The organism is Streptomyces mauvecolor (assembly GCF_039532965.1).
Classification (GTDB): Bacteria; Actinomycetota; Actinomycetes; order Streptomycetales; family Streptomycetaceae; genus Streptomyces; species Streptomyces violascens.
Window position 1 is genome coordinate 57,672 of the sequence record NZ_BAAASQ010000012.1, and the last position, 446,006, is coordinate 503,677.

General features: G+C 71.4%; 408 protein-coding genes, 7 tRNA genes, 4 pseudogenes and 1 riboswitch (1 of these 420 only partly in view). Of the genes and pseudogenes, 267 read left to right on the top strand and 152 right to left on the bottom strand.

The window, feature by feature from the left end; all coding sequences use genetic code 11:
* Positions 1–726, top strand: the 3' portion of a protein-coding gene (gene fxsT, locus ABD346_RS17065) for an FxSxx-COOH system tetratricopeptide repeat protein (RefSeq protein WP_344375699.1). Its footprint begins 3,198 nt before the window's first position; 726 of the gene's 3,924 nt are visible here — the last part of the coding sequence; its start codon lies beyond the left edge, outside the window; its stop codon occupies positions 724–726.
* Between the two features lie 18 nt (positions 727–744).
* On the opposite strand, the gene ABD346_RS17070 is transcribed toward fxsT, so the two are convergent.
* Positions 745–1,611, bottom strand: coding sequence for an alpha/beta fold hydrolase (locus ABD346_RS17070; RefSeq protein WP_344376254.1), 867 nt, complete (start codon positions 1,609–1,611; stop codon positions 745–747).
* Positions 1,612–1,757: 146 nt separating this feature from the next.
* On the opposite strand from ABD346_RS17070, the gene ABD346_RS17075 reads away from it, so the two are divergent.
* Positions 1,758–2,621, top strand: a complete 864-nt coding sequence (locus tag ABD346_RS17075; RefSeq protein ID WP_344376255.1) for a slipin family protein — start codon at positions 1,758–1,760, stop codon at positions 2,619–2,621.
* Positions 2,622–2,841: 220 nt separating this feature from the next.
* On the top strand, positions 2,842–5,463 hold the full coding sequence (gene adhE, locus ABD346_RS17080) for a bifunctional acetaldehyde-CoA/alcohol dehydrogenase (protein ID WP_344375701.1): 2,622 nt from the start codon (positions 2,842–2,844) through the stop codon (positions 5,461–5,463).
* 67 nt (positions 5,464–5,530) lie between these two features.
* On the opposite strand, the gene ABD346_RS17085 is transcribed toward adhE, so the two are convergent.
* Together ABD346_RS17085 and ABD346_RS17090 are read right to left on the bottom strand one after the other, a co-directional pair.
* A complete protein-coding gene (locus tag ABD346_RS17085; protein ID WP_344375703.1) occupies positions 5,531–6,184 on the bottom strand; it encodes an acetate uptake transporter in 654 nt (217 codons plus the stop codon).
* Positions 6,181–7,197, bottom strand: a complete 1,017-nt coding sequence (locus ABD346_RS17090; RefSeq protein ID WP_344375704.1) for an ABC transporter permease — start codon at positions 7,195–7,197, stop codon at positions 6,181–6,183. Before ABD346_RS17090 ends, ABD346_RS17085 begins: the two co-directional genes overlap by 4 nt.
* Positions 7,198–7,373: 176 nt before the next feature.
* Between ABD346_RS17090 and ABD346_RS17095 the strand changes: the two genes are divergently transcribed.
* The 3 genes from ABD346_RS17095 (at position 7,374) to ABD346_RS17105 (ending at position 12,740) form a co-directional block, all read left to right on the top strand.
* Positions 7,374–8,162: a VOC family protein gene (locus tag ABD346_RS17095; RefSeq protein WP_344375706.1), complete on the top strand. Its 789-nt coding sequence runs from the start codon at positions 7,374–7,376 to the stop codon at positions 8,160–8,162.
* Between the two features lie 145 nt (positions 8,163–8,307).
* The gene (locus ABD346_RS17100; RefSeq protein ID WP_344375708.1) at positions 8,308–11,772 is read left to right on the top strand and encodes a DNA polymerase III subunit alpha; all 3,465 of its coding nucleotides are present in this window, start codon (positions 8,308–8,310) and stop codon (positions 11,770–11,772) included.
* A complete protein-coding gene (locus tag ABD346_RS17105; protein WP_344375709.1) occupies positions 11,769–12,740 on the top strand; it encodes a DNA polymerase Y family protein in 972 nt (323 codons plus the stop codon). Before ABD346_RS17100 ends, ABD346_RS17105 begins: the two co-directional genes overlap by 4 nt.
* 102 nt (positions 12,741–12,842) lie before the next feature.
* Here ABD346_RS17105 and ABD346_RS17110 read toward each other — a convergent pair whose 3' ends face one another.
* Both ABD346_RS17110 and ABD346_RS17115 read right to left on the bottom strand, forming a co-directional pair.
* A complete protein-coding gene (locus ABD346_RS17110) occupies positions 12,843–13,523 on the bottom strand; it encodes a hypothetical protein (protein ID WP_344375711.1) in 681 nt (226 codons plus the stop codon).
* Between the two features lie 389 nt (positions 13,524–13,912).
* Positions 13,913–14,713 (bottom strand): SDR family oxidoreductase, encoded by an 801-nt coding sequence (locus ABD346_RS17115; protein ID WP_344375713.1) that lies wholly within the window; start codon positions 14,711–14,713, stop codon positions 13,913–13,915.
* A 104-nt stretch (positions 14,714–14,817) separates the two neighbouring features.
* On the opposite strand from ABD346_RS17115, the gene ABD346_RS17120 reads away from it, so the two are divergent.
* Together ABD346_RS17120 and ABD346_RS17125 are read left to right on the top strand one after the other, a co-directional pair.
* Positions 14,818–15,528 carry a TetR/AcrR family transcriptional regulator gene (locus tag ABD346_RS17120; protein ID WP_344375715.1) on the top strand — a complete coding sequence of 237 codons (711 nt, stop codon included), beginning with the start codon at positions 14,818–14,820 and terminating at the stop codon, positions 15,526–15,528.
* A gap of 241 nt (positions 15,529–15,769) precedes the next feature.
* Positions 15,770–16,630: an esterase/lipase family protein gene (locus ABD346_RS17125; protein WP_344375717.1), complete on the top strand. Its 861-nt coding sequence runs from the start codon at positions 15,770–15,772 to the stop codon at positions 16,628–16,630.
* Between the two features lie 70 nt (positions 16,631–16,700).
* On the opposite strand, the gene ABD346_RS17130 is transcribed toward ABD346_RS17125, so the two are convergent.
* Positions 16,701–17,729 carry a lytic polysaccharide monooxygenase auxiliary activity family 9 protein gene (locus tag ABD346_RS17130; RefSeq protein ID WP_344375718.1) on the bottom strand — a complete coding sequence of 343 codons (1,029 nt, stop codon included), beginning with the start codon at positions 17,727–17,729 and terminating at the stop codon, positions 16,701–16,703.
* 203 nt (positions 17,730–17,932) lie between these two features.
* On the opposite strand from ABD346_RS17130, the gene ABD346_RS17135 reads away from it, so the two are divergent.
* Positions 17,933–18,409, top strand: coding sequence for a GNAT family N-acetyltransferase (locus tag ABD346_RS17135; protein WP_344375719.1), 477 nt, complete (start codon positions 17,933–17,935; stop codon positions 18,407–18,409).
* Positions 18,410–18,450: 41 nt separating this feature from the next.
* Positions 18,451–19,032 (top strand): annotated as a pseudogene (locus ABD346_RS17140) (class I SAM-dependent methyltransferase); the annotation flags it as partial.
* 112 nt (positions 19,033–19,144) lie between these two features.
* Here the strand turns inward: ABD346_RS17140 and ABD346_RS17145 are convergent.
* Positions 19,145–19,645 (bottom strand): ribonuclease FAU-1 family protein, encoded by a 501-nt coding sequence (locus ABD346_RS17145; RefSeq protein WP_344375720.1) that lies wholly within the window; start codon positions 19,643–19,645, stop codon positions 19,145–19,147.
* Between the two features lie 139 nt (positions 19,646–19,784).
* On the opposite strand from ABD346_RS17145, the gene ABD346_RS17150 reads away from it, so the two are divergent.
* Entirely contained in the window at positions 19,785–20,159 is a 375-nt protein-coding gene (locus ABD346_RS17150; RefSeq protein ID WP_344375721.1) for a GntR family transcriptional regulator, read from the top strand.
* Positions 20,160–20,332: 173 nt separating this feature from the next.
* On the opposite strand, the gene ABD346_RS17155 is transcribed toward ABD346_RS17150, so the two are convergent.
* Positions 20,333–21,427, bottom strand: a complete 1,095-nt coding sequence (locus ABD346_RS17155; RefSeq protein ID WP_344375722.1) for a DUF5925 domain-containing protein — start codon at positions 21,425–21,427, stop codon at positions 20,333–20,335.
* A 128-nt stretch (positions 21,428–21,555) separates the two neighbouring features.
* Here ABD346_RS17155 and ABD346_RS17160 point away from each other — a divergent pair, with 128 nt between their 5' ends.
* Positions 21,556–22,944, top strand: coding sequence for a xylan 1,4-beta-xylosidase (locus tag ABD346_RS17160; RefSeq protein ID WP_344375723.1), 1,389 nt, complete (start codon positions 21,556–21,558; stop codon positions 22,942–22,944).
* On the opposite strand, the pseudogene ABD346_RS17165 reads toward ABD346_RS17160, so the two are convergent.
* The 5 genes and pseudogenes from ABD346_RS17165 to ABD346_RS17185 form a co-directional block, all read right to left on the bottom strand.
* A pseudogene (locus ABD346_RS17165) lies at positions 22,944–24,146 on the bottom strand (lipopolysaccharide biosynthesis protein); the annotation flags it as partial. The gene ABD346_RS17160 and the pseudogene ABD346_RS17165 sit on opposite strands and share 1 nt — an antisense overlap.
* A gap of 134 nt (positions 24,147–24,280) precedes the next feature.
* Positions 24,281–25,090: a polysaccharide deacetylase family protein gene (locus ABD346_RS17170; RefSeq protein WP_344375724.1), complete on the bottom strand. Its 810-nt coding sequence runs from the start codon at positions 25,088–25,090 to the stop codon at positions 24,281–24,283.
* Positions 25,087–26,112: a glycosyltransferase family 2 protein gene (locus ABD346_RS17175; RefSeq protein ID WP_344375725.1), complete on the bottom strand. Its 1,026-nt coding sequence runs from the start codon at positions 26,110–26,112 to the stop codon at positions 25,087–25,089. Before ABD346_RS17175 ends, ABD346_RS17170 begins: the two co-directional genes overlap by 4 nt.
* The gene (locus ABD346_RS17180; protein WP_344375726.1) at positions 26,109–26,972 is read right to left on the bottom strand and encodes a glycosyltransferase family 2 protein; all 864 of its coding nucleotides are present in this window, start codon (positions 26,970–26,972) and stop codon (positions 26,109–26,111) included. The genes ABD346_RS17175 and ABD346_RS17180 overlap by 4 nt, the downstream gene beginning before the upstream one ends.
* 329 nt (positions 26,973–27,301) lie before the next feature.
* Complete coding sequence (locus ABD346_RS17185) at positions 27,302–27,691, bottom strand: hypothetical protein (protein ID WP_344375727.1); 390 nt, start codon at positions 27,689–27,691, stop codon at positions 27,302–27,304.
* A gap of 297 nt (positions 27,692–27,988) precedes the next feature.
* Between ABD346_RS17185 and ABD346_RS17190 the strand changes: the two genes are divergently transcribed.
* Positions 27,989–28,798: an SGNH/GDSL hydrolase family protein gene (locus ABD346_RS17190; RefSeq protein WP_344375728.1), complete on the top strand. Its 810-nt coding sequence runs from the start codon at positions 27,989–27,991 to the stop codon at positions 28,796–28,798.
* A gap of 9 nt (positions 28,799–28,807) precedes the next feature.
* Here ABD346_RS17190 and ABD346_RS17195 read toward each other — a convergent pair whose 3' ends face one another.
* Entirely contained in the window at positions 28,808–30,439 is a 1,632-nt protein-coding gene (locus tag ABD346_RS17195) for a serine/threonine-protein kinase (protein WP_344375729.1), read from the bottom strand.
* A 276-nt stretch (positions 30,440–30,715) separates the two neighbouring features.
* Here ABD346_RS17195 and ABD346_RS17200 point away from each other — a divergent pair, with 276 nt between their 5' ends.
* Complete coding sequence (locus tag ABD346_RS17200) at positions 30,716–30,979, top strand: hypothetical protein (RefSeq protein WP_344375730.1); 264 nt, start codon at positions 30,716–30,718, stop codon at positions 30,977–30,979.
* Between the two features lie 29 nt (positions 30,980–31,008).
* Here the strand turns inward: ABD346_RS17200 and ABD346_RS17205 are convergent, their stop codons facing one another.
* From ABD346_RS17205 to ABD346_RS17215, 3 genes are read right to left on the bottom strand one after another with little or no spacing between them, the layout of a single operon-like run.
* Positions 31,009–32,205, bottom strand: coding sequence for a CaiB/BaiF CoA transferase family protein (locus ABD346_RS17205; protein ID WP_344375731.1), 1,197 nt, complete (start codon positions 32,203–32,205; stop codon positions 31,009–31,011).
* A 48-nt stretch (positions 32,206–32,253) separates the two neighbouring features.
* Entirely contained in the window at positions 32,254–33,036 is a 783-nt protein-coding gene (locus ABD346_RS17210; protein WP_344375732.1) for an ABC transporter permease, read from the bottom strand.
* Entirely contained in the window at positions 33,033–33,995 is a 963-nt protein-coding gene (locus ABD346_RS17215; protein WP_344375733.1) for an ATP-binding cassette domain-containing protein, read from the bottom strand. The genes ABD346_RS17210 and ABD346_RS17215 overlap by 4 nt, the downstream gene beginning before the upstream one ends.
* A 64-nt stretch (positions 33,996–34,059) precedes the next feature.
* Between ABD346_RS17215 and ABD346_RS17220 the strand changes: the two genes are divergently transcribed.
* Positions 34,060–34,767, top strand: a complete 708-nt coding sequence (locus ABD346_RS17220) for a TetR/AcrR family transcriptional regulator (protein WP_344375734.1) — start codon at positions 34,060–34,062, stop codon at positions 34,765–34,767.
* A gap of 46 nt (positions 34,768–34,813) precedes the next feature.
* The gene (locus ABD346_RS17225) at positions 34,814–35,347 is read left to right on the top strand and encodes a GNAT family N-acetyltransferase (protein WP_344375735.1); all 534 of its coding nucleotides are present in this window, start codon (positions 34,814–34,816) and stop codon (positions 35,345–35,347) included.
* A 7-nt stretch (positions 35,348–35,354) separates the two neighbouring features.
* Here ABD346_RS17225 and ABD346_RS17230 read toward each other — a convergent pair whose 3' ends face one another.
* From ABD346_RS17230 to hmgA, 3 genes are read right to left on the bottom strand one after another with little or no spacing between them, the layout of a single operon-like run.
* The gene (locus tag ABD346_RS17230; RefSeq protein ID WP_344375736.1) at positions 35,355–36,560 is read right to left on the bottom strand and encodes a type ISP restriction/modification enzyme; all 1,206 of its coding nucleotides are present in this window, start codon (positions 36,558–36,560) and stop codon (positions 35,355–35,357) included.
* A gap of 14 nt (positions 36,561–36,574) precedes the next feature.
* On the bottom strand, positions 36,575–37,324 hold the full coding sequence (locus tag ABD346_RS17235; RefSeq protein ID WP_344375737.1) for a GntR family transcriptional regulator: 750 nt from the start codon (positions 37,322–37,324) through the stop codon (positions 36,575–36,577).
* Between the two features lie 23 nt (positions 37,325–37,347).
* Complete coding sequence (gene hmgA, locus ABD346_RS17240) at positions 37,348–38,673, bottom strand: homogentisate 1,2-dioxygenase (protein WP_344375738.1); 1,326 nt, start codon at positions 38,671–38,673, stop codon at positions 37,348–37,350.
* Between the two features lie 102 nt (positions 38,674–38,775).
* Here hmgA and ABD346_RS17245 point away from each other — a divergent pair, with 102 nt between their 5' ends.
* The 5 genes from ABD346_RS17245 to ABD346_RS17265 all read left to right on the top strand — a co-directional run bounded on the left by ABD346_RS17245 (position 38,776) and on the right by ABD346_RS17265 (position 46,022).
* On the top strand, positions 38,776–39,396 hold the full coding sequence (locus ABD346_RS17245) for a TetR/AcrR family transcriptional regulator (RefSeq protein ID WP_344375739.1): 621 nt from the start codon (positions 38,776–38,778) through the stop codon (positions 39,394–39,396).
* A 78-nt stretch (positions 39,397–39,474) separates the two neighbouring features.
* The gene (locus tag ABD346_RS17250) at positions 39,475–41,700 is read left to right on the top strand and encodes a molybdopterin oxidoreductase family protein (protein WP_344375740.1); all 2,226 of its coding nucleotides are present in this window, start codon (positions 39,475–39,477) and stop codon (positions 41,698–41,700) included.
* A 122-nt stretch (positions 41,701–41,822) separates the two neighbouring features.
* Positions 41,823–43,229 carry a CitMHS family transporter gene (locus ABD346_RS17255; protein ID WP_344375741.1) on the top strand — a complete coding sequence of 469 codons (1,407 nt, stop codon included), beginning with the start codon at positions 41,823–41,825 and terminating at the stop codon, positions 43,227–43,229.
* A gap of 266 nt (positions 43,230–43,495) precedes the next feature.
* Positions 43,496–44,890 (top strand): aldehyde dehydrogenase family protein, encoded by a 1,395-nt coding sequence (locus ABD346_RS17260; RefSeq protein WP_344375742.1) that lies wholly within the window; start codon positions 43,496–43,498, stop codon positions 44,888–44,890.
* A 52-nt stretch (positions 44,891–44,942) separates the two neighbouring features.
* The gene (locus ABD346_RS17265) at positions 44,943–46,022 is read left to right on the top strand and encodes a Zn-dependent alcohol dehydrogenase (RefSeq protein ID WP_344375743.1); all 1,080 of its coding nucleotides are present in this window, start codon (positions 44,943–44,945) and stop codon (positions 46,020–46,022) included.
* 164 nt (positions 46,023–46,186) lie between these two features.
* Here ABD346_RS17265 and ABD346_RS17270 read toward each other — a convergent pair whose 3' ends face one another.
* Positions 46,187–47,218 (bottom strand): DMT family transporter, encoded by a 1,032-nt coding sequence (locus ABD346_RS17270; protein ID WP_344375744.1) that lies wholly within the window; start codon positions 47,216–47,218, stop codon positions 46,187–46,189.
* Positions 47,219–47,320: 102 nt separating this feature from the next.
* Positions 47,321–47,962 (bottom strand): TetR/AcrR family transcriptional regulator, encoded by a 642-nt coding sequence (locus ABD346_RS17275; protein WP_344375745.1) that lies wholly within the window; start codon positions 47,960–47,962, stop codon positions 47,321–47,323.
* A gap of 66 nt (positions 47,963–48,028) precedes the next feature.
* On the opposite strand from ABD346_RS17275, the gene ABD346_RS17280 reads away from it, so the two are divergent.
* The 3 genes from ABD346_RS17280 (at position 48,029) to ABD346_RS17290 (ending at position 50,270) form a co-directional block, all read left to right on the top strand.
* Complete coding sequence (locus ABD346_RS17280; protein ID WP_344375746.1) at positions 48,029–49,186, top strand: acyl-CoA dehydrogenase family protein; 1,158 nt, start codon at positions 48,029–48,031, stop codon at positions 49,184–49,186.
* Positions 49,187–49,274: 88 nt separating this feature from the next.
* Positions 49,275–49,562, top strand: a complete 288-nt coding sequence (locus ABD346_RS17285; protein ID WP_189962017.1) for a YiaA/YiaB family inner membrane protein — start codon at positions 49,275–49,277, stop codon at positions 49,560–49,562.
* Positions 49,563–49,634: 72 nt separating this feature from the next.
* Positions 49,635–50,270, top strand: coding sequence for a TetR/AcrR family transcriptional regulator (locus tag ABD346_RS17290; protein WP_344375747.1), 636 nt, complete (start codon positions 49,635–49,637; stop codon positions 50,268–50,270).
* A 69-nt stretch (positions 50,271–50,339) separates the two neighbouring features.
* Here ABD346_RS17290 and ABD346_RS17295 read toward each other — a convergent pair whose 3' ends face one another.
* Positions 50,340–50,801, bottom strand: coding sequence for a MaoC family dehydratase (locus ABD346_RS17295; protein WP_344375748.1), 462 nt, complete (start codon positions 50,799–50,801; stop codon positions 50,340–50,342).
* A gap of 197 nt (positions 50,802–50,998) precedes the next feature.
* Here ABD346_RS17295 and soxR point away from each other — a divergent pair, with 197 nt between their 5' ends.
* Positions 50,999–51,460, top strand: a complete 462-nt coding sequence (soxR, locus tag ABD346_RS17300) for a redox-sensitive transcriptional activator SoxR (protein WP_344375750.1) — start codon at positions 50,999–51,001, stop codon at positions 51,458–51,460.
* Between the two features lie 58 nt (positions 51,461–51,518).
* Here soxR and ABD346_RS17305 read toward each other — a convergent pair whose 3' ends face one another.
* Together ABD346_RS17305 and ABD346_RS17310 are read right to left on the bottom strand one after the other, a co-directional pair.
* Positions 51,519–52,226: a 3-keto-5-aminohexanoate cleavage protein gene (locus tag ABD346_RS17305; protein WP_344375751.1), complete on the bottom strand. Its 708-nt coding sequence runs from the start codon at positions 52,224–52,226 to the stop codon at positions 51,519–51,521.
* Between the two features lie 151 nt (positions 52,227–52,377).
* Positions 52,378–52,989 (bottom strand): hypothetical protein, encoded by a 612-nt coding sequence (locus tag ABD346_RS17310; protein ID WP_344375752.1) that lies wholly within the window; start codon positions 52,987–52,989, stop codon positions 52,378–52,380.
* Positions 52,990–53,598: 609 nt separating this feature from the next.
* Here ABD346_RS17310 and ABD346_RS17315 point away from each other — a divergent pair.
* Positions 53,599–56,376: a penicillin acylase family protein gene (locus ABD346_RS17315; RefSeq protein WP_344375753.1), complete on the top strand. Its 2,778-nt coding sequence runs from the start codon at positions 53,599–53,601 to the stop codon at positions 56,374–56,376.
* Between the two features lie 18 nt (positions 56,377–56,394).
* Here the strand turns inward: ABD346_RS17315 and ABD346_RS17320 are convergent, their stop codons facing one another.
* Together ABD346_RS17320 and ABD346_RS17325 are read right to left on the bottom strand one after the other, a co-directional pair.
* The gene (locus ABD346_RS17320) at positions 56,395–57,708 is read right to left on the bottom strand and encodes a serine-threonine protein kinase (RefSeq protein WP_344375754.1); all 1,314 of its coding nucleotides are present in this window, start codon (positions 57,706–57,708) and stop codon (positions 56,395–56,397) included.
* 114 nt (positions 57,709–57,822) lie between these two features.
* On the bottom strand, positions 57,823–59,040 hold the full coding sequence (locus ABD346_RS17325; RefSeq protein ID WP_344375755.1) for an exo-beta-N-acetylmuramidase NamZ family protein: 1,218 nt from the start codon (positions 59,038–59,040) through the stop codon (positions 57,823–57,825).
* A 601-nt stretch (positions 59,041–59,641) separates the two neighbouring features.
* On the opposite strand from ABD346_RS17325, the gene ABD346_RS17330 reads away from it, so the two are divergent.
* The 3 genes from ABD346_RS17330 (at position 59,642) to ABD346_RS17340 (ending at position 62,746) form a co-directional block, all read left to right on the top strand.
* On the top strand, positions 59,642–60,415 hold the full coding sequence (locus tag ABD346_RS17330; RefSeq protein ID WP_344375756.1) for an SDR family oxidoreductase: 774 nt from the start codon (positions 59,642–59,644) through the stop codon (positions 60,413–60,415).
* Positions 60,412–62,064 carry a class I adenylate-forming enzyme family protein gene (locus ABD346_RS17335; protein WP_344375757.1) on the top strand — a complete coding sequence of 551 codons (1,653 nt, stop codon included), beginning with the start codon at positions 60,412–60,414 and terminating at the stop codon, positions 62,062–62,064. Before ABD346_RS17330 ends, ABD346_RS17335 begins: the two co-directional genes overlap by 4 nt.
* 85 nt (positions 62,065–62,149) lie before the next feature.
* Positions 62,150–62,746, top strand: a complete 597-nt coding sequence (locus tag ABD346_RS17340) for a TetR/AcrR family transcriptional regulator (protein WP_344375758.1) — start codon at positions 62,150–62,152, stop codon at positions 62,744–62,746.
* A 19-nt stretch (positions 62,747–62,765) separates the two neighbouring features.
* Here the strand turns inward: ABD346_RS17340 and ABD346_RS17345 are convergent, their stop codons facing one another.
* The 6 genes from ABD346_RS17345 to ABD346_RS17370 all read right to left on the bottom strand — a co-directional run bounded on the left by ABD346_RS17345 (position 62,766) and on the right by ABD346_RS17370 (position 67,337).
* Positions 62,766–63,980, bottom strand: a complete 1,215-nt coding sequence (locus ABD346_RS17345; RefSeq protein ID WP_344375759.1) for an acyl-CoA dehydrogenase family protein — start codon at positions 63,978–63,980, stop codon at positions 62,766–62,768.
* 9 nt (positions 63,981–63,989) lie between these two features.
* The gene (locus ABD346_RS17350; protein ID WP_344375760.1) at positions 63,990–65,012 is read right to left on the bottom strand and encodes a phosphotransferase family protein; all 1,023 of its coding nucleotides are present in this window, start codon (positions 65,010–65,012) and stop codon (positions 63,990–63,992) included.
* A 140-nt stretch (positions 65,013–65,152) separates the two neighbouring features.
* Positions 65,153–65,473: a DUF202 domain-containing protein gene (locus ABD346_RS17355; RefSeq protein ID WP_344375761.1), complete on the bottom strand. Its 321-nt coding sequence runs from the start codon at positions 65,471–65,473 to the stop codon at positions 65,153–65,155.
* Positions 65,473–65,865, bottom strand: a complete 393-nt coding sequence (locus ABD346_RS17360) for a YidH family protein (protein ID WP_100577397.1) — start codon at positions 65,863–65,865, stop codon at positions 65,473–65,475. The genes ABD346_RS17355 and ABD346_RS17360 overlap by 1 nt, the downstream gene beginning before the upstream one ends.
* 25 nt (positions 65,866–65,890) lie before the next feature.
* On the bottom strand, positions 65,891–66,406 hold the full coding sequence (locus ABD346_RS17365; RefSeq protein ID WP_344375762.1) for an NUDIX hydrolase: 516 nt from the start codon (positions 66,404–66,406) through the stop codon (positions 65,891–65,893).
* Positions 66,407–66,440: 34 nt separating this feature from the next.
* Complete coding sequence (locus ABD346_RS17370) at positions 66,441–67,337, bottom strand: DMT family transporter (protein ID WP_344375763.1); 897 nt, start codon at positions 67,335–67,337, stop codon at positions 66,441–66,443.
* A gap of 166 nt (positions 67,338–67,503) precedes the next feature.
* Between ABD346_RS17370 and ABD346_RS17375 the strand changes: the two genes are divergently transcribed.
* Complete coding sequence (locus ABD346_RS17375) at positions 67,504–69,159, top strand: FAD-binding dehydrogenase (RefSeq protein WP_344375764.1); 1,656 nt, start codon at positions 67,504–67,506, stop codon at positions 69,157–69,159.
* Here ABD346_RS17375 and ABD346_RS17380 read toward each other — a convergent pair.
* Complete coding sequence (locus ABD346_RS17380) at positions 69,156–69,596, bottom strand: ASCH domain-containing protein (RefSeq protein WP_344375765.1); 441 nt, start codon at positions 69,594–69,596, stop codon at positions 69,156–69,158. The genes ABD346_RS17375 and ABD346_RS17380 overlap by 4 nt on opposite strands.
* 185 nt (positions 69,597–69,781) lie before the next feature.
* On the opposite strand from ABD346_RS17380, the gene ABD346_RS17385 reads away from it, so the two are divergent.
* From ABD346_RS17385 to ABD346_RS17400, 4 genes are all read left to right on the top strand, one after another.
* Positions 69,782–70,732 (top strand): hypothetical protein, encoded by a 951-nt coding sequence (locus ABD346_RS17385; protein WP_344375766.1) that lies wholly within the window; start codon positions 69,782–69,784, stop codon positions 70,730–70,732.
* Positions 70,733–70,807: 75 nt separating this feature from the next.
* Positions 70,808–72,397, top strand: a complete 1,590-nt coding sequence (locus ABD346_RS17390; RefSeq protein WP_344375767.1) for an APC family permease — start codon at positions 70,808–70,810, stop codon at positions 72,395–72,397.
* 83 nt (positions 72,398–72,480) lie between these two features.
* A complete protein-coding gene (locus ABD346_RS17395; protein WP_344375768.1) occupies positions 72,481–73,212 on the top strand; it encodes a molybdopterin-dependent oxidoreductase in 732 nt (243 codons plus the stop codon).
* Positions 73,154–73,852, top strand: coding sequence for a cytochrome b/b6 domain-containing protein (locus tag ABD346_RS17400; RefSeq protein WP_381226229.1), 699 nt, complete (start codon positions 73,154–73,156; stop codon positions 73,850–73,852). The genes ABD346_RS17395 and ABD346_RS17400 overlap by 59 nt, the downstream gene beginning before the upstream one ends.
* On the opposite strand, the gene ABD346_RS17405 is transcribed toward ABD346_RS17400, so the two are convergent.
* A complete protein-coding gene (locus ABD346_RS17405) occupies positions 73,849–75,255 on the bottom strand; it encodes a GntT/GntP/DsdX family permease (RefSeq protein ID WP_344375769.1) in 1,407 nt (468 codons plus the stop codon). The genes ABD346_RS17400 and ABD346_RS17405 overlap by 4 nt on opposite strands.
* A gap of 11 nt (positions 75,256–75,266) precedes the next feature.
* Entirely contained in the window at positions 75,267–75,776 is a 510-nt protein-coding gene (locus tag ABD346_RS17410) for a gluconokinase (protein WP_344375770.1), read from the bottom strand.
* 179 nt (positions 75,777–75,955) lie between these two features.
* Between ABD346_RS17410 and ABD346_RS17415 the strand changes: the two genes are divergently transcribed.
* Both ABD346_RS17415 and ABD346_RS17420 read left to right on the top strand, forming a co-directional pair.
* A complete protein-coding gene (locus tag ABD346_RS17415; RefSeq protein WP_344375771.1) occupies positions 75,956–76,657 on the top strand; it encodes a FadR/GntR family transcriptional regulator in 702 nt (233 codons plus the stop codon).
* Between the two features lie 230 nt (positions 76,658–76,887).
* Complete coding sequence (locus ABD346_RS17420; RefSeq protein ID WP_344375772.1) at positions 76,888–78,345, top strand: amino acid permease; 1,458 nt, start codon at positions 76,888–76,890, stop codon at positions 78,343–78,345.
* Between the two features lie 63 nt (positions 78,346–78,408).
* Here the strand turns inward: ABD346_RS17420 and ABD346_RS17425 are convergent, their stop codons facing one another.
* On the bottom strand, positions 78,409–79,116 hold the full coding sequence (locus ABD346_RS17425) for a TetR/AcrR family transcriptional regulator (protein WP_344375773.1): 708 nt from the start codon (positions 79,114–79,116) through the stop codon (positions 78,409–78,411).
* 117 nt (positions 79,117–79,233) lie between these two features.
* On the opposite strand from ABD346_RS17425, the gene ABD346_RS17430 reads away from it, so the two are divergent.
* The 4 genes from ABD346_RS17430 to ABD346_RS17445 are packed head-to-tail and all read left to right on the top strand — an operon-like array spanning position 79,234 to position 84,197.
* Positions 79,234–80,727: an APC family permease gene (locus tag ABD346_RS17430; RefSeq protein WP_381226224.1), complete on the top strand. Its 1,494-nt coding sequence runs from the start codon at positions 79,234–79,236 to the stop codon at positions 80,725–80,727.
* 50 nt (positions 80,728–80,777) lie between these two features.
* Positions 80,778–82,421 (top strand): amidohydrolase, encoded by a 1,644-nt coding sequence (locus ABD346_RS17435; protein WP_344375775.1) that lies wholly within the window; start codon positions 80,778–80,780, stop codon positions 82,419–82,421.
* A 55-nt stretch (positions 82,422–82,476) separates the two neighbouring features.
* Positions 82,477–83,562, top strand: coding sequence for an S-(hydroxymethyl)mycothiol dehydrogenase (locus ABD346_RS17440; protein ID WP_344375776.1), 1,086 nt, complete (start codon positions 82,477–82,479; stop codon positions 83,560–83,562).
* Positions 83,562–84,197 (top strand): MBL fold metallo-hydrolase, encoded by a 636-nt coding sequence (locus ABD346_RS17445; RefSeq protein ID WP_344375777.1) that lies wholly within the window; start codon positions 83,562–83,564, stop codon positions 84,195–84,197. The genes ABD346_RS17440 and ABD346_RS17445 overlap by 1 nt, the downstream gene beginning before the upstream one ends.
* Positions 84,198–84,532: 335 nt before the next feature.
* Here the strand turns inward: ABD346_RS17445 and ABD346_RS17450 are convergent, their stop codons facing one another.
* The 4 genes from ABD346_RS17450 to ABD346_RS17465 form a co-directional block, all read right to left on the bottom strand.
* Positions 84,533–85,396 (bottom strand): amidohydrolase family protein, encoded by an 864-nt coding sequence (locus tag ABD346_RS17450; RefSeq protein WP_344375778.1) that lies wholly within the window; start codon positions 85,394–85,396, stop codon positions 84,533–84,535.
* Complete coding sequence (locus tag ABD346_RS17455; protein ID WP_344375779.1) at positions 85,393–85,704, bottom strand: L-rhamnose mutarotase; 312 nt, start codon at positions 85,702–85,704, stop codon at positions 85,393–85,395. The genes ABD346_RS17450 and ABD346_RS17455 overlap by 4 nt, the downstream gene beginning before the upstream one ends.
* Positions 85,701–86,645, bottom strand: coding sequence for an aldo/keto reductase (locus ABD346_RS17460; RefSeq protein WP_344375780.1), 945 nt, complete (start codon positions 86,643–86,645; stop codon positions 85,701–85,703). The genes ABD346_RS17455 and ABD346_RS17460 overlap by 4 nt, the downstream gene beginning before the upstream one ends.
* A gap of 122 nt (positions 86,646–86,767) precedes the next feature.
* On the bottom strand, positions 86,768–87,703 hold the full coding sequence (locus tag ABD346_RS17465; RefSeq protein WP_344375781.1) for a pseudouridine synthase: 936 nt from the start codon (positions 87,701–87,703) through the stop codon (positions 86,768–86,770).
* Positions 87,704–87,901: 198 nt separating this feature from the next.
* On the opposite strand from ABD346_RS17465, the gene ABD346_RS17470 reads away from it, so the two are divergent.
* The 7 genes from ABD346_RS17470 (at position 87,902) to ABD346_RS17500 (ending at position 92,559) form a co-directional block, all read left to right on the top strand.
* Entirely contained in the window at positions 87,902–89,419 is a 1,518-nt protein-coding gene (locus ABD346_RS17470; protein WP_344375783.1) for a beta-ketoacyl-[acyl-carrier-protein] synthase family protein, read from the top strand.
* 388 nt (positions 89,420–89,807) lie between these two features.
* The gene (locus ABD346_RS17475) at positions 89,808–90,017 is read left to right on the top strand and encodes a hypothetical protein (protein ID WP_344375784.1); all 210 of its coding nucleotides are present in this window, start codon (positions 89,808–89,810) and stop codon (positions 90,015–90,017) included.
* A complete protein-coding gene (locus tag ABD346_RS17480) occupies positions 90,001–90,525 on the top strand; it encodes a DUF6879 family protein (RefSeq protein ID WP_344375785.1) in 525 nt (174 codons plus the stop codon). The genes ABD346_RS17475 and ABD346_RS17480 overlap by 17 nt, the downstream gene beginning before the upstream one ends.
* Entirely contained in the window at positions 90,515–91,348 is an 834-nt protein-coding gene (locus ABD346_RS17485) for a helix-turn-helix domain-containing protein (protein ID WP_344375786.1), read from the top strand. The genes ABD346_RS17480 and ABD346_RS17485 overlap by 11 nt, the downstream gene beginning before the upstream one ends.
* A gap of 200 nt (positions 91,349–91,548) precedes the next feature.
* Positions 91,549–91,725 (top strand): hypothetical protein, encoded by a 177-nt coding sequence (locus ABD346_RS17490; RefSeq protein ID WP_344375787.1) that lies wholly within the window; start codon positions 91,549–91,551, stop codon positions 91,723–91,725.
* Between the two features lie 38 nt (positions 91,726–91,763).
* Positions 91,764–91,994 (top strand): DUF397 domain-containing protein, encoded by a 231-nt coding sequence (locus ABD346_RS17495; RefSeq protein ID WP_344375789.1) that lies wholly within the window; start codon positions 91,764–91,766, stop codon positions 91,992–91,994.
* 79 nt (positions 91,995–92,073) lie between these two features.
* Entirely contained in the window at positions 92,074–92,559 is a 486-nt protein-coding gene (locus tag ABD346_RS17500; RefSeq protein ID WP_344376258.1) for a hypothetical protein, read from the top strand.
* 289 nt (positions 92,560–92,848) lie between these two features.
* Here the strand turns inward: ABD346_RS17500 and ABD346_RS17505 are convergent, their stop codons facing one another.
* The 6 genes from ABD346_RS17505 to ABD346_RS17530 all read right to left on the bottom strand — a co-directional run bounded on the left by ABD346_RS17505 (position 92,849) and on the right by ABD346_RS17530 (position 97,514).
* On the bottom strand, positions 92,849–93,184 hold the full coding sequence (locus ABD346_RS17505) for a hypothetical protein (RefSeq protein WP_344375790.1): 336 nt from the start codon (positions 93,182–93,184) through the stop codon (positions 92,849–92,851).
* Between the two features lie 852 nt (positions 93,185–94,036).
* Positions 94,037–94,972 carry a hypothetical protein gene (locus ABD346_RS17510; RefSeq protein WP_344375792.1) on the bottom strand — a complete coding sequence of 312 codons (936 nt, stop codon included), beginning with the start codon at positions 94,970–94,972 and terminating at the stop codon, positions 94,037–94,039.
* The gene (locus ABD346_RS17515; protein WP_344375794.1) at positions 94,969–95,382 is read right to left on the bottom strand and encodes a hypothetical protein; all 414 of its coding nucleotides are present in this window, start codon (positions 95,380–95,382) and stop codon (positions 94,969–94,971) included. The genes ABD346_RS17510 and ABD346_RS17515 overlap by 4 nt, the downstream gene beginning before the upstream one ends.
* A gap of 1,548 nt (positions 95,383–96,930) precedes the next feature.
* Positions 96,931–97,095, bottom strand: a complete 165-nt coding sequence (locus ABD346_RS17520; RefSeq protein ID WP_344375796.1) for a hypothetical protein — start codon at positions 97,093–97,095, stop codon at positions 96,931–96,933.
* Positions 97,096–97,182: 87 nt separating this feature from the next.
* Positions 97,183–97,347: a hypothetical protein gene (locus tag ABD346_RS17525; RefSeq protein ID WP_344375797.1), complete on the bottom strand. Its 165-nt coding sequence runs from the start codon at positions 97,345–97,347 to the stop codon at positions 97,183–97,185.
* Positions 97,344–97,514: a helix-turn-helix domain-containing protein gene (locus ABD346_RS17530; RefSeq protein ID WP_344375799.1), complete on the bottom strand. Its 171-nt coding sequence runs from the start codon at positions 97,512–97,514 to the stop codon at positions 97,344–97,346. Before ABD346_RS17530 ends, ABD346_RS17525 begins: the two co-directional genes overlap by 4 nt.
* Before the next feature lie 117 nt (positions 97,515–97,631).
* Here ABD346_RS17530 and ABD346_RS17535 point away from each other — a divergent pair, with 117 nt between their 5' ends.
* Together ABD346_RS17535 and ABD346_RS17540 are read left to right on the top strand one after the other, a co-directional pair.
* Positions 97,632–98,075: a hypothetical protein gene (locus ABD346_RS17535; RefSeq protein ID WP_344375801.1), complete on the top strand. Its 444-nt coding sequence runs from the start codon at positions 97,632–97,634 to the stop codon at positions 98,073–98,075.
* A 73-nt stretch (positions 98,076–98,148) separates the two neighbouring features.
* Positions 98,149–99,420 (top strand): tyrosine-type recombinase/integrase, encoded by a 1,272-nt coding sequence (locus ABD346_RS17540; protein ID WP_344375803.1) that lies wholly within the window; start codon positions 98,149–98,151, stop codon positions 99,418–99,420.
* An 86-nt stretch (positions 99,421–99,506) separates the two neighbouring features.
* Here the strand turns inward: ABD346_RS17540 and ABD346_RS17545 are convergent.
* Positions 99,507–99,594: transfer RNA gene (locus tag ABD346_RS17545), tRNA-Leu, on the bottom strand.
* Positions 99,595–99,781: 187 nt separating this feature from the next.
* Between ABD346_RS17545 and ABD346_RS17550 the strand changes: the two genes are divergently transcribed.
* The 3 genes from ABD346_RS17550 (at position 99,782) to ABD346_RS17560 (ending at position 102,497) form a co-directional block, all read left to right on the top strand.
* The gene (locus ABD346_RS17550; protein ID WP_344375804.1) at positions 99,782–101,113 is read left to right on the top strand and encodes a M20/M25/M40 family metallo-hydrolase; all 1,332 of its coding nucleotides are present in this window, start codon (positions 99,782–99,784) and stop codon (positions 101,111–101,113) included.
* 192 nt (positions 101,114–101,305) lie between these two features.
* On the top strand, positions 101,306–101,539 hold the full coding sequence (chpH, locus tag ABD346_RS17555; protein WP_344375806.1) for a chaplin ChpH: 234 nt from the start codon (positions 101,306–101,308) through the stop codon (positions 101,537–101,539).
* A gap of 139 nt (positions 101,540–101,678) precedes the next feature.
* The gene (locus ABD346_RS17560) at positions 101,679–102,497 is read left to right on the top strand and encodes a chaplin (RefSeq protein ID WP_344375808.1); all 819 of its coding nucleotides are present in this window, start codon (positions 101,679–101,681) and stop codon (positions 102,495–102,497) included.
* A 70-nt stretch (positions 102,498–102,567) separates the two neighbouring features.
* Here ABD346_RS17560 and ABD346_RS17565 read toward each other — a convergent pair whose 3' ends face one another.
* Positions 102,568–102,756, bottom strand: coding sequence for a DUF5703 family protein (locus ABD346_RS17565; RefSeq protein ID WP_018535088.1), 189 nt, complete (start codon positions 102,754–102,756; stop codon positions 102,568–102,570).
* 47 nt (positions 102,757–102,803) lie between these two features.
* On the opposite strand from ABD346_RS17565, the gene ABD346_RS17570 reads away from it, so the two are divergent.
* Entirely contained in the window at positions 102,804–103,478 is a 675-nt protein-coding gene (locus ABD346_RS17570; RefSeq protein WP_189962053.1) for a hypothetical protein, read from the top strand.
* A gap of 70 nt (positions 103,479–103,548) precedes the next feature.
* Here the strand turns inward: ABD346_RS17570 and ABD346_RS17575 are convergent.
* Both ABD346_RS17575 and ABD346_RS17580 read right to left on the bottom strand, forming a co-directional pair.
* A pseudogene (locus ABD346_RS17575) lies at positions 103,549–105,905 on the bottom strand (helix-hairpin-helix domain-containing protein).
* Positions 105,902–106,885, bottom strand: a complete 984-nt coding sequence (locus ABD346_RS17580) for an aldo/keto reductase (protein ID WP_344375810.1) — start codon at positions 106,883–106,885, stop codon at positions 105,902–105,904. The pseudogene ABD346_RS17575 and the gene ABD346_RS17580 overlap by 4 nt, the downstream one beginning before the upstream one ends.
* Positions 106,886–107,056: 171 nt before the next feature.
* Here ABD346_RS17580 and ABD346_RS17585 point away from each other — a divergent pair, with 171 nt between their 5' ends.
* Entirely contained in the window at positions 107,057–108,112 is a 1,056-nt protein-coding gene (locus ABD346_RS17585; RefSeq protein ID WP_344375812.1) for an LLM class F420-dependent oxidoreductase, read from the top strand.
* A 242-nt stretch (positions 108,113–108,354) separates the two neighbouring features.
* Complete coding sequence (locus ABD346_RS17590; protein WP_344375813.1) at positions 108,355–109,143, top strand: ferritin-like domain-containing protein; 789 nt, start codon at positions 108,355–108,357, stop codon at positions 109,141–109,143.
* A gap of 1 nt (position 109,144) precedes the next feature.
* On the opposite strand, the gene corA is transcribed toward ABD346_RS17590, so the two are convergent.
* Positions 109,145–110,140, bottom strand: coding sequence for a magnesium/cobalt transporter CorA (gene corA, locus ABD346_RS17595; RefSeq protein WP_344375815.1), 996 nt, complete (start codon positions 110,138–110,140; stop codon positions 109,145–109,147).
* A 59-nt stretch (positions 110,141–110,199) separates the two neighbouring features.
* Here corA and ABD346_RS17600 point away from each other — a divergent pair, with 59 nt between their 5' ends.
* The 5 genes from ABD346_RS17600 to ABD346_RS17620 all read left to right on the top strand — a co-directional run bounded on the left by ABD346_RS17600 (position 110,200) and on the right by ABD346_RS17620 (position 117,111).
* The gene (locus tag ABD346_RS17600; RefSeq protein ID WP_344375817.1) at positions 110,200–110,886 is read left to right on the top strand and encodes a histidine phosphatase family protein; all 687 of its coding nucleotides are present in this window, start codon (positions 110,200–110,202) and stop codon (positions 110,884–110,886) included.
* Between the two features lie 68 nt (positions 110,887–110,954).
* A complete protein-coding gene (locus ABD346_RS17605) occupies positions 110,955–111,545 on the top strand; it encodes a DUF3090 domain-containing protein (protein WP_344375820.1) in 591 nt (196 codons plus the stop codon).
* Positions 111,509–112,330, top strand: coding sequence for an SCO1664 family protein (locus ABD346_RS17610; protein WP_344375822.1), 822 nt, complete (start codon positions 111,509–111,511; stop codon positions 112,328–112,330). The genes ABD346_RS17605 and ABD346_RS17610 overlap by 37 nt, the downstream gene beginning before the upstream one ends.
* A 367-nt stretch (positions 112,331–112,697) precedes the next feature.
* Positions 112,698–113,927 (top strand): cysteine--1-D-myo-inosityl 2-amino-2-deoxy-alpha-D-glucopyranoside ligase, encoded by a 1,230-nt coding sequence (gene mshC, locus ABD346_RS17615; protein WP_344375823.1) that lies wholly within the window; start codon positions 112,698–112,700, stop codon positions 113,925–113,927.
* A gap of 136 nt (positions 113,928–114,063) precedes the next feature.
* Complete coding sequence (locus tag ABD346_RS17620; protein ID WP_344375825.1) at positions 114,064–117,111, top strand: NPCBM/NEW2 domain-containing protein; 3,048 nt, start codon at positions 114,064–114,066, stop codon at positions 117,109–117,111.
* 61 nt (positions 117,112–117,172) lie between these two features.
* Here the strand turns inward: ABD346_RS17620 and ABD346_RS17625 are convergent, their stop codons facing one another.
* The 4 genes from ABD346_RS17625 to ABD346_RS17640 form a co-directional block, all read right to left on the bottom strand.
* Positions 117,173–117,706, bottom strand: a complete 534-nt coding sequence (locus ABD346_RS17625) for a hypothetical protein (protein WP_344375827.1) — start codon at positions 117,704–117,706, stop codon at positions 117,173–117,175.
* A 54-nt stretch (positions 117,707–117,760) separates the two neighbouring features.
* Entirely contained in the window at positions 117,761–119,497 is a 1,737-nt protein-coding gene (locus ABD346_RS17630) for a S8 family peptidase (RefSeq protein WP_344375829.1), read from the bottom strand.
* A gap of 456 nt (positions 119,498–119,953) precedes the next feature.
* The gene (locus ABD346_RS17635) at positions 119,954–121,351 is read right to left on the bottom strand and encodes an NADP-dependent succinic semialdehyde dehydrogenase (protein ID WP_344375831.1); all 1,398 of its coding nucleotides are present in this window, start codon (positions 121,349–121,351) and stop codon (positions 119,954–119,956) included.
* A gap of 87 nt (positions 121,352–121,438) precedes the next feature.
* Positions 121,439–122,422 (bottom strand): PAC2 family protein, encoded by a 984-nt coding sequence (locus ABD346_RS17640; protein WP_053723482.1) that lies wholly within the window; start codon positions 122,420–122,422, stop codon positions 121,439–121,441.
* 380 nt (positions 122,423–122,802) lie between these two features.
* Here ABD346_RS17640 and ABD346_RS17645 point away from each other — a divergent pair, with 380 nt between their 5' ends.
* The 6 genes from ABD346_RS17645 to ABD346_RS17670 all read left to right on the top strand — a co-directional run bounded on the left by ABD346_RS17645 (position 122,803) and on the right by ABD346_RS17670 (position 130,597).
* Entirely contained in the window at positions 122,803–124,122 is a 1,320-nt protein-coding gene (locus ABD346_RS17645; protein ID WP_344375833.1) for an enolase C-terminal domain-like protein, read from the top strand.
* Entirely contained in the window at positions 124,119–124,895 is a 777-nt protein-coding gene (locus ABD346_RS17650) for an SDR family NAD(P)-dependent oxidoreductase (protein WP_344375835.1), read from the top strand. Before ABD346_RS17645 ends, ABD346_RS17650 begins: the two co-directional genes overlap by 4 nt.
* Positions 124,896–124,921: 26 nt before the next feature.
* Positions 124,922–125,956, top strand: coding sequence for a sugar ABC transporter substrate-binding protein (locus ABD346_RS17655; protein WP_344375837.1), 1,035 nt, complete (start codon positions 124,922–124,924; stop codon positions 125,954–125,956).
* A 32-nt stretch (positions 125,957–125,988) separates the two neighbouring features.
* A complete protein-coding gene (locus ABD346_RS17660) occupies positions 125,989–127,521 on the top strand; it encodes a sugar ABC transporter ATP-binding protein (RefSeq protein ID WP_344375838.1) in 1,533 nt (510 codons plus the stop codon).
* Complete coding sequence (locus ABD346_RS17665; RefSeq protein ID WP_344375840.1) at positions 127,518–128,549, top strand: ABC transporter permease; 1,032 nt, start codon at positions 127,518–127,520, stop codon at positions 128,547–128,549. Before ABD346_RS17660 ends, ABD346_RS17665 begins: the two co-directional genes overlap by 4 nt.
* Positions 128,550–128,737: 188 nt before the next feature.
* Positions 128,738–130,597 (top strand): serine/threonine-protein kinase, encoded by a 1,860-nt coding sequence (locus ABD346_RS17670; protein WP_344375841.1) that lies wholly within the window; start codon positions 128,738–128,740, stop codon positions 130,595–130,597.
* Positions 130,598–130,687: 90 nt separating this feature from the next.
* Here ABD346_RS17670 and ABD346_RS17675 read toward each other — a convergent pair whose 3' ends face one another.
* From ABD346_RS17675 to ABD346_RS17695, 5 genes are all read right to left on the bottom strand, one after another.
* Positions 130,688–131,359, bottom strand: a complete 672-nt coding sequence (locus ABD346_RS17675) for a FadR/GntR family transcriptional regulator (protein ID WP_344375843.1) — start codon at positions 131,357–131,359, stop codon at positions 130,688–130,690.
* Positions 131,360–131,550: 191 nt separating this feature from the next.
* Positions 131,551–133,161 carry a glycerol-3-phosphate dehydrogenase/oxidase gene (locus tag ABD346_RS17680; RefSeq protein ID WP_053723490.1) on the bottom strand — a complete coding sequence of 537 codons (1,611 nt, stop codon included), beginning with the start codon at positions 133,159–133,161 and terminating at the stop codon, positions 131,551–131,553.
* Between the two features lie 5 nt (positions 133,162–133,166).
* Entirely contained in the window at positions 133,167–134,693 is a 1,527-nt protein-coding gene (gene glpK / locus ABD346_RS17685; RefSeq protein ID WP_344375845.1) for a glycerol kinase GlpK, read from the bottom strand.
* Between the two features lie 40 nt (positions 134,694–134,733).
* On the bottom strand, positions 134,734–135,510 hold the full coding sequence (locus ABD346_RS17690; RefSeq protein ID WP_344375847.1) for an MIP/aquaporin family protein: 777 nt from the start codon (positions 135,508–135,510) through the stop codon (positions 134,734–134,736).
* A 367-nt stretch (positions 135,511–135,877) separates the two neighbouring features.
* On the bottom strand, positions 135,878–136,642 hold the full coding sequence (locus ABD346_RS17695) for an IclR family transcriptional regulator (RefSeq protein ID WP_189962076.1): 765 nt from the start codon (positions 136,640–136,642) through the stop codon (positions 135,878–135,880).
* 291 nt (positions 136,643–136,933) lie between these two features.
* Between ABD346_RS17695 and metH the strand changes: the two genes are divergently transcribed.
* The 4 genes from metH (at position 136,934) to ABD346_RS17715 (ending at position 145,072) form a co-directional block, all read left to right on the top strand.
* Positions 136,934–140,443 (top strand): methionine synthase, encoded by a 3,510-nt coding sequence (gene metH / locus ABD346_RS17700; RefSeq protein ID WP_344375849.1) that lies wholly within the window; start codon positions 136,934–136,936, stop codon positions 140,441–140,443.
* A gap of 129 nt (positions 140,444–140,572) precedes the next feature.
* Entirely contained in the window at positions 140,573–141,313 is a 741-nt protein-coding gene (locus tag ABD346_RS17705; RefSeq protein ID WP_381226198.1) for an HAD family hydrolase, read from the top strand.
* 490 nt (positions 141,314–141,803) lie between these two features.
* Complete coding sequence (locus tag ABD346_RS17710; RefSeq protein WP_344375851.1) at positions 141,804–143,408, top strand: ABC transporter substrate-binding protein; 1,605 nt, start codon at positions 141,804–141,806, stop codon at positions 143,406–143,408.
* 71 nt (positions 143,409–143,479) lie between these two features.
* A complete protein-coding gene (locus ABD346_RS17715; RefSeq protein WP_344376260.1) occupies positions 143,480–145,072 on the top strand; it encodes an ABC transporter substrate-binding protein in 1,593 nt (530 codons plus the stop codon).
* 250 nt (positions 145,073–145,322) lie between these two features.
* Here ABD346_RS17715 and ABD346_RS17720 read toward each other — a convergent pair whose 3' ends face one another.
* Together ABD346_RS17720 and ABD346_RS17725 are read right to left on the bottom strand one after the other, a co-directional pair.
* On the bottom strand, positions 145,323–145,994 hold the full coding sequence (locus ABD346_RS17720; RefSeq protein WP_053723497.1) for a response regulator: 672 nt from the start codon (positions 145,992–145,994) through the stop codon (positions 145,323–145,325).
* A gap of 128 nt (positions 145,995–146,122) precedes the next feature.
* Positions 146,123–146,980, bottom strand: a complete 858-nt coding sequence (locus tag ABD346_RS17725) for a RecB family exonuclease (RefSeq protein ID WP_344375853.1) — start codon at positions 146,978–146,980, stop codon at positions 146,123–146,125.
* 88 nt (positions 146,981–147,068) lie between these two features.
* Between ABD346_RS17725 and ABD346_RS17730 the strand changes: the two genes are divergently transcribed.
* The 3 genes from ABD346_RS17730 to ABD346_RS17740 all read left to right on the top strand — a co-directional run bounded on the left by ABD346_RS17730 (position 147,069) and on the right by ABD346_RS17740 (position 150,125).
* Entirely contained in the window at positions 147,069–148,409 is a 1,341-nt protein-coding gene (locus tag ABD346_RS17730) for a site-2 protease family protein (protein ID WP_381226194.1), read from the top strand.
* 56 nt (positions 148,410–148,465) lie between these two features.
* Positions 148,466–149,353, top strand: coding sequence for a tRNA (adenine-N1)-methyltransferase (locus ABD346_RS17735; RefSeq protein WP_100577078.1), 888 nt, complete (start codon positions 148,466–148,468; stop codon positions 149,351–149,353).
* Positions 149,354–149,543: 190 nt separating this feature from the next.
* The gene (locus ABD346_RS17740; RefSeq protein ID WP_344375857.1) at positions 149,544–150,125 is read left to right on the top strand and encodes a hypothetical protein; all 582 of its coding nucleotides are present in this window, start codon (positions 149,544–149,546) and stop codon (positions 150,123–150,125) included.
* Positions 150,126–150,157: 32 nt separating this feature from the next.
* On the opposite strand, the gene ABD346_RS17745 is transcribed toward ABD346_RS17740, so the two are convergent.
* Positions 150,158–150,436 (bottom strand): ferredoxin, encoded by a 279-nt coding sequence (locus ABD346_RS17745; RefSeq protein ID WP_053723502.1) that lies wholly within the window; start codon positions 150,434–150,436, stop codon positions 150,158–150,160.
* Positions 150,437–150,676: 240 nt separating this feature from the next.
* On the opposite strand from ABD346_RS17745, the gene arc reads away from it, so the two are divergent.
* The 6 genes from arc to prcA all read left to right on the top strand — a co-directional run bounded on the left by arc (position 150,677) and on the right by prcA (position 156,441).
* A complete protein-coding gene (gene arc, locus ABD346_RS17750; RefSeq protein WP_053723538.1) occupies positions 150,677–152,443 on the top strand; it encodes a proteasome ATPase in 1,767 nt (588 codons plus the stop codon).
* Positions 152,444–152,677: 234 nt separating this feature from the next.
* The gene (gene dop / locus ABD346_RS17755) at positions 152,678–154,189 is read left to right on the top strand and encodes a depupylase/deamidase Dop (protein WP_053723503.1); all 1,512 of its coding nucleotides are present in this window, start codon (positions 152,678–152,680) and stop codon (positions 154,187–154,189) included.
* 120 nt (positions 154,190–154,309) lie between these two features.
* Complete coding sequence (locus ABD346_RS17760) at positions 154,310–154,528, top strand: ubiquitin-like protein Pup (protein WP_016325855.1); 219 nt, start codon at positions 154,310–154,312, stop codon at positions 154,526–154,528.
* Positions 154,529–154,626: 98 nt separating this feature from the next.
* Entirely contained in the window at positions 154,627–154,830 is a 204-nt protein-coding gene (locus ABD346_RS17765; RefSeq protein ID WP_381226186.1) for an endonuclease domain-containing protein, read from the top strand.
* Complete coding sequence (prcB, locus tag ABD346_RS17770; RefSeq protein ID WP_344375861.1) at positions 154,782–155,627, top strand: proteasome subunit beta; 846 nt, start codon at positions 154,782–154,784, stop codon at positions 155,625–155,627. The genes ABD346_RS17765 and prcB overlap by 49 nt, the downstream gene beginning before the upstream one ends.
* 55 nt (positions 155,628–155,682) lie before the next feature.
* Positions 155,683–156,441 carry a proteasome subunit alpha gene (prcA, locus tag ABD346_RS17775; protein WP_344375862.1) on the top strand — a complete coding sequence of 253 codons (759 nt, stop codon included), beginning with the start codon at positions 155,683–155,685 and terminating at the stop codon, positions 156,439–156,441.
* Between the two features lie 33 nt (positions 156,442–156,474).
* Here prcA and ABD346_RS17780 read toward each other — a convergent pair whose 3' ends face one another.
* Positions 156,475–157,497, bottom strand: coding sequence for a LacI family DNA-binding transcriptional regulator (locus ABD346_RS17780; protein WP_344376262.1), 1,023 nt, complete (start codon positions 157,495–157,497; stop codon positions 156,475–156,477).
* Positions 157,498–157,672: 175 nt separating this feature from the next.
* On the opposite strand from ABD346_RS17780, the gene ABD346_RS17785 reads away from it, so the two are divergent.
* The 13 genes from ABD346_RS17785 (at position 157,673) to ABD346_RS17845 (ending at position 170,639) form a co-directional block, all read left to right on the top strand.
* On the top strand, positions 157,673–158,932 hold the full coding sequence (locus ABD346_RS17785; protein ID WP_344375865.1) for an MFS transporter: 1,260 nt from the start codon (positions 157,673–157,675) through the stop codon (positions 158,930–158,932).
* 9 nt (positions 158,933–158,941) lie between these two features.
* Positions 158,942–160,303, top strand: coding sequence for a Pup--protein ligase (pafA, locus tag ABD346_RS17790; protein ID WP_053723508.1), 1,362 nt, complete (start codon positions 158,942–158,944; stop codon positions 160,301–160,303).
* A gap of 133 nt (positions 160,304–160,436) precedes the next feature.
* Positions 160,437–161,447: an FKBP-type peptidyl-prolyl cis-trans isomerase gene (locus tag ABD346_RS17795; protein WP_344375867.1), complete on the top strand. Its 1,011-nt coding sequence runs from the start codon at positions 160,437–160,439 to the stop codon at positions 161,445–161,447.
* Between the two features lie 40 nt (positions 161,448–161,487).
* On the top strand, positions 161,488–161,859 hold the full coding sequence (locus tag ABD346_RS17800; protein WP_053723510.1) for an FKBP-type peptidyl-prolyl cis-trans isomerase: 372 nt from the start codon (positions 161,488–161,490) through the stop codon (positions 161,857–161,859).
* 147 nt (positions 161,860–162,006) lie between these two features.
* The gene (locus ABD346_RS17805; protein WP_344375869.1) at positions 162,007–162,957 is read left to right on the top strand and encodes a helix-turn-helix transcriptional regulator; all 951 of its coding nucleotides are present in this window, start codon (positions 162,007–162,009) and stop codon (positions 162,955–162,957) included.
* Positions 162,958–162,973: 16 nt separating this feature from the next.
* Positions 162,974–163,948 carry a helix-turn-helix transcriptional regulator gene (locus ABD346_RS17810; RefSeq protein WP_053723512.1) on the top strand — a complete coding sequence of 325 codons (975 nt, stop codon included), beginning with the start codon at positions 162,974–162,976 and terminating at the stop codon, positions 163,946–163,948.
* Positions 163,949–163,963: 15 nt separating this feature from the next.
* On the top strand, positions 163,964–164,218 hold the full coding sequence (locus ABD346_RS17815) for a hypothetical protein (RefSeq protein WP_344375871.1): 255 nt from the start codon (positions 163,964–163,966) through the stop codon (positions 164,216–164,218).
* 11 nt (positions 164,219–164,229) lie between these two features.
* Positions 164,230–164,427: a hypothetical protein gene (locus ABD346_RS17820; protein ID WP_344375874.1), complete on the top strand. Its 198-nt coding sequence runs from the start codon at positions 164,230–164,232 to the stop codon at positions 164,425–164,427.
* 211 nt (positions 164,428–164,638) lie between these two features.
* Positions 164,639–164,917 carry a Sec-independent protein translocase subunit TatA gene (tatA, locus tag ABD346_RS17825; protein WP_053723515.1) on the top strand — a complete coding sequence of 93 codons (279 nt, stop codon included), beginning with the start codon at positions 164,639–164,641 and terminating at the stop codon, positions 164,915–164,917.
* Between the two features lie 70 nt (positions 164,918–164,987).
* Positions 164,988–165,941 carry a twin-arginine translocase subunit TatC gene (gene tatC, locus ABD346_RS17830; RefSeq protein ID WP_344375876.1) on the top strand — a complete coding sequence of 318 codons (954 nt, stop codon included), beginning with the start codon at positions 164,988–164,990 and terminating at the stop codon, positions 165,939–165,941.
* A 37-nt stretch (positions 165,942–165,978) separates the two neighbouring features.
* Entirely contained in the window at positions 165,979–166,911 is a 933-nt protein-coding gene (locus ABD346_RS17835) for a diacylglycerol kinase (RefSeq protein ID WP_344375878.1), read from the top strand.
* 45 nt (positions 166,912–166,956) lie between these two features.
* Positions 166,957–169,785, top strand: a complete 2,829-nt coding sequence (locus ABD346_RS17840; protein WP_344375880.1) for a DEAD/DEAH box helicase — start codon at positions 166,957–166,959, stop codon at positions 169,783–169,785.
* Between the two features lie 224 nt (positions 169,786–170,009).
* On the top strand, positions 170,010–170,639 hold the full coding sequence (locus ABD346_RS17845) for a TetR/AcrR family transcriptional regulator (RefSeq protein WP_344375881.1): 630 nt from the start codon (positions 170,010–170,012) through the stop codon (positions 170,637–170,639).
* A 76-nt stretch (positions 170,640–170,715) separates the two neighbouring features.
* Here ABD346_RS17845 and ABD346_RS17850 read toward each other — a convergent pair.
* Positions 170,716–171,003, bottom strand: a pseudogene (locus ABD346_RS17850) (ADP-ribosylglycohydrolase family protein); the annotation flags it as partial.
* A gap of 108 nt (positions 171,004–171,111) precedes the next feature.
* Between ABD346_RS17850 and ABD346_RS17855 the strand changes: the two are divergent.
* The 3 genes from ABD346_RS17855 (at position 171,112) to ABD346_RS17865 (ending at position 173,795) form a co-directional block, all read left to right on the top strand.
* Positions 171,112–171,783 carry a PadR family transcriptional regulator gene (locus ABD346_RS17855; RefSeq protein WP_344375883.1) on the top strand — a complete coding sequence of 224 codons (672 nt, stop codon included), beginning with the start codon at positions 171,112–171,114 and terminating at the stop codon, positions 171,781–171,783.
* 195 nt (positions 171,784–171,978) lie between these two features.
* Positions 171,979–172,989, top strand: coding sequence for an ATP-binding cassette domain-containing protein (locus ABD346_RS17860; protein WP_344375885.1), 1,011 nt, complete (start codon positions 171,979–171,981; stop codon positions 172,987–172,989).
* Positions 172,986–173,795 (top strand): ABC transporter permease, encoded by an 810-nt coding sequence (locus ABD346_RS17865; RefSeq protein ID WP_344375887.1) that lies wholly within the window; start codon positions 172,986–172,988, stop codon positions 173,793–173,795. The genes ABD346_RS17860 and ABD346_RS17865 overlap by 4 nt, the downstream gene beginning before the upstream one ends.
* Positions 173,796–173,874: 79 nt before the next feature.
* Here the strand turns inward: ABD346_RS17865 and ABD346_RS17870 are convergent, their stop codons facing one another.
* Positions 173,875–174,783, bottom strand: a complete 909-nt coding sequence (locus ABD346_RS17870; RefSeq protein WP_344376263.1) for a hypothetical protein — start codon at positions 174,781–174,783, stop codon at positions 173,875–173,877.
* 173 nt (positions 174,784–174,956) lie between these two features.
* Between ABD346_RS17870 and ABD346_RS17875 the strand changes: the two genes are divergently transcribed.
* The gene (locus ABD346_RS17875) at positions 174,957–175,610 is read left to right on the top strand and encodes a MerR family transcriptional regulator (protein ID WP_344375888.1); all 654 of its coding nucleotides are present in this window, start codon (positions 174,957–174,959) and stop codon (positions 175,608–175,610) included.
* An 81-nt stretch (positions 175,611–175,691) separates the two neighbouring features.
* Here the strand turns inward: ABD346_RS17875 and ABD346_RS17880 are convergent, their stop codons facing one another.
* Both ABD346_RS17880 and ABD346_RS17885 read right to left on the bottom strand, forming a co-directional pair.
* Complete coding sequence (locus ABD346_RS17880) at positions 175,692–176,537, bottom strand: siderophore-interacting protein (RefSeq protein ID WP_344375890.1); 846 nt, start codon at positions 176,535–176,537, stop codon at positions 175,692–175,694.
* 80 nt (positions 176,538–176,617) lie between these two features.
* Positions 176,618–177,526, bottom strand: coding sequence for a 5'-3' exonuclease (locus ABD346_RS17885; RefSeq protein ID WP_344376265.1), 909 nt, complete (start codon positions 177,524–177,526; stop codon positions 176,618–176,620).
* Positions 177,527–177,803: 277 nt separating this feature from the next.
* Between ABD346_RS17885 and ABD346_RS17890 the strand changes: the two genes are divergently transcribed.
* The 4 genes from ABD346_RS17890 to ABD346_RS17905 all read left to right on the top strand — a co-directional run bounded on the left by ABD346_RS17890 (position 177,804) and on the right by ABD346_RS17905 (position 182,147).
* Positions 177,804–178,871, top strand: coding sequence for a quaternary amine ABC transporter ATP-binding protein (locus ABD346_RS17890; protein WP_344375891.1), 1,068 nt, complete (start codon positions 177,804–177,806; stop codon positions 178,869–178,871).
* The gene (locus tag ABD346_RS17895) at positions 178,864–180,666 is read left to right on the top strand and encodes an ABC transporter permease/substrate binding protein (RefSeq protein ID WP_344375893.1); all 1,803 of its coding nucleotides are present in this window, start codon (positions 178,864–178,866) and stop codon (positions 180,664–180,666) included. Before ABD346_RS17890 ends, ABD346_RS17895 begins: the two co-directional genes overlap by 8 nt.
* Before the next feature lie 213 nt (positions 180,667–180,879).
* The gene (locus tag ABD346_RS17900) at positions 180,880–181,434 is read left to right on the top strand and encodes a helix-turn-helix domain-containing protein (RefSeq protein ID WP_344375894.1); all 555 of its coding nucleotides are present in this window, start codon (positions 180,880–180,882) and stop codon (positions 181,432–181,434) included.
* Positions 181,434–182,147, top strand: a complete 714-nt coding sequence (locus ABD346_RS17905; protein WP_344375895.1) for a helical backbone metal receptor — start codon at positions 181,434–181,436, stop codon at positions 182,145–182,147. The genes ABD346_RS17900 and ABD346_RS17905 overlap by 1 nt, the downstream gene beginning before the upstream one ends.
* 6 nt (positions 182,148–182,153) lie before the next feature.
* Here ABD346_RS17905 and ABD346_RS17910 read toward each other — a convergent pair whose 3' ends face one another.
* Entirely contained in the window at positions 182,154–183,272 is a 1,119-nt protein-coding gene (locus tag ABD346_RS17910) for a TDT family transporter (protein ID WP_344375897.1), read from the bottom strand.
* A gap of 76 nt (positions 183,273–183,348) precedes the next feature.
* On the opposite strand from ABD346_RS17910, the gene ABD346_RS17915 reads away from it, so the two are divergent.
* Positions 183,349–184,272, top strand: a complete 924-nt coding sequence (locus ABD346_RS17915) for a LysR family transcriptional regulator (protein ID WP_344375898.1) — start codon at positions 183,349–183,351, stop codon at positions 184,270–184,272.
* 7 nt (positions 184,273–184,279) lie between these two features.
* Here the strand turns inward: ABD346_RS17915 and ABD346_RS17920 are convergent, their stop codons facing one another.
* The 4 genes from ABD346_RS17920 to ABD346_RS17935 all read right to left on the bottom strand — a co-directional run bounded on the left by ABD346_RS17920 (position 184,280) and on the right by ABD346_RS17935 (position 188,391).
* Positions 184,280–184,963, bottom strand: a complete 684-nt coding sequence (locus tag ABD346_RS17920) for a GNAT family N-acetyltransferase (RefSeq protein WP_344375901.1) — start codon at positions 184,961–184,963, stop codon at positions 184,280–184,282.
* Positions 184,964–185,275: 312 nt separating this feature from the next.
* On the bottom strand, positions 185,276–185,962 hold the full coding sequence (locus ABD346_RS17925; RefSeq protein ID WP_344375902.1) for a gamma-glutamyl-gamma-aminobutyrate hydrolase family protein: 687 nt from the start codon (positions 185,960–185,962) through the stop codon (positions 185,276–185,278).
* Between the two features lie 27 nt (positions 185,963–185,989).
* Positions 185,990–187,456 (bottom strand): ethanolamine permease, encoded by a 1,467-nt coding sequence (eat, locus tag ABD346_RS17930; RefSeq protein ID WP_344375904.1) that lies wholly within the window; start codon positions 187,454–187,456, stop codon positions 185,990–185,992.
* A gap of 182 nt (positions 187,457–187,638) precedes the next feature.
* Positions 187,639–188,391 carry a FadR/GntR family transcriptional regulator gene (locus ABD346_RS17935; protein WP_344375905.1) on the bottom strand — a complete coding sequence of 251 codons (753 nt, stop codon included), beginning with the start codon at positions 188,389–188,391 and terminating at the stop codon, positions 187,639–187,641.
* Positions 188,392–188,468: 77 nt separating this feature from the next.
* On the opposite strand from ABD346_RS17935, the gene ABD346_RS17940 reads away from it, so the two are divergent.
* The 5 genes from ABD346_RS17940 to ABD346_RS17960 all read left to right on the top strand — a co-directional run bounded on the left by ABD346_RS17940 (position 188,469) and on the right by ABD346_RS17960 (position 194,345).
* Positions 188,469–189,833, top strand: coding sequence for a glutamine synthetase family protein (locus ABD346_RS17940; protein WP_053723549.1), 1,365 nt, complete (start codon positions 188,469–188,471; stop codon positions 189,831–189,833).
* Positions 189,834–189,841: 8 nt separating this feature from the next.
* Positions 189,842–191,212, top strand: a complete 1,371-nt coding sequence (locus tag ABD346_RS17945) for an aldehyde dehydrogenase family protein (RefSeq protein ID WP_344375907.1) — start codon at positions 189,842–189,844, stop codon at positions 191,210–191,212.
* 6 nt (positions 191,213–191,218) lie between these two features.
* Positions 191,219–192,001 (top strand): 3-oxoacyl-ACP reductase, encoded by a 783-nt coding sequence (locus ABD346_RS17950; RefSeq protein WP_344375909.1) that lies wholly within the window; start codon positions 191,219–191,221, stop codon positions 191,999–192,001.
* 120 nt (positions 192,002–192,121) lie between these two features.
* Complete coding sequence (locus tag ABD346_RS17955) at positions 192,122–193,405, top strand: haloacid dehalogenase-like hydrolase (RefSeq protein WP_344375911.1); 1,284 nt, start codon at positions 192,122–192,124, stop codon at positions 193,403–193,405.
* A 22-nt stretch (positions 193,406–193,427) separates the two neighbouring features.
* Positions 193,428–194,345, top strand: coding sequence for a DUF2510 domain-containing protein (locus tag ABD346_RS17960; protein ID WP_344375913.1), 918 nt, complete (start codon positions 193,428–193,430; stop codon positions 194,343–194,345).
* 12 nt (positions 194,346–194,357) lie between these two features.
* Here ABD346_RS17960 and ABD346_RS17965 read toward each other — a convergent pair whose 3' ends face one another.
* Positions 194,358–195,560 (bottom strand): amino acid deaminase/aldolase, encoded by a 1,203-nt coding sequence (locus tag ABD346_RS17965; RefSeq protein WP_344375914.1) that lies wholly within the window; start codon positions 195,558–195,560, stop codon positions 194,358–194,360.
* A 160-nt stretch (positions 195,561–195,720) separates the two neighbouring features.
* Here ABD346_RS17965 and ABD346_RS17970 point away from each other — a divergent pair, with 160 nt between their 5' ends.
* From ABD346_RS17970 to ABD346_RS17980, 3 genes are read left to right on the top strand one after another with little or no spacing between them, the layout of a single operon-like run.
* Positions 195,721–196,776: a hypothetical protein gene (locus tag ABD346_RS17970; RefSeq protein ID WP_344375916.1), complete on the top strand. Its 1,056-nt coding sequence runs from the start codon at positions 195,721–195,723 to the stop codon at positions 196,774–196,776.
* Complete coding sequence (mycP, locus tag ABD346_RS17975) at positions 196,773–197,981, top strand: type VII secretion-associated serine protease mycosin (protein ID WP_344375917.1); 1,209 nt, start codon at positions 196,773–196,775, stop codon at positions 197,979–197,981. Before ABD346_RS17970 ends, mycP begins: the two co-directional genes overlap by 4 nt.
* A gap of 43 nt (positions 197,982–198,024) precedes the next feature.
* The gene (locus ABD346_RS17980; protein ID WP_344375920.1) at positions 198,025–198,753 is read left to right on the top strand and encodes an SseB family protein; all 729 of its coding nucleotides are present in this window, start codon (positions 198,025–198,027) and stop codon (positions 198,751–198,753) included.
* 41 nt (positions 198,754–198,794) lie between these two features.
* On the opposite strand, the gene ABD346_RS17985 is transcribed toward ABD346_RS17980, so the two are convergent.
* Complete coding sequence (locus ABD346_RS17985) at positions 198,795–199,154, bottom strand: DUF1844 domain-containing protein (protein ID WP_344375922.1); 360 nt, start codon at positions 199,152–199,154, stop codon at positions 198,795–198,797.
* 348 nt (positions 199,155–199,502) lie between these two features.
* Here ABD346_RS17985 and infC point away from each other — a divergent pair, with 348 nt between their 5' ends.
* From infC to ABD346_RS18035, 10 genes are all read left to right on the top strand, one after another.
* The gene (gene infC, locus ABD346_RS17990; protein WP_189962328.1) at positions 199,503–200,195 is read left to right on the top strand and encodes a translation initiation factor IF-3; all 693 of its coding nucleotides are present in this window, start codon (positions 199,503–199,505) and stop codon (positions 200,193–200,195) included.
* A 103-nt stretch (positions 200,196–200,298) separates the two neighbouring features.
* A complete protein-coding gene (rpmI, locus tag ABD346_RS17995) occupies positions 200,299–200,493 on the top strand; it encodes a 50S ribosomal protein L35 (protein ID WP_053723558.1) in 195 nt (64 codons plus the stop codon).
* Between the two features lie 104 nt (positions 200,494–200,597).
* On the top strand, positions 200,598–200,981 hold the full coding sequence (gene rplT, locus ABD346_RS18000) for a 50S ribosomal protein L20 (RefSeq protein ID WP_003970214.1): 384 nt from the start codon (positions 200,598–200,600) through the stop codon (positions 200,979–200,981).
* A 250-nt stretch (positions 200,982–201,231) separates the two neighbouring features.
* The gene (locus ABD346_RS18005; RefSeq protein WP_344375924.1) at positions 201,232–202,086 is read left to right on the top strand and encodes a TrmH family RNA methyltransferase; all 855 of its coding nucleotides are present in this window, start codon (positions 201,232–201,234) and stop codon (positions 202,084–202,086) included.
* Between the two features lie 66 nt (positions 202,087–202,152).
* Positions 202,153–203,265 (top strand): sensor histidine kinase, encoded by a 1,113-nt coding sequence (locus tag ABD346_RS18010; RefSeq protein WP_053723664.1) that lies wholly within the window; start codon positions 202,153–202,155, stop codon positions 203,263–203,265.
* A 146-nt stretch (positions 203,266–203,411) separates the two neighbouring features.
* Positions 203,412–204,533, top strand: a complete 1,122-nt coding sequence (pheS, locus tag ABD346_RS18015) for a phenylalanine--tRNA ligase subunit alpha (protein WP_344375926.1) — start codon at positions 203,412–203,414, stop codon at positions 204,531–204,533.
* Complete coding sequence (gene pheT / locus ABD346_RS18020) at positions 204,533–207,061, top strand: phenylalanine--tRNA ligase subunit beta (RefSeq protein WP_344375929.1); 2,529 nt, start codon at positions 204,533–204,535, stop codon at positions 207,059–207,061. Before pheS ends, pheT begins: the two co-directional genes overlap by 1 nt.
* Positions 207,062–207,285: 224 nt before the next feature.
* Positions 207,286–208,359, top strand: a complete 1,074-nt coding sequence (locus ABD346_RS18025; RefSeq protein ID WP_344375930.1) for a PP2C family protein-serine/threonine phosphatase — start codon at positions 207,286–207,288, stop codon at positions 208,357–208,359.
* Between the two features lie 249 nt (positions 208,360–208,608).
* Positions 208,609–209,949, top strand: coding sequence for an NsdA family TPR-like regulatory protein (locus ABD346_RS18030; RefSeq protein WP_344375932.1), 1,341 nt, complete (start codon positions 208,609–208,611; stop codon positions 209,947–209,949).
* A gap of 51 nt (positions 209,950–210,000) precedes the next feature.
* Positions 210,001–210,537 carry an NUDIX domain-containing protein gene (locus ABD346_RS18035; RefSeq protein WP_344375933.1) on the top strand — a complete coding sequence of 179 codons (537 nt, stop codon included), beginning with the start codon at positions 210,001–210,003 and terminating at the stop codon, positions 210,535–210,537.
* A 12-nt stretch (positions 210,538–210,549) separates the two neighbouring features.
* On the opposite strand, the gene ABD346_RS18040 is transcribed toward ABD346_RS18035, so the two are convergent.
* Both ABD346_RS18040 and ABD346_RS18045 read right to left on the bottom strand, forming a co-directional pair.
* Positions 210,550–210,807 carry a hypothetical protein gene (locus ABD346_RS18040; protein ID WP_053723564.1) on the bottom strand — a complete coding sequence of 86 codons (258 nt, stop codon included), beginning with the start codon at positions 210,805–210,807 and terminating at the stop codon, positions 210,550–210,552.
* Positions 210,808–210,999: 192 nt separating this feature from the next.
* Positions 211,000–211,860: a 3-hydroxybutyryl-CoA dehydrogenase gene (locus tag ABD346_RS18045; RefSeq protein ID WP_189962129.1), complete on the bottom strand. Its 861-nt coding sequence runs from the start codon at positions 211,858–211,860 to the stop codon at positions 211,000–211,002.
* 163 nt (positions 211,861–212,023) lie between these two features.
* Between ABD346_RS18045 and ABD346_RS18050 the strand changes: the two genes are divergently transcribed.
* Positions 212,024–213,283, top strand: coding sequence for a glycoside hydrolase family 10-like protein (locus ABD346_RS18050; protein WP_344375936.1), 1,260 nt, complete (start codon positions 212,024–212,026; stop codon positions 213,281–213,283).
* 10 nt (positions 213,284–213,293) lie between these two features.
* Here the strand turns inward: ABD346_RS18050 and ABD346_RS18055 are convergent, their stop codons facing one another.
* Positions 213,294–213,488: a DUF1918 domain-containing protein gene (locus tag ABD346_RS18055; protein ID WP_344375937.1), complete on the bottom strand. Its 195-nt coding sequence runs from the start codon at positions 213,486–213,488 to the stop codon at positions 213,294–213,296.
* A gap of 76 nt (positions 213,489–213,564) precedes the next feature.
* Positions 213,565–214,404 carry a DMT family transporter gene (locus ABD346_RS18060; protein WP_381226291.1) on the bottom strand — a complete coding sequence of 280 codons (840 nt, stop codon included), beginning with the start codon at positions 214,402–214,404 and terminating at the stop codon, positions 213,565–213,567.
* A 157-nt stretch (positions 214,405–214,561) separates the two neighbouring features.
* Here ABD346_RS18060 and ABD346_RS18065 point away from each other — a divergent pair, with 157 nt between their 5' ends.
* From ABD346_RS18065 to ABD346_RS18075, 3 genes are all read left to right on the top strand, one after another.
* Complete coding sequence (locus ABD346_RS18065) at positions 214,562–215,998, top strand: aminotransferase-like domain-containing protein (protein ID WP_344375941.1); 1,437 nt, start codon at positions 214,562–214,564, stop codon at positions 215,996–215,998.
* A gap of 96 nt (positions 215,999–216,094) precedes the next feature.
* Positions 216,095–216,526 carry a GNAT family N-acetyltransferase gene (locus ABD346_RS18070; RefSeq protein ID WP_344375943.1) on the top strand — a complete coding sequence of 144 codons (432 nt, stop codon included), beginning with the start codon at positions 216,095–216,097 and terminating at the stop codon, positions 216,524–216,526.
* Between the two features lie 50 nt (positions 216,527–216,576).
* On the top strand, positions 216,577–217,170 hold the full coding sequence (locus ABD346_RS18075; RefSeq protein WP_344375946.1) for a histidine phosphatase family protein: 594 nt from the start codon (positions 216,577–216,579) through the stop codon (positions 217,168–217,170).
* 34 nt (positions 217,171–217,204) lie between these two features.
* Here the strand turns inward: ABD346_RS18075 and ABD346_RS18080 are convergent, their stop codons facing one another.
* On the bottom strand, positions 217,205–217,762 hold the full coding sequence (locus ABD346_RS18080; protein WP_344375948.1) for a sugar O-acetyltransferase: 558 nt from the start codon (positions 217,760–217,762) through the stop codon (positions 217,205–217,207).
* A 163-nt stretch (positions 217,763–217,925) separates the two neighbouring features.
* Here ABD346_RS18080 and ABD346_RS18085 point away from each other — a divergent pair, with 163 nt between their 5' ends.
* The 4 genes from ABD346_RS18085 (at position 217,926) to ABD346_RS18100 (ending at position 221,219) form a co-directional block, all read left to right on the top strand.
* Positions 217,926–218,291 carry a YciI family protein gene (locus ABD346_RS18085; RefSeq protein ID WP_344375950.1) on the top strand — a complete coding sequence of 122 codons (366 nt, stop codon included), beginning with the start codon at positions 217,926–217,928 and terminating at the stop codon, positions 218,289–218,291.
* Entirely contained in the window at positions 218,288–219,535 is a 1,248-nt protein-coding gene (locus ABD346_RS18090; protein WP_344375951.1) for an RNA polymerase sigma factor, read from the top strand. The genes ABD346_RS18085 and ABD346_RS18090 overlap by 4 nt, the downstream gene beginning before the upstream one ends.
* A 71-nt stretch (positions 219,536–219,606) precedes the next feature.
* The gene (locus tag ABD346_RS18095; protein WP_344375953.1) at positions 219,607–220,290 is read left to right on the top strand and encodes a hypothetical protein; all 684 of its coding nucleotides are present in this window, start codon (positions 219,607–219,609) and stop codon (positions 220,288–220,290) included.
* 161 nt (positions 220,291–220,451) lie between these two features.
* Positions 220,452–221,219, top strand: a complete 768-nt coding sequence (locus ABD346_RS18100) for an SDR family oxidoreductase (RefSeq protein ID WP_344375955.1) — start codon at positions 220,452–220,454, stop codon at positions 221,217–221,219.
* 59 nt (positions 221,220–221,278) lie between these two features.
* Here the strand turns inward: ABD346_RS18100 and ABD346_RS18105 are convergent, their stop codons facing one another.
* From ABD346_RS18105 to ABD346_RS18135, 7 genes are all read right to left on the bottom strand, one after another.
* On the bottom strand, positions 221,279–222,481 hold the full coding sequence (locus ABD346_RS18105; RefSeq protein ID WP_344375958.1) for an NAD(P)/FAD-dependent oxidoreductase: 1,203 nt from the start codon (positions 222,479–222,481) through the stop codon (positions 221,279–221,281).
* A 93-nt stretch (positions 222,482–222,574) separates the two neighbouring features.
* Positions 222,575–223,519: an RNA polymerase sigma-70 factor gene (locus ABD346_RS18110; RefSeq protein ID WP_344375960.1), complete on the bottom strand. Its 945-nt coding sequence runs from the start codon at positions 223,517–223,519 to the stop codon at positions 222,575–222,577.
* A gap of 152 nt (positions 223,520–223,671) precedes the next feature.
* Complete coding sequence (locus tag ABD346_RS18115) at positions 223,672–224,085, bottom strand: nuclear transport factor 2 family protein (protein WP_344375961.1); 414 nt, start codon at positions 224,083–224,085, stop codon at positions 223,672–223,674.
* A 150-nt stretch (positions 224,086–224,235) separates the two neighbouring features.
* On the bottom strand, positions 224,236–225,018 hold the full coding sequence (locus ABD346_RS18120; protein ID WP_344375963.1) for a helix-turn-helix transcriptional regulator: 783 nt from the start codon (positions 225,016–225,018) through the stop codon (positions 224,236–224,238).
* A gap of 31 nt (positions 225,019–225,049) precedes the next feature.
* Positions 225,050–226,753 carry an amidohydrolase gene (locus ABD346_RS18125; RefSeq protein WP_344375965.1) on the bottom strand — a complete coding sequence of 568 codons (1,704 nt, stop codon included), beginning with the start codon at positions 226,751–226,753 and terminating at the stop codon, positions 225,050–225,052.
* A 156-nt stretch (positions 226,754–226,909) separates the two neighbouring features.
* Entirely contained in the window at positions 226,910–227,653 is a 744-nt protein-coding gene (locus ABD346_RS18130) for a VOC family protein (protein ID WP_344375967.1), read from the bottom strand.
* A 78-nt stretch (positions 227,654–227,731) separates the two neighbouring features.
* Positions 227,732–228,646 (bottom strand): LysR family transcriptional regulator, encoded by a 915-nt coding sequence (locus ABD346_RS18135; protein WP_344375968.1) that lies wholly within the window; start codon positions 228,644–228,646, stop codon positions 227,732–227,734.
* Positions 228,647–228,754: 108 nt separating this feature from the next.
* Between ABD346_RS18135 and ABD346_RS18140 the strand changes: the two genes are divergently transcribed.
* The 9 genes from ABD346_RS18140 to ABD346_RS18180 all read left to right on the top strand — a co-directional run bounded on the left by ABD346_RS18140 (position 228,755) and on the right by ABD346_RS18180 (position 237,555).
* Positions 228,755–229,597 (top strand): oxidoreductase, encoded by an 843-nt coding sequence (locus ABD346_RS18140; protein ID WP_344375971.1) that lies wholly within the window; start codon positions 228,755–228,757, stop codon positions 229,595–229,597.
* Between the two features lie 350 nt (positions 229,598–229,947).
* A complete protein-coding gene (locus ABD346_RS18145; protein ID WP_344375973.1) occupies positions 229,948–230,766 on the top strand; it encodes a S1 family peptidase in 819 nt (272 codons plus the stop codon).
* A gap of 148 nt (positions 230,767–230,914) precedes the next feature.
* Positions 230,915–231,586 (top strand): HEAT repeat domain-containing protein, encoded by a 672-nt coding sequence (locus tag ABD346_RS18150; RefSeq protein ID WP_344375975.1) that lies wholly within the window; start codon positions 230,915–230,917, stop codon positions 231,584–231,586.
* Between the two features lie 3 nt (positions 231,587–231,589).
* Positions 231,590–232,588, top strand: coding sequence for a MerR family transcriptional regulator (locus tag ABD346_RS18155; RefSeq protein ID WP_344375977.1), 999 nt, complete (start codon positions 231,590–231,592; stop codon positions 232,586–232,588).
* A 68-nt stretch (positions 232,589–232,656) separates the two neighbouring features.
* Positions 232,657–233,688 (top strand): N-acetyl-gamma-glutamyl-phosphate reductase, encoded by a 1,032-nt coding sequence (gene argC / locus ABD346_RS18160; RefSeq protein WP_344375978.1) that lies wholly within the window; start codon positions 232,657–232,659, stop codon positions 233,686–233,688.
* Complete coding sequence (argJ, locus tag ABD346_RS18165) at positions 233,685–234,842, top strand: bifunctional glutamate N-acetyltransferase/amino-acid acetyltransferase ArgJ (protein WP_344375980.1); 1,158 nt, start codon at positions 233,685–233,687, stop codon at positions 234,840–234,842. Before argC ends, argJ begins: the two co-directional genes overlap by 4 nt.
* A gap of 49 nt (positions 234,843–234,891) precedes the next feature.
* Entirely contained in the window at positions 234,892–235,812 is a 921-nt protein-coding gene (gene argB, locus ABD346_RS18170; protein ID WP_344375982.1) for an acetylglutamate kinase, read from the top strand.
* 35 nt (positions 235,813–235,847) lie between these two features.
* Entirely contained in the window at positions 235,848–237,005 is a 1,158-nt protein-coding gene (locus ABD346_RS18175; protein WP_344376267.1) for an acetylornithine transaminase, read from the top strand.
* Positions 237,006–237,012: 7 nt separating this feature from the next.
* Positions 237,013–237,555, top strand: a complete 543-nt coding sequence (locus tag ABD346_RS18180; RefSeq protein WP_053723584.1) for an arginine repressor — start codon at positions 237,013–237,015, stop codon at positions 237,553–237,555.
* Between the two features lie 48 nt (positions 237,556–237,603).
* On the opposite strand, the gene ABD346_RS18185 is transcribed toward ABD346_RS18180, so the two are convergent.
* On the bottom strand, positions 237,604–238,296 hold the full coding sequence (locus ABD346_RS18185) for a L,D-transpeptidase family protein (protein ID WP_344375985.1): 693 nt from the start codon (positions 238,294–238,296) through the stop codon (positions 237,604–237,606).
* A gap of 276 nt (positions 238,297–238,572) precedes the next feature.
* Between ABD346_RS18185 and argH the strand changes: the two genes are divergently transcribed.
* The 3 genes from argH to ABD346_RS18200 all read left to right on the top strand — a co-directional run bounded on the left by argH (position 238,573) and on the right by ABD346_RS18200 (position 242,154).
* Positions 238,573–240,000: an argininosuccinate lyase gene (argH, locus tag ABD346_RS18190; RefSeq protein WP_344375987.1), complete on the top strand. Its 1,428-nt coding sequence runs from the start codon at positions 238,573–238,575 to the stop codon at positions 239,998–240,000.
* A gap of 70 nt (positions 240,001–240,070) precedes the next feature.
* A complete protein-coding gene (locus ABD346_RS18195) occupies positions 240,071–240,622 on the top strand; it encodes a TetR/AcrR family transcriptional regulator (RefSeq protein ID WP_344375988.1) in 552 nt (183 codons plus the stop codon).
* Between the two features lie 38 nt (positions 240,623–240,660).
* Positions 240,661–242,154, top strand: coding sequence for an MFS transporter (locus ABD346_RS18200; protein WP_344376269.1), 1,494 nt, complete (start codon positions 240,661–240,663; stop codon positions 242,152–242,154).
* A 138-nt stretch (positions 242,155–242,292) separates the two neighbouring features.
* Here ABD346_RS18200 and ABD346_RS18205 read toward each other — a convergent pair whose 3' ends face one another.
* Positions 242,293–242,913, bottom strand: coding sequence for a lysophospholipid acyltransferase family protein (locus ABD346_RS18205; protein WP_381226118.1), 621 nt, complete (start codon positions 242,911–242,913; stop codon positions 242,293–242,295).
* A 317-nt stretch (positions 242,914–243,230) separates the two neighbouring features.
* Between ABD346_RS18205 and ABD346_RS18210 the strand changes: the two genes are divergently transcribed.
* The 3 genes from ABD346_RS18210 to ABD346_RS18220 all read left to right on the top strand — a co-directional run bounded on the left by ABD346_RS18210 (position 243,231) and on the right by ABD346_RS18220 (position 245,506).
* Positions 243,231–244,388: a glycerophosphodiester phosphodiesterase gene (locus ABD346_RS18210; protein WP_344375990.1), complete on the top strand. Its 1,158-nt coding sequence runs from the start codon at positions 243,231–243,233 to the stop codon at positions 244,386–244,388.
* A gap of 83 nt (positions 244,389–244,471) precedes the next feature.
* On the top strand, positions 244,472–244,966 hold the full coding sequence (locus tag ABD346_RS18215; protein ID WP_053723592.1) for a sigma-70 RNA polymerase sigma factor region 4 domain-containing protein: 495 nt from the start codon (positions 244,472–244,474) through the stop codon (positions 244,964–244,966).
* Positions 244,967–245,002: 36 nt separating this feature from the next.
* Complete coding sequence (locus ABD346_RS18220; protein WP_344375993.1) at positions 245,003–245,506, top strand: GNAT family N-acetyltransferase; 504 nt, start codon at positions 245,003–245,005, stop codon at positions 245,504–245,506.
* Here the strand turns inward: ABD346_RS18220 and ABD346_RS18225 are convergent.
* Positions 245,503–245,919: a hypothetical protein gene (locus ABD346_RS18225; protein WP_189962161.1), complete on the bottom strand. Its 417-nt coding sequence runs from the start codon at positions 245,917–245,919 to the stop codon at positions 245,503–245,505. The two genes, ABD346_RS18220 and ABD346_RS18225, sit on opposite strands and share 4 nt — an antisense overlap.
* A gap of 2 nt (positions 245,920–245,921) precedes the next feature.
* Positions 245,922–246,281 (bottom strand): hypothetical protein, encoded by a 360-nt coding sequence (locus tag ABD346_RS18230; RefSeq protein WP_344375995.1) that lies wholly within the window; start codon positions 246,279–246,281, stop codon positions 245,922–245,924.
* Between the two features lie 71 nt (positions 246,282–246,352).
* Between ABD346_RS18230 and ABD346_RS18235 the strand changes: the two genes are divergently transcribed.
* The 9 genes from ABD346_RS18235 (at position 246,353) to ABD346_RS18275 (ending at position 258,269) form a co-directional block, all read left to right on the top strand.
* The gene (locus ABD346_RS18235; protein ID WP_344375997.1) at positions 246,353–247,000 is read left to right on the top strand and encodes an HAD-IA family hydrolase; all 648 of its coding nucleotides are present in this window, start codon (positions 246,353–246,355) and stop codon (positions 246,998–247,000) included.
* A gap of 350 nt (positions 247,001–247,350) precedes the next feature.
* Positions 247,351–248,448 carry a methionine ABC transporter ATP-binding protein gene (locus ABD346_RS18240; protein WP_344375999.1) on the top strand — a complete coding sequence of 366 codons (1,098 nt, stop codon included), beginning with the start codon at positions 247,351–247,353 and terminating at the stop codon, positions 248,446–248,448.
* Positions 248,445–249,113, top strand: coding sequence for a methionine ABC transporter permease (locus ABD346_RS18245; RefSeq protein WP_344376002.1), 669 nt, complete (start codon positions 248,445–248,447; stop codon positions 249,111–249,113). The genes ABD346_RS18240 and ABD346_RS18245 overlap by 4 nt, the downstream gene beginning before the upstream one ends.
* 68 nt (positions 249,114–249,181) lie before the next feature.
* On the top strand, positions 249,182–250,033 hold the full coding sequence (locus ABD346_RS18250) for a MetQ/NlpA family ABC transporter substrate-binding protein (protein WP_344376004.1): 852 nt from the start codon (positions 249,182–249,184) through the stop codon (positions 250,031–250,033).
* A 185-nt stretch (positions 250,034–250,218) separates the two neighbouring features.
* Positions 250,219–250,875: a GNAT family N-acetyltransferase gene (locus ABD346_RS18255; RefSeq protein ID WP_189962166.1), complete on the top strand. Its 657-nt coding sequence runs from the start codon at positions 250,219–250,221 to the stop codon at positions 250,873–250,875.
* 102 nt (positions 250,876–250,977) lie between these two features.
* Positions 250,978–252,192, top strand: coding sequence for a precorrin-6y C5,15-methyltransferase (decarboxylating) subunit CbiE (gene cbiE / locus ABD346_RS18260; RefSeq protein WP_344376005.1), 1,215 nt, complete (start codon positions 250,978–250,980; stop codon positions 252,190–252,192).
* A gap of 339 nt (positions 252,193–252,531) precedes the next feature.
* Positions 252,532–255,951: a nicotinate-nucleotide--dimethylbenzimidazole phosphoribosyltransferase gene (cobT, locus tag ABD346_RS18265; protein ID WP_344376007.1), complete on the top strand. Its 3,420-nt coding sequence runs from the start codon at positions 252,532–252,534 to the stop codon at positions 255,949–255,951.
* Positions 255,952–256,118: 167 nt separating this feature from the next.
* Positions 256,119–257,339 carry a uroporphyrinogen-III C-methyltransferase gene (gene cobA / locus ABD346_RS18270; protein WP_344376009.1) on the top strand — a complete coding sequence of 407 codons (1,221 nt, stop codon included), beginning with the start codon at positions 256,119–256,121 and terminating at the stop codon, positions 257,337–257,339.
* A gap of 111 nt (positions 257,340–257,450) precedes the next feature.
* Positions 257,451–258,269 carry a TrmH family RNA methyltransferase gene (locus ABD346_RS18275; RefSeq protein WP_189962170.1) on the top strand — a complete coding sequence of 273 codons (819 nt, stop codon included), beginning with the start codon at positions 257,451–257,453 and terminating at the stop codon, positions 258,267–258,269.
* A 141-nt stretch (positions 258,270–258,410) separates the two neighbouring features.
* Here ABD346_RS18275 and ABD346_RS18280 read toward each other — a convergent pair whose 3' ends face one another.
* Positions 258,411–259,604 (bottom strand): serine/threonine-protein kinase, encoded by a 1,194-nt coding sequence (locus tag ABD346_RS18280; protein WP_344376272.1) that lies wholly within the window; start codon positions 259,602–259,604, stop codon positions 258,411–258,413.
* A gap of 200 nt (positions 259,605–259,804) precedes the next feature.
* Here ABD346_RS18280 and ABD346_RS18285 point away from each other — a divergent pair, with 200 nt between their 5' ends.
* From ABD346_RS18285 to ABD346_RS18300, 4 genes are all read left to right on the top strand, one after another.
* Positions 259,805–260,083 carry a hypothetical protein gene (locus ABD346_RS18285; RefSeq protein ID WP_114037990.1) on the top strand — a complete coding sequence of 93 codons (279 nt, stop codon included), beginning with the start codon at positions 259,805–259,807 and terminating at the stop codon, positions 260,081–260,083.
* A 199-nt stretch (positions 260,084–260,282) separates the two neighbouring features.
* Entirely contained in the window at positions 260,283–260,492 is a 210-nt protein-coding gene (locus ABD346_RS18290; RefSeq protein ID WP_344376013.1) for a hypothetical protein, read from the top strand.
* A gap of 205 nt (positions 260,493–260,697) precedes the next feature.
* Positions 260,698–261,648: a phosphotransferase family protein gene (locus tag ABD346_RS18295; RefSeq protein ID WP_344376015.1), complete on the top strand. Its 951-nt coding sequence runs from the start codon at positions 260,698–260,700 to the stop codon at positions 261,646–261,648.
* A 45-nt stretch (positions 261,649–261,693) separates the two neighbouring features.
* Positions 261,694–262,023, top strand: a complete 330-nt coding sequence (locus tag ABD346_RS18300) for a TFIIB-type zinc ribbon-containing protein (protein ID WP_344376017.1) — start codon at positions 261,694–261,696, stop codon at positions 262,021–262,023.
* A 61-nt stretch (positions 262,024–262,084) separates the two neighbouring features.
* On the opposite strand, the gene ABD346_RS18305 is transcribed toward ABD346_RS18300, so the two are convergent.
* The 4 genes from ABD346_RS18305 to ABD346_RS18320 form a co-directional block, all read right to left on the bottom strand.
* A tRNA-Val gene (locus ABD346_RS18305) sits at positions 262,085–262,159 on the bottom strand.
* 45 nt (positions 262,160–262,204) lie between these two features.
* Positions 262,205–262,276: transfer RNA gene (locus ABD346_RS18310), tRNA-Val, on the bottom strand.
* A 1-nt stretch (position 262,277) separates the two neighbouring features.
* Positions 262,278–262,351, bottom strand: a tRNA-Cys gene (locus ABD346_RS18315).
* Positions 262,352–262,390: 39 nt separating this feature from the next.
* A tRNA-Gly gene (locus tag ABD346_RS18320) sits at positions 262,391–262,463 on the bottom strand.
* 191 nt (positions 262,464–262,654) lie between these two features.
* Between ABD346_RS18320 and ABD346_RS18325 the strand changes: the two genes are divergently transcribed.
* From ABD346_RS18325 to ABD346_RS18335, 3 genes are read left to right on the top strand one after another with little or no spacing between them, the layout of a single operon-like run.
* Complete coding sequence (locus tag ABD346_RS18325; protein WP_344376018.1) at positions 262,655–263,710, top strand: chorismate-binding protein; 1,056 nt, start codon at positions 262,655–262,657, stop codon at positions 263,708–263,710.
* Positions 263,711–264,532: an aminotransferase class IV gene (locus tag ABD346_RS18330; protein ID WP_344376020.1), complete on the top strand. Its 822-nt coding sequence runs from the start codon at positions 263,711–263,713 to the stop codon at positions 264,530–264,532.
* Positions 264,533–264,574: 42 nt separating this feature from the next.
* On the top strand, positions 264,575–265,408 hold the full coding sequence (locus ABD346_RS18335) for a GNAT family N-acetyltransferase (protein WP_344376021.1): 834 nt from the start codon (positions 264,575–264,577) through the stop codon (positions 265,406–265,408).
* Positions 265,409–265,427: 19 nt separating this feature from the next.
* Here the strand turns inward: ABD346_RS18335 and ABD346_RS18340 are convergent, their stop codons facing one another.
* The gene (locus tag ABD346_RS18340) at positions 265,428–265,946 is read right to left on the bottom strand and encodes a DsbA family protein (RefSeq protein WP_344376023.1); all 519 of its coding nucleotides are present in this window, start codon (positions 265,944–265,946) and stop codon (positions 265,428–265,430) included.
* A 141-nt stretch (positions 265,947–266,087) separates the two neighbouring features.
* On the opposite strand from ABD346_RS18340, the gene ABD346_RS18345 reads away from it, so the two are divergent.
* Both ABD346_RS18345 and ABD346_RS18350 read left to right on the top strand, forming a co-directional pair.
* Positions 266,088–266,537, top strand: a complete 450-nt coding sequence (locus ABD346_RS18345; protein ID WP_344376024.1) for a hypothetical protein — start codon at positions 266,088–266,090, stop codon at positions 266,535–266,537.
* A 177-nt stretch (positions 266,538–266,714) separates the two neighbouring features.
* Positions 266,715–266,888 (top strand): hypothetical protein, encoded by a 174-nt coding sequence (locus ABD346_RS18350; protein ID WP_344376026.1) that lies wholly within the window; start codon positions 266,715–266,717, stop codon positions 266,886–266,888.
* Positions 266,889–266,922: 34 nt separating this feature from the next.
* Here ABD346_RS18350 and ABD346_RS18355 read toward each other — a convergent pair whose 3' ends face one another.
* Together ABD346_RS18355 and ABD346_RS18360 are read right to left on the bottom strand one after the other, a co-directional pair.
* Positions 266,923–267,480: a CGNR zinc finger domain-containing protein gene (locus ABD346_RS18355; protein ID WP_344376028.1), complete on the bottom strand. Its 558-nt coding sequence runs from the start codon at positions 267,478–267,480 to the stop codon at positions 266,923–266,925.
* 195 nt (positions 267,481–267,675) lie between these two features.
* Positions 267,676–268,092, bottom strand: a complete 417-nt coding sequence (locus tag ABD346_RS18360) for an SsgA family sporulation/cell division regulator (protein WP_053723613.1) — start codon at positions 268,090–268,092, stop codon at positions 267,676–267,678.
* Between the two features lie 199 nt (positions 268,093–268,291).
* On the opposite strand from ABD346_RS18360, the gene ABD346_RS18365 reads away from it, so the two are divergent.
* The 4 genes from ABD346_RS18365 (at position 268,292) to ABD346_RS18380 (ending at position 269,508) form a co-directional block, all read left to right on the top strand.
* Positions 268,292–268,693: a TIGR02611 family protein gene (locus tag ABD346_RS18365; protein ID WP_344376030.1), complete on the top strand. Its 402-nt coding sequence runs from the start codon at positions 268,292–268,294 to the stop codon at positions 268,691–268,693.
* A gap of 52 nt (positions 268,694–268,745) precedes the next feature.
* A tRNA-Val gene (locus ABD346_RS18370) sits at positions 268,746–268,817 on the top strand.
* A gap of 79 nt (positions 268,818–268,896) precedes the next feature.
* Positions 268,897–269,340, top strand: coding sequence for an SRPBCC family protein (locus tag ABD346_RS18375; protein ID WP_344376031.1), 444 nt, complete (start codon positions 268,897–268,899; stop codon positions 269,338–269,340).
* Positions 269,341–269,436: 96 nt separating this feature from the next.
* Positions 269,437–269,508: transfer RNA gene (locus tag ABD346_RS18380), tRNA-Val, on the top strand.
* Between the two features lie 51 nt (positions 269,509–269,559).
* Here the strand turns inward: ABD346_RS18380 and ABD346_RS18385 are convergent.
* Positions 269,560–270,285, bottom strand: coding sequence for a 3'-5' exonuclease (locus ABD346_RS18385; protein ID WP_344376033.1), 726 nt, complete (start codon positions 270,283–270,285; stop codon positions 269,560–269,562).
* 191 nt (positions 270,286–270,476) lie between these two features.
* Here ABD346_RS18385 and ABD346_RS18390 point away from each other — a divergent pair, with 191 nt between their 5' ends.
* From ABD346_RS18390 to ABD346_RS18405, 4 genes are all read left to right on the top strand, one after another.
* Positions 270,477–271,055: a DUF4365 domain-containing protein gene (locus tag ABD346_RS18390; protein WP_344376034.1), complete on the top strand. Its 579-nt coding sequence runs from the start codon at positions 270,477–270,479 to the stop codon at positions 271,053–271,055.
* Positions 271,055–272,248: a hypothetical protein gene (locus ABD346_RS18395; protein WP_344376036.1), complete on the top strand. Its 1,194-nt coding sequence runs from the start codon at positions 271,055–271,057 to the stop codon at positions 272,246–272,248. Before ABD346_RS18390 ends, ABD346_RS18395 begins: the two co-directional genes overlap by 1 nt.
* 96 nt (positions 272,249–272,344) lie before the next feature.
* On the top strand, positions 272,345–274,327 hold the full coding sequence (thrS, locus tag ABD346_RS18400; protein WP_344376037.1) for a threonine--tRNA ligase: 1,983 nt from the start codon (positions 272,345–272,347) through the stop codon (positions 274,325–274,327).
* A gap of 105 nt (positions 274,328–274,432) precedes the next feature.
* Positions 274,433–274,993: an HIT family protein gene (locus ABD346_RS18405; RefSeq protein WP_344376040.1), complete on the top strand. Its 561-nt coding sequence runs from the start codon at positions 274,433–274,435 to the stop codon at positions 274,991–274,993.
* 9 nt (positions 274,994–275,002) lie between these two features.
* Here the strand turns inward: ABD346_RS18405 and ABD346_RS18410 are convergent, their stop codons facing one another.
* Both ABD346_RS18410 and ABD346_RS18415 read right to left on the bottom strand, forming a co-directional pair.
* Positions 275,003–276,676, bottom strand: a complete 1,674-nt coding sequence (locus tag ABD346_RS18410) for a hypothetical protein (RefSeq protein ID WP_344376042.1) — start codon at positions 276,674–276,676, stop codon at positions 275,003–275,005.
* 164 nt (positions 276,677–276,840) lie between these two features.
* A complete protein-coding gene (locus ABD346_RS18415; protein WP_344376044.1) occupies positions 276,841–279,039 on the bottom strand; it encodes an elongation factor G-like protein EF-G2 in 2,199 nt (732 codons plus the stop codon).
* 273 nt (positions 279,040–279,312) lie between these two features.
* Between ABD346_RS18415 and pgsA the strand changes: the two genes are divergently transcribed.
* From pgsA to ABD346_RS18430, 3 genes are read left to right on the top strand one after another with little or no spacing between them, the layout of a single operon-like run.
* Positions 279,313–279,969 carry a phosphatidylinositol phosphate synthase gene (gene pgsA, locus ABD346_RS18420; RefSeq protein WP_344376046.1) on the top strand — a complete coding sequence of 219 codons (657 nt, stop codon included), beginning with the start codon at positions 279,313–279,315 and terminating at the stop codon, positions 279,967–279,969.
* Positions 279,966–280,862 (top strand): phosphatidylinositol mannoside acyltransferase, encoded by an 897-nt coding sequence (locus ABD346_RS18425; RefSeq protein ID WP_344376048.1) that lies wholly within the window; start codon positions 279,966–279,968, stop codon positions 280,860–280,862. The genes pgsA and ABD346_RS18425 overlap by 4 nt, the downstream gene beginning before the upstream one ends.
* On the top strand, positions 280,859–282,019 hold the full coding sequence (locus ABD346_RS18430) for a glycosyltransferase family 4 protein (protein ID WP_344376049.1): 1,161 nt from the start codon (positions 280,859–280,861) through the stop codon (positions 282,017–282,019). The genes ABD346_RS18425 and ABD346_RS18430 overlap by 4 nt, the downstream gene beginning before the upstream one ends.
* A gap of 36 nt (positions 282,020–282,055) precedes the next feature.
* Here the strand turns inward: ABD346_RS18430 and ABD346_RS18435 are convergent, their stop codons facing one another.
* On the bottom strand, positions 282,056–283,237 hold the full coding sequence (locus tag ABD346_RS18435; RefSeq protein WP_344376051.1) for an alpha/beta fold hydrolase: 1,182 nt from the start codon (positions 283,235–283,237) through the stop codon (positions 282,056–282,058).
* 134 nt (positions 283,238–283,371) lie between these two features.
* On the opposite strand from ABD346_RS18435, the gene ABD346_RS18440 reads away from it, so the two are divergent.
* The 12 genes from ABD346_RS18440 (at position 283,372) to ABD346_RS18495 (ending at position 295,692) form a co-directional block, all read left to right on the top strand.
* A complete protein-coding gene (locus tag ABD346_RS18440; protein WP_344376053.1) occupies positions 283,372–283,917 on the top strand; it encodes a LemA family protein in 546 nt (181 codons plus the stop codon).
* A gap of 130 nt (positions 283,918–284,047) precedes the next feature.
* Entirely contained in the window at positions 284,048–284,968 is a 921-nt protein-coding gene (pdxS, locus tag ABD346_RS18445) for a pyridoxal 5'-phosphate synthase lyase subunit PdxS (protein WP_344376055.1), read from the top strand.
* Between the two features lie 7 nt (positions 284,969–284,975).
* Positions 284,976–285,560, top strand: a complete 585-nt coding sequence (pdxT, locus tag ABD346_RS18450) for a pyridoxal 5'-phosphate synthase glutaminase subunit PdxT (RefSeq protein WP_344376057.1) — start codon at positions 284,976–284,978, stop codon at positions 285,558–285,560.
* A 62-nt stretch (positions 285,561–285,622) separates the two neighbouring features.
* A complete protein-coding gene (locus ABD346_RS18455) occupies positions 285,623–286,375 on the top strand; it encodes a YebC/PmpR family DNA-binding transcriptional regulator (protein WP_267054210.1) in 753 nt (250 codons plus the stop codon).
* 119 nt (positions 286,376–286,494) lie between these two features.
* On the top strand, positions 286,495–287,025 hold the full coding sequence (gene ruvC, locus ABD346_RS18460; protein WP_189962195.1) for a crossover junction endodeoxyribonuclease RuvC: 531 nt from the start codon (positions 286,495–286,497) through the stop codon (positions 287,023–287,025).
* A complete protein-coding gene (gene ruvA, locus ABD346_RS18465; RefSeq protein ID WP_344376060.1) occupies positions 287,022–287,627 on the top strand; it encodes a Holliday junction branch migration protein RuvA in 606 nt (201 codons plus the stop codon). The genes ruvC and ruvA overlap by 4 nt, the downstream gene beginning before the upstream one ends.
* Before the next feature lie 76 nt (positions 287,628–287,703).
* Entirely contained in the window at positions 287,704–288,795 is a 1,092-nt protein-coding gene (gene ruvB, locus ABD346_RS18470; protein ID WP_344376063.1) for a Holliday junction branch migration DNA helicase RuvB, read from the top strand.
* Between the two features lie 164 nt (positions 288,796–288,959).
* Positions 288,960–289,448, top strand: coding sequence for a preprotein translocase subunit YajC (gene yajC, locus ABD346_RS18475; RefSeq protein WP_344376065.1), 489 nt, complete (start codon positions 288,960–288,962; stop codon positions 289,446–289,448).
* Positions 289,449–289,592: 144 nt separating this feature from the next.
* Positions 289,593–291,338, top strand: coding sequence for a protein translocase subunit SecD (gene secD, locus ABD346_RS18480; RefSeq protein WP_344376067.1), 1,746 nt, complete (start codon positions 289,593–289,595; stop codon positions 291,336–291,338).
* Position 291,339: 1 nt separating this feature from the next.
* A complete protein-coding gene (gene secF, locus ABD346_RS18485) occupies positions 291,340–292,443 on the top strand; it encodes a protein translocase subunit SecF (RefSeq protein WP_344376069.1) in 1,104 nt (367 codons plus the stop codon).
* Positions 292,440–292,991, top strand: coding sequence for an adenine phosphoribosyltransferase (locus ABD346_RS18490; RefSeq protein WP_189962201.1), 552 nt, complete (start codon positions 292,440–292,442; stop codon positions 292,989–292,991). Before secF ends, ABD346_RS18490 begins: the two co-directional genes overlap by 4 nt.
* Before the next feature lie 196 nt (positions 292,992–293,187).
* Positions 293,188–295,692: a RelA/SpoT family protein gene (locus ABD346_RS18495; RefSeq protein WP_344376070.1), complete on the top strand. Its 2,505-nt coding sequence runs from the start codon at positions 293,188–293,190 to the stop codon at positions 295,690–295,692.
* A gap of 62 nt (positions 295,693–295,754) precedes the next feature.
* On the opposite strand, the gene ABD346_RS18500 is transcribed toward ABD346_RS18495, so the two are convergent.
* The gene (locus ABD346_RS18500) at positions 295,755–296,984 is read right to left on the bottom strand and encodes a DUF349 domain-containing protein (RefSeq protein ID WP_344376072.1); all 1,230 of its coding nucleotides are present in this window, start codon (positions 296,982–296,984) and stop codon (positions 295,755–295,757) included.
* Between the two features lie 204 nt (positions 296,985–297,188).
* Entirely contained in the window at positions 297,189–297,971 is a 783-nt protein-coding gene (locus tag ABD346_RS18505) for a peptidylprolyl isomerase (RefSeq protein WP_344376074.1), read from the bottom strand.
* Between the two features lie 152 nt (positions 297,972–298,123).
* On the opposite strand from ABD346_RS18505, the gene ABD346_RS18510 reads away from it, so the two are divergent.
* Positions 298,124–298,834 carry an MBL fold metallo-hydrolase gene (locus ABD346_RS18510; RefSeq protein ID WP_344376076.1) on the top strand — a complete coding sequence of 237 codons (711 nt, stop codon included), beginning with the start codon at positions 298,124–298,126 and terminating at the stop codon, positions 298,832–298,834.
* Between the two features lie 14 nt (positions 298,835–298,848).
* Positions 298,849–300,111 (top strand): histidine--tRNA ligase, encoded by a 1,263-nt coding sequence (hisS, locus tag ABD346_RS18515; RefSeq protein WP_344376079.1) that lies wholly within the window; start codon positions 298,849–298,851, stop codon positions 300,109–300,111.
* 488 nt (positions 300,112–300,599) lie between these two features.
* On the opposite strand, the gene ABD346_RS18520 is transcribed toward hisS, so the two are convergent.
* The 4 genes from ABD346_RS18520 to ABD346_RS18535 are packed head-to-tail and all read right to left on the bottom strand — an operon-like array spanning position 300,600 to position 304,148.
* Positions 300,600–301,220, bottom strand: coding sequence for a response regulator (locus tag ABD346_RS18520; protein WP_189962210.1), 621 nt, complete (start codon positions 301,218–301,220; stop codon positions 300,600–300,602).
* A complete protein-coding gene (locus ABD346_RS18525) occupies positions 301,217–302,476 on the bottom strand; it encodes a sensor histidine kinase (RefSeq protein WP_344376081.1) in 1,260 nt (419 codons plus the stop codon). Before ABD346_RS18525 ends, ABD346_RS18520 begins: the two co-directional genes overlap by 4 nt.
* Positions 302,434–303,282: an ABC transporter permease gene (locus ABD346_RS18530; RefSeq protein WP_344376083.1), complete on the bottom strand. Its 849-nt coding sequence runs from the start codon at positions 303,280–303,282 to the stop codon at positions 302,434–302,436. The genes ABD346_RS18525 and ABD346_RS18530 overlap by 43 nt, the downstream gene beginning before the upstream one ends.
* On the bottom strand, positions 303,279–304,148 hold the full coding sequence (locus tag ABD346_RS18535) for an ABC transporter ATP-binding protein (RefSeq protein ID WP_344376084.1): 870 nt from the start codon (positions 304,146–304,148) through the stop codon (positions 303,279–303,281). The genes ABD346_RS18530 and ABD346_RS18535 overlap by 4 nt, the downstream gene beginning before the upstream one ends.
* A 148-nt stretch (positions 304,149–304,296) precedes the next feature.
* Here ABD346_RS18535 and ABD346_RS18540 point away from each other — a divergent pair, with 148 nt between their 5' ends.
* Together ABD346_RS18540 and ABD346_RS18545 are read left to right on the top strand one after the other, a co-directional pair.
* Positions 304,297–304,935, top strand: a complete 639-nt coding sequence (locus ABD346_RS18540; RefSeq protein ID WP_344376086.1) for a vitamin K epoxide reductase family protein — start codon at positions 304,297–304,299, stop codon at positions 304,933–304,935.
* Positions 304,936–304,990: 55 nt separating this feature from the next.
* Positions 304,991–306,346 carry a replication-associated recombination protein A gene (locus ABD346_RS18545; protein WP_344376088.1) on the top strand — a complete coding sequence of 452 codons (1,356 nt, stop codon included), beginning with the start codon at positions 304,991–304,993 and terminating at the stop codon, positions 306,344–306,346.
* A gap of 237 nt (positions 306,347–306,583) precedes the next feature.
* Here ABD346_RS18545 and ABD346_RS18550 read toward each other — a convergent pair whose 3' ends face one another.
* Positions 306,584–307,264, bottom strand: a complete 681-nt coding sequence (locus ABD346_RS18550; RefSeq protein WP_344376090.1) for a DUF2470 domain-containing protein — start codon at positions 307,262–307,264, stop codon at positions 306,584–306,586.
* A gap of 225 nt (positions 307,265–307,489) precedes the next feature.
* On the opposite strand from ABD346_RS18550, the gene rpsD reads away from it, so the two are divergent.
* Positions 307,490–308,104 carry a 30S ribosomal protein S4 gene (gene rpsD / locus ABD346_RS18555; protein WP_120728451.1) on the top strand — a complete coding sequence of 205 codons (615 nt, stop codon included), beginning with the start codon at positions 307,490–307,492 and terminating at the stop codon, positions 308,102–308,104.
* A gap of 21 nt (positions 308,105–308,125) precedes the next feature.
* Here rpsD and ABD346_RS18560 read toward each other — a convergent pair whose 3' ends face one another.
* Complete coding sequence (locus tag ABD346_RS18560; RefSeq protein ID WP_344376091.1) at positions 308,126–310,285, bottom strand: ATP-binding protein; 2,160 nt, start codon at positions 310,283–310,285, stop codon at positions 308,126–308,128.
* Between the two features lie 167 nt (positions 310,286–310,452).
* On the opposite strand from ABD346_RS18560, the gene ABD346_RS18565 reads away from it, so the two are divergent.
* The 14 genes from ABD346_RS18565 (at position 310,453) to nusB (ending at position 323,866) form a co-directional block, all read left to right on the top strand.
* The gene (locus ABD346_RS18565; protein ID WP_053723652.1) at positions 310,453–310,893 is read left to right on the top strand and encodes a DUF948 domain-containing protein; all 441 of its coding nucleotides are present in this window, start codon (positions 310,453–310,455) and stop codon (positions 310,891–310,893) included.
* Positions 310,894–310,900: 7 nt separating this feature from the next.
* Positions 310,901–311,230, top strand: a complete 330-nt coding sequence (locus ABD346_RS18570; RefSeq protein ID WP_344376093.1) for a DUF6167 family protein — start codon at positions 310,901–310,903, stop codon at positions 311,228–311,230.
* Complete coding sequence (alaS, locus tag ABD346_RS18575) at positions 311,230–313,899, top strand: alanine--tRNA ligase (protein WP_344376095.1); 2,670 nt, start codon at positions 311,230–311,232, stop codon at positions 313,897–313,899. Before ABD346_RS18570 ends, alaS begins: the two co-directional genes overlap by 1 nt.
* Entirely contained in the window at positions 313,899–314,363 is a 465-nt protein-coding gene (gene ruvX / locus ABD346_RS18580; RefSeq protein WP_189962220.1) for a Holliday junction resolvase RuvX, read from the top strand. The genes alaS and ruvX overlap by 1 nt, the downstream gene beginning before the upstream one ends.
* Before the next feature lie 101 nt (positions 314,364–314,464).
* Entirely contained in the window at positions 314,465–316,174 is a 1,710-nt protein-coding gene (gene mltG / locus ABD346_RS18585; RefSeq protein WP_344376097.1) for an endolytic transglycosylase MltG, read from the top strand.
* The gene (locus ABD346_RS18590; protein WP_344376098.1) at positions 316,155–316,997 is read left to right on the top strand and encodes a shikimate dehydrogenase; all 843 of its coding nucleotides are present in this window, start codon (positions 316,155–316,157) and stop codon (positions 316,995–316,997) included. The genes mltG and ABD346_RS18590 overlap by 20 nt, the downstream gene beginning before the upstream one ends.
* Positions 316,998–317,258: 261 nt before the next feature.
* Positions 317,259–318,443 (top strand): chorismate synthase, encoded by a 1,185-nt coding sequence (gene aroC / locus ABD346_RS18595; protein ID WP_344376100.1) that lies wholly within the window; start codon positions 317,259–317,261, stop codon positions 318,441–318,443.
* Positions 318,440–318,958 carry a shikimate kinase gene (locus ABD346_RS18600; RefSeq protein WP_344376102.1) on the top strand — a complete coding sequence of 173 codons (519 nt, stop codon included), beginning with the start codon at positions 318,440–318,442 and terminating at the stop codon, positions 318,956–318,958. The genes aroC and ABD346_RS18600 overlap by 4 nt, the downstream gene beginning before the upstream one ends.
* Positions 318,955–320,049 carry a 3-dehydroquinate synthase gene (gene aroB / locus ABD346_RS18605; protein WP_344376103.1) on the top strand — a complete coding sequence of 365 codons (1,095 nt, stop codon included), beginning with the start codon at positions 318,955–318,957 and terminating at the stop codon, positions 320,047–320,049. Before ABD346_RS18600 ends, aroB begins: the two co-directional genes overlap by 4 nt.
* The gene (gene aroQ / locus ABD346_RS18610) at positions 320,046–320,495 is read left to right on the top strand and encodes a type II 3-dehydroquinate dehydratase (protein ID WP_189962225.1); all 450 of its coding nucleotides are present in this window, start codon (positions 320,046–320,048) and stop codon (positions 320,493–320,495) included. The genes aroB and aroQ overlap by 4 nt, the downstream gene beginning before the upstream one ends.
* A gap of 131 nt (positions 320,496–320,626) precedes the next feature.
* A complete protein-coding gene (locus ABD346_RS18615) occupies positions 320,627–321,580 on the top strand; it encodes a Pro-rich N-terminal domain-containing protein (RefSeq protein WP_344376105.1) in 954 nt (317 codons plus the stop codon).
* Between the two features lie 112 nt (positions 321,581–321,692).
* Positions 321,693–322,799: a M24 family metallopeptidase gene (locus ABD346_RS18620; RefSeq protein ID WP_344376107.1), complete on the top strand. Its 1,107-nt coding sequence runs from the start codon at positions 321,693–321,695 to the stop codon at positions 322,797–322,799.
* A gap of 69 nt (positions 322,800–322,868) precedes the next feature.
* Positions 322,869–323,435, top strand: a complete 567-nt coding sequence (gene efp / locus ABD346_RS18625) for an elongation factor P (protein ID WP_053724515.1) — start codon at positions 322,869–322,871, stop codon at positions 323,433–323,435.
* A gap of 2 nt (positions 323,436–323,437) precedes the next feature.
* The gene (nusB, locus tag ABD346_RS18630) at positions 323,438–323,866 is read left to right on the top strand and encodes a transcription antitermination factor NusB (RefSeq protein WP_189962228.1); all 429 of its coding nucleotides are present in this window, start codon (positions 323,438–323,440) and stop codon (positions 323,864–323,866) included.
* A 186-nt stretch (positions 323,867–324,052) separates the two neighbouring features.
* Here nusB and bldD read toward each other — a convergent pair whose 3' ends face one another.
* Positions 324,053–324,553, bottom strand: coding sequence for a transcriptional regulator BldD (bldD, locus tag ABD346_RS18635; protein ID WP_014044812.1), 501 nt, complete (start codon positions 324,551–324,553; stop codon positions 324,053–324,055).
* Between the two features lie 295 nt (positions 324,554–324,848).
* On the opposite strand from bldD, the gene pyrR reads away from it, so the two are divergent.
* The 14 genes from pyrR (at position 324,849) to ABD346_RS18705 (ending at position 341,588) form a co-directional block, all read left to right on the top strand.
* Positions 324,849–325,451, top strand: a complete 603-nt coding sequence (pyrR, locus tag ABD346_RS18640; protein ID WP_189962229.1) for a bifunctional pyr operon transcriptional regulator/uracil phosphoribosyltransferase PyrR — start codon at positions 324,849–324,851, stop codon at positions 325,449–325,451.
* 95 nt (positions 325,452–325,546) lie between these two features.
* On the top strand, positions 325,547–326,530 hold the full coding sequence (locus tag ABD346_RS18645) for an aspartate carbamoyltransferase catalytic subunit (protein WP_344376110.1): 984 nt from the start codon (positions 325,547–325,549) through the stop codon (positions 326,528–326,530).
* 2 nt (positions 326,531–326,532) lie between these two features.
* Positions 326,533–327,819, top strand: coding sequence for a dihydroorotase (locus ABD346_RS18650; protein ID WP_344376113.1), 1,287 nt, complete (start codon positions 326,533–326,535; stop codon positions 327,817–327,819).
* Positions 327,816–328,391, top strand: a complete 576-nt coding sequence (locus ABD346_RS18655; protein ID WP_344376114.1) for a PH-like domain-containing protein — start codon at positions 327,816–327,818, stop codon at positions 328,389–328,391. Before ABD346_RS18650 ends, ABD346_RS18655 begins: the two co-directional genes overlap by 4 nt.
* Complete coding sequence (gene carA / locus ABD346_RS18660; protein WP_344376116.1) at positions 328,388–329,530, top strand: glutamine-hydrolyzing carbamoyl-phosphate synthase small subunit; 1,143 nt, start codon at positions 328,388–328,390, stop codon at positions 329,528–329,530. The genes ABD346_RS18655 and carA overlap by 4 nt, the downstream gene beginning before the upstream one ends.
* On the top strand, positions 329,523–332,831 hold the full coding sequence (gene carB, locus ABD346_RS18665; RefSeq protein ID WP_344376118.1) for a carbamoyl-phosphate synthase large subunit: 3,309 nt from the start codon (positions 329,523–329,525) through the stop codon (positions 332,829–332,831). The genes carA and carB overlap by 8 nt, the downstream gene beginning before the upstream one ends.
* Before the next feature lie 71 nt (positions 332,832–332,902).
* Positions 332,903–334,015: a quinone-dependent dihydroorotate dehydrogenase gene (locus ABD346_RS18670; RefSeq protein ID WP_344376119.1), complete on the top strand. Its 1,113-nt coding sequence runs from the start codon at positions 332,903–332,905 to the stop codon at positions 334,013–334,015.
* Positions 334,012–334,845: an orotidine-5'-phosphate decarboxylase gene (gene pyrF / locus ABD346_RS18675; protein WP_344376121.1), complete on the top strand. Its 834-nt coding sequence runs from the start codon at positions 334,012–334,014 to the stop codon at positions 334,843–334,845. The genes ABD346_RS18670 and pyrF overlap by 4 nt, the downstream gene beginning before the upstream one ends.
* Positions 334,846–335,218: 373 nt before the next feature.
* Entirely contained in the window at positions 335,219–335,542 is a 324-nt protein-coding gene (locus ABD346_RS18680; RefSeq protein WP_053724505.1) for an integration host factor, read from the top strand.
* Positions 335,543–335,580: 38 nt separating this feature from the next.
* Complete coding sequence (gene gmk / locus ABD346_RS18685) at positions 335,581–336,174, top strand: guanylate kinase (protein WP_344376123.1); 594 nt, start codon at positions 335,581–335,583, stop codon at positions 336,172–336,174.
* 98 nt (positions 336,175–336,272) lie between these two features.
* Positions 336,273–336,545 carry a DNA-directed RNA polymerase subunit omega gene (gene rpoZ / locus ABD346_RS18690; protein WP_005319902.1) on the top strand — a complete coding sequence of 91 codons (273 nt, stop codon included), beginning with the start codon at positions 336,273–336,275 and terminating at the stop codon, positions 336,543–336,545.
* Between the two features lie 106 nt (positions 336,546–336,651).
* On the top strand, positions 336,652–337,884 hold the full coding sequence (gene coaBC, locus ABD346_RS18695) for a bifunctional phosphopantothenoylcysteine decarboxylase/phosphopantothenate--cysteine ligase CoaBC (RefSeq protein WP_344376125.1): 1,233 nt from the start codon (positions 336,652–336,654) through the stop codon (positions 337,882–337,884).
* 233 nt (positions 337,885–338,117) lie between these two features.
* Positions 338,118–339,326, top strand: a complete 1,209-nt coding sequence (gene metK / locus ABD346_RS18700; protein ID WP_344376126.1) for a methionine adenosyltransferase — start codon at positions 338,118–338,120, stop codon at positions 339,324–339,326.
* Between the two features lie 114 nt (positions 339,327–339,440).
* Positions 339,441–341,588, top strand: a complete 2,148-nt coding sequence (locus ABD346_RS18705; RefSeq protein ID WP_344376128.1) for a primosomal protein N' — start codon at positions 339,441–339,443, stop codon at positions 341,586–341,588.
* An 85-nt stretch (positions 341,589–341,673) separates the two neighbouring features.
* Here ABD346_RS18705 and ABD346_RS18710 read toward each other — a convergent pair whose 3' ends face one another.
* Entirely contained in the window at positions 341,674–342,213 is a 540-nt protein-coding gene (locus ABD346_RS18710; protein WP_344376129.1) for a hypothetical protein, read from the bottom strand.
* Positions 342,214–342,559: 346 nt separating this feature from the next.
* Here ABD346_RS18710 and fmt point away from each other — a divergent pair, with 346 nt between their 5' ends.
* The 4 genes from fmt to ABD346_RS18730 all read left to right on the top strand — a co-directional run bounded on the left by fmt (position 342,560) and on the right by ABD346_RS18730 (position 347,078).
* Positions 342,560–343,504 carry a methionyl-tRNA formyltransferase gene (gene fmt / locus ABD346_RS18715; protein ID WP_344376131.1) on the top strand — a complete coding sequence of 315 codons (945 nt, stop codon included), beginning with the start codon at positions 342,560–342,562 and terminating at the stop codon, positions 343,502–343,504.
* Between the two features lie 38 nt (positions 343,505–343,542).
* Positions 343,543–345,030 (top strand): RsmB/NOP family class I SAM-dependent RNA methyltransferase, encoded by a 1,488-nt coding sequence (locus ABD346_RS18720; RefSeq protein ID WP_344376133.1) that lies wholly within the window; start codon positions 343,543–343,545, stop codon positions 345,028–345,030.
* 222 nt (positions 345,031–345,252) lie between these two features.
* On the top strand, positions 345,253–345,936 hold the full coding sequence (gene rpe, locus ABD346_RS18725) for a ribulose-phosphate 3-epimerase (protein WP_344376134.1): 684 nt from the start codon (positions 345,253–345,255) through the stop codon (positions 345,934–345,936).
* 92 nt (positions 345,937–346,028) lie between these two features.
* Positions 346,029–347,078, top strand: coding sequence for a sugar-binding transcriptional regulator (locus ABD346_RS18730; RefSeq protein WP_078966155.1), 1,050 nt, complete (start codon positions 346,029–346,031; stop codon positions 347,076–347,078).
* Positions 347,079–347,113: 35 nt separating this feature from the next.
* Here ABD346_RS18730 and ABD346_RS18735 read toward each other — a convergent pair whose 3' ends face one another.
* From ABD346_RS18735 to ABD346_RS18745, 3 genes are read right to left on the bottom strand one after another with little or no spacing between them, the layout of a single operon-like run.
* The gene (locus tag ABD346_RS18735; protein ID WP_344376135.1) at positions 347,114–348,202 is read right to left on the bottom strand and encodes an amidohydrolase family protein; all 1,089 of its coding nucleotides are present in this window, start codon (positions 348,200–348,202) and stop codon (positions 347,114–347,116) included.
* The gene (locus ABD346_RS18740; RefSeq protein ID WP_381226033.1) at positions 348,203–349,582 is read right to left on the bottom strand and encodes a glutamine synthetase family protein; all 1,380 of its coding nucleotides are present in this window, start codon (positions 349,580–349,582) and stop codon (positions 348,203–348,205) included.
* Between the two features lie 9 nt (positions 349,583–349,591).
* A complete protein-coding gene (locus tag ABD346_RS18745; protein ID WP_344376136.1) occupies positions 349,592–351,172 on the bottom strand; it encodes an ATP-dependent DNA ligase in 1,581 nt (526 codons plus the stop codon).
* 70 nt (positions 351,173–351,242) lie between these two features.
* On the opposite strand from ABD346_RS18745, the gene ABD346_RS18750 reads away from it, so the two are divergent.
* The 3 genes from ABD346_RS18750 to ABD346_RS18760 all read left to right on the top strand — a co-directional run bounded on the left by ABD346_RS18750 (position 351,243) and on the right by ABD346_RS18760 (position 353,571).
* A complete protein-coding gene (locus ABD346_RS18750; protein WP_344376138.1) occupies positions 351,243–351,665 on the top strand; it encodes a guanyl-specific ribonuclease in 423 nt (140 codons plus the stop codon).
* Complete coding sequence (locus tag ABD346_RS18755; protein ID WP_344376140.1) at positions 351,662–352,000, top strand: barstar family protein; 339 nt, start codon at positions 351,662–351,664, stop codon at positions 351,998–352,000. The genes ABD346_RS18750 and ABD346_RS18755 overlap by 4 nt, the downstream gene beginning before the upstream one ends.
* Positions 352,001–352,089: 89 nt before the next feature.
* Positions 352,090–353,571 carry a GuaB1 family IMP dehydrogenase-related protein gene (locus ABD346_RS18760; RefSeq protein ID WP_344376142.1) on the top strand — a complete coding sequence of 494 codons (1,482 nt, stop codon included), beginning with the start codon at positions 352,090–352,092 and terminating at the stop codon, positions 353,569–353,571.
* Here the strand turns inward: ABD346_RS18760 and ABD346_RS18765 are convergent.
* Entirely contained in the window at positions 353,568–354,638 is a 1,071-nt protein-coding gene (locus tag ABD346_RS18765) for a GDSL-type esterase/lipase family protein (RefSeq protein ID WP_344376143.1), read from the bottom strand. The genes ABD346_RS18760 and ABD346_RS18765 overlap by 4 nt on opposite strands.
* Before the next feature lie 362 nt (positions 354,639–355,000).
* Here ABD346_RS18765 and ABD346_RS18770 point away from each other — a divergent pair, with 362 nt between their 5' ends.
* Both ABD346_RS18770 and ABD346_RS18775 read left to right on the top strand, forming a co-directional pair.
* A complete protein-coding gene (locus tag ABD346_RS18770) occupies positions 355,001–356,470 on the top strand; it encodes an amino acid permease (RefSeq protein ID WP_344376145.1) in 1,470 nt (489 codons plus the stop codon).
* A 10-nt stretch (positions 356,471–356,480) separates the two neighbouring features.
* Positions 356,481–356,936 carry an Lrp/AsnC family transcriptional regulator gene (locus ABD346_RS18775; RefSeq protein WP_053724485.1) on the top strand — a complete coding sequence of 152 codons (456 nt, stop codon included), beginning with the start codon at positions 356,481–356,483 and terminating at the stop codon, positions 356,934–356,936.
* Positions 356,937–356,973: 37 nt separating this feature from the next.
* On the opposite strand, the gene ABD346_RS18780 is transcribed toward ABD346_RS18775, so the two are convergent.
* Entirely contained in the window at positions 356,974–357,549 is a 576-nt protein-coding gene (locus ABD346_RS18780; protein WP_344376147.1) for a Repetin, read from the bottom strand.
* 308 nt (positions 357,550–357,857) lie between these two features.
* On the opposite strand from ABD346_RS18780, the gene ABD346_RS18785 reads away from it, so the two are divergent.
* Positions 357,858–358,655 carry a carbon-nitrogen hydrolase family protein gene (locus ABD346_RS18785; RefSeq protein ID WP_344376149.1) on the top strand — a complete coding sequence of 266 codons (798 nt, stop codon included), beginning with the start codon at positions 357,858–357,860 and terminating at the stop codon, positions 358,653–358,655.
* A 91-nt stretch (positions 358,656–358,746) separates the two neighbouring features.
* Positions 358,747–360,438 carry a flavin monoamine oxidase family protein gene (locus ABD346_RS18790; protein WP_344376150.1) on the top strand — a complete coding sequence of 564 codons (1,692 nt, stop codon included), beginning with the start codon at positions 358,747–358,749 and terminating at the stop codon, positions 360,436–360,438.
* Positions 360,439–360,728: 290 nt separating this feature from the next.
* Here the strand turns inward: ABD346_RS18790 and ABD346_RS18795 are convergent, their stop codons facing one another.
* The 3 genes from ABD346_RS18795 to ABD346_RS18805 all read right to left on the bottom strand — a co-directional run bounded on the left by ABD346_RS18795 (position 360,729) and on the right by ABD346_RS18805 (position 363,912).
* A complete protein-coding gene (locus ABD346_RS18795) occupies positions 360,729–361,658 on the bottom strand; it encodes an LLM class F420-dependent oxidoreductase (RefSeq protein ID WP_344376152.1) in 930 nt (309 codons plus the stop codon).
* A 44-nt stretch (positions 361,659–361,702) separates the two neighbouring features.
* Complete coding sequence (locus ABD346_RS18800; protein WP_344376278.1) at positions 361,703–362,353, bottom strand: DUF5995 family protein; 651 nt, start codon at positions 362,351–362,353, stop codon at positions 361,703–361,705.
* 182 nt (positions 362,354–362,535) lie between these two features.
* A complete protein-coding gene (locus ABD346_RS18805; protein ID WP_344376153.1) occupies positions 362,536–363,912 on the bottom strand; it encodes a uracil-xanthine permease family protein in 1,377 nt (458 codons plus the stop codon).
* A 244-nt stretch (positions 363,913–364,156) separates the two neighbouring features.
* On the opposite strand from ABD346_RS18805, the gene ABD346_RS18810 reads away from it, so the two are divergent.
* A complete protein-coding gene (locus ABD346_RS18810; RefSeq protein WP_344376155.1) occupies positions 364,157–365,434 on the top strand; it encodes an alginate lyase family protein in 1,278 nt (425 codons plus the stop codon).
* Between the two features lie 19 nt (positions 365,435–365,453).
* On the opposite strand, the gene ABD346_RS18815 is transcribed toward ABD346_RS18810, so the two are convergent.
* The gene (locus ABD346_RS18815; protein WP_344376156.1) at positions 365,454–366,656 is read right to left on the bottom strand and encodes an MFS transporter; all 1,203 of its coding nucleotides are present in this window, start codon (positions 366,654–366,656) and stop codon (positions 365,454–365,456) included.
* A gap of 120 nt (positions 366,657–366,776) precedes the next feature.
* On the opposite strand from ABD346_RS18815, the gene ABD346_RS18820 reads away from it, so the two are divergent.
* On the top strand, positions 366,777–367,916 hold the full coding sequence (locus tag ABD346_RS18820; RefSeq protein ID WP_344376158.1) for an ROK family transcriptional regulator: 1,140 nt from the start codon (positions 366,777–366,779) through the stop codon (positions 367,914–367,916).
* Between the two features lie 78 nt (positions 367,917–367,994).
* Here ABD346_RS18820 and ABD346_RS18825 read toward each other — a convergent pair whose 3' ends face one another.
* A complete protein-coding gene (locus ABD346_RS18825) occupies positions 367,995–370,343 on the bottom strand; it encodes a chitinase C-terminal domain-containing protein (protein WP_344376280.1) in 2,349 nt (782 codons plus the stop codon).
* A 286-nt stretch (positions 370,344–370,629) separates the two neighbouring features.
* Positions 370,630–370,760, top strand: a riboswitch (FMN riboswitch).
* A 163-nt stretch (positions 370,761–370,923) separates the two neighbouring features.
* Between ABD346_RS18825 and ribD the strand changes: the two genes are divergently transcribed.
* From ribD to ABD346_RS18875, 10 genes are all read left to right on the top strand, one after another.
* On the top strand, positions 370,924–372,012 hold the full coding sequence (gene ribD / locus ABD346_RS18830; protein ID WP_344376160.1) for a bifunctional diaminohydroxyphosphoribosylaminopyrimidine deaminase/5-amino-6-(5-phosphoribosylamino)uracil reductase RibD: 1,089 nt from the start codon (positions 370,924–370,926) through the stop codon (positions 372,010–372,012).
* Between the two features lie 2 nt (positions 372,013–372,014).
* The gene (locus ABD346_RS18835; RefSeq protein ID WP_344376161.1) at positions 372,015–372,623 is read left to right on the top strand and encodes a riboflavin synthase; all 609 of its coding nucleotides are present in this window, start codon (positions 372,015–372,017) and stop codon (positions 372,621–372,623) included.
* Positions 372,624–372,628: 5 nt separating this feature from the next.
* The gene (pnuC, locus tag ABD346_RS18840) at positions 372,629–373,273 is read left to right on the top strand and encodes a nicotinamide riboside transporter PnuC (protein ID WP_344376281.1); all 645 of its coding nucleotides are present in this window, start codon (positions 372,629–372,631) and stop codon (positions 373,271–373,273) included.
* Positions 373,270–374,568 carry a bifunctional 3,4-dihydroxy-2-butanone-4-phosphate synthase/GTP cyclohydrolase II gene (locus ABD346_RS18845; protein WP_344376163.1) on the top strand — a complete coding sequence of 433 codons (1,299 nt, stop codon included), beginning with the start codon at positions 373,270–373,272 and terminating at the stop codon, positions 374,566–374,568. The genes pnuC and ABD346_RS18845 overlap by 4 nt, the downstream gene beginning before the upstream one ends.
* A 37-nt stretch (positions 374,569–374,605) precedes the next feature.
* On the top strand, positions 374,606–375,091 hold the full coding sequence (gene ribH / locus ABD346_RS18850; RefSeq protein ID WP_053724473.1) for a 6,7-dimethyl-8-ribityllumazine synthase: 486 nt from the start codon (positions 374,606–374,608) through the stop codon (positions 375,089–375,091).
* Positions 375,092–375,125: 34 nt separating this feature from the next.
* The gene (locus tag ABD346_RS18855; protein ID WP_189962263.1) at positions 375,126–375,407 is read left to right on the top strand and encodes a phosphoribosyl-ATP diphosphatase; all 282 of its coding nucleotides are present in this window, start codon (positions 375,126–375,128) and stop codon (positions 375,405–375,407) included.
* Positions 375,408–375,454: 47 nt separating this feature from the next.
* Positions 375,455–376,303 carry an ATP phosphoribosyltransferase gene (gene hisG / locus ABD346_RS18860; protein ID WP_189962264.1) on the top strand — a complete coding sequence of 283 codons (849 nt, stop codon included), beginning with the start codon at positions 375,455–375,457 and terminating at the stop codon, positions 376,301–376,303.
* Between the two features lie 68 nt (positions 376,304–376,371).
* Positions 376,372–376,851, top strand: a complete 480-nt coding sequence (locus ABD346_RS18865; protein WP_344376166.1) for a PH domain-containing protein — start codon at positions 376,372–376,374, stop codon at positions 376,849–376,851.
* A 183-nt stretch (positions 376,852–377,034) separates the two neighbouring features.
* Complete coding sequence (locus ABD346_RS18870) at positions 377,035–378,372, top strand: hemolysin family protein (protein WP_344376168.1); 1,338 nt, start codon at positions 377,035–377,037, stop codon at positions 378,370–378,372.
* On the top strand, positions 378,369–379,463 hold the full coding sequence (locus ABD346_RS18875) for a hemolysin family protein (RefSeq protein WP_344376170.1): 1,095 nt from the start codon (positions 378,369–378,371) through the stop codon (positions 379,461–379,463). The genes ABD346_RS18870 and ABD346_RS18875 overlap by 4 nt, the downstream gene beginning before the upstream one ends.
* Here ABD346_RS18875 and ABD346_RS18880 read toward each other — a convergent pair whose 3' ends face one another.
* Together ABD346_RS18880 and ABD346_RS18885 are read right to left on the bottom strand one after the other, a co-directional pair.
* Positions 379,464–381,359, bottom strand: coding sequence for an AAA family ATPase (locus ABD346_RS18880; protein ID WP_344376283.1), 1,896 nt, complete (start codon positions 381,357–381,359; stop codon positions 379,464–379,466).
* A gap of 334 nt (positions 381,360–381,693) precedes the next feature.
* Complete coding sequence (locus tag ABD346_RS18885; protein ID WP_344376173.1) at positions 381,694–382,344, bottom strand: uridine kinase family protein; 651 nt, start codon at positions 382,342–382,344, stop codon at positions 381,694–381,696.
* 271 nt (positions 382,345–382,615) lie between these two features.
* Here ABD346_RS18885 and ABD346_RS18890 point away from each other — a divergent pair, with 271 nt between their 5' ends.
* The gene (locus ABD346_RS18890) at positions 382,616–383,980 is read left to right on the top strand and encodes a peptidase C39 family protein (protein WP_344376174.1); all 1,365 of its coding nucleotides are present in this window, start codon (positions 382,616–382,618) and stop codon (positions 383,978–383,980) included.
* A 119-nt stretch (positions 383,981–384,099) separates the two neighbouring features.
* On the top strand, positions 384,100–384,264 hold the full coding sequence (locus ABD346_RS18895) for an SCO1431 family membrane protein (protein WP_344376176.1): 165 nt from the start codon (positions 384,100–384,102) through the stop codon (positions 384,262–384,264).
* Here ABD346_RS18895 and ABD346_RS18900 read toward each other — a convergent pair whose 3' ends face one another.
* The 3 genes from ABD346_RS18900 to ABD346_RS18910 are packed head-to-tail and all read right to left on the bottom strand — an operon-like array spanning position 384,265 to position 386,887.
* Positions 384,265–385,140: a hypothetical protein gene (locus tag ABD346_RS18900; RefSeq protein ID WP_344376178.1), complete on the bottom strand. Its 876-nt coding sequence runs from the start codon at positions 385,138–385,140 to the stop codon at positions 384,265–384,267.
* Positions 385,137–386,282: a DUF6114 domain-containing protein gene (locus ABD346_RS18905; RefSeq protein ID WP_344376180.1), complete on the bottom strand. Its 1,146-nt coding sequence runs from the start codon at positions 386,280–386,282 to the stop codon at positions 385,137–385,139. Before ABD346_RS18905 ends, ABD346_RS18900 begins: the two co-directional genes overlap by 4 nt.
* Complete coding sequence (locus tag ABD346_RS18910) at positions 386,273–386,887, bottom strand: DUF6230 family protein (protein ID WP_344376181.1); 615 nt, start codon at positions 386,885–386,887, stop codon at positions 386,273–386,275. The genes ABD346_RS18905 and ABD346_RS18910 overlap by 10 nt, the downstream gene beginning before the upstream one ends.
* A 103-nt stretch (positions 386,888–386,990) precedes the next feature.
* Between ABD346_RS18910 and ABD346_RS18915 the strand changes: the two genes are divergently transcribed.
* Positions 386,991–387,617, top strand: a complete 627-nt coding sequence (locus ABD346_RS18915; protein WP_344376183.1) for a TetR/AcrR family transcriptional regulator — start codon at positions 386,991–386,993, stop codon at positions 387,615–387,617.
* A gap of 52 nt (positions 387,618–387,669) precedes the next feature.
* Here ABD346_RS18915 and ABD346_RS18920 read toward each other — a convergent pair whose 3' ends face one another.
* Complete coding sequence (locus ABD346_RS18920; RefSeq protein ID WP_344376186.1) at positions 387,670–388,923, bottom strand: glycoside hydrolase family 18 protein; 1,254 nt, start codon at positions 388,921–388,923, stop codon at positions 387,670–387,672.
* Positions 388,924–389,313: 390 nt separating this feature from the next.
* Between ABD346_RS18920 and ABD346_RS18925 the strand changes: the two genes are divergently transcribed.
* The 3 genes from ABD346_RS18925 (at position 389,314) to ABD346_RS18935 (ending at position 393,541) form a co-directional block, all read left to right on the top strand.
* Positions 389,314–390,486 carry an acyl-CoA dehydrogenase family protein gene (locus ABD346_RS18925; RefSeq protein WP_053724461.1) on the top strand — a complete coding sequence of 391 codons (1,173 nt, stop codon included), beginning with the start codon at positions 389,314–389,316 and terminating at the stop codon, positions 390,484–390,486.
* Positions 390,487–391,289: 803 nt separating this feature from the next.
* Positions 391,290–392,405, top strand: coding sequence for an Rv3169 family protein (locus ABD346_RS18930; RefSeq protein WP_381226003.1), 1,116 nt, complete (start codon positions 391,290–391,292; stop codon positions 392,403–392,405).
* A gap of 35 nt (positions 392,406–392,440) precedes the next feature.
* Positions 392,441–393,541: a phosphotransferase family protein gene (locus tag ABD346_RS18935; protein ID WP_344376190.1), complete on the top strand. Its 1,101-nt coding sequence runs from the start codon at positions 392,441–392,443 to the stop codon at positions 393,539–393,541.
* Positions 393,542–393,604: 63 nt separating this feature from the next.
* On the opposite strand, the gene ABD346_RS18940 is transcribed toward ABD346_RS18935, so the two are convergent.
* Complete coding sequence (locus ABD346_RS18940) at positions 393,605–394,027, bottom strand: hypothetical protein (protein WP_344376191.1); 423 nt, start codon at positions 394,025–394,027, stop codon at positions 393,605–393,607.
* Positions 394,028–394,229: 202 nt separating this feature from the next.
* Here ABD346_RS18940 and ABD346_RS18945 point away from each other — a divergent pair, with 202 nt between their 5' ends.
* The 4 genes from ABD346_RS18945 to fxsA all read left to right on the top strand — a co-directional run bounded on the left by ABD346_RS18945 (position 394,230) and on the right by fxsA (position 398,445).
* Positions 394,230–394,670, top strand: a complete 441-nt coding sequence (locus ABD346_RS18945) for an Lrp/AsnC family transcriptional regulator (RefSeq protein ID WP_344376193.1) — start codon at positions 394,230–394,232, stop codon at positions 394,668–394,670.
* 78 nt (positions 394,671–394,748) lie between these two features.
* Positions 394,749–396,395 (top strand): amidohydrolase, encoded by a 1,647-nt coding sequence (locus tag ABD346_RS18950; RefSeq protein ID WP_344376194.1) that lies wholly within the window; start codon positions 394,749–394,751, stop codon positions 396,393–396,395.
* Between the two features lie 589 nt (positions 396,396–396,984).
* On the top strand, positions 396,985–397,752 hold the full coding sequence (locus tag ABD346_RS18955; protein WP_114038095.1) for a polyprenol monophosphomannose synthase: 768 nt from the start codon (positions 396,985–396,987) through the stop codon (positions 397,750–397,752).
* 111 nt (positions 397,753–397,863) lie between these two features.
* Positions 397,864–398,445 (top strand): FxsA family membrane protein, encoded by a 582-nt coding sequence (gene fxsA, locus ABD346_RS18960; protein WP_344376195.1) that lies wholly within the window; start codon positions 397,864–397,866, stop codon positions 398,443–398,445.
* Positions 398,446–398,539: 94 nt separating this feature from the next.
* Here the strand turns inward: fxsA and ABD346_RS18965 are convergent, their stop codons facing one another.
* The 4 genes from ABD346_RS18965 to yczE all read right to left on the bottom strand — a co-directional run bounded on the left by ABD346_RS18965 (position 398,540) and on the right by yczE (position 402,044).
* Positions 398,540–398,914, bottom strand: a complete 375-nt coding sequence (locus ABD346_RS18965; protein WP_053724453.1) for an RNA polymerase-binding protein RbpA — start codon at positions 398,912–398,914, stop codon at positions 398,540–398,542.
* Between the two features lie 254 nt (positions 398,915–399,168).
* Entirely contained in the window at positions 399,169–400,539 is a 1,371-nt protein-coding gene (locus tag ABD346_RS18970; RefSeq protein WP_344376198.1) for an MFS transporter, read from the bottom strand.
* A 48-nt stretch (positions 400,540–400,587) separates the two neighbouring features.
* The gene (locus ABD346_RS18975; protein ID WP_344376200.1) at positions 400,588–401,352 is read right to left on the bottom strand and encodes a glycerophosphodiester phosphodiesterase family protein; all 765 of its coding nucleotides are present in this window, start codon (positions 401,350–401,352) and stop codon (positions 400,588–400,590) included.
* On the bottom strand, positions 401,349–402,044 hold the full coding sequence (gene yczE, locus ABD346_RS18980; RefSeq protein ID WP_344376202.1) for a membrane protein YczE: 696 nt from the start codon (positions 402,042–402,044) through the stop codon (positions 401,349–401,351). The genes ABD346_RS18975 and yczE overlap by 4 nt, the downstream gene beginning before the upstream one ends.
* 112 nt (positions 402,045–402,156) lie before the next feature.
* Between yczE and ABD346_RS18985 the strand changes: the two genes are divergently transcribed.
* A complete protein-coding gene (locus ABD346_RS18985; protein WP_344376203.1) occupies positions 402,157–403,659 on the top strand; it encodes an SCO1417 family PLP biosynthesis transcription factor in 1,503 nt (500 codons plus the stop codon).
* 43 nt (positions 403,660–403,702) lie between these two features.
* Here the strand turns inward: ABD346_RS18985 and ABD346_RS18990 are convergent, their stop codons facing one another.
* Entirely contained in the window at positions 403,703–405,235 is a 1,533-nt protein-coding gene (locus tag ABD346_RS18990) for a hypothetical protein (protein ID WP_344376204.1), read from the bottom strand.
* Positions 405,236–405,308: 73 nt separating this feature from the next.
* Positions 405,309–405,503 (bottom strand): hypothetical protein, encoded by a 195-nt coding sequence (locus ABD346_RS18995; protein ID WP_189962286.1) that lies wholly within the window; start codon positions 405,501–405,503, stop codon positions 405,309–405,311.
* Positions 405,504–405,799: 296 nt separating this feature from the next.
* Here ABD346_RS18995 and ABD346_RS19000 point away from each other — a divergent pair, with 296 nt between their 5' ends.
* The 5 genes from ABD346_RS19000 to ABD346_RS19020 all read left to right on the top strand — a co-directional run bounded on the left by ABD346_RS19000 (position 405,800) and on the right by ABD346_RS19020 (position 411,202).
* On the top strand, positions 405,800–406,192 hold the full coding sequence (locus ABD346_RS19000) for an ankyrin repeat domain-containing protein (RefSeq protein ID WP_344376205.1): 393 nt from the start codon (positions 405,800–405,802) through the stop codon (positions 406,190–406,192).
* Between the two features lie 267 nt (positions 406,193–406,459).
* The gene (locus ABD346_RS19005; protein WP_344376207.1) at positions 406,460–407,878 is read left to right on the top strand and encodes a HEAT repeat domain-containing protein; all 1,419 of its coding nucleotides are present in this window, start codon (positions 406,460–406,462) and stop codon (positions 407,876–407,878) included.
* Positions 407,879–408,009: 131 nt separating this feature from the next.
* A complete protein-coding gene (locus ABD346_RS19010) occupies positions 408,010–409,125 on the top strand; it encodes a glycosyltransferase family 4 protein (RefSeq protein WP_344376208.1) in 1,116 nt (371 codons plus the stop codon).
* Positions 409,122–410,306: a glycosyltransferase gene (locus tag ABD346_RS19015; RefSeq protein WP_344376210.1), complete on the top strand. Its 1,185-nt coding sequence runs from the start codon at positions 409,122–409,124 to the stop codon at positions 410,304–410,306. The genes ABD346_RS19010 and ABD346_RS19015 overlap by 4 nt, the downstream gene beginning before the upstream one ends.
* A 5-nt stretch (positions 410,307–410,311) precedes the next feature.
* Positions 410,312–411,202 carry an SGNH/GDSL hydrolase family protein gene (locus ABD346_RS19020; protein WP_344376284.1) on the top strand — a complete coding sequence of 297 codons (891 nt, stop codon included), beginning with the start codon at positions 410,312–410,314 and terminating at the stop codon, positions 411,200–411,202.
* Here ABD346_RS19020 and ABD346_RS19025 read toward each other — a convergent pair.
* The 4 genes from ABD346_RS19025 to ABD346_RS19040 all read right to left on the bottom strand — a co-directional run bounded on the left by ABD346_RS19025 (position 411,151) and on the right by ABD346_RS19040 (position 414,829).
* Positions 411,151–412,020: a 5-oxoprolinase subunit C family protein gene (locus ABD346_RS19025; RefSeq protein WP_344376211.1), complete on the bottom strand. Its 870-nt coding sequence runs from the start codon at positions 412,018–412,020 to the stop codon at positions 411,151–411,153. The genes ABD346_RS19020 and ABD346_RS19025 overlap by 52 nt on opposite strands.
* Positions 412,017–412,646 (bottom strand): 5-oxoprolinase subunit PxpB, encoded by a 630-nt coding sequence (gene pxpB / locus ABD346_RS19030; protein ID WP_344376213.1) that lies wholly within the window; start codon positions 412,644–412,646, stop codon positions 412,017–412,019. Before pxpB ends, ABD346_RS19025 begins: the two co-directional genes overlap by 4 nt.
* Complete coding sequence (locus ABD346_RS19035) at positions 412,643–413,416, bottom strand: LamB/YcsF family protein (protein ID WP_344376215.1); 774 nt, start codon at positions 413,414–413,416, stop codon at positions 412,643–412,645. The genes pxpB and ABD346_RS19035 overlap by 4 nt, the downstream gene beginning before the upstream one ends.
* A gap of 123 nt (positions 413,417–413,539) precedes the next feature.
* Positions 413,540–414,829: an MFS transporter gene (locus ABD346_RS19040; RefSeq protein WP_344376217.1), complete on the bottom strand. Its 1,290-nt coding sequence runs from the start codon at positions 414,827–414,829 to the stop codon at positions 413,540–413,542.
* A gap of 318 nt (positions 414,830–415,147) precedes the next feature.
* On the opposite strand from ABD346_RS19040, the gene ABD346_RS19045 reads away from it, so the two are divergent.
* From ABD346_RS19045 to ABD346_RS19060, 4 genes are all read left to right on the top strand, one after another.
* Positions 415,148–415,855, top strand: a complete 708-nt coding sequence (locus ABD346_RS19045; protein ID WP_344376219.1) for a GntR family transcriptional regulator — start codon at positions 415,148–415,150, stop codon at positions 415,853–415,855.
* A 79-nt stretch (positions 415,856–415,934) separates the two neighbouring features.
* Positions 415,935–417,461, top strand: a complete 1,527-nt coding sequence (locus ABD346_RS19050) for a hypothetical protein (RefSeq protein ID WP_344376221.1) — start codon at positions 415,935–415,937, stop codon at positions 417,459–417,461.
* Between the two features lie 325 nt (positions 417,462–417,786).
* Positions 417,787–418,773, top strand: a complete 987-nt coding sequence (locus ABD346_RS19055) for a hypothetical protein (RefSeq protein WP_344376223.1) — start codon at positions 417,787–417,789, stop codon at positions 418,771–418,773.
* A gap of 39 nt (positions 418,774–418,812) precedes the next feature.
* On the top strand, positions 418,813–423,420 hold the full coding sequence (locus ABD346_RS19060; protein WP_344376225.1) for a coiled-coil domain-containing protein: 4,608 nt from the start codon (positions 418,813–418,815) through the stop codon (positions 423,418–423,420).
* Between the two features lie 60 nt (positions 423,421–423,480).
* Here the strand turns inward: ABD346_RS19060 and ABD346_RS19065 are convergent, their stop codons facing one another.
* Entirely contained in the window at positions 423,481–423,915 is a 435-nt protein-coding gene (locus ABD346_RS19065; RefSeq protein WP_373300913.1) for a hypothetical protein, read from the bottom strand.
* Positions 423,916–424,238: 323 nt separating this feature from the next.
* On the opposite strand from ABD346_RS19065, the gene ABD346_RS19070 reads away from it, so the two are divergent.
* From ABD346_RS19070 to ABD346_RS19085, 4 genes are read left to right on the top strand one after another with little or no spacing between them, the layout of a single operon-like run.
* Positions 424,239–427,091, top strand: a complete 2,853-nt coding sequence (locus ABD346_RS19070; protein ID WP_344376226.1) for a nitrate- and nitrite sensing domain-containing protein — start codon at positions 424,239–424,241, stop codon at positions 427,089–427,091.
* A complete protein-coding gene (locus tag ABD346_RS19075) occupies positions 427,088–427,531 on the top strand; it encodes a roadblock/LC7 domain-containing protein (RefSeq protein WP_344376228.1) in 444 nt (147 codons plus the stop codon). The genes ABD346_RS19070 and ABD346_RS19075 overlap by 4 nt, the downstream gene beginning before the upstream one ends.
* A 29-nt stretch (positions 427,532–427,560) precedes the next feature.
* Complete coding sequence (locus tag ABD346_RS19080; protein ID WP_344376230.1) at positions 427,561–428,001, top strand: DUF742 domain-containing protein; 441 nt, start codon at positions 427,561–427,563, stop codon at positions 427,999–428,001.
* Entirely contained in the window at positions 427,982–428,587 is a 606-nt protein-coding gene (locus ABD346_RS19085) for a GTP-binding protein (RefSeq protein ID WP_344376232.1), read from the top strand. The genes ABD346_RS19080 and ABD346_RS19085 overlap by 20 nt, the downstream gene beginning before the upstream one ends.
* 74 nt (positions 428,588–428,661) lie before the next feature.
* Here ABD346_RS19085 and glpK (ABD346_RS19090) read toward each other — a convergent pair whose 3' ends face one another.
* The 6 genes from glpK (ABD346_RS19090) to ABD346_RS19115 form a co-directional block, all read right to left on the bottom strand.
* Entirely contained in the window at positions 428,662–430,173 is a 1,512-nt protein-coding gene (gene glpK, locus ABD346_RS19090; protein WP_344376233.1) for a glycerol kinase GlpK, read from the bottom strand.
* Between the two features lie 28 nt (positions 430,174–430,201).
* Positions 430,202–430,927, bottom strand: coding sequence for an MIP/aquaporin family protein (locus ABD346_RS19095; RefSeq protein ID WP_344376235.1), 726 nt, complete (start codon positions 430,925–430,927; stop codon positions 430,202–430,204).
* A gap of 347 nt (positions 430,928–431,274) precedes the next feature.
* Positions 431,275–432,465, bottom strand: coding sequence for a lipid-transfer protein (locus ABD346_RS19100; protein WP_344376236.1), 1,191 nt, complete (start codon positions 432,463–432,465; stop codon positions 431,275–431,277).
* Positions 432,462–432,890 (bottom strand): Zn-ribbon domain-containing OB-fold protein, encoded by a 429-nt coding sequence (locus tag ABD346_RS19105; protein WP_344376285.1) that lies wholly within the window; start codon positions 432,888–432,890, stop codon positions 432,462–432,464. Before ABD346_RS19105 ends, ABD346_RS19100 begins: the two co-directional genes overlap by 4 nt.
* A gap of 118 nt (positions 432,891–433,008) precedes the next feature.
* Positions 433,009–433,386, bottom strand: coding sequence for an Mpo1-like protein (locus tag ABD346_RS19110; protein WP_344376238.1), 378 nt, complete (start codon positions 433,384–433,386; stop codon positions 433,009–433,011).
* A 177-nt stretch (positions 433,387–433,563) separates the two neighbouring features.
* Complete coding sequence (locus ABD346_RS19115; protein WP_344376288.1) at positions 433,564–434,352, bottom strand: M15 family metallopeptidase; 789 nt, start codon at positions 434,350–434,352, stop codon at positions 433,564–433,566.
* A gap of 165 nt (positions 434,353–434,517) precedes the next feature.
* Here ABD346_RS19115 and ABD346_RS19120 point away from each other — a divergent pair, with 165 nt between their 5' ends.
* Positions 434,518–435,042, top strand: coding sequence for an NUDIX domain-containing protein (locus ABD346_RS19120; protein ID WP_344376239.1), 525 nt, complete (start codon positions 434,518–434,520; stop codon positions 435,040–435,042).
* A gap of 103 nt (positions 435,043–435,145) precedes the next feature.
* Here ABD346_RS19120 and ABD346_RS19125 read toward each other — a convergent pair whose 3' ends face one another.
* Complete coding sequence (locus ABD346_RS19125; RefSeq protein WP_344376240.1) at positions 435,146–437,500, bottom strand: glycoside hydrolase family 31 protein; 2,355 nt, start codon at positions 437,498–437,500, stop codon at positions 435,146–435,148.
* A gap of 217 nt (positions 437,501–437,717) precedes the next feature.
* On the opposite strand from ABD346_RS19125, the gene ABD346_RS19130 reads away from it, so the two are divergent.
* Positions 437,718–439,706, top strand: a complete 1,989-nt coding sequence (locus ABD346_RS19130) for an acetoacetate--CoA ligase (RefSeq protein ID WP_344376242.1) — start codon at positions 437,718–437,720, stop codon at positions 439,704–439,706.
* Here ABD346_RS19130 and ABD346_RS19135 read toward each other — a convergent pair whose 3' ends face one another.
* The gene (locus tag ABD346_RS19135) at positions 439,707–441,026 is read right to left on the bottom strand and encodes an aminotransferase class I/II-fold pyridoxal phosphate-dependent enzyme (RefSeq protein WP_344376243.1); all 1,320 of its coding nucleotides are present in this window, start codon (positions 441,024–441,026) and stop codon (positions 439,707–439,709) included.
* 45 nt (positions 441,027–441,071) lie between these two features.
* On the opposite strand from ABD346_RS19135, the gene ABD346_RS19140 reads away from it, so the two are divergent.
* Entirely contained in the window at positions 441,072–442,346 is a 1,275-nt protein-coding gene (locus tag ABD346_RS19140; protein WP_344376244.1) for an MFS transporter, read from the top strand.
* Between the two features lie 24 nt (positions 442,347–442,370).
* On the top strand, positions 442,371–443,255 hold the full coding sequence (locus ABD346_RS19145; RefSeq protein ID WP_344376246.1) for a hypothetical protein: 885 nt from the start codon (positions 442,371–442,373) through the stop codon (positions 443,253–443,255).
* 134 nt (positions 443,256–443,389) lie between these two features.
* On the opposite strand, the gene ptsP is transcribed toward ABD346_RS19145, so the two are convergent.
* Together ptsP and ABD346_RS19155 are read right to left on the bottom strand one after the other, a co-directional pair.
* Entirely contained in the window at positions 443,390–445,060 is a 1,671-nt protein-coding gene (ptsP, locus tag ABD346_RS19150; protein ID WP_344376247.1) for a phosphoenolpyruvate--protein phosphotransferase, read from the bottom strand.
* Between the two features lie 81 nt (positions 445,061–445,141).
* Positions 445,142–445,591 (bottom strand): PTS sugar transporter subunit IIA, encoded by a 450-nt coding sequence (locus ABD346_RS19155; RefSeq protein WP_189962310.1) that lies wholly within the window; start codon positions 445,589–445,591, stop codon positions 445,142–445,144.
* Between the last annotated feature and the right edge of the window lie 415 nt (positions 445,592–446,006).

The following is a 446,006-nucleotide window of genomic DNA, read 5'->3' on the forward strand; positions in this document are numbered from 1 at the left end:
ACCTCCAAGCAGCGCCTCGGGCGCTCCTTCCCCGGCACCCTCGCGGCCGCCAAGAGCCTGTCCGTGGCGCTGCGCAGGACCGGCCGCTTCGAGGACGCCCGGCGCCTGACCCAGGCCGCCCGCAACCGCTACCGGGCCAAGTACACCTCGGTGAACCCGGACTCGCTGGCCTGCGAACTCAACCTGGCCGCCGACCAGTTCGCGGCGGGCGAGCCGGAGGCGGCCCGCGACACGGCGCGCGACGTGGTCGAGGAGTACGGCAGGAACCCCGGGCCCGGCCACCCCTACACCCTGGCCGCGCTGAACAACCTGGGCATCTACCAGTGGGGCTGCGGAGACCTGCCGGCCGCTCGGGAGGTCCTTCGGGGCGCGATCGCGACCATGCGCGAGGTGCTCGGCGCCGAGCACCCGCACACGCTGTTCGCGGCCGTCAACCTGGCCAATGTGAAGGCGGACCTCGGCGAGCTGCACGACGCCCTGGAGCTCGAACGGACGGCGGTCGCCGGGCTCGGCAAGAGGCTGGGCCGCCACCACCCCGAGCGGCTCGCGTGCTCGGCGAACCTGGCCCTCACCCTGGACGCGCTCGGGCGCCGGGACGAGGCCCAGCGGCTGCGTGCGGAGGCGGTCCTGGAACTCGCGCGGCTGCTCGGCGAGGACCACGTGGTCGTACGGTCGGTGCGTGAACTGCGCCGTGCGCACCGGGACCTGGAGCCCCTCGCGGTGTGACGGCCGGGCCGGGTCGGCTCACTCCTGGATGAGCCAGCGCAGCACCCGGGGCAGCGCGTGCAGGGCGTCGAAGTGGGCGGCGGCCGGCTCCAGGACGGCCGTCACGCCCGGAATGCGCCCGGCCAGCCAGTGGTAGTGGCCGACGGGCGAGAACACGTCCTGCTCGCCGTGCCACAGCAGGACGTCACCGGGGATCGTCGCCGGGTCGAACCCCCACGGGTTGCAGAACGCGAGCGCGTCGTCGATCCAGCCGTACGCCGAAGTCCTCAGCGCCTCCCGGTAGTTGCGCAGCAGCATCGAGCGGACCCCGGCGTCCTTGACCACCATCCGGTCGGCGTGGGTGAGCTCCTTGCGCAGGTCGTCGAGGAGCTGCACCGGATTCTCGCGGATGCGTGCCGAGCGCGCGATGAAGTGCGCGGCCATCTCGTCCGGGTCGGCGGCGCCCGTCGTGTAGGCGAGGACGTTGGAGGCGGCCATGCCCTCGAACCAGTCGAGCCCGTCGGCGTCCGGCGGCGCCAGGGTGACCAGGGCGGCGGCCCGCGTGACCCGCTCGGGCAGCAGCGCGGCACAGGCGAGCGCGTGCGGGGCGCCCCCGGAGCGGCCGACGACCGCGAAGCGTGCGAACCCGTAACGGTCCGCTATCGCCTCGACGTCCTGCGCGGCGTCGGCGACCCGGCGCCCCTTGAGCCGGTCGGAGTCGCCGTAGCCGGGCCGGTCGTAGGCGATGACCTGCATGCGGCGGTGGTAGAGCACCATGCTGCGGGGCGCGGGGCCCAGCCTGCTGCCGGGCGTGCCGTGCAGCAGGAACACCGGGCTGCCCAGCGGGTCCCCGAACTGTTCCACCGTGAGAATCCGCCCGTCGGCCGTGCGCACCCGGTCCCGCACCGTGGCCCCCTCACCCGGCCTCACCCGGTAGCCCGCCATCCGGCCGCAGCCTACTCCCGCGGCGGGGTCCGGACGGGGTCTCCCTTTGCGGGAGATGCGGAGTTACCGTCGAGGTACACGTCCGATTCGGACCCTTGGGGGCCGTGATGGTCGAGGAGCTGGTGGCGGCGGGCATCGCCGTGGGTTCCGCCGGTGTCGTCTATGCGCTGGCGGCGGCGCGGGTCGTCAAGCAGTACGAGCGGGGAGTGGTCTTCCGGCTCGGCAGGCTGACGGATTCGGTGCGCGGGCCGGGCTTCACGATGATCCTTCCGTTCGTCGACCGGCTGCGGAAAGTGAACATGCAGATCGTGACGATGCCGGTGCCCGCGCAGGACGGCATCACGCGGGACAACGTCACGGTCCGGGTGGACGCGGTGATCTACTTCAAGGTGATCGACCCGGCGGACGCGGTCGTCCAGGTCGAGGACTACCAGTTCGCGGTCTCGCAGATGGCGCAGACCTCGCTGCGTTCGATCATCGGCAAGAGCGATCTCGACGACCTCCTGTCGAACCGCGAGAAGCTCAACCAGGGCCTGGAGTTGATGATCGACAGCCCGGCCATCGGCTGGGGCGTGCAGATCGACCGCGTCGAGATCAAGGACGTGTCGCTCCCGGAGACGATGAAGCGCTCGATGGCCCGCCAGGCGGAGGCCGACCGCGAGCGGCGGGCCCGGGTCATCAACGCGGACGCCGAGCTCCAGGCCTCGAAGAAGCTGGCCGAGGCGGCGGGCGTGATGTCGGAGCAGCCGGCCGCCCTCCAGCTGAGGCTGCTGCAGACCGTGGTGGCGGTGGCCGCCGAGAAGAACTCGACGCTGGTGCTTCCGTTCCCGGTCGAGCTGTTGAGGTTCCTGGAACGCGCGGCCCCTTTGCCCGCGGAGCCGGCGGCGCCGGCCGCACCGGAGGTTCCTCCGGCGCAGGCGCATTCGGAGATCCCGGGGGAGGGCAGCAGTACCCCGCCGGAAAACTTGTGAAAGCTTTCACAAGCGCGCATGGGGCGAAAGTCCTTATGTATCTGCGCAGGTCAGTGGTGCATTTTTTGTGACGTCCGGTCATGTGAAGGGGCATTGGACCCTCGGGAACAGGGCTTTGTCGGGCCCGCGAGCGCGGTGAACAGGTGTCGAATGGAGGCATCGGAAGAGGCATCGCAACGCTCGCGACGCAGGTAGCGCTCGACAAGAAGGAGTTCCTGCCATGGAGGCCAAGAACGCCGAGAACGTCACGACCGCCGAGGTCATGGTCGACCAACTGGTGCAAGGGGCTCTTTCGGCTCTGAGCCGGTTCGAGACGTTCACCCAGGAGCAGGTCGACCACATCGTCAAGAAGGCCTCCCTGGCCGCGCTGAGCGAGCACGGCGAACTGGCCCGCCTCGCCGTCGAGGAGACCGGCCGCGGCCTCTTCGAGGACAAGGCCGTCAAGAACCTCTTCGCCTGCGAACACGTCGTCAACTCGCTGCGCGGCCTGAAGACCGCGGGCGTCATCGGGCGCGACGAGCTGAACGGCATCACCGAGATCGCCGAACCGGTCGGCGTCATCTGCGCGATGACCCCGGTCACCAACCCCACCTCGACCACCGTCTTCAAGGCGCTGATCGCGCTGAAGACCCGTAACCCGATCGTCTTCGCCTTCCACCCCTCCGCGCAGAACTGCTCGGCCGCGGCCGCCCGCGTGGTGCGGGACGCGGCCGTCGAGGCCGGGGCGCCCGAGGGCTGTGTGCAGTGGATCGCCGAGCCGTCGATGGAGGCCACCGGCCTGCTGATGCACCATCAGGGCGTCTCCACCATCCTCGCCACCGGCGGCAACGCGATGGTCGAGGCCGCCTACTCGTGCGGCAAGCCCGCGCTCGGCGTCGGCGCGGGCAACGTCCCGGCGTACGTCACCAGGAGCGGCAAGCTCGGCCGGGCCGTGCACGACATCGTCCTGTCGAAGTCCTTCGACCACGGCATGATCTGCGCCTCCGAGCAGGCCGTCATCCTCGACGAGGAGGTGTACGAGCGGGGCCTGGCGGAGTTCGGGCGGCTCGGCGCGTACGTCCTGAGCGCGGCCGAGAAGACCAAGCTGGAGGAGTTCGTCTTCGGCACGACCGCCTTCGCCGCCAACTGCGCGGGCGCGAAGCTCAATGCCTCGGTCGTCGGCAAGTCGCCGCAGTGGATCGCCGAACAGGCCGGCTTCGAGGTGCCGGAGACCACCTCGGTCCTTCTCGCCGAGTGCGCGGAGGTCGGCGAGGGCGAGCCGCTCACCCGCGAGAAGCTGTCCCCGATCCTGGCCGTTCTGAAGGCCGACTCCACCGAGCACGGCCTCCAGCTCTCGGCGCAGATGGTCGAGTTCCACGGCCTGGGCCACAGCGCCGCCATCCACACCGAGGACGACGAGCTCGCCGAGGAGTTCGGCCGGCGGGTCAAGGCGATCCGCGTGATCGTGAACGCGCCCTCCACCTTCGGCGGCATCGGCGACGTCTACAACGCCTTCCTGCCCTCCCTCACCCTCGGCTGCGGCTCCTACGGCCGCAACTCGGTATCCAACAACGTCTCCGCGGTCAACCTGGTCAACGTCAAGCGGATCGGACGGCGCAACAACAACATGCAGTGGTTCAAGGTCCCCCCGAAGATCTACTTCGAGCGCAACTCCATCCGCTACCTCGGCGAGATGGACGGCCTGGAGCGGGTCACGATCGTCACCGACAAGACGATGGGCAGGCTCGGCTTCGTCCAGAGGATCAGCGACATCCTCCAGGCGCGCCCCGGCCCGGTCGTCCTCCAGGTCATCGACGACGTCGAGCCCAACCCGGAGCTGGCGACGGTCCAGGCGGGCGCCGCGCTGATGCGCGACTTCGGGCCGGACACGATCGTCGCGCTCGGCGGCGGCTCGGTCATGGACGCGGCCAAGATCATGTGGCTGATGTACGAGCACCCGGAGATCGAATTCGCGGACACGAAGGAGAAGTTCTTCGACATCCTCAAGCGCGCCTACACGTTCCCGGCACTCGGCGAGAAGGCCCGGCTGGTCGCCGTCCCGACCACATCGGGAACCGGCAGCGAGGTCACCCCGTTCGCGGTCATCTCCGACCCGCAGGCCGCCCAGAAGTACCCGCTCGCCGACTACGCGCTGACCCCGAACGTCGCGATCGTCGACCCGATGCTCCCGATGGGCCTGCCCGCCACCGTCACCGCCGACTCCGGCTTCGACGCCCTGACCCACGCCACCGAGGCGTACGTCTCGGTCTACTCCAACGACTACACCGACGGCCTCTGCCTCCAGGCCATCAAGCTGATCTTCGAGAACCTGGAACGCTGCGTGGTCCACGGGGCGGGCGACCCCGAGGCCCGCGAGAAGATGCACAACGCCTCGACCGTGGCGGGCATGGCCTTCGCGAACGCCTTCCTCGGCCTCGTACACGCCATGGCACACACCCTCGGCAACACCTTCCACGTCGCCCACGGCCGCACCAACGCGCTGCTCCTGCCGCACGTCATCCGGCACAACGGCCAGGTCTCCGGCAAGGCGACGCCGTGGCCGAAGGCCGAGGTCTACCGGGCCCCGGAGCGCTTCCAGGAGATCGCGAAGATGCTCGGCCTGCCGGCCGCGACCCCCGAGGAGGGCGTCGAGTCCTACGCCCGCGCGGTCGAGGAACTGCGCGCCAAGTGCGGCATCCCCGCCTCCTTCCAGGAGGAGGGCGTGGACGAGACCGCCTTCATCGAGGCCCTGCCGGTCCAGGCGATGAACGCCTACGCCGACCAGTGCGCCCCGGCCAACCCGCGGATGCCGATGATCGATGACATGAAGGAGCTCATGACCCGGGCGTACTACGGCAAGTAGGCCCCTCACCGGCAGGGCCGTCCCGTGCGGGGCGGCCCTGTTCCCCGTCTGCGGACGGTCGGGCGCCTCACGCCTCCTGGCGTTCGAGCGGCGAAAGGAAGCGGCCCATCGGAAGGACCGGGCGGCCCCACGTCGAGGCGAGGATCTGGCCCGCGAGGATGTAGGTCGCCCCGAGCGCCGCACACAGACCGGCCCACCCGGTGATCCGGGTCCAGATCACCTCCCCCGTGAAGCCGATGCAGACGAGCCCGACGAACACGACCAGTACGCAGGTGAACGTCGAGAGCAGCGCCAGATGGATGCGCCAGCTGCCCAGCCACAGGACGAACACCACGAACACCCAGGGCAGCGTGAAAAGCCCCATCGCGTCACCGCGCAGCGACGGATCGAGGCCCGGCAGCACCCATTGGAGCATCAGGGCCTTCGACATCCAGAACACCCCGAAGCCGCCGAAGACCGTGGCGTGCCAGGTGTCGCCGCGCTGGGCCTGGAAGAGACCGGCGAGCAGCTGGGCGAGGCCGCCGATGAAGAACCCGACCAGCGGAAGCACGGATGCCGAGAGCTTCTCGGGGAAGATCCCCGCGTCGATGCCGGTGGCGATGGTGGTGACCACGATGAACCCGGTCAGGCCGAGCGCACCGAGCTGGGCCTGCGCGCTCGGCTCCATCCGCCGTACGGAGAAGGCCTGTTCGGCCGGGCCGGAGCGGCGGGGGACGGTCATGCGCCCGTCGGCTTCTCGCCGCGGTCCTGGTTCAGCCCGGCGAGGACCACCGTGATGATGGCGCCGAGCAGCGCCCAGATCGAGAGCACCTGGAGCGGGCCGCTGATCGACTCGCCCTTGAAGTACGCGATGGAGCGGGCGGCCCAGGTGCCCGCGCCCGGTGGCAGCCCGGGTCCGATCGTCCGCCAGAACGGCGGGAGCAGCGGATACGGATAGGCGCCGCCCGCGCTCGGATTGCCGAGGACGACAATGACCAGGATCGCCAGGCCGATGCCGACGACCCCGGCGAGCCCCTGGAAGGCGAGGGTCGTCGCCCCCACCGCGAACACGACCAGGGCGCCGAGCCCGGCGAGCCCGATGTAGCTGCCCGGCAGCGCGCCGAGCACCGGCCCGATGATGAGCGAGCCGAGCAGTCCCGCGGCGATCGCGTACACCGCGAGCACCCCGAGCCGGATCAGCGCCCGGTGGGTGTTGGCGGGCCGGGCGCCCGCGCTGATCGCCAGGATCGCGGCGCACAGATAGCCGCCCACGCACCAGCCGACGACGAGGTAGAACGAGGACAGGGTGCGGGAGTCGCCCGCGGAGGCGGGGGCGACGTCGACCACCGTCACGGTGCGCTGCTGCGCCTTCTCGGCTCCCGTCGCGATCGCCTCCACGGCCTGCGCGAGGGAGGCCCCGCCGCCGCTCGCCACGAGCAGCCTGTCGGTGGTGCCCCGCGGGTCGACGACCAGGACCCCGTCGACGCTGCGGTCGCGCAACTGCCGGGTGGCGTCGGCCTCGTCCTTGGCCGTCCGTACGTCCAGCGGATTGCCGGGCAGCTCGCCCAGCTGCTGGGCGAGCTGCCCGCTGACCTGCGCGGGCGCGACCAGGGCGAAGGGGATGTCCTTCGGTTTCGGATGGTGGAAGGCGCCTGCGTAGGACGCGATGAAAGCGACCATCAGGCCCAGTACGCCGATGACCAGCAGGGCGGCCCGCACGGTGACGGCGCTCTTCACCTCGTCGACGAAAGTCATGCCCCTACGCTCTGCCGCACCGCGCGTTCACGCAGTCGGTGCGGGCCGAATGGCTTAGAGCCGGTGCCTGACCCGAGGCGTTCGGCTGTCGGCGGGAGGCGCCCGCTGCCACGCTGGAGTCAGGTTCCCGGGGCGGTCGTTCCGGGGCGGACGACGCACGCGACAGGAGCACCTCCATGCTGACCTCCACACAGGTACCGGGCGGGCTGAACTGGCTCGACCTGGGGACCCCCGACATCGACGCGGCCGTCGCCTTCTACACCGGCCTGTTCGGCTGGCAGTTCCAGTCCGCGGGACCGGAGGCCGGGGGCTACGGCTTCTTCCAGAAGGACGGCAGGACGGTGGGCGCCGCCGGCCCGCTGACCGAGGAGGGCGCGAGCTCGGCCTGGACGGTGTACTTCCGCACCGTGGACGCCGACGCCACCGCCAAGTCCGTCGAGCAGGCGGGCGGCTCGGTCCGCGTCCCGCCGTCGCAGGTCTTCACGGCCGGGCGGATGGCCGCCTTCACCGACCCCACGGGCGCCGACTTCGCCGTGTGGGAGCCCGGAGACACGGACGGCCTGGAACTCGTCAACGACCCCGGCAGCGTCAGCTGGATCGAGCTGTACACCACCGACGCCGCGGCCGCGAAGGCGTTCTACGGCAGCGTCCTGTCGTGGGAGACCCGGGACATGCCCATGGGTGGCGGCATCGTCTACTCCATCGCCGGACCGGCCGGCGGCGGCGAGCAGACCATGCACGGCGGCCTCATGGAGCTGCCGCAGGAGAACCGGGACGCCGGCTCGACCTCCGAATGGCACCCGTACGTCGAGGTCGAGGACTGCGACGCCACGGTGGCCAAGGCCCAGGAGCTCGGCGCGACCGTCATCATCCCGGCCACCGACGGCGAGGGCGTGGGGCGGTTCGCGATGATGCTCGACCCGTTCGGCGCCCCGTTCGCGGTGATCAAGAGCGCCACGGCCTGACGTTCCCGGAATGCCCGCCGGATGCCGGGCGGACCGTTCCGACAGGCATCCGGCAAGGTATTCGAACACGTGTTTCGCATGTGCGTTCGAACTGGTCTATGGTGGAAGGGAGGGGGAGGTGAGAACGGATTGGTAGGAGGTGCGGATGCCCGGTTTCACGCATCTGCACACCGTTTCGGGATTCTCCCTGCGGTACGGGGCTTCCCACCCGGAGCGGCTGGCCGAACGTGCCGTCGAACGCGGCATGGACGCCCTCGCACTGACCGACCGGGACACCCTCGCGGGCACGGTCCGCTTCGCCAAGGCCTGCGCCGAGGCGGGGATCCGGCCGCTGTTCGGCGCCGATCTCGCCGTGCCGGAACACCTCGGGGAAACCGGCCCCGCCCGGGGGCAGGCCCGTCGGCGCACGCCCGTACGGGGCGGTGCGTTCGTCGACGAGTCCGCCCCCCGGGTCACCTTCCTCGCGCGTGACGGCGCGGCCGGCTGGGCCGAGCTCTGCCGCCTGGTCAGTGCCGCGCACACCGCCGAGGGCCGCCCGCTGCTGCCCCGCGCCGAGCTGCCCGCCGAAGGACTCACCGTGCTGCTCGGCCCGGCCTCCGAGATCGGCCGCGCGCTCGGCGCGGGCCGCCCCGACCGGGCCGCGAAACTGCTCGCGCCCTGGCGGGAGATCTACGGCGACGCGCTCCGCCTCGAAGCCGTCCACCACGGACTCAGGGGGACCGGCCCGGGATCGCTCCGGCTCGCCGCGCGCACCGTCGGCTTCGCCGCCGAACAGGGCGTGCAAGCCGTACTGACCAACGCCGCGCGCTACGCCGACCCCGGGCAGGGCCAGGTCGCCGACGTCCTGGACGCGGCGCGGCGCCTGGTGCCGGTGCGGGCGCCGTTCGACAGCGGCGAGCGCTGGCTCAAGGACCCGGACGCCATGTTCAAGATCGCCGAGCGGGTCGCCGAGGCGGCCGGATGGCGCCGCGACGTGGCCCACCGGCTGCTCGCCATGACCGAACAGACCGCCGCCGAGTGCCTCGTCGACCCCCAGGACGACCTCGGCATGGGCACCGCCAGCTACCCCGAGCCGTACCTCGTCGGCGCCGCCCACCGCGCTCCGCAACGGGTCCTCGCCTCGCGGGCCGCGGCCGGCATGGTCCTGCGCGGCTATGCGGGCCGGCGCGCGTACTGGGAGCGGATGCATCACGAGTTGGACATCATCGCGCACTGGGGATACGCCTCCTACTTCCTCACCGTCGCCCAAGTCGTCGACGACGTACGGGAGATGGGCATCCGGGTGGCCGCGCGCGGCTCCGGCGCTGGCTCGCTCGTCAACCACCTCCTGGGCATCGCACACGCCGACCCCGTCGAGAACGGGCTCCTCATGGAGCGCTTCCTGTCCGAGCGGCGGCCGGTGCTGCCCGACATCGACATCGACGTGGAGTCCGCCCGCCGGCTCGACGTCTACCGCGCGATCATCGACCGCTTCGGCACCGAGCGGGTCGCCACCGTCGCCATGCCCGAGACCTACCGGGTGCGGCACGCCATCCGGGACGTGGGCGCCGCCCTGTCCATGGACCCCGCCGTGACCGACAGGATCGCCAAGTCCTTCCCGCACATCCGGGCCCGCGACGCCCGCGCAGCGCTGAACGAACTCCCCGAACTGCGGGCCCTGGCAGGCGAGATGGACCAGTACGGCAAGCTCTGGGAACTCGTCGAGGCCCTGGACGCCCTGCCGCGCGGCATCGCCATGCACCCGTGCGGAGTGCTCCTCTCGGACGCCTCCCTGCTGCGCCGCACCCCCGTGATGCCCACCAGCGGCGAGGGGTTTCCGATGTCCCAGTTCGACAAGGAGGACGTGGAGGACCTCGGGCTGCTCAAGCTGGACGTCCTGGGCGTGCGGATGCAGTCCGCGATGGCCCACGCGGTCGCCGAGATCGGCCGGGCCACGGGCGAGGAACTCGACATCGACGACCCGGCACAGGTCCCGCCGGGCGACGCCGAGACGTACCGACTCATCAGATCCACCGAGACGCTGGGCTGTTTCCAGATCGAGTCGCCGGGCCAGCGCGACCTGGTCGGGCGGCTCCAGCCGTCGACCTTCCACGATCTCGTCGTCGACATCTCGCTGTTCCGCCCAGGGCCGGTCGCGGCCGACATGGTGCGCCCGTTCATCGAGGCCCGGCACGGCCGCGCCCCGGTCCGCTTCCCGCACCCCGACCTGGCGGACGCGCTGCGCGACACCTACGGGGTGGTCGTCTTCCACGAGCAGATCATCGAGATGGTGAACATCATGACCGGCTGCGGCCGGGGCGAGGCCGACCGGGTGCGGCGCGGGCTCTCCGACCCGGAGTCGCAGGCCCGCATCAAGGTCTGGTTCGCCCAGCGCGCCGAAGAGCGCGGCTACTCGCCCGAGGTGATCGCCCGCACCTGGGAGATCGTCGAGGCCTTCGGGTCGTACGGCTTCTGCAAGGCGCACGCCGTCGCCTTCGCCGTGCCCACCTACCAGTCGGCCTGGCTCAAGGCGCACCACCCGGCCGCCTTCTACGCCGGACTGCTCACCCACGACCCCGGGATGTACCCCAAGCGCCTGCTGCTTGCGGACGCGCGAAGGCGCGGGGTGCCGATCCTGCCGGTGGATGTCAACCGGTCCTCGGTCGCACACAGAATCGAACTGGTGTCCGGTAACTGGGGGGTGCGGCTCGCGCTCTCCGACGTCCACGGAATCAGCGAGGCCGAGAGCGCACGCATCGAGGCCGGCCGGCCCTACGCCTCGCTGCGCGACTTCTGGCAACGGGCCAGGCCCGGCCGCCCGGTCGCCGAACGGCTCGCCCAGATCGGCGCGCTCGACGCGTTCGGCGCCAACCGGCGCGACCTGCTGCTCCACCTCTCCGAACTCCACGGCGCCCGCCGCGCCGCGGGCGGCCAGCTCCCGCTGGACGGCGGCACGTCGACGGCCCGCGCCGGACTGCCCGACCTGGACGACGCGGAACGGCTCAGTGCCGAACTCGGCATCCTCGGCATGGACGCCTCCCGCCACCTGATGGAGGACCACACGGCGTTCCTGAACGAACTCGGCGTCGTCTCCGCCAAGCGGCTGCGCGACGCCGAGCACGGCCGGACCGTCCTGGTCGCGGGCGCCAAGGCGGCCACCCAGACCCCGCCGATCCGCTCCGGCAAGCGCGTCGTCTTCAGCACCCTGGACGACGGCACGGGCCTCGTGGACCTGGCCTTCTTCGACGACAGCCACGACGCCTGCGCCTACACCGTCTTCCACTCCTGGCTGCTCCTCGTACGGGGCGTGGTGCAGCGACGCGGCCCGCGCAGCCTCAGCGTCGTCGGCTCGCGCGCCTGGAACCTCGCCGAGCTCGTCGAACTGCGCCGCGAGGGCGGCCTGGACGCGGTCTCCTCCCGCCTCGCGACCCCACCCGAACCGGTCGAGGCGCCCGGATCCACGACCGAAGACACAGCCGGGACCGCGGCCGAGAGCTCCGCCGACAACGGCCGCCGCATCCACCTGTCCACCGGCTACGAACTGAACCCCTGGGCCGACCTGCAGCCTGCCGGTGAACGGGCCGCCACCGGGCGGAAGTTGTGGCATTCGAGCCCGGGGAGCGCGGGATGATCCTCTGTGCACGTTTCCACCTCCCTCCGATGTACGAAGCGGCGCTGCCCGCCCTGATCGCGCTGGCCGAGGGCCTCACCCCGGTCGTCCAGGCACTCCCGCCCGACGGCCTCCTCGCCGACCTGGCCGGCGCCGAGAAGTACTTCGGCCAGGACGCCGGGCAGCTCGCCGCCGTCCTGCGGGTCCGCGCGCTCGCCCACTTCGGCCTGGAATGCGCGATCGGGCTGGCCCCCAACCCGATGCTGGCCAGGATGGCGGCGCGGGACGCCGGACCCGGCACGACCCGCACGGTGCTCCCGGACGAGGTGGACCGGTTCCTCGCCGCGCAGCCGGTCCGTGCCCTGGACGGCGTAGGCCGCTCCACCGCCCGCACTCTCTGCGGGTACGGCCTCGACACGGCAGGGCGCCTCGCCGACGCTCCGCCGGGCACCGTCCAGCGGATCCTCGGCGCCCGGCCGGGCCGCGAACTCCAGGAGCACGCCCGCGGCATCGACCGCACGCCCGTGGTCCCGAACGCCTCCGCACGGTCCCTTGCCGCCGAACGTTCCTTCCCCCGCGACGAGTTGGACCCGGTGCGCCACCGCCGGGCGCTGCTCTCCCTCGCCGAGGAACTCGGCGTCCGGCTGCGCGGCGCCGGTCAGGTGTGCCGCTCGCTCAGCCTCACCGTGCGCTACGCCGACCGGTCCAGCACCACCCGCACCCGCACCCTGACCGAGCCCTCGGCCCACTCACCCGCCCTGGCCGACGTGGCCTACGCCCTCCACGCGGCGCTCGGCCTGCAACGAGCCAGGGTCCGAGGCATCTCGCTGCGGGCCGAGGGCCTGGCTCCGGCCGAACGCGCCGCCCACCAGCTGACGTTCGACCCCGAGGACGAGCGGGCCCGCCGCATCGAGGCGGTGGCCGACCGGGCCCGCGCCAGGTTCGGCCCCCGGGCCATCGTCCCGGGCACCCTGTCGGACGCGGCCTGAGGCCGGCGGGGTCGGGGGCGGGTGCGGGGTCGGGGCAGGGGGTGCCTCCCCGGGAGGCTCGGGCTTGGTCGCTGGTCCCCTCGGCGCGGGGAGCAGCCGCGTTCAGGAAGCCAGCCGTTTCTTGACGTCGGCCACCTGGGGCCCGGAGTCGGTCGGCGGGATCGTCCAGCGGTTCTCGGACTTGGTGGCGTCCGTGTAGACGAGCGTGCCCCCTCCCTTGGCCTGTTCCGGTGTCAGGTCGAAGACCTCGGAACGCATCTGGTAGGTCCCCGGCTCGATCTTGCCGACGCCGCTGTACCCGGTTACCAGGACCTTGTATGCGGTGCCGTTCCCCTCGGCGACGCTCTGCCCGTTGGCTGCGATCCAACGCCAGCCGCCCTTGGTCCCGTTGGCGCCGGCGGGCTCCTCGTCCGCGGCGTTCGCCGTCAGCGAGGCGTCTTTGGTGGTGATGACGACGAAGGTGCCGAACCGTGAGGTCGTTCCATCTCCCTCCCTGGTGTAGACGACGGTCGTGGGTGTGATCTCCAGGATGCCGACGAGCTTGGTCCCCACGGTCCGGGACGGCACACCGAGAGCCAGCGAGGCCTGCCCGGCTCCGGGGTCCGAACCCGGCGTGGCCGAGCCGTTCCCGGGGGTGCGGGCGGGCGTGGGTGTGGTGGCGGACGGCTGCCCGCCGCCGGGCTGAGAGGCCGACGGCTTGTTGCCGGACCCGCCGCCTCCGGGATTGCAGGCGGTCAGGACGAGACAGGCGGTGGCGGCGGTCGCGAGCAGGATCTTGCGCATGGTTCCCCCCAAGGCATTGGCACTCGCCGTGAACGTACCGCGATGGAGGTGGTACCCGGCGTGCGGTCGCCGGACTGGGACGAACGGGGGGCGTGTCGTTGCGAACTCCCTACAAGTGAACCGGAGTTGAGAGGAATCCGGACGACTGGGGACTCGCGCGCCCGGCGCTCCGGGCGGTGCTTCCTCCGGCTGCCCCCTGCTCTGCGGTTCGCGCGCCCAGGGGCCGACCCCGCCTGCCCGACGGCCCCCCGTCCGAACCGGCCTGCCCCGAACCAGCCCTGCCCCGAACCAGCCCTGTCCCGAACCAGCCCTGTCCCGAACCGGCCCTGTCCCGAACCGGCCCTGTCCCGAACCGGCCCTGTCCCGAACCGGCCCGCCAACCCATCCGCTCACGCCCCCGAAGCCAGTCGCGCACCCCCGTCCACCGTCAGTACGACGCCGGTCGTGAAGCTGTTGCCCAGGAGGAAGGAGATCGCGTCCGCGATGTCCTCGGGGTGGCCGCAGCGGCCGGCCGGGGTGGACTTGGCGTAGGCGGCGAACGTCTCCGCCTTCGCGTCCGCGTCCATCCAGTCCCACCAAGGGGTGTCCACTATTCCCGGCGACACCGCGTTGAAGCGGATTGGGGCCAGCTCCACCGCGAGCACCGGGACCATCGCGGCCACCGACGCGTTGGCCGCGGCCAGGCCGGCCGTGCCCGGCATCGCGGCGCCCGCCGAAGCGGCGGTCACGAAGGTGATCGACCCGGTGGGGGAGAGGACGTCGAGCGCGGCCCGCGCGGTGAGGCTGTGGGCGATGAGCTTGCCCTCGGTGGCCTGGCGCAGCGCGTCCGTCGTCACCGAGCGGAACGGGCCGGCGGCCGTGGAGCCGGTCGCCGCGACGACCACATGGTCGACCCGGCCGAGCCCCGCGAAGAACTCCTGCGTCGCCGCCTCGTCCTGGGCGTCCACGACCGCACCGCTCACCTCACCCGGAGCTCCGGACGCGCCAGGGATACCAGGCGCACCGGACGTACCAGGCGCACCAGACGTGCTCAACGTGCCTGAAAGCGCGGCCAGTTCATCCAGTGCGGCCCGCAGTCGCTCGGGGTTGCGGCCGGTGACGACGACGTCCCGGCCCTCGCCCAGCTGGTGTCGCGCCGTGGCCAGGCCGATTCCGGAGGTGCCGCCGACGATCACAACTCGCTCGTTCATGGTGCAGTCCTTCCAGGCCCTCCCGTGCGGGGGCCTTCACGCTTTTCGAGGCTCACTGCCTCGTAAAGAGTATTCCGAGGCATCGTGTCTTGTAAACTGCTCGCATGAAGAAAATCGAGAACGGATCAGGGGGCGGGTCCACGGACGGCTCCCCGCCCCGCGGGCGCCCCCGCAGCGAGACGGCCAGGCGGTCGGTCCTCGACGCCGCACTCGAGCTCTGCCGGCGCGACGGCTACCAGGAACTGACGATCAAGGGCATCGCCGACGAGGCCCAGGTCGGCCGGCAGACCGTCTACCGCTGGTGGCCCACGAAGCAGGACGTCCTGCTCGAAGTGCTGACCGAGCTCCCGCACCGCAGCCCGGCCGAGCTGTTTCCCGACACCGGGGACGTGTACCGCGACGTGGAGGAACTGCTCGGCCACACCTTCCGGCTGACCCGTGGCGCCACCGGCCGGGCCGTGGTCGGGCTGATGGCCGACGCCCAGGCGGATGCCTCGCTCGCCCGCAGGCTGCAGGAGGAGGTGATCGCCCCGCGCCGCGCGGCACTGCGCGAGATCCTCGAACGGGGCGTTGAGCGCGGCCAGTTGCGGCAGGACGGTGCCGCATCCCTGGACCTCGCTGTCGACTTCGCCTTCGGCGTGATGTGGTACCGCCTGCTCAGCGGCCACGCCCCGGTCGACGAGCCGCTCGCCGCGGAGATCGCCGCCGCGCTGGGGCCGCTGCTCGGAAGCGCCGGAAGCGCCGGAAGCGCCGGAAGCCCCGCAGACCCCGGACGTCCCGGACGTCCCGGGAGTGAGGCGGCGGGCCGACGCTGACGACGGGCTCCTGCGGAGCCGTACCGGCACAGCGGGCGGCGCCCGGGAGCCCGGCTCGACGTGAGGGCGTTGCGCCGCGACACGACACTTTTTACTGACGCGTAACTTCACTCCTACGCTACTCGTGCGTAATTTGGCGTGAGCACACCCCGTACGCACCCAGTACGGCACCTCACTTGTGGTCCGGGCCGCAGGGCGAATCCCCCATCGCAACTCCCTTGAGCCGCAAGGAGATCACCCGATGCTGCCCTGGAAACGTGTGCTCAGACCGCTGTCGGCACTGTTGCTCGCCGCCGCGGCCTCGCTCGTCCCGGCAACCGCCGCGCACGCCCAGTCCGCGCCGAGCAGCGGCTGGAACAACTACTCCTGCAAGCCGTCCGCCGCCCACCCCCGCCCCGTCGTCCTCGTACACGGAACCTTCGGCAACGGCACCGACAACTGGCTGGCCCTCGCCCCGTATCTGGTCAACCGCGGGTACTGCGTCTTCTCGCTCGACTACGGCCAGCTTCCCGGCGTGCCCCTGTTCGACGGGCTCGGCCCCATCGACAAGTCCGCGGCCCAGCTCGCCACCTTCGTCGACAAGGTGCTCGCGGCGACCGGCACGCCCAAGGCCGATCTGGTCGGCCACTCGCAGGGCGGCATGATGCCGCGCTGGTACCTGAAGTTCCTCGGCGGCGCCTCCAAGGTCAACGCCCTCGTCGGGATCGCTCCCGACAACCACGGCACCACCCTCGACGGCCTGACCCAGCTCCTGCCGTACTTCCCCGGAGCCCAGGACCTGCTGACGCTCGCCACTCCGGGGCTCGCCGACCAGATGGCCGGATCGCCCTTCGTCACCAAGCTGAACCAGGGCGGCGACACCGTCCCCGGAGTGCACTACACGGTCATCGCGACCCAGTACGACGAGGTGGTCACCCCCTACCGCTCGCAGTTCCTGGACGGTCCCGACGTGAACAACGTCCTCCTTCAGGACAAGTGCGCACTCGACTTCTCCGACCACGTGGCGATCGGTCTCACCGACCGCGTCGCCTATCACGAGGTGGCCAACGCGCTGGACCCGGCGCATGCCACCCCCACCACCTGCGCATCCGTCATCGGCTGACCCGCCGGACCGTGCGACCGTACGGGGCCGCCCCTCCCGGCACCCGGGAGGGGCGGCGTGTGCGTGCGGGTCAGCGGCTGTGGCGGCCCGCCGCCGCGGCCTTGCGGCGCAGCGTCGCGAAGAGCGCCGCGGCGCCTACGGCGATCGCGCCCGCACCCCCTATGGCGAGGTACGGGGTGCTGCTGTCACCCCCGGTTTCGGCCAGATTCCGCGTGTCGGCCGCGACGACCGGAGTGGCCGCCACCCCGTCCGCCTGCGGCCGGGTGCCGGTGGTGCCGGCCTCTGCCGCAGGGGCGGTGCTCGGCTGCGTACCCGTGGCGGCACCGCCGTGGTGGTGCTGGACCGTCGACTTGGACGCGCCGTCCGCGATCTCCTTGTCGGTGGGCGCGGAGGCTGCCGGAGCGGGGGCGCCCGCCGTACCGCTGTCCTTGCCGAACACCACGTCGGAGCAGGTGTAGAAGGCTTCGGGACTGTCCGAGCGCTGCCAGATCGAATAGATCAGATGGCGTCCCGACCTGGCAGGGATCTTCCCGTCGAAGACGTAGTCGCCGCCCTGCATCGGCGGGTCGGTGACCTTGGCGAACGGCGTCGCCTCCAGGTCCGACCACTTCAGGGGCTTCGAGGGGTCGTAGCCGTCCTTGGTGATGTACAGCTCGAACGAGCCCTTGTGCGGGGCCGTTCCCTTGTAGTGGAAGGTGTGGCTGCCCGCCGACAGCTTGGTGGCCGGCCAGTCGCCGCGCGGCAGGTCGAGGCCCTTGTACTTGTCGTTGCCGCCGCTGCACAGCCTGCCGTCCGGGATGATCTGCTTCGACCTGCCCGCGGCGTTGGCCATGTTCACCGCGTTCCAGTCGTAGAAGGCCTGCGCTCCGCTGACCGCGACGGCGGCCTTGCACGCCGCCGACTTGGGGCTCTCCGGACCCTCCGCGTAACAGGCCGAGACCCGGCTGACCGGGTCCGTCATGGAACCGTGGGCCGCGGCGGGCCCGGCCGCGAGCCCCGTCAGGGCGAGCGGCGTGAACCCGAGCGCGGCGCCGACGGCGGCCCTGCGCCGACGGGGTCCCCGCTGCTCGAACGCGGTGGAGAGCTTGGGGAAGGTCATCGTGGCGTACTCCTTCGATGGTGCACGGGCATGGGGCGTGGGGGTCTTCGACTGCCGGATGTCCCGTCCGGCGATCAGCACGCTAGCCCCGGAAAACCGTGAAATCCCCTGCTGGGAGCGGGTGATGGCGATCCTTATGGTCGCTTTAAGGAGCCCCTGAGAGGTGATTAAGAACGGGCCCGCCGACGACGTACCGTGGGCCCATGAACGGTGAGATCCGGCTTGCGACCCCCGACGACGTGCCCCGCGTGAAGGAGGTCACCGATGCCGCCTATCACCCCTACATCGAACGGATCGGTGTCGTCCCCGTCCCGATGGAGGCCGACGACGCGGCGAACGTCGCGGCGGGGCGGGTCTTCGTCACCGGTGACCCGGTCGTCGGGGTCCTGGTCCTCGTCCCCGAGCCGGACCACCTCTTCCTCGACTCGATCTCCGTACATCCCGACGTCAAGGGCACCGGCCTCGGGCGCCGGTTGCTGCACTTCGTGGACGAGCACGCGCGGGCGCTCGGCCTGCCCGAGGTCCGGCTCTACACCAACGCGATGATGTGGGAGAACCAGAAGATCTATCCGCGGTACGGGTACGAACTCGTCGAGCGGCGTGTGGACGGCCCCTACGACCGCCTCCACTACCGCAAGGTGCTGGGCCCGCGAACCGGTGGCGAGGCGGGCCGGGGCTGATCGCCGGTCCGATTGTCAGTGCTGCCTGGCACGATCGGGGCATGGACATCGACTGGGACGAAGAGGCGGACACGTTCGACGAGGAGCCCGATCACGGGCTGCTGGACCCCGAGGTGCGGGCCGCGTGGGACGAGCGCCTCGCGGGGTGGCTGCCGGACCGCGCGGGCGAGCTCCTCGACCTCGGGTGCGGCACCGGGAGCCTGTCGCTGCTCGCCGCGGGGCGGGGCCACCGGATCACGGCCGTCGACCTGTCGCCCCGGATGGCCGAGCGGGCCCGCGCCAAGCTGGCCGGCACCGGCGCCGAGGTGCTGACCGGGGACGCGGCGCGGCCGCCCGTCGAAGGCCGCACCTTCGACGTGATCCTGGCCCGCCATGTGGTCTGGGCGCTGCCCGACCACGAGGCGGCGCTGCGGCACTGGTGGTCGCTGCTGCGGCCGGGCGGCCGGCTGATCCTGGTCGAGGGGGTGTGGGGCGACACCGGCATACCGGCCGGGCAACTCCTCGGCGCCCTCGGCGAGTTGAAGGCCGAGGCGCGCTATGAGCGGCTGTCGGGGGACGCGCGGTTGTGGGGACGCGAGGTGGACGACGAACGGTATGCGGTGGTCGCCTCGGCGGCGGCGCCTGCCGCGGCCTGAGCGGGGCCGGCCGAGGCGCGGAGAGTGCGGGCTGCGGCGCGCCGCCGACGCGCGAAAACGCCGGGTCCGCAGGGGGGCGTCCCCCTACCCGGGACAGGTCTCAGTCGATCAACGCCGTGAACTGCCCCAGCTTCGCCAGGAGTTCGAGCTCGTCCAGGGCGGCCACGGCGCGGGCCGCGGCCTCGGGGTCGCGTTCGGTCAGGCCGCTCTCGGCGAACTCGTCCTCGTCCAGGCGCAGTACGGTCGCGCCGTCGGCCGAGACCCAGAGGTCGAGGTCCAGGTCCTCCGCGATCAGCTCGCCGCCCTGGACCACCGCCGGGCGGGTGATGTCGCAGTACCAGCCCTTGAGCGCCGAGTCGGTGTCGCGGACCTCCTTCACGGCGTACCAGCGGTCGCGCCAGTAGTGCTCGGTGAACACATCGCCCGGCTCGAACCGTACGAAGCCGAAGTCGCGGGTGCCCTCCACCGCCCAGGGGGCGTGCACGGTCAGCCGGGTGCCGTCGTCGGACACCACCGACGCCGGGTAACGCAGCTTCGTGCGACCGGCCTTGACCAGGACGACCTCGATACGGGTGCCGGCCTCGGCTGAACTCGCGGACATGACGTACCTCCGTGGCACATATCTGGTAGCGGAAGGATTCGCACGGTACGCGGGGGCGCAGTCCGGGTGCCTCCCATTTTCGCCCCGCCCGGGGCGCTGCCCGTTTCGCCGAGCGCGGCCGCGGGGGAGAATCGGGGCTGTGACCCTCAAGATCGTGATTGACCAGGGCGTGGCCACCGCGCCGTACGAGCAACTGCGCGCCCAGATCGCCGACCGGGCCCGGTCCGGGAAGCTGCCGGTGGGCTACAAGCTGCCCACGGTCCGTGGCCTCGCGGAGGAACTCGGGCTCGCCGCGAACACGGTGGCCAAGGCGTACCGCGCCCTTGAGGCGGACGGGGTCGTCGAGACCCGGGGGCGGAACGGGACGTTCGTCGCGGCGGCGGGGGACGCGTCCGAGCGGCTCGCGGCGGTGGCCGCGGCAGCGTATGCGGGGGAGGTGCTGCGGCTCGGGCTCGGCCGGGAGGCCGCGCGCGCCGCCGTCGAGGACGCGTTGAGGGCGGCGTACGGGAAGTAGGCGCCTGCGGCGGGCCTGTTCCCCGTCCCACCCCACCCCTTCCCGAAAGCCTCCGGCGGTGAGAGTGCCCGTCGGGTGCGGGTCGTGGGTGGCTGGTCGCGCAGTTCCCCGCGCTCCTTCCGGGGTGCAGGGGGCTGCAAAGGTACGGGGGCCAAGGGCACAGGCACAAGGGGCTACAAGTACAACCCCGCGTCCGCCCCCGCCCGCTGGTCCGGCACCGATGCCGGGGTCGTTCCACGGCGCAGGGCGTACAGCTCGGCCAGGGTGGTGCCGTCGCGGGCGATGCCCTCTTCCGTGCCCAGCCAGCCGACCGCCTCCGTCCGGGTCAGTGGGCCGACCTCGATGCGGGCGAGGCAGCGGCCGGGGCGTACCACCGCGGGGTGCAGGCGCTCCAGGTCCTCGTTGGTGGTGACGCCCACCAGGACGTTGCGGCCCTGGCCGAGCAGGCCGTCGGTCAGGTTGAGCAGCCGCGAGAGGGCCTGGCCCGCCGTGTGCTTGGCCTCGCCGCGGATCAGCTCGTCGCAGTCCTCCAGGAGGAGGAGGCGCCAGCGGCCCTTCGCGCTGCCGTCGTCCTCGCCGATCGCGATGTCCATCAGATAGCCGACGTCGTTGAAGAGCCGCTCCGGGTCGAGCACGCAGTCCACCTGGCACCAGTCGCGCCAGGACCGGGCCAGGGTGCGCAGCGCCGAGGTCTTGCCGGTGCCCGGCGGCCCGTGGAGCAGGAGGAGGCGGCCCGCGATGTCGTTCGGGGTCACCTTCATCAGGCGGTCCATCGCGTCGGCCACCGGCGCCGTGTAGTTGGGCCGCACCTCGTCCCAGGTGCCGGCCGCGATCTGCCGGGTCGTGCGGTGCGGGCCGCGCCGCGGGGACACGTACCAGAAGCCCATCGTGACGTTCTCGGGCTGCGGCTCCGGCTCGTCCTCGGCGCCCTCGGTGGCTTGTTTCAGGACCTGGGCGGCGAGCTCCTCGGTGGTCGCGGTCACGGTCACATCCGCGCCCCGGTTCCAGCGCGAGACGAGCAGCGTCCAGCCCTCGCCCTCGGCGAGCGTGGCGCTGCGGTCGTCGTCGCGGGCGGCGCGCAGCACCTTCGCGCCGGGTGGCAGCAGGCTGAAGCCCTTCTTGACCCGGTCGATGGACGAGCTGTGCGAGAACGGCTGCTCGCCCGTGGCGAAGCGGCCGAGGAAGAGCGCGTCGACCACATCGGAGGGCGAATCGCTGTCGTCCACGGTCAGCCGGATCGGCAGTGCGGCTTCTGGGGCAGGGGACATGCCCCCATGATCCGGCAACAGGCCCGCGCGTGCACCTGTTTTGTCCCGTTGAGGGTCGAGGGACGTTCTGTCCCTGTTCAGGTAAAAACTGGCCGGAATGCCATCTACCGCCGATACGCTGCCCCGTGATGGAACGTCATCGTGGAACCACCGTCCGCAGCCGCAGGCCCGACAGGGCGACCCGGCCCAGGACCCCGGCGGTGCTGGTCGCCGCACTCCTGGCCGCGCTCGCCCTCATCCTGACGACGGGCGGCTGTACGAGCAGAAACGCGGGCGAGTCCGGACCCGGCCGGACCGGCGCGAGCAACACCGACCCCGCGCTCGGCTGGGGCTTCACGCACACCCAGTACAGCGCCGACACCGGTGACGACGACGCCGTGCGGCGCGCCCGTGACCTGCTCTCGGCGCAGGGCCTGCCGCAGAACCAGGCGATCATGGGCTGGGGCGCGGGCAACCCCGAGCCGTCGCCGGGCACGTACGACTTCTCGGATCTCGACCGAAGGGTCAAGTACATCCGCTCCACCGGGGCCACCCCCGTCATCACGCTGTGCTGCGCGCCCGACTGGATGAAGGGCGGCCGGGCCGGGGCGAGCAAGACGGACTGGAGCGTGAAGGCGCTGGAGTCGGCGCCGCTGCCCACGCACTACAAGGACTTCGCCGCGCTGGCCGCGAAAGTGGCCCAACGCTATCCGGACGTACGGCACTTCATCGTCTGGAACGAGCTCAAGGGCTTCTACGACGACACCGCCCAGCGCTGGAACTACGAGGCCTACACCCAGCTCTACAACCAGGTCTACGACGCGCTGAAGAAGGTCGACAAGGACAATCTCGTCGGTGGGCCCTATCTGGTCATGGACAGCTATGGGCCGCAGGACCAGTCGTACGCGTCCCGTCTCAAGGGCCCCTGGGGCTCGGTCGACCAGCGGGTGCTCGATGCCTTCACCTACTGGAACAAGCACAAGAAGGGCGCCGACTTCGCCGTCGTCGACGGCGCCAGTTTCACCCGCACCAACCAGATGCTGCCCAACGCGTTCGGCGCCACCGACAAGCTGACCGCCGTCACCGAGTGGGTCCGCAAGCAGTCCGGTCTGCCGGTGTGGTGGGCCGAGTACTACGTCGAGCCCGACAAGTCCGGCTGGAGCGAGCAGCAGCGCGTCGCCACCCAGGCCGCCGGCCTGATGGCCCTGGCGCGCGGCGGCACCGGCACCGCCTTCTACTGGAGCCCCGAGGGGCAGAGCGGGGCGTGCCCCGGCTGCCTGTGGACGCCGACCCAACAGGACGACGGGGGGAAGGAGTTGCCCATGTACGCGCTGATCGCCAAGTTCGCCAAGGCCTTCCCGCCGGGCACCGACTTCACCACCGTGAGCATCGCCGCGGACGACGTGCCGAACGTGCGCGTGCTCGCCAGCGGCAAGGACGTGCTCGTCGTCAACACCCTCGACCGGTCCATCGACGCCAAGGTGGACGGCAAGTCGTTCCCGATGGCCGCCTACGAGGTGCGCTGGCTGACCCGCTGAGGCTCGGCCCGCAGCACCCCGAACAGTTTCACCGCCGCGATCGCCGCGATCACCGAAAGGCTCGCGACCTCCGCGATGCCCACGCCCGTCAGGCCCAGCGGAGGCAGCAGCGCCAGCGTGGACCCGAGCACCAGGACACACAACGCGCCCTGGAGACAGGCGAGTCCGGCCGTACGGCTCCGCGCGCGCAGCACCGCGAAGTACAGCTCGATCACCACGCGCAGCAGTGCCCCGACCACCAGCCAGCGCAGCAGCGCCGTGGCGTGATGGGCGTACCCCTCGCCGAAGACGTGCAGGATGTGCGGTGCGAAGGCGAAGAGGAACGCGCAGATCGGCACCACGATCTTGACCATGCGGAGCAGCGCGGCCCGCGCGTTGCGGCCGAGCCGCTCGGGATCGTGCGCCCCCTCGACGGTCAGCGAGGCGCCCATGTTGATGGCGAGCAGCTCGACGGTGCCGCCGATGGTCGCGGTGATGTAGAAGTACGCGTTGTCGGCCGAGCTGATCTGCGACGCCACGATCACCGGCACGAGATAGACCACGGCGAGCGCGAACAGCGAGCCCGTGTAGTCGCCGGCCAGGAAGCGGCCCAGCTCCCGGTAGCTCGGCGGCCGCGCGGTGTGCACGGTGAGCTCCACATGGCGGGGGACAAGGCGGCGGAACACCAGCCAGCCCAGCGGCATCACGGACACCGCGATCGCCGCGACCCACGAGACGAACACGCCGCTGGTCGGCAGCGAGGCCGCGATCGCCACCAGGAGCACCAGCTTGACCGCAGAGAACGCGGTGTTGCCGACCGGCACCCAGAACGCGCTGCGCAGCCCGGTGAGGACCCCGTCCTGCAGCGTCAGGATCGACCAGGCGATCACCGCCGCGATGAACCCGAGCCCCTTGAACGGGCCGTGCAGGAACCGGTACGAGGGCCCCCAGAAGTCCAGCGTCTCCATGAAGACCAGCGCGGCCACCCCGACGACGCACGCGCTCAGCGCATAGGTGCGCAGCACCAGGCGGCCGGTGGCGGCGCCCGACACGGGGATGAAGCGGGCCAGCGCCCCGGTCAGGGTCAGCGCGGTGATCCCGGCGAGGAACTTCATCGCGGCGATCGCCGCCGAGCCCTGGCCCACCGCGTCGTCGGTGTAGTACCGGGCGGCGATCAGCCAGAAGCCGAGCCCGAGCACCGCGCTGATGCCCGTGTTCAGCATCAGGGCGTAGGCGTTGCGGAAGAGGGGAGTGCCCCGGCGTTTGTCCGGGGTCGGAGCAGAGAGGTCCTGGGCGGTGCTCACGTCGGCCACGGGTACCGCTCACCTTCTGGATCTGGTCCTGGTCGGTCGTTCTCTCAGCCGCCGCCGAGCCTGCGCCCGGCCCGCCTGGCCCGGCGGACCACGGCGTAGCCCTTCGTCAGGACGCGGTCGCCGGCGAAGGTGCGCGCGATGTCGCGGCCGGTGCCCGCGACGAGCCGCTCGAACTCGTCGAGACCGGTGGTGCGCCGCACCGTCACCCGCTCCAGGGCGTACGGACCCTGGCGCCGCTCGGCGAGCGCGTTGCCCACGGCGAGCGCCTGGGCGAAGCCCGCGGAGCGCACCGTGCGCCGCACCCGCCGGCTGGAGTAGCCGTACGGATAGGCGAACGAGACGGGGCGCCGGCCGAGCTCGTCGGTGAGGATCTCCTTGCACCGCAGCGTCTCGAACCAGAGCCGCTCATCGGTGAGTTGGTCCATCTGCGGATGGCTGTGGCTGTGCCCGCCGATCTCGCAGCCGCCCCGGGCGAGCTCGCGCACCTGGTCCCAGTCCAGCATGGTGTCGAGGGCGCCTCCGTCGTCGTATGCGCCGCGCAGCCAGCCCGTGGAGACGAAGAGCGTGGATGCGAAGCCGTGCTTGGCGAGGACCGGCAGGGCGTGGCGGTGGACGCCCTCGTAGCCGTCGTCGAAGGTGATCAGGACGGGGCGGCGTGGAAGCGCTCCCGCCGTGCGCCAGGCGTGCGCCAGCTGGGCCGTGGTGACCGGGGTGCACCCGAGCTCGGCGAGCAGCTCCATCTGGTCGGCGAAGGCGTCCGGCGAGACGGACAGGCCGAACGCCGCCCTCGCGGGGCTGTGTGCCACCGAGTGGTACATGAGGATGGGCACGGGCCCCGTCCGCGCAGCCGTCATGCCGCCTCGCCCTCCTGGTCCGGCTCCGTCGCCGGTACGCGCTCGATGGGGGCTACGGCGAAGGTGACCCCACCCCTGAGCGCCCGTACGGTGCCGAGCAGATAGCCCCCGGTCGCCACCGCGACGCCGGTCACGATCGCGCCCGCGCGCCCGGCGCCGCCGGCCCGGCCGAGGACCGCGTCCCGCACGCCGCGCACCACACCGGCCGGAAGCACCCGGGTCGTGTAGCGCCGCTCGGACTCAAGTCCCTTGCCGGAACCCACACTGCGGGCCACCAGCGCCTTGGAGAGGCCCTCCGCGTACGCCCTCGTACGGAAGTAGCCGAAGCGTTCGCGGGCCGCGGGCACCCGGTGGTGGATCACCGAGCGGTCGTCGATGAGCAGTACCGCGTCGGGCAGCGCCTTGCTGAGCCGGATGCACAGCTCGGTCTCCTCGCAGCCGAGCGGCCGCTTGTCGCCGTCGCGGCCGATGCCCGTCGCGAAGCCGCCCGCCGCGTCGAAGGCCGACGTACGGAAGGAGGCGTTGCCGCCCAGGACGTTGCGGACCTCGACGCGGCCGGGCGGCAGCCCCCGGTAGGTGCAGCCGACGATCCAGTCGAACTCCTCGGGGAACCAGGCGGGCCTGCGCCCCGAGGCCCAGGCGGGCATGGTGCGGCCGCCGACCGCCATCACGCGCGGGTCGTCGTAGCCCTCGGCGAAGTGCCGCAGCCAGTCGCGCTCGGCCACCGCGTCGTCGTCGAGGAAGGCCACGAACTCGCCGCGGGCCACCGAGATCGCCGTGTTGCGGCCGGCCGAGAGGCCGCGGGGGCCCGCGTTGGCGAGCACCCGCACCTCCCCGGACGCCGCGTACTCCTCGAACTCCTTGGCGAGCCGGTCCAGGAGCCGCTCGTTGTGGTCCACCACGAGCAGCGTCTCCAGGGCCGGCAGCGACTGCGTGCGCACCGAGGAGACCGCCGCCAGGATGTCCTCCCAGCGGTCCTCGGTGTACACGCAGATCACCACGGAGAAGTGACGCTCCGTCAAGACACCTCTCCCCGTCGTGTGTTCAGGAAGACGGCCTGCGTGCGCCGGTGTGCCCGGGGCACGGCCTTCTCCCGGAGTATCACCTTCAGGACGCGGATGCCGTCGCGCACCGCGCTGAGATTGGAGACACCGTGGATCCGGTTGTACTCGTAGCTCGGGACCTCCTGGACACGCAGGCCCGCCTTGACGATCCGGATGTTGATCAGGGTCTCGATCTCGAACCCGGAGCAGTCGAGCACGATCTTGTCCAGGCAGTGCTTCCAGAAGGCGTTGTAGCCGTAGCAGAGATCGGTGTACCGGGCGCCGAACTTGCGGTTCACGATGCCGCACAGGACGGCGTTGCCGAGCTTGCGGATCGGGGTCATGTCGTCGGTGCCGCCGCCGTTGGCGAAGCGGGACCCCTTGGCGAAGTCGGCGCCGCCCACCAGCGCGGAGACGTAGCTGACGATCTCCTCGCCGTCCGCCGAGCCGTCCGCGTCGACCATGACGATGATGTCGCCGGTGCAGGCGGCGAAGCCACTGATCAGGGCGTCGCCCTTGCCCTTGCCGACCTGCTTGACGACCTTGACGTCGGGCCACAGTTCGCGGGCCACCTGCACGGTGTTGTCGGTGGAATTCCCGTCGACCAGGACGACTTCGTGGATCCAGTCCGGAAGTGTCCTGAACACATGCGGAAGATTCTCGGCCTCATTCATGGCCGGGATCACGACGCTCACCGGAGGTGCAATGGCGAGATTCGCCGAAACCGGTCGATACGCAGCGGATATTCGACCGGCGGTCACGGAATCCGAGTGACCGTTCGGCGATTCCGCAATTAATTGATCTTGGCCCGGAACGGCCGGGCGCACGGAAGGAGTCATGATGAGTCTCTGTCCCTCTCGTCCGGTGGACCGCCCGCCCCCGGGCAGTCCGGATGAGTTTCCGGTTACGAAAGGGGGGTTCTCACCCCGGTCATGACGGCATGGCACACCGCGCTGATTGGGTGAGCTGGCTTTGCTGGCCGCGCGGCCCGTGTTCCGGCCCACGCATGGCGAAGACCGAGCACGGCACCCCCCTACCGCGCCCCGCCCCGGAATCCATCGCGACGCTTGAGCCCTCCCCTGGCGTCGTTGTGCATGATGGTCCGTTGCGGGTGGATGTAAGACGGTATTGATGATGGGGACTGTATGGCAAGACCTCGGCCGAGGCCTCACGTTTCTGTGTTTTTGACCGGACTTTCACGGTCACATTCGGAGCGATTCACCCCCGCCCCCAGCAGGAAGAGGAGAAGGCTGATCACGCCCACGGCTGCGATGCCGTTCCGGGTCGACCAAAGGTGCAGACCTGCCATGCTTTCGGCGGTCAGCACATCGATGAGTACTGCTCCTGATAACGACGCCACCGTGCGGGCGAGCGGTTCCAGTCGGCGCAAGGCGAATACGGCCGCTTCCGCGGGTGCGGCCACCAGGTAGAAGAGCGCGAGCGGAGCGCGCAGCGGAGAGTCCAGGCCGGCGAAGGCCAGGACGGCACCCACGGCCGAGACGGCGAGTGCCGCTCCCGCGAGGACGGGCGGCAGGTCGGCGGCGATGGACGCGCCCACTGCCGATCTGTCACTGATGGTCTGCATTGGCGACGGTTCCCCCCGATGCGCCGGATGCGAGGCTTCAATGTGACGCAGTCCGGACAGTCCCGTCAAGACGACGATTCGGGTGTGGTGAACGGGACTTGACGGTCAGTCAGCGGAGTGTGGTGCTCCGGTGAAGGATTACTCGCGAGTTGCTGACGGATCGGCAGATAGCCGCAGATGTCCGTCGGTTGTTCTTGGCATGGACACTTCCCGTGCTCTGTGGGGGCTGGTACCACTGCCGTGGCGGAAAACCCGCTACAAGGAGGTTCCATGAAACTGTCCCGAATCGCGGCATATGCATGGGCGCTCGTGCTGGCTGTCGCGCTTTCCCTCACCGGGGCCGGCGTGGCCGCAGCGGCAACCCAGGCGGCCGGATCCCACTACGTGGCCCTCGGCGACTCGTACTCCTCCGGTGTCGGAGCCGGGAGTTACGACAGTTCGAGCGGCAGCTGCAAGCGCTCCACGAAGGCCTACCCGGCCCTGTGGGCGGCGGCCCATTCCCCCGCCTCGTTCGACTTCACCGCGTGCTCCGGAGCCCGTACGGGTGACGTGACGGCGAGTCAGCTCGGCCCGCTCAGCTCCACCACCGACCTCGTCTCGATCACCATCGGAGGCAACGACGCCGGCTTCTCGGACGTCATGACCAACTGCGTCCTGTACTCGGAGTCCACCTGCCTCAGCAAGGTGGCATCGGCCCGCGCCTACGCCGACTCGACGCTGCCCGGTCTGCTCGACTCGGTGTACTCGGCGATCAGCTCCAAGGCGCCCAACGCCCACGTCGTCGTCATCGGCTACCCGCACTTCTACAAGATCGGCGGCAACTGCGTCTCGGGGCTCAGTGACAGATCCCGCTCCGCGATCAACGGCGCCGCCGACGAGCTCAACTCGGTGACCGCCAAGCGCGCCGCCGACCACGGCTTCAGCTTCGCGGACGTCGTGCCGGCCTTCACCGGACACGAGATCTGCTCGGGCAGCCCGTGGCTGAACAGCGTCGTCTGGACCAACATCGGCGAGTCGTACCACCCCACCGCGGCCGGCCAGTCGGGCGGCTACCTGCCGACCTTCACCAACGCGGCCTGATCCTTTCGTTCATCCGCCGGGCGGAGCCGAGACCGGCGGCGAGTACGAGGAGGAGGCCCCGCCCGTCGGGGTCTCCTCCTTGCAAGTGACCTTGTACGCCCCGGAGTCGGACGAGGCTTTCACCGGCCGGCGCACCTCGACATGGAGTTCGTTGGAGCCGCTGTGCTCCGGCGTCTCGGTGTGCACCACCTGCCGGGTGCGCGGCCCGCCCGAGGCGAACGAGAGCGTCTTCCACCCCGGGTCCGAGGACTGGCCGTCCTTCGTGACCCAGCGGTACTCCACATCCACCGGCGTACGCCCCACGGTGAAGACGGCGACCATCGAGGGCGCCTGACCGTTCGGCGCCGGACACGCTCCCTCGTAACTCCCGCGCACCACCTGGAGGTTGACCTCCACCGACTGGGCGGGTGGCGACGAGGAGGCCGAGGGGGAGGGGCTCGTGCTGCTCGGCGACGAGGACGGGCTGTTCTTGCCGCTCGTGGCGCCGGACGTGCCCGGCACCTGCGAGGAGTGCGACACCGAGGGCGCCGGCGAGGCGCTGCCCGGCGAACCCCCGGGCCCCGACTGCCCGTTGTCCTTCACCAGCGCGTACACGAGCCCGCCGAGCGCGAGCAGCAGCACCAGGATCCCGGCGAGCAGCACCGCCCCCGTGTGCCGCGAGGGCTCGGTGTGCTGCGCCGGCGTCGTGCCGCCGGGAGCGGCCGCGGGGAGCGGCATCACGGGCGTCGGCGGCGCGCCCGGAGCTCCGGCCACCACCGTCGTCGCCTCGGACCCTCCCGTCGGAGCCCGCACCGAGCCGCCCGCCGCCACCACCCGCAACTGGTGTTCGGCCTCCGCGCCCGCCCAGCGCTCGGCCGGGTCCTTGCGCAGCAGCCCCTCGATCACCGGCGCCAGCGGACCGGCCCGGCGCGGCGGCGGCAGCGCGTCGTCGACCACCGCCCGCAGCGTGGACAGCGGGGTGTCCTGCCGGAACGGCGAGTTGCCTTCGACGGCCGCGTACAGGAGCACGCCGAGGGACCACAGGTCGCAGGCCGGCCCCGGCGTGCGCCCCAATGCCCGCTCGGGTGCCAGGAATTCGGGCGAGCCGACGACCTCGCCGGTCATGGTGAGCGTCTGTGTCCCCGCCACCGTCGCGATGCCGAAGTCGGTCAGGACCACCCGGCCGTCGTTGGCGAGCAGCACGTTCGCCGGCTTCACATCGCGGTGCAGCACCCCCGCCTCGTGCGCCGCCCGCAGCGCCGCGACCACCTCGGCGCCGATGCGCGCGGTGCGCTGCGGACCCAGCGGGCCCTCCGCGTCCAGGACGTCGGACAGCGCGAGGCCGCGCACCAGCTCCATGACGATCCAGGGCCGCCCGTCCTCGGTGGCCACGTCGTACACGGTCACCACATTGCGGTGCGAGATCCGGGCCGCCGCCCAGGCCTCCCGCTCCAGGCGGGCGTAGAGCCGCCGCACCTCGGGGGAGTCGAGCGATGCCGGGGCCAGGACCTCCTTGACGGCGACCTCGCGGCCCAGGACCTCGTCCCGCGCACGCCACACGACGCCCATGCCGCCCCGGCCCAGGGGTGAGAGAAGCCGGTAGCGCCCCGCGATCAATCGCTGCTCACTGCCCGGCACTTCGCTCACTGGCGAGCCCCCCATCCGCGGCGGAGAAACCCTTCCAAGTTAGCTCAGGGGCGGGCCGGTGCCGCCCCCTTGAACGGCAATCCGTACCCCGTACGAACACAGGTCGCGACTCTGCGTGATGAGCAGTCAGGGAGGTGTCCAACTCGCCCTGGAATCAGCGGTATTCGGAGCGTAGTTGTCAACCTGCGGCCCCTCAAGGTGAATCCTGCCACCGGGATACACGAGTGTGATGCGGGGGCGATAGGGTTAACCTGCCCGGGGCCGGGTGCCCTCGTACGGGTGGGGAGTGACATGGAACAGATAACAGTGCGCAGCAGGGCGCGAGTGCCTGCCATCACCTGCGGGAGCAGTGCGACCAGCTCGCGGCTCGACCGCCACCTCTCGGTGCTCGGCGGCCCTGCCGTCCCGCAGCGCGAGGCGGCCGAGGCGACGCTGCTGATGCGCGAGCTGACCTCGCGTGATGTTGCGCACACCCGCAAGAGCAAGAGCGCTCGCGTCTCGCTCTTCGCGCCGCTGCGGCGGCTGCGCCGCTCGCTCTTCGGCAGCCGCGGCTGAAACCACCCCCGACTCCCGGCGCCCCGCGTTCAGGCGATCACGCCGTCCCGGCGCAGCTCTGCCACCTGCTCGTCCGTCATTCCCAGGGCCCGCAGTGCAGCGCGGGTGTGCTCGCCGAGTGCGGGCACCGCACCCATACGCGCCTCCTGGCTGCCGCCCAGATGGATGGGCGGCAGCAGCGCCCGCAGCGGCCCCACCGGTGACTCCACCTCCCGCCAGCGGCCCCGTGCCGCCAGCTGCGGATGCGCGGCCACGTCCTCGACGGTGTTGAGCCGGGCGCAGGCGATCCCCGCAGACTCCAGTCGGCCGACCGCTTCGGCCGCCGTGAGCCCGGCCAGCGCCTGCGCCACCACCTCGTCGGTCCTCGTCCGGTGCGTGACCCTCGCCGCATTGGTCGCGAAGGCCGGATCGTCCGCCAACTCCGGCCGTTCCAGGACGAGTTGGGCAAGACGCCGCCATTCCCGGTCGTTCTGGACCGAGAGCAGTACCTGCCCGCCGTCGGCCGTGGGATAGGCGTCGTACGGCGCGATCACGGCGTGCGCGACGCCGGTGCGCGCCGGTTCGGTGCCCCCGTGCATCACATGGTGCAGCGGATGCCCGAGCCACTCGGCGAGCGCCTCCAGCATCGAGATCTCCACCGGCCCGCCGCGTCCGGTCGTGCCGCGACGCACCAGGGCCGCCAGGACGCCCGAGAAGGCGTACATGGCGGCCGCGATGTCGGCGGCCGGGATCCCGGCCTTGACGGGCTGCTCGGGGGTCCCGGTGACCGACACCAGACCCGCCTCGCACTGCACCAGCATGTCGTAGGCCCGCTTGTGCGCGTACGGGCCCCCGGAGCCGTAGCCCGATATGTCCACGGCGACGAGCCGCGGGTGCGCCGCGCACAGGGTGGCCGCGTCCAGGCCGAGCCGGGCGGCCGCGCCGTGCGCGAGGTTCTGCACGAACACGTCGGCGCCCGCGATCAGCCGCTTCAGCACGTCCAGGCCGCGCGGGTCCTTCAGGTCGAGGGCCACCGACTCCTTGCCCCGGTTGCACCACACGAAGTGCGAGGCGAGGCCGCGGGCCGCGGTGTCGTAGGCGCGGGCGAAGTCGCCGCCGTCGGTGCGCTCGACCTTGATGACGCGGGCGCCCAGATCGGCGAGCTGGCGGGTCGCGAACGGCGCCGAGACGGCCTGTTCGACGGCGACGACGGTGATGCCTTCAAGGGGCAGCGGCTGAGTGCTCATAGCCGTACCTATCGCGTACGGACCGCCCTTGTCACCCCTTGGCCCTGCTCAGCGGCCCGAATGCGCGTAGCGGCGTACCGCGAGCGGCACGAAGACCAGCAGCAGGAAAGCGCACCAGGCGAGCGAGCCGGCTACCGGGTGGGCGACCGGCCAGGCGGCGTCCGCGGCGGGCGCCGCGTTGCCGCAGAGGTCGCGGACGGCCGAGGCGACGGCGCTGATCGGGTTCCACTCGGCGATCGTGCGCAGCCAGCCGGGGAGCTTGTCGGTGGGGATGTACGCGTTGGAGAGCAGCGGCAGGATGAACGTAGCCGAGCCGAGCTGCCCGGCGGCCTCCTCGCTCTGTGTCAGGAGCCCGAGGAACGAGCCCATCCAGGTGGTCGCCAGGCGGAGCAGCATCAGGAGCCCGAAGGCGCCGAGCGCGCCCAGCGGCCCGTTCTCGACCCGCCAGCCCACCGCGAGCCCCACGAGCATCAGCGGAATCATGCCGAGCGCGGTGGTCAGCAGATCGGCCGCGCTCTGGCCGACCGGCACCGCGGCCCGGCTCATCGGCAGGGTGCGCAGCCGGTCCATCACACCGCGGTGCGAGTCCTGCGCGGCCTGGAACATCCCGGTCATCAGGCCGCCCGCGGCGGTGGCCACCAGCAGGCCGGGCACCAGATAGGCCCGGTACTGCTCGCCCGGCATGGCGAGCGCGCTGCCGAAGACGTAGCCGAAGAACAGCAGCATCGTGATCGGCATGGTCTGGGTCAGGATCAGCACGCCGGGCGCGTGCTTGATGCGCTGGAGCTGCCGGCCGAGCATGGCCGTGCTGTCGTACGCGAGCGAACTCATGTCACAAGCTCCTTGCGGGAGTCGGCGGTGTCGGTGAGGCGCAGGAACACCTCGTCGAGGGTGGGCGGGCGCAGGCTCGCGTCGAGGACCGGGACCCCGGCCGCGTCCAGCGCGCGCACGATGCGGGGCAGGGTGAGCGTCGCGTCCATGGAGACCGCGCCCACCGTTCGTTCGACGGCGTCGAGCTGGGGCTCGGAGCCGGTCAACTGGTCCAGAACGGCCGCCGCTCGGGGCATTTCTGCCTCGCTGGTGACGACCACCTGCGCGTACGAGCCGATCCTGGCCTTGAGCTCGGCGGGGCTGCCGGTGACGGCGGAGCGGCCCTGGTCGATCAGGACGATGTCGTCGGCGAGCTGATCGGCCTCCTCCAGGTACTGGGTGGTGAGCAGCACGGTCGTGCCCTCGGCCGCCAGGGCGCGCACGGCGGCCCAGATCCGGTTGCGGCTGGCCGGGTCGAGCCCGGTCGTGGGCTCGTCGAGGAAGAGCACCCGGGGGCGGGTGAGCAGGCTCGCGGCGAGGTCGAGGCGGCGCCGCATGCCGCCGGAGTACGTGCCGGCCGCGCGGTCGGCCGCGTCCAACAGGCCGAACTGGTCGAGGAGTTCGGCCGCGCGCTCACGCCCGGCCGCGCCGCGCATGCCGTGCAGTTTGGCGAACAGCTGGAGGTTCTGCCGCCCGGTGAGCTCGACGTCCACCGAGGTCGACTGGCCGGTGACGCCGATCTGCCGGCGCACCGCGTCCTGCTGGCGCACGACGTCGTACCCGGCCACCCGGGCGGAGCCCGCGTCCGGCGCGAGCAGTGTGGTCAGCAGGCGTACGGCCGTCGTCTTGCCCGCGCCGTTGGGGCCGAGCACCCCGCAGACCGTGCCTTCGGCGACCGCCAGATCGAGTCCGCGCAGCGCGTGGACCTCGCCGAAGCGCTTCTCCAGACCTTCACTAAGTACAGCGTACGTAGTTGTCATGCGGCACACCATAGCGCACTACGTACGGTGTACGTAACTAGGATGGGGGGCGAGGTGATGATCCATGGCAGGGCGACCTGCTGAACCAGAAGTGATCTGGGCGCGCCCCGAGCGCGCCGGACGGGGCCCCAGGCCCGCATTCAGCCGTGCCGACATCGCGGCCGCCGCCGTGCGGATCGCGGACGCGGACGGCATCGACGCGGTCTCCATGCGCCATGTCGCGGCCGGGCTCGGCTGCGGAACGATGTCGCTGTACAACTACGTGCCGCGCAAGGAGGACCTGTACGAGCTGATGGTGGACGCGGTCAGCGCCGAGTACGAGCTGAGCGGGCCGACCGGCGACTGGCGGGCCGACATGCTCGGCCTGGCCCACCAGACCCGGGCGCTGATGCACCGCCACCCCTGGGTGCCGGGCCTCATGTCCCCGGTGTACGGCTTCAGCCCGAACGCGCTGCGCTACCTGGAGCACTGCATGGCCTGCCTGGATCCGCTCGATGCCAGGTACGGCACGAAGATGGAGCTGGTCGCCTCGGTGAACGGCGTCGTCACCACCTACGTCGCCAATGAGATCGCCACCGCCGAGCGCACCCGGTCGCTGCCCTGGTCGGCGGAGCAGGAGCACGGGGTGCGGATCGGCTACCTCCTGAGCCAGGTCTCCACGGGCCGCTACCCGCGCCTCGCCGCGGCCTTCGCGGAGGACTCGGGGCCCATCGACCTCGACGCGGTCTTCGAGCGGGCGCTGACCAGGACACTCGACGGGTTCGACAAGTAGCGGGGGCGGATTTCCGGCTGGGCCCCGGTCCGTGCAGGATGGGAACATGACCGAGATCCGCACTCCCCGCCTCCTCCTGCGCCGCTGGACCGACGACGACCTCGTCCCCATGGCGGAGATCAACGCCGACCCGGAAGTCATGCGCTGGATCGGCGACGGCTCGGTCCGCGATCTGGAGACGACCGCCGAGAACATCGAGCGCTGGGAGGGCGAGTGGGACGACGAGGGCTTCGGGCTCTTCGCCGTCGAGCTCCTCGGCTCCGGCGAGCTGATCGGCTTCACCGGCCTGTCCGTGCCGTACTTCCTGCCCGAGGCGGCGCACGAGGTGGAGATCGGCTGGCGGCTCGGCCGGCCGTTCTGGGGTCAGGGGTACGCGTCCGAAGCGGCCCACGCCTCGCTGGAGTTCGCGCTCCAGGACCGCGGGCTCGACCGGGTCATCAGCATCTCCCGGGTGGGCAACGAGGCCTCCGAGAACGTGATGCGCAAGCTCGGCATGAAGCTGGAGCGCGAGACGGTGCACCCCGCGTTCGGGCACGCGCTCAACATCCACTCCATCGATCTGACGGAGTATCAGGCCTGAGCGCTGTTCAGATCAGTGCGAACTGGCCCCCGGGTCCCTCCTCGTGGTGATCGAGTACGGACGCGGGGTGCCGCGCCCCGTCCGGTACGGGCAGTACCCCGGCAGCGCGGAGCTCGCCGCACGTCACCGGATCGGTGATCGCGTCCGTCAACGAGGCCTGCTGTGAACGTAGTTCGCCGAGCAGGGTGAGCACGGTGATCAGTTCGAGCAGGTCCGAGGTCCGCTCCTGGGGCCAGTCGGCCGGGCCGACCGCGGTGAGCGTGCCCGGCTCCGCGGGCTCCGTGCGCTGCCGGAACCACAGATCGAGGATCCGCACCCCGCCGGCTTCGAACTCCCACGCCTCGCGCGGCACCGGCGAGATCCGGCCGCCGTCACCCACGTGCAGGGTCTCCTCCCCGGCGTCGTAACGCAGTTCCCGCGGGCGGGCCGGGAGCGCCGCCCGCACATAGGGCCGCCGGCCGCCGGGCAGCCGCGGCTTCTCGCCGCCGCGCGCCCCGCGCACCATCAGGGCGGTCATGCGATGCCCCAACTCGACGCCGGTGGACCAGAGTCGGGGATCCCGCGGCAGTGCCACCGCACACCCCGCGGAGCCCGGACGGCCGGCCGCCACGGCCCAGGCCGGCACGTCGTGCGGAGCGACCTCGCATCCGTACGCCTGCGCGAGGAAGGGAAGCAGGCCCGGCGCGAGGTTCGGTTCGAGGCCGCCCGGGCGGCGATGCAGCGGGCGGATGCGGCCCGGACGCCCGGCGGGGGAGCGGCCGTCGGGCAGCACGGCGGAAACGGTCAGTGCGGGCCCGGCGTCCTTCGGCGCGTACGCCTGCTCCACCACGAAGAGCTGGTGCTCGTCCGCCACCCGCCACAGCTCGGGCCGGGCGGCGTCGATCAGGCGCTGGTCCGGTATCAGCCACTGCTCGTCGAAGGGCCCGTACCGGATGCGGACCGGGTCCGGGCACGGGCCCTGCTCCTGCGCCAGCGGGCCGGTGCCGGAGGTCCGGCCGGGCAGGGCGGCGACCATGGAGCGGAGCGTACGGGACCGGGTCGGGCCGAAAAGACGTTCCCGCTCGGCCCCTTCGGACCGGACGAGCAGGTCCCAGCGGGACCTCAGGGTGCGCTCGTCGGGCGCGACCACCCAGTCGCGCCCCAGCCGCGGCGGCGCCACCGACCAGGGCATCAGGTCGTCGAGGAGAGGCACGTCATCGCTCACAGCCAGCATGCTAGGGGGTGCCCTCAGCGCGCCTCGACCGTCACCGAGAACGAGAAGCGGTCGCCGCGGTAGTGGATCCGGGCCACATCGACGACCCGGCCCTTTCCGTCGTACGCCACGCCCGTGTAGTGCAGGATCGGCGAGAGCAGCGGGACCTGGAGCAGCTCGGCGGTCACCGGGTCGGCGAGGCGGGCCTCCACCGTGTCCGTGATGCGGGCGATGTCCACCCCGACCGCGTCCCGCAGCACCTTGGTCATCGGCCAGCGCGTGAGGTCCGCGAGGTCGATCGCGGCGGCCACCTCCGGACGCACCGCGTTGTGGGCCCAGTTGGTCGGCTCGCCGCTCTCGTCGCACCGCAGCCGCCGGTACGCGACGACCTCGGGGCAGCCCGGAAAGTACTCGGCGACGTCGCCGGGGACGGGCTCCGGGCCGTGGCCCAGGATCGTGGTGCGCTCGCCCGACTGCTGGGCCACGATCGCGTCGATCGAGCCGAGCAGCCGGACCGGGGACGCCCGCCGGGCGGCCGGCTCGATGAACGTGCCGCGCCGCCGGTGCCTGCTGATCAGGCCCTCCTCCTCCAGCTCCTTGAGTGCCTGACGCATCGTCAGCACGCTCACCCCGTAGTGCGCCGCGAGCTGCTCCTCGGTGGGCAGGCGCAGCGAGGCGTCGGGGGAGCGGCCCAGTATCGAGGCGCGCAGCGACTGGGAGACCTGGTACCAGAGCGGCAGCTTCCGGTTCAGGACCAGGGAGTCGGGTGCGAAGGAGGAGGTCACAGGGATTCCGTATCAGGCGGTGCTCAGGAGCGGAAGTGGCGCTGGAGACCCTGCCACACGTCGTCGTAGCCCCGCTGGAGGTGGCCGGCGGTCGCCGCCTGCTCGGTGGCGGTCACCGGCCAGCGCGTCTCGAACATGAAGGCCAGGCCGTCGTCGATCTTCTGCGGCTTCAGCTCGGCGGCGCTCGCCCGGTCGAAGGTCTCCCGGTCCGGACCGTGCGCCGACATCATGTTGTGCAGCGAGCCGCCGCCGGGCACGAAGCCTTCGGCCTTGGCGTCGTAGGCGCCCTCGATGAGGCCCATGTACTCGCTCATCACATTGCGGTGGAAGTACGGCGGGCGGAAGGTGTCCTCGCCGACCAGCCAGCGCGGCGCGAACACCACGAAGTCGACACCGGCCAGGCCCGGGGTGTCGGACGGCGAGGTGAGCACCGTGAAGATCGACGGGTCGGGGTGGTCGTAGCTGATGGTGCCGATGACATTGAAGGTGTGCAGGTCGTAGACGTACGGCGTGTGCGTGCCGTGCCAGGCGACGACGTCGAGCGGGGAGTGGTCGTAGGTCGCGGTCCAGAGGTTGCCGCAGAACTTGTTCACCACTTCCACCGGCCCCTCGACGTCCTCGTACGCCGCTACCGGGGCCCGGAAGTCCCGGGCGTTGGCGAGGCCGTTGGCGCCGATCGGGCCGAGTTCGGGCAGCTCGAAGGGGCGGCCGTAGTTCTCGCACACGTACCCGCGGGCACTCTCGTCGAGGAGCTCGACGCGGAAGCGGACACCGCGCGGGATCAGGGCGACCTCGCCGGGGCGGGCGGCGAGCAGGCCGAGCTCGGTGCGCAGAAGCAGGCCGCCGTGCTCGGGGACGATCAGGAGCTCTCCGTCGGCATCGCTGAACACCCTTGAATCCATGGAGGAGTTGGCGTGATAGAGGTGCACGGCCATGCCGGTGCGCTGGGCCGCGTCGCCGTTGCCGCCGAGCGTCCACAGGCCCGCCAGCCAGTCGGTGCCCGCCGGGGGCTCGGGCAGCGGGTTCCAGCGCAGCCGGTTCGGGTCGGGCACGGACTCGGTGAAGGGGGCCGAGCGGAGGTGTCCGTTGCCGGTGCGGGCGAACGGCGGGTGCGCGGCCGATGGCCGGATCCGGTACAGCCAGGAGCGGCGGTTGTCCGCGCGCGGCTCGGTGAAGGCGGATCCGCTCAGCTGCTCCGCGTACAGGCCGAGCGGGGCGCGCTGGGGTGCGTTGCGGCCGTGCGGAAGGGCGCCGGGGACGGCCTCCGAGCTGTGCTCATTGCCGAAGCCGTGGGAGTAGCCGAGGCCCTCCGCGATCTTCCTCGCCTGTTCGCCGGTGGTGGTCGTCATCGTCCGCTCTCCTGCTCCCGTGCCGGAATCCTATGCTCAACCGTAGGATTACGATGCGGTCGCGTCAACGGGAAAACCGGCCGGGCGGGGGATGATGGGCGCGTGTCTCCTGCTCCTGACCTCCACGCCAACCTCCGCCGGGCACCCGTGCAGCAGCGCAGCGCCGAGCGGCTGTCCCGGATACTCGACGCCTGCGCCGAACTCCTCGACGAAACCGGCTACGAAGACCTGTCCACCAGGGCCGTCGCCCAGCGGGCGGGCGTGCCCATCGGGTCCGTCTACCGCTTCTTCGGCAACAAGCGGGCCATGGCCGAGGCGCTCGCCGCGCGCAACCTCGACCGCTACGCGGGCATGATCAACGCGCGCCTGGAGAACATCGAGGCGGCCGACTGGCGGGGCGCCGTCGACGCGGTCCTGGACGAGTACCTCGTCCTGAAACAGACGGTGCCCGGATTCAACCTGGTCGACTTCGGCGGCCCCCAGCCGGTGCCCGACCCGGACTCCGACGCCAACCACATCCTCGCCGACCGCCTCGCCGAGCTGCTGCCGTCCCAGTTCGGCCGCACCCTGGACGCGGATCTGCGCCGGATCATCCTGGTCGCAGTGGAGGCCGCCGACGCCACGCTGCGCCTCGCCTTCCGCACGGACCCTCAGGGAGACCCGGGCATCGTCGCGGAGACACGGCAGCTCCTTCACGCCTACCTCGCCCGCACCCTGGATTGATCAGAGCCGGACCCTCCCCCACATGCCTACCGGTCGGTATGCTCGAAGGGCTCGCGCGCCGTCGCCCCGGGAGGACGAATGTCCCGCACCGCCCTGCGTATCTGCCCGCTCTGCGAAGCCACCTGCGGGCTGAGCCTCACCGTCGACGGCACCCGGGTCACCGGCGCCCGCGGGGACGCGGACGACGTGTTCAGCCAGGGGTTCATCTGCCCCAAGGGCGCGTCCTTCGGGGAGATCGACGCCGACCCCGACCGGCTCACCGGCCCCCTCGTGCGCCGCGACGGCGTACTGGAAGAGGCCAGTTGGGACGAGGCCTTCGACCTGATCGCAGCCCGCCTGCGCCCCATAGTCGAGCAGTACGGGACGAACGCGGTCGGCGTCGTCCTCGGCAACCCCAACGTGCACACCATGGCCGGCGCGCTCTATCCGCCGGTCCTGCTCGGCGCGCTGCGCACCCGCAACCTCTTCACCGCGAGCACGCTCGACCAGATGCCCAAGCACGTCTCCAGCGGGCTCCTGTTCGGCGACCCGTTCGCCATCCCCGTGCCCGACCTCGACCGCACCGGCCATCTGCTGCTGCTCGGCGCCAACCCTCTGGAGTCGAACGGCAGCCTGTGCACCGCCCCCGACTTCCCCGGCAAGCTGAAGGCGATGCGCAGGCGCGGCGGCACCCTCACCGTCGTCGACCCGCGCCGCACCCGCACCGCGAAGCTCGCCGACCGGCACGTCGCGATCCGGCCCGGCACCGACGCCCTGCTGCTCGCCTCGATCGCCCAGGTGCTCTTCGAGGAGAAGCTCACCGCACCGGGCGAGGCCGGGCAGCACATCGAGGGAATCGGTGAAGTGGCCGACGCCACAAGGGAGTTCACGCCCGAGGCGGTCGGACCGGTATGCGATGTCGACCCCGACGACATCCGGGCCATCGCCCGCGAACTCGCCGCAGCGCCCACCGCCGCCGTATACGGCCGGATCGGCAGCTGCACCGTCGAGCACGGCACCCTGGCCAGCTGGCTCGTCGACGTACTCAACGTGCTCACCGGCAACCTCGACCGGCCGGGCGGCGCGCTCTTCCCGCTCTCCGCAACCGACCGGACGCCCCGCCCGGCGGGCCCCGGCAAGGGCTTCGCGCTCGGGCGCTGGCACAGCCGGGTCGGCGGGCACCCCGAGGTGAAGTCCGAACTGCCGCTCGCCGCCCTCGCCGAGGAGATCGAGACGCCGGGCGAAGGACAGATCCGCGCGGTCATCGCCTCCGCCGCCAACCCGGTCCTCTCCGCACCCGACGGGGACCGGCTCGACCGGGCCCTTGCCGGGCTCGACTTCATGGTCAGCATCGACCCGTACCTCAACGAGACCTCGCTGCACGCCGATGTCGTGCTGCCCCCGCCGCCGCCCTCCCAGAGCGCCCACTTCGACTTCGCCTTCAACGGCTTCGCCGTCCGCAACCAGGTCCGCTACACCCGGCCCGCCGTGCCGCTCGCCGAAGGCCGCATGGACGAGTGCGAGATCCACGCCCGGCTCGTGCTCGCCGCGAGCGGGATGCACGGCGCGGAGCCCGCCGCCGTGGACGCGATGGTCATCGACAGCGCGCTGGCCAAGGCCGTCGCCGACCCGCACTCGCCCGTACACGGCCAGGACGCCAACGAACTCGCGACTCGGCTCACCGGCGCCAACGGCCCCGAGCGGCGCCTCGACCTCATGCTCCGGCTCGGCCCGTACGGCGACGGCTTCGGCGCCGACCCGGACGGACTCACCCTCGACCGCGTGCTCGCCCACCCCCACGGCATCGACCTCGGGCCGCTCCGGCCGCGCCTGCCGCAGGTGCTCAGGACCCGCAGCGGGCGCATCGAGCTGCTGCCCGCACCGATCGCCGCCGACCTGCCCCGGCTGCGCACCGCCCTGGGCGAGCGGCCCGCCTCCCTGGTCCTCGTCGGCCGGCGCCATCTGCGCTCCAACAACAGCTGGCTGCACAACATCCCCGCCCTGAACGGCGGTTCCAACCGCTGCACCCTCCAGATCCACCCCGAGGACGCGGCCCGGCTCGGCCTCGCCGACGGCACCGACGTACGGATCACGGCGGACGGGGGAGAGGTCGCGGCCCCTGTGGAGATCACCGACAGCGTCCGTATCGGCGTGGTCAGCCTGCCGCACGGGTGGGGACACAGCAGGCCCGGCAGCCGGCTCGCGGTCGCCGCCGACCGCCCCGGCGTCAACGTCAACCAGCTTCTCGACGGCTCCCGGTTCGACCCGCTGTCGGGGACCTCCGTGCTCAACGGCTTCCCCGTCGAACTCGTACCCCTATCGTGACCTGGACTTTTGCTCGTATTGCTCAGGTGTCAACATCTTGTTAAGGATTGAAACGGCGACCTAACGTCATCCGCACCGCCAGCCCCTGGTGGGAGTTCAAGGGTGAACGTTAGGTGTCCTCCATGCTGACCATCCTCGGCTTCGGCATGATCGCGACCTTCCTGGTCCTGATCATGCTGAAGAAGATGTCGCCGATCGCGGCGCTGGTTCTGATCCCCGCTCTCTTCTGCGTCTTCGTCGGCAAGGGAGCCCATCTCGGCGACTACGTCATCAAGGGCGTCGGCTCGCTCGCGCCGACCGCCGCGATGCTCATGTTCGCGATCGTCTACTTCGGCGTGATGATCGACGTGGGCCTCTTCGACCCGGTCGTGCGAGGCATCCTGCGCTTCTGCAAGGCCGACCCGATGCGCGTGGTCGTCGGCACCGCGCTGCTCGCGGCGATCGTCTCGCTCGACGGCGACGGCTCCACCACCTTCATGATCACCGTCTCGGCGATGTACCCGCTCTACAAACGGCTCGGCATGAGCCTCGTCGTGATGACCGGCGTCGCCGCGATCGCCAACGGCGTCATGAACACGCTCCCCTGGGGCGGCCCGACCGCCCGCGCCGCGACCGCGCTCAAGCTGGACGCCTCCGACATCTTCGTGCCGATGATCCCCGCCCTCGCGGTCGGCCTGGTCGCCGTCCTCGTCCTCTCGTACGTGCTCGGCATGCGCGAGCGCAAGCGCGTCGGCTACCTGTCCCTCGACAAGGTCCTGGACCCGGAGTCGGAGACCGTCCTGGTCGGGGCCGGCGTCGCAGGCGCAGGCGCAGGCGCCGGCTCGGCCTCGGGCGAGACTCCGCACAAGGCGAGCGGCGGCGGCGCGGATGCCTCCGAGGGCGACGACCTCCAGGGGCTCGACTCGGCCCGGGAGACCCTGCGGCCCAAGCTGTACTGGTTCAACGCGCTGCTCACCGTCGCCCTGCTCACCTCCATGATCATGGAGTGGCTGCCGATCCCGGTGCTCTTCCTGATCGGCGCGGCCCTCGCGCTGACCGTGAACTTCCCGCACATCCCGGACCAGAAGGCCCGCATCGCCGCCCACGCCGACAATGTCGTCAACGTCTCCGGCATGGTCTTCGCGGCTGCCGTCTTCACGGGCGTGCTCAACGGCACCGGCATGGTCAAGCACATGGCCGACTGGCTGGTCGGCGTGGTGCCGGACAGCATGGGCTCGCAGATGGGCCTGGTCACCGGGGTGCTCAGTCTGCCGCTCACCTACTTCATGTCGAACGACGGCTTCTACTTCGGCGTCCTGCCCGTCCTCGCCGAGGCCGGTGCCGCGCACGGCGTCTCCCCGCTGGAGATCGCCCGCGCCTCGCTGGCCGGACAGGCCCTCCACATGTCGAGCCCGCTCGTTCCCGCGGTGTACGTCCTGGTCGGCATGGCGAAGGTCGAGTTCGGCGACCACACCCGGTTCACGGTGAAATGGGCGGCGCTCACCTGCCTGGTGGTGCTCGGCTCCGGCATCCTCTTCGGCATCATCTGACCTCCCTTTCGGCCAACTCCAGCGGCGCGGCACGTCCTTCGTGCCGCGCCGGTGCGCGTGGTGGGCGACGCCCGTGTGCGTCCCGGGCGGATGTCGGCGGTGGCCGAAGGGGGTGCCTGGCGGAGTGCCGCCCGGGACCAGGAGGATGGCGCCGGTGAGAACCACCGGCGACCGGGCCCCGGTCGCACGGGCCGCCCCTGGCGCCCGAAAACTAACGGCGCTAGTTTGAGCGGCGTACGACACCGGTCCGGCTTGGGAGGAATGCGATGAAGGCCCACGACGGGATGTACATCGGCGGCGAGTGGCGATCCGCCGCAGGCCAGGACACCATCGCGGTGGTGAACCCGGTCGACGAGCAGGTCATCGCCCATGTCCCGGCGGGCACGGCCGAGGACGTCGACAGCGCGGTGCACGCCGCCCGCGCGGCACTCCCGGCCTGGGCCGCGACCCCGCCCGCCGAGCGCGCGGCCAAACTGACGGCGCTGCGGGACCACCTGGTCGCCCACAAGGACGAGATCGCCGCGACCATCGGCGCCGAACTGGGCGCGCCGCCGGCGTTCGCCCAGGCCGTGCACACGGGCCTGCCGATCGCGATCGCCGGTTCGTACGCCGAGCTGGCCGCCTCGTACGCCTTCGAGGAGAAGATCGGGAACTCCACCGTCTACCAGGAGCCGGTCGGGGTCGTCGGCGCGATCACGCCCTGGAACTATCCGCTGCACCAGATCGTCAACAAGGTGGCTCCCGCCCTGGCGGCGGGCTGCACGGTCGTCCTCAAGCCCGCCGAGGACACGCCCCTGACCGCGCAGCTCTTCGCCGAGGCGGTGCACGAAGCCGGCCTGCCCGCCGGTGTGTTCAACCTCGTCACCGGCCTCGGCCCGGTCGCGGGCCAGGCGCTCGCCGAGCACGAAGGAGTGGACCTGGTCTCCTTCACCGGTTCGACGGCCGTCGGCAGGATCATCGGCGCCACGGCGGGCGCCGCGATCAAGCGGGTCGCCCTGGAGCTGGGCGGCAAGTCCGCCAACGTCATCCTGCCCTCCGCGGACCTCGCCAAGGCCGTCAACGTCGGCGTCGCCAACGTGATGGGCAACTCCGGCCAGACGTGCAGCGCCTGGACGCGGATGCTGGTCCACGCCGACCGGTACGACGAGGCCGTCGAGCTGGCCTCGGCCGCCGCCGCCAAGTACACCGTCGGCGACCGCGTCGGCCCGCTCGTCAACGCCAAGCAGTTGGCGCGCGTACGCGGCTACATCGAGAAGGGTGTGCAGGAAGGCGCCCGCATCGTCGCGGGCGGCGCCGAAGCGCCCCTGGAGCAGGGGTACTACGTCACGCCGACGGTCTTCGCCGATGTCACCCCCGAGATGACCATCGCCCAGGAGGAGATCTTCGGCCCGGTCGTCTCGATCATCAAGTACGTGGACGAGGACGACGCCCTGCGGATCGCCAACGGCACCGTGTACGGCCTGGCGGGCGGCGTCTGGGCGGGCGATGAGGCGGAGGCCGTGGCCTTCGCGCGCCGCATGGACACCGGCCAGGTCGACATCAACGGCGGACGCTTCAACCCCCTTGCGCCTTTCGGCGGTTACAAGCAGTCGGGCGTGGGCCGCGAGCTCGGCGTGCACGGCCTGACCGAATACCTCCAGACGAAGTCGCTGCAGTTCTGAGTCGCTTCCGAGTCCGCACCCCCTCTCTCATGGTTCAGGAGTAACGCACGTCATGGTTCGCGCCGCTGTACTGCCCGCCGTCGGCTCTCCGCTGGAGATCACCGACATCGCCCTTCCCGAGCCGGGCCCCGGCCAGGTGCGGGTTCGCCTCGCCGCCGCCGGGGTCTGCCACTCCGACCTCTCGCTCACCAACGGCACCATGCGGGTCCCGGTCCCGGCTGTCCTCGGCCACGAGGGCGCGGGCACCGTGGTCTCCGTCGGCGAGGGCGTCACGTCGGTGGCCCCCGGCGACGAGGTCGTCCTCAACTGGGCCCCGTCCTGCGGGAGTTGTCACCCCTGCTCGCTCGGCGAGGTGTGGCTGTGCGTCAACGCGCTGAACGGCGCGGCCTCCGTGTACGCGCGCACCGCCGACGGAACGGAGCTGCACCCGGGTCTGAATGTGGCCGCGTTCGCCGAGGAGACCGTCGTCGCCGAGAACTGCCTGATCCCGCTCCCCGAGGGCATCCCGCTGACCGAGGCGGCGCTGCTCGGCTGCGCGGTCCTCACGGGGTACGGGGCGATCCACCACTCGGCGAAGGTGCGGGCGGGCGAGACGGTCGCGGTGTTCGGCGCGGGCGGGGTGGGCCTGGCCACCCTCCAGTCGGCCCGGATCGCGGGCGCCGCGCAGATCATCGCCGTCGACGTCTCCCCGGAGAAGGAGGAGCTGGCCCGGCAGGCGGGCGCGACCGACTTCGTCGTCGCGTCCGAGACCACGGCGAAGGACATCCGCAGCCTCACCGGCGGCCAGGGAACGGACGTGGCCGTCGAGTGCGTGGGCCGCGCGGTGACCATCCGTACGGCGTGGGAGTCGACCCGGCGCGGCGGCCGCACCACCGTCGTCGGCATCGGCGGCAAGGATCAGCAGGTCACCTTCAACGCGCTGGAGATCTTCCACTGGGGCCGCACGCTCGCGGGCTGCGTGTACGGCAACTCCAACCCGGCGACGGACGTCCCGACCCTGGCCGACCACATCCGGGCGGGACGCCTGGACCTCAACGCGCTGGTGTCCGAACGCATCGCCCTGGACGGCATCCCGGAGGCCTTCGACAACATGGTGAAGGGGAAGGGGGGCCGGGCGCTGGTGGTGTTCTAGATCTGCCAGGCACTCCGCGGGGAGGGGAGTGCTTCATCCGCGACCAGCCACAGACGACCCGCCCCCGGCCCGGGAGCTGGGTTCCCCTGTACTGCCAGGGGCGCGGGGAACTACGCGACCAGTAACAGACGACCCGCACCCAGCCAACCGACGTGCGGGAGCGATCAGGTGACCCGCTCCCCAGGGTTGGGCCCGGGCGTCGGCCCGGGCAGCTCGCCCTCGGCCGAGGAGGCGGCTCCGGACGCCGCAGTGACCTCACCCCCGGCCGTGGACGTGGCTCCGGACGCCACGGTGACCCCACCTCCGGAGCCCCGCGGGCGGGACCGCGAGACAGCCACCCCCGCGAGGCAGATCGCCCCGCCGACCAGGGTGAGCACGGCCGGAACCTCGTCGAGCACCGCCCAGGACATGAGCACGACCATCGCGGGCACCACGTACGTCGTCGCCCCCATGCGGCTCGCCGATGTGCGGGCCAGCGCGAACGCCCACGTGGTGAAGGCGAGCGCGGTCGGGAACACGCCCAGGTACACCATGTTCAGCGTCGCGGAGGCGGGCGCGTGCGAGGCGTCCGAGAGCAGCTGCCCGCTGAACGGCAGACAGGCCACCGCCCCCACCAGGCAGCTGAAGAAGGTCACTTGGAGCGGGCTGCCGTGCCGCAGGGCCGGCTTCTGCAGGACGACTCCGGCCGCGTAGGTCGCCGCCGCGACCAGACACAGGACCACCCCGAGCACCGAGGCGTGCCCGTCGCCCGACATGGAGAGCCCCACCGCGATCGCGCCCGCGAACGAGACGGCCATGCCGGCGATCAGCCGGGGCGGCAGCGCCTCGCCGAGGAAGCGCGAGGCGAGCAGCGCCATGAGGATGGGCCCGATGTTCACGATCATCGCGGCGGTACCGGCGTCGACCTGCCGCTCGCCCCAGTTGAGGGCCACCATGTAGCAGGCGAACCACAGGAAACCGGACGCCAGGATGCCCGGCCAGGCGGCCCGCGGTGGCAGCCCCTCGCGGCGTATGAGCAGGAAGAGCCCGAGGACCAGCGCCCCGGCGAGCAGGCGGCCGAGGGCGAGCGCGCCGGGGGAGTAGGCCTCCCCGGCGCTGCGGATCGATACGAAGGCCGAGGCCCACAGCACGACGGAGACCGCCACGGCGGCCAGGGCGAGCCGAGCGGAGCGGCGCTCGGGGGAGGTGTTGGTCATGGTCATGCACAGTAGGCGAGAGGCGGTCCGGCACCGGCCCAATTTTTGCGCGGGCCGGGCGTTCCCTGAGTGGCCGGGAAGGGAGCGGGGCTTCGCGACCGGTTAGTCGCCCAGCGTCGCGTACTGGATCGACAGCCCGTCCAGCAGAGCCCGCAGCCCCGTCTCGAACGCACCCTCGTCGATCTCCTCCTGCCGCTCGGCGAGCAGGTGCGCCTGGCCCAGGTGCGGATAGTCCGCCGGGTCGTACGCCGCCTCGTCGTCCACGAAGCCGCGGGCGAAGGAGCCGAGCGCCGAGCCCATGATGAAGTACCGCATCAGCGCGCCGATCCGGGTCGCCTGGGCGGGCGGCCAGCCCGCCGCGACCATCGCGCCGAACACCGCGTCCGCCAGCCGCAGACCGGCCGGGCGACGGCCGGGCCCCTGGGCGAGGACCGGAACGATGTGGGGGTGGCGGGTCAGGACCGCGCGGTAGGCGAGCGCCCAGTCGTGCAGGGACGTACGCCAGTCGCGGTCGTCGTCCGGGTCGAACATCGACAGGTCGACCTGTGCGGAGGTGGCGTCCGCAACGGCCTCCAGGATCTCGTCCTTGGTGCGGAAGTGGTTGTAGAGCGAGGGCCCGCTGACCCCGAGCTCGGCGGCGAGGCGGCGGGTCGAGACGGCCGCCAGACCCTCCGCGTCCACGAGCGCGCTCGCCGCCGTGACGATGCGGTCGGTGCTCAGGAGGGGCTTGCGCGGTCGGGCCATGCGGCACATAGTAGGGCCTGCCATCCAAAAACTAGCAGTGGTAATTAAATCTGGGGTGCAGGGAAAATGAACCTGGAGCTGAGCGAGGAACAGGCGGCGGTCCGGCGGCTCGCCGAGGAGTTCGTCGGCCGCGAGATCACCCCGCATGTCGTCGAGTGGGACCGCTCCGAGAACGTCGACAAGTCGATCGTGAAGAAGCTGGGCGCGCTCGGCTTCCTCGGGCTCACCGTCGACGAGGAGTACGGCGGCTCGGGCGGCGACCACCTGGCGTACTGCCTGGTCACCGAGGAGCTCGGCCGCGGCGACTCCTCCGTCCGCGGCATCGTCTCCGTCTCGCTCGGCCTGGTCACCAAGACCATCGCGTCCTGGGGCAGCGAGGAGCAGAAGCGCGCCTGGCTGCCCCGGCTCACCTCCGGCGATGCCCTCGGCTGCTTCGGCCTCACCGAGCCGGGCACGGGGTCGGACGCGGGGAACCTCGCCACGAAGGCCGTCCGGGACAGCGCGTCCGGCGACTACGTGATCAACGGCGCCAAGATGTTCATCACCAACGGCACCTGGGCCGACGTGGTCCTGCTCTTCGCCCGCACCAACGCCACCCCGGGCCACCGGGGCGTCTCCGCCTTCCTGGTCCCCACCGACACCCCGGGCCTGACCCGCCGCACCATCCACGGCAAGCTCGGCCTGCGCGGCCAGGCCACCGCCGAGCTCGTCCTCGACGACGTACGGGTCCCGGCGGGCGCGCTGCTCGGCCCCGAGGGCAAGGGCTTCTCCATAGCGATGTCGGCGCTCGCCAAGGGGCGGATGTCGGTCGCGGCCGGCTGCGTCGGCATCGCCCAGGCCGCGCTGGACGCGGCGGTCGCGTACGCGGGCGAACGCGAGCAGTTCGGCAAGTCGATCGCCCATTACCAGCTCGTCCAGGAGCTGATCAGTGACATCTCGGTGGACGTGGACGCGGCCCGGCTGCTGACCTGGCGGGTCGCCGATCTGATCGACCGGGGCCAGGAGTTCGCGACCGCCGCGTCCAAGGCGAAGCTGTTCGCCTCCGAGGCCGCGGTGCGCTCCGCCAACAACGCCCTCCAGGTCTTCGGCGGCTACGGCTACATCGACGAGTACCCGGTCGGGAAGCTGCTGCGCGACGCCCGCGTGATGACCCTGTACGAGGGCACCAGCCAGATCCAGAAACTCATCATCGGCCGTGCGGAGACCGGGGTTTCGGCCTTCTGATCAAGGAATGCGGGGCCTCGGCTTCTGAGTACGTACTGAGTACGAGAGCGGATGTGGCGCGCGCCACATCCGCTGCATGCTGTGCGGCATGAGTGAGACACCGGTCAAGCAGCAGAACACCGCGGCGTACTACGGACAGGCCGTCGCCGCATTCTCGATCGCGCTCGCCGCGACCGCGATCGGCATCCTCCGGCTTCAGGCGGACGCCTGGGTGCGGGCCTTCCTCGGCATAGCGGTCCTCTATCTCGTCACGTCCGCCTTCACCCTGGCCAAGGTGATCAGGGACCGGCAGGAGGCCGGGCAGATCGTCAGCCGTGTCGACCAGGCCCGCATGGAGAAGCTCCTGGCCGAACACGACCCGTTCCAGAAGCTCTAAGCGCTTGCTCACCCTCGGGGTATGGTGTTCGTCCTGCTGAACGGAAGTGCGGACGGACGGAAGGGGCGAGCGATGGGCACGGCTGACGTGACTGCGGAGACGGCCGGCGGCGAGGAGAAGCCGTGGGGCGAGGTCACGCCCGAGGCGGCCAGGAGGCTGCTCGTCGCCGCCGTCGAGGCCTTCGCCGAGCGCGGCTACCACGCCACCACGACCCGGGACATCGCGGGCCGGGCCGGGATGAGCCCGGCCGCGCTCTACATCCACTACAAGACCAAGGAAGAGCTGCTCCACCGGATCAGCCGGATCGGCCACGACAAGGCCCTGGAGATCCTCCAGTCCGCGGCCGAAGGCGAAGGCACCGCCGCCGAGCGGCTCTCCGCGGCGGTGCGCTCCTTCGTCCGCTGGCACGCGGGGCACCACATGACGGCCCGCGTGGTCCAGTACGAACTCGACGCGCTCGGTGCCGAGCACCGTACCGAGATCGTGGAACTGCGCAGGCAGAGCGACGCCGCGGTGCGCCGCATCCTCAACGAGGGCGTGGCGGCGGGCGAGTTCGACGTGCCGGACGTGCCGGGCACCACGCTCGCCGTCCTTTCGCTCTGCATCGACGTGGCCCGCTGGTTCAACACCCAGGGCCGCCGCACGCCCGACGAGGTCGGCGCGCTCTATGCCGACCTCGTCCTGCGGATGGTGGGGGCGCAGAAGTAGCGGGCCCCGGCCCGGCCGGATTCCGAGTCGGGCCCGGAGGCCCGGCCGGGTCCGGAGGATCGGCCGGGCTCAGAAGAAGTAGCGCGAGACCGACTCCGCCACGCACACCGGCTTGTCGCCGCCCTCGCGCTCGACGGTGACCTTCGCCGTGACCTGGACGCCGCCGCCCGCCTCTACGACCTCCGTGAGAACGGCCGTCGCGCGCAGCCGCGAGCCGACCGGTACGGGGGAGGGGAAGCGGACCTTGTTCGTGCCGTAGTTGATGCCCATCTTCATGTTCTCGACGCGCAGCACCTGCGGGACCAGCGTCGGCAGCAGCGACAGGGTCAGGTAGCCGTGCGCGATGGTCGTCTTGAAGGGGCCGGCCGCGGCCCGCTCCGGGTCGACATGGATCCACTGGTGGTCGCCGGTGGCGTCGGCGAACAGGTCGATCCGCTTCTGGTCGATCTCCAGCCAGTCGCTGTGCCCGAGCTGCTCGCCCACCCCGGCCTTCAGCTCCTCGGCGGACGCGAAGATCCTCGGCTCTGCCATGTCCCTGGTCCCTGCCTCTCACGACGCTCTCGCAGTGATGAAAAAGCGCATGCGCAAGCATATGTACAAGCGCTTGCTCAGCTAGCTCAGCATGGTTGGGGCCGCCGGTCCTGTCAACGATGTGCGGGGCGGGGGCCGGGCCTGTGCGAGGAGGGCGCCCGACGGGGGCCGGGGGCGGGGCCAGTAGGGTTCGAGGGGTGCCGCAGATTCCAGAGAAGATCCACGAGCTCACGGTCGGTCAGCTGTCCGCGCGCAGCGGGGCTGCCGTGTCCGCCCTGCACTTCTACGAGTCCAAGGGCCTGATCGCCAGCCGCCGGACCTCCGGCAACCAGCGACGCTACTGCCGGGACACCCTGCGCCGCGTCGCCTTCATCCGGGCCGCGCAGCGCGTCGGCATCCCGCTGGCCACGATCCGGGACGCCCTGGCCGAGCTCCCCGAGGAGCGCACCCCCACCAAGGAGGACTGGGCCCGCCTGTCCGAGACCTGGCGTGCCGAACTCGACCGGCGCATCACACAGCTGGGCCGGCTGCGCGACCACCTCTCGGACTGCATCGGCTGTGGCTGTCTGTCCCTGGACAACTGCGTCCTGTCCAACCCGGACGACGTCTTCGGCGACAGCCTGACGGGCTCCCGGCTGCTGGCCGAGCGCAAGGCCTGAGCGGCCCCGACCCGCTACCGGCGGGCCCTCGCCCCCGTACGGACGGGACCCCTGCCCCTCATGTGCAGGCCAGCGCCGCCCGCACCAACTGGGCGTTGGACTCGGCCCGTTCCCCGTCCGGCAGTACCAGGACATCCTCCAGGCCTATGCGCGTGTCGAGACCCAGCCTGCGCGCCAGGCGCAGCACCGGCCAGGTGCCCGCGTCGTGGCTGTGCAGCAGGATGGGTCTGCCGTGCGCGGTGCCCAGCTCGGCGAGCAGGGACTGCGCCGTCGGCTCGGCGTCCTGCGCGGACGTGCCGATCACCTCGGCGAGGATGCGCAACACCCTTGAGGAACAAGGTGAGTTGAGGAAGCGGTGGGCGGCGGGGGTGTCGGACCAGATGCCCGCCTCGATGCCCACGCCCCGATCGAGCAGCGCGGCCGCCACCTCGTCGGCGCCGTCCTCGTGCCAGTTGACCGACGCGTAGTCGGGCAGCACCGTCCAGGACCGGATGCGCTCCACCCGGCGGGCCGGATCCGGCTCCGCCCAGGCGCCTGTGGTCACCCCGACCGGCACCGGCACCGCGGCCCGTATCGCCTCCAGTGCCGGGCCCACCACGCGTGGTGAGAGCGAATCGCTTCCGCAGGGCGTCTTGGGGTGGACATGGACCTCGGCCGCACCGGCGGCCACGGCCGCTGCCGCGGACTGGGCGAGGGCGGCCGGGGACAGCGGCACCGCCGAGCCGTCCTCCGCACTTCGTACGCCGTTCAGGCAGACCTGGATCATGTCTTCGATGGTGCCAGAGCCCACTGACAACGCGGGCTCCGACGCCGATGCGGAGTCCTCCGGCAGTGCGGGGCGCCCTGGCGACGCGGGGTCCTCCGGCCGTGCGGGCCCTCTGGCAACGCGGGGGAGAGTCGGCTCGCCCCCGCGCCGCTCACGCCACCGATGCCAGTTCTCCGCGCCATGCCGCCTTGGCCCGTGCCACCGCCTCGGAGGTCAGCACCGGGCGCGGCACCAGAATTCCGCAGCCCGAGCAGACCGGTCCGAACCACGGCTCGTGGGTCAGATCCTGGTTCCATACGAGGCGGCTTCCCCCGCACACCGGGCACACCGTGCCGGGCGCTGCCCGCAGCGCCGCGATCATGCGGCCGAGCACCTCGGCCAGCGGCTCGGTGGGATGTGTCGTGGGATCGTCGCACCAGGCCACCCCGAAACCGCCCCAGGTGCGCCGGTGCCAGTCGTCGAAGGAGCCCGGGCGTCGCAGCCCCGCGTGCTTCTCACGCTTCCTGCGTTCCGCGAACTCCACTTCGTAGGCGAGCCAGACGGCCCTGGCCGCCTCCAGCTCCTCCAGTGCGGCCACCAGCCGCGCCGGATCGGGTGCCCGGTCCTCGGGCCCGATGCGGTGCCTGCCGCATAGATGGTCCCAGGTCGCCCGATGCCCGTAGGGGGCGAACCGCTCCAGACACTTGCGCAGCGAATAGCGGCGCAACGCGAGATCGTTCCTCGGGTCGCGCACCTGTCTCGCCAGACTGCGGAAACCAGCCATGGCCCTGCCACCTCCGTCGCTCGTACTTCGGCGTCGAGGAATGGACGTACCGGAAGACGATCCGGCTCCATCGAAATTCCGATGGCGTCCATTACGGGGGATTCGCCTACCCTGTCCCAACCGTTGGAATCCGATTCTCATGAACTCCTCAGAACGTGGCCCATATGGACCCCTCCCCCCGCCGACCTGCTGGAACGGTCGAAGAGGCCAGGCAGTGACGGTGCCGGGGAAGTGCCGAGGCCGGCAAAGGATCAGGTCCCCCGCATGCCCTCCGCCACATCCGGAATCCCTTCAACCGGTTTGGCCACCATGGGCACTTGGGCACCAACGGCACGGCCGGTATTCGCCCGTCCCACATAACCCTGCGGAGCCCGGAAGGAATACGCGTGTCGACGGAGGCCGAAAGGGCACAGTCTTCGGAGCCGGCCCGTCATGATCGCGGAGCCGGTCGGGCGGGCGTGTGGGGATTCCGAAAAGGTGACGCATGTTCACCTTACGCTGCGGTGTTACCCCAAGTAGCCTCCCGCGCATCGGCCCCCACTAGGAGCGCGCATGCGACGACGCACCGCAAGGCTCACAACAGCCAGGAAACACAGCAGACTTCGGCTCATGACGGGAATCGGGCGCGGCAGAGCCGCCGCCTGTGCCGCCACCGTCATCGCCCTGTCGGCCGCCCTGCTCGGCCCCGCGGTCCCGGCCGGCGCGGCCGAGCCCGCGGACGGCGACCTCTGTCAGGGGCAGTGCTCCGACATCCTGCCGCCCGGCGCCAACGGCAACGCCACCCTCGTCGAGATCCTCGGGAACAAGGTGTTCGGGACCCACCCCGCGCACAGCGACGACGAGCTCGGCAAGTACGACGCCTTGGTCGCCGGCCAGTCCTCGCTCACCGACGACAAGCTCAACAGCTTCTTCAACGACGCCTCCTTCGGTGTCCCGAACGGGCAGGTGCAGTCGACCGCTTCGCCCCGCCCCGACGTCACCATCACCCGTGACAAGGCGACGGGCGTGCCGCACATCAAGGGCACCACGCGCTACGGGACCGAGTACGGCGCCGGGTACGCGGCCGGGCAGGACCGGCTCTGGCTCATGGATCTCTTCCGTCACATCGGGCGCGGCGAGCTCACCTCCTTCGCGGGCGGCGCCCTCGCCAACCAGGGTCTTGAGCAGGAGTTCTGGCCGCAGGCCCCGTACACCGAAGCCGATCTCCAGGCGCAGGTCGACCGCATCCGCACCGCCAACGGAGCCCGCGGCGAGCAGGCCATGGCCGATGCCCAGGCGTACGTCGACGGCATCAACGCCTATGCCAAGCAGTCCAAGGACGGCCGCTACTTCCCCGGTGAGTACGTCCTCACCGGCAAGATCGACTCCATAACGAACGTCGGGGAGATCCAGCCCTTCAAGCTCACCGACCTGATCGCGCTCGCCTCCGTGGTGGGCGGGCTCTTCGGCGGCGGAGGGGGCGGCGAGGTGCAGGCCGCGCTCTCGCTCCAGGCCGCGCAGGCCAAGTACGGCGTGGCCGAGGGCACCAAGGTCTGGGAGTCCTTCCGCGAGCGCAACGACCCCGAGTCCGTGCTCACCGTCCACGACGGCACCAGCTTCCCGTACGCGGGCAAGCCCGCCAACGCCCAGGGCGCCGCGATGCCCGACCCCGGCACGGTCGTCCCCGAACAGCTCGTCTACGACCGCACCGGCTCGGCGAACACCCATGCCAAGGCGGACGTGAAAGTTCCCAAGCAGCTCAAGCCGTTGAAGGGCGTGTACGACAACGGTGTGCTGCCCGGCATCGACCTCGGCAAGCCGCGCGGCATGTCCAACGCCCTCGTGGTGTCCGGCTCACACACCGCCAGCGGCAACCCTGTAGCGGTGTTCGGTCCTCAAACCGGCTATTTCGCGCCACAGTTGCTGATGCTCCAGGAGATCCAGGGCCCCGGCATCAGCGCCCGGGGTGCCTCCTTCGCCGGCGTCGGCATGTACGTCCAGCTCGGCCGCGGCCAGGACTACGCGTGGTCGGCCACCTCGGCGGGCCAGGACATCATGGACACGTACGCCGTGGAGCTCTGCCAGGACGCCACCCACTATCTCTACCGGGGCGTGTGCACCCCGATGGAGAAGCTGGAGAAGACCAACTCCTGGAAGCCGACGGTCGCCGACACCACGGCGGCCGGCTCCTACCGGATGCAGGTGTGGCGCACCAACTACGGCATCGTCACCGCCCGCGCCACGGTGGGCGGCAAGCCCGTCGCGTACACCTCACTGCGCTCCACCTACCGGCACGACGCCGACTCGATCATCGGTTTCCAGATGATGAACGACCCCTCCTACGTCAAGGACGCCAAGACCTTCCAGGAGGCGGCCCAGCACGTCGACTACACCTTCAACTGGTTCTACGCGGACTCCCGCACCGCCGCCTACTACAACAGCGGCCTGAACCCGGTCCGCAATCCGAACGTCGACCCCTCGCTGCCCGTCAAGGCGGACCAGGCCTATGAATGGCAGGGCTTCGACCCGGCATCCAACACGGCGGCCTACACCCCGCCCGCCCAGCATCCCCAGTCGATCGGCCAGGACTACTACGTCTCCTGGAACAACAAGCAGGCCAAGGACTACTCCACGGCCGGCTTCGGCGACGGCTCCGTGCACCGCGCCAACCTCCTCGACGACCGCGTGAAGGCGCTGGTCGCCCAGGGCGGCGTCACCCGCTCCTCGCTCACCCGGGCCATGGCCCAGGCCGCCGTCACCGACCTGCGCGGCGAGGACGTGCTGCCCGAACTCCTCAAGGTGCTGCGCAGCGCGCCGATCACGGACCCCCAACTGGCCACTGCTGTCCAGCAGTTGGAGGCCTGGCAGGCCGACGGCAGCCAGCGCCGCGAGACCTCGCAGGGCTCGCACGCCTACACCCATCCCGACGCGGTGCGCCTGATGGACGCCTGGTGGCCGCTGCTCGTCGAGGCCGAGTTCCGCCCCGGGCTCGGCGACCCGCTCTACAACGCCCTGACCGCCGGCCTCGGCATCGACGAGGCACCCTCGGCCGGGCACGGCCCGACCGGTTCGCACGCCGGGTCCGCCTTCCAGTACGGCTGGTGGAGCTACGCCGACAAGGATCTGCGGACGGTCCTCGGCGAGCCGGTGCAGGGGCCGCTGGCCCGCGCCTACTGCGGCGACGGCAAGCTCGACGCCTGCCGCGACAGCCTGCTCGGCACGCTCAAGCAGGCCGCCGCCAAGACCCCGGCGCAGGTCTATCCGGGCGATGCCGGCTGCGGCGCAGGCGACCAGTGGTGCGCCGACAGCATCGTGCAGCGCCCGCTCGGCGGCATCACCCAGTCCGCGATCAACTGGCAGAACCGGCCGACCTACCAGCAGGTCGTCGAGTTCCCCAGCCATCGCTAGCGCGTGAACGGCCGCGGGTCAGGTCCTGCCGATCCGGCCCGCGGCCAGCACCACCTGGGCGAGCTCCTGGTGGCAGATGTCGCTGTGCGCACCCGAGGGCGGCCCGCCGTCCTTCACCACGGCCGCCGCGTCCACACTGACGCAGCCCGAGTCCGGCACCCCGTCGCGCAGCGCCTCGGCCAGCGTGAGCGTGGTGCAGGGGCTGACGGCCTGGATGCCGTCGTGGCCGATCGCCCACCACCGCCTGTCGAGACCGGGCAGCGCGCTCGCGTAGTCCCCGGACAGCGCGGACGCCAGCGGGTAGATGACGCCGAGCGCGGTGTCGAAGTGCGAGTAGCACGAGACGACCGGGCCGTCGATCCGCCCCTGCGCGTCACTCAGCGCGCCTGCTCCCGAGAGGCCGTCGGGCAGGTGCTCGGCGAAGACATAGTGCGAGAAGGCCCCTTCGAGCAGCGTCACCGACTTCAGATTGCGCGCACCCGCGGGCAGCCCCTTCAGCGCGAACGCGACCAGGCGCGCACCCTGGCTGTGCCCGACGAGATGCACGCGCAACTCGGGCCGAGCGGCGGCCAGTTGACCGATCAGCGGTCCGAGACCGAGCTGCCCCACCTTGCCCGCCCGGCGCTTCATCTCGTAGTAGGTCGTCTGGCGCAGCACTTCCTTCGCGCCGTCCCACAGGTGCTTGAGGGAGCCGCCGATCGAGAACGAGGGCCCGGCCGGCCCCGGCTGTACGGGCATGCCGGTGTCGGCAAGGGCGGCCGTGAACCGCTGGCACAACTGCAGAATGCCGTCCGTCAGGATCGCGGGCGAGGCGCCGGGCCCGTTCTCCACCGCCAGGTCGCCGACGGCCCCGGCCCCGCCCGTGGCGGCCGTCGTCACCAGCTGCCGGGTCAGCCGCCCGAAGTCGTCGAACGCGTCCTCGGAGTCGGGCTGCTGGGCGAGGTGGGCGGCGATCCGGTCGACGGTCGCGTCCTGGCCGGGGAAGAACCTCTTGAGTGCGTCGACGGTCGCGTCGTCGAGCCCGGGGCCGGTGGCGGCCACCGTGGCGTGCGGGTAGTTCGGGATGGTCTCGTCGGTGAAGCGGATCGACGGCCAGATCACGCCGCCGTATCCGAGCCGCACCTGGGGCGAGTCCGCGAGGAGTGCGGGGAATGGCGCGAAGAAGGCCCGGTACAGGTCTCGGGCCGACGACGGGGTGTTGTTCCAGCCGTGGCAGAACAGCACCAGATCCGTGGCGTCCACGCCGGTCAGGGCCGTGCGCTCGGCGGGATTCGCGTCGCCGTCCGCGTCGAAGGTGATCTCCCGGTACGGCTCGACTCCGATGTCCGTCATGGCCCGACCTCCGGTCCGCTCGACGATGAGCGCCACCCATCGTCCCGCCGTACCGCGGAGCTGGCCATATGCGGGACGGAGGAGGCCCGGCGGCTTCGGCCCGGCTCACTCGTATCAGTCGTACATCAGGTGGGTCCGGCGTACGGTCCGGAACGCGGCCAGCCCCGGCTGCCAGGCGGCGACGATCTCGTCGGTCCCGGCGCCCGCGTCGACCATCGTGCGGACCAGGGCCGAGCCGGTGAGCCTGTCGACCCAGTGGTCCGGCCGCCAGGCGAAGCCGCGCCAGACCCGCTTGGCGGTGACGAGGAGGGCGATCCCGGTGCGTACGGGATCGAACAACTCCCGCTGATGTACGTGGAGTTGGACCCCTCCGACGGTCTTCCCCTCGAACTTGGAGAACGTCGGTGCGAAGTAGGCCTCGCGGAACCGGACGCCGGGCAGGGCGAGTTCGTTGAGTGCGGCCGCCCACTTGCCGTCGATGCCCTCCGCGCCGAGCAGCTCGAACGGCCGTGTCGTGCCGCGCCCCTCCGACAGGTTGGTGCCCTCGAAGAGGCAGGTACCGGAGTAGACGAGAGCGGTGTCCGGGGTGGGCATGTTGGGGCTGGGCGGCACCCAGGGGAGTCCGGTGTCGTCGAAGAAGGCGGATCGCCGCCACCCGGTCATGGCGACGGTGGTCAACTGCACTGTGCTGTTGAGGAATTGGGCGTTGAAGAGGAGAGCGAGCTCGGCGGCCGTCATGCCGTGCGCCTGCGCGATCGGCCGGCGCCCGACGAAGGTGGCGAACGCGGGGTCGAGGACCGGGCCGTACGCGGCGCGGCCGGTCACCGGGTTGGGGCGGTCCAGGACCATGAAGCGCTTGCCGGCGAGCGCGGCCGCCTCCATGCAGTCGTAGAGGGTCCAGATGTAGGTGTAGAAGCGGGCACCGACGTCCTGGATGTCGAAGACGATCGTGTCCACGGCGGAGGCGGTGAAGATGTCGGCGAGGGGCTGTCCGCTCTTCGTGTACGTGTCGTACACGGGGAGCCCCGTCGCGGGGTCGGTGGAGCGGCCCTCGGAGCCGCCGGCCTGGGCGGTGCCGCGGAAGCCGTGCTCGGGGCCGAACACGGCGGTCAGGCGTACGCGGGGGTCGGCGTGCATGACGTCCACGATGTGGCGGGCGTCCTGGGTGATGCCGGTGGGGTTGGTGACGAGGCCGACGTTCTGGCCGGCGAGGGGGGTGTAGCCGTCGGCGGCGAGGCGGGCGAAGCCGGTGCGGAGCCGGGTTTCGGCGGGGTGGGGGAGGGGGGCCGTCGCGAGCGTGCAGGCGAGCAGGGTGCGTCTGGACAGGGTCAATCCGTACACCTCCGGGTTCGGTGCGGGCCGTCATGCCCCGCACGGTAGTGGCTGCCGGGCGCGCGGCAGGGCGGCCACGCCTGGGGCTCCGCCCCGGACCCGGGGGTGCCCCACCCCACCCCTTCCCGCTGTGACACTCTGCGGCTCCGCCGCGTGGACGCCGGGGGTTGTCGTTGGGCTGAGGCCCGGTGGTCGTTCCTGGGGCTCCGCCCCGGACCCCGTTTCTCGCCTGAAGGGCGCTCGTCCTCAGTCGCCGGACAGGCTGGGAGTGGGCTGACGTCCGTGATCATCGATCGGCCTGGGGCGCCTGCTTGGCCACCCTGCCAAGGGCGCGGGGAACGGCGCGGCAACCGTGCACGGTGCGCGGTCGAAGGGGTTTAGGGGCGCGGGGAACTGCGCGACCGGCCACGTACTGCCCGCAGCCGACAGCGGAGCCGACAGCGGAGCCGACAAGGGGCGCGGGGAACTGCGCAGCCGCCCCCCCGCAGGGTGAAACACCACGGGGCCTGGGGCGCAGCCCCAAGGGGAGGGGGCCTTCCCAGGGGACATACCGACTGGTTAGTCTGTCGGGGCATTCGGCACCGCAGAGAGGCGGGTCTCCATGAGCACGGGACAGGCGGTCCAGGGCGCCGCAGTGGTCGTCACCGGCGCGGGCGGCGGCATAGGCGCCGCCCTCGCGCGCAGATTCGCGGCCGAGGGCGCCCGCGTCGTCGTCAACGACCTGGACGCGGACAAGGCCCGCAAGACCGCCGAGGAGATCGGCGCCATCGCCGTCCCGGGGGACGCCTCCACCGTCGTCGGCCCCGCCCGCGACGCCCTCGGCGGCACCATCGACATCTACTGCGCCAACGCGGGCCTGGGATCCGGCGGTTCGGAGGCCGCCCCCGAGGACGTATGGGCCGCGGCCTGGGACGTCAACGTGATGGCCCACGTCAGGGCCGCCCGCGAGCTGCTGCCCGACTGGCTGGAGCGTGGCGCCGGGCGGTTCGTGTCCACCGTCTCGGCTGCCGGGCTGCTCACGATGATCGGCGCGGCGCCCTACAGCGTCACCAAGCACGGCGCGCTCGCCTTCGCCGAGTGGCTTTCGCTCACCTACCGCCACCGCGGCATCCAGGTCCACGCGATCTGCCCGCAGGGTGTGCGCACCGACATGCTGGACGCCACCGGATCCGCCGGCGACCTCGTGCTCAAGCCCACCGCCATCGAGCCCGACGAGGTGGCCGAAGCGCTCTTCGCCGCGATCGCCGACGAACGCTTCCTCGTGCTGCCCCACCCCGAGGTCGCCGATTACTACACGGCCCGCGCCGCCACCCCCGACCGCTGGCTGACCAGCATGAACCACCTTCAGCAGAAGTGGGAGACGAGCGCCGAATGACCTCGATCTACGCGGCCAAGCCCTGGCTCGCCCAGCTCAGCGACGCCCAGCGGGCGGACATCACCCCGCCCGAGACCGTGCGGCACTCCTTCCGCGCCGCCGTCGCCCGCGCCCCCGAACGCACCGCGCTCGCCTACTTCGACGGCCGCCTCAGCTACGCCGAGACCGACGCGCTCTCCGACTCCGTGGCCGGCCACCTCGCCGCCCGGGGCCTGGTCCGCGGCGACCGCGTCGCGCTCATGCTGCAGAACACCCCGCACTTCGTGATCGCCCTGCTCGGCGCCTGGAAGGCCGGGGCCACCGTCGTTCCGCTCAACCCCATGTACAAGTCGGGCGAGGTCGGGCACGTACTCAAGGACTCGGACGCCGCCGCGCTCATCTGCTCCGACCGAGCCTGGGAGGACTATCTGCGCGACACCGCCGCCGGCTCCCCGGTCCGCATCGTCCTCACCGCCTGCGAGCTCGATCTTCAGACGGAGAACGATCCGAGGGTGCTCGGCTTCGAGCGCGTGCCCGCGCCGGTCGACACCGACGACCTCGTCGGCGTCGCCCGGCAGGGGCTCGGCGCTCCCTCCGGGCGGGAACTTTCCGGCGGTGACACGGCGTTGATCAGTTATACGTCCGGCACCAGCGGCACCCCCAAAGGCGCGATGAACACCCATCGCGGCATCACCTACAACGCGGAGAGGCAGCGCACTGGACATCCGATAGCAGAAGGCTCGGGCTACTTCGCGCTCGCGCCGCTCTTCCACATCACCGGCATGGTCTGCGAACTCGCCGCCTGCATCGCCAACGCGGGCACCCTGATCCTGGCCTACCGCTTCCACCCGGGTGTCGTCCTCGACGCCTTCGCCGAACACCGCCCCGCCTACACGGTCGGACCTTCCACGGCCTTCATGGCGCTCGCGGCCACCCCCGGCGTCACCCGGGAGCACTTCGCGTCCTTCGAGGTCATCTCGTCGGGCGGCGCGCCCCTGCCGCCCGCCCTGGTCGAGAAGTTCCGCGAGGGCTTCGGGCCGTACATCCGCAACGGCTACGGGCTGACCGAGTGCACCGCCCCCTGTGCCTCGGTGCCGCCCGAGAAGGAAGCGCCCATCGACCCGGTCTCCGGCACGCTCTCGGTCGGCGTGCCCGGGCCCGAGACGGTGGTGCGGATCGTCGACCTCGAAGGCAACGAGGTGCCCTTCGGCGAGCAGGGCGAGATCCTGGTGCGCGGGCCGCAGGTCGTGCCCGGCTACTGGCGCCGCCCCGACGCCACCGCCGAGGCGTTCCCCGACGGCGAGCTGCGCACCGGCGACATCGGGTTCATGGACCGCGACGGCTGGCTCTACGTGGTCGACCGCATGAAGGACATGATCAACGCGTCCGGGTTCAAGGTCTGGCCGCGCGAGGTCGAGGACGTCCTGTACACCCACCCGGCGGTCCGTGAGGCGGCCGTCGTGGGCATCCCCGACGCGTACCGGGGAGAGAGCGTCAAGGCCTACGTCAGCCTGCGCCCCGGCGCCGAGGCCGACCCGGCCGAGCTCGCCGCGTACTGCAAGGAACGGCTCGCCGCCTACAAGTACCCGCGGGAGGTCGAGATCCTGGCGGAGCTTCCCAAGACCACGAGTGGGAAGATCCTCAGGCGGGAACTGCGCACCCAGGCGTAGCGCCCGGCACGACGACCAGCACAGACGACCAGCACGGCACGACCAGCTCACAGCTTCGCGCACGTACGAGAGAAAGGCGGCGGCGATGGCCAAGGCGACGGACACAAGCGGCACCACCCCCGTCCCCCAGCGGCTGCTCGCCGCCGCCACCCGCCTCTTCGCGGAGAACGGCTACGACCGCACCTCGGTGCAGGAGATCGTCGAGGCGGCGGGTGTCACCAAGGGCGCGCTCTACCACTACTTCGGCTCCAAGGAAGACCTCCTCCAGGAGGTGTACGTCCGGGTGCTGCGGCTCCAGCAGGAGCGGCTCGACGCGTTCGCCGACGCGGACGAGCCCATCGAGCAGCGGCTGCGCGCGGCGGCCGCCGACGTGGTGGTGACCACGATCGACAACCTCGACGACGCGGCGATCTTCTTCCGTTCCATGCATCACCTCAGCCCGGAGAAGAACAAGCAGGTCCGGGCCGAGCGCCGTCACTACCACGAGCGGTTCCGCGCGCTCATCGAAGAGGGGCAGGCCGCCGGGGTGTTCTCCACCGCGACCCCGGCCGATCTGGTGGTGGACTACCACTTCGGATCGGTCCACCACCTGTCCACCTGGTACCGCCCGGACGGCCCGCTCACCGAGCAGCAGGTCGCCGATCACCTCGCCGACCTGCTGCTCCGCGCGCTGCGGCCCTGAACTCCGGACTGCCCAGCCGTTACAGGTACTTCTTCAGCTCGCGGCGGGCCAGCGAGCGCTGGTGCACTTCGTCCGGGCCGTCCGCCAGCCTCAACGTCCTTGCCGCGGCCCAGAGTTCGGCCAACGGGAAGTCCTGGCTGACGCCGCCCGCTCCGTGCAGCTGGACCGCGTCGTCGATGATGCCGACGACCGTGCGCGGGGTGGCGATCTTGATGGCCTGGATCTCGGTGTGTGCCCCGCGGTTGCCCACGGTGTCCATCAGCCAGGCCGTCTTCAGGACGAGCAGCCTGAGCTGCTCGACCGCGACGCGGGCGTCCGCGATCCACTCCTGGACCACGCCCTGCTGGGCGATGGGCTTGCCGAACGCCGTACGGGACACGGCCCTTCGGCACATCAGCTCGATGGCCCGCTCGGCCATGCCGATCAGCCGCATGCAGTGGTGGATCCGGCCGGGCCCGAGCCGTGCCTGGGCGATCGCGAAGCCGCCGCCGGCCTCGCCCACGAGGTTGCTCGCGGGCACCCGGGCGCCGTGGAAGACGACCTCCGCGTGACCGCCGTGGGAGTGGTCCTCGTAGCCGTACACCTGCATGGCGCGGCGGATCTCGACGCCCGGGGTGTCGCGCGGGACCAGGACCATCGACTGCTGGCGGCGCACATCGGCGTTGGAGGGGTCGGTCTTGCCCATGACGATGAAGATCTTGCAGTCCGGGTTCATGGCGCCGGAGATGTACCACTTGCGGCCCGTGATGACGTACTCGTCGCCGTCGCGCTCGATCCGCGTCTCGATATTGGTGGCGTCCGAGGAGGCCACCTCGGGCTCGGTCATCGCGAACGCCGAGCGGATCTCCCCGGCGAGCAGCGGCTCAAGCCACTGCTTCTTCTGCTCGTCCGAGCCGAACTGGGCGAGCACCTCCATGTTCCCGGTGTCCGGGGCCGCGCAGTTGAGGGCGGTCGGTGCCAAGTGCGGGGAGCGGCCGGTGATTTCGGCCAGCGGGGCGTACTGGAGGTTGGTGAGCCCCGCGCCGTACTCCGCGTCGGGCAGGAACAGGTTCCACAGGCCCTGCCTGCGCGCCTCGGCCTTGAGGTCCTCCACCACCTGCGGGGTGTCCCACGGCGATGCGAGCAGGGCGCGCTGCTCGTCGGCGATCGCCTCGGCGGGGTGGACGTGACTGTCCATGAAGGCGAGGAGCCTGGTCCGCAGTTCTTCGGTGCGGGCGTCGAATGCGAAGTCCATGAGGGGCGTTCAGCCTTCCTGAAGGGTGGTGAGGCCGTGCTCGATGAAGACCGGGACGAGTTCGCCGATGCGGTCGAAGCCGGCGCCCACGGTCTGGCCGAGGGTGTAGCGGTAGTGGATGCCTTCGAGGATCACGGCGAGCTTGAACCACGCGAACGCCGTGTACCAGGAGAGGGCGGAGGTGTCGCGGCCGGAGCGGGCCGCATAGCGTTCGATCAGCTCGGCGGGGGAGGGGTGGCCGGCCGCGCCGGCCGTGGTGGAGACCGGCGAGTCGGGGACCTCCAGCTTCGCGCTGTACATGACGAGCAGCCCGAGGTCGGTCAACGGGTCGCCAAGGGTGGACATCTCCCAGTCGAGGACCGCCTTGATGCGGTCGTCGTCGCCGATCAGCACGTTGTCGAGGCGGTAGTCGCCGTGCACGACGGTCGGGGTGGGCGAGAGGGGAAGGTCGCGGCCGAGGGCCGCGTGCAGCTCGTCGATGCCGGGCAGGTCGCGGTTGCGGGAGGCGTCGAGCTGCTTGCCCCAGCGGCGCAGCTGCCGGTCGAGGAAGCCCTCGGGTCGCCCGAAGTCGCCGAGCCCGACGGCCTCGGGGTCCACCGCGTGCAGCTCGACGAGCGTGTCGACCAGCGCGAGCACGGCCGCCCGGGTCCGCTCGGCGCCGAGCGGCGCGAGCTGTTCGGCCGTGCGGTACGGCGTCCCCGCCACGTACTCCATGACGTAGAACGGCGAGCCGAGCACCGACTCGTCCTCGCAGAGCAGCACCGGCTCGGGCACCGGCACGGCCGTGGGGTGCAGGGCGTCGATCACCCGGTGCTCGCGCTTCATGTCGTGCGCGGTGGCGAGTACGTGGCCAAGGGGCGGCCGCCGCACGACCCACTGGCCGGCCCCGTCCGTGACGACGTACGTCAGATTCGAGCGGCCCCCCTCGATCAGCCGGGCACTGAGCGGTCCGCTCACCAGACCCGGCCGCACGCGGTCGAGGTATGCCCGCAGCTGCTCCGGGTCGAGGCCTGGCGGGGGGACTGTGCTCATGTTCGGCACCTCCGGAAGGGGGTCGGGGCATGCTGTCCGGAGACACGCTACCGACCAGTCGGTATGCCGTCCAGGGCGGAGCGCGAATTACGGCGTACTCAAGGGCGGGAGGCGCGTCCCGGAACAGCCCGGAGGCGGTTTCAGAACAGTATGGCGACGGCGAAGCAGGCCAGGGCCACCGTGCAGGCGGCCGTGGCGACCGCGGCGCGCACCCCGAGAACCCGGGGCCGCGCGGCGCCGCTCAGGGTCTGGATGCGGCGGTGCGCGACGGCCAGGAACCCGAGCCACACCAGGCCGCTGAGCGTCAGCGCGACGATCCCGAGCGGTGAACTCCCGCGGTGCACCGCCTGTTTGGCGGCGAGCACAGCCGCCACCGTGCAGGACAGCGTCGTACGCCGCCAGGCGAGCCGGGTCCGCTCCGGCTGGAGCCCGGGGTCCCGGGCGGGCGCAGGCGAGGGCATCAGCCGGCCCAGCCGAAGACGACGACCACCACCATCACCACGGCGACCACCGCGACGGCGAGGCTCAGCAGGGTGGGGAACCGCGACACCGGCAGGTCCTCGCCGCGCCGCATGGCCCGCTCGCAGCGCACCCAGTGGTTCACCGCCCGCAGCGCGCAGAGCACCCCCGCGGCGAGCAGCGCGAGGGCGAGCGCGACCCGGACGCCCCAGCGCAGGTCGGGCAGGAACTGGTCGACCGCGAAACCGCCACCGACCAGCGCGAGCGACGTCCTGATCCAGGCCAGGAAGGTGCGCTCGTTGGCGAGCGAGAAACGGTAGTCGGGGGTCTCGCCCTCCTCGCCGATGCGCTGGGGCGCGAACCACAGCCGCAGGGTCTGCACGATCGTGATCACCCGCCGCACCCTACCCGGCACCCCCTCAGGACAGGTCGATGCCCGAGGCGCGCAGCCGCCGCCAGGCCGCGAGGCCGTCCGGCACCCACTCCCACGCCCCGATCCGGCGCTCCAGCTCGGCGAGCGGCAGGAAGCCGTGCCAGGCGACCTCCTCCACCTGCGGATCCACCGGGAGCTCGCAGCGGACCTCGTACACGGCCGACCACCAGCTCTGCTCGCCGTTCTCGTAGAGGAACTTGAACAGCGGCACGGGCTGCGGGAGGCCACAGACGCCGAGCTCCTCCTCGGCCTCGCGCAGCGCCGCGCCGTCGTACGACTCGCCGGCGCCGACCACCCCGCCGACGAACATGTCGTACAGGGAGGGGAAGACGAGCTTCTGAGGGGTGCGGCGGTGCACGAAGATCCGGCCCGCTGCGTCCCTGGCCAGGATGAACACGCAGCGGTGCCGCATGTTCCGGGCGTACGCGTCGGCCCGCCGGGCCTGCCCGATCACGGTGTCCTGCTCGTCGACGATGTCCAGGATTTCGTCAGCCGGATTCATGGGGCCATGAAATCACCGACGCGCGCAGTGCCTCTCAGTGCGGCTGGAGGTCGCGGGCCTCCTCCTGCGGCGCCGTGCCCGACGGCATCGCCGGGTGAAGACCGAGCAGCACGATCCCCGCCACGATCGCGGCGAGCCCGGCCGCCTCCCAGGCCAGCGCGCCCGCGTCGGTACGCAGCCGGTCCCCGAGGAAGCCGACGCCGCAGGCGATCCCGGCGAGCGGCTGGGCCGCCGTCAGGGCGGGCAGCGACATCCGCAGCGGGGCCGTCTCGAAGGCGCTCTGGACCAGGACCAGGCCGGTCACCCCGAGCGCGATCACCCCGTACGGCTGCCAGCTCGTCATCAGCTCCGGCCAGCCGCCGCCCGAAAGGCGCTGGCCGCTGATCCGGGTCAGCGCGTCCTGGAGGCCGTACAGCAGGCCCGCGGCGATGGCGAGCATCACCGGGGCCGCGACGCTGAGCCGGTCGTGTTTGGCGAGGCCCGCCAGCATCAGCGCGATCCCGACCACCAGGCCGACGATCAGCCAGTGCCGCAGCGCCCCCGCCTCCGAGACGCCTCCGTGCGGCTGACCCGCCACGATGAACGCGGTCACCCCGCCCGCGAGCAGCGCGAGCCCCGCCCAGCCCTGGCGGCCCAGCGGCTGGCGGGTCCAGAGTCTGGACAGCCACATCGCGAAGAACAGGTTGGTCGCCACCAGCGGCTCGACCAGTGACACCTGGCCCCAGCCCAGCGCGAGGGCGCTGAGCACCATGCCCGCCACCATCAGGCCTATCCCGGCCAGCCAGCGCGGCATGCGCACCAGATCGAGCAGCAGCCGCGGCGACAGGAAGTCGCCGATCGGGGCACGCTGCGCCGCGTTCTGCTGCAGCACGAAGCCCGAGCCCAGACAACACGCTGCGCTCACGGCGAGGACGAGGACCAGAACCGACACGACGTACACCTCAAGTACGGCCGGGGGGAGCCGACTTGGCCGACGATAGCGCTCCGGGGGCGCTGATGCCTCCTGGGTGCCCGCAGCCGGGCGGTTGACGCCGGGTGACTGCCCGCCGAAGATCTGACGCACGGGTAACTTGGCGGACGAGCGGAGTGACGGGCCCATGGCGTACGACGCCGATGTGATCGTGGTCGGGGCGGGACTCGCGGGCCTGGTGGCCACGGCCGAGCTGGTGGACGCCGGCAAGAAGGTGATCCTGCTCGACCAGGAGCCCGAGCAGTCGCTCGGCGGCCAGGCCCACTGGTCCTTCGGCGGGCTCTTCCTCGTGGACTCGCCCGAGCAGCGCCGGATGCGGATCAAGGACAGCCGCGCGCTCGCGCTGCAGGACTGGTACGGCACGGCGGGCTTCGACCGGGACGAGGACCACTGGCCGCGCAAGTGGGCCGAGGCCTACGTCGACTTCGCGTCCGGCGAGAAGCGGGCGTGGCTGCACGCCCGGGGAGTCCGGTTCTTCCCCGTGGTGGGCTGGGCCGAACGGGGCGGTTACGACGCCAATGGGCATGGCAACTCCGTTCCCCGCTTCCACATCACCTGGGGCACCGGGCCGGGCATCGTGGCCCCGTTCGAACGGAGGGTGCGGGAGGCCGCCGCCCGGGGGCTTGTTCAGTTCGGGTTCCGGCACCGGGTCACCGGCCTCGGACGCACCGCCGGGGCCGTCGACACCGTGACCGGCGAGATCCTGGAGCCGTCCGGCGCCGCGCGCGGGACCGCGTCCACCCGGACCGTGACCGGTTCCTTCGAGCTTACGGCGCAGGCGGTCATCGTGACCAGCGGCGGCATCGGAGGCAATCACGACCTCGTGAGGTCACAGTGGCCCCAGCGGCTCGGCACTCCGCCCGAGCACATGCTCTCCGGTGTGCCCGCCCATGTGGACGGCCTCATGCTCGGCATCGCGGAGGAGGCCGGCGCCCACCACATCAACCGCGACCGGATGTGGCACTACACCGAGGGCATCCAGAACTGGAACCCGATCTGGGCCCGGCACGGCATCCGCATCCTGCCCGGCCCCTCCTCGCTCTGGCTGGACGCGCGCGGCAACCGGCTGCCCGTGCCGCTCTTCCCCGGCTTCGACACCCTGGGCACGCTCGACCACATCATGAAGACCGGCCACGACCACACGTGGTTCGTGCTCGACCAGAAGATCATCGGCAAGGAGTTCGCGCTGTCGGGCTCCGAGCAGAATCCCGACCTCACCGGCAAGTCCGTGCGGGGCGTCATCGGGCGGGCGCGGGCCGACGTGCCGGGCCCGGTGAAGGCCTTCATGGACCACGGCGCCGACTTCGTCGTCGAGAAGGACCTCGCCTCGCTGGTGCGCGGCATGAACGCGCTCACCAAGGAGCCCCTGATCGACGAGGCCGCGCTGCGCCGCGAGATCGTGGCCCGCGACCGCGAGATCGCCAACCCGTTCACCAAGGACCTCCAGGTCACCGCCATCCGGGGGGCGCGCAACTACCTCGGCGACAAGCTCATCCGTACCGCGGCCCCGCACCGCATCCTCGACCCCAAGGCGGGCCCGCTCATCGCGGTCAAGCTCCACATCCTGACCCGCAAGTCGCTGGGAGGCCTGGAGACCGACCTCTCCTCCCGCGTGCTCACGGCAGGCGGCGAACCCCTTCCGGGCGTGTACGCGGCGGGGGAGGCGGCCGGCTTCGGTGGCGGAGGCGTCCACGGCTACCGCTCCCTGGAGGGCACGTTCCTGGGCGGCTGCATCTTCTCCGGCCGGGCGGCGGGAAGGGCGGCGGCGAAGGCGGTGTCCTAGGACCCGCCCGGTGAGGCCACCCGCTCCACCAGCCGGAACCGGGTGGCGATGACCAGGGTCTCGTCGGTGACCTCGAACGACGGGTCGCCGACGGCCTCCAGCATCTCGGGGCTGCGCCAGAACTTCTCGTGGTTGGCCCGCCACCCGGCCAGGGTCTCGTCTCCCTCGCCCTCGTCGATCGCGTGCCGGAGGTCGACCTCGGCCAGGGGCAGGACCCGCACGTCGGTCACCTCGATCACGGCGACCGCCTCGCCCGCCGAGTCGACGAGGCGGCTGCGTTCGCCGACGTACGGCAGCGGATCGCCCGCGTGCTCGTAGTCGGCGAGCAGCCCGGTCGTCGAGGTCTTCGCGCCGCTGAGCACCGCCGACACCAGCTGGTCACGCAGGGGACCCGGAAAAGCCAACAGGAATTCGGGCAGGGGCTGTTGTTCGCTCATGAGCCCAGCCTATGCCGGTCGCCGGGCCCTCAACTCCCTTGAACAAGGCTCACGTTCGCCGGAACGCAAGGGCCGAACGACCTTGACGCGGAGCACCCCGTACCGCTTTGCTGTCCGCGACCATCGCGCACATGTTCAGCGCACGCCCATGCCCACGCGGCATCGCCCACACAGGAAGTACGCGGATGTCCCCGCCTCCGCCCCCGCTCGGCCGCCCCCGCCGATGGGGCAGCCGGTCGTTCGACCCGGCCCTCGACGACACCGAACTCGCCACGGTCCGGGACCAGTTGGCGCAGGGCCGGTGGACCAGGGTCCGCTCGCTGCTCGGGGCGACCGGCGACGACTGGGACCGCCGCGGCCACCGCCTCACCGTGCTCGCCGAACCCGCGACCAGTGTCGTCTGGGCCCGCGAGTGGCTGCTCGCCGAGCCCGACAGCGCGGATGCCGCGGCCCTGTTCGCCTGCGCCAGTGTCCAGAAGTGTCTGCGTGGCAAGGAGTCCGAGGACCGCGCCCGCCAGGCGTGCCTGACCGCGGCCGGACGCGCCCCCGCCGACCCCACCCCCTGGCTCGCGATGCTCGCGCTGGCCCGCGCGCTCGGCACCGAGGACGAGACGGTGCGCGCCTTCGAGGAGGTGCGCACCCGCCACCCCGAACACCACCACGCCCACCACCTGATGGCCGCCCGCCTGGCCGAACGCCGCCCCGGCGAGGGCCCCGACCCGCTGCACGAGGTGTACGACTTCGCCGTCTCCGCGGCCGCCCGGGCCCCCGCCGACTCCCCGCTCGCCCTGCTCCCGCTGATCGCCCACGCCGAGCGCTACCGGGTGCTCGCCGCGGCCGGCGGCCGGCCCGGCGACCCCGCCGCGTCCGGGCACTGGACCGGCCGCCGGGCCGGCCAGGTGATCAGGAGCGCGTTCGACTGGTGGCTGGAGTGGGAGCGCGAGGACCACCCCAGGGCCGGCATCGACCTCAACTTCCTGGCCCACGCGAAGCACTGCGAGGGCCGTACCGCCGAGGCCGCCGCCCTGTTCCACCGCATCGGGCGCCACATCACCCCCGCGCCCTGGTCGTACCCCAACCGCGACCCGTATCGCGCCTTCCATGCCGCGCGCAGCGCCGCGCTCGGTTCCGTGTAGCGCGCGGACCCGGCCCGCATCATGGCCGCACCTCCCGTCCTGTTCCCAAGGCAGTACCGAAAGGGCAGACCCCGCATGCCGAGCCAGACCAGCGAGACCGAGATCAGCACGTACAAGGGGCAGGACCGGGCGCTGCGCGCCGACCGCCTCGGCACCCCGGGACTGCTCCTCTCGGTCCTCGCGGCGAGCGCGCCCCTGATGGTCGTGGCCGGGGTGATGCCCACCGCTTTCGCCGCGATGGGCGTCGTCGGACAGCCGCTGCTCTTCCTGATCCTCGGCGCGGTCCTCGCCCTGTTCAGCGTCGGGTACGCCGAGATGAGCCGCCATGTGCACAACGCGGGCGCGTTCTACGCGTACATCGCGCGCGGCCTCGGCCCGACCGCGGGCGCCGCGGCCTCCTATGTGGCCCTTGCCGCCTACAGCGCGCTCCAGGTCGGCATCTACGGCATGTTCGGCTTCGAGGTGTCCGGGCTGCTCGACACCTACCTCCACGTGAGCATCGACTGGTGGGTGCCGGCGCTGCTCGCGGTCGCCCTCGTCGGCGCGCTGGCCTGGCTGAAGATCGACCTCAACGCCAAGGTGCTCGGGGTGCTCCTGGCCCTGGAGGTCGTGATGGTCGTCGCCTTCGACGGCGCGGCCGTGGCGAAACCGGCCGCCGACGTGCTCTCGCTGCACGCCTTCAACCCGCACAGCCTGAGCGGCGGCAGCGTCGGCATCGCCCTGTGCTTCTGCATCGCCGCGTTCACCGGCTTCGAGCAGGCCCCGGTGTACGCCGAGGAGACCAGCCGCCCGCACGTCGTCGTCAAGCGCGTCATGTTCCTCGCCGTCGGCTTCGTCGCCCTCTTCTTCGCGCTCAGCTCCTGGGCGCTCACGCTGGCGACGGGCCCGGGCGACATCGTCGACTCCGCGCAGAAGCAGGGCCCGGGGCTGCTGTTCGCGCTGGCCGACAAGAACCTGGGCGGCACGTTCACCGACGTCCTCCACGTCCTGTTCGTGACCGGCATGTTCGCGGCGCTGCTCAGCTTCCACAACGTGGTCGCCCGGTACGTCTTCGCCATGGGCCGCGAGGGGCTGCTGCCCGCCGGGTTCGCCCGCACCAGCAGCGCCAGCGGCGCCCCGGCGGGCGGCTCGCTGCTCCAGACCGTGATCTCGGTGGTGGTCGTCGCGGCCTTCGCGCTCACCGACCACTGGCCGGCCGGCGATCCGACCGCCCCCGTCATGCACCTGTTCACCTGGATGGGCAACGTCGGCGCGCTCGGCGTGATCCTCCTGATGGCCGCCGCCTCGCTCGCCGTGATCGTCTTCTTCGTACGCAGGGGAGCGGCCGGGGCCCAGCTGTGGCGGCTGCTCGCCGCGGGCGCCGCGGGCATCGCACTGCTCGGCATCGCCGCGTACACCGTCAAGCAGTTCCACGTGCTGGTAGGCGCGGGGCCCGACGACGCGCTCAACTGGGTGCTGCCCGGGATCATCGTCCTCGCGCTGGTGGCGGGCCTGGGCTACGGCCTGGTGCTGCGGGCGCGCAGGCCCGAAGTGCACGCCCGGATCGGCCTCGGCAACGAGGCCTTCCAGCTGGAGCGGACGGCCGCCGCCGAGCGCGGCACCGGTGTGGTGCCGGGCAGCCGCCGGCCCGAGGAGAGCGAGACGGGCCGCGCCGCCGGGCTGTGAGCCACCTGCGGGATTTCTGACGGAACGGTGACGGACGGCCGGGATCCCTGGCAGGACCGGCCCCCCGGTGTTCGAATCGTCGCGTGACACCAGAACCAACCCCGCCGCCCGCGCGCGGCGCACCCGTCGGGCGCCGGCTCGTGCTCGGCATGCTCGGCCTCGGCGTGGCCGGGGTCGCCTCGGCGCGCTACGTCCAGGGCGGCCTGGAGTCGTTCCTGGGCGCCGCCGCCGACAAGGACCCCACCGGGCTCACCAACCTGCTGCCCAACGGCGGCGGCTTCCGCTACTACTCGGTCACCGCCTCCGTGCCCGACAGGAGTGCCGCCGACTACCGGCTCACCGTCGACGGCCTGGTCACCAGGCCCGCCACGTACACGCTCGACACTCTGCGCGCGATGCCGCAGACGCGCCTCGTGCGCGATGTGCAGTGCGTGACCGGGTGGCGGGTCCCCGGCACGCCCTTCGCCGGGGTGCAGCTGTCGAGGCTCCTCGATGCGGCCGGGGTGCGGCCGGGCGCCGGGGCGGTCCGCTTCACCTGCTTCGACGGCGCGTACAGCGAGAGCCTCACCCTCGAACAGGCGCGCCGCGACGACGTGTTGATCGCCCTGAGCATGCAGGACAAGCCGGTCAGCCACGCCCACGGCGGGCCGGTCCGGCTGTATGTGGCGCCCATGTACTTCTACAAGTCGGCGAAATGGCTGTCCGGGATCACCGTGACGGAAAAGGTCGAGCGGGGATACTGGGAGGAGCGAGGCTATGACACCGACGCCTGGGTCGGCCGGTCCAACGGACGCGAAGACACCCCCACCTCATGAACTCCCTTACACGGTAAGGCGGTTCACGCCGGGGGAGCGGTGGGTGCACCGGGCCACGGCCTGGCTGATGGGCGCCTGCGTGGTGACGGCGGCGATCCTCTACATCCCGCAGTTCGCCGAGGCCGTCGGCCGTCGCGAGCTGGTGGTGCGGGTCCACGAGATCTGCGGGGTGCTGCTTCCCGCACCGGCCCTGCTCGGCCTGGCCTCGCGGGCGTTCCGCGCGGACCTCGGCCGCCTCAACCGCTTCTTCCCGTACGACAGGACCTGGCTGCGCACCGTGCTGCGCCGGGAACGGGAGCCGCGTCCGGCCGGGAAGTTCAACGCCGGACAGAAGGTGTACGCGGGCTGGATCGCGGGGGCCGCCCTGGTGATGCTGGGGACGGGACTGCTGATGTGGTTCACGCACCTGGCGCCCATCGAGGTGCGGATCGGGTCCACGTTCGTGCACGACTGGCTCTCCCTCGCCGTCGGCATCGTCGTCATCGGGCATGTGTGGATGGCGTTCGGCGACCCGGAGGCACGCCGCGGCATGCGCACCGGGTCGGTCGAACGGCGCTGGGCGAAACGTGAACACCCGTTGTGGGAACCGGAGCCGGACGAGGAGGCGGACCGGATCGACCGGGAGTCGAGCCGGAGCTAGACGACGAGTGAGAGCAGCAGGACGAAGCCGAGTGCCACCACCGAGATGATCGTCTCCATCACCGACCAGGTCTTGACCGTCTGGCCGACGTTCATCCCGAAGTACTCCTTGACCAGCCAGAACCCGGCGTCGTTGACGTGGCTGAAGAAGAGCGAGCCGGCCCCGACGGCGAGCACGAGCAGGGCGGCGTGCGCGGTCGACATGTCGGCCGCCAGCGGCGCCACCAGGCCCGCCGCGGAGATCGTCGCCACGGTCGCGGAGCCCGTCGCGAGCCGGATCGCCACCGCGATCAGCCAGGCGAGCAGCAGCGACGGAATCGCCCAGTCCTTGGAGAAGTCCAGGATCATCTGCCCGACGCCCACGTCGATCAGCGTCTGCTTGAAACCGCCGCCCGCGCCCACGATGAGCAGGATGCCCGCGATGGGAGCCAGGGACTTCTCGACGGTCACCGAGATCCGCTCCTTGCTGAAGCCGGCCGCCCGGCCCAGCGTGAAGATGCCGACCAGGACGGCCGCGAGCAGCGCGATCAGCGGCGAGCCGATGACGTCGGTGACCCGCTGGACGTGGTTCTTCGGGTCGTCGACCACGATGTCGGCCAGCGCCTTGGCGAGCATCAGGACGACCGGGAGGAGCACGGTGGCGATGGTCGCACCGAAGCTCGGCCGCCTCTCAAGATCCTCCGACGGGCGGGCCGGCACCATCTTGTCCGGGGCCGGGATGTCGACCCAGCGAGCCGCGTACCTGGAGAACAGCGGGCCCGCGATGATCACTGTGGGAACGGCGACGACGACACCGAGCGCCAGCGTCACGCCGAGGTTGGCGCCGATCGCGTCGATGGCGACGAGCGGCCCCGGGTGCGGCGGGATCAGGCCGTGCATCACGGACAGACCGGCAAGGGCCGGAATGCCGATGCGCATCAGGGAGTAGTTGCCGCGCTTGGCGACGAGCAGCACCACGGGGATCAGCAGAACGATGCCGACCTCGAAGAACAGCGGGAGCCCGATGATCGAGGCGATGGCCACCATCGCCCAGGGCATCGCCCGCCCGCCGGACTTCCCGGCCCTGGCCAGGATGGTGTCGACGATCTGGTCCGCGCCGCCGGAGTCGGCCAGCAGCTTGCCGAGGATGGCGCCGAGCGCGATCAGCACACCGACGCCGGCGACCGTGCTGCCGAGGCCGCCGCTGAAGCTGGCGATCGCCTTGTCGAGCGGGGCGCCCGCGAAGGCGCCGAGCGCCAGCGAGCCGATGGTCAGGGCCAGGAAGGCGTGCAGCTTGAACCTGGTGATGAGCAGGACGATGACGGCGATGCCCGCGAGTACGGCAATGCCCAGCTGGGTGTTGCCGGCCGAGGTGATCGGCTGCGTGGCATCCGCTGCCAGGAACTCGACGCTGAGTCTGGTCACGGTGGAAGTCCTTAGATGGTGAGCGGTCGCAGCGCGGCGGCGGCCCGCTCCGCGATGTCCTCGGGGGTGCCGGACACGTCGACGGCGACGCCCGCCTCGTCCGGGCCGAGCGGCTGGAGCGCGGCGTACTGCGAGTCGAGCAGCGCGGCCGGCATGAAGTGCCCCTTGCGCTCGGCCATCCGCTGCTCGATGAGCGCGCGGTCGCCGGTCAGATGCAGGAAGACGAGGCCGGGGGCGGCCGCCCGCAGCCGGTCGCGGTAGCCGCGCTTGAGCGCCGAGCTGGAGACGACCCCGCCGAGCCCGGCCCGGTCGTGTGCCCACGCTCCGATCGCGTCGAGCCAGGGCCGGCGGTCCTCGTCGTCCAGCGGGATGCCCGCGGACATCTTGGCGACGTTCGCCGCGGGGTGGAAGTCGTCGCCCTCGGCGTAGGGGACGCCGAGCCGTGCTGCGACCAGCGGCCCGATGGTCGTCTTGCCGGTCCCGGCAACGCCCATCACGACGACGGTCAGGGGGGAGTTCATGCGGGTGGTGCCTCGCTGTCTTCGTCGACATCGATGTCCGTCGCGCACACTCAAACCCATTAGGTACGACATATTCAAGAGGTCGTGATTTAAAAGTCATACTTTTGAGCTCGCGATGTCGGTCCGCAAGCCTCGACGGCGGGCCCGTAGCCGTCCCTGAGGGCCCGTACGCTTGGCCCATGACGACTCAGGCCCGGGGGCTCCACACGCATGTGCTCGACAGCCTGGGTCTGGCGATCACCGCGGGCGAGTACCCGCCGGGCAGCGTGCTGCGCAGCGACGAGCTGGCCCAGCGCTTCGACGTCTCGCGCACGGTGGTCCGCGAAGTGGTCCGCGTCCTCGAATCGATGGACCTGGTCGAGTCCCGGCGCCGGGTCGGCGTGACCGTGAAGCCGGCCGAGCAGTGGAACGTGTACGACCCGCAGGTCATCCGGTGGCGGCTCGCGGGCGCCGACCGGCCGCGCCAGCTGCGCTCGCTCACCGTGCTGCGCTCCGCCGTGGAGCCGGTCGCCGCCGGGCTCGCCGCCCTCAGGGCGACGCCCGCCCAGTGCGCCGATCTCACCGAGCAGGCCCTCGGCATGGTCGCCACCTCGCGCGGGCGCCAGCTGGAGGCGTACCTCGTGCACGACGTCGCCTTCCACCGGATCGTGCTCAACGCGTCCGGCAACGAGATGTTCGCCCGGCTCGGCGACGTGGTCGCCGAGGTTCTCACCGGCCGCACCCATCACCAGGTGATGTTCCCCGATCCGGACCCGGCGGCCGTCACTTTGCATGTGCGGGTGGCCGAGGCGGTCCGCGGACGGGACGCCGCGGAGGCCGAGCGGCTGACCCGCGAGATCGCGGTCGGTGCCCTCCAGGAACTGGACGTCCTCGCCCCATAGGTACCCTAGGCAACAAAAAACGCTCAGCGGATACCTTTTAGTTACCTCTGAAACACCTCAAATCTGTCTCTACGTGACATTGGACACTGCCAAACTGTGCCGACAGCCGGGACTATGGGCCGCTGGTCCGTGCCAAGGTGACGTCTAGTCCCTGCCAAGGTGACGACCTGCATCACCGGTACGGCCGGTCCCGCACGACCGCATGACCCCTCACAAAGGCGAACTACTCCATGAGTGACCGCACCATGCCTGCGGCCGAGACCCAGGATGTCCCCGCGGGGGCATCGACGGGCACCCCCCACATCGACGCCGGTGATGCCGGTTACAGCAAGGACCTCAAGTCCCGCCACATCAACATGATCGCCATCGGCGGCGCGATAGGCACCGGCCTCTTCCTCGGTGCCGGCGGCCGGATGGCGGGCGCGGGCCCCTCGCTCGCGATCGCCTACGCGGTCTGCGGCGTCTTCGCCTTCTTCGTCGTACGGGCGCTGGGTGAGCTCGTGCTCTACCGCCCCTCGTCGGGCGCCTTCGTCTCCTACGCCCGTGAGTTCATGGGCGAGAAGGGTGCCTACACGGCGGGCTGGCTCTACTTCCTGAACTGGTCGACCACCGCCGTCGCCGACATCACCGCGGCCGCGACCTACGCCCACTTCTGGGCCATGTTCAGCGACATCCCGCAGTGGGTCTGCGCGCTCGTCGCGCTCGCCGTCGTCCTGACGGCCAACCTCATCTCGGTGAAGTACTTCGGCGAGATGGAGTTCTGGTTCGCGATCATCAAGGTCGTCGCCCTCGTCGCGTTCATGCTGGTCGGCATCTACCTCGTGGTCACCCAGCACGACGTGGACGGCGCCACGCCGGGCCTCGCCAACATCACCAGCCACGGCGGCATCTTCCCGATGGGCATGCTGCCCATGCTGCTGGTCATCCAGGGTGTCGTCTTCGCGTACGCCTCGGTCGAGCTGTGCGGCGTGGCCGCCGGTGAGACGGAGAACCCGCAGAAGATCCTGCCCAAGGCGATCAACTCGATCATGTGGCGCGTCGGCATCTTCTACGTCGGCTCGGTCGTGCTGCTCGCGCTGCTGCTTCCGTACACCGAGTACTCCGAGAACCAGAGCCCCTTCGTCACCGTCCTCGACAAGATCGGGGTACCGGGTGCGGCCGGCGTGATGAACCTGGTGGTCCTCACCGCGGCCCTCTCCAGCCTCAACTCGGGCCTGTACTCGACCGGGCGCATCCTGCGCTCGATGTCGCTCGCGGGCTCCGCGCCCAAGTTCGTCGGCGTCATGAACAAGGGCAAGGTCCCCTACGGCGGCGTGCTGTTCACCGCCTTCTTCGGTGTCCTCGGCGTCGCCCTGAACGGCTTCGTGCCCGACGACGCCTTCGAGATCGTGCTGAACTTCGCCTCCATCGGCATCCTCGGCACCTGGGCGATGATCATGATCTGCTCGCTGCTGTTCTGGCGCCGCGCGCAGCAGGGCCGCCTCCAGCGCCCGTCCTACCAGCTGCCCTGGGCTCCGTACACGCAGATCGTGACGCTGGTCTTCCTCGCGTCCGTGGCGTTCCTGATGTGGTACGGCGGGGGCGTCGGCCGCACCACGATCTACTGCCTCCCGATCATCGCGGCCCTGCTCGTCGGCGGCTGGTACCTGGTCCGCAAGCGGGTCGGCGCGATCGCCTCGGGCAAGTAGCACCGGCCAGGCGCATCGAGAGGGCGGCACCCCTGGTCACGGGGGTGCCGCCCGCTTTCGTGCTCAGGCCCGGACGTGCTGCAGGCGGGACGCGGCCGCCGCGAGCATCATCTCCAGGGCCGCCGGATAGGCGCTGCGGCCCATCTCCGCCACCAGCGTCGGCGCGGTCGCGGCCACATGCGGATGGGTGTCCGCCGGCAGCCCCGCGTACCGCTCCCGCCAGGCCCGCTCCTCCAGGGTCCTGGACTCCTTGGGCAGCGTGAGCACGGCCGCGTCGAGGGCCGCGAACGACAGGGCCTGGTCGACGAAGACGTGGTAGATCCGCACCGCCTCGGCGTCCGGGAATCCGGCCCCGCGCAGAATCCCGAGGATCGTCTCCACCGACCGCATCTCGTGCACCCGCCCGGTCACCCGTGTGCAGGTCAGCAGCGCCGCCTGAGGATGGGCCTGGTAGTCGGCGTGGATGCGCAGCCCGAGGGAGCGCAGGTCGGCCCGCCACTCACCGGTCGGCCGCCAGACCTTCAGGGTGCGCCCGATGAGCTCGTCCGCCACCGCGAGCAGCAGATCGTCGGTGTCGTGGAAGTAGCGGTAGAGCGCGCTCGGATCCGCGCCCAGCGCCGTGCCGAGCCGGCGCACGGTCAGCGCCGCCGCCCCGTGCTCGCCGATCAGCCGCAGCGCCGTCTCGACGATCAGCTCCTCGGACAGGACCGTGCCCCGCTTGGTGGGCCGGCGCCGCCGCCGCTCCCCGTCCGGTACGACTCGCTCGCTCATGCGCCGCACCCTACGAAGCGGCGCGCTTTATGACAACAGCGTTGACGCACCGGCTTCACCCGGAGTTCGATGTGCCGCCATCGGGGCCGAAAAGCGCCCCTCGGCGAAGGAGCGACCGTGCGCACTCCCTACGGCAGTGACCCGCCCGTCCTGCGCAAGAGCCTCGGCGTCCTCGACGGCGTCGCCATAGCGGCCTCCTCCACGGCCGCCACCACCAGCATCGGCATCGGACTCGGCGTCACGGCCGGCGCCGTGGGCCTGCACCTCCCGATCGTCATGCTGCTCGCGTTCGTCCCGATCCTGGGCATCGCGAGCGCGTACACGCGGCTCAACAAGGTCGAGCCCAACATGGGCAGCGGCTATGTGTGGGTGGGCCGCTCGCTCAGCCCCTGGCTGGGCTTTCTGACCGGCTGGATCGGTATCGTCTCGACCGTCGTCTTCCTCTCCTACACCACCGCCGTCACCGGTTCCGCGCTCCTCCAACTGGCGGGCGAGGCGGGCCTGGACACCCTCGGCGGGCTGCGTCTGGACCCCGACTCCACGGCCCAGTCGACCGCGATCGGCATCGTGATCCTGGTCGCCGTCACCTTCACCGCGGTCGTCGGCACCCGCTCGGCCGCCACCCTCCAGAAGTGGCTCCTGGTCTTCGAGTACGCGGTGCTGCTCGGCTTCTGCGGCTACGGGCTCATCAAGGGCTCGCACCCCTTCAGCCTCGACTGGCTGAACCCCTTCACCATCCCCTCCGGACAGGCCCTCGCCCAAGGCCTGCTGCTCTCCGTCTTCTGCTACTGGGGCTTCGAGTCGACGTTCAGCGTGAACGAGGAGATCCGGGATCCCGAGGACGCCTCCAAGGCCGGACTCATCACCCTGTTCACCATGCTCGGCCTGTTCCTGCTGGGCTCCTTCGCCTTCCAGCGGGTGCTCTCCCAGGACGAGTTGGTGGGTCACGGAGCCCAGGGCCTCACCTTCTTCGGCGACCGCCTCGCCGCCCAGCCGCTCGCGGCCCTGCCCCTGATCGCGCTGACCTTCTCGGCGGTCGCCTCGCTCCAGTCCGGCGTCATCCCCACCGTGCGCGGCATGTTCGCGATGAGCCGCGACCGCACGCTGGGCCCGCTCTGGCTCAAGGTCAGCCCCCGGTACGGGACTCCGGCGGCCGGCACCGTCGCGATCGGCTGCGTCGCGGCGGCCATCGCCGTCCTCTCGCTGCTCATCCCCAAGATCGGCGACCTGATCCTGGCCTCCGTGAACGCCATCGGAATCGTCGTGTCGCTCTACTACGCGCTGACGGCCCTGGCCGCGGCGAGCCGCTTCCGCGGCGCGCTGAAGGAGAGCGTGGGCGAGGCCGTACGGGCCGTGGTGATCCCGGCCCTGAGCGCGCTGTTCCTGCTCGCCCTCGGCGGCTACCTCGGCTGGACCTTCTACACCTCCGCCGACCACTTCGAAATCAGCCCCGACAACGGCTGGTTCATGCTCCTGTGCCCCGCGGTGATGCTGCTCAGCGGCTTCGTCGCCGCGGCCTGGGCCAAGTGGGTAAGAAAGTCCCCGTACTTCGTCACGGGACTCTCGACCATGGAAACCGACCCGGCACCGCTGGGCGCGGAAGCCGCCTGAATCCTCGTACCCCTAGAGATCTCCGTACTCCTATGGAAATGGATCCACACATGCGCCACACCCCCGCCGACCTGGTCTTCACCGGCGGCCCGGTCCTCACCCTGGACGCCGCCCGCTCCCGCGCCACCACCGTCGCCGTCACCGGGGACCGCATCACCGCCGTCGGCCACGACGAGGTGCGCGAGCTGATCGGCCCGAAGACCCAAGTCGTCGATCTGGCCGGGAAGTTGCTGATCCCCGGCTTCCAGGACGCCCACGTCCACCCGGTGTCGGCGGGCATCGAGCTGGCGCGCTGCGACCTCACGGGCCTCATCACGGCGGCCGACACACTCGCGGCCGTACGGGCCTACGCCGACGCCCACCCCGGGCAGGAGTGGATCACCGGCGGCGGCTGGTCCATGGAGGCCTTCGAGGGCGGCAGCCCCACCCGCGACCTCCTCGACCGCGTCGTGCCCGACCGGCCCGTCTACCTCCCCAACCGGGACCACCACGGGGCCTGGGTCAACACCCGCGCCCTCACTCTCGCCGGCATCACCCGGGACACCCCCGACCCCGCCGACGGCCGCATCGAGCGCGACGCGACCGGCGAGCCGACCGGCCTGCTCCAGGAGGGAGCCATGGACCTGGTCGGCCGGCACACCCCCCGATCCACCCCGGCCGAGCGGCTCGCCGCCCTGCTGCGCGCCCAGGCCCATCTCCACTCGTACGGGATCACCGCCTGGCAGGACGCGATCGTCGGCAGCTTCGGCTCGATGGACGACCCCGCCGACGCCTATGTGACCGCCGCCCGCGACGGATCGCTGACCGCGCGGGTCGTCGGCGCGCTGTGGTGGGACCGCGAGCGCGGCGCCGAGCAGATCCCCGAACTCGTCGAGCGGCGCCGGGAGCTGAGCCACGGCCGGTTCCGCGCCGGGTCGGTCAAGATCATGCAGGACGGTGTCGCCGAGACCGGCACCGCGGCCCTGCTCGGCCCCTACCTCGACGCCTGCGGCTGCGCGACCGCCAACACCGGCACCAGCTTCGTCGACCCGGCCGAACTGCGCTCGTACGTCACACAGTTGGACGCGCTCGGCTTCCAGGCCCACTTCCACGCGCTCGGCGACCGGGCCGTGCGCGAGGCGCTCGACGCGGTGCAGGCGGCCCGCGAGACCAACGGCTGGACCGACACGCGCCCGCACCTCGCCCACCTCCAGATCGTCCACCCTGACGACATCGACCGCTTCCGCGCGCTCGGGGCGACGGCCAACATCCAGCCCCTGTGGGCCTCGCACGAACCCCAGATGGACGAGCTGACCATCCCCTTCCTCGGCGAGGAGCGGGCGGGGTGGCAGTACCCGTTCGCGGCGCTGCTCCACTCCGGGGCGACCGTGGCGGCGGGCTCGGACTGGCCGGTCAGCAGCCCCGACCCGATGGAGGGCATCCACACGGCGGTGAACCGGATCGCGCCCGGCGAGAAGGGCCCGGTCTTCCTCCCCGCGCAGCGGATCACCCTGACGGCGGCGTTCGCCGCGTACACCGCGGGAACGGCCCATGTGAACCACCTCGACGACACGGGCTCGATCCGCACGGGCGCCCTCGCGGACCTCGCGGTGCTCGACCGGGACCCGTACGCGGGACCGCCGGAGGAGATCGGCGCGACCCGGGTGCTCGCGACCTACGTCGGAGGTCACCAGGTGCACGACGCCACCTCATAGGGTGTATTCCAGATACACCCGAATACGCCCAACGGCATGAACAGGGAGTGGCGGAATGTCGCAGCAGGTCCAAGGGGTCATCGCACCGGGGAAGAACCAGCCCGTACGGGTGGAGACCATCGTGGTGCCCGACCCGGGCCCCGGCGAGGCCGTGGTGAAGATCCAGGCCTGCGGCGTCTGCCACACCGACCTGCACTACAAGCAGGGCGGTATCAACGACGAGTTCCCGTTCCTGCTCGGCCACGAGGCGTCCGGGATCGTGGAGTCGGTGGGCAAGGGTGTCACCGACGTCGCGCCCGGCGACTTCGTGATCCTCAACTGGCGTGCGGTATGCGGGAGTTGCCGGGCCTGCCTGCGCGGCCGCCCGCAGTACTGCTTCGACACGCACAACGCGAAGCAGAAGATGACGCTCCTTGACGGGACCGAGCTGTCGCCCGCCCTCGGCATCGGTGCGTTCGCCGAGAAGACGCTGGTCGCGGCGGGCCAGTGCACCAAGGTCGACCCGGCGGTGTCCCCGGCCGTGGCGGGCCTGCTCGGTTGCGGAGTGATGGCGGGCATCGGCGCGGCCATCAACACCGGCAACGTCGGCCGGGGCGACTCGGTGGCCGTCATCGGCTGCGGAGGCGTCGGCGACGCGGCGATCGTGGGCGCGAGGCTCGCGGGCGCGGCCAGGATCATCGCGGTCGACATCGACGAACGGAAGCTGGCGACGGCCAAGTCGATGGGCGCCACCCACACGGTCAACTCCCGTACACAGGACGCCGTCGAGACGATCCGCGAGCTGACCGGCGGCAACGGGGCGGACGTCGTCATCGAGGCGGTGGGCCACCCGGAGACGTACAAGCAGGCGTTCTACGCCCGCGACCTGGCGGGCACGGTGGTGCTGGTGGGCGTCCCGACCCCGGACATGACCCTGGAACTGCCCCTGCTGGACGTCTTCGGCCGGGGCGGCGCCCTGAAGTCCTCCTGGTACGGCGACTGCCTGCCCTCGCGCGACTTCCCGATGCTGATCGACCTGCATCAGCAGGGCCGGATCGACCTGGCGGCGTTCGTCACGGAAACGATCGCGCTGGACGAGGTCGAAAAGGCCTTTGAGCGCATGCACGAAGGCGATGTGCTTCGCTCGGTGGTGGAGTTCTGATGACCGTTCGCGCACGAATCGATCATCTGGTCACGTCCGGCACGTTCGCTCTCGACGGGGGCACGTGGGAAGTCGACAACAACGTGTGGATCGTCGGGGACGACGAGGAGGCGGTCGTCATCGACGCCGCGCACGACGCGGAGGCGATCCTGGCCGCGCTGGGCAGCCGCGAACTCCGGGCGATCCTGTGCACGCACGCCCACAACGACCACATCGACGCGGCGCCGGCGCTGTCGGAGGCGACGGGCGCGCCGATCCTGCTGCACCCGGCCGACCTCCCCCTCTGGAAGCAGACCCACCCGGACCGCATGCCGGACGGCGAACTGGCGGACGGGGAGCGGCTGTCGATCGCGGACGTATCGCTGGAGGTGCTCCACACCCCGGGCCACGCCCCGGGCGCGGTCTGCCTGTACGCCGAGGCGCTGGGCACGCTCTTCACGGGCGACACCCTGTTCGCGGGCGGCCCGGGCGCGACGGGCCGCTCCTTCTCGGACTTCCCCACGATCATCGACTCGCTCAGGGAGCGGGTGCTGGTGCTGCCGGGGGAGACGGTCGTGCGGACCGGGCACGGGGACGCCACGACGGTGGGCGCGGAGGCGCCGCACTTGGGGGAGTGGGTTCTGCGGGGCCACTGACTCCGGGGGCGCGGGTGGCTTCTTTGCGCAGTTCCCCGCGCCCCTGGCAGGACCCGTGCGAGCCCCCTCGGGCTGTGCCCCGCCCCCCTACTCCTTTTCGCCTGCGGACCGTGCGTCGTTGCCCGCGCAGCTCCCCGCACCCCAGCAGCATCGCTCCTGGCCAGTACCGGCATCTCTAGCCCGTCCGGCGTCTGAGGACGAGCGCCCTTCAGGCGCGAACGGGGTCCGGGGCGGAGCCCCAGGAGCCACCCACAGGGGCGCAGTCGATGGAATCCCCCGGAGCCACGCGGCGGAGCCGCAGAGTGTCACAGCCGGGAAGGGGCGGGCGGGGAGAGTCACGCCGGAGGCGGCAAGCCGTAGACCTCCCGGGCCGTTCCCCCGAACACCGCCCCCCGCTCACCCGCACTCAACCCCGCCACAACCCCCCGAGCCGCCCCCACCACGCCCCCGTACGAGGACGCCAGCACACACACCGGCCAGTCCGACCCCCACAAAACCCGCCCCGCCCCAAACGCGTCGAGCACCGTCTCGGCGTACGGCCGAAGATCCGCCACGGTCCAGGCCGCCCAGTCAGCCTCCGTCACCATCCCCGACAGCTTGCACACGGTGTTCGGCAGGGCGGCCAGCGCCCGAAGGTCCGAGGCCCAGGGCTCAAGCGCCCCGGAGGCGATGGGCGGCTTCCCCAAGTGGTCCAGGACAAAGGTGAGTTCGGGATGCAGCGCCGCGGCCCGCGCGCACGCGGGCAGCTGGTCCGCGCGCACCACCAGGTCGTACGCGAGCCCGGCCGACGCCACCGCCCCCAGCCCCCTCCGCACATCGGGACGCAACAGCCACCCGGGATCCGTCTCGCCCTGCACCTGGTGCCGGATCCCCACGAGGTGCCCGCCGCCGGGCAGCCCGCGCAGCCGGGCCAGCTCATCGGCGACGCCCGGCGAGGTGAGGTCGGTCCAGCCGACCACCCCGGCCACGAGATCACTGCCGTCCGCGAGCGAGAGAAGCTCCGGAGTCTCCTCCGCGACGGTCACGGTCTGGACGACCACCGTCGCCGTGACCCCGGCGGACGAGGCCTCGGGCCGCAGGTCGTCCAGTGTGAAGTTCCGCCGCAGCGGCGAGAGTGGGGGTCCGGTGATCCAGTCCTGGTCGCGGACGCCCAGATCCCACACATGATGATGCGCGTCGACGAAGCCGGCCCCGCTCACAGCTCCCACACCACAGGAAGCCCGGCCCCCGCGCCCTCGCTCGAATAATCGTGCGCGACATCGAGCAGTTCGCTCATCCGAACCTGCCACGCCACATTCACCGGCAGTTCCGCCAACTCGCTCAGCAGGCGACCGTAATCCGCGCATTCGATCACATGGAACAGCTCGGTACCGCTGCGCCAGATCGTCCACGCCGTGGCCCCGGCCGCGCGGATCGCGGCCGTGAGTTCCGGCGGCACCTCGCGGTGCGCGGCCTCGTACTCCGGGATGCGGTCGGCCCGGACCCGCGTGTGCAGCGCGACCCTCATATGCCCAGCTCCTCCCACAGCGCTTCCGGCACCGGCGTGGCGAACATGGCCGCGGTGTCGGCGACTTCGGCCTCCGAACGCGCCCCGGCGAGCACGCTCGCCACCGCCGGATGCCGCAGCGGAAAGGCCAGGGCGGCGGCCCGCAGCGCGACCCCGTGCCCCGCGCAGACCGCCTTGATCTTCAGCGCCCGTTCGACGAGATCCGGGGGAGCGGCCGCGTAGTCGTACGTCGCGCCGGGCCGCGGATCGGCGAGCAGCCCCGAGTTGAAGACCCCGCCGACCACCACGCTCTTGCCGCGCGCGGCGGCCTCCGGCAGCAGTTCGTCGGCCGCGCGCTGGTCGAGCAGCGAGTAGCGCCCGGCGCAGAGCACGGCGTCCACGTCCGATTCGCGCAGGAAGCGGGTCAGCAGCCCGGTCCGGTTCATCCCGGCGCCAATGGCCCGTACGACACCCTCCGCGCGCAGCCGTTCCAGCGCCGGGTAGGCCTCGCGGAGCGCCTGCTCGCCGTGGTCGTCAGGGTCGTGGAGGTAGACGATGTCGATCCGGTCGAGCCCGAGCCGCTCCAGGCTGGCCTCGATGCTGCGGCGCACCCCGTCCGCGCTGAAGTCCCAGCGGCGCCGGTACGTGGCCGGGACGGCGAACCCCTGAGCGAGATCGTCCCCGCCGCCCTCCCGGGGCTCCAGGATCCGGCCGACCTTCGTGGAGAGCGTGTACGCGTCCCGGGGGCGGTCACGCAGCGCCGCACCCATGCGGCGCTCGGAGAGCCCGAGCCCGTAGTGCGGGGCGGTGTCGAAATAGCGGACGCCAGCGGCCCAGGCGGCGTCGACCGCGCCCCGGGCCGTCTCGTCCGACAGCGGCGTGAAGAGGTTGCCGAGAGCGGCGCCGCCCAGGGACAGAGCGGTCACCGGACAGCGGCCCGCACCCAGCGAGGTAGCACGCATGCCCGCATATTTATCAGACCTTTGCGGGGTTCAGGCACCCCTGGGACTCCAGATTCCGTACGCGGACCCCGAATTGATCCGATGTCTGGAGCATGGCCCGCGGCTCGCAGTCCTCTGGGCCCCTACTCGGCAGGCCAGGCCGCCAGCCGGAGCCCGCTCTCGAACCTGTGGGCCCGGCCATCCACCGGATCGGTGAACTCCAGGACCTTGGCGAGCAGTTGCAGCGGCGCCCCGAAGTCGTCCGGCTCGGACTCCGGCAGGACCACCGGATACACCGGATCGTTGAGGATCGGCAGCCCGAGCCCGTGCATATGGACCCGCAGCTGGTGCGTGCGGCCGGTCGCGGGAAGCAGGCGATAGCGGCCGAGCGCGCCGCGCCGCTCGGCCAGTTCGATCCGGCTCTCGGCGTTGGGCTCGCCCGCCTCCTCGCGGGCGGCGATGACCCCGCGCTCCTTCACGATCCGGCTGCGTACGGTCACGGGCAGCGCCACGGCGGGGTCGTACGCGGCCACCGCCTCGTACTCCTTGCGCACCCGGCGCCCGCTGAACAGGTTCTGGTACGCGCCCCGGTCCTCGGGCCGCACGACGAACAGGGCGAGGCCCGCGGTCAGGCGGTCGAGCCGGTGGGCGGGCTGGAGCGCGGGCAGCGCCAGATCCCGCCGCAGCCGGGCCACCGCCGTCTCGGTGATGTGCCGGCCCCGGGGTGTGGTGGCGAGGAAGTGCGGCTTGTCGGCGACCACGATCCGCTCGTCGCGGTACACGATCCCGATCCGGAACGGCACCGGCACCTCCGGCGCGAAGTCCCGGTGGAACCACACGTGCATCCCGGCCCGGTACGCCTCCGCCCCGCTCAGCGCCCCTTCGGCGCCGACAAACCGCCCCTCGCGCAGCATCGCGGCCACCCGCTCCGCGCCGACCGCCCCCTCGAACCGGCCCAGGAGATGATCACCGACCGTCGCCCAGAGGCCCTCCGGGTCGGCGGGCAGCCGCACACGTACCGGATCGATGCCGTCGCGCTGCGCGAGCGGGGCGGCCGGGGTCCTGGATCTGCGTCTCACAGAACCAGAGAACCCCAACGGACCCCGCAGATGCAAGAGATTCCCAGGTCAGCGCCCTTGTCGCGCAGGGCGGGGCCGAAGAAGAGCGGATGAGGCAGCCCTCCCGGGCCTGCTTTCCTCGCGTTCGGAAGGCATGCTGCCTGAAGGGATTGAGTGAGGAAATATCGTGATCTGCCGCAAATGAGGCAAAGGGAAACAATGAGTGAAGAGTCGGTCATGGGCGGCAAATGTGTCCTGCTCACCACGAGTGAACTGGTGCCCGGGGACGTCATCGCGACGGATCCGGACGGCCCCTGGCTCGTGGTGGTGCGCACGGCGCCGGTGACCGAGACGAAGACCCGGCTGCAACTGCGCCCCCTGACCGGCGGCCCGGACCTGGAGCGCGTGCTGCCGCGTTACGAACGCCAGGTCGTCCGTACGACGCGGGTCGATCCGGCCGATCTGCCGGATCCGGCGGCCCCCCGGCGCCGTCGGGTCGTGGTGACCGGTCTCGGCGCCGTCAGCCCGCTCGGCGGCGACGTGTCCGGGCTGTGGCAGGGCCTGCTCGAAGGCCGCTCCGGGGTCTCGGTGGTGGAGGGCCCGGACTTCGACGGCCTGCCGGTACGCCTCGCCGCCCGGGCCGCGATCGAGCCCGCCGACCTGCTGCCGAGGCCGCTGGCGCGGCGGATGAACCGTTCCGCCCAGTTCGCGCTGCTCGCCGCCCGGGAGGCCTGGCGGGACGCGGGACTCGACCTCTCGGGCACGGTGGCCAGCGGGCTTCGCCCGGCCCGTACCGGAGTGTCGATGGGCACGATCATCGGTGGCGCCCCCGTCATGGTCGAGAGCCGGCTCGCGCTCATCGCGCGCGGACCGAGAGCGGTCTCCCCGCACACCTCGCCCATGACCGTGCCGTCCGCCTCGGCCGCCCAGATATCCAAGGACCTCGACATCCGCGGCGAGGCCAGGACCTTCGTGTCCGCCTGCGCCTCCGGCACGGAGGCGATCGGGCAGGCCATCGACGCCATCCGCGCGGGGCGGGTCGACCTCGTCGTCGCGGGCGGCACGGAAGCCGTGATCACCCCGGAGATCCTCGCCGCGTTCGCCGCGATGCGGGCGGTCTCGACCCGGAACGACCAACCGGGCGCGGCCTCAAGGCCGTTCGACGCCGACCGCGACGGATTCGTGCTGGGCGAGGGGGCCGGCGTGCTGATCCTGGAGGACGAGGAGCACGCCCGGGCGCGCGGCGCCCGCATCTACTGCGAGGCGGCCGGCTGGGGCCTGTCCGCGGACGCCTTCCACATGGCGGCCCCCGAACCCGAGGGCCGCGGCATCGAGGCCGCGCTGCGCGCCGCCCTCGCGGACGCCGGAGCCACGCCCGCCGATGTCGCCCACGTCAACGCGCACGCCACGGCGACCGTCGACGGCGACCGCACCGAGGCCCTTGCCCTGTGCCGCCTCTTCGGCAGCCATGCCCGCGACATCCCCGTCACCGCGAACAAGGGTGCCCTGGGTCACCTCCAGGGCGGCGCGGGCGGGGTGGAGGCCGTCGCCACGGTCCTCACCCTGCGTGACGGCCTGATACCCCCGACCGTCGGCTGCGACCACCCCGAGGAGAGCCTGGGCCTGGACGTGGTCCGCGGCACCCCCCGCCCCCTGCCGCCCTGCGGCGACATAGCCCTGAGCAACTCCTTCGGCTTCGGCGGCCACAACGCGGTCCTGGCCTTCCGCCGGCCTTGAGCCGGGCGGGGCCAGGGCTCATGAGCCCCGGAAACGCAAAAGAACCCCACCGAAGTGGGGTTCCTGCTGGTGTCCGAGGGGGGACTTGAACTCTCCACTCGGGCACCAGCATATTAGCTAGCTGACCTGCGAAAACGTACCCGACACGCCATAGGCTTGACCAGCGCCGTTGGTCATGCGTTCCCCCTGTTTCGGGCCGTTTCGGACCGCTGTTGGTCATGCGTTGGTCACGTGACCATCCAGGGCGGAGGGGGCTTCCTTCGCTCATCCACTCATGATCGTCTACCCGACAACGCGAATATCCGTGATGTGCCATAGACCAGGCAGACTCATCCGACCTACCGTCCTCTTGGCGCCAGGGACCGCCCCTGCAACGAAGGAGGGCACGATGGCACGCGAGGAACTGACCCGTCTCACCGGCCAGGCCGGAGGACCCGAGTGCGACGACGACGATTGCCCCAATGTCTACCGGACCAAGAGCGGTTCATTCGTTATCCAGGGGGACGTGTCTGACGCGTTCACCGCGCCCGCAGGTGAGGCCCTGGTGGAGATCCCGGAGCACGTCCTGAGGGAGGCTGTCCGTGCTCTTGGATGGTGAGGATTGGCGTAGGTTCTTCGACGCCTTCGAGCGCGAAGCGTGGCGGTTCGAGGCGCAGCCCACCTACACCATGCCCAAGGAGCAGGAGAACGTCGCCCGCTTCCTGCGGGGCGAGAGCAAGCCCGACGACCACAACGCTCGTTGGCACGAACGGGTACGCGGATACGTCGAGTCCGGCAAGCGCATCGGTCGCGTGCGCATCGTGCGCCAGCCGCTCACCGATTACCAGCGGTACCAATTCGCGTGGGGCATCCCCGGCAACATCGCGGCTGGGGAGGACATCCGCGTCTTGGACCTGACCCAAGAGGACTACGGTTTGCCGCTCTCCGGGCGTGACTGGTGGATGTTCGACGAAATCCGAATCGCGCACCTGAACTTCCGAGCGGACGGTACCCAGATCAATCGCGAGGCGTATAAGGGGGACCCCGCTCCCTATCGGGAGTGGAAGCGAATCGCCCTGGAACACGCAGTGCCTTTCGAGGAGTACGTGAAGGGTTTTGACGTTTGATCCTGGGCAGCTAGGACAGTCGAAGGCTGACCTGGCGGAGACGCTCCGCACGATGCGCAGGCGAGCCAGCCGTACACAGGTCTGGCTCGCCCAGCGCTGCAACATGTCCCAAACCAAGCTCAGCAACATCGAGACCGGTCGAATCACACCGGGGCTCGTTGACGTTGAGTTGATTCTTAGGGCCCTCGACGCACCCCCGGAAATGGTGGCAGAGGTGGCCACCCTCGCGCGGCTCGCCAATACGGAGTGGCAGGGCAAGCGGGCATCGTGGCGTCGGGGGCTGGAAAAGCGGCAGTCGGAATTGGCGGGCCTCGAAACGGAAGCCGTGACACTCCGGTACTTCCTGCCCGCGATGGTGACAGGACTCCTGGCCACACCTGAGTACATCAGGGCGAGTCTGGGGCACTCACCAGTGGACATCTCCAAGACAGTCGCGAAGAAGCTGGACCGGCAAGCGGTCCTCTATGACAACAGGAAACGGTTCACGTTCCTGTTAACGGAGCAGGCCGTCAGGTGGGCAGTAGTCCCCCGCGCCGCGATGGCAGTACAGATTGACCGCCTCGTCTCGTTGTCTCATCTCCCCAACGTGCGCATTGGCGTCATCCCGCTGGGATCGGCCATCGGGCGGGGCCCGATGAATACCTTCACGATCTACGACCAACGCTTGGCGACTGTCGAGACGTTCACCGGGCGAATAGTCTTTCAGGACGCCCGGGACATCGCCGAACACCTCGAAGTGTTCGGCCTGTACGAGCGTCATGCGTTGTTCGATGAAGATGCCAGAGAGCTGATCGGAGATTGGGCCACCTCCTACCGTTCATGATCGTCTACCCCGCAACGCGAATATTGCTGGAGGCTCGGTGCTGACGGTCCGAGGATGTACCCATGCCGACCGAACCGAAGAACCAGAGCCAGAAGGTCCCGCAGGGGTGGCGGATGGACCCGATCCCAAGCCGTCTGGCGTACCGGGATGATGACGGGAACATTCGTGTCCCCATGTGGTTGACGAAGAACGGTCGGCATATGGCAGACACGGAAATGGTTCTGCTTCCGTCTGAGGCCGCTCTCCTGGCCGACAACCTCTCCACCGCCATGCGGGGCGGCTCCAGATCGACGCTGCACGAACTCTTTCGGGAGTCCGCGACGGCTCTTGGACCCGGCGTTGTGTACGTGCGGAAGTCGGAGCAGTACCAGCCCTGAGCCTGCCCCTGTCATTGACCTCACAGGAAGGCACACCCATGCCTGGAACCGACCTGTACAGCCTGCCCGTCGACGGAGCCACGTTCCTCAAGGCGTGCGGGGGCAACACGCATCCGGACGGCGAGTCCTGCGCCACGCTCGCGAAGATCGGCCCCGACGCGTGGGCGCTGGGCGACAGCAAGCGGCCCGGCGCGGAGCCGCTGAGGTTCACCACCGCCGAACTGAACGCGGCCGGTATCGACCCGGCCCGCTTCACCATCTCGGCCTGAGTGGCCGCTCGTGACTGGCGGTCTCTGCTCTCTGGGGAGGGCGGGGGCCGCCTTCAACTGCTCTGGACGGGACGAACAGTTGCACTACCACGGCTACCTGTGGACTGGCACCAAGCAACGCTTTGATGAGGAGGCGCTGAGACGGCCTCCCCACCCTGATCCGCCCCCGCCTCCGGCTGGTGACGAGGACGCCGCAGGAAGGCGGCTAGCGGAGCGCTATCGAGAGGTGAGGGCAGAGTTCCCCGTCGTGGACCTGCCCCCGCTGGAGACGGCCTACTGGCTCATCAAGCCCAGCAGGCTGGTCCAGGGCACCTGGGAGGAACCGAAGGAGGCCGCTGGATGGCTCGGGGAGCGGCTGACGGAGTACGCACCCCGGTTCATGTCCGAGGCGGACCGTGACAGCACCCGCCTAGCGATACTGGTCAACTCGGCCGCTGAGAACCTGGGAGGGGGCGGGGACGTGTCCCACGGCTTCTACATCGAACGCCCCTCGTTCCTGTCGCTCGCCCTGGTGTGCTGCTCCCCGAACAAGGCCCAACCGGATCTGGCTTGCCCGCTGGGATAGCCCCAGCTCGACCGCCCGCGGTGGGACCTTGGTCCTGGTGGCCGGCTGGACTTTGGTCCCGCGCGGCGAAGACGAGTGACATGGCCCCGATGCGGAAGATCTCCGAGGTTGACCTCGACCAGGGCACGTACACCCTGACCAAGTAGCAAATAGCCCCCGGCTGGCAGGACAACTCCTGTCAGGCCGGGGGCCTTTTCTGCTGGTTGGCGCAGGGTTGAGGTGTGCGGAACGGACCGGGACGTTCGACCGCTCTGCCGTCCGTGTCACAGATCCAGAAAGCGTCGGGCTTTCAACGTCGCTGGGTGGACTCATCGCGCGGAATCTCAAACAGCGCGAAAGGCCCGACCTGATACTTCGCCACTGGCTGACGTGACCCATCCACCACGGTGAGCCCCGCCGGAATGGTCGACCCGCCGCTGACAACAACCACGGGCTGACCGTCGCGGTACTCGATGGACAATGTGCCAATGTCCTCGGGATTGACGTCAGTGGTCGGGGTGAGTTCGGCGGCCGTCCCCTCGGCTGTCTTGAGACCAGCGTGCACGGTTACCCACTTGGCTTCGGTCTGCTCCGCAGGCAGCTTGATCGGGGCCGGTCCCTTGGCTTCGGGTGCGGTGTCGGACATGGCTGCATCCCCTCCCTGGTCAGCACGTTGCCGACCCGGTCAGAGCGTTGCAGGACACAGCGTCATCGGACAGTGACTCTCGGCGAAACGGCCGGGAATCGACACGGTGGCGTGAAAGAACTTCTACGCGGCCCGGAGGGGTTCGAGCGACAGGCAGGGCCGTCACGGAAAGTATTCCTTTCGTCGTGGCTGGCGGTCCTGGACCCGTACAGGATGGGAGCCGCTGTGACGCATCGGTCTGCATTTTTCCCGTAAGGGAGACACTCCCCTCTCTTACCTCTCTTCTTTTTCTCTGAAATTTTTCACCGCACATCTTCGATCGAGAAGAATTTTCAAACGAGGCGAAAGAAATCAAATGAAATGCAATCGATCAATTCGATTTAGTTCGCTTCGATCTGATCTAAGTAGTGCGCTCGGCCTGTCGCCTCATCCGTCATGACCACGCATGCGACGTGTGCGCGCGTGTCGCTGATGCTGTCGCATTTCTCCTTTGTGATCTAGCCGCAATCACCGTGCCGCATCTGCTCGCGATCGTCTGTCCACGATGCGCCGCACAAAGTGTGCGACATCTGGAGTGCAGAGGCGGACAGTTCGTCCTGCCCGCCTCTCACCCTGCCAATATCAGATGTCAGCGTCGCCATTCTTCATGGATGTCTGCGAGCCAGAACGGCCTTCCCCATGCGTTCGCGCTGACGTACTCAACGAAGTCCGACGGTTCTCCAGTCGGATCACATCCGCCAGCCCCGAGAACTGGGACCTGGGGTCTGCTTTCTTTCAGGTCCTCGTTCCATCCGTTCCAGTCCACGGCTTTCTGCCCTGCGCTGTCGATGATGATTCGCGGCTTTGCCCGCTTCACTTGGCCATCCCCTCTCGCTTGATCCGGGCAGCAGCCGCACGCTTTTCGTAGTCCTCCCGGATCTCCGGGGGAAGCTGGGATGCCATCCACGGGCGGACGCCCGCGCCGGGGGTGACTGCCCGCTCCAGCACGGACAGAGCCTCAGCCGGAGTCAAAGAGCCATCCCCGCCGTTGGGGTCCAGTCCGCCCACGCCGAGGGAGTTTCGACGGCCCTGTTCGGGGATGAACGGAACTCCGTCCGCATCGGAGAACGCATCGGGGAGATTCCGGAAGATCGCTTCCCGCTCGGCGTATGCGTCGGCGTACTCCTGCCGGGCCTTGGCCATGACAGCGGTAAGCCGCTCACCCTCGGGATCAGCCCATTTCCGGTAAGCCGGGGTGGCGTGCAGCCGCTCAAGCTCGGAACACAGCTCAGCGAGGCGCTGAGAGGCTGCGAGGGCAGCGACCGGGATACCTGCCTCCAGGCGGTCCAGCTCCGCGTGCGCGGCCTTCAGGGCGTCGTCGTCCAGGGCCGGGAGCGGGGGCACCTCCTTGCCTGCCGCGACGGCAGCGGAGACGGCGTCCTGGTAGTCCGCCAGGGCCTGACGCCGGCCGCTGGTCACGGCCTCGAACTCCCCCTGCTCTGCCCGGTGTTGGGAGACCAGGGCGGACAGGTAGGTGATCGACTTGTTCAGCGCCGCACCGGCCGCCTTCACGCCCCTGTCATCCGTGGTGTGGGGCTCGTAGCCGGTCGGGATGTCCGGGTAGTCGAAGGCGTCCCGGTGGGTGGGGTCCTTCATCCGGGCGTTCTCGGCCTCCAGCTTGGAGATCCGGTCTCGCTCGGCCTGGAGCTGATTGACGTTCGTCGTCTGGGTCCCGTACTCGGGGACGTTGCTGAAGTCCTCGTCGTTGATGATCGGGGTTTCCAGGCTGTAGTGCGTCACGGTGGTCACTGGTCGTTCTCCTTGCTGGCCGCGTCCATGGCGGCCTGGGTCATCTCTTGGATTCGCTCCTCCTGGCGGAGGCGCTGGGCTTCTGCGCGGGCGCGCTGGTGCGCGACCGGCACGAGGGAGCAGCGAGCCGGATCGCGGCCCGGCTCGATCACTCCCAGGAAGTCGTCCGTCGGCTGGCTGTAGGCCCTCACGGCGCCGTCACGGACCAGCACGAGGGAGTAGCCGACTCCGGCCCCGTTGGCCGTCTTGTCGGTCGGTGGACTCACCGCGAACCGTAGGACGGGGGCGGTGTAGATCAGGCGCTCTCCACGGGGCACGAGGTAGTCGCCCGCAGCGTTTCGTTTGTCGAACCTGGGCGCTTTGTAGAAGACGGCTCGGTAGCCGGGGGCGGGGAAGTGCTCAGTCGTCACAGCCGCTCCCTCGGAGCGGGCTTACCAGGTCGTCCAGGAACACGTGTCGTGGAAGCGGGATGCGTACTCGCTTGTTCCTCGCCCCCCATTCCCGGTTGTAATCCCGGAAGCATTCACGGCACCACGTCTGGAATCCGTCACGGTGCAGTGCGCTGCGGTTGAAGTTGGTGTGCGGCTTGGTGTGCTCACACCTGGGGCATGTCTTCATGTGGTGAGTCCTCTCTAGTTCTGTCCAGAATCTGGTGGATAAATAGAAAGCAGGACCCCACCGGCCCGGATTGGATTCGACACCGGTGGAGTCCTGCGAGTGCTCAGAGCGGGAATCGAACCCGGCACCCCATCCCAAGTACGACCCGTAGGCCAGTGGGGGTGTCCAAACCTGAGCGTGTGCCCCGGCGCTTCACAGCGAGCGGGGCCAAAGGGAGCGGAGCGGTGCAAGTGCCCTCACTTATATAGAGGGGCCGCAAACGCCATTTCGCGGCACGGGCAGCGGAATTCAGGTCCAAGGCCCCGAAGCGATGGGGCGAAGGACCCACCGCGGGACGGTGCTCCGAAGGTGGGTAGTAGCCCCGAACCCCTTCCTGGGCTGGGGCGGTACGAGGCGCCCACAGCGCCGCTGAGGCAATAACAGAGCCCCCGGCCAGTTGCAGCCGGGGGCGGAGTCGGTAGCTCACTCAGTAAGGCGCTCAGCGGTCGTCACAGCGGCCCAGTGCTCAACGCCGGTGCACTTGGCCGGTAGCTCGGCCGGTGGGTCCTTTAGCAGTTGGAGGAAGAGGCTCAGGGCCTCCTGCGGGTCCTCTGCGTGCTGCTCCAGGCCAGGCCACAGCTTGGCCTTGCGAGCAAGGAAGGCCAGGAAGCGATCTAGGTCAGGTTCGGCACCGGAGGACGGTTCCGAGGAACACGAGGAACCAGGACCGACGGAGGAGGACTCAGCTACAGCGACCGGCTCCCCAGGCCGGTCCTGATCAGCCACCGCAGCCTCCGGCAAGGTGCGGTTAGGTTCAGGTGACGATGACCCCCAAAGGTCAGAGTCACTCATGGCCCGAATTCCCGGGCCTTGATCAACTCCACCTGCTGAAGCCCCCTCGGTGGGGCTCCCTTGGTTCAACTCCCTAGAGGGAACTCCCTTGGTGGAGTTCCCTAGGTAAGACTCCCTAGGTAGTTCGTCAGTGTGACTAGCGTGCCCAGTAACACCAGTCTGTGTGACTGGCGTGGTGATCCCTATCCGGGCCTTCACGGCCTTGATGGTGTGTCTGTGGTCATGCTTCGGGATGGTCAGCCAATGGATATCGCAATCACCCTCACCAGTCGACTTGTGCTCTCGCCAGAGCCAGCCATTAGCGCGCCCCCACTTGAGTGCTCGATAGACAGACGAGTCGGAAGCGCCGGAACACTCCGAAATGAGGGTCTGAGGGGCCCGGATGTCGCGGCCGGTTTCGAAGGTGGCAAAGAATGACGCAGCGGCCAGAACGTGCTTGTACTTCCCGGGCACGTCCGGACAGTTCCACAGCGCTTGCTCCCAGTCGTAGCGGACAGTGGATCGGGGGCTCATGCCAGCTCACCCGCCTTGCGCAGGATGCCCACCACGTCGGGAGCGTGGGCGACGATCCTGCCGCCCTTGTTCACCGCGATGCACACGCCTGCGGAGACCAGGAGCGCGGCCATGCGCTCGTTGGGAATGTCCAGGTTGGAGGCGAGGTGCCACACGGGCACCCAATCAGTGTCTTTCTTCAAAGAGTTCAGCTCCTTTCATGAGAGAGGCCCCAGCGTTGGATGCCGGGCCCTCTTCGCTCGTTCTTGTCAGTCCTCAAGAGCCGAGCGGCGTACAAGGTCCGCAGCCTTGCGCTCCCCGGCCTTGTCGAGTAGTTCCGCGAACTGTTCGCGGGCGTCCTGGTGACCCTGGTAAAAGCCCCGGTAGTGGGACTGGGCCGGGGTCTCGTTGAACGGGTTGCAGTGCAGGTTCACGCAGTCCCCTGCTGGCCAATCCAGCGGTCAAGGTCGTTGGGGCGACATCGGAGTTTCTGGCCGATCTTCTTGAACGGGATGCCCTCCCGCTTGTGGTTGTCGTACACCCAGTGCTTGGGCACATTCAGCGCCTCCGCCACGTCATCGATGGTGAGAAGTCGACTCATCGTTTCCTTCGGTCTGGCGGTTCGGCCTATTCCGTCCCGCTCTCACCTTCAAAGTGCACTCGCAATGAGGTTGATGTCAAGATGGTCATGACATGCCCCTCATGCTACGGTGGGGATGTGAGCAACCAAGAGACCCGCGCAGTGCGGCAACAGGTAGGGCCCTGGACCATCGAGGCGGTCTACGGCGCAGGCCAGTTCCCGGAGGAGATTCGAATCAGCACGGAGGACGCGAAGGCCCGGGAGCAGGGCATCACTCAGACGCTCCTGCGTGAGCTGAAGCTCCAGCGGCCTAACGAAGTCGGTCCGGCCGGAAATCTCATCGGGGCGCGCGTGATGTTGGGGGCGCTAGAAGAGATCAAGGCCATGGAAGTCGGGGGGAAGGGATCCCTGACCGAGGACTACTACCGGAAGTTGTCAGCGGCGTACGACACGGCACTGAGGCTCCGGAAGCCCGCCCCTGTCACGTACATCGCCAACTATCTCGGTAAGAACGTCGGGACCATCCGTAACCACCTGACCAAGGCCCGAAAGCTCGGCCTCCTCAGCGACGACAGCAAGTAGCAGCGCCGCCGCCTGCCAGCGGTACGGAGCCCCAGGGACAGGGCTCCCGGCACAGAAAGTTCAGCAAGAAGCAGTGAGCAAGCGAGGAAACGGGCTCGGCGGAACCCCGGTGGAGATCCCGCGGAAGGGCCGACCCAACACATGGGGCGTACGGACGCCCCTGCACTTCAACAAGGCGACAGGGAAGCGGGAGCGGTACTGGATAGGCCGGGAGTACAAGACCAAGACCGAAGCGGAGAAGGCTCTCCGCACGTGGCACACCGACCACGAAGCGGGCACGATCGCGGCCCGCTCGGACATGAAGCTGGGTGACTGGCTCGACAAGTGGCACGGGAATCTGAGGAAGGAAGGGACGACCGTAGCCGGGTACGAGACCAAGATCCGGTTGCACATCAAGCCGCACATAGGCGGCACGACGCTGTGCGAGGTCACGGACGACACCCTGGATGACCTGTATCGGCTCCTGGAGACCGTCCCGTGCCCCACCAACGCGGGCAAGCCGCTCGGGGCCAAGTCCGTACGGCACGTCCACAACATCCTCAGCGGCGCACTCGGCGCGGCAGTGCCGAAGCTGATACCCGCCAACCCGGCTGCGACAGCCAACCCGCCCACGGGCCGGGAGATCCGAGCGCAGGAACGGGACTTCCCGACTCTCGACGACGATCAGACCGGCCGTTTCCTTGGGGCGGTGTGGGAGCCGTGCGGCAACCGGGCCTGTGACGGCGGCCTGACCCACCACTGTCTCCGTGACGCCCCTCTGTGGACCGTGTACGCAGCGACCGGTGTCCGGCGCAGTGAGGCGCTGGGCATGAAGTGGTCCCTCATCAACTGGGATGAGGGCTCCATCGAACTGGGATGGGTGGTGGTCGAGGAGGGCAACATGTACCGGCTGCGGAAGCTCACCAAGGACGGCGACGCGAACGCAGTGATCTACGTGGACCAGTCCGTCATGAACGTTCTGAAGTGGCAGTGGGAACGTCAGCAGGCGGAGCGCAAGCGCCTTGGCGCGGCCTGGATGGATCACGATCTCGTCTTCGCACGGGACGGCTTCAAGCTCTACCGGGGTGAGGCGGGCGGACCGCAGGACCCCGAGAAGGTCTCGGCACGGTGGCGCACGCTGCGCACCCGTCTGAAGCTCCCGGAGGACTTCCGGATTCACGACTGGAGGCACAGCAAGGTCACGAACGATCTGGAGGCCGGGGAGAACCCCGTGGAGGTCTCCGCGAACGTCCGGCACCACTCGCCGGGTTACACCATGGCCCGGTACGGGCACAGCAGGAAGAACGGGGCGCGGAAGCTGGCCGCGTCCAGCGCGGGCCGACTCGGTCTCGCTGCCCTGGTCTAGGGCAAGATCGCTGGGCCGTTGGTCACGTGGTTGGTCACGCCACTGCCCAGAAAAGCAGAAAACCCCACGTGAAGTGGGGTCTCAGCTGGTGTCCGAGGGGGGACTTGAACCCCCACGCCCGATAAAGGGCACTAGCACCTCAAGCTAGCGCGTCTGCCATTCCGCCACCCGGACAAGGTGTCTGTCTCGCGGGCCGTGCCCGTTCCGACGTGGAAAACAATAGCAAACATCCGGGGGTGCTCGATCACCCCCGTGGCCTGCGTGAACGCGGGATGTCGGCGGGAAGCCGCCCTTGGGCGGCGAGGGGGCGCGGGGGCAGGATGGGGGCGGACCACACGGAGCGACAGCGGGAGGAAGCAGCGTGAGCGAGTCGAGCACGACCCGGACCGGCGGCGTGACCGGTGAGGACGAGGTCGTCGACCTCTGTCGCGATCTGATCAGGATCGACACCAGCAACTATGGCGACCACTCGGGACCCGGTGAGCGTGCGGCCGCGGAGTACGTCGCGGAGAAGCTCGCCGAGGTCGGCCTGGAGCCGAAGATCTTCGAGTCGCACAAGGGCCGCGCCTCCACCGTGGCCCGCATCGCGGGCGAGGACCCGTCGCGGCCCGCGCTGCTCATCCACGGCCACACCGACGTCGTACCGGCCAACGCCGACGACTGGACCCACGACCCCTTCGCCGGCGAGATCGCCGACGGCTGTGTGTGGGGCCGGGGCGCCGTCGACATGAAGGACATGGACGCGATGACCCTCGCGGTCGTGCGCGACCGGCTCAGGAGCGGCCGCAAGCCCCCGCGCGACATCGTCCTCGCCTTCCTCGCCGACGAGGAGGCCGGCGGCACGTACGGGGCGCGGTTCCTCGTGGACAAGCACCCCGAGCTCTTCGAGGGTGTCACCGAGGCGATCAGCGAGGTCGGCGGCTTCTCGTTCACCGTCAACGAGAAGCTGCGGCTCTACCTCGTGGAGACGGCCCAGAAGGGCATGCACTGGATGAAGCTGACCGTGGACGGCACCGCCGGGCACGGTTCGATGATCCACAAGGACAACGCCATCACCGAGCTGTCCGAGGCCGTGGCGCGGCTCGGCCGGCACAAGTTCCCGGTGCGGGTGACCAAGACGCTGCGGCACTTCCTCGACGAGCTCTCGGACGCGCTCGGCACCGAGCTCGACCCGGAGAACATGGACGAGACGCTCGCCAAGCTCGGCGGCATCGCCAAGCTCATCGGCGCCTCCCTCCAGAACACCGCCAACCCGACCCAGCTGGGCGCCGGTTACAAGGTCAACGTCATTCCGGGCCAGGCGACCGCCCATGTCGACGGGCGCTTCCTGCCGGGGTACGAGGAGGAGTTCCTCGCCGATCTGGACCGGATCCTGGGGCCGCGTGTGAAGCGCGAGGACGTCCACGCGGACAAGGCCCTGGAGACCACGTTCGACGGCGCCCTGGTCGACGCCATGCAGACCGCGCTGCAGGCCGAGGACCCGATCGCGCGCGCCGTGCCGTACATGCTCTCGGCCGGCACCGACGCCAAGTCCTTCGACGACCTCGGCATCCGGGGCTTCGGCTTCGCGCCGCTGAAGCTGCCGCCGGAGCTCGACTTCGCCGGGATGTTCCACGGCGTGGACGAGCGGGTCCCGGTCGACGGCCTGAAGTTCGGCGTGCGGGTCCTCGACCGGTTCATCGACGCGTCCTGAAAGCCGGCACCGGTCTTTGGGCATCCCGGCATCGGGTGCGTGCCGAAACGACGCTGCACTAATCGTTTGAGCGTACGTATCCGACTGGAAAGAGTGAATGCACTCATATGCTCGTAGCCCCATTACTTCCTCCTCGTTACAGGGTGTGCGGTCCGCGGCTGGGATCGCACATTTGCCAACAAGGAGGAAGTAATGATCAAGAAGGTCGTCGCTGCTGCGGCTGTCACTGGTGGTCTGGTTCTCGCGGGCGCGGGCCTGGCTGTCGCCGACTCGGGCGCCGAGGGTGCTGCTGTGCACTCCCCGGGTGTCGTGTCCGGCAATGTCATCCAGGTTCCCGTGCACGTGCCGGTGAACGTGTGCGGCAACACGGTCTCCGTGATCGGGCTGCTGAACCCCGCCTTCGGCAACACCTGCATCAACAAGTGACGTTGTGCCTCAACCCGTGAGGGTCTGAGCCGGGCGGCCCCGGAGTGCGCGCCATGCACTCCGGGGCCGCCGGGCATTTCAGCCCGGGCGCAACGGCGCAGCCGGGCTTTCCGGAAGGCAGAAGGCAGGGAACGAATCTATGCGACAGGTCACCCGCAAGGGACTGATCACCATGGCGGCCGCGAGCGGCGTCATCGCCATGGGCAGCGGTGCCGCGCACGCCGACTCGGCGGCCCAGGGCAGCGCCACGAACGCGCCGGGCGTGCTGTCCGGCAACACCGTCCAGGTCCCGGTGCACGTGCCGGTCAACGCGTGCGGCAACACCGTCAACGTGATCGGCGCGCTCAACCCGGCGTTCGCCAACAGCTGTGCCAACAAGGGCGGCGGACACCCGGGCGGCGGGGCCGTGGCGACCGGCCACACCAGCAACTCGCCCGGTGTGGTCTCCGGCAACACCATCCAGGCGCCCATCGACGCACCCGTGAACCTCTGCGGGAACAGCCTGAACGTGGTGGGCATCGGCAACCCGGCGTTCGGCAACGACTGCGTCAACGACGAGAGCGGCCGGCCGCAGCACCCGGGCCACCCCGGGCACCCCCAGCACCCCGGGCAGCCCCATCACCCGGGCAAGCCGCACCACCCCGGCAAGCCGCACGAGCCGGGCCAGCACAAGCCCTGTCCCCCCGAGCAGCCCGGCAACCCCCAGCAGCCCGGGCACCCCGGGGTTCCGCAGAACCCGGTCAGCCCGATCGCGCACCAGCCGGCCAAGCCCGCGCAGCCTGCCGCGCCGGCCAAGCCCGCCGCCCCGGTCACCCAGACCGTGACCGCGCCGAAGGCCCCGGCCGCCTCGCTCGCGCACACCGGCTCCGACGGCATGGGCTTCGCCGCCCCGGCCGCCGCGGGCCTGGTGCTCGGCGGAGCGGTGCTCTACCGCCGTGGGCGTGCCGCGCAGCGGTAGCCGTTACGCACCAGCCATGACGGAGCGGGCCCCGCACCTGTGCGGGGCCCGCTCCGTCATCACCGCGGGCTCACCATGTGGCCCGCACCTGGCGGATGATCCGCCTGCGCAGCCGCACTCTGCGGCTGCCGTCCCGGCGCAGACTCAATCGGTCCAACTCCCAGTGTCCGTACTCGGCATGGTCGGTCAGCAGGCGTGTCGCCTCCTTGCGGGACACCCCGCGCGGGACGTACACGTCGACAAATTCGTATTCCGGCATCGCATCTATTGTGCGGGCAGAGGCCCGGTACGGATAGCGTCTGCACTATGTCTGATGCTGCGCAGCCCACCGCTGCCGAGGTACGTGCCGCCGCCGAGGCGGTCAAAGCCGCGCTGGACCGTCACCTCGATGCGGTCGAACGCCGCACGGGGGACGACGACCCCGACGTGTACGAGGCGTTCAACGCGCTCGCGGCGGCCGCCGAGGCGTACGACGAGCGGCTCTACGACCGCTACGACGAGGTGACCCCCTTCGAGATCCCTGGCGCCGACGACTCCCTGCCGCCCTACGCGGGCCCCGAGGAACCCAACGCCCTCAGCGTCCTCATCCGGCGCGACTACGCCGTGGCCGAGCCCCAGCGACTGCTCGCCCAGGCGCAGCGGATCACCGATCTCGACCCCGAGGCGGAGGAGCCGGACGAGGGCGAGCGCACCGCCCCGGTCGTCGGCAGCAGCATCCACGCCGCGCTCGGCGTGCTCTTCGGCGAGTACGAACCGGACGAAATCGCCTCCCGGCACAAGGAGTTCGGCCTGGAGGAGGGCGACTCCACGCTGTGGGTGTCGGCCGCCGACGAGCTTCCGGAGCCGGGCGAGTGGCTGAGTACGCCGTTCGACCACGCCGACCCGCAGCGCGTGGTGTGCCGCTTCGACGTGAGCGCCGTGTTCGACGAGGAGGAACTGGAGGACGACCTCGACGAGGAGGACCTCCGGCCGGCCCCCTGACCGGGCTGCCGCAGGGCAGAGGCCGCGTACCCCTCTCGTGGGGTGCGCGGCCTCTGCCGTGGGCGACGTACTACTCGGCGGTCTTCAGGAGGCCGTGCAGCAGCGGGGTCAGGCGGGTCGTGCGTGGCGCCGGGAGGATCTCCGCGACGGCCCGGGGGAGTGCCTGGTCCACGCCGTGGACGACGGACAGGTGCTGCTCCGCGCGGCCGAATGCCGTGTAGACCCAGGCCCGGTTGAGCCCCTGCGCCGCGTCTCCGGGCAGCACCGCGACCACCGCGGGCCAGCGCATCCCGACCGCCTGGTGCGCGGTCAGCGCCCAGCCGTGCCGCAGCGTGGACTCGACCCGCTCCTTCGGCACGAGCACGGGGGTGCCCGCACAGTCGATCCGCAGGCCCTCCGCGTCCGCCCCGACGACCGTGCCGATCACGGTGCGGCCCGGGACCTCGGCGTACGCCACCTTGTCGGCCGGGTCGAAGCCGCCGAAGCGGCCGGGGCCGGGGTTGAGCCGCTGCTTCAGCGCCGCGTTCAGCGCGCGGGTGCCCGCAGAGCCGCCGTGGCCGACGGTGATGACCTGGGTCTGCTCGGGCGGGATGCCGATCGCCCGGGGGATCGAGTCGGCCAGGAGCTGCACGCAGCGGTGCACGGCCTCTCCCGCGTCCCGCACCGGGACGATCACGACTTCCTTGCCGGGGGCCTCGACCTGGTTCAGCTCGCCGATGCCGATGCCCGAGACCAGCTCGCCGACCGGCCCCGGGTCGGGCAGCCGTGATGCCACCACGGGGCAGACCCGGGCGGCCAGCAGGTCGTGGAAGACCAGGCCCGCGCCCGCCGGGCCGAGCACCCCGGGGTCTCCGCTCAGGACGAGCCGGCAGCCGTCGGGCAGCGACTCCACCAGCATGGCCGCGGTCTCCACGTCGAGCTGTGTCGCGTCCTGCACCACCAGGACGTCGAGGGCGAGCGCCCCGTCCGCGTCCCGGCCCGGGCCCTCGCCGGACAGCAGGCCGGCGACCGTGAACGCGGCGAGCGGGCCGGTCAGTTGGGCCAGGCGGCGCTGCCCGTCGGCGGTGTGCGCGGCGCCCGCGGCACGCAGTCCGGCCGCCGCTGCCGCCGTCACCACCGCGGCCGACTCGGCGCGCGCGGCCTCGCCGCCGGTGTGCGCCACCAGGCCGCTGCCCGCGACGGCGCGGACCAGCTCGCCGCCCTCCGGCCATACCGAACCGTCGTCCCGCACCGGCGAGTTGAGCAGCCGGGCGAGCCCGTCGGCCAGGCTCTCCTCGGCCAGCGCGTACCGGTCGAGCCCGAGCAGCACCTCGACCGGCTCGGCCGCCNCCCGAGCAGCACCTCGACCGGCTCGGCCGCCTCCTCGGCGTGCTCGGAGGGCTCCGGCTCGTCCGCCAGGCCGTCCTGGAAGACCAGCACCACGCCCTCGGCGATGGCCTGCTGCACCGCCTCGTCCGGATCGGGGACGGAGTGCGCGGCCAGCGCCTTGCGCACGCCGTCGGCCGTCAGGGCCGTATGCCCCTGCACCGCGGCCTGTTCGAGGATCCAGCCGACCAGCGCGGCCGCCCTGCGTTCGTCGTCCGGCCGGCACTCGGCGCCGAGCAGCGCCCGGGCGAAGCCGTCGGCCTGCTCCGGCCGCACCCCGGGCACCGCGAGGAGCTGCCAGGGGTCCGCGCCGAGCCGCTCGGCCGCCTGCTCGCCGAGGGCGCCGGTGACCTGGGCGGCCAGCGCCTCGGGCGCGCCACCCCGGGTCAGCACGGCACGTACGGAGGCGAGGGCCTCGGCCGAAGTGGCGGGCGCCTGGGCGGGCTCGGGCGCCCTGGGGCGTACCGGAGCGGACTGCTGGGCGGGGGCGGGTCTGCGGGGTGCGGGGGGCGGGCCGCCGAAGAACGCGGCGCCCGACTTCTCGCCGCTCTCCACGGCCCGTACGGCGGCGAGGAGGTCGGCCGCCTGGCCGCTCAGCTTGGTGCCGGCCGGGATCGGCGCCTCCTTCTCCGCCTTGCGCTGCTCGATCCTGGCCCGCAGCTCGCGCTGGGCCGCGAGCTCGGCGGCGGCCTCGGAGATCTCGGGGGCCTTGGCATCGGCGGCCTCGGAGCCGGTGGCGGGCTCGGACTGCGCGGTGGTTGCGTCGGAGGGCTCGGACTCCTCGGCGGTTGCTTCGGCGGTCCCGGACTCGCCTTCGGGCCCGGCGTCCTCGGACGCTGCCTCGGGCTCTGAGGAGGCGCCCCCGTCGGACGTCTCGGAGTCGCCAGGGGATTCCGGCTCCGGCTCTCCGGCGCTCGCCATCTCGGAGCCGCCCCCGGCGTCCGCGCCATCCACCGCAGGGTCGCCGGCGGCGATGCCCTCCGCGGGCTCGGGCGCCACCTCCGCCTCGGCGGATTCGTCGGCCGTGGATCCAGGGGCCGAGCCCTGGGGAAGCGCAGTCACAGCGTGCTCCAGTCCTGATCGGGATAGCGGTGCACGGGCGCCGACACATCGTCGAGCGCCTGGCAGATCTCGTCAGGAAGACTAAGGGCCTCCACTGACAATGCGGCCGCGAGCTGCTGCGCGTTGCGCGCGCCGACGATCGGCGCCACCACTCCCGGCCGGTCCCTCACCCAGGCCAGCGCCACCTGAAGGGGTGTCGCGGCGAGCCCGTCGGCCGCTATGGAGACGGCGTCGACGATCCGGCTCGCCGCCTCGTCGAGGTAGGGCGCGACGAACGCCGAGAGCCCCTCGGACGCGCCGCGCGAGTCCGCCGGCATCCCGTGCCGGTACTTCCCGGTCAGCACACCCCGGCCCAGCGGCGACGAGGGCAGCAGGCCGACCCCCAGGTCCAGGGCGGCCGGAAGGACCTCGCGCTCCACCCCGCGCTGGAGCAGCGAGTACTCCATCTGGGTGCTGGCGAGCCGGGTGCGTACCCCGGGCGCGGCGAGCTGCCAGGTCGCGGCCTTGGCGAGCTGCCAGCCGCTGAAGTTGGAGATGCCCGCATAGCGCGCCCGCCCGCTGCTGACCGCGATGTCGAGGGCCTGGAGGGTCTCCTCCAGCGGCGTCTCGCAGTCGAAGGCATGCACCTGCCAGAGGTCTACGTAGTCGGTTCCCAGACGCTCAAGAGAAGCGTCGAGGGCGCCCAGGAGGTGGCCGCGCGAGCCGTCGAAGCGGCGGTCGGGGTCGGGCACGCTGCCCGCCTTGGTCGCGATCACCAGGTCCCGGCGCGGCGCGAGCCGCTCCGTCAGCTGCCCGAGCAGATACTCCGCGTCCCCGCCGCCGTACACGTCCGCCGTGTCGATCAGCGTGCCGCCCGCCTCCCAGAACGCCTTCAGGAGCTCGGCGGCATCCTGCTCGCCGACGTCCCGGCCCCATGTCAGGGTGCCGAGCCCGATCCGGGATACGCGCAGGCCCGTGCGGCCGAGATGCCTCTGCTCCATGGGCGCTGAGATTACTGGCCAAGGGCCCACGGGGAGAGAGCCTGTGGACAACTCTGCCCTGCCGCATCGCGCCCACGCGCGCTAGAGTCCCCGGCACAGGAACGTTACTCATCAGTAAGACGCGAGAACGGGCGCGTACGTACGCGTCCCGACGAGTAAGGGGATTCGGCCATGCGGCTCGGCATCAACCTCGGCTACTGGGGCGCGGGAATGGACGGCGACAACCTCGCCGTCGCCAAGGAGGCCGACAAGCTCGGCTACGACGTCTGCTGGGCGGCCGAGGCCTACGGCTCGGACGCGCCGACCGTACTGGCCTGGGTCGCGGCCCAGACCGAGCGCATCGACGTCGGCTCCGCGATCCTCCAGATCCCGGCCCGCCAGCCCGCCATGACCGCGATGACGGCCGCCACCCTCGACTCCCTGTCCGGCGGCCGCTTCCGCCTGGGCCTCGGCGTCTCGGGGCCGCAGGTCTCCGAGGGCTGGTACGGCGTCAAGTTCGACAAGCCGCTCGCCCGCACCCGGGAGTACGTCGAGATCGTCCGCAAGGCGATGACGCGGGAGCGGCTCTCCTACGAGGGCGAGCACTGGACGCTGCCGCTGCCCGGCGGCCCCGGCAAGCCCATCAAGCTGACCGTGCACCCCGAGCGCGAGCACATCCCGCTCTACATCGCCGCGATCGGCCCCAAGAACCTGGAGCAGACCGGCGAGATCGCCGACGGCGCGCTGCTGATCTTTCCGGCCGCCGAGCACATCGAGGCCACCGCGATCTCCCACATCCGCGCGGGCCGCGAGAAGGCCGGCCTGACCATGGACGGCTTCGACGTCTGCCCGACGCTGCCGATCTCGCTGGGCACCGACGCGGACGTGCCGGCACTCGCCGACATGTTCCGTCCGTACACCGCGCTGTACGTCGGCGGCATGGGCAGCCGCAAGCAGAACTTCTACAACCAGCTCGCCCAGCGCATGGGGTACGAGAAGGAGGCCGCCGAGATCCAGGACAAGTACCTGTCCGGCGACAAGGCGGGCGCGGGCGCCGCGGTGCCGCAGCAGCTCATCGACTCGACCACGCTGCTCGGCTCGGTCGAGCGGATCGCCGACCGGATGCAGGCGTACGCGGCCTCCGGTGTCACCACGCTGACCCTGGCCCCGGCCGGCTTCACGCTCGACGAGCGGCTCGCCTCGCTGCGCGCGGGCACCGAGGCGCTGGAGCGCGCGGGCCTGGCCTGAGAGGAACGCCCGACGGGATCGTCCCAAGAGATGGTCTCTGCGGCCGTGGTGGGGGCTCGGGGGTCTTCCCCGCCACGGCCGTCATGTCTGACAACGCCCCGACACGCCGCCCGGTTACGGCGATGTGGGCACCGCACATTCCTTCGTTCGGCCCAGTGGGGCCCGACCCCTGTTGCCGCCGGTGGTTCGCCGCATTTGACTCGGTTGCGCATGGTCACTGTGCGCACCCCGGAGGTACGGCGATGCTCTCGGCCAAGAGTCTGTTCCAGGAGATCCTCGACCACGACGAGTCGTTCCGGCTGTTCTGCTCCATCGCGGCCAGCGGCGAGTCCCAGGGCGGCTGGGAGAACGGCCGGATCGCCACCCTCCTGCCCCAGAGCTGCCGTGACCTCGCCCCCAAGGCCGCCCGGCACGGCGCCGACGAGGACAAGCACGGGCGGATCTTCAACGCGCTGCTGAAGAGGCGCTGCCTGAGTCCCGTCGACGTACCGCCCGACACCGACTACACGATGCTGCTCGAACAGCACGGCATCGGGCTCGGCCACGAACAGCTCCGGGGCGAAGCACCGCTCACCGAACAGGACGTCGTCGTCTACCTCGCCCACAGCCGGGTCACCGAACAACGCGCCTCCGAACAGATGGAACTCCTGCGCCGGCACTTCGGCTCGGACCCCGACATCGGCCGGGCGGTACGCATGATCTCCGACGACGAGGACAACCACCTGGCGTACTGCCACGAGGAGTTGCTGCGCCTGGCCCGGGCCGGACACGGCCCCGTGATCCAGCGCGTACTGCGCGAGTGCGCGCTCGCCGAGATCCGTGTGTACCGCGACGTCAGCCTCGCCGTGATGGCCCACATGGGACGGATCCTCTCCTGGCCGCGCGCCAAGGCGGCGGTCCTCGCGGCGGGCATCCACGCGGTGTACGCCTACGAACGGCTCGGCGGATGGCGGCGGATGGTCAGCCTCACCATGCCCGAGCGGCGCGACGCGCTCGGCGGTCCGCCCGTCCCCGCCCCAGGATTCGCCTGAGCTACAGCCAGCCCCGGCGCTTGAACAGCCGGTACAGGGAGATTTCGAGCACCACCATCAGGAGGATCACCGCCGGGTAGCCCCACCACCAGTGCAGTTCCGGCATGTGGTCGAAGTTCATGCCGTAGACGCCGGCCACCATCGTGGGAACCGCAGCCATCGCCGCCCATGCCGAGATCTTCCGCATGTCGTCGTTCTGGCGGACGCTCACCTGGGCGAGATGGGCCGAGAGGATGTCGGAGAGCAGCCGGTCCAGGCCCTCCACCGCCTCGTTGGTCTTCATCAGGTGGTCGTCCACATCGCGGAAGAACGGCTGCGACTTGGCGTTCACGAACGGCACGCCCGCGCTCGCGAGCCGCTGCACGGGCTGCGCGAGCGGGCCGGTCGCCCGGCGGAACTCCAGGAGCTGCCGCTTGAAGGTGTAGATCCGCGAGGCGGTGTTCTTGGTGTCGCCGCCGCCCGTCGGCGAGAAGATCTGCGCCTCCAGCTCCTCCAGGTCGGTCTGGAGCTCCGCCGCCACCTCCGTGTAGTGGTCGACGACCGCGTCGCTCACCGCGTACAGGACCGTCGTCGGCCCGTGCTTGAGGAGCTCCGGCTCGGCCTCCAGCCTGCGCCGCACCGCCTTGAGCGGGGCGCCCTCGCCGTGCCGGACGCTCACCACGAAGCAGTCGCCCACGAAGAGCATCAGCTCGCCGGAGGTCACGGTGTCGCTGTGCGGCTCGTACACCACCGGCTTCAGGACCATGAACAGCGAGTCGTCGTAGACCTCGAGCTTCGGCCGCTGATGCGCCTTCAGGGCATCCTCCACGGCCAGCCTGTGCAGTCCGAACTCGCTGCTGACCAGGTCGAATTCCTCCTCCGTCGGCTCGTAGAGGCCCAGCCAGAGGAAGCTGTCGCCGATGGCGCGCGCCTGGTCCAGGGCGTCCGAGAAATCCCTCGGGCCCTCGGTGCGGCGCCCCTCGCGGTAGATGGCACAGTCGACGATCATTGCGGGCATTGTCCCTTGATCGGGAGCCGCCCGCACCCGAGGGCGGCCGGGCGCCTAGGCTGGCGCACATGGCCACGCTGATCCTCGTACGCCACGGACGTTCCACCGCCAACACGGCGGGGGTGCTGGCCGGCTGGACGCCGGGTGTCGCCCTCGACGAGCGCGGCCGCGCCCAGGCCGCCGCCCTGCCCGCCCGGCTCGCCTCTGTGCCGCTCGCCGCTGTCGTCACCAGCCCGCTGCAACGCTGCCGCGAGACCGTGCAGCCGCTCCTGGACGCCCGCCCCGGCCTGCCGCTGCACCCCGAGGACCTGATCGGCGAGTGCCACTACGGGGACTGGTCGGGCCGAAAGCTGTCCGAGCTCTCCACCGAACCGCTGATGGAGGTCGTGCAGCAGCACCCCTCCAACGCGGCCTTCCCCGGCGGCGAGTCGATGCGCGCCATGCAGACCCGGGCCGTCGAGGCCGTACGGGACTGGAACACCCGGATCGAGACCGAGCACGGCTCCGACGCGGTCTACGCCATGTGCTCGCACGGCGACATCATCAAGTCGATCGTGGCGGACGCCCTCGGCATGCATCTCGACCTCTTCCAGCGGATCTCGGTGGAACCGTGTTCCCTCACTGTCATCCGTTACACCCGTCTGCGGCCCTTCCTCGTACGCCTCGGGGACACCGGCGACCTCGCCTCGCTCGCCCCGCGCGAGAAAGAGCCGGACGATCAGGCCGAGGTCGGTGGCGGTGCGGGAGCACCGTGATCGCCGCGCGCAGTAGGGTGGACGCGCCGAAAACCGCTGCTCCAACTCCGAACTAGGGAGACCAGAACGTGTCCCGTCAGGTGTTCTTCTACGACCCGCCGGACCGTTTCGTGGCCGGCACGGTCGGGCTGCCCGGGCGCCGTACGTTCTTCCTCCAGGCGTCCGCGGGCAGCCGCACCACCAGCGTCGCCCTGGAGAAGACCCAGGTCGCAGCCCTTGCCGAACGGATCGACGAGCTGCTCGACGAGGTCGTGCGCAGGACCGGGGGAAACGCTCCGGTGCCCGCCGTCGCCCCGCCCGACGTCACGGACACCGCCCCGCTCGACTCTCCTGTCGAGGAGGAGTTCCGGGTCGGCACCATGGCGCTGGCCTGGGACGGCGATGAACAGCGCATGATCATCGAGGCGCAGGCCCTCGTCGAGCTCGACGCGGACACCGAGGACGACCTCGCCGAGGCCGAGGAGCGCATGCTCCAGGACGAGGAGAACGGCCCGCCGATGCTGCGGGTGCGCCTGACCGGGGCCCAGGCCCGGGCCTTCGCCAAGCGCGCCCTCGACGTCGTGAACGCGGGCCGGCCGCCGTGCCCGCTGTGCAGCCTGCCGCTCGACCCGGAAGGACACGTATGCCCGCGCCAGAACGGATACCGCCGCGGAGCCTGACCTCCGCCGAGCTCCTCGCCAAGGGTGAGCTCACCGTCCTCGGGCGGATCCGCGAGGCGTCCAACGCGGTCCTGTACTGCTCCGTCGCGTACGGGGACGACAGCGCGGAGTGCGTCTACAAGCCCGTCGCGGGGGAGCGGCCGCTGTGGGACTTCCCCGACGGCACGCTCGCCCAGCGCGAGGTCGCGGCGTACGAGGTGTCGCAGGCGACCGGCTGGGACCTCGTGCCGCCCACCGTGCTGCGCGACGGGCCCTACGGCGAGGGCATGGTCCAGCTGTGGATCGAGCCGGTCGAGGGGGACTCCGGGCTGCTCGCGCTCGTCGACGACGAGGAGCCGGCCGAGGGCTGGAAGGCGGTCGCCCTCGCGGAGGTCGGCGAGGGGCGCACCGCGCTGCTCGTGCACGCGGACGACGTGCGGCTTCGGCGCCTTGCCGTGTTCGACGCAGTGATCAACAACGGGGATCGCAAGGGCGGGCATCTGCTGCCCGCGTCCGGTGGGCGGCTGTACGGGATCGATCACGGGGTCACGTTCAACGTGGACGACAAGTTGCGGACGCTGCTGTGGGGGTGGGCGGGCGAGCCGCTCACCTCGGAGGCGGTGGGCGCCCTGGAGGGCCTGGCCGAGGCCCTTCGACCCCGGGAGCCGCTGGCCGTGCGGCTGGGTGGGCTGATCACCGCGGCGGAGGTGGCAGCGGTGCGGGAGCGGGTTGCCGCGCTGCTCGAAGCCGGGGTTCACCCCGCGCCCTCCGGGGAGTGGCCGGCTATTCCGTGGCCGCCGGTCTGAGACGGGTCCCTGCGGGGGCTCTGCCGCAGACCCCGATGGCCCCGCCCCGCCCCTTCCCGAAAGCCTCCGACGGTTGGGGGAAGGTGCGGTCCGGTGTTGGTCGGCCGCGGGTCGTGCGCGGCTGGTCGCGCAGTTCCCCGCGCCCCTAGCAGGATTGACCCTGGCCGGCACCGGCATCTTCAGCCCGTCCGGCCTCTTGCGCGCTGCCCAGCAGGCGCCTCCAGCCCGTCCGGCGTTTGAGGACGAGCGCCAGAGCCCCAGCAGTGTGGGGCCTAGCACTCTCGATCCCAGCGGCGCAAGAGGGGGGATTCGGCCAAGCGCGGGGTCCGGTTCGTATCCGGAACCCGCGTCCGGTTACGCTCAAGACATGCATGCCTGGCCCGCTTCTGAGGTCCCCGCCCTGCCCGGCAAGGGCCGCGACCTCCGGATCCACGACACCGCGACCGGCGGTCGAGTCACCCTCGACCCGGGTCCCGTCGCCCGTATCTACGTCTGCGGGATCACCCCGTACGACGCGACCCACATGGGTCACGCGGCGACCTACAACGCGTTCGACCTCGTTCAGCGCGTGTGGCTCGACACCAAGCGGCAGGTTCACTACGTCCAGAACGTGACGGACGTGGACGACCCCTTGCTGGAGCGAGCCATCCGCGACGGCAAGGACTGGGTGGAGCTCGCCGAGGGCGAGACCGCGCTGTTCCGCGAGGACATGACCGCCCTGCGCCTGCTCCCCCCGAAGCACTACATCGGCGCGGTCGAGTCGATACCCGGGATCGTCCCGCTCGTCGAACGGCTGCGGGACGCGGGAGCCGCGTACGAACTCGAAGGGGACATCTACTTCTCCGTCGAGAGCGACCCGCACTTCGGCGGGGTCTCGCACTACGACGCCGCCGCCATGAAGGCGCTGTCCGCCGAGCGCGGCGGCGACCCTGAGCGGCCCGGCAAGAAGAACCCGCTCGACCCGATGCTGTGGATGGCCGCCCGCGAGGGCGAGCCGAGCTGGGACGGCGCCTCTCTCGGGCGCGGCCGCCCCGGCTGGCACATCGAGTGCGTCGCCATCGCCCTCGACCACCTCGGCATGGGCTTCGACGTGCAGGGCGGCGGCTCCGACCTGATCTTCCCGCACCACGAGATGGGCGCCTCCCACGCCCAGGCGCTGACCGGCGAGTACCCCTTCGCCAAGGCGTACGTGCACGCCGGCATGGTCGCCCTGGACGGCGAGAAGATGTCCAAGTCCAAGGGCAACCTGGTCTTCGTCTCCAAGCTGCGGCGCGACGGCGTCGACCCTGCCGCCATCCGCCTCACCCTGCTGGCCCACCACTACCGGGCCGACTGGGAGTGGACCGACCAGGTGCTCGAGGACGCCCTCGAGCGCCTCGGGCGCTGGCGAGCCGCCGTGTCGCGGCCCGACGGGCCGTCCGCGGACGCGCTGGTCGACGAGGTCCGCGAGGCCCTCGCCGACGACCTCGACGCGCCCGCCGCCCTCGCCGCGGTGGACCGCTGGGCCGAGCGGCAGGACACCGAAGGCGGCACCGACGAGGCCGCCCCCGGCCTCGTCTCCCGCACGGTCGACGCCCTCCTCGGTGTCGCCCTGTAAGGATCAACCGGCTCCGCCCGAACCGCCCTTGGACTCCTCGTGAGTCCGGGGGCGGTTTCGTTTTTTCCTGGGGCCGCCCCATGTTTCCTCGGCCCACCCCATGGTCCAATGCTCGTTTGTGCGCTAAACACGCTCTATGCAATCACCAATACGCACGAGAGTGGCGCTCGCGGGAGCGGCCGTGCTCGGTCTGCTCGCGGTGTTCGCGGGGCCGGGCAGCGCGCAGGCCGCCCCGCCCGCGGACGCCCCCGCCGACACCTCCGTAGGGAACGTGACCGGCTTCGAGGCCGCCGCGGGCTCCGTCTTCACGCTGCACGCGGGTGCGGCCGAGGCCCGGGTCAGCTTCGTCGCCGCCGACACCTTCCGCATCGAACTCGCCCCGGACGGCAAGTTCACCGACCCGACCGGCTCCGACATCGTCCTGCCGCAGGGCAGGCCCCCGGCCGCCCGCTGGAAGGACCGGGGCGACCGCTATGAGCTGAGCACCGACAAGGTCACCCTGCGTGCCTTCAAGTCCCCGCTCCGCTTCGCCCTCTACAAGGCGGACGGCACCCGGCTCTGGGCCGAGACCAAGCCGCTGAGCTGGACCAAGGACACCACCACCCAGACCCTGTCGCGCGGCGCCACCGAGCAGTTCTACGGCGGCGGCATGCAGAACGGCCGGGGCAACACCTCGCACCGCGACCAGACGGTCCAGGTGAGCGTCGACGACAACTGGAACGACGGAGGCCACCCCAACTCCGTCCCGTTCTACCTCTCGACGGCCGGCTACGGGGTCTTCCGCAACACGTACGCCCCCAACACGTACGTCTTCGGGCAGCCCGTCACCGCGAGCGCCAAGGAGCAGCGCTTCGACGCCTACTACTTCGCGGGCGATGCCAAGCAAGTCATCGGCGACTACACCCAGTTGACCGGAAAGCCGTTCCTGCCGCCGGTGTACGGGCTCGAACCCGGTGACTCCGACTGCTATCTGCACAACGCCAACCGCGGCGAGCGCCACACCCTCGACGCCCTCAAGATCGCCGACGCGTACAAGACCAACGACATGCCGGGCGGCTGGATGCTCGTCAACGACGGCTACGACTGCGGATACGAGAATCTCGCCGAGACGGCCAAGGGCCTGCAGAACGACTCCATGCACATGGGGCTGTGGACCGAGGACGGCCTCGACAAGCTCGCCGACCAGGTCAAGGCGGGTCAGCGCGTCGCCAAGCTCGACGTCGCCTGGGTCGGCGACGGGTACAAGCACGCGCTCGACGGCTGCAAGGCCGCCTACCAGGGCATCGAGGCCAACAGCGACGCGCGCGGCTTCACCTGGGCCCCGGAGAGCTGGTCGGGCGCGCAGCGCTGCGGCGTCCAGTGGTCCGGCGACCAGTCGGGCAGCTGGGACTACATCCGCTGGCAGATCCCGACGTACGCGGGCGCCAGCATGTCGGGCCTCGCCTACACCAGCGGCGACATCGACGGCATCTTCGGCGGCAGCCCCAGGACGTACACCCGCGACCTCCAGTGGAAGTCGTTCCTGCCCACCGTGATGACGATGGACGGCTGGGCCGCGAGCGACAAGCAGCCCTACCAGTACGGGGAGCCGTACACGTCGATCAACCGCAGCTATCTCAAGCTCAAGGAGTCGCTGCTGCCCTACATGTACTCCTACGCCCACGAGGCGACGAAGACCGGGGTCGGCCCCGTCCGCCCGCTGGCGCTCGAATACCCCGACGACCCGAAGGCGGCCACCGACGCCGCCAAGTACGAGTTCCTGTCCGGCGAGGACTTCCTGGTCGCGCCGGTCTACCAGGACACGACCGTACGCAACGGGATCTACCTGCCCAAGGGCACCTGGATCGACTACTGGAGCGGACGGACCTACCAGGGCCCGACCACCGTCGACCATTACAGCGCGCCGCTCGACACGCTGCCGCTGTTCGTGAAGGCGGGCGCCGCCGTCCCGATGTGGCCCGGCATCCGCTCCTACCAGGACCGCACCGCCGGCTCGCCGCTGGCCTGGGACATCTACCCGCAGGGCCGCTCCTCCTTCCAGCTGTACGAGGACGACGGCGTGACCCGGGCGAACCGGACCGGCGCCTTCGCCACCCAGCGCGCCGACGTCTCGGCTCCGCAGCGCGGCGCGGGCGACGTACGGGTCCACGTGAGCGCCAGCACGGGCGAGTTCAAGGGCAAGCAGGCCACCCGCCCCTACGAGCTGACCCTGCACACGGGCAGCGCGCCCGCCGCGGCCGAGGTCCAGGGACGGCAGCTCGCGCGGCTCGGCTCGAAGGCCGCGTACGACAAGGCTGCCACGGGCTGGTTCTACGACCCGAGCGACCGGGGCGGCGTGGTGCTGGTGAAGACCGCGAGCCTGCGCACGGACAAGGCGTTCGAGGTGAGGCTCAAGGACACCAGCGCCGTCGGCGGCCGCACCCCGGGCGACCGGGTCACGCTGGCCGCGCCTGCCGGGCAGGAGCTCGGCGCGGGTGCTCCCGGCAAGGTGGCGGTGGACGTCACCGCCGGAACCAGGGACGCGACCGGCGTCAAGGTGTCCGTCGACGCGCCGGCCGGGTGGACCGTGACCCCGGCCGCCGCGCTCGACCGCGTCCCGGCCGGCGCCACCCGGCGCGTCGAGGTGGGCGTCACTCCCGCCAAGGACGCCAAGCCCGGCGAGAGCACGCTGAACGTCAACTCGGCGTCCGCGCAAGGGAGTTCACAGCAGCGGATCGCGGTCTCCGTGATGCCGGCGCCGCCCGCGGCCGACACCTGGGCCAGTGACATGGTCTGGCTGACGTCCTCCAATGGATACGGGCCGCCCGAACGCGACCGCTCCAACGGTGAGTCCGGAGCGGCGGACGGCCACACCCTCACGCTCGCCGGGAAGACGTACGCCAAGGGCATCGGCGCCCACGCCGACTCCGACATCGAGGTCTACACCGGCGGGCGCTGCACCGCCTTCACCGCCGACGCCGGCATCGACGACGAGATCAACGGCTACGGGGAGGTCGCCTTCTCCGTCGAGGCGGACGGCAAGGTCCTGTGGACTTCGCCGAAGGTGACCGGGGCCTCGGCGACCGTGCCCGTGAACGTGCCGCTCGGCGGCGCCCGGCACGTCCATCTGAAGATCACCGACACCAACAACTCCAAGTCCGGCGACCACGGGGACTGGGCCGGCGCCAGGTTCAGCTGCGCCTAGACACACGGCGGGCGCCGGGCGGGGACATGCCCACCCGGCGCCCTCTGTGCGGGAGTTGGCGCTACTGCTTGTTCACCACGATCGCCTGGATGACGCTGTTGGTGTTGTCGTAGAACCCGATGACCTGCTGCCCGAACGCGAAGGCCTCCTGGACCTCGTCATGGGTGACGGGGTTGGGGTTCGCGAGCTGGCGCCAGGCGCCGTCGATGAACAAGTACAGGATCGACGGCTGGCCGGGCAGCGGGGTCACGACGTCCCAGAACTTCGTGGCGATGCCGCTGACCAGGGCGGCGCTGTTGACCGCGGCCGGCAGCACGAGAGGCTGGCCGATGCCCTGCTGCTGACCCTGCTGGCCGCCCATCTGCTGGAGCAGCTGCTGGTAGGGCTGCTGCTGCCCGAGCTGCTGGAGCTGCTGCTGGATCTGCGGCGGCAGCTGCTGGCCGATGCCCTGCTGGCCGTACTGCGGGGTGAAGCCCTGCTGCTGGCCGAAGCCCTGCGGCGGGGACGTGCTGGGGCCCTGCTGGCCCGTCTGCTGGCCGTACTGCTGCTGTTGGTGCATCTGGTGCTGCTGGCTCATCTGCGGGGTGGTGCTCATGCGGGTGTCACCTTCCCTTGTGTGAGTTCCGTTAGCTGTCCGGTGCCCGGAGGCTCAGCCGGCGACCACCAGGCCGACGACCTCGTCGTCCGAGAACCAGACCCGTATGTCCGGCCGTCCGGCCGCGAAGGCGGAGTGCACCGCCTGGCGGAGTTCGGGCGCGGGATTGTTCAGGTTGCGCCATGCCCCGGCCACGAACAGCCGGAGCCTCGGGGGCAGTTCATGGGGGTACGGGATCAGTTCGTCCCAGTACCGCTCGGCCTGGCCGGTGCCGACCGTCGAGGGCATCAGTCGGGTCACCGCGGCCTTGATGTCGGGCCGGTTGCCGATGCGCTGCGAGGCGGGGCGGCCCGGCGCGTCCTGCTGCGGCGAACCGGACGACCGCAGGATCGTACGGGCCCGCTCCGGCGTCATCGGGTCCTGCCCGGTGGCCTTCAGCATGCCCTGCAGCGAGGCGAGGGCACCGACCACGATGGGTGAGGCCGACGACGTCCCGGAGAACGTGTCCGTGTACCAGGCGATCTCCTCCGTGCCGCCCTGGAGGTCGCCCTCACGGTGCCAGAACCCGCCGGTGGTGGTGGTCTCGCGGCCCCAGCCCTGGGCGTCCATGCGTGCGCCGTAGTTGGAGAACGCGAGCCGCGAGCGGTCCGGGCCGTGGTCGCGGCCGTGCGTGCCGGGCGGCGGCGCGCCGGCGCCCACCAGGACCGCGCCCGAGGACTGGTTGGACGGGTTGAACGGGTTGCGCCAGTCCTGCGGGAAGCCCTCGGGGCGCCGCTCGTACAGCGCGTCGTCCAGGCTCTCGCCGCCGTTGCCGCCGGCCGCCACCACGAGGACGCCCTTCGCGGTCGCCCAGCGGATCGCCGCGAAGTCGTCCGGCCACCACTCGATCGGGATGTAGCCCACCTGGTCGTCCCGGTCCTGGAAGTCGGACCTGGGCCCCGGGCGGTGCAGTTCGATCAGGACGATGTCGCCGGGCGAGAGCCGCTCGGCCGCGGCGTGGACCGCCGCCGCCGTGCCGATGCCCTGGAACGACGCAGCCGCCGTGACCGCCTCCGGGGCGATCCCGGTGATGCCCTTCTCGTCCCGGTCGCCGCCGATGACCCCGAGCACGGCCGTGCCGTGGTTGCGCCACGCCACGTCCTGCACCGGGCTGCCGACCACGATCCCGGCGAGCTTCTCCACCAGGTCCTCGTGGCCGAGCTGCCAGGCGCCCTCGACGTCGATGACGGTGACGCCCTCGCCGGAACCGCCCGGGCGCAGCCACGCCCAGTAGGCGTCGACGCCCTCGGGCGCGGGGTTCAGATAGCCCTGCCGGCCGGTGTAGTCGGGCGTCGCCGGGGCGCCCTCCTTCAGCCGCTTGATGGTCTCCTCGTCGCGTCCCGTCATCGAGGCGGGCACGGCGCCCGGCTTCACGTACGCCGTCTCGACCTCGGGCAGCGCGGCGAGCCGTGCGCTCAGCTCCGCGGCCCGCTCGCCGCCACCGCGTACCCGGTAGTAGAGGGACAGGTCCGGGAGCGCCTCGCGGGAGGTGTCCTGCGGGATCTGAGCCAACCGCTCCTCGCGGCCGAACAGCGGCTCCAGGGCGATCTGTTCGTCGGCGAGGAACATCGAGAGAGCCGAGGTGTCGGCCCCGGAAGCCGAGCGGATGCCCTCGGCGCCGACGCGCAACCGGGCCTCGGCCCGCGCGACGACGATCAGTTCCGGCTCGGCTCCGTGATAGGTGAATCCAGCTCCATCGGGTCCTGGCCCCGCCGTTCCGGGGCCCTGGCCCGGGTGAATCCGATCGGTCATCGCTTCCGCCGCTCCCCTCGGGTGCTGTGCTTGGCGTGCCTACGGGGACACACCTTGCTACCGGAGCGGCGGAACGTAAACCCCGCTGGCGCGAACAAAGTTTGAAATCAAGCTGAATGGGAAACCCGTGCATTTGGGCCGGAAACCGATGTCACGCCGCAAGTCGGCCAAATGCGGGTGAGTTCGGTGGGGTGCGGTGGGCTTCGAGCGGCCCCTGTGACAGGGAGGTTGACGCGTCTGCGCCCGGTGGCCGAATAGGCACCCGGGATGGTGACATGGCGGCCCGAACGCGCTTTCCGGATGACGACGCCGACGGGACCGGGGCACGACCGGATAGGCCTGCCGGCAACGGTCGGCCGAGCCGGGCGCCCCAAAGGGGCGCGGGGCCGTGACATCGCGCGGCCCCGCCGCGTGGGCGTGCCCAGCCCCCACCGGGCCCGCAGCCGAAGCGCTCAGTTACTGGCCGGCGGCATGCCAAACCGTCGTCACGTTGCAGAACTCCCGAATCCCGTGTCCGGACAATTCCCGCCCGTACCCGGACCGCTTGATCCCCCCGAAGGGGAACGCGGGATGCGACGCGGTCATCCCGTTGAAGAACACCCCGCCCGCCTGAAGATCCCGTACGCAGCGCTCGACCTCGCCGTCGTCACGGGTCCAGACGTTCGAACTCAGGCCGAACGGCGAGTCGTTGGCGACCGACACCGCCTCGTCGAGGTCCCGCACCCGGTACAGCGTGGCGACCGGGCCGAAGGTCTCCTCCTGGTGGATCCGCATGTCCTGGGTGATGCCGGCCAGGACGGTGGGCAGGTAGAACCAGCCCCGCTCGCTCCCCTCGGGACGGCTCCCGCCGCACAGCGCGGTCGCTCCCTTGCGTACGGCGTCGTCGACGAGTTCCTCCAGGTCGGTGCGGCCCTGCTTGCTCGCCAGCGGGCCCACGTTCGTGTCCTCCAGGAGCGGGTCGCCGACCTTCAACTCCCGCATTCCCGCCGTGAAGTGCTCGGCGAACGCGTCGTAGACGTCGGTGTGGACGATGAAGCGCTTCGCTGCGATGCAGGACTGCCCGTTGTTCTGCACCCGGGCGGTCACCGCGGTCCGCGCGGCCCGTTCCACATCGGCGGAGGGAAGGACGAGATAGGGGTCGCTGCCGCCGAGTTCGAGCACCGTCTTCTTGATCTCGTCGCCGCAGATCGCCGCGACGGAGCGGCCCGCCGGCTCGCTGCCGGTCAGTGTCGCTGCCGCCACCCGCCGGTCGCGCAGCACCTTCTCGACGCCGTCGGAGCCAATGAGCAGCGTCTGGAAGCACCCGTCGGGGAAGCCCGCCCGGCGGAACAGGTCCTCCAGGTACAGCGCGGTCTGCGGCACGTTCGAGGCGTGCTTGAGCAGGCCGACATTGCCCGCCATCAGGGCGGGCGCCGCGAACCGTACGACCTGCCAGAGCGGGAAGTTCCACGGCATCACCGCGAGGATCACGCCGAGCGGCCGGTAGTGGACCCTGCACCGCTCGGCCCCGGAGTCGTGGACGTCGTCCTGCGCGGGCTCCTCGTCGGCGAGCAGGGCTTCTGCGTGCCCGGCGTACCAGCGCATCGCCTTGGCGCACTTCGCCGCCTCGGCCCGGGCCGCCGCGATGGGCTTGCCCATCTCCAGGGTCATGGTGCGCGCGATCTCGTCCCGGTCGCCGTCGAGGAGGTCGGCGGCCCGCAGTACCAGCCGCGTGCGTTCGTCGAACCCGGTTGTGCGGTAGTCGGCGAAGGCGGCCCCGGCCGTGGCGAGGCGGCGCTCCACCTCCTCGGGCCCCATGGCACCGAAGCTCTTGAGCGTCTCACCGGTAGCCGGATTCACCGTGGCGATGGCCATGACGTACGACACCTCCCGAAGGCACTGGTCCTTCGACCTTCCCGCGCGAGGGGAGGCGCCGCAACGCGAACCGGGCCCGGCCCGGGGCTACTCCTCGGAGGTGTCCTCGCCGGGGTCGTCCGTCTTCGGCGGCTTCGGGGGCCGGGTGCGCCCGCTGGAGGTGTCCCGCAGGTACGAACCGTCGCCCTCGGTGGCGTGGCCGCCCGCCGTGGCCTGACCGGGGCCGGGACCGCCGTCCCGGCGCCGCAGGTACCGCTCGAATTCGCGGGCGATCGCTTCGCCGGACGCCTCGGGCAGGTCCGCGGTGTCGCGCGCCTCCTCCAGCGTCTGGACGTACTCGGCCACCTCGCTGTCCTCGGCGGCCAGTTGGTCGACGCCGAGCTGCCAGGCCCGGGCGTCCTCGGCGAGCTCGCCGAGCGGAATCCTCAGGTCGATCAGGTCTTCCAGGCGGTTGAGCAGGGCGAGCGTGGCCTTGGGGTTCGGCGGCTGGGACACGTAGTGCGGCACCGCGGCCCAGAGGCTGACCGCGGGAACTCCCGCATGCGTACAGGCTTCCTGGAGGATGCCGACGATGCCGGTCGGGCCCTCGTACCGGGTCTCCTCCAGATCCATGGTCCGCGCCAGGTCCGGGTCGGAGGTCACGCCGCTGACCGGAACCGGCCGGGTGTGCGGGGTGTCGCCGAGCAGCGCGCCCAGGATCACCACCATCTCCACGCCCAGCTCGTGCGCGAAGCCCAGGATCTCGTTGCAGAACGACCGCCAGCGCATCGACGGCTCGATGCCGCGCACCAGCACCAGATCGCGCGGCTTGTCGCCGCCGACCCGCACCACGGAGAGCCGGGTGGTCGGCCATGTGATCTTGCGGACCCCGCCGTCCAGCCACACGGTCGGCCGGTTGACCTGGAAGTCGTAGTAGTCCTCCGCGTCCAGCGCCGCGAAGACCTCGCCCTTCCACGCCCCGTCCAGGTGCGCGACAGCGGAGGAGGCGGCGTCGCCCGCGTCGTTCCAGCCCTCGAACGCGGCGATCATGACCGGGTCGACCAGCTCGGGAACGCCCTCCAGCTCGATCACCCAGTGCCTCCCTCAGAAGTTCCCTTGCGTACGTCCCAACCTTACGGCTTCAGACCTACCCAGCCGCAGCCCCCGTGCACGGTCCTCCGGCGTCGGGAGTGACGGAGGAATGAAGGGGCTCCGGGCGGGGCAGCGGCACACTTGGACGCCGATTCATCCGAGCTGTGGGCCGTAAGTTCGTGCACGACCCTGGACGCTGGCGCTCGGGCGGGGATATACATCGGATGACCGGAAGAGATCCGATGTCCACACGGATGTTCCCGTAAAGGTTCCTGCGGACGTGCGTTCAGTGATTCATCGGTTCATTCCGGCGAAGATCCACGGGTAGTGCCGCGGGTAGTGCCATGGGCAGATCCACGTGTTCATCCAGGGGGGCGTGCATGAGGCCGAGCGTCACGGGGTTCGAGGTACACGACATCCGCTTTCCCACCTCGGAACGGCTCGACGGCTCGGACGCCATGAACCCGGACCCCGACTACTCGGCCGCCTATGTGGTGCTGCGCACCGACGACGGCCACGAGGGCCACGGCTTCGTCTTCACCATCGGCCGCGGCAACGAGGTGACCGCCGCCGCCATCGAGGCGCTGAAGCCCTACGTCGTGGGCCGCCCGGCACCGGCCGCCGCGGCCGATCTCGCCGCCCTGCACCACGACCTCACCCACGACTCCCAACTCCGTTGGCTGGGGCCGGAGAAGGGGGTCGTGCACATGGCGGCGGGCGCCGTCGTCAACGCCGCCTGGGACCTGGCGGCCACCACGGCGGGCCTGCCCGTGTGGGAGTTCCTCGCCACGATGTCGCCCGAGGACCTGGTCTCGCTCGTCGACTTCCGCTATCTCACGGACGTACTGACCAAGGACGAGTCGCTCGCCATCCTGCGCGCCGCCGAACCCGGCCGCGCCGCGCGGGCCCGGCTCCTCAGGGAAGAGGGCTACCCCGCGTACACCACCTCGCCCGGCTGGCTCGGCTACGACGACGCCAAGCTGGTCCGCCTCGCGAAGGAGGCCGTCGCCGACGGCTTCGTCCAGATCAAGCTGAAGGTCGGCGCCGACCTCGACGACGACGTCCGCAGACTCGGCCTGGCCCGCGCCGCCGTGGGCCCCGGCATCCGCATAGCCGTCGACGCCAACCAGCGCTGGGACGTCTCCGAAGCGATCCGCTGGATGGCCGCGCTCGCCCCGTACGAGCCGCACTGGATCGAGGAACCGACCAGCCCCGACGACATCCTCGGCCACGCCGCCGTGCGGGCCGGGCAGCCGGTGAAGGTCGCCACCGGTGAACACGTCGCCAACCGGGTCGTGTTCAAACAGCTCCTCCAGGCGGGTGCGGTCGATTTCGTGCAGATCGACGCGGCCCGGGTGGCCGGGGTGAACGAGAACCTGGCGATCCTGCTGCTCGCCGCCAAGTACGGCGTGCCCGTCTGTCCGCACGCGGGCGGCGTCGGCCTGTGCGAACTGGTCCAGCACCTCGCCATGTTCGACTTCGTCGCGGTCTCCGGCAGCCGCGAGGACCGGGTCATCGAGTACGTCGACCACCTGCACGAGCATTTCGCGGCGCCCGCCGTCGTCGAGGCCGGCCGCTACCGCGCCCCGACCGCCCCCGGCTTCTCCGCCCGTATGCACCCCGCCACCCTCGCCGCCTACCGCTATCCGGACGGCCCGCAGTGGCTGGCCCGCCGACCAGCCAAGGAGGTCAACTCATGAGCAGCGCAAGGGACTTCGAGGGCATGGCAGCCCTCGTCACGGGCGGCGCCTCGGGCATCGGCGCCGCCGCCGCCGAACTCCTCACGGAGCGCGGCGCCCGCGTCGCCGTACTCGACCGGGACGTGAAGGGCGCCCCGGGCGGCACCCTCGCCCTGGAGGCCGACGTCACCGACGACGCGGGCGTACGGGACGCGGTCGCCCGGACCGTGGCCGAACTCGGCGCCCTGCACACCGTCGTCTCCAACGCGGGCATCGGCGCCGTCGGCACCGTCGAGGACAACGACGACGCCGAATGGCACCGCGTCCTCGACGTCAACGTCCTCGGCATGGTCAGGGTCGCCCGGCACACGCTGCCCCATCTGCGACGCGCGGCCGGGGAGCGGCCCGGCTGCGCGTCCCTCACCCAGACCTGCTCGATCGCCGCCACCGCCGGGCTGCCGCAGCGCGCCCTGTACAGCGCGGCCAAGGGCGCCGTCCTCTCCCTCACCCTCGCGATGGCCGCCGACCATGTGCGCGAGGGGGTGCGGGTCAACTGCGTCAACCCCGGCACCGCGGACACCCCCTGGGTCGCCCGGCTGCTCGACCGGGCGGACGACCCGGAGGCCGAACGCGCCGCCCTGCGGGCCCGCCAGCCGATGGGGCGCCTCGTCTCGGCGGCCGAGGTCGCCGCCGCGATCGGCTACCTCGCAAGCCCGGCGGCGGCCGCCGTCACCGGCACGGCGCTCGCCGTGGACGGCGGCATGCAGGGTCTGCGCCTGCGACCGAGTACCTGAGCCGCAACTCCACCAAGGACGGGACCATGAGAGTGCGTACGACAACTGCCGCCGCTTGCACCGCACTTGTCGCGGCCCTGTTGCTCACCGGCTGCAACCGCGAGTCCGGCGGTACGGGATCCCAGAAGGTCGGCATCGACCTGCCGCGCAGCGACAGCGACTTCTGGAACTCCTATCAGCAGTACATCGAGAAGGGCGTCAAGGCCGGCGAGGTCTCCGCGCTGCCCCTCACCAACTCGCAGAACGACGTCGGCAAGCTGGTCGCCGACGTCACCGCCTTCACCGATCAGGGTGCCAAGGCGGTCGTCATGGCCCCGCAGGACACCGGCGCGATCGCCTCCACCCTCCAGAGCCTGAACCAGCGCAAGATCCCGGTCATCAGCGTGGACACCCGCCCCGACAAGGGCGATGTCTACATGGTCGTACGGGCAGACAACAAGGCGTACGGCGAGAAGGCCTGCAAGTACCTGGGAGAGCAGCTCAAGGGAAGGGGTGAAGTAGCCGAATTCCAGGGGGACTTGAGCTCCATCAACGGGCGCGACCGCTCCGAGGCGTTCAAGTCCTGCATGGACAAGAGCTACCCCGGCATCAAGGTGTACGAGCTGGCCACCGACTGGAAGGGCGACGTCGCCTCCGCCAAGCTCCAGTCCACACTCGCCGCCCACCCCGGTCTGAACGGCATCTACATGCAGGCCGGCGGGGTCTTCCTCCAGCCGACCCTCGCCCTGCTCCAGCAGAAGGGCCTGCTGAAGCCGCCGGGCACCGCCGGTCACATCACGATCGTGTCCAACGACGGCATCCCCGAGGAGTTCGACGCGATCAAGGCCGGGAAGATCGACGCGACCGTCTCCCAGCCCGCCGACCTCTACGCGAAGTACGCGCTGTACTACGCGAAGGCGGCCCTGGACGGCAAGACGTTCAAGGCCGGCCCGACCGACCACGGCTCGAACATCATCAAGATCGACAACGGCTACGAGGACCAGCTGCCGGCGCCCCTGGTCACCAAGGACAACGTGGACGACGCCTCGCTGTGGGCGAACCAGCTGCGGAAGACGAGCTAGCGATGGCACCCGAACCGGCGGAAGGGCGGGGCATGGGGCCCGAACCCGCTCTGCACGCCCACGGCATCGTCAAGCGCTTCGGGCCCACGCTCGCCCTCGACGGCGTCGGCCTGACCGTGCGGCCCGGCGAATCGCACGCTCTGGTCGGCCGCAACGGCGCCGGGAAGTCCACCCTGGTCGGCGTGGTCACGGGGCTCCACCGGCCGGACGCGGGGGCCGTCACGTTCGGCGGCGCGCCCGCACCGGCCTTCGGGGACCGGGCCGGCTGGCGGTCCAAGGTCGCCTGCGTCTACCAGAAGTCCATGGTCGTCCCGGACCTGACCGTCGCCGAGAACCTGTTCCTGAACCGCTTCGAGGGCGAACGCATCCGCTGGAGCCGGCTGCGCCGCCGCGCCCGTGACCTCCTCGCGGAGTACGGAGTGAACGTCGACCCGGATGTCAGAGCCGGTCGACTGCCCGTAGAGCAGCGTCAGTTCGTCGAGATCGCCCGCGCCCTGTCGTTCGGCGCCCGCCTGATCGTCCTCGACGAGCCGACCGCCCAGCTCGACGCCCGCGGCATCCAGCGCCTGTTCACCAAGCTCCGCGAGCTCCAGGCGCAGGGCGTGGCGTTCCTGTTCATCTCGCACCACCTCCAGGAGGTGTACGACCTGTGCACGGCGGTCACCGTCTACCGCGACGCCCGCCAGGTCCTGACGGCCTCCGTCGCCGACCTGCCCAAGGACGAGCTGGTCGCGGCGATGACGGGGGAGCGGGCAGGTGTGGCCGGGGCCTCCTGGCGCGCGGCCTCGGGTCCCGCCCGGACGTCGTCGGAGCCGGTTCTGCGGACCGAAGGGCTGGCTCTCGACGGGGAGTTCGAGGCGCTCGACCTCGCGGTGCACCCGGGCGAGGTGCTCGGCGTCGCCGGGGCCGCGGCCAGCGGAAACACCGCGCTCGGCGAGACCCTGGCCGGGATGCGCCGGGCCGGCGCGGGCCGGGTCACCGTACGGGGCAGAGCGGTGAAGCCGGGCAGCGTGCCGCATGCGCTCGACGCGGGCATCGGCTACATCCCGGAGGACCGGCACCGCCAGGGCCTCGTCCCGGACCGCTCGGTCGCCGAGAACGCGACGCTCACGGTGACCGACCAGCTCGGGCCCTGGGGGACCGTACTCCCTTCCAGGACAAGGGAGTTCGCGCTGTCGATGATCGCCTCCCTCGACATCAGGACGCGCGGGCCCGAGCAGCCGGTGTCGGGCCTGTCGGGCGGCAACCAGCAGAAGGTCGTGGTGGCCCGCGCGCTCGCCCGCAAACCGGTGGCCCTGGTCGCGGTACGCCCCACGGCGGGCGTGGACGTCAAATCCAAGGACGCGCTCCTCGGTGTGGTGCGGCGGGTGGCCGACGAGGGCAGCGCGGCGGTGATCGTCTCCGACGAACTCGACGACCTCCGGGTGTGCGACCGGGTGCTCGTGCTGTTCCACGGGCGGGTCGTCGCGGAGTACGGCAGCGGATGGACCGACGGGGAGTTGGTCGCGGCGATGGAAGGTGTGCGGGACGTGGAAGGTGCTGGGAAGGCAGGGGAGCGGCCATGACCGATACGGCGACCGAGGCACCGGCGGGCGTACGGGACGCGAGCCCGCTCGGGCGCCTGGCCCACATCCGCTGGAGCGACTTCTCCCTCGTGCCCGTGATCCTCGTCCTGATGGTCATCGGCTTCATCGTCTCGCCGGTGTTCCTCACCTCGGGCAACCTGATCAGCGTCATCCAGCAGTCCTCCGAGCTGAGCCTGCTCGTGCTCGGCCAGGCCCTGATCCTGATCTGCGGGCGGATGGACCTGTCCCTGGAGTCGACGATCGGCATCGCGCCCGTCATCGCGATGTGGCTGGTCCTGCCGTCCTCGGCGCCGGCCGGCCGCTTCACGGGCGTCGGCCTGCTGCCCGGCTGGACGGCGATCCCGGTGTGCCTCCTGGTCGGCCTGGCGATCGGCGCCTTCAACGGCTTCCTCATGCTGAAGCTGAACGTCAACGGGTTCATCGCGACGCTCGGGATGCTGACGATGCTGCGGGGGCTGCACGTCGGCATCACCGGCGGCCGCTCGATCATCGACATGCCGCCGTCCTTCCGCTACCTCGGCATGACGGACTGGCTCGGCGTGCCCGCCGCGGTCTGGATCTGCCTCGCGCTCTTCGCGATCGGCGGGGCGGCGCTGGCGTGGCTGCGGCACGGGCGGGCGCTGTACGCGATCGGCGGGAACGCGGAGGCGGCGCGGGCGGCGGGGATCCGGGTGGACCGGGTGACATGGATCGTGCTGGCGACGGGCGGTCTGCTGGCCGCGTTCGCGGGGATTCTGTATACGGGGCATTACGGTTCGGTCGCGGCGAACCAGGGGAACGGGTGGATCTTCCAGGTGTTCGCGGCGGCGGTGATCGGGGGGATCTCCCTGAAGGGCGGGCGGGGCACGCTCTTCGGTGCCCTGACGGGTGTGCTCACGCTCCAACTGGTGGTGAACGTCATGACGTTGGGCGGGGTCCCCGCCCTCTGGAACCAGTTCCTGAACGGAGCGATCATCATCGTGGCGCTGGTGATCAGCCGCTACGCGAGCGGCGAAAAACAGGACTAGCGCCCACCCGCCCCTTCCCTGAACCCGCCGGGGGTTGAAGGCCCCTGGGGCTCCTCACTTGCCGGAAGGTCTGCGTATGTCCGCCGGGCACCCTCCCAAGGGCCACCCTGGGCGGGAAGTTGGATACCCTCTCGCGGTTGGGTTTGGGGCATCGGCGGGCCCACCGCCGCAACAGGGGACGGATTTTCATGAGCGCACCTTCCACCGACCTTTTCCAGCCGCTGGGGCCGGACGACCCGTCCACGGTGGGCGGATACCGTCTGACCGCCGTGCTGGGCGCGGGCGGCATGGGCAAGGTGTACCTCTCCTACACCCCCGGCGGACGCCCCATCGCGCTCAAGGTGATCCGCCCCGAGTTCAGCGAGGACCCCGAGTTCCGGCGCCGCTTCCAGCAGGAAGTGAAGGCGGCTCAGCGCGTGCAGGGCCTCTACACCGCGCCCGTCATCGACTTCGACACCGACGGCACCCAGCCCTGGCTGGCCACGGCCTACGTCCCCGGTCCCTCCCTCGCGGACGCCGTGTCCCGGCACGGGCGCCTGCCGCTGCGCAGCGTGCTGCTGCTCGCGGTCGGCGTCGCCGAGGCGCTGCACGTCATCCACGGCGCGGGCATCGTCCACCGTGACCTGAAGCCCGCGAACGTACTCCTCGCCGCCGACGGCCCCCGCGTGATCGACTTCGGCATCGCCCGCGCGGCGGACGCCACTTCGCTGACCGGCCACGGGGTCAGCGTCGGCACGCCCGCGTTCATGGCACCCGAGCAGGCCTCCGCGGGTACGGTCACCCCGCACACCGACATCTTCGCCCTCGGCCAGATCGTGGCCTACGCGGCGATCGGCGCGCCCGCGTACGGCGAGGGCTCCTCGCACGCCGTGCTGTACCGCATCGTGCACGAGGACCCCGACCTCAGCGCGCTGCCGGCAGAACTGCGGCCCCTGGTGACGCGGTGCCTCAGCCGCGACCCGGCCGACCGGCCCAGCCTGACCGAGGTCATCCAGATGTGCCACGACCTCTCGCCCGCCCCGCTCCGCCAGGGCGAGGACTGGCTGCCCCAGGCGGTCGCCGGTTCCATCACCGAGCGCCTCCAACTGCCCGAACCGGCGAAGACCCCGCCGCCCCAGCCCGCCGTGGCCCCGACGCCGACCGAAGTCTCCGCGCAGCCTCCGACGCAGGGCGCGAACCCGTACGCCCCGACCGGTATGGGCATGGCCGCCGCCCCGACGCAGAGCGCCCCCGCCGCTCCGATGCACGCACCGAGCGGTCCCGCCGGTCCGGGCCCGGTGCCGCCGGGCTATCAGACGCCCCCGCCCGGCTACCAGACTCAGCCGGCCTACCAGACCCACCCCGGCTATCAGACGCCTCCGCCCGGGTACGGACCCGGCTACCCCACTCCGGCGCCCGCCCACCACCCCGGCTACCCGCCCGCCGCGCCCAAGCGCAAGCGCACGGGGCTCATCGTCGCCGGATCCGTCGTGGCGGCGGTCATCGGCATCGTGGTCGTCGTCTCCCTGCTGCCGAAGGGCTCCGACAACAAGGCCAAGGGCAGCTCAAGCGCGGTCGGTGGAAGCAAGTCGGCCGGCACCGGGACCACGAGCGGTGGGTCGAGCGGCAAGAACCAGAAGCCCGCCGACCCCACCCCGGCGTCCTACCAGGGCATCAACCTGACGGCCAACTACCAGCTCATGATGGCCGACAACCCGCCGCGCCCCGCCTCCGGCGGCAACGCGGGCGTGATGTACAACCACGGAGACCTGTACTTCTACATGGACACTCTCTTCGGAGACACGAAGGTCGGGACCGACAACGGCAAGCTGGTCGTCCTGAACAACTCGGAGAAGGGCTCGCTGGAGACCTGTCGGGCGGAAACCCGCTACACCGACAAGATCGGCCTCGACCAGCTCACGGACGGGTCGGAGATCTGCGTGCTCAGCGACGCGGGCCACATCGCGGTGGCGACGTACCGCGGCAAGTCCGGCACGAACGACCCGAGCAAATACATCACCCTGGACCTCAAGATCTGGCGCAACGCAGAGGAGCCGAGGAAGCACTGAGGCGAGGCCGGCGGTGCTGGGTGCCCGAGCCCTTCGGGGCCGGGTCGCCAAGGTGCCCACCTCACCCCTGGAGGGGCGGGTGGGGGAGACCTACAGGGTTGACCTCAACCACTGCTCCACGCTGGCGATATGCACAGTCGCCCAGGACCGGGCCGCCTCCGCGTCCCGGTCGCGCAGGGCCGAGAGAATCGCCCGGTGCTCGTGCAACGTCCGGCTCACCGCGTCCTCCTGGGTGAGGCCCCGCCAGATACGGGCCCGGGTCGTGGGCCCGGACAGCCCGTCGAGGAGCGAGCACAGCACCGAGTTCCCCGACCCCGCCACGATCCCCCGATGGAATTCGAGGTCGGAGGCCACCAGTTCCTCCACGGAGGGCGAGGCCCCCAGCGCGTCCAACTGGGCCGACAGCACGTCGAGTTGGGCATCGCTGATCCTCGACACCGCCATCGCCGTGGCGGCCGGCTCCAGAATGCGGCGTACCGCGAGGAACTCCAGGACCGTGTCGTCGCGGTGGAAGTCGACGACGAAGCTCATCGCCTCGAGCAGCAGCTGCGGGTCCAGGCTGGTGACGTAGGTGCCGTCGCCCTGACGGACGTCCAGGATGCGGATCAGGGACAGCGCCCGCACCGCCTCGCGCAGGGAGTTGCGGGACAGGCCGAGTTCCGCCGCCAGTTCGCTCTCCTTGGGGAGCCGGTCGCCCGGCCGCAGCGCACCGGAGACGATCATTTCCTTGATCTTCTCGATGGCCTCGTCGGTGACAGCCATGGGCGACCTCCATACATCCGATGTATCGGCCCCCATTATGCGCGCTTCGCCCTCCTCGCGGCCCGCACTCCCCGAGAGAGCCCGAACCCGTCGGCGGTGACCGGCCGGAGGCCGCCGGTGTGCCCCGTGGAAGCCGGAAGGGCGGCTCCCGTGCAGGGGAGCCGCCCTTCCGTCACATCGCTGACGCTTCGTCAGTTCTTCTTCTGCAGCAGGACGTCGACCTTGTCGCGGATCTCGTCCGTGGCCAGACCCCGGATCGTCAGGGTCGTGCGGCGGCGCAGCACGTCGTCCGCCGTCTCGGCCCACTCGTGGTCGCGGGCGTACACGACCTGCGCCCAGATCTCCGGCGCGTCCGGGTGGATGCGCTCGGCGAGGGCCGCGTCGTCGTTGGCCAGGCGCGCGATGTCGAAGGACAGCGAACCGTAGTGCGTGGCCAGGTGCTTGGCGGTGTCGGCCGCCATGCGGGGGCCGGGCGCCGGGCCGTCCACCATCAGGCGGTGGGCGACGGCGCGCGGGTTGGCGATGCCGGGCAGCGGCATCTTGCCGGGGAGCTCGGAGATGGGCTCGAAGTCGTCGCCGAGCGGGTGGCCCGGCAGCTGCTCCAGCTTCTTCATCACCGTACGGCCGATGTGGCGGAAGGTCGTCCACTTGCCGCCGGCCACCGACAGCATGCCGCCGCGGCCCTCGGTGACGACCGTCTCGCGCTTGGCCTTGGAGGTGTCGCCCGGACCGCCGGGCAGCACCCGCAGACCGGCGAAGGAGTACGTGATCAGGTCGCGCGACAGCTGCTGGTCGCGGATCGAGAACGCGGCCTCGTCGAGGATCTGCGCGGTGTCCGCCTCGGTGACGCGGACGTCCGCCGGGTCGCCCTCGAACTCCTCGTCGGTGGTGCCGAGCAGCAGCATGTCCTCCCAGGGCAGGGCGAACGTGATGCGGTACTTGTCGATCGGGGTCGCGAGCGCGGCCTTCCAGGGGGCGGTGCGCTTGAGGACCAGGTGCGCGCCCTTCGACAGACGTATGGAGGGAGCCGAGTTCGGGTCCTCCATCTTGCGCAGGTGGTCGACCCAGGGGCCGGTCGCGTTCAGAACGAGGCGGGCGTTGACGCCGAACTCCTCGCCGTCCATGCGGTCCTTGAGGTCGGCGCCGGTGACCCGGCCCTTGGTGAAGCGCAGGCCGGTGACCTCGGCGTGGTTGAGGACGACCGCGCCGGCCTCGACGGCCGCGCGGACCGTCATCAGGGCCATGCGGGCGTCGTTCATCTGGTCGTCGCCGTACACGGCCACGGCCTTCAGGTTGTCCGTACGCAGCTCCGGCACGTCCGCCGCGGCCTTCGCGGGCGAGAGCAGGTGGCCGACGCCGTCGCCGAAGGCGGAAAGCGCCGAGTAGGCGAAGACGCCGGCACCCAGCTTGGCGGCGCCGTGCGGGCCGCCCTTGTACACGGGCAGGTAGAACGTGAGCGGGTTGGCGAGGTGCGGGGCCACCTGACGGGACACCGCACGCCGCTCGAAGTGGTTCTCCGCGACCAGCTTCACCGCGCCGGTCTGCAGGTAGCGCAGACCGCCGTGGAGCAGCTTGGAGGAGGCGGAGGAGGTGGCGCCGGCGAAGTCACCGGCGTCCACCAGGGCCACCCGCAGACCGGACTGCGCGGCGTGCCAGGCGGTGGAGATGCCCAGGATGCCGCCGCCGATGACCAGGAGGTCGTACGTCGCCTTGGACAGTTGCTCCCGAGTCTCGGCGCGGCTCGGGTGGGAGCCGGAGGCCGGGTGCGTCCCGAGGGCAGGGACGCTCTGCAGGGTGGTCATGTCGATTACTCCTCGTCCTCGATCCAGCCCATGGTCCGCTCGACGGCCTTGAGCCAGTTCTTGTACTCGCTGTCACGCCTGTCGGCGTCCATGCGAGGGGTCCATTCCGCCGCCCGGCGCCAGTTGGCGCGCAGCGCGTCGGTGTCCGGCCAGAAGCCGACGGCCAGACCGGCGGCGTAGGCGGCGCCGAGGCAGGTCGTCTCGGCGACCATCGGACGCACGACCGGCGCGTCCAGGAAGTCCGAGAGGGTCTGCATCAGCAGGTTGTTGGAGGTCATGCCGCCGTCGACCTTCAGCGCGGTCAGCTCGACGCCCGAGTCCTTCGTCATGGCGTCGGTGATCTCGCGGGTCTGCCAGGCGGTGGCCTCGAGAACGGCGCGCGCGATGTGCGCCTTGGTGACGTACCGGGTGAGGCCGGCGATCACACCGCGGGCGTCGGAGCGCCAGTACGGGGCGAACAGGCCGGAGAAGGCCGGCACGAAGTAGGCGCCGCCGTTGTCCTCGACGGAGGAGGCCAGCGTCTCGATCTCCGCGGCGGTCTTGATCATGCCCATCTGGTCGCGCATCCACTGGACGAGCGAGCCGGTGACGGCGATGGAGCCTTCGAGGGCGTAGACCGGCTTCTGGTCGCCGATCTGGTAGCCGACGGTCGTCAGCAGGCCGTTGTAGGAGTTGACGGGCTTGTCACCGGTGTTCATCAGCATGAAGGTGCCGGTGCCGTAGGTCGACTTGGCCTCGCCCTCGGAGAAGCAGGTCTGGCCGAACAGGGCCGCCTGCTGGTCGCCGAGCGCGGAGGCGACGGGGATGCCGTCCAGGACGCCGCCCTTGGCGTGTCCGTACACCTCGGCGGACGAGCGGATCTCCGGCAGCACGGCCGCCGGGATCTCCATGGACGACAGGATCTTGTCGTCCCACGCCATCTCGTGCAGGTTCATCAGGAGGGTGCGCGAGGCGTTGGTGACGTCCGTGACGTGGACACCGCCGTCGGTGCCGCCGGTCAGGTTCCAGATGACCCAGGAGTCCATGGTGCCGAAGAGGATGTCGCCGCGCTCGGCGCGCTCGCGCAGGCCCTCGACGTTGTCGAGCAGCCAGCGCACCTTCGGGCCCGCGAAGTACGAGGCGAGCGGCAGGCCGGTCTCGCGGCGGAAGCGGTCCTGGCCGACGTTGCGGCCGAGCTCCTTGCAGAGCGCGTCGGTGCGGGTGTCCTGCCAGACCAGCGCGTTGTGCACGGGCTCGCCGGTGTTCTTGTCCCACATCAGCGTGGTTTCACGCTGGTTGGTGATGCCGATCGCCTTGACGTCGGCGGCGGTGATGCCCGCCTTCTCGACCGCGCCGGCCACGACTTCCTGGACGTTGGTCCAGATCTCGGTGGCATCGTGCTCCACCCAGCCCGGCTTCGGGAAGATCTGCTCGTGCTCCTTCTGGTCGACCGAGACGATCCGGCCGTCCTTGTCGAAGACGATGCAGCGGCTGGAGGTGGTGCCCTGGTCGATGGCCGCGATGAACGGGCCGGTGCTGTGCGTGTCGCTCATGGGGTGCTCCCGGTAGGTCCGAAGGGGGTCGCGTCGTGTCTCAGGCGAAGGCGATGTTGTAGATGCCACCGGCGATCGCGCCGCCGATCAGCGGGCCGACGACGGGGATCCACGCGTAGCTCCAGTCCGAGCCGCCCTTGTTGGGCAGGGGCAGCAGGGAGTGCACGATGCGCGGGCCGAGGTCGCGGACCGGGTTGATGGCGTAGCCGGTCGGACCGCCGATCGAGAGACCGATGCCCACCACGACGAGCGCGGTGATCAGGACACCGATGACGCCGAGACCCTTGCCGTCGCCGTTGAGGCCCTGGGTCAGGATCGCGAGCACCAGAATGATGGTGGCGATGACCTCCGTGACCACGTTCTGGACCACGTTGCGGATCTCCGGGCCGGTCGAGAAGACGCCGAGCACCGGACCGGCCTTGCTTTCGCGGGCCTCGATCGCCTTGCCGTCGCCCACGATCTCGGAGTCGGTGAGGTGCGCGTGGAACTGGCCGTAGTAGGCGAGCCACACGAGGACCGCGCCGAGCATGGCGCCGAGGATCTGTCCGCCGAGGTACACGGGGACGTCGCTCCACTTGGTGCCGCCCTCGATCGCGAGACCCAGGGTCACCGCGGGGTTGAGGTGGGCGCCCGAGAGCGGGGCCGAGATGTAGGCGGCGGTCAGCACGGCGAAGCCCCACCCGAAGGTGATCGCGAGCCAGCCGGCGTTCCGCGCCTTAGAGCGCTTCAACGTGACGGCGGCGCACACGCCACCGCCCAGCAGGGTGAGAACGGCGGTACCAATGATCTCGCCGGTGAAGATGTCGTGGCTGGACACCCGCGACTCCTTTGTCCTTCGTCCAGGGGGAAATCCCAACAAGCGGAACACCGGGTCCCTCCGGTGGTCCGCACCCTCAATGGCTGAGGGCTGTCCGGCCCATGGCGTTGTCACACTCTAACTCGTATTGCCGGTAGGTGTTCGACAATGCCGACCGCTGAACGGCAGTTTTGCCCCCGGGTTAACTGGACGTCAATACTTCCGTGGCCGGAATCCCTGATCGTTACCAGGTGGTACGAACCACCAAACATGGACCCGGGCGCGGGATCAAGATCATGTACTGGTATGGCGCGAGTCGTCATGGCGGTGTTCTGTCCTGCGGCGAGCGGGCTGGAGCGCCCGGCGCCGCACCGCCGCAAGCGGTCGGCTAGAAGCGCCCGGCGCCCAGGTCCCGCGAGACCGCGCGGGCGCAGTCGCGTACGGCGGCCACCAGCTCGGGCCGCACCTCGCCGTCCTTGCAGACCCGCTCGACGGCGCCCGTGACGCCCACCGCGCCGACCGGCATCCGGCGCCGGTCGTGGATCGGGGCGGCCACCGAGGCGACGCCCTCCCAGGTCTCCTCGATGTCCGAGCCCCAGCCGCGCGCCCGGGTGACGTCGAGCAGCCCCTCGAAGCTCTCGGGCGCGGTGACCGTGTGGGCCGTGAACGCCTCGTGCATGTTGTCCACCGCCTCGGTGTGCGCCACCGGGTCGTACGCGGAGAGCACCTTGCCCAGGGCCGTGGAGTGCAGCGGCTGCATGGCACCCACTTCGAGCACCTGGCGGCTGTCGTCGGGCCGGAAGACGTGGTGCATGATCAGCACGCCCTGCTGGTGGAGCACCCCCACGTACACGCTCTCGCCGCTGGAGCGGGCCAGGTCGTCCGTCCACACCAGGGCGCGCGCCCGCAGCTCGTGGACGTCCAGGTAGCTGTTGCCCAGGCGCAGCAGCTCGGCGCCCAGCTGGTAGCGGCCGGAGGCCGGGTCCTGCTCCACGAAGCCCTCGGCCTGCAGGGTGCGCAGGATCCCGTGCGCGGTGCCCTTGGCGAGGCCCAGTGCGGAGGCCACCTCGGACAGACCGAGCCGCCGCTCGCCCCCCGCGAGCAGCCGCAGCATGGCGGCCGCCCGTTCGAGCGACTGGATGTTGCGCGCCATCGCGCTCCCTCCCTTTTCGGGCACTGCTGAACCGGCTGTCGCCGCTGAAGCGGCCGGCTCTCACATCGACTGGTTCGACAATGCTGAACAGTATCGGCCGTTGCCGACCTCGTGTCACCGCGAGGGCGGGCCCTCCCGACACTTCCGGACACCTGCATCCGGCCGTGCCCCGGCCGTCCGCCCCCTGATACAGCCGCGCGCCGCCAGGGTCCGCCCGGTTAGGCTGGCCGCGTGCGCCCTCCCACCGGACGGCGCAAAGCCGACAGCCGTCGCACTCCAGGGAGCACATCCATGGCCTTGTTGCCGACCCCTTCCGCTGACAGCCGGACCCGTATCGACGCCCTCCGCGAGGCGCTCGCCACCCGGGTGGTGGTGGCCGACGGTGCGATGGGCACGATGCTGCAGGCGCAGGATCCCACCCTGGAGGACTTCCAGGACCTCGAGGGCTGCAACGAGGTCCTGAACGTGACCCGGCCCGACATCGTGCGCTCGGTCCACGAGGCGTACTTCTCGGTCGGCGTGGACTGCGTCGAGACCAATACCTTCGGCGCCAACCACACCGCGATGAGCGAGTACGACATCCCGGAGCGGGTGCACGAGCTGTCGGAGGCCGGCGCCCGCATCGCCCGCGAGGTCGCCGACGAGTTCACCGCCTCGACCGGACAGCAGCGCTGGGTGCTCGGTTCCATCGGCCCCGGTACGAAGCTGCCGACGCTCGGCCACATCGGCTACCCCACGCTGCGCGACGGATTCCAGGCGAACGCCGAGGGCCTGATCGCGGGCGGCTCGGACGCGCTGATCGTCGAGACCACCCAGGACCTGCTCCAGACCAAGTCCGCCATCCTCGGCGCCCGCCGCGCGATGGAGGCGACCGGGGCCGACCTGCCGCTCCTGGTCTCGCTCGCCTTCGAGACGACCGGCACGATGCTGCTCGGCTCCGAGATCGGCGCCGCGCTGACCGCCCTTGAGCCGCTCGGCGTCGACATGATCGGTCTGAACTGCTCGACCGGCCCCGCCGAGATGAGCGAGCACCTGCGCTACCTCACCCGGCACTCGCGCATCCCGCTGCTCTGCATGCCCAACGCCGGCCTGCCGGTCCTCACCAAGGACGGGGCCCACTTCCCGCTCGGCCCCGAGGGCCTGGCCGACGCGCAGGAGAACTTCGTCCGCGACTACGGCCTGTCCCTGGTGGGCGGCTGCTGCGGTACGACCCCCGAGCACCTGCGCCAGGTCGTGGACCGGGTGCGCGGAACCGCCCCCGGCGAGCGCCACCCGCGCCCGGAGCCGGGCGCCGCCTCGCTCTACCAGACGGTGCCGTTCCGCCAGGACACCTCCTACCTGGCCATCGGCGAGCGCACCAACGCGAACGGGTCGAAGAAGTTCCGCGAGGCCATGCTGGAGGCCCGCTGGGACGACTGTGTGGAGATGGCCCGCGACCAGATCCGCGAGGGCGCCCACATGCTCGACCTCTGCGTCGACTACGTGGGCCGCGACGGCGTGGCCGACATGGCCGAGCTGGCCGGCCGCTTCGCGACCGCCTCCACCCTCCCCATCGTCCTGGACTCGACCGAACTCCCGGTCATCCAGGCCGGGTTGGAGAAGCTGGGCGGCCGTGCGGTCATCAACTCGGTCAACTACGAGGACGGCGACGGGCCCGAGTCGCGGTTCGCGAAGGTCACCGGGCTCGCGGTCGAGCACGGTGCCGCGCTGATCGCGCTGACCATCGACGAGGAGGGCCAGGCCCGCACCGTCGAGACCAAGGTCGCGATCGCCGAGCGGCTCATCGCGGACCTGACCGGGAACTGGGGGGTGCACGAGTCGGACATCCTCATCGACGCCCTGACCTTCACCATCTGCACCGGCCAGGAGGAGTCGCGGGGCGACGGCATCGCCACCATCGAGGCGATCCGCGAGCTCAAGCGCCGCCACCCGGACGTGCAGACCACGCTCGGCCTGTCCAACATCTCCTTCGGCCTGAACCCGGCCGCCCGTGTCGTCCTCAACTCCGTGTTCCTGGACGAGTGCGTGAAGGCCGGCCTGGACTCGGCGATCGTGCACGCCTCGAAGATCCTTCCGATCGCGCGCCTGGAGGAGGAGCAGGTCAAGGTCGCCCTCGACCTGATCTACGACCGGCGCGCCGAGGGCTACGACCCCCTGCAGAAGCTCATGGAGCTGTTCGAGGGCGTCAACATGAAGTCGATGAAGGCGGGCAAGGCCGAGGAACTCCTCGCCCTGCCGCTGGAGGAGCGCCTGAAGCGCCGCATCATCGACGGCGAGAAGAACGGCCTGGAGGCCGACCTCGACGAGGCGCTCCAGGACACCCCCGCCCTCGACATCGTCAACAACACCCTGCTCGAAGGCATGAAGGTGGTCGGCGAGCTGTTCGGCTCCGGCCAGATGCAGCTGCCGTTCGTGCTCCAGTCCGCCGAGGTCATGAAGTCGGCGGTCGCCCACCTGGAGCCGCACATGGAGAAGTCGGACGCGGAGGGCAAGGGCACCATCGTGCTCGCCACCGTGCGCGGCGACGTCCACGACATCGGCAAGAACCTCGTCGACATCATCCTGTCCAACAACGGCTACAACGTCGTCAACCTCGGCATCAAGCAGCCGGTCTCCGCGATCCTGGAAGCCGCCGAGGAGCACCGCGCCGACGTGATCGGCATGTCCGGCCTCCTGGTCAAGTCCACGGTGATCATGAAGGAGAACCTGGAGGAGCTCAACCAGCGCAAGCTGGCCGCCGAGTACCCCGTCATCCTCGGCGGCGCGGCCCTGACCCGGGCCTATGTCGAGCAGGACCTGCACGAGATCTACCAGGGCGAAGTCCGCTACGCCCGCGACGCGTTCGAGGGCCTGCGCCTCATGGACGCCCTGATCGGCGTCAAGCGCGGCGTGCCCGGAGCCGTGCTCCCGGAGCTGAAGCAGCGCCGCGTCCCCAAGCGCGACACCCCCGTCCTGGAGGTCGAGGAGCCGGAGGGCTCGGTGCGCTCCGACGTGGCCACCGACAACCCGGTGCCCACCCCGCCGTTCTGGGGCACCCGCGTCATCAAGGGCATCCCGCTCAAGGAATACGCCTCCTGGCTGGACGAGGGCGCCCTGTTCAAGGGCCAGTGGGGCCTGAAGGAAGCCCGTGCGGGCGGCCCCACCTACGAGGAGCTGGTGGAGACCGAGGGTCGCCCGCACCTGCGCGGCTGGCTCGACAAGCTGCACACCGAGGGCCTGCTTGAGGCGGCCGTCGTCCACGGCTACTTCCCGTGCGTGTCCAAGGGCGACGACCTGATCCTGCTGAACGAGGACGGCTCGGAGCGCACCCGCTTCACCTTCCCGCGCCAGCGCCGGGGACGGCGGCTGTGCCTGGCGGACTTCTTCCGCCCGGAGGACTCCGGCGAGGTGGACGTCGTCGGCCTCCAGGTCGTCACCGTCGGCTCCCGGATCGGCGAGGAGACGGCCAAGCTCTTCGCGGCCAACGCCTACCGCGACTACCTCGAACTGCACGGCCTGTCCGTCCAGTTGGCGGAAGCGCTCGCCGAGTACTGGCACGCCCGGGTCCGCTCCGAGCTCGGCTTCGCCGGCGAGGACCCCTCCGAGGTGGAGGACATGTTCGCCCTGAAGTACCGCGGCGCGCGCTTCTCGCTCGGCTACGGGGCCTGCCCCGACCTGGAGGACCGGGCGAAGATCGCCGAGCTGCTCGAACCGGAGCGGATCGGCGTCCACCTCTCCGAGGAGTTCCAGCTCCACCCCGAGCAGTCCACCGACGCCATCGTCATCCACCACCCCGAAGCCAAGTACTTCAACGCCCGATGACGGGGCGCGGCACATAATTCAGCGCATGTTCAGCGGGCCGGACGTACACTGGTCGGCCCAGTGAAGGCCGGTCGCTTTTCCCAGCTGGGGAAGGCGACCGGCCTTCTCGTCCCCTCAGGAGGTGTGCCGATGACCAGTACGGTCCCCGCGGCCACGACTCATCCCCAGGCTCTCAACTCCGTTCGAGCAGGGGAGACCCCAATGGCCGAGGGCGCAGCCCTCCAGGCCGTCTTCCTCGACATGGACGGCACCCTGGTCGACACCGAGGGCTTCTGGTGGGACGCCGAGCGCGAGGTCTTCGCGGACCTCGGGCACGCCCTCGACGAGTCGTGGCGGGACGTGGTGGTCGGCGGCCCGATGACGCGCAGCGCGGGCTTCCTCATCGAGGCCACCGGCGCCGACATCACCCTGGCCGAGCTGACCGTACTGCTCAACGAACGCTTCGAGGAGCGCATCACCCGCGGGGTGCCGCTGATGCCGGGCGCCGCCCGGCTGCTGAGCGAGCTCGCCACCCACAACATCCCGACAGCCCTGGTCTCGGCCTCGCACCGCCGCATCATCGACAAGATCGTCCACTCGCTCGGCCCGTCCAACTTCGCCCTGACCGTCGCGGGCGACGAGGTGGCCCGCACCAAGCCGCACCCCGACCCGTACCTGATCGCCGCCGACGGACTCGGCGCCGACCCGGCCAGGTGCGCCGTCGTGGAGGACACCGCGACCGGCGTCGCGGCGGCCGAGGCGGCCGGCTGCCGGGTGGTCGCGGTACCGTCCGTCGCCCCGATCGAGGCCGCCGCGGGCCGGGTCGTGGTGGGCTCCCTCGAAGAGGTCGACCTGGCATTTCTGCGCACCTTGATCACCAGGATGAACTGACCCGCACACCGAGCGTGCGCCGCTGAATGCAGCGGAAACTCATCGCAGCCGCGCGTTCATTTTCCGTGACGCCCACGGTGCCGAATTCACACCCTGTCAAAGGGACCCGGGTGGTGACGTTCGTCACCCGACAGGGGGTCGACAGGAGCCCGATCCCGGCACTCCGGGCCCCCTGGACGCACCCTTGTGTCCCGTTTGGTGATCTCGTGTACGAATCATTCCGCCGCCCGTATATCGGTGGGCCGGTATTGCGGCGGACGGATTGATTCCCCGTGCACCAGAGCCAGTTCCAGCTTTTCGTACGGCGCCCACTAATCTCGTCCAAGAACTTCGCCGCACCCTCATCTGCCCCGCCGCACACCAAGCGGACGGGAGCGCAGGTCCGATCGCACAAACCCGGCCCGATCGCCCCGCCCCGAACGGGCGGACGCGGCGGAGTGTCCCGTACACAGCTGTACCCCAAAGTGCCGGACAAGGGAGATCGTCCAGGATGAACCGCAAGACTTTGGTGCTGCCGGCCGTAGTGGCCTTGCTCGCTCCCGTACTCGCCGCCTGTGGCGGATCGGAGAGCGGGGGAGACGGCGGCAAGACCATCGTCGTGGGCACCACGGACCAGTTCGTGGCAACCAAGGACGCCCCTGCCCCCCTCGATCCGGCGCACGCCTACGAGACGGGCATCTGGAACGTGATGCGCCAGACGACGCAGTCGCTGGTCCACGTTCCGCGCGGCGGCGGCATGCCCGTCCCCGACGCGGCCTCCGCCTGCAACTTCACCGACAAGGAGAACGAGAGCTACCGCTGCACCCTGCGCAGCGGCCTCGAGTTCGCCGATGGCACCAAGGTGACCGCCGACGACGTGAAGTACTCCATCCAGCGCGTCATCGACATCAAGGACGACAACGGCCCCTCCGGTCTCCTCGACAACATCGACACCATGGAGACCAAGGGCGACGCCGAGATCGTCTTCCACCTCAAGACGCCGGACGCCACGTTCCCGTACAAGCTGGCCACCCCCGCCGCGGGCATCGTGCAGAAGGACAAGTACGGGCCGAAGAAGCTCCGCGACGGCTTCGAGATGGACGGCTCCGGGCCGTACAAGATGAAGGCCGAGGTCAAGGGCGGCGAGCAGGCGGTGACGTTCACCTTCACCAAGAACTCCAACTACAAGGGTGACGTCAAGCTCGCCAACGACAAGGTCGAGCTGCGCTCCTTCCCGACCGCCGAGGCCATGGGCACCGCGCTCGCCAAGGGCGAGATCGACATGATGACCCGTGCGATGACGCCGGGGCAGATCCAGCAGATGCAGGTCAGCCCCAGCAAGGACATCAACCTGGTCGAGATGCCCGGCCTGGAGATCCGCTACCTGGGCTTCAACACCGACGACCCGTCGGTGAAGAACAAGGCCGTGCGCCAGGCGCTCGCCCAGTCCATCGACCGCAGCCAGCTCGTGAACAAGGTGTACGGGCAGACCGCCGAGCCGCTGTACTCGCTGATCCCCACCTCGATCGCCGGGCACACCAACTCGTTCTTCAACAAATACGGCGAGGCCAGCAAGGCCAAGGCCCAGGCCATCCTGAAGAACGCCAACATCCAGACGCCCGTCAAGCTCACCCTCAACTACACGACGGACCACTACGGTTCGATCACCGAGGACGAGTTCAAGAATCTCTCCTCGCAGCTGAACGCGACTGGGCTTTTCAGCACTACGATCCAGGGAACCGAGTGGTCGAAGTTCCGTCCGGCGCAGAAGAAGGGTGAGTACGCGGTCTACGGCCTCGGCTGGTTCCCCGACTTCCCGGACCCGGACAACTTCGTCGCCCCCTTCTTCGGCAAGGACAACTTCCTCAACACCCCGTACGCCAACAACGACATCCGCAACACGCTCATCCCCCAGTCGCGGGTGGCCGCCGACCGCAACCAGGCGTCCAAGCCGTTCGAGTCCATCCAGGACATCGTCGCGAGCGACGTCCCGGTCATCCCGCTGTGGCAGGGCAAGCAGTACGTCGCTGCCCGCAGCGACATCACCGGCACCGAATGGGCCATCAACTCCTCGTCCGACCTGCAGCTCTGGGAACTGGCGCGAGGAAAGAAGTAACGCACGACCCGGCCACGATCCTTACGTGCCGGCCAGTAATTTCCGTGAGCAGGACTGTGAGGCACGTGCACGTGAAGATCCGGAACCGATGGCTGACGACCCCGCTCGCCGCGGGTGTGGCGGCCGGGCTCCTGAGTGGCTGCGGTACCCAGGAGGGCGGCGACGCCGCCTCCGACGGCGGCGGTTCGGTGGTCATGGGGATGTCGGACGACATCCTGGCCACCGACCCCGCCTCGGGTTACGACCCGGGTTCGTGGCTGTTGTTCAACAACGTCTTCCAGTCGCTGCTCAGCTTCCCCAAGGGCAGTTCGACGCCGCAGCCGGAGGCCGCCCAGGCGTGCAGCTTCGACAAGGGCGGCTCCACGGTCTACCGCTGCACCCTGCGCAGCGGCCTCACCTTCAGCAACGGCGACAAGCTGACCTCCGAGGACGTCAAGTACTCCTTCGAGCGCGTGCTGAAGATCAACGACCCCAACGGCCCGGCGCCGATGCTCGCCACCCTGGGCAAGATCGAGACCCCGGACGAGAAGACGGTCGTCTTCCACCTCAAGGTCCCGGACGCCACCTTCCCCAGCAAGATCGCCTCCGGCGCCGGCTCGATCGTCGACCACAAGGAGTACCCGGCCGACAAGCTCCGCACCGACGGCAAGGCGGTCGGCTCCGGCGTCTACAAGCTGAACTCCTTCGGCGACGACAAGGCCGTCTTCTCGGTCAACTCCTCGTACGAGGGCCCGGTCAAGGCCAAGAACTCCGGCATGACGCTGAAGCTCTACCACGGTGACCAGAAGGCCCTGGCCGCCGCCCTGAACAAGGGCGACGTCGACCTCGTCTACCGAGGCCTGACCGCCAAGGACACCGCGGCCCTGCAGAGTTCGCCGACGGCGGACAAGAAGGGCATCGAGGTCATCGAGGGCACCAGTGCCGAGGTCCAGGACCTGGTCTTCAACATGAAGGACCCGGTCGTCGGCAAGGTCGGGGTGCGCAAGGCGATCGCCTACCTCGTCGACCGCGAAGCCCTGGTGCGCGACGTGTACTCGTCCACCGCGAGCCCGCTGTACTCGGTCATCCCGAGCGGCATCACGGCCCACAACACCGCCCTGTTCGACATGTACGGCGGCAGCCCCCAGCCCGCCAAGGCGAAGGCGGCCCTGCACTCGGCCGGCATCACCGGCAAGGTGAAGCTGACCCTGTGGTCCACGCCGAGCCGCTACGGCCCGTCCACCGACGACGAGCTGAAGGCGATAGCCAAGCAGCTCAACGCGAGCGGCCTGTTCGACGCGGACGTGAAGTCGGTCGAGTTCAAGCAGTACGAGAAGGACATCGAGGCCGGCAAGTACGGCGTCTACGTGAAGGGCTGGGTCCCCGACTACCCGGACCCGGACAACTTCACCCTGCCGTTCTTCGGCAAGGGCAACGTGCTGTCCAACAACTACGCGAACAAGCAGATCACCGACGAGATCCTCCCGGCGACCGCGGCCACCGCCGACCGCGCGGCCACGGAGGGCGACTTCGCCAAGCTCCAGGACATGGTCGCCGACGAACTCCCCGTCCTTCCCCTGTGGCAGGGCAAGCAGTACGCGGTGGCCCGAACCGGCATCACCGGCCTGGAATGGACCCTGGACGCGTCAACGGTGTTCCGCTTCTGGGAGATCAAGAAGGGTTAGGGGCAACCCGGCTGGGGGCGCGGGGCCCCATGGGGGCGCGGGGCCGTGCCATTGCGCGGCCCCGGTCCCCGAGGGAGCTCGGACCCGGTCCTGCCAGGGGCGCGGGGCCGTGACATTCTGCGGCGCGGCTCAGCCGCGTGGCGCGACCAGCCACCTACGGCCCGCGGTCGAAAGAGACCAGCCCCTCCGGCGTCCGAGGAGCGGGAGCCCGGGGCAGAGCCCCCGGAAGGCCGGGGGAGCCACCCCGCCCTCACTGTGCGCCGGGCCGAACCAACCCACTCTCGTACGCGTAGACGGCCGCCTGCACCCGGTCCCGAAGCCCCAGCTTCGTCAGCACATGCCCCACATGCGTCTTCACGGTCGTCTCGCTGACAAACAGATCCGCCGCGATCTCCGCGTTGGAAAGCCCGCGGGCCACCAGCTTCAGGACCTCGACCTCACGGTCGGTCAGCGTGTGCAGCGTGTCCGGCACCGGCTCCTCGCCGGACGGCAGATGGTCGGCGTACTTGTCGAGCAGGCGGCGTGTGATCGACGGCGCCAGCATCGCCTCGCCGGCCGCGACCACCCGGATCGCCTGCACCAGCTCGTTGGCGGGCGCGTCCTTCAGGAGGAAGCCGCTGGCCCCCGCCTTGAGCGCCTCCACCACGTACTCGTCGAGGTCGAAGGTGGTCAGGACGAGCACCTTCGCGGGGCCGTCCTTGCCGGGCCCGCTGATCTGCCGGGTCGCCTCGACGCCGTCCATCCGGGGCATCCGGATGTCCATGAGGACCACGTCGGGCTGGAGCGCCCGGACCTGATCGAGGGCCTGCAGACCGTCGCCGGCCTCGCCGACCACCGCGATGTCCTGCTCGGCCTCCAGGATCATCCGGAAGCCGGTGCGCAGCAGCGGCTGGTCGTCGACCAGTAGGACGCGGATCGCCACGGGTACTCCTCATCAGGATTGCTGGACCGGGCCCATTCTGCCCTGCTCACCGGCGGTGGATGCGGCCGGGCGAGGGCCCGGGCGGCCGGCACCCCGGGAGGCCCCGGGCCGACGGCCGCCGCTGGAACTCAGCCTGCCGACTCCGGCGCCGGAGCGATGGACAACGGGTATACCGGGGGAGTCCCCCCGAATTCCGGACAGACCGCCTGATGGTCGCACCAGCCGCACAGCTTGGTGGGCCGGGGCCGCCAGTCGCCCGTCTCGGTGGCGAGCCGGATCGCTTCCCACAGCGCGAGCAGCTTCCGTTCCACCTGGACGAGGTCCGCCTCGACCGGGTCGTACGTCAGCACATCGCCGCTGCCCAGGTACACCAGCTGAAGCCGGCGCGGCACGACCTGCTTCAGGCGCCACACCACCAGCGCGTAGAACTTCATCTGGAAGAGCGCGCCCTCCGCGTACTCCGGCCGCGGTGCCTTGCCCGTCTTGTAGTCGACGATCCGTACCTCGCCGGTGGGCGCCACGTCCACCCGGTCGATGACCCCGCGCAGGCGCAGCCCCGAATCCAGCTCGGTCTCGACGAAGAACTCCCGCTCCACCGGCTCCAGGCGCGTGGGATCCTCCAGCGAGAACCACCGCTCCACCAGCCGCTCGGCCTCGCCCAGCCACTTGGTGAGCCGCTCGCCCTCGGTGTCCTCGGCGAACAGCTCGGTCAGCTCCGGCTTCGATTCGAGCAGCCGGTCCCACTGCCCCGGGATCATCGACTTGGCGCGCGGCGCGGTGCGCTCGGCCGCCGGGTCGTCGAAGAGCCGCTCCAGAACGGCGTGCACCAGCGTGCCGCGCGTGGCCGCCTCGCTCGGCTTCTCGGGCAGTCTGTCGATCACCCGGAACCGGTACAGCAAGGGGCACTGCATGAAGTCGTTCGCCCGCGACGGCGACAGCGACGTTGGCCGCTGTGCGGCCGCGGCCCCACCGGTGCTCGTACTCATGACACAGACCCTACGACCCGCCACTGACAGCGAGCGGAATACCATCGACGACAGGCGCCCTCACCCTGCATGATCGTGGCATCGCACCATGCAGCGAACATTCGGCGGACGAGGAGAGTCCGGCCGGGGCTCCGGGGCAGGTTTCCCGGAGCAGGCATCGTACCGACGAAGGGAACCCGTGGAAGACAGCGGCGAGAGCGGCGAGCGCGGACGGCCGCAGTCCGGCGCGGAGGGCAACACCCCGGGCCCGGGCAACGGCAAGCAACCCCGCCCCGGACCCGGCGGCGGACTCCTGATGGGCCGCCCCTTCGGAGTGCCCGTCTACGTCGCCCCCAGCTGGTTCCTGGTCGCCGCCCTGATCACCTGGGTCTTCGGCGGCCAGCTCGACCGGGTCCTGCCCGAACTCGGCGCCGCCCGCTACCTCGTGTCGCTCTTCTTCGCCGTGGCCTTCTACGCCTCCGTGCTGGTCCACGAACTCGCCCACACCGTGGCCGCGCTCCGCTTCAAGCTGCCGGTGCGCCGGATCCAGCTCCAGTTCTTCGGCGGGGTCTCCGAGATCGAGAAGGAGACCGAGACGCCGGGCCGCGAGTTCGTCCTCGCCTTCGTCGGCCCGCTGCTCTCGCTCGTCCTGTCCGGCGTCTTCTACCTCGGCATGAAGGCCGTCGAACCCGGCACCGTACCCGGCGTGCTGCTGGCGGGCCTGATGATCTCCAACCTCATCGTGGCCGGCTTCAACCTGCTGCCCGGCCTGCCGCTGGACGGCGGCCGCATGCTCCGCGCCGTCGTCTGGAAGATCACCGGCAAGCCCATGAGCGGCACGATCGCCGCCGCCTGGGTCGGCCGCGCGCTCGCCGTCACCGTCCTCATCGGCCTGCCCCTGCTCACCCAGACCGGCGTGCTCGGCAACTCGCCCGACGAGGTCAGCGGCATGGACACCGTCACCGACGCGCTGCTCGCCGCCATCCTCGCCGCGATCATCTGGACCGGCGCCGGCAACAGCCTGCGCATGGCCCGGCTGCGCGAACACCTCCCCGAGCTGCGCGCCCGCACCCTCACCCGGCGCGCCGTTCCCGTCGAGTCCACCACCCCGCTCTCCGAGGCGCTGCGCCGCGCCAACGAGGCGGGTGCCCGCGCGCTGGTCGTCGTCGACGGGCACGGCGACCCGACCGGCCTCGTCCGCGAGGCCGCCATCGTCGGTGTCCCCGAACACCGCCGCCCGTGGGTCGCCGTCAGCGGCCTCGCCCAGGAACTCACCGACGGCATGCGCGTCCCGGCCGAACTCGCCGGAGAGCCGCTGCTCGACCTGCTCCGGGCCACCCCCGCCACCGAGTACCTGGTCGTCGAGGAGACCGGCGAGATCTACGGAGTGCTGTCCGCGGCCGACGTGGAGAAGGCGTTCGTCGCGGCCATGGCGCGGCCCGGCTCCTGACACCGGGCGCCGCCGCCGTGGCGTTCGCGGCCCCGTACGGCCGGTACTCTGGTCGTATGTCCGAACCGACCGGTGCCGCCCGCCGTCGCGGGCCCTTCAAGGTCGGGGACCAGGTCCAGCTCACCGACCCCAAGGGACGCCACTACACGTTCACGCTCGAAGCCGGGAAGAATTTCCACACCCACAAGGGTTCCTTCCCGCACGACGAGCTGATCGGTGCTCCCGAGGGCAGTGTTGTCCGTACCACGGGAAACGTCGCCTACCTCGCGCTGCGCCCCCTGCTCCCCGACTTCGTCCTGTCCATGCCCCGCGGCGCCGCCGTGGTCTACCCCAAGGACGCGGGGCAGATCCTGGCCTTCGCCGACATCTTCGCCGGCGCCCGCGTCGTCGAGGCCGGGGTCGGATCGGGCTCGCTGAGTGCCTTCCTGCTGCGCGCCATCGGCGACCACGGAATGCTGCACTCCTACGAGCGCCGCGAGGACTTCGCCGAGATCGCCACGCAGAACGTGGAGCGCTACTTCGGCGGCCCGCACCCCGCCTGGCAGCTCACCGTCGGCGACCTGCAGGACAACCTGTCGGACACCGAGGTCGACCGCGTCATTCTGGACATGCTCGCCCCCTGGGAGTGCCTGGACGCCGTCTCCAAGGCGCTCGTCCCCGGCGGAATCCTGTGCTGCTACGTGGCCACCACCACCCAGCTCTCGCGCACCGTCGAGTCCATCCGCGAGATCGGCTGCTTCGCCGAGCCGCAGCCCTGGGAATCGATGATCCGCAACTGGCACGTCGAGGGCCTGGCCGTCCGCCCGGACCACCGGATGATCGGCCACACCGGCTTCCTGGTGACCGCGCGCCGCCTCGCGGACGGCGTGGAACCCCCGATGCGCCGCCGCCGCCCCGCCAAGGGCGCTTACGGCGACGACTACGAGGGCCCCAACAAGGACTGAGGTCCCGTCCTGGGGCTGGGCCTCGTACAACGAACCGGCGTCGCCGCCGAGTTCCCGGACCGACACGGGAACTCGGCGGCGACGCCTTTACGTTGAGCCTGTTGCCCCGGTATTCCGCGCCGCCTGTGACGTGTGGCACGATGCTGGCCACCCCCACCACCCGCACCGCCCTTCACAGGAGACCTCCCGCGTGCAGACTGCCGCCGTCCCTGAGCTCGCGCACACCCACGCCCGCCCCGTTCACTGGATCGCCACCGCAACGGCGATGGCCGCCGTGGTCGCGCTCGCGGGCTTCCTGCAGCCGGACGCCGCCAAGGCCTCCCAGACACCCGACGGGCGCGGCACCACCCCTCTGACGACGGCAGCAGCCCCCGACACGGGCGCGGTCGCCTTCCCGCTGGACTGCGGGAGCAACGGCTCGGTGGTGGAGAAGAAGGCCTCGGGCGACCTCGACGGCGACGGTGCCCCCGAAACCGTCGCGGTCGTGCACTGCAACGCCGGCGGCGGCACCCCGCCCAGCGGCATCTACGTCCTGACGAAGCCGGTCGTGAAGGGAGCGCCGCCGCGGGTGGTGGCGACGCTGGTGGACCCCAGGGAGAAGCAGACCGTCGCCGACTTCGACGTACGGGACGGGGCGGTGGCCGCGACCCTGCTCGGCTACTCCTCCGACGACGTGCCGCGCTTCCAGCCGGACGTGCGCCGGCAGGTCAAGTGGCGCTGGCAGGGCGGGAAGTTCGTCCGCTGGACCGGCGCCGCCGCGGTGGGCGTCTGAGCGACCCGGGGTAGCACCGGGTCACCCTCCGCTCACTCCGCGTCGGGTCCGTACACCTCGACGCTGTCCGAAACCCGACGTACGTGAATACAGTCGCCCGGGCACTCCTTCGCGGAGTCCACGACGTCCTGGAGCAACGGCAGCGGTACGGGTGTTGTGGCCCCGGGCGCCTGCAGCAACTCGTCCTCGGAACTCTTCACATACGCAAGCCCGTCGATGTCCAGCTCGAAGACCTCGGGGGCGTACTGGACGCAGATACCGTCGCCGGTGCACAGGTCCTGGTCGATCCAGACTTCGAGAGCCTCGTTCATGTGCCTGCCGTTCCTGCGCGAGTGAATCAATCGGTGCCAGCCCTGACGGGTGTTGACGCCATCGACGATAACAACCGCCCGCTTTCCGATGTTGATGGGTGGGTATTCCCCTGGCGTGAGGGAGAGCGCAAGGGTGAAGATCAGACACACCTCAGAGTCTTTGTGATCTAGGGGTTTCAATCACCACCAGCCCAGGTAGGGTCAGGAAGCGTCCAGCTCCCCTTGGAGGAGGTGAGGACCGTGGCAGCCCACGACGACGACATCAACCGCGGCATCCGGCCCGGGCGGGGGTCTGAGGACCCAGCCGGCCAGGTTGCCTATCTAGAGCAGGAAATCGCCGTCCTGCGACGTAAGCTCGCCGACTCGCCGCGTCATACGAGGATTCTCGAAGAGCGGATCGTCGAGCTGCAGACCAGCCTGGCGGGCGTGTCCGCGCAGAACGAGCGGCTCGCCAACACGCTCCGCGAGGCCCGCGACCAGATCGTGGCCCTCAAGGAGGAGGTCGACCGGCTCGCGCAGCCGCCGGCCGGCTTCGGAGTCTTCCTGCAGTCCAACGAGGACGGCACCGCCGACATCTTCACCGGGGGCCGCAAGCTCCGGGTGAACGTCAGCCCCAGCGTCGAGCTCGACGACCTGAGGCGCGGCCAGGAAGTCATGCTGAACGAAGCGCTCAACGTGGTCGAGGCCATGGAGTTCGAGCGCGCCGGGGACATCGTCACCCTCAAGGAGATCCTGGAGGACGGCGAGCGCGCCCTGGTGGTCGGGCACACCGACGAGGAACGGGTGGTGAGGCTCGCAGAGCCGCTCCTGGACATCACCATCCGTCCCGGCGATGCGCTCCTGCTGGAACCCAGGTCCGGCTACGTCTACGAAGTGGTACCGAAGAGCGAGGTCGAGGAACTCGTCCTCGAAGAGGTCCCGGACGTCGACTACGACAAGATCGGCGGTCTGGGCAACCAGATCGAGCTGATCCGCGACGCGGTCGAGCTCCCCTACCTCTACCCCGACCTCTTCAAGGAGCACGAACTGCGGCCGCCGAAGGGCATCCTGCTCTACGGCCCGCCGGGATGCGGCAAGACGCTGATCGCGAAGGCGGTCGCCAACTCCCTTGCCAAGAAGGTCGCCGAGGTGACCGGCCAGCCCGCGGGGAAGAGCTACTTCCTCAACATCAAGGGCCCCGAGCTCCTCAACAAGTACGTCGGTGAGACCGAGCGGCACATCCGCCTCGTCTTCCAGCGTGCTCGGGAGAAGGCGAGCGAGGGCACCCCCGTCATCGTCTTCTTCGACGAGATGGAATCCCTCTTCCGCACCCGTGGATCCGGTGTGAGCTCGGACGTGGAGAACACCATCGTCCCGCAGCTGCTCGCCGAGATCGACGGCGTGGAGGGCCTGGAGAACGTCATCGTCATCGGCGCCTCCAACCGCGAGGACATGATCGACCCCGCGATCCTGCGGCCCGGCCGGCTCGATGTGAAGATCAAGATCGAGCGTCCGGACGCGGAGGCGGCGAAGGACATCTTCGCCAAGTACCTCCGCTCCTCCCTGCCGCTGCACGCCGACGACCTCGCCGAGCACGGCGGGGACGCGGACGGCACCACCCACGCGATGATCCAGTCCGTGGTGGAGCAGATGTACGCGGAGACCGAGGAGAACCGCTTCCTCGAAGTCACCTACGCCAACGGTGACAAGGAAGTCCTGTACTTCAAGGACTTCAACTCCGGCGCCATGATCCAGAACATCGTGGACCGGGCCAAGAAGATGGCCATCAAGGCCTTCCTCGACCAGAACCAGAAGGGCCTTCGGATCTCCCACCTCCTCCAGGCTTGCGTGGACGAGTTCAAGGAGAACGAGGACCTGCCGAACACCACCAACCCGGACGACTGGGCCAGGATTTCCGGAAAGAAGGGCGAGCGGATCGTATTCATCCGCACCCTTGTCACCGGAAAGCAGGGCGCGGACACCGGACGCTCCATCGACACGGTGGCCAACACCGGTCAGTACCTGTAAAAGGCAGGCCGGCTGCGGGTGCCCGGGCGGGCATCCGCAGCCGACTGCTTTTCAGGCCATAAGCAGGGCACGAGCAATGACGGAATTGATCTCCCCACCAGCGCAAAGGCGTTCTAGGCTCTTCGGTACCGCCGAGTCGCGCAGTGCGGGGACGGGCACCGCACACGCACCGGAGAACCAGCGGTACTTGAGCGCCGCTCCCGCGGGGGAGCGCCGCCGGGCAAGGAGGGCCGCATGACCGTACGGCGAGTAATGGGCATCGAGACGGAGTACGGAATCTCCGTCCCCGGCCACCCCAACGCCAATGCCATGCTCACCTCGTCCCAGATCGTCAACGCCTACGCGGCGGCGATGCACCGGGCGCGCCGCGCCCGCTGGGACTTCGAGGAGGAGAACCCGCTGCGGGACGCCCGCGGCTTCGACCTCGCCCGCGAGGCCGCCGACTCAAGTCAGTTGACCGACGAGGACATCGGCCTCGCCAACGTCATCCTCACCAACGGGGCGCGGCTCTACGTCGACCACGCGCACCCCGAGTACAGCTCACCCGAGGTCACCAACCCGCGCGACGCCGTCCTGTGGGACAAGGCCGGCGAGCGCATCATGGCCGAGGCGGCCGAACGCGCGGCCCAGCTCCCCGGCGCCCAGCCGATCCACCTGTACAAGAACAACACCGACAACAAGGGCGCCTCGTACGGCACGCACGAGAACTACCTGATGAAGCGGGAGACCGCCTTCTCGGACATCGTGCGCCACCTGACCCCGTTCTTCGTCTCGCGCCAGGTCATCACCGGCGCCGGACGCGTGGGCATCGGCCAGGACGGCCACGAGCACGGATTCCAGATCAGCCAGCGCGCCGACTACTTCGAGGTCGAGGTCGGCCTGGAGACGACCCTCAAGCGCCCGATCATCAACACCCGCGACGAACCGCACGCGGACGCCGAGAAGTACCGCCGCCTGCACGTCATCATCGGCGACGCGAACCTCTCGGAGATCTCGACGTACCTCAAGCTGGGCACGACCTCCCTGGTCCTGTCCATGATCGAGGAAGGGTTCATCAACGTCGACCTGGCCGTGGACCAGCCGGTCCGCACCCTCCACCAGGTCTCGCACGACCCCACCCTGCAACACCTGGTCACGCTCCGCAGCGGCCGCACGCTGACGGCCGTCCAGCTGCAGATGGAGTACTTCGAGCTGGCGCGCAAGTACGTCGAGGAGCGGTTCGGGGCGGACGCCGACGAGCAGACCAAGGACGTCCTGGTCCGCTGGGAGGACGTCCTGAACCGGCTGGAGAACGACCCGATGAGCCTGTCGGGCGAACTCGACTGGATCGCCAAGCGCGAGCTGATGGAGGGCTACCGGCGCCGCGACGGCCTCGACTGGGACGCGGCCCGGCTGCACCTGGTGGACCTCCAGTACGCCGACGTACGGCCCGAGAAGGGCCTCTACAACCGTCTGGTGGCCCGCGGCAAGATGAAGCGGCTCCTGGACGACCCCGGCGTCCTGCGGGCGCAGACCAAGCCTCCGGAGGACACCAGGGCCTACTTCCGCGGCCGCTGTCTGGAGCAGTACGCGGACGACGTGGCGGCGGCCTCCTGGGACTCGGTGATCTTCGACCTGCCGGGCCGTGACTCGCTCCAGCGGGTGCCAACCCTGGAACCCCTACGCGGAACGCGTAATCACGTGAAGGCGCTGCTCGACCGGTGCCGTACGGCCGAAGATCTGGTGCGGGTGCTCTCCGGCGGCTGAAAGGCCGCGGGTATGGGAAACACAGAGGTAGGCCCCGCACGTTCCAGAAAGTGCGGGGCCGATGTCAGACCCTGCTTGTAGGGTCTGATCAAGGACATCGAACCGAGCGGGGTGAGGTAGATGGCGACCAAGGACACCGGCGGCGGCCAGCAGAAGGCGACGCGCTCCACCGAGGAGGTCGAGGAGCAGGCGCAGGACGCGCAGGCTTCGGAGGACCTCAAGGAGCGCCAGGAGAAGCTCTCCGACGACGTGGACTCCGTCCTGGACGAGATCGACGACGTCCTCGAAGAGAACGCAGAGGACTTCGTGCGATCCTTCGTTCAAAAGGGCGGACAGTAGTTCACGGACGTGAACATCGGGGTGCGTCGTGGGAAGCCCGGACCGGGACGCGGGCTTCCCACGACAGCACTGCCCGGCCCCCCAGGGGCAACCGCGTAATGGGCCTGTCCTGCCCAGCCGTTCATGTGGATCATTGCCGGACGGCGGGTAGGGTCCCAGGCGTACTCTGCTTCAACTGCAATTCGGCCATCGGCCTGTTGGGGGAAATCCCCGGCACCGTCCGTCGGGCTGCCGCCTACTTGGAAGGAAACTCGTGGAAGCCAACACTCGTGGCACCGGGCGTCTACCAGCTGCCTTCCTGACGCCTGGCTCCTCCTCATTCATGGACTTCCTGTCCGAGCACTCGCCGGAGATGCTGCCCGGCAAGCGCGCCCTGCCGCCCGTGCAGGGGCACATCGAGGCGCCGCACGGCACGACGATCGTCGCGGCGACGTTCCCCGGCGGGGTCGTCCTGGCCGGCGACCGGCGCGCCACGATGGGCAACATGATCGCCCAGCGCGACATCGAGAAGGTCTTCCCGGCCGACGAGTACTCGGCGGTCGGCATCGCAGGCACCGCCGGCCTCGCGGTCGAGATGGTGAAGCTCTTCCAGCTGGAGCTGGAGCACTTCGAGAAGGTCGAAGGCGCCACGCTCTCCCTGGAGGGCAAGGCCAACCGGCTCTCCACGATGATCCGCAGCAACCTGGGCATGGCCATGCAGGGCCTCGCCGTGGTCCCGCTCTTCGCGGGCTACGACGTGGACCGCGACAAGGGCCGGATCTTCTCCTACGACGTCACCGGCGGCCGCTCCGAGGAGCACGGCTTCGCCGCCACCGGCTCCGGCTCCATCTTCGCCCGGGGCTCCATGAAGAAGCTCTACCGCGACGATCTGACGGAGCAGGAGACGACCACGCTCGTCATCCAGGCGCTCTACGACGCCGCCGACGACGACTCGGCGACCGGCGGCCCGGACATGGCACGCCGGATCTTCCCGATCGTCACCGTCATCACCGAGGACGGCTTCCGCAGGCTCACCGAGGCGGAGTCCTCCGAGCTCGCCCGCACCATCCTGGCGCGGCGGCTGGAGCAGCCCGACGGCCCCCGGGCCTCCCTCCTCTGAGGCCCGAGCAGGCCCCGAGATGACCCAGCCACTGACAGAAAGGGACGGTTAGCCGGTGTCGACCCCGTTCTATGTCTCACCCCAGCAGGCCATGGCCGACCGTGCGGAGTACGCCCGCAAGGGCATCGCCCGCGGCCGCAGCCTGGTCGTGATCCAGTACGCCGACGGCATCGTGTTCGTCGGTGAGAACCCGTCCCGCGCGCTGCACAAGTTCAGCGAGATCTACGACCGGATCGGCTTCGCGGCCGCCGGCAAGTACAACGAGTACGAGAACCTCCGCATCGGCGGAGTCCGTTACGCGGATCTGCGCGGATACACCTACGACCGCGACGACGTGACGGCCCGTGGGCTCGCCAACGTCTACGCGCAGACGCTGGGCACCATCTTCTCCAGCGTCGGCGAGAAGCCGTACGAGGTGGAGCTGGTCGTCGCGGAGGTCGGCAGCACGCCCGAAGACGACCAGATCTACCGGCTGCCGCACGACGGCTCGATCGTGGACGAGCACGGCTCGGTCGCGGTCGGCGGCAACGCCGAGCAGATCAGCACGTTCCTGGACCAGCGCCACCAGGACGGCATGTCGCTCGCCGAGGCACTGAAGCTGGCCGTGCAGGCCCTGTCGAACCAGGCGAACGGCGCCGACCGGGAGATCCCCGCCGAGCGCCTGGAGGTCGCGGTCCTGGACCGGACGCGGCCGCAGCAGCGGAAGTTCAAGCGCATCGTCGGCCGTCAGCTCTCCCGGCTGCTCCAGGCCGACGTGGCCAAGACGGAGCCCACCGAGGCCCCTTCGGACCTGGAGGAGACGGAGGACGAGTAGTCCCTCCGCTTCCTCGCGCGCCCCGGTTCCGCCTCAGGCGGGCCGGGGCGCGGCCGTTGAACCCCGTACGGCCAGCGAGACGGGCAGGTCCCCGGTCTCGGGCGGGCGCCCCTCCAGGACGGCGAGCAGCGCCGCCATGCCGCGGGCGCCGACCTGCTCGGCGGGCAGCGCGAGCGTGGTGAGCTCCGGCTCCAGGGCGGTGGCGAGGGTGAGGCCGTCGAACCCGGTGACCGACACGTCGTCGGGGATGCGCAGGCCGAGCCGGTGGGCCGCCTTGCAGGCGCCCGCGGCCAGGAAGTCGTCGTCGCAGACCAGCGCGGTCGGCCGCGGGCCGGGGGCGCGCAGGGCCTGCTCGGCCGCCTCCCGCCCGGAGTCCACGCCGAGCGCCGCCCGGACCGTACGCAGCTCGGCGCCCGGCACCCCGGCGAGCGCGTCGGCCCATGCCCGGGCGCGTACGACGAAGGTCCAGGAGTCCACGTCGGCCGCGACATGCAGGAACCGGCGGTGGCCGAGCCTGAGCAGATGCTCCGTCAGGCGCCGTACGCCGTCCGCGATGTCGAGGTTGACGTGGGCCGCGGGGCCCGGCTCCCCGGGGTCGCTGTCGAGCATGACCAGCGGCAGGTCGCTGCCGCGGATCGAGGCGAGTGCGCCCGCCGCCATCGAGGAGGCGATCACGCCGTCGAGCGCGGTGCGGGCGGAGTCGAAGGGGTCCCGTGCCGGGCCGATGCCCTCGGGGGAGGGGTAGAGCACCACGCCGAAGCCGTGCTCGGCGGCGACCCTGGCCGCGCCCGCGTAGACCCGGGCGAAGAACTCGCTGGTCATGGCCGGCACGACGAGCAGCGCCGTCCTGGTGCGGCCGAGCCGCAGGCTGCGCGCGGCCAGGTTGGGGCGGTAGCCGAGCTCGCGTGCGGCCTCCCTGACCAGGCCGGCCGTCCGCTCGGAGACCCGGCCGCGCCACTTGTCGCCCAGGACCAGCGAGACGGTGGCCTGCGAGACGCCCGCCGCGCTCGCCACGTCCCGGCTGGTGGGCCGGGACCCGGTCGGCCGCCCGGACATCGCGGCGCGGGCGGCGCGCACCCCCGAGCGGGCCGCCACCGGAGCGGATTCCGGTCTGTCCGGGCTGGTCACAGGTCCTCCAGGGCGGCTGGTCGGCGGGCGCGGGGTGGACCCGCGGACTTGCCACATGGTACGTATGACGTCGGAAGTTATACGTAACACGTGAGGAGTGGCCATGGCGGCGGGATACGCGGAGATCCTTCGGACGCGGCATGCCGCGCGGCTGCTCGCGGGCACCCTCACCGGCCGGCTGCCGAACGCGACCGCCGCGATCGCGGTCGTCTTCTTCGTACGGGCCGAAGGCGGCAGCTACTCGCTCGCGGGCGCGCTGACGGCCGTGTACGGCGTGGCCACGGCCGTCGGCCAGCCTTTGCTGGGACGGGCCGTCGACCTGTACGGACAGCCGCGCGTGATGCTCCCCGCTTCCGTCCTCGCGGCCCTCGGCATGGTCCTGCTGGCCGTCGTCGGCATCGAGCCGGTGGCCGTCGCCTATGCGGCCGTCCTCGTCGCCGGGCTCGCCACACCGCCCCTGGAGGGCGGTCTCCGTGCCCTGTGGCCCAGCGTCCTGAAGCGTGAGGACCAGGTGCACACCGCGTACGCCATGGACGCGATAGCCCAGGAGGTGATGTTCACGGTCGGCCCGCTGCTCGTCACCGTGTCCATAGCCCTCTGGTCGCCCGCCACCGCGCTGCTGCTCATCAACGCCCTCGGGGTGCTCGGCGCGCTCAGCGTCGTCCTCTCCGAGCCGTCCAGGTCCTGGCGTTCGGCGCCGCGTGAGGCGCACTGGCTCGGCGCGCTGCGCTCGCCCGGACTGCTCGCGCTGCTCGGCTCGTTCTTCTTCGTCGGCCTCGCGCTCGGCGCCATCATCGTCGCCGCGTCCGCCTACGCCGACGACCACGGCAGCGACACGATCTACGGCTGGCTGATGGCGGCCAACGGGCTCGGCGCGCTGCTCGGCGGGCTCGTCTACGGGGCCCGGCAGTGGGGCGGGGCCCCCGAGAAGCGCCTGCGGATTCTGGTCGCGCTGCTCGCCGTCGGCTACCTGCCGCTGACGCTGGTTCCCGGCGTTCCCGCGATGGCCGCGCTCACCGTCGTCTCCGGCCTCTTCCTCGCTCCCTCCATCGCCTGCGCGTTCATCGTCGTCGACCGGCACGCCCCGCGCGGCACGGTCACCGAGGCCTTCTCCTGGCTGGTGACGGCCTTCGGCGTCGGCACCGCGCTCGGCACGGCGGCGGCGGGCCCGGCGGTCGAACTCGGCGGAACGGGCGCCAGTTTCGCGGTCGCGGGCGGCGGCGGCATCGCGGCCCTCGTCGTACTCCTCGCCACTCAGCGCGTCCTGGCAGCTCCCGGGCGTCGGCCTGATGTCGCCGGAGTTGACGAAAATGATCGAAACCGTGCCGTCGAACCCGGTTTCAGCTCAGGCCATCAGGCGTAATGTTCACTCATGGACCGCCGCATTTTCGGGCTGGAGAACGAGTACGGCGTCACGTGCACGTTCAGGGGACAGCGCCGACTGTCTCCTGACGAAGTGGCGCGCTACCTCTTCCGCCGTGTTGTGTCATGGGGCCGCAGCAGCAACGTCTTTCTGCGGAACGGCGCCCGCCTCTACCTGGACGTGGGATCGCATCCGGAATACGCAACTCCCGAATGCGACAACGTGACCGAACTGGTCACCCACGACAAAGCCGGCGAGCGCATTCTCGAAGGCCTGCTCGTCGACGCCGAACGCCGCCTGCACGAGGAGGGAATCGCGGGCGACGTCTATCTCTTCAAGAACAACACCGACTCGGCGGGAAACTCCTACGGATGCCACGAGAACTATCTCGTCGCCCGGCACGGAGAGTTCTCCCGGCTCGCGGACATCCTCATTCCGTTCCTCGTCACCCGCCAGTTGATCTGCGGCGCCGGCAAGGTGCTGCAGACCCCGCGCGGCGCCGTCTACTGCGTCAGCCAGCGCGCCGAGCACATCTGGGAGGGCGTCAGCTCCGCCACCACCCGCTCGCGTCCGATCATCAACACCCGGGACGAGCCGCACGCGGACGCCGAGCGCTACCGGCGCCTGCACGTCATCGTCGGCGACTCCAACATGTCCGAGACGACCATGCTGCTGAAGGTCGGAGCCACCGACCTCGTCCTGCGCATGATCGAAGCCGGCACGGTCATGCGTGACCTCACCCTGGAGAACCCGATCCGGGCCATCCGCGAGGTCTCCCACGACATCACGGGCCAGCGCAAGGTGCGCCTGGCCAGCGGCCGCGAGGCCTCCGCCCTCGAAGTGCAGCGCGAGTACTACGAGAAGGCCGTGGACTTCGTGGAGCGCCGCGGCATCCGCACCGGCACCGTCGACCAGGTCCTCGAACTGTGGGGCCGCACCCTGGACGCGATCGAGGCCGAGGACCTCGACCGGATCGGCACCGAGATCGACTGGGTCATGAAGTACAAGCTCATCGAGCGGTACCGGGCCAAGAACAACATGACCATGTCGCACCCGCGGGTCGCGCAGATAGACCTCGCCTACCACGACATCCACCGCCGGCGGGGCCTGTACTACCTCCTGGAGCGCAAGGGCCAGGCGGCCAGGATCTGCAACGACCTGAAGATCTTCGAGGGCAAGTCGGTGCCCCCGCAGACCACCAGGGCGCGTCTGCGCGGCGACTTCATCCGCCGCGCCCAGGAGCAGCGCCGGGACTTCACCGTCGACTGGGTGCATCTGAAGCTCAACGACCAGGCACAGCGCACCGTGTTGTGCAAGGACCCGTTCCGGTCGGTCGACGACCGGGTGGAGAAGCTGATCGCCGGCATGTGAGACACCAGAGGTTCCGTCCGTGGGCCCCGTGCGCTGTTGCGTACGGGGCCCACGGGCATGCCGGACCCTTGTGGTACCTGAGTGGGGCCGTAGAGTGGCGGCTCCGACCGTTCCAGCTACCCCGAGGACCACTGTGCGACGCCGACTTGCTGCCGCGCTCATCGTGCCGGCCCTGATGCTCACCGCGGCCTGCGGAGGAGGTGACGACTCGGCGAAGAAGAAGGACGCGTCCGCCTCTCCCTCCGACCAGGCGTCCCAGCCCGCCGCCCCCAAGCCGGTGTCCGACGCCTCGCCGATGCCCACCGTCGCGGGCGACCTGGGCAAGAAGCCCACGATCACCATCCCCAAGGGCGACCCGAGCGGGAAGTTCGTCGTCAAGACGCTGACCGCGGGCACCGGCCCCGAGGTCAAGAAGGACGACCTCGCGGTGACGAAGTACACCGGGAAGATCTGGAAGAGCGGCAAGGACCTCGCCGGTTCGTACGACAAGGACGGCGTGCCCCAGGTCATCCCGGCGGGCTCGCAGACCTACATCCCCGCGTTCAGCGAGGCGGTGCTCGGCCAGAAGGTCGGCGCGCGCGTCCTGGTCGTCGCCCCGCCGTCCGCCGCGTTCGGCGCCGCGGGCAAGCAGGAGCTCGGCGTCTCCGGCACCGACAACCTGGTCTTCGTCCTCGACGTCGACAGCGTGATGCCGAAGAAGGTCGATGGCACCCAGGCCGCCATCCCGTCCGACCTGCCGCAGATCAAGGCGGACAAGGAAGAGGCCGCCACGATCACCGTCCCGAAGAACGACCCGCCGAAGAAGCTCGTCGACCAGGTCCTCATCGAGGGCAAGGGCGCCGAGGTCAAGAGCGGCCAGACCGTCTACATGCAGTACAGCGGCGCCACCTGGAAGCCCAACGAGGGCTTGCCGCAGGCGAAGCTGTTCGACACGTCCTGGAAGACCGGCGCCCCGTTCTCGACCCAGATCGGCCAGGGCCAGGTCATCGAGGGCTGGGACAAGGGCCTGGTCGGCAAGAAGGTCGGCAGCCGTGTCCTGCTGGTCATCCCGCCGGAGCAGGGCTACAAGGACAAGGCCCAGGGCGCGGACATCCCGGCCAACTCGACCCTGGTCTTCGTCGTGGACATCCTCGGAGCAGTGTAAGACTGTCCGGGTTGCCCATAGCGATAAGTAGGAGCATTACGTGAGCATCGACAAGCCCGAGATCGACTTCCCCGAGGGCCAGCCGCCGGCTGACCTGGAGATCAAGGAGATCTGGGAGGGTGACGGCGCCGTCGCCAAGGCCGGAGACTTCGTCAAGGTCCACTACGTGGGCGTGGCCTTCTCCACCGGTGAGGAGTTCGACGCCTCCTGGAACCGCGGCAACCCGCTGGAGTTCAAGCTCGGCGCCGGCCAGGTCATCTCCGGCTGGGACCAGGGCATCCAGGGCATGAAGGTCGGCGGCCGCCGCCGTCTGACCATCCCGGCCCACCTCGCCTACGGCGACCGCGGCGCCGGCAGCGCGATCGCCCCGGGCGAGACGCTGATCTTCGTCTGCGACCTGGTCTCCGTCTGAGACGCACCTCGATCAGTCCCGAGCGATCGGACCTGATCAGACCGAGGGTCCATGCCTGCCGGCATGGGCCCTCGGCTTTTGCCGGGGCAGCCGGGGGCGGTACGGTCAACGGTCGTAGCGCACAACGAGAGAGGGCGTAGGGCATCGATGGCGATTGCCAAGGCCGAGCGGCTGATGAACCTGGCGCTGTGTCTGCTCGGGACACGGCGCGCACTCAGCAAGCGGGAGCTGCGCGAGTCCATCGAGGCCTATCTCGAAGCCGGGTCCGACGATTCCTTCAACCGGATGTTCGAGCGGGACAAGGACGATCTGCGGGAACTCGGCCTGGTCATCGAGACCGTCGAGAACCTCGACGGCGAGACCGGCTATCTCGCCCGCCGCGACAGCAACCGCCTGCCGCCGGTCCAGCTGGATGCCGAGGAGGCCGCGGCCCTCGGGCTCGCCGCCCGCGTCTGGCAGCAGGCCCGGCTCGCGGGCGCGGCCAGCGGAGCTCTCCAGAAGCTGCGAGCCGCCGGGATGCCGGAAGCCGACAACCCGTACGAGCACAGCGCCATCGAGCCGCGCATCCCGGTCCACGAGACGGCCTTCGAGCCGTTGATGCTGGCCTGCCGCGACCGGCGCCCGGTCGTCTTCGACTACCGCAAGGTCACCGCCGTACGCCCCGAGGCCCGGCACGTCGAGCCCTGGGGCCTGGAGTGCTGGCGCGGCCACTGGTACCTGGCCGGCTGGGACCGAGACCGGGGTGCCGAGCGGGTGTTCCGGCTCAGCCGCATCTCCGGCCGGGTCCGCTCCCGCGCGGGCGCCTTCACAGCGCCGGTGCCCGACGTCGTCACCGTGCGCGAGACCGTCGAGAGCTGGGCGGGGGAGACCGCGACCCGCTCGGCCAGGATCCGGCTGCGCGCCGGGGCCGGCTACCCGCTGCGCTCGCGGGCCACCGCGGCACGGGAACTCGGCGACGGGTGGGACGAGTTGGAGATTCCGTACGGGCACGGGCTGGACGCCCACCTCGTGGAGTTCGGCCCCGACGTGGTCGTGCTGGAGCCCGCCGACCTGCGGGCCGACGTGATGGACCGGCTGCGCGCCGTGGCCAAGGGCTGAGGGGGACCGTACGACCATGGCTGCAAACGCCATCGACCAGACGCGGCGGATGCTGTCGCTGGTGACCTATCTGCGCGAGCGCCCCGGCGCCCATGTCGCGGACGTCGCCCGCGCCTTCGGCATCACCGAGGACGAACTGATCTCCGACCTGGACGTGCTGCCCATGTGCGGCACGAGCTTCCGCGGCGGCGACCTCCTGGACATCGACACCGACGGCGACCGCATCTGGTGGCACAACCCGGACGACGTCGCGGCCCCGCTCCGGCTCGCCGCCGACGAGGCGACGGCGCTGCTGGTCGCCGCGCGCGCCGTCTCCACGCTGCCCGGCCTGCGCGAGGGCGACCGGCAGGCGCTGCTGCGCGCCACCGCAAAACTGGAGGCCGCGGCCGGCGAGGCCGCCGGCGCCAGCTCCCGGCTCTCGGTCACCTTCGAGTCCGAGGGCGGCGTCTTCGCCGAGGTCGACCGGGCGATCTCCGAGCGCCGCCGGCTGTGGGTGAAGTACTACTCGCCGGCCCGCGACGAGCTCACCGAGCGCGAGGTCGACCCGATCCGGCTCTTCGCCGTCGGCCACACCTACATGGAGGCGTGGTGCCGGCTCTCCGAGGCCCGGCGCACCTTCCGGCTCGACCGGGTCGCCGAGATCCGCCTGCTCGACGAGGCCTCCGCGCCGCCCGAGCTGGAGCTGCGCGACCTGTCCGAGGGGCTCGTCCAGCCGTCCGCCGAGGACCCCGAGGTCGTCGTCGAGGTCGGCCCCGGCGGCCGCTGGGTCGCCGAGTACTACCCGCACGACAGCGCCGAGGAGCTCCCCGACGGCGGCCTGCGGATCACGCTGCGCACGCCCGACCCCGCGTCGCTGCGGCGCCTCGCGCTGCGGCTCGGCCAGGACGGCCGGATCGTCTCGCCGGACGACCTCGCCGAGAGCGCCCGGCGCGCGGCCCGCGAGGCGCTGGCCGGCTACGAGGAACCGCCCGCGCTCGACCACCAGAGCTGAGGAGAATTGCGGAACATGTCGGTATTGCCCGGTATTGCCCGTCCCGTGATCCCGGTCCTCTTCAAGGCGGCCTGCCCGGAGTGCCGCGCCCGCTTCGAACTCGGCGCGGCCGCGCTCCGCCTGGCCATCGGCGCCAGCCGACGCACCACCTTCTACTCCTTCACCTGCCCCGAGTGCGGCTCGGCCGTCCGCAAGCCGGCCGGGGAGCGCATCATCGAACTCCTCACCGGCGGCGGTGTCCGCACCCTCCGCCTCCACTCCACCGTCTAGGGTCCGCATCCATGTTCTGGCCGATGACCGCCATCGCCCTCGGTTTCCTCGGGATCGCCGTGCTCGGCATCCTCGCGATCAAGGTGTTCGTCGAGGCGCAGCGGCTCGGCCGCCAAGTGGCCGACACCACAAGGAAGATCAACCGCGCGGCCGAGGACCTGGAGCGCGCTGCCGTCCACCTCGCGGGTGCCGGAGAAACGCTGAGGTGACCGGTGCGCTCTGATGTCGCCCGTTTCGGGGCGGTACGCTGCACAACGCGGCCCAGGTAGCGAGGCCCGGTCCGCAAACGGGCGTACGCACGGGGATTGCCCAGCGTTTACCCCTGCGCGTTACGATCGCTGCACGTAAGGCGGTCGGACACCAGTCCGGCCACCCCCAGCAGCCCCCTACCCTGCAGCCTCGGTGAGAAGGTAAACGCTTATGTTCGGAAGGCTCGGCGCCCCCGAGATCATTCTCATCCTCATCGTCGTCGTCCTGCTGTTCGGCGCGAAGAAGCTCCCGGACATGGCGCGGTCGCTCGGCAAGTCGGCCCGCATCCTCAAGAGCGAGGCCAAGGCCATGAAGTCCGAGGGCCAGCAGCCCGCCCCGGCCGACCCGCCGGCCGAGCAGCCGCCGGCCCAGCGCACGATCCAGTCCGCGCCCGGCGATGTGAGCAGCGCCCGTCCGGTGACCGAGCCGACGGACACGACGCAGCGCTGACACCGGGCCGAAGCAGGCGCTGTTCACCTCTGTGACCAAAGTGACCTGCCGCACGAGATGAGGACGTGGGTTGCTCAAGTCTGCCCGCAAACAACAGAGGGACCCCGAGGGCCGGATGCCGCTCTCGGACCACCTTCGCGAGCTGCGCAACCGGCTCGCGAAGTCGGTGTTGGCGATCCTGGTCTGCGCCATCGTGGCGGCGTTCTATTACAAGGACATCGCTGAGCTGATCACCAAGCCGATCAAGGAATCGGTGGGCTGCTCGGTGGCCTTCGGCGAGCTCACCAACAAGAGCAAGGACACCTGCGGCAACATCACGATGTCCGGCCTGATGGGGCCGTTCACCCTGATGATCAAGGTGTCTATGGTCACCGGTGTCGTGGCGGCCAGCCCGGTCTGGCTCTACCAGCTTTGGGCGTTCGTTGCGCCTGGCCTGCACAAGCACGAGAAGAAGTACTCGCTGGGCTTCGTGGCGGCGGGCTTCCCGCTCTTCGTTGCGGGCGGATGGTTCTCGTACAACGTGTTGCCCGCAGCGGCCAAGGTGCTCCTGGACTTCACACCGGAGGGCGTGGCCAACCTCCTGCCGCTGAACGAGCTCATCGACCTCGTCACCCGCATGATCATTGTCTTCGGCCTCTCCTTCGAGCTGCCGCTGTTCCTCGTCATGCTCAACTTCACCGGCATTCTCACCGGCCGCCGGATGCTGGGCTGGTGGCGCGGAATGATCATGGGTGTCACGATCTTCGCGGCCTTCGCGACGCCGACCGTCGACCCGGTCTCGATGCTCTCGCTCGCCACCCCGATCGTCGGCCTCTACTTCATCGCCGTCGGCATCTCGCTGATGAACGACAAGCGCCGCAAGGAGCGCTCCGAGGCCGGGCCCGCCGACGACGAGGCCTCCGACCTCGACCTCACGCCCGAGGACATCGGCACCGTCGAGGCCGTGAGCGCGGCACCGGCCGTGCCCGAGCAGGCCGACGGGGGCCGTTCCAGCAAGCTCAACGGGTACGACGACATCACCTGACCTTGACGTGATCGCCGGACCTTGTAGGGTCCGGCGGGTGACCAGCGAGATCACCCTCTTCGTCAATCCCACCGCGGGACGCGGCCGGGGCGCGCACGCCGCGCAGCCGGCCGCTTCGGCGTTGCGGGCCGCCGGATTCTCCGTACGCACCGTGCTCGGCGAGGACGCCGACGACGCGCTGTGCCGCGCCCGCGAGGCCGTCCGGGGCGGCACCGGGGCGCTCATCACCGTCGGCGGCGACGGCATGGTCAACCTTGCCCTCCAGGCGGTCGCCGGGACCAGGACCCCGCTCGGCGTCGTCGCCGCGGGCACCGGCAACGACTTCGCCCGCGCGCTCGGCCTGCCGATACGCGACCCGGCCCGCGCCGGGGAACTCGCGGCTCAGGCCCTCAAGGGCGCGCACATCAGGGACATCGACCTCGGCCGCGTCGGCGACCGCTGGTTCGCCACCGTCCTCGCCTCCGGCTTCGACTCCAAGGTCAACGACCGCGGCAACCGCATGCGCTGGCCGAACGGCCGCTTCAAGTACGACCTCGCGATGCTCGCCGAACTGGCCGCCTTCAGGCCGGTCCCGTACAAGATCACGCTCGACGACGGGGAGACCCGTGAGATCGAGGCGACCCTGATCGCCGTCGGAAACGCGTCCTCCTACGGAGGCGGCATGCGCATCTGTGCCGACGCCGATCTGACCGACGGGCTCTTCGACGTCACCGTCGTCGGCGACTGCTCGCGTACGACCCTGGTCAAGGTCTTCCCGCGGGTCTACCGGGGCACCCACCTCACCCACCCGGTGGTCACCACGCACCGCGTCGCCTCGATCACGCTCGCCGCCGACGGCATCACCGGGTACGCCGACGGGGAACGGCTCGGTCCGCTCCCGCTCACCGCGGAGTGTGTACGCGCCGCCGTACGGGTATTGGCACCGGTACCGGCGCCCGGCCGGAAGGCCGTCAATACCGGCCTCCAATAAAGATCGCGACCTCTGTCAGAGGCGGCGGGTAGGCTCGAAGACAAGATGACAGAGGACCTCTCACCAGCCGAAGCGTACGCAGCTGCCCGGCTCCGCGCCGTCGAGCAGGCCACCGCGCTCGCGCCCTTCCGTGACCTGTACGACTTCGATCTGGACCCCTTCCAGATCGAGGCCTGCCAGGCCCTCGAAGCCGGAAAGGGCGTGCTCGTCGCGGCGCCCACCGGCTCCGGCAAGACCATCGTCGGCGAGTTCGCCGTGCACCTGGCCCTGGAGCAGGGCCGCAAATGCTTCTACACCACGCCCATCAAGGCGCTGTCCAACCAGAAGTACGCCGACCTCGTGCGCCGCTACGGCGCCTCCAAGGTGGGCCTGCTGACCGGCGACAACAGCGTCAACGCCGACGCACCGGTGATCGTGATGACCACCGAAGTGCTCCGCAACATGCTGTACGCGGGCTCCCAGGCGCTGCTCGGCCTCGGATACGTGGTGATGGACGAGGTGCACTACCTCTCCGACCGCTTCCGCGGCGCCGTATGGGAAGAGGTGATCATCCACCTCCCGGAGTCCGTCACGCTGGTCTCGCTGTCGGCGACCGTCTCCAACGCCGAGGAGTTCGGCGACTGGCTGGACACCGTCCGCGGCGACACCGAAGTGATCGTCTCCGAGCACCGCCCCGTGCCGCTGTGGCAGCACGTCATGGCCGGCCGGCGGATGTACGACCTCTTCGAGGAGGAGTCCGACCACGGCGGGCGCGGCGTCGCCAGGCGCGAGGTCAACCCCGACCTGCTGCGCATGGCGCGGATGGAGAACCAGAAGACGTACAACCCGCGCGACCGGCGCCGCGGCAAGATGGTGCGCGAGGCCGACCGCGAGCGGGAGCGCCGTCAGCGCTCGCGGATCTGGACGCCGGGCCGCCCCGAAGTCATCGAACGGCTCGACGCCGAAGGCCTGTTGCCGGCCATCACCTTCATCTTCAGCCGCGCCGCCTGCGAGGCGGCCGTCCAGCAGTGCATGTACGCGGGCCTCAGACTCAACGACGAGGAAGCGCGCCAGAAGGTCCGCGAGATCGTCGAGGAGCGCACCGCCTCCATCCCCGGTGAGGACCTGAACGTCCTCGGCTACTACGAGTGGCTCGAAGGCCTGGAGCGCGGCATCGCCGCCCACCACGCGGGCATGCTGCCCACCTTCAAGGAGGTCGTGGAGGAGCTGTTCGTACGCGGCCTGGTGAAGGCCGTCTTCGCCACCGAGACCCTCGCCCTCGGCATCAACATGCCGGCGCGCTCCGTGGTGTTGGAGAAGCTCGTCAAGTGGAACGGCGAACAGCACGCCGACATCACGCCCGGCGAGTACACCCAGCTCACCGGCCGCGCCGGGCGCCGCGGCATCGACGTCGAGGGCCACGCCGTGGTCCTGTGGCAGCGCGGCATGGACCCGGGCGCGCTCGCGGGCCTGGCCGGCACGCGTACGTATCCGCTGCGCTCCAGCTTCAAGCCCTCGTACAACATGGCCGTCAACCTGGTCCAGCAGTTCGGCCGGCACCGCTCGCGCGAGCTGCTCGAAACCTCCTTCGCGCAGTTCCAGGCCGACAAGTCCGTCGTCGGCATCTCGCGCCAGGTCCAGCGCAACGAGGAGGGCCTTGAGGGCTACCGGGAGGGCATGCACTGCCACCTCGGGGACTTCGAGGAGTACGCGCGGATGCGGCGCGACCTCAAGGACCGCGAGACCGAGCTCGCCAAGCACGGCGCGGCCCAGCGCCGGGCGGCCGCCGCGGCCTCCCTGGAGAAGCTCAAGCCGGGAGACGTCATCCACGTGCCGACCGGCAAGTTCGCCGGCCTCGCCCTCGTCCTCGACCCGGGGATCCCCGCCGGGCGCACCAACGGCCACCGCGGCTTCGAGCAGCACGACGGGCCGCGCCCGCTCGTGCTGACCGCCGAACGGCAGGTCAAGCGGCTCGCCTCGATCGACTTCCCGGTGCCCGTGGAGGCCCTGGAGCGGATGCGGGTCCCGAAGTCGTTCAACGCACGCTCGCCGCAGTCCCGCCGGGACCTGGCGTCCGCGCTGCGCACCAAGGCCGGGCACATCGTCCCCGAGCGGCACCGCAAGGCCCGCTCGGAGGCGGCCGACGACCGCGAGATCACCCGCCTTCGCACCGCCCTGCGCGCCCACCCCTGCCACGGCTGCGACGAGCGCGAGGACCACGCCCGCTGGGCCGAGCGCTACCACCGCCTGCAGCGCGACACCCGGCAGCTGGAGAAGCGCATCGAGGGGCGCACCAACACCATCGCGCGCACCTTCGACCGCATCGTGGCGCTGCTCACCGAGCTCGACTACCTGCGCGACGACGAGGTCACCGAGCACGGCAAGCGCCTGGCCCGGCTGTACGGCGAGCTCGACCTGCTGGCCAGCGAATGCCTGCGCGCGGGAGTCTGGGAAGGTCTGAGCCCGGCCGAACTGGCCGCCTGCGTATCGGCGTTGGTGTACGAGGCGCGGCAGTCCGACGACGCCGTGGCGCCCAAGACGCCGTCGGGCAAGGCCAAGGCCGCGCTCGGCGAGATGGTACGGATCTGGGGCCGGCTCGACGCCCTCGAAGAGGACCACAAGATCAACCAGGCGGAGGGCGTGGGCCAGCGCGAGCCCGACCTCGGCTTCGCCTGGGCCGCCTACCAGTGGGCCTCCGACAAGGGCCTGGACGAGGTGCTCCGCGAAGCCGACATGCCCGCGGGCGACTTCGTCCGCTGGTGCAAGCAGGTCATCGACGTCCTCGGCCAGATCGCGGCCGCGGCGCCGCGCGAGAACAGCACGGTCGCGAAGAACGCCCGCAAGGCGGTCGACGCGCTGCTGCGGGGAGTCGTGGCGTACAGCTCGGTCGGCTGAGTCTTCGGGCGGTACGGGGGTTCCGTGCCGCCGGGTTGGAGTGGCCCCCGCCGGGGTTGTGGGCGGGGGCCACTCCAGGTCCGTTTCCATGGGGTTCGGCACCCCGGTGCCCCGCAAGTCGGCTCGTACGCCGCGACCGTGGGCCGGAGCGGCGGGCGGCTCTCGGAGCAGCCTGGAAACGTCGCCCGGCAGCCCCCTCGGCCAGGTGTGCGACGATCGGTTTCATGAGTGCCACGACGGGTCGAAGGGTCGGGCGGCCGCGGGCTGTGCAGCGGCCGGACAGTGGGTTGGCCGCACGGGATGAACTGCTGTGCGCGGCGGCCGAGTTGTTCACGCTGCACGGATACGCGGCGACCACGACCCGGGCGGTGGCGGACCGGGTGGGGCTTCGGCAGGCCACGATGTACCACTACTTCTCCGGCAAGGAGGACCTGCTCGCCGAGTTGCTGGAGTCGACGGTCACCCCCTCCCTGGACCTCGCGCGACGCCTCCTCGAAGACACATCGCGCAGCGCCGAGGACCGGCTGCGCGAACTGTGCCGCTCCGACGTGAAGCTGCTGTGCGGCGGTCCGTACAACCTGGGGGCGCTCTACCTGCTCCCCGAGGTGCGCGCCGAGCGCTTCGCCGTGTTCCACCGCAACCGCGCCGAACTGAAGGCCGCGTACGGGGAACTGCTCGCCGGGACCGAGGACTGTGCCGACCTGGACGGGGACGCGCTGGCGCTGCGCACGGACCTGGTCTTCGGCCTGATCGAGGGCGTCATCCTGATCCACCGCTCGGCACCGGGCCGCGATGTCACGGTCTTCGCCGCGGCCACGGCGGATGCCGCGCTGCGGATTGCGGGTACGCGCTGATCCCGGGGTGACGTCCAGGGGTGGCCGGCGGGTCGGTCCCGGCCGAGGGCCGGCACCTGCCCGCGCCCAGAGCCTCTCACGCGCCTGAACCCGCGCCCAACTCCCTTGCCATCGCGTCCAGTTCGGCTGCCCCCAGAACCCGGTCGCCGAACCCCGGCAGGGGAACGTGCAGAGGGGTCGTCCAGCGGGCCGGGATGGAGGGAAGGCCGTAACAGGCGCCCGCCAGGCCGCCGGTCACGGCCGCGACCGTGTCCGTGTCTCCGCCCAGATCGACCGCCGCGCCGAGCGCCCGCTCGAACGAGCCGGTCGTGCGCAGCGCCCACAGGGCGGAGCCGAGGCAGGGCCATACCGCGCCGCCTACTTCGCCGAACTCGACGCCCCCCCCAGGTCCAACTCGCGATACATCGCGCTTGACGCAACCCCCCAGTCGCGATATGTTCGGCCACGAGTATTCGGGAATGAGGTGAGGGTCATGGCGGCCAAGCGGCGCAAGCTCCGTAATCCGCTGGCGCTGGCCGTTCTGGTGTTGCTTGCCGAGCGGGAATCCATGCATCCGTACGAGATCGCCCAGACTCTGCGCCAGCGCGGCAAGGAGTACAGCATCAAGATCAATTACGGGTCGCTGTACACCGTCGTCCAGAACCTCCAGAAGCACGGGTTCGTCGAGGTCGCCGATGTTCAGCGGCAGGGCAATCGCCCGGAGCGCACGCTCTACGCCCTCACGCCCGCCGGGCGCGAGGAGATGCTCGACTGGATGGCGGACATCGTCTCGGTGCCCGTGCACGAGTTCCCGATTTTCGAGACCGCGCTCTCCCTCATGGGCGTACTCCCGCCCGACGAGGTCGCCGCGCTGCTCGAACAGCGAGTCAATACGCTGGAAGTGCGGGCCGCGGGCCTGCGAGGAGCGCTGGGGAAGCTGTGGGAGACGCTGCCCCGGGTCTTCCTCGTGGAGAGCGAGTACCAGCTCCACATGATCGACGCCGAGGTGGAGTGGGTGCGCGGCTTCCTCAAGGAGATGGCCGACGGCACCCTCAGCGGCGTCGATGCCTGGCGCACCTGGCACTCCACGGGTGAAGTGCCCGAGGAATGGCGGGAGTTGGAGGACCAGGATCACTCACGCGGCCGGCCGGGGGAAACCCCCTAGGGCAGGCCGCACAGCAGAAGAAGAACCCCGGTACGGGCTGTTGCAGCAGCCCACACCGGGGTTGCAACCCCGGACCCGACCCGCGCGCGGCAGGCCAGGCGATCGAAGGTGCGGCACGCCCAGGATAGCCCGGCGCTTCTCACGCGGAACGGTCCGTCATACCGACCACCCCGCTCACCACAGGAGAGCCCCGTCATGAGCACCCGGGCGCCCGCAGTAGAGGCGCGCAACCTGATCAAGACGTATCCCGGCGATGTCACCGCCCTCAACGGCATGGCCGTCACCGTCGAAACCGGCAAGGTCTTCGGACTGCTCGGCCCCAACGGCGCCGGCAAGTCCACCACCGTCAAGATCCTCACCACCCTCGCCCGCCCCGACAGCGGCACCGCGACCGTCGCCGGGCACGATGTGCTGCGCCACCCCGACCGGGTCCGCCGCACGATCGGCGTCGTGGCGCAGAAGTCCGGCGCCGACCCCGTCGCCACCGGCCGCGAGAACCTCCAGCTCCAGGGGCGCCTGTACGGGCTCACGGGCGCGGCCTTGGGCCGCCGCGTCGACGAGCTGCTCGAACGGTTCGACCTCGGTCACGCCGCCAAGCGCGTCGTCAAGGGCTACTCGGGCGGCATGCAGCGACGCCTCGACGTGGCGCTCGGCTTGGTGCACCGGCCCGAGGTGCTGTTCCTCGACGAGCCGACCACCGGGCTCGACCCCGAGGCCCGCGCCGCGATGTGGGACGAGATCTCCCGGCTGGCCGGTGACGAGGGGCTCACCATCGTGCTCACCACCCACTACCTCGAAGAGGCCGACCGGCTCTGCGAGCGGATCGCGATCGTCGATCGCGGCCGCGTCGTCGTCGAGGGCACCCCCGACGAGCTGAAGGGCGAACTCCGCGGCGACGCCGTCCACGTGGAGCTGCGTGAGACCGTCACTGAACGCTCCCTGCTGCGCGATGCGCTCCTGGGGCTGCCCGGCGTGCACGAGGTGCTGCTCGACGGCCGCCGGGTCAGCGCCCGCGCCGACGACGGCGCGGCCGCCGTGCCCGTGCTGCTCGCCGCCCTGGAGCGGGCCGGAGCCTCCGTCGCCGCCGCGACCGTGGCCCGCCCCTCCCTCGACGACGTCTACCTGCGCTATGCCGGACGCCGTTACTCCGAGGCCGAGGCGGCAGCCGAAGCCCCCGCCCTCGCCACCGCGGGAGACTCCCGATGAGCACCCGGTCCGCCACCCCCGCGCCTCTGCGCTCCAACGCCCTCGCCCAGACCTGGTACATGACGCAGCGTCAGCTGATGGCAATCTTCCGGCAGCCCGCCTATCTCCTGATCACCCTCGTCCAGCCGGTGATCTGGCTCTTCCTCTTCGGCAGCCTCTTCAAGAAGGTCGTCGAGCTCGGCGGCTTCGGCACCACCTCCTACCTGGACTACCTCGTCCCCGGCATCGTGGTGATGAGCGCGCTGGGCTCCAGCATGTGGGCCGGCATGGGCACCCTGGAGGAGATCGAGCGTGGCACGCTCAACCGCTTCCTCACCACACCGGTCAGCCGCGGCGCCCTGATGAACGCCAACGTCGTGCAGAACGGCATCAGCATCGCCGTCCAGACGGTGATCATCCTGCTGCTCGGCAAGCTCGGCGGCGCCCACTACCCGGGCGGCTTCGGCGGTCTGGTCATCCTCGCCGTCGCCGCGATCCTGCTCGGCACGGTCTTCGGCGCCTTCTCCAACGCGCTCGGCATGCTGGTCCGCCAGCGCGAGTCGATCATCGGCATCAACACCTTCCTGCTGCTGCCGCTGACCTTCCTGTCCTCGGCCTTCATGGCGCCGTCCCAGATGCCTTCCTGGATGCGCCACATCGCCGACTTCAACCCGCTCAACTGGGCCATGGTGGCGGGCCGTTCGGCCATGTCCGCCGACCCGGACTGGGGCATCGTCCTCGGCCGCGGCGGCGCACTCCTCGCCCTGGCGATCGCCGCGGTCTGGCTGTCGACCCGGACGTTCCGCTCGTACCAGAAGTCGGTCTAGCGACACATCCCCTCCAGGGAGCCGCCCGGCCCTCCGCAGTTCCGGAGGGCCGGGCTTTCCGTGTGCTTTTCGGTGCCGGTCACCCGACGGGCTGCTTCGCCGCTTCCGGCGTGAGGCCGTCCCCAGACCGGTCAACTGGCAGGCGCAGCACGGCAGTTGTGCCCAGGATGGCTGCGGCGGCGATCAGGCCCGCGGCGCCCAGGGTCGCTCCGTCGGGGTGGATCAGGGGCTGGCCGCGCAGGGCCTGCCAGGTCAGCAGGGCGAGCACCGCCGCGTACACCGCACCCGCGACCGCGACCAGGCGGGCGCGGATCCGCTCGTCGCGGAGCCGGGGGATCCGGACGCCCAGCGCGACGAGAGCCATCAGGGTCAGCGGGATCAGCTGGAGGGCGTGCATTCCCACGAAGTGCGGGATGCGCAGGTCGCCGCCGGTTGTGGACCAGCCGGTCAGCGGCATCGAGGGGCCGCTGTCGGGTACACCCACGCTGTGCGCGCCGACGATGCCCGACGGTGTGCGCCGCTGGGCGGGCGTCGGCTGCGTCATCAGGAAGCCGAGTCCGGCGCCGGCCACACCGAGAGCCACGCCGACCCGGATCGCCAGGGCGGAGGCACGGTCGGCGATCGTGCTGCGGAACAGGAGCACCGCGACGATCAGCGTGGCGAGCCACAGGACGGCGACCGTCCCTGCCATCACGTCGTAGAGGGTCGCGTCGAACGGCGTCCGACGGTTGAAGTGGCTGCGTGTGCCGCGGATCACCTGGCCCGTGATGATCACGATCTCGACCAGGCTGGTCGCCGCGACCACGGTCCCGGCCCACCAGCCCGACTTCCGTCCACGGGTGGTGAATTGGAGCATCCAGGCCAGCGTCAGGCAGTACGCCACGAACGAGACCGCGAACTTCAGCGGCTTCGCCCAGATCGGTGCGCCGACCAGGGTCCGGTCGTCCACGAGCAGCCCCACCGCCGAGACGACGGCTAAGAGCGCCATCGCCCCGGCGAAGACCACCAGCGGCCGGTGCCAGGTGCGCAGTGGGGCGAGAGGGGAGGAGAAGGACATGGGAGACCCCCGAGAGAAATGGACAGCAGCACTATCCGTTATCCGATAGTGCGACTATCTATGATGGGGCGATTGTTGGCAAGGCCGGATGAGGTGAACACGCGATGCGCATCGGTGAGTTGAGCCGCAGGACGGGGGTCGCGATCCCCACGATCAAGTACTACGTCCGGGAGGGGCTGCTCCCGCCCGGCGAGCTGACCAGCCCGAACCAGGCGAGCTACGACGAGTCCCACGAGCGCAGGCTGCGCCTGGTGCGCGCGCTGATCGACGTGGGCGGGCTCTCGGTGCAGGCGGTCGGCGAAGTGCTCGGCGCCGTCGACAACCCGGCCCAGCCGTTGCACGAAGTGCTCGGCGCCGCGACCAAGCGGATGATGCCCCGGTACGGCGACGCAGAGGACCCCGAACTCGCGGCCGCGCGCGAGGAGGTGGCGGCCCTGATCGAGCGCCGGGGGTGGCGGGTCCCGCCGGACAGCCCGGCGGCGCGAGCCCTGGCGGGGGCGCTCGCGGCGATGGAACGGGTCGGCCACGGCGACTTCGCCGAGGAGGTCCTGGATCAGTACGCGCAGGCGGCCGAGCAGGTGGCCGTCGCCGATCTCGCCTACGTCGGCCGCAACGCGAGTCGCGAGGACCTGCTCGAAATGGTGGTCATCGGGACCGTACTCGGCGAGGCGGTTCTTGCCGCCACCCGCCGGATGGCCCACCAGAACGCGTCGGCCCGCGTCTACGGTGACCGGCCGCCGGGGGCGGGGGACGCCTGACCCCGACGGCCGGGCCGGGCGACGGCGAAACCCCCGGCGGGCAGGCGCGCCGGGGGTTTCGGGGTGAGTGGGGGAGGGGGGTCAGGCCGCCGGGGCCTCCTGCTCGCGCTCCACCTGCTCGTTCCAGTCGCGCTTCATCGCGCGCCAGCCGTCGTCGTCCTGGCCCAGACGCCAGTAGCCCGAGATGGAAAGCCGCTCGCGCGGTACGTTCCGCTCGACCCGGAGCAGCCGGCGCAACTCCTTCACGAAGCCCGCCTCGCCGTGCACGAACGCGTGCACGTCACCGGACGGGAACTCCAACTCCCTTACGGCGCCGACCAGTTCCGATCCCACCGCGGCCTCGCCCCGGTGCAGCCAGGTCACCGTGGCACCGTCCGGAGTGCTGATCTTCTGCTCCTCCTCGGGGCCGGTCACCTCGACGAAGGCGTGCACCACGGCGCCGGCCGGCATGCGCTCCATGGCCGCAGCGATCGCGGGCAGCGCGCTCTCGTCACCGACGAGCAGGTGCCAGTCGGCCGCCGCGTCCGGCGCGTACCCGCCGCCGGGGCCGAGGAAGCGCACCGTCTCGCCCACCTGGACGCCGGTGGCCCACGGGCCCGCGAGACCCTCGTCGCCGTGCACCACGAAGTCGACGGTCAGCTTGCCGGCCGCCGCGTCCCAGGCGCGCACCGTGTAGGCGCGGGTGCTCGGCCACTGCTCGCGCGGGAACTCGGCGCGGATCCGCTCCATGTCGAAGGGCTCGGGGTAGGTCACGCCCTCGACCGGGAAGAGGATCTTGATGTAGTGGTCGGTGTGCTCGCCGGCGCCGAATCCGGCCAGCGACTCGCCGCCGAGCACGAGGCGCACCATGTGCGGGGTGAGCCGCTCGGTGCGCACCACCTGGGCCTCATTGATCTTCCGTGCCTTGCGAGACGGGCGTTCTGCCACGGTGCGCTCCCCTGGTCCAAACTGATCCACTATTAGTTAGGATTACCTAAGTTAGCATCACGGGAGCGGAATCCCGTACCTCATGTGCGAAGGGTGTCGAGCAGCCGGCCCGTCGCCCCGGCCAGGCCCCACTGGACCACCAGCTCCTCCAGGGTGGCCGGGTCGAGCGGCTCCGAGGGCAGCGTGGGGTCGAACTCCGGCAGTTCCACGTCCATTGCGACCCGCACCACCTTCGGCGCGACGTCCAGATAGTCCGCCGCCTCCAGGATTCCCCGGCGCTTGGCCGGCGTCAGCTTGGAGGAGCGGTCGGCGGCGGCCGCGCGCACCCCCGCCAGGTCGCCGTACTCGCCGATCAGCTGGGCCGCCGTCTTCTCGCCGATGCCCTTCACGCCGGGCAGGCCGTCGCTGGTGTCGCCGCGCAGCGCCGCGAAGTCCGCGTACTGATCGGGCCGCACCCCGTACTTCGTGCGGATCAGCTCGTCGTCGACCAGGTCGCAGTCGCCCACGCCCTTGCGGGGGTACAGGACCCGCACCCCGCGCTTGTCGTCGACCAGCTGGAACAGGTCGCGGTCGCCGGTGACGATGTCGACCGGGCCCGACGAGAGGCCCGACAAGGTGCCGATCACGTCGTCCGCCTCGTACCCGGCGACGCCGACCCGGGCGATGCCCAGCGCGTCCAGGACGTCGTCGATCACCGGCACCTGCGGGGCCAGCGTGTCCGGGGTCTCCTCCTCGTCGGGCTGCCCGGCCGGGGTCTCCTCGGCCACCCGGTGCGCCTTGTAGGAGGGGATCAGATCGACCCGCCACTGCGGCCGCCAGTCCGCGTCCATGCAGGCCACGAGGTCGTCGGGGCGGTGGTCGTGGACAAGGCGGGAGATGAAGTCGAGCAGGCCGCGCACGGCGTTGACCGGCGTGCCGTCCGGCGCCCTGACCGTGTCGGGCACCCCGAAATAGGCGCGGTAATAGAGGGACGAGGTGTCGAGGAGCATCAGGCGTCGCGTCACACCCCGATGATGCCGCACCCCACTGACACCCACCTCGCGGCAGCCGTGAAGCCATCGACCACCCGTGGAGCCGTACCCGCTCGTGCATTAGTGAACTGGGTCACGGTTGTGTTTGCTCCTGGCAAAGGAGGGCAGGCGCGACGCCGGAGCGGACCCAGGTATGGATTTCAACCATTTCTCGGGCTGCGGACCGAATCCGCGCCGCTCCACGGCCCGCCCGCGGGGGAGTCGGGCCGTTTTGAGTTCTACCCGTGAGGTGTATGTGTCCAGGCTGCAAGCCGAGCAGCTCTACAAGGTGTTCGGCAGACGACCCGACGAAGCCGTCCGCAAGCTCGAAGGCGGCGCGGACCGTGACGAGCTGCGGGCGGACGGGACGACCGCGGCGGTGATCGACGCCTCGTTCACGGTGGACCCCGGCCAGATCTTCGTTGTCATGGGTCTCTCCGGATCCGGCAAATCGACCCTGCTGCGCATGCTCAACGGGCTCCTGGAGCCCACCGCGGGCCGCGTGCTCTTCGACGGCCAGGACCTGACCAGCCTGTCCGCCCGTGAGATGCGTACGGTCCGCTCCAGCAAGATCAGCATGGTCTTCCAGCACTTCGCGCTGTTCCCGCACCGCAGCGTGCTCGAGAACGCCGCGTACGGCCTCGAAGTCCAGGGCGTCCCCCGTGCCGAGCGCGAGAAGCGCGCCGCCGAGGCCCTGGAGCTGACCGGCCTCGCGGGCTGGGGCGACTCCTGGCCCGACGAGCTCTCCGGCGGCATGCAGCAGCGGGTGGGCCTGGCCCGCGCGCTGGCCACCGACGCCGACCTGCTCCTGATGGACGAGTCGTTCAGCGCCCTCGACCCGCTGATCCGGCGCGACATGCAGGACCAGCTCCTCGAACTGCAGAAGCGCCTCAAGAAGACGATCGTCTTCATCACGCACGACCTCAACGAGGCCATGCGGCTCGGCGACAAGATCGCCGTGATGCGCGACGGGCGGATCGTCCAGCTCGGCACCGCCGAGGACATCCTGCTCACCCCGGCCAACGACTACGTGGCCTCCTTCATCCAGGACGTCGACCGCTCCCGGGTGCTCACCGCGCTCTCCGTGATGACCACCCCGCACCGTCCCGACGCCGGGGACTGCGACTGCGAGACCGTCCTGCCCGACACCCCCGTCGCCGACGTGTGCACCGTCGCCGCCCGGGTCCCGCACCCGGTCGCGGTCAAGGACACCGACGGCTCGTTGCTCGGCGTCGTGCCGCAGGAGCGGCTCATCGCCTTCCTCGGGGAGGACAAGCAGGGCCCGGTCGTCTGCTCGATGAAGGAGGTGGCTGCGCATGCCTAGGCTCCACCTCGGCGACTGGGTCGACAGCGCCGTCGACTTCCTCCAGCGCCACCTCTCCTGGCTGTTCGACGCCATCACCCAGGTCGTCAACGGCATGTACGACGGCATCAACGCGGTGCTCGACGCACCGCAGCCGCTGCTCTTCGCGGGCATCCTCGCCGTCGTGGCCTGGTGGCTGCGCGGCCTGTCCGCGGGTGTGCTCACCTTCGCCGGTTTCGCGCTGATCGACTCGATCCAGCTGTGGGACGACACGATGTCGACGCTGTCGCTGGTGCTCGTCGCCGCGATCGTCACGCTGGTCGTCGCCGTCCCGCTCGGCATCTGGGCCGCGCGCTCCAAGACGGTCAGCGCCGTCCTGCGGCCGGTCCTCGACTTCATGCAGACCATGCCGGCGATGGTCTACCTGATCCCCGGCATCATCTTCTTCGGCGTCGGTGTCGTCCCCGGCATCATCGCCACCATCGTCTTCTCGCTGCCCCCGGGCGTGCGTATGACGGAGCTCGGCATCCGCCAGGTCGACGGTGAACTCGTCGAGGCGGCCGAGGCGTTCGGCACCACGCCGCGCAACACCCTGGTGCGCGTGCAGCTCCCCCTCGCCCTGCCGACGATCATGGCGGGCATCAACCAGGTCATCATGCTCAGCCTGTCCATGGTGGTCATCGCGGGCATGGCGGGCGGCGGCGGCCTCGGCGGCGCCGTCTACCGGGCGATCGGCAATGTCGACATCGGCCTCGGCTTCGAGGCCGGCATCTCCATCGTCGTCCTGGCCATGTACCTGGACCGGATGACCGGAGCGCTCAGCCGCCAGGTCTCGCCACTCGGCCGGCGCGCGCTCGCCAAGGCGAAGGCCGCCACCGGCGGTCTCAGGATCTGGAACTACCGTCCGCAGCCCGCCGTCGCGGTCGTCGGCGTGGTCGTCCTCGCGCTCGTCGCGGGCGGCATGAACATGTTCGGCTCCTCGGACGAGGCCACCGCCAGTGGCGCCAAGGACGTCGGCAAGGGCAAGAAGATCTCGCTCGGCTACATCCCGTGGGACGAGGGCGTCGCCTCCACCTTCCTGTGGAAGGAGCTCCTGGAGCGCCGCGGCTTCACCGTGGACGCCCGCCAGTACGAGGCAGGCGCGCTCTACACCGGCATGGCCGGCGGCCAGATCGACTTCGAGACCGACTCCTGGCTCCCCACCACGCACGCCCAGTACTGGGCGAAGTACAAGGACAAGCTGGAGGACATGGGCTCCTGGTACGGCCCCACCTCCCTGGAACTGTCGGTGCCGTCCTACGTCAAGGACGTCAACTCCCTGGAAGACCTCAAGGGCAAGGGCGCCGAGTTCCAGAACCGTATCGTCGGCATCGAGCCGAGCGCCGGTGAGACCGGGATCCTGAAGGACAAGATCCTCAAGGAGTACGGCCTGGACGGCGAGTACAAGGTCGTCGACGGCTCCACCCCCGGCATGCTGGCCGAGCTGAAGCGGGCGTACGCCAAGAAGGAGCCCATCGTGGTTCCGCTCTGGTCGCCGCACTGGGCGTACAACACCTACGACCTGAAGAAGCTCAAGGACCCCAAGGGCGTCTGGGGCAAGGGCGACGGTGTGCACACCCTGGCCCGCAAGGGCTTCGCCTCCGACAATGCCGAGGTCGGCAACTGGCTCAAGAACTTCAAGATGGACGAGAAGCAGCTCACCAGCCTTGAAGCCAAGATCCAGTCCACCGGCAAGGGCAAGGAGCAGGACGCCGTGCGCGCCTGGCTCAAGGAGAACCCGGGCCTGGCCGACAAGTGGACTCCGGTCTCGTCGTAGCCGCCCGGGGAGGGGAGCCCCTCCCGCCTCCCGTTTCCGCAGCCGCGGCCGGTCCTCCGGCCGCGGCTGCGGAACGTCGGGATCCGGCCTGATCTCCCGCGGAACCCTTGGCGATCTTGGCGGGACGGTCCCCTCGGGGCCCGAAGCTGCGTAGGGTGACGTGAACGCAGCCGGTGCGGACGCGGACCGAGTGACAGGGAGGGAGCCCGGGAGATGGACGACAAGGAAACTCTTCGGGTGGGCGTGGCGGTACGGCGGCTGCGCCGCAGCCTCGGTCTCACCCTGGCCGTGGTCGCCGAGCGCAGCGGCCTTTCGGTGCCGTTCCTCAGCCAGGTCGAGAACGAGCGCGCCCGCCCCAGCGCCCGCTCCCTCCAGCGCGTGGCGGACGCCCTGAACACCACGGTCGGCGAGCTGTACGACGCCGCCGACTGCACCCGCACGGTCGACGTCGTACGGGCCGAGCCCGAGGGCGACGGACACGGTGTGCGGCCCCTGCTGCGCGGGCACCACCAGCTGCACGCGATGGAGTTCACCGGCGAGCAGGACACCGGGCGCGAATTCCAGCACCGCAACGACGAGCTGATGTACGTGGCCGACGGGGCCGCCGAGGTCGAGGCCGAGGGCCGTGCCTACCGCCTGGAGCGCGGTGACACGCTGTGCCTGTCCGGCGGGGTGCGCCACCGCTGGCGGGCGGCGCTGCCCGGCACCCGCATCCTGGTCGTGGCGGTCGCCGACCACATCGAGGCCATCGAGGAGACCCGCCACTGATGAGGGTGGTCTCCCTCGTCCCGTCCCTGACGGAGGCGGTCGCGGTCAGCGCCCCCGGGCTCCTGGTGGGCGCGACCGACTGGTGCAGCCACCCGGCCGGGCTCGACGCCGTACGCATCGGAGGCACCAAGAACCCGGACGTGGCGCGGATCATCGCGCTCGCCCCGGATCTCGTCGTCGCCAACGAGGAGGAGAACCGGGCCGCCGATCTCGCGGCCCTCGCCGCCGCCGGGCTCGACGTCCTGGTCACCGAGGTCCGCACGCTGCCGCAGGCGTTCACCGAGCTGGAGCGGGTCCTGGTGGAGGGCTGCGGTCTCTCGCGGCCGGGCTGGCTGGACGCGGCCGAGCGGGTGTGGGCCGGGGTGCGTCCGGGCCCGAAACGGATGGCGGTCGTGCCGATCTGGCGGCGCCCCTGGATGGTGCTCGGCCACGACACCTTCGCGGGCGACCTGCTTGCCCGGCTCGGCGTGCACAACGTCTACGCCGATCATCCCGAGCGCTACCCCCGCATCGGCATCGACGAGCTGAACGCGGCGGGAGCCGACCTGGTGGTCCTGCCCGACGAGCCGTACCGCTTCACGCCCGACGACGGCCCAGAGGCATTCCCCGCAGTGCCCGCCGCCCTGGTCGACGGTCGCCGGCTCACCTGGTACGGCCCGTCATTGGCCGAAGCGCCGGCCGTACTCGGCGCGGCGCTTCGGGGCAGTCCCTGACGCGGGCTACTTCTTCACGGGCGCCGCGAGCAGCTTGCCGCTGACGAGGCCTCGTACGGTGTGGAATCCGGCCACCAGCCAGGCCGTCACGAGCAGCGCGTACAGGGCGACCGACAGCCAGTCGAAGGCGTGCAGGCCGGTGTGGTGGGCGAGGCCCTCGGCGCCGGTGACACAGGTGCCGACAGGGAAGGTGAAGGCCCACCAGGTCATCGCGAAGCCCATGCCGCGCCGCGCCGCCCGGATCGCCATGGCCGCCGCGAGCGCCAGCCACATCAGGGCGAAGCCCATCACGGGCACCCCGTACAGGACGGCGAAGGCGCCCATCCCGTTCGCGTAGGTGGCGTCGATCGCGCCGGGGGCCACGTCGGCGAGCTTGTTCACGGCGGTGGTGGACTGGCCGAGGGGGCCGAGCACCAGGAACAGGGTGGGGGTCAGGAACAGGGGCAGCGCGCCCCGGTGGATCAGGCGCGAGAACACCACGGGCAGGATGACCAGGGTGGCAAGCAGGCTCATGCCGAACATCGCGTACGAGCCGAGCAGCAGTGCCTCGCGGGCCTGCCCTGCGGGCAGGTGGGGGACGAGCAGGGGGCCGAGGGTCGCCGAGACCATGGGGGCGACCACGGGGAGCAGCCAGACGGGGGAGGCGCTGCCGGGGGCGACGTCGTGGCGGGCGACCATCAGGTAGGGCACGGCCACCGCCGCGACCAGGCCGATCAGTGTGCCCACGCCGTAGAGGACCCACGCCAGGGGGACGGCCGCGGTCTCGCCGATCAGGTCGGCGCCGACCGACAGCGAGCCGATGCCGACGGCCAGGAACGCCATTGACAGGCAGCCGTAGAAGGGCGCCACGGTCGGGTCGAGGAGGTGCGCGCGGGCCTGGTCGCGGTGGTGCAGCCAGTGCCCGGCGCGGGCCACCAGCAGCACCACCAGCATGGCAAGCGCCAGCGCCCAGATCACCTGGAGGCCGGGGATGTGGAACGGCAGTCCGGCGCCCGCGTTGGCGATGATGGCGGTGCCCATGACCGCGGCGTACCAGTTCGGGCCGAGGTGGCGCAGGGCGGGACGGCGCCGTACGGCAGCAGCGGGGGGCTGGGTGCGGGGGCGGGAGTGCGCGATGGTGGCCATGAATCCAGCTTCGTCCCGGTCAACGGCCCCCGCCACGCCTGCTGGGGCTATGAGCCCATAAGCTGGGTTTATGAGCATGAACGGTTCTGAGGACACCGCCCCTCTCGCCCACCGGGTGCCCGACCTGGGCGCGATGGAGCTGCTGCTCGCCGTCGCCCGGCACGGCAGCCTCGGGCGGGCCGCCCGCGATCTCGGCATCACCCAGCCCGCCGCGAGCAGCCGAGTCCGCTCGATGGAACGCCTCCTCGGCGTGGCCCTCGTCGAGCGCTCCCCGCGCGGCTCGCGGCTCACTGCCGAGGGCGTCCTGGTGACGGACTGGGCGCGGCGGGTCGTGGAGGCGGCCGAGGCGTTCGACGCGGGCGCCCAGGCGCTGCGCGGCCGCCGGGACTCGCGACTGCGGGTCGCCGCCAGTATGACGATCGCCGAGTACCTGCTGCCGGGCTGGCTGATCGCGCTGCGCTCCGAGCGCCCCGGCACCGCGGTCTCGCTCAGCGCCGGGAACTCGGCCGTGGTCGCCGAGCGGCTGCTCTCGGACGAGGCCGACCTCGGCTTCGTCGAAGGGCTCGGCGTGCCCGCGGGCCTGGACTCGGCGGTCATCGGCCACGACCGGCTCTTCGTGGTCGCGGCCCCCTCGCACCCGTGGGCCCGCCGGCGCCACCCGCTGCTGCCGGCGGAACTGGCCGCGACCCCGCTCGTCCTGCGCGAACAGGGCTCGGGCACCCGCCAGGTCCTGGACGCGGCGCTCGCCGCGCACGGCGGGCTCGCCGAGCCGCTCATCGAGCTCTCGTCCACCACCGCGGTGAAGGCCTCCGTCGTCAGCGGGGCCGGGCCGTCCGTGCTCAGCGAACTCGCGCTCGGCGAGGAACTGGCGGCCCGGCGCCTGGTGCAGATCCCGGTCGAGGGCGTACGGCTGCGGCGCGATCTGCGCGCGGTGTGGCGCCAGGGCCCGCTGCCCGCGGGGCCCGCCCGTGACCTGCTCTCGCTGACCCGGCCCACCTGACGATCCGTCAGGCAGGCACCAGGCGGCTGCGGTTGGCGTCCCGGCGGGCGCGGGCCAGGCGCTGCTCGATGGTGTGCCGCACCATCGGCCACTCCTCGTCGAGGACCGAATAGAACGCCGTCCCGCGTACCAGTCCGTCCAGGCCCCGGGTGTGGACCCGGCGCACCCCCTCGCACACCGCGCCGAGACGCTCGATCGCGGCCCGGGAGCGGGCGTTGCGGGCGTCGGCGCGCAGCGAGATGCGTCGCACCCGCCAGGTGTCGAAGGCGTGCTGGAACATCAGGAGCTTGGCCTCGGTGTTGATGCCGGTGCCCTGGGCGTGCGCGGAGAGCCAGGTGGCGCCGATCTCGGCCGCGTCCGGGACCGCGTCGGCGCCGCCGGTCAGCGGCCCGCGCGGCGCGGGCGGCCACACCACGGGCCCGTCCCAGTAGTCGAGTTCGCAGAACCGGGTCGACCCCACGACCAGCCCGTCGGCGGCCCGTACGGTCGCGAACGCCAGGCTCCGCCCGGCCTGCTGGTCGGCCAGCGCGCTCTGGATGTAGGTGTGCGCCGCGTCCAGGCCGTGCGGCACGGGCGTGAAGGCGTACGAGGTCCGGTCGGCCGCCGCTGCGGCGGCCAGGGCCGGTGCGTGGGAGACGGTGAGCGGTTCGAGCCGTACAAAACGGCCCGACAGGATGACGGGTGCGGGCACGGGGCCTTCGGTCCTTCGGGGTGTGGCGGAGCTTCCCCACCGGTGGGCGGGGAGAGCGGGGACACGGAGGAACACACTGTCAGGATGTGTCCGTGAAATGGCCAGGGAAGGAACGAGTGCGCGAAGAGGAACGAGCGGCCAGGTGAAGGCGAGGAGTCTCGGGGAATCCGCCCTGCGAGGGGCGGCGAGAGGAAGATACCCGGATGATCGCCCCATCGTCACCCCCTCGGAAGAGTGAGGATTTCCGGGCGTGTCGTACGGCCCCGGACCGCACCGGGTCCGGGGCCGTCGTGACGGGCCTGAGCTGGGGCTTCAGCGTGTGGACGCGGCCCGTACCAGGCCCTCCATGACGCGGGTGTCCCGGCCCATCTCGGGATGCCACTGGACGCCCAGGACCCAGCCGGGGCCGGGCAGTTCCGCCGCCTCGACGGTACCGTCCTCCGCGTGGGCCGAGGGGATCAGGCCCGTGCCGAGCCGGTCCACGCACTGGTGGTGGTAGGTCGGCACGTCCGCGGCCTCGGGGACGAGCCCCGCGTAGAGCGTGCCCGGCACCGGCTTGACGGTGTGCTCGCCGAACACGCCCCGCCCGCCGGTGTGCCCCTCCAGGTGCTGCACCAGGGTGCCGCCGAGCGCGACGTTGAGGAGCTGGAGGCCCCGGCAGATGCCGAGCAGGGGCGTGTCCGAGGCCAGCGCCGCGTCGATCAGGGCGAGCTCCCAGGTGTCCCGCTCGCGGGCGGGGGGTCCGGTACGGGGCGACGGCTCAGCCCCGTACCGGACCGGCTCGACGTCCGCCCCGCCCGCGACGACCAGGCCGTCCAGGCGTGCCACGACCTCGGCCGCGGCCGCCGGGCCGTCGTCGGGCGGCAGCATCGCGGCGAGCCCGCCGGCCGCCCGGACGAGCCGGGGATATCCGGCGGGCAGCAGGGCGGCGGGCAGGTCCCACACACCCCACCGGGCGGGCTCCAGGTACGTACTGATGCCGATGAGCGGCTTGGACACGGTGGCGGTCTCCGTTCGTTGAGCGGGTCAGTCCCGGGCGAGCTCGGCCTCGGCCGCGGCCAGGGCGGCGAACTCCTCCTCGGGCGCGTGGGCGACCAGACGGTGGCGACTGTAGAAGGCGAAATAGGCCAGGGCGATCGCATAGACGCCGAGCGCGATGAAGGCCGCGTCCTTGTCGACCAGGAACGTCGCGACGAGGGCGAACAGGGCGAGCACGAACGCGACGGACGAGGTCAGGACGCCGCCGGGGGTGCGGTAGGGGCGTTCGAGGCCCGGCTCGCGGCGGCGCAGGACCAGGTGCGAGAGCGCCATCAGGGCGTAGGAGATGGTGGCGCCGAACACCGCGACGTTGAGCATCCGGCCGCCGTTGCCGCTCCAGGCGGCCAGCGCGAAACCGATCGCACCGGGGATGAGGAGGCCCAGGTAGGGGGACTTGCGGCGGCTGGTCAGGGACAGGAAGCGCGGCAGGTAGCCGGCCCGTGACAGGGCGAAGAGCTGGCGCGAGCCCGCGAAGATCAGTGAGAAGAACGACGCGACCAGGCCCGCGAGCCCCGCGTAGTTGACGAAGCGGCTCAGGGCGGTGGGGCCGTCGTCGCCCTGGAGCGCCACGACCAGCGGGTTGCCCGCGTCCTTGAGGGCGGCGGAGCCGTGCGCCCCGGTCGCCGCGAAGAAGGTCACCACGGCGAGCAGCACCAGGATCGACAGGGAGATGGCGAGCGCGCGCGGCATGGACCGCACCGGGTCCTTGGCCTCCTCGGCCGCCAGCGGCACCCCCTCGACGCCGAGGAAGAACCACATGCCGAACGGGAACGCGGCCCAGATGCCGAGCACGCCGAACGGCAGCCACGAACTGGAGCCGAGCGCCGAGGCGTCGACCGGGATGTCGTTGAGGCGGGACGCGTCGAAGTCGGTGAAGGCGCCGATGGCGAAGACCAGCAGGGCGGCGACCGCGATGGCGGTGACCACGAGGCTGAAGCGCAGCGCCTCGCCGACGCCCCACAGATGGATCCCGATGAAGATCGCGAAGCAGGCGAGGTAGACGGGCCAGCCCGAGGTGAGCCCGAACAGGCCGAGCGATTCGATGTAGTCGCCGATGAACAGCGAGATCGCGGCGGGCGCCAGGATGTACTCGATGAGGATCGCGGTGCCGGTCAGGAAGCCGCCCCAGGTGCCGAGCGCCCGGCGCGCGAAGCCGTAACCGCCGCCCGCGGTGGGCAGGATGGCGGAGAGTTCGGCCAGCGAGAACACGAGACAGGCGTACATGATGCCCATCAGGACGGTGGCCGCGGCGAGGCCGCCGAAGCCGCCCTTGGAGAGGCCGATGTTCCAGCCGGAGAAGTCGCCCGAGACCACATAGGCGACGCCGAGCCCGGTGAGGAGCAGCCAGCCGGCGCTGCCGCGGCGCAGCGTGCGCCGGTGCAGGTAGTCGTCCTGGGCGTCCTTGGCGGACGCGGACGGTGCGGTGCGCAGATCGGTGTCGGTGCCCTCGGCCATGAGCCGCTCCAGGTGATCGTCAAGGGAGATCAGGTCAATGGTTCGGCTGCATACCTTTGCTGGAGGGCAGGGTGGAGCGCAAGGGGTGTACGTAAAACCGCGGTTACGGAAATCGCCGGTGAACGCGGGGCCGGGTGGGTTCACGTGGGTTCGGGCCGGGTGCGTCGGCCGCCCCGGACCGCTCAGGTCAGGAAGCCGCGCAGCAGCGCCGCCGTGCCGCCGCAGTGCTCCCGCATCACCTCGCGCGCCCCGTCGGCGTCCCCGTCGAGCACCGCCTCGACCAGTGCGGTGTGCTGGTGCTGCGAGTGCTCCAGGTTGCGGACCAGGAGCGGGATGCAGTCCAGGAGGTCGTTCACGGTGGCGCGGACCGCCGCGTACTGGGCGGTGAGCGTGGGCGATCCGGAGAGCTCGGCGAGCGTGAGGTGGAGCAGGGTGTCCTGGCGGCGGTAGTCGGTGAGCTCGGCGTCGTGGGTCGAGGCGAGCGCGGCCCGCAGCCGCTCGGCGCCCTCCCCGGTCAGCCCGTGCGCCGCGCACAGGCCGGCCGCGCCGACCTCGAGCACCTCCCGGAAGCGCAGGATGTCCTCGACGTCGACCGACGCGATCCGGCGGCGCAGTTCGTCCTCGCCGCCCTCGGCCGCCCGGGGCAGCACGAACGTACCGCCGTAGCGGCCGCGCCGGCTCTCCACCAGGCCCTGGTCCTGGAGCACCTTGAGGACTTCGCGCAGGGTGACCCGGCTGATCCCCATCCGCTCGGCCAACTCCCGCTCGGAGGGCAGCCGTTCACCGGGCGGCACCAGGCCCAGGCGGAGCAGCTGGAGAATCTGCTCCAGCGCTTCCTCGAAGCCGTTCCCGGCCCGTACGGTCCGCAGTACGGGGACGAGCGTGTCCGGCGTCCGGCCGTCCGTGCGGTCCGCCGAGTCGATCTTCTTCGCCACGTCGCGGATTCCCCTTCCCAATCAATGGTCTTACCCCATACCTTATGGCTCTCGGCTGACCCAAGGAGGAGCTTCCCGTGGCAGACCGCACACCCCCGCTCTCGATCGAGGAGCTGCGTGCCCTCGTCGCGAGCGGTGAGATCGACACTGTCGTCCTCGCCTTCCCCGATATGCAAGGGCGACTGCAGGGCAAGCGCTTCGCGGCCGGGTTCTTCCTCGACGAGGTCCTGGCGCACGGCACCGAAGGCTGCAACTACCTGCTCGCCGTCGACACCGAGATGAACACCGTCGACGGCTACGCGATGTCCTCCTGGGAGCGCGGCTACGGCGACTTCGCCATGCACGCGGACCCGGCGACGCTGCGCCGCGTCCCCTGGAACGAGGGCACCGCGATGCTCATCGCCGACCTCGGCTGGAACGACGGCTCACCGGTCGTCGCGGCCCCGCGCCAGATCCTGCGCCGCCAGCTGGAGCGGCTCGCCGAGCTCGGCTACACCGCCCAGGTCGGCACCGAACTCGAATTCATCGTGTTCAAGGACAGCTACGAGCAGGCCTGGGACGCCGGATACCAGGGCCTCACGCCGGCCAACCAGTACAACATCGACTACTCGGTGCTCGGCACCGGCCGCATCGAGCCGCTGCTCCGCCGCATCCGCAACGAGATGCAGGCCGCCGGCCTGACCGTCGAGTCGGCCAAGGGCGAGTGCAACCCCGGCCAGCACGAGATCGTCTTCCGCTACGACGAGGCCCTGGTCACCTGCGACCAGCACGCCATCTACAAGACGGGCGCCAAGGAGATCGCGGCCCAGGAGGGCGTCTCGCTCACCTTCATGGCCAAGTACGACCAGCGCGAGGGCAACTCCTGTCACATCCACCTCTCGCTCACCGACGAGGACGGCCGCAATGTGATGGCGGGCGACGGGCCCGACCACATGTCGCCCGTGATGCGCCACTTCCTGGCCGGGCAGCTCGCCGCGCTGCGCGACTTCTCCCTCCTGTACGCGCCGAACATCAACTCCTACAAGCGCTTCCAGCCGGGCTCCTTCGCGCCCACCGCGGTCGCCTGGGGCCACGACAACCGGACCTGCGCGCTGCGCGTCGTCGGCCACGGCGCCGGCACCCGCTTCGAGAACCGGCTCCCGGGCGGTGACGTCAACCCGCACCTCGCCGTCGCCGGACTCGTCGCGGCCGGCCTCTACGGCATCGAGAACAAGCTGGAACTGCCCGAGGCCTGCACCTCGAACGCCTACGTCGGCGACTACGCCCATGTCCCCACCACCCTGCGCGAGGCCGCCGAGCTGTGGGAGAACAGCCCCATCGCCAAGGCCGCCTTCGGGGACGAAGTCGTCGCGCACTACCGCAACATGGCGCGGGTCGAGCTCGACGCGTTCGACGCCGCGGTGACCGACTGGGAGCTCCGCCGCTCCTTCGAACGCCTGTGAGGAACGACTTGTCCGCTGCGTACGAGCAACAGGTACTCAACCCGGCCACCGAGGACGTCATCGCGACCGTCCCGGGTGCCACCGCCGCCGATGTCGACGCGGCGGTCGCCCGGGCCCGCGCCGCCCAGCGCGGCTGGGCCGCCGCGGCCCCCGCCGACCGGGCCCGCCTGCTCCGCCGATTCGCCGCCGTCGTCGACGAACACATCGAGGAACTGGCCCGACTGGAGGTCACCGAGGCCGGGCACACCATCGGCAACGCCCGCTGGGAGGCGGGCAACGTCCGCGATCTGCTCGACTTCTCGGCCGGGGGAGTGGAACGCCTGAGTGGACGTCAGATCCCGGTCGCGGGCGGCCTCGACATCACCCTGCTCGAACCGCTCGGCGTGATCGGCGTCATCGCCCCCTGGAACTTCCCGATGCCGATCGCCGCCTGGGGCACGGCACCGGCCCTCGCGGCCGGCAACGCGGTGATCCTCAAGCCCGCCGAGACGACCCCGCTCACGGCCCTGCGGCTGGCCGAACTCGCCCTCGAAGCAGGGCTTCCCGAAGGCCTCTTCCAGGTACTCCCGGGTGCGGGGGCCATCGCGGGCGACGCGCTCGTCGAGCACCCCGGCGTCGCGAAGATCGTCTTCACCGGGTCGACGCGGGTCGGCAAGCAGATCATGGCCAAGTGCGCCGACCGCGTGAAGCGGGTCACCCTCGAACTCGGCGGCAAGAGCCCCAACATCGTGTTCGCCGACGCGGACGTCGAGGCAGCGGCCCTCGCCACCCCGATGTCGTTCCTCGACAACTCCGGCCAGGACTGCTGCGCCCGCACCCGCATCCTGGTCCAGCGCACGGCGTACGACCGCTTCATGGAGCTGCTCGGCCCCGCGATCGAGCAGGTGGTGGTCGGCGACCCGGCCGACGAGAAGACGCAGATGGGCCCGCTGATCTCGCGCGTCCAGCTGGACCGCGTCCGCTCCTACGTCGCCGACGACGCGCCCGGCCTGCGGGGCAGCGCGCCCAAGGGCCCCGGGTTCTGGTTCCCGCCGACCGTCCTGACCGGCCTTGCCGCGGACGCGCCCGCCGCCGTCGAGGAGGTCTTCGGGCCCGTCGCCGTCGTCCTGCCCTTCGAGGACGAAGCGGACGCGGTACGGCTCGCCAACGCCACCGACTACGGGCTGTCCGGGTCGATCTGGACCCGGGACGTCGGCCGCGCGCTGCGCGTCTCACGGGCCGTCGCGGCGGGCAACCTGTCCGTCAACTCCCACTCCAGCGTGCGCTATTCGACCCCGTTCGGCGGCTACAAGCAGTCCGGCCTCGGCCGTGAGCTCGGCCCCGACGCCCTCACCGCTTTCACCGAAACCAAGAACGTCTTCATCAGCACGGAGGCCTGAGCACACATGACCGACGACACCATTTGCCGCCGCCTGGTCGGCCGCACCGCCGTCATCACCGGGGCCGGCAGCGGCATCGGCCTCGCCACCGCCAGGCGGCTCGCCGCCGAGGGTGCCAACGTGGTGTGCGGCGACATCGACGAGAGCGCCGGAAAGGCCGCCGCCGAAGCGGTCGGCGGCACCTTCGTCAAGGTCGACGTCACCGACCAGGAGCAGGTCGAGGCGCTGTTCAAGACGGCCTTCGACACCTACGGCAGCGTCGACATCGCGTTCAACAACGCGGGCATCTCGCCGCCCGACGACGACTCCATCCTCACCACCGGACTCGACGCCTGGCGCCGCGTCCAGGAGGTCAACCTCACCTCCGTCTACCTGTGCTGCAAGGCCGCGCTGCCCTACATGCAGCGCCAGGGCCGGGGCTCCATCATCAACACCGCCTCGTTCGTGGCCATCATGGGCGCCGCGACCTCGCAGATCTCGTACACCGCGTCCAAGGGCGGCGTGCTCGCCATGTCGCGCGAGCTCGGCGTGCAGTTCGCCCGCGAGGGCATCCGCGTCAACGCGCTCTGCCCGGGGCCGGTCAACACCCCGCTCCTTCAGGAGCTGTTCGCCAAGGACCCGGAGCGGGCCGCACGCCGCCTGGTGCACATTCCGGCGGGCCGGTTCGCCGAGGCCGACGAGATCGCCGCCGCGGTCGCCTTCCTTGCCAGCGACGACTCGTCCTTCATCAACGCCACCGACTTCCTGGTCGACGGCGGCATCTCCGGGGCATACGTCACCCCCCTCTAAATCCCGCCAACCCCCGCTGTTCACCTGGGGTCCACGCATACGGCAGCCGGGCGTCGCGCGACGCCCGGCTGTGCTGTCTAACGTCCTCGATGATCTTCCCGACGACAGGAGTCCCCCAGCGTGTCCAAGTCCCCCGCCGCCCGCCGGCTGCCGGTCCTCGCCGCGGCCCTCTCCATAGCCGCCGGCGGCCTCGCCGCCGCCCCGCCCGCCGAGGCGCGGACGCCCCACTGCCCTCAACTGGCCATCTCCGACGGGTGGTACGGGGACAACCAGGCCCGGATCCAGGACCTGATCGACACCTACGGACAGTGCGGCGCGGGCGCGGGCCACGGCAAGAAGCCGGTCGCCGTCTTCGACTGGGACAACACCGTCGTCAAGAACGACGTCGGCGACGCCACGATGTACTGGCTGCTGCGCAACTCCAAGATCCAGCGCCCGGCGCGCGGCGACTGGCACACCACCAGCCGCTATCTGACCGACGACGCGGCGAAGTCCCTGGCCGCCGCCTGCCCGGCCGGCACCTCCAAGACCCTTCCGACCGGCACCGACACCAAGTGCACCGACGAGATCCTCGCGGTCTACGGCGACGGAAAGACCGGCAAGGGCGCGGCCGCCTTCGCCGGGTACGACCGCCGCACCATCGAGCCCTCGTACGCCTGGCTCGCCCAGCTGCTGCACGGCTGGACCCCGGACCAGGTCAAGTCCTTCGCGAGCGCGGCCCGCACCGAGAACCTCGACGCCCCCGCCGACGCCGTCCAGACCGTCGGCAGCAACACCAGGGCGACGGCCTGGGTGCGCTACTACGACCAGCAGCGCGACCTGATCCGCACGCTGAAGAAGGCGGGCTTCGACGTCTGGATCACCTCGGCCTCGCCCGAGCCCGTCGTCGACGTGTGGGCGCGCGGCGCGGGCGTCGACCCCGACCACGCCATCGGTATCCGCTCCACCACCGAGCACGGCCGCATCACCTCGCACCTGAAGGGCTGCGGCTCGGCCAAGGACGGCGACGACTCGGTGATCACGTACATCGACGGCAAGCGCTGCTGGATCAACCAGGAGATCTTCGGCGTGCGGGGCGCGGCGGCCGAGAAGGTCCAGCCCGCGGCCGGGCGCCAGGTGTTCGCGGCCGGCGACTCCGACACCGACGTGTCCTTCCTGCGGGACGCCACCGGCCTGCGGCTGGTCCTGAACCGCAACAAGAACGAGCTGATGTGCCGGGCGTACGACGACAGTGACGGCCGCTGGATCGTGAACCCGATGTTCATCGAGCCCAAGGGCCAAAAGACGGCGCCCTACCCCTGCGCGACCACCGGCTACACCGACCACGACGGCACTCCGGCCCCCGTACGGCGCGCCGACGGCTCGGTCGTCCCGGATCAGCGGGACTCGGTGTACGGCGGTTAGAGCCGGGTTCTAGGGTGTGCGCATGAGCATGACGACCCCGCCCGGCTGGTACCCGGATCCGGGCGTGCCCGGCACCGAGCGCTGGTGGGACGGCACCGCCTGGACCGGCCACACCAGAGCGCCGGGCGGGCAGGCGTTCGGGCTGCCCGAGCCGGTCACCGTGGTGGCCGCGCCCGCCGTCCGGCGGCGCGGCCCGCTGCTCGCCATCGGCGCGGCGGCCGTGGTCATGGTGGCCGCGATCGCCGTCGGGGTCGCGGTCCTCGGCAAGGGCGACGACACCCCGCACACGACGAGCGCGAGCAAGAGCGCCACGGCGCCGGTGGCCGTCAACTCCCCTTCACCCAAGCCGAGTTCGGGGCCGACCGACGATCCGCACACCCTCGTCGACCAGCTCAACGGCATCACACTGCCGATCCCGGACGGCTGGGAGAAGACCGACGACGCGGTGACGGGCCTGGTCACCATGGCGACCAAGGACACCTACAACTGCCCCGGCGACTCGGGCTTCTGCCACCACGGCAGGGTCACCACCTCGACGGCGACCATGACCGACCTCAAGACCGCCGAGGCCGTCGCCAAGAACGACATCACCGACGCCGCCAACGACGCCTACGACCACGACCCGGTCGGCGCCCGCCTCTACAACGGCATCACCTCGCACCGCGAGGTCGAATCCGGCTCCGTGGTCGTCGACGGACGCACCGGGTACCTGGTGCGCTGGGAGGTCAAGACCGGCGCGGGGCCCGGCGGCTACGTCGAGTCGCTCGCCTTCCCCTCGACGGTGGGCAGCGAGGCGATGGTCATCGCACGGTTCGCCTTCGACGCGGGCAAGGACGGCCCGCCGCTCGCCCTCATGGACACCATCACCCGGGGCATCGCACCCATCGGCGGCGGCCAGAACGGCGGGGTCGGCAGCAGCCTGCCCCCACCGTCGCTGTGAGCCCGATGTGAGCTACAGGAACGTGCGTCCCTCGCCCCGGTACGTCGGCACGGTCGCCGTCACCCGGTCGCCCTCGACGAGCTGCAACTCCTCGAAGCGCTCGCACAGTTCGCCTGCCTTGGCGTGGCGGAACCACACCTTGTCGCCGATCAGGAGGTCGTCCGCGGCGGAGCCGAGCAGCGGGGTCTGCACCTCGCCCGCGCCCTCCTGCGGGTCGTAGCGCAGGCCCTCCGGCAGATACGGCACAGGCAGCCGGTCCGCGCCGGGCGCGCCCGAGGCCGGGTATCCGCCACCGAGCACCGTCACCACGCCGACGCCGGGGCGGCGCACCACCGGCTGGGCGAACAGCGCCGCCGGACGCCCGCTGAATGAGGTGTAGTTGTCGAAGAGCCGCGGCACATAGAGCCCTGAGCCCGCCGCGATCTCGGTCACCGCCGCCTCGGCCGCCGTGTGCTGCACGCTGCCGGTGCCGCCGCCGTTGACGAACTCCAGATCCGGCACGACCGCCCGCACCGCGCGCACCACCTCGGCCCGCCGCGCGGCCAGCTCCCTGCGGGCCGCGGCCTGCATCAGCCGGATCGCGCGCGAGCGCAGCGGGCTGCCCGCCACCGCGTCCCCGACCCCGGCCACATGACCCTCGTACGCCATGAGCCCGACCAGGCGGAACCCGGGCCGCCTGGCCACCGACCGGGCCAGTTCCGCGAGTTGGGCGGGGGAGCGCAGCGGGGAGCGGCGGGCGCCGACGCGGACCCGGCCGCCGAACAGGTGGAGCGAGGTGTCCAGTTCCAGGCAGACCCGCACCTCCAGGCCGTCGCGTTCGCGCGCCCGGTCCACGAGGTCGAGCTGCGCCGGGTCGTCGACCATCACGGTGATCGCCCCGGCCAGCTTGGGATCCGAGGTCAGCTCCGCGAAGGACGCCCGGTCCGCCGACGGGTAGGCGAGCAGCACGTCCTCGAACCCGGCCCGCGCCAGCCACACCGACTCGGCGAGCGTGAACGACATGAGGCCGGCGAACCCCGGCCGGGCGAGCACCCGCTCCAGGAGCGCCCGGCACCGCACCGACTTGCTGGCGACCCGGATCGGCTTCCCGGCCGCCCGGCGGACCAGATCGTCCGCATTGGCGTCGAACGCCTCCAGATCGACGATCGCGACGGGCGCATCGAGATGAGCGGTCGCCCGGTCGTACCGGGCGCGGTCAGCGGCGCGGGGAGTCATGGCGGAAGCCTGCCAGAACCGGTTACCACAAGGTAGGGGAGGACCGGTGCGGATGTGGAAGCAGGACGGCCGGTCTGCGCCCGCACAGGATCAGCCCGTAGAGTGACGCCCGAGCGGCAACGGGCTGAGCTGGACGGCAAGAGGGGCAAGAGGGGGGCGGATGAGCACCGACGCACGACCCCCGGGCACCCCTCAACTGCCGCCGCCCGCACCGGAGTCCGAGCCCTCCGGGGCTCCCGCGCCGGCCCTGCCGCCGCCCGCGCCCGAGGCGCCCGCGAGCCGGCTCCGCTCGGCGCTCGACCTGATCGATCCGGGACCGGTCCTCCCGAACACCCCCATACCGCCCAGATCTTCGACCCCGCCGCCCCCCGAGATACCCCCGCTGCCGGTCGCCCCGCCGAAGCCGCTGCTCCCGCCGGAACCGCTGTCCGACGAGCCGGGCCCGCTGCGGCCGGTGCCGGCCCGCAGGCCCGGGCGCGTGGCAGCCGCCGCCGTCTGTGTGGTCCTCGGCGCCGGACTGCTCGGCGGAGCGGCCGCGGGCACCTGGCTCGACGACGACTCCGACGGGCCCGCGGCCCGCAGCAACTACACCGCCGCCCGCGACCTGTGGCACAGCGTGCCCGTCGACACCCTCTTCCCGCGCACCATCCGGGGCACCGGCGCGGGCCCCGGCGGCGCCGACCGCGAATGGACCCGTATCGCGGTCGCCCCCGACGGCGACTGCGCGGATGCTCTCGACCCCCTGCTCCTCAAGGTCCTCGAACCGGTCGGCTGCGCCCGCATGGTGCGCGCCACCTATACGGACGCGACCGCCACCGGCGTGACCACCGTCGGCCTGGTCTTCACCCAGGCCGAGCCCGCCGCGATGACCGCCCTGGCGAACCGGTTCGCCAACGAAAAGCTGGGCGACCGGTCGGATCTGATGCCGCGCACCTACCCCGTCAAGGGCGGCGTGGCCGCCGCGTTCGGCGACAAGCAGCGCGCGAGCTGGACCGTGCGGGTCCTCACCGATGCCCCCGTGGTCGTCACCGCCGTCTCCGGCTTCGCCGACGGCCGCGCGATCGCGGCCCCCCAGTCCGCCGAACAGGCCACGGCCGACGGCGCGAGCGGCCCCGCGGCCGAGGCGGGCCTGGGCCACGACGCCAAGGGCATCGCCGACAACGTCGAACGCGGCCTGCGCAAGAAGGCCGCCGCAAGCCCGGAGCCCGCCCCGTGACCAAGCCATCCTCGACCGGGCCGTGCCGCCGGCTGCGCCGCACCGGCGCCCTCGTCACCGCCGCCTCCCTCACCCTGCTGCTCTTTGCCGCCCCGGCCCACGCCGACGGCATCCGCGACCGCCAGTGGGAGCTCACCGCCATGCACACGCAGCAGGCGTGGCGTACGACCAAGGGCAAGGGCATCACGGTCGCCGTCCTCGACACCGGCGTCGACGGCAGCCACCCCGACCTCGCCGGCCAGGTCCTGCCCGGCAACGACCTCGTCGGCTTCGGGGCCGGAAAGGGCAGCCGTGACTGGGCCCGGCACGGCACCGCCATGGCCGGCATCATCGCGGGCCACGGGCACGGCGCCGGAAACCAGTCCGGGGTGCTCGGCATCGCCCCCGAAGCCAGGATCCTGCCGGTCCGGGTCATCCTGGAATCCACCGACCCGGCCCGCAAACAGGCCCGCGAGACCAAGGGCGGCGCGCTCGCCGAAGGCATCCGCTGGGCCGCCGACAACGGCGCCGACGTCATCAACCTCTCGCTCGGCGACGACAGCGCCTCGGCGCACCCCGAACCTGCCGAGGACGCCGCGATCCAGTACGCGCTCGGCAAGGGCGCCGTGGTGGTGGCCTCCGCGGGCAACGGCGGCGACCAGGGCGACCACATCTCCTACCCGGCCGCCTACCCCGGTGTCATAGCGGTCGCCGCCGTCGACAAGAACGGCACCCACGCCTCCTTCTCCACCCGCCGCTGGTACGCCACCGTCAGCGCCCCCGGCGTGGACGTCGTCATAGCCGACCCGGACCGCAAGTACTACGAGGGATGGGGCACCAGCGCCGCCTCCGCGTTCGTCTCCGGCGCCGTCGCCCTCATACGCTCCGTGCACCCCGGCCTCAGCCCGGCGCAGATCAAGAAGCTCCTGGAGGACACCGCCCGCAATGCCCCCGAGGGCGGCCGCGACGACGCCCGGGGCTACGGCATGATCGACCCGGCCGCGGCCCTCACCGCCGCCGCCAAGCTGAAGCCCGCCGGACTGCGCTCGGAGTCCGCCGCGTACGGCACGACGTACTTCGGCGGCGGCCCCGACGCACCCGTCGCCTCCGACGACCCGGCGAACTGGCTGGCCCCGGTCTCCGCCGGCGGCGGCCTTCTGCTGCTCGCGACCGGCGTGGTCCTCTGGCGCTCGACCCGGGTCCGGACCCCGCGCGAGTGGCTCTGAGGGCGGGCGCGAAGGCCGCGGCGGGCCCGGATAGGCTCGTGACGTGGCGCTCAAGAACATCCCGGATTCCGGCTTCTCCGACGACGACGGCACTGCCGCCCCCGAACTGACCGAGGCGCTGGCCGCCTGGGCCGAGGACAGAGCGGCCGAACCGCGGGTGCTGGCCGCGCTGCGCACGGCCCGCCTGCTCGTGCCGGTCGTCGCGATGCTCGGCGAGAGCGAGATCGACGAAAACGGCCTCAAGCGCGAGAAGACCAGCGACATGGCCGTCCCCACCCTGAAGGCTGGCGACCGCACGGCGCTGCCCGCGTTCACCTCCATCGGGGCACTCGCGCTGTGGGACCCCGAAGCCCGGCCCGTCGCCGTCCCGCTGCAGCAGGCCCTTGCGGCCGCCGTGCACGAGAAGGCCGACACCGTGGTCATCGACCTCGCGGGCCCGGTCGCGTACGAGCTGAAGGGCGCGGCCCTGCTCGCCCTCGCGGAGGGCCGCACCAGCGCGGACCCGCTCCAGGACCCCTCGGTGATCGAGGCGGTCCGCTCGGCGGTGGCCGCCGTCCCCACGGTGATGCGGGCCCACCTCGGGCCCGGCAGCGCGGACGGCACGCTCGCCCTGGTCCTCGCCGACGGCGCGGCACCCGCCGACGCGGCCCGCGAGGTGGCCGAGCTGATCGCCGCCGACGAGACCCTGCGGGCCCGGCTCGTACGCGGCCTCGACCTGGCGCTGCTGCCGACGGGGGCCCCACAGCCGAACGAGCCGCTCTTCACCCGCTGAGGGGGGAGGAGCGGCTCGGCTCTCTTCGTCGACGCAGGGGCTCAGCCGAAGACGGCGCCCGTGTACTTCTCGCCCGGACCCTGGCCCGGCTCGTCCGGCACGATCGACGCCTCGCGGAACGCGAGCTGCAGCGACTTGAGGCCGTCGCGCAGCGGGGCGGCGTGGAACGACGAGATCTCGGTGGCCCCGGCGTCAAGGAGACCGGCCAGGGCGTGCACGAGCTTGCGGGCCTCGTCGAGGTCCTTGTACTGGTCGCCCTCCTCGGTCAGACCGAGCTTCACGGCGGCGGCGCTCATCAGGTTCACGGCGACCGTCACGATCACCTCGACCGCCGGAACCTCCGCGATGTCGCGGGCCATGGTGTCGAAGTCTGCGGGCTCTTTGGGGGGCGTCTCACTCATGCCCACACGATATGCGGTGCGCGCCGCTCCTCTTCCCGCGCACTCGATTAGCCCCTCTGTCCGGTTCCTGCTAACCTTGTGTAACGACCGGCCAGGCACGTGTGCCCGGCCCACAAGTGGAGGCTCCGATCTCCCACCCGACCACCCTCACGGGCGGCGGGTCATCCGGTCAGGTGGCCACCATCGTTCCGTACGGACGATGGAGCCGCCCGATGTGCGCCCCGCGGTAGACCGCGGCGGTGTTCCGGTTTTCTTGGAGCCCCGCCTGTGTCCGTCCGGGGCATTTTTTGTGCCTCGCGGCGGTTGGTCACGTCAATAGAGACGTACGCGGCTGTCTGCCAGACAGTCGTGTGGTGCTACCGAGGAGGATCCATCAGCGCCGAGCCCCGCATCAACGACCGGATTCGCGTTCCCGAGGTGCGACTTGTCGGCCCCAGCGGCGAGCAGGTCGGAATTGTTCCGCTTGCCAAGGCCCTGGAGCTCGCCCAGGAGTATGACCTCGACCTGGTCGAGGTCGCGGCGACCGCCCGTCCGCCCGTGTGCAAGCTCATGGACTACGGGAAGTTCAAGTACGAGTCGGCCATGAAGGCCCGTGAGGCGCGCAAGAACCAGGCGCACACGGTCATCAAGGAGATGAAGCTCCGGCCGAAGATCGACCCGCACGACTACGACACCAAAAAGGGTCACGTCGTCCGGTTCCTCAAGCAGGGCGACAAGGTCAAGATCACGATCATGTTCCGTGGTCGTGAGCAGTCCCGGCCGGAACTCGGCTACCGACTGCTCCAGCGCCTCGCTTCGGACGTGGAGGACCTCGGCTTCGTCGAGTCCAGCCCGAAGCAGGACGGCCGAAACATGATCATGGTTCTCGGTCCGCACAAGAAGAAGACCGAGGCGATGGCCGAAGCCCGCGAGGCCCAGGCGGCCCGCAAGGCGGAGCGCCAGGGTCAGTCGGCTCAGACGGAGGAGTCCGCCCAGGACGAGACCGTCGCCGAGGCGCCCGCCGCCGAGGCCACGCCGGCCGAGGAACCCGCCGAGGCCTGATTCCGGGACAGCCCGTTCCGGATATCAACCGATACATATGACGCTCCCGAGCGCCGGTCCCCGGACCGGCTGGGAGCGCCACTGACGAGGAGATAACGGCGCTATGCCGAAGAACAAGTCGCACAGCGGTGCCAGCAAGCGCTTCAAGATCACCGGCTCCGGCAAGGTGCTCCGTGAGCGCGCCGGCAAGCGCCACCTGCTCGAGCACAAGTCGTCCAAGAAGACCCGCTCGCTGACGGGCACGGTCGTCCTGGCTCCGGCCGACGCCAAGAAGGTCAAGAAGCTTCTCGGCAAGTGACGTTCCTCCGCCTCCGGATTCCGGAGGCGGAACGTCGAGACCGGGACCTATTCGATTTCGGGTCGTGTGAGTCCAACCACGGCCCCGCTACAAGGAGTTAACAAGTGGCACGCGTCAAGCGGGCAGTAAACGCCCACAAGAAGCGCCGGGCAATCCTCGAGGCGGCCTCCGGCTACCGCGGTCAGCGTTCGCGCCTGTACCGCAAGGCCAAGGAGCAGGTCACCCACTCGCTGGTCTACAACTACAACGACCGCAAGAAGCGCAAGGGCGACTTCCGTCAGCTGTGGATCCAGCGCATCAACGCCGCTGCCCGCCAGAACGGCATGACGTACAACCGCCTCATCCAGGGTCTGAAGGCCGCCAACATCGAGGTGGACCGCAAGATCCTGGCCGAGCTCGCGGTCAACGACGCCAACGCGTTCGCCGCGCTCGTCGAGGTGGCCCAGAAGGCCCTCCCGAGCGACGTCAACGCCCCGAAGGCCGCGTAAGCGCCTGACGGCTTGTTGAGCCGGACCGGACCCGCAGGCCATCGGCCTGCGGGTCCGTGCGTTCCGGAGACCCCGGCCTTCCCGGGCCGGCCCCGCTTTTGACCGCGGGTCGTGCGTGGCTGGTCGTTCCCCCAAGTTCTCGGCTTCGCTCGAACAGGGGGACCCCCATCGCGGCGGAGCCGCACATCGGCACCGCCCCGAGCCCCCGGCGGGACGCACCCCCGCTCCCTCGTAGAGAGACCGCGAGTACATGTCCAGCCCCGAGCTGATCTCCTCCCGTTCCCCCCGCGTCGCCGCCGCCAAGCGGCTCGCGCGGCGCAACTTCCGGGGCAAGGAGCGCCGGTTCATCGCCGAGGGGCCGCAGGCCGTGCGCGAGGCCGTCGAGCACCACAGCGACGGCGAGCCCACCCTCGTCGAGCTGTTCACCACCGTCGAGGCCGCCGAGCGGTACGCCGACATCGTGGCCGCCGCCGTGGACGCGGGCGCCCGCGTCCACTACGCCGACGACGAGGTGCTCGCCGAGGTCTCCCAGACCGTGACGCCGCAGGGCCTGGTCGGCGTATGCCGGTTCCTGGACTCCCCGTTCGAGGAGATCCTCAAGGCCGAGCCCAAGCTGGTCGCCGTGCTCGCGCACGTCCGCGACCCCGGGAACGCCGGCACCGTGCTGCGCTGCGCGGACGCGGCCGGCGCCGACGCGGTCGTCCTCACCGACGCCTCCGTCGACCTCTACAACCCCAAGTCCGTCCGTGCGTCGGTCGGTTCGCTCTTCCATCTGCCGGTCGCGGTGGGCGTCCCTGTCGAGCAGGCCGTCCAGGGCCTGCGGGACGCGGGCGTACGCATCCTCGCGGCCGACGGCGCCGGCGACGACGACCTCGACGCCGAGCTGGACGCCGGGACCATGGGCGGGCCCACCGCGTGGATCTTCGGCAACGAAGCCTGGGGCCTGCCCGAGGAGACCCGCGCACTCGCGGACGCCGTGGTGCGCGTGCCCATCCACGGCAAGGCCGAAAGCCTCAACCTCGCCACCGCCGCCGCCGTGTGCCTCTACGCCTCCGCTCGTGCGCAGCGTGCTGCCGGAGGGTGCCGCTCCGTCACCTCGTACTAGTAGTGTTGCGGGCTCGGGGGCCCACTCAGCGCTTCGGAGAGGTGGGATAGGGGGATGGCTGTCGGCATGAGCAGCATCGGCAACAGCACCGCGCTGTGCCCGTCCGGCCGTCCTGACGTCCTCGGCTTCGACCCGGACGACCTGCCCGACGGCATCGTCGTCGCCGACGACAAGGGGCAGGTGATCTGCTTCAACGCCGCCGCCGTCAGGATCACGGCGGTCGCGAAGCACGAGGCGCTCGGCTTCCCGCTGGAGCACGCGCTGCCCCTGGAGGACCTCAAGGGCCGCCGCTGGTGGCAGCTCACCGATCCGTACGGCGGCCTCGCCATCAGGGTCGGCCAGCCCGAACGCAATCTGCTGCTGCCCGGCGGCCGCGAAGTGCTGGTCTCCGCACGCTACGTACGCGAGCACCCGACCGGGCCCGTGCGCCGGGTCGTGGTCAGCCTGCGCTCCACCGAGGCGCGGCGGCGCACCGAACGCTCGCACGCCGAGCTGATCGCCACCGTCGCCCACGAGCTGCGCTCGCCGCTGACCTCCGTGAAGGGCTTCACCGCGACGCTGCTCGCCAAGTGGGAGCGGTTCACGGACGACCAGAAGCGGCTCATGCTGGAGACCGTCGACGCCGACGCCAACCGCGTCACCCGGCTCATCGCCGAACTCCTCGACATCTCGCGCATCGACTCGGGCCGCCTCGAAGTGCGCCGCCAGCCGGTCGACATCCCCGCCGCCGTCGGCCGCCACCTCCAGGCCCATGTCGCCTCCGGACAGTCCCCGGACCGCTTCCTGGTCCGCATCCAGCGGCCGCTGCCCGACCTGTGGGCGGATCCGGACAAGATCGACCAGGTGCTCGGCAATCTGCTGGAAAACGCGGTGCGCCACGGCGAGGGAACCGTCACCATTGAGGTGGCACCAGCGCCCGTCCGTATCGACGAGCACGACGAGAAGGGAACGGCCGTCACCGTGAGCGACGAAGGCCCCGGCATCCCGGAGGAGTCGATGGGCCGTGTCTTCACCCGCTTCTGGCGGGGGAGCAAGCGTGGCGGAACCGGGCTCGGCCTGTACATCGTCAAGGGCATCGTCGAGGCGCACGGCGGCACCATCACGGTGGGCCGCGGCCCCGGTGGCGGTGCCCAGTTCCGATTTATCCTGCCCGTCGCGGCTCCGGCGTATCTCCAGTAGATCGCCCCCGAGCCGCCCACGGGCGCAACCGCATTCCAGTACCCCGTTAGACTCGACCTTTGGCGCGTTTGTGTCCGCGCGCTATCGCGGTATCGCTTCGCGGTCGCGGGGACCCCCAGCCAAGACAATCGGAAGCACGGGAAGAGATGTCGGCACCCAATAAGTCGTACGACCCTGTCGAGGTCGAGGCACTGAAACCGGAAGAGATCGAGCGCATGCGGGACGAGGCGCTCGCCGCCTTCGCGGCCGCCGGCGACCTCGACGCGCTCGCCCAGGCGAAGACCGCGCACACCGGTGGTACCTCGCCCCTCTCGCTCGCCAACCGCGAGATCGGCGCGCTGCCGCCGCAGGCCAAGGCCGCGGCCGGCAAGCTCGTGGGCATGGCCCGCGGCGCCGTGAACAAGGCCCTGGCCGCGCGCCAGGCCGAGCTGGAGGACGAGCGGGATGCCCGGGTCCTGGTCGAGGAGGCCGTGGACGTCACGCTGCCCCACGACCGCGTTCCGGCCGGCGCCCGCCACCCGCTGACGACGCTCTCCGAGCGCATCGAGGACGTCTTCGTGGCCATGGGCTACGAGGTCGCCGAGGGCCCGCAGGCCGAGGCCGAGTGGTTCACCTTCGACGCGCTCAACATCGGCCCGGACCACCCGGCCCGCACCGAGCACGACACGTTCTTCGTGCAGGGCCCGGACGGATCCGCCAACTCCGGTGTCGTGCTGCGCACCCACACCTCGCCCGTGCAGATCCGCTCCATGCTCGACCGCGAGCCTCCGGTGTACGTGATCTGCCCCGGCCGGGTGTACCGCACCGACGAGCTGGACGCCACGCACAGCCCGGTCTTCCACCAGGTCGAGCTGCTCGCCGTGGACGAGGGCCTCACCATGGCCGACCTCAAGGGCACCCTCGACCACATGGTCAAGGCCCTGTTCGGCGAGGACATGAAGACGCGCCTGAGGCCGAACTTCTTCCCCTTCACCGAGCCGTCCGCCGAGATGGACATGGTCTGCTACGTCTGCCGCGGCGAGTCCGTCGGCAACCCGGACCGGCCCTGCCGCACCTGCTCCAGCGAGGGCTGGATCGAGCTCGGCGGCTGCGGCATGGTCAACCCGAAGGTGCTCGCCGCCTGCGGTGTGGACCCCGAGAAGTACAGCGGATTCGCCTTCGGCTTCGGCATCGAACGAATGCTGATGTTCCGCCACAACGTCGAAGACATGCGAGACATGGTCGAGGGTGACGTCCGGTTCACCCGGCCGTTCGGGATGGAGATCTGATGCGGGTCCCGCTTTCCTGGCTGCGGGAGTACGTCGACCTCCCCGCCACCGAGACCGGCCGCGATGTGCAGGCCAAGCTCGTCGACGGCGGCCTGGAGGTCGAGACCGTCGAGCAGCTCGGCCAAGGGCTCAAGGGCCCGCTCGTCGTCGGCAAGGTCCTCACCATCGAGGAGCTGGAGGGCTTCAAGAAGCCCATCCGCTTCTGCACCGTCGACGTCGGCCAGGCCAACGGCACCGGTGAGCCCCAGGAGATCGTCTGCGGCGCCCGCAACTTCGCGGTCGGCGACAAGGTCGTCGTGGTGCTGCCCGGCGCCGTGCTGCCCGGCGACTTCGCGATCGCCGCGCGCAAGACGTACGGCAGGACCTCGCACGGCATGATCTGCTCCAGTGACGAGCTCGGCATGGGCCCGGACACCACCGGCGGCATCATCGTGCTGCCCCCGGAGCACGAGGTCGGCACCGACGCGATCGCGCTGCTCGAACTCGTCGACGAGGTCCTCGACATCGCCGTCACCGCCAACCGCGGCGACTGCCTGTCGATGCGCGGCGTCGCCCGCGAGACCGCCATCGCCTACGGCCTGCCGCTGCGCGACCCGGCGCTCCTCGACGTGCCCGCGCCCAACTCGTACGGCTACCCGGTGAAGGTCGCCGACCCGATCGGCTGCGACCGCTTCACCGCGCGCACCGTGACCGGCCTCGACCCCGAGGCCCGCTCCCCGATCTGGCTGCAGCGCCGGCTGCAGAAGGCCGGGATGCGCCCGATCTCGCTCGCCGTCGACATCACCAACTACGTGATGATCGAGCTCGGCCAGCCGCTGCACGCCTACGACCGCACCCTGGTCGACGGCCCCATCGGCGTGCGCCGCGCCGAGCCGGGCGAGCTCCTCACCACCCTCGACGGCACCAAGCGCAAGCTGGACGCCGCCGACCTCGTCATCACCGACAACCGGGGCCCCATCGGCCTCGCCGGGGTGATGGGCGGAGCCAACACCGAGATCGCCGACTCCGTCACGGACCCCGGGACCGGCGAGGTCAAGGGCACCACCGAGGTCGTCATCGAGGCCGCGCACTTCGACGCGGTCGCCATCGCCCGTACCGCGCGCCGCCACAAGCTGACCTCCGAGGCGTCCAAGCGCTTCGAGCGCGGCGTCGACCCGCAGGCAGCGTCCGCCGCCGCCCAGCGGACCGTCGACCTGCTCGTGCTGCTTGCGGGCGGAACGGCCGAGGCCGGCGTCACCGAGATCGTCTCGCCGTCCGCGCCGCGCACCATCTCCATGCGCGCGGACCACCCGGACCGCGTCGCGGGCATCGAGTACGGCCGCGAGACCGTCGTACGCCGCCTCCAGGAGGTCGGCTGCGACGCGTACGGGCAGGACGAGCTCGTCGTGACCGTGCCGTCCTGGCGCCCCGACCTCACCGAGCCGAACGACCTGGCCGAAGAGGTCATCCGCCTGGAGGGCTACGCCAACCTGCCCTCCACGCTGCCCAAGCCGCCCGCCGGACGGGGCCTGACGGAGCGTCAGCGCCTGCACCGCAGGGTCGGCCGGGCGCTCGCCGGCGCCGGATTCACCGAGGCGCCGAGCTACCCGTTCGTCGCCGAGTCGGTCTTCGACCAGCTCGGTCTCGACAAGGACGACGCCAACCGCTCCGTCGTGAAGCTGGTCAACCCGCTCAGCGACGAGGAGCCGGCGCTGCGCACCACGCTGCTGCCCGGCCTCCTCGCCACGCTGCGCCGCAACGACGGCCGCGGCAGCCACGACCTGGCGCTGTTCGAGACGGGCCTGGTCTTCCACCCGTCGGCGAACCCGGGCGTCGCGGCCCGGCTGCCCGTCGACCGCCGTCCCACCGACGACGAGATCGCCGCCCTCAACGCCGTGCTGCCCGTGCAGCCGCGCCACGTGGGCGCCGTCATCGCCGGTGCGCGCGAGCAGGCCGGCTGGTGGGGCAAGGGCCGCCCGGCCGACTGGGCCGACGCGATCGAGGCCGCCCGCACCGTGGCCCGCGAGGCGGGGCTCGAACTCGCCGTGGAGAAGGGCCAGTACGGCCCCTGGCACCCGGGCCGCTGCGCCGAGCTGTACGTGTTCGTCGAGGGTGTGAAGACCCTCGCCGGGTACGCCGGTGAGCTGCACCCGCGCGTCGTCAAGGCGTTCGGGCTGCCCGCCCGCAGCTGTGCGATGGAGCTCGACCTCGACGTCGTCGAGCGGGCCGGAGAGGGCGCCGTGCAGGCGCCGAGCATCTCCACCTTCCCGGTGGCCACCCAGGACGTGGCGCTCGTCGTCGACGCCCAGGTCCCGGCCGCCGCCGTGGAGGACGCGCTGAGCGCCGGCGCCGGTGAACTCCTGGAGTCCATCCGGCTGTTCGACGTCTACAGCGGCGAGCAGGTCGGCGAGGGCAAGAAGTCGCTGGCCTACGCGCTGCGGTTCCGCGCGGCCGACCGCACCCTGACCGTCGAGGAGGCCACGGCCGCCCGCGACGCGGCGGTGACCCGCGCGGCCGAGGCCACGGGCGCGGTGCTGCGCGGCGCCTAGCCCGCACGAGCACGCACCGAGAGGGGCGCACCGGGATTCCCGGTGCGCCCCTCTCGCCGTCCACGGACGAGCCGTAGCCGCCTCACTCATTCGGGTGAGAAGTCCGGTCGACTGCGCACAAGGGCGCGGACGATCGACAGAATCAGTGCGGCCGTGCAGGCCGGTGCGGCCTCCGGCCCGAGCGGTCGGTGCAATGAGCGCGCAAGGCCAGGGGGGCCGACGGCATGATCCGTACACCGGGATGGATCTCGGCCTGCGCGGCCGCACTCCGCTCCCGCCGGGCCCTCGGCCTCGCCCTGGGCCTGCCGTCCGGCTGGCTCGTCCTGGTCATCGCCTGGCAGCTGGCCTGCCCGCTGGCCCGCTCGGACCGCATGGGCCTGCGGATCGCGACATGCCTGGGCTTCCTGATCGCCGTGGTGTGGCTGGCCAACGGCGTACGGGCCACCGCCGAACGGGAGTTGCGGCGGATCCGGCACATCGCCGAGGTCGCCCAGCGGGTGCTCCTGAGGCCACTGCCCTCGCGGCTCGACGGGATCGCGCTCGCCGCCGGCCAGCTCTCCGTGAGCCGCGGCGCGTCGATCGGCGGCGACCTCTACGAGGCGATGTCGACGCCGTACGGGGTGCGTGTCGTGATCGGCGACGTACGCGGCCACGGGCTCGGTGCGATCGGCGCGGTCGCCGCCGTGCTCGGCAGCTTCCGCGAGGCCGCCTACGACGAGCCCCAACTGGCGGGCGTCCTGCGGAGATTGGACCGGGCGCTGGCCCGGCACCTGCGCGAGCGCTGCCGCGCCGAACACCCCGCTGCGGGCGGCTGTGAGCCGGACAGCCCGCTCGCCGAGGAGTTCGTCACCGTACTGCTCCTGGAGATCCGCCCGGGCGGCGAGGTGTACGCCCTCAACTGCGGGCATCCGTGGCCCCACCGGCTCTGCCACGGAGCCGAGCCGCTCACGCCCGGCGACCCGCTGCCGCCGCTCGGGCCCTTCCCGCTCCCGGCCGAACTGGCCCCGATGCGCTGCACCCGGCTGCTGCCCGGCGAGGCGCTGTGCCTGCACACCGACGGCGCCGAGGACGCGCGGGACGGAGCCGGGCGGTTCTTCGCGCTGCGCGAGGCCCTCGCCCACGCGGCCCGCACCTCGCCGGTGTCCCCGGCGGACGTCGTCGAGCAGGTCCAGCGCGCTCTCCTGCGCCACACCCGCGGACGGCTCTCGGACGACGTGGCCCTGCTGGTGCTGCGCAACGACCGGGTCCGGGTGCCCGCCCAGCCGACCGGCAGCGGGGCGGCGGGTGTGCACCGCTGACCGTGGGGCGCCGCCACCCTGCCGGGAGTGCCGGGCAGCGCGGACAGGGCGGACGGCGCCGGGAGCGGGCCGCCGCACTGTTCGAGGGGGAGCCGGCGGCCCGGTCGCCTCGAGGAGAGGCGATTTAGAGTCAACCGACTGGGGACCCTCATGGGCAGAGAGCGCGGCGCATAAATGCGGGTACTCGCTTCACACCCCGTGTGAACCGGGCTCGTCTACGCTGACTTCACCGAGCCAACGGAGGGCCCCATGCAGCCCAATACCCTGCTCGACGCCCTGGTGGACGAGGCGGGGATCTCACACGCCGGGCTGGCCGCCCGGGTGAACCAGGCGGGCCGGGCCAGAGGCCTCGCACTCAGATACGAACACACCGCCGTGGCGCGGTGGTTGAAGGGGCAGCGGCCGCGCGGCCAGGTGCCCGACCTGATCTGCGAGGTGCTCGCGGGGCGGCTGCGCCGCCGGGTCACCCTCGACGACATCGGCCTCGGGGTGCCGGGCGAACCGGTCCCCGCACACGGCTCGCCGCTCGCCGGATTCGTCGAGCGGGCCACCGCCCTGTGGCGCTCGGACGAACAGCAGCGCACGCACATACTCGACGCCCCGGCGGTCACCGGTACCCCGGCCGTCATGCCCGTATGGGAGTGGGAGAACCCGCCGGAGGACACCGATGTGTCGCGCAACGGGCAGACCGCGGTGGGCGAGTCGGACATCGAGATGCTGCGCTCGGCGCGCGAGCACTACGAGCTGATGTACCGCAAGGCGGGCGGCATCGCGACCCGCTCGCGCATCGTCGGCTTCCTCAACGCGGAGACCGCCCCCTTACTGCGCGGCGGCTACACGGACGCCACCGGGCGCCAACTGCACCGGGCCACCGGCGGGTTGGTGGCCATCGCCGGAATCTGCGCGTACGACTCCAACGCCCAGGGTCTCGCCCAGCGCTACTTCCACCAGGCGCTGCGGCTCGCGAAGGCCAGCGGGGACAGGGGACTTGGCGCCTACGTCATCGCCCTGCTCGTCAACCAGTCCCTGTTCATGCGGGACTACCGCCAGTCGGTCGCCTTCGCGGAAGCGGCCCTGCGGGCGGCGGGCGGCCGGCTGAGCCCCGCGCTCGCGGCCGATCTGCACGCGATGCAGGCCAAGGCGTACGCGCATCTGGGCGACGGGCAGAGCGCGCTGTCCTCGATCATGAGCGCCGAGTCGGCGGCCGGGCGGATCAGGCCGGGCCAGGAGCCTGCCGAGACCGGCTACGTCCAGCCGGGCCTGGTCAATGTCCAGGTGGCCGAGGCCCTGCTCAGCCTCGGCGATCTGACGGCCGCGCGCGAACAGGCCGCCCTCGCGGCCGACGAGCCCTGCCACGACAGGGGCAGGGTGCACCGCCTCGCCATGCTCGCGCAGATCGAGCTGCGGCAGGGCGACGCTGACCGGGCCGTGGCCACCGCGGTCGAAATGGCGGAGCGGGCCCGGGGGATGGAGTCGCAGCGATTGCGTGACCGGCTGCGCCTGGTGCGCGAGCACCTGGTGGAGAGCGGTTGCGCCGGCGCCGACGAAGCCGCCGAGCTGATCGACGGGGCACTTCGCGTTCCCCTGTGACCGTCAGCCTGCTGCGATATTGCCATCTACTTGTCGGAAGGTGGCAGAAACGTGCAGTGGACGAACCTGAGCGAACAAACTGTGTATGAGAATCGCTGGTTTCGGGTCAACCTCGCGGACGTAGCGCTTCCGGACGGGCGGCACCTGGACCACTTCCTGATCAGGCTGCGGCCGGTCGCCGTCGCGACCGCCGTCAACGCCGCCAACGAGGTGCTGCTGCTGTGGCGGCACCGCTTCATCACCGACAGCTGGGGCTGGGAACTGGCCGCCGGGGTCGTCGAGGACGGCGAGGACATCGAGGCCGCCGCCGCCCGTGAAATGGAGGAGGAGACCGGCTGGCGGCCCGGGCCGCTCAAACCCCTGCTCACCGTCGAGCCCGCCAACGGGCTGATCGACGCCCGGCACCATCTGTTCTGGTCCGAGTCGGCCGAGTACATCGGCCACCCCGAGGACGACTTCGAGTCGTCCCGCCGCGAGTGGATACCCCTCAAACTGGTGCCCGACATGGTCGCCCGGGGGGAGGTCCCGGCCGCCAACATGGCGGCCGGACTCCTGCTCCTGCACCACATGCGGCTCGCCGACGGCTAGCCGCCGCACCGTCTAGTGACCGAGGGCCTGCCACACGGCGAGCGAGAGTGCGCCGACGGCGGTCAGCACGGTGAGGGCGGGGAGCGGCCACCTCAGATGTTCGAGGGCCGCCACCCGTCCCACCGCGTCGGTCAGTTCGCGCTCTGTCTGCTCGCCCCGCTGGGCGAGCAGCGCGAGCTGGCCGTCCAGGCGGGTCATGCCGACGTCCAGACGGAGTCGTAACTCCGCCAGCTCGTCGACGGTGGTCGAATGTCCCGGGTCGGTGGACACGGCGTGGCTCCTTAGTCCTGTTCCGGACGTGCCATGGATGTGTTGGCTCAGAGTCAACTCGCCGTGTTCCAGGGACGGGAGCGTGTGCGATGGGCATATGCGGGCTCGTTCCGCACACCCGGTGTGCGCGGTACGAGCCCGGCTCATGCCTTTCAGGCGTACACCCGCGTATACAGACGTACGCCGTTTTACTCAGGCGTACGAGTAGAAACCGGACCCGGTCTTGCGGCCGAGGCGGCCGGCGTCGACCATCCGCTGGAGCAGCGGGGGAGCGGCGTACAGCGGCTCCTTGAACTCGTCGTACATCGAGTCCGCGACCGAGGCGACCGTGTCCAGGCCGATCAGGTCGGAGAGCTTGAGCGGGCCCATCGGGTGGGCGCAGCCGAGCTCCATGCCGTTGTCGATGTCCTCACGGCTCGCGATGCCCGACTCGAACATCCGGATCGCCGAGAGCAGATACGGGATGAGCAGCGCGTTGACCACGAAGCCCGAGCGGTCCTGTGCGCGGATGGCGTGCTTGCCGAGCACCTTCTCGACCAGGACCTGGGCCCGGCTGATGGTGCCCTCGGAGGTGGTGAGCGCGGGAATCAGCTCGACCAGCTTCTGCACCGGGGCCGGGTTGAAGAAGTGGATGCCGATGACCTGGTCGGGGCGCGAGGTGGCGACCGCGAGCTTCACCAGCGGGATGGAGGAGGTGTTGGATGCCAAGATCGCGTCCGGGCGGGTCACCACCTGGTCGAGAACCTGGAAGATCTCGGTCTTGACCTGCTCGTTCTCCACGACGGCCTCGATCACGAGGTCGCGGTCGGCGAACTCGCCGAGGTCGGTGGTGAAGCTGAGCCGGGCGAGCGTCGCGTCGCGCTCCTCCTCGGTGATCTTGCCGCGCTCGGCCGCCTTCGAGAGGGAGTTGTGCAGCCGGGTGCGGCCGATCTCCAGGGCCTCGCCGGTGGTCTCGGCGACCATGACGTCCAGGCCGCTGCGGGCGCACACCTCCGCGATGCCCGCGCCCATCTGGCCACAGCCCACAATTCCGACGCGTTCGATGTCGGTCACATCGTGCCTTTCGCTCTACTGCAGTCCCCGGCAGGTCCCCCGTGTGATTCCGGCGCCCGCCTTAAGCCCCTGACGTTACTCCGGACGCGCGCGTGCACGAGGGGCCGGGGCGGGCATGCTCTCCGGTACACCTGGGCCGAGGGACCAATGTGAGGGGTGCGACGTGGGACGAATCACGCGGCGGGGCTTCGTGGCGGGCACGGCCGGAGCGCTGAGCGGGCTGATCACGGCGGGCGGCGCGGTGGCCGCGGACCGGGACGGGACACTGGAACAGGCGGTGCGGACGGTGGCGGCCAGGCGCCGTGGCCGGGACTTCCGCGGGGTGTGGATCGCGTCCGTGGCCAACCGGGACTGGCCCTCCAGACCGGGCCTGACCGCCGCCGCCCAGCGCGCCGAGCTCCTCGCCCACCTGGACAAGGCGGTCGAACGGCGGCTGAACACGGTGGTCCTCCAGGTCCGCCCGACCGCCGACGCGCTCTGGCCGTCCCCGTACGAGCCCTGGTCGCAGTGGCTCACCGGGGTGCAGGGCCAGGATCCGGGCTGGGACCCGCTGGGCACCGCCGTGCGCGAGGCGCACCGGCGCGGCCTGGAACTGCACGCCTGGTTGAACCCGTACCGGATCGCCAACCACACCGACCTCTCGCGCCTCGTCCCGACGCACCCGGCACGCGTCCACCCCGACTGGGCCGTCGCGTACGGCGGAAAGCTCTACTACAACCCGGGCCTGCCCGAGGTCCGCCGGTTCGTCGAGGACGCCATGCTGGACGCGGTGCGCCGCTACGACATCGACGGCGTGCACTGGGACGACTACTTCTACCCCTATCCGGTGGCGGGCGAGACCTTCGACGACGACGAGGCCTACGAGCGGTACGGCGACGGCTTCCCGGACCGGGATGCCTGGCGGCGGAACAACATCGACCTCCTGGTGCGCGAGACGGCCGCCCGGATCAAGCATGTCAACCGCCGGCTGGTCTTCGGCATCAGTCCGTTCGCGGTGTGGCGCAACGCGTCGAGCGACAAGCGCGGGTCGGCGACCACCGCCGGCGTCCAGACCTACGACGACCTGCACGCCGACACCCGCACGTGGGTGCGCGAGGGCTGGATCGACTACATCTGCCCGCAGGTGTACTGGAACATCGGGTTCGCCGCCGCCGACTACGCCGTCCTGGTGCCCTGGTGGGACGAGGTGGCCCGGGGCACCGGCGTCCACCTGTACATCGGCGAGGCCCTGTACAAAGCGGGCGACCCGGCGCAGCCCGCCGCCTGGCAGGACCCGGCGGAGCTGTCCCGCCATCTGACCCTGGCCGACCGGTACGCCTCGGTGCGCGGCCACTGCTTCTTCGCCGCGAAGGAGGTCACCGAGGACCGCATCGGGGCCATGGCCCGCGTCGTCGCCGACCACTACACGCGACGGGCCCGCTGAAGGCCTTCGGCTACTCGTCCTCGGTGATGTGCCGCACCACCGTGTCGGGACCCGGTGACATCAGGGTTTCGTGCCCGTCCTCGAACCGCACCCGGAACGGGGGAGTGCCGTCGGGTCCCAGAATCTCGATGACCTCGGCCTGCCGGTCCTGCTGCCCGACGGTCCTGCCGTGTACGAGGAGTCGGTCGCCCACCATTGCTCGCATGCGGCCAGTCTAGGACGGGACGGGCAAGTTGGCAGGGCCTCAGGACCTGGGTCCGGACCCCGCCCGGATCCAGGCTCTAGGACCGCGCCCGCTGGGTCACCGCGATGCACACCAGGACGCCCGCCGCGGCCAGCGGGGCCGCCGGGGACAGGTGCTCGCCGAGCAGCAGTACCGACCACAGGAGCGTGAGCAGCGGCTGGGCCAACTGGAGCTGGCTGGCCTTGGGCACGCCGATCGCGGCCAGGCCCCGGTACCAGACGTAGAGCCCGAAGAAGTTGGACCCCGCGGCCAGCCACAGCAGCCCGGCCACCCCGTGCGCGGTGAGCCGCCAGGGCTCGTACGCCAGCGCCACCGCGGCCCCCACCAGGGCGAACGGCAGGCACAGCACCAGAGCCCAGCCGACCACGTGCCAGCCCGGCATCACCGAGGCGAGCCTTCCGCCCTCGACATACGCCGCCGCGCACACGAGCAGCGCCGCGAACAGGTACACATCCCCGGCGGACAGCGCCCCGCCGCTCTGCTGCACGGTGAACGCGGCCACCACCGCGGCCCCGGCCAGCGCGGCCGCCCAGAACGCGCGCGAGGGCCGGCGCCCGGTGCGCACCGCGCCGAGGGCCGCCGTGGCCAGCGGAAGCAGTCCGATCACCACGGCGGCGTGCGAGGTCGTCGAGGTCTGCAGGGCGATCGTGGTGAGCAGCGGGAACCCGATCAGCGAGCCGCCCGCGACCACCGCGAGGCCCGGCCAGTGCGCCCGGTCGGGGAACGGCACCCGCTGCCCGAGCAGCAGCGCACCCGCGATCAGCGCGGACAGCGCGATGCGCAGCGACACGAGCGTCCAGGGCCCGAAGCTTTCCAGGCCCCAGGCGGTACCGGGGAAGGTGAGCGAGAAGGACACCACGCCGAGCGCGGCGAGCATCGCCCCGCGCGGCAGGAGTGAGCCGGAACCGGCACCCGGCCCGTTGTCCGGCAGGACGGAACCGGAGCCGCTGTCCTTCACGGCGGACCCGGAAGCGGACCTGTCGTCCGCGCCGACCGCTATCGTCATCTGTGCAGTAGCGCTATCCTGTGCTGTCATGCATGAGCGTAGCAGTGTGGCCGAACTGGCGAAATCCCTTCGTGATGAACTGAATCGCTACTCGGTGGGTGGAAAGCTGCCGTCGAGTCGGGCACTGGTCGAGCGCTACCGGGTCTCCCCGGTCACGGTCTCCCGCGCGCTCGCCCAGCTCGTCGCCGAGGGGCTGGTCGTCACCCGGCCCGGGGCGGGCGCCTACCGCGCCGAGCCGCGCAGGGTGACCGCCCGCACCGGCGACACCTCCTGGCAGGAGGTCGCGCTCAGCGCCGACGGCGCCACCGACCCGGCCCCGCGCGCGGTCGACGCCTCCGGCGTCCTTGCCACCCTCAACGTTCCGCCGACCGGGGTCATCGACCTCAGCGGCGGCTACCTCGACCCCGGTCTGCGGCCCGAGCGGGCCATGGCCGCCGCCCTCGGCCGGGCCGGCCGGCGCCCCGGCGTCTGGAGCCGCCCGCCCGTCGACGGGCTCACCGAGCTGCGCGAATGGTTCGCCCGGGAGATCGGCGGCACCGTCACCGCCGCCGACGTCCTGGTCACCGCGGGCGGCCAGACCGCCCTGACCACCACCCTGCGCGCGCTCGCCGCACCCGGCGCACCCGTCCTCGTCGAGTCGCCCACCTACCCCGGTCTGCTGGCCATCGCCCGCGCCTCGGGCCTGCGCCCCGTCCCGGTCCCCGTCGACCCGGACGGCATCCGCCCCGAACTCCTCTCCCGCGCCTTCGAAGCCACCGGCGCGCGCGTCGTCATCTGCCAGCCCCTCTTCCAGAACCCGACCGGCGCCCTCCTGTCCCCGGACCGCGGCCGCGACGTGGTCCGCATCGCCCACTCCTTCGGCGCGTTCGTCGTCGAGGACGACTTCGCCCGCCGGCTCGCCCACCAGGACGCGGGCCCGCTGCCCGCCCCGCTCGCCGCCGACGACCCCGACGGCGTCGTCGTCCATGTCTCCTCGCTCACCAAGGCGACCTCGCCGAGCCTCAGGGTCGGTGCGCTCGCCGCCCGCGGGCCCGTACTGGAACGGCTGCGCGCCATCCAGGTCGTCGACTCGTTCTTCGTGCCGCGCCCCCTGCAGGAGACCGCCCTCGAACTCGTCGGCTCACCGGCCTGGGGCCGCCATCTGCGCGCCGTATCCGCCGAGTTGACCGCACGCCGGGAAACCCTGGCCGCCGCAGTCCTGCACCACCTCCCCGAACTCGCCCTGCCCCACATCCCGTCCGGCGGCTACCACCTCTGGCTCCGCCTGCCCGACGGCATCGAGGAGACCGCCGTCCTGTCCGCCGTCCTGCGCGCGGGCGTCGCCGTCGCCCCCGGCCGCCCCTACTTCGGCGCCGAACCCCCGGCCGGCCACATCCGCCTCGGCTTCGCGGGCGTGACGGGCCGCGCGGAGATCACCGAGGCGGTACGCAGGCTGCGCACGGCCCTGGACGAGGTGCTGGGCTAGCGGGCGGCCGGCGCGCCGGTCCCTGGTATCTCTCTCATGGCAACCAGCGTGGCACCCGCCACTGACAACCGGCCCGCCGCCTGCGAGGCTCCCCGCATGAGTGACGTGATCTTCCGCGAGTACACGATCTCCAGCGACCCGGCGCGCCTCGATGCCGCCCTCGTCCATCACTGGCTCTCCACGGACGCGTACTGGGCGCTCGGCCGCACCCGGGAGAAGCAGGACGCCGCCATCGCCGGATCCCTCAACTTCGGTGCATATGACGGAAGTTCGGGCGAGCAGGTCGCCTATGCGCGGGTCGTCACCGACCGTGCCACCTTCGCCTGGCTCTGCGATGTGTACGTCGATCCCGCGGTGCGCGGCAAGGGGCTCGGCACCGCCCTTGTGACCGCCGTGCGGGACCACCTGGAGCCGCACGGCCTGCGCCGCATCCTGCTCGCCACGGCGGACGCCCACGGGGTCTACGAGAAGATCGGCTTCCGCACTCTGGAAACCCCGGACAAGTGGATGGCGCTCGGCCTGCAATAGCGGCTCATCGCCTCTTGACCTGTCACGCCTCTGGCCTCACGATCGCGGCCATGAACCGGGTCACGCTGGTCGCCGCCGCACGCAGCTCCGCGCTCCTCGACGAGCGTTTCGACGACGACCGGCCGCTGGACGGGGCCGGCTGGCACGCGGTGGAGCTGGCCGCGCGCGCCCTCGTGCCGCTCGGCGCGGCGGAGCTGCGCTACTGCTCCCCGAGCCCGCGCAGCCGGGCGACCGGCACCGCGCTCGGCTACGCGCCGATGGCCCAGCCCGGCCTGCGGGACTGCGACATGGGGCGCTGGCGCGGCCGTACCCTCGCCGAGGTCACGGCCTGCGAGCCGGCCGCCGTCGACGCCTGGCTCGCCGACCCGTGGGCGGCCCCGCACGGCGGCGAGTCGCTGCTCGCGTTCATCACCCGGATAGGTGCCTGGCTGGACACCCGGCCCGCGGACGACGGCAGCTCGATCCTGGCGGTCGCCGAACCCGCCGTCGTCCGGGCCGCGCTGGTCTACGCCCTGAAGGCGCCGCCCGCCGCGTACTGGAACGTCGAGGTCCGCCCGCTGTCCACGGTCACCCTGACCGGGGCGGCCCGGCGCTGGCACCTGTGCCTGGAGGCCGGGGCCTGGAGCGGCCCGGCGGCCGCCTGAGGCCGAGTCCGGCCCGGGTCGAGCCAAGCTCTGGTCAGGTCAGCTCGCGCACGACCCGGGCCGGGTTGCCGACCGCGAGCACATTCGGCGGCAGATCCTTGGTGACGACGGCGCCCGCGCCCACCACCGTGTTCGCGCCGATCGTCACCCCGGGGCACACGATCACGCCGCCGCCCAGCCACACGTTGTCCCCGATGGTCACGGGCAGCGCCTTCTCCCAGCCCGCCCGCCGCCTCTCGGCGTCCAACTCGTGGGTGGGAGTGAGGAGTTGGACGTTCGGGCCGATCTGGACATCGGCGCCGAGCGTGATCCGGCCGGTGTCGAGGAAGACGGCGCCGAAGTTCACGAACGTACCGGCGCCGATGGTGATGTTGTAGCCGAAGTCGCACTGGAAGGGCGCCCTGACGCGTACGGACTCGCCGACCCCGCCGAGGAGCTCCGCGAGGATCTTGTGCCGGTCGGCGGACGGGGCCGTGGTGGCCGCGTTGTAGGCGGCGCAGAGTTCGGCGCGGCGCTCGGTGTCCGCGCGGAGTTCGGGGTCGTCGGGGATGTACCACTCGCCGGCCAGCATCAGCCGCTTGTTCTCACCCACGGGGTGTCCTCCCAGCTCGGTTGCCCGAAACCGTACGGGCCGAGGGGCGGGCGCGCGGAAAAATATCCGCACGCCGCCGTGTTCCGTGTCGATCCGGCCGGTCCCCGTTCGTATAGATGGTGAGGGCCGCCCCGCCGGGGCGCCACCGTCCTGGGAGAACGTGATGACGAACGCGCGGTACTACCTGCTCAGCGTGGTCCAGCCGACCGAGGGGACGCCGCCCACGCCCGACGAGATGACGCGGATCATGGCGAACCTGGACGCCTTCCACCAGGAGCTGAAGGACGCCGGGGCCTGGGTATTCGCCGGAGGCCTCGCCGCGCCCGGCACGGCCACCGTCCTCCGTGCGAAGGGCAGCGACGTGCTCACCACCGATGGCCCGTACATCGAGAGCAAGGAGTACCTCGGCGGGCTGTGCATCGTGAAGGCGCCCGACCTCGACGCCGCCCTGGACTGGGGCCGCAAGGCGCTGCACGCCACGACGCTGCCCATCGAGGTGCGGCCGTTCCACGGCGAAGTCGAAGAGTGACGGGTCCGGAGCCCCGTGTTCCGGAGGGCGCCGAGGTCGAGCGGGTCTTCCGGGCGGAGTACGGCCGCGCGGTGGCCGTACTGGTCCGTGTCCTCGGTGACATCGATCTCGCCGAGGAGGCGGTGCAGGACGCGTTCGCGACGGCGGTGGCCCGGTGGCCCGGCGACGGGCTGCCGCCGAGCCCGGCCGGCTGGATCATCACCACCGCCCGCAACCGGGCCGTGGACCGCCTGCGCAGGGAGGCGACCCGCGCGGACCGGCAGGCCGAGGCCGTGCGGCGGGCCGAGTTGTACGCCGCCGACGAACCCGCCGAGGAGGGCCCCGTGCGCGACGACCGGCTCCGCCTGATCTTCACCTGCTGCCACCCTTCGCTCGCCCCGGCGGCCCAAGTCGCCCTGACCCTGCGACTGTTGGGAGGACTGAGCACCGCGGAGATCGCCCGCGCCTTCCTGGTGCCCGAGCCGACGATGGCCCAGCGTCTGGTGCGAGCCAAGGCCAAGATCCGCGACGCCGGCATCCCGTACCGGATCCCGCACGAGGCGGACCTCCCGGACCGGCTCGCGGCGGTGCTCGCCGTCGTCTACCTGATCTTCAACGAGGGGTACGCGGCGAGCTCGGGCGAGCGTCTCGTACGGGACGACCTGTGCGCGGAGGCCGTGCGGCTGGGCCGGCTGCTCGTCGAGCTCATGCCGGACGAGCCGGAGGCCCTCGGCCTGCTCGCGCTGATGCTGCTCACCGAGTCCCGCCGGGCCGCCAGGTCCGGCCCGGACGGAGAGCTCGTCCTCCTCGCCGACCAGGACCGCACCCGCTGGAACCCCGAGCTCGTCGCGGAGGGCCAGGAGTTGGTGCGCCGGTGCCTGCGCCGCAACCGGCCGGGCCCGTACCAGATCCTGGCCGCGATCAACGCCGTGCACAGCGATGCCGGGACGCCCCGGGCGACGGACTGGCACCAGGTCCGGCAGCTGTACGACCAGCTGCTCGCCCTCGCCCCGACTCCCGTGGTGGCCCTCAACCGGGCCATCGCGGTGGCCGAGACGGAGGGCCCGGCCGAGGCCCTCGCCCTGGTCGACGCCCTCGCCCTGGACTCGTACCACCTCTTCCACGCCACCCGCGCGGACCTGCTGCGCCGCCTGGGCCGTGACGAGGAGGCGGCGACGGCGTACCGGAAGGCGCTCGACCGTACGGACAACGCGGCGGAACGGGCGTTCCTGGAGCGAAGGTTGGCGGAACCGGGGGCGGGGTGAGGGGGAGCTCTCGCCATCGGTTAACTTGAACGCGTTCAACTTGGCGTGTCGGGTGCCTGGGGAGGGCGATCGTGCGTGTGAATGCGGTGGCGGGGGAGCGGGCTCATCGGTGGCAGGCCGGTCTTGCGGCGGGCGCCGTCCTTGCCACCCTTCCGTGGCTGGCGCTGGGCGCGCATGTCACGTCGGCCGTAGTCCTGTTCGTGTTCTGCGGGCTCCCGGTGGCCGTGCCCCTGCTGGTCCTGCACCGGCGGGAGGCATTCGTCCGGGCCTGCGTCGGGATAGGTCTCACCTCCGTGTTCCTGTCGGTGGTGGGCTTCATGCTGGGGCTGTTCGTGCTCCTGCCGTCGGCCGCGCTCCTGCTCCTCGCCGCCCACGCGGACCCCCGCAGGCGCCCGGTCGGGGCGCGGATCCTGGGCGTTGCCGGCGCACTCCTCGCGCTGGGCGCGACGATCGGCCCGACGGTGTTCGTCTGGGATCTCGTGGTGGCCCCCGCCTTCGCCGAGCCCCACGCCTACCGGGCCCCGCTCCATCCCGAGGACGGCCACTACGACCGCGGCCTCGGGGATGTGCAGGAGCTGCTGCGCGGGTTCGGCGCGACGGATGTCGTCGAGTTGAGCGGCGACGGCATCGACTTCCTGAAGGTCGATTTCCCCGAAGGCCTCTCCCCGCGGGAGCGCGCCCGGCTGAAGGAGAGGACGGAGCAGTTGCCCGGTGTCGAGAAGGTCGAGCTGTGCGGGGCGAGCGACTGCTGGTGAGGTTCTGCCGGTGAGGGGCCCGCCCCGCCGGAAGTCCGTCCGGGGCTTGGGCTGCCACCCGTGTCACATCCCCGCACCGCCCGGTGTCAGAGCAGCAGATCCACCCGACCGGGCGGAACGCGGCGGGGCCGGGCCCCCGCACCGGACAAGCTGGAGCAGCCATGACATCGACGTCCCCCATCCTCGTCACCGGCGGCACGGGCACGCTGGGCGGCCACGTCGTCCCCCTGCTGCGCGCGGCGGGCCGCGACGTGCGGGTCCTCACCCGGCAGGAGCGCCCGTCCGCGGACGGCATCGAGTACGTGACCGCCGACCTGCTCAAGGACGAGGGCATCGAAGCGGCGCTCGACGGGGTCGAGACGGTCCTGCACCTCGCGGGCGGCGCCAAGGGCGACGACGAGGCGACCCGCAACCTCGTACGCGCCGCGAAGCGGGCCGGGGTGCGGTACCTGGTCTACATCTCCGTCATCGGTACGGACACGATGCCGCTGGCCTACTTCAGGTCCAAGCTCGGGGCCGAGCGGGCCATCGCCGAATCCGGCATCCCGTACACCACACTGCGCGCCGCCCAGTTCCACGACCTGACCCTCACCGTCGTGTCGAAGATGGCGAAGCTGCCGGTGGTGCCCTGCCCGGGCGGCCTCCGCTTCCAGCCGGTCGACTCGCGCGAAGTGGCAAGCAGGCTGGTCGAGTTGACGCTGGGGGACCCGGCCGGGCTTGTGCCGGACCTGACAGGCCCGAAGGTGTACGCGATGGCCGACCTGGCCCGCGGTTACCTCGCGGCACGCGGCAGCCGCCGCCCGATGCTGCCGATCCGCCTCCCGGGAAAGACGGGCCGCGCGTACCGGGCGGGCGAGAACCTGTCCCTGGAGCGGGCGACGGTGGGCAGCCGCACGTGGGAGGCGTTCCTGTCGGAGCGGGTGGGTTAGGGCGGGGCGGAAGGGGGCGCCCTCGCGGGGAGGGGCTCCCCTTCCGACGTGCCTGACGGTCAGGCGGGCGCCTCGACCGCCGGGTCCACCCCGGCCGGCTCGCGCACCACGACGGGGCGGCGCCGGGCCGGCATCCCGAGCAGCGGGTTGGCGACGCCCCAGGCCGCGCCCTTGCAGACCAGTTCCTTGTACAGGGCGGCGAACCGCCCCGTCAGGGCCGCCCGGACGGCACGGTCGTCGGCGGTGACGTACTGGACCAGGCCCTCCTTGCGGCCCAGCGAGATGCACTGGTTGAAGTAGCGCAGCGGCACGTTCGGGAGCTTTCCGCCGGTCAGGCGGGCCGCGATGGCGTCGGCGGCCTGCCACGCCATGGGGGTGCCCGAGGCGCACGACATCCGCAGCGGCTTGTCGCCGGGGCCCATCGCCATGGCCGCGTCACCGATGGCGTACACGTCCGGGTGCGAGACGGACCGCATGGTCGCGTCGACCACGATCCGGCCCGTGCCGGTGACCTCCAGGGTGGTGGCCCGCGCGATCGGGTGGACGGCGAAGCCGGTGGTCCACACGGTGACCGCGGCCGGGATGAACGTGCCGTCGGCGGTGGCCACTTGGCCGTCCTCGACGCCGGTGACATCGACGTTCTCGTACGCGGTGATGCCCAGCCTGCCGAAGACGACTTGCAGGTGACGGCGGCCCTTGGGCGAGAGCCAGTCGCCGAGGCCGCCGCGGGCGGCGAGGGCGACATCGAGGTCCGGGCGGGCCTCGGCGATCTCGGTCGCGGCCTCGATGCCGGTGAGACCGCCGCCGACGACGACCACGGACTCCCCGCCCGCCAGCCGGGCGAGGCGCTCGCGCAGCCGCAGCGCGCCGGGGCGGCTCGCGATCTGGTGGGCGTGCTCGGCGGCGCCGGGGACGCCCTGGTCGTTCCAGGCACTCCCCAGGGCGTACACGAGCGTGTCGTACGACAACTGCTGCCCGGCGCCGTCGCCATCGACGACGGAGACGGTCCTGCGATCGGCGTCGACCGCGGTGACCCGCGCGAACTTCAGCGCGACGCCGGTGCCCGCGAACATCTCGGCGAGGGGCCGGGGCCTGAGGTCCTGGCCGGCCGCGAGCTGGTGCAGCCGGACCCGCTCGACGAAGTCGGGCTCGGCGTTGACGAGGGTGATGGCGACGTCTTCGCGCCGCAGCCGCTTGGCGAGCCGCCCGGCGGCGATGGCTCCGCTGTATCCGGCTCCGAGGACGATGATGCGGTGCTGCATATCCCTGCTCCTGTCTCGCACGGTTTCGCCCCTTGAACCGGGCAGCCCGCAGTTTCCTGACAGGAAGGTGATGTGAACCAGGTCACACATGGGTCAGAAGGCGATGAACAGGGGCTCCCCGTGTTCGGAGGCCGCCCACCGCTCGGTGGCGCGTCCGAGCTTGTCGGGGTTGACCTGGTTGCGGACGGCGGAGATGCCCTCGGCGGTGACCTCGATGCACATGACGCCGACGACCCGGCCGTCGACGACCGCCACGACGGCGGGGCCGCCGTTGGCGGCGGCGGCGTAGACCTCGGCCGAGCCGCCGATCAGGGCACGCTTGGCCTTGCCGGGCTTGAACAGGCCCCGCAGGAACTTCGCGACCGCGACAGCACCCTCGAAGGCCTTCGCGCGGGCCGGGATCTTTCCGCCGCCGTCGCCGACGGAGATGGCGTCCTGGGTGAGGAGCTTGACGAGCGGCTCGGTCCGGCCGCTGGTGGCGGCCGCGAGGAACTCGTCCACGATCCGCCGTGCGGCGGCCTCGTCGATCTCGGTACGGGCCTTGCCCTCGGCGATGTGCTTCTTGGCGCGGTGGAAGACCTGCTGGGCGGAGGCCTCGCTGATGTCGAGGATCTCGGCGATCTCCCGGTGCGCGTACGCGAATGCCTCCCGCAGCACGTACACGGCCCGCTCGTTGGGGGAGAGGCGCTCAAGCAGCGCGAGGACGGCGTAGGACACGGACTCCCGCTGCTCGACGGTGTCGGCGGGCCCGAGCATCGGGTCCCCTTCGAGCAGCGGCTCGGGAAGCCACTGCCCCACATAGGTCTCGCGCCGCGCGCGGGCGGAGGTGAGCTGGTTGAGGCACAGATTGGTGAGCACCTTCGTCAACCAGGCCTCGGGCACCTCGATGCGCTCGACGTCACTGGCCTGCCACCGCAGAAACGTCTCCTGCACGGCATCCTCGGCCTCGCCGGCAGAGCCGAGCAGGCGATAGGCAATGGCCTCAAGCCGCGGCCTGGCCGCCTCGAACCGGTCGACGTCATCCATGGTCAGGGCCATGGGGGGAGCTTAGCCCGGGTGAGGTGCGGGGGTGTGGGGTTGTGGGTGTGCGTCCTCGGCCCGCGGCTCACCGGCTCGCTCCGCGCCGTGGCCATCGCCCGGAACGGTGAACCGGCACTCCGGATTCGATGGCGGGGACCTGCGCGGCGTCCTCAGTCCATCAACTCCGGCGCGAAGTAGTCCCGCAGCCGAGCGATCTTCCCGTCGCGGATGCGGAAGATCTGTACGAGCGAGACCGACACGTCGTCCTCGTCTCCCGCTCCGTCGAAGACCGTGTCGATTTCGGCGATGAACACGTCGGGGTCGGCGGTGGTGTGCAGCACGTATCCGGATTTCTCCAGGTTCGGGGTGCGGCCGTCCTTGCCCTGGAGTTCGTAGTACGCGGCCATCGCGCGACGGATCTCCTCGCGACCCACCAGCCTCCTGGGGAACGCGGCGCCTTCGGGCATGAGGGGCGCCTCGAAGACGCCGTCCGCGGTGAAGAGCTCGGCAAAGGCATCGGCGTTCCGGGTCATGGCGCCGGCGTGGACGCAACTCTGGAAGATCTCTTGGGCTGTTCGGGACATGGCGGGCTCCCTGGACTCGGGCAGGCGTGGAAGGCCACATCATCTCAACGGGGCTTCGGGGCAGGCGGTTTTCGGGAACGATCACGTTCTGCTGGGCCAACTTCCTTGCCCAGCAGCCTGGTTGACGCGAACGCGGGGTGGGTGGTGCGCTCAGGGCATGCCGGTGCCGCCGGTGGTGCCCTGCCCTGTGAGCCGGTCGACGGGCTTTCGCGGTTCGATCCCCCAAGCCGCCGCCCGCGCCGCGGCCGCCGCCCGGTTGGGGAGGTCCAGTTTCGCCAGGATGTGTTCGATGTGGGTGCCCACCGTGCGCGGGGTGATGTACAGGCGCTCGGCTATCTCGCGGTTGGTGCGGCCCGTGGTCAGCTCGGCAAGTACCTGGAGTTCCCGGGGCGAGAGCCCGCCGGGGCGGCCCTCGGCCGGGCGCGGGGCGACCGTCGCCGCCAGCGACTCCGTGAGCAGGGTGATCACCGCGCGGGCCGGGTCGGGGGTGTGCCGTGGCCGGCGGGTGCTGATGTTCAGCATGCCGACGTACCGGCCGTCCGCGGCGAACAGGCACTGGGCCACCCCGCCCTCGATGCCCAGGGGGGACAGGACGTCCTGGAAACCGGGCGATGCCGCCAGGAGCCGCGGGGGCACGTCCTGGAGCCACAGGCCGTCCCGGGCCGGGCCGCGGAGCACGGGGAACACCGGGTCGTCGTGGAGGCGGGTCTCGATGTAGGCGGTGGCGTCGTCCGGGTAGCTCCCGGCCAGGGTGGTGTGGCGCCGGCGCAGCGGATCCCACCTGGTCAGGGAGGCGTGGTCGTAGTCCAGTACCTCCGACAGTGCCGCCAGGACCGTGTCGACGCCGGCCGCGCCGCTCGCCGCGTTCCTGGCGGCCTCCCGGACATGGACCGCCGCGTCCAGGATGTCTGCTGTGCTCCGGTGCGCTGCCATCCGCCAAGGATGATCATGAGCCCGGAATGCGTCAATCGCGCAGGGTGTCGTGCACGATCCGGCCGTCCATGACGGTGAGCACGACAGGCATCGTCGGGATGTCGTGCGGGTCGGCGGCGAGCAGGTCCCCGTCGAGTACGCACAGGTCGGCCACCTTGCCCGGCTCGAGGGAGCCCTTCCAGCCGTCGGCGAAGTCCTGCCAGGCCGCGTCGATCGTGTACGTACGGATCGCCTCGGCAAGACCGATGCGCTGCTCGGGGCCGCTGACCCGGCCGGCCGCCTTCGACTCGCGCAGCACCATGGTGGCGACGCCCTGGCGCCAGTCCGGGTGCGTGACGGGGGCGTCGGACCCGCTCGCGACCCGTACGCCCGCGTCGATCGCGTCGCGGTAGGGCCACGCGTACGCGGCCCGCCCGGCGCCGACGAACTCCTCCTCCATGTCGGCGACGGTCCACTTGATGGTGGGGTTCATGTTGACGCCGAAGCCGTGCGCGGCAAGCACCTTCATGCTGTGCGCGGTGAGGAAGTCGCCGTGGATGACGTAGTGGCGGGCGTCGGGCCGCGGGTGCTCGGCCATGGCCGCGGCGAAGGCATCCGCGACGGTGTCGCAGGCCCGGTCGCCGGTGACGTGGACGCCCAGCTGGTACCCGGCGGCGTGGGCCTGCCCGATCATGGCCTGGATCTCGGCGATCCGCTCAGCGTCGTTCTCGCCGCCGACGCACAGCGAGCCGCAGCCGCCGCCGACGTACGGCTCGTGCATCCAGGCGGTCCTGTTGGGGACGATGCCGTCGGCGAAGATCTTGACCCCGTGGATCGCGAGCCGGCGCGGATCGGCGTCGCCGCACTCGCCGAGTCCGGTGAGCGTACGGGCGAACTCGTCGGCGGTGCTCGCCATTCCGGTGGGCAGGAGCAACACGCCTATGCGGGCGGTGAGTTCGCCGTCGGCGAGGAGCCCGCGGTAGACATCGAGGGTCTCCGCGCCGAGCGCGCCCCGCATGATGCCGTCGCCGCCGGGGCCGAGGCCGGGCTCGGTGTAGCTGGTCACGCCGAGCCGGGCGAGCGTGGCGAGGGCCGAGCGGACGGCGTCGGTCCGCTCCTGCCGGCTGAGCGGCGGCAGCGCGTTCTGGACCAGGGCCTGGGCCCCTTCGTGGAGCAGTCCGGTCGGCTCCCCGGCCGCGTCCACGACGATGGCCCCGCCGGGCGGCGCGACGGTGTGCCGGTCGATCCCGATGAGCTCCAGGGCCTTGGAGTTGACCCAAGTGGCGTGCCCGGAGAAGGAGTACAGGACGACGGGGTGGTCCGGGCTGACGGCGTCGAGGTCATGTCGCGAGGGCTGCCGCGAGGGATCGGCCACGCATTCGTCGAGGTAAGCGGTGTCCCAGCCGTGCCCCGTGACCCACTGCCCGCCCGGCACCCGCCCGACGGCCTCCGCCACCGCGGAGGCCGCGTCTGCCAGGGACGAGACGGCGGGATGGCCGAGGTCGAGCGAGAGCGGCGGCGTCGCCGTCCCGAAGGCACAGCCGTGCAGATGGGAATCGTTGATCCCGGGCAGCAGCGTCGCCCCGCGAAGGTCGACGACGCGGGTGCCGGGGCCGACGAGCGGCTCGACGTCGTCCCGCCCGCCGACGGCCGTGATGACGCCGCCGGTCACCGCCAGGGCCGAGGCCACGGAGAACTCCGCGTCGACCGTGACCACTTGCCCGCCGACGAACACCAGATCCGCATACGCGTCCACAGAGGATCCCTTCCAGAACCGGGCGCCCCCATGGCGGCCCGCGAACGATCTCTGTGGACTATGGCCGGGCCGCTCCCCTGCGCACATCGGTCGTTCCACCGATACGGGTGCCCGCGACGGTCCGGGCCCGCTCCCCGAGCGGGCCCGGACTCCGCGTCAGGACCCGCCCAGGACGCAGAACTCGTGCCCCTCGGGCGTCGCCATGCACGTCCACGAGACGTCGCCCTGGCCGAGGCCGACGTCGGTGGCGCCGAGGGCCCGCAGCCGGGCGACCTCCGCCGCTTGATCGTCGCCGGGGTACGGCAGCAGATCGACATGGACGCGGTCCGGCACGGTGTGCCCGTCGTGCGAGCGGAGGAATTCGAGATACGGGCCGACACCCTTGGCGGACCGCAGCACCGCACGGTCGTCGGTCACCTCGTGCAGCGTCCAGTCGATCGCCTCGTCCCAGAACCGGGCCATGGCCCGCGGATCCGCGCAGTCGACCACCACCGCGGCGATCGGACCGGTGTCCCGGTAGATCTCCCGGGGCTCCAGGACACAGAACTCGTTGCCCTCCGGATCGGCCAGGACCGTCCACGGCACGTCGCCCTGACCCACGTCGGCGGGCGTCGCGCCGAGCGCCGTCAGACGCGCGACGAGCTCCGCCTGATGGGCCGCGGAAGTGGTGGCGAGATCGATGTGGACACGGTTCTTCATCGGCGTCTTGGGTTCCGGGACGGTCACGACGTCGATGCATACGGCGGCCGGGTCCGGCCAGACGAACCCGCCGCCGGGTTCGACGTTGGTCACACCGGGTGCCTCGCTGGAGAGAACCCAGCCGAGCGCTTCCGCCCAGAACCGGCCGATCGCCGCGTCATCAAGGGCCTTTATGTTCACCTGAACAGGTCGCAATGCCATGCCGGCGACCCTATGCACCGAGCAGCGGCATCCGCACCCCGGTTGTGGCCGGCCGGCCGCGCCGCGCGACGGCTCGGCTCAGGAGGTGCGCGCTCGCACCTTTTCCGCCGCGGCCAGGTAGGCCAGGACCAGGGGCCGCACGTCGTCCCGGCGGGCGGCCACCGCCAGTTGGGACGGGGAGATGCCCCGGACCGGCACGGCGATCACCCCGTCCCGGACGACCAGCGGGGCGTTGCCGGTGGCGAGCAGTGCCACGCCCTGGCCGTTGGCGACCGCCTCGTACGTCTCCTCGGCGCTGCCCACCACCCCGCCGATCCGCGGCGCGACACCGTCCCGGGCGTCCAGGGCCAGCCAGTGGTCGCGCAGCGGGCCGGCCTCGGAAGGGAGGGCGAGTACGGGCTCGTCCAGGAGCTCGGCGAAGTCCACCGCCCCTTCGCCGTCGGCAGCGGCCCGCGCCGCGAGCGGGTGCCCCTGGGGGAGGGCCACAAGGCGTGGTTCCTCGGCCACCACCGCGTACCGGTAGCGGTCGCCGTCGGGCAGCGGCAGCCATACGAAGGCGACGTCACTGGAGCCGTCCGCCAACCCGGCGCTGGGATCTGCCCAGTTGACCTGCCGCAGGACGGGCTGTGCCCGCGGATGCCGGGAGATCAGCCGGGTCCGCAGGGCGGGCAGAAGGCCGCGGCCCGGGCTGGTGGACATGCCGATCACCAGGGTGTGCAGCTCGGCGGCCCGCGCCTCCTCCACCGCCGCCTCGGCGGCCTCCCATGCGGCCAGCATCCTGAGGGCGTGCGGCAGCAGGGCTTCCCCCACCGCGGTCAGCCGCACCATCCGCCGGTCCCGGTGGAACAGCGGCGCGCCGATCTGCTTCTCCAGCATCCGGATCTGCTTGCTGAGCGCGGGCTGCGAGACGAAGAGCCGCTCGGCCGCCCGGGTGAAGTTCAGCTCTTCGGCGACCGCGGCGAAGTAGCGCAGATCGCGTCCATGGACGTCCATAACTCATGGCTATCACAACAGGTCTTGGACGTGATCCCGGATCCGCATGAAGGATGGGATCCGTTGAGGGGGCCGTCCCGTACGGCAGTTGACCAAGGAGATGAAGAGATGACCGAGAACGGCAAGGTCTGGCTGGTCACCGGCGCGAGCAGCGGTTTCGGGCGGGCCATCGCCGAGGCCGCGGTCGCCGCGGGTGACACGGTGATCGGCACGGCCCGGCGGCCCGAAGCGCTGGCCGACCTGGTCGCCGCGCACCCCGACCGGGTGGAGGCGATCGGCCTGGACGTCACCGACGGCGGGCGGATCGACGCGGTGGCCGCCGACGTCCTGGCCCGCTACGGCCGGGTGGACGTGCTGGTGAACAACGCCGGGCGTACGCAGGTCGGGGCGTTCGAGGAGACCACGGACCGGGAGCTGCGCGACCTGTTCGAGCTGCATGTCTTCGGCCCGGCGCGGCTGACCCGGGCGCTGCTTCCGCAGATGCGGGAGCGGGGCAGCGGATCGATCGTGAACATGAGCAGCCTCGGCGGCCAGCTGTCCTTCGCCGGGTTCTCCGCGTACAGCGCGACCAAGGCGGCGCTTGAGCAGCTGTCGGAGGGGCTCGCCGACGAAGTGGCGCCGTTCGGCATCAAGGTGCTGATCGTGGAGCCCGGCGCGTTCCGCACCAACCTGTTCGGCAGGGACGCGGCCCACCTCTCCCCGGAGCACCCGGCGTACGCGGAGAAGGTCGGCGCCACCCGCAAAGCGGTGCAGGGCGGCGACGGCACCCAGCCCGGGGACCCGGCGAAGGCGGCGGCGGCGATCCGGCTGGCCCTGGACGCCGGGAACACCCCGCTGCGGCTCGCCCTCGGCGGCGACGCGGTGGACTCCCTCGTCGGGCACCTGGACTCGGTGCGGGCCGAGCTCGCCGCGTGGGAGAAGGTCTCGCGCGGGACGGACTTCGACCGATGACATCCCCGCTCAAGCCCACCGCTGCCTCCGCCGCATCCGAAGCGCGGGAGACGGCCCGGGCGGATCCACCGTGGTGCCCGGCGCCGCCCTGCCCGGCTTCTTCCTCGTCTCCCTCGACGCGTTGACCGTCACCGTCGCGTTGCCCGACATCGGCCCCGGCGCCATGAGGCCTGCCGGGTCCCGGCCGGCTCACTCCGGCCGAACCGGCCGCCCAGCGAGACGTCTCCGTCCCAAGGGCGGGGCGAGGGGGGGCTGTCCCTACCGAGTTCGGGCTTGCTACCCGGATGGCCCGGTGAATGTTGAACAAGCAGTGTGGAGGCGTCCGGATCCACGAGCGAAGGAAACCCTGGATGTTCAGTTTGAAGTCGGTCGGCCGACGTGGGGCGCGCACCGCTGCCGTCGGCGCTCTCGCCGTCGCCGCGTGCGCCACCCTGATGACCGGCAGCGCCGGAGCGATCGTCAACGGGACCGATCCCACCGAGCGCTACCCGTTCATGGCGACGATCCCGGAGTCGGCCCCGAAACAAGGTCTTTACGACGGCAGCTGCGGGGCGTCGCTGATCGATCCGCAGTGGGTGCTGACGGCGGCCCACTGCGTTCGGGGCGACGGCCTTGAGCTGGACGGCATCGTCCGGATCGGCAGCGAGGCACGGAAGTCCGGGGGGACCGTCAGGGCGATCGACCGGATCGTCGTCCACCCCGGCTATGCGAACGGCGACGGGAAGGCCGCCAACCGGGACGACCTCGCGCTGGTACGTCTGGACCGCCCGGTCACCGAGAAGCCCATCCGGATCGCGGAACGGCCCGGACGGCCCGGCACACCGACCCGCATCCTGGGATTCGGCACCACCAGCGACAGCGAGCTGAAGTTCGCGGAGCGGTTGCGGGAGCTCAGCACGCGCAGGGGCGCCGAGGCCGAATGTGCCCCCGGTTATGCGGACCGGACCCGGTTGTGCACGATCAGCCGTATGCCCGAGGCCATGGCGTGCTTCGGGGACTCCGGCGGGCCGCAGCTCCAGAAGGGCAGGCACGGACGGTGGGAGCTCGTCGGAGCCACCTCGGGCCCGGGCGCCCCCGGGGTCCCATGCTCGGCCGGGCCGGGCCTCTACACCAATGTGCCCGCCTACGCGGACTGGATCCGGCAGACCCTCAAGGGCACTGCCCGATGAAGGCCTGATGCCGGAGAGCCGCCGGGCGGCTTGTTGAGCCGGCCCATCGCCGAGGGCTGATCGACCGGCCCTCGCGCGGTGGGCCCTGGCCCTGTTTGACCTTGACACGGTGACAAGGCCTTCACTGCTTGCCAAGGAGGTGGTCTCCATGACGATCACGAAGCAGGACACGGATGCGGCGCGGGCGCTCCAGGGGCTGGAGGACGGCCGTTCGTCCGTGCGGCTGCGAGCCGCGCTGGCGCTCGGCACGGCGCCCGCCCCGCGCTTTGTCGACAAGCTCGTCGAGCGATGCGCGATCGAGCCCGAGTTCCTCGTCCGTGACATGCTGACCTGGGCTCTCACGCGCCACCCGGTGGCCATGACCCTGCCCGCGCTGATCGGCGAAGTCCGCTCGGAGCGTGCGCAGGCCCGGAGCCAGGCGCTGCACACGCTGTCCAAGATCGGGGACCGGCGGGCGTGGCCGGCGATCACGCGGACGCTGCTGTCCGACGCCGACGACGAGGTCGCTCGGAGTGCCTGGCGGGCCGCGGTCGTACTCGTACCGGAAGGCGAGGAGGCCGCGTTGGCCGTGGTGTTGGCGACGCAGCTAGGGCGCGGTGAGCGCGAGACGCAGCTCAGTCTCAGCCGGGCACTGGTCGCGCTGGGGGACGTGATCGCGCCGGCTCTGCTCGCTGCGACGACGGCCCCCGATCTGCGCGTACGCGCGCACGCACTCGCCACCCAACGGCTGCTGCGCGAGCCGGACGCCGGATTCGAGTTCGCGATCGAGGAGGCGAAGCGGGTCGTGGCTCTCGGCGGGTCCGGCCAGGGGGGACGATAAGGCGTGTTGATCGGTGAGGTGGCGCGGCGGTCCGGGGTCAGTGCCCGCATGCTCCGGCACTACGAGTCGCTCGGTCTGGTGCGGCCCTCGGGCCGCACCGGCTCCGGCTACCGGGAGTACTCCGAGCAGGACATCCGGCGGATCTTCCACATCGAGAGCCTGCGGTCGCTGGGTCTTTCGCTGCGCGAGATCGGACGCGCACTCGACGACCCCGACTTCACGCCCTCGGCGCTCGTCGACGACCTCATCGGCCAGACATGCGAACGCATCGCCGCCGAGACCGAGCTGCTCACGCGGCTGCGCCGGATCGATGCCGCCGGCCCCGCCGGCTGGGAGGACGTCCTCCAAGTCGTCGCACTCCTCCAGGCCCTGGGGTCGAAGAGCGCCGACGTGCGCCAGCGCGCGGCCCTTTCCTCGGCCGACGAGGTGCCGGTGGACGCCCTGGTCGAGGCGGTACTGAACGAGAGGGACCCGAACGTCGCCGGGGCCCTTCGATGGGCACTGGCGCGATCGGGCGACGACGGCCCGGCCCTGCTGGCCCGAGGCCTCGGCTCACCGGTGCCCGCGGTGCGCGAACGCGCCGTCCGGTCCCTCGCCGAGATGCCCGAAGGCGAGGCCGACACACACCTGCGCGATGCCCTTGCGAACCCCGACGCCGTGGTCCGCGGATACGCGGCTCTGGCGCTGGGAACGCGAGGGGCGGCCGACGCGGTCCCGACGCTCATCGACATGATCGTCGAGGGCAGGAACGACACCGACGCCGCCGACGCACTGAGCGTGCTGGCGAGCGACACGACCACGGCCGACCGGATCGCGACCGGGCTCGTCGACCGCCTCGCCCACGACGCCACGCGAGCACCCGCACGCGGACGGCTGACCCAGGCACTGGCGGGCATCCCGGGCACCCGGGCCTCCCGCGCCCTGGTGGAGCTGTCGCACGACACGGACCGTGCCATTGCGCTGACCGCGACGTACCTTCTTCGCCTGCGCGACGCCCGGTGACGGTCACCCCGCGCCTTTGCATAAAACTGCATCGCTGCGTATAGTCATGCCATCACCGAGGAGGAACGATGGCGGCGGTACGTGCGGCAGTGGCGGGGGCCAGTGGGTATGCGGGCGGGGAGCTCCTGCGTCTGCTGCTCGGGCATCCCGGGGTCGAGATCGGGGCGCTGACCGCGAACTCCAACGCCGGGCAGCTGCTCGGTTCGCTTCAGCCGCATCTTGTTCCGCTGGCCGGGCGCACGCTTGAGCCGACCACCGCCGAGGTGCTCGCCGGGCACGATGTCGTCTTTCTGGCGCTGCCGCACGGGCAGTCCGCGGCCGTGGCCGAGCAGCTGGGGCCGGACGTCCTCGTCGTCGACATGGGGGCCGACTTCCGGCTCCGGAACGCGGCCGACTGGGAGAAGTTCTACGGTTCGGCGCACGCCGGGTCCTGGCCCTACGGGCTGCCCGAACTGCCGGGCGCGCGGGCGGCGTTGGAGTCGACGCGGCGGATCGCCGTGCCCGGCTGCTACCCGACCGCCGTCTCCCTCGCGCTCTTCCCGGCGTACCGGGACGGCCTCGTGGAGAGCGACGCCGTGATCGTCGCCGCCACCGGCACCTCCGGCGCGGGCAAGGCGCTCAAGCCGCACCTGCTCGGCAGCGAGGTGATGGGCTCGATGTCCCCGTACGGGGTCGGCGGCGGGCACCGGCACACCCCCGAAATGATCCAGAACCTGAGCGCCGTGGCGGGCCAGGACGTCACCGTGTCCTTCACGCCCACCCTCGCGCCCATGTCCCGCGGCATCCTCGCCACCTGTTCCGCCAAGGCGAAGGACGGCGTCAGCGCCGAGAGCGTACGGGCCGCGTACGAGAAGGCCTTCGCGGACGAGCCGTTCGTGCACCTGCTCCCCGCGGGGCAGTGGCCCGCCACCGCTTCCGTGTACGGATCCAACTCCGTTCAGGTGCAGGTGGCGTACGACGAGAGCGCCGGGCGGGTCATCGCCATCAGCGCCATCGACAACCTCACGAAGGGCACCGCCGGCGGCGCGGTGCAGAGCATGAACATCGCCCTCGGACTCGACGAGTCGACGGGCCTTTCCACGATGGGAGTTGCGCCGTGAGCGTGACGGCAGCCAAGGGATTCACGGCGGCGGGCATCGCCGCCGGGATCAAGCAGAACGGCAACCCGGACCTGGCCCTCGTGGTCAACACCGGGCCCCGCCGCGCCGCCGCGGGCGTTTTCACCTCCAACCGCGTCAAGGCCGCTCCGGTCCTGTGGTCCGAGCAGGTGCTCAAGGGTGGCGAGGTGAGCGCCGTGATTCTCAACTCCGGTGGCGCCAACGCCTGCACGGGCCCCAAGGGCTTCCAGGACACCCACGCCACGGCCGAGAAGGTCGCCGAGGTGCTCGAAGGGCACAGCGCGGGCGAGGTCGCCGTCGCGTCCACCGGGCTCATCGGCGTGCTGCTCCCGATGGACAAGCTCCTGCCCGGCATCGAGCAGGCGGCCGCCGAACTCTCCCCGCACGGCGGCGAGAAGGCCGCCATCGCCATCAAGACCACCGACACCGTGCACAAGACCAGCGTGGTCACCAAGGACGGCTGGACCGTCGGCGGCATGGCCAAGGGCGCGGGCATGCTCGCCCCCGGCCTCGCCACCATGCTGGTCGTGCTGACCACCGACGCCGACCTCGACGCCGCCACCCTCGACAAGGCACTGCGCGACGCGACCCGGCAGACCTTCGACCGGGTCGACTCCGACGGCTGCATGTCCACCAACGACACCGTCCTGCTGCTCGCCTCCGGCGCTTCCGAACTCGTCCCGGAATACGGGGAGTTCGCCGAGGCCGTGCGGACCGTCTGCGACGATCTCGCGCGCCAGCTCATCGGGGACGCCGAGGGTGCCTCCAAGGACATCCGCATCGAGGTCGTGGGCGCCGCGAGCGAGGACGACGCCGTCGAGGTCGGGCGGTCCATCGCGCGGAACAACCTGCTCAAGTGCGCCATCCACGGCGAGGACCCCAACTGGGGCCGGGTGCTCTCCGCCATCGGCACCACGAAGGCCGCCTTCGACCCGGACCGGCTCAACGTCGCGATCAACGGCGTCTGGGTCTGCAGGAACGGCTCGGTCGGCGAGGACCGCGACCTCGTCGACATGCGCTACCGGGAGGTCAGGATCACCGCCGACCTCGCCGCGGGCGCCACCGAGCCCGTCGTCATCTGGGCCAACGACCTCACCGCCGACTACGTCCACGAGAACAGCGCGTACAGCTCATGAGCGCCCACCCGTCTCCCACCACCACCCTTCCAAGGAATGGGCTGCGCCCATGAGTACCCGTAAACACACCGCACTGCCCAAGGCGCAGACCCTCATCGAGGCGCTGCCCTGGCTGACCCGGCACCACGGCAAGACCGTCGTGATCAAGTTCGGCGGCAACGCCATGGTCGACGAGGAGCTGAAGGCCGCCTTCGCTCAGGACGTGGTGTTCCTGCGGCAGTCCGGCCTCAAGCCCGTCGTCGTGCACGGCGGCGGACCGCAGATCAGCGCCCAGCTCGACAAGCAGGGCCTGGTCAGCGAGTTCAAGGCGGGCCTCAGGGTCACCACGCCCGAGGCCATGGACGTGGTCCGGATGGTGCTCGCCGGGCAGGTGCAGCGCGAGCTCGTCGGGCTGCTCAATCAGCACGGGCCGCTCGCCGTCGGCATGACCGGCGAGGACGCCCACACCATCACCGCCACCCAGCACCGCCCCGAGATCGACGGCGAACTGGTCGACATCGGACGGGTCGGCCAGATCACCGCGATCGATCCGGGCGCCATCCAGGCGCTCCTGGACGACGGCCGGATCCCGGTCATCTCCTCGATCGCCCGCTCCCAGGACGACGGACATGTCTACAACGTCAATGCTGATACGGCGGCTGCGGCGCTCGCTGCGGCGCTGGGTGCCGAGACCCTGATGGTCCTCACCGACGTCGAGGGCCTGTACGAGGACTGGCCCAACAGTGACGACGTCATCAGCAAACTGACGGCCAGTCAGCTGGAGAAGCTCCTGCCCGAGCTCTCCACCGGCATGGTCCCCAAGATGGAGGGCTGCCTGTTCGCGGTGCGCAACGGGGTCAACACCGCGCGCGTGATCGACGGACGGGTCCAGCACTCGATCCTGCTGGAGATCTTCACGGACGAAGGCATCGGCACGATGGTCGTGCCCGACGGACAAGACGTACCGCACACACAAGGGGGAGCGCGGTGACCAACCAGGAGCTCGCACAGCGCTGGCAGCACGTCATGACGGACAACTACGGCACGCCGAAGCTCTCGCTCGTACGCGGCGCGGGCGCGACCGTGTGGGACGCGGACGGCACCGCGTACGCCGACTTCGTGGGCGGCATCGCGGTCAACGCGCTCGGCCATGCCCACCCTGCCGTCGTGCAGGCCGTGACCCAGCAGATCGCCTCGCTCGGCCACGTCTCGAACCTGTTCGTGGCGGAGCCGCCGGTGGCGCTCGCCGAACGCCTCGTCCAGCTCTTCGGCCGGCCCGGGCGTGTTTACTTCTGCAACTCGGGTGCCGAGGCCAACGAAGCCGCTTTCAAGATCGGCCGGCTGACGGGGCGTACCCACATGGTCGCTACCGACGGTGGCTTCCACGGCCGCACGATGGGCGCGCTCGCCCTCACCGGCCAGGAGGGCAAGCGGACGCCGTTCCTGCCGCTGCCCGGCGATGTCACGCACGTACCGTACGGAGACGTCGAGGCGCTGCGGGCTGCCGTCACCGAGGAGACCGCCTTCGTCATCATCGAGCCCATCCAGGGCGAGATCGGCGTGGCCGTCCCGCCGGCCGGCTACCTCAAGGCCGCCCGGGAGATCACCCGCGCCACCGGGACGCTGCTCGTCCTCGACGAGGTGCAGACCGGCATCGGGCGGACCGGCAGCTGGTTCGAGTACCAGCGGCACGAGGGCGTCGACCCGGACATCGTGACGCTGGCCAAGGGCCTCGGCGGCGGACTGCCCATCGGCGCGACGGTCGCCTTCGGTGCCGCGGCCGAACTGCTCAAGCCCGGCATGCACGGCACCACCTTCGGCGGGAACCCGGTCGCCTGCGCCGCGGGACTCGCCGTCATCGACACCCTGTCCGCCGACGGGGCGCTCGACCGGGTGAAGCGGACCGGTGAGAAGCTGCGCGCCGGAATCGAGGCGCTGGGGCACCCGTTGGTCTCCCATGTCCGTGGTGCGGGGCTGCTGCTGGGTATCGTGCTCAACGAGCCCCTCGCACCCCAGGTGCAGCAGGCGGCTCAGGATGCCGGCTTCCTGGTCAACGCGCCCGCCCCCGATGTCGTACGGCTCATGCCGCCGCTGATCATCGGTGACGCGGAGGCGGACGCGTTCCTCCAGGCCCTGCCCGGCGTTCTCGACACAGTCAACGGGGACGGACGATCCGGAGAATGAGACGACGATGACCGACGAGGCGCAGGACTTCGAGCCGGGCGGCCCCGCCGTACCGCAGACCCGCACCGCCCGCCACCGCCGGATCGTGGACATCCTCAACCGGCAGCCGGTGCGGTCCCAGAGCCAGCTCGCCAAGCTCCTCGCGGACGACGGGCTGAGCGTCACCCAGGCGACGCTCTCCCGCGACCTCGACGAGCTCGGCGCGGTGAAGATCCGCAACACCGGCGGCGAGCTGATCTACGCGGTGCCCAGCGAGGGCGGCTTCCGCACGCCGAAGGCGCCGCTCGGCGAATCGGCGAAGGAGGAGCGGATGCGCAGGCTCTCCGCTGAACTCCTCATCTCCGCCGAGGCCTCCGCCAACCTGGTCGTCCTGCGCACCCCGCCCGGCGCCGCCCAGTTCCTCGCCTCGGCCATCGACCAGGCCGAACTGCACGACATCCTCGGCACGATCGCGGGCGACGACACGCTCATGCTGATCAGCCGCGACCCGTCGGGCGGCCAGGCGCTCGCGGACCACCTGCTGCGGCTCGCCCAGAACGACCACCGCTGACGGGAGCTGGGGGCTTCGGCCCCCAACTGCCGCCCGGGGCAAGTGAGTTCAGTACCGGGTGATCGCGGTCGGCCCGCTCGTCGTGCCGATCGCGATGTGCGGGCGCCGCAGGGGATGCACCCACATCAGCACCCGGTCCATCGCCTCGGCGGACACCGACACACAACCGGCTGTCGCGCCGCGCCCGTTGACGTGCAGGAAGATCCCGGCGCCCCGGCCGCGCACCGGCCGCCCGTAGTTGAAGCCGATGACCAGCGCCCGGGCGTACTGGCTCGCGTACGCCGTCAGATGTTCCGACTCGCCTGCCCGGCAGTCCCGGGGCAGGCCCTCCACCCAGCGGTTGTATCTGCGGGACTCGTTGTCCTGGCACCACCAGGACTCATCCGTGGCGTGCCGGTAGGGATAGTGGATGCCGTGCGGCGCGGGCGCGACCCCGAAGGCGTACGGCAGCGTGAACAGGCCGGTCGGCGTGGTGTCGGTGCCCTGGACCCGGGAGTCGCCCTCGGCCAGGCCCTTCGCACCGAACCTGGCGGGCGCAGAGCCCGCCGCCACCCAGCGCCCGCCCCGCCGGTCCCACCAGGTGAGCGTGCCCGTGGTGGCCCCGAGGGAGGGTGCCTCGGCGGTGATCAGCTGACTTCCGCCACCGGTGTACGCCATCCGCTCGGGCAACGGCCGCGCGGGGTGCGCGGGCACGGCGAGCGGGACGAGCAGGGACGCGAGGAGCAGGGCAGCGATGCGCATGCTCCGGACCGTATGCGCACCCGCCGCACCCGGCCGCCCGAACCGGAGCGGGTTGCTCCGTACGCGCGATCCGCGTGAGCGTCGAGCCGTGCGCTGCCCGGCGGTCCGGCATCGGGTGCATTGACAGAACATACGGAACACTGCATAGTTATGCCTATCACCGAGATCGCCGCCAGGCGCGACTTCATGTGAGCGTGACCCGTTATACGGCCGCCTCCCCGTTCCTCCGCGGCGGGGAGGCGGTGGCACATCCATCCCTTCTGAGGAGCTTGAGCTGTGAGCAGCAACAACGGTGACGTCCGGCTCTGGGGCGCCCGGTTCGCCGACGGTCCCGCCGAGGCGCTGGCGAACCTGTCCGCGTCGGTCCACTTCGACTGGCGGCTCGCCCCGTACGACCTGGCGGGCTCCCGCGCGCACGCCCGTGTGCTCCACAAGGCGGGCCTGCTCACCGCCGACGAGCTCCAGCGGATGATCGCCGGCCTGGATCAGCTCGAAGCCGATGTCGCCGACGGCTCCTTCGTCGGCACCATCGCCGACGAGGACTGCCACACCGCCCTGGAGCGCGGCCTCCTGGAGCGCCTCGGCCCCGACCTCGGCGGCAAGCTGCGCGCCGGCCGGTCCCGCAACGACCAGATCGCCACGCTCTTCCGGATGTACCTGCGCGACCACGCCCGCATCATCGGCGGCCTGATCGCCGAGCTCCAGGACGCCCTGGTCGGCCTCGCCGAGGCGCACGCGGACGTCGCCATGCCGGGCCGTACGCACCTCCAGCACGCCCAGCCCGTCCTGTTCGCCCACCACATGCTGGCCCACGTGCAGTCGCTGTCCCGGGACGCCGAGCGGCTGCGCCAGTGGGACACCCGTACGGCCGTATCGCCCTACGGATCGGGCGCGTTGGCAGGCTCCTCGCTCGGGCTCGACCCGGAGGCCGTCGCCGCCGACCTCGGCTTCGAGCGCGGCTCGGTGGGCAACTCCATCGACGGCACGGCCTCGCGGGACTTCGTCGCCGAGTTCGCCTTCATCACCGCGATGATCGGCGTGAACCTGTCCCGGATCGCGGAGGAGATCATCATCTGGAACACGAAGGAGTTCTCCTTCGTGACCCTGCACGACGCCTTCTCGACCGGCTCGTCGATCATGCCGCAGAAGAAGAACCCGGACATCGCCGAGCTGGCGCGGGGCAAGTCGGGCCGCCTCATCGGCAACCTCACCGGCCTGATGGCGACGCTGAAGGCGCTGCCGCTCGCGTACAACCGGGACCTCCAGGAGGACAAGGAGCCGGTCTTCGACTCCTGCGACCAGCTGGAGGTGCTGCTGCCCGCCTTCACCGGGATGATGGCCACGCTCACCGTCAACCGGGAGCGGATGGAGGCGCTCGCCCCGGCCGGCTTCTCGCTCGCCACCGACATCGCCGAGTGGCTGGTCAAGCAGGGTGTGCCGTTCCGGGTCGCGCACGAGGTCGCGGGCGGGTGCGTCAAGGAGTGCGAGGCGCACGGCATCGAGCTGGACCAGCTCACCGACGAGCAGTTCGCCAAGATCTCCGAGCACCTGAAGCCCGAGGTCCGTACGGTCCTCAACGTGAAGGGCGCGCTCGCCTCCCGCAACGGCCGCGGCGGCACGGCGCCTTCTGCGGTGGCCGCTCAACTCGCCGAGGTCAAGGCCGACTTGAGGGTCCAGCACGACTGGGCGACCGCGAAGAAGTAGGTCCGTCGGAGCCGTCTGCGTCGATAGCCCGAGTGAGACGTTGATGTCTCACTCGGGCTATGGTTGTCTCATGACCGTGGATCGAGACCAGGTGCTCCGCACCGCCGCCGCCCTCCTCACCCGTAAAGCCACCGCCACCATGGACGAGGTCGCCCGCGCGGCCGGAATCGGCCGGGCCACCCTTCATCGCCACTTCGCCGGACGGGAAGCCCTGGTCAGGGCCCTCGAAGAACTCGGCATCCGGGAGCTTGAGGGCGCCCTGGACAAGGCCCGGCTCGACGAGGGCGAGGCCTCGGACGCGCTGCGCCGCATGGTCGCCGAGGTCGAGCCCGTCGCGGGCCTCCTCGCCTTCCTCGTCACCGAGAACCAGCTCTTCGAGGGCGAGCAGATGAACGCGGGCTGGGCCCGCATCGACACCCGCGTCTCGGCACTCTTCAAGCGCGGCCAGGAGCGGGGCGAGTTCCGCATCGACCTCACCCCGGCCTGGCTCACCGAGGCCCTGTACGGGCTGATCGGCGCGGGCGCCTGGGCCGTGCAGGACGGCCGGGTCGCCGCCAAGGACTTCCAGTACATGATCGCCGAGTTGCTGCTCGGCGGCGTACGGCGGAGCGTGGAGAAGTGACCGCAACCGAACCGCGGGAGCACCACGCCGTCGGCCGGATGGGCCGCTGGCTCGCGCTCGCGGTGCTCGTCCTCGCCGTGCTGCTCGTAGCCGTCGACGCCACCGTGCTCGGCCTCGCCACGCCCTTCCTCAGCGAGGACCTCAAGCCGTCCGGCACCCAGCTGCTGTGGATCGGCGACGTCTACTCGTTCGTCATCGCCGGACTCCTGGTCTCCATGGGCAGCCTCGGCGACCGCATCGGCCGCAAGAAACTGCTGCTCCTGGGCGCCGTGGCGTTCGGCGCGGTGTCCGTGCTCAACGCGTACGCATCGAGCCCGGAGATGATGATCCTGGCGCGGGCGCTGCTCGGCGTCGCGGGCGCGACCCTGATGCCGTCCACGCTCGCCCTGATCCGCAACATCTTCCACGACCCCCGGGAGCGCAGCCTCGCCGTGGGCATCTGGGGTGCCGCCGCGTCCGCGGGCGCCGCGGTCGGCCCGGTCGTCGGCGGGTTCCTCCTGGAGAACTTCTGGTGGGGCTCGGTCTTCCTGATCAACCTGCCGGTGATGGCTGTCCTGGTCCTGGTCGGCATCAAGCTGCTCCCCGAGTCGCGCGACCCGAACCCCGGTCCCTGGGACCTCATCAGCGTCGGGCTCTCCCTTGTCGGCATGGTCGCCGTGGTGTACGCGGTGAAGGAGGCCGCGGTCAACGGGTTCCGCTGGGACATCGCGGTGTCGGCCGTGCTCGGCATCGCCGCCCTCGTCTGGTTCGTACGCCGCCAGCGCACGCTGGATTCGCCGCTCCTGGACATCCGGCTCTTCCACCACCGGGGGTTCTCCGGGGCCGTACTGGCCGACCTGCTGACCATCCTCGGCCTGTCCGGGCTGGTGTTCTTCCTCTCCCAGTTCCTCCAGCTGGTCCAGGGACGCTCGCCGCTGGAGGCCGGGCTCATCGAACTGCCCGCCGCCGTCGGCGCGGTGGGCGCGGGGCTCGCGGCCGGCACGATCGCCCGGCGGGCCTCCGTGCGCAGCGCGGTCTCCGGCGGCCTCACGGCGGTCGCCCTGGCGCTGGCCGCCTGTGTGGCGCTCGGCGCGGACACCAGGGTGGTGTCCCTGGGCATCGCCCTGTTCGTGGGCGGGCTCGGCGCGGGCCTCGCCTTCACGGTGACGGCCGACGTCATCCTCTCCAGCGTGCCCAAGGAGCAGGCGGGCGCGGCATCGGCGGTCTCCGAGACCGCGTACGAACTCGGTGCGGCTCTCGGGATCGCTCTGCTGGGTTCGGTGGTGACCGGCATCTACCGGGGCTTCGAGACCCCGGCGGGCGTCCCCGCGGACGTCGCCGCCCAGGCTCACGACTCGCTCGGCGGCGCGGTAGAGGCGGCGGTACACCTTCCCCCCGCCCAGGCATCGGCGATGCTCTCCGCCGCGCGGGACGCGTTCACGTCCGGCTTCCAGACGGCGGCGGCGGTGGGGGCGGGGGTGCTCTTCGCCACGGCGATCGCGGCGTGGTTCCTGCTGCGGGGCCAGAAGCTGGCCGACGGGGTCGAGCACTGAGCCACTTGGTCCTGCCGGGAGCTCTTCAACTCGCCCGGACCCACAGGGGGGTGAGGGCAGCCCACCCCTGGCAGAGCTGGGGTCAAGGGAGTTGAGGGGGAGGGAGCACCCCGGGGTTCGGCACTCCGAGAAGCGCGGCTAGGCCGCCTTGGCCTTGGTGGCGTACATGTCTACGTACTCCTGGCCGGACAGCCGCATGACCTCGGCCATCACCGAGTCCGTCACCGCCCGCAGCACATACCGGTCCCGGTCCATGCCCTCGTAACGGGAGAACTCCATCGGCTCGCCGAAGCGGACCGTCACCTTGCCGGGGCGCGGCATGCCCGCACCGCCGGGCTGGAGCTTGTCCGTGCCGACCATCGCGAAGGGCACGACGGGCGCGCCCGTCATCAGGGTGAGCCGCGCGACGCCCGTGCGGCCCCGGTACAGGCGGCCGTCGGGGGAGCGGGTGCCCTCCGGGTAGATGCCGAACATCTGCCCGTTCTCCAGGACGCGGCGGCCCGTCATCAGCGCGGCCACACCGCCGTTGGCGCCGTCCCGGTCGACCGGGATCATGCCGACCCCGGTGAAGAACCAGGCCATGAGGCGGCCCTTGAGCCCCTTGCCCGTGACGTACTCGTCCTTGCCGATGAAGGACACCTGCCGGTCGCACACGATGGGCAGCACGATCGAGTCGATGAACGTCACGTGGTTTCCGGCGAGGATCACTGGACCGGTGCCCGGGATGTTCTCGGCGCCTTCCACCTGTGGGCGGAACATCAGGCGCATGATCGGTCCGAGCACTGCCTTGATGAGCGCGAAGCGGGACAACGGGCCCTCCGGAGTCGTCTGGGTGGGGGTGGGATGTCTGTGCAGGTGAGGACGATACTCGCGGGCCGCCGCTCATCGCACATCGGGTTCACGAAGTGGATACGCACTGTTGACATGTGTTTGGGCCAGGTTCGGCCCGTCTTCGTCCCCGCGTACCCATAAAGCATCCCGCTTTTCAGCTCGGTCCGCCTACGCTCGGTTCCTCGCTTTGACAGGTGCGGGACATATGCACAACACCAGTGGGAACAGACGACCGAGGAGTGTTCATGACTGACGGCGAGCGGATGAGTCCCGGACGGCGCACCGTGCTCGGGGCGGCGGGCGCGGCCGTCCTCGGTACCGCGGCCACCGGGCTCGCGGGGGCGCCGGCTTCGGCCGCCCAGCGCCACGGCGGCCCGGCCGCCTACCGCGACCTGCCCGTTCCGTACGTCATCGGACACCGCGGCACCGCCGGATACCGGCCCGAGCACACGCTCGGCTCCTACCAGCACGCCCTCGACCTCGGTGCCCAGGTCATCGAGCAGGACCTGGTGCCCACCAAGGACGGCCACCTGGTGTGCCGCCACGAGAACGACATCTCGGCCACGACGAACGTCTCCGACCACCCCGAGTTCGCGTCCCGCAGAACGACCAAGACCGTCGACGGCACGGCCATCACCGGCTGGTTCACCGAGGACTTCACGCTCGCCGAACTCAAGACGCTGCGCGCCAAGGAGCGCATACCGGGCAACCGCCAGCACAACACCCTGTACGACGGCCGCTGGGACGTGCCCACTTTCGAGGAGGTCCTGCGCTGGGCGCAGGAGCAGGGCCGCCGCCTCGGCCGCCGGATCTGGCTGCACTCCGAGACCAAGCACCCCACCTACTTCCGCGGCATCGGACTGCCCCTGGAGGACCGGGTCGCCGCCCTCCTGCGCCGCTACGGCCGCCACCGCGCCGACTCCCCGCAGTTCCTCGAATCCTTCGAGCCCAGCAGCATCCAGCGCCTTGCGAAGCTGGTCGACACGCCTTCGGTGGTGCTGCTCTCCAACGCGGGCACCAGGCCCTGGGACTTCGTGGTGAGCGGCGACCCGCGCACCGTCGACGACCTGGTCAGGCCCGCAGGCCTGGAGTGGATCGCCTCGTATGCCCAGGGCATCGGCCCCACCCTGGACCTGATCATCCCCAAGGACGCGTCGGGCCGGCTCACCAAGCCCACCACCCTCGTGCGGGACGCGCACGCGCAGGGGCTGATCCTGCACCCGTACACGATGCGCAACGAGAACACCTTCCTGCCCGCCGACTTCCGGCGCGGCACCGACCCCAACGGCTACGGGGACGCTTTCGGGGCATTCAAGACGTACTTCGCGACCGGTATCGACGCGGTGTTCTCCGACAACGCGGACACCGCGCTGCTCGCCGCCGCCGACTTCCGCAAGCACTGACGTCCCCACCCCTTTCACCCACGTACGAGTGAGAAGTGCCCGCCGCGGAAACCGGCTTCCGCGGCGGGTGCGTCCCGCCCGGCATGGATCTCGTCACAGAGCTCAGCCCGCTCGTCGCCGCCGAGGCCGCGGCCGAGGCACCCGGCACCGGGATGGATGCCGCCGACCTCGAACAGGCCGTCTGGCTAAGGCTGTTGGAGCAGCACCCGGCGGACCCCGTGCACTGGGTCCGCACCGCCGTGCGGGCCGAGGCGCGCCGCGCCCGCCGGCTGCGGCGCCAGGAGCGGCCGTACGGCAGCGCGCCCGCCGCCGACCCGGACCCCGGGCCCGAACTCGCCGCCATCACCGCCGAGCGGCGCCGCATCCTGCACGCCGCGATCGGCCGCACTCCGGGCAACTGCCCGCGCCTGCTTGCCGCGCTGCTCTCGCCCAAGGACCCCACCTACCGGGAAATCGCAGGGGAGTTGGATATCTCACAGGGCAGCCTGGGGCCGATGCGTTCCCGTTGCCTGGGATGCCTGCGCAGAATGCTGGCGGCGGAGGTTGCCGCTCCTGAACTCGGGGGAAAGGAGCGGTAGACAATCGGGGACCAGTTGAGCGAGAGGCATGCACACATGGGCATGAGCGTGACCATCTCTGCGGCCGGCGCACAGGATGCCGAGCAGATACTGAAGCTGCAGTACCTCTGCTACCAGAGCGAGGCCGAGCTCTACGGCGACTACTCGATCGAACCCCTCACCCAGACCCTCGACGGCCTCCGGGCCGAACTCTCCACGGGATACGCCCTGGTGGCACGGCTCGGCGACGAGGTCGTCGCCTCGGTGCGGGGTTCAGTCGACGCGTCCGGCACCGGTCGCATCGGCAAGCTGATCGTCCATCCCCGGATGCAGGGACACGGGCTCGGCGGGCGCCTGCTCGACGCCATAGAGGCCCACTTCGCGGCTGAGCTGGCCGCGAAGCGCTTCCGGTTGTTCACCGGTCATCGCAGCGAGTCGAATCTGCGGCTGTACCTTCGGCACGGGTACGCGGCCGTCGGCAGGGAGCCGGTCAGTGCGCGGCTCTCCCTCATCACCCTCGAGAAGGATGCGGCGGCTCAGGAGTTCGCTGCGAGCGCCTAGCGCTTGGCGCGCCTCAGCCACAGCATTCCCAGGACCGGGAGGATCACCGGGATGAAGAGGTAGCCCATTCCGTAGTCCGACCACACCGTCGCGTCCGGGAAGGCCGAGGCGTCCGCCAGGGTCCAGGTGCCGACGATCAGGACGAAGAGGAGCTCCGCCGCGCAGCACACCAGGGCTGCCCGGCGGGCCTTCTCGCCGCCGCGCACCAGCGAGTACGTGATGAAGCCGTACACGCAGGCCGCGATCGCGGACAGGACGTACGCCAGCGGCGCCTTGCCGAAGTCCAGGACCGTCTGGACGATCGAGCGGGACGCGGCGGCCACGGTGAACACCCCGTAGAACCAGACGAGCACCCGGCCGGGCCCGGAGCCGAGCTTGTGGTCGGGCGTGGTGTCAGTGGCGGACTCGGTCACGGTCAGCCTCCCCAGATGTCGTAGAGACGCACTTCGAGCACCGCGAGGACCACCGCGCCGGCCGAGACCGTCACCGAGCCCCACTTGGTCCGCTCGGAGAGCGAGAGGAACCCGGCGGCCGGTACGGCCGCGAACGCGCCCGCCAGATAGGCGAGGAAGATCGCGACGCCCTGCTCGGGCTTCTCGCCGCGTCCGAGCTGCACAAGGCCGACCACCAGCTGCGCAAGGGCGAGGACGGTGACCACGGCCATGCCGATGAAGTGCCAGTCCTTGGTGGGCTGGTCCCGGTATGCGGCGAATCCGCACCAGGCTGCGAGGGCGAGGGCCGCGGCGGCGACCGCGACCGTCAGGGCGTCGAGCATGGGGTCGAGGGTATTACGGGCCGAAAGGCCCGATGCGCTCACCCCCACCCCCACCCGTAGGGTCGGGAGACATGAAGATCCATGCCGAAGCCCTCCTGTTCGACAACGACGGAACGCTCGTCTCCTCCATGGCGTCCGTCACCCGCTGCTGGACGAGATGGGCCCAGGAGTACGGGATCACCGCCGAGGACTTCGCGCGCGTGGAGCTGCACGGCCGCCCCGCCGTCGAGATCGTGGCCGACCTGCTGCCCGCCGACGTCGTACCCGAGGCGCTCGCCCGCATCGAGCAGTTGGAGGTCGAGGACGTCGCCGGGGGAGTGGTGCTGCTGCCCGGCACCGCCGCACTGCTCGCCTCGCTTCCCGCGGACCGCTGGGCCGTGGTCACCTCGGCCACCCGCAGGCTGGGCGAGGCCCGGCTCGCGGAGGCCGGCATCCGGCCCAAGAACCTGATATCCGCCGACGACATCACCCGGGGCAAGCCCGACCCCGAGCCGTTCCTGCTCGCGGCGGCCCGGCTCGGCGTGGATCCGGCGCGCTGTGTGGTGTTCGAGGACGCCCCGGCGGGGCTCGCGGCCGGCCGGGCGGCGGGCATGACGACCGTGGCCTTGACCACAACGCACCGGGCCGAGGAGCTCGTCGCCGACGTGGTCGTGCAGGATCTCTCGGCGGTGTCCGCGCAGGCCACGGCCGGTGGCGTGGAGATCGTCGCGGCGGAGTGAGCCCGTCCGTATGGCAGTCCAGGGATGTCCGGTATTCGGACATCCCTGATCTGTTTCTGATCGCTTCTGCTTTACTTGCCCACATGACCACGACGAGCAGCCGCACCCTTGCGACCGAGGCGAAGATGACGCCCGGTGCTCGTTGTATGTGTCGAATGTGCGCCTTCTGAGGGCCCCCGCCTGAGCCTCGCGCCCCGAAGCGAGACCGCCCCCAATGGTCTTAATGACCAGGGAGGGACCCCCTGGCCGCGTCCGAATCCGTGTCACGACCCACGCATTCGGCCTGCCCCGCGCGCACCGCGCCCCCGGTATCCACCGATGAGGCCGAGCCGCGCCCCGACGTTTGCCCCGTGCCCGGCACACCCCGCGCCGTGCACTCGACAGTGACGGAACTCCCTGTGATCACCACAACGGGCCTGACCAAGGTCTACCAGTCGCGCGGACGAGATATCACCGCGCTCGACGGCGTCGACCTGCACGTCCGCGAGGGCGAGGTGTACGGCGTCATCGGCCAGAGCGGCGCCGGCAAGTCCTCCCTCATCCGCTGCGTCAACCTCCTCGAGCGCCCCACGGCCGGCACGGTGACCGTCGACGGCGTCGACCTCACCGCGCTCGCCGGGCGCGGCCGCCGGGCCGGCAAGGACCTGCGCCGGGCCCGCTCCCGCATCGGCATGGTCTTCCAGCACTTCAACCTGCTGTCCTCGCGCACCGTCCAGGACAACGTCGAGCTGCCCCTGGAGATCCTCGGCGTCTCCGGCCAGGAGCGCTCCCGCAAGGCTCTCGAACTGCTCGACCTGGTCGGCCTCGCCGACAAGGCCAAGGCCTACCCCGCCCAGCTCTCCGGCGGCCAGAAGCAGCGCGTCGGCATCGCCCGCGCCCTGGCCGGCGACCCCAAGGTGCTGCTCTCCGACGAGGCCACCAGCGCGCTCGACCCGGAGACCACGCGCTCCATCCTCCAGCTGCTGCGCGACCTCAACCAGCAGCTCGGCCTCACCGTCCTGCTCATCACGCACGAGATGGACGTCGTCAAGACGATCTGCGACTCGGCCGCGCTGATGAAGAAGGGACGCATCGTCGAGTCCGGCACCGTCAGCGAACTGCTCGCCACGCCCGGCTCCGAGCTCGCCGCCGAACTGTTCCCGGTGACCGGCGAGGCCACCGGCCCCGAGCGCACCGTCATCGACGTCACCTTCCACGGCGAGGCCGCCACCCAGCCGGTCATCTCCCAGTTGGCACGGACCTACAACATCGACATCTCGATCCTGGGCGCCGCGATGGACACCGTCGCCGGCAAGCAGATCGGCCGGATGCGGATCGAACTGCCCGGCGGATACGAGGAGAACGTCGTCCCGGTCGGCTTCCTGCGCGAGCAGGGCCTCCAGGTGGACGTGGTGGACGACGTGGACGACAGCCAGGTGCTCGACCTGGTCGAGGAAGGTGCCAAGTGAGCTGGTCGGAAATGCAGCCGCTGTTGTCGCAGGGAACGTACGACAGCTTCTACATGGTGCTGTGGGCGACCGTCGTCACCATCGGGCTCGGGCTGCCGCTCGGTGTGCTGCTCGTCCTCACCGACAAGGGCGGGCTGCTGCAGAACCGCCCGGTGAACAAGGTCATCGGCGTGATCGTGAACATCGGCCGCTCGCTGCCCTTCATCATCCTGCTGATCGCCCTGATCCCCTTCACCACCTGGGCCGTCGGCACCTTCATCGGCCCCAGCGCCATGATCGTGCCGCTCTCCATCGGCGCCATCCCGTTCTTCGCACGGCTGGTCGAGACCTCCGTCCGCGAGGTCGACCACGGGCTCGTCGAGGCCGTCCAGTCCATGGGCGGCGGCATCCCCACCATCGTGTGGAAGGTGCTGCTCCCGCAGGCGCTGCCCTCCCTCGTCTCCGCGATCACCACCACCGTGATCACCCTGGTCAGCTACTCCGCGCTGGCCGGCGCGGTCGGCGGCGGCGGCCTCGGCTCGGTCGCCATCACCTACGGCTACCAGCGCTTCGAGACCAACTTCATGCTCATCACGGTGGCCGTCCTGATCGTCATCGTCACCGTGATCCAGCTGCTCGGCGACGGCGTCGTGCGCCTGCTCGCCCGCCGCGGCCGGACCTCCTGAACTTCTCTCCCAGGGCCCGAACTCCTTGTCCGGGCGTCACACCGCACCACCAGAAAGAGGCACTTTTCGTGCGTAAGAACACCAAGATCACCGCTGCCGCCCTCGCCACCGCCGCGCTCGCCGTCGGCCTCACCGCCTGCGGCTCCTCCTCCGACCCGAAGCCGGCCGGAGCCAAGGCCGACGAGTCCAAGGCGCTGGTCGTCGCCGCGTCCCCGACGCCGCACGCCGACATCCTCAAGTTCGTCAAGGACAACCTGGCGGCCAAGGCCGGACTCAAGCTGGAGGTGAAGGAGTTCACGGACTACGTCCTGCCCAACACCGCCACCGAGCAGGGCCAGGTCGACGCCAACTTCTTCCAGCACAAGCCCTACCTGGACGACTTCAACAAGAAGAACGGCACGCACATCGTGCCCGTCGTCAACGTGGAGCTGGAGCCGCTCGGCCTCTACTCCCACAAGGTCAAGTCGCTGAAGGACATTGCCTCCGGCCAGACGGTCGCCGTCCCCAACGACACCACCAACGAGGGCCGCGCCCTCCAGCTCCTCGCCTCCAACGGCCTGATCACGCTCAAGGACGGCGTGGGCTCCGGCGCCAAGCTCTCCGACATCAAGGACAGCAAGGGCCTGAAGTTCAAGGAGCTGGAGGCGGCCACGCTGCCCCGCGCCCTCGACCAGGTCGACGCCGCGGTCATCAACGGCAACTACGCCATCGAGGCCGACCTCAAGCCCGCCAAGGACGCCCTCGCCCTGGAGAAGGCGGACGGCAACCCCTACGCCAACTTCCTCGCCGTCAAGCAGGGCAACGAGAACGACCCGCGCATCCAGAAGCTCGCCAAGCTCCTGAACTCCGACGAGGTCAAGAAGTTCATCAACGACAAGTACGCGGGCTCCGTCATCCCCGCGTTCGGTCCCGCCAAGTAGCCTTACTGGCACGGCAGTACGAAGGTCCCGGACACTCCGTCAGGTGTCCGGGACCTTCGTCGCAAACGCCCACCCGGCCATGCACGCCGACGGCCCGATGCTGCATGCTGTGCCTTTACGGTCCTTATAGGTTGACGGGCCACGAAGGTTCCAGGGCCTTCGCGGCCCCCACGGCGGTCCACGGCATGGAGCGGCACATGACTACCCCCTTTCCGGTGTTCCCGGACATCTCCATCAGCACGGACCGCCTGGTGCTGCGCCCCTTCGAGGATGCCGACGGGCCCGCGCTCATCGAGATGATGAACGACGAGCAGGTCGTCGCCTGGACCGCTGTGCCCCACCCCTACACCGCCCGCGACGCCGAGGACTGGGTCCGCCACCTCGCCCCGCGCGAACGCACCGAGGGCCGAGGAATCGTTCTGGCGGTCACCGAATTCCTCACCCAGCGCCTCGTCGGCATCGTCCACCTCCAGAACACCAACTGGCGCACCCTGGCCACCGAGGTCGGCTACGTCGTGGCGCCCTGGGCGCGCGGTGAGGGCTACGCCACCGAGGCCGTGCTCGCCGCCGCCCAATGGCTGTTCAGGGACCAGCGGTTCGAGCGCCTCGAACTGCGCACCGCCGCCGACAACACCGCCTCCCAGCAGGTCGCCCAGAAGATCGGCTGCATCAGCGAGGGCGTGCTGCGCAACGCCTGGATAGCGCGGACCCAGACGGAGGACGGCGGCTGGGCGGACATCCGCACCGACCTCATCGTGTGGAGCCTGCTCCCCGAGGACCTCGACGGCGTCGCCGACCAGCTCGCGGACGCCGGATACGCCTCCTTCACCGACTGGAACTGATCCGCGGCCACCGGCCGCACCGGAATTCCGGGGCTACCCTCACTGGTACCGGCATCTGCGCCGGACCGCCCCGAGCTGCGACAACACTGGAGACTGACGAAGATGGCCGACCGCGTCACGGTGATCGGCTGGGACGGCTCGCCCCTCACCCCCGCGGCCACCTCCGCGCTCTCCGCGGCCACCCTGGTGGCCGGCGCCGCCCACCACCTCGCACTCCCCGAAGTACCGGCCGGCGCCGAGCGCATCCGGCTCGGCAGCGTGAGCCTGGCCGCCCGCCGCATCGCCGGACACCGCGGCAGCGCGGTCGTCCTCGCCGACGGCGACCCCGGCTTCTTCGGCGTCGTCCGCACCCTCAGGGCCCCCGAGCACGGCCTGGAGGTCGAGGTCGTGCCCGCCGTCTCCGCCGTCGCGGCCGCCTTCGCGCAGGCCGGGATGCCCTGGGACGACGCCCAGGTCGTCGTCGCCCACCCCCGCACCCTGCGCCGCGCCGTCAACGTCTGCCGCGCCCACCCCAAGGTCGCCGTCCTCACCTCGCCCGGCGCCGGACCCGCCGAACTCGCGCTGCTCCTCGACGGCATCCACCGCACCTTCGTCATCTGCGAGGAACTCGGCAGCGACCGCGAGCAGGTCACCGTCCTCACCTCCGAGAGCGCCGCCGACCACGCCTGGCGCGACCCCAACGTCGTCATCGTCCTCGGCGGCGGCCCCGCGAGCGAGGGCGACGGCTGGCTCGCCGGGCCGCCCCCCGGCTACCCGTCCGCGCCGCGCGGCTGGGCGCTGCCCGCCCGGGAGTACGGCGCGGGACTCGGCCCCGGCGAGTCCACCGAACTGCGCGCCGCCCAACTCGCCCGGCTCGGCCCGCGCATCGGCGACCTCGTCTGGGACATCGGCTGCGGCAGCGGCGCCCTCTCCGCGGAGGCGGCCCGGTTCGGTGCCGCCGTCATCGCCGTCGATACCGACCCGGACGCCTGCTCGCGCACCGAAGCCACCGCCCGCCGCTTCGGGGTCCAGGTCCAGGTCGTCCGCGGCCGGGCCCCGCACGTCCTGGAGTCGCTGCCCGAACCCGACGTCGTACGCGTCGGAGGCGGCGGCGCGGGCGTCGTCGAGGCATGCGCCGATCGCAGGCCGGAGCGCATCGTGGCGCACGCGGCCACCCGGGACGAGGCGGAGGCTGTGGGCGCCGCGTTGAGCGCCGGCGGTTACGAGGTCGAGTGCGCGCTCATCCAATCGGTCGACCTCGACACGAGCGCCTGGTCGGAGCGCGAACGCTCGGTCGCCTTCCTGCTCTCCGGAAGGCGGAAAGAGAGATCCCTGTGACCCCTCCGGCGCGTCGCTGGGGGTAGGCTGGCCGATCGTTGTACCGCTCCCGGCCGTTCGGGTTCCGCTTGCCAAGGGCCGGAAAAGGGGACCATTTTGGGATCCGATCGCGGTACGGCACATCCGGGGGATGCGCAACGTGGCGCAGCCCACACGGTCCGTGGCCGAGACTGACCGCCACGGCCGCGAAGGCCCGCGACAATGCATGGTGTCGTTGATGCCTGCGGGCCGTTCGCAACCGCGCGGCGCACACGTTCTGAGCGACGGTGCCTCACGCGTCCAGCGTGTGCGGCCCCGGGCGCAGGCCGAAGGAGCACTACAGATGGGCGAGGGGTACGCATGACTGACACCGGCCAGGTCCCGGGCGAGGGACTGCCGGAGAACGCAGGCATGGTGGAACAGCCGGGCGTCCCCGCTCCCGGCGCCTACACCTTCCTCGACCCCTCCGAGAACGGTGCGGACGACGACGATCTGCTGCTGATGCCGGGCGCCCAGGGCGCCTGGATCGACCCGCAGTCGGCGCCCGCCCCCGCTCCCGTCGCGGCCCAGGCGCCGCCCTCGCCCGGCCAGCCCGAGCCCGGCGCGCACGAGACCGGCGGCCGCGACTCCGGCTCCGTCGACCTCGGCGCCGTACGCGCCGCGGCCGCGCCCCCGCCGCCCCGCCGCCCGCTCCACCTCGGCCCGCAGGTGCCGGACGCCTCCGCCGGAGTCGTGCGCTCCCTCGCCGACCGCGGCCCGGCCGGCGCCCCCGTGAACCCGGTGCCGGTGCGCACTCAGGGTCCGCCGACCGCCGGGCCCGAGTACCTGGACGTCCCGCGCGAGGAGCCCGTGGCGCAGGTCGCGGGACCGCAGCACGGGGAGTTCCCGCCGCAGTCCGGTATGGCATGGACGCCTCAGCAGCGAACGGCGCCCCACGAGTCACTCAACACACCGATGCCCCCTGCAGAAACGGTCGTCCCGGAATCGGTCGCCCCGGAGGAGTTCGCGGTCCAGGCGTCGGTTCCGGCCGTTCAGCCGCAGGCCGCCGAGCACGCGGCCCAGCCCGTGGCACAGCCGGTCGCGCAGCCCGCCCTGCTCGTGGACCAGCTCGTCGCCCAGCAGGCCGTTCCGCAGGCGGCCCAGCAGGCACAGCAGCAGCCCGGACTGCCGCAGCCGGTGGGCCAGTTCGTGCCCGTCGAGGGCTCGGTCCCGACCGGCCCCCACCTCGCGCCCGCGCCGGCCCAGCCCGTACAGGAAGCATCCGTTCCGCAGGCGCCCCGCGCGCAGGAGGCGCCGGAGCCCGTCGCCCCGGCCACGCAGCCCGTCGCCCCGGTCGCCGCCCAGCCGGAGCCGGCCGCGCCCGCCGAGCCCGCTGCCCCGATCGCCGTCGAGCCCATGGCCGCCGCGGCCCCGGCACCCGAGCCGGTGGTCTCGGAGCAGGCCCCGGCCGCGCCGGCCGCGGCCGAACCGATCGCCGTCGAGCCCGTGGCGGCCGAGCCCATCGTGGCCGAGCCCGCTCCCGCCGAGCCGGTGGCCGTGGCCGAGCCGGCCGCCGAGGCCCCGCAGCCGGTCGCCGAGATCCCGCAGCCCGTTGCCGAGGCCCCGCAGCCCGTCGCCGCCGAGCCCGCCGTTCCCGCTCCGGCCGCCGCGCCCGAGGCCCAGCCGGCCGTCGTGGCGCAGGGCCAGGCGACCACGCACGTCGCCGTCCCCGTGCCGCGGGCCGCTCCCGAGGAGCAGGCGATGACCGTGCCCGAGCCCGCCGCCGAGGCACCGGCGGCCGTCGCCGCCGAGCCGGTCCAGGCACCCGAGCCCGTGCCCGTACCGCAGCAGGAGCAGCCCCCGGCGGCCGAACCGGCCGAGGAAGCGGCCGTGACGGCTGCCCCGGCCGAGGCTCCCGAAGCCGCCGCCGAAGAGCCGCTCGAAGTGATCAGCGCGCCGCAGCCCGCCGCCGTGCCGGAAGCCGTCGAGGAGCCGGAAGCCGCCGCCGGGCCGGAGGCGCCCGCCGGGACCGAGGAGCTGGCCGAGGTCCCCGAGGACCCGGAGCAGGCGCCCGCCGCCCCCGGCTACGACGATGCCGAGCGCGAGGCCGTGCTCCGCGTCATGCGCGAGCGCCGCGACATCCGCAACGGCTTCCGCGGCGACCCGATCCCGCACGAGGTGCTGCTCCGCGTCCTGGAGGCGGCCCACACCGCGCCCTCCGTCGGCCACTCGCAGCCCTGGGACTTCGTGGTCATCCGGTCCGCCGAGACCCGCCGCACCATGCACGAACTCGCCCAGCGCCAGCGCGAGGCGTACGCCAAGTCGCTGCCCAAGGGCCGGGCCAAGCAGTTCAAGGAACTGAAGATCGAGGCCATCCTCGAAACCCCGGTGAACATCGTGGTCACCGCGGACCCGACCCGCGGCGGCCGCCACACCCTCGGCCGCTACACGCAGCCGCAGATGGCCCCGTACTCCTCGGCGCTCGCCGTCGAGAACCTGTGGCTCGCCGCACGCGCCGAAGGCCTCGGCGTCGGCTGGGTCTCCTTCTTCGACGAGCGCGAGATGGTCCGCGCCCTGGGCCTGCCCGAGCACCTCGAAGTCGTCGCCTACCTCTGTGTCGGCTACGTCGACGAGTTCCCGGAGGAGCCCGAGCTGATGCAGGCGGGCTGGTCCAAGCGCCGCCCGCTCTCCTGGGTCGTCCACGAGGAGACGTACGGCCGCCGCGCGCTGCCCGGCGAGGACCCGCACGACCTCCTGGAGGAGACCGTCTCCAACATCCGCCCGCTCGACGCCAAGGCGCTCGGCGAGGCCTGGGAGCGCCAGAAGCGGATGACCAAGCCCGCGGGCGCGCTCGGCATGCTGGAGATCATCTCCGCGCAGCTGGCCGGCCTCTCGCGCAAGTGCCCGCCGCCGATCCCGGAGCCGGCCGCCGTCGCGATCTTCGCCGGCGACCACGGCGTGCACGCCCAGGGCGTCACCCCCTGGCCCCAGGAAGTCACCGGCCAGATGGTCGCCAACTTCCTCGGCGGCGGCGCGGTCTGCAACGCCTTCGCCAACCAGGTCGGCGCCGAGGTCTGCGTCATCGACGTGGGCGTCGCCTCCGAACTCCCCGCCACGCCAGGCCTGTTGCCCCGCAAGGTCCGCGCCGGCACCGCCGACATGACGGCAGGCCCCGCGATGACCCGCGAGGAGGCGGTCGCCGCCATCGAGGTCGGCATCGAGACAGCCCGCGACCTGGTGGCCGCCGGCAACAAGGCGCTCCTGACGGGCGAGATGGGCATCGCCAACACCACCGTGTCGGCCGCCCTGATCTCCCTCTACACGGGCGTCGACCCGGCCGAGGTCACCGGCCGCGGCACCGGCATCAACGACGAGACGCACGCCCGCAAGGTCGACGTCGTACGCCGCGCCCTCGAACTGCACCAGCCGGACCCGGCCGACCCCATCGGCGTCCTCGCCGCGGTCGGCGGCCTGGAGCACGCGGCCCTGGTGGGCTTCCTGCTCGGCGGCGCCTCGCTGCGCACCCCGGTGATCCTGGACGGCGTCAGCACCGGAGCCGCCGCCCTGGTCGCCCGGGCGATCGCCCCCGAGGTGCTCTCCGCGTGCATCGCGGGCCACCGCAGCGCCGAGCCCGGCCACGTGGCCGCCCTCAACAAGCTGGGCCTGCGCCCCCTGGTCGACCTGGACCTCCGCCTCGGCGAGGGCACCGGCGCGCTGCTCGCTCTGCCGGTGGTGCAGAGCGCGGCCCGCGCGATGCACGAGGTCGCGACGTTCGACTCGGCGGGCGTCACCGAGAAGTAGCCCGTACGCACGAGCGGGGGCCGGGGTCACTGACCCCGGCCCCCGCTCGTGCCACACCACCCGCCCGCCCCTTAGGCTGTCCGCGGGACCGCGAACCCCCTCCCACCAGCCGCTTCACCGCAGCAGCGGCACACCGCACGTCACTCCGCCCGAGGAGCACCGCCGCCATGGTCGAACACCCCGCGTACCCCGTAGGCCTCCGCCTCACCGGCCGCCGCGTCGTCGTCGTCGGCGGCGGCCAGGTCGCCCAGCGCCGCCTGCCCGCCCTCATCGCCGCCGGGGCCGACGTCACCCTGATCTCCCCGAGCGCCACCCCCTCCGTCGAGGCCATGGCGGACGCGGGCGAGATCCGCTGGGAGCGGCGCCGCTTCCAGGACGGCGACCTGGCGGATGCCTGGTACGCGCTGGTCGCGACCGCCGACACCGAGGCCAACGAGCGGATCTCCGTCGAGGCCGAGCGCTCCCGGGTCTGGTGCGTACGCTCCGACGACGCCGGCGCCGCCACCGCCTGGACCCCGGCCACCGGCCGCTCCGAGGGCGTCACGGTCGCCGTCCTCACCACCGACACCCCGGACCCGCGCCGCTCCGCCGCGATCCGGGACGCCGTCGTCGAGGGCCTGCGCGACGGCACGCTCGTCGCCCCCCAGCAGCGCACCCGCACCCCCGGCGTCGCGCTGGTCGGCGGCGGCCCCGGCGACCCGGATCTGATCACCGTGCGCGGCCGCAGGCTGCTCGCCGAGGCGGACGTGGTCATCGCCGACCGGCTCGGCCCCCGCGACCTCCTCGACGAGCTCCCGCCGCACGTCGAGGTGATCGACGCCGCGAAGATCCCGTACGGCCGCTTCATGGCTCAGGAGGCCATCAACAACGCGCTGATCGAGCACGCCAAGGCCGGCAAGGCCGTCGTGCGGCTCAAGGGCGGCGACCCGTACGTCTTCGGGCGCGGCATGGAGGAGCTCCAGGCGCTCGCCGAGGCCGGCATCACCTGCACGGTGGTGCCCGGCATCTCCAGCTCCATCTCGGTGCCCGGCGCGGCCGGGATCCCGGTCACGCACCGGGGCGTGGCGCACGAGTTCACCGTGGTCAGCGGCCATGTGGCGCCCGACGACCCGCGCTCGCTCGTCGACTGGAAGTCCCTGGCTCAGCTGCGCGGCACCCTGGTGATCCTGATGGGCGTCGACAAGATCGGCGCGATCGCGCAGGCGCTCGTCACGCACGGCAAGAACCCCGACACCCCGGTCGCCCTCGTCCAGGAAGGCACCACCGCGGCCCAGCGCCGCGTGGACGCCACGCTGGGAAGCGTCGGCGAGGTGGCCAGGGCCGAGGACGTGAAGCCCCCCGCCGTGATCGTCATCGGCGACGTGGTGACGGTGAACTCCCGCGCATGACCACAGGCCCGTATCCGGCGCCAGAATCTTCACCCCTCCGCCCGTAACCACCGGTAACGGATCTCCGTCCCAGCCGTTGGCACCTCACCCAGGACAAGGCAGTATCACCCTGTGGCCGATCTCATCACCGTCGAAGACCCCGACGACCCCCGCCTGCGCGACTACACGGGCCTGACCGACGTGGAACTGCGGCGCCGCCGCGAGCCCGCCGAAGGCCTCTTCATCGCCGAGGGCGAGAAGGTCATCAGACGGGCCAAGGACGCCGGTTACGAGATGCGCTCGATGCTGCTCTCGGCCAAGTGGGTGGACGTCATGAGGGACGTCATCGACGAGCTTCCGGCGCCCGTGTACGCGGTCAGCCCGGACCTCGCCGAACGGGTCACCGGCTACCACGTGCACCGCGGGGCGCTCGCCTCGATGCAGCGCAAGCCGCTGCCGTCCGCCGATGAACTCCTCACCACCGCCCGCCGGGTGGTGGTCATGGAGGCGGTCAACGACCACACCAACATCGGCGCGATCTTCCGCAGCGCCGCCGCCCTCGGCATGGACGCGGTCCTGCTCTCGCCGGACTGCGCGGACCCGCTGTACCGGCGCTCGGTGAAGGTGTCGATGGGCGCGGTCTTCTCGGTCCCGTACGCCCGCCTGGAGTCGTGGCCCAAGGGCCTGGAATCGGTCCGCGAGGCAGGCTACCGGCTGCTGGCCCTGACCCCCGACGAAAAGGCCTCCAACATCGAGGACGCCGCCCCGCACAAGCTCGACAAGGTGGCTTTGATGCTGGGCGCCGAGGGCGACGGCCTCTCGACCCAGGCCCTGGTGGCCGCGGACGAGTGGGTACGCATCCCGATGGCCCACGGAGTCGACTCCCTGAACGTGGGCGCGGCAGCGGCGGTGGCGTTCTACGCGGTGGCCACGGGACGGCCGACGGCCTGAGCACTCCCCGGGGGCGCGGGGCAGCGACATGGTGCGGCTCCGCCGTCCGGGGGCACCCAGCAGGACCCCTGGGGGCGCGGGGAACCGCGCGACCAGCCATGGCGGCCCGCAGTCGAAACGCAGCCCTCCCCGCAGGCACCCTCAGAACTGCTTAACCGCGGCAATCCCCAGCAGCACGATCAACGTGACCAGGACAAACACAGTGAGCCGCTGCCGCAGCAGCCGGGGGTTGGCGGGCCGCAGCCCGCCGGAGGTGCGGGGCCCGGGCCGAGTGCCCGGCCGCCCCCCGGGACGGGAGGCGGCGTTGCTGCGCGGCCCAGCGGGACGCGAGCCCCCCGTGCGCGGCGCGGAAGCCCCGGTACGCGGCCCGGGCCGAGCCGCGGAGGCTGTACCCCGCCCCGCCTCGGTGTAGCGCTGGGTCCGGTCGTCGAGCCGCCCCGTGGGCCGGTCCAGCTCGACCCGCTCGCGCTGAGCCGGCGGCCGGGCCTCCGGAGCCTGCCCGTGCGGCCCGCCCTGGGCCTCACGCGCGGCGATCTCCTTGAGCCGCATGGAGAGCTGGAGCGTGCTGGGCCGCTCCTCGGGGTCCTTCGCCAGACAGGCCCGGACCAGCGGGGCCAGCGCGTCCGGCACGCCGCGCAGCTGCGCCTCCTCGTGCACCACGCGGTAGAGCATCACCTCGGAACTGCCGTGCCCGAAGGGTGAGTCGCCCATGGCGGCGTACGCCAGCGTGGCGCCGAGCGAGAAGACGTCGGTGGCCGGGGTGACAGCGGCGCCGCGCACCTGCTCGGGGGCGAGGAAGCCGGGGGAGCCGACGGCCGTGCCGACATGGGTCAGCGTCGAGGCGCCGGTGGCCCACGCGATGCCGAAGTCGATGATCCTGGGCCCCTTCGGGGACAGCAGGATGTTGGACGGCTTGAGGTCCCGGTGGACGACGCCGGCCTCGTGCACCGCGACGAGCCCCTCGGACAGCGCGGCCCCGATCGCGGCGGCCTCGGCGGCCGTCAGCGGGCCCTCCTCGGCGACCTTGTCGTGCAGCGAGGGCCCGGGGACGTACTGGGTGGCGAACCAGGGCCGCTCCGCTTCCAGGTCGGCGGCGACGAGCCGGGCCGTGCAGCCGCCGCGGATCCGCCGTGCGGCCGAGACCTCACGGGCGAACCGGGACCTGAACTCCTGGTCCTCGGCCAGGTCGGGCCGGATCACCTTCAGGGCCACCCGCTGCCCGCGCCGGTCGGAGCCCAGGTACACGACCCCCATACCGCCCGCGCCGAGACGCCGGTGGAGCCTGAACGAGCCGACGACACGCGGGTCCTCGCGCCGGAGCCGCATCATCGCCATTTTCATCCCCGCTGCCAGTCCTGTTGACGTGGCACAGCTTACGTACCCGCCGCCCGGTGTGCTCATAGGCCGCGCCCTCGCGACCCGGCCGATTGTCAGTGCCGGGTGGGAAACTTGAAGAGTGGTCAGCACCCCGTGGATCCAGGGCCGCTGACCCGTGCGAGATCTCAACGGTCCGTCGCAGAAGGGGGTTTGGATCTATGAAGGGTGACCGCGTGGAGATAGTGGTGGACGCGGGAGACACGACCCGGACGTACGAAGTGGTGGCAAGCCGGGCGGGGCGCAGGGTCGAGACGGCGGTCCGGCGCGGGGTGGTGGAAGTGAGCGAAGTCACGCGCAGTGGCACGGTCGTGCGCACGGCCCGCTTCATGGCGACGCGGGTGCTCGCCCTGGTGGAGCAACCGGTCCCCAGGGAGGACGCGGGGGAGACGGAGGCCCGCGCGCAGAGCCGACCCCTCCGGGAAGACCCCAAGGCGTAGGGGGTCCGTCTCCACCCAGGGGAGTACTCCCGGGGGTGACGGCTCATCCCCTGGGAGGCCAGCAGATAGGTACGAGGGCATGACGTCCGGCGCCGCGCGGATCCCTACTGTTGAAGACAAGCGGCGGGTGGTGCACTCGTCCCCCGAGGTCAGACACCCGCCGCTGCCAACCACATCAATGAACGAACAGGAGAGGACCATGGCGGACACGGCTGCGCGGACGATCATCCGCACGCAGGGACGCAGGGCGTACAGCGCCGCGTTCGGTGCCCGCCGATCCGGCCCGCGCCACCCCTTGGTGGCGACGGCCATGGTCCTTCCCCTGGCGGCCCTGCTCGCAGTCGTCTTCGGCGGCTGGGACGCGGTGGTCACACAGGCGTCGTCCGTGGGCGTGATGCTGGGGCGCTGAGCGGCGCCCCGGACCCGGTAGAGCGGACCGGGTCGGGGACATCCGGCCATTACAGCCCCGTGGGGACGGGGGTGCGGCGGACGGCAGTGAAAGGCGTTGCCCGATCGGCTGGGGAGCCGATCGGGCAACGCCTTTTGCGTACCCGGCCACCGCCCCGCCCACTGGTCCGTACCCTCGCCCCAGACGTACGCACCCCGGGGGAGAAGTGACCGCATCCGTCGTCGACGCGCTGGCCGAGGCCGCCCGCCGAGCCCGGCCCTGCCGCGCCTGCGGGGCGGGGCCCGCGCACGACGCCGTCCTGGCGGACCGGCCCGACGCCACCGTCGTACGCCACGGGCCGGTGGTGGCCAAGGCGCACGCCGGGAACACCGACCCGGGGGCCCTGGCGGTCCGCCTCGCCGTAGCCGCGCACCCGCTGCTCGACGGCATCCTTCTGGCCCCCCTGGACCGCGCGGCCCGCGCCGCGCACGGCCGCCCCGTGACGCTCTGGCCGTACGGCAGCCCCGTCGACCCGGACGGAGGGGAGAGGGCCGCGCCCTGGGAGGAGGCGGGCCGGCTGCTCGCGCGGCTGCACCGTATACGACCGGACGCCCTGCCCGGGCCGTTGCCCCCGGCGCGCGGCCCCGCGAAGTCCGCCCGCGCGCTGGACCGGATGCGGGCGGCGGCCGTCGGGCCGGGAGCCGCCCCCGTGCTGCGTGCCTGGGCCCAGCTCCCCGCCTGGGCCCGCGCGGAAGCCCCCGCACCCGGCCCCGCCCGGCTCACTCACGGCGACTTCCACCTCGGCCGGCTCATGCGGCATCCTGACGGCGCGGGCCCCTGGACCCTGATCGACATCGACGACCTCGGACTCGGCGCCCCCGCCTGGGACTTGGCCGGCCCGGCCGCCTGGTTCGCCGCAGGGCTGCTCGCCCCCGGCACCTGGGTCCGCTTCCTCGCCGCGTACCGCGACGAGGGCGGCCCGGCCGTTCCCGCGGCCGGAGATCCCTGGCCCCAACTGGACGTCCCCGCACGGGCGTTGACGGTACAGGCCGCGGCCCAGGCCCTCGCCAAGTGCGCCGGGCGGGGCCGTCCTGCGGACGAGGCGGAGCGCGCGATGCTGGAGAGCTGCACCCGAATCGCCGCAGTCCAGGGCCAGTTGGGCCACTTCCCGACGTAGGCTGCCGAGGCCGGACCGAACCAGCGGCGAGGAGCTGAGCCGACGATGCGGTGTCCCAAGTGCCACGCGCCGATGCACACGTACAACCGCAACGGCGTCCAGATCGAGCAGTGCAGCGGCTGCCGGGGGATATTCCTCGACTACGGGGAGCTGGAGTCGCTGACGCGGCTCGAAGGGCAGTGGGTCCAGCAGGGCCCGCCCCCGCAGCCCTACCCGCAGCAGGGCTACCCCGCCCCCGCCCCGCACGCCCCGTCCTGGGGTGCCCCGCAGCCCCACCACGGCGGGCATCACGGCGGGCACAACGAGTACTACGGCTACGACGACCACGGGCACCGGCGGCACAAGAGCTTCGGGCACATGCTCTTCTCGTCCTGAACCCCACGAAGAGCGGCGGACGACGAAACCCCCGGCCTTCGGGTAGGCCGGGGGTTCCGGATGGTGCGCGATACTGGGATTGAACCAGTGACCTCTTCCGTGTCAGGGAAGCGCTCTCCCGCTGAGCTAATCGCGCGGGACGGTCCCAACCTTACAGGACCGGTTACTTCGTGTTACTGCGTGCGCGATACTGGGATTGAACCAGTGACCTCTTCCGTGTCAGGGAAGCGCTCTCCCGCTGAGCTAATCGCGCTTGGAGGTGGAGACGGGATTTGAACCCGTGTAGACGGCTTTGCAGGCCGTTGCCTCGCCTCTCGGCCACTCCACCAGGAGTGCATATGAGGGTTCGGGAAGATCCCCCACATCGAGCGGACGACGAGATTCGAACTCGCGACCCTCACCTTGGCAAGGTGATGCTCTACCAACTGAGCCACGTCCGCTTGTCGTTTCCGTTTCGCTTGCGCGTCCCGGCGACGTGTTGAACTCTAGCGGATTCCGGGGCCAGTACAAAAACGCGTTTGTGCAGCGTGCTGCGTTGCGCCTGGTCGGGACCCCTGCGCGGGTCCGGGCGAGTGTTCGCTTCCAGGTCACTCAGGGGCACCCCACCTGCCCCGGCCCTAGACTCGCAACCGTGCACGACCTCGCTCCTCTGGCCCGCTTCGGCCACCTCGTCGCCTCGGATCTGCGTGATGTCACCAGCGACCCCGAGGCCCTCGACTCCTCCGGCTTCTGGGCCGTCTCCGCCGACTTCGAGGGCCGCCTCGTGTGCGCCCGCTTCGCGGACGTCCGCACGGAGCCGGTCCCCGAGCCCGTGCCCGGCGCCTGGCGCGGACCCGCCATCGGCGACTGGGCGTCCTCCCTGGACCGCGCCGCCTACACGGCCGGAGTGCGCCGCATCCGTGAGCACATCGCGGCCGGCGAGGTCTACCAGGCCAACCTCTGCCGCGTGCTGACCGCGCCGCTGCCCGACCCGGCGGCGGCCGACGTGGACGCGCTCACGGCACTGCTCGCGCGCGGCAACCCCGCGCCCTATGCAGGAACGATCCGGCTGCCGGCGCACGGGGTCGAGATCGCGACCGCCTCGCCCGAACTGTTCCTGCGGCGTACGGGACGGGTCGTGGAGTCCGGGCCCATCAAGGGGACCGGGCGGACGGCGGCCGACCTGCTGGAGAAGGACCACGCCGAGAACGTGATGATCGTGGACCTGGTCCGCAACGACATGGGACGGGTCTGCGCCACCGGCTCGGTGACCGTGCCCGCGCTGTGCGCCGTCGAGGAGCACCCCGGCCTCGTCCACCTGGTCTCCACCGTGCGCGGCGAGCTGCGCACGGGCGCGGGGTGGCGCGAGCTGCTCGGCGCCACCTTCCCGCCCGGCTCGGTCACCGGGGCGCCCAAGTCGAGCGCGCTGCGGATCATCGAGGCGCTGGAGACCGCGCCCCGCGGCCCCTACTGCGGCGGCATCGGCTGGGTCGACGCCGACCGGGGCACCGCCGAGCTCGCCGTCGGCATACGTACCTTCTGGGTCGACCGGCCGCACGGTGTGCTGCGCTTCGGCACCGGGGCGGGCATCACCTGGGGCTCGGACCCGGAGCGGGAGTGGGAGGAGACCGAGCTGAAGGCCTCGCGTCTCCTGACGGTAGCGTCGGGCGCGTATGCCCACGGCGGGCACAGGGGAAGGACCGCGTAAATGCAGATCTGGGTCAACGGCGCACTGCGGGACGCCGACGCCGCGCAGGTGTCCGTCCTCGACCACGGGCTCACCGTGGGCGACGGCGTCTTCGAGACGGTGAAGGCGACCGCCAAAAGCACCTTCGCGCTCACCCGCCATCTCGACCGGCTCACCCGCTCGGCCCGCGGCCTCGGCCTGCCCGACCCGGACCTCGACGAGGTGCGGCGCGCCTGCGCGGCCGTCCTGGACGCGAACCCCATGGCGCTCGGCCGGCTGCGGATCACCTACACCGGCGGGCTCTCACCGCTCGGCTCCGACCGGGGCGACGCGGGCCCGACCCTGGTCGTCGCGCTCGGCGAGAGCAGGCGCAGGCCCGACACCACCGCCGTGATCACCGTCCCGTGGACCCGCAACGAGCACAGCGCGGTGGCGGGCCTGAAGACCACGTCGTACGCAGAGAACGTCGTCGCGCTCGCCAAGGCGCACGGGGCGGGTGCCTCCGAGGCCCTCTTCGCGAACACCGCGGGGCAGCTCTGCGAGGGCACCGGCTCCAATGTCTTCGTGGTCCTCGACGGGCGCCTGCACACCCCGCCGCTCGCCTCCGGCTGCCTCGGCGGAATCACCCGCGCGCTGACCGTCGAATGGACCGGCGCGTACGAGACCGAGCTCCCGATGGACGTCCTGGAGAGCGCGGAGGAGATCTTCCTGACCTCCACCCTGCGCGACGTCCAGGCCGTACAGCGTGTCGACGGACGGCAGCTGGCCGCCGCGCCCGGTCCGGTCACGGCCAAGGCCATGCGGATCTTCGACGAGCGGGCCGGATCGGATCTGGACCCGTAAAAGCTGATGACGGGCGGCGCCGGGGCAGGTACAACGGCCTTGATGACCACCACCATTCGGCCGACCGAGCCGCTTCAGCAGGGCGCCGACGGCGCCAAGTCGCGTACGTACGACGTGTGTGTGAACAGCCGACGCGTCGGACGGATCAAGATCGCCACCGATACCGACTTCGGACCGGGCTTGGGCCGGATCGAAGAGCTCCGGATCGACGAGGCGGACCGGGGCCGGGGGCGTGGCACCGTCGCGGCCCTCGCCGCCGAGGAGGTGCTGCGCGGCTGGGGCTGCGGCCAGGTCCGCCTCTCGGTCGCGGCCGACGCCGATGCGGCGCTGCGGATGGCCGGCGCCCTCGGCTACCTGGAGCGCAGCCGCAACATGGTCAAGCAACTCCCGCCCGCAGCACCGGAGTTGGCGGCCGGGGTGACCGGGCGGCCGATGAGCGCGGACGAGTTCGAGGACTGGCAGCGCGACGAGGTCGAGAACTACGCGCGCAGCTGGATCGAGCGGGGCGTGCCCGCGGCGGAGGCCCGGGCCAGGTCCGCGGCGGAACACCGCACCCTGCTGCCGGACGGCGTCGCCACCGCCGGGGCGCACTTCCTGGTCCTCGAGGAGCGGGGCAGTGTGGTCGGGAGCGTGTGGGTGGCCCGGCGCGCGGAACCCGAGGAATGCGCGTACGTCTACGACGTCGGGGTCGCCGAGGAGCACCGCGGCCGGGGCCACGGCCGCTCACTCATGCTGGTCGCGGAGCGGGCGGCGCTGGCCGACGGCATGGCCACCATCGGGCTGCACGTCTTCGCGGACAACACCCCGGCGGTGCGCCTGTACGAGTCCCTCGGCTACCGGGTCACCAACTACAACCTCTACAAGCAGCTGCTCTGAGCCGCCCTGAGGCGCTCGGCTATTCGGCGAGCAGCCGGTCCGCGATCGCCTCGATGCGCTCGCGCAGCCCCTCCTGGCTCTTGCCGCCGTCCAGGCGCTCGTCGCCGATGACGTACGTCGGGGTGCCGGTCACGCCGATCGCCTTGCCCTCGGCCTGGTCGGCGTCGACGATCAGGATGTGCCGCCCGTCGATGAGAGCGGTCTCGAACTCGTCGGTGTCCAGGGCGAGTTCACCGGCCGCCTCGATGAGCGCCGGCTCGCCCTGTTCGGCGAGGCGCTCGGTGCGGGCGAGCACGGCCTCCACGTACGGCCAGCCGTGGCCCTGCTCGAAAGCCTCCTCGGCGGCCTGGGCCGCGGCGAAGGCGTGCTTGTGCTTCTCCAGCGGGAAGTGCCGCAGCCTGATGTCGAGGCGGTCGCCGTAGCGGGCGCGCAGGGCGCGGATGTCGTCGAGGGCGCTGCGGCAGTCGGGGCACTGCAGCTCGCACCAGACGTCGAGGACGACGGGGCCTGCGGTGCTCGAGGGGGTGGTGTCGCTCATGGGGTCCAGTCTCCCAGCAACCGGGACCTGGGGAGGATCCCGCCCCGGAGATCTCCCTGAGGTCGCGGCCGACCGTGGCCCCTGGGGCGGGTTCCGGTGCAGGATGGAAGAAGCCATACCCCCCATGCCTGGAGGAACCGGATGCTTGCCGAGACCGTCTGCTCCGCCGTTTCCGCGGCCGGACTGGGCATCGCTGCCGTCACGGCGTACCGCAAGCGCTTCCTCGCGGCTACGCGTATCGCCGCCTACTCCCTTGTCCCGGTCGGCCTCGTCATGACCGGTGTCGTGCAGTGGGTGTCCGGCATCGTCTTCAAGCCGAGCGTGTGGCTGGGCTTCGGGCTGCTCGGGGTCGCCTGGCTGCTGTTCATGACGACCCGGGCCGTCGAGCGGCGCGGCGGCGGCACCCGCAAGGAGCGCAAGGCCGCCGCGGCCGCCGCCCAGCGCGAGGCGGTGGCCCCGGCGGCGTCCGCCCCCTCGCTCGGTGCGGGCCGCACACCGGCCGCCCAGCCCGTACCCAAGGCGAAGGCCAAGCCCGCCGCGAGCGAGGACTTCAGCGACATCGAGGCCATCCTGAAGAAGCACGGCATCTGACGTCACGAGCACGGCATCCGACGTTCCCCGGGCGCGCGGGGGCGCGTCGCCCGCGCGCGTCGCTGGCTGCGCGCGCTGCAAGATCGGGTCCGCGCGTTACAAGATCGGGCGAACTCCCGCTGCTTATGGGCGTGTTGGTATACCCATGCGGTGCGGCTGGGTCATCATCGCCCCGAGATGCTGGACACTTCCCAGGGCTCCACCCCTGCACCGACCGACAAGCCGAACGCGCCCGACCCGCAGGCGCGGGGCTGCCTCTTCGCGCTCTCCCAACCACCCCTGATGATCTTCCTGGGGGTGATCGGCTGCCTGCTGCTCATGGCGGCCGTGCACGACCTCTTCCTGCTCTGAGCGTTGCCGCTCCGAAGCCGCGTCCCGCGGGTGCTCAGCCCGCGGCCTCCTTGCGCCGGGCCCGGTACGCGGCCACGTGCAGGCGGTTTCCGCAGGTGCGGCTGTCGCAGTAGCGGCGGGAGCGGTTGCGGGAGAGGTCCACGAAGGCCCGTCCGCAGTCCGGCGCCTCGCACCTGCGAAGACGTTCCTGCTCGCCGGTCACCACGATGAAGGCGAGCGCCATGCCGCCGTCCGCGGCCAGGTGGTCGGCCACCGAGGCGCCGGGCGCGAAGTAGTGCACGTGCCAGTCGTAGCCGTCGTGGTCGGTCAGCTGCGGGGTGGTGCCGGCCGCCGCGACCAGCTGGTTGACGAGCTCGGCGGCGCTGCGGGCGTCGGGTGCCGCGAAGATCTCGGCGAACCTGCTGCGGACGGCCTGGACGCCCAGGAGGTCACCGTTGGAGAGACGCTCCACACCGCTCACGCTGTGGTCCTGGACGAAGCCGTACAGCGCGTCCACGTCCGCGAGACGGTCGGTGTCCTCGCTCTCCGGCGCGGTGTTCACCAGATCGACCACCATGTCGAGCGCGATCCGGGTGTCGTGAGGGATCAGCACGATTCGCTCCCTGGCCTGCGGCGGGCGGGCGCCCGTCGATGCTGGCCGACTCTAGCGGCTCGCGTCACCAGCGCATCGGCGCCGTCCCCCACGACGGCTTTCGTGGGGGACGGCGCCGATGACTGCCGTTATGTGGTTGTCCGCGCGGCGCCGTCGCCCCGAGTCGGACGGCGCCGTGCGGCTCTCTGCCTGGCCTCAGTTGTTCTCGGCCAGGATGTGCGAGAGTTCCGTGTCGAGATCGAAGTGACGGTGCTCCGTGCCGGGCGGCACCGCGGCGTCAGTCCGTTTCAGGAACGACTCCAGGGCCCGCGCCGGGGCTTCGAGCAGGGCTTCTCCTTCCGGCGAGCTCAGGGCGATACAGACGACACCCTGGCCGTGGCTGCGTGACGGCCAGACTCTGACGTCGCCGGTCCCGGTGGGCCGGTGCAGGCCCTCGGCGAGGAGGTCGCGAGCGAAGACCCACTCGACGGTTTCCTCGGCTCCGGTGTGGAAGGTGGCGTGCACGGCATAAGGATCGGCCGTGTCATACCGCAGGCCCGCGGGTACAGGCAGTGAGGACTCGCTCGACACAACGAGGCGCAGGTGCAGCTCGCAGCTGACCGTGGTGTTCATAAGCGCCAGGGCCTTTCGCTCAGTGTGCGCTCGGGGATTCGCACGTCGGCGAAATCGACATGCCACCTACGGTGCCGTTGTAAACCCCTCTGACCGTTTTGCAGGCGTTCACGTAGCTCGTACGGCGGACTATTACTTTGCGTTATAGGTCCATTTCGGTGAACCCGTTTCGAGACACCCGTCCGGTAGGTTGGGGTGCATGGATACGGGGAGTGACGAACAGGCCGCCGCGGCCCTCGGCTCGCGGGCGCCGGCGTTCATCAAGGCGTCCAGGCCGCTGCATCTGAGCTGGCAGGTCGGCGTTTTCGTGGTGGGCCTGGCGGTCGTGGCCGCGGGCATCGTGATGCTGCCGCTGCCGGGCCCCGGCTGGCTGGTGATCTTCGCGGGCATGGCGATCTGGGCGACCGAATTCGTATGGGCCCAGCTGGTCCTCCGCTGGACGAAGCGGAAGGTCACGGAGGCCGCGCAGAAGGCGCTCGACCCCAAGGTGCGGCGTCGCAACATCATCCTGACCTCGGTCGGCCTGGTGATCGTCGCCGCGCTCGTCGGCGTGTACGTGTGGAAGTTCGGCATCGTGATGCCGTGGAAGATCAACGAGTGACCGCAGGTGGTCAAGAGCCCCGCTGACATGCGGTAATGTTTGCGGTGCGCCCGGGCGATTAGCTCAGTGGGAGAGCGCTTCGTTCACACCGAAGAGGTCACTGGTTCGAACCCAGTATCGCCCACCCGGACCGAAGGCCCGGAGATCATCTCGATCTCCGGGCCTTCGGCGTTTCCCGCCCGGCCGTCCCGCAGACTGGGGGCATGGACTGGTGCCGCTACCGCTTCCGCAGTGTCTGGGACCTGCCCGCGGCCCCCGCCGCCGTCTACGCGGCCCTGGAGCGCGCCGAGGAGTACCCGCGCTGGTGGCCCGAGGTCCGCGAGTTCACGCCCCTCGACGAGCGCACCGCCACCGCCCGGCTCCGCTCGCTCGTCCCGTACGACCTGTTCGTCACGGCCCGCGCGATCCGGCGCGATCCGGGGGGACGGGTCCTGGAGGTCGCGCTCGGCGGAGACCTCGAAGGGTGGGCGCGCTGGACGCTGTCCGCCCGCGACGGCGGAACGCGGGCCGTGTACGAGCAGGAGGTCGAAGTGCGCAAGCCGCTCATGCGGCGGCTCGCGGTTCCGGGCCGCCCGGTGTTCCGGGCCAATCACGCGCTGATGATGAGGTCCGGGAGGCGAGGACTTCGGCGATGGCTCGACATGTGAAGCCGCGCGGAGCACGTCGTTGAGGGGCGGCGGCCGGGTGACGGGCGGGCGGTTTGAAAGCTGGGCCCGGGGGACTGTATTGTTCAGTCCGTTCCCGGGCGATTAGCTCAGTGGGAGAGCGCTTCGTTCACACCGAAGAGGTCACTGGTTCGAACCCAGTATCGCCCACCGGGAAAGGCCGGTCCGTCATTGACGGGCCGGCCTTTTTGCTGCCGACGTTCAGGCCGCCGCCGGGAGTTCGGGCCGCAGCGGCCATGCCGTGTCCACCAGCTCCGGGGTTCCCTGCCGGGTGAACCAGGCCTGCAGACCGCGCGCCTGGGCCGCGTGCCAGGTGGCCTGGAGCGTGTGCAACTCGGTCGGCGTCAGCCGTTCCAGGCGGGACGCGAACCTGCGCCCCACGGCCCGTACGACCTCCAGGGCGGCCAGCGCGTCGGCCGCCGCGTCGTGCGCGCCCTCCAGTGTCACCCCGTAGTGCTCGCACAGGTCGGTCAGCGTGCGGCGGCCCTTGCGGTAGCGGTCCAGGTGCTTGTCCAGGACCCGGGGATCGAGCACGCGCAGCGGATTCTGGCCCAGGTAGTGGGACAGCGAGGCCGCGCGGTGGCGCCTCAACTCCCGGTCGAGCAGCGTCAGATCGAACGGCGCGTTCATGATGACCAGCGGCCGGCCCGCCGCGCACTGCTCGGCCAGCGACCTCGCGACCTCCTCCATCACCGGGGCCGGCCAGCGCCCGTTCAGCTGGAGGTGCTCATCGGTCAGGCCGTGGACCGCGGTGGCGCCCGCCGGGACCGGTACGCCCGGGTTGACCAGCCAGCGCGTGGAGCGCGGCCGGGCGTCCGGGCCGTCCTGGATCACCAGCGCGGCCGAAACTATCCGGTCCCCCTCGACGTCCACCCCGGTGGTCTCGGTGTCGAACGCCGCCAGGGGACCCTCGTACCAGCACGTCATGTCTACTCAACTCCTCGCACACTCCTGGCAGATGGCGTGCATCCCCTGCCCGATTCCGTGATACCCGGGCCGTTTGCGACATACGCCGTTTGCGGGGACCCGAGTACGGAGACAACACTGGTGACGGGACTGGAGTTTGACGGGCCGTCACGGGGAAAGTTCGGCACAGTTCCGGAAGGCATACGACAGCCATGGCGCTCGCGCAGCCCGATCCGGCCGCGCCCGGGCACGGTCTGCTGCCCGAGCGGATCGCACCGCTGCGCGGCTCGCTCGCCACCACCGCCTGCATGGAGACCCTCCAGGTGGGCTACCTGCACGCGGTGGCGGCCGCAGCGGGGTGTTCGCTGTCGCAGCCCTTTCCGGACAACGGGATCGACTGGCACGTGAGCCACAGCGCCCCCGGGCACACGGTCGACGACGAAGTGACGATCAAGGTGCAGCTCAAGTGCACGTACCAGATACCGCCGCATCCGCCGGGCGGGGCCTTCTCCTTCACGCTGGACAACGCGCACCTGGTGAAGCTGGCCCGCACGCCCGTGTCGGTGCACAAGATCCTGGTCGTGATGCTGGTGCCGAGGAGTCAGGACGAGTGGCTGCGCGCGGGCCACGACCGCCTGGCGCTCCGGCACTGCTGCTACTGGACCAATCTGGCCGGCCACCCGGTGACCGGCCGGCGCAGGACCACGGTGCGAATACCGACCTCGCGGATCTTCGACGACCGCGCGCTCTGCGAGATCATGACGCGGGTCGGGGCGGGAGGGAGACCCTGATGCGCTGGTCCGACGATGAGCTCGGCGGGATTGTGCCGGGTCCCGGCCAGGTCGATCCGGCGGTGCTCGGGGTGCTGCTCCACCGGCACGGCTGGCGGCGGCGCGGGGGAGCGGCGGGGCGCTACGCGCGCTGGACGCCGCCCGGGGCGATCGGCTCCGGCATGAGCCTGCTCGTCCCGGAGAGCCGGGCCTACCCCGACAGCGAGGACCTGCTCGGCGAGGCGCTCACCGCGCTCGCCCGCAGCGCCGCGCCCTCCGCACGCGAGGTGCTCGTCTCGCTCGCGGTGCCCAGCGACGAGGTGCGCTGGTGGCGCGAGGTGCCCGAGGGGCCGGCCGGCGCCGCCTCCTGGAGCGAGCAGGAACAACTGCGCGGCGCCGCCCACCGGATGCTCCTCGCGGGCGCGCTCGCCGTGCGCGGACCGGCCGGGTACTACGGGGCCCGCCACCGCAGGCAGGCCCTCGCCTCGCTCGAAGGCGTCCTCGTCGAGCCGGGACCGGGCGGCGGGCTCACCGCGTTCGTGCCGGCGGCATCGGGGCGGCCCGCAGTGGTGTGCCTCTACGCGGCGCTCAACGCGGTGCGCGACGCCGTCGACTACCAGCGCACCACCGGCGGCATGGAAGCCTTCGACGCGGCCGTGCGGGCGGGCGTCAGCAGAGAGCTCACCGAGTCCGTGGTCGCCCTGGTGCGCGGCACCGAAGGCGTACGCGTCGCCCTCGAATGGGCGCCGGCGGCCGGGGTGCCCGCCGGGTGCGCGGCCCGGCCCGAGCCCGTCGACTTCTCGCCCGGCGACCTGCCCGCCCTGCGCGAGGCCGGCGCCCGCTACCTCAGCGACGAGCCGTCCCTGCCGGTGCGGATCACCGGCGCCGTGGTGCGGCTGCGCCGCTCGGGGCCGCGCGGCTCCGGCGTCGTACGGCTGCGGGTGCTCGCCGGGGCGGAGGTGCCGCACGTACGCATGGAGCTCGACGAGGAGGCGTACCGCATCGCCGGGCACGCGCATCTGGTCGGACTGCCGATCCGGGTCGTGGGGCGCCTGGAGAGCCGGGGCGGATTCCGGCGCCTGTCCGCCGCCCGCGAGGTGACCCCGGTACAGGTGGACGACGCCGAGCGGGACCGCCTGATGAAGTCCCTCCAGGAGAACCTCGACTTCTTCGAGGAGGCCTGCGGAGCGGATGCCGACCCGGCGGCCGACTGAGCCGCCGTATCCGTTTCGCGGCGTACCCCACCGGCTCGGTAGGATCGTCTCGCGTACGCGACACGCTGCGCGCCCCCCTACGGCAGGAGAAGTCCGGTGTCAGACGTCCGTGTGATCATCCAACGCGATTCCGAGCGGGAAGAGCGCGTGGTGACGACGGGCACTACGGCCGCCGAGCTCTTCGCCGGTGAGCGCACCATCGTCGCGGCCCGCGTGGCCGGCGAGCTCAAGGACCTCGCGTACGAGGTGAAGGACGGCGAGGAGGTCGAGCCCGTCGAGATCTCCTCCGAGGACGGCCTCAACATCCTGCGCCACTCCACCGCGCACGTCATGGCCCAGGCCGTCCAGGAGCTCCACCCCGAGGCCAAGCTGGGCATCGGCCCGCCGGTCCGGGACGGCTTCTACTACGACTTCGACGTCGAGAAGCCGTTCACGCCCGAGGACCTCAAGGCCATCGAGAAGAAGATGCAGGAGATCCAGAAGCGCGGGCAGCGCTTCTCCCGCCGCGTCACCACCGATGAGGCCGCCCGCGTCGAGCTCGCCGACGAGCCGTACAAGCTGGAGCTCATCGGCCTGAAGGGCAATGCCGCGCAGGCCGCCGACGGCGCGGACGCGGAGGTCGGCTCCGGCGAGCTGACCATCTACGACAACCTCGACGCCAAGACCGGCGAGCTGTGCTGGAAGGACCTGTGCCGCGGTCCGCACCTGCCGACCACCCGCAACATCCCGGCGTTCAAGCTGATGCGCTCGGGCGGCGCGTACTGGCGCGGCAGCGAGAAGAACCCGATGCTGCAGCGCATCTACGGCACCGCCTGGCCGACCAAGGACGAGCTGAAGGCGCACCTCGACTTCCTCGCCGAGGCCGAGAAGCGCGACCACCGCAAGCTCGGTGCCGAGCTCGACCTGTTCTCCATCCCGGAGGAGCTGGGCTCCGGCCTCGCGGTCTTCCACCCCAAGGGCGGCATCGTCCGGCGGGAGATGGAGGCGTACTCGCGCAAGAAGCACGAGGACGCGGACTACGAGTTCGTGAACACCCCGCACATCTCCAAGGAAGAGCTCTTCGTCACCTCGGGGCACCTGCCGCACTACGGCGACGGCATGTTCCCGCCGGTGGAGTTCGACGGGCAGAACTACCGCCTCAAGGCGATGAACTGCCCCATGCACAACCTGATCTTCAAGGCGCGCGGCCGCTCCTACCGTGAACTGCCGCTGCGGCTCTTCGAGTTCGGCACGGTGTACCGGTACGAGAAGTCGGGTGTGGTGCACGGTCTGACCCGTGCGCGCGGCTTCACCCAGGACGACTCGCACATCTACTGCACCAAGGAGCAGATGCCCCAGGAGCTCGACTCGCTCCTGACCTTCGTGCTCGACCTGCTGCGCGACTACGGCCTGGACGACTTCGAGCTGGAGCTGTCCACCCGCGACCCGGAGTCGGACAAGTTCATCGGCTCCGACGAGGCCTGGGAGGAGGCCACCGACGCGCTGCGCCTGGCGGCCGAGAAGCAGGGTCTCCCGCTGGTCCCGGACCCGGGTGGCGCGGCGTTCTACGGGCCGAAGATCTCGGTGCAGGCCAAGGACGCGATCGGGCGGTCCTGGCAGATGTCGACCATCCAGGTCGACTTCAACCAGCCCGAGCGGTTCGGCCTTGAGTACACCTCGACCGACGGCTCGAAGCAGCAGCCGGTCATGATCCACCGTGCCCTGTTCGGCTCCATCGAGCGCTTCTTCGCGGTGCTCCTGGAGCACTACGCGGGTGCGTTCCCGGCGTGGCTGGCGCCGGTCCAGGCGGTCGGCATCCCGATCGGCGACGCCCACATCCCGTACCTCCAGGAGTTCGCCGCCGAGGCGAAGAAGAAGGGGCTGCGGGTCGAGGTGGACGCGTCCTCGGACCGGATGCAGAAGAAGATCCGCAACCAGCAGAAGCAGAAGGTTCCCTTCATGATCATCGTCGGCGACGACGACATGAACGCGGGCACCGTCTCCTTCCGCTACCGCGACGGGTCGCAGGAGAACGGCATTCCGCGTGACGAGGCGATCGCGAAGATCGAGAAGGTCGTGGCGGAGCGGGCCCAGGTCTGACGCCTGCCGTACGCCGTGAGGGCCCCCGGGAAGCACGTCTTCCCGGGGGCCCTCGTGCGTTCCGGCAGCGGCCACCCGGGCGACGCCCCGGGGCGTCGAAGTCATATGCTGCATGGCATGACGACTGAGCCGGAACAGCAGATCGGGGTCGGTGTCCAGGACGCGTTCCAGCGTCTGTGGACGCCCCACCGGATGGCGTATATCCAGGGTGAGAACAAGCCGACCGGCCCGGACGCCGGTGACGGCTGTCCCTTCTGCTCGATTCCGGCGAAGTCGGACGAGGACGGGCTGATCATCCAGCGGGGCGAGCACGTGTACGCGGTGCTCAACCTCTACCCGTACAACGGCGGGCACCTCATGGTCGTGCCCTACCGTCACGTCGCCGACTACACCGAGCTGGACGCGGCCGAGACGCTAGAGCTCGCCGAGCTCACCAAGCGGGCGATGACCGCGCTGCGCTCCGCGTCGGGGGCGCACGGGTTCAACATCGGGATGAACCAGGGCACCGTGGCAGGTGCGGGCATCGCCGCCCATCTGCACCAGCACATCGTGCCGCGCTGGGGCGGCGACACCAACTTCATGCCGGTCGTCGGCCACACCAAGGTGCTGCCCCAACTCCTCGCGGACACCCGCAAGATGCTGGCCGACGCCTGGCCGCAGGTCTAGCGGCCGGCCCTACGCGTCGTACAGGTCCGCCTTCCTCGGCGCCGGGTCCTGGACCAGGCCGCTGAGGATCATCGAGCGGTTGGTGAAGCGGTCGGTGTTCACTCCGTGCTCGTCGAGCACCTTCATGGCGGCGGAGTGCACCGCCCGCAGCACGGGGGTGGCGGCCCGCATCGCGTCGTCGGCCATGAAGCGGTGACGCCAGGGCTTGTCGGCCCAGGCGTGCCGCAGGCCGAACGGCTCGGGCAGCGCTATCCTGCCGCCCAGGTAGTCGAGCAGCGGCGGGTACCAGGTCAGCGGGGCCCGCGCGGCCAGGCGCACCACCTCGGTGGCGTCGACCAGGGGGAGCGGGATCGTCTTCTTCTCCCAGAACTTGAAGGTCTTGTCGACCTCCTTGGTCTTGGGTGCCGGCTTGGTGGTGAACAGGGCGTGCACCGGGCCGAGCGCGTGCCCGGTCACCTCGATCCGCAGCGTCTCGTGCAGCACGGTGACGGTGACCATCATGGTGATGACCAACTGGCCGTCCCAGAGCGTGAACTGGACGCCCAGGTAGTGCCGGTTGCCGCTGGAGAACTGCTGCTCGTTGCAGATCCGCTGGATCTCGTGGGCGCGTACCTGGAAGTTGTCGATGTCCTGGCCGCTGGGCCGGGCCACCTCCTTGGCGCCCTCGCCGATGGGTGAGACCACCCAGTTCTTGATGGACGGGGTGGGGAAGCCGCCGGTGTGCAGGGGGCCGCGCTCCAGGAGCTGGAGGCGGTCCTGGATGGCCCGGATGACGTCCCAGCTGCGGAAGCCGTGGATCTCCTTGCCGGCTTCCTTGGGCTCCAGTTCCTCGGCGAGCTGCCAGCTGCCCCAGCGGGTGCCCATGCCCAGTATTCCCTTGGGCCCCGCGTAGAAGACGATGTTGCTCTGGTCCTCGGCGGCCAGCTTGACCAGGGACTGGCGCAGCTGTTCCGCCGCGCCCGCCGCCGAGCTCTTGGGCACCGCCTCGGGGATCTTGGCGCCGATGCCGCCGCCGCCCAGGAGGCTGTCCCAGCGCGAGCGCAGGTCCCGTGCGGTCTTCTCGCAGATGAGCTTCGCCCAGTACCAGCCGACGATCGGGGCCACGATCATGGCGCGCAGATAAAGGGCGAGGAAGCCGTGGAAGGGCAGTTTGATCAGGAAGATCACGGCGAGGATGCCGGCCGCCGCGAGCAGGATGGTGCCGAGCGCGCCGGCCCGCCGGTCCTTGGCCCCGGCCAGCGTGCGGCGCAGCTGGAAGAGGCCGAGCCAGAGCAGCAGTCCGGGCAGGAAGAGCAGCCCGAACACGACCATGACCAGGGTGAGCCTGGTGTCCCGCTCCTTGCGGATGCGGATCGCGGCCAGGCAGTGCTCGACGATGGTTCCGGGTTCGGTGCCGAAGGACTGGATGATGCCCTTGCGGGTGGCGCCGAGCATCCGGGACTGCACGGCGCGCGCGAAGGCCTCGCCGAGGTTGGGTTCGAAGAGCGACAGCTTGCCCTTCTTGACCTCGGACTCGTGCCATTCGCTGTTGGCCTTGAGTATGTCCTCGATCGGGCTGTCCCGGTACGCGGCCGAGGCGAGCGCCTGGGTCGCGGCCGTCTGGCCGGCGGAGCCCTGGAGCGGCACCTGTGGCCTGGGCAAGAAGTCGAAGAATGGCTCTTCCGTCGTCACTGCCGCCCCCATCGCCGCACATCGTCGCTCTGCGACACGTTCCCGACTGCCGTACCCCGCACACCTGCTGAGCTGGGACCACAGCGTATCGGGGTCACAGGCTGCCCGTCAGGGGACGTCGGAATGCCGCCCGCCGCAAGGAGATTGTGGCGGGCAGCATTCTGATGCTCTGTCAACTATCGCCCTTCTTCTGCCTGTTCGCGAATTTTGTCGGCTAGCTGGGGTGGCATCGGCTCGTGCCGGGCGTAGCTGCGGCTGAACCGCCCGGTGCCGTGGGAGAGGGACCTGAGGTCGAGCGCGTACCGGCCGATCTCGATCTCCGGGATCTCGGCGCGCACCAGCGTGCGGCCCGGGCCGGCCTGTTCGGTGCCGACCACCCGGCCGCGGCGCCCGGACAGATCGCTCATCACCGGGCCCACGTAGTCGTCGGAGACCAGGACCTGGACCTCGGCGACCGGTTCGAGCAGATGGATACGGGCCTCGGCGGCCGCCTCCCGCAGGGCGAGCGCGCCCGCGGTCTGGAACGCCGCGTCGGAGGAGTCCACCGAGTGCGCCTTGCCGTCCAGGAGCGTGATCCGCACGTCGACCAGCGGATACCCAGCGGCCACACCCTTCGCGGCCTGCGCTCGTACGCCCTTCTCCACGGACGGGATGAACTGGCGCGGTACCGAGCCGCCGACCACCTTGTCCACGAACTCGATGCCGCTGCCCGGCGGCAGCGGTTCCACGTCGATCTCGCAGATCGCGAACTGGCCGTGCCCGCCCGACTGCTTGACGTGCCGGCCGCGCCCCGCCGCCCTGGCGCCGAAGGTCTCGCGCAGCGACACCCTGTGCGGTACGACATCGACCTGGACGCCGTACCTGCTGCGCAGCCGCTCCAGGGCGACCTCCTTGTGGGCCTCGCCCAGGCACCACAGGACCAGCTGGTGGGTGTGCGGGTTCTGTTCGAGGCGCATCGTCGGGTCCTCGGCGACCAGTCGGGACAGTCCCTGCGAGAGCTTGTCCTCGTCGGCCTTGCTGTGTGCCTCGATGGCCAGCGGGAGCAGCGGATCAGGCATGTCCCACGGGGCCATCAGGAGAGGGTCGTCCTTGCCGGACAGGGTGTCGCCGGTCTCGGCCCGGGACAGCTTGGCCACGCACGCGAGGTCGCCCGCGACGCACTTGGTGAGCGTGCGCTGCTGCTTGCCGAAGGGCGAGGACAGCGCGCCGATCCGCTCGTCGACGTCGTGGTCCTCGTGGCCGCGGTCCTCCATGCCGTGGCCGGACACGTGCACCGTCTCATCGGGGCGCAGGGTGCCGGAGAAGACCCGTACCAGGCTGATCCGGCCCACGTACGGGTCGGACGAGGTCTTGATCACCTCGGCGACCAGCGGGCCCTCGACCGTGCACGAGGGCGTCGGGCGCGGCTTGCCCTGCGGGGTCGTGATCTCGGGGGCCGCCCGCTCCAGGGGGGAGGGGAAGCCGCCGGTGACGAGTTCGAGGAGTTCGATCGTGCCGAGGCCCTGCTTGGCGCCCTCGGCGGCGGGAGCCGCGGCCAGGACCGGGTGGAAGGTGCCGCGCGCCACCGCCCGTTCCAGGTCCGCGACCAACGTCTTGAAATCGATGTCCTCGCCGCCGAGGTAGCGGTCCATGAGGGTCTCGTCCTCGCTCTCCGCGATGATCCCCTCGATGAGCCGGTTGCGGGCCTCCTCGATCAGCGGGAGCTGGGCCGCGTCCGGCTGGGTCTCCTTGCGCTCGCCCGACTCGTAGTCGAAGACCCGCTGCGAGAGCAGCCCGGTCAGGCCGGTCACCGGCGCGTGCCCGTCGGGGCCGGCCGGGCCGTGCACCGGGAGGTACAGCGGGAGCACCGCGTCGGGGTCGTCGCCGCCGAAGGCCTCGGCGCAGATCCCGGTCATCGCGTCGAAGTCGGCGCGGGCCGCCTCCAGGTGCGTGACCACGATCGCCCGCGGCATCCCGACGGCCGCGCACTCGTCCCAGACCATCCGGGTCGAGCCGTCCACGCCGTCCGCCGCCGAGACGACGAAAAGGGCCGCGTCCGCCGCTCGCAGACCGGCCCTGAGTTCCCCGACGAAGTCGGCGTATCCGGGGGTGTCCAAGATATTGATCTTGAAACCGCCCCATTCGACCGGAACCAGCGACAGCTGTACGGAGCGCTGCTGCCGGTGCTCGATCTCGTCGTAGTCGGAGACGGTCCCGCCGTCCTCGACCCGGCCCGCGCGGTTGACGGCCCCCGCCGCCAGCGCGAGCGCTTCCACCAAAGTGGTCTTCCCGGATCCGCTGTGGCCGACCAGCACCACGTTCCGTACGGATGAGGGGTGGTCGGCCGCTGTAGCCCTGCCGGCGGCCCCGGGGTGTGCGTTCGCCTTGTCGCCCATGTCCGTTCCTCCCGGTTTCGTGCGCGGTGAGGTGGTGAGGGGGGCGCGGACACGCGGACTCCGCGTGCGGAGGCGGCATCTGCGACGCCCGCGGTAATTCGAGCTTTCCACTCCGGTCACTGTGCGTCCATACGTCGTACGGGACCGCACGCGGACAGTGGCCCGCCGGTCACGCGGCGGGTGCCCGGCGGTGCGGCCGCGCAGTCGTGGCTACGATGGGTCGGCCGGTGGCCAGCAGGGGCCGCGCGGCCACACCGACCCCTCGGGAAGGCCATGCTGAACAAGTACGCGCGTGCATTCTTCACGCGTGTCCTCACGCCGTTCGCCGCATTTCTGCTCCGCCGCGGAGTCAGCCCCGACGCGGTGACCCTCATCGGTACGGCCGGAGTGATGGCGGGTGCGCTGGTCTTCTTCCCCCGTGGAGAGTTCTTCTGGGGCACCATCGTCATCACCCTCTTCGTCTTCTCCGACCTGGTCGACGGCAACATGGCCCGCCAGGCCGGGATCTCCAGCCGCTGGGGCGCCTTCCTCGACTCGACGCTCGACCGGGTCGCCGACGGCGCGATCTTCGGCGGCTTCGCCCTCTGGTACGCGGGGCAGGGCGACGACAACGCCCTGTGCGCGGTGGCCATCTTCTGCCTGGCCAGCGGCCAGGTGGTGTCGTACACCAAGGCGCGCGGCGAGGCGATCGGGCTGCCGGTCGCGGTCAACGGCCTGGTGGAGCGTGCCGAGCGGCTCGTGATCTCGCTGGTCGCCGCGGGCCTGGCCGGACTGCACAAGTTCGGTGTGCCGGGCATCCAGGTGCTGCTCCCCATCGCGCTGTGGATCGTGGCCGTGGGCAGCCTCGTCACGCTGATCCAGCGCGTGGTGACGGTCCGCCGGGAGTCCGCCGAGGCCGACGCGCAGGCGGCCGGTGAGGCGGGCGCATGAAGGACAGGCTGACCGACGCGCTGTACGGCCTGGGCTGGGCCACCGTCAAAAAGCTGCCGGAACCCGTCGCGAACGGGCTCGGCCGGTGCATCGCGGACCAGGTGTGGAAGCGGCGCGGCAAGAGCGTGCTGCGCCTGGAGTCCAACCTGGCGCGCGTCGTCCCCGACGCCTCTCCGGAGCGGCTCGCGGCCCTCTCGCAGGCCGGCATGCGCTCCTACATGCGGTACTGGATGGAGTCCTTCCGGCTGCCGTCGTGGAGCAAGGACCGGATGGCGAGCGGCTTCCTGCCCGAGGACGTCCACCACCTCACAGAGGGCCTCGCCTCCGGGCGCGGAGTCGTCCTCGCCCTGCCCCACATGGGCAACTACGACCTCGCGGGCGCCTGGGTCACCACCAAGCTGGACACCCCGTTCACCACGGTCGCCGAGCGCCTCAAGCCCGAGACGCTGTACGACCGCTTCGTCGCCTACCGCGAGAGCCTCGGCATGGAGGTCCTGCCGCACGTCGGGGGCTCCGCCTTCGGCACGCTGGCCCGGCGGCTGCGCGCGGGCGGCCTGGTCTGTCTGGTCGCCGACCGCGACCTGTCGGCGTCCGGCGTCGAGGTCAAGTTCTTCGGGGAGGCGACCCGGATGCCCGCCGGACCGGCCATGCTGGCCCAGCAGACCGGCGCGCTGCTCCTTCCGGTGACCCTCTGGTACGACGACTCGCCCGTCATGAAGGGTCGGGTCCACCCGCCCATCGAGGTGCCCGAGACAGGTGACCGGGCCTCCAGGACGTCCTCGATGACACAGGCGCTGGCCGATGCCTTCGCCACCGGAATCGCCGACCACCCGGAGGACTGGCACATGCTGCAACGCCTGTGGCTCGCGGACCTCGAGGAGCGGCGGCCGTGAAGATCGGCATCGTCTGCCCGTACTCGTGGGACGTCCCCGGCGGCGTCCAGTTCCACATCAGGGACCTCGCCGAGCACCTCATCCGCCTCGGCCACGAGGTCTCGGTGCTCGCCCCCGCCGACGACGAGACTCCGCTGCCGCCCTACGTCGTCTCGGCGGGCCGGGCCGTCCCGGTCCCGTACAACGGCTCGGTGGCGCGGCTCAACTTCGGGTTCCTGTCGGCCGCGCGGGTGCGGCGCTGGCTGCACGACGGCACCTTCGACGTCATCCACATCCACGAGCCGGCCTCGCCCTCGCTCGGCCTGCTCTCGTGCTGGGCGGCTCAGGGCCCCATCGTGGCGACCTTCCACACCTCCAACCCCCGCTCGCGCGCGATGATCGCGGCGTACCCGATCCTGCAGCCCGCCCTGGAGAAGATCAGCGCGCGCATCGCGGTGAGCGAGTACGCGCGGCGCACGCTGGTGGAACACCTCGGCGGCGACGCGGTGGTGATCCCCAACGGCGTCGACGTCGACTTCTTCGCGAAGGCCGAGCCGAAGAAGGAGTGGCAGGGCCAGACCCTCGGCTTCATAGGGCGCATCGACGAACCCCGCAAGGGCCTGCCCGTCCTCATGAAGGCGTTCCCCAAGATCCTCGCCGAGCGCCCGGAGACCCGGCTGCTCGTCGCGGGCCGGGGCGACGAGGAGGAGGCGGTCGCCTCCCTGCCGCCCGAGATGCGCTCGCGGGTCGAGTTCCTGGGCATGGTCAGCGACGAGGACAAGGCGCGGCTGCTGCGCAGCGTTGACGTGTACGTCGCGCCCAACACCGGCGGTGAGAGCTTCGGGATCATCCTGGTCGAGGCGCTGTCGGCGGGTGCCGCGGTCCTCGCCAGCGACCTGGACGCCTTCGCGCAGGTCCTGGACCAGGGTGCGGCGGGCGACCTCTTCGCCAACGAGGACGCCGACGCGCTCGCCTCGGCGGCCGTACGCCTGCTCGCCGACCCGGCGCGCCGCGCGGGCCTGAGCGCACGCGGCTCGGCGCATGTGCGGCGCTTCGACTGGGCGACGGTCGGCGCGGACATCCTCGCGGTGTACGAGACGGTGACGCACGGGGCGGCGGCGGTGGCCACGGACGAACGCACCGGATTCCGGGCGCGGTTCGGGCTGGCCAGGGACTGAACTCCGGACCCGGCGGGGCTCGGCGGGCCCGCCCGCTCACGCCGGGGTCAGCAGCGGCCACACGTCGGCCGCGGCCGTGGTGCCCCACACCGGGTCTCCGTGCCCGTAGCCCGCCACCACGCGGAAGCCGACCCGGTCGTTGCCGCCGGCCCGGATCAGCTCGGCGCCCCGCGGGTGGTCGCCCCGGCCGAGTTCCATGTTGACCCAGACCACCTCGGCGCGGATGCGCGCCCAGTCGATGGCGTACCCCGTGCCGTCGGCCGCCCAGACCGACATCAGATCGCGGAGCAGCGCGTTCGGCACGAGCCCGCTGCCCAGCGCGCCGGTCGCCTCGGCCCAGACCTCCAGCGGGGTGTGGGCGAGCGCGAACCGGTCCTCGGCGGGGCTCGCCCCGAACGCGTAGGTCCCCGCGCTGAAGCCCTGCCGGTAGATCCAGTTGGTGAGCCCGGGCAGGTGATTCGTCCGGATCAGCGCGAAGTGCGCGAGCCCCGCGTTGGTGAACCGGGCCGCGGGATCGGGCGGCCACGGCGCCGCGCTCGCCCCGCCGGGATCGGCCACGGCGCGCCCCAACAGCCCTTTCAGGCCAGGGTCGTTGACGTAGGCGCCCCGGTCGATGAGCCCCTGGAGCGCGGTGCGCGACTGTGCGGCCCGTACCGCGAGATCGCCGGTGTACGGGCCCGTCGTGTCGAGGGCGACCACCCGGCGCAGCCGGTGCGAGGTGTCCGTGGAGGCCAGGTCAAGGGCGAGCACCGCCCCGGCCGAGTGGCCCACGAACTGGTGGGGGAGCGGAAGCACCCCGGTCACGGCGTCGATCACCGAGCGGGCGTCGCGGGCGTGCGCGGCGAGGCCCCGGTCCGCCGTGATGTCGGCGGCCGAGGCCAGGTCCTCGCGCGGGCTGATCCCTACCACCAGCTGGCCGGCAGCGCGTAGGTGGTGGGCGAGGTTGCGGGCGCGCGGCGTGAAGAAGTTCGCGTCGAAGTCGAGGCCGCCGCCGGGCAGCAGGAAGGCGATGCCGGCCGGCGGACGGCGGGTGTCGGCCACCACGTCGACGCCGAGCGGCACACCCTGGTCGCCGGTCGTGAACCGGGTGTGCGCCCAGCCGTCCCCGGGCTCGACCCGCGCGTCCCGACCGCCGAGCACCTCGGTGATCAGCTCTGCCACGTCGCGCGCGACCGCCGCTCCGGCCCTGCCGCCGTTGGCCAACTGGCGTGCGTCCACAGCCCGTTCCCCCTGTCCGTCCGATCCGCCCGCATCGAGGGACCCAGCCTTCCTTACGCCGCCGCGCGTTCCCAGCCCGGGCTCGTCCCCCGGGCGGGACGGCCGCCCCCGGCGCCCCGGTAGCCTTGCGGCCCGTGACCGTAACCCTCATCTGGATCGTCGTCGCCCTCGTCGCGATCGGCCTCTATCTCAGCTGGACCGCCGGCCGGCTCGACCGGCTGCACGCCCGCATCGACGCGGCCCGCGCCGCCCTGGACGCCCAGCTGCTGCGCCGCGCCTCGGTCACCCAGGAACTGGCCACGAGCGGGGTGCTGGACCCGGCCGCCTCGATCGTCCTGTACGAGGCCGCGCACGCGGCACGCCAGGCGGAGGAGGAGCACCGGGAGGTCGCCGAGAGCGAGCTCAGCCAGGCGCTGCGGGCGGTCTTCGGGGAGCCCGCGCAGGTCGAGGCGGTACGGGAGGCGCCGGGCGGTGTGGAGGCTGCCGAGGAGCTGGCGCAGGCGGTGCGCAGGGTGCCGATGGCGCGGCGCTTCCACAACGACGCCGTACGGGCGGCGAGGGCGCTGCGCAGGCACCGCACGGTGCGCTGGTTCCGCCTCGCGGGCCATGCGCCGTTCCCGCTGGCCTTCGAGATGGACGACGAGCCGCCGACGGCACTGGCCGACCGCCCGGGCACCTGACCCCTAGGCCACTGTGGTGGCTGAGCGGGGAAAACGATCCACCGGGTACGCATTGGCCCTTGATGTGGACTGGTCCGCCGGGGTTCTCTCGGGGCAGCAGAATCCCTTCTTCACTCAGTGAGGTCGCTCCGTGTCCAGCACGCCTTCCAGCACCCCCCAGTCCGACAGCCCCGCCATCGGCACCGCCCGCGTCAAGCGCGGCATGGCCGAGCAGCTCAAGGGCGGCGTGATCATGGACGTGGTCAACGCCGAGCAGGCGAAGATCGCCGAGGACGCGGGCGCCGTCGCCGTCATGGCCCTGGAGCGGGTTCCGGCCGACATCCGCAAGGACGGCGGCGTGGCCCGGATGTCCGACCCGAACATGATCGAGGAGATCATCGGCGCGGTCTCCATCCCGGTGATGGCCAAGTCCCGCATCGGCCACTTCGTCGAGGCGCAGGTCCTGCAGTCGCTCGGCGTCGACTACATCGACGAGTCCGAGGTCCTCACCCCGGCCGACGAGGTCAACCACAGCGACAAGTTCGCCTTCACGACCCCGTTCGTGTGCGGCGCCACCAACCTGGGCGAGGCCCTGCGCCGCATCGCCGAGGGCGCGGCCATGATCCGCTCCAAGGGCGAGGCCGGCACCGGCAACGTCGTCGAGGCCGTCCGCCACCTGCGCCAGATCAAGAACGAGATCGCCAAGCTGCGCGGCTTCGACAACAACGAGCTGTACGCCGCCGCGAAGGAGCTGCGCGCCCCGTACGAGCTCGTCAAGGAGGTCGCCGAGCTCGGCAAGCTCCCCGTCGTGCTGTTCTCCGCCGGTGGCGTGGCCACCCCGGCCGACGCCGCGCTGATGCGCCAGCTCGGCGCCGAGGGCGTCTTCGTCGGCTCCGGCATCTTCAAGTCGGGCGACCCGGCCAAGCGCGCCGCCGCCATCGTGAAGGCCACCACCTTCTACGACGACCCGAAGATCATCGCGGACGCCTCCCGCAACCTGGGCGAGGCCATGGTCGGCATCAACTGCGACACCCTGCCCGAGACCGAGCGCTACGCCAACCGCGGCTGGTAGCCACACCATGAACACCCCCGTGATTGGTGTCCTGGCCCTCCAGGGCGACGTACGGGAGCACCTCATCGCCCTGGCCGCGGCGGACGCCGTGGCCAGGCCGGTCAGGCGCCCCGAGGAGCTCGCCGAGGTGGACGGCCTGGTCATACCCGGCGGCGAGTCCACCACCATCTCCAAGCTCGCCGCGCTGTTCGGCATGCTGGAGCCGCTGCGCGAGCGGGTCCGCGCGGGCATGCCCGTGTACGGCACCTGCGCCGGGCTGATCATGCTCGCCGACAAGATCCTCGACCCGCGTTCCGGCCAGGAGACCATCGGCGGCATCGAGATGATCGTCCGCCGCAACGCCTTCGGCCGCCAGAACGAGTCGTTCGAGGCGACCGTGGACGTTCTGGGCGTCGGCCCCGTGGAAGGCGTGTTCATCCGCGCGCCCTGGGTCGAGTCCGTCGGCGCCGAGACCGAGGTGCTCGCCGAGCACGGCGGCCACATCGTCGCCGTACGCCAGGGCAACGCGCTCGCGACCTCGTTCCACCCCGAGCTCACGGGCGACCACCGTATGCACGCGCTGTTCGTGGACATGGTGCGCGCCGCAGGGTGACGAGGTCCCGGTAGGATCTCTGCCGAACGACGCAGAATGGGTTACGCGAAGGAGACAGGCAGATGTCCGGCCACTCTAAATGGGCTACGACGAAGCACAAGAAGGCCGTGATCGATGCCAAGCGCGGCAAGCTCTTCGCGAAGCTGATCAAGAACATCGAGGTCGCGGCCCGCACCGGCGGCGCCGACATCGACGGCAACCCGACGCTCTTCGACGCCGTGCAGAAGGCCAAGAAGCAGTCGGTGCCCAACAAGAACATCGACTCCGCGCTCAAGCGCGGTGCCGGTCTCGAGGCGGGCGGCGCCGACTACGAGACGATCATGTACGAGGGTTACGGCCCGAACGGTGTCGCGGTGCTCATCGAGTGCCTCACCGACAACCGCAACCGTGCCGCCTCCGACGTACGTGTCGCGATGACCCGCAACGGCGGCAACATGGCCGACCCGGGCTCGGTCTCGTACCTCTTCAACCGCAAGGGCGTCATCGTCCTGCCCAAGGCCGAGCTCTCCGAGGACGACGTCCTGGACGCCGTTCTGGAAGCGGGTGCGGAGGAAGTCAACGACCTCGGTGAGTCCTTCGAGATCATCTCCGAGGCAACCGACCTGGTCGCGGTCCGCACCGCGCTCCAGGAAGCCGGCATCGACTACGACTCGGCCGACTCCAACTTCGTCCCGACCATGCAGGTCGAGCTGGACGAAGAGGGCGCGCGGAAGATCTTCAAGCTGATCGACGCGCTGGAGGACAGCGACGACGTGCAGAACGTCTTCGCCAACTTCGACGTCTCCGACGAGGTCATGGAGAAGGTCGACGCGTAGCGCCGCCACGATGTGAGCGGTTCCGGCGGGCCGATGGGACACGTCCCATCGGCCCGCCGCCGTTGTCAGTGGCAGCGGATAGCCTGGCAGCAGGTCAAAGATCACCGAGGGGAGGGGCCGTGCGCGTACTGGGGGTGGACCCGGGGCTGACCCGGTGCGGCGTCGGTGTGGTCGAGGGGGTCGCGGGCCGGCCCCTGACGATGCTCGGCGTCGGCGTCGTACGGACCCCGGCGGACGCCGAGTTGGGCCACCGCCTCGTCGCCATCGAGCGCGGCATCGAGGAGTGGCTGGATGCCCACCGGCCCGAATTCGTCGCAGTGGAGCGGGTGTTCAGCCAGCACAACGTGCGTACGGTGATGGGCACCGCCCAGGCCAGCGCGGTCGCCATGCTGTGCGCGTCCCGGCGCGGCATCCCCGTCGCCCTGCACACGCCCAGCGAGGTCAAGGCCGCCGTCACCGGCAGCGGCCGGGCCGACAAGGCGCAGGTCGGCGCCATGGTGACGCGGTTGCTCCGGCTCGACGCCCCGCCCAAACCGGCCGACGCGGCCGACGCCCTCGCCCTCGCCATCTGCCACATCTGGCGCGCCCCCGCGCTCAACCGGCTCCAGCAGGCCCACGCCCAGCACTCCGTACGGAAGGTCACCCGATGATCGCCTTCGTCAGCGGCCCGGTCGCCGCCCTCGCTCCCGACACCGCGGTGGTCGAGGTCGGCGGCATCGGCATGGCTCTCCAGTGCACGCCCAACACGTTGGCCGAACTGCGCATCGGCCAGCACGCCAAACTCGCCACGTCGCTGGTCGTGCGGGAGGACTCGCTGACCCTGTACGGCTTCGCGGACGACGACGAGAAGCAGGTCTTCGAGCTGCTCCAGACCGCCAACGGGGTGGGCCCCCGGCTCGCCCAGGCCGTCCTTTCCGTGCACACCCCGGACGCGCTGCGGCGCGCGTTCGCCACCGGCGACGAGAAGGCGCTCACCGCGGTGCCCGGCATCGGCAAGAAGGGTGCCCAGAAGCTCCTCATCGAGCTGAAGGACCGGCTCGGCGCGCCCGTCGGCACCGCCCCGGCCGTCGGCGCGCCGGTCACCTCGGGCTGGCGCGACCAGCTGCACGCGGCCCTCATCGGCCTCGGCTACGCGACCCGGGAGGCGGACGAGGCGGTCACCGCCGTGGCCCCGCAGGCCGAGGCCTCGGACCGGCCGAACATCGGGGCCCTCCTCAAGGCCGCCCTGCAGACCCTGAACCGCGCCCGCTGAGCCCGGGAGGCCCCGGCCGACCGGACGCTCGTACCACCCGCACCACCCATCGCGACCACGATCCGAGGCACACGTCATGAACTGGGAAGACAGCTCCGACACGGCGGATCTGTCCGCGACGGCCGGCGACCGCCTCGTCGGGGCCGACGCCGACGGCGAGGACACCGCCGTCGAAGCCGCCCTGCGCCCCAAGGACCTGGACGAATTCGTCGGCCAGGAGAAGGTCCGCGAGCAGCTCGACCTGGTCCTGCGCGCGGCCCGCGCCCGCGGCGCCACCGCCGACCACGTGCTGCTCTCGGGCGCCCCCGGCCTCGGCAAGACCACCCTCTCGATGATCATCGCGGCCGAGATGGGCGCACCGATCCGCATCACCAGCGGCCCCGCCATCCAGCACGCGGGCGACCTCGCCGCGATCCTCTCCTCCCTCCAGGAGGGCGAGGTCCTCTTCCTCGACGAGATCCACCGGATGTCGCGGCCGGCGGAGGAAATGCTCTACATGGCGATGGAGGACTTCCGGGTCGACGTCATCGTCGGCAAGGGCCCCGGCGCCACCGCCATCCCGCTGGAGCTGCCGCCCTTCACCCTGGTCGGCGCCACGACCAGGGCCGGCCTGCTGCCGCCCCCGCTGCGCGACCGGTTCGGCTTCACCGGGCACATGGAGTTCTACGAGCCCTCCGAGCTGGAGCGGGTCATCCACCGCTCGGCCCGCCTGCTCGACGTGGAGATCGACACCGGCGGCGCCGCCGAGATCGCGGGCCGCTCGCGCGGCACCCCGCGCATCGCCAACCGGCTGCTGCGCCGTGTTCGCGACTACGCCCAGGTCAAGGCGGACGGCGTCATCACCCCGGAGATCGCCTCGGTGGCACTCGGTGTGTACGAGGTTGACGCCCGCGGCCTGGACCGCCTGGACCGGGCCGTCCTCCAGGCTCTCCTGAAGCTGTTCGGCGGGGGCCCGGTGGGCCTGTCCACGCTCGCGGTGGCGGTGGGGGAGGAGCGCGAAACGGTGGAGGAGGTGGCCGAGCCCTTCCTGGTCCGCGAGGGCCTGCTCGCCCGCACCCCGCGCGGCCGGGTGGCCACGCCCGCCGCCTGGGCCCACCTCGGCCTCGTGCCGCCGCAGCAGGGTGGTGGCACCGCAGGAAGCGGACAACAGGGTCTCTTCGGGGCGTGACGGCGCGGAGGGTCGCACCCCGAGGAACCCCGGTGGGATGCTGGGCGTTGTTCCATCTGTGCGGACTCGCTTAGACTCCGCCGATGCCGCCCTTCCAGGTTGGCGTACCCACCCCCGAAGATCAGGCCGCGATCCGTCGCGGTCGTGCGAAGGAAGTTCCCCCCGTGAGTCTCGTGACCCTCCTCCCCTTCATCGTGCTCATCGGGGCCATGTTCCTGATGACGCGGTCGGCGAAGAAGAAGCAGCAAGCGGCCGCGGCCATGCGCAACGAAATGCAGCCCGGCACCGGTGTCCGCACCATTGGGGGCATGTACGCGACCGTCAAGGAAGTCGGTGACGAGACCGTACTTCTGGAGGTGGCGCCCGGCGTCCACGCCGTCTATGCCAAGAACGCCATCGGCGCGGTCCTGGACGACGCGGAGTACAACCGCATCGTGCACGGCGACACCGAGGACGAGCTCCCGGCGGTGCCGGACGACGCCTCTTCGCTGACCGAGGCCGGCGTGGCCGCCGAGGCCGACGCCGAGGCTGTCGACGTCAAGGACGGCAAGGACGCCAAGATCGACCTGGGCAAGAAGGACGAGGCGGAGGACGCCGCCGAGCCCAAGGACGGCAAGGACGGCAAGGCCGACGGCGGGGCCGACGCGAAGTAGTCACGCACCGGGACCGCACGGCGCCCGACCGGCGCGGGCGGTCCCCGGAGCGCGCCCACTTCCGCGGGGGACGTCCCCACAACACTTCGTGGCCGCCCACGCGCATACCCGGCGCAGGGTGGTTGGACAGGGAGAAACGACAAGGTGGCAGCACCGAACAAGGGCCGAAGGCCGGCGGCGGGGGGTCAGAGCAAGCCGGGCCGTGCCCTGGCCTTGATCCTCATCGCCATGGTCGCGCTCACCGGTGGGATGTTCATTTCCCACAACACCACTCCGAGGCTGGGGATCGACCTCGCGGGCGGTACGAGCATCACGCTCAAGGCCAAGCCGGAGCCCGGCCAGGAGTCGGCGATCAACAAGAAGAACATGGACACGGCGGTCTCCATCATGGAGCGTCGTGTCAACGGCCTTGGTGTGACGGAGTCCGAGGTTCAGACCCAGGGCAGCGACAACATCATTGTCAACATCCCCAAGGGTACGAACTCCGAGCAGGCCCGCCAGCAGGTCGGCCAGACCGCCAAGCTGTACTTCCGGCCGGTCCTGACCGCCCAGCCCACCGCCGCTCCCACCCCGAGCGCTTCCCCGAGCGCCTCGACCAGTGGCAAGCCCACCCCCTCGGGCGCCCCCAGCGCCTCCGGCAAGGGCAAGCCGTCCGGCTCCCCGAGCGCCTCCAGCTCGACCAAGGGCCGTGCGCTCTCCGACGCCCTGAAGGACTCGCCCACGCCCGGCGCGAGCAAGCCGGGCAGCCCCACGCCGAACCCGTCGGCCTCCTCCGGCGACGCGGCGGCCGCGGCCAAGCTCCAGGCCCAGTTCACCGCGCTCGACTGCTCCACCAGGGAAGCCCGCTCGAAGGCCGGCGAGGGCGCCAAGTCCACCGAGCCGACCGTGGCGTGCGACAAGGACGGCGCGGAGAAGTTCATCCTCGGCCCGGCCGAGGTCGACGGCACGGACGTCTCCAAGGCGCAGGCCGTGATCAACCAGCAGAACGGTCAGTGGATCGTTCAGATGGACTTCACCGGCGGCGGCTCCAAGAAGTTCGCGGCCATCACCGGCAAGCTGTCGCAGCAGCAGTACCCGAACAACCGCTTCGCGATCGCGCTGGACAACCAGGTCGTCTCGGCCCCCACCGTGAGTACCACGCTCAGCGGCTCCGCCGAGATCTCAGGCAACTTCAACCAGACGACCGCGCAGGACCTGGCCAACGTGCTCTCCTACGGTGCGCTGCCGCTCACCTTCCAGGAGCAGAGCGTCACCACGGTGACCGCGGCCCTCGGCGCCGACCAGCTGCACGCCGGTCTGATCGCCGGTGCGATCGGTCTGGCCCTTGTCATCATCTACCTGGTCGCCTACTACCGCGGCCTCGCCCTGATCGCCATCCTCAGCCTCGTCGTCTCGGCGATCCTGACCTACACGATCATGGCGCTGCTCGGCCCGGGCATCGGCTTCGCGCTGAACCTGCCCGCGGTCTGCGGTGCGATCGTCGCCATCGGCATCACGGCGGACTCGTTCATCGTGTACTTCGAACGCATCCGGGACGAGATCCGCGAGGGCCGCACCCTGCGTCCCGCCGTCGAGCGGGCCTGGCCGCGTGCCCGGCGTACCATCCTGGTCTCCGACTTCGTGTCGTTCCTGGCCGCGGCGGTGCTGTTCATCGTGACCGTCGGCAAGGTCCAGGGCTTCGCGTTCACGCTGGGCCTGACCACCCTGCTCGACGTGGTCGTGGTGTTCCTGTTCACCAAGCCGGTGATGACGATCCTCGCCCGCAGGAAGTTCTTCGCGAGCGGCCACCCGTGGTCCGGTCTGGACCCGAAGCGGCTCGGCGCCAAGCCCCCGCTGCGCCGCGCCCGCCGCACCACCTCCGCCCCCGTCGACAACCCGAAGGAGGCGTGAGATGTCGAAGCTCGGCACTCTCGGCGCCAGGCTGTACCGCGGTGAGGTCGGTTACGACTTCGTCGGCAAGCGGAAGATCTGGTACGGCATCTCGATCCTGATCACCATCACGGCCATTGTCGGCCTGGCGGTACGGGGTCTGACGATGGGCATCGAGTTCCAGGGCGGCGCGGTCTTCACCACGCCCAAGACCTCGGTCTCCGCCTCGCACGCGGAGGAAGCGGCGCAGGCCGCGTCCGGACACGACGCCATCGCCCAGAAGCTCGGCGACGGCACGATCCGCATCACCATCGGCGGGGTCGACACCGCCAAGTCCGACCAGATCAAGACGCAGCTCGCCAAGGACCTCAAGGTCGACGCGAACGACATCAACGCCGATCTGGTGGGCCCGAGTTGGGGTGAGACGATCGCCAACAAGGCCTGGACCGGCCTGATCGTCTTCATGATCCTGGTGGTGATCTACCTCGCCATCGCCTTCGAGTGGCGCATGGCGCTCGCGGCCCTGGTCGCCCTGATCCACGACCTCACGATCACCGTCGGCATCTACGCCCTCGTCGGCTTCGAGGTGACCCCGGGCACGGTGATCGGTCTGCTCACGATCCTCGGTTACTCCCTCTACGACACCGTCGTCGTCTTCGACGGACTCAAGGAGGGCCAGAAGGGGATCACCAAGCAGACCCGCGTCACCTACAGCGAGATGGCGAACAAGAGCCTCAACGGCACCCTGGTCCGCTCCATCAACACCACGGTCGTGGCGCTGCTCCCGGTCGCGGGCCTGCTGTTCATCGGTGGTGGCGTCCTCGGCGCCGGCATGCTGAACGACATCTCGCTCTCGCTGTTCGTCGGCCTCGCGGCCGGTGCGTACTCCTCGATCTTCATCGCCACTCCGCTGGTCGCCGACCTGAAGGAGACCATGCCGGAGATGAAGGCCCTCAAGAAGCGGGTGCTCGCCAAGCGCGCTGCGGCCGCCGCCAAGGGCGAGAGCGCGGAGCCGCAGGACGAGGCGCCGTTCGAGGACGGGGAGGATGAAGACGACGCGGCGCCCGCCGGTGCGGTCGTCGGCCAGCGCCGCCAGCCGAACCGCAACCGGGGGAAGCGCCGATGACCAGCGTCTCCACCGAGACCGTGGGGCTGCTGCTCAGCCGCATCCGTGACGTTCCGGACTACCCGAAGCCGGGCGTGATGTTCAAGGACATCACCCCGCTGCTCGCGGACCCGGAGGCGTTCACGGCCCTCACCGACGCGCTCGCCGCGCTGTGCGTCCAGCACGGCGCGACGAAGATCGTCGGCCTGGAGGCCCGCGGCTTCATCCTGGCGGCCCCCGTCTCGGTCCGCGCCGGGATCGGCTTCATCCCCGTACGCAAGGCGGGCAAGCTCCCCGGAGCGACGCTCAAGCAGGCGTACGAGCTGGAGTACGGCACAGCGGAGATCGAGGTGCACGCCGAGGATCTCAGCGCGGGCGACCGTGTCATGGTCATCGACGACGTGCTCGCCACCGGCGGCACCGCCGAGGCCTCCCTGGAGCTGATCCGCCGGGCCGGAGCCGAGGTCGCGGGTGTCGCGGTCCTGATGGAGCTCAGCTTCCTCAGCGGCCGGGAGCGCCTGGAGAGCGCCCTGCGCGGCGCCCCGCTGGACGCCCTGATCACGGTCTGAGCAGGCAGCAGAACACCGCCGAGGCGGGCCCGGAGGAATCCGGTGCCCGCCTCCGGTGTTTCTCCAGGCAGAGGCGTCACACCGGCCGAGGGCGAGCGGAGGCTCTTGGCTCGATACCATGGGTACTTCCGGGCCTGACCGGGGGACCCGGACCCTCCCCCAGACCCCGTCCGGGGGGACCCCCAGAGGAGCGCTTTTGCCAGACGAGGCCCAGCCACTCTCCGCCGCGCGGCCCGACCAGCAGGCCACACAGCCCGCGGCGGCCCCGGCCACGCCCCCCGAGCCCGCGGCGAAGCCGAAGCCCGCGGCGCCCGAGGCCGCGCCGGACAAGGCACCGGCCGAAACTCCCGTCCCGGCGCCCGTCGCCAAGCCCGTGGTGCCGGCAGGCTCCGTGTCGCGCTCCGGTGGAGGCTCCTCCAACCGGGTGCGCGCCCGCCTCGCCCGGTTGGGCGTACAGCGCTCCTCCGCGTACAACCCGGTGCTCGAACCGCTGCTTCGGATAGTGCGCAGCAACGACCCCAAGATCGAGACGGCGACGCTGCGCCAGGTCGAGCGGGCCTACCAGGTCGCCGAGCGCTGGCACCGAGGCCAGAAGCGCAAGAGCGGCGATCCGTACATCACGCACCCCCTCGCGGTGACCACGATCCTCGCCGAGCTCGGCATGGACCCGGCCACCCTGATGGCGGGCCTGCTGCACGACACCGTCGAGGACACCGAGTACGGCCTGGACACCCTGCGCCGCGACTTCGGCGACCAGGTGGCGCTGCTCGTCGACGGCGTCACCAAGCTCGACCGGGTGCAGTTCGGCGACGCCGCGCAGGCCGAGACCGTACGCAAGATGGTCGTCGCCATGGCCAAGGACCCCCGTGTCCTGGTCATCAAGCTCGCCGACCGCCTGCACAACATGCGCACCATGCGGTACCTCAAGCGCGAGAAGCAGGAGAAGAAGGCGCGCGAGACCCTGGAGATCTACGCGCCGCTCGCCCACCGCCTGGGCATGAACACGATCAAGTGGGAGCTCGAGGACCTCGCCTTCGCGATCCTCTACCCCAAGATGTACGACGAGATCGTGCGCCTGGTCGCCGAGCGCGCCCCCAAGCGCGACGAGTACCTCGCCATAGTGACCGACGAGGTCCAGTCCGACCTGCGCGCGGCCCGCATCAAGGCGACCGTCACCGGCCGCCCGAAGCACTACTACTCCGTCTACCAGAAGATGATCGTCCGCGGCCGTGACTTCGCGGAGATCTACGACCTGGTGGGCATCCGGGTCCTCGTCGACACGGTCCGCGACTGCTACGCGGCCCTCGGCACGGTCCACGCGCGATGGAATCCGGTCCCCGGCCGGTTCAAGGACTACATCGCGATGCCCAAGTTCAACATGTACCAGTCGCTGCACACGACGGTAATCGGCCCCAACGGCAAGCCGGTCGAGCTCCAGATCCGTACGTTCGACATGCACCGCCGCGCCGAGTACGGCATCGCGGCGCACTGGAAGTACAAGCAGGAGGCCGTCGCCGGAGCCTCCAAGGTGCGCACCGACGTGCCGCGCAAGACCGGCAAGGACGACCACCTCAACGACATGGCGTGGCTGCGCCAGCTGCTCGACTGGCAGAAGGAGACCGAGGACCCCAGCGAGTTCCTGGAGTCCCTGCGCTTCGACCTGTCGCGCAACGAGGTCTTCGTCTTCACGCCCAAGGGCGACGTCATCGCGCTCCCGGCCGGCTCGACCCCGGTCGACTTCTCGTACGCCGTGCACACCGAGGTCGGCCACCGGACCATAGGCGCACGGGTCAACGGGCGCCTGGTCCCGCTCGAATCGACCCTGGACAACGGCGACCTGGTGGAGGTCTTCACCTCCAAGGCGGCCGGTGCGGGCCCCTCGCGGGACTGGCTCGGCTTCGTCAAGTCGCCGCGCGCCCGCAACAAGATCCGCGCCTGGTTCTCCAAGGAGCGCCGCGACGAGGCGATCGAGCAGGGCAAGGACGCCATCGCGCGCGCCATGCGCAAGCAGAACCTGCCGATCCAGCGGATCCTCACCGGCGACTCGCTGGTCACCCTCGCCCACGAGATGCGCTACCCCGACATCTCCTCGCTGTACGCGGCGATCGGCGAGGGCCATGTGGCCGCCCAGGGCGTCGTCCAGAAGCTGGTGCAGGCGCTCGGCGGCGAGGAGGCCGCCAACGAGGACATCGCCGAGTCGGCGCCGCCCTCGCGGGGCCGCAGCAAGCGCCGCAAGAACGCGGATCCGGGCGTGGTCGTCAAGGGCGTCGACGACGTCTGGGTCAAGCTCGCCCGCTGCTGCACGCCCGTCCCCGGCGATCCCATCATCGGCTTCGTCACCCGCGGCAGCGGCGTCTCGGTGCACCGGGCGGACTGTGTGAACGTGGACTCGCTGTCCCAGCAGCCCGAGCGGATCCTCGAAGTGGAGTGGGCACCGACCCAGTCCTCGGTCTTCCTGGTCGCCATCCAGGTCGAGGCCCTGGACCGCTCGCGCCTCCTCTCCGACGTCACCCGCGTCCTGTCCGACCAGCACGTCAACATCCTCTCGGCCGCCGTACAGACCTCCCGCGACCGCGTCGCCACCTCGCGCTTCACCTTCGAGATGGGCGACCCCAAGCACCTCGGTCACGTACTGAAGGCGGTCCGGGGCGTGGAGGGCGTGTACGACGTGTACCGCGTGACGTCGGCACGCCGGCCGTAGAACAGGACGAAGCCCCCGGAACCGCAGGGTTCCGGGGGCTTCTCCATGTGCCGGCGGGCAGATCAGCCGCCGAACTCCTCCAGGCCCTTCAGGGCCTGGTCGAGGAGGGCCTGGCGGCCTTCCAGCTCGCGGCCGAGCTTGTCGGCCTTCGCGTCGTTCCCGGCCGCGCGAGCCGCGTCGATCTGCTTCTGCAGCTTGTCGACGGCGTCCTGCAGCTGGCCCGTGAGGCCCGCGGCACGCGCCCGCGCCTCCGGGTTCGTACGACGCCAGTCGGCCTCCTCGGCCTCCTGGATCGCCCGCTCCACGGCGTGCATCCGGCCCTCGACCTTGGGACGAGCGTCCCTGGGTACGTGGCCGATGGCCTCCCAGCGCTCGTTGACCGAGCGGAAGGCGGCGCGGGCCGCCTTCAGGTCGGTCACCGGGAGGATCTTCTCGGCCTCGACGGCCAGCTCCTCCTTGAGCTTCAGGTTCTCGGTCTGCTCGGCGTCACGCTCCGCGAACACCTCGCTGCGCGCCGCGAAGAAGACGTCCTGGGCGCCGCGGAAGCGGTTCCACAGCTCGTCCTCGGCCTCGCGCTGGGCGCGGCCCGCCGCCTTCCAGTCCGCCATCAGATCGCGGTAGCGCGCCGCCGTCGTACCCCAGTCCGTGGACCCGGACAGGGCCTCGGCCTCGACGACCAGCTTCTCCTTGACCTTGCGGGCGTCCTCGCGCTGCGCGTCGAGCGACGCGAAGTGCGCCTTGCGGCGCTTGGAGAACGCCGAGCGGGCGTGCGAGAAGCGGTGCCACAGCTCGTCGTCGGACTTGCGGTCCAGGCGCGGCAGACCCTTCCAGGTGTCCACCAGGGCCCGCAGCCGCTCGCCCGCCGAGCGCCACTGCTCGCTCTGCGCCAGCTCCTCGGCCTCGGCGACCAGCGCCTCCTTGGCGTGCTTGGCCTCGTCGGTCTGCTTGGCCTTCTGGACCTTGCGCTCCTCGCGGCGCGACTCGACGGTCCCCACGAGCTTGTCGAGGCGCCCCCGCAACGCGTCGAGGTCACCGACGGCGTGATGCTCGTCCACCTGCGAGCGCAGATGGTCGATCGCGGTCTGCGCGTCCTTCGCCGACAGGTCGGTGGTCCTCACCCGCCGTTCGAGGAGGCCGATCTCGACAACCAGGCCCTCGTACTTGCGCTCGAAGTAGGCCAGGGCCTCTTCTGGAGAGCCCGCCTGCCACGATCCGACGACCACTTCGCCCTCGGCTGTACGCACATACACGGTGCCCGTCTCGTCGACGCGGCCCCACGGGTCGCTGCTCACAGCGCCTCCTCCACATGATGCCTGCGCGGGGGGTTCGTCCCCCCGGGGCATCGTCCACAGTTTCCCGGCGGGTCTCGCCCGCCCTCCACAGCGCGTACGAGCCCGCGCTGCACAACGCCAATCTAGGCGACCGGCCGCCCGGCTGTCCGCACTCAGCGCGGCCGAATTCAGCGCTTCACGCTCGGTGCCGGGCGCCCGGGGGCGTCACTCTTTGGTGACGGCGGCCTTCTCGATGGTGACGGCCTTCTTGGGCGCTCCGTCGCCCGTGCCGCCCTCGACACCCTCCTTGGCGACGTCCTCGACGGCCTTGAGGCCGGCCGCGTCCATCGTGCCGAACGGCGTGTAGCTGGGCGGCAGCTTGGTGTCCTTGTAGACCAGGAAGAACTGGCTGCCGCCGGAGTGGGGCTGGCCGGTATTGGCCATCGCGACCGTGCCCGCCGGGAACGTCACGGAGCCGTCCGCGCCCGCCTTGCCGAGGGCGGTCAGGTTCTCGTCGGGGATCGTGTAGCCGGGTCCGCCCTGACCGGTGCCCTGCGGGTCGCCGCACTGGAGCACGTAGATGTTCTGCGTGGTCAGCCGGTGGCACTTGGTGTTGTTGAAGTAGCCCTTGTCGGCGAGGTACTTGAACGAGTTCACGGTGTGCGGGGTCTTCGCCGCGTCCATCGCGATCTTGATCTCGCCGTCGTTGGTCTTCAGCGACATGTCGTACTTGGCCTTCGCGTCGACGGCCATCTTCGGCTCCGGCGACGCGCTGGGCTGCGCGGACGGGCTGTCCGAAGGCGACGCGGTGTCCGACTTCTTGTCGCCGTCGCCCGAGAAGGCGCCCGTGGCGAAGGCCGCGCCGCCCGCCGCCACGATCACCGCGAGGGCGGCCGCGATGACGGTGTTACGGCGCCTGGCCTTGCGCCGTGCTGCCTCCCGGCGCTGCTGCTGCCGCTCGAACTTCTCGCGCGCGAGCTGGCGCCGACGCTGTTCGCTGCTGACCACCGGTCGTCTCCTTGTGCGGTCTCATGGGGTACGGGTACGTGCGTACGAGCTGACTGTGCCCCGTACCGTATATGGGTTCGCTGTGACCGGAGCAGCGCCGGTAGGCTCTGAGCAGCCGTAATCACCCGCCGCGCAAGAAATCGAGGACGATCGTGCTGATTGCCGGGTTCCCCGCCGGGGCCTGGGGGACCAACTGCTACCTGGTCGCCCCCGCCGCAGGCGAGGAATGCGTGATCATCGACCCCGGCCACCAGGCCGCCCAGGGCGTCGAGGAAACGCTGAAGAAGCATCGGCTCAAGCCCGTCGCCGTCGTCCTCACCCACGGCCACATCGACCACTGCGCCTCGGTCGTCCCGGTCTGCGGAGCCCACGACGTACCCGCCTGGATCCACCCCGACGACCGCTACATGATGAGCGACCCCGAGAAGGCCCTGGGCCGGGCCATCGGCGCGCAGCTCATGGGCGAGCTCACGGTGGGGGAGCCGGACGACGTCAAGGAGCTCACCGACGGCGCCAGACTGGCGCTCGCGGGCATGGAGCTCACCGTCTCGCACGCGCCCGGCCATACCAAGGGGTCGGTGACGTTCGGGCTGCCCGAGGCGGAGGACATCCCTCCGATCCTGTTCTCGGGCGACCTGCTCTTCGCCGGCTCCGTCGGACGCACCGACCTGCCCGGCGGCAGCCACGCCGAGCTCCTCGAGTCGCTGGGCCGTGTGTGCCTGCCGCTCGACGACTCGACCGTGGTGCTGTCCGGCCACGGCTCCCAGACGACCATCGGCCAGGAGCGCGCCACCAACCCGTATCTGCGGCAGGTGGCCGCCGGCCAGGGAGAAGGCATCGCCTCTCCCCGACGAGGAATGTGACGAGAAGTCTTCCCATGAGTACTTTCCAGGCCCCCAAGGGCACGTACGACCTGCTCCCGCCGGACTCGGCGCGCTTCCTCGCCGTGCGCGAGGCCATCGCGGCGCCCCTGAAGCGGTCGGGTTACGGCTACATCGAGACCCCGGGCTTCGAGAACGTCGAGCTCTTCGCGCGCGGTGTCGGCGAGTCCACCGACATCGTCACGAAGGAGATGTACGCCTTCACCACCAAGGGCAACGACAAGCTCGCGCTGCGCCCCGAGGGCACCGCGTCCGTGCTGCGCGCGGCCCTGGAGGCCAACCTGCACAAGGCGGGCAACCTCCCCGTCAAGCTCTGGTACTCGGGCTCGTACTACCGCTACGAGCGCCCGCAGAAGGGCCGTTACAGGCACTTCTCGCAGGTCGGCGCCGAGGCGATCGGCGCGGAGGACCCGGCGCTCGACGCCGAGCTGATCATCCTGGCGAACGACGCGTACCGCTCGCTGGGTCTGCGCAACTTCCGCATCCTGCTGAACTCGCTCGGCGACAAGGAGTGCCGTCCGGTCTACCGCGACGCCCTCCAGGACTTCCTGCGCGGGCTCGACCTGGACGAGGACACGCTGCGCCGGGCCGAGATCAACCCGCTGCGGGTGCTCGACGACAAGCGGGACGCGGTCCAGAAGCAGCTGGCGGGTGCCCCGCTCCTGCGCGACTACCTCTGCGACGCCTGCAAGGCGTACCACGAGGAGGTGCGCGAGCTCCTGACGGCGGAGGGTGTCGCGTACGAGGACGACGCGCGGCTGGTGCGCGGCCTCGACTACTACACCCGCACGACGTTCGAGTTCGTCCACGACGGTCTGGGCTCGCAGTCCGCGGTCGGCGGCGGCGGTCGCTACGACGGCCTCTCAGAGATGATCGGCGGCCCCTCGCTGCCGTCGGTGGGCTGGGCGCTGGGCGTCGACCGTACGGTCCTCGCCCTGGAGGCCGAGGGTGTCACCCTCGAACTCCCCTCCACGACGAGCGTGTTCGCGGTTCCCCTGGGCGAAGAGGCCCGCCGTGTCCTCTTCACCAAGGTGACTGAGCTGCGCCGGGCGGGCATCGCGACGGACTTCTCCTTCGGAGCGAAGGGCCTGAAGGGCGCGATGAAGTCGGCGAACCGCTCCGGCGCGCGCTTCACTCTGGTCGCGGGCGAGCGAGACCTGGCGGAGGGCGTGGCCCAGCTGAAGGACATGGAATCGGGGGAGCAGGCCCCGGTGGCTCTGGATTCCATCCTGGACGAGGTTCGCTCCCGCCTGGGCTGAGGGGGCGGGGTGCACAGCGCCCAGTGCTGGGGGCTGTGCCTCCCCTCCCCAACCTGTTGAGGAGCAGGGGGACCCCCATCGCCCTGCGGGACGACTGCCCACAGCGCGGAAAGATCCTCCGACGGGGCGGAGGTTCAGCCCCCAGGCAGCTCGAGGACCGGCCCGGCACATCAGCCCGTCCGGCGTTCGAGTAGGAGCGCCCTCAAGGCGCGAACGGGGTCCGGGGCAGGGCCCCCGAACGGGGTGCAGGGGGCGCAGCCGCCGCAGGGGTCCAGGGGCGGAGCCCCTGGCTCCCCCTCGGCTGGAACCAGGGGGCCCTGGCAGAGCGCTGAACGGGGTGCAGGGGCGCAGCCCCGTGGAGGTCTGGGTGGCGCAGCCCCCGGCTCTTCACCTCGCACCCACCGGGGTTCAGGGGCAGAGCCCCCCCGGCACTCCAACCTCAGCCCCCCTTCACCCCCGGAGGGTCTGGGGAAGGGGCGGGGTGGGGGCTACAGCAGGTCCAGGGCCATCGCTCGCGTCACCGCCGCCGTGCGGTCATCCACCCCCAGCTTCCCGAAGATTCGCACCACATGCGTCTTCACCGTCGACTCCGCGACGAACAACCGCCGCCCGATCTCGGCATTCGTGCACCCCTCGGCCACCAGCCGCAGCACGGAAACCTCCCGCTCGGACAGCCGCGGCCGCTCGGGCCGAGCACGGAGCTGGTCGACGAGGCGCCCGGCGACGGAGGGCGCGAGCACCGTCTCGCCCCGCGCGGCGGCCCGCACGGCCTGCGCCAGTTCCCCCCGCGCGAGGTCCTTGAGCAGATACCCCGCCGCCCCTGCCTCGACGGCCCGCAGAATGTCCCGGTCCGTTTCGTAAGTCGTCAGGACGATCACCCGGCACGGCAGCCCCGAGGCGGTGAGGCGGCCGATCGACTCGACCCCGTCGCCGCCCGGCATCCGAAGATCCATCAGCACGATGTCCGGCCGCAGCTCCGCGCACAGCGCCTCGGCCTGCGGGCCGTTGGCGGCGTCGGCCACCACCTCCAGGTCGGGCTCGGCCGCGAGCATCCCGCGCAGGCCCTCCCGTACCACCGGATGGTCGTCGGCGAGCAGGATGCGGATCACGGCGAACTCCTCAAGTGCGCTGTAGGGACGGGCAGTTGGACGGTGACCGAGGTGCCCCCGCCCGGGGTGCTGCGGATCTCGGCGGTGCCGCCCACCTCGGCGGCCCGGGCCCGGAGACCGGCGAGGCCGTACCCCGTACGCGGCGCCGAGAGGTCGAAGCCGTCGCCCTCGTCCCGTACGGACACGGTCAACGAGGCCTCACCGTATGCGAGCGTGAGCCGCACCGGCGCCCCGGGGCCCGCGTGCTTGCGGGCGTTGGACAGCGCCTCCTGGCAGGAGCGCAGGGCGACCACTTCGAGCCCGGCGGGCAACTCCCGCACGGCGCCCGTCACTTCGAGACCGGCCGGGGCCTCGTGCCGGTCGGCGAGGCGGCGTACCGCATCGGGCAGGGAGCCGCCGTCGAGGTCGGCGGGGGCGCCGCCGGCGACCAGGGCCCGGGCCTCCGCCAGGTTCTGGCGGGCGGTGGACTCCATGAGGTCGAGATGGCGCCGAGCGAGCGGAACGTCGTGGTCCAGTTCCGTCTGGACGGCCTGCACCAGCATCAACACGCTGGTGAAGCCCTGCGCGAGGGTGTCGTGGATCTCCCGCGACATCCGCTCCCGCTCGGTGAGCGCGCCGCGCTCCGCCGAGAGCCGGGCCACCTCCTCGCGGCTCGCCTCCAACTCGCCGATCAGAGAGGCCCGTTCCTTGCTCTGCTCGATGATCCGGATGACCCAGACGCCGAAGAAGCCGGAGAAGGCGAGCGTGGCCACCGCGAAGACGGAGTTGAAGAAGACCACCTGGGACTCGGGCCGCCAGATCAGCGCCCAGCCCGCCACGGGCACGACGTTCACGACCGCCATCGTGATCATCGCCTTGCGCACCGGCAGGAGCATGAAGCACGGCGGCGCGAGCGCGAACGTGATCAGCCGGGTCTCGCCGACCAGGAACGCGGGCGGCAGGAAGATCACCACCGAGGCCACGATGTAGCGCAGGGACTGCCGTTCGTCCGTGCCGCCGTCCAGCATCGCCGGCCGCCCGGCCCGCAGATACCAGGGGATGAGCAGCGACATCAGCGCAACCGCGGTGATCCGGTACGGCAGCGCCGGGAGGTCGGCGCCGAGCACGAACACCGCCGTCGCCAGCCACACCACCGCGAAGTAGGCGTCCCACGGCAGGAACGAGCGGTCCCACACATGGGTGTCGCGCGCTCCGGCCGCGGCCGCGAACTCCGTCAGCCGTCGCGGCGGCTCTTCCACCTGAAGGTCAGCAGACACAGGACCAATCCTCCGATGCACCAGGCGCCGAGCACCAGCGCGATCCGTCCGAACTCCCAGCTGCCCGCCTGTTCGAGCACGGCGGCGGACTGCGGCAGGAACACCCCGCGGAAGCCCTGGCACATCCACTTCAGCGGGAAGAACGCGCTGATGTCGAGCAGCCAGTCCGGCAGCGTACCCACCGGGATGTAGACACCCGAGATGAACTGGAGCACCAGGAAGGGCAGCACGACCACCGAGCTCGCGCTCCTGCCCGACTTGGGCAGGCTGCTGATCGCGATGCCGAGCAGGGCGCAGCCGGTGATACCGAGGACGAAGATCCACGAGAACTCCAGCCACTTCGTCGCCGTCGTCGGCAGGTCGAGGTCGAACAGGGTCGCCCCGAAGAGCAGCAGTACGGCCGTCTCGGCGATGCCCGTGGCGAGCACCAGCCAGACCTTGCCGAGGAAGTACGCGGCCGGTGGCATCGGCGTGCCGCGCAGCCGGCGAAGGACCTTCTCGTCCCGCTCGATGGCGATCGAGATGCCGAGCGACTGGAAGCTGACCGACATGATGCCCGCCGCGATCATTCCGGCGGCGTACAGCTGCGAGGCGGTGATCCCGGCGTTCTCGACCTGGCCGCTGAAGATCGACGCGAACAGGGCGAGGAAGACGACCGGGAAGGCGAAGGTGAAGATCACCTGATCCCGCCGGCGGACGAACTGCTTGATCTCCAGGCCACCGCGGCGCAGGCCGAGGGACCAGGTGCCGGGCAGCCGGGGAGACCCCGCACGGGAGGAAACGAGGGTGTCGGTGGTGGTGGTCATCGTGCTTCCTCCTGCTGCGGGTCCAGCTGGCCGGTGAGCCGCAGATAGACGTCCTCAAGGGTGGGCCGGCCGATCCTGAGGCCGGGGATCTCGCCGTCGAAGCGGTGCATCAGCTCGGCGACGGTGCGGGTCGGCGTCTCGGTGCGCACGGTGCGCGGCGATCCGTCGGCCTCGGTCCACTCGACGGTGGCGCCGGTGCCGAGGCTCTGCCGCAACGCGGCGGGCTCGCCCTCGGCGACGACCTTGCCGCCCGCGATCACCGCGAGCCGGTCGGCGAGCGCTTCGGCCTCCTCCAGGTAGTGCGTGGTCAGGACGATGGTGGTGCCCTCGCCCGCGAGCAGCCGGATCAGGTCCCAGAACTGGCGCCGGGCCGCCGGGTCGAAGCCGGTCGTGGGTTCGTCCAGGAGCAGCAGTTCGGGGCCGCCGATCACGCCGAGCGCGACATCGAGGCGCCGCCGCTGGCCGCCCGAAAGGCCCTTGATCCGGGCCGACGCCTTCTTCTCCAGGCCGACCAGGGCGATGACCTGCTCCGGGTCGCGCGGCTTCGGGTAGTAACGGGCGAAGTGGTGCACGGTCTCGCGGACCGTGAGCTCGGCGGGCGCCGACTCGTCCTGCCACACGATGCCGACCCGCGAGCGCCAGGCCCGCCCGGCGCTCGCCGGGTCGGCCCCGAGGACCGACACCTCGCCGCCGTCCCTGCTGCGGTGGCCCTGCAGGATCTCCACGGTGGTGCTCTTGCCGGCCCCGTTGGGGCCGAGGATGCCGAAGACCTCTCCGTGCCGGATGCCGAGGTCCAGTCCGTCGACCGCGGTGACCTCGCCGTACTGCTTGCGAAGTCCGCGTACATCAACCGCCAGTTGTGTCATGGCAAAGAGCGTCCCGCGCAGCCGTCGGCCCGGGCACCCTCGTGCGGACCTCCTTATGTCCATCGAACGGTGGACAGCGTGTCTCGTGCGGCAGAATGAGGCGGCGGCAGGACAGGCAACCACGAAGACGGGATGACGGACCGGCGCTATGACCACAACACTTGACGACGTCTCCTCCGACTCCGGCCATCGGGAGGTGAGCAGCAAGGGGGCGATCGGCGGCAGCCGCGCCTTCGCCTGGCTGCTCGTGATCACGGGCGTGGCCGGCCTGGTGGCGGCCTGGGTCATCACGCTCGACAAGTTCAAGCTCCTCGAAAACCCGAACTTCGTGCCGGGCTGCAGCCTGAACCCGGTCGTGTCCTGCGGCAACATCATGAAGAGCGACCAGGCGGCCGCGTTCGGCTTCCCGAACCCGATGCTGGGTCTGGTCGCGTACGGCATCGTCATCTGCGTCGGCATGAGCATCCTGGCGGGCGGCCGGTTCCGCCGCTGGTACTGGCTGACCTTCAACGCGGGCACGCTGTTCGGCGTCGGATTCGTCAGCTGGCTCCAGTTCGAGTCGCTGTACCGCATCAACTCGCTGTGCCTGTGGTGCTGCCTGGCGTGGGTCGCCACGATCTTCATGTTCTGGTACGTGACGTCGTTCAACTTCCGCAGGGGCCTGCTGCCCGCACCGGAGTGGGCGAAGAAGTTCCTGTCCGAGTTCACCTGGGTGCTGCCGGTCCTGCACATCGGGATCATCGGCATGCTGATCCTGACCCGCTGGTGGGACTTCTGGACCAGCTGACCGGCATCGCCGCAGCCCGGCGGCGTTGTCAGTGGCGTGTCATAGGCTCGTTGACGTGGAACCCGATCTCTTCACCGCAGCCGCAGAGGACCGCCAGGAGAAAGACCCGGCGGGCAGCCCTCTGGCCGTACGGATGCGCCCGCGCGTCCTCGACGAGGTGGTCGGCCAGCAGCACCTCCTGAAGCAGGGCTCGCCGCTGCGGCGCCTGGTGGGGGAGGGCGCCGGCGGCCCGGCCGGACCGTCCTCGGTGATCCTGTGGGGCCCGCCGGGCACGGGCAAGACGACGCTCGCGTACGTCGTGTCGAAGGCGACCAACAAGCGGTTCGTCGAGCTCTCGGCGATCACCGCCGGGGTGAAGGAAGTCCGCGCGGTCATCGACGGAGCGCGCCGCGCCATCGGCGGCTTCGGCAAGGAGACCGTCCTCTTCCTCGACGAGATCCACCGCTTCTCCAAGGCCCAGCAGGACTCGCTGCTCCCCGCGGTCGAGAACCGCTGGGTCACCTTGATCGCGGCGACCACGGAGAACCCGTACTTCTCGGTGATCTCCCCCCTTCTGTCCCGCTCCCTCCTGCTCACCCTCGAACCGCTCACCGACGACGACCTGAAGGCGCTCGTCCAGCGGGCGCTCGCCGAGGAGCGCGGTCTGGGCGGCGCGGTCACCCTGCCCCCGGACGCAGAGGCCCACCTGCTGCGCATCGCGGGCGGCGACGCACGCCGGGCGCTGACGGCCCTGGAAGCGGCGGCCGGCTCCGCACTCGCCAAGTCGGAGCAGGAGATCACGCTCCAGACGCTCGAGGAGACGGTCGACCGGGCGGCCGTGAAGTACGACAAGGGCGGCGACCAGCACTATGACGTGGCGAGCGCCCTGATCAAGTCGATCCGCGGCTCCGACGTCGACGCGGCGCTGCACTATCTGGCCCGGATGATCGAAGCGGGCGAGGACCCCCGCTTCATCGCCCGGCGTCTGATCATCTCCGCGAGCGAGGACATCGGCCTCGCCGACCCGACCGCGCTGCCCACGGCGGTGGCGGCGGCCCAGGCCGTGGCCCTCATCGGCTTCCCCGAGGCGGCCCTGACGCTGAGCCACGCCACGATCGCGCTGGCGCTCGCCCCGAAGTCCAACTCCGCGACGACGGCGATCGCGGCGGCGATGGAGGACGTCCGGTCCGGCCTGGCGGGGCCCGTTCCGCCGCACCTCAGGGACGGCCACTACAAGGGCGCGGCCAAGCTGGGGCACGCGCAGGGCTATGTCTACCCGCACGACGTGCCGGGCGCGATCGCCTCCCAGCAGTACGCGCCGGACGCGGTGGCGGACCGGCGCTACTACGAGCCGACGCGGTACGGGGCGGAGGCGCGGTATGCGGATGTGGTGGAGCGGGTGCGGGAGCGTTTGGGCAAGACCCAGGATTAGCTCCCCACCCCGCCCCTTCCCCAGACCCTCCGGGGGAGTGGGCTGAGGTCCGCTGCCGGGGGCGCTGCCCAGGGCCCCCGCTCCTCGAACGCCGGAGGGGCTCAGTGGCTCGTCGGGTGCGGACCGTGCGTGGTGCTCGCGCAGGTCCCCGCGCCCCTGGCAGCGTCGATGGTGGCCGGCACCGCAGCTTCGGCCCGTCATGGGCGCGATCGGGGTCCGGGGCGGAGCCCCGGCGGGCTAGCTCGCCGCCGCCTCGAAGAGCTGGTGCATCGCGCGGCGCAGGGCCGCGATGTCCTCGACCGGGTCGGGGAAGTCGAAGCGCGCGTCGAAGGTGTGGCCGTCGGCCTGGCGGAAACGTACCCGCAGGCCGAACCGGTCGAGCGCCAGCGGGGTGACGCCGACCACCCCCTCCCGCTCGACGAGTCCGCACAGCAGCCGCACCTGCTCGCCGTGGGCGGAGTCGAGATGCTGGAGGAGCTCGGTCTCGTGCCGGACGAGGGGATCGGGCGTGGCCCGGGCGAAGTCGTCGGGGTCCACCGCGCTCGCGCCCCACAGATCGTCCACGTACGCCTCGCCTACTTCGAGGCGGAGCATCATGCGACCGGGCGCCGCCTGCCCCGGCACCAGGGTCAGCCAGCCGGAGACCCAGGCACGGCCCCGGATACGGTGGGGGACGGAGACCGGAGCCACGTCCGTGATCTCGAGCACGGCCCGGATCTCGTCGTCCTGGGCGTGCGTGGCGGCCCGTACGGCCGGGGAATCGGCGGGGAAGACCAGGAAGAGGTCGCCGTCGGGGCCGACGCTGCGGACGTCGGCCGTCAGCTGCTCCGGACGGGCCGACGCAAGGCCGGGTACGAGCAGCACCGCCGAGCAGGTACTATGTACGAGAGTTCGTGTGCGCTCGGCTGCTGACGGCATCCGCGCGATTTCAAGTCCGCTGGGACGCGGCTGACCACGATCTGATCGGACCTCCGTCACGTGCCCGGCTCCAGGGGAGTCGGGAGAGTCGGCCTCCCGCGAAAGCGGCGTTTGGCCGGCCTTCTTCGTGCTGTCCGTGATGTGACTGGTGTTCCCCGGACGAGACATGCGATCTCCTTGAGTAAGGTGAGCCTAACCTAACCCAACCATGGAGGTTTGGAGAACGTGCCTAACCAGTCGCGTCCCAAGGTCAAGAAGTCTCGTGCGCTCGGCATCGCGCTGACGCCGAAGGCCGTCAAGTACTTCGAGGCCCGCCCCTACCCGCCGGGCGAGCACGGCCGTGGCCGCAAGCAGAACTCGGACTACAAGGTCCGTCTGCTCGAGAAGCAGCGTCTGCGCGCCCAGTACGACATCAGCGAGCGCCAGATGGCGCGTGCCTACGACCGCGCCAAGAAGGCCGAGGGCAAGACGGGCGAGGCGCTGGTCGTCGAGCTCGAGCGTCGCCTCGACGCCCTGGTTCTGCGTTCGGGCATCGCCCGCACCATCTACCAGGCCCGCCAGATGGTCGTGCACGGTCACATCCAGGTCAACGGCGCCAAGGTCGACAAGCCGTCGTTCCGCGTCCGTCCGGACGACGTCGTCACCGTCCGCGAGCGCAGCCGCGAGAAGGTCCCCTTCCAGGTTGCCCGCGAGGGTGGCTACGCCGGCGAGGGCGAGACCCCGCGCTACCTCCAGGTGAACCTGAAGGCCCTGGCCTTCCGCCTGGACCGCGACCCGAACCGCAAGGAAATCCCGGTCATCTGCGACGAGCAGCTCGTCGTCGAGTACTACGCCCGCTGATCCAGGCGTAACACCGGAGCCTCAGCGCTTCAGCCCGCCGTCCCCCCGCTCCGCACGGAGCGGGAGGCGGCGGGCTTTCGCATGTGCGGCCCCCTCGTGCGGAAGCCCCTCGCAGGCGGGCGTCAACTCCCCTGTGCCGTCGGCCACTTGGCCCAGCGCCCGGGCCACCGCCGCGTCCGTGCCGAGCAGTGTGCCGCGCCGCCGGTGCTCCTCGTACGACGCGTCGCCGAGCCGCTCCCTGGTCCGCTCCTCGCACAGCACGTGCGCCGCGTAGAAGTACGCCGAGCCGAACAGCGGCAGACCCACCGACGGCCAGATCCGCTCGGCGGCCCCCTGCAGGACGGCCGCCTCCGCCGGATCCCCCGTGTCCACCTCGACGAGCGCCAGCATCTCCAGGGTGAGCACCGTGCCCACCAGATCGTGGAAGGCGTAGTTGACCGCGAGGGTCTCCCGGAGCAGCCTGCGGGCGCGGTCCGGAACGCCGCCGTACCAGGCCGCGTACGCCAGGACGTACAGCGCATAGGCGCGGGCCCAGCGCTCGCCGTGGTCCTCGCAGATCTCCACGACCTGCTCGCACACCGAGACGGCCTCCTCCAGACGGCCCCGGAAACCCACCGCCATCGCCAGCTCGACCCGGCCCATCAGCACATTGCTGTTGAGCTCACCGGCCTCGTCGTACTCGGCGAGGGCCGCGCGCAGCAGCTCCTCGGCGCGCGGCATGTCGTCGGTGACCAGGGCAAGACAGCCCGTGCGGTGCACGGCGTACGCCGCGGCCACCGGATCGCCGCACAGCTCGGCCTCCTCGCGGCACTCGTGCAGCGCGGCGATCGCCGCGACCGCATCGCCCTGCAGCACCGCAACATGGCCGAGCACCCACAGAGCCTTGAGGCGTGAACTCCCGTGCTCGCTCTCGGCGTCCAGGACCTGGTCCAGCCAGTGCCGCCCCTCCCCGAGGCGCCCGCAGCCGGCCCAGTAGAACCAGAGCGTGGCCGCGAGGTACTGGGCCAGGTGCGCGTCCTCGGGCGAGGCCAGCGAGAACTCCATCGCCGCGCGCAGGTGGGGCAGTTCGCACTCCACGCGCGCGGCCACCTCGGTCTGGCGGGGGCTGAACCAGTCCAGCTCGCACCAGGTGGCGAGCCCCAGGTACCAGTCGCGGTGGCGCCGGTGCAGCCGGTCCGCGTCGCCCGTCGCCGCGAGCCACTCGGCGCCGTACTCGCGGACCGTGTCGAGCAGCCGGTAGCGGATGCCGAAGGGGCCGTCCTCGCGCGCCACCACCGACTGGTCGAGCAACTCGCCCAGGATGTCGAGCACCTCCTCCTGCGGCAGATCGGGGCCCACGCAGATGTACTCGACGGCCTCCAGGTCGAACGCCCCGGCGAACACCGAGAGCCGCGCCCACAGCAGCCGTTGCACCGCCGTGCACAGCTCATGGCTCCAGCCGATCGTCGTCCGCAGCGTCCGATGGCGGGGCAGCGCCCCGCGCCCGCCCCCGGTGAGCAGCCGGAACCGGTCGTCCAGGCGGCGCAGCAACTGCTCCACCGAGAGCGTGCCGAGCCGGCCGGCCGCCAGCTCCAGGGCCAGCGGAATCCCGTCGAGCCGGCGGCACAGCTCGGCGGCGGCCACCTCGCGCCCCTCGGCCGGCCACTCACCGGCCCGGACGCCGGCCGCGCGCTCCGTGAAGAGCCGCAGCGCGTCCTCGTCGCCCATCGGGGCCAGCGTGAAGACCCGCTCGCCGTCGATCCTGAGCGACAGCCGTCCTGCGGCGAGGACCCGCAGGCCCGGGCAGGCCCGCAGCAGCTCCCGTAAGAGCTCGGCGCAGGAGTCCACCAGCTGCTCGAAACCGTCGACCACCAGCAGGAGCCGGCGTTCGGCGAGGTGGTCGAGCAGCAGTCGGCGCGGCGGTCTCGCCGTGTGATCGGTCAGGCCGAGCGCCTCGACGACCGCGTGGTCGAGCAGGCCCGGATCGTTCACAGCGGACAGCTCTACCAGCCGGACCCCGTCGCAGTACCGTTCCTGCTCCGCCGCGGCGGCCGCGGCCCGCAGTGCGATACGCGTCTTGCCGACCCCGCCCATGCCGGTCACGGTGACCATGCGCGCCTCGCGGAGCAGCCGGTCCAGGCGTTCCAGTTCTCGGTCTCGCCCGACGAAGAGGTTCAACTCTGCGGGCAGATGGGAGCGCATGGAACACGCAGCGTACTCAAGGGTATGCACTGCGTACAATCGGGTTGTGTCACTCCGTTTGTGGCGGCGCGGAATGCGGTACGGGAAGCCATCCCCGGCGCGATAGGGTCGGAGGACTACCTTTTTCGAGGTTTTCGGGTTCCGACGGGTTGCGGGGAGCGGTGCAAGTGTCCGGTGGAGAGGTGGCCGGGATCCTGGTGGCCGTCTTCTGGGCGATCCTGGTGTCCTTCCTCGCGGTCGTTCTCGTGAGGCTGGCCCAGACGCTGAAGGCGACGACCAAGCTGGTCGCGGACGTCACCGACCAGGCCGTCCCGCTGCTCGCGGACGCCTCCACCGCGGTGCGCTCCGCCCAGACCCAGCTGGACCGGGTCGACGCCATCGCGTCGGACGTCCAGGAGGTCACCTCCAACGCGTCCGCGCTCTCCACCACCGTCGCCTCCACCTTCGGCGGCCCGCTGGTGAAGGTGGCGGCCTTCGGGTACGGGGTGCGCCGGGCGATCGGCCGCAAGGGCGCCGCCCCGGCCGATGTGCCCGCTCGGGAGAGCCGACGTAACGTGATCGTCGGGCGGACCGTGCCGTCCGCGCGGCGGTCGAAGCGAAAGGGCTGACGCTGCGATGTTCCGCCGTACGTTCTGGTTCACCGCGGGCGCGGCCGCCGGAGTCTGGGCCACCACCAAGGTGAACCGGAAGCTGAAACAGCTCACCCCGGAGAGCCTGGCCGCGCGCACCGCCGACAAGGCGGTCGAGGCCGGCCACCGGCTCAAGGACTTCGCCCTCGACATCAAGTCCGGCATGGCGCAGCGCGAGGCCGAACTCAACGACGTCCTGGGCATCGGCGAGAGCGAGCCGCCGCGCGAACTTCCCGCGCAGCGCCGCCTCGTCGCCATCGAGACCACACAACAGCAGTACCCCAAGCATTCGTACAACCGGAATGAGGACCACTGATGGAGTCGGCCGAGATTCGCCGCCGCTGGCTGAGCTTCTTCGAGGAGCGCGGGCACACCGTCGTCCCTTCGGCGTCGCTCATCGCGGACGACCCGACTCTGCTGCTCGTCAACGCGGGCATGGTCCCCTTCAAGCCGTACTTCCTCGGGGAGACCAAGCCGCCCGCGCCGCGCGCCACCAGCGTGCAGAAGTGCGTGCGTACGCCGGACATCGAAGAGGTCGGCAAGACCACCCGGCACGGCACGTTCTTCCAGATGTGCGGCAACTTCTCCTTCGGGGACTACTTCAAGGAAGGCGCCATCAAGTACGCCTGGGAGCTGCTCACCAGCTCCGTGGCGGACGGCGGCTACGGCCTGGAGCCCGAGAAGCTCTGGATCACGGTCTACCTCGACGACGACGAGGCCGAGCGCATCTGGCACGAGGTCGTCGGCGTGCCGAAGGAGCGCATCCAGCGCCTGGGCAAGAAGGACAACTTCTGGTCCATGGGCGTGCCCGGACCGTGCGGCCCCTGCTCCGAGATCAACTACGACCGCGGCCCCGAGTTCGGCGTCGAGGGCGGCCCGGCCGTCAACGACGAGCGGTACGTGGAGATCTGGAACCTGGTCTTCATGCAGTACGAGCGCGGCGCCGGCGAGGGCAAGGAGGACTTCCCGATCCTCGGCGACCTGCCCTCCAAGAACATCGACACCGGCCTCGGCCTCGAACGCCTCGCGATGATCCTGCAGGGCGTGCAGAACATGTACGAGACCGACACCCTGCGCGTCGTCATGGACAAGGCCACCGAGCTGACGGGCGTGCGCTACGGCGACAAGCACGAGTCCGACGTCTCGATGCGCGTCGTCGCCGACCACATCCGTACGTCCGTGATGCTCATCGGCGACGGTGTGACCCCGGGCAACGAGGGCCGTGGCTATGTGCTGCGCCGCATCATGCGCCGCGCCATCCGCAACATGCGCCTCATGGGCGCCACCGGCCCGGTCGTGCAGGACCTGATCGACGTCGTCATCAAGACGATGGGCCAGCAGTACCCGGAGCTCGTCACCGACCGCAAGCGCATCGAGACGGTCGCCCTCGCCGAGGAGGCCGCCTTCCTCAAGGCGCTGCGCGGCGGCACCAACATCCTGGACACCGCCATCACCGAGACCAAGGCCACCGGTGGCACGGTCCTGGCCGGCGACAAGGCGTTCCTGCTCCACGACACCTGGGGCTTCCCGATCGACCTCACCCTGGAGATGGCCGCCGAACAGGGCCTCTCCGTGGACGAGGACGGCTTCCGCCGCCTGATGAAGCAGCAGCGCGACCAGGCCAAGGCCGACGCCCGCGCCAAGAAGACCGGCCACGCCGACCTGTCCGCCTACCGCGAGGTGGCCGACGCCTCCGGCGAGACCGACTTCACCGGCTACGCCTCCACCGAGAACGAGTCGACCATCGTCGGTCTGCTCGTCGACGGCGTGCCCTCGCCCGCCGCCACCGAGGGCGACGAGGTCGAGGTCGTCCTCGACCGCACCCCCTTCTACGCCGAGGGCGGCGGCCAGCTCGCCGACCAGGGCCGGATCAAGCTCGACACCGGCGCGGTCATCGAGATCCGCGACGTACAGAAGCCGGTTCCCGGCGTCCACGTGCACAAGGGCGTCGTCCAGGTCGGCGAGGTGACGGTCGGCGCGTCCGCGTACGCCGCCATCGACACCAAGCGCCGCCGCGCCATCGCCCGCGCCCACTCCGCGACGCACCTCACGCACCAGGCGCTGCGCGACGCGCTCGGCCCGACGGCCGCCCAGGCCGGTTCCGAGAACTCGCCGGGCCGCTTCCGCTTCGACTTCGGCTCGCCGAACGCCGTTCCCGGCACGGTCCTCACCGACGTCGAGCAGAAGATCAACGACGTGCTCTCGCGCGAGCTGGACGTGCAGGCCGAGGTCATGTCGATCGACGAGGCCAAGAAGCAGGGCGCCATCGCCGAGTTCGGCGAGAAGTACGGCGAGCGGGTCCGCGTCGTCACCATCGGCGACTTCTCCAAGGAGCTGTGCGGCGGCACCCACGTCCACAACACCGCCCAGCTGGGCCTCGTGAAGCTGCTCGGCGAGTCGTCCATCGGCTCGGGCGTGCGCCGCATCGAGGCGCTGGTCGGCGTCGACGCGTACAACTTCCTGGCCCGTGAGCACACGGTCGTCGCCCAGCTCCAGGAGCTGGTCAAGGGCCGTCCCGAGGAGCTGCCGGAGAAGATCTCCTCCATGCTCGGCAAGCTGAAGGACGCCGAGAAGGAGATCGAGAAGTTCCGCGCGGAGAAGGTGCTCCAGGCCGCCGCCGGTCTCGTCGACTCCGCCAAGGACGTGCGCGGCACCGCGCTGGTCACGGGCCAGGTGCCGGACGGCACCTCCGCCGACGACCTGCGCAAGCTGGTCCTGGACGTGCGCGGCCGCATCCCGGGTGACCGCCCGGCCGTCGTCGCGCTGTTCACCACGGCGGGCGGCCGCCCGGTGACCGTCATCGCCACCAACGAGGCGGCCCGCGAGCGCGGTCTCAAGGCCGGCGAGCTGGTCCGCACGGCCGCCAAGACGCTCGGCGGCGGCGGTGGCGGCAAGCCGGACGTCGCCCAGGGCGGCGGCCAGAACCCGGACGCGATCGGCGACGCCATCGACGCCGTCGAGCGCCAGGTCGCAGAGACCTCGTGATGCGACGAGGACGCCGGCTGGCGATCGACGTCGGAGACGCCCGGATCGGGGTCGCGTCCTGCGACCCCGACGGGGTGCTCGCCACGCCGGTGGAGACCGTGCCGGGACGTGATGTCCCGGCCGCCCACCGGCGGTTGCGGCAGCTCGTCGAGGAGTACGAGCCGATCGAGGTGGTCGTCGGACTGCCCCGCTCCCTCAACGGGGGCGAGGGCCCGGCGGCGGCCAAAGTCCGTGTGTTCACCCAGGAGTTGGCGCGCGGCATCGCCCCCATCGGGGTGCGGCTCGTCGACGAACGGATGACGACGGTCACCGCGAGCCAGGGGCTGCGCGCCTCCGGCGTGAAGTCCAAGAAGGGACGTTCCGTCATCGATCAGGCAGCCGCCGTGATCATTCTTCAGAACGCGCTTGAGGCCGAACGGGTGTCGGGCAACCCTCCCGGCGAAGGCGTCGAAGTGGTTATCTGATCGCGATACGGTAACGTTCCGGCCGATGCGGAGGCATTCGAACAGTCGCCGCACAGTAAAAGAGGCGGACCGTCCGGATGCCTCGCGGCTCTAGGGGACCGATGACTGAGTATGGCCGGGGCGCAGGCTCCGAACCGTGGCACCCAGAGGATCCCCTCTACGGGGACCAGGGGTGGGGAGCGCAGCAGGCTGCCTCCGGTCAGGCTCCGTACGGCGGCCCCGAGCAGCAGCCGCAGCAGCCGTACTACCCGCAGCAGCCGCAGGACCCGTACGCGCCCCAGCCGCAGTACGCCGAGCAGCAGACTCAGCAGGGCTACGCCGAACAGCCCCAGCAGGGCTACCCGCAGCAGCAGTACGCGGAGCAGTACGCGGCCCAGCCCGCCCAGCCCCAGCAGTTCAACGGGGGCTGGGACTCCACGGGCCAGCAGGCCGCCATGCCGTACGCGGGCCAGCAGCCCGACCCGTACAACAACGGCTACGCCGGCGAGGGCAACGACCTCTACGGCACGCCCGAGGCGTATCCGCCGCCGCAGCCGCCCGGCCAGCGGCAGGCGCCCACCGTGCCCGAGGTGCCGGAGCAGGGCGGTGAGTGGGACGCCGAGCCGCAGGAGGAGAACCACCCGTTCTTCACCGGCGCCGACGATGGCGAACGCGAAGACGACGAGCCGCGCGAGTCCCGCCGCAGCAAGGGAGGCGGCGGTGGCCGCGACCGGCGCGGCAAGACCAAGAAGAAGGGCAAGAGCGGGCGCGCCTGCCTGGTCCTCGCGGTGATCTTCGCCGTCGGCGTCGGCGGGGTCGGCTACGTGGGCTACGACTTCTACCAGAAGAAATTCGGGGCGGCGCCCGACTACGCAGGTGAGGGCACCAGCGAGACCGTCACCGTCGAGATCCCGACGGGCGCGGGCGGCTCCGAGATCGGCCAGCTCCTCAAGCAGGCCGGTGTCGTCAAGAGCATCGACGCCTTCGTCCAGGCGCAGAACGACGACCCCAAGGGCAAGACGATCCAGGCCGGCGCCTACACGATGAAGAAGGGCATGTCCGCGGCCAACGCGGTCAAGCTCATGCTCAATCCGAGCAGCCGCAACTCCCTCATCATTCCCGAAGGCAAACGCAACTCCTGGGTCTATGGGGAGATCGACACCCGGCTCGGCCTGCCCGCGGGCACGACCAAGGACATCGCGCTCAAGAAGGCCGGCAGCATGGGCCTGCCCGACTGGGCCAAGGGCCACAAGAACGTCAAGGACCCGCTGGAAGGATTCCTCTACCCGGCGAGCTACCCGGTCGCCAAGGGCATGAAGCCCGAGGACGTCCTGAAGAAGATGGTCAACCGGGCCAGCTCCGAGTACGGCAAGCAGGACCTGGCCGCCGAGGCCAAGAAGCTCAACCTGGACGGCCCCTGGCAGCTCATCACCGTGGCCAGCCTCGTGCAGGCCGAGGGCAAGACGCACGACGACTTCCGCAAGATGGCCGAGGTCGTCTACAACCGCCTCAAGCCGGACAACACCCAGACCAACCAGAAGCTCCAGTTCGACTCGGCGTACAACTACCTCACGGGCAAGAGCAACATCAAGATCGGCCTGTCCGAGATCAACAGCAACCAGGACCCGTACAACACCTACAAGTGGCGTGGCCTGACCCCCGGGCCGATCGGCAACCCGGGCACCGAGGCGCTGGCCGCCGCGCTGGACCCGACGAAGGACGGCTGGATGTACTTCGTCGCCACGGACGGCCAGCACAAGACCGAATTCGCCAAGACCCTGGCCGAGTTCAACAAGCTGAAGGAAGAGTTCAATGCCCAGTCCGGCCAGTGAGGGCGCGCGCAGGGCGGCCGTGCTCGGGTCGCCCATCGCGCACTCGCTGTCCCCGGTCCTGCACCGGGCCGCGTACGCCGAACTCGGCCTCGGCCACTGGTCCTACGACCGGTTCCAGGTCGACGAAAGGGGCCTGTCCCGCTTCTTCGCGGGGCTCGACACGTCCTGGGCGGGCCTGTCGCTGACGATGCCGCTGAAGCGGGCGGTCATCCCGCTGCTCGACGCGGTGAGCGCGACGGCGGCCTCGGTCGAGGCGGTCAACACCGTCGTCTTCACGGACGACGGCCGCCGCCTCGGCGACAACACCGACATCCCCGGCATGATCGCCGCTCTGGGGGAGCGCGGAGTGACCCGGGTCGAGTCCGCCGCCGTCCTCGGCGCGGGCGCGACCGCCTCCTCGGCCCTCGCCGCGCTCGCCCGGATCTGCGCGGGGCCGGTCACGGCGTACGTACGCTCCGAGGCTCGGGCCGAGGAGATGCGCGGCTGGGGCGAACGGCTCGGCGTCGACGTCCGCACCGCCGACTGGTCGCGCGCGGCGGACGCCTTCGAGGCGCCGCTCGTCATCGCCACCACCCCGGCCGGCACCACCGACGCGCTGGCCGAGGCCGTCCCCGAGCGGCCCGGCACCCTCTTCGACGTCCTGTACGAGCCCTGGCCCACCGCGCTCGCGGCCGCGTGGTCGGGACGCGGGGGAGCGGTCGTCGGCGGCCTCGACCTCCTCGTGCACCAGGCGGTGCTCCAGGTCGAGCAGATGACGGGCTGCGACAAGGCCCCGCTGGAAGCCATGCGCAAGGCGGGCGAGGCGGCCTTGGCGGGCCGCTGAGCCCCAACTTGGCCAGGGGGGCGAGGGGCTGTGACATGTGCGGCTCCGCCGCGATGGGAGTCCCCCCTGTTCGAGCGAAGCCGAGAACGCGGTGGGGAGCGAGCAACCCACCACGGGCCGCACTCGACGAGATCACAGTCCGCTGGCTGGACCACGGCCCGGTCCACCGTCCGGGACGTGGGAGGATCAGGGTGGCGGGCCAGGGCGCGCACCCCGGCCGCGCCGTCGTAGCACCCGGACGCGCGAGCATGAGGAGCACCGTTGAGCAGGTTGCGTTGGCTGACCGCTGGGGAGTCCCACGGACCCGCACTTGTCGCGACGCTGGAGGGCCTTCCCGCCGGCGTGCCGATCACCACCGAGCTGGTGGCAGACCACCTGGCCCGGCGGCGGCTCGGCTATGGGCGCGGCGCCCGCATGAAGTTCGAGCGTGACGAGGTGACCTTCCTCGGCGGTGTGCGGCACGGCCTGTCGATGGGCTCGCCGATCGCGATCATGGTGGGGAACACCGAGTGGCCCAAGTGGGAGCAGGTCATGTCGGCCGATCCCGTGGACCCGGAGATCCTCGCCGAGCTGGCCCGCAACGCCCCGCTGACCCGTCCGAGGCCCGGCCACGCCGACCTCGCCGGCATGCAGAAGTACGGCTTCGACGAGGCCCGGCCGATCCTGGAGCGCGCCAGCGCCCGGGAGACCGCGGCCCGCGTCGCGCTCGGTGCGGTGGCCCGTTCCTACCTCAAGGAGACGGCCGGCATCGAGATCGTCAGCCATGTGGTGGAGCTGGCCGCGGCCAAGGCCCCGTACGGCGTCTACCCGACCCCCGCCGATGTCGAGAAGCTGGACGCCGACCCGGTGCGCTGCCTGGACGCGGACGCGTCGAAGGCGATGGTCGCCGAGATCGACCAGGCCCACAAGGACGGCGACACCCTCGGCGGAGTCGTCGAGGTGCTCGCCTACGGAGTGCCGGTCGGCCTCGGTTCGCACGTGCACTGGGACCGCCGTCTGGACGCCCGGCTCGCCGCCGCCCTCATGGGCATCCAGGCGATCAAGGGCGTCGAGGTCGGCGACGGCTTCGACCTGGCCCGGGTGCCGGGCTCCAAGGCGCACGACGAGATCGTGAACACCGCCGAGGGTGTCAAGCGCACCTCCGGCCGCTCCGGCGGCACCGAGGGCGGCCTGACCACCGGTGAACTGCTGCGCGTACGAGCCGCGATGAAGCCCATCGCGACCGTGCCCCGCGCGCTCGCCACCATCGACGTCGCCACCGGCGAGGCGGCCAAGGCCCACCACCAGCGCTCCGACGTGTGCGCCGTGCCGGCCGCGGGCATCGTCGCCGAGGCCATGGTCGCGCTCGTCCTCGCGGACGCCGTCGCCGAGAAGTTCGGCGGCGACAGCGTGCCCGAGACCCGCCGCAACGTCGAGTCCTACCTCGACCACCTGCAGATCCGGTGAGCAGCGGACCGCTGGTCGTCCTGGTCGGGCCGATGGGCTCGGGCAAATCCACCGTGGGCGCGTTGCTCGCCGAGCGGCTCGGCGCGTCCTACCGGGACACCGACGCCGACATCGTGGCCGCCGAGGGCCGCGCGATCTCCGACATCTTCATCGAAGACGGCGAGCCGCACTTCCGCGCCCTGGAGCGGGAGGCGGTACGCGTGGCGCTCGCCGAGCACACGGGCGTCCTCGCCCTCGGGGGCGGCGCGATCCTCGACGAGGGCACCCGCGCGCTGCTCGCGCCGCACCCCGTCGTCTATCTCTCGATGGACGTCGAGGAGGCGGTCAAGCGCGTCGGCCTGAACACCGCGCGCCCGCTGCTCGCGGTCAACCCGCGCCGGCAGTGGCGCGAGCTGATGGACGCGCGGCGCCATCTGTACACCGAAGTCGCCCGTGCGGTCGTCGCGACCGACGAGCGCACCCCCGAAGAGGTCGCCCAGGCGGTCCTCGACGCACTGGAGTTGAAGGACGCATGACGGAGCAGGCACCCACCCGGATCCAGGTCGGCGGCACCGCCGGGACGGACCCGTACGAAGTGCTCGTCGGCCGCAACCTGCTGGGCGAGCTGGCCGGACTCATCGGCGACCGGGCCAAGCGGGTCGCGATCATCCACCCGGAGGCGCTGGCCGGCACCGGCGACGCGATCCGCGCGGACCTCGCCGCCGAGGGCTACGAGGCCATCGCGATCCAGGTGCCGAACGCGGAGGAGGCCAAGACCGCCGAGGTCGCCGCCTACTGCTGGAAGGCGCTCGGCCAGTCCGGCTTCACCCGCACCGACGTCGTCGTCGGCGTGGGCGGCGGCGCCACCACCGACCTGGCCGGCTTCGTCGCCGCGACCTGGCTGCGTGGCGTGCGCTGGATCTCGGTGCCGACCACCGTGCTCGGCATGGTGGACGCGGCCGTCGGCGGCAAGACCGGCATCAACACCGCCGAGGGCAAGAACCTGGTGGGCTCCTTCCACCCGCCCGTCGGCGTCCTGTGCGACCTCGCCGCGCTCGACTCGCTGCCGGTCAACGACTACGTGTCGGGCATGGCCGAGGTCATCAAGACCGGCTTCATCGCCGACCCGGTCATCCTCGACCTCATCGAGGCCGACCCGGCCGGCGCCCGCACCCCCGAGGGCCCGCACACCGCCGAACTCATCGAGCGCTCCATCCGGGTCAAGGCCGAAGTTGTCTCCAACGACCTCAAGGAATCGGGTCTGCGCGAGATCCTCAACTACGGCCACACCCTCGCCCACGCCATCGAGAAGAACGAGCGCTACAAGTGGCGGCACGGCGCGGCCGTCTCCGTCGGCATGGTCTTCGCGGCCGAACTCGGCCGTCTGGCAGGGCGGTTGGACGACGCGACCGCGGACCGGCACAGCGCGATCCTCAAGTCGGTCGGCCTGCCGCTCACCTACCGCGGCGACCAGTGGCCCAAGCTCCTGGAGAACATGAAGCTGGACAAGAAGTCCCGCGGCAACCTGCTGCGCTTCATCGTCCTGGACGGCCTCGCCAAGCCGACCGTCCTGGAGGGCCCCGACCCGTCGGTGCTGCTCGCCGCCTACGGCGAGGTCTCCGCATGACCCGGCGGGTGTTCGTCCTCAACGGCCCCAACCTGGGCCGCCTCGGCTCGCGCGAGCCCGATGTCTACGGCGCCACCACCTACGCCGGCCTCGTCGAGGTCTGCGAGGCGCTCGGCAAGGAGCTCGGCTTCGACGTCTCGGTCCGCGAGACCAACGACGAGGGCGAGCTCATCCGCTGGCTGCACGAGGCCGCGGACGGTCGGATTCCGGTCGTCATCAACCCGGGTGCCTTCACCCACTATTCGTACGGAATGCGCGACGCGGCGGCCCAGCGCACCGCGCCGCTCATCGAGGTCCACATCTCGAACCCGTACGCCCGCGAGGAATTCCGCCACACGTCGGTGATCGCACCCGTCGCCACCGGCACCGTAGCGGGCTTCGGCATCGGCTCCTACCGCCTGGCGCTGCGCGCGCTCGCCGACGAACTGGCCGACGAACTCGGCTGACGGGCACTGTTGCCGCTCCCCGGCCGTTCACACTGTGGCGGCCGGGAGAGGTACGGTTCTGCACCGGGCCGCCCCACACCGACGGGCGCCCGACCAGCGCCAGTTGCAGTTACGAGACGGAGTGGCACCGGATGCAGCACGCAGGGGGGGCTCCACTGCCGCCGCCCCACGCCCCGGGGCAGCCCCCGCACGACTGGGCCCAGCCGATCGAGCCGGAGGCGACGGCTCCGCTGCGCCCCGGCGTGCCCCCGCCCGCGCCGGGAGCCCCGCCCTACAAGCCCGGGCCCCCGCCCGGCTCCGGGCCCACGACCGCCCAGCTCCCGGCCCACCCGCAGTCGCCGCCCGCCCCGGCCCATCACCCGGGAGCCCCGCACACAGCGGGCACCCAGCAGCCGCCCGGCCAGGGCTGGCACGGGCCCGCCCCGCAGCACGCCTCGGCCCGGCCGCCGTCCCGGGACACCACCGGGCACGTCGCCCTGCCGCCCGGCGGGCCGGTGCCGATGCCGCAGGCCCCCGAGGGGACCGGTGCCACCACGCTCGCGGTGCTCCTCATCGGCCCCGCCGGAGCCGGCAAGACGACCGTGGCCCGGTACTGGGCGCAGCACCGCCGGGTGCCCACCGCCCACATCAGCCTCGACGACGTACGCGAATGGGTGTGCTCGGGGTTCGCCGACCCCCAGTCGGGCTGGAACGACCACTCCGAGGCCCAGTACCGCCTGGCCCGCCGCACCTGCGGCTTCGCCGCGCGCAACTTCCTGGCCAACGGCATCTCCTGCATCCTCGACGACGCGGTCTTCCCCGACCGGCCGGTCGTCGGCCTCGGCGGCTGGAAGCGGCACGTGGGCCCCGGCCTGCTGCCGGTCGTGCTGCTGCCGGGCCTCGAAGTGGTCCTGGAGCGCAACGCGGAGCGCAGCGGCAACCGCCGCCTCTCGGACGAGGAGGTGGCGGGCATCCACGGCCGCATGGCCGGCTGGTACGGCTCGGGCCTGCCGATCATCGACAACTCCCAGTACGACGTGCCCACCACGGCCCGCCTCCTGGACGACGTCCTGGCCAGAACGATCGCGAGCCCGCCGAGCTGGTAGCCCCGCCCCAGCCGGTCGGGCGTTTGAGGGCAAGAACGGACCGACCCCGGGGCGGCCCCCGGTCGGACGCGCTGAACCGGCCGACCCGGCGCCCCGCTCATACGCTCGGGGCATGTCAGAGGTGTTCGCGGTGCGCCGCGGCTGGCTGCGGGACCGCTGCGCGGCCGCAGGCTGCGCGGCCGCCCTGGTCTCCCGCCCGGCCAACGTCCGCTACCTCGCGGGCGGCGCCCCGCCAGGCGCCGTCCTGCTCGTCGGCCCGGCCGAGGACGTACTGCTGTGCCCGCAGACGCCGTCGGGCGACCTCATCGAGGGGCGCCTCGACGAGCAGCTCAGGATCACCGTGCTGCCCGCCCCCGGCGGCGACCCGGCCGTCGCGGCCGCCGACCTCGCCCAGACCAGCGGCGCCGACTCGCTGGCCGTCGAGGAGCACCACCTGTCCGTGGCCCGCCACCGCGCGCTCGGCTCGGTGGCGCCCCGGCTGCTCCTGAGCGATCTGGGCGGCGCGGTCGAGCAGCGCCGCCTGGTCAAGGACGAGGACGAGATCGCCTGTCTGCGCATCGCCGCCGAGATCACCGACCAGGCCCTGGGCGAACTCCTGGAGTCGATCCTGGTGGGCCGCACCGAGCGCCACCTCGCCCTGGAACTGGAGCGCCGCCTGGTCGACCACGGCGCGGACGGGCCCGCCTTCATGACCTCGGTCGGCACCGGCCCCAACTCCGGCCGGGCCGGCCACCGCCCGGCCGACCGCCGGGTCGAGGAGGGCGACTTCCTCTCGGTCTGCCTGGGTGCCACCTACCGCGGCTACCGCTGCGAGATCGGCCGCACCTTCGTGATCGGCACCACCCCCGCCGACTGGCAGATCGAGCTGTACGACGCCGTTTTCGCAGCCCAGCGGGCCGGCCGGGAGGCTCTCGTACCGGGTGCCGAGTACCGCGCGGTGGACCGCGCGGCCCGCCAGGTGCTGGACTCGGCGGGGCACGCGGAGGCCTTCGGACCGCTCACCGGACACGGCGTCGGGATCGAAATCGACGAGGAGCCGCAGCTCGCACCTGGAGCCATGGGTAAACTGGACACTTGCGTGCCGGTCACCGTCGAACCGGGGGTCCACCTCCCGGGCCGGGGCGGCGTCCGGATCGATGACACGCTCGTCGTACGCCCCGAGGCGGACGGCGGCCCCGAGCTACTCACCATCACGACCAAGGAGCTGCTAGCGCTCTAGCACGCGTACGTGCCCCGTGTACGTACCCTCGGTCGTCCACCAGCTTTCAGTCCAGGAGATTCCGCAACCGTGGCTTCCACGAACGACCTCAAGAACGGCCTGGTGCTCAAGCTCGACGGAGGCCAGCTCTGGTCCGTCGTCGAGTTCCAGCACGTCAAGCCCGGCAAGGGCCCGGCCTTCGTGCGCACCAAGCTCAAGAACGTGCTCTCCGGCAAGGTGGTCGACAAGACCTTCAACGCCGGTGTGAAGGTCGAGACGGCCACCATCGACCGCCGCGACATGCAGTTCTCGTACATGGACGGCGAGTACTTCGTCTTCATGGACATGGACACGTACGACCAGCTGATGGTCGACCGCAAGGCTGTCGGCGACGCCGCCAACTTCCTGATCGAGGGCTTCACCGCCTCGGTCGCGCAGCACGAGGGCGAGGTGCTCTACGTCGAGCTCCCCGCCGCCGTCGAGCTGGTCATCCAGCACACCGACCCGGGCGTCCAGGGCGACCGCTCCACCGGCGGCACCAAGCCGGCCACCCTGGAGACCGGTTACGAGATCGGCGTCCCGCTCTTCATCACCACCGGTGAGAAGATCAAGGTCGACACCCGCACCGGCGACTACCTCGGCCGGGTGAACAGCTAACCGTGGCTGCCCGGAACAAGGCCCGCAAGCGCGCCTTCCAGATCCTCTTCGAGGCCGACCAGCGCGGTGAGTCCGTGCAGACGGTCCTCGCGGACTGGGTGCGGCACTCGCGGTCCGACGACCGTCAGCCGCCGGTCGCCGAGTACACGATGCAGCTCGTCGAGGGGTACGCGGGCCATGTGGACCGCATCGACGACCTGATCTCCACGTACGCGGTGGGCTGGACGCTCGACCGGATGCCGGTCGTCGACCGGAACATCCTGCGGCTCGGCGCGTACGAGCTCGTCTGGGAGGACGAGACGCCCGACGCGGTCGTCATCGACGAGGCCGTCCAGCTGGCGAAGGAGTTCTCCACGGACGACTCGCCGGCCTTCGTGAACGGGCTGCTCGCCCGTTTCAAGGACCTCAAGCCGAGCCTGCGCCGCGACTAGCCTCCGGCAGGGACAGGCCTACGAAGGGCCCGCAGCACCATGCGTGCTGCGGGCCCTTCGGCGTGCCCCGCCGCCGCATGGCCGGATGGCCACCTGACCGCATGTCCGCGTACGAAAACGCCGTCGGGCCCGGTGGGAGCGGAGTGCTCCCACCGGGCCCGACGGCACGTTTCTGCTGAAGGGGCGTCAGCCCTCTTCGTGCGCGACCGCGCGGCGCGCGTCCGCGTCCAGGACGCCCCAGCTGATCAGCTGCTCGGTCAGCACCGAGGGCGACTGGTCGTAGATCACGGCCAGGGTGCGCAGATCGTCCTGGCGGATCGAGAGGACCTTGCCGTTGTAGTCGCCGCGCTGCGACTGGATGGTCGCCGCGTAACGCTGCAGCGGGCCCGCCTTCTCCGGCGGGACGTGGGCGAGGCGCTCAAGGTCGAGAACCAGCTTCGGCGGCGGCTCGGCGGCCCCGCCCGGCGTGGTGCCCGGCAGCAGCTCCTGCACCGGAACGCCGTAGAAGTCCGCCAGCTCGGCAAGGCGCTGTACGGTCACGGCACGGTCGCCGCGCTCGTACGAGCCGACCACGACGGCCTTCCAGCGGCCCTGGGACTTCTCCTCCACACCGTGGAGGGAGAGGCCCTGCTGGGTGCGGATGGCGCGGAGCTTGGCCCCGAGCTGTTTTGCGTATTCGCTGGACATATAGCTCCCCGGACGCTGTGACAACGTGCGGCTCCGCCGCGCGGCTGTAACTCACTGTGAGGTTACGCAGCGTTACTTGGCCGCGTCAAGCCGAATGGTCCACACCCTCGCCCCGGAGGAGTGACAGGCTCCGCGTGGGCCGGGCCCTACAGGTCACGGCGATTCGTCGGGCGCACTCACCCGTTCGAGTGATGGCCCGGTGTTGGGTGCCTCCTGGCCCCTGGTACCGTTGGTGACGCAATTCCGACGTCCTTTAAGGTCCGTCCCGTGAGGCGGAGAAGGAGGTCCGTTTCATATGGACACGCAGCACCCGCAGAACCAGCAGGATCCGGCGCACCCCGATGCGGCGCGGCCCGTTCTCGAAGGCCCCGACATCGCCCGCGTCCTGACCCGTATCGCCCACGAGATCGTCGAACGCGCCAAGGGCGCCGACGACGTGGTGCTCCTCGGCATCCCGACCCGCGGCGTCTTCCTCGCCGAGCGGCTCGCCGTGAAGCTGGAGGAGATCACCGGGCGCAAGACCCCGGTCGGTTCCCTCGACATCACCATGTACCGCGACGACCTGCGGATGAAGCCCGCCCGGGCGCTCGGCCGCACCGAGATCCCCGGCGACGGCATCGACGGCCGCCTGGTCGTCCTCGTCGACGACGTGCTCTTCTCCGGCCGCACCATCCGCGCCGCCCTCGACGCGCTCGGCGACATCGGCCGCCCCCGCGCCGTCCAGCTCGCGGTCCTCGTCGACCGCGGCCACCGCGAACTCCCGATCCGCGCCGACTACGTCGGCAAGAACCTCCCCACGTCGCTGCGGGAGACGGTCAAGGTCCAGCTCGCCGAGGAGGACGGCCGCGACGCCGTGCTGCTCGGTGTCAAGCAGACCGCCCCGGCCGGCGAGCAGTAGGCCCCACCCGACTCCGTACGGCCCAACCGGACCCGTACGGCCTGCTTCTGCGCGCCCGCATGCCCAAACCTCCACCACACCTGGAGAACCCCCAGATGATGCGTCACCTCATCTCGGCCGCCGACCTCACCCGCGACGACGCCGTCCTCATCCTCGACACCGCCGAGGAGATGGCCCGTGTCTCCGACCGGCCGATAAAGAAGCTCCCCGCGCTGCGCGGCCGGACGATCTGCAACCTGTTCTTCGAGGACTCCACCCGCACCCGGATCTCCTTCGAGGCGGCCGAGAAGCGCCTGTCGGCCGATGTCATCAACTTCGCCGCCAAGGGCTCCTCGGTCTCCAAGGGAGAGTCCCTGAAGGACACCGCGCAGACCCTGGAGGCGATGGGCGTCGACGCCGTCGTCATCCGGCACAGCGCCTCCGGCGCCCCCTACCGCCTGGCCACCTCCGGCTGGATCGACGCCCCGGTCATCAACGCAGGAGACGGCACCCACCAGCACCCCACCCAGGCGCTGCTCGACGCGTTCACCATGCGCCGCCGCCTGGTCGGCAAGGACGCCCTCGGCCAGGACCTGGCCGGCAAGCGCATCACCCTCGTCGGCGACGTGCTGCACAGCCGGGTGGCCCGCTCCAACGTCGACCTGCTGCACACGCTCGGCGCCGAGGTCACCCTGGTGGCCCCGCCGACGCTGCTCCCGGTCGGCGTCGAGCACTGGACCTGCGACGTGAGTTACGACCTGGACGCCGTGCTGCCGAAGTCCGACGCGGTGATGATGCTGCGTGTGCAGCGCGAACGCATGAACGCCGCCTTCTTCCCGACCGAGCGCGAGTACTCGCGGCGCTACGGGCTCGACGGCGACCGCATGGCCAAGATGCCCGAGCACGGCATCGTCATGCACCCCGGCCCGATGGTGCGCGGCATGGAAATCACCGCCGAGGTCGCCGACTCCGACCGCTGCACGGTCGTCGAGCAGGTCGCCAACGGCGTCCACACCCGTATGGCGGTCCTGTACCTGCTGCTCGGCGGCAACGAGCCCGCCGTCAGCCACGCCCGTCCCACCGATGCGGAGAACAAGTAACCATGAGCAAGATCCTTATCCGTGGTGCGAAGGTCCTCGGCGGCGACGTCCAGGACGTCCTGATCGACGGCGAGACCATCGCCGCCGTCGGCACCGGCCTGGACGCCGGGGACGCGACCGTCGTCGACGCCGAGGGCCAGATCCTGCTGCCCGGCCTCGTCGACCTGCACACCCACCTGCGCGAGCCCGGCCGCGAGGACTCCGAGACGGTCCTCACCGGTACCCAGGCGGCTGCACGCGGCGGCTACACCTCGGTCTTCGCCATGGCCAACACCTTCCCCGTCGCCGACACCGCGGGCGTCGTCGAGCAGGTCTGGCGGCTCGGCAAGGAGTCCGGCTACTGCGACGTGCAGCCCATCGGCGCCGTCACCGTGGGCCTGGAGGGCAAGAAGCTCTCCGAGCTCGGCGCCATGCACGACTCCGCCGCCGGCGTCACCGTCTTCTCCGACGACGGCAAGTGCGTCGACGACGCCGTGATCATGCGCCGCGCCCTGGAGTACGTGAAGGCCTTCGGCGGCGTCGTCGCCCAGCATGCCCAGGAGCCCCGTCTCACCGAGGGCGCCCAGATGAACGAGGGCGTCGTCTCGGCCGAGCTCGGCCTGGGCGGCTGGCCCGCCGTCGCCGAGGAGTCGATCATCGCCCGCGACGTGCTGCTCGCCGAGCACGTCGGCTCCCGCGTGCACATCTGCCACCTCTCGACCGCCGGTTCCGTCGAGATCGTCCGCTGGGCCAAGTCCCGCGGCATCGACGTGACCGCCGAGGTCACCCCGCACCACCTGCTCCTCACCGACGAGCTGGTCCGCTCGTACAACCCGGTCTACAAGGTCAACCCGCCGCTGCGTACGGAGAAGGACGTCATGGCGCTGCGCGAGGCGCTCGCCGACGGCACCATCGACATCGTCGCCACCGATCACGCCCCGCACCCGCACGAGGACAAGGACTGCGAGTGGGCCGCGGCCGCCATGGGCATGGTCGGCCTGGAGACCGCGCTCTCCGTCGTCCAGCACACGATGGTCGAGACCGGCCTGCTCGACTGGGCCGGCGTCGCCGACCGCATGTCGCACAAGCCCGCCGAGATCGGCCGGGCGAAGGGCCACGGACGCCCCGTCTCGGCAGGCGAACCCGCCAACCTGACGCTGGTGGATCCGGCATACCGTGGAGAGGTGAACCCCGCGGGCTTCGCCTCCCGCAGCCGCAACACCCCCTACGAGGGCCGCGAGCTGCCCGGACGCATCACCCACACCTTCCTGCGGGGCCGGGCAACGGTCGTGGACGGGAAGCTGGCGTGACGTACGCATCACTGATCAATCTGGCCGCCGAGGAGAAGTCCGCCGAGGTGACCAACTGGGGCGGACGGATCGGCTGGCTCGTCGGGCTCGCGCTCTTCGTGGCGCTCGTCTACTGGCTGATGCGCCAGGGCTGGCAGTGGCGCGGCCGCCTCCAGGCCGACCTGCCGGACCTCCCCACCGCGCCCGAGACGCCGGGCGAGGCGAAACTGAAGCTGAGCGGCCGCTACCACGGCTCCACCACCGCCGGGCAGTGGCTCGACCGCATCGTGGCGCACGGCCTGGGCGTACGCAGCAAGGCCGAGCTCACCCTGACGGACGCGGGCCTGGACGTCGTACGCCCCGGGGCGGACGACTTCTTCGTCCCGGCCGCGCAGCTCCGCGAGGCCCGGCTCGACAAGGGCATCGCGGGCAAGGTCCTCACCGAGGGCGGCCTGCTCGTCGTCACCTGGAGCCACGGCGACAAGCTCATCGACTCGGGCTTCCGCTCCGACCGGGCCGAGCAGCACCCGGCCTGGGTCGAAGCCATCAACTCCATGATCACCACCAACACGACGGAAGGCGCCGCACGATGACGACCTCCACCCGGGGAGCCGCCAAGGCTCCCGCCGTACTCGTCCTGGAGGACGGCCGTATCTTCCGCGGCCGCGCCTACGGGGCCGTGGGGGAGACCTTCGGCGAGGCCGTGTTCTCCACCGGCATGACCGGCTACCAGGAGACCCTGACCGACCCGTCGTACCACCGCCAGGTCGTCGTGATGACCGCCCCGCACGTCGGCAACACCGGCGTCAACGACGAGGACCCCGAGTCCTCCCGCATCTGGGTGGCCGGCTACGTCGTGCGCGACCCCGCGCGCATCCCGTCCAACTGGCGCTCGCGCCGCTCCCTGGACGAGGAGCTCGTCAAGCAGGGCGTCGTCGGGATCTCCGGCATCGACACCCGCGCGCTCACCCGCCACCTGCGCGAGCGCGGCGCCATGCGCGTCGGCATCTTCTCCGGCGAGGCCGTCGCGGACGACGCGGCGCTGCTCGCCCGCGTGAAGGAAGCGCCCCAGATGGTCGGCGCGAACCTCTCCGCGGAGGTCGCCACCAAGGAGACCTACGTCGTCCCCGCGATCGGTGAGAAGAAGTTCACCGTCGCCGCCGTCGACCTCGGCATCAAGGGCATGACCCCGCACCGCATGGCCGAGCGCGGCATCGAGGTGCACGTGCTGCCCGCGACCGCCACCGCCGAGGAGGTGTACGCCGTGAACCCCGACGGCGTGTTCTTCTCCAACGGGCCGGGCGACCCGGCCACCGCCGACGGCCCCGTCGCCGTCATGCAGGAAGTCCTCGCCCGCAAGACGCCGCTGTTCGGCATCTGCTTCGGCAACCAGATCCTGGGCCGCGCGCTCGGCTTCGGCACGTACAAGCTGAAGTACGGCCACCGCGGCATCAACCAGCCGGTGCAGGACCGTACGACCGGCAAGGTCGAGGTCACCGCGCACAACCACGGCTTCGCCGTCGACGCGCCGCTCGACAAGGTCTCCGAGACGCCCTACGGGCGCGCCGAGGTCTCCCACGTCTGTCTGAACGACCAGGTCGTCGAAGGCCTCCAGCTGCTCGACCAGCCGGCCTTCAGCGTCCAGTACCACCCCGAAGCGGCAGCCGGCCCGCACGACGCCGCCTACCTCTTCGACCGCTTCGTAACCCTGATGGAGGGCCAGCGTGCCTAAGCGCTCCGATATCCAGTCCGTCCTGGTCATCGGCTCCGGTCCGATCGTCATCGGCCAGGCCGCCGAGTTCGACTACTCCGGCACCCAGGCCTGCCGCATCCTCAAGGCCGAGGGCCTCAGGGTCATCCTGGTCAACTCCAACCCGGCCACGATCATGACCGACCCGGAGATCGCCGACGCCACCTACGTCGAGCCGATCACCCCCGAGTTCGTCGAGAAGATCATCGCCAAGGAGCGCCCCGACGCCCTCCTGCCCACCCTCGGCGGCCAGACCGCGCTCAACACCGCGATCTCCATGCACGAGCAGGGCGTCCTGGAGAAGTACGGCGTGGAGCTCATCGGCGCCAACGTCGAGGCCATCAACAAGGGCGAGGACCGCGACCTGTTCAAGGGCGTCGTCGAGGCCGTCAAGGCCAAGATCGGCTACGGCGAGTCCGCCCGCTCGGTCATCTGCCACTCGATGGACGACGTCATCAAGGGCGTCGAGACCCTCGGCGGCTACCCGGTCGTGGTGCGCCCCTCCTTCACCATGGGCGGCGCCGGCTCCGGCTTCGCGCACGACGAGGAGGAGCTGCGCCGCATCGCCGGCCAGGGCCTCACGCTCTCGCCGACCACCGAGGTGCTCCTGGAGGAGTCCATCCTCGGCTGGAAGGAGTACGAGCTGGAGCTGATGCGCGACAAGAACGACAACGTCGTGGTCGTCTGCTCCATCGAGAACTTCGACCCGATGGGCGTGCACACCGGTGACTCGATCACCGTCGCCCCGGCGATGACGCTCACCGACCGCGAGTACCAGCGGCTGCGCGACATCGGCATCGCGATCATCCGCGAGGTCGGCGTCGACACCGGCGGCTGCAACATCCAGTTCGCGATCAACCCGGACGACGGCCGCGTCATCGTCATCGAGATGAACCCGCGCGTCTCGCGGTCCTCCGCGCTCGCGTCGAAGGCCACCGGCTTCCCGATCGCCAAGATCGCGGCCAAGCTCGCCATCGGCTACACGCTCGACGAGGTCCCCAACGACATCACCGAGAAGACGCCGGCGTCCTTCGAGCCGACCCTCGACTACGTCGTCGTGAAGGCCCCGCGCTTCGCCTTCGAGAAGTTCCCCTCCGCCGACTCCACCCTCACCACCACCATGAAGTCGGTGGGCGAAGCCATGGCGATCGGCCGGAACTTCACCGAGGCCCTCCAGAAGGCCCTGCGCTCCCTGGAGAAGAAGGGCTCGCAGTTCGACTTCACGGGCCCGGTCGGCGCCAAGGAGGTCCTCCTGGAGGAGGCCAAGCGTCCGACCGACGGCCGGATCAACACCGTCATGTACGCGATCCGCGCGGGCGCCACCCAGGAAGAGGTCTTCGAGTCCACGAAGATCGACCCCTGGTTCGTCGACCAGCTCTTCCTCATCAAGGAGATCGCCGACGAGCTGGCCGCCGCCGACAAGCTCGGCCCCGAGCTGCTTGCCGAGGCCAAGCGGCACGGCTTCTCGGACGCCCAGATCGCCGGCATCCGCGGCCTGCGCGAGGACGTCGTCCGCGAGGTGCGGCACGCGCTGGGAGTGCGCCCGGTCTACAAGACGGTCGACACCTGCGCCGCCGAGTTCGCCGCCAAGACCCCGTACTTCTACTCCTCGTACGACGAGGAGAGCGAGGTCGCGCCGCGCACCAAGCCCGCCGTGATCATCCTGGGTTCGGGCCCGAACCGCATCGGCCAGGGCATCGAGTTCGACTACTCCTGCGTCCACGCCTCCTTCGCGCTGAGCGACGCGGGCTTCGAGACCGTGATGGTCAACTGCAACCCCGAGACGGTCTCGACGGACTACGACACCTCCGACCGCCTGTACTTCGAGCCGCTCACGCTCGAAGACGTGCTGGAGATCGTCCACGCCGAGACGCTCGCCGGCCCGGTCGCGGGCGTCGTCGTCCAGCTCGGCGGCCAGACCCCGCTCGGCCTGTCCCAGGCGCTCAAGGACAACGGCGTGCCGGTGGTCGGCACCCCGCCCGAGGCCATCCACGCCGCCGAGGACCGCGGCGCGTTCGGCCGCGTGCTCGCCGAGGCCGGCCTGCCCGCGCCCAAGCACGGCACCGCCACCACCTTCGCGGGCGCCAAGGCCATCGCCGACGAGATCGGCTACCCCGTCCTCGTACGCCCCTCGTACGTGCTCGGCGGCCGCGGCATGGAGATCGTGTACGACGAGGAGCGGCTGGCCTCGTACATCGCCGAGTCCACCGAGATCTCGCCGACCCGCCCGGTGCTCGTCGACCGCTTCCTGGACGACGCCATCGAGATCGACGTGGACGCCCTCTACGACGGCACCGAGCTCTACCTCGGCGGCGTCATGGAGCACATCGAGGAGGCCGGCATCCACTCCGGCGACTCGGCGTGCGCGCTGCCCCCGATCACCCTCGGCGGCTTCGACATCAAGCGCCTGCGCGCCTCGACGGAGGCCATCGCCAAGGGAGTCGGCGTCCGCGGACTGATCAACATCCAGTTCGCGATGGCGGGCGACATCCTGTACGTCCTCGAAGCCAACCCGCGCGCCTCGCGCACCGTGCCCTTCACCTCGAAGGCGACCGCGGTGCCGCTCGCGAAGGCCGCCGCCCGCATCTCGCTCGGCGCGACCATCGCCGAGCTGCGCGCCGAGGGCATGCTCCCCAAGGAGGGCGACGGCGGCACCCTGCCGCTGGACGCGCCGATCTCCGTCAAGGAGGCCGTGATGCCGTGGAGCCGCTTCCGCGACGTCCACGGGCGCGGCGTCGACACGGTGCTCGGCCCGGAGATGCGCTCCACCGGTGAAGTCATGGGCATCGACTCGGTGTTCGGCACCGCGTACGCCAAGTCGCAGGCGGGCGCCTACGGCCCGCTGCCGACGAAGGGCCGCGCGTTCATCTCGGTCGCCAACCGGGACAAGCGCACGATGATCTTCCCGGCGCGCGAACTGGTCGCCCACGGCTTCGAGTTGATGGCCACCTCCGGCACCGCCGAGGTGCTGCGCCGCAACGGCATCAACGCCACCGTGGTGCGCAAGCTCAGCGAGGGCGAGGGCCCGAACGGCGAGAAGACGATCGTCCAGCTGATCCACGACGGCGAGGTCGACCTCATCGTCAACACGCCGTACGGCACCGGCGGCCGCCTCGACGGCTACGAGATCCGCACGGCGGCGGTCGCCCGCTCCGTGCCCTGCCTGACCACGGTCCAGGCCCTCGCGGCGGCCGTCCAGGGCATCGATGCCCTCAACCACGGTGACGTGGGCGTCCGTTCGCTCCAGGAACACGCGGAACACCTGACCGCGGCCCGCGACTAGCAGACGGCGAGGAGGGGGACACCGGAAACCGGTGTCCCCCTCTTCATGAGCCCCTGAGGACACCGAGACACATGTACAAGCTCTTCTTCAACCTCGTCTTCAAGCGCATGGACCCCGAGCAGGCCCACTACCTGGCCTTCCGCTGGATCCGCCTCGCGGCCCGCGTCCCCGTCCTGCGCACGTTCGTCGCCGCCGTGCTCGCCCCCCGCCACAAGGAGCTGCGCACCGAGGCACTCGGCCTGCGCATGCACGGCCCGTTCGGCCTCGCCGCCGGGTTCGACAAGAACGCGGTCGCGATCGACGGCATGTCGATGCTCGGGTTCGACCACATCGAGATCGGCACGGTCACCGGCGAGCCCCAGCCCGGCAACCCGAAGAAGCGCCTGTTCCGCCTTGTGCAGGACCGCGCGCTGATCAACCGCATGGGCTTCAACAACGAGGGCTCGGCGGCGGTGGCCGAGCGCCTGGCGGCCCGCAAGGCCGTGTTCCGCACGACCGTGGGCGTCAACATCGGCAAGACCAAGGTCGTCCCCGAGGCCGAGGCCGCCGCCGACTACGTGAAGTCGACCGAGCGCCTGGCCCGGCACGCCGACTACCTGGTCGTGAACGTCTCCTCACCGAACACCCCCGGTCTGCGCAACCTCCAGGCCACCGAGTCGCTGCGCCCGCTCCTGACCGCCGTGCGCGAGGCCGCCGACCGCAGTGTCCAGGGCCGCCGCGTCCCGCTGCTCGTCAAGATCGCCCCCGACCTCGCGGACGCCGACATCGACGCGGTCGCCGACCTCGCCGTCGAGCTCGGCCTGGACGGCATCATCGCCACGAACACCACGATCGCCCGGGACGGGCTCGGCCTGAAGTCCCCGGCCGGCCTCGTCAAGGAGACCGGCGGCCTGTCCGGCGCCCCGCTCAAGGAGCGCTCCCTGGAGGTGCTCGGCCGCCTGTACGCCCGCGTCGGCGACCGGCTCGTCCTGATCGGCGTGGGCGGCATCGAGAACGCCGAGGACGCCTGGCAGCGCATCCTGGCCGGCGCCACCCTGGTCCAGGGCTACAGCGCCTTCATCTACGAGGGCCCCTTCTGGGGCCGCGCGATCCACAAGGGCCTCGCGGCCCGGCTCGCCGCCTCCCCGTACGCAACGCTCGCCGAGGCCGTCGGCGCCGAGACCCGGAAGAAGGCCGCCGCATGATCCCCTTCGGTACCCGACTGCGCGAGGCGATGGACACCCGCGGCCCCCTCTGCGTGGGCATCGACCCTCACGCGTCGCTGCTCGCGGACTGGGGCCTGAACGACGACATCGCAGGCCTCGAGCGCTTCACCCGCATCACGGTCGAGGCGCTCGCCGACCGGGTGGCGATGCTCAAGCCGCAGTCCGCGTTCTTCGAGCGGTTCGGCTCGCGCGGCATCGCCGTCCTGGAGAAGGCCGTCGAGGAGGCCCGCGCGGCCGGCACGCTGGTCCTGATGGACGCCAAGCGCGGCGACATCGGCTCCACCATGGCGGCGTACGCGGCCACCTACCTGGACCCGGCATCCCCGCTGTTCTCGGACGCGGTCACCGTCTCCCCGTACCTCGGCTTCGGCTCGCTGCGCCCGGCGCTCGACCTGGCGGCGAAGTCCGGCTCGGGCGTGTTCGTGCTTGCCCTGACCTCCAACCCGGAGGGCGCCGAGGTCCAGCGCTCGACGGCGGCCGACGGCCGGCCGCTCGCTCAGCTGATGCTGGACCACATGGCCGCCGAGAACGCGGGCGCCTCGCCGATGGGCTCGGTCGGCGCGGTGGTCGGCGCGACGCTGGGCGACGCCGGCGTGAACCTCGACATCAACGGCCCGCTGCTCGCCCCCGGCATCGGCGCCCAGGGCGCGACCCCGGCCGACCTCCCCGGCGTCTTCGGCTCCGCCGTGCGCAATGTCGTCCCGAGCGTCAGCCGCGGCGTGCTGCGCCACGGCCCCGACGTGAGCGCCCTGCGCGAGGCGGCGGCCCGCTACGCCGACGAGGTCCGCGCGGCGGTTCCCCGGGCGTGATCCACCGCGGAGCCCCGGTGTGACATACGTCGCACCGGGGCTCCGCGCTTTCCGGACGTGCGACAACGGCCGCCGGGCCGGTTCACGGAACGGCCAAACCGCTCGTGCGGAGAGGTCGCGGGGTGTGCGCACACGAAACGTTGACAATTTCCTTACTCAAAACCAGGGTGTTTTGTCCGAAAAGTCCCGGTCGGTTGAGGCTGACCAGGACTTTTCGTCTGTTCTCGCTGACTGGAGCGGCCTTGGCCGCTAGTCTCCGACGAGAGCAGACGAGCACGTGCGCGAGTGCGTTGTTCGTTGCTCGCCTGGTGTGGGGCGATTAGGTTCCTCACCGGTCCGTATCCGACAGTTCGACATCCGAGGTGACGTAGGCGTGGCTCTTCCGCCCCTTACCCCTGAACAGCGCGCAGCCGCGCTCGAAAAGGCCGCCGCGGCTCGCCGGGAGCGGGCCGAGGTCAAGAATCGACTCAAGCACTCCGGCGCCTCGCTCCACGAGGTCATCAAGTCGGGCCAGGAGAACGACGTCATCGGGAAGATGAAGGTCTCCGCGCTCCTCGAGTCCCTGCCCGGCGTGGGCAAGGTCCGCGCCAAGCAGATCATGGAGCGGCTCGGGATCTCCGAGAGCCGCCGCGTGCGGGGGCTCGGCTCCAACCAGATCGCGTCCCTTGAGCGCGAGTTCGGCGGCTCCGGGGCCTGACGTCTCGGGCATACCCGAGAAGCTGGAATAATCGCCGCATGGCAGCAACACCCCGGGGGACCACCCCCGTACCCCCGGACGCACGTCCGCGGCTGACCGTGCTCTCCGGCCCCTCCGGGGTCGGCAAGAGCACGGTCGTCGCTCATATGCGCAAGGTTCACCCCGAGGTCTGGCTCTCGGTGTCGGCGACGACCCGCAAGCCGCGCCCCGGCGAGCGGCACGGCGTGCAGTACTTCTTCGTCGACGACGAGGAGTTCGACAAGCTCGTCGCCAACGGCGAACTGCTCGAGTGGGCCGAGTTCGCGGGCAACCGTTACGGAACCCCACGCAAGGCCGTACTCGAACGCCTCGAAGCGGGCGAGCCCGTCCTCCTGGAGATCGACCTCCAGGGCGCCCGGCTCGTGCGCGAGTCGATGCCCGAGGCCCAGCTCGTCTTCCTCGCGCCGCCGAGCTGGGACGAGCTGGTCCGCAGGCTCACCGGCCGGGGCACCGAGGCGCCCGACGTCATCGAGCGCCGCCTGGCCGCCGCCAAGGTCGAACTGGCCGCCGAGGCCGAGTTCGACACCACACTGGTCAACACCTCGGTCGAGGACGTGGCCCGTGAGCTGCTAGCCTTGATGCGAGTTGTTTGATCGAGTCGTATGACGTCATTTACCCGGCACGTTCCGGGCGTCGGCGTCGGCTCACTTTGATTCAGCTCACATCTTCGATCCCCATCGGAAGGCAGAGAGTGTCCTCTTCCATTACCGCGCCCGAGGGCATCATCAACCCTCCGATTGATGAGCTCCTCGAGGCAACCGACTCGAAGTACAGCCTGGTGATCTACGCGGCCAAGCGTGCCCGCCAGATCAACGCGTACTACTCGCAGCTCGGTGAGGGTCTGCTCGAGTACGTCGGCCCGCTGGTGGACACCCACGTCCACGAGAAGCCGCTCTCGATCGCGCTGCGCGAGATCAACGCGGGTCTGCTGACCTCCGAGGCCATCGAGGGCCCCGCCCAGTAGGCGACAAGACGTTCCACCACAGGCCCGGCAGCGCGACTGCCGGGCCTGTGGTGTGTCATGGGTACGTACACGCATCAGGCGCGCGCGGGGAGAGGCGAATTTTCCGATGGCCAAGCCGAAGGTCGTTCTGGGGGTCAGCGGCGGCATCGCCGCCTACAAGGCGTGCGAGCTGCTGCGCCGGCTGACCGAGTCGGGGCACGACGTACGGGTGGTGCCGACCGCGTCGGCGCTGCACTTCGTCGGGGCCGCCACCTGGTCGGCGCTCTCCGGCCACCCCGTCGCGACCGAGGTCTGGTCCGACGTCCACGAGGTGCCCCACGTCCGCATCGGGCAGGGCGCCGACCTCGTGATCGTGGCCCCGGCCACCGCCGACATGCTGGCCAAGGCCGCCCACGGCCTCGCCGACGACCTGCTGACCAACACCCTGCTCACCGCGCGCTGCCCGGTCGTCTTCGCGCCCGCGATGCACACCGAGATGTGGGAGCACCCCGCGACCCAGGAGAACGTGGCGACGCTGCGCCGCCGGGGTGCGGTCGTCGTCGAGCCCGCCGTCGGCCGGCTCACCGGCGCCGACACGGGCAAGGGGCGGCTGCCCGACCCGGACGAGCTGTTCGAGGTGTGCCGCCGGGTACTCGCGCGGGGGAGTGCCGAGCGGGATCTGGCCGGGCGGCATGTGGTGATCAGCGCCGGTGGCACGCGCGAGCCGCTCGACCCCGTGCGCTATCTCGGCAACCGTTCCTCGGGCAAGCAGGGGTACGCCCTCGCGCGGACCGCCGTCGCGCGGGGGGCCAGGGTCACCCTGATCGAGGCGAACACCGGGCTGCCGGACCCTGCGGGCGCCGATGTGGTCCGCGTCGGCACCGCCGTACAGCTGCGGGAAGCCGTCCTGAAGGCGGCCGGGGACGCCGATGCCGTGGTCATGGCGGCCGCGGTCGCCGACTTCCGGCCCGAGTCGTACGCCGCGGGGAAGATCAAGAAGAAGGACGGTGAGGAGCCCGCGCCGCTCACGCTGGTCCGCAATCCGGACATCCTGGCCGAGATCTCCGCCGACCGGGCCCGGCCCGGGCAGCTGGTCGTGGGTTTCGCCGCCGAGACCGACGACGTGCTGGCCAACGGCCGCCTGAAACTCCGGCGCAAGGGGTGCGACCTGCTCGTCGTCAACGAGGTCGGCGAGCGCAAGACGTTCGGCTCCGAGGAGAACGAGGCCGTGGTCCTCGGCGCCGACGGATCCGAGACGCCCGTCCCGTACGGCCCGAAGGAAGCCCTCGCCGACACCGTGTGGGATTTGGTGGGCGAGCGTTTCGGACAGACCGGCGCTGCGTCTCCCGACCGCCTCTAGCCCTCCAGGACCCGGGTCCGGGGCTTGATCCGGGGCCTGCGCGTGCTGTCGTCGACGGCCCGAAACGGACGTTCGTACGACCGGATCCGGAGATCTCCGGACTCCACAGATCGAGACACGTGGTCCAACGAGCAGAACCGACCGATAAACTGGTCTCGGAACCGCAGCCGGGCGCAGCTCCCGGCGCGACCGACCATGATCAGCCAGCAGCCGCTGCAACCCCAGGGAGCGTTGTGTCCCGTCGTCTCTTCACCTCGGAGTCTGTGACCGAGGGTCACCCCGACAAGATCGCTGACCAGATCAGCGACACGATCCTCGACGCGCTTCTGCGCGAGGACCCGACCTCCCGCGTCGCCGTGGAGACCCTCATCACCACGGGCCTGGTGCACGTGGCCGGAGAGGTCACGACCAAGGCATACGCGCCGATCGCCCAGCTGGTCCGCGACAAGATCCTCGAGATCGGCTACGACTCGTCGAAGAAGGGCTTCGACGGCGCCTCCTGCGGCGTCTCGGTGTCCATCGGCGCGCAGTCCCCGGACATCGCGCAGGGTGTCGACACGGCGTACGAGAAGCGTGTCGAGGGCGACGAGGACGAGCTCGACAAGCAGGGTGCCGGCGACCAGGGCCTGATGTTCGGCTACGCCACGGACGAGACGCCCGAGCTGATGCCGCTGCCGATCCACATCGCGCACCGCCTCTCGCGCCGCCTGACCGAGGTCCGCAAGAACGGGACCATCCCGTACCTGCGCCCCGACGGCAAGACCCAGGTCACCATCGAGTACGACGGCGACAAGGCCGTCCGCCTCGACACGGTCGTGGTCTCCACGCAGCACGCGAGCGACATCGACCTGGAGTCGCTGCTCGCCCCCGACATCCGCGAGTTCGTCGTCGAGCACGTCCTGAAGCAGCTCGTCGAGGACGGCATCAAGCTGGACACCGACGCCTACCGCCTCCTGGTGAACCCGACCGGCCGCTTCGAGATCGGCGGCCCGATGGGCGACGCGGGTCTGACCGGCCGCAAGATCATCATCGACACGTACGGCGGCATGTCCCGCCACGGCGGCGGCGCCTTCTCCGGCAAGGACCCGTCCAAGGTCGACCGCTCCGCCGCCTACGCGATGCGCTGGGTCGCCAAGAACGTCGTGGCCGCCGGCCTCGCCGCGCGCTGCGAGGTCCAGGTCGCGTACGCGATCGGCAAGGCCGAGCCGGTGGGCCTGTTCGTCGAGACGTTCGGCACCAACACGGTCGACAACGAGAAGATCGAGACCGCGATCGCCCAGGTCTTCGACCTGCGCCCGGCCGCGATCATCCGCGACCTCGACCTGCTGCGCCCGATCTACGCCCAGACCGCGGCGTACGGCCACTTCGGCCGCGAGCTCCCCGACTTCACGTGGGAGCGCACGGACCGCGTGGACGCCCTGCGCAAGGCCGCGGGCCTGTAGTCGACACGGCATTCCCGCGAGGGCCCCGGACCGGGTTCGGTTCGGGGCCCTCGTGCGTGCACGGGGGCCGTCCGGCGGCCGCCGTTGTCAGTGCGGTCTGGTAGGAATTTGGCTGTGAGCAGCGAGAACGAACGGCAGGGCGGGGGTCCCGAGAGTGCGGGGCCGGAGCAGCTTGCGCTCATTCGGGAGACGGTGCGCAAGGCCAAGGTGCCCAAGGCCAAGCCGCGTACCTGGCGGGGGGCGGCGCTCGCCAAGGAGCTGCCGGTCGCCCGGGTCGTGGTGAACAAGGGCGTGCTGCATCTTGATCAGTACTTCGACTATGCCGTGCCCGAGGAGCTCGATGCCGCTGCTCAGCCCGGGGTGCGGGTGCGGGTGCGGTTCGGGGCCGGGGCGCGCAATGTGCGGGACGGGCGCCGGGAGGGCGGCGGCCTGATCGACGGGTTCCTCGTCGAGCGGCGTGCCGAGTCGGACTATTCGGGCCCGCTGGCCGCGCTCGCCGGTGTCGTCTCGCCGGAGCGGGTGCTCAGCGCGGACATACTGGCGCTCGCCCGGGCCGTCGCCGACCGGTACGCGGGCAGCCTCGCCGATGTGCTGCAGCTCGCCGTCCCGCCCCGCAACGCCAGGGCCGAGGCCAAGCCGTCGCCCGAGCCGCCCCCGCCCCCGGCCGAGCCGGCCGCCGCGACCTGGGAGCGGTATCCGCAGGGGCCCGCCTTTCTCAGGGCGTTGGCCACCGGCGGGTCACCCCGCGCAGTGTGGACCGCGCTGCCCGGGCCGCACTGGGCGCAGGAGATCGCCCGGGCCGTCGGGGCCACGCTCGCCTCGGGGCGCGGCGCCCTCGTCGTCGTGCCGGACGGGCGCAGCGCGGGCCGGGTCGACGCGGCCCTTACCGAGCTGCTGGGCGAGGGAAGGCATGCACTGCTCACCGCCGAGTCCGGCCCCGAGCGGCGCTACCGCCAGTGGCTCGCCGTGCGGAGGGGAGCGGTGCGGGCCGTGGTCGGCACCCGCGCGGCGATGTTCGCGCCCGTCGAGCACCTGGGGCTTGTCGTGGTGTGGGAGGACGGGGACTCCAGCCACAGCGACGACAACGCGCCGTTCCCGCATGTCCGCGAGGTCCTGGAACTGCGGGCCGCGCACGACAAGTGCGGCTTCCTGCTCGGGAGTACGAGCTGCACGGTCGAGGCCGCCCAGCTGGTGCAGAGCGGCTGGGCCGCGCCCCTGGTCGCCGACCGGACCGTGGTGCGGGCCGCGGCCCCGCTCGTACGCACCGTCGGGGACGGGGAGCTGGCGCGCGACGAGGCGGCGCGGGCGGCCCGGCTGCCGAGCCTGGCCTGGCAGGCCGTGCGGGACGGGCTGAAGACCGGCCCCGTCCTGGTGCAGGTCCCGAGGCGGGGGTACGCGCCCCGGCTCGCCTGCGCCCGCTGCCGTACGCCCGCCCGGTGCGGAAGGTGCGCCGGCCCGCTGGAGGCGCCGGACGAGCGGGAGTTGCGGTGCACGTGGTGCGGGACGGCCGAGTCCGACTGGCGCTGCGCCGAGTGCGGAGCGAACCGGCTGCGGGCCCAGATCGTGGGTGCGAGGCGGACCGCCGAGGAGCTCGGCCGGGCCTTCCCCGCCGTGCCCGTACGCACCTCGGGGCGCGACCACGTCCTGGACGGTGTGCCGGGCCGGCCCTCGCTCGTGGTGTCCACACCGGGCGCCGAGCCCGTCGCCGAGGGCGGCTACGCGGCAGCCCTGCTCCTCGACGGCTGGGCGATGCTCAGCCGGCCCGACCTCCGGGCGGGCGAGGAGGCGCTGCGCCGCTGGATCTCGGCGGCCTCGCTCGTGCGCGGTCAGAGCGAGGGCGGCACCGTGGTCGTGGTGGCCGAGCCCACGCTGCGGCCGGTGCAGGCCCTGGTCCGCTGGGACCCGGTCGGGCACGCCGTGCGCGAACTGGCCGAGCGGGCCGAGCTCGGCTTCCCTCCGGTCTCCCGGATGGCCGAGGCCGTCGGGCGCCCCGAGGCGGTCGAGGCCTTGCTCATGGCGGCCCAACTGCCGCCCGACGCCCAGGTGTTGGGCCCTGTCCCGTTGCCGGTCGCCGATCCCGGGCGGCCGCGCCGGCCCGGCGATCCGCCGGTGGGGGAGCGCTGGGAGCGGGCCCTTGTGCGGGTCCCGCCGGGCAGCGGCGCGGCCCTGGCCGCCGCCCTCAAGACCGCCCAGGCCGCGCGGCTGGCCCGCGGTGGCGGCGACCCGGTGCGCATCAGGATCGACCCGCCGGACATCGGCTGAGGCCCGCGCATCCGTAAGCCGTCACATGGGTGTGCCCCCGCGCAACGTACGAACGCGAGGGCACGAAGGAGAGGGAAACGCGGGGTCAGCCGTTGCGGGGGCCGGGGAAGGCGCTGGTGCGGACCTCCTCGCGCAGGGACTGGCTGCTCGCCGTCGGCTGAGGCGGCATCGAACGGGCGGCGGGCACCGCGGGCATGGGCGGCAGCGGCGGCAGTGTGCGCGTCGGCGCCGCCTCGACCGGACGCTCGGTGTCGACCTGGCCCGCGGTCTGGGCGGCCGCCCGGCGGGACCCGTAACGGCGGTGCACCGCCTGCTTGGTGACGCCGAGCGCCGAGCCCACCGCGTCCCAGGAGAAACCGAGGGAGCGGTCGAAGTCCACGGCCGCGGTCACCAGCGTCTCGACGCTGTCCCGCAGCTCCTGGGCGAGCCGTACGGTCGGGGCCGGGGCGCGTCCGTACACGACGAAGCCCGTGGAGGGGCCGGAGCGGCGCGGGCGGTAGACGTTGCCCAGCTGCGCGGTGAGGGTGCGCAGTGCGTCCACCTGCCGGCGGACCCGCTCGATGTCCCGCACCAACAGGTGCAGGCTGGCCCGCGCTTGGGCGTCGTGGGTTGCGTGGTCGGCCATGAGCAAGCCTCTCGAACCGGCGATGAAAGGGATGAGGAAAGGGATCGTGAAGACGGAGCTGTCATGCGTTCTGCTGTTGCTGTGTTGACGTGCTGGCGGTGCTGAAAAGGCGCGGGCCGCAGAAGCGGCCCGGTTCGGTCAATCTCTCTTGACCAACGCGCTACCCGCTGTTGTGGTCACGCTGCGGGGGCGTATGGGCATATGCACGGGGCGCACAAGTCCCCGTACGCCCCTGCCGTACCGCCTCGGCGGGCGGGGCGCACAGGGGCGGACACCTGCGCGTACGCCCGCCGCCCCAGGGCCCATAGACTGAGACGCTGCTCTCGACAAAGCGAGGTAACCCCCAGTGAAGCTCGTCTTCGCAGGCACCCCCGAGGTCGCCGTCCCCGCCCTGGACGCCCTGATCGCATCCGGCCGGCACGAGGTCGCCGCGGTCGTCACCCGGCCCGACGCACCCGCCGGGCGCGGCCGCCGGCTTGTGGCGAGCCCGGTCGCCGAGCGCGCCGAGGAGGCCGGCATCGAGGTCCTGAAGCCCGTGAAGCCCCGCGACGAGCAGTTCCTGGCCCGGCTGCGCGAGATCGCGCCGGACTGCTGCCCGGTCGTCGCGTACGGCGCGCTCCTCCCCAGGGTCGCCCTCGACATCCCGGCGCACGGCTGGGTCAACCTGCACTTCTCGCTGCTGCCCGCCTGGCGCGGGGCCGCGCCCGTCCAGCACGCCGTCATGGCGGGCGACGAGATCACCGGCGCCGCCACCTTCCTGATCGAGGAGGGGCTCGACTCGGGCCCGGTCTACGGCACGGTCACCGAGGAGGTCCGGCCCACGGACACCAGCGGCGACCTGCTCACCCGGCTCGCGTTCGCGGGCTCCGGGCTGCTCGCGGCGACCATGGACGGCATCGAGGACGGCTCCCTGAAGGCCGTTCCGCAGCCTGCCGACGGCATCTCGCTCGCCCCGAAGATCACCGTCGAGATGGCGCACGTCGACTGGGCGGCCCCGGCGCTGCGCGTCGACCGCGTGGTGCGCGGCTGCACGCCCGCGCCCGGCGCCTGGACCGTGTTCCGCGGCGAGCGCCTCAAGCTCATCCAGGCGGCCCTGGTCACCGACCGCACCGACCTCGCGCCCGGCGAGCTCTCCGTCGCCAAGAACAACGTGTACGTCGGCACCGGCTCGCACGCCGTGGAGCTGCTCTGGGTCCAGCCCCAGGGCAAGAAGCCGATGCGCGGCGCGGACTGGGCCCGCGGGGTCCGCATCGCCCCGGGTGAGCGCGCGGGGGCGGCGGACGTACGCTGAGAGGGTTCGCCCCATCTGATCAGCGGAGCACCTTTCACGTGAACGATTCGCCACGTCGCAGCCCGAACCCCAAGGCGGGCAAGGGCGGCAGCCCGAACCCCAACGGGGGCAGGACCGGCAAGCCGTACCGCCGTCCCAAGAAGGACCCGGTCCGCATCCTCGCCTTCGAGGCCCTGCGGGCCGTCGACGAGCGCGACGCCTACGCCAACCTCGTCCTGCCCCCGCTGCTCCGCAAGGCGCGCGAGGGCGGGAACTTCGACGCCCGCGACGCGGCGCTGGCCACCGAGCTCGTCTACGGGACGCTGCGCCGCCAGGGCACGTACGACGCGATCATCGCGGCCTGCATCGACCGGCCGCTGCGCGAGGTCGACCCGCCCGTGCTCGACGTGCTCGCGCTCGGCGCGCACCAGCTGCTCGGCACCCGGATCCCCACCCACGCCGCGGTCTCCGCGAGCGTGGAGCTGGCGCGCGTGGTGCTCGGCGACGGGCGGGCCAAGTTCGTCAACGCCGTCCTGCGGAAGATCTCGGCGGACGACCTCGACGGCTGGCTGGAGAAGGTGGCGCCCTCCTATGAGGACGACGCCGAGGACCATCTCGCGGTCGTCCACTCGCATCCGCGCTGGGTCGTCTCCGCGCTGTGGGACTCCCTCGGTGGCGGCCGGGCCGGCATCGAGGACCTCCTGGAGGCCGACAACGAGCGTCCCGAGGTGACCCTGGTCGCCCGCCCCGGCCGCTCCACCACCGACGAACTCCTCGACGCGCTCGGCGAGGAGGGCGGCCTGCCCGGCCGCTGGTCGCCGTACGCGGTGCGGATGGCCGAGGGCGGCGAGCCCGGCGCCCTCGACGCCGTGCGCGAGGGCCGGGCCGGTGTCCAGGACGAGGGCAGCCAGCTGGTGGCCGCCGCTCTCGCCAACGCCCCCCTGGAGGGCCGGGACGAGCGCTGGCTGGACGGCTGCGCGGGCCCCGGCGGCAAGGCCGCGCTGCTCGCCGCGCTGGCCGCGGGCCGAGGCGCCGCGCTGCTCGCCTCCGAGAAGCAGCCGCACCGCGCCCGCCTGGTCGAGCGCGCCCTGGCCGGCAACCCGGGCCCGTACCAGGTCATCGCGGCCGACGGCACGCGCCCGCCGTGGCTGCCCGGGTCCTTCGACCGCGTTCTGGTCGACGTTCCCTGCTCCGGGCTCGGCGCCCTGCGCCGCCGCCCGGAGGCCCGCTGGCGCCGCCGCCCCGAGGACCTGGAAGGCTTCGCTCCGCTCCAGCGCGGGCTGCTGCGCGAGGCCCTGTCGGCGGTCCGCGTCGGAGGCGTCGTCGGGTACGCCACCTGCTCACCGCACCTGGCCGAGACCCGGATCGTCGTCGAGGACGTCCTCAAGGGCCGCGGCGGCGCCGAGCCCGTGGAGGCCGAGTGGATCGACGTCCGCCCGCTGATGCCCGGCGTCGCGGGCCTGGGCGACGGACCCGACGTACAGCTGTGGCCGCACCTGCACGGCACGGACGCGATGTACCTCGCCCTGCTGCGGCGTACGGCCTGACGAGCCGGGCCCGGATACGTCCGGGCCCGAACTCGACGCCCTGGTAAGGGAGTTGAGCGGATCTGTTCGCACTGGAAGAGATCCGACCGCTCGCCCGGGCAGCCGAAGGTTCACGTTCCGGGGCCCGCCGAACCCGCAGGATCGCCCGGTCCGTACGGATCCGGACAGGCTTCGACCGGCACCGTGGCAGGCAAGTTGCCCAGGGCATGGCAGGCTTGGTGCATGGCTCAGATCAACCCCAGCATCCTTTCCGCGGACTTCGCCAGGCTGGCCGACGAGGCAAAGGCCGTCCAAGGCGCCGACTGGCTGCATGTCGATGTGATGGACAACCACTTCGTGCCCAACCTCACGCTGGGGGTGCCCGTAGTGGAATCCCTCAGCCGGGCGACCAAGACGCCGCTGGACTGCCATCTGATGATCGAGGACCCGGACCGCTGGGCCCCGCAGTACGTGGAGGCGGGGGCCGGCTCGGTCACCTTCCACGTGGAGGCGGCGGCGGCCCCGGTCCGGCTTGCCCGGGAGATCCGCGCCAAGGGCGCCCGCGCCTCGATGGCGCTGAAGCCCGCGACGCCGATCGAGCCGTACGAGGACCTGCTCCCCGAGCTCGACATGCTGCTGATCATGACCGTGGAGCCGGGCTTCGGCGGCCAGTCCTTCCTCGACATCATGCTGCCGAAGATCCGCCGGACCCGTGAGCTGATCAGCAAACACGGACTTGAACTGTGGCTCCAGATCGACGGCGGCGTCTCGGCCTCCACGATCGAGCGCTGCGCCGAGGCCGGAGCGGACGTCTTCGTCGCCGGTTCGGCCGTCTACGGGGCCCACGACCCGGCCGAAGCGGTGCGCACCCTGCGCTCCCTGGCTGAACAGGCGACGGCGCTTGCACCCTGGGCATGCGCACACTGAGGTGCCACTGAGTGAACGGAACCCTTCGGGGCTGATCAAGGACCGTTGGATCTGACAGGATGAACAGCGAGTCCGGTGCGTGAACAGCAGTTGTGAACAGCAGTGAGGAGATCGCGGTGTCTGCAATGTCGGCGGGTCGGTCAGCCCTGCGGATGGGACCCGCGGAGCTGGTGCAGGCGGCGGCCATGGCCCGCCGCTTCTACCTGGAGGGCAAGTCCAAGATCCAGATCGCCGAGGAGTTCGGCGTGAGCCGCTTCAAGGTGGCCCGGGTCCTGGAGACCGCCCTGGAGCGGGATCTCGTACGGATCGAGATCCGTGTACCCGCCGAACTGGACGCGGAGCGCTCCGACGCCCTGCGCGCCCGGTACGGACTGCGGCACGCGGTCGTCGTCGAGTCGCCGGCCGAGGGCGAGGAGACCTCGCCCGACCCGGAGAACCTCGGCGAGACGGCCGCCGACCTGCTCGGCGAGCTCGTCAGCGAGGGCGACGTCCTGGGCCTCGCCTGGGGCCGCTCCACCATCCACATGGCCGCCGCCCTCGACCGGCTGCCGCCCTGCACGGTCGTCCAGCTGACCGGCGTGTACGACGCGGGCACCGCCGAGCGCGGTTCCGTCGAGGCCGTCCGCCGGGCCGCCCAGGTCTCCGGCGGCGAGGCCCACCCCATCTACGCCCCGATGCTGCTGCCCGACCCGGCGACCGCCGCCGCGCTGCGCAACCAGACCGGGATCGCCCGCGCCTTCGAGTACTTCGACAAGGTGACGGTCGCCGCGGTGTCCATCGGCTCGTGGGAGCCGGGCATCTCCACGGTCCACGACATGCTGACCGACGAGGAGCGGGCGCACTACGCCTCGCTCGGCGTCGCCGCGGAGATGTCCGCGCACCTCTTCGACGCGGAGGGCCGCCGGGTCGGCCGCGACCTGGGGGAGCGCTGCATCACCGTCGAGGCGGACCGGCTGCGCCGCATCCCGGAGGTCGTGGCGATCGCCGGGGGCCAGCGCAAGGCCGCGGCGATCGACGCGGTGCTCCGCTCGGGCCTGGTGACCAGCCTGGTCACGGACACGGCCGCGGCCGACTTCCTCCTCAACGAGACCGGTCCCAAGCCGCGGCCCGCGCTCGACCGCGCGGACCCGGACGGAATCTGAGGTACCGGGGGCCCGCGCCCCCGGTACCGCCCGTCTCAGGCGCCGTAGACCCGCTCGGCGTTGCCCGCCGACACCAGCGCCGCCACCCGTTCCGCGTCCGCGGCCGACCACGCCCCGGACCCGGTCCAGCCGTTCAGGAGCCGGTCCAGGGCCTCCCGGTAGAGCCGCGCCCCCACGACGTACAGCTCGGCGAGCCCGTACGCGTCCGTCGAGAACAGCAGCTTGCCGAACGGAGCCAGTTCCAGGAACTCGGCGAGCACCGCCTCGGCCCGCGCCCCGGTGTGCGTGAGCGAGAGGCCCACGTCCGCGTACACATGCGGGTACACCTGCGCCAGATAGGCCGCGCCCCGGTGGTACGGGTAGCCGTGCAGCAGGATCACCCGGCAGCCCGTCGGGCGCACCGCCTTGATGAAGTCGGTGAGCAGCAGCGGATCGCAGCGGTGCAGCCTGAGGTCGGGATCGCCGAACCCGGTGTGCAACTGGAGCGGCAGCCCCGTGCCGGCCGCCGACCACAGCAGATGGCGCAGCAGTACGGGCGAGGTGATCCGCCCGGCCCCGGCGGCCAGCCAGCCCGCGGTGGCCGCGCGGAGCTCGGCCGGACCCGGCGGCTCGGGGCAGAGGTCGAGGCCGTAGCGGTATCCGGCCACCGATTTGAAGCCCGCCGCGGTGCGCGCCGCGGCGGCGATCGCATCCGCGAGGGCCGCCAGGAACTTGTCCGGATCTCTCACCTCCTCGGCGACGCGCTCCGCGAGGAGTTCCAGGCGTACGATCTCGCGCGCCGCGGCCCCGCTCGCCTCGGCCAGCTCGGCCGGGCTCGTCAGGTCACCGGGCAGCCCCGTGTCGACCAGGAACGTAGTGATGCCGCTGGCGCTCAGGAGCAGCCGGTTGGCCTCCTGGGCGCCCAGTTCACGGCGGCGGGCCAGATAGCGCTCCGGCGGGCAGTGCGCGTCGAGGCCGAGCAGCGGCGGGCACCAGCGGCGCACCGCGAAGCCGAGCTGGGTGTCGAAGAAACTGGTGCCGGGTGCGGCCGGGGCGTCGGACTCGGTCAGGAACGCCTCGAAGGCGGCGTCGTCGGGGTCGGAGCGCAGCACACCGTGACAGTGGTGGTCGACGAGCGGCAGCACTCAGTACCTCCCGCGCGTGGCCTCGGCGATCTCCTGTGGGCTGTGGCCGTCGAAGAGCTTCGTCTCGGCCTGGCGCACGGAGACGATCGCCTCGAAGAGCCGGTCGCCGAGCGCCTCGCGCAGCTCCGCCGACTCCGTGAAGCGGCTCAGCGCCTCGGGCAGCGAGGCGGGCAGCCGCCGGGCGCCGTCCGCGTTGACGGGGTCGCCCGACACCGGCTCGGGCAGGCGCAGGCCCGCGTCGAGCCCGGCGAGCCCGGCGGCGATCAGCGAGCCGGTCACCAGGTACGGGTTGGCGGCCGGGTCGAACGACTTGACCTCGGCGTTCGCCGCCCCTTCGGCGCCGGGCGGCCCCGGGACGAACCGCAGCGCCGCCTCCCGGTTCTCCGGGCCCCAGCACTGGAACGCCCCGGCCCAGCGGGACGGCGCGAGGCGCAGATAGCTCGCCGGGGTCGGGGCGCCGATGGCGAGCAGCGCGGGCAGCGCGTCGAGGATCCCGGCGAGGAAGGCCTCGCTGGTCGGCGTCATCCCGCAGGGGCCGTCGCCGCCCCGGCACAGGTTGCGGCCGTCCTGCCACAGACTGAAGTGGACATGACCGCCGTTGCCGACGCCCTCGGGGTCGACGACGGGCCCGAACCACGGGGTCAGACCGTGCTGGAGCGACACCGCCCGGATCGTCTCGCGGACCAGGACCGCCAGGTCCGCGGCCCCCACCGGGTCCGCCGGGGCGACCGACACCTCGAACTGGCCCGGCGTGTACTCCGGGTGGATCTGGAGCACCTCGATGCCCTGCGCCTCCAGGGCTGCGACCACGTCACCCACGTACGCCGAGCGCTCGACGACCCGCGCCATCCCGTACGCCGGGCCCGCCAGCGGCGGGTCGACGATCCACTCCGTCTCGAAGCCCATCCGCAGCTCGATGCCCCGCTCGGCGGCCCGCTCGGTCATCCGGCGCGCGAACTGCCGCTGACAGGCGTCGTACGGCTGCCCCGACTGCTCGAAGCGGTCGACCGGCGCCCACGCCCAGCCGGGCTGGGCGGCGAGCACGGTGAGCCGGTCCAGGTCGGGGATCAGGCGGAGGTCGCCGTCGGGGCCGCCGATGTACGGGCTGCTGGTGACCGAGTCGTCCACCAGATACACGTCGAAGACCGGCGACATGCCCACCCCGTGGGCCGCGACCTGGGCGAGCCGCGTGGTCGGCACGACCTTGACGCGGGTGAGGCCCGCGACGTCCACCCAGGTCAGCGCCACCGTCCGCACCCCCTCGGCGGTCAGCCGGGCGGCCGCGAGCCCCGCCTCCTGTGCCCGCCGTTGTGCCTGCTCCCGCTGTGCCGTGCTGTGCCCCTGCTCCACCGGTTCAGTCCTTTCCGTCGCGATGGGCATCCCCCCTGTTCATGGGGGTCCCCCCTGGCCCTTGAGGCCTCGGGGGAGAAGCCGAGAACGTGGGGGAGTGACGACCGTCGCGACCGTGTCCGCCTCCGAGGCCCTCTTGTCCTCGCGATAGCGCACTACCCGTGCGAACCGAAGTGTCACCCCTTCCGGGTACCGCGATGATCTCTGTACGCCGTCGAAGGCCACCTCGACGACGAGTTCCGGCCGCACCCGCACCCCCCACGGCTCCTCGGTCACCGCCAACTCCCGCAGCCGCTCGGTCTGCCAGGCGAGCAGCGCGTCGGTGAGCCCCTTGAACGTCTTGCCCAGCATCGCGAACGTGCCGTCCTCGCGGCGCGCCCCGAGGTGCAGGTTGGAGAGCATGTCGGTGCGGCGGCCGTGCCCCCACTCGGCCGCGAGGACCACCAGGTCAAGGGTGCGCACGGGCTTGACCTTCAGCCACGACGCGCCGCGTCGGCCCGCCGCGTACGCCGAGTCGAGCGCCTTGAGGACCACGCCCTCGTGCCCGCGCTCCAACGTCGCGGCCGCGAACTCCTCGGCGCCGCGCCGCAGTCGGGGATCGGCCGGATCCGCCACCACGAACCGCCGTACGCGCCGCGGCTCGGGCGCGATGCGGGCGAGCTCGGCATGCCGCTCGTGCACCGGCAGGTCGAGCAGATCCCGGCCGTCCACCGACAACAGGTCGAAGAAGACGGGGGAGAGCGGCAGCCGGCCCCGGGCGCCCTCGACGTCGAGCCGGGAGCCGACGCGTCCGGCGATGTCCTGGAACGAGCGTGGCCGCCCGTCGGGGCCGAGGGCGATCACCTCACCGTCGAGCACGGCCTGTCGCGCCGTCAACTCCCTTGCCGCGGCGACCACTTCGGGCAACCGCTCGGTGATCTCGTCGAGCGAGCGGGTGAAGACCCGTACCGCGTCCCCGTCCTTGTGGACCTGGGCGCGGATGCCGTCGAGCTTCTCCTCGACCGCGCACGGGCCGAGCCGGTCGAGTGCCTCGGCGACGTCCTTCGCGCTCTGCGCGAGCATCGGCAGGACGGGGCGGCCCACGTCGAGCCGGAAGGCGGCGAGCGCGGCCGGACCCTCGGCGAGCAGCGCCCGGGCCACCGCGCCGAGCGAGCCGCCCAGCATGACCGCGCGCCGCACGTCCGCCGGGGGCGCGCCGGCCGCCGCCGCGAGCCCCTCGACGGCCGCCGCGTCCAGCGCGCCCTGTCGCACCTCGCCGGTGATCAGCGCGACCAGGAAGCGCTGCTCCTCCTCGGTGGCCGCCGCCATGAGTTCCCCGGCAAGGCGCTTGCGCTCACCCTGGGCTCCCTTCCCGGCGACGGCCGAGATCCGGTCGAGGCGTTCGTCGACCTCGCGCACGGTGAGCCGGGCCGAAGCGGCGGGCGGCGGGCGGTCCTTGAGGGTGTTCCACCCGAGCCCGGTACGCCGCTGGGGCAGCCGCCCCGCGAGGTAGGTGACGACCAACGGCGCCTCGTCGGGCTCGGTGGCCGAGAACAGCCGGGCGAGCAGCGCGGACTTCTCCGAGCGCGAGGAGGTGGCGGCGATCTCGGCCGAGGTTCTGGCCACGTCGGCGAGCAGCATGGATCCATCGTGGCCGGGGACTTCTGGGTACGCATTCGCTCGTACCGCCATCGGATGGGAGCATCGGAGCATGATCAACAGGTTTGCCCGGATCGCCCTGGCCCCGGTCCTCGTGTGTCTCGCCGTGCTGCTCGTCGGCTGCGGCGGCAAGGACAGCGCGAAACCGGCGGGCGCGGGGCCCTCGACGGCCGCCTCGACGCCCGCCTGGGTCAAGGGCATGGCCACGGTCCAGGCGGACCGGCTGCCGCCCGAGGCACGCCAGACCCTCAAGCTCATCGACAAGGGCGGACCCTTCCCGTACAGCAAGGACGGCGTGGTGTTCGGCAACTTCGAGAAGCTCCTGCCGCAGCAGAAGCGCGGCTACTACCACGAGTACACGGTGCAGAACCCGAAGTCCCGGGACCGCGGCGCATGGCGCATCGTCACCGGGCAGGGCAAGGAGTTCTACTGGACCGACGACCACTACAAGAGCTTCAAGGCGGTGCTGCGATGACAGCCGACCCGTTCGGCGGCCTGCTGGCAGGCGCCCGCGCCGAGGGCTGGTCCACGGTGCTGCTCGACCTGGCCGGCGTCACCGGCAAACCCGCCCTGATGGACCGCTTCGCCCGCGCCCTGGACCTCCCCGACTGGTTCGGCCGCAACTGGGACGCGCTGGCCGACTCCCTGGGTGACCTCCCCACGGGCGAGCAGGGCCTGCTCCTGGTCGTCACCGGCTGGCAGGCGTACGCCGACGCATGCCCCGAGGAGTGGGCCGTCGCCCGGGAAATCCTGGACTCGGCGACGGGCCCGGGTCTCTGCGCGGTGCTGGCGCTCGGAGGATCGCACTAGGCCCTGTGTCCCAGCCCTGGACGATCGGCCCGGGCGGCGCAATCGTACGAACATGGGACAATGAACTACGTGCTTTTCCCCTGGCTGAAATGCCTGGGGCCACCTCGAACGACTGGGATGTTCAGCACGTGCGTTTCCTCAACGACATCAAGCCGCCGTACGACCTGACGTACGACGATGTTTTCATGGTGCCGAGCCGCTCCGCGGTGGGCTCCCGCCAGGGCGTCGACCTGGCCTCCCCCGACGGCACGGGCACCACCATCCCGCTCGTCGTCGCCAACATGACCGCGATCGCCGGCCGCCGCATGGCCGAGACCGTGGCCCGCCGTGGCGGCATCGTCGTGATCCCCCAGGACATTCCGATCGAGGTCGTCACCGACGTCATCTCGTGGGTCAAGACGCGCCACCACGTGCTCGACACCCCGATCGTCCTGGCCCCGACCCAGACCGTCGCCGACGCGCTGGCCCTGCTGCCCAAGCGGGCCCACAACGCGGGCGTCGTCGTCGACGCCGACCAGAAGCCGGTCGGCGTCGTCACCGACGCCGACCTGACGGGCGTCGACCGCTTCACCCAGCTGTCCGAGGTCATGTCCAAGGACCTGCTGCTCCTCGACGCGGACATCGACCCGCGCGAGGCCTTCAACAGGCTCGACGGCGCCAACCGCCGCTACGCCCCCGCCGTGGACAAGGACGGCCGCCTCGCCGGCATCCTGACCCGCAAGGGCGCCCTGCGCGCGACCCTCTACACCCCGGCCACCGACGCGAACGGCAAGCTGCGCATCGCCGCCGCCGTCGGCATCAACGGCGACGTGGCCGGCAAGGCCAAGCAGCTCCTGGACGCCGGCGCGGACACCATCGTGGTGGACACCGCGCACGGCCACCAGGAGTCGATGATCGCCGCGATCAAGGCCGTGCGTGGCCTGGACCCGCAGGTTCCGATCGTCGCGGGCAACATCGTCGCCGCCGAGGGCGTGCGCGACCTCATCGAGGCCGGCGCCGACATCATCAAGGTCGGTGTGGGCCCCGGCGCCATGTGCACCACCCGCATGATGACGGGCGTGGGCCGGCCGCAGTTCTCCGCGGTCCTGGAGTGCGCCGCCGAGGCCAAGAAGTTCGGCAAGCACGTGTGGGCCGACGGCGGAGTGCGCCACCCGCGCGACGTCGCCATGGCGCTCGCCGCCGGTGCCTCCAACGTCATGATCGGCTCCTGGTTCGCGGGCACCTACGAGTCCCCGGGCGACCTGCACACCTCCGCCGAGGGCCACCTCTACAAGGAGTCCTTCGGCATGGCCTCCGCCCGCGCGGTCAGGAACCGTACGAGCGACGAGTCCGCCTACGACCGGGCCCGCAAGGCCCTGTTCGAGGAGGGCATCTCCACCTCGCGCATGTTCCTCGACCCGGCCCGCCCGGGCGTCGAGGACCTGATCGACTCGATCATCGCGGGCGTCCGCTCCTCCTGCACGTACGCGGGTGCGTCCTCGCTGGCCGAGTTCGAGGAGAAGGCGGTCGTCGGCATCCAGTCCGCGGCCGGCTACGCGGAGGGCAAGCCGCTGCACGCCAGCTGGAGCTAGTCGCTCGACCCCGGTACGTCCCGGAGCCCCCGCGATCTCTTTCGCGGGGGCTCCGGCATGTGCGGGGCCAGGGCCCTCGCCACCGCCGAGCCGAGAAGCGCATGCCCCTCGTCGTTCGGGTGCAGGCCGTCCGCCAGGTGGTGCGGGGTCAACAGGGGCTTCCCCGGCAGCAGTTGGAGATGGCGGTCGCCTTTCGCGATCAGATGGCGCGTCGCGGTCTCCATGGCCTCCCTCAGCTCCGCCAGCGTCGCACCCAGCGCGTTCGGGGCTTCTTCCGCATCCGGGCGCAGGAGCGGTGAGACCAGGAGCAGCGGGGTTGTCGGGTGGCCCCGGCGCACCAGACGCAGGAACGCCAGGGTCGTCTCGTGCATCAGGGTGGCCGAAAACGGTATGCGCGACCAGCAGTTGGTGCCGAAGGCAAGCGTGATCACGTCGGCCGGGAGCCGCGCCAGCTGCTCGGCGGTGGGGAGTTCGCCGCGCGCCGCGCCCGCGTAGCCGAGGTTCACCGTGTCCAGGCCGAGCGCGCGGCCCGCGACGGCCGGCCAGGCGTGTGCGGGCCGGGTCGACCACCAGCCCTCCGTGATCGAGTCCCCGTGCACGAGCCAGCGCGGGCCACGCGGCGCGGGCGCGATCCGGCCGCCGATCGCACGTACGCCCAGCACCACCGGGGAGTAGCTCTCGGGCGGATGGACCGTGAACTTTCCATCGTGGTGCGGGAGTTGGAGCGCGACCACTCCCTCATCGGCCGGTTCCGCGGCCGTCTCGTGGACCAGGTGGTCGCCCTCCCACAGCGCGAAGGTGTGGGCGAGTCCGGCCAGCGCGTCGTCCGGCTCGGGCACTCGGGCGCGATAGCGGATCTCCACCGCCGAGGCGCCCCGAGCGGTGAACTCGATCCGCATCCCGATGGGCAGCGCGGCCCGCTCGCCGGTGTCCCACGGCAGCCGCATCGCGTCGTCGGGGTCCGCTCGCACCGGCTGCCCCTCCGCGTCCAGCCAGGCCACCCCGCGCAGAAAAGGGCCTGGATCGAGCCAGTTCACGGCCTCCGCGTGCGACACGTCCAGCTCCATGGGGCGCGACCTTGCAACAGGCCTGACGAAGTGTCAAGGCGGCCCCGTGACCAGAACCACTGGACAGGGCCGTGAACAGGGCCCTGGGCAGGACTTGCGCACGGATCGAACGTTGATGTGCAACAAACACCCATCCGTCGCTCTTGCGCGCAATGATCAACCGCGGATGCGCAAGGTTGCTGCATTACGACCGGGAAGCGGAAACCCATAAGGTTCTCGCCGTACGTGGAGTGGCGGGGATCGCCTGCTCGGCGGAACCGGCCACGGGAAGGCTCCATGCTGCCCGAAATATCCCTCTGTGCGGGAAGGCCGGACCGTCGCGGTCACCCGCCGCCGACTGGCAGCGATAAGGAGCCACCTCAGTGTTGGATCACGGCGCAGCGCCACCCTCGACCGATGCCCCCGCCGCCGGGGGCCCGCGCCCCGGTCGCGGTCTGATGCGGCGCAAGCCGGTAGAAACGCTGGTCGCGGAGGGCGGCCAGGGTGAGGGCGGCTCGCTGAAGCGGTCGCTCGGCATGTGGCAGCTGACCATGATCAGCATCGGTGCGACGCTCGGCACCGGCATTTTCGTGGTGCTCGGAGAGGCCGTCCCCAAGGCCGGACCCGCCGTCACGATCTCCTTCGTGCTCGCCGGCCTCACGGCGCTCTTCTCCGCCCTGTCGTACGCCGAACTCGCGGGCTCCATCCCGGTCGCGGGCTCTTCGTATTCGTACGCTTACGCAACGCTCGGCGAACTCATCGCCTGGATCTGCGGCTGGTGCCTGATCCTGGAGTACGGCGTCTCGGTGGCGGCGGTCGCCGTCGGCTGGGGCCAGTACCTCAATGAGTTCCTGGACGGCACGATCGGCGTCACCATCCCCGACGCGCTGTCCGCGCCGCCGGGCGACGGCGGGATATTCAACCTGCCCGCGCTGATCGTCGTGGTCCTCGCGATGGGCCTGCTGCTCGGCGGCGCCCGCGAGTCGGCCCGCATCAACACGATCATGGTCGGCGTGAAGATCGCCGCCCTGTTGCTGTTCTGCGTGATCGGCTTCATGGGCTTCAAGTCGGGCAACTACTCGAACTTCATGCCGATGGGCACGGCCGGTGTGAGCGGGGCTGCCTCGTCGCTGTTCTTCTCGTACATCGGCTTCGACGCGGCCTCCACGGCCGGCGAAGAGGCCAAGAACCCCAAGCGTGACCTGCCCCGCGCGATCATGCTCTCGCTGGTCATCGTGACCGCGCTGTACGTGCTCGTCGCATTCGTCGCCGTCGGCGCCCGCCCCTGGAAGCAGTTCGAGGGCTCGGAAGCGGCGCTCGCCGGGATCATGAAGGACGTCACCGGTCACTCCTTCTGGGCCACGCTGCTCGCGGCCTGCGCCGTGATCGCAATCGCCAGCGTCGTCCTGACCGTGCTCTACGGCCAGACCCGCATCCTCTTCGCGATGTCCCGCGACGGCCTCGTCCCCAAGGTGTTCGCCAAGGTCAGCCCGCGCAGCGGAACCCCGGTGGCCAACACCATTGCCGTGTCGCTGTTCTGCGGCGTACTCGCCGCGGCCGTGCCGCTCGGCAACCTCGCCGACGCCACCAGCATCGGCACGCTCTTCGCGTTCGCGCTGGTCAACGTGGCCGTCGTCATCCTGCGCAAGACCCGCCCCGACATGCCGCGCACCTTCCGGGTGCCGCTCGGCTGGGTCATCCCGATCCTCGGCTTCCTCACCTGCGGCTACCTGATGTGGAACCTGTCCGCAGACACCTGGGTGTACTTCGGAGGCTGGATGGCCGCCGGTCTCGTGATCTACTTCGGATACGGCTACCGCCGTTCCAGGCTGGCCACCGCCTCACAGAAGTGATCCACCCGCAGTGCGACTGAATGACCTCGATGAACGCATCGTCCACGCGCTCGCCGAAGACGCCCGGCGCTCCTACGCCGACATCGGCTCCCTGATCGGCCTGTCCGCGCCCGCCGTCAAGCGGCGCGTGGACCGGTTGCGGGCCGAGGGCGCCATCACCGGGTTCACCGTCCGCGTGGACCCGGCGGCCCTCGGATGGGAGACCGAGGGGTTCATCGAGATCTACTGCCGTCGCAACACCTCGCCCGACGCGATCAAGCGCGGGCTCGAGCGGTACCCCGAGGTCGCGTCCGCCTCCACCGTCACCGGTGAGGCGGACGCGATCGTGCAGGTCTTCGCCTCCGACATGCGGCACTTCGAGCGGGTCCTGGAGCGGATCGCGGGCGAGCCGTATGTGGAGCGGACCAAGTCGGTGCTGGTACTTTCGCCGCTGCTGCGGCGGTATACGTCCGGGTCGCCGGCCTAGTTCTTCGGGCGGGACCCGGCGCAGCGCACCGGAAGGCCTAGCCCTTGGGCTGCTCGTACACCGGCTGCCACGGCAGCACCTTGAAGTCGCCCGTGCCTTCCTTCACCTTTTCGAAGGGGGCCGAGCCCATGCACTTCGGCAGCTCCTGCGTCTCCGCGTCCTTGCCTATCCAGCTGTAGCCGAGCCGGTCGTGCTTGCCCAGGTCGTTCACGGTGATGCCGACCCGCTTGCCCTTGAACGGGGTGTCCGAGTCGGTCACGACACCGGTGACCACCGCGACCTTCCCGCCCGTCACCAGGCAGTCCACCTTCGCCTTCGCCCAGCCGGACGTCCCGTTCGGAAAGACGTGCTTGAAGGTGAACGTGCCGTACGCCGCCTCCGGGTCCATGTTGTCCTTGGCCGCGAGGTGGGCGTCGAAGCTGAACGTGATGTCGTCCCCGGCCGGCCGGTACAGCTTCGCGGTGCCGGTCAGCGCCGCGGCCTCTCTGGGCGTGTGGCCGTCGGCTCCGTTCCCGGCGGCCGACGCCCCTCCGGTGGCCACGGCGGCGATGAGGAGAGCCGCGCCCAGGGCGAGGACACGGGTGCGGGTGGGGGCGAACGCGATGCGGGACATGGCAGGACCTTCCGAACGGTCGTGAGATGCGGACTGCCCGGTCGTTCCGGGCAATGACCAGCCTTCCGCGCCCGGCGGCCCGGCACATCGCACCGTCGGGTGGACCGTTTCCCCCGCGCGGGGGAGGCGGGCCCGGGACCTGAGGCGTAAGGGCGGCGTCAACGCGGCGCAACGAATCGCCGGAGATCGACGATCACGCGCAATGAATCATGCGGCTGCGCGCAACGGTGGCGCCTTGTCCGGGCCGAACGGCGGAACGTACCGTCTATTGACCCCACCCCGCACTTCCGCCCTGCCGAGGACTGCCCATGCCGCCGTTGCGCACCGCCCTGCTCCAGAGCTCCGGCCGTCTCTCGGACGTCGCCGCGAATCTGAAGACGCTGGACGAGGCGGCCGGGCGGGCGGCGGAGACCGGCGCCGGGCTGCTCGTCTGCCCCGAACTCTTCCTCACCGGGTACGCCATCGGCGACGACGTCGCCAGGCTCGCCGAGGCCGCCGACGGTCCCTCCGCGCAGTCCGTCGCCGACATCGCCGTACGCCACGGCCTGGCCGTCGTCTACGGCTACCCCGAGCGCGACGGCGACACCGTCTACAACGCGGCCCAGCTCATCGGCCCCGACGGCAGCCGCCTCGCGAACTACCGCAAGACCCACCTCTTCGGCTGCTTCGAGCAGGAGGCGTTCACGCCGGGCGACGAGCCGGTCGTCCAGGCCGAGCTGAACGGCCTCCGCATCGGCATGATGATCTGCTACGACGTGGAGTTCCCCGAGAACGTACGGGCGCACGCGCTGGCCGGCACCGACCTGCTCCTGGTGCCCACCGCGCAGATGCACCCCTTCCAGTTCGTCGCCGAGTCCGTCGTCCCGGTCCGCGCCTTCGAGAACCAGATGTACGTCGCGTACGTCAACCGGACCGGTCCGGAGGGCGAGTTCGAGTTCGTCGGGCTGAGCTGTCTGGCCGGGCCCGACGGCGTCGCGCGGGCCCGCGCCGGGCGGGGCACCGAACTGGTCGTCGGCGACGTCGACCCCGAGTTCCTGGCCGCCTCGCGCGCGAACAACCCGTATCTGCGCGACCGCCGCCCCGGCCTCTACGCCTCCCTCGTCTGAGCCCCCCCGCCCCTGAGCCCAGGGTTCCCGAGCCCCGGGCCGTGAGGCCCTGCCCCCTCAACTTCCGTACTGTGCAAGGAGTCCGTACCCCATGACGTCCACGGTGCCCACCGCCGTCCAGCACATCGACGAGCAGCCGCCCGTCACGATGTTCGGGCCGGACTTCCCCTACGCGTACGACGACTTCCTCGCGCACCCGGCCGGGCTCGGCCAGATACCCGCGACCGAGCACGGCGCGGAGGTCGCGGTCATCGGCGGCGGCCTCTCCGGCATCGTCGCCGCGTACGAGCTGATGAAGATGGGCCTCAAGCCCGTCGTGTACGAGGCCGACCAGATCGGCGGCCGGCTGCGCACCGTAGGCTTCCCGGGCTGCGACCCGGAGCTCACCGCCGAGATGGGCGCCATGCGGTTCCCCCCGTGCTCCACCGCGCTCCAGCACTACATCGACCTGGTGGGCCTGGAGACCAAGCCGTTCCCCAACCCGCTCGCGCCGGACACCCCCTCGACGGTCGTCGACCTCAAGGGCGAGTCCCACTACGCGACGTCCGTCGACGAGCTGCCGCCCGTGTACCGCGAGGTCATGGACGCGTGGAACGCCTGTCTCGAAGAGGGCGCCGACTTCTCCGACATGAACCAGGCGATCCGCGAGCGCGACATCCCGCGCATCCGCGAGATCTGGGCGAAGCTCGTCGACAAGCTCGACAACCAGACCTTCTACGGCTTCCTCTGCGAGTCGGAGGCCTTCAAGTCCTTCCGGCACCGCGAGATCTTCGGCCAGGTCGGCTTCGGCACCGGCGGCTGGGACACCGACTTCCCGAACTCCATCCTGGAGATCCTGCGAGTCGTCTACACCGAGGCCGACGACCACCACCGCGGCATCGTCGGCGGCTCCCAGCAGCTGCCGCTGCGGCTGTGGGAGCGCGAGCCGGAGAAGCTCGTGCACTGGGCGCCGGGCACCTCCCTCTCCTCGCTGCACGACGGCGCGCCCAAGCCCGCCGTGACCCGCCTGCACCGCACCGCCGGCAACCGCATCACCGTGACGGACGCGGACGGCGACATCCGCACCTACCGTGCGGCGATCTTCACCGCCCAGTCGTGGCTGCTGCTCTCCAAGATCGCCTGCGACGACTCGCTCTTCCCGATCGACCACTGGACGGCGATGGAGCGCACCCACTACATGGAGTCCTCCAAGCTGTTCGTGCCGGTCGACCGGCCGTTCTGGCTCGACAAGGACGAGGACACCGGACGCGACGTCATGTCGATGACGCTCACCGACCGCATGACGCGCGGGACCTACCTGCTCGACAACGGCCCGGACAAGCCCGCCGTCATCTGCCTCTCCTACACCTGGTGCGACGACAGCCTGAAGTGGCTCCCGCTGTCCGCGAGCGAGCGCATGGAGGTCATGCTCAAGTCGCTCGGCGAGATCTACCCGAAGGTCGACATCCGGGGCCACATCATCGGCAACCCGGTGACGGTCTCCTGGGAGAACGAGCCGTACTTCATGGGCGCGTTCAAGGCGAACCTGCCCGGGCACTACCGCTACCAGCGCCGGCTGTTCACCCACTTCATGCAGGACGCGCTGCCCGAGGACAAGCGGGGGATCTTCCTCGCCGGGGACGACATCTCCTGGACGGCGGGGTGGGCTGAGGGTGCGGTGCAGACCGCGCTGAACGCGGTGTGGGGCGTCATGCACCACTTCGGTGGTACGACCGATGCGGCCAATCCGGGGCCGGGTGACCTGTACGACTCGATCGCCCCGGTCGAGCTTCCGGAGGACTGAGCGCGCTCGGTCTTGAGGCCCGGGGGCTCCGCCTCCGGGCCGGGGGCCTGCCCGCCCGTGACGGGGGCGGAGAAGGCTGAGCCCTGGGGCCCCGCCCCGGACCCCGGCGGGGGCTCCGCCCCCTGCGCCCCCGTTCGGGCCTTGAGGGCGCTCGTCCTCAATCTCCCCCAAGGCCTCAAGGGCCGGGGGACCCCCCTGACGGGCTGGGAGTTGTCGCGAGACCGTCAGGAGATGCGGCAAGCTCCAACGCCGAACGCGCTCAGGGGGTTGGGCCGCAGCCCCCTCAGTGATTACAACCCCGCCGCCCGCGCCACCCCGTACACCTCCGCTGCCACGTCCTTCAGTTCCTCCGCGTCCCGGGCGGAGCCCTGGAGGTCCAGGAGGAACTCGCCCACGCCGTCCACCGCGTGGGCCGCGACGTCCTCGACGATCTGGGCCGCGCTGCCGGTGAACGGCGGTCGCTCCGCGCCCTCGAACGGCTTTGACGAATAGCGGGTGTTGACCCGCACGCATACCTCGATCGGGCGTTCGCGGCCGCGCTCCTCGGCCAGGTTCTTCAGCCTCGTCCACTCCTCGGTGAGCTGGGCGGCGCCCTGGGCCGCGGGCAGCCAGCCGTCCGCGCGGTCCACCAGGCGGCGGGCCGCCCGCGGGCTCATCGCCGGCAGATAGACCGGGATCGGGCGGGCCGGCTTGGGGCCGACGACCGAGGGGGCGATCGTCGTCAGCTCGCCCTGATACGCGACCGGATCGGGGCCCCACACCGCCGCGCACACGTCGAGCAGCTCGTCGAGGACCTTGCCGCGCTTCTCGAAGGGCGCCACGCCCGCCGCCGCGTACTCGTCGTGGGACCAGCCCGTGCCGAGCCCGGCGACCACCCGGCCGCCGCTCGCCGCGTCCAACGAGGCGAGCGAGCGCGCCAGCTGGAACGGTATGTGCAGCGGGGCGACCAGGACGCTGGTGCCGAGCCGGGCCCGCTCGGTCGCGGCCGCCGCCAGGGTGAGGGTGACCAGCGGGTCGGCGACCGAGCGGTAGATGTCGGGCCAGGGCAGGCCCTCGACGCCGTACAGCCCCTGCCTCGCCGGCTCGGGGAACAGCACCCGCTCGAAGACCCACAGGCTCTCGAAGCCGATCTCCTCGGCGGCCCGCGCCACCGCGGGCACGTCGCGGCCGATGTCGTACTGCCTCATCTGCGGAAGGCCGAGTCCGAGCCGGATTGCCATCGAGCACTCCTCCGTCGGGAACCGAAAAGGTCGGGAACCGAAAGTCAGTCGGGAACCGGAAGCGGTGTCAGCAGACACCGGGTCACCAGACCCACGCCCGCGTCCAACCGATCAGTGAACTCCTGGGCCAGGGCCGGAAGTTCCCGCAACTGCCACAGGACTTTCGCCGCTGACCACGAGGCGTCCCGCGCGCGCTCCAGACTCCACGAGGCAAGGAGGTGGGTCATCGGATCGGCCACCTCGAACAGGTCGGGGCCCGGCATGAGCTCCTCGCGGATCCGTTCCTCAAGGAGCGTCAGTGTGTCGCCGACACGGTCGAAGTCCCGCTCCAGGAGGGCTGGTTCGCAGTCGAGCGAGCGGCAGCTGTCCACCACGGCGAGCGTCAGGTCGTGCCCGATGTGCGCGTTGATCCCGGCCAGCGCGAACTGCAGCGGCCGCACGCCCGGATGGCGCCGGTACTGGAACAGCGGACGCCAGCAGTCCGGTGGGCGCCGGCCCGCCGACGTCGCCTCCACGGCCGCGAGATAGCGCCCGGCGAAGAGCACGTCGAGCGTGGCGGCGGCCGCCGGATCGGCGAAGCTGTCGTGCGCGATGAGCCGGGAGATCTCTTCGGTCACCGTCAGGTAGACGCGGTTGAATACCGCGATGCCGTCCCGGGCCGGCAGATCGGCCCGCAGCGCGCGCATCCGCCGCATCACGGGATCGAGCGGCGCGGCGAACCGGTGGCTGTGCGCGAGGTGTCCGGTCTGCGCCAACCCCGTCGGCGTCCCTACGGTCTGCGTCATGGGGGCAGCGTCCCAGCCCGCCGCCGCGCCGAGCACCGCCGTAAGGGGGCTTGACCGGAACGGATGAACCGGGACGCTTCCGGGGCGGTCGGCTACGCGTCCTTCTCGTACGACGACGTGCCCGAATCCAGCAGCGGCTCCTGCTTCTTGAGGTGGGCCGGGGCCAGCGCGCGCAGCACGTGATAGCCGGTGATGACCACGATCGTGCCGAGCGCGATGCCGCTGAGCTGGAAGTTCTCGGTGAACTTCAGGGTGACGTCGCCGATGCCGATGATGATGCCCGCGGCGGCCGGCACCAGGTTCAGCGGGTTGCGCAGATCGACCTTCGCGTTGATCCAGATCTGCGCGCCGAGCAGGCCGATCATGCCGTACAGGATGACGGTGATGCCGCCGAGCACGCCGCCCGGGATCGCCGCGACGACCGCGCCGAACTTGGGGCACACGCCGAAGAGCAGCGCGAATCCGGCGGCGGCCCAGTAGGCGGCGGTCGAGTAGACGCGGGTGGCGGCCATGACGCCGATGTTCTCGGAGTACGTGGTGTTCGGCGGGCCGCCCACCGCGGTCGACAGCATGGAGGCGGCGCCGTCGGCGGCGATCGCGGTGCCCAGCTTGTCGTCGAGGTCGGCGCCGGTCATCTCGCCGACGGCCTTGACGTGGCCCGCGTTCTCGGCGACAAGAGCGATGACGACGGGGAGGGCGACGAGGATCGCCGACCATTCGAAGCTCGGCGCGTGGAAGCCCGGCAGCCCGATCCAGTCGGCCCTGCCGACGCCCGAGAGGTCCAGGCGCCAGTGGTCCACGGCCTCCGCGCCGCCGTGCACCGAGTGGATCTTCCCGAAGACGCGGTCGAGCAGCCAGGAGACGCCGTACCCGAAGATCAGCCCGAGGAAGATCGCGATCCGGGACCAGAAGCCGCGCAGGCAGACCACGGCCAGACCGGTGAACAGCATCACCATCAGCGCCGTCCACTGGTCCTGGGGCCAGTACGTGGAGGCGGTGACCGGCGCCAGGTTGAAGCCGATCAGCATGACGACGGCGCCCGTGACGATGGGCGGCATCGCGGCGTGGATGATCCGCGCGCCGAACCGCGCCACCGCGAGGCCCACGAAGAACAGCACCACGCCCACGACGAACACCGCGCCGGTCACGGTGGCGCTGGTGCCTCCGGTGGCCCGGATCGCGGCGGCGACGCCGACGAAGGAGAGCGAGCAGCCGAGATAGCTGGGCACCCGGCCCTTGGTCGCGAGCAGGAAGATGACCGTCGCGATGCCGGACATCATGATCGCGAGGTTGGGGTCGAGGCCCATCAGTACGGGGGCGACGAACGAGGCGCCGAACATCGCGACCACGTGCTGGGCGCCGAGGCCGATCGTGCGCGGCCAGGAGAGCCGTTCGTCGGGGCGTACGACGGCTCCTGGAGCGGGGGTCCGCCCGTCGCCGTGCAGGGTCCAGCGCACGCCGAGGCGCATGGGTCGCTCCAGTTCGTCCGTAGGGGTCGGTGACTCGAAAAGTCTCGAAAAGATCAGGCCAAATATTAATGCCGGATCAAGGGAGCCCATCACCGGAGCGACAGGGCCGAAGGTCCCATCCGTGAATCCGCGCCCGCGGCATTGTCAGCCGGAGCCGCGGCCTCTACGCTCGCATGGTCTTGTTCGTGAATTGTGTTCATATACATGACCCACCTTGTGTGCCACGACTCGATGGGAGTCCTCGATGAGCGGAAGACCCCGCGGTGGGCTCGTCGCCGTGCTGTCCCTCGCGGTGGCGTTGGCCTCCGCGCTCATACCCGCCACCTCGTACGCCGCCCCGGCCGCCGCCAAGGCTCCCCGCACCGTCGTCCTGGACGGGAAGCGGCTCCAGGACGCCAAGCGGCGGCTCGATCAGGGGGACGCTCAACTGCGCGACACCGTAAGGAAGTTGACAGCCGTCGCCGACGGCTGGCTCACCCAAGGGCCCTGGTCCGTGGTCGACAAGCCGAAGCCGGCCCCGGGCGGCGACCCGCACGACTACCTCAGCCAGGCTCCCTACTGGTGGCCCTCCCAGCCGAAGACCGCCGACAACCCGTGGGGCTGCCCGTACGTCCAGAAGGACGGTCAGCGCAATCCCGAGGTCGACTCCGGCACCGACCGGCCCGACCTCGGCAAGGTCTTCAACTCGGTCACCAGCCTCAGCCTGGCCTGGTACTACACCGGCAGGAAGCAGTACGCCGAGCACGCCTCCGCCATCCTGCGCACCTGGTTCCTCGACCCGGCGACACGGATGAACCCGAACCTGAACCACGGGCAGTTCATCCCCTGCAGGTACGACGGCCGGGCGATCGGCATCATCGACTTCTCGCAGCAGTACTCCAGCGTTCTCGACGCCGTCGCCATCCTCGACACCGGGGCGCCCGGCTGGAAGGCGGGCGACCACGCCTCAATGCTCGACTGGAACAAGAAGTTCCTGGACTGGGAGGTGAATTCGGCGTTCGGCAAGGAGGAGTCGGAGGCCCAGAACAACCACGGCACCTTCCAGGACCTCCAGATCGCCTCCCTCGCCCTTGCCACCGGAAACAAGGACCTGGCCCGCCGGACCGTTCTCGGCGCCGAGAAGCGGCGCATCGACCCGCAGATCGCGGCCGACGGCAGCCAGCCGCAGGAGCTGGCCAGGACCCGGAGCTGGCACTACTCGACCTTCGACCTCGTCGCCCACACCCGGCTCGCAGCCATTGGCCGACAGGTCGGCGTCGACCTGTGGGCGTATCAAGGGCCGCACGGGCAGAGCCTGTTCGGAGCCGTGCGCTATCTGCTGCCCGCCGCCACCGGGGCCGCCGCCTGGACGCATCCGGAGCTGGAGTTCTACCGGTACGCGGCGAGCGACGTCGTCCATGCCGCCGCCGACGCCGGGGACACGGACGCGAAGGCGGCCGTGCCGAGGCTCCAGGCGCCGCCCGGCGGCGACCTGTGGGCCCTGCGCCCGGCCGCCGAACAGCTCGACTCCATCGCCGGCTGACCTCACGCGCGGCGCCGGTTCAGGCCTGACGGACCGGCGCCGCGTCGGCCGCCTCGCGAGGCCGGGCGCCCGCCCGCAGGACCCGCGCCCCCGCCACCAGGCCGAGCGCCAGCACGGTCACCAGGCCGAACGACACCACCAGGGAGGTCAGATCGGCGATCCCGCCGATCGCGGACGGGGCGACCAGGCCCGAGGTGTACGTGATGGTCGCGACGCCCGCGATGGCCCGGCTGGGGCTGGGCCCACTGCGGGCCGCCGCCGCGAACGCGAGCGGCACCACGACCGCCACGCCGAGCCCCATCAGGCCGAACCCGGCCATGGCCGCCGCAGGGCCCGGCGCGGCCACCACGAGCAGGCCGCCCAGAGTGGCGAGGATGCCTCCGCCGCGCACCGTACGCACGGCGCCGAAGCGGTCCACGCCCCTGTCGCCCACGAGCCGGGCCGCGGCCATGGCCAGCGTGAACGCGGTGGTGCAGGCCGCGGCCGTACCCGCCGAGGTGTCCAGCACGTCCCGCAGATAGACCGCCGACCAGTCGAGGCTGGCGCCCTCGGCGACCACCGCGCAGAACCCCACCGCGCCGATGGCCAGCGCCGATCTGGGCGGCAGCGCGAACCGGGGCGGCGGCGCCTCCTCGGGGGCGCTGCGCAGATCCAGTACGCCCTGGCAGGCGGCCAGGCCGAGCAGGGTCAGCACGGCGGCGGCAACCGTGTGGTGCAGCCGCGCGTCGGCCCCCAGGTGCGCGGCGAGCGTCCCGGCAGCCGAGCCGATCAGCGCGCCCACGCTCCACATGCCGTGCAGCGAGGACATGATCGAACGCCCGAGCCGGTTCTCGGTCTCCACGCCCAGCGCGTTCATCGCCACGTCCGCCATGCCCGCGCTCGCTCCGTACGCGAAGAGAACCGCGCACAGCGTGGAGACGTTGGGTGCGAGCGCGGGCAGCGCCAGGGCGAGCGTCCACAGCGCCAGCAGCCCGCGCAGCGCGTTGCGGGCCCCGAACCGGTGGGTGATCGCGCCGGACAGCGGCATCAGCAGGGACGAGCCGATCGCCGGGAAGGCCAGGGCGAGGCCGAGCTGTCCCGCGGAGACCCCGGCGTGCTCCTGGATCCAGGGGACCCGGGTGGCGAAGTTGCCCGTCACCGCGCCGTGCACACAGAACACCGTGGCGATCGCGATCCGCGCCCGCCTCAACTGCCGTTGATCCAGAGCCAGTTCGGCTGCCATCGACCGGATTCCCTCCCTCGGGGCGGCCTCCCCGCCGCCGCGGCGTAAACTATCAGGAACCCTGCCTGATAAATAGAACCGGCCGCAACCCGCTTTCGGCGATCTGGAAGGATTCCCGGCATGCCCGCATCCCCGAGCACCGCCCGGGCCATCAACGACCGGCTCGCCCTGCGCCTCCTGCAGGACGAGGGCCCGTTGACGGCAGGCCAGCTCAAGAACCTCACCGGACTCTCCCGGCCCACCGTCGCCGACCTCGTCGAACGCCTCCAGGGCTCCGGCCTGGTCCACGTGGTGGGGGAGTCGGGTGCCGAGCGGCGCGGCCCCAACGCGCGCCTGTACGCGATCGTCGCCGACCGGGCCCATTTCGCGGCCCTGGACGTCCGCACGCACAGCGTGTCCCTCGTCGTCGCCGATCTGCTGGGGGCGCCGCTGGCCGAGGCGACCCTGCCGATCGAACCGGAGGCCGGCACGGGACCCGCCGTCGAGCAGGCCGTCGCCCTTCTGGAACGCACCGCCAAGGAGGCGGGCGCCGAGCGGCTGCACAGCGTGGGGATCGGCGCGCCCGGACTCATCGACCCGGCGAGCGGCGAACTGCGCGACAGCAGCGGGCTGCCCGCCTGGCACCGCGAACTCGTCCGCGTCCTGGCCGGGCGCCTGCCCGCCGCCGTGCTCGTCGAGAACGAGACCAACCTGGCCGCCGTGGCCGAGCAGCGGCTCGGCGCGGCCCGCGGGCAGGACACCTTCGTGCTGCTGTGGCTCGGGCAGGGCATCGGCGCGGCCGTCGTCCTGGACGGGAAACTGCGCAGGGGTGCCTCGGGCGGCGCGGGCGAGATCGGATTCATGCCGGTGCCCGGCACCGGCGGCCTGCCGTCCGCGACCGGCTGCGACGGCGGCTTCCACGAGCTGGTGCACGCGGGCGCGGTGGCCCGCCTCGCCGCCGCGCACGGGCGGCCCGGCAGCGCGGAAGAGGCCGTACGGGATGCCGACGGGCCCTTCCTCGACGCGCTGGCCGAGCGGCTCGCGATCGGGGCGGCGGGCGTGGTCGCGGTCCTCGACCCCGGCTTGATCGTCCTGGGCGGCGAACTGGGCCACGCCGGCGGGCAGTTGCTCGCCGGCCGGGTCCAGCGCGCCCTGGCCGCCCTGACCCCCCTCGCCACCGAGGTGAGACCGAGCGAACTGGGCGACGGCGCGGTCCTCAGCGGCGCCCTGCTCACCGCACGGGACGCGGCCCAGGACGACCTGTTCGCACCGAAGGTGTGAGGTTGCTTCAGGTTTGAAAGCCCGACGGCGGCCAAGGGCCGGGAGACCGCCGCCGGGCGTATGGGGCGGGGAGCCGGATCAGCAGGCGCCGAGGTCCTGCCAGACTCCCCAGTCACCGGTAGTACCCGGTTCCTCGCCCTTCGTCCACCACTTGGACTTCCAGGTGTGCGACTTGTACGAGACGGTCGTGCCGCCGCCGTACTCCGAACCCGCCGACCAGAGCGGCGCGGCGCACGTGCCGCCCGAAGGCGTGGGTGACGGCGAAGGGCTTGCCGAGCCCGAAGGCGTAGGGGAGGGCGAGGCGCCCGGGTCGCTCACCGCGGCGCCCCGGGTGTGGTCGCCGGCCAGTGCGTAGGTCTTGCCACCGAAGGTCACCGTCCAGTTCGAGGGGGTGGAAACCGGCAGGTAGTAGACGAAGTCGAGGGTGACCGAGGCGCCCGGGGCCAGTGACTGCCAGCCCGGCAGCTTCAGCGAGACGCGGTTGTAGTCGCCCTTCAGTCCGCCGATGTTGTTCGCCGCGGTGTGGTCGCTGCGCACGATCGTCGTGCCGAAGCCGGACTGGTCCTTGGCGTTGGCCGGGGCCGAAGTGCCGTAGTCGAACTGGAATTCCGTGCCGCCGGGCAGCGTCGCCGTGGTGTTGTTGGTGATCGTCACCTTGGGACTGATGGGGTAGTTGGAGTCGCCGAGCGGGAACTGCCCGAAGTCCACGCCGATGTTCAGCGCCTGCGTCGGCAGATCGATGGTGGAGCGCTTGTTGCCGTAGGGGGCGGCCGACTTGAACTTGTCGTACATCGCGCCGGTCAGCGTCGAGCCCTGCTCGTACTGGCCCTTGGCCGTGTTCCACTGGTAGTCGCCGGCGAGTTCCCAGACCATGGTGCCGCCGATGCCCTTGTCGACGACGTAGTCGGCCTTGGCGTTGACGGACTGCTCGTCCTCGGTGGACAGGAAGACCTTCTTCTGGTTGTTCCAGAGCCAGGGCGCCACCAGTGTCGCGTCGTACTGGCGGACGTAGCTGCCGGTCAGTTTGCTGTCGGAGGCGAGGCCGTACTTGCTGACGTAGTCGCCGACGATGCCCTTCTCCAGGTTCTTGGCGTGCCACATCGGGTTGGAACCGGCGGGCGCCTCCTTGCCGTTGGCGTCCAGGTCGTGCCAGAGGTTGTCGATGCCGACGGCACCGTCACCGCAGGCGGTGAGCCCCGCACCGGCCGGGCAATTCGTCGAAGGCGCCTTCCCCCACAGCCCGTTGCTGCCGCCCTGCACATTCCGGAATCCGCGCGTGTAGTACGGCAGGCCCATATTGATGCGCCCGGCCGGCAGGGAACCGCGGAAGTAGTGATAGGCCCAGTCGGCGTTGAGATAGCCGATTCCGCCGTACTGGGAGGTGGAATAGACGCCGGCGGCCGCGAGTTCGGCGTCCTTCCCGTCGTCGAAGAGCGAGGCATTCGGGCCGACGTACTGGTTCCAGGCGCCGTGCAAGTCGTACGACATGATGTTGACGTAGTCCAGGTACTGCTGGACCTGGAAGGTCTCCATGCCGCGCAGCAGATAGCCGGACGAGGGCGCGGCCACCGACAGCAGGTAGTGCTTTCCGTCGGCCGCCCCCGCGCGGTCGAGCTTCTCGCGCAGCGACTTCATCAGGGCCGCATAGCCCTTGACGAGTCCGGCCCGGCGGGCGTTGGAGATCGTCAGGTCGAGCGGGTTGCCCGCGTCCTTCATGGTCGTCGGGTATTCGTAGTCGATGTCGACGCCGTTGAAGCCGTACTTCTTGATGAAGGCGACCGCCGAGTCGGCGAACGTGTCGACGCCCGCCTGATTGACGGAGCCGTCCGTGTTGGTGGCCATGGAGTAGAAGCCGCCGGAGTCGACGCGCTTGCCGTCGTCACCGAAATAACCGCCGGTCTCGGCCCAGCCGCCCACAGAAACAAGGGTCTTTACGTTGGGGTGCTGCTTCTTGAATTTGTTGAGCAGATTGAAATGTCCCTTGTACGGGAGCGAGGGGTCCATCTCGGCGCCCGCGACGCCGGGCCAGGTCATTCCGGTCGCGGCGTTCTTCTCGCTGTCGGTGCCGACGGAGATCTTGTTGTCGGAACCGACGTGCGCGAAGGCGTAGTTGATGTGGGTGACCTTGTCCCACGGGATGTCGGAGGCGAGGTAGGCGGGCGTCCCGTCCTGGCCGGTGCGCCAGCCGGTGAAGTAGCCGATCACGCGGCGCTGGTGGTCGGCGCCCATCTTCTCGCGGCCGTCGGTGTCGTACACCGAGCAGTACGGGACGTCGACGCCCGGAGTCCTGTAGAGCCCGTCGGGGCGACAGGCCTCATTGTCCGCGGCGGCCTGCGAGACGCCGGTGGACAGCGAGCCGAACAGCAGCCCGGCGACCGCGGTGGCGGTCGTGAGCAGCGCGGCCCGTCTGTGGGTGGGGGAGAGCACGAGCAGTTCCTCCTGGGAGGTCGGGCGGAACACAACGAACATGGCGGTGGTCGTGCACGGCCCCGGCGTGCGCACACCGGCGGGCCTCTCCTCGGAGGTGACGCAGAGATTAAAAGGACTAGACCAGTGCGTCAATAGGTATGGACCAAAGGAGACCCCCGTGCCTGGGGTGCCGCCGGGTCCTCGCTGGAGTGCCGCTCGAATCCGGCCATCCTGTGAGCCAGGCCACATCCCCTCGCTCGCATGGCCTTCGATCAGGCGTGGCACACTGGCCCTGTACCAGCAGCAGCGCACTCCGGGGTCGGTGTAATTCCGAACCGGCGGTAATAGTCCGCGACCCGTCCGCATCCAGCGGCCGGTTGACCAGGTGAAATTCCTGGACCGACGGTGAAAGTCCGGATGGGAGGCAGTGCGCGGCGGGCGGACCGTTCCACGGTCGCGCCGGCCGTCTGTTACCGGTCGCCGTCCAAGGCACCGGTCTCTTTCGGCCGTGGCGTGAGCTGTGCGCGATGGTCTTTTCCCGCTTTCTGTCGTCATCGACAGGCCCCGGAGTCCGTGCCCGAAGAGGCAGGAGGACCCGGTGGCCACCGCAGCCGACGCAGACGCCATGCGCCGAGCCATTGAGCTCGCCGCGCGCGGACTCGGCTCCACCAGCCCCAATCCGGTCGTCGGGTGCGTCATCACCGACGCCTCCGGCGCGGTCGTCGGCGAGGGCTTCCACCAGCGGGCCGGCGGCCCGCACGCCGAGGTCCACGCCCTCGAAGCCGCAGGTGAGCGCGCCCGTGGCGGCACCGCCTACGTCAGCCTCGAACCCTGCAACCACACCGGCCGCACCGGCCCCTGCGCCCAGGCGCTCATCACGGCGGGTGTCATCCGCGTCTTCTACGCGGTCGGCGATCCAAACCCCCAGGCCACCGGCGGCGCCGACACCCTGCGCGCGGCCGGCGTCCGGACCGAGCGGGGCCTCCTCGCGGACGAGGCCGAGGCGGTCAACACCGCCTGGCTCACCTCCGTCCGGCTCGGCCGCCCGCACGTCACCTGGAAGTACGCGGCGACCCTCGACGGCAGGACCGCCGCCGAGGACGGCACCAGCCGCTGGATCACCTCCGCCGAAGCCCGCGCCGACGTCCACCGGCTGCGCGCCGAGTCCGACGCCGTGGTCGTGGGCTCCGGCACCGCACGCACCGACGACCCGCACCTCGCGGTCCGCGGCATCGAAGGCTCCACTCAGCCCCTGCGCGTGGCGGTCGACACCAACGCCACCGCGGTCAAGCCCGGCGCCCGCATCCTCGACGACGCGGCGCCCACCCTCATCGCGGTCGCCGAGGACGCCAATGCGGCCCACCTGCCCGGGGCGGCGGTCCTGCGCCTGCCGCGCACCGCCACCGGTCTGGACATCCCGGCGCTGCTCGCCGCTCTCCACGCCCGCGGCGTGCGCTCCGTACTCCTCGAAGGCGGCCCCACGCTGGCCGGTGCCTTCGTCGCCGCGGGCGCCGTCGACAAGGTCGTCGGCTACCTCGCACCCGCCCTGCTCGGCGCCGGGCCCACCGCCCTCGCCGGCGCAGGAATCTCCACCATCACCGAGGCGTTGCGGCTCGACATCACCGAGACCGTGCGCATCGGCCCCGATCTGCGCATCACTGCCACCCCTCTCGCCAAGGAGCGCTGAACGTGTTCACCGGAATCGTCGAAGAGCTGGGCGAAGTCACCGCCATCGAGAACCTCGGTGACGCCTCCCGCTTCCGTCTGCGCGGCCCCGTCGTCACCGAGGGCGCCGGACACGGCGACTCGATCGCCGTCAACGGCGTGTGTCTGACGGTCGTCGAGTTCGGCGACGGCGAGTTCACCGCCGACGTGATGGACGAGACGCTGAAGCGCTCCAGCCTCGGCGCCCTGGACGTCGGCTCCCGGGTCAACCTGGAGCGGCCCATGGCCGTCGGCGGCCGCCTCGGCGGGCACATCGTCCAGGGCCACGTCGACGGCACCGGCACGGTGCTCGCCCGCACCCCCTCCGAGAACTGGGAGATCGTCAAGATCGCCCTGCCCGGTGACCTCTCCAAGTACGTCGTCGAGAAGGGCTCCATCACCGTGGACGGCGTCAGCCTCACGGTCGTCGAGGCCGCCGCCGACTACTTCACCATCAGCCTCATCCCGACCACCCTCGCGCTGACCACGCTCGGCATCAAGCAGCCCGGCGACCCGGTCAACCTGGAGGTCGACGTCATCGCCAAGTACGTCGAGCGGCTGCTCGGCGCGAGCCACGGGGGGAACGACAAGTGAGCGCAGTGAACTGGCTGAACGGCGAGGCCTTCACGGTCCTCGGTCAGCACATCAAGTGGTCGGACATGATCGGCAACACGATCGGTCTGACAGCCCTCGCGCTCGGCTGGCGCCGGTCCATATGGACCTGGCCCGCCCAGTTCGTGTCGGGCCTCATCCTCTTCGTCGCCTTCGCCGCCGGGCACCTCTCCGGCAGCGCCGGCAAGCAGGTCGTGGTGATGGTCGTGGCCGCCGGCGGCTGGCTCGCCTGGAGCCGGGGCCGCCGGCAGGCGCAGGACGGCTCCATCGCCGTACGGTTCGCCACCTGGCGCGAGCGGGCCTTCCTGCTCGGCGGCGCCGCCCTCGGCACGGTCGCCGTCGCGGCCCTCTTCACCGCCTACCCGGCCCTGTCGTGGGACCCGTGGCCCGACGCCTACGTCTTCGTCGGCACCATCGTCGCGATGTTCGCCCAGGCCCGCGGCATGGTCGAGTTCTGGTTCGCCTGGCTGCTCGTCGACGTCGTCGGCGTCCCCCTCAACTTCGCCAACGGATACGCCTTCTCCGGCTTCGTCTACGTCATTTACGGCGCGCTCGTCCTGTGGGGCCTGCGCGACTGGTGGCTGCGCTCGCGCACGAGCGTCAAGCCCGTCCTGGAAGGAGCGACGGCATGACCACGCACGCACCCACCTGGTACACCCCCGACAACCGCGAGGACCTCTCCCTCGACCCCGTCGAGCAGGCCATCCGCGACATCGCGGCCGGTAGGCCCGTGGTCGTCGTCGACGACGAGGACCGCGAGAACGAGGGCGACCTCGTCGTCGCCGCCGAGAAGGCCACCCCCGAGATCGTCGCGTTCATGATGAGCGAGTGCCGCGGCCTGATCTGCGCGCCCATGGAGGGCGAGGACCTCGACCGGCTCGACCTGCCGCAGATGGTCGACCACAACACCGAGTCCATGAAGACCGCCTTCACCGTCTCCGTCGACGCGAGCGCCGAGCACGGCGTGAGCACCGGCATCTCCGCCGCCGACCGAGCCACCACGCTGCGCCTGCTCGCCGACGGCCGCTCCGCCTCCGGCGACTTCGTACGCCCCGGCCACATCTTCCCGCTGCGCGCCAAGCCCGGCGGCGTGCTGGCGCGCAACGGCCACACCGAGGCCGCGGTCGACCTCGCGCGGCTGGCGGGGCTCGCCCCGGCCGGCGCCATCGTCGAGATCGCGGGCGAGGACGGCGTCATGCTGCGCCTGCCGGAACTCGTCCCGTTCGCCCGCAAGCACGGCCTGACGATCATCTCCATCGAGGACCTGATCGCCTACCGGCGCTCCGCCGAGCCGACCGTGCGCCGCGAGGCCGAGGTCCAACTGCCCACCGCCGCCGGTGAGTTCACCGCCTACGGCTACCGCTCGACCGTCGACGGCGTCGAGCACGTGGCCCTGGTCCACGGCGACATCGGCGACGGCGAGGACGTCCTGGTCCGGGTCCACTCCGAGTGCCTGACCGGCGACATCTTCTCCTCGCTGCGCTGCGACTGCGGCCCCCAGCTCCAGGCCTCCATGGAACGCATCACCGAGGCCGGCCGCGGCGTCGTGGTCTACCTGCGCGGCCACGAGGGCCGGGGCATCGGCCTGCTCTCCAAGCTGCGCGCGTACGAACTCCAGGAGCGCGGCCGCGACACGCTCGACGCCAACCTGGAACTGGGCCTGCCCGCCGACGCCCGCGACTACGCGGCCGGCGCCCAGATCCTCGCCGACCTCGGCGTGCGCAGCCTGCGGCTCATGACCAACAACCCCGACAAGATCACCGCGCTGGTACGGCACGGCCTGAAGGTGTCGGGGCGCGAGCCCATGCCCGTCCAGGCCGGCGAGCACAACCTGAGCTACCTGCGCACCAAGCGGGACCGCATGGGGCACGACCTTCCGTGGCTGGACGCGGCATCGACGCCGATGTCCGCCTGCGGCAACCAGTAAGCCAAGCAAGCACACCGGAAACACCTGAGGAGAGCACGTGAGTGGCAAGGGCGCACCCGAACTGTCCGTACGCAACTGCGGGGACCTCCGTGTCGCCGTGGTCGCGGCACAGTGGCACGAGAAGGTGATGGACGGACTCGTCGACGGCGCCCTGCGCGCCCTGCACGAACTCGGCATCGACGAGCCGACGCTGCTGCGCGTCCCCGGCAGCTTCGAACTGCCCGTCGTGGCGAAGGTCCTGGCCGGTCGCGGCTACGATGCCGTCGTCGCACTCGGCGTCGTCATCAGGGGCGGTACCCCGCACTTCGAGTACGTGTGCCAGGGTGTCACCAACGGCCTCACCCAGGTCAGTGTCGACACCGGCGTACCCATCGGATTCGGCGTGCTGACCTGCGACACCGAGGAGCAGGCCCTGGACCGGGCCGGTCTCGAAGGGTCGAACGAGGACAAGGGTCATGAAGCGGTCACCGCCGCCGTGGCCACCGCCGCCACGCTGCGCACGGTCAGCGAACCCTGGCGCTGAGCGACGGGGCCCACCCCTTACTCTAAGAAGCATCATGGCGAACAAACCCTCCAAGAGTTTCGAAGAGCTCTTCACCGAGCTCCAGCTCAAGGCCGCCAACGGCGACCCCTCCACCTCCCGCACCGCCGAGCTGGTGGAAAAGGGCGTGCATGCCATCGGCAAGAAGGTCGTCGAGGAGGCCGCCGAAGTCTGGATGGCCGCCGAGTACGAGGGCAAGGAAGCCGCCGCCGAGGAGATCTCGCAGCTGCTCTACCACGTCCAGGTGATGATGGTCGCGCGCGGGATCTCCCTCGACGACGTCTACGCCCACCTCTGAGCCCGCCCGCATCCCACACCACCCCGCACAAGAAGGAAGCTGACCTCATGCTGCGCATCGCCGTTCCCAACAAGGGTTCACTGTCCGGACCTGCGTCGGCGATGCTCCATGAGGCCGGCTACCAGATGCGCAAGGAGTCGAAGGAGCTCGTCCTCGTCGACCCCGTCAACGAGGTCGAGTTCTTCTACCTGCGCCCCAAGGACATCGCGATCTACGTGTCCGCGGGCAAGCTCGACATCGGCATCACCGGCCAGGACCTCCTGGTCGACTCGGGAGCCAACGCCGAGGCGATCCTGCCGCTCGGCTTCGCCCGCTCCACCTTCCGCTACGCCACCAAGCCCGGCACCGCGAGCGGCATCGCCGACTTCGGCGGCATGACGATCGCCACCTCCTACGAGGGCATCGTCGCCAAGCACCTCGCGGACAACGGAGTCGACGCCTCCGTCGTGCACCTGGACGGCGCCGTCGAGACCGCCATCGAGCTGGGCGTCGCCCAGATCATCGCGGACGTCGTCGAGACCGGCACCTCGCTGCGCAACGCGGGCCTCGAAGTCATCGGCGAGCCGATCATGAAGTCCGAGGCCGTCGTCATCCGCCGCACCGGCGCCGACGCCGACGACCCCAAGGTGCAGCAGTTCCTGCGCCGCCTCCAGGGCGTCCTGGTGGCCCGCAGCTACGTGATGATGGACTACGACTGCCGCGCCGAGCACCTGGAGCGGGCCGTGGCCCTCACCCCGGGCCTGGAGTCGCCGACCATCTCCCCGCTGCACAACGAGGGCTGGGTCGCCGTCCGCTCGATGGTCCCCGCCAAGGACTCCCAGCGGGTCATGGACGACCTGTACGAGCTGGGCGCCCGCGCGATCCTCACCACGGCCATCCACGCCTGCCGCCTCTGACCGGCCGGCCGGAAACAGCGCCACCGAAGACAGCGCCACCGAAGACAGCGACGAAAGCGAACGACACCGTGTCCGCCCCCGCGCCCCAGCCCCCCGCCCTGCCGGTCACGTTCAGGCCGACCCGCACCCGGGCCGTCCTGCTGATCAGCGCGGCCGCCATGTTCGTCGCCATGACGGTGATGTCGCTGCTCCTGGAAACCCTGAGCGGGGGCGAGCGGGGCAGCTTCATCCTGATGGCCGCCCTGTTCGCCGGGGTGCTCGTGCTGCTCAGCCGGCCCAAGGTCGTCGCCGACGACACGGGCGTCACGGTCGTCAACCTCACCGCGAGGCGCCGCCTCGCCTGGGCGGAGATCCTCCGGGTGAACCTCCGCCCCGGCGACCCCTGGGTCTTCCTCGACCTCAGCGACGGCACCAGCCTGCCCGCGCTCGGCATCCAGCCCGGCATCGGCAAGGCGCGGGCCATCCGCGACGCCAAGGCGCTGCGCGCGCTCGCCGAAACCCACGGCACGGGCGCCGATTCACCCGGCACGGCTAGCGACAACGGCTGAGCCCCCTGCCCCACCTGGCAGCATCTTGATTACCCTGATGTCGGCGGCGCCGAGTGCGCCCCGCCCCGCACATGGGCCGGCACCATCGGCCGCGGGGCACCAGCGACCCGAGGAGTGACTCCCTCCAGCAATGGACGGATCGTCCGGTAGTACCTGCGCCGCCCCCTCCCAGGAGGCGGCGGCATGACCATCACGCTCGTGCTGCTCTTCGCGGCATTCCTTCTGATCCTCGCCAACGGCTTCTTCGTGGCGGCCGAGTTCGGCCTGGTCACCGTCGACCGGCCGGACGCCGAGCGTGCCGCCGCCGACGGCGACCGCAGAGCCCGCACCGTGGTGCGCGCCCTGCGTGAGCTGTCCTTCCAGCTCTCCGGAACCCAGCTCGGCATCACCATCACCTCGCTCGTCGTGGGCATGCTGGCCGAGCCCGCGCTCGCCGACCTGCTCGACGGGCCGATCGGCGCCACCGGCCTTCCGGCGGGCGCCGTCTCCGGCATCAGCGTCGTCCTCGGCATGCTGCTCGCCGCCGCCGTGCAAATGGTGATCGGCGAGCTCGTGCCGAAGAACTGGGCGGTCTCCAAGCCGCTCCAGGTGGCCCGCTTCGTGGCCGGGCCGCAGGACCGCTTCTCGCGGCTCTTCCGGCCGGTCATCTCCCTGCTCAACACCGTCGCCAACCGTCTGGTGCGGGCGCTCGGCGTGGAGCCGGCCGACGAGCTGGCCTCCGCCCGCACGCCCGGCGAACTGGTTTCCCTGGTCAAGCACTCGGCGCGGGCCGGAGCGCTGGAACAGGACACCGCCGACCTCTTCGTACGGACCCTCTCGCTCGGCCACCTGACGGCCGAGAACGTGATGACCCCGCGCGTCAAGGTCAGCGCCCTGCAGACCACCGCGACCGCCGCCGACGTCCTCAACCTCACCCGCGCCACGGGCCTGTCCCGCTTCCCGGTCTACCGGGAGCGGATCGACGAGGTCGTCGGCATGGTCCACCTCAAGGACGCGCTCGCCGTGCGGCCGCCCGAGCGGCTGCGCACTGCGGTCGGCCTGATCGCCGTGCCGCCGCTGCTCGTCCCGGAGACGCTGCCCGTGCAGCAGCTCCTGGAGCGGCTGCGCAGCGAACAGCCGATAGCCGTGGTCGTCGACGAGTACGGCGGCACGGCCGGCGTGGTCACCCTCGAGGACATCATCGAGGAGCTCGTCGGCGAGGTCCGCGACGAGCACGACGGCGCGGACGCCGCACGGCCCGAACTCGCCGTGGTGGCGGGCGAGGACGGCCGGCCCGCCTGGGAGGCCGACGGCAGCTGCCGCGTCCTCTCGCTCGGCCGGATAGGCCTGGACGCACCCGAGGGCCCGTACGAGACCGTCGCAGGCCTGGTCGCCGATCTGCTCGGCCGGATCCCGGTACCGGGCGACCGGGTCGAGGTGCCCGGCTGGCGGATCCAGGTCCGCCAGGTAGAGCGGTACCGCGCCGAGCGGGTCCGCTTCGTGCGGACGGCCGACGCACCCGCGGCGGAGGCGTCCCGATGAGCCTGCTTCAACTTCTGTTCGCGCTGCTGCTCGTGCTCGCCAACGGCTTCTTCGTCGGCGCCGAGTTCGCGCTCGTCTCCGTACGCCGCAGCCAGATCGAGCCGCTGGCCGCCGACTCCGCGCGGGCCCGCCAGGTGCTGCACGGCCTGGAGAACCTGCCGCAGATGATGGCCGCGGCCCAATTCGGCATCACCGTCTGCTCGTTGACGCTCGGCGCGGTCGCCGAGCCGACCGTGGCGCGGCTCCTGGAGCCCGTCTTCCAGGCGGCCCGGATCCCCGAGGGCCTCGTCCACCCGCTCGGCTATGTCATAGCGCTGGCCCTGGTGGTCTCGCTCCACCTCGTCATCGGCGAGATGGTTCCGAAGAACCTGGCGATGGCGGCGCCCGAGAAGACCGCGCTCTGGTTCAGCCCGGGCCTGGTCGCCTTCGCCCGGGTCTGCAAGCCGGTGACGATCGCGCTCGGCGCCTGCGCGCGGCTCATCCTGAAACTGTTCCGGGTCGAGCCGAAGGACGAGGTGGAGGCCGTCTTCACCAGTGTCCAGCTCGGCCGCCTCGTCGAGGACTCCGGCCAGGCCGGGCTCCTGGAACCCGAGGCCCAGGAACGCCTGGAGGACGCCCTGGAGCTGGGCAGCCGCCCGGTGACGGACGTCCTGCTCGACCGGGCGTCCCTGGTCACGGTCGGCTGCTCGGTGACGCCGAGGGAGCTGGAGGAGCTGACGGTACGCACCGGATACTCCCGCTTCCCGGTGTGCGCGGAGGGCGGCGCCTTCATGGGCTTCCTGCACGTCAAGGACGTACTCGACGTGGAGGACCGGGAGCGCGCGGTGCCGCAGCACCTGTGGCGCCCGCTCGCCACCCTGCGGGCCGAACTTCCCCTGGACGACGCCCTCACCGTGATGCGCCGCGCGGCAACGCATCTCGCCCAGGTCGTCGACGGCTCCGGCCGGGTGCTCGGCCTGGTCGCCATGGAGGACGTCCTCGAAAAGCTGGTCGGCGAGGTCCGCGACCCCGCCCACCGAGAGGAGCCCACCCCGCTGGCCCGTCTGGCCGAGCCGCGCGGCGAACAGGCCCAGCAGGCGCTGGCCGGATAGCTAGAGGGGATCCTGCGGGTCGCGGCGCGTGGGGCCGCGACCCGACAGGACCTCCCCGTACGCCTGCATCAGATCGGGCAGGCGCAGGGTGGACAGGTCGTCCCGGGTCGGCGTCGTCGGGTACATCGACAGCCTCAAGTCCCGGTAGGCGCAGCTCTTCTCGTACAGGGTGCGCAGGAAGCGGCCGTTGCCGAGCTCGTCGATCCAGCCCTGGTCGACGACGTGCCCGCTGATCGAGCGCAGCTCCTCAAGGGCCTCCTCGTCCCACGCGTCCCCGTTCTCCCCGGCGAGCACCTCACCGATCGAGGTGAGTTCCAGGGGACGGTAGGAGGGGAAGTCGACGCGGGTGGTGAAGCGGGAGGACAGGCCCGGATTGGTGGCGAGCAGCCGGTCCATGCCCTCGGGATAGCCGGCGAGGATCACCACCAGATGGTCGCGGTTGTCCTCGGCGCGCTTGAGCAGCACTTGCAGCGCCTCGTCGCCGTATGCGTCGCCCTTGCTGTAGCCCGAGTTGGAGAGCGAGTACGCCTCGTCCACGAAGAGCACGCCGCCAAGGGCCGAGTCGATCAGCTCGTTGGCCTTGACGGCGGTCTGGCCGAGGAACTCGCCCACCAGGTCCGCTCGTTGGGCCTCCACCAGGTGGTCGCCGCCGAGCAGTCCCAGCGCGTAGAAGACCCGGCCCAGGATGCGCGCCACCGTCGTCTTGCCGGTGCCGCTGGGGCCGGAGAAGACAAAGTGACGTTTCGGCGGCTGGACCGGCAGTCCCTGACTGGCCCTGAGCCGCGCCATGTTGAGCTGCGCGGACAGCGCCTTGACCTGACGCTTGACCGGTTCGAGCCCCACCATCCGCTCCAGCTCGGCCAGTGCCTCGGCGAGCAGCACCGGATCGGTGGGCCCGGCCGGGAACTGCGGCGCGCCGGGCTGCGCCGGAATGCCGGGCTTGTGCCGTGCGCCGTCGCGCGCGGCTTCCGGCGGGCCGGACAGGGGCGCCTGCGGCTCGCCGCCGAGGCGGAACTCGCGGCCCTCGGGCTGATCCATGCCGAGGGCGGCCTCGGCCTCCGCCTCGACGGTGTCGCCGAAGCCGGACAGGGCGACCGCGGCCAGGTCGGGGGGTTCCTCCGAGCCGTCGAACCCGTCGTTCTCGGTGATCGCGGTGAGCCGTGCCGAGGTGTCCATGAACGCCGGGTCGACGCGGTGCACCGCCCGGTACAGGGGGAGCGCCGCGGCCGAGCGACCGGTGCCCTCGTGGGCGCGGGCCAGCCAGTAGCGCAGCTCCTTGCGCTGGGGCTGCTCGCTGCGACAGCGCATCAGCGCGGCCGAGAGCAGCGGCTCTGCCTGGCCGAACATCTCCAGGCGGACCCGGGCCATCCCGCCGAACAGACCGGCCTCGATGCCGAGCAGCGGGTCGTCGACCAACGGCTCGGTGTGGCGGACCAGTTGTTCCCAGTCCTTGACGAGATAGGCGCGGCAGGCGTGCAGGAAGCGCACCTGCGGATCGGTGTCGACGGGCGGAAGTCCTGCCAACGCCCGGTCCAGCTCCGGGACATGGCGCCCGTCCAGCCAGTGCGAGGCATGGGCCAGCAGCAGATCGCGCGGGCTCTCCAGGACCGGCTGGACCCACCAGCCGAGCCAGTACCAGGAGTTGAGGGTGCGCCGGTGGCCCGCCCGCTGTTCGCCGAAGCGTTCGCGGTGCCGGTACATGCGAAGCAGCGCGGTCGTCGTGTCCACGCGCAGCGCGTGCAGCCCGAGCCAGCCGTCCGCCATCGAGGGGTCGAGCCGCACCGCCGTGCGGAACTCCTCCTCGGCCTGCGGATATGCGCCCATGGTGTACGCATCCACACCGCGCAGCCAGGCGAGATCGGCCGGGGCGTGTGCGCCCGTAGTGCCGAAGTCCATCACGTCCCCCACCACCGTGCCCCGTGCTGAACCGCCCATTCACACAACGGAATTGACGGGAGTTGACCGCACCGATGTGCATCGTACCTGCGGGAAGGCCCACTGCCGAAGGGGGCGCGGGGGGAGCATCGATGGTGACACAGGGTGAGTGAAATGCCCTGCGTGACGGCCCGGTTGAGGGGCAAGAGGCAGAACGAAGCCCCCGATCACGGGGGAACAACCGGGGGCTTCGCGTCCGCGGCGGCTTCGGAAAGCCGCACATTGAGAACGTAAGACCTGTATGGCCCCTGGGTCAAGCGGAGTTGAGGCACTCGGTGGGCTGTTTTGCGACTGTTCAGTGCGGTGGGGTGAGGTCGTCACGGTGGGTGAGGAAACCATCCGCGCGGGGTGCGGAATCGGGCCCCGGGAACCACTCGTACCCCTCCTGCACCTGGCGTACCAGGGTGTCGGCGAAGGGTCTCGACGGATCTTCGGCGAAATGGCACATCTCCGCCGCCGTCCAGTCGTCCCAGAAAGCGGAGAGTCCGATTCCGTCGCGGCGCCGGCCCCGCCCCCAGGAGGCTTCGGCGTCCAGTTCCATCCATACGAGCAGGGCGAGCGAGGGCCGCAGCGCCCGGCGGCCGGCCCCGACGCCCTCGATCAGCACCACGGGCGCGGGCTCCAGGGCGCGCGCGTCCCCGAAGCGCCGCAGATGCCAGTCGTACGGGTCGTACCTCGCCGCCTCGCCGAGTGCGAACGGGTCGAGCACCTGGCGGCGGAACCGGTCCGTCCAGCCGAAGAACTCCTCGTGCGTGGCCAGATCGTCCAGGTGCAGCACCGGCGCCCCGCCCAGCGCCTGAGCGAGGCGAGCCGCGAACGTGGACTTGCCGGAGCCCGCGTGCCCGTCCACCCCGATCAGTCGCACCGGGCCGCAGGACGGCGGCAACTCCCTTGTCAGAGCGGCCAGTTGGGTCACGGCGGTGTCGGGGCGCGGCGTGCTGTGCATGCGTCCTGCCTGGTGGTGCGGGGGCGGCGGTCGATGTCCCCCGGTGCGGGGGTTCCGACCGTACCCGGTGCCCGGGGGAGGCGCCCGCCGCCCGGGCCTTCATGGCCGATTCCACGAGCCTCCGGCTCCCGCCCAGGTCACGCCAGTGGACGAGACCAATGTTGGAGGCGGGACGCGTGACGAATCACTGGCCCAAGGGCATCGGACCCGAGATAGTGGGCCCGCTGTCGTGCACTAGCCGCCCCATCCGTAACCGACTGGGGGTCCCACCATGACCAGCCCAACCTCGCGCAGAACCGTCCTCGCCGCGGCCGTCGCCGCCGCGGCCGGTGCCGTCGTGACCTCCTCGTCGGGGCCCGCGGCCGCGTCCGGCGGCCCGGCCCGGCCGAAACAGGGCAAGCAGCTCGTGGACAACCGGGCCTGGACCTCGCACGCCGAGTGGCGCTCGGGCGCCGGGAAGGGCGTACGCGCCCAGGGCGGCCGCCGCCCCGGCATCGTCATCGACCGGCCCGCCGGAACCACCTCCTACACCGACCCGCACACCAACAGGACCGCCACCTGGGAGTACGCGAGCTGGACCTCCCCGGCCCACCGCTCCACCGTCCCCGCCACCGAGGCCGTCGCCCACTGGAACGCGCACACCCCGGCCGGTACCTGGCTCCAGGTCGAGCTGCTCGGCACCTACTCGGACGGGTCCGCCACACCCGCGTACGTCATGGGCCGCTGGACGGCGGGCGACGGCGACACCGACATCCGGCGCACCTCCGTGGACGGCCAGAGCGACGGCAGGAGCTCGATCTCGACGGACACCTTCGCCATCGACACACCGGCCACCGGCCTGCGCCTCGCCTCCTACCGGCTGCGGGTCACCCTCCACCGCCTCCCGGGCAGCCGGCTCACGCCGACCGTGTGGCGGCTCGGCGCGATGGCCTCCGACATCCCGGACCGGTTCACGGTGGACGCCTCGGCCCCGGGTTTCGCGGGCGAGCTGGCGGTGCCGAGCTACTCGCAGGAGATCCACAAGGGCCAGTACCCGCAGTACGACAACGGCGGCGAGGCCTGGTGCAGCCCCACCTCCTCACAGATGATCATCGAGCACTGGGGACGGCAGCCGAACCCGGCCGACCTCGCCTGGGTCGACCCGTCCTACGCCGACCCGCAGGTCTGCCAGGCGGCCCGCCAGACGTACGACTACCAGTACGCGGGCTGCGGCAACTGGCCCTTCAACGCCGCGTACGCCGCCACGTACCGGGACATGAGCTCCGTCGTGACCCGGCTGCGGTCGCTGAACGACGTCGAGACGCTGGTCCGCGCGGGCATCCCGGCCATAACGTCCCAGTCCTTCCTGGCCACCGAGCTGACCGGCGCGGGGTACGGCACCGCGGGGCACCTGATGACGGTGACCGGCTTCACCGCCGACGGCGACGTGATCGCCCACGATCCGGCGGCGCCCGACGACGCGGCCGTCCGCCGCGTGTACAAGCGGCGCGAATTCGAGAACGTGTGGCTGCGGACCAAGCGGTACAACGCGAGCGGGAAAGTGGTCTCCGGCACAGGGGGCGTCTGCTACCTCTACTGGCCCGCGTACCCGACGGCCGGGCAGCGCAAGGCGCTCGCGGCCGTCGGCATCCGCTGAGCGGGCCGTCGGCACCCCGGGGCAGTGACGAACGTCTCTACCCCGGGGGCCCCTGGCGATGGCACCGTGGAACGGTCACCGGGGGGACCGTGCACCGCCACACGACCGAGTGAGTTCCCATGACCCTGCCTGCCACGACCGCCGACGACCCCCGAGCCCTGGCCGAGCTCCGCGCCCGCACGGGCGGCCCCAAGGACGTGGGCCCCAAGATCCTGGAGCACGTCCTGGGCTGGACCCTCGTGGTGGTCATCGCGATGCTGGTGACGCAGACGGGTCTGATGTAGCTAATACGTGAGCTCCAGGTCGGCTCTCCAGTGCCGTTTCGGGATGCCGACCAGCCCGTAGAGAGCTCGCACGGGCGACCGCCGGGCCAGCAGAACCACCCCCGCCGGCACGGCGAAGAGCGCGAGACCCAGAGCCCACCCCGCCAGCCGCACCAGCCCGCTCGCGGACACCGCGCCGAGGAACGGCAGCCCATAGACCCCCGCCGCCGCAATGGCCACCGCCAGAACCCGCGGCACCCTGCGGTCCTCGTCCGCCCCCGGCAGCTCCCAGCCCTCCATGAGCCAGCCGATCTCCGTGATCAGCATCGTGCCGACGACGGCGGCCCCGAGGACGAGCAGCGCCAGGAACGTGCCCGACGTCAGGAAGTGCAGCAGATTGTTGATCACGCTGTCCTTCGGCCAGTCCCGCAGCGCCCCGCGGCTCGTGGTGAGCAGGCGCCGGTAGCCGGTCCCGTCCCACCCGTGGACCAGCACCGCGAACAGCAGGAAGTGTGCGCCCACGCTCTGCAGATACGCCCAGTAGCCCGCCCCCACCAGCACGAGCGCCTGCGCCACGAGGAAGCCGAGCAGGGTTGCCACGACGGTGCCGCCCGCGTAGAAGAGCACGAATCCGGCCCAGATCCCCTGGTGGCCGCCGGCCACCTGCATGGTCGCCCACGACGGGTTCTGCCACATCATGAAGAGACCGGTGGGCACCAGGAGTACGGCCGCGAACAGCACGGTCAGCAGAAGGTACGGGTTGGCGGCACGGCTGCGGGTGCGCACTCCCTCCTCGTGCACCGAGCGCTGCCACCACTGGAGCTGGCGGGCCGCCGAGACCGCGAAGGTCGCCCCGGTTCCGTACGCCCAGAAGAGCGCGGCCTGGATCTGGATCACGATGCCCCCAGCGTCAGTCCGTTCGCGACGATGGAATCCGAGGTGACGAGGGCCTGTTCGGCCGTCACATCGGTCATGAAGACGAACGGCGGGACGATCGGCGGCACCGGCAGGGTGTTGGGGTCGAAGGTGATGCAGAGCAGTCCTTCGAGGCAGCCGCTGAACTTGGTGAGATAGAGCGTCACATGCCCGCTGAGGTCCAACGACCGTGCGCCCAGGGCGAGTTCGTCGTGTCCGTCGCGCGTGCTGAGGCGGTAGTCGGTGAGCGAGGCCGAGTTCATCTTCAGGACCATGGCCTTGAGCGGGCCGTGCGCGGTGGGCACGGTCGTCACCCCGGCGAGCAGGAAGCCGTTGGGGGAGAAGCGGGTCGTGGTGACGGTCGGCGGCACTGCCGGGGCGGTGACCGAGCCGGGCTGCGGCGCCTGCTCGGCGCGGTGCCCGCCGAGTGTGGCGAGGAGGGCGAGCGGCAGGGCCGCGGCGAGCGTGTGCTGGGTGCGCACGGTCGGCACCCGCCGCGTCGCCTCCTCCTTCGGCATCCAGCCGAACCCCATCGCGCTGCCCGTGATGCCGAGTGCCATCCCGACCAGGAACCCGCCGAGATTGGTGGCCGCGAAGGAGAGCACCGACAGGATCAGGGCGTTGACCGACACGTAGTGCCGGGTGTGCGGCAGGAACCAGAGGAAGAGCCCGGCCGCGACGAGGGCGAGTCCGATGCCGATCGCGGCGATCCCGCCGAGCCCGAGGCTGACCAGGATGGTCAGCGGCGAGAGCGGCACCACGAGCAGTTCGAGGCCGCCGAGGACGAGGAAGAGCCCCGCCCAGAACGGCCGCGTCCGCCGCCAGCCCCGTAATACCCGCCGGGCCTCGGGCAGCGGCAGGCGTGCGTCGAGCGCCGGAAACCGCTCCGGGCCCGGCTCGGCCCAGGAAGCACGCCGCGGTTCGCCGGTACGGGGCCCCGTCCCCTCACTGGCGCGGGGCCCCGCACCCTGGCCGGTCCGCGCGCCGGGGCCGAGCCCGGCGTACGGACCGACGTCGTCGCCCGGCCGAGGGGCTCGCGGATCACTCTGCACCCGGACCGGCGGCCGGGGCGGCGAGGCGCCGTCGCGGGGGAGCCTGAGCAGCCCGAGCCGTCTCAGAAGCACTTCTTGCCGCCGATGCTCACATCGACCTTCATCCCCTTCAGCCGGAAGTTGCCGCCGGTCGCCGACCAGGCATGCGACTTCACGCCGTTCACCTCGATGTTCCCGGCCTGCAGTCCGAACTTGCCCGGCTCGCCCTGAACTCCCTTGACCGCGTCCAGGGTTGAGGCGTCCCGGCCGATCTGTGCCGTGCCGAACTGGGCGTCGCCGACCAGGTCCTCGCCGTCGATGACGAGATTGCTGGCCGTGACCTCGCCCGCGTCGCCCCCCGCCGTCAGCTTGAACACGACCGTGCCGACGGGCGTGCCGACCTCGGCCGACTGGCAGATGTCGCTGAGCCTCGCGTCACCGATGCCGAGCAGGGCCACGGGGTGGCCCTTGCCGTCGACGGACTTGTCGGTCTGTACGTACGAGGAGAGCCCCGAACTGGTCAGCTTGCCCGACGCCACCTGGAAACTGGTCCCGGAGACCGCGAACGACGCGGCAAGCGCGCCCTCGGCCATCACATTGGCCATGATCCCGACCGCGACGACCGCCGGCAGGGCGACGACCGCGGTCTTCTTCCAGGCGGTTCTGCCTTCGGCCAACGGCCGCTTGGCTGCGCTCACTTGATCCTCCCGTACGACACGTCGTCCAGCGGTGCAGGGGGAGTGCGAATGCAGGTCTGCCATACTGCGGGCATCCTGTGGCAGTTGGAGACTAGGGCCGAATTTGAATAATAGTCAACAGGGCGGTACGACCGAGAGATCCCAGGTCCGCCGCTCCGAACTCATCGCAACGGGCCGGAAGTTGTTCGCCGACACCTCGTACGACGCGCTGTCGATGGACGACATCGCCAAGCACGCCGGGGTCGCCAAGGGCCTGATCTACTACTACTTCAAGTCCAAACGGGGCTACTACCTGGCCATCGTCGAGGACTCCGTCGCGGATCTGGTGTCCCGCGCCGGGAGCGACACCGAGCTGCCCCGCGCCGAACGCGTCCACCGCACCATCGACGGCTACCTCCTGTACGCCCAGCACCACCAGGCCGCGTACCGGACGATCGTCACCGGCGGCGTCGGCTTCGACACCCAGGTGCAGGCCATCCGGGACGCGGTGCGCGAGGAGCTGATCGCCACCATCGCCGAGGGCGCCTACGGCACCCGGGAGATACCGGTGCTCGCCCGGCTCGCGCTGCTCGGCTGGCTGGGCAGCGTGGAGAGCGTCACGCTCGACTGGCTCGCCGCCGTGGAGCCGCCCCGCGGCACGGTGCGCGAGCTCCTGGTGCGGATGCTGCGGCGCACCCTGGACACCATCGAGGAGTTCGAGCCGTCCTGCCCCTCTCCGGAGCCGGCCTAGACACGCCCAAGGGGCGGGCGGCACGTCGCCGCCCGCCCCTCCAACTCCCTGGCTATTTGATCGACTTGACGAGCTCGCCGTTACCGGTGTCGCCGCTCAGCTCCCAGAAGAAGGTGCCGCCGAGACCCTGGCTGTTCTTGTAGGCCATCTTTCCGGCGATGGTGGACGGGGTGTCGTAGCTCCACCAGTTGTTGCCGCAGTACGCGTACGCCGTCCCCGCGACCGTCCCGTTGGCGGGGCACTTGGTCTTGAGCACCTTGTAGTCCTCGATGCCCTGCTCGTACGTTCCGGCCGCGGGCCCGGTCGCGGCGCCGCCCGGCTCCTTCTGCGTCACACCCGTCCAGCCGCGCCCGTAGAACCCGATGCCGAGCAGGAGCTTGCCCGACGGGATGCCGAGGCCCTTCAGCTTCTGGATGGCGGCGTCCGTGTTGAAGCCCTGCGTGGGGATCCCGCTGTACGAGGTCAGCGGGGAGTGCGGGGCGGTCGGACCCTGGGCGGCCCAGGCGCCGAAGAAGTCGTACGTCATCGGGTTGTACCAGTCGACGTACTGGGCCGCGCCCGCGTAGTCGGTGGCGTCCATCTTGCCGCCTGCCGAGGCGTCGGCGGTGATGGCGGCGGTCACCAGGCTGGAGCCGCCGAACTTCGAACGCAGCGCCGCCAGAAGGTTCTTGAACGCCTCGCGCCCGCTGGTGTCGCAGGACAGGCCGCAGGCGTTGGGGTACTCCCAGTCGATGTCGATGCCGTCGAAGAGGTCCGCCCAGCGCGGGTCCTTGACCAGGCTGTAGCAGGAGTCGGCGAACGCGGCGGGGTTCTTGGCGGCCTCGCCGAACCCGCCCGACCAGGTCCAACCGCCGAACGACCAGAGGACCTTGAGCCCGGGATGCTTCTTCTTCAGCTCGCGCAGCTGGTTGAAACTGCCCGCGACCGGCTGGTCCCAGGTGTCGGCGGTGCCGTCCACGCTGGAGGAGGCGTCGTACGTCTTCTGGTAGTCGGCATACGCGTCGCCGATGGCGCACTTGCCGCCGGTCACGTTGCCGAACGCGTAGTTGATGTGGGTCAGCTTGGCCGCCGAACCGGACGTCTCGATGTTCTTGACGTGGTAATTGCGCTGGTAGACGCCCCAGTCGGTGAAGTACCCGACGACTTTGGAACCGGCGGCGGCTGTTGTCCCGGCGGTCTGGGGCGCCTTTTCGGGGGAGGCGGTGGCGCTGCCCGCGCCGGCGAGCAGGGTGACGCCGAGCGCCGCGGTACACGCGGCGGCGATCAGGGCCTTGAACCTGGGGCGTGGGGGGCGGGGTCCGAGCATCGTGATCTCCTCGTGGGGAGGGGAGCGTGGGGGCCGTGCACGACTGCCGTGAGGTGTTCTTTGACATGAACGCACTAAGACGTTGAACGGAACGCTAGAAGGACTAGACCAGTGCGGTCAATGGTTCGGACCAATTCCGGAGCGCTCAATTCCAGGGCGGTGCCCGGCGGGGAGCCCGCGCCGAGTCGGCTCGGAGCGCGGGTAAATCGTGATCTTGGAGCCAGTGACGGGACGCGTCCGATCGGGCATACTCACACCGCCACGGCCGCCCGCCTGCTACTTCCGTGACCCGGAAGGGAAGGTATCGGCCGGAGAGCAGAGTCACCGGCGGCGCCGCCACACCCTGCGCGTGCGTCCGCCGAAGCGCCCGACAGGGAGGAGAGCGCCGCCATGCCCGACCGTGCCCCACAGCCGGTGGAACGACAGCTGCCCACCGAAGAGGCCCGGGACCTTGTCGCCCTTGTGCGCGACATCGTCCAGCGGGAGATCGCGCCTCGGGCCGCCGAGCAGGAGGACGCCGGGCACTTCCCGCGCGAGATCTTCACCCTGCTCTCCGAATCCGGCCTCCTCGGCCTTCCGTACGACTCCGAGTTCGGCGGGGGCGACCAGCCCTACGAGGTCTACCTCCAGGTACTCGAAGAGCTCGCCTCGGCCCGGCTCACGGTCGGCCTCGGCGTGAGCGTCCACTCGCTCGCCTGCCACGCGCTCGCGGGCTACGGCACCAAGGAGCAGCAGGCCGAGCACCTGCCCGCGATGCTCGGCGGCGGCCTGCTCGGCGCGTACTGCCTCTCGGAGCCCTCGTCGGGATCGGACGCGGCCTCGCTGCGCACCAAGGCCGTGCGGGACGGCGCCGACTGGGTCATCACCGGCACCAAGGCCTGGATCACCCACGGCGGGATCGCCGACTTCTACACCGTCCTCGCCCGCACCGGCGGCGAGGGTGCCCGCGGCATCACGGCCTTCCTCGTCCCGGGTGACGCCGAGGGGCTGAGCGCGGCGGCTCCCGAGAAGAAGATGGGCATGAAGGGCTCGCCCACCGCCCAGCTCCACTTCGACGGTGTACGTGTTCCCGACGCGCGCCGCATCGGCGAGGAGGGGCAGGGCTTCGCGATCGCGCTGTCCGCGCTCGACTCGGGGCGGCTCGGCATCGCGGCCTGCGCGATCGGCGTCGCCCAGGCCGCCCTCGACGAGGCGCTCGCCTACGCCACCGGGCGCGAGCAGTTCGGCCGGCCCATCGCCGACTTCCAGGGCCTGCGCTTCATGCTGGCCGACATGGCGACCCAGATCGAGGCGGGCCGCGCGCTGTACCTGGCCGCCGCCCGGCTCCGCGACGCGGGGCGCCCCTTCTCCCGCCAGGCCGCGATGGCCAAGCTGTTCTGCACGGACGCGGCCATGAAGGTGACCACCGACGCGGTCCAGGTCCTGGGCGGCTACGGCTACACGGCCGACTTCCCGGTCGAGCGCTTCATGCGCGAGGCGAAGGTCCTGCAGATCGTCGAGGGCACGAATCAGATCCAGCGCATGGTGATCGCCCGCCACCTCGCGGGCCCGGAAACCCGCTGATCCCTCCGGGGGGCGGGGGTGCCGGTCCGGGCCGGGGGCGCCCGCCCCTGCAGTTCCCCGCGCCCCTGGCTGGCCGCGGCCCGGCCCCCGGAGACGGCTGTGAGCCGCGGACCGTGGGTGGCCGGTCGCGCAGTTCCTCGCGCCCCTTTGGGGGGATGTGGTGCGGGCCCCACGGGTTGCGGCCTGGGTCCCGGGCGGCTGTGAGTTGCGGACCTTGGGTGGCCGATCGCGCAGTTCCCCACGCCCCTTTTTTTGGGGGGATGTGGTGCGGGCCCCGTGGGTTGCGGCCCGGGTCCCGGGTGGCTGTGAGTTGCGGACGGTGGGTGGCTCGTTGCGCGGTTCCTCGCGCCCCTGAGCGGGATGCGGTGTGAACCCCTGTGAGTTGCGTGCCGAGGTCCGGATGGCCATTGGCCTGCGGGCTGTGGGTGGTTGGTCGCGCGGTTTCCCGCGCCCCTCAGGGGTGGCCTTTGCTGGGGGCGCATGCGAATGGGCCCGGATCGTCGACGATCGCGGGCGTCAGCCCGCTCCTGGCCTGTCCGGCGGTTGAGGACGAGCGCCGTTCAGGCGCGATCGGGGGTCCGGGGGCGGAGCCCTCGAAAGGGGTGCAGGGGACGGAGTCCCCGCAGGGGGTCTGGGGCGGAGCCCCAGGAGCCGAACCATCCAACCCCTTGCACGGGCGGGTGGGTGAGAAGGGTCCCCGGGGTCTGGGGCGGAGCCTCAGGGGCCCCACCCCCGCTCGGGGTATGGCGAGGCGAGGCGAGCTGACGTACCGTCAGCTTCCGCTGATCCCAAGGAGGTTGCCGATGGACCGCCCCATCCCCCTCGACGAGTACCCCATCCACCAGACCCCGCTCTCGATGAAGCACGTCGCGACGGGCGACCGCAACGCCTACGACCGCTGCATCTTCCACGTCTTCGACCACCAGGGCCGCGCCCTGCTCATCGCGGGCCTCGGCGTCTACCCCAACACGGGGGTGATCGACGCCTACGCGACCTTGCGCGTAGGCGACCGACTGCACGCCGTCCGGGCTTCCGACGCCCTCACCGACGACCGTATGAACCTCGGCGTCGGCCCACTGCGGATCACCGCCGACACCCCGTTGCGCCGCCTCGCACTGCACTGCGCTCCCGATCCGGACGACCCGAATTCACTCTCGTACGACATCGTCTGGAACGCGGACTTCCCCGCGCTGTGGGAACCCCATCATGTGCAGCGCCGGGGCGACCGGCTCACGCTGGAGGGGCGGCGGTTCGTGCAGGCGGGCCGGTGCGAGGGCGTGATCCGGGTCGGGGGCGAGGAGATAGCCGTCACGGCGGGGGAGTGGACCGGGACGCGCGACCGGAGTTGGGGGGTGCGGCCGATTCCCGGCGAGGAGGCCGGGCGCGGCGACGAGTACCGGCCCGAGGGCTTCCACTGGCTCTGGGTGCCCGCCCGGTTCGACGACCGGTTCGTCATGGTCATCGCCCAGGAGGACGCCGACGGCTACCGCACCCTCAACGAGGCCGTGCTCGTGCGCGAGGGCCGCCCCGACGCCCAACTCGGCTGGCCCCAGGCCGACATCACCTACCGGCCCGGCACCCGCCACCCCGAGCGCGCCGTCATCCACCTCACCGACCAGTCCCGCAAACCCCTCGAACTCGGCGTCGAGGTCCTCGCCTCCTCCCCGCTCGCGGTCGGCGCCGGATACCCGCCCGCCGACGGCTGGCAGCACGGCACCTGGCAGGGCCGCGGCTGGACCGACCGCCAGATCTACGACCTGTCCGACCCGGCCGCCCACCCCATGGCCGCGTACGGCGTCACCGACCACGCCGCCCGCTTCACCCTCGACGGGCAGACCGGATACGGGATCTTCGAGCACGGAAGCTTCGGCCGCCACGACCCCAGCGGCTTCGCCGACTACACCTCCGTCGCTCCGTGAGAACCGCCCGAGCCGCCCGTGAAGGGAGCACCGCCATGGCCACCGCGCCACGCCCCCGCACCTCCACCCGCGACCCCGAGGACCTCGGCCGCCGGCTCACCGCCTGGCTGGACGCCCGGCTGCCCGGTGCCCGCGTCACCGGCATCAAGGTGCCGTCCTCCAACGGCATGTCGAGCGAGACTCTCCTCTTCGACATCGAGCACCCCGAAACCCCCGTCCGCGCCTGCGCCCTGCGGCTCGCCGCCGACCCCGCCGCCTACACCGTCTTCCCCGTGTACGACATGGGCCGCCAGCACCGCGTCATGCGTCTGGTCGCCGAGCACACCGACGTGCCCGTACCGCGCGTGCGCTGGCTGGAGGAGGACCCGGCCCCGCTCGGCGCGCCGTTCTTCGTGATGGACCGGGCCGAGGGGCTCGTACCGCCGGACGTCATGCCCTATACGTATGAGGGCAATTGGCTGCACGCCGCCACCGACGCCGACCGTGCCCGCCTCCAGGACGCCACCGTCGGCGTCCTCGCCCGGCTGCACGATCAATTCCCGTACCGGGAAGCCGAGTTCCTGCTGCCGGACCGTTTCCCGAAGGGTTCGGCCCTGAGCCGGCACGTCGCCGCCCAACGGGACTACTACGAATGGGTGGTTGACGGAGTGCCGCGCTCGCCCCTCATAGAGGCGGCCTTCGACTGGCTCGACGCACACTGGCCGAAGGACGAGGGCCCGTCGGTCCTCAACTGGGGCGACGCCCGCATCGGAAACATCATCTACGACGGTTTCGAACCGGCGGCCGTCATCGACTGGGAGATGGCCTCCTGCGGCCCCCGCGAACTCGACCTCGGCTGGACCGTCTATCTGCACCGCTTCTTCCAGGACCTGACGGTGAGTTTCGGCCAGCCCGGCCTCCCGGACTTCCTGCGCCGCGACGACATCGAGCGCCGCTACGCCGAACTCACCGGCCACACCCCGCGCGACATGGAGTTCCACACCCTGTACGCGGCGCTGCGGCACGCGGTGGTCATGCTGCGGATCGCCTACCGCCAGCTGCACTTCGGCGAGGTCGAACCACCCGCCGACCCGGACGCACTGATCATGCACCGGGACAGCCTGGAGGCCATGGTGCGCGGTACGTACTGGAGTTGACCGGCCGTCGGCCGGACGCCCCCCTGTGGCGTCCGGCCCGTACAAAAGCTGCGGGCGCTCGGGTCAGGCGGCGCGGCGCATCCCCGGCACGCGCAGCGGGCGCGAGCCCGGGCCTCCGACGTGCGAGAACGGCTGGGTGCGCCAGTCGAGCCCCTGCGGGAGCGTGAGCAGCAGCGCGGTGTCCTGCTCCTGGACGTCGAGCGAATCGTCCGCCGCCTTCGCGTCCGCGGCCGAGCGCCCGGTCCCGGCGCACACCGTCAGGACGAACGGGTTCCACTTGCTCGGGCACAGCGCGTGCTCGGGCAGCTCGTCCTCGTCGGCGAGCAGCGCGATCGGCTGTGCACAGTCCGGGCAGATCACCCGGTACATCTCGAAGGTGTCGTACGCGTCGAGCGCGTCCTCTTCGTCGACCAGGTCGGTGATATCGGCAGGCTCCGGTTCGGTGCGTTCACGTTCCATACGTCCGGTGCGCTTGGAATTCTGCATTGGGACACTCCCCCTCGGGTGGGCCGGCATTGCGCCGCGGCCGCGACCAAAGCAAGCACTTCCCGCCAAGTCCCGGCGATAACCGCGCGACCCCCGCCGAGCCGTCCGCAAACCTGTGGCGTTCGTCACATGCCGCCCGCAGATGCCATTTCCGGCGGCGCCCGACTGTGCCGGAGGCGACCCGGGGCATAGGTTGATCGCCATGGAGGAGCTGGACCGTCACATCGTGGATCTGCTCGTCAAGGACGGGCGGATGAGCTACACCGACCTGGGCAAGGCCACCGGCCTGTCCACCTCGGCGGTGCACCAGCGGGTGCGGCGCCTGGAGCAGCGCGGCGTCATCCGCGGATACGCCGCCGTGGTCGACCCCGAGGCGGTGGGCCTGCCGCTGACCGCGTTCATCTCGGTCAAGCCCTTCGACCCCAGCGCCCCCGACGACATCGCCGAGCGCCTGGCGGGCGTACCCGAGCTGGAGGCCTGCCACAGCGTCGCCGGGGACGAGAACTACATCCTCAAGGTGCGCGTGGCGACCCCGCTGGAGCTGGAGCACCTGCTCACCCGCATCCGCACCCTGGCCGGCGTCTCGACCCGTACGACCGTCGTCCTGTCCACCCCGTACGAGGCGCGGCCGCCGCACATCTAGCCCACCCCGTTCCGGGCCGCCCCGTAAGAGCCACGGCCCTGTACGAGCCGAGGCCGCCGCATATCTAGGCTGTCCTCCATGAGTTCCGCGAGTTCCGCACCCGAAGAGACCGCCCACCGCACCGTCCTGCTGCGCGGCGGCGACGTACACAGCCCCGCCGACCCGTTCGCCACCGCGATGGTCGTCGAACGCGGACACGTCGCCTGGGTCGGCTCGGAGGGAGCCGCGGACGCCTTCGCCGGCGGGGTGGACGAGGTCGTCGACCTCGAAGGCGCCCTGGTCACCCCCGCGTTCACCGACGCACATGTGCACACCACCGCCACCGGCCTCGCCCTGACCGGCCTCGACCTCTCCTCGGCCCGCACGCTCGCCGAAGCCCTCGACGCCGTACGCGCCCACGCCGCGGCCCGCCCCGACGACAGGGTGCTGCTCGGCAACGGCTGGGACGCCGCCCGCTGGCCCGAGCGGCGCCACCCCTCGCGGTCCGAACTCGACGCCGCCACCGGCGGCCGCCCCCTCTACCTGCCCCGCATCGACGTCCACTCGGCCGTCGTCACCACCGCCCTGCTCGACCTGGTCCCCGGCGTGCGCGACCTGGCCGGATTCCGCGACGGCGAGCCGCTGACCGGCGCCGCGCACCACGCCGTGCGGGCCGCGGCCCACGGCGCCATCACCCCGCGCCAGCGCGCCGAGGCCCAGCGCGCTGCGCTGCGCAGGGCCGCATCCCTCGGCATCGGCACCCTCCACGAGTGCGGCGGCCCCGACATCTCCGACGAGGACGACTTCACCTCGCTGCTCGCCCTGGCGCGCGACGAAGCGGGCCCGCGGGTCTTCGGCTACTGGGCCGAGCGCGTCGCCGGCGTCAAGGACGCCGATCGCATCCGCGAACTCGGCGCGGTCGGCGCGGCCGGGGACCTCTTCGCGGACGGCTCGCTCGGCTCCCACACCGCCTGCCTGCACGCCCCCTACGCCGACGCCCCGCACACCGGGACCGGCCACCTCGACGCGGCCGACGTCGCCGACCATGTGGCCGCCTGCACCGAGGCCGGACTCCAGGCCGGCTTCCACGCCATCGGCGACGCCGCCGTCACCGCGGTCGTCGAGGGCGTGCGGGCAGCCGCCGAGCGGGTCGGTCTCGCCCGCATCCGCGCCGCCCGGCACCGCGTCGAGCACGCCGAGATGCTCACCCCGCACACGATCGCCGCCTTCGCCGAACTCGGCCTCACCGCGTCCGTGCAGCCCGCGTTCGACGCGCTGTGGGGCGGCGAGGAGGGCATGTACGCCGAGCGGCTCGGCGCCGAGCGGGCCCGCACCCTCAACCCGTACGCCGCCCTCCTGAGGGCCGGAGTGCCGCTCGCCTTCGGCTCCGACTCCCCGGTGACCCCGCTGGACCCGTGGGGGACCGTCCGCGCGGCCGCCTTCCACCGCACCCTCGAACACCGCATCTCGGCCCGCGCCGCCTTCACCGCGCACACCCGGGGCGGCTGGCGGGCGCTCGGCCGGGACGACGCGGGCACGCTGGTGCCGGGCGCTCCGGCCGACTACGCCGTCTGGCGCGCCGAGGACCTCGTGGTCCAGGCCCCGGACGACCGGGTGGCCCGCTGGTCCACCGACCCCCGCTCGGGCACCCCGGGTCTGCCCGACCTCACGCCGGGCACCGCCCTGCCGGTCTGTCTGCGCACCGTGGTGTTCGGACAAACGGTATTCGCGCGTCCGAACGAGTGACATAGCGACATTTCGCACTGTTGGCGGGCGGCCGTCACGGCATCCCCACGACCTGCGGATCTTCGGCACTGACCTGGTGATTCGCGGAAACGCCGCAGCTCAAACGGCTGTTGACAGAAAGCGGCGGAAGGCCGGTAGGTTCGGCCGAGTCCACCACAGGACGTCCGACCGGTTGGAACCTCCACGCAGTCGTCGAACGCCGCTGGGTCATGGGGCGGGGTGCCGCACCGGCACACCGCCACTGGGAGCCAGGTTCAGCGCCCGCGCCTCGGGGGCGAGGGAAGGTTTCAGCCGCGAGGGAGTCCCCCCTGCCCCTGCGGGCCCGGGGGAAGGTGCGACCCGGGTGGGGCCCGGACGCTCAGTAGACAACGGCTCTCGGTCGACCCGCAGCCAGCGGGTCCCAGGTCGGCCCGAAGGGCGCCGGGCCCCGGTACCGAGACGCTCCCTCACGACACCGTCTTGACTTCCGGCATTCCGGCGGATCCCCGCCGCCATCCGGGCGCATCCGACACCACGCACCCTCGCGGTACGGGCTGATCACGACCGCTCGCTATGGTGGACCCCTGCGTACGGACAATAAGGGGCAGTAGTGAACGACGGCGGTCAGAGGCGGTACGGCCCGCTGGGCAAGGCCTTGGTGATCATTCCGACCTACAACGAGGCGGAGAACATCAAGCCGATCGTCGCCCGCGTCAGAGCGGCGGTCCCCGAGGCCCACATTCTGGTCGCCGACGACAACAGCCCCGATGGCACGGGCAAGTTCGCGGACGAGATCGCGGCCGAGGACGACCAGGTGCACGTGCTGCACCGCAAGGGCAAGGAAGGCCTCGGCGCGGCCTATCTGGCCGGCTTCCGCTGGGGCATCGAGCACGACTACGGCGTACTCGTCGAAATGGACGCCGACGGCTCCCACCAGCCCGAGGAACTGCCCCGGCTGCTCACCGCGCTCAAGGGCGCCGACCTGGTGCTCGGCTCCCGCTGGGTGCCCGGCGGGCGGATCGTGAACTGGCCCAAGTACCGCGAGTTCATCTCGCGCGGCGGCTCCACCTACTCCCGGCTGCTCCTCGGCGTCCCGATCCGCGACGTCACCGGCGGCTACCGGGCCTTCCGCCGCGAGACCCTCGAAGGCCTCGGCCTCGACGAGGTCGCCTCGGCCGGCTACTGCTTCCAGGTCGACCTGGCCCGCCGCGCGGTCGGCGCGGGCTTCCACGTGGTCGAGGTGCCCATCACGTTCGTCGAGCGCGAACGCGGCGACTCCAAGATGAGCAACGACATCCTGGTCGAGGCGCTCTGGCGGGTCACCGCCTGGGGCGTCGGCTCCCGCGCCAACAAGCTCCTGGGCCGCAAGCCCTCCTGAGCGGGGCCCTCCTGGGCGGGACTCTCCTGAGCGGGGCCGGGGCTGTCATGAGCAGGGCGTACTGATCACTTCCTTACGCCGTCCGGATCGGCTGCCAGGCACACTGGGAGCATGACGACCGGCACTCCGCCTCCGACAGTTCCCAAGCGCTCACGCGCCCGCACCTTCGTACCCCTGGGGATCGCCGCCTGGCTGGTCCTGGAGATCTGGCTGCTCACCGTGGTGGCCGGCGCCGCCGGCGGGCTCACGGTTCTGCTGCTGCTCGTCGGCGGCCTGGTGCTCGGCGGTTACGTCATCAAGCGAGCCGGGCGCCGCGCCTTCCGCAATCTGACGGAGACGTTTCAGCAGCAGCAGTCCGGGGCCGTCCCGGCCGCCGCCAGGCCCGGCAGCGAGGGCAACGCGCTGACCATGCTGGGCGGGCTGCTCCTGATCATCCCCGGCTTCCTCTCGGACGTGCTCGGGCTGCTGTGCCTGGTTCCGCCGGTACGGAAGTCCGTGGCCCGCTTCGCCGAGCGCTCGCTGGAGAAGCGGATGCGGGCGGCCACCCCCGGCAGCTTCGGCGACGCCTTCCAGCAGGCCCGCATCCACTACCCGGACGGCAAGGTCGTGCCGGGCGAGGTCATCCGCGACGACGGCCCGTCCTCCTACCCGCCGCGCGAGGACCGGGGGCAGCGCCCGCCGCTGACTCCCTGAACGGCACGGGCACCACAGAAAGGCTGAGGGCCGGTCACACCAGGTGGTGTGACCGGCCCTCAGCTCTTAGGCGCTGTATCGCCGAATTGCGCGATCAGGCGGACTTGCGGCTGTCGCGCGGATGCACGGCAATGTTCATGGTGCCGGAACGCAGGACCTCCAGCCTCTCGGCCAGAACCTCCTCCAGTTCCTCGCGGGTGCGCCGCTCCATGAGCATGTCCCAGTGCGTACGCGCGGGCTTGCCCTTCTTCTCTTCAGGACCGTCGCCGTCCACCAGGAGTGCGGGGGCCCCACAGACCTTGCACTCCCACTCCGGCGGGATCTCCGCCTCCACCGAGAAGGGCATCTCAAAGCGATGTCCCTTCTCGCATGCGTACTCCACGGCCTGGCGCGGGGCCAGATCGATGCCGCGGTCGGTCTCGTAGCTGGTCACCACGAGGCGCGTGCCGCGAAGAGCTCGCTCACTCATGAATCGTGCCTCCCGGGCTTGTCGCCCACAGGACAGGTGTCACTGTCGTCGTCATCCGGTCAACGTCCGGTCGGCGGTAAAGATTCCCGTTCTGGGTCATGCGTCGCCGTCGTGCCGCCCCTTGTTGTACCCACCAGTGACCGGTTTGTCACATCTGACAGCAGATGTCACCCAGCGTCTTCACTACTTGAGCACGCAGTAACGGTCCGCCTGGCAGGCCAAAGGCGTACACTACCGGCCTTTCACTTCAACGTCTAAATCCGCGCCGGAACCGGGTTTCCGGCGGCCGCCACGGCGGCCCGCACCGGGACCCGGGCGAGCAGCACGAAGCCGACCGCGAAGAAGGCCACCAGCGAGATGATCGCATCCCGGTAGCTGCCGGTCAGCTGATACGCGAGACCGAACACCAAGGGCCCCAGCCAGCTCAGTCCCCGGTCGCTCATCTCGTAGGCCGAGAAGTATTCGGCCTCCTTGCCGCTCGGCACCATGTGTGAGAAGAGCGACCTCGAAAGCGCCTGACTGCCGCCGAGCACCGTCCCGATCGCCCCCGCCAGCGCGAAGAAGAGCACCGGCTCGTGGGCCGGCAGGAAGAAGCCGGCCCCGAGGATCAGCGCCCACACCGCGAGCGAGCCCAGAATCGTCCGCTTCGCGCCGTAGGTCTGGGCAAGGCGCCCCATCCCGAGCGCACCCGCCACCGCCAGGACCTGCACGAGGAGCACGGCCACGATGAGCGTGTCCTGATCCAGGCCGAGTTCCTCGGACCCGTAGACCGAGGCCTGCGAGATCACGGTCTGCACGCCGTCGTTGTAGATCAGGTACGCGGCCAGGAACGCGAGGGTCAGCGGGCGGGCCCGCATGTCCCGCAGCGTGGAGATCAGCTGCCGCCAGCCCGCGCCGACCCGCGCCTCGGCCGCGGCGGCGCCGGCCACCTCGCGGTCGCGCAGCCGCCTCAGCGGCACCAGCGTGAACGCGCCCCACCAGATCCCCGCCGAGGCCAGACAGATCCGTACCGCGGTCGACTCGGAGACCCCGAAGCTGTCGTGCCCCGAGTACAGGATCAGATTGAGGACGAGGACGCCCGCGCCCGAGGTGTAGCCGAAGGCCCAGCCCCGCGACGAGACCCTGTCGCGTTCCTCGGGGCCCGCGATCTGCGGCAGATAGGCGTTGTAGAGGACCATCGACACCGAGAGCGAGGCGTTCGCGACGATCAGCAGCATCGCGCCCAGGAGATAGCGGTGCCCGTCGAGGAAGAACATCCCGGCCGTCGCGGCCGCGCCCGTATAGGCGGCGGCCGCCAGGAGCGGCTTCTTGCGGCCCCGGCGGTCGGCCGCGGCGCCCACGACCGGCATCAGGACCACCGCGAGGATCACCGAGGCGGACACCGCGTACGCGAAGACCGAGCCCGCACGCACCGGGACGCCCAGCGGATGCACGAACCCGTCGGGGTCCGCCGCCGACTTGGCCGTCGCCGTCAGATACGGGCCCAGGAAGACCGTGAGCACGCTCGTCGAATACACCGAGCAGGCGAAGTCGTAGAAGTACCAGCCGCGTTGCTCGCGCCTGCGGTCGGCCGTGCTCACCGGCTGTTCCGCCCGGTCCGTGATCTCAGAGATCTCAGCGCTCAACCCGCGCCCCCTCGCTCGTCCCCGTACGCGAGCGGTGGCTGCCGGGGCTCAGTGCCAGACTCCCCGGTCGGTCAGTACCGTGCGCAGTGTCTCCAGATGATCGGTCATGATGCCATCCACCCCCAGGTCCAGGAGAGCCCTCATCCGATCGGCATCGTTGATGGTCCACACGTGGACCTGCAGGCCAAGAGCGTGCGCAGTCCGCACGAAGCGCCGGTCCACCACCGGGATGCCGCTCTGGCTCTCGGGAACCTGGGCGCTGACGGCGCCGGTGCGTAGCGGCACGGGGATCCCGTACGAGCGAAGCCGCAGCGCGGCGACCCCGCGCACGCCGTACGAGGTGGCCAGGCGCGGGCCCCCGAGCCGGTGCGCCCTCGTGACGCGGGCCTCCGAGAACGAGCCGATGCAGACCCGGTCCCAGGCGTTGGTGCGGCGGATCAGGTCGATCAGCGGGACGAGCGCGGACTCGGCCTTGAGGTCGACGTTCCAGCGGGCTTCGGGGAAGGCTTCGAGGAGCTCCTCGAACAGCGGCAGCGGCTCGCGTCCGGCCACCCTGGCCCGCTCGACCTCGGCCCAGGGCAGCTCGGCGATCCTTCCCCGGGCGTCGGTGACGCGGTCCAGCGTCGCGTCGTGGAAGGCGACCAGGCGCCCGTCGGCCGTGGTGTGCACATCTGTCTCGAAGTACCGGTAGCCGGCCGCGGCGGCCCGCTCGAAGGCGGCCGCGGTGTTCTCGATGCCGTCGGCCGCCCCGCCGCGGTGGGCGAACGGGATCGGCGAGGGATGGTCCAGATAGGGGTGGCGTACGCGAGTCACCGGCGAAGTATCGCGCGCCGGGGTGTCGGCTCCGCGGCGGGCGTGCTGCGCGCGGGTGCCGGGGGCGTGACCTCGGGGGCGGGCCCGGACGCGGGCTCCTTCGCCCCCTCGGGGATCGCGAAGAGCCGGAGGAAGAACTGGGCGAGCGGCCCGATCGCGAGCGCGTACAGGACCGTGCCGATGCCGAGCGAGCCGCCGAGCAGGAACCCGGTCGCGACCACGACCACCTCAAGTGACGTACGGACAAGCCGAATCGAGCGCCCCGTCACCTTGTGCAGGCCCGTCATCAGGCCGTCGCGCGGGCCGGGCCCGAAGCGGGCCGAGATGTAGAGGCCGGTCGCCACGCCGTTGCAGACGATCGCCGCTGCCGTCAGCGGAACCTGTGCGAGCAGACCGCGCACATCGGGGACGACGGCGAGCGTGGCGTCCATGAAGATGCCGATCGCGAAGACATTGGACACGGTGCCGAGCCCCGGCCGCTGCCGGATCGGGATCCAGAGGAGCAGCACCGCGGCTCCGACGATGATCGATACGACGCCGATGGAGAGGCCGGTGTGCTCGGCCAGCCCCTGGTGCAGCACCCCCCACGGTTCGAGACCGAGCCCGGCGCGCACGAGCAGCCCCGAGCTGACGCCGTACAACGCGAGGCCGACGTAGAGCTGCAACAGCCTCCGCGTGAGGTGCGTGGACAAGATGGTGCCCCCTGGGTGGATCCTGTGTGGTGGTAGTGGACTGACTCATGACACTCTGTGGCGGGGGAATGGACCCCGCCCATGGCCAATTCGAGGAAGGTGGACTGACTTCATGGCTCAGTGGACCTCGGCGATCGGGCCCGCCCAGCTCGCCCGTCAGCTCCAGGCACAGCAGCCCCGCCCGGTCGGCGCCGGACTGCGCAAGCCGCCCGCCTACCGGGCGCTGGCCGACGGGATCCGGCTGCTCGTCCTCGAAGGCCGCGTACCGGCCGCTGCCCGGCTGCCCGCCGAGCGCGAGCTGGCCGTCGCCCTGTCGGTGAGCCGCACCACGGTCGCCGCCGCCTACGAGGCGCTGCGCGGCGAGGGCTTCCTCGAATCCCGGCGCGGCGCGGGCAGCTGGACCGCGGTGCCCGCCGGGCATCCGCTGCCCGGCCGCGGCCTGGAGCCGCTCCCGCCCGAGTCGCTCGGCTCGATGATCGACCTGGGCTGCGCGGCGCTGCCCGCTCCCGAGCCCTGGCTGACCCGGGGCGTACAGGGCGCGCTCGAAGAGCTTCCGCCGTACGCGCACACCCACGGCGACTACCCGGCAGGACTGCCTGCCCTGCGCCAGATGCTCGCCGACCGCTACACCGCGCGCGGCATCCCCACGATGCCCGAGCAGATCATGGTGACGACGGGGGCGATGGGCGCGATGGACGCCATCTGTCATCTGTTCGCCGGACGCGGTGAGCGCATCGCCGTCGAATCACCGTCGTACGCCAACATCCTCCAGCTCATGCGCGAGGCGGGCGCCCGTCTTGTGCCGATCGCCATGGCCGAGGGGCTGACCGGCTGGGACCTGCCGCGCTGGCGCCAGGTGCTGCGGGACGCCGCGCCCCGGCTCGCCTACGTCGTCGCCGACTTCCACAACCCCACGGGCGCGCTCGCCGACGAGGACCAGCGCCGCCAGCTCGTGGACGCGGCCCGCTCGGCCGGCACGGTGCTCGTCGTCGACGAGACGATGAGCGAGCTGTGGCTGGACGAGGACCTCGCCATGCCGCGCCCTGTCTGCGGCTTCGACCCGGCCGGGGCCACGGTGCTCACCGTCGGCTCGGCGAGCAAGGCGTTCTGGGCGGGTATGCGCATCGGCTGGGTGCGGGCCGCGCCCGACATCATCCGCTCGCTGGTCGCCGCCCGCGCGTACGCGGATCTGGGCACGCCGGTCCTGGAGCAGCTCGCCGTCAACTGGCTGATGGCGACGGGAGGTTGGGAGCAGGCGGTCGAGCTCCGCCGCACCCAGGCCCGCGACAACCGCGACGCTCTGGTCACGGCGGTGCGCCGCGAGCTCCCCGACTGGGAGTTCCACGTCCCGCGCGGCGGCCTCACCCTGTGGGTCCGCACGGGCGGCCTGTCGGGATCCCGCCTCGCCGAGGTCGGCGAACGGGTCGGAGTGCGGGTGCCGTCCGGCCCCCGCTTCGGAGTGGACGGCGCGTTCGAGGGCTACGTACGCCTGCCGTTCACGGTGGGCGGCCCGGTCGCCGAGGAGGCCGCGGTGCGGCTGGCCGCGGCGGCGCGTCTCGTGGAGACGGGCGGCGGGTCGGGGAGCGCGGAGCCGCCCCGGACGTTCGTGGCGTGAGGGAGGACTGCTCCACCGCCGGAACTGTGGCGTGAGGCAGGACTTACCCCTCCGCAGGGACGGCTTCCACCGCCGCCTCCCGCGCCGGAAGGAGGTCCAGGACCGCCTGGCGGTGGGCCTCCGTCGTCGCGTCGTCGTACGGGTCCGGGGTGGCCGGGACCTGGAGGCGCAGGACGGGGCCCGTGCCCAGGCGGGCGTAGCCGCGGCCCGGCGGGACGTCGGGGGTGGGGGTCGTGTGCGGGGGGACGCCGAGCACCGACTCGACCTGGCCGAGCGAGGCCGGGCCCAGGACCACCCGGGCCCGGGTCTGGGAGCGTACGGGCTCGGACAGGTCGTCCAGCGTGTCGAACTGTTCGGCGACCACGACCGTCACCCCGGCGGCCCGGCCGTGTCGCAGCGGGATCTGGAGCAGGTGCTGGGGGTCGATCCGGCCGTCGGCCGCGGCCAGGTCGGCCAGCGCGCTCGGCCGGTCGAGCAGGATCCACAGCGGGCGCTTGGTGTCCTCGGGCGCCGGGTGGCCCGCCTGGCGCGCCCGGTTCGCGGCGATCAGCCGGCGCTCCGTCTCGTGCGAGGCCCATTCCAGGGTGGCGAGCGCCCCGGCGAGCCCGCACTCGACGGCGAGGACGCCCGAGCGGCCCGCGAGGCAGGCGTACTCACCGGTTCCGCTGCCCTCGACGATCAGCAGATCGCCCTGCTGGAGGACCTGGAGCGCGATGGAGCGGAGCAGCGTCGTGGTGCCCGCGCCGGGCTGGCCGACGGCCAGGAGGTGGGGCTCGGTGGAGCGGGGCCCGGTCCGCCAGATCACCGGCGGGGCGTCGTGGCTCTCCTCGCCCGCGATCACGGGCACCGTCCGCTGCACGGCGTCGGCGTCGGTGAATCCGAGGACGGTCTCGCCCGGCGAGGTCACGAAGCGCTGGGCCGCGATCGTGGTGGGCAGCGCGCCGAGCACGTTCATGACGAGTTGGTTGCCCTCCTCGTCCCAGGCGAAGTGATACTCGCGGCCGCGTCCCGACTTGGCGTGCAGAAGCTGTTCGATACGGGCGCGCGCGTCGGCCTCGCTGTCGGTGAAGTACGCCGGGTAGCGCACCTGGAGCCGGGTGAGCCGGCCGTCGTCGTCGAACGCGAACTCGCTGAAGGCCGTGTCCCACTCGCCTCCGTGGGAGTAGAGCGGGTCCGGGTCCTCCGGGACGGAGAAGTACGGCACGAGCGCCTCGTAGAGGGCCTGGAGGCGGGCGAGTTCGGCCTCGTCGGGGCCGGTCTTGACGACGGGCCTCGCGCGGCCCTTCCAGCCGGCCGCGCCCATCACCGTGATCAGGGCGAGGAGCGGACCGTAGGGAATGAGCGCGACGACCAGGATGACGGCCGCCGTCAGGAACAGCGCGGGACCACGCCGTTCCTTGGGGCTGGCGGCCCATCTGGCGTGCAGGGCGGCGGCGATCAGCCGCAGGCCGCGGCTGATCGTGATGAGCGGATGGAGAACGTCGGCGGCGCTGTCGGTGGCCGTGCGCGCGATCTCGCGGCTGCGAACGATGGGTGCGCTGCTGCTCAGAATGCGGGGGAGCGGTCGCCGGGCCACATCGTTCTCCTGGAGTTGTGTCCGCGGCGGTGTCCGCGGCCCTGTCTGCCGTCGTACGCAGGACAGCGGGAGATCAGAACTTGATCCCGCCCAGCATGCTCGCCAGGCTCGCGCCCCCGGCGGTGATGCTCGGGGCGATGGCGGTGCCCGCGAGGTAGAAGCCGAAGAGCGCGCACACGAGCGCGTGCGAGGCCTTGAGTCCGTCTTTCTTGAAGAAGAGGAAGCAGATGATTCCGAGCAGCACCACGCCTGAGATGGACAGGATCATTTGGGGATCTCCTGGTCGGGGGGACGGTCACCATGAGTTGTTCCAGGCTCACAGGAAGTATCTATGCGATAAAAGGTGCAAATGGGTGAAGTATCGCCGATTTCACTGGAGTGGCGGATATGAAAAGCGGCCCGGAGCGGCACACTGTGCGGCCGCAGGGGCGCGAAACCGTCACTCGCGGTGATCTTTGCCGCCGCAGCGCCACGTCATGTCCCCCCTCGGGCAGTACCCTGTCGATTCACTCGTACGGCTCTGTCGCCGTGCGGGTTTGTTCCGTTGCCCCTAAGGAGTGTTCGATGAGCGAGGAACTCGATCCCGAGGTGGTCGAGCTGGCGGCCAAGATCTTCGACCTGGCCCGCCAGGGTGACGCCGAGGCGCTCGCCGCGTACGTCGACGCCGGGGTGCCCGCGAACCTCACCAACGACCGCGGCGACTCCCTCGTGATGCTGGCCGCCTACCACGGGCACGCCGAGGCCGTGGCCGCCCTGCTGGCCCGCGGCGCCGAGGCCGACCGCGCCAACGACCGCGGCCAGACCCCGCTCGCCGGCGCCGTCTTCAAGGGCGAGGACGCCGTGATCAAGGCCCTCCTTGCCGGCGGAGCCGATCCTTCCGCCGGGACGCCCTCCGCGGTCGACACGGCCAGGATGTTCGGCAAGACGGACCTGCTCGCCCTGTTCGGGGCCAACTGAGCGTCCACCAAGCGTTTACGGGGGATCCACCGAAGAGCCCGCTGAGAGGGGCGCCGTAAATGTGGTCGCGATGGCGAAATGGCTGGGTCATCATGACGTCGAACCCCTACATCGGGGGCAGGGTCCCTACATCGGGGACCGCGACGAAAGGCAGGAAGATGGTCTACACCAAGCAGAAGACGGCGGGCGACCCCTCATGTTGCTGCGCGGCCTAGGGCAAGGCACGAATCCCCGGTTGCGTCGACAGCTTGATGTGAGGCTATTTCCATGTTCGATCCAGTCATAGCGCCGAGCGGCACGCTGCTCGGCCTGCTGCAGCGGGGCCGCGGCGACGGCACCCTGCACGCGCTGGCCGCCCCGCGCGACGAGGCCCTGGCGGCCCTCAACCACTGCGTTCTGAGCGACCCCCGCCACGACTGGCAGGTCGAGAACCGCTCGCTGTACTACGCGCGCCTCTTCCTGGATCTCGACGGCGGGCTCGACCAGATCGAGCGCCACCTCTTCGGCGCCGAGGACATCCTCGACACCGAGGACTCCAGGACGGGGCTCGCCCTCGCCGTCCTCGGCCACCTCGCCTCGTACGGCAGGAACGACGCGCTCGCGCTGCTCCGCCGCTACGCCGCGGCCGGCTCCAACTGGGCCTGGGCCCTGGACGAGCTCGCGCTGCGCGACGACGACGCGAGCCTGCGCGGCCTCGCCACGTCCGTGCTCGGCCGCTTCCCCGCCACCGCGGAGGGCGACGCGGAGCTCGCCGCCACCGTGCGTGACGCCTACGAGCCGCGCCCCTGGCGGCTGTGGGCCGAGGATCCGCGCGAGAGCGTGGGCGCCCGGGTGCGGGCCGCCCAGGAGACCGGCTCCTTCGACCGCTGGCAGCGCCAGATGCGGCCGTCCGGGCCCCGCCCCGGATGGAGCGTGCAGGCCGTCTTCGACTGGGCCGACGAAGGCCTGGAACGCGGCGCGGTCCTGCACCTGCCCGCGGCCAGGTGCCTCGGCGCCGTCGCCGGGCCCGAGGACCGGGACGCCATCATCGAGGCGGCCCGATCCGGCACCGACGGCGCCCGCGGCGCGGCCCTGCACTATCTCGCCGAGTCGCGCGACGCCCGCGTGCTCGACCTGATCGAGACCGCCGTCTCGGCCGGGTCGCGCATCGCCGCCGAAGCCGCCGTCCACGCCTTCGAGCGGATGTGCGGCCCCGAAGCCGTCGACCGGGCCCGCCGCTGGGTCCAGCGCCCCGACGAACTCGGTGCCTGTGCCGCCGGCGTGCTCGCCTCACGCGGCGAGGCCGGCGACGAGAAGCTGGTGCTCGGCGCGCTCCGCGAGACCGTACGTTCCGAGGGCCCCGACGCGCCGCTCCTCCGGGCGCTCGTCGACGGGGCGGGACGGCTCGGCATCTGCTGCGCCGCCCCCGTGCTGCGGCACGTCTACCGCGAGACCGCCTCCTCCCAGCTGCGCGGCCGCACCGCCCGCGCCCTCGCCGCCACCGACCCGACGTTCGCCACCGGCTTCGCCGTCGAATGCCTGTGGGACTGCGAGGAGACCACCAGAGAAGTGGCCGCCCAGTACGCCGAGCTCGTCGACGCCCGCGTCGCCGAACGGCTGCGCAGGCTCGCCGCCGACCCGGCCGAGGAGGCCGAGGTGCAGAGCGCCATCCACGACCGGCTCGGCCCGGACGCCACGGCCGTGTGACCCACGGCGACCGGAGGCAGGCCCGTGCGATCCACGACCGGACCTCCGGATGAGACAACGCTCATGGGACGTTCCCCGGGCGGAAAGATCCAAGTCGGCCGGGCCACTTCCGGCGCGACGACAACACGGGTATGCGTGTCGTCATCGTCACCGAATCCTTCCCGCCCGACGTCAACGGCGTGGCCCACTGCGCCCTGCAGACCGCCCGGCATCTCGCCGCACGCGGTCACCAACCGCTCGTCATAGCCCCGGCCACGGCCACGGGGGAGGGCTCTGACGCGCCGTGCCCCGTCGTACGGGTGCCCTCGCTTCCGCTGCCCGGCTATCCGGAGGTCCGCCTCGCGCTGCCCAGCCGCCGGGTCGCCGCCGCGATCGCGGCCCACCGGGCCGACCTCGTCCACCTGGCGAGCCCCTTCGTCCTCGGCGTACGCGGCATGGCCGCCGCCGCCCGCCTGCACGTTCCCGCCGTCGCCGTCTACCAGACCGACCTGGCCGGGTACGCCCGCACCTACATGGGCACCGGCGAAGGCACCGCCTGGCGGCGCCTGAGAGCCGTGCACTCGGCCGCCGACCGCACCCTTGCGCCCTCCACCCCGGCCCTGCGCGACCTGGAGGAGCACGGGGTGCGCCGGGTACGCCTCTGGCCGCGCGGTGTCGACACCGACCGCTTCCGGCCGGACCGGCGCGACGCCGCCCTGCGCCGCGAACTCGCCCCGCACGGCGAGCTGATCGTCGGCTACGTCGGCCGCCTCGCCCACGAGAAGCAGGTGGAACTCCTCGCGGACGTCTGCGCCCTGGACGGCGTACGCGTCGTCGTCACCGGGGACGGTCCGAGCGCGCCCGCCCTGCGCGCGGCCCTGCCCGGCGCGGTCTTCCTCGGCCGCCGCACAGGGGACGAACTCGCCCGGATCCACGCCTCGTTGGACGTCTTCGCACACACCGGGCCCTACGAGACGTTCTGTCAGACCGTGCAGGAGGCCATGGCGAGCGGAGTGCCGGTGATCGCGCCCGCGGCGGGCGGCCCGCTCGACCTCGTACGCCACGGACGTACGGGCCTCCTGGTGCCGCCGAGGAATGCGGGAGCCGTCCGCGACGCCGCCCTGAAGCTCGCAGATCCGGAACGGCGGGCTGCCTATGGGCGCGCCGGGCGGGAGGCGGTGCGCGGCCGCACCTGGGCCGCCGTCGGCGATCTGCTCCTCGACCACTACGCCGAGGTGCTCGGCGCACGCGCGGCGGTGGCGGCATGAGCGGGGGTGGCGCCGCGGGTGGCCTCCGGATCGTGCGGCTCGCCAACTTCGTGACCCCCGCGTCCGGCGGCCTGCGCACCGCGCTGCGCGAGCTCGGCCGGGGCTATCTGGCGGCCGGGCACGAACCCGTGCTCGTCGTGCCGGGCGGCCGGACGGCGGACGAACCCACCGAGCAGGGGCGGGTGATCACCCTGCCCGGCGTCGTGCTGCCGGGCACCGGCGGCTACCGGGTGCTCGTCGACCGGCGCCGGGTCCGCCGGATCCTCGAAGACCTCGCGCCCGACCGCATCGAGGTGTCCGACCGCACCACCCTGCGCTGGACCGGGGAGTGGGCGCGCCGGGCCAGGGTCCCCTCGGTGATGGTCTCGCACGAGACGGCCGACGGGGTCCTGCGCACCTGGGGCCTGCCCGAAGCCGTGGCCGGCGGCGCGGCCGACCGGCTCAACAGGCGTACGGGCTGGGCGTTCTCGCGGATCGTGTGCACCACGGAATGGGCGGAGCGCGAGTTCGTACGGATCGGCGCGCGCAATGTGGTGCGGGCCCCGCTCGGTGTCGACCTCGCGCAGTGCAGGCCCGGGCGGCGCTCGACGGTGCTGCGGGCCCGGCACGCGCGCGGCGCCCGGGTGCTGCTCCTGATGTGCTCGCGGCTCTCCGTCGAGAAGCGGCCGGCCGTCGCCCTGGACGCGCTCGCGGCGCTGCGGCGCACGGGCGTGCGGGCGGCGCTGGTGGTCGCGGGGGACGGCCCGCTGGCGGGGAGCCTGGAGCGCCGGGCGGCGGCGGAACGGCTGCCGGTCGAGTTCCTCGGGCACGTCGCCGACCGCGAAACGCTGGCCGACCTTCAGGCCGCGGCCGACGTCTGCCTGGCGCCGGGCCCCGCGGAAACGTTCGGTCTCTCGGCCCTTGAGGCGCTGGCCTGCGGGACCCCGGTCGTGTGCAGCGCATCATCAGCCCTGCCCGAGGTCATCGGCGACGCGGGGCTCGCGGCCGGAGGTACGGGCGCGGAATTCGCCGCCGCTGTACGGGAGTTGCTGGCCAGGCCCGAGCCGCGACGCCGGGCGGACGCGCGGGCGCGGGCCGAACTGTTCGGCTGGGACGCCTCGGTGGCGGCCTTCCTCGCTGCGCACGACGCGCCGGTGATGCGGTCCGGCGCCGTCCGGGCGACGCCGGAGGTGATCGTGTGACCGCCATGGCCTTCGCCGGTGCGGCCGTCGAACTTCCACTTCAGGGGGTGCGGTTCGCGGCACTCGGCGACTCGCTCACCGAAGGCGTCGGTGATCCGGTGGCCGGCGGCTGGCGCGGCTGGGCGGCGCTGCTCGCCGGTCACCAGCCGGGCTGGGAATTCCGCAATTTCGCCGCCAGCGGAGCGCTCACCCTGGACGTACTTGAGCAACAGACGCCCAAGGCGAGGGAGTTCGCGCCTCACCTCGCCTCGGTCGTCGTCGGCGTCAACGACACACTGCGCCGCTCCTTCGACATTCACCGCGTCGCGGTGCGCCTGGACACGGTGTACGGCGGCCTCACCGGGCAGGGCTCGGTGCTGCTCACCGCCTGTCTGCCCGATCCGGGCGCCATGCTGGGGCTGCCGGGGCCGCTCGCCCGCCCGCTCGCCAGGAGACAGCGGGCCGTCAACGCCGTGGTGCACGCCCTGTCCGCGCGGTACGGGGCCGTCCATCTGCACCTCGCCGAGCCCGCCTGGGTCGAGGACCGCGCGCTGTGGAGCGCGGACCGGCTGCATCCCGGCGAGCGCGGGCACCGGCTGATCGCGGCCCGCTGCCACACGCTGCTCGCCGAGCGCGGCCTGGCACCGGGCGCGCCGCCCCCGGTCGAACCGGAACAGCCGCCGCCGAGTGCCGCCGCCTCGCTCTTCTGGCTGGCCACCTCGGGCACCGCCTGGCTGGCCCGCCGCTCCACCGACCTGCTGCCCCAGCTGCTCCGGCTGGCCGGCGAGGAGCTGCGCCACACGGCGCGGCTCGATCTGCGTGCCGCCGAAGCCCTGACGGCCGCGCTGGCAGCCGTCTCGCCGGGTCAGGGCCGGCCCACCGGCGCGAACCTCAGCGGCGTACCGGGGGCGGCCTGAGCGGCGGCCGCCAGGTCCGGCTCGGGGACGACGCCGATCACCGGGTAGCCGCCGGTCGTCGGGTGGTCGGCGAGGAAGACCACCGGCCGTCCGTCCGGCGGCACCTGGACCGCGCCCAGCACCATTCCCTCGCTGGGGAGTTCACCCTCCACGGCACGCCGCAGCGCGGGCCCCTCGGTGCGCAGCCCGATGCGGTTGCTCGCCGAGGACACCCGGTAGCGTCCGGCGGCCAGAACGGCCGTGGCGTCCGCCGTGAACCAGTCCGCGCGCGGCCCCGGGCGCACGCGCAGCACCAGCTCCCGCGGCACGCCGGGTGCGGGCGCCGCGTCCAGGTGCGGGTACGCGGCGGCCGGGCTGCCCAGCGGCAGCACGGCGCCGTCCCTGAGCGGGGGCGGCCCGAGGCCCGACAGGAGGTCGGTCGAGCGGCTGCCGAGCACCGGTTCCACGGCGATGCCGCCGGCGAATGCCAGGTAGGAGCGCACCCCGCGCGTCGCCGCGCCGACTTCGACGACGGCCCCCGGCGGCACCCGCACCGGCGCGCCCCACGCCATCGGCCGGCCGTCCAGCGTGACCGCGCAGGGCGCGCCGGTCACCGCCACCGTGACGGCACAACGAGGGCGTACCGCACACCCGTTGAGGGTCGTTTCGAGCACGGCCGCCCCTATGGCGTTGCCGACCAGGCGGTTGGCAAGACGGCTCGCGGGCAGATCGAGCGCGCCCGAACGCGGCACCCCGAGGTGCGCGTGGCCGTGCCTCCCCTCGTCCTGCACGGAGGTCAGCGCTCCGGCCCGTACGACGGACAGGGTCCGGTCGGTCATCGTGCGGCCCCGGGCACGAAACGGACCCGGGTGCCCGGGGTGAGCAGGGCGGCGGGCTCGCGGTGGGGGTCCCACAGGGCGGCGTCCGTAGTGCCGATCAGCTGCCAGCCGCCGGGGGAGGGGCGCGGATAGACACCGGTGTACGGGCCCGCGAGGGCCACCGAGCCCGCCGGGACCGAGGTGCGCGGGGTGTCCCGGCGCGGCACGGCGTACCGCTCGTCGAGCCCGGTGAGGTAGGCGAAGCCGGGCGCGAACCCGCAGAAGGCGACCCGGAACTCGGCCGCGGAGTGGATGCGTACCGCCTCGTGCTCCGAGACCTCCCACAGGGCCGCGACGTCCGCGAGATCGGGGCCGTCGTAGCGCACGGAGATCTCCACCGTCTCCTGGGCGCCCGTCTCCAAAGGAGGGATGCGCCACGTCGTCAACTCGGCGGCCAGCGCCCGGGGATCGGTGATGCCGTCGAGCAGCACCGTGCGGGCCGCGGGCACGATCTCGCGTACCGGGGGCAGCGTTCCGGCGGCGCGCCGGCGCAGCAGCTCGGCGTGCAGGGCCCCGGCCGCCTCGCCGTTCTCCAGCTCGACCAGGAGGGCGTGCTCCCCGACCGGCAGGGTGCGCAGGGTGCTCACGAGAACGCCGCCACCCGGACGCCCGCCGCTTCGAGGGCCGCCCGCACCCGGCGGGCCAGGTCCACCGCGCCCGGCGTGTCGCCGTGCAGGCACAGTGACCCCGCGCCGACGGGGACCGGCTCGCCGGACTCGGCCACGACCGTGCCGTCCAGGGCCATCGAGACCGCTCGCGCGACCACCGCGTCCGGGTCGCTGACGACCGCGCCGTCCCGGCCGCGCGGCACCAGGGTGGCGTGCGCGGTGTAGGCGCGGTCCGCGAACGCCTCGGTGACGACGCCGAGCCCGGACCGCCCGGCCGCCGCGAGCAGCCGCGAACCCGGCAGTCCGAGGACCGGGAGCGCCCCGCCCGCGAGGAGCACCCCTTCGACGACGGCGGCCGCCTGTTCCTCGTCGTGCACGATGCGGTTGTAGAGCGCGCCGTGCGGCTTGACGTACGAGACCCGGCTGCCCGCGGCGCGCGCGAAGACCTCCAACGCGCCGATCTGGTAGGCGACTTCGGCCGCCAGCTCATCGGGCGGCACATCCATGGAGCGGCGGCCGAACCCTGCCAGGTCGCGGTAGGAGACCTGGGCGCCGATCCGGACGCCGCGCTCCGCCGCCAGGGCGCACACCCGCCGCATGATGGCCGGGTCGCCCGCGTGGAAGCCGCAGGCCACGTTGGCGCTGGTGACAACGGACAGAAGCTGTTCGTCGTCGGTCAGCCGCCAGTGTCCGAAGCCCTCGCCGAGGTCGGCATTGAGGTCGATCGACGTCGTCGCGGACCGGGTCATGGGTGCGGGATCTCCTGTTCACGATGGTGCGTGGTCCTGTGGTGCAGTCTGCCCCGGGCGTGGCGGGGACGCTCGGGGACGGGGCGCGTGCCTCGCCCCGGGGGGCTCAGGGCTCCACGGCGTTCACACGAGCTCCCGGCCGCGCGTCTCGGGAAGCCCCAGCAGGGCCACTACGGCGATGGCGTAGCCGACCGCGCCGAACACCAGGGCGCCGCCCACGCCCCAGCTGTCGGCGAGGTAGCCGACGAGGGTGGGGAAGAACGCGCCCACGGCCCGGCCGGTGTTGTACGTGAAGCCCTGGCCGGTGCCGCGCACGGCGGTCGGGTACAGCTCGCTGAGGAACGAGCCGAAGCCGCTGAAGATCGCCGACATGCAGAAGCCGAGCGGGAAGCCGAGCACCAGAAGGAGGGTGTTCGCCCCGGCCGGAAGGTGTGTGTAGACCAGGATGCAGACGGCCGACAGAACAGCGAACAGGGCGATGGTCTTCTTCCGGCCGAGCCGGTCGGTGAGGTATCCGCCGGTCAGATAGCCGATGAAGGCGCCGGAGATCAGGAACGCCAGATAGCCCCCGGTGCCGACGACCGTCAGGTGCCGGTCGCTCTTGAGGAACGTGGGCACCCAGGTGGCCAGCGTGTAGTAGCCGCCCTGGACCCCGGCCGAGAGCAGTACCGCGAACAGGGTCGTGCGCAGCAGCGGGCCCCGGAAGATGGCGGCGAAGGTGGCGCCGCCGCTCGTGGTGCGGGCCGAGGCGAGGCGCTGCTCGGTGGCCTGGGGCGCGTCGCTGACGTTGCGGCGCACGTAGACGAGCAGCAGGGCCGGGAGCGCGCCGGTCCAGAACACCACGCGCCAGGCGGTGTCGGCGTCCACGTAATGGAACACCAGCGTGTACACGACGACGGCGAGCGCCCAGCCGGCCGCCCACGCGCTCTGCACCGCTCCCAGGGTCCGCCCGCGGTGCCTGGCCGAGGCGTACTCGGCGACCAGGATCGCGCCGACCGCCCACTCGCCGCCGAAGCCGAGCCCCTGCAGGGCGCGGAACACCAGCAGCGTCTCGTAGTTGGGCGCGAACCCGCAGAGCACCGTGAAGACCGCGTACGTGCCGACAGTGATCATCAGCGCCTTGACCCGGCCGATCCGGTCCGCGATCACCCCGGCGAACGCGCCACCCACGGCCGACACCACCAGCGTCACGGTCGTGAGCAGCCCCGTCCGGCCGGAGTCGAGCCCGAAGTGCGCCGAGATCGCGACCATGGTGAGCGGGAGCGTGAAGAAGTCGTACGAGTCGAGGGCATAGCCCCCGAAGGCGCCCCCGAAGGCGCGGCGGCCGGCGGGGCCGAGCGCGCGCAGCCATCCGAACGGGCCGTTGTCGTGTGGGTGTTGACCGTGCTGCGGCTGTGCCGTGGTCGTGCTCATGTGCACCTCGCAGGAGGGGACGAGAGGGCTGCTGAGACCGTGCGGGACCGGAGTGGGGTCGGTCGTGGCGGTTCCTCGGGTGCGCGTCCGGGGTGCTGTCCTGGAGCGCGCCGACCTTGTGCGGTGTCGGTGTGCGGTGCTCCGCTGAGTGCGGTGTGGGTGTGCGGTCCCCTCAACGTAGGGGATTGTTGAACGATCCGACAAGACTCATGTCGGGACGTTCCCGCTTCCCCACGTGCACACGTCCTCACAACCTGGCGATGCTTCTACGATGGGCACACGCGTCGGCGGGAGCGGCCGACGGGGAGAGAGGGCGCTGTGGCGACAACGGACTCCGGACTGGGCGGACTTGCCGAGGACCGCGCGCTGTTGGGCCGCACCAGCACGGCGGAGCGGGTCGCGGACATCCTGCGCAGCCGGATCGCGGAAGGCTTCTTCCCTCCGGGGGAGCGCCTCGCGGAGGACGCCATCGGCAAGGCTCTCGGAGTCTCGCGCAACACCCTGCGCGAGGCGTTCCGGCTGCTCACCCATGAGCGGCTCCTGGTCCACGAGCTCAACCGCGGGGTCTTCGTCCGGGTGCTCGCCGTCGAGGACGTCGCCGACATCTACCGCACCCGGCGCCTCGTCGAATGCGCCGTCGTCCAGGGGCTCGGCGAGCCTCCCTACGGTCTGGACGGACTCGACGCGGCCGTCTCGGGCGGCGAACGCGCGGCCGAGCAGGGCGACTGGCAGGGCGTCTCCACCGCCAACATCCACTTCCACCGCGCCCTCGTGGGCCTCGCGGGCAGCGCCCGCACCGACGAGCTGATGCGCGGCGTGCTCGCCGAACTCCGCCTGGCCTTCCACGTGGTGGACGACCCGCGCCGCCTCCACCAGCCCTACCTCGTACGCAACCGGGAGATCCTGGAGGCGCTGCGCGCGGGCGAGCGGACGCGAGCCATGTGGCTGCTCGCCGGCTACCTCGACGACTCGCGCGCCCAGCTCGTCGAGGCGTACGGGAAACTGGTCGCGGACGCCCTCGCCTAGCTGTGGCCGGAGGTCGTGGGCAGCGGGCTGATCTGCGCCGTTTCGACCGTTGTCAGTGCGAGGACCTAATCTGTCCACCGTGACTTCGCCTGCCTCGACGGAACCCGTTCCGCCCCAGCTCAGCGCGGCGGCGCGCCCCGCACCGGGCCCGGCCGCCGACGAGGGGCTCGCGCGGCGGCTGCGCGCGCTGGCGTGCACCGCGCCGCTGCACGACCTCGACGTGCGCAAGGCCAACCTCGCGGGCGAGTACTCGGTGTACGCGATGGCCGAGGTGGCGCTCGCCTCGATCGACCTCGTCACGCTGAACATGGACTTCGACACGGGCGCCGACCACGAGCAGATCGTGGCCCGGCTCATCCCGCGCGTCGCCGCCCAGGCACCGGCCAGGCCCGCCGCCGAGCACGAGCGGGTGGCCCGCTGGGTCCTGGAGAACCTGATCAACGTGGGCAGCGTGGACCGGGGCTTCCGCGCGGTGTACGGCACGTTCAACCCGGACGGGGTCTACGTCCGCCGCGACTACGACTTCAAGCTCCTCGAAGAGGTCCCGGGTTACGGCGGCGCCGTGTACCTGCGCACCACCGACGAGGCCGTCAACGTCCTGGTCGGCGCCCTCGACACCGACGTCACCAGCGCCCAGATCGCGGCCGAGGTCAAGCTGGAGGTCCTGATCAGCCGCGGCCGCCTGGCCGACGCCCAGCTCGCCGCCGAACAGGCCCGCTACCGCACGGTGCAGTACGCGGAGACGCTGCGGCGCACCCTGGAGGCCACGCGGCGCAACGTGCGCGCGGTCGACTGGCTCAACGCGGTGCCGGACATGATCGCGGAGGCCCTCGACCACGTCGCCGACCGCTACCGGCACGAGAACGCGATCCTCACCAACATCCGCAAGGCCCGCGACGAGGCGGAGGACCCCGAGCACAAGCGCCGCGCCGCCGAGCTCGTCGACATCGTCAAGGACTGCATCCGCCGCCACACCCAGCTCCAGTCCCGCCTCCTGGAGGCGGGCCCGCTGTTCCGTGCCGAACAGGACCGCCAGGCCTTCGCCCGCCCGGCCGCACGCGCCGGCCTCGACCTGTACGGACAGCTGGTCGCCCCGCTGCTGCCGCTCCCGGTTGCCGACGCGATCCGGGTCACCGACGCCTTCTTCGCGCGCGGCACCGGCCTGCGCACCCCGGTGTCCGTACGGGTCGGGGACCTCGTGGACATACTGCTCACGCCGCCCATGGAGCGCGAGCACCTCGGCGCGGAGATGCCCGAACCGGACCTGATCGCCACCCCTGACGACAGCCGGTTCAGCGAGGAGCAGCTCGCCACCGCCATGGAACTGCTCGACCTGGAGCACGACGCCCCGCGCCGTCTCTCGGGCCTGCTGGCCGAGGCCCGCCGCCTCGACCCGGAACTGCCGTACCTGGTGGCCCTGCTGGCGGTCCACGCGGCGAGCCCGCCGGTGGGCACGGCATACCGCCAGGGCGAAGAACGCCTCCTGTTCGCCGTGGACGACGGCACCCAGCTGGACGACCCGGAGTTCGGCGGGGCGGACCTGATCGTGGGGACGGCGCTGCTGGACGCGGCGGGGATGGCGGCGGGCCGGACGGAGGCGGCGTGAGGTTCTCCCCCACCCGCCCCTTCCCGCTGCGACACTCAGCGGCTCCGCCGCGGGCCTCCAGGGGTGGGGGTGGGGAAGGCGCTCTCCCGGGGCTCCGCCTCAGTACCCCCGCTCCTCAATCGCCGGAGGGGCTGGATTCGACCCCGCTGCGGGGTCGAGGGGCGCAGCCCCCGTGGGGGTCCGGGGGCGAAGCCCCCAGGAAGAACTCCCTTCCTTTTTCCGACCACCCCCGGAGGGTCTCGGGAAGGGGCGGGGTGGGGGATCGGCCCGCCGCAGGCGCCCACCCTGCCGCACCACAGAACGTACGCACCAAGGAGACAACCCCGTGACCGACCACCACCCCGAGCCCGCGTTCGGCGACGACGCCGAGGCCCCGGCGCCCGCCGCACCCGGCACCGGCGGCGAGGGCCGGCTCAACACGGCCGCGCCCGGCACGGGCAGCGAACCCCGGCCCACCCCCTCCGCACCCGGCACCGGTGGTGAGCCCCGGATCACCCCCGCCGATGCCGCCGACGCCGCGCGGCTCGTCGCCTTCGGCCTGCAGCCCAAGCTGCTCCCGGCCAGGGACGCCGAGTACAGCGAGCTGCTGCGCAGGCACCGCGAGGACCCCGCGTTCGCCCGGCTCGCGGACGCCGTCGCGGCCGGCCTCGGCCTGATCGTCCTGGAGGTGTCTCCCCGCGCCGGCATGGCCGTGACGGCCGCCGAGGACTCGGTCTTCGCCGTCCGCATGGGCGACTACGCGCGCCGCGCCGCCGCCCCCGACTCCGCCGACCGCTTCCTGCACGGCCTGGCCCATCTCGCTGTCGCCGCCATGGCGTTCCCCCGGCCCGAGGACCTCGCCGACGACGGCTACATCGGACGGATCACCGTCAACGGCGTGGACGCCTTCGTGCGGCAGGCCTGCCGCCGCCTGGAGGAGCGGGCCGAAGAGGCCGGCGAGAACACCGACCCCGAGAGCGGCGCACCGGGTCTGGAGGCCGCCTGGCGGATCTACGCGCGGCGCAGCTCCACCGGCGCCACCAAGGATGCGCGCCGGCTCGCCGGTTCGACCACCGGCATCGTCGCCAAGGCCGTCGCCTTCCTCACCGAATCCGGCTTCCTCCAGCGGACCGGCGACGACGCGGGCGGCGCCTACCGCACCACCGCCCGCTACCAGCTGCAGGTCCGCGACATGGCGGGCAGCGCCGCCCTGTCCGAACTGATCGAGCTCGGCGTGGTCGCGGTCAGCGACGGCGGCGCCACCCTGCTCCCGCCGACCGACGCCGACGACCTGGAACTGGTGGCCGACGCCGGGCTTCCGTTCCACTCCTGACCCCGCCCCCCACCCCCACCACTACGAGAGTCCGCCGACATGTACGAGCTGTCCCGGGTCCGCCTCTACTCCATCGGGCCTGCCGGTGCGCGCTACGCCGACACCGTGCTTGACCTGCGGGGAGTCGGCGCACCCGTGCCCAACCCGGCCCCCGCGCAGGCCGAGTTCTTCGAGGACGAGCCGGTCGGCCCGCCGCGCCGCCCGGCGCCCGCGGGCGTGCTCTTCCTGGAGAACGGCGGAGGCAAGTCCGTACTGCTCAAGCTGATCTTCTCGGTGATGCTGCCCGGCCACCGCAACACCCTGGGCGGCGCGAGCTCCGGCGTGCTGCGCAAGTTCCTGCTCGCCGACGACTGCGGGCACGTCGCCCTGGAGTGGCAGCACACCCTGACCGGCGAGCTCGTCGTGGTGGGCAAGGTCAGCGAATGGCGCGGCCGCCAGGTCTCCAACGACCCGCGCAAGTTCGCCGAGGCCTGGTACTCGTTCCGGCCGGGCCCCGGGCTCAGCCTGGACTCGCTGCCGGTCGCCGAGTCCAGCGCGATGCGGCCGTCCGTGGAAGGCGCCTCGGGCGCCCAGGGCCGCCGCCGCACCATGAAGGGCTTCCGCGACGCCATCACCGAGGCGACCAAGGCGTACCCGCACCTGGAGGTGTACTGGGAGGAGATCCACGACCGCTGGAACGAACACCTCGGCGACCTGGGTCTCGACCCCGAACTCTTCCGCTACCAGCGGGAGATGAACGCCGACGAGGGCGAGGCCGCGGGCCTGTTCGCGGTCAAGAAGGACTCCGACTTCACCGACCTGCTCCTTCGCGCCGTCACCGACACCCGGGACACCGACGGCCTCGCCGACCTGGTCAGCGGCTTCGGCAACAAACTAGGCCGCCGCGCCGAACTCACCGCCGAACGCGACTTCACCGCGGGCTCGGTGGACCTCCTGAACCGGATCGTCGAAGCCGCCGAGACGCGCGCGCGGGCCCGCGACATCCACGCCGGGGCCGAACGCCGCACCCGCACCCTGGCCCGTCGCCTCTCCGCCCGCGCCGCCGCCGAGCGCGGCCGCGCCACCGACCTCGCCCAGCAGGTCACCGCCGCCGCCCACCACGTCACCCTCGCCGAGCAGGCGCGCGGCCGCAGCTCCCTGATCGCCTCCGAACTCGCCTACCGGCACGCCTCGTTGGCGCTCGCCGTCGCCGAGAAGGCCGCCACCGCCCAGCGCCGCGAACTGGCCGACGCCCGCACCCTGCACTCCGCCTGGCAGGCCGCCGAGGCGGTCCTGCGCCACCGCGCCGCCGCCGACCGCTCGGCCCGCGTCGCCGCCGCCATCCAGGAGGCCGAACGGGACGCGGCCCCCGCCCTCGCCGCCCGCGCCAAGGCCGCCGCCGATCTCGTACGGGCCCTGCACGCGGCCGCCGAGGACGGCGAGCGCGTCGCGGCCGAGGAGGAAGAGCGCTCCGCCGGCCTCCAGGAAGCGGGCGAGGCCGCCCACCGCGATGCCACCGCCGCAGCGACCGAGGCCCAGCGCGCCCGCAGCGAGGCCGGGCACCTGCGCCAGCGCCTGGCGGAGGTCGAGCAGGAGACCGCCGAGGCCGTACGCGCCGGATGGCTCGACGACAGCGCGCCGGACGCCGACCCGGCCCGCGCCGCGCTCGCCGCCAGCGACGCCGAGAAGACCGCGGTGGCCGGCTGGGACGCGGCCCGCGAAGCCGCCCGCACTGCCGCCGACCGGGCCCGCGAGGCCGCCTCCGTGGAGGCCCGCGCCGAACTGGCCGCGGCCCGCGCCGAGGACGCCGCCCGCGCCGCCGAGAACGCCTACGACGCCGAGTTCCGGGCCGCCGCATCGCTCGCCGCCGAAGAACGCCTGGCCGAACTGCTCAGCCTGCCCGTATCCACCGGCGGCGTGCCCGAGCCCCGCAGGCAGGACGGCGAGGGGGCCCAGAGCCCGCTCAGCGCCGAGGAGCTGGACCGCAGCGCGGACGAGCTGCGCGCCCTCCTCGACCAGAACATCGCCTCCGCCGAGCGCCAGCTCTTCGAACTGCGCACGGCCGCCGCCGACGACGCGCGCATCCTCGGAGCACTCGGCGACGGCGGGCTGCTTCCGCCCAGCCCCGACGTGCTCGCCACCGTCGAGTACCTCGGCGAGCACGGCATCCCCGCGCTGCCCGGCTGGCGCTACCTCGCCCAAGCCGTGGCCCCCGCCGACCACGCCGCCGTGCTCGCGGCCCGCCCCGAGCTCGTCGACGGCGTGGTGATCACCGACCCGGCCTCGCACGCCCGGGCCCGTGAAGCCCTCGCGAGCGCCGCGCTGCTGCCGCGCTCCGCGGTGGCCGTCGGTACAACTGCCGCACTGCTCGCGCCCGTTCCGGCCGCTGACTCGGGCGGCGACAGCGGCATCTTCCTCGTGCCGCCGAACCCGGCCATGCACGACGAGGGCGCCGCCGACGAGGAGCGCCAGACGCTGCGCGCCCGCGCCACCGCCCGCGACGAGGAGATCCGTACGCTGGCCGCCCGGCTCGCCGGCGACCGCTCGCTCGCCGCCCGCATCGGCTCCTGGCGCACCGACTGCCCGCCCGGCATGCTCGCCGAGCTCGCCACCGCCGCCCACGGCGCCCGCGAGGCCGCCAAGGAGGCAGCACAGGAACTGACCGAGGCACGCACCGTACGGGCCGAGGCGGACGAGGCCGCCGCCGACACCGCGCAGGTACGCGACGAACGCCAGGAGGCCGCCCAGCGCGCCCGGCGCGCCGCCGACGCGCTCGCCGGACTCGCCTACCGGCTCCGGGAGCGGGCCGGCTGGCAGGTCAAGCTCCGCGAACTCGCCGACGACGCCGCCGAGTCGGAGGCCCGCGCCCAGACGTTCCTGGAGCGCGCCAAGGCCGCCGACGAGGACCGCCGCGCCGCCCAGCGCGCCGCCGACGACGCCCACCGCACCTCCCGCGCGCTGCGCGCCGAGCGCGCCGAGATCGCGGGCGCCCCCGAAGCCCTGCCGGAGCCCGACGCGGACGCCCCGCGCGCAGCCCTGCCCGCCCTGCGCGAGGCCTACCGCGCCGCGTCCCAGCTGTACGAGAAGGTCGGCGTCGGCGCCGACCTGCGTGCCGAGCAGGCTCGCGCCGAGAGCGACGAGAGCGCCGCCCTCGCCGAGCTCGACCGCCTCACCAACAAGGTGCGCACCCGCGCCGCCACCCTCCTCGAAGGCACCGACGGCGCCGACGGGCCCTCCCGCCAGGCGGCCGCCGCCCGCGCCGAGTCGCTCGTGCAGATGCTGGAGACCCGGGCATCCACGGCGAGCGAGCAGCTCGGCCGGCTGCGCGGTGAGGCCGAACGCCTGGCACCCGCAGACGGCGAGACGCACACCGAGCTCCCCGAGGACCAGGTCCCCGCCGACGCCGAGCAGGCCCAAGCCCTGCTGCGTACCGCGACCACCGAACTCGCCGCGCGCTCCGACGAGTTGGACACCTCCCGCGCCGCCCACGCCGAACTGCTCGCCGCCCACCGCGCCGCCGAGGACGCAGCCGGCGGCTTCGACGAGACGGCCGCACTCCTGCGCGACCTGCTGCGGGACAACAGCCAGGGCCCGGACGAGGACAGCGCCCCCGAGCCGTACCCGGGCAGCCTGGAGGAGGCCCGGCAGTCCGCCGCCGAGACGCGCCGCTCGCTGCGCGGCTGCTCCGGCGACCTCTCGGCCGCCGACTCGGCGGTCCGCGAGGCGTCCGACATCCTCGTGCGGCACGCCAACGCCACCCGCTACGAGCAGGTCCGCACCCCGGCCCGCCAGCAGATCCGCGAACTGCCCGCCGCGTCGCTGCCCGAGCACGCCGCCGCCTGGGCCGCCGCCTTCGAACCCCGGCTGCGCGTCCTGACCGACGAGCTGGAGCAACTGGAGCGCAACCGCGACTCCATCGTCGACCGGCTGCGCGGCCTCGTGGAGTCCGCGCTCACCACCCTCCGCTCCGCCCAGCGCCTCTCCCAGCTCCCCGAAGGCCTCGGCGAATGGTCCGGACAGGAATTCCTGCGGATCCGCTTCGACGAGCCCGACCAGGCCACCCTCACCGAACGGCTCGGCGAGGTCATCGACGACGCCACTCGCGCCGCCGTCAGGAAGAACTCGGACCTGCGCAGGGACGGCATGTCCCTGCTGCTTCGCGGAGTGCAGGCGGCCCTTGAGCCGCGCGGTATCTCCGTGGAGATCCTCAAGCCGGACGCGGTGCTGCGTGCCGAGCGCGTGCCCGTCGGTCAGATGGGCGACGTGTTCTCCGGCGGCCAGCTGCTCACTGCCGCCATCGCCCTGTACTGCACGATGGCGGCGCTGCGCAGCAACGACCGTGGCCGCGACAAGCACCGGCACGCCGGGACGCTCTTCCTCGACAACCCGATCGGCCGCGCCAACGCGACGTACCTCCTGGAGCTCCAGCGGGCCGTCTCCGACGCGCTCGGTGTCCAACTCCTCTACACGACAGGCCTGTTCGACACGACCGCGCTCGCCGAGTTCCCCCTGGTGATCCGGCTGCGCAACGACGCGGACCTCAGGGCGGGCCTGAAGTACATCAGCGTCGAGGAGCACCTGCGGCCCGGCCTGCCCCAGCAGGACACCGCGGGCGAGACCGTGCACGGCGAGATCACCGCGACGCGCATGTTCAAGAAGCCCGCCTGACAGGCGAGTTGAGGCACACGGCGCGGCACGCCGGACCGGCTGCCGTGGCGGCCGGGCGGCTCAGGCTCGGGACAGCCGCTGTCCCGAGCCGTCCGCGGACCGTATTCGCGCCGCCCGTTCGGCCGTGCGGGCGGCCCGCCGGGCCCGGCGGCGCTCCTTGCGCAGCTTGCGCGCCGTGCTGCTGGGCATCGACACCACGCCATTGCGCTGGTTCCACACCTGGCGGGTGACCCAGACGTCGAGCACTCCCCAGGTGGCGAGCACCGTGCTCCCCACGCTGCTCAGCACCATCGGGAAAGCCAGCCACGAACCGGCCAGCGTGCACAGGAACGCGACCATCGCCTGTATCAGGGTCGCCGCGACGATGATGACCGCGCGCACGGCCGCGATACGGACCGGGTCGGGCAGCCGCGGACGCACGGCAGGTTCCTCGACCCACAACGGCTGCTGCTCAACGCTCATGCCCTCATTCCTCCCCACCCGCGGACCCCCGATGCCCCCGCAGACGCCCCCGCAACAGACACTCCCACACCAGACATCCCGTCACAGACCTCCCGCACAGACAGACGAACGGAACTCCCCGAAGATTCCCGGGATTTGCCCGGAACGCAGAATTCCAGCCATCTGCCACTGTTGTCGAAAAGCCGCCATGACGGGTGTCCCCGGCCACAGAGCGGGTCGTCATCTCCCGGAATACCAGGACAACTCATGATCATCGTTCGTGACGGCGGCCGAAAATCGTCCGGACGTGCCTTCGAGTTGTCTGTGTGTCAGTAGTAGGCTCACGCCGTTTGTTGACGGTTGATCTGGGGGAGGCCATGCGCTTTCGCGGGAAGTCCATCCGCAGGAAGATCGTGGCGTTGCTGCTCGTGCCGCTCATCTCCCTCACCGCGCTGTGGGGGTTCTCCACCTATCTCACCGGCCGGCAGGCCAACGAGCTGATGGACGTGGCGAACATCGTCAAGAAGGTCGGCTACCCCATCGAGGACACGGTCCGTGTCATCCAGCAGGAGCGCCGCCAGACCCTCGTCTACCTCGCCGACGAACGCCCCTCCGACGCCCTCGCCGCGCTGCGCAGCCGCCGCTCGGCCACCGACACCGCCATGGCCCAAATCCGGGCAGCGGCCCAGGACTCGGACGTCCGCGGCGACCTCCAGCCCGTCGCCAAGGCCCGCCTCAAGTCAGTGCTCGACGGCTTCGACTCCACGGCCTCGCTGCGCCAGTCCATCGACCAGGGCAGCGTCGACCGGCAGCAGGCGCTGGAGTTCTACAACCGCCTCATCGACCCCTGCTACAGCTTCCTCATGAATCTCCACGCCCTGGAGAACGTGGAGATGGACAAGCAGGGCCGGGCCCTCGTCGGCATCACCCGGGCCCGCGAGATGCTGTCGCGCGAGGACGCCCTCGTCGCCTCCTCCCTCATCACCCCGAAGACGACGGCCCCCGAACTGCGCCGGATCTCCGACCTGGTGGCCAACCGGCAGCTGCTCTACGACACCAACCTGGAGATCCTGCCCGCCGCCGAACGCGACGTCTTCGAGCAGTACTGGCGCGGCCCCGACACCGAGGCCCTGCGCACCGCCGAAGCCGCCATCGTCGACGCCGGGCCCGCCAAGGACCCCCGGCACATCGACGCCGCCCGCTGGCAGCAGGCCGCAACCCCCGTCCTCGACCACCTCGCCCAGATGGGCACCGAGGCAGGCAACCGCTACCAGGACCGCGTCGAGCCGGTCGCCTTCAACGTACTGATCAAGGCGGGGCTCGCCGGAGTGCTCGGCTTCCTCGCCCTGCTGATCTCGCTGTTCATGTCCGTACGCATCGGCCGCGACCTGATCCGCGACCTCACCCGCCTCCGGAAGGAGGCGCACGAGGTCTCCGGCGTGCGGCTGCCGAGCGTGATGCGCCGCCTCGCCGCCGGTGAACAGGTCGACGTCGAGACCGAGGCGCCGCGCCTCGACTACGAACGCGACGAGGTCGGCCAGGTCGGCCAAGCGCTGAACACCCTGCAACGCGCCGCCGTCGAGGCCGCCGTCAAGCAGGCCGACATGCGCCGCGGCGTCTCCGAGGTGTTCGTCAACCTCGCACGACGCAACCAGGTACTCCTGCACCGCCAGTTGACGCTCCTGGACACCATGGAGCGGCGCACCGAGGACACCGACGAGCTCGCCGACCTCTTCCGCCTCGACCACCTCACCACCCGCATGCGCCGGCACGCGGAGGGCCTGGTGATCCTGTCCGGCGCGGCCCCCTCCCGCCAGTGGCGCAAGCCCGTCCAGCTGATGGACGTCGTACGGGCCGCGGTCGCCGAGGTCGAGGACTACGAGCGCATCGAGGTGCGCAGGCTGCCCCGGCTCGGCGTCGGTGGCCCCGCCGTCGCCGACCTCACCCACCTCATCGCCGAACTCCTGGAGAACGCCACGGTGTTCTCGCCCCCGCACACCGCCGTCCAGGTGCACGGCGAGCGGGTCGCCAACGGCTTCACCCTGGAAATCCACGACCGCGGCCTCGGCATGGCCCCGGAGATGCTCCTCGACGCGAACCTGCGGCTCGCCGAGACCCCCGAGTTCGAGCTCTCCGACACCGACCGGCTCGGTCTGTTCGTGGTCAGCCGGCTCGCCCAGCGCCAGAACGTACGCGTCTCCCTCCAGCCGTCTCCGTACGGAGGCACCACCGCCGTCGTGTTCATCCCGGCGACGCTGCTCACCGACGCGCCCGACACCGAGGGCACCGGGTTCCGGCTCGACCGCAAGGCGGCCAACGGCGACGGCAAGAGAGTCCCGGACGCCCCGCGCCGCGCGCTCTCCCCGCTGCCCGTCGGCATCCCCGGCCAGTCGGTCCTGGACGGCCCGGTCGAATTGGAGCCCCCGCTCGACCCGTTGGGCCTGGAGGCGCCCTCCGTGCTCGAAGCACCGGCCGGTCTTGACGAGATCGAGGCCTCACGCAGCGGACTGCTGCGCTCCGCCCGCCGGGCCCCCGAGCCGGCCGACGACCGCCAGCAGCACCAGCAGGCCGCCGACGAGGGCGAGGAGCAGGGCCCCGTGCCGCTGCCGCGCCGCCACCGGGTGCCGACCCTGGTCAGTGACAACGGCCGTCGCGTGGACGGCCCCGGGCGCGGGCACCCGGCCCCCGAGCCCGACCCGGCCCCAGAGGGGGGCCGCGCGTTCGGCAACCGGCTGCCCGAGCGGCGTACGCCCCACCCGCCGCGCTCCTCGACCCCCCAGGCCCCGCAGCACCTTCGGCCCGCGCCGCAGCCGTCAGGGCTTACGCCGGTGAAGCCCGCGGGCCTCTCCGAGCCGCCCGCGTCGGGGCCCGCCAACCCGGCCGACCTGCCGGGCGCGCCCAGCTCCGCACCGTCCTGGGGCAGCCTCCCCGGAGCGCGGCAGCCCGAGGACGGGACCCCGCTCGGCGGGCTGCCCCGCCGGGTCCGCCAGGCCAGCCTGGCCCCCCAGCTCAAGGACGCACCCGACGGCCGGCACCCCGCGCCCGAGCCCGACGACGGGCCCGAGCCGGAGCGCGACGCCGACGAGGTGCGCGACCGCATGGCCGCACTGCAGCGCGGCTGGCAGCGCGGCCGCCGCCAGAACGCCGCATCGGACACCGCGGAAGGACCGTCCGCACCTGCCCGAGGCGACACCGCACGACGAACCACACCGGAGGGGGACGGTCGATGACCGCGCCACAGGACTCAGCCGCAGCACGCAACGCAGGGAGCGGTTCCGGCGAACTCAACTGGCTTCTCGACGAGCTGGTCGACCGCGTCGGCTCCATCCGCAAGGCCCTGGTGCTCTCCAGCGACGGCCTCGCCACCGGAACCTCGCGCGACCTCACCCGCGAGGACGGCGAGCACCTGGCCGCCGTGGCCTCCGGATTCCACAGCCTCGCCAAGGGCGTCGGCCGCCACTTCGAGGCGGGCAAGGTCCGCCAGACCGTCGTCGAGCTCGACGACGCCTTCCTCTTCGTGACGGCCGCCGGCGACGGCAGCTGTCTGGCCGTCCTGTCCGACGCCGACTCCGACGTCGGCCAGGTCGCGTACGAGATGACTCTGATGGTCAAGCGGGTCGGCGCCCATCTGACCACCGCACCACGGACCGGCCTGCACACCGGAGGGTGAGTGGGGAACGTCATGAGCGGGGGGACGCGATGAGTGACGCAGACCAGCGGGCCCGGGAGCAGTCGCAGAGCCACGCGGCGGCCCCCGGGCGGCGGCCGCACCACTGGTTCGACGACGACGCGGGGCCGGTGGTGCGTCCGTACGCCATGACGCGCGGCCGCACCACCAGCGCCGGCCAGCATCGTCTCGACCTGATCGCCGTGGTCGTCCCGGAACCCGCGGCCGACGACCCGGGCCGCGATCAGACGCTCTCACCGGAGCACGTGGAGATCGTCGAACGCTGCGGCGACTCCCCGCAGTCGATCGCCGAACTCGCGGCCGGACTCGACCTCCCCGTCGGGGTGGTCCGGGTCCTGGTCGGCGATCTCGTCGCCGACGCCCTGGTGCACGTAACCCGACCCGTTCCGCCGGCCGAGCTGCCGGACGAGTCCCTTCTCCGCGAGGTGATCAATGGCCTTCGGGCGCTCTAGCCGCAGGAAGCGGCACGTCGATCCGGTGACGCTCAAGATCCTCGTCGCCGGCGGCTTCGGCGTCGGCAAGACCACCCTGGTCGGAGCGGTGAGCGAGATCCGGCCACTGCGCACCGAGGAACGCCTCAGTGAGGCGGGCCGCCCGGTCGACGACCTCGCGGGTGTGGAGGGCAAGAGCACCACCACGGTGGCCATGGACTTCGGGCGCATCACGCTCCGCGAGGACCTGGTGCTCTACCTCTTCGGCACCCCGGGCCAGGACCGGTTCTGGTTCCTGTGGGACGAGCTGGCGCAGGGGGCGCTCGGTGCGGTCGTCCTCGCCGACACCCGCCGGCTGGAGGACTGCTTCGCGGGCATCGACTACTTCGAACGCCGCGGCATCCCGTTCACCGTCGCCGTCAACTGCTTCGACGACGCGGCCCGCTACCCCGTCGACACGGTGCGCGCGGCCCTCGACCTCGACCCCGAGGTGCCGCTCCTGATGTGTGACGCGCGGGTCCGCGAGTCCGTCAAGGAGATCCTCGTCGGCGTGGTCGAGCACGCCATGGCGATGTCGGCGAAGGCCCGCCAGCCCGCCACCACGTGAGCCTCCGCAGGTGAAGCGTGCAGCGCGGCCCGTACCCCCACCGACCGGGGTACGGGCCGCGCGTCCGTGGGGGCCTACTGTCCGCCCTCCTCGTGCCAGCCGAGGCTGCGCTCCACCGCCTTGCGCCAGTTGGCGTACTCGCGATCGCGGACCTGGCCCTCCATACGCGGAGACCATTCCACATCGCGCTGCCAGTGCGCCTTGAGTTCGTCGAGGTCCGACCACACCCCGGTGGCGAGCCCGGCCGCGTACGCCGCCCCCAGACACGTCGTCTCGGACACCTTGGGGCGGATCACCGGGACCCCGAGGACATCTGCCTGATGTTGCATCAGCAGGTTGTTGGCGGTCATGCCGCCATCCACCTTGAGCGTCGTGATCTGCACTCCCGAGTCCTGGTACATGGCGTCCACGACCTCGCGGGTCTGCCAGCTCGTCGCCTCCAGGACGGCGCGCGCGAGGTGCGCCTTCGTGACGTACCGGGTCAACCCAGTGATGACACCCCGCGCATCGGAGCGCCAGTAGGGCGCGAACAGCCCGGAGAAGGCGGGCACGATGTAGGCCCCGCCGTTGTCGTCGACGCTCGCCGCGAGCGTTTCGATCTCGTCGGCGCTGCGGATGATGCCGAGCTGGTCGCGGAACCACTGGACCAGAGCCCCGGTGATCGCGATCGATCCCTCCAGGCAGTAGACGGGCGCCTGCTCACCGATCTTGTACCCGACGGTGGTGATCAGCCCGCTCTTCGAGGGGACCGGCCGGGTGCCGGTGTTGAGGAGCAGGAAACTCCCCGTCCCGTACGTGTTCTTCGCGGTCCCCGTGTCGTAGCAGGCCTGTCCGAAAATAGCCGCTTGCTGGTCGCCGAGCGCAGAGGCGACGGGAACGCCCGTCACTTGGCCGACGGCAGTGCCGTAAACCTCCGCCGAGGACCGGATCTCCGGAAGTATCGCGCGCGGCACGTTCATCGCGGCGAGGATCTCGGGGTCCCATTGCAGGGTCTCCAGATTCATCAGCATCGTGCGCGAGGCGTTGGTGACGTCCGTGACATGCACTCCGCCCGACGTGCCGCCCGTCAGGTTCCAGATCAGCCAGGAGTCGATCGTCCCGAACGCGATCTCGCCGCGTTCGGCGCGCGTCCGCAGCCCCGGGACGTTGTCGAGCAGCCAGGCCGCCTTGGGCCCCGAGAAGTAGCTCGCAAGAGGCAGCCCGGTGGCCTCGCGGAACCGGTCCTGTCCGTCGGTGGCGCCCAGTTCGTGGCAGAGCGCGGAGGTCCGGGTGTCCTGCCAGACGATCGCGTTGTGCACGGGCTTGCCGGTCGCCCGGTCCCACAGGACCGTCGTCTCGCGCTGGTTGGTGATGCCGAGCGCGCTGAGCTGCTCGGCGCGCAGCCCGGCCCTGGCGAGCGCGCCCGCCACCACGGCCTGCACCTTGGACCAGATCTCGGTGGCGTCGTGCTCCACCCAGCCGGGCTTGGGGAAGATCTGCCGGTGCTCGCGCTGGTCGACGGCGACGATCGCCCCGTCCTGGTTGAAGATGATGCAGCGGCTGGAGGTGGTCCCCTGGTCGATCGCGGCGACGAACCTGTCCGTCATGGCTACCCCTAGTTCTGAAGGCTGCGGGTCAGAAGGCTGCGTGGTGGATGAGGCCGCCCAGCGCCCCGCCGATCAGCGGCCCGACCACCGGGATCCAGGCGTAACTCCAGTCGGAGGTCCCCTTGTTGGGGATCGGCAGCAGGGCGTGGACGATGCGCGGACCGAGGTCGCGTGCCGGGTTGATGGCGTATCCCGTCGGGCCGCCGAGCGAGAGGCCGATGCCGACCACGAGCAGCGCCACCACGAGCACCGTGACGCCGGACTCGCCGAGCCCCTTGGTGTTGCCGAAGGAGAGCACCGGCAGCACGAGCCCGATGGTCGCGATGATCTCGGTCACCAGATTGGCGACCGGGTTCCTGATCTCGGGAATCGTGGAGAAGATGCCGAGCGTCGGCAGCGCGTCGTCCTTGTCGGCGTTGGCCTGGAACTGCGCGAAGTAGGCGAGATAGGCGAGGACGGCGCCGAGCAGCGCGCCCGTCATCTCGCCGCACAGGTAGATCCACACCTTGTCCCAGCTGCCGGTGTCGATCGCGATGCCGATGGTCACGGCCGGGTTCAGCTGGCCGCCCGAGAGCGGCCCGGCCGTGTACGCCCCGGCGAGCACGCCGAAGCCCCAGCCGAAGGCGATGACGACCCAGCCGGCCGCTCTCGCCTTGGAGTGCTTGAGGGTGACGGCGGCACACACCCCGGCCCCGAACAGGACCAGGATCGATGTGCCGAGCACTTCACCGACGAATATGTCTCCGTTGCTCATCGCGGCTCCTAGGCCCTCGCCCGGGGTGTGCCCCGGTCTCCGTGCACGGTGCGCGTGTCCCCTGGCGGCAAGGCCGGCCGAGGGGCGAACCCGGACGCCGGCCGGCGTCGCGTCGAGCGTGCCCCTTCGGCGGAATTCACCCGTGGCTGCGGCGCCGGACAGCCGCGCGCCTGCTGCGCGGCCGGGAGCCGGAATGCGGCGGTGCCGAGAGACAACGGGAAGTTTTCACCGGCGGTGATGGACCGTCAAGGTCGCCGACAGCATGGGCTGTTGGCGTACGGAGCGGAGAATACGGGAGGGTACGTTCCGGATGCCCGATACCTGTCCAGGTGATCGGGCATGTCGGTTCAGCGCACCGCCACCACCGAGGAGCCGTGTCCGAAAAGGCCCTGGTTCGCGGTAATTCCGACCCGGGCACCAGCGACCTGCCGGGCTCCCGCCGTCCCCCTCAACTGCCAGGTGAGCTCGCATACCTGGGCGATGGCCTGGGCGGGCACGGCCTCCCCGAACGACGCCAATCCGCCACTCGCATTGACCGGGATCCGCCCCCCGAGCGCGGTCGCCCCGTCCCGCACGAGCTTGGCCCCCTCGCCCGTGCCGCACAGCCCGAGCTCCTCGTACCACTCCAGCTCAAGGGCGGTGGACAGGTCGTACACCTCGGCCAGCGACAGCTCCTCGGGCCCCATGCCCGCCTCCTCGTACGCGGCCCGCGCGATGGAGGCCCGGAACGAGTGCGGGGAGGGTTCGACGACAGCCGCCGAGTCGGTCGCGATGTCGGGCAGGTCGAGCACCGCCTTGGGGTAGGTGGGGGTGACCGTGGACACCGCGCGGATGCGGACCGGGTCGGCGGCGCCGTGCCGACGGGCGAAGTCCATGCTGGTCAGGACCAGCGCCGCGGCGCCGTCCGAGGTGGCGCAGATGTCGAGCAACCGCAGCGGGTCGGCGACGACGGCCGAGGCGGCGACCTCCTCGGCGGTGACGGCCTTGCGGTAGCGGGCGTTCGGATTGAGCGAGCCGGCCGCCGCGTTCTTCACCTTGACCTGCGCGAAGTCCTCGACGGTGTCGCCGTGCAGCGCCATGCGGCGGCGGGCGTACAGGCCGAAGTAGGCGGGGTTGGTCGCGCCGAGCACCCGGAAGCGCAGCCAGTCCGGGTCGTCGTGGCGGTCGCCGCCGGCCGGCGCGAAGAACCCCTTCGGCGCGGCATCGGCCCCCACCACGAGCACCACGTCCGCCATCCCGGCCAGGATCTGCGCCCGCGCCGTGTTGATCGCCTGCGCACCGGAGGCGCAGGCCGCGTACACGCTGGTCACGCGTGCGCCCTGCCAGCCGAGCGCCTGCGCGAAGGTCGCCCCCGCCACATAGCCCGGGTAGCCGCCGCGCACGGTGTCCGCGCCGACGACGGAGCGCACGTCCGTCCAGTCGACCCCGGCATCGGCGAGCGCGGCGCGGGCCGCGACCGTCCCGTACTCGACGAAACTCCGCCCCCACTTGCCCCACGGGTGCATTCCCGCACCCAGGACCGCGATGTCGCCGCTCATTCCGCCACCTCCACGGGCCGCCAGTGCCAGGTCGTCCAGGTGGTCCCCGCATCCTCGTTGAGCACGCCGGGCACCACCTCGACCTCCATCCCGACCGCCAGATCGGCGGTGCTCACCCCGGGCGCGGCCTGGCCGAGCACGACCATCCGCTCGGCCGTCAGCTCGACGGCGACCAGGACAGAGGGCTCCCACTCCACATGGGGGTCGGACACATACGGTGCGGGCGGCCGATAGCGGCCGTCGGTGTACGACCACACATGCCCCCGCCGGGAGAGTGGCACCTCCTCCAGCTCGCCGCCCTCGCACCCGGGGTTGCGGCAGAAGGAGTCCTCGCGCGGGAAGAAGACGGAGGAGCAGGCGGCGCACCGGGTGCCGAGCAGCCGGAAGTCCGGCCCCTCCGCGTCCGTGAACCAGCCCGCGACCACAGGCGTGCGCGTGCGTGCGTCTGTCAAGACCCCTCCCGGCACTCACTTCTGACGGAACGTCAGAAGTGTGCCACGGGCAACCGGAGTTGGGGAGGGGCGGTCGGGTCCTGCTCCTGGCTCAGTGGTTCTCGGCCAGCCACTTGGCGGCGATCTCGCCGAGCTCGCGGTCGCGCCCGGCCAGCATCATCGAGATCATCTGCCGGTCCCCGCGCAGCGACCATCCGGGGTGCCCGAAGGTCGCCGGGTTGTTCCTCTCGATGAACCAGTGCGCGGGCCAGGCCGTCCCGTACCCGATGAGCGGCAGGGCGAGCGCGTACCTCTTCCGCCCACGCGCGAGCCCGTAGGCGCTGATCGCGAGCCCGGTGAGGGTGCCCGTCAGATGCACCCAGCGGGTGGCCGCCCGGGAGTGCATCGCCACGTAGTAGGGCCAGAACTCCTCGTACGAATCGAACGTGGGCTTCGTCGCGTCGAACGCGGGCTTCGTCGTGTTCGTCATGCGGCAGAACCTAATCGCTCTTCGGAGAACCGGATACGGCTCCGTGGCGTCCGAGAAGACAGAGCGGGCGTCCGGGACCCACGGGGGTGGCCCCGGCCGCCCGCCCGGTTCTCAAGCGGAACCGGGTGCCGCGGCCATCCATATTGGTCGTGGCCGGGCGACCGGCCGAACCGGAACTCAGTGGCCCGCCACGGACCGCCACGCCACGGGGAAGTCGAAGTAGGTGTCGGGGAAGGTCTCCGGCTGATACGTGAAGTGCCACCACTCCTCGGGCAGATTGACGAAGCCCTGTGCCGCGAGGGTGCTCTTCAGGAACTGCCGATTCGCCCGCTGTGCGCCCTGGATGCGCGGGTCGTCGGTGTGCGCCAGGGTGTCGAAACAGTCGAAACCGGTCCCCATGTCGACGGAGTTGTCGGGGAAGCGATCGTTCTTCGGTGCGTAGCAGGGCACGAGCGGCTGTCCCGGATGGTACGGCCGGGTGGGCAGAGCGGGCAGCTTCACCAGGGTGAGATCCATCGTGCTGCCCCGGCTGTGCCCGGACTTCTCGGCGATGTACCCGTCCGCGAACAGCCTCGACTTGTCGACATGCGGATAGAACTCCGCCTTCATCCGCTCGTCGTCCAGGTCCTTCGCCCAGCGTACGAAGTGGTCGACGGCCCGCTGCGGCCGGTAGCAGTCGTACACCTTCAGGGAGTAGCCCTGCCGCAGCAGCTTCAGCTGTGCCCGGTGCAGTGCCTCGGCGGCCGGCCGGGTCAGGATGCACAGCGGCCGCCGGTATCCGTCGATCGGCTCGCCCACGAAGTCGTGCGGGGTGATGTAGCGCATCTCCTGGATGATCGTGGGGTCGACGGAACTCAGCGCCACGAACACCTCGGGCGCCTTCGGCGCCGGCGCCGCCTGGGCGGTGGGGGAGAGGGCGGCGACGGTGAGCAGCGTGGCAGCTCCGGCGGCGAGCCCGCGCAGCATCCGCAACGCCCGCGACGGCGTTCGGCCGGAGGACCGGAAGGCGGTGTCCTGTCGTTCGGTACGTCGTGTCATGTGCACACCCTCTATCAGGTCAACCGGTGGGCGAGGAAGGGCATATGGCTCGGGGCAGTCGGTTGGAAAACGGGCGTCGACTAGAGTCCGCGGGTGACCGCGACCCCGAACCAGCCCCTCAACGACTCCCACTGCGCTGCGTGCGGAGCACCGTACGCCGCCGCGGACGGCGCCTGGCCCCGCGATTGCACGGCCTGCGGCACGGTCGCCTACCGCAATCCGCTCCCCGTCGCGATCGCGCTCCTGCCGGTCGCCGACGCACGCGGTACGGGCCTCGTCGTAATCACCCGCACCATCGAGCCGCACCTGGGCGGCCTGGCTCTGCCGGGTGGCTTCATCGACCTCGGCGAGACCTGGCAGGACGCCGTCGTACGCGAGCTCAGGGAGGAGACCGGCATCGAGGCCCCGGTCGGCGAGGTCCGCCTCGCGGACGCCCTGAGCTCCCCCGAACACCTCCTGCTGTTCGGCCTGCTTCCCTCCCGCCCGGCCGAGGCCCTGCCGCCCCGGCAGCCCACCGACGAGACCGAGGGCTGGGAACTGCTGCGCGAACCGGCCGAGCTGACGTTTCCGCTGCACACGGAGGCGGTACGGAAGTGGTTCGCGGGCGAGTACCGCTGAGCGCTCCCGCGGGGGTGCGGGTATGCGACTGCGGGCCGTCCGGGGCCGGCCGCCCAGTTCCCCGCGCCCCTTTGGGGCGCGCCACCCCGCCGGCGCAGGCGGCTCAGCGCACCGCCCCCCGCACCCGCACCGGGTACCCGACCTCGCCGCCCGCCCCGCCGTCGACCCGCTCCACCACCACCCGGCCGTTGGCGACCCGGGTCGAGAAACGCTCCACCTTCGCCGGCTCCCAGCCGTCCCCCGCGTCCCGCACCACGATTCCGCCCCCGGTACGTCCGGCAGCCGGCGCCCACACCTCGAGCTCCAGGCCGCCTCCGTCGCCCCGCACCGGGATCACCGAACCGGCCCGGGCGAGGACCGGGATCCGGGACAGCGGGGCGTTGAGGAGCACCGTGCCCGGGCCGACGTGGGCCTCGCCGGTCGTGGTGTCGTACCAGCGCCCACGCGGCAGCCGCACCGCCCGCCGGTCTGCCCCGCGCTCCAGGACCGGGGCCACGAGCAGCGCATCGCCGAGCAGGAACGAGTCCTCGCAGTCGCGCAGCGCCCGGTCGCCCGGCCCGCCCCACCACACCGGGCGCACATAGGGCGCCCCGGTCATCCGCGCCAGATGGGCCAGCGTCACGAAGTACGGGTGCAGCCGCTGCCGTTCGGCCAGCGCCGCCCGCGCGCTCTCCAGGATCTTCGGGCCGAACTCCCAGGGCTCCCGCCGCCCCGCCCACTTCGCCGCGTGCGTACGGAACAGGGGCAGCCAGGCACCCAGCTGGAACCAGCGCAGATACAGCTCGGGGGAGGGGCTGCCGGTGAAGCCGCCCACGTCGGGGCCCGAATACGGCACGCCGCACAGGCCGAGCCCGAGCACCAGCGACAGCGAGGCACGCAGCCCGGGCCAGCCGGTCGCCACATCGCCGGACCAGGTGCCGCCGTAGCGCTGCATACCGGCCCAGCCGGAGCGCGAGAAGAGGAACGGCCGCTCGTCGGGGCGCAGTCGGCGCAGCCCCTCGTACCCGGCGCGGGCCATGGTGAGGCCGTACACATTGTGGGCCTCGCGGTGATCGCCGCCCCGGCCGTCCAGGTCGTGCCGCGCGGACCTGGGCAGCGTCGGATCCCCGAAGGGCGCGAAGGCCACCGGCTCGTTCATGTCGTGCCACACCCCGGCGAAGCCCTGATCGAGCCGCTCCTGGTACAGCCCGCCCCACCAGGAGCGCGCCTTGGGGTCGGTGAAGTCCGGGTAGGCGCACTCTCCGGGCCACACCTCGCCGTGCACCTCATGGCCGTGGGCGTCCTGGACGAAGGCCCCGGCGGCGAGGCCGCTCTCGTACACCGGATTCCCGCGCTCCGCCTTGACCGCCGGGTCGACGATCGAGACCAGCCGCACCCCCTCCTCCGCCAGGTCCTTGGCGAGGCGCGGTACATCCGGGAAGGCGTCGCGGTCGACCGTGAAGACCTGGTGGGCGTCGTAGTGATCGATGTCGAGATGCAGCGCTGACAGCGGCAGGTCGCGTTCGGTGTACCCGCCGACGATCCGCCGCACCTCGCGTTCGCTGCCGAACCCCCAGCGCGCGTGCTGGGGGCCGAGCGCCCACGACGGCGGCACAGCGGGAGCGCCCGTCAGCGCCGTCCAGCCCTGCAGCACCCGGGCCGGGGTACCCGCCACCACCCAGCAGCGCAGCGGTCCTCCCTCCATCCATAGCTCGCTCGCGCCCGGCCGGTCGTGCCCCGACCCCGCGCCCTCCTCGCCCTCGCGCAGCACCACCCGCCCGTCCCACGTACTGTCGTAGAACGCGAGGTGCGTCCCCGCGTCCGCCACCACCAGCTGCACGGGCATCGTGATGTACAGCGGATCGTCCCCCGGGGCGAACCCGCCCCCGGGATCGGTGTTCCACAGCCGGTACGCCCCGTCCCTCAGCCGGGGCCCGTGCGCCCGCCCGCCCAGGCCGAAGAACCGTGCGTCGGCTGCCACTTCGGACCGCTGCAGCCAGCGGGCAGGACCGCCGCCGACCGGCTCCCACCAGCGCGGCGGCAGCTCGCGCCGCAGCACGACCCCGCCCGGTGTGCTCACCTCCACCGCCCCGTGCCGGGAGATGACCACCGTCAGCCGCTCGGACACGACCCGCCAGCCGCCGTCCTTGTCCGGCTCCAGGACCGCCCGCGGATCCGGCTCGGGCGCCCGGCCGCCCAGGGCGTACGACGGCTCCGGCCCCGCGCCGTCCCAGCCCCAGAAGACCGCGCCGCCCACCGCGACCCGCACCTCCAGCTCGGAACGCGCGAACCGCACCACCCCGCCGCCGGCCCGGGGCTCGGCCTCGATCACCGCGCCCGGCACCCGGGCCCGCTCCGGCCCGCGCGCGGGCAGGTCCCGGGCGTCCGCCCGGCGCCGCCGCAGGGCCGAGCGCATCGCCCGCAGCCCCCGCACCGAGCCGACCGCCTTCACCGAGCGCACCAGGTCATCGCCGTTCATGCAGCTCACCCTGCCACCCGGACGGCCCCGCGTGCGGTCCGTTCAACTGCCGTTCACCGTGGTGGCGCCACATGCCCCGGCATCCGACTATGGGCGGGGGACCCTGGTGCGGAAGACGATCACATGGCATCGTCCCTGTCAGCCGCCTCACGCGCACACCCCTTCGCGTGTGCGCGGGAAACACGCACATCACGCGTTACAGCCCGGGAGCCGACCCATGACCTCAGCAGCGAACCCCGCTCCGCAGCCCGTGCCCTTGTGGCAGCCGGACTCCGACCGCATCGCCGCCGCGCGGATCACCCGCTTCCAGGCCTGGGCGGCCGAGCGCTACGGGGCACCGGCCGAGGGCGGGTACCCGGCTCTCCACCGCTGGTCGGTCGCCGAACTCGACACCTTCTGGCAAGCCGTCGCCGATTGGTTCGACATCCGCTTCTCCTCCCCGTACACAGCTGTCCTTGCTGATCGAACGATGCCCGGCGCGCAGTGGTTCCCGGGAGCGACCCTGAACTACGCGGAACACGCGCTGCGCACCGCCGAGGACCCCGCGCGGGCAGGCGACCCGGCCCTCCTGCACGTCGACGAGACCCACGCGCCGGTCGAGATCAGCTGGTCCGCACTCCGGGCCCAAGTCGGCTCGCTCGCCGCCCAGTTGCGTGCCCTCGGCGTACGACCCGGCGACCGGGTCAGCGGCTATCTGCCCAACGTCCCGCAGGCGGTCACCGCGCTGCTCGCCTCGGCCGCCGTCGGCGCCGTCTGGACCTCGTGCGCCCCCGACTTCGGCGCCCGCAGCGTCCTCGACCGCTTCCAGCAGGTCGAGCCGGTCGTCCTGTTCACCGTCGACGGCTACCGCTACGGCGGCAAGGAGCACGACCGCACGGACGTCGTCGCGGAACTGCGCCGCGAACTGCCCACCCTGCGCGCCGTCGTGCACATCCCGCTGCTCGGCACACCCGCCCCCGAAGGCACCCTCGAATGGTCCGCGCTCACCTCGGACGAGGTGGAGCCCGTCTTCGAGCAGGTGCCCTTCGACCACCCCCTGTGGGTGCTCTACTCCTCCGGCACGACGGGCCTGCCCAAGGCGATCGTGCAGTCCCAGGGCGGCATCCTCCTGGAGCACTTCAAGCAGCTGGGACTGCACTGCGACCTCGGCCCCGAGGACCGTTTCTTCTGGTACACCTCCACCGGCTGGATGATGTGGAACTTCCTCGTCTCCGGCCTGCTCACCGGCACCACCGTCGTCCTGTACGACGGCAGCCCCGGCTACCCCGACACGGCCGCCCAGTGGGGCGTGGCCGAGCGCACCGGCGCCACCCTGTTCGGCACGTCGGCCGCGTACGTCATGGCCTGCCGCAAGGCCGAGGTGCATCCGGGGCGCGACTTCGACCTGTCCCGCGTCAAGGGCGTCGCGACCACCGGTTCACCTCTGCCGCCCGACGGGTTCCGCTGGCTCCACGACGAGGTGCGCGAGGACCTGTGGATCGCCTCGGTCAGCGGCGGCACCGACGTCTGCTCCTGCTTCGCGGGGGCGGTCCCCACGCTGCCCGTGCACATCGGCGAGCTCCAGGCACCCTGCCTCGGCACCGACCTCCAGGCCTGGGACGCGCAGGGCCGGCCCGTCATCGGCGAGGTCGGCGAACTCGTCGTCACCAACCCGATGCCGTCGATGCCGATCCGCTTCTGGAACGACCCCGACGGCAGCCGCTACCGCGACAGCTACTTCGACATGTTCCCGGGCGTATGGCGCCACGGAGACTGGATCACCCTCACCGACCACGGCTCGGTGATCATCCACGGCCGCTCCGACTCGACCCTCAACCGCCAAGGCGTGCGTATGGGTTCAGCCGACATCTATGAGGTCGTCGAGCGTCTTCAGGAGGTCCGCGAGTCACTCGTCATCGGCCTGGAAGAGCCGGACGGCGGCTACTGGATGCCCCTGTTCGTGCACCTCACCGAGGGCGCCGTCCTGGACGAGGCACTCCGTACGAAGATCAAGCAGGCCATCCGGGAGCAGCTCTCGCCCCGTCATGTCCCCGACGAGATCATCGAGGCGCCTGGCGTCCCGCACACCCTCACGGGCAAGCGCATCGAGGTCCCCGTGAAGCGCCTCCTCCAAGGAACGGCTCTCGACAAGGCTGTCAACCCCGGCTCGGTCGACAACCTCGACCTGCTGCGCTTCTACGAGGACATCGCCCGCAAGCGCGGCTGATCAGCCCCCGTAGGTGGCCTCGGACTCGCCAAGCACACCGGCGAAGTCCGAGGCCAGCCGCGCCGCCTCCGCACCGTCCAGACCGGCCACTGTGATGCGTACGCCGGGAGCCGAGGCCATGCGGAAGCGGGCCCCGGCCGCCACCCACCAGCCGCGCGTACGCAGCCCGTTGACGACGGCCGACTCGTCGCGGACCGGCACCCACACATTCATTCCGCTCGCCCCGTGCGCCGGAATCCCGCGCTGGGCCAGCTCCTTGACGAATGCCGTACGCCGCTCCCCATAGGTGGCCTGCGCCCGCGTCACCAATAGCTGAGCCGACGGATCGTCCAGCAAGGTCAGCACGGCCGCCTGCAGCAGATGACTCACCCAACCGGAGGTGAGCAGCAGCCGCCCGTCGTGCCGCGCCAGCGTCACCGGATCACATGCTGTGGCCGCCCACCGCAGGTCCGTGCCGAGGTACTTGGTCACGGTCCGCACCTGCGCCCACCGTGAAAGCCCGCCCTCCGTAAGGGAGTGGAGCTCCGCACCCGCGATCTCGGCGGCATGGTCGTTCTCGATCACCAAAACCTCGGGCGCCTGCCGCAGCACCTCGACGAGCTCGTCGCGCCGCGCCTGGGAGAAGCAGCCGCCGTACGGATTCTGTGCCCGGGGACTGCACACGACGGCCCGCGCCCCGGCGCGCAGCGCCTCGCGCAGTTCCTTGGGGCGCATGCCCTCGTCGTCCACGGCGACCGCGATCGTGCGCAGCCCCATGGCATGCAGCAGGTCCAGCAGATGGTGGTACCCGGGATCCTCCATGGCCACCGCGTCCCCGGGCCGCAACTCCGTGGTCAGCAGCCGCGCGATGCAGTCGAGCGCCCCATGGGCGAACGTCACGCACTCGGACGGCACCCCGTCACCCTCGAACCACGTGCGCGCCCGGTCCTCCAGTTGCGGCAGCCGCGGCGTGGACCGGTGCGAGCGGGGCCCCGAAGACGGTGCGACGAGCCCCGGAAGATCCGGCAGGAAGGCCGAGTCGGGATGCCCGCCCGCCAAGTCCCGCAGCCCTTCCGGGACTTTGGGCGGCCTCCGGGAAGCGACGGCCGGCTCCGGGGCCACCACGGTTCCGCCGCGCCCACGGGTCACGACCACACCACGCCCGCGCAGTTCCTTGTATGCGGTGGCGACCGTGCCGGGGCTCACTGCCAGCTCATCGGCCAGCCTGCGCACCGGAGGGAGCGCGTCACCGGGGACCAGGCCCCCGTCGGCGACCGCGCGCTCGACGGACGCGGCAATCCCCTTGGCTGTCGTACCAGAGATCGAATATTGTGCTGCCACGTAGAAGATTCTGTACCAATACATAAATGACGTCAAGGGGGAGCAATGAGTTGGAGCCGCCGCCGCGCAGCACTGTGGGAACGCATCCCAGGAGGCCTCGACGGCCGCCGGATGCTGTCGGTCGCCTTCGTGGACAGGACCGGAAGCGGCCTCTGGGAAGCCGTCTCCGTTCTCTACTTCACCTACGTGGCCGGGCTCTCGCTCGCCCAGATCGGCACCCTCGTCGCCGCGTCCGGAGCCGTCGGAATCGCGGGGGCACCCATCGGCGGCCGCATCGCCGACCGGCTGCCCCTGACCCGCGTCCTCGTCGGCCTCCAATCGCTGCGCGCCGTCGCCGCGTTCGCGCTCCTGACCACCGACAACTTCGTACTGCTCCTTGTGATCGCCTCCGTGGGAAGCTTCGGCGACCGCTCGGCCAACGTCCTCACCAAGCTGTACGCGGCCAGGATCGCGGGCCCCGACCGCGTCCGCTACCAGGCCGTCAGCCGGACCGTCGCCAACGCGGGCTGGGCCGTCGGAGGCCTGGCCGCCGCAGGCGCCCTCGCCATCGGCTCGGTCTCCGCCTACGAGTGGCTCCTCGCGGGCAACGCCCTCTCGTTCGTCGGCTCCGCCCTCATCACAGCGCTCTGCGCCGAACCCCAGGCGCCCTCGCGCACGGTCGCCAAGTCCGGTGACCCGGCGGCCAGGCCGAACCCCGCCAACCCCTGGCGCGACCGCGGCTACCTGGCCTTCGTGGCCAGCGAAACGATCCTCTTCCTGGACGACGCGGTGTTCAAGGTCGGCCTCCCGCTCTGGACCGTGCACGCCACCGACGCCCCGCACGGACTGGTCCCGCTGCTCATGGTGCTCAACAACGTGATGGTCGTCGGCCTCCAGGTGCCCCTCGCGCGATTCGGCGCCACCACGGCGGCGGCCCGGAGGCTCCTGTTCGCGCTCTCCGTGATCTTCGCGCTCTCGGGCGTGGCCATGGCGGCCTCCGCGGCACACGGCGCCGCACTCGCGACCGCCTTCCTCCTGATCGCCACGGCCGCCTTCACGCTGGCCGAGATCATCCACGCGACGATCTCCTGGGAACTCTCGATCGCCCTCGCACCCGACGAGGCGCAGGGCGCCTACCTCGGGGTGCACGGCCTGGCCCAGTCCGTCCAGCGCAGCGTCGGCCCGCTCGCCGTCACCGCGGCCATCGCGACCGGACCGGCCGGCTGGATCACCTTCGGCGCCGTCATCGCGGGCACCTGCCTGGTCCAGCACCGTCTCGCCCGGCCGTGCCCCGGGCGGACGCCGCTGTCAGTGCCGTCGGTTACGGTGAGTGAGCATTGATCAACACCGTGCTCAGGGGGAAATATGGCGCACGCCAACCACATCCGGGCCATCCGGCGCACACTCCGCCGTGAAATGCCGAGCACCGTCGGCCTGATCGCCGACGCGCACGACTTCGCGGCCATGACGAGATACCGCTCCTTCGCCTTCGACGACCACACGGCCTACCTCCGCCAGGTCGAAGGCCTGCTTCGCGCCCTCGCCGCCCAGGGCGCGCACACCACGGTCGCGCTCTTCGACCCGGACGAGTTCACCGAGTTCTGCACGTCGGAGGGCCTCGACCCGGACACGGCCGACAGCCGCACCCGCTTCACGGCCGAACTGGCGGCAGGCGGCGCCTGTGTGGCGTACGCGGGCCAGCCCATCGACAGCCTGGTCCCGCAGCTCATCAACAAGGCCGTCCGCAAGGCGACTTGGGAGTACGCGACGCTGCTCCTGGCCGAGGCGGGGGAGTGCGCCGAATGCGGCCAGGACATCGGGCGCGCGGCATTCGACCGCGCCTCGCACCTCGTCCTGAGCCTGCTGGAGGCGGCCGGCCCGGGCACCCACCACCTGGTGTGCAGCATCCCGGCCCAGGCCGAACAGCTCATCGCCGTGCTCCATGCCGAGCGGGAGGGCTTCGACCCGGTACGCCTCGACGAGACGGACGCGGCCGAGTTCGTGACCGTCCTCGCGGCGGGCATCGCCCTGCACAGCGCGGGTGGGCTGGTACTCCGTTCGACTGAATTGGGCACCCCCGACCGGCTGCACGGCTGGCGCCTGCACCAGGGCCGGCTCGACCCGCTGACCGCGGGCGAGGTCTTCAGCGCCTACTGCACCGACGCCGCGACCGGCGACCCCCTCGCCCCGGAGCCCGACGTCGAATACCGCGCCGGATTCCCTGTCGACCAGCCCGACAGCCACCACTGAGGCAACGACGAGAACGACAGGGGGGAGGTACGGAAAAAGGGGCTCCCCGCCGCACCGCGACGGGAAGCCCCTCTCACACAGGTCCTACGACCCACCCGGGTCTTACGACCACACCGGTGTCACGACCGTCCGGGTCACTCGCCGGACAGCACCGCCTGAGCGGCCTTGCGCGCATCCTCGGCAGTGTCCGCGGCACGAGCCGCGGACGCCGCACGCTCGCACTGGGCCAGCGTGTACTTCGCGAGCGTCGCCCGCACATAAGGAATGGACGCCGCACCCATCGACAGGCTCGTCACACCAAGGCCCGTCAGGACACAGGCCAGCAGCGGATCGGAGGCAGCCTCGCCACACACACCACAGCTCTTGCCCTCGGCCTTGGCGGCCTCGGCGGACAGCGAGATCAGGTCGAGCAGCGCGGGCTGCCACGGGTCCTGGAGCCGGGACACCGCGCCCACCTGGCGGTCGGCGGCAAAGGCGTACTGCGCGAGGTCGTTGGTGCCGAGCGACAGGAACTCGACCTCCTGCAGGATCGAGCGGGCCCGGAGCGCGGCGGAGGGAATCTCCACCATCGCGCCGAACTTCGCCCGCAGCCCGGCCTCCCGGCACGCGTCCGCAAACGCCTTGGCGTCGGTACGGTCGGCCACCATCGGCGCCATGACCTCGAGGTACACGGGCAGACCTTCGGCGGCCTTGGCCAGCGCGGTCAGCTGCGTACGCAGCACCTCGGGGTGGTCGAGCAGCGAGCGCAGACCACGCACACCGAGCGCCGGGTTGGGCTCGTCGGCCGGGGTCAGGAAGTCGAGCGGCTTGTCGGCGCCCGCGTCCAGGACCCGCACCACGACGCGCCCCTCGGGGAACGCCTCGAGCACCTTGCGGTACGCCTCGACCTGCTTCTCCTCGGACGGCGCCTTGGCGGAGTCGTCGAGGAAGAGGAACTCGGTACGGAACAGGCCGACGCCCTCGGCGCCCGCCTCCACCGCGGCCGGAACGTCGGCGGGACCGCCGACATTGGCGAGCAGCGGAACCTTGTGGCCGTCCGAGGTGGCACCCGGGCCCGACGAGGCGGACAGCGCGGCCTTGCGCTCGGCGGCGGCCCGCTCGAGCTCGGCCTGCTTCTCCTCGCTCGGGTCGACGAAAATCTCGCCCGTGCTGCCGTCCACGGCGACCAGCGTGCCTTCGGCCAGCTCACCGGCGCCGGGCAGGGCCACGATCGCCGGAACACCGAGCGCCCGCGCCAGGATGGCGCTGTGGCTGGTGGGCCCGCCCTCCTCGGTAACGAACCCGAGCACCAGGGCCGGGTCGAGCAGCGCGGTGTCGGCGGGCGCGAGGTCCCGCGCGATGAGCACGTACGGCTCGTCGCTGTCCGGCACACCCGGCATCGGCACGCCGAGGAGGCGCGCCACGATCCGGTTCCGTACGTCGTCGAGGTCGGCGACGCGTCCCGCCATGTACTCGCCGGCACCGGCGAGCAGCTCGCGGTAGTGCGAGAACGCGTCGTACACGGCTCGTTCGGCGGTGCTGCCGACGACGATGCGCCGGTCGACGTCGGCCATCAGCTCCGGGTCCTGGGCGATCATGGCCTGGGCTTCGAGCACGGCCTGCGCCTCACCGCCGGCCAGATTGCCACGCGCCATCAGGTCGGCCGCCACAGCTTCCACGGCCTGGCGAGCGCGCCCCTGTTCGCGCTCGTGCTCCGATGCCGGAATCTGCTTGGCCGGCGGCTCGAGAACCGCCGTGCCCATGTGCCGAACCTCGCCGATCGCCACACCGTGGCTCACGCCGACGCCTCGCAGCGTTGTCTCCATCTCACCCGTCTCCGATAGTCGCGGCGGTCAGTGCCGCCGCCGTTGTTGTCCGTCCAGCGCGCCGTCGCAGCGGCGCGGGCGTCACTGCCAGCCGAACAGCGCGTCGCCGGCCTTCACGTCACCGCTGTCGACGACACCGGAGAGGGAGTCAGTGGTGGCCTCAAGAGCCACGATGGGACAAATGGCGGACTTACCGGCGGCCTCGACGGCGGCCGGGTCCCAGCGCACGACCTCCTGGCCGCGCGTCACGGTGTCGCCCTTGTTGACGAGGAGCTCGAAGCCCTCGCCGTTGAGCTGAACGGTGTCGATTCCGAGGTGCGTCAGCACACCGTGGCCTTCGGGGTCGACGACGACGAAGGCGTGCGGGTGCAGGGACACAACGACGCCATCCACGGGCGCCACGGCCGCCGACGGCTCACGTACGGGATCAATAGCGGTGCCGGGGCCCACCATCGCGCCGGAGAAGACGGGGTCGGGAACTGCAGCGAGCCCGATGGCCTTTCCAGCAAGTGGGGACGTCACGCTAGTCATGGGGAGCCTCCCAGGGGCGGAGCTTCTAGTGTCGCCGTCACTACCTGTCCTGGACGGCGTACTGTTCAGAAGGGTAAGTCATAAGAAGTCCTAGTTCCGCACGGCAGGTGCCGGTTGGCGGACCTAGGTGCACACCGGAAACGATTTGCCTCAACTCCCGGTGGCCTGTACTGTCGTACTCCTGCCTGACCCCATCACGACTCTGTGATTCGGCGGTCGGCGGCGCCTACCAAGTCCCGATCCTAACCTGGATTTCTGACTCTGCGTGCTCGCGGAGACGGTGGTCAGAGAAGGCGGAAAAGACTTGCTAGAGTCTGAATCGCCGGAAAGCCGATAAGGCCGGAAAGCGAAATCCCCGCTCCAGCGGGTGGCAGAAACGGGAAATCGGATCTGCTAAGCTGGAAACACGAAATAC

What these genes read in the sequence shown, in the direction of transcription:
- ABD346_RS17075 (WP_344376255.1), top strand. Translation starts at nt 1,758, where the DNA reads ATGGTCGAGGAGCTGGTGGCGGCGGGCATCGCCGTGGGTTCCGCCGGT.
- adhE (WP_344375701.1), top strand. Translation starts at nt 2,842, where the DNA reads ATGGAGGCCAAGAACGCCGAGAACGTCACGACCGCCGAGGTCATGGTC.
- ABD346_RS17085 (WP_344375703.1), bottom strand. Translation starts at nt 6,184, where the DNA reads ATGACCGTCCCCCGCCGCTCCGGCCCGGCCGAACAGGCCTTCTCCGTA.
- ABD346_RS17090 (WP_344375704.1), bottom strand. Translation starts at nt 7,197, where the DNA reads ATGACTTTCGTCGACGAGGTGAAGAGCGCCGTCACCGTGCGGGCCGCC.
- ABD346_RS17095 (WP_344375706.1), top strand. Translation starts at nt 7,374, where the DNA reads ATGCTGACCTCCACACAGGTACCGGGCGGGCTGAACTGGCTCGACCTG.
- ABD346_RS17100 (WP_344375708.1), top strand. Translation starts at nt 8,308, where the DNA reads ATGCCCGGTTTCACGCATCTGCACACCGTTTCGGGATTCTCCCTGCGG.
- ABD346_RS17105 (WP_344375709.1), top strand. Translation starts at nt 11,769, where the DNA reads ATGATCCTCTGTGCACGTTTCCACCTCCCTCCGATGTACGAAGCGGCG.
- ABD346_RS17110 (WP_344375711.1), bottom strand. Translation starts at nt 13,523, where the DNA reads ATGCGCAAGATCCTGCTCGCGACCGCCGCCACCGCCTGTCTCGTCCTG.
- ABD346_RS17115 (WP_344375713.1), bottom strand. Translation starts at nt 14,713, where the DNA reads ATGAACGAGCGAGTTGTGATCGTCGGCGGCACCTCCGGAATCGGCCTG.
- ABD346_RS17120 (WP_344375715.1), top strand. Translation starts at nt 14,818, where the DNA reads ATGAAGAAAATCGAGAACGGATCAGGGGGCGGGTCCACGGACGGCTCC.
- ABD346_RS17125 (WP_344375717.1), top strand. Translation starts at nt 15,770, where the DNA reads ATGCTGCCCTGGAAACGTGTGCTCAGACCGCTGTCGGCACTGTTGCTC.
- ABD346_RS17130 (WP_344375718.1), bottom strand. Translation starts at nt 17,729, where the DNA reads ATGACCTTCCCCAAGCTCTCCACCGCGTTCGAGCAGCGGGGACCCCGT.
- ABD346_RS17135 (WP_344375719.1), top strand. Translation starts at nt 17,933, where the DNA reads ATGAACGGTGAGATCCGGCTTGCGACCCCCGACGACGTGCCCCGCGTG.
- ABD346_RS17145 (WP_344375720.1), bottom strand. Translation starts at nt 19,645, where the DNA reads ATGTCCGCGAGTTCAGCCGAGGCCGGCACCCGTATCGAGGTCGTCCTG.
- ABD346_RS17155 (WP_344375722.1), bottom strand. Translation starts at nt 21,427, where the DNA reads ATGTCCCCTGCCCCAGAAGCCGCACTGCCGATCCGGCTGACCGTGGAC.
- ABD346_RS17160 (WP_344375723.1), top strand. Translation starts at nt 21,556, where the DNA reads ATGGAACGTCATCGTGGAACCACCGTCCGCAGCCGCAGGCCCGACAGG.
- ABD346_RS17170 (WP_344375724.1), bottom strand. Translation starts at nt 25,090, where the DNA reads ATGACGGCTGCGCGGACGGGGCCCGTGCCCATCCTCATGTACCACTCG.
- ABD346_RS17180 (WP_344375726.1), bottom strand. Translation starts at nt 26,972, where the DNA reads ATGACTCCTTCCGTGCGCCCGGCCGTTCCGGGCCAAGATCAATTAATT.
- ABD346_RS17190 (WP_344375728.1), top strand. Translation starts at nt 27,989, where the DNA reads ATGAAACTGTCCCGAATCGCGGCATATGCATGGGCGCTCGTGCTGGCT.
- ABD346_RS17195 (WP_344375729.1), bottom strand. Translation starts at nt 30,439, where the DNA reads ATGGGGGGCTCGCCAGTGAGCGAAGTGCCGGGCAGTGAGCAGCGATTG.
- ABD346_RS17200 (WP_344375730.1), top strand. Translation starts at nt 30,716, where the DNA reads ATGGAACAGATAACAGTGCGCAGCAGGGCGCGAGTGCCTGCCATCACC.
- ABD346_RS17205 (WP_344375731.1), bottom strand. Translation starts at nt 32,205, where the DNA reads ATGAGCACTCAGCCGCTGCCCCTTGAAGGCATCACCGTCGTCGCCGTC.
- ABD346_RS17210 (WP_344375732.1), bottom strand. Translation starts at nt 33,036, where the DNA reads ATGAGTTCGCTCGCGTACGACAGCACGGCCATGCTCGGCCGGCAGCTC.
- ABD346_RS17215 (WP_344375733.1), bottom strand. Translation starts at nt 33,995, where the DNA reads ATGACAACTACGTACGCTGTACTTAGTGAAGGTCTGGAGAAGCGCTTC.
- ABD346_RS17220 (WP_344375734.1), top strand. Translation starts at nt 34,060, where the DNA reads ATGGCAGGGCGACCTGCTGAACCAGAAGTGATCTGGGCGCGCCCCGAG.
- ABD346_RS17225 (WP_344375735.1), top strand. Translation starts at nt 34,814, where the DNA reads ATGACCGAGATCCGCACTCCCCGCCTCCTCCTGCGCCGCTGGACCGAC.
- ABD346_RS17230 (WP_344375736.1), bottom strand. Translation starts at nt 36,560, where the DNA reads ATGCTGGCTGTGAGCGATGACGTGCCTCTCCTCGACGACCTGATGCCC.
- hmgA (WP_344375738.1), bottom strand. Translation starts at nt 38,673, where the DNA reads ATGACGACCACCACCGGCGAACAGGCGAGGAAGATCGCGGAGGGCCTC.
- ABD346_RS17250 (WP_344375740.1), top strand. Translation starts at nt 39,475, where the DNA reads ATGTCCCGCACCGCCCTGCGTATCTGCCCGCTCTGCGAAGCCACCTGC.
- ABD346_RS17255 (WP_344375741.1), top strand. Translation starts at nt 41,823, where the DNA reads ATGCTGACCATCCTCGGCTTCGGCATGATCGCGACCTTCCTGGTCCTG.
- ABD346_RS17260 (WP_344375742.1), top strand. Translation starts at nt 43,496, where the DNA reads ATGAAGGCCCACGACGGGATGTACATCGGCGGCGAGTGGCGATCCGCC.
- ABD346_RS17265 (WP_344375743.1), top strand. Translation starts at nt 44,943, where the DNA reads ATGGTTCGCGCCGCTGTACTGCCCGCCGTCGGCTCTCCGCTGGAGATC.
- ABD346_RS17270 (WP_344375744.1), bottom strand. Translation starts at nt 47,218, where the DNA reads ATGACCAACACCTCCCCCGAGCGCCGCTCCGCTCGGCTCGCCCTGGCC.
- ABD346_RS17275 (WP_344375745.1), bottom strand. Translation starts at nt 47,962, where the DNA reads ATGGCCCGACCGCGCAAGCCCCTCCTGAGCACCGACCGCATCGTCACG.
- ABD346_RS17280 (WP_344375746.1), top strand. Translation starts at nt 48,029, where the DNA reads ATGAACCTGGAGCTGAGCGAGGAACAGGCGGCGGTCCGGCGGCTCGCC.
- ABD346_RS17285 (WP_189962017.1), top strand. Translation starts at nt 49,275, where the DNA reads ATGAGTGAGACACCGGTCAAGCAGCAGAACACCGCGGCGTACTACGGA.
- ABD346_RS17290 (WP_344375747.1), top strand. Translation starts at nt 49,635, where the DNA reads ATGGGCACGGCTGACGTGACTGCGGAGACGGCCGGCGGCGAGGAGAAG.
- ABD346_RS17295 (WP_344375748.1), bottom strand. Translation starts at nt 50,801, where the DNA reads ATGGCAGAGCCGAGGATCTTCGCGTCCGCCGAGGAGCTGAAGGCCGGG.
- ABD346_RS17305 (WP_344375751.1), bottom strand. Translation starts at nt 52,226, where the DNA reads ATGATCCAGGTCTGCCTGAACGGCGTACGAAGTGCGGAGGACGGCTCG.
- ABD346_RS17310 (WP_344375752.1), bottom strand. Translation starts at nt 52,989, where the DNA reads ATGGCTGGTTTCCGCAGTCTGGCGAGACAGGTGCGCGACCCGAGGAAC.
- ABD346_RS17315 (WP_344375753.1), top strand. Translation starts at nt 53,599, where the DNA reads ATGACGGGAATCGGGCGCGGCAGAGCCGCCGCCTGTGCCGCCACCGTC.
- ABD346_RS17320 (WP_344375754.1), bottom strand. Translation starts at nt 57,708, where the DNA reads ATGACGGACATCGGAGTCGAGCCGTACCGGGAGATCACCTTCGACGCG.
- ABD346_RS17330 (WP_344375756.1), top strand. Translation starts at nt 59,642, where the DNA reads ATGAGCACGGGACAGGCGGTCCAGGGCGCCGCAGTGGTCGTCACCGGC.
- ABD346_RS17335 (WP_344375757.1), top strand. Translation starts at nt 60,412, where the DNA reads ATGACCTCGATCTACGCGGCCAAGCCCTGGCTCGCCCAGCTCAGCGAC.
- ABD346_RS17340 (WP_344375758.1), top strand. Translation starts at nt 62,150, where the DNA reads ATGGCCAAGGCGACGGACACAAGCGGCACCACCCCCGTCCCCCAGCGG.
- ABD346_RS17345 (WP_344375759.1), bottom strand. Translation starts at nt 63,980, where the DNA reads ATGGACTTCGCATTCGACGCCCGCACCGAAGAACTGCGGACCAGGCTC.
- ABD346_RS17350 (WP_344375760.1), bottom strand. Translation starts at nt 65,012, where the DNA reads ATGAGCACAGTCCCCCCGCCAGGCCTCGACCCGGAGCAGCTGCGGGCA.
- ABD346_RS17355 (WP_344375761.1), bottom strand. Translation starts at nt 65,473, where the DNA reads ATGCCCTCGCCTGCGCCCGCCCGGGACCCCGGGCTCCAGCCGGAGCGG.
- ABD346_RS17365 (WP_344375762.1), bottom strand. Translation starts at nt 66,406, where the DNA reads ATGAATCCGGCTGACGAAATCCTGGACATCGTCGACGAGCAGGACACC.
- ABD346_RS17375 (WP_344375764.1), top strand. Translation starts at nt 67,504, where the DNA reads ATGGCGTACGACGCCGATGTGATCGTGGTCGGGGCGGGACTCGCGGGC.
- ABD346_RS17380 (WP_344375765.1), bottom strand. Translation starts at nt 69,596, where the DNA reads ATGAGCGAACAACAGCCCCTGCCCGAATTCCTGTTGGCTTTTCCGGGT.
- ABD346_RS17385 (WP_344375766.1), top strand. Translation starts at nt 69,782, where the DNA reads ATGTCCCCGCCTCCGCCCCCGCTCGGCCGCCCCCGCCGATGGGGCAGC.
- ABD346_RS17390 (WP_344375767.1), top strand. Translation starts at nt 70,808, where the DNA reads ATGCCGAGCCAGACCAGCGAGACCGAGATCAGCACGTACAAGGGGCAG.
- ABD346_RS17400 (WP_381226229.1), top strand. Translation starts at nt 73,154, where the DNA reads ATGACACCGACGCCTGGGTCGGCCGGTCCAACGGACGCGAAGACACCC.
- ABD346_RS17410 (WP_344375770.1), bottom strand. Translation starts at nt 75,776, where the DNA reads ATGAACTCCCCCCTGACCGTCGTCGTGATGGGCGTTGCCGGGACCGGC.
- ABD346_RS17415 (WP_344375771.1), top strand. Translation starts at nt 75,956, where the DNA reads ATGACGACTCAGGCCCGGGGGCTCCACACGCATGTGCTCGACAGCCTG.
- ABD346_RS17420 (WP_344375772.1), top strand. Translation starts at nt 76,888, where the DNA reads ATGAGTGACCGCACCATGCCTGCGGCCGAGACCCAGGATGTCCCCGCG.
- ABD346_RS17425 (WP_344375773.1), bottom strand. Translation starts at nt 79,116, where the DNA reads ATGAGCGAGCGAGTCGTACCGGACGGGGAGCGGCGGCGGCGCCGGCCC.
- ABD346_RS17435 (WP_344375775.1), top strand. Translation starts at nt 80,778, where the DNA reads ATGCGCCACACCCCCGCCGACCTGGTCTTCACCGGCGGCCCGGTCCTC.
- ABD346_RS17440 (WP_344375776.1), top strand. Translation starts at nt 82,477, where the DNA reads ATGTCGCAGCAGGTCCAAGGGGTCATCGCACCGGGGAAGAACCAGCCC.
- ABD346_RS17445 (WP_344375777.1), top strand. Translation starts at nt 83,562, where the DNA reads ATGACCGTTCGCGCACGAATCGATCATCTGGTCACGTCCGGCACGTTC.
- ABD346_RS17455 (WP_344375779.1), bottom strand. Translation starts at nt 85,704, where the DNA reads ATGAGGGTCGCGCTGCACACGCGGGTCCGGGCCGACCGCATCCCGGAG.
- ABD346_RS17460 (WP_344375780.1), bottom strand. Translation starts at nt 86,645, where the DNA reads ATGCGTGCTACCTCGCTGGGTGCGGGCCGCTGTCCGGTGACCGCTCTG.
- ABD346_RS17470 (WP_344375783.1), top strand. Translation starts at nt 87,902, where the DNA reads ATGAGTGAAGAGTCGGTCATGGGCGGCAAATGTGTCCTGCTCACCACG.
- ABD346_RS17475 (WP_344375784.1), top strand. Translation starts at nt 89,808, where the DNA reads ATGGCACGCGAGGAACTGACCCGTCTCACCGGCCAGGCCGGAGGACCC.
- ABD346_RS17490 (WP_344375787.1), top strand. Translation starts at nt 91,549, where the DNA reads ATGGCAGACACGGAAATGGTTCTGCTTCCGTCTGAGGCCGCTCTCCTG.
- ABD346_RS17495 (WP_344375789.1), top strand. Translation starts at nt 91,764, where the DNA reads ATGCCTGGAACCGACCTGTACAGCCTGCCCGTCGACGGAGCCACGTTC.
- ABD346_RS17505 (WP_344375790.1), bottom strand. Translation starts at nt 93,184, where the DNA reads ATGTCCGACACCGCACCCGAAGCCAAGGGACCGGCCCCGATCAAGCTG.
- ABD346_RS17530 (WP_344375799.1), bottom strand. Translation starts at nt 97,514, where the DNA reads ATGAGTCGACTTCTCACCATCGATGACGTGGCGGAGGCGCTGAATGTG.
- chpH (WP_344375806.1), top strand. Translation starts at nt 101,306, where the DNA reads ATGATCAAGAAGGTCGTCGCTGCTGCGGCTGTCACTGGTGGTCTGGTT.
- ABD346_RS17560 (WP_344375808.1), top strand. Translation starts at nt 101,679, where the DNA reads ATGCGACAGGTCACCCGCAAGGGACTGATCACCATGGCGGCCGCGAGC.
- ABD346_RS17565 (WP_018535088.1), bottom strand. Translation starts at nt 102,756, where the DNA reads ATGCCGGAATACGAATTTGTCGACGTGTACGTCCCGCGCGGGGTGTCC.
- ABD346_RS17570 (WP_189962053.1), top strand. Translation starts at nt 102,804, where the DNA reads ATGTCTGATGCTGCGCAGCCCACCGCTGCCGAGGTACGTGCCGCCGCC.
- ABD346_RS17580 (WP_344375810.1), bottom strand. Translation starts at nt 106,885, where the DNA reads ATGGAGCAGAGGCATCTCGGCCGCACGGGCCTGCGCGTATCCCGGATC.
- ABD346_RS17585 (WP_344375812.1), top strand. Translation starts at nt 107,057, where the DNA reads ATGCGGCTCGGCATCAACCTCGGCTACTGGGGCGCGGGAATGGACGGC.
- ABD346_RS17590 (WP_344375813.1), top strand. Translation starts at nt 108,355, where the DNA reads ATGCTCTCGGCCAAGAGTCTGTTCCAGGAGATCCTCGACCACGACGAG.
- corA (WP_344375815.1), bottom strand. Translation starts at nt 110,140, where the DNA reads ATGCCCGCAATGATCGTCGACTGTGCCATCTACCGCGAGGGGCGCCGC.
- ABD346_RS17600 (WP_344375817.1), top strand. Translation starts at nt 110,200, where the DNA reads ATGGCCACGCTGATCCTCGTACGCCACGGACGTTCCACCGCCAACACG.
- ABD346_RS17610 (WP_344375822.1), top strand. Translation starts at nt 111,509, where the DNA reads ATGCCCGCGCCAGAACGGATACCGCCGCGGAGCCTGACCTCCGCCGAG.
- mshC (WP_344375823.1), top strand. Translation starts at nt 112,698, where the DNA reads ATGCATGCCTGGCCCGCTTCTGAGGTCCCCGCCCTGCCCGGCAAGGGC.
- ABD346_RS17620 (WP_344375825.1), top strand. Translation starts at nt 114,064, where the DNA reads ATGCAATCACCAATACGCACGAGAGTGGCGCTCGCGGGAGCGGCCGTG.
- ABD346_RS17625 (WP_344375827.1), bottom strand. Translation starts at nt 117,706, where the DNA reads ATGAGCACCACCCCGCAGATGAGCCAGCAGCACCAGATGCACCAACAG.
- ABD346_RS17630 (WP_344375829.1), bottom strand. Translation starts at nt 119,497, where the DNA reads ATGACCGATCGGATTCACCCGGGCCAGGGCCCCGGAACGGCGGGGCCA.
- ABD346_RS17635 (WP_344375831.1), bottom strand. Translation starts at nt 121,351, where the DNA reads ATGGCCATCGCCACGGTGAATCCGGCTACCGGTGAGACGCTCAAGAGC.
- ABD346_RS17645 (WP_344375833.1), top strand. Translation starts at nt 122,803, where the DNA reads ATGAGGCCGAGCGTCACGGGGTTCGAGGTACACGACATCCGCTTTCCC.
- ABD346_RS17650 (WP_344375835.1), top strand. Translation starts at nt 124,119, where the DNA reads ATGAGCAGCGCAAGGGACTTCGAGGGCATGGCAGCCCTCGTCACGGGC.
- ABD346_RS17655 (WP_344375837.1), top strand. Translation starts at nt 124,922, where the DNA reads ATGAGAGTGCGTACGACAACTGCCGCCGCTTGCACCGCACTTGTCGCG.
- ABD346_RS17660 (WP_344375838.1), top strand. Translation starts at nt 125,989, where the DNA reads ATGGGGCCCGAACCCGCTCTGCACGCCCACGGCATCGTCAAGCGCTTC.
- ABD346_RS17665 (WP_344375840.1), top strand. Translation starts at nt 127,518, where the DNA reads ATGACCGATACGGCGACCGAGGCACCGGCGGGCGTACGGGACGCGAGC.
- ABD346_RS17670 (WP_344375841.1), top strand. Translation starts at nt 128,738, where the DNA reads ATGAGCGCACCTTCCACCGACCTTTTCCAGCCGCTGGGGCCGGACGAC.
- ABD346_RS17675 (WP_344375843.1), bottom strand. Translation starts at nt 131,359, where the DNA reads ATGGCTGTCACCGACGAGGCCATCGAGAAGATCAAGGAAATGATCGTC.
- ABD346_RS17680 (WP_053723490.1), bottom strand. Translation starts at nt 133,161, where the DNA reads ATGACCACCCTGCAGAGCGTCCCTGCCCTCGGGACGCACCCGGCCTCC.
- glpK (WP_344375845.1), bottom strand. Translation starts at nt 134,693, where the DNA reads ATGAGCGACACGCACAGCACCGGCCCGTTCATCGCGGCCATCGACCAG.
- ABD346_RS17695 (WP_189962076.1), bottom strand. Translation starts at nt 136,642, where the DNA reads ATGGCGCGCAACATCCAGTCGCTCGAACGGGCGGCCGCCATGCTGCGG.
- metH (WP_344375849.1), top strand. Translation starts at nt 136,934, where the DNA reads ATGGCCTTGTTGCCGACCCCTTCCGCTGACAGCCGGACCCGTATCGAC.
- ABD346_RS17705 (WP_381226198.1), top strand. Translation starts at nt 140,573, where the DNA reads ATGACCAGTACGGTCCCCGCGGCCACGACTCATCCCCAGGCTCTCAAC.
- ABD346_RS17710 (WP_344375851.1), top strand. Translation starts at nt 141,804, where the DNA reads ATGAACCGCAAGACTTTGGTGCTGCCGGCCGTAGTGGCCTTGCTCGCT.
- ABD346_RS17725 (WP_344375853.1), bottom strand. Translation starts at nt 146,980, where the DNA reads ATGAGTACGAGCACCGGTGGGGCCGCGGCCGCACAGCGGCCAACGTCG.
- ABD346_RS17730 (WP_381226194.1), top strand. Translation starts at nt 147,069, where the DNA reads ATGCAGCGAACATTCGGCGGACGAGGAGAGTCCGGCCGGGGCTCCGGG.
- ABD346_RS17735 (WP_100577078.1), top strand. Translation starts at nt 148,466, where the DNA reads ATGTCCGAACCGACCGGTGCCGCCCGCCGTCGCGGGCCCTTCAAGGTC.
- ABD346_RS17745 (WP_053723502.1), bottom strand. Translation starts at nt 150,436, where the DNA reads ATGAACGAGGCTCTCGAAGTCTGGATCGACCAGGACCTGTGCACCGGC.
- dop (WP_053723503.1), top strand. Translation starts at nt 152,678, where the DNA reads ATGACCGTACGGCGAGTAATGGGCATCGAGACGGAGTACGGAATCTCC.
- ABD346_RS17760 (WP_016325855.1), top strand. Translation starts at nt 154,310, where the DNA reads ATGGCGACCAAGGACACCGGCGGCGGCCAGCAGAAGGCGACGCGCTCC.
- ABD346_RS17765 (WP_381226186.1), top strand. Translation starts at nt 154,627, where the DNA reads ATGGGCCTGTCCTGCCCAGCCGTTCATGTGGATCATTGCCGGACGGCG.
- ABD346_RS17780 (WP_344376262.1), bottom strand. Translation starts at nt 157,497, where the DNA reads ATGTCCGGGCGGCCGACCGGGTCCCGGCCCACCAGCCGGGACGTGGCG.
- ABD346_RS17785 (WP_344375865.1), top strand. Translation starts at nt 157,673, where the DNA reads ATGGCGGCGGGATACGCGGAGATCCTTCGGACGCGGCATGCCGCGCGG.
- pafA (WP_053723508.1), top strand. Translation starts at nt 158,942, where the DNA reads ATGGACCGCCGCATTTTCGGGCTGGAGAACGAGTACGGCGTCACGTGC.
- ABD346_RS17805 (WP_344375869.1), top strand. Translation starts at nt 162,007, where the DNA reads ATGGCGATTGCCAAGGCCGAGCGGCTGATGAACCTGGCGCTGTGTCTG.
- ABD346_RS17810 (WP_053723512.1), top strand. Translation starts at nt 162,974, where the DNA reads ATGGCTGCAAACGCCATCGACCAGACGCGGCGGATGCTGTCGCTGGTG.
- ABD346_RS17815 (WP_344375871.1), top strand. Translation starts at nt 163,964, where the DNA reads ATGTCGGTATTGCCCGGTATTGCCCGTCCCGTGATCCCGGTCCTCTTC.
- ABD346_RS17820 (WP_344375874.1), top strand. Translation starts at nt 164,230, where the DNA reads ATGTTCTGGCCGATGACCGCCATCGCCCTCGGTTTCCTCGGGATCGCC.
- tatA (WP_053723515.1), top strand. Translation starts at nt 164,639, where the DNA reads ATGTTCGGAAGGCTCGGCGCCCCCGAGATCATTCTCATCCTCATCGTC.
- ABD346_RS17840 (WP_344375880.1), top strand. Translation starts at nt 166,957, where the DNA reads ATGACAGAGGACCTCTCACCAGCCGAAGCGTACGCAGCTGCCCGGCTC.
- ABD346_RS17845 (WP_344375881.1), top strand. Translation starts at nt 170,010, where the DNA reads ATGAGTGCCACGACGGGTCGAAGGGTCGGGCGGCCGCGGGCTGTGCAG.
- ABD346_RS17855 (WP_344375883.1), top strand. Translation starts at nt 171,112, where the DNA reads ATGGCGGCCAAGCGGCGCAAGCTCCGTAATCCGCTGGCGCTGGCCGTT.
- ABD346_RS17860 (WP_344375885.1), top strand. Translation starts at nt 171,979, where the DNA reads ATGAGCACCCGGGCGCCCGCAGTAGAGGCGCGCAACCTGATCAAGACG.
- ABD346_RS17865 (WP_344375887.1), top strand. Translation starts at nt 172,986, where the DNA reads ATGAGCACCCGGTCCGCCACCCCCGCGCCTCTGCGCTCCAACGCCCTC.
- ABD346_RS17870 (WP_344376263.1), bottom strand. Translation starts at nt 174,783, where the DNA reads ATGGCGCTCTTAGCCGTCGTCTCGGCGGTGGGGCTGCTCGTGGACGAC.
- ABD346_RS17875 (WP_344375888.1), top strand. Translation starts at nt 174,957, where the DNA reads ATGCGCATCGGTGAGTTGAGCCGCAGGACGGGGGTCGCGATCCCCACG.
- ABD346_RS17885 (WP_344376265.1), bottom strand. Translation starts at nt 177,526, where the DNA reads ATGCTCCTCGACACCTCGTCCCTCTATTACCGCGCCTATTTCGGGGTG.
- ABD346_RS17895 (WP_344375893.1), top strand. Translation starts at nt 178,864, where the DNA reads ATGCCTAGGCTCCACCTCGGCGACTGGGTCGACAGCGCCGTCGACTTC.
- ABD346_RS17900 (WP_344375894.1), top strand. Translation starts at nt 180,880, where the DNA reads ATGGACGACAAGGAAACTCTTCGGGTGGGCGTGGCGGTACGGCGGCTG.
- ABD346_RS17905 (WP_344375895.1), top strand. Translation starts at nt 181,434, where the DNA reads ATGAGGGTGGTCTCCCTCGTCCCGTCCCTGACGGAGGCGGTCGCGGTC.
- ABD346_RS17910 (WP_344375897.1), bottom strand. Translation starts at nt 183,272, where the DNA reads ATGGCCACCATCGCGCACTCCCGCCCCCGCACCCAGCCCCCCGCTGCT.
- ABD346_RS17915 (WP_344375898.1), top strand. Translation starts at nt 183,349, where the DNA reads ATGAACGGTTCTGAGGACACCGCCCCTCTCGCCCACCGGGTGCCCGAC.
- eat (WP_344375904.1), bottom strand. Translation starts at nt 187,456, where the DNA reads ATGGCCGAGGGCACCGACACCGATCTGCGCACCGCACCGTCCGCGTCC.
- ABD346_RS17950 (WP_344375909.1), top strand. Translation starts at nt 191,219, where the DNA reads ATGACCGACGACACCATTTGCCGCCGCCTGGTCGGCCGCACCGCCGTC.
- ABD346_RS17960 (WP_344375913.1), top strand. Translation starts at nt 193,428, where the DNA reads ATGAGCATGACGACCCCGCCCGGCTGGTACCCGGATCCGGGCGTGCCC.
- ABD346_RS17965 (WP_344375914.1), bottom strand. Translation starts at nt 195,560, where the DNA reads ATGACTCCCCGCGCCGCTGACCGCGCCCGGTACGACCGGGCGACCGCT.
- ABD346_RS17970 (WP_344375916.1), top strand. Translation starts at nt 195,721, where the DNA reads ATGAGCACCGACGCACGACCCCCGGGCACCCCTCAACTGCCGCCGCCC.
- ABD346_RS17985 (WP_344375922.1), bottom strand. Translation starts at nt 199,154, where the DNA reads ATGAGTGAGACGCCCCCCAAAGAGCCCGCAGACTTCGACACCATGGCC.
- rpmI (WP_053723558.1), top strand. Translation starts at nt 200,299, where the DNA reads ATGCCGAAGAACAAGTCGCACAGCGGTGCCAGCAAGCGCTTCAAGATC.
- ABD346_RS18005 (WP_344375924.1), top strand. Translation starts at nt 201,232, where the DNA reads ATGTCCAGCCCCGAGCTGATCTCCTCCCGTTCCCCCCGCGTCGCCGCC.
- ABD346_RS18010 (WP_053723664.1), top strand. Translation starts at nt 202,153, where the DNA reads ATGAGCAGCATCGGCAACAGCACCGCGCTGTGCCCGTCCGGCCGTCCT.
- pheS (WP_344375926.1), top strand. Translation starts at nt 203,412, where the DNA reads ATGTCGGCACCCAATAAGTCGTACGACCCTGTCGAGGTCGAGGCACTG.
- pheT (WP_344375929.1), top strand. Translation starts at nt 204,533, where the DNA reads ATGCGGGTCCCGCTTTCCTGGCTGCGGGAGTACGTCGACCTCCCCGCC.
- ABD346_RS18025 (WP_344375930.1), top strand. Translation starts at nt 207,286, where the DNA reads ATGATCCGTACACCGGGATGGATCTCGGCCTGCGCGGCCGCACTCCGC.
- ABD346_RS18030 (WP_344375932.1), top strand. Translation starts at nt 208,609, where the DNA reads ATGCAGCCCAATACCCTGCTCGACGCCCTGGTGGACGAGGCGGGGATC.
- ABD346_RS18055 (WP_344375937.1), bottom strand. Translation starts at nt 213,488, where the DNA reads ATGCGAGCAATGGTGGGCGACCGACTCCTCGTACACGGCAGGACCGTC.
- ABD346_RS18060 (WP_381226291.1), bottom strand. Translation starts at nt 214,404, where the DNA reads ATGCTCGCCGCGCTCGGCGTGGTGTCCTTCTCGCTCACCTTCCCCGGT.
- ABD346_RS18065 (WP_344375941.1), top strand. Translation starts at nt 214,562, where the DNA reads ATGCATGAGCGTAGCAGTGTGGCCGAACTGGCGAAATCCCTTCGTGAT.
- ABD346_RS18070 (WP_344375943.1), top strand. Translation starts at nt 216,095, where the DNA reads ATGAGTGACGTGATCTTCCGCGAGTACACGATCTCCAGCGACCCGGCG.
- ABD346_RS18075 (WP_344375946.1), top strand. Translation starts at nt 216,577, where the DNA reads ATGAACCGGGTCACGCTGGTCGCCGCCGCACGCAGCTCCGCGCTCCTC.
- ABD346_RS18085 (WP_344375950.1), top strand. Translation starts at nt 217,926, where the DNA reads ATGACGAACGCGCGGTACTACCTGCTCAGCGTGGTCCAGCCGACCGAG.
- ABD346_RS18100 (WP_344375955.1), top strand. Translation starts at nt 220,452, where the DNA reads ATGACATCGACGTCCCCCATCCTCGTCACCGGCGGCACGGGCACGCTG.
- ABD346_RS18105 (WP_344375958.1), bottom strand. Translation starts at nt 222,481, where the DNA reads ATGCAGCACCGCATCATCGTCCTCGGAGCCGGATACAGCGGAGCCATC.
- ABD346_RS18110 (WP_344375960.1), bottom strand. Translation starts at nt 223,519, where the DNA reads ATGGCCCTGACCATGGATGACGTCGACCGGTTCGAGGCGGCCAGGCCG.
- ABD346_RS18115 (WP_344375961.1), bottom strand. Translation starts at nt 224,085, where the DNA reads ATGTCCCGAACAGCCCAAGAGATCTTCCAGAGTTGCGTCCACGCCGGC.
- ABD346_RS18120 (WP_344375963.1), bottom strand. Translation starts at nt 225,018, where the DNA reads ATGGCAGCGCACCGGAGCACAGCAGACATCCTGGACGCGGCGGTCCAT.
- ABD346_RS18130 (WP_344375967.1), bottom strand. Translation starts at nt 227,653, where the DNA reads ATGGCATTGCGACCTGTTCAGGTGAACATAAAGGCCCTTGATGACGCG.
- ABD346_RS18135 (WP_344375968.1), bottom strand. Translation starts at nt 228,646, where the DNA reads ATGGACGTCCATGGACGCGATCTGCGCTACTTCGCCGCGGTCGCCGAA.
- ABD346_RS18140 (WP_344375971.1), top strand. Translation starts at nt 228,755, where the DNA reads ATGACCGAGAACGGCAAGGTCTGGCTGGTCACCGGCGCGAGCAGCGGT.
- ABD346_RS18145 (WP_344375973.1), top strand. Translation starts at nt 229,948, where the DNA reads ATGTTCAGTTTGAAGTCGGTCGGCCGACGTGGGGCGCGCACCGCTGCC.
- ABD346_RS18150 (WP_344375975.1), top strand. Translation starts at nt 230,915, where the DNA reads ATGACGATCACGAAGCAGGACACGGATGCGGCGCGGGCGCTCCAGGGG.
- argC (WP_344375978.1), top strand. Translation starts at nt 232,657, where the DNA reads ATGGCGGCGGTACGTGCGGCAGTGGCGGGGGCCAGTGGGTATGCGGGC.
- argB (WP_344375982.1), top strand. Translation starts at nt 234,892, where the DNA reads ATGAGTACCCGTAAACACACCGCACTGCCCAAGGCGCAGACCCTCATC.
- ABD346_RS18175 (WP_344376267.1), top strand. Translation starts at nt 235,848, where the DNA reads ATGACGGACAACTACGGCACGCCGAAGCTCTCGCTCGTACGCGGCGCG.
- ABD346_RS18180 (WP_053723584.1), top strand. Translation starts at nt 237,013, where the DNA reads ATGACCGACGAGGCGCAGGACTTCGAGCCGGGCGGCCCCGCCGTACCG.
- ABD346_RS18185 (WP_344375985.1), bottom strand. Translation starts at nt 238,296, where the DNA reads ATGCGCATCGCTGCCCTGCTCCTCGCGTCCCTGCTCGTCCCGCTCGCC.
- ABD346_RS18195 (WP_344375988.1), top strand. Translation starts at nt 240,071, where the DNA reads ATGACCGTGGATCGAGACCAGGTGCTCCGCACCGCCGCCGCCCTCCTC.
- ABD346_RS18200 (WP_344376269.1), top strand. Translation starts at nt 240,661, where the DNA reads ATGGGCCGCTGGCTCGCGCTCGCGGTGCTCGTCCTCGCCGTGCTGCTC.
- ABD346_RS18205 (WP_381226118.1), bottom strand. Translation starts at nt 242,913, where the DNA reads ATGTTCCGCCCACAGGTGGAAGGCGCCGAGAACATCCCGGGCACCGGT.
- ABD346_RS18210 (WP_344375990.1), top strand. Translation starts at nt 243,231, where the DNA reads ATGACTGACGGCGAGCGGATGAGTCCCGGACGGCGCACCGTGCTCGGG.
- ABD346_RS18215 (WP_053723592.1), top strand. Translation starts at nt 244,472, where the DNA reads ATGGATCTCGTCACAGAGCTCAGCCCGCTCGTCGCCGCCGAGGCCGCG.
- ABD346_RS18220 (WP_344375993.1), top strand. Translation starts at nt 245,003, where the DNA reads ATGGGCATGAGCGTGACCATCTCTGCGGCCGGCGCACAGGATGCCGAG.
- ABD346_RS18230 (WP_344375995.1), bottom strand. Translation starts at nt 246,281, where the DNA reads ATGCTCGACGCCCTGACGGTCGCGGTCGCCGCCGCGGCCCTCGCCCTC.
- ABD346_RS18235 (WP_344375997.1), top strand. Translation starts at nt 246,353, where the DNA reads ATGAAGATCCATGCCGAAGCCCTCCTGTTCGACAACGACGGAACGCTC.
- ABD346_RS18255 (WP_189962166.1), top strand. Translation starts at nt 250,219, where the DNA reads ATGGAGCGGCACATGACTACCCCCTTTCCGGTGTTCCCGGACATCTCC.
- cbiE (WP_344376005.1), top strand. Translation starts at nt 250,978, where the DNA reads ATGGCCGACCGCGTCACGGTGATCGGCTGGGACGGCTCGCCCCTCACC.
- cobT (WP_344376007.1), top strand. Translation starts at nt 252,532, where the DNA reads ATGACTGACACCGGCCAGGTCCCGGGCGAGGGACTGCCGGAGAACGCA.
- cobA (WP_344376009.1), top strand. Translation starts at nt 256,119, where the DNA reads ATGGTCGAACACCCCGCGTACCCCGTAGGCCTCCGCCTCACCGGCCGC.
- ABD346_RS18280 (WP_344376272.1), bottom strand. Translation starts at nt 259,604, where the DNA reads ATGGCGATGATGCGGCTCCGGCGCGAGGACCCGCGTGTCGTCGGCTCG.
- ABD346_RS18285 (WP_114037990.1), top strand. Translation starts at nt 259,805, where the DNA reads ATGAAGGGTGACCGCGTGGAGATAGTGGTGGACGCGGGAGACACGACC.
- ABD346_RS18290 (WP_344376013.1), top strand. Translation starts at nt 260,283, where the DNA reads ATGGCGGACACGGCTGCGCGGACGATCATCCGCACGCAGGGACGCAGG.
- ABD346_RS18300 (WP_344376017.1), top strand. Translation starts at nt 261,694, where the DNA reads ATGCGGTGTCCCAAGTGCCACGCGCCGATGCACACGTACAACCGCAAC.
- ABD346_RS18330 (WP_344376020.1), top strand. Translation starts at nt 263,711, where the DNA reads ATGCAGATCTGGGTCAACGGCGCACTGCGGGACGCCGACGCCGCGCAG.
- ABD346_RS18335 (WP_344376021.1), top strand. Translation starts at nt 264,575, where the DNA reads ATGACCACCACCATTCGGCCGACCGAGCCGCTTCAGCAGGGCGCCGAC.
- ABD346_RS18340 (WP_344376023.1), bottom strand. Translation starts at nt 265,946, where the DNA reads ATGAGCGACACCACCCCCTCGAGCACCGCAGGCCCCGTCGTCCTCGAC.
- ABD346_RS18345 (WP_344376024.1), top strand. Translation starts at nt 266,088, where the DNA reads ATGCTTGCCGAGACCGTCTGCTCCGCCGTTTCCGCGGCCGGACTGGGC.
- ABD346_RS18350 (WP_344376026.1), top strand. Translation starts at nt 266,715, where the DNA reads ATGCTGGACACTTCCCAGGGCTCCACCCCTGCACCGACCGACAAGCCG.
- ABD346_RS18360 (WP_053723613.1), bottom strand. Translation starts at nt 268,092, where the DNA reads ATGAACACCACGGTCAGCTGCGAGCTGCACCTGCGCCTCGTTGTGTCG.
- ABD346_RS18365 (WP_344376030.1), top strand. Translation starts at nt 268,292, where the DNA reads ATGGATACGGGGAGTGACGAACAGGCCGCCGCGGCCCTCGGCTCGCGG.
- ABD346_RS18375 (WP_344376031.1), top strand. Translation starts at nt 268,897, where the DNA reads ATGGACTGGTGCCGCTACCGCTTCCGCAGTGTCTGGGACCTGCCCGCG.
- ABD346_RS18385 (WP_344376033.1), bottom strand. Translation starts at nt 270,285, where the DNA reads ATGACGTGCTGGTACGAGGGTCCCCTGGCGGCGTTCGACACCGAGACC.
- ABD346_RS18390 (WP_344376034.1), top strand. Translation starts at nt 270,477, where the DNA reads ATGGCGCTCGCGCAGCCCGATCCGGCCGCGCCCGGGCACGGTCTGCTG.
- ABD346_RS18395 (WP_344376036.1), top strand. Translation starts at nt 271,055, where the DNA reads ATGCGCTGGTCCGACGATGAGCTCGGCGGGATTGTGCCGGGTCCCGGC.
- ABD346_RS18405 (WP_344376040.1), top strand. Translation starts at nt 274,433, where the DNA reads ATGCTGCATGGCATGACGACTGAGCCGGAACAGCAGATCGGGGTCGGT.
- ABD346_RS18410 (WP_344376042.1), bottom strand. Translation starts at nt 276,676, where the DNA reads ATGGGGGCGGCAGTGACGACGGAAGAGCCATTCTTCGACTTCTTGCCC.
- ABD346_RS18415 (WP_344376044.1), bottom strand. Translation starts at nt 279,039, where the DNA reads ATGGGCGACAAGGCGAACGCACACCCCGGGGCCGCCGGCAGGGCTACA.
- pgsA (WP_344376046.1), top strand. Translation starts at nt 279,313, where the DNA reads ATGCTGAACAAGTACGCGCGTGCATTCTTCACGCGTGTCCTCACGCCG.
- ABD346_RS18425 (WP_344376048.1), top strand. Translation starts at nt 279,966, where the DNA reads ATGAAGGACAGGCTGACCGACGCGCTGTACGGCCTGGGCTGGGCCACC.
- pdxT (WP_344376057.1), top strand. Translation starts at nt 284,976, where the DNA reads ATGAACACCCCCGTGATTGGTGTCCTGGCCCTCCAGGGCGACGTACGG.
- ABD346_RS18455 (WP_267054210.1), top strand. Translation starts at nt 285,623, where the DNA reads ATGTCCGGCCACTCTAAATGGGCTACGACGAAGCACAAGAAGGCCGTG.
- ruvA (WP_344376060.1), top strand. Translation starts at nt 287,022, where the DNA reads ATGATCGCCTTCGTCAGCGGCCCGGTCGCCGCCCTCGCTCCCGACACC.
- ruvB (WP_344376063.1), top strand. Translation starts at nt 287,704, where the DNA reads ATGAACTGGGAAGACAGCTCCGACACGGCGGATCTGTCCGCGACGGCC.
- secF (WP_344376069.1), top strand. Translation starts at nt 291,340, where the DNA reads ATGTCGAAGCTCGGCACTCTCGGCGCCAGGCTGTACCGCGGTGAGGTC.
- ABD346_RS18490 (WP_189962201.1), top strand. Translation starts at nt 292,440, where the DNA reads ATGACCAGCGTCTCCACCGAGACCGTGGGGCTGCTGCTCAGCCGCATC.
- hisS (WP_344376079.1), top strand. Translation starts at nt 298,849, where the DNA reads ATGAGTACTTTCCAGGCCCCCAAGGGCACGTACGACCTGCTCCCGCCG.
- ABD346_RS18530 (WP_344376083.1), bottom strand. Translation starts at nt 303,282, where the DNA reads ATGACCACCACCACCGACACCCTCGTTTCCTCCCGTGCGGGGTCTCCC.
- ABD346_RS18535 (WP_344376084.1), bottom strand. Translation starts at nt 304,148, where the DNA reads ATGACACAACTGGCGGTTGATGTACGCGGACTTCGCAAGCAGTACGGC.
- ABD346_RS18540 (WP_344376086.1), top strand. Translation starts at nt 304,297, where the DNA reads ATGACCACAACACTTGACGACGTCTCCTCCGACTCCGGCCATCGGGAG.
- ABD346_RS18550 (WP_344376090.1), bottom strand. Translation starts at nt 307,264, where the DNA reads ATGCCGTCAGCAGCCGAGCGCACACGAACTCTCGTACATAGTACCTGC.
- ABD346_RS18560 (WP_344376091.1), bottom strand. Translation starts at nt 310,285, where the DNA reads ATGCGCTCCCATCTGCCCGCAGAGTTGAACCTCTTCGTCGGGCGAGAC.
- ABD346_RS18570 (WP_344376093.1), top strand. Translation starts at nt 310,901, where the DNA reads ATGTTCCGCCGTACGTTCTGGTTCACCGCGGGCGCGGCCGCCGGAGTC.
- alaS (WP_344376095.1), top strand. Translation starts at nt 311,230, where the DNA reads ATGGAGTCGGCCGAGATTCGCCGCCGCTGGCTGAGCTTCTTCGAGGAG.
- ruvX (WP_189962220.1), top strand. Translation starts at nt 313,899, where the DNA reads ATGCGACGAGGACGCCGGCTGGCGATCGACGTCGGAGACGCCCGGATC.
- mltG (WP_344376097.1), top strand. Translation starts at nt 314,465, where the DNA reads ATGACTGAGTATGGCCGGGGCGCAGGCTCCGAACCGTGGCACCCAGAG.
- ABD346_RS18590 (WP_344376098.1), top strand. Translation starts at nt 316,155, where the DNA reads ATGCCCAGTCCGGCCAGTGAGGGCGCGCGCAGGGCGGCCGTGCTCGGG.
- aroB (WP_344376103.1), top strand. Translation starts at nt 318,955, where the DNA reads ATGACGGAGCAGGCACCCACCCGGATCCAGGTCGGCGGCACCGCCGGG.
- aroQ (WP_189962225.1), top strand. Translation starts at nt 320,046, where the DNA reads ATGACCCGGCGGGTGTTCGTCCTCAACGGCCCCAACCTGGGCCGCCTC.
- ABD346_RS18615 (WP_344376105.1), top strand. Translation starts at nt 320,627, where the DNA reads ATGCAGCACGCAGGGGGGGCTCCACTGCCGCCGCCCCACGCCCCGGGG.
- ABD346_RS18620 (WP_344376107.1), top strand. Translation starts at nt 321,693, where the DNA reads ATGTCAGAGGTGTTCGCGGTGCGCCGCGGCTGGCTGCGGGACCGCTGC.
- bldD (WP_014044812.1), bottom strand. Translation starts at nt 324,553, where the DNA reads ATGTCCAGCGAATACGCAAAACAGCTCGGGGCCAAGCTCCGCGCCATC.
- pyrR (WP_189962229.1), top strand. Translation starts at nt 324,849, where the DNA reads ATGGACACGCAGCACCCGCAGAACCAGCAGGATCCGGCGCACCCCGAT.
- ABD346_RS18645 (WP_344376110.1), top strand. Translation starts at nt 325,547, where the DNA reads ATGATGCGTCACCTCATCTCGGCCGCCGACCTCACCCGCGACGACGCC.
- ABD346_RS18650 (WP_344376113.1), top strand. Translation starts at nt 326,533, where the DNA reads ATGAGCAAGATCCTTATCCGTGGTGCGAAGGTCCTCGGCGGCGACGTC.
- carA (WP_344376116.1), top strand. Translation starts at nt 328,388, where the DNA reads ATGACGACCTCCACCCGGGGAGCCGCCAAGGCTCCCGCCGTACTCGTC.
- ABD346_RS18670 (WP_344376119.1), top strand. Translation starts at nt 332,903, where the DNA reads ATGTACAAGCTCTTCTTCAACCTCGTCTTCAAGCGCATGGACCCCGAG.
- pyrF (WP_344376121.1), top strand. Translation starts at nt 334,012, where the DNA reads ATGATCCCCTTCGGTACCCGACTGCGCGAGGCGATGGACACCCGCGGC.
- gmk (WP_344376123.1), top strand. Translation starts at nt 335,581, where the DNA reads ATGGCAGCAACACCCCGGGGGACCACCCCCGTACCCCCGGACGCACGT.
- coaBC (WP_344376125.1), top strand. Translation starts at nt 336,652, where the DNA reads ATGGCCAAGCCGAAGGTCGTTCTGGGGGTCAGCGGCGGCATCGCCGCC.
- ABD346_RS18710 (WP_344376129.1), bottom strand. Translation starts at nt 342,213, where the DNA reads ATGGCCGACCACGCAACCCACGACGCCCAAGCGCGGGCCAGCCTGCAC.
- rpe (WP_344376134.1), top strand. Translation starts at nt 345,253, where the DNA reads ATGGCTCAGATCAACCCCAGCATCCTTTCCGCGGACTTCGCCAGGCTG.
- ABD346_RS18740 (WP_381226033.1), bottom strand. Translation starts at nt 349,582, where the DNA reads ATGCCCATCGCGACGGAAAGGACTGAACCGGTGGAGCAGGGGCACAGC.
- ABD346_RS18745 (WP_344376136.1), bottom strand. Translation starts at nt 351,172, where the DNA reads ATGCTGCTCGCCGACGTGGCCAGAACCTCGGCCGAGATCGCCGCCACC.
- ABD346_RS18750 (WP_344376138.1), top strand. Translation starts at nt 351,243, where the DNA reads ATGATCAACAGGTTTGCCCGGATCGCCCTGGCCCCGGTCCTCGTGTGT.
- ABD346_RS18755 (WP_344376140.1), top strand. Translation starts at nt 351,662, where the DNA reads ATGACAGCCGACCCGTTCGGCGGCCTGCTGGCAGGCGCCCGCGCCGAG.
- ABD346_RS18760 (WP_344376142.1), top strand. Translation starts at nt 352,090, where the DNA reads ATGCCTGGGGCCACCTCGAACGACTGGGATGTTCAGCACGTGCGTTTC.
- ABD346_RS18765 (WP_344376143.1), bottom strand. Translation starts at nt 354,638, where the DNA reads ATGGAGCTGGACGTGTCGCACGCGGAGGCCGTGAACTGGCTCGATCCA.
- ABD346_RS18780 (WP_344376147.1), bottom strand. Translation starts at nt 357,549, where the DNA reads ATGTCCCGCATCGCGTTCGCCCCCACCCGCACCCGTGTCCTCGCCCTG.
- ABD346_RS18785 (WP_344376149.1), top strand. Translation starts at nt 357,858, where the DNA reads ATGCCGCCGTTGCGCACCGCCCTGCTCCAGAGCTCCGGCCGTCTCTCG.
- ABD346_RS18790 (WP_344376150.1), top strand. Translation starts at nt 358,747, where the DNA reads ATGACGTCCACGGTGCCCACCGCCGTCCAGCACATCGACGAGCAGCCG.
- ABD346_RS18795 (WP_344376152.1), bottom strand. Translation starts at nt 361,658, where the DNA reads ATGGCAATCCGGCTCGGACTCGGCCTTCCGCAGATGAGGCAGTACGAC.
- ABD346_RS18800 (WP_344376278.1), bottom strand. Translation starts at nt 362,353, where the DNA reads ATGCGGCGGATGCGCGCGCTGCGGGCCGATCTGCCGGCCCGGGACGGC.
- ABD346_RS18805 (WP_344376153.1), bottom strand. Translation starts at nt 363,912, where the DNA reads ATGCGCCTCGGCGTGCGCTGGACCCTGCACGGCGACGGGCGGACCCCC.
- ABD346_RS18810 (WP_344376155.1), top strand. Translation starts at nt 364,157, where the DNA reads ATGAGCGGAAGACCCCGCGGTGGGCTCGTCGCCGTGCTGTCCCTCGCG.
- ABD346_RS18815 (WP_344376156.1), bottom strand. Translation starts at nt 366,656, where the DNA reads ATGGCAGCCGAACTGGCTCTGGATCAACGGCAGTTGAGGCGGGCGCGG.
- ABD346_RS18820 (WP_344376158.1), top strand. Translation starts at nt 366,777, where the DNA reads ATGCCCGCATCCCCGAGCACCGCCCGGGCCATCAACGACCGGCTCGCC.
- ABD346_RS18845 (WP_344376163.1), top strand. Translation starts at nt 373,270, where the DNA reads ATGACCACGCACGCACCCACCTGGTACACCCCCGACAACCGCGAGGAC.
- ABD346_RS18855 (WP_189962263.1), top strand. Translation starts at nt 375,126, where the DNA reads ATGGCGAACAAACCCTCCAAGAGTTTCGAAGAGCTCTTCACCGAGCTC.
- hisG (WP_189962264.1), top strand. Translation starts at nt 375,455, where the DNA reads ATGCTGCGCATCGCCGTTCCCAACAAGGGTTCACTGTCCGGACCTGCG.
- ABD346_RS18870 (WP_344376168.1), top strand. Translation starts at nt 377,035, where the DNA reads ATGACCATCACGCTCGTGCTGCTCTTCGCGGCATTCCTTCTGATCCTC.
- ABD346_RS18875 (WP_344376170.1), top strand. Translation starts at nt 378,369, where the DNA reads ATGAGCCTGCTTCAACTTCTGTTCGCGCTGCTGCTCGTGCTCGCCAAC.
- ABD346_RS18880 (WP_344376283.1), bottom strand. Translation starts at nt 381,359, where the DNA reads ATGGACTTCGGCACTACGGGCGCACACGCCCCGGCCGATCTCGCCTGG.
- ABD346_RS18885 (WP_344376173.1), bottom strand. Translation starts at nt 382,344, where the DNA reads ATGCACAGCACGCCGCGCCCCGACACCGCCGTGACCCAACTGGCCGCT.
- ABD346_RS18890 (WP_344376174.1), top strand. Translation starts at nt 382,616, where the DNA reads ATGACCAGCCCAACCTCGCGCAGAACCGTCCTCGCCGCGGCCGTCGCC.
- ABD346_RS18895 (WP_344376176.1), top strand. Translation starts at nt 384,100, where the DNA reads ATGACCCTGCCTGCCACGACCGCCGACGACCCCCGAGCCCTGGCCGAG.
- ABD346_RS18920 (WP_344376186.1), bottom strand. Translation starts at nt 388,923, where the DNA reads ATGCTCGGACCCCGCCCCCCACGCCCCAGGTTCAAGGCCCTGATCGCC.
- ABD346_RS18925 (WP_053724461.1), top strand. Translation starts at nt 389,314, where the DNA reads ATGCCCGACCGTGCCCCACAGCCGGTGGAACGACAGCTGCCCACCGAA.
- ABD346_RS18930 (WP_381226003.1), top strand. Translation starts at nt 391,290, where the DNA reads ATGGACCGCCCCATCCCCCTCGACGAGTACCCCATCCACCAGACCCCG.
- ABD346_RS18935 (WP_344376190.1), top strand. Translation starts at nt 392,441, where the DNA reads ATGGCCACCGCGCCACGCCCCCGCACCTCCACCCGCGACCCCGAGGAC.
- ABD346_RS18940 (WP_344376191.1), bottom strand. Translation starts at nt 394,027, where the DNA reads ATGCAGAATTCCAAGCGCACCGGACGTATGGAACGTGAACGCACCGAA.
- ABD346_RS18945 (WP_344376193.1), top strand. Translation starts at nt 394,230, where the DNA reads ATGGAGGAGCTGGACCGTCACATCGTGGATCTGCTCGTCAAGGACGGG.
- ABD346_RS18950 (WP_344376194.1), top strand. Translation starts at nt 394,749, where the DNA reads ATGAGTTCCGCGAGTTCCGCACCCGAAGAGACCGCCCACCGCACCGTC.
- fxsA (WP_344376195.1), top strand. Translation starts at nt 397,864, where the DNA reads ATGACGACCGGCACTCCGCCTCCGACAGTTCCCAAGCGCTCACGCGCC.
- ABD346_RS18965 (WP_053724453.1), bottom strand. Translation starts at nt 398,914, where the DNA reads ATGAGTGAGCGAGCTCTTCGCGGCACGCGCCTCGTGGTGACCAGCTAC.
- ABD346_RS18985 (WP_344376203.1), top strand. Translation starts at nt 402,157, where the DNA reads ATGGCTCAGTGGACCTCGGCGATCGGGCCCGCCCAGCTCGCCCGTCAG.
- ABD346_RS18995 (WP_189962286.1), bottom strand. Translation starts at nt 405,503, where the DNA reads ATGATCCTGTCCATCTCAGGCGTGGTGCTGCTCGGAATCATCTGCTTC.
- ABD346_RS19000 (WP_344376205.1), top strand. Translation starts at nt 405,800, where the DNA reads ATGAGCGAGGAACTCGATCCCGAGGTGGTCGAGCTGGCGGCCAAGATC.
- ABD346_RS19005 (WP_344376207.1), top strand. Translation starts at nt 406,460, where the DNA reads ATGTTCGATCCAGTCATAGCGCCGAGCGGCACGCTGCTCGGCCTGCTG.
- ABD346_RS19010 (WP_344376208.1), top strand. Translation starts at nt 408,010, where the DNA reads ATGCGTGTCGTCATCGTCACCGAATCCTTCCCGCCCGACGTCAACGGC.
- ABD346_RS19015 (WP_344376210.1), top strand. Translation starts at nt 409,122, where the DNA reads ATGAGCGGGGGTGGCGCCGCGGGTGGCCTCCGGATCGTGCGGCTCGCC.
- ABD346_RS19020 (WP_344376284.1), top strand. Translation starts at nt 410,312, where the DNA reads ATGGCCTTCGCCGGTGCGGCCGTCGAACTTCCACTTCAGGGGGTGCGG.
- ABD346_RS19025 (WP_344376211.1), bottom strand. Translation starts at nt 412,020, where the DNA reads ATGACCGACCGGACCCTGTCCGTCGTACGGGCCGGAGCGCTGACCTCC.
- ABD346_RS19035 (WP_344376215.1), bottom strand. Translation starts at nt 413,416, where the DNA reads ATGACCCGGTCCGCGACGACGTCGATCGACCTCAATGCCGACCTCGGC.
- ABD346_RS19040 (WP_344376217.1), bottom strand. Translation starts at nt 414,829, where the DNA reads ATGAGCACGACCACGGCACAGCCGCAGCACGGTCAACACCCACACGAC.
- ABD346_RS19060 (WP_344376225.1), top strand. Translation starts at nt 418,813, where the DNA reads ATGTACGAGCTGTCCCGGGTCCGCCTCTACTCCATCGGGCCTGCCGGT.
- ABD346_RS19070 (WP_344376226.1), top strand. Translation starts at nt 424,239, where the DNA reads ATGCGCTTTCGCGGGAAGTCCATCCGCAGGAAGATCGTGGCGTTGCTG.
- ABD346_RS19075 (WP_344376228.1), top strand. Translation starts at nt 427,088, where the DNA reads ATGACCGCGCCACAGGACTCAGCCGCAGCACGCAACGCAGGGAGCGGT.
- ABD346_RS19080 (WP_344376230.1), top strand. Translation starts at nt 427,561, where the DNA reads ATGAGTGACGCAGACCAGCGGGCCCGGGAGCAGTCGCAGAGCCACGCG.
- ABD346_RS19085 (WP_344376232.1), top strand. Translation starts at nt 427,982, where the DNA reads ATGGCCTTCGGGCGCTCTAGCCGCAGGAAGCGGCACGTCGATCCGGTG.
- glpK (WP_344376233.1), bottom strand. Translation starts at nt 430,173, where the DNA reads ATGACGGACAGGTTCGTCGCCGCGATCGACCAGGGGACCACCTCCAGC.
- ABD346_RS19095 (WP_344376235.1), bottom strand. Translation starts at nt 430,927, where the DNA reads ATGAGCAACGGAGACATATTCGTCGGTGAAGTGCTCGGCACATCGATC.
- ABD346_RS19100 (WP_344376236.1), bottom strand. Translation starts at nt 432,465, where the DNA reads ATGAGCGGCGACATCGCGGTCCTGGGTGCGGGAATGCACCCGTGGGGC.
- ABD346_RS19110 (WP_344376238.1), bottom strand. Translation starts at nt 433,386, where the DNA reads ATGACGAACACGACGAAGCCCGCGTTCGACGCGACGAAGCCCACGTTC.
- ABD346_RS19115 (WP_344376288.1), bottom strand. Translation starts at nt 434,352, where the DNA reads ATGCTGCGCGGGCTCGCCGCCGGAGCTGCCACGCTGCTCACCGTCGCC.
- ABD346_RS19125 (WP_344376240.1), bottom strand. Translation starts at nt 437,500, where the DNA reads ATGAACGGCGATGACCTGGTGCGCTCGGTGAAGGCGGTCGGCTCGGTG.
- ABD346_RS19130 (WP_344376242.1), top strand. Translation starts at nt 437,718, where the DNA reads ATGACCTCAGCAGCGAACCCCGCTCCGCAGCCCGTGCCCTTGTGGCAG.
- ABD346_RS19140 (WP_344376244.1), top strand. Translation starts at nt 441,072, where the DNA reads ATGAGTTGGAGCCGCCGCCGCGCAGCACTGTGGGAACGCATCCCAGGA.
- ABD346_RS19145 (WP_344376246.1), top strand. Translation starts at nt 442,371, where the DNA reads ATGGCGCACGCCAACCACATCCGGGCCATCCGGCGCACACTCCGCCGT.
- ptsP (WP_344376247.1), bottom strand. Translation starts at nt 445,060, where the DNA reads ATGGAGACAACGCTGCGAGGCGTCGGCGTGAGCCACGGTGTGGCGATC.
- ABD346_RS19155 (WP_189962310.1), bottom strand. Translation starts at nt 445,591, where the DNA reads ATGACTAGCGTGACGTCCCCACTTGCTGGAAAGGCCATCGGGCTCGCT.